This is a genomic window from Rhizobium sp. N324, from assembly GCF_001664485.1.
In the GTDB taxonomy this organism is placed as follows: Bacteria; Pseudomonadota; Alphaproteobacteria; order Rhizobiales; family Rhizobiaceae; genus Rhizobium.
Genome location: NZ_CP013630.1, coordinates 2036989 through 2489185 on the forward strand (window position 1 = coordinate 2036989; position 452197 = coordinate 2489185).

436 protein-coding genes, 5 tRNA genes, 7 pseudogenes and 1 riboswitch (2 of these 449 running past the window's edge) are annotated in these 452197 nt (G+C 61.7%); of the genes and pseudogenes, 268 read left to right on the forward strand and 180 right to left on the reverse strand.

Going from position 1 to position 452197, the window contains the following annotated elements; all coding sequences use genetic code 11:
• Both AMK05_RS34495 and nusG read left to right on the forward strand, forming a co-directional pair.
• A protein-coding gene (locus AMK05_RS34495; protein WP_145924761.1) for a hypothetical protein crosses the window boundary here: on the forward strand, positions 1-89 show its final stretch. It extends 940 nt beyond the left edge of the window; the window shows 89 of its 1029 coding nt (coding positions 941-1029); its start codon lies off the left edge, out of view; the stop codon is at positions 87-89.
• Entirely contained in the window at positions 86-748 is a 663-nt protein-coding gene (nusG, locus tag AMK05_RS09825; protein WP_171899770.1) for a transcription termination/antitermination protein NusG, read from the forward strand. The genes AMK05_RS34495 and nusG overlap by 4 nt, the downstream gene beginning before the upstream one ends.
• Positions 749-865: 117 nt before the next feature.
• On the opposite strand, the gene AMK05_RS09830 is transcribed toward nusG, so the two are convergent.
• A complete protein-coding gene (locus AMK05_RS09830; RefSeq protein WP_064838288.1) occupies positions 866-1360 on the reverse strand; it encodes a hypothetical protein in 495 nt (164 codons plus the stop codon).
• Between the two features lie 7 nt (positions 1361-1367).
• On the reverse strand, positions 1368-1844 hold the full coding sequence (locus tag AMK05_RS09835; protein ID WP_064838289.1) for a hypothetical protein: 477 nt from the start codon (positions 1842-1844) through the stop codon (positions 1368-1370).
• Positions 1845-1976: 132 nt separating this feature from the next.
• On the opposite strand from AMK05_RS09835, the gene AMK05_RS09840 reads away from it, so the two are divergent.
• The 24 genes from AMK05_RS09840 (at position 1977) to AMK05_RS09955 (ending at position 25454) form a co-directional block, all read left to right on the forward strand.
• Positions 1977-2213, forward strand: a complete 237-nt coding sequence (locus AMK05_RS09840; RefSeq protein WP_064838290.1) for a spike base protein, RCAP_Rcc01079 family — start codon at positions 1977-1979, stop codon at positions 2211-2213.
• Positions 2214-2254: 41 nt separating this feature from the next.
• Positions 2255-2728: a hypothetical protein gene (locus AMK05_RS09845; protein WP_064838291.1), complete on the forward strand. Its 474-nt coding sequence runs from the start codon at positions 2255-2257 to the stop codon at positions 2726-2728.
• Positions 2694-4265, forward strand: a complete 1572-nt coding sequence (locus tag AMK05_RS09850) for a hypothetical protein (protein WP_064838292.1) — start codon at positions 2694-2696, stop codon at positions 4263-4265. Before AMK05_RS09845 ends, AMK05_RS09850 begins: the two co-directional genes overlap by 35 nt.
• Complete coding sequence (locus AMK05_RS09855; protein ID WP_064838293.1) at positions 4265-6376, forward strand: hypothetical protein; 2112 nt, start codon at positions 4265-4267, stop codon at positions 6374-6376. Before AMK05_RS09850 ends, AMK05_RS09855 begins: the two co-directional genes overlap by 1 nt.
• A gap of 13 nt (positions 6377-6389) precedes the next feature.
• Positions 6390-6701, forward strand: coding sequence for a hypothetical protein (locus tag AMK05_RS09860; RefSeq protein WP_064838294.1), 312 nt, complete (start codon positions 6390-6392; stop codon positions 6699-6701).
• A 35-nt stretch (positions 6702-6736) separates the two neighbouring features.
• Complete coding sequence (locus AMK05_RS09865; RefSeq protein WP_064838295.1) at positions 6737-7807, forward strand: hypothetical protein; 1071 nt, start codon at positions 6737-6739, stop codon at positions 7805-7807.
• A 16-nt stretch (positions 7808-7823) separates the two neighbouring features.
• Complete coding sequence (locus AMK05_RS09870) at positions 7824-8798, forward strand: phage major capsid protein (RefSeq protein WP_064838296.1); 975 nt, start codon at positions 7824-7826, stop codon at positions 8796-8798.
• A 21-nt stretch (positions 8799-8819) separates the two neighbouring features.
• Entirely contained in the window at positions 8820-9605 is a 786-nt protein-coding gene (locus AMK05_RS09875) for a hypothetical protein (protein WP_064838297.1), read from the forward strand.
• Positions 9606-9673: 68 nt separating this feature from the next.
• Positions 9674-10243 carry a hypothetical protein gene (locus AMK05_RS09880; RefSeq protein WP_064838298.1) on the forward strand — a complete coding sequence of 190 codons (570 nt, stop codon included), beginning with the start codon at positions 9674-9676 and terminating at the stop codon, positions 10241-10243.
• 15 nt (positions 10244-10258) lie between these two features.
• Positions 10259-10957 (forward strand): phage adaptor protein, encoded by a 699-nt coding sequence (locus AMK05_RS09885; protein ID WP_064838299.1) that lies wholly within the window; start codon positions 10259-10261, stop codon positions 10955-10957.
• Positions 10954-12774, forward strand: a complete 1821-nt coding sequence (locus AMK05_RS09890; protein WP_064838300.1) for a hypothetical protein — start codon at positions 10954-10956, stop codon at positions 12772-12774. Before AMK05_RS09885 ends, AMK05_RS09890 begins: the two co-directional genes overlap by 4 nt.
• A complete protein-coding gene (locus tag AMK05_RS09895; RefSeq protein WP_064838301.1) occupies positions 12771-13163 on the forward strand; it encodes a GNAT family N-acetyltransferase in 393 nt (130 codons plus the stop codon). Before AMK05_RS09890 ends, AMK05_RS09895 begins: the two co-directional genes overlap by 4 nt.
• A complete protein-coding gene (locus tag AMK05_RS09900; RefSeq protein WP_064838302.1) occupies positions 13153-14154 on the forward strand; it encodes a tail fiber domain-containing protein in 1002 nt (333 codons plus the stop codon). Before AMK05_RS09895 ends, AMK05_RS09900 begins: the two co-directional genes overlap by 11 nt.
• A 185-nt stretch (positions 14155-14339) precedes the next feature.
• Positions 14340-16613, forward strand: coding sequence for a lytic murein transglycosylase (locus tag AMK05_RS09905; protein ID WP_237352203.1), 2274 nt, complete (start codon positions 14340-14342; stop codon positions 16611-16613).
• Positions 16614-18635, forward strand: coding sequence for a hypothetical protein (locus tag AMK05_RS09910; RefSeq protein WP_064838304.1), 2022 nt, complete (start codon positions 16614-16616; stop codon positions 18633-18635).
• Between the two features lie 271 nt (positions 18636-18906).
• Complete coding sequence (locus tag AMK05_RS35510) at positions 18907-20235, forward strand: hypothetical protein (protein WP_237352204.1); 1329 nt, start codon at positions 18907-18909, stop codon at positions 20233-20235.
• Between the two features lie 4 nt (positions 20236-20239).
• Positions 20240-20638 carry a hypothetical protein gene (locus AMK05_RS09920; RefSeq protein ID WP_237352205.1) on the forward strand — a complete coding sequence of 133 codons (399 nt, stop codon included), beginning with the start codon at positions 20240-20242 and terminating at the stop codon, positions 20636-20638.
• Entirely contained in the window at positions 20635-21066 is a 432-nt protein-coding gene (locus AMK05_RS09925) for a DUF7338 family protein (RefSeq protein WP_064838305.1), read from the forward strand. Before AMK05_RS09920 ends, AMK05_RS09925 begins: the two co-directional genes overlap by 4 nt.
• A gap of 27 nt (positions 21067-21093) precedes the next feature.
• Positions 21094-21291: a DUF7940 domain-containing protein gene (locus AMK05_RS36195; RefSeq protein ID WP_064838306.1), complete on the forward strand. Its 198-nt coding sequence runs from the start codon at positions 21094-21096 to the stop codon at positions 21289-21291.
• Positions 21281-21745 carry a lysozyme gene (locus AMK05_RS09935; protein ID WP_064838307.1) on the forward strand — a complete coding sequence of 155 codons (465 nt, stop codon included), beginning with the start codon at positions 21281-21283 and terminating at the stop codon, positions 21743-21745. Before AMK05_RS36195 ends, AMK05_RS09935 begins: the two co-directional genes overlap by 11 nt.
• The gene (locus tag AMK05_RS35180; protein WP_064838308.1) at positions 21745-22089 is read left to right on the forward strand and encodes a hypothetical protein; all 345 of its coding nucleotides are present in this window, start codon (positions 21745-21747) and stop codon (positions 22087-22089) included. Before AMK05_RS09935 ends, AMK05_RS35180 begins: the two co-directional genes overlap by 1 nt.
• A 37-nt stretch (positions 22090-22126) precedes the next feature.
• Positions 22127-23812, forward strand: coding sequence for a hypothetical protein (locus tag AMK05_RS09945; protein WP_064838309.1), 1686 nt, complete (start codon positions 22127-22129; stop codon positions 23810-23812).
• 5 nt (positions 23813-23817) lie between these two features.
• Positions 23818-24246 (forward strand): hypothetical protein, encoded by a 429-nt coding sequence (locus AMK05_RS09950; protein ID WP_064838310.1) that lies wholly within the window; start codon positions 23818-23820, stop codon positions 24244-24246.
• Between the two features lie 272 nt (positions 24247-24518).
• The gene (locus tag AMK05_RS09955; RefSeq protein ID WP_064838311.1) at positions 24519-25454 is read left to right on the forward strand and encodes a sialate O-acetylesterase; all 936 of its coding nucleotides are present in this window, start codon (positions 24519-24521) and stop codon (positions 25452-25454) included.
• A gap of 220 nt (positions 25455-25674) precedes the next feature.
• Here the strand turns inward: AMK05_RS09955 and AMK05_RS09960 are convergent, their stop codons facing one another.
• Complete coding sequence (locus tag AMK05_RS09960; RefSeq protein ID WP_064838312.1) at positions 25675-26049, reverse strand: thermonuclease family protein; 375 nt, start codon at positions 26047-26049, stop codon at positions 25675-25677.
• Between the two features lie 671 nt (positions 26050-26720).
• Between AMK05_RS09960 and ligD the strand changes: the two genes are divergently transcribed.
• Positions 26721-27770, forward strand: a complete 1050-nt coding sequence (ligD, locus tag AMK05_RS09970) for a non-homologous end-joining DNA ligase (protein ID WP_064838314.1) — start codon at positions 26721-26723, stop codon at positions 27768-27770.
• Positions 27771-28094: 324 nt separating this feature from the next.
• Here the strand turns inward: ligD and AMK05_RS09975 are convergent, their stop codons facing one another.
• From AMK05_RS09975 to AMK05_RS09985, 3 genes are all read right to left on the reverse strand, one after another.
• Positions 28095-28379 carry a ribbon-helix-helix protein, CopG family gene (locus AMK05_RS09975; RefSeq protein ID WP_064838315.1) on the reverse strand — a complete coding sequence of 95 codons (285 nt, stop codon included), beginning with the start codon at positions 28377-28379 and terminating at the stop codon, positions 28095-28097.
• Between the two features lie 322 nt (positions 28380-28701).
• The gene (locus AMK05_RS09980) at positions 28702-29040 is read right to left on the reverse strand and encodes a hypothetical protein (protein ID WP_064838316.1); all 339 of its coding nucleotides are present in this window, start codon (positions 29038-29040) and stop codon (positions 28702-28704) included.
• Entirely contained in the window at positions 29037-29465 is a 429-nt protein-coding gene (locus AMK05_RS09985; RefSeq protein WP_442966263.1) for a hypothetical protein, read from the reverse strand. The genes AMK05_RS09980 and AMK05_RS09985 overlap by 4 nt, the downstream gene beginning before the upstream one ends.
• Positions 29466-30028: 563 nt before the next feature.
• On the opposite strand from AMK05_RS09985, the gene AMK05_RS09995 reads away from it, so the two are divergent.
• Positions 30029-30634, forward strand: coding sequence for a hypothetical protein (locus AMK05_RS09995; protein WP_145924762.1), 606 nt, complete (start codon positions 30029-30031; stop codon positions 30632-30634).
• A gap of 148 nt (positions 30635-30782) precedes the next feature.
• Here the strand turns inward: AMK05_RS09995 and AMK05_RS10000 are convergent.
• Together AMK05_RS10000 and AMK05_RS10005 are read right to left on the reverse strand one after the other, a co-directional pair.
• Positions 30783-30859: transfer RNA gene (locus tag AMK05_RS10000), tRNA-Arg, on the reverse strand.
• Between the two features lie 57 nt (positions 30860-30916).
• Complete coding sequence (locus AMK05_RS10005) at positions 30917-31222, reverse strand: ETC complex I subunit (RefSeq protein ID WP_064838320.1); 306 nt, start codon at positions 31220-31222, stop codon at positions 30917-30919.
• 582 nt (positions 31223-31804) lie between these two features.
• Between AMK05_RS10005 and AMK05_RS10010 the strand changes: the two genes are divergently transcribed.
• Positions 31805-31881, forward strand: a tRNA-Pro gene (locus AMK05_RS10010).
• 289 nt (positions 31882-32170) lie between these two features.
• On the opposite strand, the gene AMK05_RS10015 is transcribed toward AMK05_RS10010, so the two are convergent.
• From AMK05_RS10015 to AMK05_RS10035, 5 genes are all read right to left on the reverse strand, one after another.
• Complete coding sequence (locus tag AMK05_RS10015) at positions 32171-34216, reverse strand: choice-of-anchor Q domain-containing protein (protein WP_064838321.1); 2046 nt, start codon at positions 34214-34216, stop codon at positions 32171-32173.
• Positions 34217-35095: 879 nt separating this feature from the next.
• A complete protein-coding gene (locus AMK05_RS10020) occupies positions 35096-36325 on the reverse strand; it encodes an RDD family protein (RefSeq protein ID WP_064838322.1) in 1230 nt (409 codons plus the stop codon).
• Positions 36326-36484: 159 nt separating this feature from the next.
• The gene (locus AMK05_RS10025) at positions 36485-36817 is read right to left on the reverse strand and encodes a hypothetical protein (protein ID WP_064838323.1); all 333 of its coding nucleotides are present in this window, start codon (positions 36815-36817) and stop codon (positions 36485-36487) included.
• A 213-nt stretch (positions 36818-37030) separates the two neighbouring features.
• Positions 37031-37342: a hypothetical protein gene (locus AMK05_RS10030; protein ID WP_064838324.1), complete on the reverse strand. Its 312-nt coding sequence runs from the start codon at positions 37340-37342 to the stop codon at positions 37031-37033.
• Positions 37343-37530: 188 nt separating this feature from the next.
• On the reverse strand, positions 37531-37971 hold the full coding sequence (locus tag AMK05_RS10035) for a DUF3597 domain-containing protein (RefSeq protein ID WP_064838325.1): 441 nt from the start codon (positions 37969-37971) through the stop codon (positions 37531-37533).
• A gap of 487 nt (positions 37972-38458) precedes the next feature.
• On the opposite strand from AMK05_RS10035, the gene AMK05_RS10040 reads away from it, so the two are divergent.
• A complete protein-coding gene (locus AMK05_RS10040; RefSeq protein WP_064838326.1) occupies positions 38459-39115 on the forward strand; it encodes a hypothetical protein in 657 nt (218 codons plus the stop codon).
• 64 nt (positions 39116-39179) lie between these two features.
• Here AMK05_RS10040 and AMK05_RS10045 read toward each other — a convergent pair whose 3' ends face one another.
• The 4 genes from AMK05_RS10045 to AMK05_RS10060 form a co-directional block, all read right to left on the reverse strand.
• Positions 39180-39953 carry an amino acid ABC transporter ATP-binding protein gene (locus AMK05_RS10045; protein WP_064838327.1) on the reverse strand — a complete coding sequence of 258 codons (774 nt, stop codon included), beginning with the start codon at positions 39951-39953 and terminating at the stop codon, positions 39180-39182.
• Positions 39954-39988: 35 nt separating this feature from the next.
• Entirely contained in the window at positions 39989-41143 is a 1155-nt protein-coding gene (locus AMK05_RS10050; RefSeq protein ID WP_064838328.1) for an amino acid ABC transporter permease, read from the reverse strand.
• Position 41144: 1 nt separating this feature from the next.
• On the reverse strand, positions 41145-42347 hold the full coding sequence (locus tag AMK05_RS10055; RefSeq protein ID WP_064838329.1) for an amino acid ABC transporter permease: 1203 nt from the start codon (positions 42345-42347) through the stop codon (positions 41145-41147).
• Positions 42348-42449: 102 nt separating this feature from the next.
• On the reverse strand, positions 42450-43475 hold the full coding sequence (locus AMK05_RS10060; protein WP_064838330.1) for an amino acid ABC transporter substrate-binding protein: 1026 nt from the start codon (positions 43473-43475) through the stop codon (positions 42450-42452).
• A gap of 359 nt (positions 43476-43834) precedes the next feature.
• On the opposite strand from AMK05_RS10060, the gene AMK05_RS10065 reads away from it, so the two are divergent.
• Complete coding sequence (locus AMK05_RS10065; protein ID WP_064838331.1) at positions 43835-45025, forward strand: cystathionine beta-lyase; 1191 nt, start codon at positions 43835-43837, stop codon at positions 45023-45025.
• Positions 45026-45040: 15 nt separating this feature from the next.
• Here AMK05_RS10065 and AMK05_RS10070 read toward each other — a convergent pair whose 3' ends face one another.
• Both AMK05_RS10070 and AMK05_RS10075 read right to left on the reverse strand, forming a co-directional pair.
• Entirely contained in the window at positions 45041-46195 is a 1155-nt protein-coding gene (locus AMK05_RS10070; protein WP_064838332.1) for an FAD-dependent monooxygenase, read from the reverse strand.
• Positions 46196-46222: 27 nt separating this feature from the next.
• On the reverse strand, positions 46223-46468 hold the full coding sequence (locus AMK05_RS10075; RefSeq protein ID WP_003539274.1) for a zinc-finger domain-containing protein: 246 nt from the start codon (positions 46466-46468) through the stop codon (positions 46223-46225).
• Positions 46469-46624: 156 nt separating this feature from the next.
• Here AMK05_RS10075 and AMK05_RS10080 point away from each other — a divergent pair, with 156 nt between their 5' ends.
• The 6 genes from AMK05_RS10080 (at position 46625) to clpA (ending at position 52502) form a co-directional block, all read left to right on the forward strand.
• Complete coding sequence (locus tag AMK05_RS10080; RefSeq protein ID WP_064838333.1) at positions 46625-47410, forward strand: alpha/beta fold hydrolase; 786 nt, start codon at positions 46625-46627, stop codon at positions 47408-47410.
• A gap of 140 nt (positions 47411-47550) precedes the next feature.
• Positions 47551-48384: a serine O-acetyltransferase gene (gene cysE / locus AMK05_RS10085; protein WP_064838334.1), complete on the forward strand. Its 834-nt coding sequence runs from the start codon at positions 47551-47553 to the stop codon at positions 48382-48384.
• Positions 48385-48523: 139 nt separating this feature from the next.
• On the forward strand, positions 48524-48727 hold the full coding sequence (locus tag AMK05_RS10090; RefSeq protein ID WP_037094675.1) for a DUF3126 family protein: 204 nt from the start codon (positions 48524-48526) through the stop codon (positions 48725-48727).
• A gap of 273 nt (positions 48728-49000) precedes the next feature.
• Positions 49001-49372 (forward strand): phasin family protein, encoded by a 372-nt coding sequence (locus AMK05_RS10095; protein ID WP_064838335.1) that lies wholly within the window; start codon positions 49001-49003, stop codon positions 49370-49372.
• Between the two features lie 276 nt (positions 49373-49648).
• Positions 49649-49999: an ATP-dependent Clp protease adapter ClpS gene (gene clpS, locus AMK05_RS10100; RefSeq protein ID WP_003586692.1), complete on the forward strand. Its 351-nt coding sequence runs from the start codon at positions 49649-49651 to the stop codon at positions 49997-49999.
• Positions 50000-50009: 10 nt separating this feature from the next.
• Positions 50010-52502, forward strand: a complete 2493-nt coding sequence (gene clpA, locus AMK05_RS10105; protein ID WP_064838336.1) for an ATP-dependent Clp protease ATP-binding subunit ClpA — start codon at positions 50010-50012, stop codon at positions 52500-52502.
• Between the two features lie 354 nt (positions 52503-52856).
• Here the strand turns inward: clpA and AMK05_RS35520 are convergent, their stop codons facing one another.
• The 4 genes from AMK05_RS35520 to AMK05_RS10125 are packed head-to-tail and all read right to left on the reverse strand — an operon-like array spanning position 52857 to position 55666.
• On the reverse strand, positions 52857-53183 hold the full coding sequence (locus tag AMK05_RS35520; RefSeq protein ID WP_237352206.1) for a hypothetical protein: 327 nt from the start codon (positions 53181-53183) through the stop codon (positions 52857-52859).
• Between the two features lie 11 nt (positions 53184-53194).
• Positions 53195-53959: a 4-hydroxy-2-oxoheptanedioate aldolase gene (hpaI, locus tag AMK05_RS10115; RefSeq protein ID WP_064838337.1), complete on the reverse strand. Its 765-nt coding sequence runs from the start codon at positions 53957-53959 to the stop codon at positions 53195-53197.
• A gap of 7 nt (positions 53960-53966) precedes the next feature.
• A complete protein-coding gene (gene hpaH, locus AMK05_RS10120) occupies positions 53967-54749 on the reverse strand; it encodes a 2-oxo-hept-4-ene-1,7-dioate hydratase (protein ID WP_064838338.1) in 783 nt (260 codons plus the stop codon).
• A gap of 23 nt (positions 54750-54772) precedes the next feature.
• Positions 54773-55666 carry a dioxygenase family protein gene (locus AMK05_RS10125; RefSeq protein WP_064838339.1) on the reverse strand — a complete coding sequence of 298 codons (894 nt, stop codon included), beginning with the start codon at positions 55664-55666 and terminating at the stop codon, positions 54773-54775.
• Between the two features lie 242 nt (positions 55667-55908).
• On the opposite strand from AMK05_RS10125, the gene AMK05_RS10130 reads away from it, so the two are divergent.
• From AMK05_RS10130 to aroQ, 4 genes and pseudogenes are all read left to right on the forward strand, one after another.
• Positions 55909-56646: a GntR family transcriptional regulator gene (locus AMK05_RS10130; RefSeq protein ID WP_064838340.1), complete on the forward strand. Its 738-nt coding sequence runs from the start codon at positions 55909-55911 to the stop codon at positions 56644-56646.
• Complete coding sequence (locus tag AMK05_RS10135; protein ID WP_064841329.1) at positions 56646-57467, forward strand: sugar phosphate isomerase/epimerase family protein; 822 nt, start codon at positions 56646-56648, stop codon at positions 57465-57467. Before AMK05_RS10130 ends, AMK05_RS10135 begins: the two co-directional genes overlap by 1 nt.
• Before the next feature lie 184 nt (positions 57468-57651).
• A pseudogene (locus AMK05_RS33215) lies at positions 57652-57967 on the forward strand (5-carboxymethyl-2-hydroxymuconate Delta-isomerase).
• 31 nt (positions 57968-57998) lie between these two features.
• The gene (gene aroQ, locus AMK05_RS10145) at positions 57999-58448 is read left to right on the forward strand and encodes a type II 3-dehydroquinate dehydratase (protein WP_064838342.1); all 450 of its coding nucleotides are present in this window, start codon (positions 57999-58001) and stop codon (positions 58446-58448) included.
• Positions 58449-58656: 208 nt separating this feature from the next.
• On the opposite strand, the gene AMK05_RS10150 is transcribed toward aroQ, so the two are convergent.
• The 4 genes from AMK05_RS10150 to AMK05_RS10165 all read right to left on the reverse strand — a co-directional run bounded on the left by AMK05_RS10150 (position 58657) and on the right by AMK05_RS10165 (position 61594).
• Complete coding sequence (locus AMK05_RS10150) at positions 58657-59082, reverse strand: HIT family protein (protein ID WP_064838343.1); 426 nt, start codon at positions 59080-59082, stop codon at positions 58657-58659.
• 57 nt (positions 59083-59139) lie between these two features.
• Positions 59140-60330, reverse strand: coding sequence for a GNAT family N-acetyltransferase (locus AMK05_RS10155; protein WP_064838344.1), 1191 nt, complete (start codon positions 60328-60330; stop codon positions 59140-59142).
• A 77-nt stretch (positions 60331-60407) separates the two neighbouring features.
• Positions 60408-61127, reverse strand: coding sequence for a glycerophosphodiester phosphodiesterase (locus tag AMK05_RS10160; RefSeq protein WP_064838345.1), 720 nt, complete (start codon positions 61125-61127; stop codon positions 60408-60410).
• The gene (locus AMK05_RS10165; RefSeq protein ID WP_064838346.1) at positions 61124-61594 is read right to left on the reverse strand and encodes a RidA family protein; all 471 of its coding nucleotides are present in this window, start codon (positions 61592-61594) and stop codon (positions 61124-61126) included. The genes AMK05_RS10160 and AMK05_RS10165 overlap by 4 nt, the downstream gene beginning before the upstream one ends.
• 136 nt (positions 61595-61730) lie before the next feature.
• Between AMK05_RS10165 and AMK05_RS10170 the strand changes: the two genes are divergently transcribed.
• The 14 genes from AMK05_RS10170 (at position 61731) to lpxB (ending at position 75968) form a co-directional block, all read left to right on the forward strand.
• The gene (locus AMK05_RS10170; RefSeq protein ID WP_064838347.1) at positions 61731-62567 is read left to right on the forward strand and encodes a cell envelope integrity EipB family protein; all 837 of its coding nucleotides are present in this window, start codon (positions 61731-61733) and stop codon (positions 62565-62567) included.
• 272 nt (positions 62568-62839) lie between these two features.
• Positions 62840-63607, forward strand: a complete 768-nt coding sequence (rpsB, locus tag AMK05_RS10175) for a 30S ribosomal protein S2 (RefSeq protein WP_003559062.1) — start codon at positions 62840-62842, stop codon at positions 63605-63607.
• 238 nt (positions 63608-63845) lie between these two features.
• A complete protein-coding gene (gene tsf, locus AMK05_RS10180; RefSeq protein ID WP_003586678.1) occupies positions 63846-64772 on the forward strand; it encodes a translation elongation factor Ts in 927 nt (308 codons plus the stop codon).
• Between the two features lie 96 nt (positions 64773-64868).
• Positions 64869-65591, forward strand: coding sequence for a UMP kinase (gene pyrH, locus AMK05_RS10185; RefSeq protein WP_064838348.1), 723 nt, complete (start codon positions 64869-64871; stop codon positions 65589-65591).
• A 62-nt stretch (positions 65592-65653) separates the two neighbouring features.
• Positions 65654-66214 carry a ribosome recycling factor gene (frr, locus tag AMK05_RS10190; protein WP_003586677.1) on the forward strand — a complete coding sequence of 187 codons (561 nt, stop codon included), beginning with the start codon at positions 65654-65656 and terminating at the stop codon, positions 66212-66214.
• 37 nt (positions 66215-66251) lie between these two features.
• Positions 66252-66995 (forward strand): isoprenyl transferase, encoded by a 744-nt coding sequence (locus tag AMK05_RS10195; protein ID WP_064838349.1) that lies wholly within the window; start codon positions 66252-66254, stop codon positions 66993-66995.
• On the forward strand, positions 66995-67825 hold the full coding sequence (locus tag AMK05_RS10200) for a phosphatidate cytidylyltransferase (protein ID WP_064838350.1): 831 nt from the start codon (positions 66995-66997) through the stop codon (positions 67823-67825). Before AMK05_RS10195 ends, AMK05_RS10200 begins: the two co-directional genes overlap by 1 nt.
• A gap of 37 nt (positions 67826-67862) precedes the next feature.
• On the forward strand, positions 67863-68987 hold the full coding sequence (gene rseP, locus AMK05_RS10205) for an RIP metalloprotease RseP (RefSeq protein WP_064838351.1): 1125 nt from the start codon (positions 67863-67865) through the stop codon (positions 68985-68987).
• 197 nt (positions 68988-69184) lie between these two features.
• Positions 69185-71524: an outer membrane protein assembly factor BamA gene (bamA, locus tag AMK05_RS10210; RefSeq protein WP_064838352.1), complete on the forward strand. Its 2340-nt coding sequence runs from the start codon at positions 69185-69187 to the stop codon at positions 71522-71524.
• A 50-nt stretch (positions 71525-71574) separates the two neighbouring features.
• A complete protein-coding gene (lpxD, locus tag AMK05_RS10215) occupies positions 71575-72642 on the forward strand; it encodes a UDP-3-O-(3-hydroxymyristoyl)glucosamine N-acyltransferase (protein ID WP_064838353.1) in 1068 nt (355 codons plus the stop codon).
• Positions 72635-73102, forward strand: coding sequence for a 3-hydroxyacyl-ACP dehydratase FabZ (gene fabZ, locus AMK05_RS10220; RefSeq protein ID WP_003586669.1), 468 nt, complete (start codon positions 72635-72637; stop codon positions 73100-73102). The genes lpxD and fabZ overlap by 8 nt, the downstream gene beginning before the upstream one ends.
• Positions 73099-73917, forward strand: coding sequence for an acyl-ACP--UDP-N-acetylglucosamine O-acyltransferase (lpxA, locus tag AMK05_RS10225; RefSeq protein ID WP_064838354.1), 819 nt, complete (start codon positions 73099-73101; stop codon positions 73915-73917). The genes fabZ and lpxA overlap by 4 nt, the downstream gene beginning before the upstream one ends.
• A gap of 3 nt (positions 73918-73920) precedes the next feature.
• Positions 73921-74802, forward strand: coding sequence for an LpxI family protein (locus AMK05_RS10230; protein ID WP_064838355.1), 882 nt, complete (start codon positions 73921-73923; stop codon positions 74800-74802).
• The gene (gene lpxB, locus AMK05_RS10235; RefSeq protein WP_064838356.1) at positions 74799-75968 is read left to right on the forward strand and encodes a lipid-A-disaccharide synthase; all 1170 of its coding nucleotides are present in this window, start codon (positions 74799-74801) and stop codon (positions 75966-75968) included. The genes AMK05_RS10230 and lpxB overlap by 4 nt, the downstream gene beginning before the upstream one ends.
• A 41-nt stretch (positions 75969-76009) precedes the next feature.
• Here lpxB and gltA read toward each other — a convergent pair whose 3' ends face one another.
• Complete coding sequence (gltA, locus tag AMK05_RS10240) at positions 76010-77299, reverse strand: citrate synthase (protein WP_049735207.1); 1290 nt, start codon at positions 77297-77299, stop codon at positions 76010-76012.
• Positions 77300-77588: 289 nt separating this feature from the next.
• On the opposite strand from gltA, the gene AMK05_RS10245 reads away from it, so the two are divergent.
• Positions 77589-80006: a ComEC/Rec2 family competence protein gene (locus AMK05_RS10245; RefSeq protein WP_064838357.1), complete on the forward strand. Its 2418-nt coding sequence runs from the start codon at positions 77589-77591 to the stop codon at positions 80004-80006.
• Here the strand turns inward: AMK05_RS10245 and lexA are convergent.
• Complete coding sequence (gene lexA / locus AMK05_RS10250; protein ID WP_029873161.1) at positions 79987-80706, reverse strand: transcriptional repressor LexA; 720 nt, start codon at positions 80704-80706, stop codon at positions 79987-79989. The genes AMK05_RS10245 and lexA overlap by 20 nt on opposite strands.
• Positions 80707-80902: 196 nt before the next feature.
• Between lexA and AMK05_RS10255 the strand changes: the two genes are divergently transcribed.
• From AMK05_RS10255 to AMK05_RS10330, 16 genes are all read left to right on the forward strand, one after another.
• Entirely contained in the window at positions 80903-81796 is an 894-nt protein-coding gene (locus AMK05_RS10255) for a VOC family protein (protein ID WP_064841330.1), read from the forward strand.
• A complete protein-coding gene (kdsA, locus tag AMK05_RS10260; RefSeq protein WP_064838358.1) occupies positions 81796-82641 on the forward strand; it encodes a 3-deoxy-8-phosphooctulonate synthase in 846 nt (281 codons plus the stop codon). Before AMK05_RS10255 ends, kdsA begins: the two co-directional genes overlap by 1 nt.
• A gap of 141 nt (positions 82642-82782) precedes the next feature.
• The gene (eno, locus tag AMK05_RS10265) at positions 82783-84057 is read left to right on the forward strand and encodes a phosphopyruvate hydratase (protein ID WP_064838359.1); all 1275 of its coding nucleotides are present in this window, start codon (positions 82783-82785) and stop codon (positions 84055-84057) included.
• Positions 84058-84190: 133 nt separating this feature from the next.
• On the forward strand, positions 84191-84511 hold the full coding sequence (locus AMK05_RS10270) for an FtsB family cell division protein (protein ID WP_049735204.1): 321 nt from the start codon (positions 84191-84193) through the stop codon (positions 84509-84511).
• A gap of 144 nt (positions 84512-84655) precedes the next feature.
• Positions 84656-85702: a pyruvate dehydrogenase (acetyl-transferring) E1 component subunit alpha gene (gene pdhA, locus AMK05_RS10275; protein ID WP_064838360.1), complete on the forward strand. Its 1047-nt coding sequence runs from the start codon at positions 84656-84658 to the stop codon at positions 85700-85702.
• Between the two features lie 16 nt (positions 85703-85718).
• Positions 85719-87110, forward strand: a complete 1392-nt coding sequence (locus AMK05_RS10280; RefSeq protein ID WP_064838361.1) for a pyruvate dehydrogenase complex E1 component subunit beta — start codon at positions 85719-85721, stop codon at positions 87108-87110.
• A gap of 10 nt (positions 87111-87120) precedes the next feature.
• Positions 87121-87423 (forward strand): hypothetical protein, encoded by a 303-nt coding sequence (locus AMK05_RS10285; protein WP_064838362.1) that lies wholly within the window; start codon positions 87121-87123, stop codon positions 87421-87423.
• Between the two features lies 1 nt (position 87424).
• Positions 87425-88777, forward strand: coding sequence for a pyruvate dehydrogenase complex dihydrolipoamide acetyltransferase (locus AMK05_RS10290; protein ID WP_064838363.1), 1353 nt, complete (start codon positions 87425-87427; stop codon positions 88775-88777).
• A 19-nt stretch (positions 88778-88796) separates the two neighbouring features.
• The gene (locus tag AMK05_RS10295; RefSeq protein WP_064838364.1) at positions 88797-89438 is read left to right on the forward strand and encodes an SGNH/GDSL hydrolase family protein; all 642 of its coding nucleotides are present in this window, start codon (positions 88797-88799) and stop codon (positions 89436-89438) included.
• 2 nt (positions 89439-89440) lie between these two features.
• Complete coding sequence (locus AMK05_RS10300) at positions 89441-90022, forward strand: GNAT family N-acetyltransferase (protein WP_064838365.1); 582 nt, start codon at positions 89441-89443, stop codon at positions 90020-90022.
• A 17-nt stretch (positions 90023-90039) separates the two neighbouring features.
• Positions 90040-91485 (forward strand): dihydrolipoyl dehydrogenase, encoded by a 1446-nt coding sequence (gene lpdA / locus AMK05_RS10305; RefSeq protein WP_064838366.1) that lies wholly within the window; start codon positions 90040-90042, stop codon positions 91483-91485.
• A 92-nt stretch (positions 91486-91577) separates the two neighbouring features.
• Positions 91578-91832 carry a GlsB/YeaQ/YmgE family stress response membrane protein gene (locus AMK05_RS10310; RefSeq protein ID WP_003573335.1) on the forward strand — a complete coding sequence of 85 codons (255 nt, stop codon included), beginning with the start codon at positions 91578-91580 and terminating at the stop codon, positions 91830-91832.
• Positions 91833-91846: 14 nt separating this feature from the next.
• Entirely contained in the window at positions 91847-92095 is a 249-nt protein-coding gene (locus tag AMK05_RS10315; protein ID WP_012483689.1) for a GlsB/YeaQ/YmgE family stress response membrane protein, read from the forward strand.
• A gap of 46 nt (positions 92096-92141) precedes the next feature.
• On the forward strand, positions 92142-93113 hold the full coding sequence (gene lipA / locus AMK05_RS10320; RefSeq protein WP_064838367.1) for a lipoyl synthase: 972 nt from the start codon (positions 92142-92144) through the stop codon (positions 93111-93113).
• 221 nt (positions 93114-93334) lie between these two features.
• Positions 93335-93928, forward strand: coding sequence for a hypothetical protein (locus AMK05_RS10325; RefSeq protein WP_064838368.1), 594 nt, complete (start codon positions 93335-93337; stop codon positions 93926-93928).
• Between the two features lie 9 nt (positions 93929-93937).
• Positions 93938-94390 (forward strand): type II toxin-antitoxin system RatA family toxin, encoded by a 453-nt coding sequence (locus tag AMK05_RS10330; RefSeq protein WP_064838369.1) that lies wholly within the window; start codon positions 93938-93940, stop codon positions 94388-94390.
• Positions 94391-94408: 18 nt separating this feature from the next.
• Here the strand turns inward: AMK05_RS10330 and AMK05_RS10335 are convergent, their stop codons facing one another.
• Positions 94409-94909, reverse strand: coding sequence for a CinA family protein (locus AMK05_RS10335; RefSeq protein ID WP_064838370.1), 501 nt, complete (start codon positions 94907-94909; stop codon positions 94409-94411).
• Entirely contained in the window at positions 94906-96126 is a 1221-nt protein-coding gene (locus AMK05_RS10340) for a bifunctional 2-C-methyl-D-erythritol 4-phosphate cytidylyltransferase/2-C-methyl-D-erythritol 2,4-cyclodiphosphate synthase (RefSeq protein ID WP_064838371.1), read from the reverse strand. The genes AMK05_RS10335 and AMK05_RS10340 overlap by 4 nt, the downstream gene beginning before the upstream one ends.
• Before the next feature lie 145 nt (positions 96127-96271).
• On the opposite strand from AMK05_RS10340, the gene dusB reads away from it, so the two are divergent.
• The 4 genes from dusB to AMK05_RS10360 all read left to right on the forward strand — a co-directional run bounded on the left by dusB (position 96272) and on the right by AMK05_RS10360 (position 101419).
• On the forward strand, positions 96272-97288 hold the full coding sequence (gene dusB, locus AMK05_RS10345) for a tRNA dihydrouridine synthase DusB (protein WP_171899774.1): 1017 nt from the start codon (positions 96272-96274) through the stop codon (positions 97286-97288).
• Complete coding sequence (locus AMK05_RS10350; RefSeq protein WP_064838373.1) at positions 97285-98439, forward strand: two-component system sensor histidine kinase NtrB; 1155 nt, start codon at positions 97285-97287, stop codon at positions 98437-98439. Before dusB ends, AMK05_RS10350 begins: the two co-directional genes overlap by 4 nt.
• Complete coding sequence (gene ntrC, locus AMK05_RS10355; RefSeq protein WP_064838374.1) at positions 98436-99887, forward strand: nitrogen regulation protein NR(I); 1452 nt, start codon at positions 98436-98438, stop codon at positions 99885-99887. The genes AMK05_RS10350 and ntrC overlap by 4 nt, the downstream gene beginning before the upstream one ends.
• 542 nt (positions 99888-100429) lie before the next feature.
• Positions 100430-101419 (forward strand): potassium channel beta subunit family protein, encoded by a 990-nt coding sequence (locus AMK05_RS10360; protein WP_064838375.1) that lies wholly within the window; start codon positions 100430-100432, stop codon positions 101417-101419.
• A gap of 125 nt (positions 101420-101544) precedes the next feature.
• On the opposite strand, the gene AMK05_RS10365 is transcribed toward AMK05_RS10360, so the two are convergent.
• From AMK05_RS10365 to AMK05_RS10390, 6 genes and pseudogenes are all read right to left on the reverse strand, one after another.
• The gene (locus tag AMK05_RS10365; RefSeq protein WP_064838376.1) at positions 101545-102867 is read right to left on the reverse strand and encodes a D-serine ammonia-lyase; all 1323 of its coding nucleotides are present in this window, start codon (positions 102865-102867) and stop codon (positions 101545-101547) included.
• Positions 102868-102901: 34 nt separating this feature from the next.
• Complete coding sequence (locus AMK05_RS10370) at positions 102902-103660, reverse strand: amino acid ABC transporter ATP-binding protein (RefSeq protein WP_064838377.1); 759 nt, start codon at positions 103658-103660, stop codon at positions 102902-102904.
• A gap of 25 nt (positions 103661-103685) precedes the next feature.
• Positions 103686-104813, reverse strand: a complete 1128-nt coding sequence (locus AMK05_RS10375) for an amino acid ABC transporter permease (RefSeq protein ID WP_064838378.1) — start codon at positions 104811-104813, stop codon at positions 103686-103688.
• Complete coding sequence (locus AMK05_RS10380) at positions 104810-106024, reverse strand: ABC transporter permease subunit (protein ID WP_064838379.1); 1215 nt, start codon at positions 106022-106024, stop codon at positions 104810-104812. Before AMK05_RS10380 ends, AMK05_RS10375 begins: the two co-directional genes overlap by 4 nt.
• A 57-nt stretch (positions 106025-106081) precedes the next feature.
• A pseudogene (locus tag AMK05_RS36090) lies at positions 106082-107115 on the reverse strand (transporter substrate-binding domain-containing protein).
• Between the two features lie 306 nt (positions 107116-107421).
• Entirely contained in the window at positions 107422-108318 is an 897-nt protein-coding gene (locus AMK05_RS10390) for a LysR family transcriptional regulator (protein WP_064838380.1), read from the reverse strand.
• A gap of 126 nt (positions 108319-108444) precedes the next feature.
• Here AMK05_RS10390 and glyA point away from each other — a divergent pair, with 126 nt between their 5' ends.
• The 10 genes from glyA to hflX all read left to right on the forward strand — a co-directional run bounded on the left by glyA (position 108445) and on the right by hflX (position 120584).
• The gene (glyA, locus tag AMK05_RS10395; protein ID WP_064838381.1) at positions 108445-109722 is read left to right on the forward strand and encodes a serine hydroxymethyltransferase; all 1278 of its coding nucleotides are present in this window, start codon (positions 108445-108447) and stop codon (positions 109720-109722) included.
• A gap of 89 nt (positions 109723-109811) precedes the next feature.
• On the forward strand, positions 109812-110708 hold the full coding sequence (folD, locus tag AMK05_RS10400; RefSeq protein WP_064838382.1) for a bifunctional methylenetetrahydrofolate dehydrogenase/methenyltetrahydrofolate cyclohydrolase FolD: 897 nt from the start codon (positions 109812-109814) through the stop codon (positions 110706-110708).
• A 22-nt stretch (positions 110709-110730) separates the two neighbouring features.
• Positions 110731-111627: a formyltetrahydrofolate deformylase gene (gene purU / locus AMK05_RS10405; protein ID WP_064838383.1), complete on the forward strand. Its 897-nt coding sequence runs from the start codon at positions 110731-110733 to the stop codon at positions 111625-111627.
• Between the two features lie 432 nt (positions 111628-112059).
• Entirely contained in the window at positions 112060-112584 is a 525-nt protein-coding gene (locus AMK05_RS10410; RefSeq protein WP_064838384.1) for a TadE/TadG family type IV pilus assembly protein, read from the forward strand.
• Positions 112585-112683: 99 nt separating this feature from the next.
• Entirely contained in the window at positions 112684-113676 is a 993-nt protein-coding gene (locus tag AMK05_RS10415) for an AraC family transcriptional regulator (RefSeq protein WP_064838385.1), read from the forward strand.
• A gap of 598 nt (positions 113677-114274) precedes the next feature.
• Positions 114275-116545: a sensor histidine kinase NtrY-like gene (locus AMK05_RS10420; RefSeq protein ID WP_064838386.1), complete on the forward strand. Its 2271-nt coding sequence runs from the start codon at positions 114275-114277 to the stop codon at positions 116543-116545.
• Complete coding sequence (ntrX, locus tag AMK05_RS10425) at positions 116535-117899, forward strand: nitrogen assimilation response regulator NtrX (RefSeq protein WP_064838387.1); 1365 nt, start codon at positions 116535-116537, stop codon at positions 117897-117899. Before AMK05_RS10420 ends, ntrX begins: the two co-directional genes overlap by 11 nt.
• A 64-nt stretch (positions 117900-117963) precedes the next feature.
• Positions 117964-118827, forward strand: a complete 864-nt coding sequence (locus AMK05_RS10430; RefSeq protein ID WP_064838388.1) for a D-amino-acid transaminase — start codon at positions 117964-117966, stop codon at positions 118825-118827.
• 111 nt (positions 118828-118938) lie between these two features.
• Complete coding sequence (gene hfq / locus AMK05_RS10435; RefSeq protein WP_003539403.1) at positions 118939-119181, forward strand: RNA chaperone Hfq; 243 nt, start codon at positions 118939-118941, stop codon at positions 119179-119181.
• 77 nt (positions 119182-119258) lie between these two features.
• Positions 119259-120584: a GTPase HflX gene (gene hflX / locus AMK05_RS10440; RefSeq protein ID WP_064838389.1), complete on the forward strand. Its 1326-nt coding sequence runs from the start codon at positions 119259-119261 to the stop codon at positions 120582-120584.
• Between the two features lie 275 nt (positions 120585-120859).
• Here the strand turns inward: hflX and mazG are convergent, their stop codons facing one another.
• Positions 120860-121705: a nucleoside triphosphate pyrophosphohydrolase gene (gene mazG / locus AMK05_RS10445; RefSeq protein ID WP_064838390.1), complete on the reverse strand. Its 846-nt coding sequence runs from the start codon at positions 121703-121705 to the stop codon at positions 120860-120862.
• 6 nt (positions 121706-121711) lie between these two features.
• The gene (locus tag AMK05_RS10450) at positions 121712-122299 is read right to left on the reverse strand and encodes a deaminase (protein ID WP_064838391.1); all 588 of its coding nucleotides are present in this window, start codon (positions 122297-122299) and stop codon (positions 121712-121714) included.
• A 265-nt stretch (positions 122300-122564) separates the two neighbouring features.
• Between AMK05_RS10450 and cysG the strand changes: the two genes are divergently transcribed.
• Genes cysG through AMK05_RS10475 form a run of 5 tightly spaced genes read left to right on the forward strand, consistent with a single transcriptional unit; the run spans position 122565 to position 127770 of the window.
• On the forward strand, positions 122565-124001 hold the full coding sequence (gene cysG, locus AMK05_RS10455; protein ID WP_064841331.1) for a siroheme synthase CysG: 1437 nt from the start codon (positions 122565-122567) through the stop codon (positions 123999-124001).
• A 2-nt stretch (positions 124002-124003) separates the two neighbouring features.
• Positions 124004-124318: a DUF2849 domain-containing protein gene (locus AMK05_RS10460; protein WP_064838392.1), complete on the forward strand. Its 315-nt coding sequence runs from the start codon at positions 124004-124006 to the stop codon at positions 124316-124318.
• Positions 124319-124326: 8 nt separating this feature from the next.
• Entirely contained in the window at positions 124327-125997 is a 1671-nt protein-coding gene (locus AMK05_RS10465; protein ID WP_064838393.1) for a nitrite/sulfite reductase, read from the forward strand.
• 10 nt (positions 125998-126007) lie between these two features.
• Positions 126008-126520, forward strand: coding sequence for a DUF934 domain-containing protein (locus AMK05_RS10470; RefSeq protein ID WP_064841332.1), 513 nt, complete (start codon positions 126008-126010; stop codon positions 126518-126520).
• A 38-nt stretch (positions 126521-126558) separates the two neighbouring features.
• Complete coding sequence (locus tag AMK05_RS10475; RefSeq protein ID WP_064838394.1) at positions 126559-127770, forward strand: UbiH/UbiF family hydroxylase; 1212 nt, start codon at positions 126559-126561, stop codon at positions 127768-127770.
• Here the strand turns inward: AMK05_RS10475 and AMK05_RS10480 are convergent.
• From AMK05_RS10480 to AMK05_RS10495, 4 genes are all read right to left on the reverse strand, one after another.
• Positions 127738-128700: an AEC family transporter gene (locus tag AMK05_RS10480; protein ID WP_064838395.1), complete on the reverse strand. Its 963-nt coding sequence runs from the start codon at positions 128698-128700 to the stop codon at positions 127738-127740. The two genes, AMK05_RS10475 and AMK05_RS10480, sit on opposite strands and share 33 nt — an antisense overlap.
• Before the next feature lie 187 nt (positions 128701-128887).
• The gene (locus AMK05_RS10485) at positions 128888-129823 is read right to left on the reverse strand and encodes an MBL fold metallo-hydrolase (protein WP_064838396.1); all 936 of its coding nucleotides are present in this window, start codon (positions 129821-129823) and stop codon (positions 128888-128890) included.
• Positions 129824-130015: 192 nt separating this feature from the next.
• Complete coding sequence (locus AMK05_RS10490; protein ID WP_064838397.1) at positions 130016-130765, reverse strand: cytochrome c biogenesis CcdA family protein; 750 nt, start codon at positions 130763-130765, stop codon at positions 130016-130018.
• Positions 130766-130891: 126 nt separating this feature from the next.
• The gene (locus AMK05_RS10495; protein ID WP_064838398.1) at positions 130892-131812 is read right to left on the reverse strand and encodes an AraC family transcriptional regulator; all 921 of its coding nucleotides are present in this window, start codon (positions 131810-131812) and stop codon (positions 130892-130894) included.
• A 321-nt stretch (positions 131813-132133) separates the two neighbouring features.
• Between AMK05_RS10495 and AMK05_RS10500 the strand changes: the two genes are divergently transcribed.
• From AMK05_RS10500 to AMK05_RS10515, 5 genes and pseudogenes are all read left to right on the forward strand, one after another.
• Positions 132134-132209: transfer RNA gene (locus tag AMK05_RS10500), tRNA-Lys, on the forward strand.
• A 168-nt stretch (positions 132210-132377) separates the two neighbouring features.
• Positions 132378-132524 (forward strand): annotated as a pseudogene (locus AMK05_RS36200) (PIN domain-containing protein); the annotation flags it as partial.
• Between the two features lie 98 nt (positions 132525-132622).
• Entirely contained in the window at positions 132623-133414 is a 792-nt protein-coding gene (locus AMK05_RS10505; RefSeq protein WP_197678316.1) for a PIN domain-containing protein, read from the forward strand.
• 162 nt (positions 133415-133576) lie between these two features.
• A complete protein-coding gene (locus AMK05_RS10510) occupies positions 133577-133867 on the forward strand; it encodes a ribbon-helix-helix domain-containing protein (protein ID WP_064838399.1) in 291 nt (96 codons plus the stop codon).
• Positions 133854-134180 carry a type II toxin-antitoxin system RelE/ParE family toxin gene (locus AMK05_RS10515; RefSeq protein ID WP_064838400.1) on the forward strand — a complete coding sequence of 109 codons (327 nt, stop codon included), beginning with the start codon at positions 133854-133856 and terminating at the stop codon, positions 134178-134180. The genes AMK05_RS10510 and AMK05_RS10515 overlap by 14 nt, the downstream gene beginning before the upstream one ends.
• An 18-nt stretch (positions 134181-134198) precedes the next feature.
• Here the strand turns inward: AMK05_RS10515 and AMK05_RS35535 are convergent, their stop codons facing one another.
• Positions 134199-134426: a hypothetical protein gene (locus tag AMK05_RS35535; RefSeq protein ID WP_082935645.1), complete on the reverse strand. Its 228-nt coding sequence runs from the start codon at positions 134424-134426 to the stop codon at positions 134199-134201.
• 147 nt (positions 134427-134573) lie between these two features.
• Between AMK05_RS35535 and AMK05_RS10520 the strand changes: the two genes are divergently transcribed.
• From AMK05_RS10520 to AMK05_RS10525, 3 genes are all read left to right on the forward strand, one after another.
• A complete protein-coding gene (locus AMK05_RS10520) occupies positions 134574-134777 on the forward strand; it encodes a CsbD family protein (protein ID WP_064838401.1) in 204 nt (67 codons plus the stop codon).
• 178 nt (positions 134778-134955) lie between these two features.
• Positions 134956-135126 carry a hypothetical protein gene (locus tag AMK05_RS35185; protein WP_171899775.1) on the forward strand — a complete coding sequence of 57 codons (171 nt, stop codon included), beginning with the start codon at positions 134956-134958 and terminating at the stop codon, positions 135124-135126.
• A 336-nt stretch (positions 135127-135462) separates the two neighbouring features.
• Positions 135463-136965: an FAD-dependent monooxygenase gene (locus AMK05_RS10525; RefSeq protein WP_064838402.1), complete on the forward strand. Its 1503-nt coding sequence runs from the start codon at positions 135463-135465 to the stop codon at positions 136963-136965.
• Between the two features lies 1 nt (position 136966).
• Here the strand turns inward: AMK05_RS10525 and AMK05_RS10530 are convergent, their stop codons facing one another.
• Together AMK05_RS10530 and AMK05_RS10535 are read right to left on the reverse strand one after the other, a co-directional pair.
• The gene (locus AMK05_RS10530; protein WP_064838403.1) at positions 136967-137698 is read right to left on the reverse strand and encodes a hypothetical protein; all 732 of its coding nucleotides are present in this window, start codon (positions 137696-137698) and stop codon (positions 136967-136969) included.
• A 584-nt stretch (positions 137699-138282) separates the two neighbouring features.
• On the reverse strand, positions 138283-138465 hold the full coding sequence (locus tag AMK05_RS10535; RefSeq protein ID WP_064838404.1) for a hypothetical protein: 183 nt from the start codon (positions 138463-138465) through the stop codon (positions 138283-138285).
• A gap of 281 nt (positions 138466-138746) precedes the next feature.
• Between AMK05_RS10535 and AMK05_RS10540 the strand changes: the two genes are divergently transcribed.
• A complete protein-coding gene (locus AMK05_RS10540; RefSeq protein WP_064838405.1) occupies positions 138747-139040 on the forward strand; it encodes a DUF982 domain-containing protein in 294 nt (97 codons plus the stop codon).
• A 158-nt stretch (positions 139041-139198) separates the two neighbouring features.
• On the opposite strand, the gene AMK05_RS10545 is transcribed toward AMK05_RS10540, so the two are convergent.
• Positions 139199-140029 carry a nickel-binding protein gene (locus tag AMK05_RS10545; protein ID WP_064838406.1) on the reverse strand — a complete coding sequence of 277 codons (831 nt, stop codon included), beginning with the start codon at positions 140027-140029 and terminating at the stop codon, positions 139199-139201.
• Between the two features lie 388 nt (positions 140030-140417).
• Here AMK05_RS10545 and AMK05_RS10550 point away from each other — a divergent pair, with 388 nt between their 5' ends.
• The 3 genes from AMK05_RS10550 (at position 140418) to AMK05_RS10555 (ending at position 141182) form a co-directional block, all read left to right on the forward strand.
• Entirely contained in the window at positions 140418-140675 is a 258-nt protein-coding gene (locus tag AMK05_RS10550; protein ID WP_064838407.1) for a DUF982 domain-containing protein, read from the forward strand.
• A gap of 100 nt (positions 140676-140775) precedes the next feature.
• The gene (locus AMK05_RS34500; protein WP_164735986.1) at positions 140776-140946 is read left to right on the forward strand and encodes a hypothetical protein; all 171 of its coding nucleotides are present in this window, start codon (positions 140776-140778) and stop codon (positions 140944-140946) included.
• Positions 140946-141182, forward strand: a complete 237-nt coding sequence (locus tag AMK05_RS10555) for a hypothetical protein (RefSeq protein WP_064838408.1) — start codon at positions 140946-140948, stop codon at positions 141180-141182. Before AMK05_RS34500 ends, AMK05_RS10555 begins: the two co-directional genes overlap by 1 nt.
• Positions 141183-141216: 34 nt before the next feature.
• On the opposite strand, the gene AMK05_RS10560 is transcribed toward AMK05_RS10555, so the two are convergent.
• Both AMK05_RS10560 and AMK05_RS10565 read right to left on the reverse strand, forming a co-directional pair.
• Positions 141217-142476, reverse strand: a complete 1260-nt coding sequence (locus AMK05_RS10560; RefSeq protein WP_064838409.1) for an MFS transporter — start codon at positions 142474-142476, stop codon at positions 141217-141219.
• Positions 142477-142600: 124 nt separating this feature from the next.
• On the reverse strand, positions 142601-144103 hold the full coding sequence (locus AMK05_RS10565; RefSeq protein ID WP_064838410.1) for an FAD-dependent oxidoreductase: 1503 nt from the start codon (positions 144101-144103) through the stop codon (positions 142601-142603).
• A 44-nt stretch (positions 144104-144147) separates the two neighbouring features.
• Here AMK05_RS10565 and AMK05_RS10570 point away from each other — a divergent pair, with 44 nt between their 5' ends.
• Positions 144148-144660: a MarR family winged helix-turn-helix transcriptional regulator gene (locus tag AMK05_RS10570; RefSeq protein ID WP_064838411.1), complete on the forward strand. Its 513-nt coding sequence runs from the start codon at positions 144148-144150 to the stop codon at positions 144658-144660.
• Between the two features lie 87 nt (positions 144661-144747).
• Positions 144748-145227 carry a DUF2938 domain-containing protein gene (locus AMK05_RS10575; protein ID WP_064838412.1) on the forward strand — a complete coding sequence of 160 codons (480 nt, stop codon included), beginning with the start codon at positions 144748-144750 and terminating at the stop codon, positions 145225-145227.
• A gap of 210 nt (positions 145228-145437) precedes the next feature.
• Here AMK05_RS10575 and AMK05_RS10580 read toward each other — a convergent pair whose 3' ends face one another.
• Genes AMK05_RS10580 through AMK05_RS10590 form a run of 3 tightly spaced genes read right to left on the reverse strand, consistent with a single transcriptional unit; the run spans position 145438 to position 148431 of the window.
• Positions 145438-146079, reverse strand: coding sequence for a ThuA domain-containing protein (locus tag AMK05_RS10580; protein ID WP_064838413.1), 642 nt, complete (start codon positions 146077-146079; stop codon positions 145438-145440).
• Positions 146080-146096: 17 nt separating this feature from the next.
• The gene (locus AMK05_RS10585) at positions 146097-147197 is read right to left on the reverse strand and encodes a Gfo/Idh/MocA family protein (protein ID WP_064838414.1); all 1101 of its coding nucleotides are present in this window, start codon (positions 147195-147197) and stop codon (positions 146097-146099) included.
• Between the two features lie 34 nt (positions 147198-147231).
• Positions 147232-148431, reverse strand: coding sequence for an ROK family transcriptional regulator (locus AMK05_RS10590; protein WP_064838415.1), 1200 nt, complete (start codon positions 148429-148431; stop codon positions 147232-147234).
• Positions 148432-148629: 198 nt separating this feature from the next.
• Here AMK05_RS10590 and AMK05_RS10595 point away from each other — a divergent pair, with 198 nt between their 5' ends.
• The 10 genes from AMK05_RS10595 (at position 148630) to AMK05_RS10640 (ending at position 159589) form a co-directional block, all read left to right on the forward strand.
• Complete coding sequence (locus AMK05_RS10595) at positions 148630-149934, forward strand: ABC transporter substrate-binding protein (RefSeq protein ID WP_064838416.1); 1305 nt, start codon at positions 148630-148632, stop codon at positions 149932-149934.
• A 79-nt stretch (positions 149935-150013) separates the two neighbouring features.
• On the forward strand, positions 150014-150952 hold the full coding sequence (locus AMK05_RS10600; protein WP_064838417.1) for a carbohydrate ABC transporter permease: 939 nt from the start codon (positions 150014-150016) through the stop codon (positions 150950-150952).
• Entirely contained in the window at positions 150945-151793 is an 849-nt protein-coding gene (locus AMK05_RS10605) for a carbohydrate ABC transporter permease (RefSeq protein WP_037138761.1), read from the forward strand. Before AMK05_RS10600 ends, AMK05_RS10605 begins: the two co-directional genes overlap by 8 nt.
• A 23-nt stretch (positions 151794-151816) precedes the next feature.
• Positions 151817-152890, forward strand: coding sequence for an ABC transporter ATP-binding protein (locus AMK05_RS10610; RefSeq protein ID WP_064838418.1), 1074 nt, complete (start codon positions 151817-151819; stop codon positions 152888-152890).
• A gap of 47 nt (positions 152891-152937) precedes the next feature.
• Complete coding sequence (locus tag AMK05_RS10615; protein WP_064838419.1) at positions 152938-153702, forward strand: SDR family NAD(P)-dependent oxidoreductase; 765 nt, start codon at positions 152938-152940, stop codon at positions 153700-153702.
• 15 nt (positions 153703-153717) lie between these two features.
• Complete coding sequence (locus AMK05_RS10620) at positions 153718-154410, forward strand: FadR/GntR family transcriptional regulator (protein WP_237352210.1); 693 nt, start codon at positions 153718-153720, stop codon at positions 154408-154410.
• A 201-nt stretch (positions 154411-154611) separates the two neighbouring features.
• On the forward strand, positions 154612-155418 hold the full coding sequence (locus AMK05_RS10625) for an SDR family NAD(P)-dependent oxidoreductase (protein WP_064838421.1): 807 nt from the start codon (positions 154612-154614) through the stop codon (positions 155416-155418).
• Between the two features lie 30 nt (positions 155419-155448).
• Positions 155449-156405, forward strand: a complete 957-nt coding sequence (locus AMK05_RS10630; RefSeq protein WP_064838422.1) for an ABC transporter substrate-binding protein — start codon at positions 155449-155451, stop codon at positions 156403-156405.
• Positions 156406-156564: 159 nt separating this feature from the next.
• Positions 156565-158547, forward strand: coding sequence for an ABC transporter permease (locus tag AMK05_RS10635; RefSeq protein ID WP_064838423.1), 1983 nt, complete (start codon positions 156565-156567; stop codon positions 158545-158547).
• Entirely contained in the window at positions 158540-159589 is a 1050-nt protein-coding gene (locus AMK05_RS10640; RefSeq protein ID WP_064838424.1) for a quaternary amine ABC transporter ATP-binding protein, read from the forward strand. Before AMK05_RS10635 ends, AMK05_RS10640 begins: the two co-directional genes overlap by 8 nt.
• Before the next feature lie 30 nt (positions 159590-159619).
• On the opposite strand, the gene kdgD is transcribed toward AMK05_RS10640, so the two are convergent.
• The 3 genes from kdgD to AMK05_RS10655 form a co-directional block, all read right to left on the reverse strand.
• On the reverse strand, positions 159620-160546 hold the full coding sequence (kdgD, locus tag AMK05_RS10645; RefSeq protein ID WP_064838425.1) for a 5-dehydro-4-deoxyglucarate dehydratase: 927 nt from the start codon (positions 160544-160546) through the stop codon (positions 159620-159622).
• A gap of 37 nt (positions 160547-160583) precedes the next feature.
• On the reverse strand, positions 160584-161558 hold the full coding sequence (locus AMK05_RS10650) for a mannonate dehydratase (protein ID WP_064838426.1): 975 nt from the start codon (positions 161556-161558) through the stop codon (positions 160584-160586).
• A 65-nt stretch (positions 161559-161623) separates the two neighbouring features.
• On the reverse strand, positions 161624-162334 hold the full coding sequence (locus AMK05_RS10655) for a FadR/GntR family transcriptional regulator (protein WP_064838427.1): 711 nt from the start codon (positions 162332-162334) through the stop codon (positions 161624-161626).
• Between the two features lie 134 nt (positions 162335-162468).
• Here AMK05_RS10655 and AMK05_RS10660 point away from each other — a divergent pair, with 134 nt between their 5' ends.
• The 5 genes from AMK05_RS10660 to AMK05_RS10680 are packed head-to-tail and all read left to right on the forward strand — an operon-like array spanning position 162469 to position 167600.
• The gene (locus AMK05_RS10660) at positions 162469-164064 is read left to right on the forward strand and encodes an ABC transporter substrate-binding protein (RefSeq protein ID WP_064838428.1); all 1596 of its coding nucleotides are present in this window, start codon (positions 162469-162471) and stop codon (positions 164062-164064) included.
• Between the two features lie 21 nt (positions 164065-164085).
• Positions 164086-165114, forward strand: a complete 1029-nt coding sequence (locus tag AMK05_RS10665; RefSeq protein WP_064838429.1) for an ABC transporter permease — start codon at positions 164086-164088, stop codon at positions 165112-165114.
• On the forward strand, positions 165111-166013 hold the full coding sequence (locus AMK05_RS10670; RefSeq protein WP_064838430.1) for an ABC transporter permease: 903 nt from the start codon (positions 165111-165113) through the stop codon (positions 166011-166013). The genes AMK05_RS10665 and AMK05_RS10670 overlap by 4 nt, the downstream gene beginning before the upstream one ends.
• A gap of 1 nt (position 166014) precedes the next feature.
• Complete coding sequence (locus AMK05_RS10675) at positions 166015-166860, forward strand: ABC transporter ATP-binding protein (RefSeq protein ID WP_064838431.1); 846 nt, start codon at positions 166015-166017, stop codon at positions 166858-166860.
• Positions 166857-167600 (forward strand): ABC transporter ATP-binding protein, encoded by a 744-nt coding sequence (locus tag AMK05_RS10680; RefSeq protein WP_064838432.1) that lies wholly within the window; start codon positions 166857-166859, stop codon positions 167598-167600. The genes AMK05_RS10675 and AMK05_RS10680 overlap by 4 nt, the downstream gene beginning before the upstream one ends.
• Here AMK05_RS10680 and AMK05_RS10685 read toward each other — a convergent pair.
• Positions 167587-168645 carry a LacI family DNA-binding transcriptional regulator gene (locus AMK05_RS10685; RefSeq protein ID WP_064838433.1) on the reverse strand — a complete coding sequence of 353 codons (1059 nt, stop codon included), beginning with the start codon at positions 168643-168645 and terminating at the stop codon, positions 167587-167589. The two genes, AMK05_RS10680 and AMK05_RS10685, sit on opposite strands and share 14 nt — an antisense overlap.
• A gap of 185 nt (positions 168646-168830) precedes the next feature.
• Between AMK05_RS10685 and AMK05_RS10690 the strand changes: the two genes are divergently transcribed.
• The 5 genes from AMK05_RS10690 to AMK05_RS10710 all read left to right on the forward strand — a co-directional run bounded on the left by AMK05_RS10690 (position 168831) and on the right by AMK05_RS10710 (position 175972).
• The gene (locus AMK05_RS10690) at positions 168831-171350 is read left to right on the forward strand and encodes a hypothetical protein (protein ID WP_064838434.1); all 2520 of its coding nucleotides are present in this window, start codon (positions 168831-168833) and stop codon (positions 171348-171350) included.
• Between the two features lie 169 nt (positions 171351-171519).
• Entirely contained in the window at positions 171520-172779 is a 1260-nt protein-coding gene (locus tag AMK05_RS10695; protein WP_064838435.1) for an ABC transporter substrate-binding protein, read from the forward strand.
• Positions 172780-172790: 11 nt separating this feature from the next.
• On the forward strand, positions 172791-173828 hold the full coding sequence (locus tag AMK05_RS10700; RefSeq protein ID WP_064838436.1) for a carbohydrate ABC transporter permease: 1038 nt from the start codon (positions 172791-172793) through the stop codon (positions 173826-173828).
• Positions 173825-174874, forward strand: a complete 1050-nt coding sequence (locus tag AMK05_RS10705) for a carbohydrate ABC transporter permease (protein ID WP_064838437.1) — start codon at positions 173825-173827, stop codon at positions 174872-174874. Before AMK05_RS10700 ends, AMK05_RS10705 begins: the two co-directional genes overlap by 4 nt.
• 18 nt (positions 174875-174892) lie before the next feature.
• Complete coding sequence (locus tag AMK05_RS10710; RefSeq protein WP_064838438.1) at positions 174893-175972, forward strand: ABC transporter ATP-binding protein; 1080 nt, start codon at positions 174893-174895, stop codon at positions 175970-175972.
• A gap of 62 nt (positions 175973-176034) precedes the next feature.
• Here the strand turns inward: AMK05_RS10710 and AMK05_RS33235 are convergent, their stop codons facing one another.
• Positions 176035-176217, reverse strand: coding sequence for a hypothetical protein (locus AMK05_RS33235; protein WP_082935646.1), 183 nt, complete (start codon positions 176215-176217; stop codon positions 176035-176037).
• A 374-nt stretch (positions 176218-176591) separates the two neighbouring features.
• On the opposite strand from AMK05_RS33235, the gene AMK05_RS10715 reads away from it, so the two are divergent.
• The 7 genes from AMK05_RS10715 to AMK05_RS10745 all read left to right on the forward strand — a co-directional run bounded on the left by AMK05_RS10715 (position 176592) and on the right by AMK05_RS10745 (position 182999).
• Positions 176592-176801 carry a hypothetical protein gene (locus AMK05_RS10715; protein WP_064838439.1) on the forward strand — a complete coding sequence of 70 codons (210 nt, stop codon included), beginning with the start codon at positions 176592-176594 and terminating at the stop codon, positions 176799-176801.
• A gap of 8 nt (positions 176802-176809) precedes the next feature.
• Positions 176810-177184 carry a GFA family protein gene (locus AMK05_RS10720; protein WP_064838440.1) on the forward strand — a complete coding sequence of 125 codons (375 nt, stop codon included), beginning with the start codon at positions 176810-176812 and terminating at the stop codon, positions 177182-177184.
• 261 nt (positions 177185-177445) lie between these two features.
• Positions 177446-178741 carry an efflux RND transporter periplasmic adaptor subunit gene (locus tag AMK05_RS10725; protein WP_064838441.1) on the forward strand — a complete coding sequence of 432 codons (1296 nt, stop codon included), beginning with the start codon at positions 177446-177448 and terminating at the stop codon, positions 178739-178741.
• Between the two features lie 12 nt (positions 178742-178753).
• Positions 178754-179470, forward strand: a complete 717-nt coding sequence (locus tag AMK05_RS10730) for an ABC transporter ATP-binding protein (RefSeq protein ID WP_064838442.1) — start codon at positions 178754-178756, stop codon at positions 179468-179470.
• A complete protein-coding gene (locus tag AMK05_RS10735; protein ID WP_064838443.1) occupies positions 179460-180662 on the forward strand; it encodes an ABC transporter permease in 1203 nt (400 codons plus the stop codon). Before AMK05_RS10730 ends, AMK05_RS10735 begins: the two co-directional genes overlap by 11 nt.
• A 260-nt stretch (positions 180663-180922) precedes the next feature.
• Positions 180923-182077 (forward strand): IS4 family transposase, encoded by a 1155-nt coding sequence (locus AMK05_RS10740; protein ID WP_064836331.1) that lies wholly within the window; start codon positions 180923-180925, stop codon positions 182075-182077.
• A gap of 307 nt (positions 182078-182384) precedes the next feature.
• A complete protein-coding gene (locus tag AMK05_RS10745; protein WP_064838444.1) occupies positions 182385-182999 on the forward strand; it encodes a GntR family transcriptional regulator in 615 nt (204 codons plus the stop codon).
• Between the two features lie 48 nt (positions 183000-183047).
• On the opposite strand, the gene AMK05_RS10750 is transcribed toward AMK05_RS10745, so the two are convergent.
• Entirely contained in the window at positions 183048-183860 is an 813-nt protein-coding gene (locus AMK05_RS10750; protein ID WP_064838445.1) for a ferredoxin--NADP reductase, read from the reverse strand.
• Positions 183861-184218: 358 nt separating this feature from the next.
• Between AMK05_RS10750 and pcsA the strand changes: the two genes are divergently transcribed.
• The 14 genes from pcsA to AMK05_RS10820 all read left to right on the forward strand — a co-directional run bounded on the left by pcsA (position 184219) and on the right by AMK05_RS10820 (position 200565).
• Positions 184219-184947, forward strand: coding sequence for a phosphatidylcholine synthase (gene pcsA / locus AMK05_RS10755; RefSeq protein ID WP_049735520.1), 729 nt, complete (start codon positions 184219-184221; stop codon positions 184945-184947).
• Positions 184948-184957: 10 nt separating this feature from the next.
• Positions 184958-185938, forward strand: a complete 981-nt coding sequence (locus AMK05_RS10760; protein WP_064838446.1) for a quinone oxidoreductase family protein — start codon at positions 184958-184960, stop codon at positions 185936-185938.
• Positions 185939-185977: 39 nt separating this feature from the next.
• Positions 185978-187546, forward strand: coding sequence for an ABC transporter ATP-binding protein (locus AMK05_RS10765; protein WP_064838447.1), 1569 nt, complete (start codon positions 185978-185980; stop codon positions 187544-187546).
• Complete coding sequence (locus AMK05_RS10770) at positions 187536-188618, forward strand: ABC transporter permease (protein ID WP_064838448.1); 1083 nt, start codon at positions 187536-187538, stop codon at positions 188616-188618. Before AMK05_RS10765 ends, AMK05_RS10770 begins: the two co-directional genes overlap by 11 nt.
• Entirely contained in the window at positions 188615-189535 is a 921-nt protein-coding gene (locus AMK05_RS10775; RefSeq protein ID WP_064838449.1) for an ABC transporter permease, read from the forward strand. Before AMK05_RS10770 ends, AMK05_RS10775 begins: the two co-directional genes overlap by 4 nt.
• Before the next feature lie 54 nt (positions 189536-189589).
• Positions 189590-190666 (forward strand): BMP family ABC transporter substrate-binding protein, encoded by a 1077-nt coding sequence (locus tag AMK05_RS10780; protein WP_064838450.1) that lies wholly within the window; start codon positions 189590-189592, stop codon positions 190664-190666.
• Between the two features lie 143 nt (positions 190667-190809).
• Complete coding sequence (gene ytfQ / locus AMK05_RS10785) at positions 190810-191772, forward strand: galactofuranose ABC transporter, galactofuranose-binding protein YtfQ (protein WP_064838451.1); 963 nt, start codon at positions 190810-190812, stop codon at positions 191770-191772.
• Positions 191773-191958: 186 nt separating this feature from the next.
• Positions 191959-193482, forward strand: a complete 1524-nt coding sequence (ytfR, locus tag AMK05_RS10790) for a galactofuranose ABC transporter, ATP-binding protein YtfR (protein WP_064838452.1) — start codon at positions 191959-191961, stop codon at positions 193480-193482.
• Positions 193479-194492, forward strand: coding sequence for an ABC transporter permease (locus AMK05_RS10795; RefSeq protein ID WP_064838453.1), 1014 nt, complete (start codon positions 193479-193481; stop codon positions 194490-194492). Before ytfR ends, AMK05_RS10795 begins: the two co-directional genes overlap by 4 nt.
• Positions 194489-195457, forward strand: a complete 969-nt coding sequence (gene yjfF / locus AMK05_RS10800; protein ID WP_064838454.1) for a galactofuranose ABC transporter, permease protein YjfF — start codon at positions 194489-194491, stop codon at positions 195455-195457. The genes AMK05_RS10795 and yjfF overlap by 4 nt, the downstream gene beginning before the upstream one ends.
• Positions 195458-195472: 15 nt before the next feature.
• On the forward strand, positions 195473-196249 hold the full coding sequence (locus tag AMK05_RS10805; protein ID WP_064838455.1) for a FadR/GntR family transcriptional regulator: 777 nt from the start codon (positions 195473-195475) through the stop codon (positions 196247-196249).
• 174 nt (positions 196250-196423) lie between these two features.
• Positions 196424-197785, forward strand: a complete 1362-nt coding sequence (gene glmU, locus AMK05_RS10810; RefSeq protein WP_064838456.1) for a bifunctional UDP-N-acetylglucosamine diphosphorylase/glucosamine-1-phosphate N-acetyltransferase GlmU — start codon at positions 196424-196426, stop codon at positions 197783-197785.
• A 111-nt stretch (positions 197786-197896) separates the two neighbouring features.
• Positions 197897-199723 carry a glutamine--fructose-6-phosphate transaminase (isomerizing) gene (gene glmS, locus AMK05_RS10815; protein WP_064838457.1) on the forward strand — a complete coding sequence of 609 codons (1827 nt, stop codon included), beginning with the start codon at positions 197897-197899 and terminating at the stop codon, positions 199721-199723.
• A gap of 134 nt (positions 199724-199857) precedes the next feature.
• Positions 199858-200565, forward strand: a complete 708-nt coding sequence (locus AMK05_RS10820) for a DUF502 domain-containing protein (RefSeq protein ID WP_064838458.1) — start codon at positions 199858-199860, stop codon at positions 200563-200565.
• Positions 200566-200640: 75 nt separating this feature from the next.
• Here AMK05_RS10820 and recG read toward each other — a convergent pair whose 3' ends face one another.
• Positions 200641-202746, reverse strand: a complete 2106-nt coding sequence (gene recG, locus AMK05_RS10825; RefSeq protein ID WP_064838459.1) for an ATP-dependent DNA helicase RecG — start codon at positions 202744-202746, stop codon at positions 200641-200643.
• Positions 202747-202838: 92 nt separating this feature from the next.
• On the opposite strand from recG, the gene AMK05_RS10830 reads away from it, so the two are divergent.
• From AMK05_RS10830 to AMK05_RS10845, 4 genes are all read left to right on the forward strand, one after another.
• Positions 202839-203144 carry an FAD assembly factor SdhE gene (locus AMK05_RS10830; RefSeq protein WP_064838460.1) on the forward strand — a complete coding sequence of 102 codons (306 nt, stop codon included), beginning with the start codon at positions 202839-202841 and terminating at the stop codon, positions 203142-203144.
• Positions 203141-206644 carry a transcription-repair coupling factor gene (gene mfd, locus AMK05_RS10835; protein WP_064838461.1) on the forward strand — a complete coding sequence of 1168 codons (3504 nt, stop codon included), beginning with the start codon at positions 203141-203143 and terminating at the stop codon, positions 206642-206644. The genes AMK05_RS10830 and mfd overlap by 4 nt, the downstream gene beginning before the upstream one ends.
• A 15-nt stretch (positions 206645-206659) precedes the next feature.
• Positions 206660-207127: an OsmC family protein gene (locus AMK05_RS10840; RefSeq protein ID WP_064838462.1), complete on the forward strand. Its 468-nt coding sequence runs from the start codon at positions 206660-206662 to the stop codon at positions 207125-207127.
• A 536-nt stretch (positions 207128-207663) separates the two neighbouring features.
• Positions 207664-208077 (forward strand): Imm70 family immunity protein, encoded by a 414-nt coding sequence (locus AMK05_RS10845; protein ID WP_064838463.1) that lies wholly within the window; start codon positions 207664-207666, stop codon positions 208075-208077.
• 68 nt (positions 208078-208145) lie between these two features.
• Here AMK05_RS10845 and AMK05_RS10850 read toward each other — a convergent pair whose 3' ends face one another.
• Both AMK05_RS10850 and AMK05_RS10855 read right to left on the reverse strand, forming a co-directional pair.
• Positions 208146-208817, reverse strand: coding sequence for a DsbA family oxidoreductase (locus tag AMK05_RS10850; protein WP_064838464.1), 672 nt, complete (start codon positions 208815-208817; stop codon positions 208146-208148).
• Positions 208818-208883: 66 nt separating this feature from the next.
• Entirely contained in the window at positions 208884-210686 is a 1803-nt protein-coding gene (locus AMK05_RS10855) for an extracellular solute-binding protein (protein WP_064841333.1), read from the reverse strand.
• Positions 210687-210969: 283 nt separating this feature from the next.
• Here AMK05_RS10855 and AMK05_RS10860 point away from each other — a divergent pair, with 283 nt between their 5' ends.
• A complete protein-coding gene (locus tag AMK05_RS10860) occupies positions 210970-211629 on the forward strand; it encodes an invasion associated locus B family protein (RefSeq protein WP_064838465.1) in 660 nt (219 codons plus the stop codon).
• A 366-nt stretch (positions 211630-211995) separates the two neighbouring features.
• On the opposite strand, the gene hspQ is transcribed toward AMK05_RS10860, so the two are convergent.
• The 3 genes from hspQ to AMK05_RS10875 form a co-directional block, all read right to left on the reverse strand.
• A complete protein-coding gene (gene hspQ / locus AMK05_RS10865; protein ID WP_003539613.1) occupies positions 211996-212325 on the reverse strand; it encodes a heat shock protein HspQ in 330 nt (109 codons plus the stop codon).
• A gap of 158 nt (positions 212326-212483) precedes the next feature.
• Entirely contained in the window at positions 212484-213893 is a 1410-nt protein-coding gene (glnA, locus tag AMK05_RS10870) for a type I glutamate--ammonia ligase (RefSeq protein ID WP_003559365.1), read from the reverse strand.
• 79 nt (positions 213894-213972) lie between these two features.
• Complete coding sequence (locus AMK05_RS10875) at positions 213973-214311, reverse strand: P-II family nitrogen regulator (protein WP_003539626.1); 339 nt, start codon at positions 214309-214311, stop codon at positions 213973-213975.
• A 343-nt stretch (positions 214312-214654) separates the two neighbouring features.
• On the opposite strand from AMK05_RS10875, the gene AMK05_RS10880 reads away from it, so the two are divergent.
• Positions 214655-216127: a bifunctional ADP-dependent NAD(P)H-hydrate dehydratase/NAD(P)H-hydrate epimerase gene (locus AMK05_RS10880; protein ID WP_064838466.1), complete on the forward strand. Its 1473-nt coding sequence runs from the start codon at positions 214655-214657 to the stop codon at positions 216125-216127.
• Positions 216128-216133: 6 nt separating this feature from the next.
• Here the strand turns inward: AMK05_RS10880 and AMK05_RS10885 are convergent, their stop codons facing one another.
• Entirely contained in the window at positions 216134-216940 is an 807-nt protein-coding gene (locus AMK05_RS10885; RefSeq protein WP_064841334.1) for a DUF72 domain-containing protein, read from the reverse strand.
• Between the two features lie 70 nt (positions 216941-217010).
• Positions 217011-219932: an excinuclease ABC subunit UvrA gene (gene uvrA, locus AMK05_RS10890; RefSeq protein WP_064838467.1), complete on the reverse strand. Its 2922-nt coding sequence runs from the start codon at positions 219930-219932 to the stop codon at positions 217011-217013.
• 283 nt (positions 219933-220215) lie between these two features.
• On the opposite strand from uvrA, the gene AMK05_RS10895 reads away from it, so the two are divergent.
• Positions 220216-220722, forward strand: a complete 507-nt coding sequence (locus tag AMK05_RS10895; protein WP_003586486.1) for a single-stranded DNA-binding protein — start codon at positions 220216-220218, stop codon at positions 220720-220722.
• 112 nt (positions 220723-220834) lie between these two features.
• On the opposite strand, the gene AMK05_RS10900 is transcribed toward AMK05_RS10895, so the two are convergent.
• On the reverse strand, positions 220835-221482 hold the full coding sequence (locus tag AMK05_RS10900) for a MarC family protein (protein WP_064838468.1): 648 nt from the start codon (positions 221480-221482) through the stop codon (positions 220835-220837).
• Positions 221483-221730: 248 nt separating this feature from the next.
• Between AMK05_RS10900 and gyrA the strand changes: the two genes are divergently transcribed.
• A complete protein-coding gene (gene gyrA / locus AMK05_RS10905) occupies positions 221731-224550 on the forward strand; it encodes a DNA gyrase subunit A (RefSeq protein WP_064838469.1) in 2820 nt (939 codons plus the stop codon).
• Positions 224551-224714: 164 nt separating this feature from the next.
• Here the strand turns inward: gyrA and AMK05_RS35965 are convergent, their stop codons facing one another.
• The 3 genes from AMK05_RS35965 to AMK05_RS10910 form a co-directional block, all read right to left on the reverse strand.
• Complete coding sequence (locus AMK05_RS35965; protein WP_010056528.1) at positions 224715-224849, reverse strand: hypothetical protein; 135 nt, start codon at positions 224847-224849, stop codon at positions 224715-224717.
• 36 nt (positions 224850-224885) lie between these two features.
• The gene (locus AMK05_RS35190; RefSeq protein WP_003539654.1) at positions 224886-225041 is read right to left on the reverse strand and encodes a hypothetical protein; all 156 of its coding nucleotides are present in this window, start codon (positions 225039-225041) and stop codon (positions 224886-224888) included.
• Between the two features lie 142 nt (positions 225042-225183).
• Positions 225184-225462 (reverse strand): hypothetical protein, encoded by a 279-nt coding sequence (locus AMK05_RS10910; protein WP_064838470.1) that lies wholly within the window; start codon positions 225460-225462, stop codon positions 225184-225186.
• 90 nt (positions 225463-225552) lie between these two features.
• Here AMK05_RS10910 and coaD point away from each other — a divergent pair, with 90 nt between their 5' ends.
• From coaD to AMK05_RS35195, 6 genes are all read left to right on the forward strand, one after another.
• Positions 225553-226047: a pantetheine-phosphate adenylyltransferase gene (gene coaD, locus AMK05_RS10915; RefSeq protein WP_064838471.1), complete on the forward strand. Its 495-nt coding sequence runs from the start codon at positions 225553-225555 to the stop codon at positions 226045-226047.
• A 58-nt stretch (positions 226048-226105) separates the two neighbouring features.
• Positions 226106-226678, forward strand: coding sequence for a peptidylprolyl isomerase (locus tag AMK05_RS10920; RefSeq protein WP_064838472.1), 573 nt, complete (start codon positions 226106-226108; stop codon positions 226676-226678).
• Between the two features lie 28 nt (positions 226679-226706).
• Entirely contained in the window at positions 226707-227216 is a 510-nt protein-coding gene (locus tag AMK05_RS10925; RefSeq protein WP_003573154.1) for a peptidylprolyl isomerase, read from the forward strand.
• 76 nt (positions 227217-227292) lie between these two features.
• Complete coding sequence (gene queA / locus AMK05_RS10930) at positions 227293-228396, forward strand: tRNA preQ1(34) S-adenosylmethionine ribosyltransferase-isomerase QueA (RefSeq protein ID WP_064838473.1); 1104 nt, start codon at positions 227293-227295, stop codon at positions 228394-228396.
• Positions 228393-229535: a tRNA guanosine(34) transglycosylase Tgt gene (tgt, locus tag AMK05_RS10935; protein ID WP_064838474.1), complete on the forward strand. Its 1143-nt coding sequence runs from the start codon at positions 228393-228395 to the stop codon at positions 229533-229535. The genes queA and tgt overlap by 4 nt, the downstream gene beginning before the upstream one ends.
• Before the next feature lie 214 nt (positions 229536-229749).
• A complete protein-coding gene (locus AMK05_RS35195) occupies positions 229750-229899 on the forward strand; it encodes a hypothetical protein (protein ID WP_190237339.1) in 150 nt (49 codons plus the stop codon).
• 64 nt (positions 229900-229963) lie between these two features.
• On the opposite strand, the gene AMK05_RS10945 is transcribed toward AMK05_RS35195, so the two are convergent.
• From AMK05_RS10945 to AMK05_RS10985, 9 genes are all read right to left on the reverse strand, one after another.
• Positions 229964-230392, reverse strand: a complete 429-nt coding sequence (locus AMK05_RS10945) for a DUF4864 domain-containing protein (protein ID WP_064838476.1) — start codon at positions 230390-230392, stop codon at positions 229964-229966.
• Between the two features lie 80 nt (positions 230393-230472).
• Positions 230473-231738 (reverse strand): beta-ketoacyl-ACP synthase II, encoded by a 1266-nt coding sequence (gene fabF, locus AMK05_RS10950; RefSeq protein ID WP_064838477.1) that lies wholly within the window; start codon positions 231736-231738, stop codon positions 230473-230475.
• Positions 231739-231751: 13 nt separating this feature from the next.
• Positions 231752-232258 carry a winged helix-turn-helix transcriptional regulator gene (locus AMK05_RS10955; RefSeq protein ID WP_064838478.1) on the reverse strand — a complete coding sequence of 169 codons (507 nt, stop codon included), beginning with the start codon at positions 232256-232258 and terminating at the stop codon, positions 231752-231754.
• A gap of 58 nt (positions 232259-232316) precedes the next feature.
• Positions 232317-232850 carry an NUDIX hydrolase gene (locus AMK05_RS10960; protein ID WP_064838479.1) on the reverse strand — a complete coding sequence of 178 codons (534 nt, stop codon included), beginning with the start codon at positions 232848-232850 and terminating at the stop codon, positions 232317-232319.
• Between the two features lie 130 nt (positions 232851-232980).
• Positions 232981-233802 (reverse strand): inositol monophosphatase family protein, encoded by an 822-nt coding sequence (locus tag AMK05_RS10965; protein ID WP_064838480.1) that lies wholly within the window; start codon positions 233800-233802, stop codon positions 232981-232983.
• A gap of 46 nt (positions 233803-233848) precedes the next feature.
• Positions 233849-234910, reverse strand: coding sequence for an ABC transporter ATP-binding protein (locus AMK05_RS10970; RefSeq protein WP_064838481.1), 1062 nt, complete (start codon positions 234908-234910; stop codon positions 233849-233851).
• Positions 234907-237138 (reverse strand): ABC transporter permease, encoded by a 2232-nt coding sequence (locus tag AMK05_RS10975; RefSeq protein WP_064838482.1) that lies wholly within the window; start codon positions 237136-237138, stop codon positions 234907-234909. Before AMK05_RS10975 ends, AMK05_RS10970 begins: the two co-directional genes overlap by 4 nt.
• Positions 237139-237226: 88 nt before the next feature.
• Positions 237227-238252 (reverse strand): ABC transporter substrate-binding protein, encoded by a 1026-nt coding sequence (locus AMK05_RS10980; RefSeq protein WP_012557676.1) that lies wholly within the window; start codon positions 238250-238252, stop codon positions 237227-237229.
• 117 nt (positions 238253-238369) lie between these two features.
• Complete coding sequence (locus AMK05_RS10985; protein ID WP_064838483.1) at positions 238370-239362, reverse strand: ABC transporter substrate-binding protein; 993 nt, start codon at positions 239360-239362, stop codon at positions 238370-238372.
• A 235-nt stretch (positions 239363-239597) separates the two neighbouring features.
• On the opposite strand from AMK05_RS10985, the gene AMK05_RS10990 reads away from it, so the two are divergent.
• A complete protein-coding gene (locus AMK05_RS10990) occupies positions 239598-240338 on the forward strand; it encodes a response regulator transcription factor (protein ID WP_064827568.1) in 741 nt (246 codons plus the stop codon).
• On the forward strand, positions 240335-242437 hold the full coding sequence (locus tag AMK05_RS10995) for an ATP-binding protein (protein ID WP_064838484.1): 2103 nt from the start codon (positions 240335-240337) through the stop codon (positions 242435-242437). Before AMK05_RS10990 ends, AMK05_RS10995 begins: the two co-directional genes overlap by 4 nt.
• On the opposite strand, the gene AMK05_RS11000 is transcribed toward AMK05_RS10995, so the two are convergent.
• From AMK05_RS11000 to AMK05_RS11010, 3 genes and pseudogenes are all read right to left on the reverse strand, one after another.
• A complete protein-coding gene (locus AMK05_RS11000; RefSeq protein ID WP_064838485.1) occupies positions 242434-242727 on the reverse strand; it encodes a hypothetical protein in 294 nt (97 codons plus the stop codon). The genes AMK05_RS10995 and AMK05_RS11000 overlap by 4 nt on opposite strands.
• 127 nt (positions 242728-242854) lie before the next feature.
• Positions 242855-243130, reverse strand: a pseudogene (locus AMK05_RS11005) (calcium-binding protein); the annotation flags it as partial.
• A gap of 430 nt (positions 243131-243560) precedes the next feature.
• The gene (locus AMK05_RS11010; RefSeq protein ID WP_064838487.1) at positions 243561-243746 is read right to left on the reverse strand and encodes a hypothetical protein; all 186 of its coding nucleotides are present in this window, start codon (positions 243744-243746) and stop codon (positions 243561-243563) included.
• A gap of 210 nt (positions 243747-243956) precedes the next feature.
• On the opposite strand from AMK05_RS11010, the gene AMK05_RS11015 reads away from it, so the two are divergent.
• The 6 genes from AMK05_RS11015 (at position 243957) to AMK05_RS11040 (ending at position 249615) form a co-directional block, all read left to right on the forward strand.
• On the forward strand, positions 243957-244352 hold the full coding sequence (locus tag AMK05_RS11015; protein ID WP_064838488.1) for a hypothetical protein: 396 nt from the start codon (positions 243957-243959) through the stop codon (positions 244350-244352).
• 189 nt (positions 244353-244541) lie between these two features.
• Positions 244542-245372, forward strand: coding sequence for a metallophosphoesterase family protein (locus AMK05_RS11020; protein ID WP_064838489.1), 831 nt, complete (start codon positions 244542-244544; stop codon positions 245370-245372).
• Complete coding sequence (locus tag AMK05_RS11025; RefSeq protein WP_064838490.1) at positions 245369-246574, forward strand: ABC transporter ATP-binding protein; 1206 nt, start codon at positions 245369-245371, stop codon at positions 246572-246574. The genes AMK05_RS11020 and AMK05_RS11025 overlap by 4 nt, the downstream gene beginning before the upstream one ends.
• On the forward strand, positions 246567-247490 hold the full coding sequence (locus AMK05_RS11030; protein WP_064838491.1) for a carbohydrate ABC transporter permease: 924 nt from the start codon (positions 246567-246569) through the stop codon (positions 247488-247490). The genes AMK05_RS11025 and AMK05_RS11030 overlap by 8 nt, the downstream gene beginning before the upstream one ends.
• Positions 247487-248323, forward strand: a complete 837-nt coding sequence (locus AMK05_RS11035; protein WP_064838492.1) for a carbohydrate ABC transporter permease — start codon at positions 247487-247489, stop codon at positions 248321-248323. The genes AMK05_RS11030 and AMK05_RS11035 overlap by 4 nt, the downstream gene beginning before the upstream one ends.
• A 26-nt stretch (positions 248324-248349) precedes the next feature.
• Positions 248350-249615, forward strand: a complete 1266-nt coding sequence (locus AMK05_RS11040; protein ID WP_064838493.1) for an ABC transporter substrate-binding protein — start codon at positions 248350-248352, stop codon at positions 249613-249615.
• 51 nt (positions 249616-249666) lie between these two features.
• On the opposite strand, the gene AMK05_RS11045 is transcribed toward AMK05_RS11040, so the two are convergent.
• A complete protein-coding gene (locus AMK05_RS11045; RefSeq protein WP_064838494.1) occupies positions 249667-250662 on the reverse strand; it encodes a substrate-binding domain-containing protein in 996 nt (331 codons plus the stop codon).
• Positions 250663-250857: 195 nt separating this feature from the next.
• On the opposite strand from AMK05_RS11045, the gene AMK05_RS11050 reads away from it, so the two are divergent.
• Complete coding sequence (locus tag AMK05_RS11050; RefSeq protein WP_064841335.1) at positions 250858-253701, forward strand: M16 family metallopeptidase; 2844 nt, start codon at positions 250858-250860, stop codon at positions 253699-253701.
• A gap of 17 nt (positions 253702-253718) precedes the next feature.
• Here the strand turns inward: AMK05_RS11050 and AMK05_RS33240 are convergent.
• Positions 253719-254092 (reverse strand): annotated as a pseudogene (locus AMK05_RS33240) (MFS transporter); the annotation flags it as partial.
• 17 nt (positions 254093-254109) lie between these two features.
• Between AMK05_RS33240 and AMK05_RS34505 the strand changes: the two are divergent.
• The gene (locus tag AMK05_RS34505) at positions 254110-254280 is read left to right on the forward strand and encodes a hypothetical protein (RefSeq protein ID WP_237352224.1); all 171 of its coding nucleotides are present in this window, start codon (positions 254110-254112) and stop codon (positions 254278-254280) included.
• Between the two features lie 38 nt (positions 254281-254318).
• Here AMK05_RS34505 and AMK05_RS11060 read toward each other — a convergent pair whose 3' ends face one another.
• The 6 genes from AMK05_RS11060 to AMK05_RS11085 form a co-directional block, all read right to left on the reverse strand.
• Positions 254319-254999: a peroxiredoxin-like family protein gene (locus AMK05_RS11060; protein WP_064838496.1), complete on the reverse strand. Its 681-nt coding sequence runs from the start codon at positions 254997-254999 to the stop codon at positions 254319-254321.
• Positions 255000-255069: 70 nt separating this feature from the next.
• Positions 255070-258315: an adenylate/guanylate cyclase domain-containing protein gene (locus AMK05_RS11065; protein ID WP_064838497.1), complete on the reverse strand. Its 3246-nt coding sequence runs from the start codon at positions 258313-258315 to the stop codon at positions 255070-255072.
• Between the two features lie 179 nt (positions 258316-258494).
• Complete coding sequence (locus tag AMK05_RS11070; RefSeq protein ID WP_064838498.1) at positions 258495-259298, reverse strand: ABC transporter ATP-binding protein; 804 nt, start codon at positions 259296-259298, stop codon at positions 258495-258497.
• A gap of 12 nt (positions 259299-259310) precedes the next feature.
• Positions 259311-260009: an ABC transporter permease gene (locus AMK05_RS11075; protein WP_064838499.1), complete on the reverse strand. Its 699-nt coding sequence runs from the start codon at positions 260007-260009 to the stop codon at positions 259311-259313.
• Entirely contained in the window at positions 260009-260734 is a 726-nt protein-coding gene (locus AMK05_RS11080; RefSeq protein ID WP_064838500.1) for an ABC transporter permease, read from the reverse strand. The genes AMK05_RS11075 and AMK05_RS11080 overlap by 1 nt, the downstream gene beginning before the upstream one ends.
• A gap of 32 nt (positions 260735-260766) precedes the next feature.
• Complete coding sequence (locus AMK05_RS11085) at positions 260767-261465, reverse strand: GntR family transcriptional regulator (protein WP_064838501.1); 699 nt, start codon at positions 261463-261465, stop codon at positions 260767-260769.
• Positions 261466-261643: 178 nt separating this feature from the next.
• Between AMK05_RS11085 and speB the strand changes: the two genes are divergently transcribed.
• From speB to AMK05_RS11110, 5 genes are all read left to right on the forward strand, one after another.
• Positions 261644-262690: an agmatinase gene (gene speB, locus AMK05_RS11090; protein WP_064838502.1), complete on the forward strand. Its 1047-nt coding sequence runs from the start codon at positions 261644-261646 to the stop codon at positions 262688-262690.
• Between the two features lie 75 nt (positions 262691-262765).
• A complete protein-coding gene (locus AMK05_RS11095) occupies positions 262766-263608 on the forward strand; it encodes a lysine/arginine/ornithine ABC transporter substrate-binding protein (RefSeq protein WP_064838503.1) in 843 nt (280 codons plus the stop codon).
• A 122-nt stretch (positions 263609-263730) separates the two neighbouring features.
• Positions 263731-265113 (forward strand): aspartate aminotransferase family protein, encoded by a 1383-nt coding sequence (locus AMK05_RS11100; RefSeq protein ID WP_064838504.1) that lies wholly within the window; start codon positions 263731-263733, stop codon positions 265111-265113.
• A gap of 17 nt (positions 265114-265130) precedes the next feature.
• Complete coding sequence (gene ggt, locus AMK05_RS11105; RefSeq protein WP_064841336.1) at positions 265131-266723, forward strand: gamma-glutamyltransferase; 1593 nt, start codon at positions 265131-265133, stop codon at positions 266721-266723.
• A gap of 17 nt (positions 266724-266740) precedes the next feature.
• On the forward strand, positions 266741-268174 hold the full coding sequence (locus tag AMK05_RS11110) for an NAD-dependent succinate-semialdehyde dehydrogenase (protein ID WP_064838505.1): 1434 nt from the start codon (positions 266741-266743) through the stop codon (positions 268172-268174).
• An 8-nt stretch (positions 268175-268182) separates the two neighbouring features.
• On the opposite strand, the gene AMK05_RS11115 is transcribed toward AMK05_RS11110, so the two are convergent.
• A complete protein-coding gene (locus AMK05_RS11115) occupies positions 268183-270441 on the reverse strand; it encodes a bifunctional diguanylate cyclase/phosphodiesterase (protein ID WP_064838506.1) in 2259 nt (752 codons plus the stop codon).
• Positions 270442-270882: 441 nt separating this feature from the next.
• Here AMK05_RS11115 and AMK05_RS11120 point away from each other — a divergent pair.
• A pseudogene (locus AMK05_RS11120) lies at positions 270883-271619 on the forward strand (hypothetical protein).
• Between the two features lie 6 nt (positions 271620-271625).
• Here the strand turns inward: AMK05_RS11120 and AMK05_RS11125 are convergent.
• A complete protein-coding gene (locus AMK05_RS11125; RefSeq protein WP_064838507.1) occupies positions 271626-273047 on the reverse strand; it encodes an ISNCY-like element ISRel10 family transposase in 1422 nt (473 codons plus the stop codon).
• A gap of 263 nt (positions 273048-273310) precedes the next feature.
• On the reverse strand, positions 273311-275461 hold the full coding sequence (locus tag AMK05_RS11130) for a mechanosensitive ion channel family protein (protein WP_064838508.1): 2151 nt from the start codon (positions 275459-275461) through the stop codon (positions 273311-273313).
• A 314-nt stretch (positions 275462-275775) separates the two neighbouring features.
• Between AMK05_RS11130 and AMK05_RS11135 the strand changes: the two genes are divergently transcribed.
• Positions 275776-276297, forward strand: a complete 522-nt coding sequence (locus AMK05_RS11135; RefSeq protein ID WP_064838509.1) for a PAS domain-containing protein — start codon at positions 275776-275778, stop codon at positions 276295-276297.
• Between the two features lie 70 nt (positions 276298-276367).
• Here AMK05_RS11135 and AMK05_RS11140 read toward each other — a convergent pair whose 3' ends face one another.
• Together AMK05_RS11140 and AMK05_RS11145 are read right to left on the reverse strand one after the other, a co-directional pair.
• A complete protein-coding gene (locus tag AMK05_RS11140) occupies positions 276368-276745 on the reverse strand; it encodes a hypothetical protein (RefSeq protein WP_064838510.1) in 378 nt (125 codons plus the stop codon).
• 78 nt (positions 276746-276823) lie between these two features.
• Positions 276824-277489 carry a hypothetical protein gene (locus tag AMK05_RS11145; RefSeq protein WP_064838511.1) on the reverse strand — a complete coding sequence of 222 codons (666 nt, stop codon included), beginning with the start codon at positions 277487-277489 and terminating at the stop codon, positions 276824-276826.
• Between the two features lie 286 nt (positions 277490-277775).
• Between AMK05_RS11145 and AMK05_RS11150 the strand changes: the two genes are divergently transcribed.
• Positions 277776-278381: a TerC family protein gene (locus AMK05_RS11150; RefSeq protein WP_064838512.1), complete on the forward strand. Its 606-nt coding sequence runs from the start codon at positions 277776-277778 to the stop codon at positions 278379-278381.
• 34 nt (positions 278382-278415) lie between these two features.
• Here AMK05_RS11150 and AMK05_RS11155 read toward each other — a convergent pair whose 3' ends face one another.
• From AMK05_RS11155 to metG, 3 genes are read right to left on the reverse strand one after another with little or no spacing between them, the layout of a single operon-like run.
• Positions 278416-279240: an MBL fold metallo-hydrolase gene (locus AMK05_RS11155; protein ID WP_064838513.1), complete on the reverse strand. Its 825-nt coding sequence runs from the start codon at positions 279238-279240 to the stop codon at positions 278416-278418.
• 4 nt (positions 279241-279244) lie between these two features.
• On the reverse strand, positions 279245-280027 hold the full coding sequence (locus tag AMK05_RS11160) for a TatD family hydrolase (protein ID WP_064838514.1): 783 nt from the start codon (positions 280025-280027) through the stop codon (positions 279245-279247).
• Positions 280028-280031: 4 nt separating this feature from the next.
• Positions 280032-281582: a methionine--tRNA ligase gene (metG, locus tag AMK05_RS11165; RefSeq protein ID WP_064838515.1), complete on the reverse strand. Its 1551-nt coding sequence runs from the start codon at positions 281580-281582 to the stop codon at positions 280032-280034.
• 234 nt (positions 281583-281816) lie between these two features.
• On the opposite strand from metG, the gene AMK05_RS11170 reads away from it, so the two are divergent.
• Complete coding sequence (locus AMK05_RS11170) at positions 281817-282605, forward strand: sulfite exporter TauE/SafE family protein (RefSeq protein ID WP_064838516.1); 789 nt, start codon at positions 281817-281819, stop codon at positions 282603-282605.
• A gap of 106 nt (positions 282606-282711) precedes the next feature.
• Here the strand turns inward: AMK05_RS11170 and AMK05_RS11175 are convergent, their stop codons facing one another.
• The 4 genes from AMK05_RS11175 to AMK05_RS11190 form a co-directional block, all read right to left on the reverse strand.
• The gene (locus AMK05_RS11175; protein WP_064838517.1) at positions 282712-283737 is read right to left on the reverse strand and encodes a DNA polymerase III subunit delta'; all 1026 of its coding nucleotides are present in this window, start codon (positions 283735-283737) and stop codon (positions 282712-282714) included.
• Positions 283730-284410 (reverse strand): dTMP kinase, encoded by a 681-nt coding sequence (tmk, locus tag AMK05_RS11180; RefSeq protein ID WP_064838518.1) that lies wholly within the window; start codon positions 284408-284410, stop codon positions 283730-283732. Before tmk ends, AMK05_RS11175 begins: the two co-directional genes overlap by 8 nt.
• 132 nt (positions 284411-284542) lie before the next feature.
• On the reverse strand, positions 284543-285625 hold the full coding sequence (locus AMK05_RS11185) for a D-alanyl-D-alanine carboxypeptidase family protein (protein ID WP_237352214.1): 1083 nt from the start codon (positions 285623-285625) through the stop codon (positions 284543-284545).
• Between the two features lie 302 nt (positions 285626-285927).
• Complete coding sequence (locus AMK05_RS11190; RefSeq protein ID WP_064838519.1) at positions 285928-287022, reverse strand: septal ring lytic transglycosylase RlpA family protein; 1095 nt, start codon at positions 287020-287022, stop codon at positions 285928-285930.
• A 452-nt stretch (positions 287023-287474) separates the two neighbouring features.
• Here AMK05_RS11190 and AMK05_RS35540 point away from each other — a divergent pair.
• Positions 287475-287677 (forward strand): annotated as a pseudogene (locus AMK05_RS35540) (hypothetical protein).
• Between the two features lie 30 nt (positions 287678-287707).
• On the opposite strand, the gene AMK05_RS11200 reads toward AMK05_RS35540, so the two are convergent.
• Positions 287708-288034: a GYD domain-containing protein gene (locus tag AMK05_RS11200; protein ID WP_064838520.1), complete on the reverse strand. Its 327-nt coding sequence runs from the start codon at positions 288032-288034 to the stop codon at positions 287708-287710.
• A gap of 259 nt (positions 288035-288293) precedes the next feature.
• On the opposite strand from AMK05_RS11200, the gene AMK05_RS11205 reads away from it, so the two are divergent.
• Positions 288294-288383, forward strand: a tRNA-Ser gene (locus AMK05_RS11205).
• A 496-nt stretch (positions 288384-288879) separates the two neighbouring features.
• Here AMK05_RS11205 and AMK05_RS35970 read toward each other — a convergent pair.
• The gene (locus AMK05_RS35970; protein WP_257784949.1) at positions 288880-289014 is read right to left on the reverse strand and encodes a hypothetical protein; all 135 of its coding nucleotides are present in this window, start codon (positions 289012-289014) and stop codon (positions 288880-288882) included.
• Between the two features lie 598 nt (positions 289015-289612).
• On the opposite strand from AMK05_RS35970, the gene AMK05_RS35545 reads away from it, so the two are divergent.
• Positions 289613-289864, forward strand: a complete 252-nt coding sequence (locus AMK05_RS35545) for a hypothetical protein (RefSeq protein ID WP_237352088.1) — start codon at positions 289613-289615, stop codon at positions 289862-289864.
• A gap of 179 nt (positions 289865-290043) precedes the next feature.
• On the opposite strand, the gene AMK05_RS11220 is transcribed toward AMK05_RS35545, so the two are convergent.
• Positions 290044-291468: an MFS transporter gene (locus tag AMK05_RS11220; protein WP_064841338.1), complete on the reverse strand. Its 1425-nt coding sequence runs from the start codon at positions 291466-291468 to the stop codon at positions 290044-290046.
• A gap of 134 nt (positions 291469-291602) precedes the next feature.
• Here AMK05_RS11220 and AMK05_RS11225 point away from each other — a divergent pair, with 134 nt between their 5' ends.
• Together AMK05_RS11225 and AMK05_RS11230 are read left to right on the forward strand one after the other, a co-directional pair.
• The gene (locus AMK05_RS11225) at positions 291603-292496 is read left to right on the forward strand and encodes a LysR family transcriptional regulator (protein WP_064841339.1); all 894 of its coding nucleotides are present in this window, start codon (positions 291603-291605) and stop codon (positions 292494-292496) included.
• A gap of 117 nt (positions 292497-292613) precedes the next feature.
• A complete protein-coding gene (locus AMK05_RS11230; RefSeq protein ID WP_010035073.1) occupies positions 292614-292838 on the forward strand; it encodes an alkylphosphonate utilization protein in 225 nt (74 codons plus the stop codon).
• On the opposite strand, the gene AMK05_RS11235 is transcribed toward AMK05_RS11230, so the two are convergent.
• The 3 genes from AMK05_RS11235 to AMK05_RS11245 all read right to left on the reverse strand — a co-directional run bounded on the left by AMK05_RS11235 (position 292825) and on the right by AMK05_RS11245 (position 295231).
• Positions 292825-293667, reverse strand: a complete 843-nt coding sequence (locus AMK05_RS11235; protein WP_064838522.1) for a transglutaminase-like domain-containing protein — start codon at positions 293665-293667, stop codon at positions 292825-292827. The genes AMK05_RS11230 and AMK05_RS11235 overlap by 14 nt on opposite strands.
• Before the next feature lie 99 nt (positions 293668-293766).
• The gene (locus AMK05_RS11240) at positions 293767-294645 is read right to left on the reverse strand and encodes a transglutaminase family protein (protein ID WP_064838523.1); all 879 of its coding nucleotides are present in this window, start codon (positions 294643-294645) and stop codon (positions 293767-293769) included.
• 430 nt (positions 294646-295075) lie between these two features.
• Entirely contained in the window at positions 295076-295231 is a 156-nt protein-coding gene (locus tag AMK05_RS11245) for a hypothetical protein (RefSeq protein WP_018495827.1), read from the reverse strand.
• A gap of 668 nt (positions 295232-295899) precedes the next feature.
• Between AMK05_RS11245 and AMK05_RS11250 the strand changes: the two genes are divergently transcribed.
• Complete coding sequence (locus AMK05_RS11250; protein WP_064838524.1) at positions 295900-296154, forward strand: GlsB/YeaQ/YmgE family stress response membrane protein; 255 nt, start codon at positions 295900-295902, stop codon at positions 296152-296154.
• A 76-nt stretch (positions 296155-296230) separates the two neighbouring features.
• Here AMK05_RS11250 and AMK05_RS11255 read toward each other — a convergent pair whose 3' ends face one another.
• Complete coding sequence (locus tag AMK05_RS11255; RefSeq protein ID WP_003586381.1) at positions 296231-296512, reverse strand: hypothetical protein; 282 nt, start codon at positions 296510-296512, stop codon at positions 296231-296233.
• A 220-nt stretch (positions 296513-296732) separates the two neighbouring features.
• Between AMK05_RS11255 and AMK05_RS11260 the strand changes: the two genes are divergently transcribed.
• Genes AMK05_RS11260 through AMK05_RS11280 form a run of 5 tightly spaced genes read left to right on the forward strand, consistent with a single transcriptional unit; the run spans position 296733 to position 302191 of the window.
• Positions 296733-298625, forward strand: coding sequence for a peptidylprolyl isomerase (locus AMK05_RS11260; RefSeq protein WP_064838525.1), 1893 nt, complete (start codon positions 296733-296735; stop codon positions 298623-298625).
• Positions 298626-298633: 8 nt separating this feature from the next.
• Positions 298634-299650 (forward strand): anthranilate phosphoribosyltransferase, encoded by a 1017-nt coding sequence (gene trpD, locus AMK05_RS11265; protein ID WP_064838526.1) that lies wholly within the window; start codon positions 298634-298636, stop codon positions 299648-299650.
• Between the two features lie 9 nt (positions 299651-299659).
• A complete protein-coding gene (gene trpC, locus AMK05_RS11270; protein WP_064838527.1) occupies positions 299660-300472 on the forward strand; it encodes an indole-3-glycerol phosphate synthase TrpC in 813 nt (270 codons plus the stop codon).
• A 1-nt stretch (position 300473) separates the two neighbouring features.
• The gene (gene moaC, locus AMK05_RS11275; RefSeq protein WP_064838528.1) at positions 300474-300971 is read left to right on the forward strand and encodes a cyclic pyranopterin monophosphate synthase MoaC; all 498 of its coding nucleotides are present in this window, start codon (positions 300474-300476) and stop codon (positions 300969-300971) included.
• Entirely contained in the window at positions 300968-302191 is a 1224-nt protein-coding gene (locus tag AMK05_RS11280; RefSeq protein ID WP_064838529.1) for a molybdopterin molybdotransferase MoeA, read from the forward strand. Before moaC ends, AMK05_RS11280 begins: the two co-directional genes overlap by 4 nt.
• Before the next feature lie 18 nt (positions 302192-302209).
• Here the strand turns inward: AMK05_RS11280 and AMK05_RS11285 are convergent, their stop codons facing one another.
• From AMK05_RS11285 to AMK05_RS11305, 5 genes are all read right to left on the reverse strand, one after another.
• Positions 302210-302869: a class I SAM-dependent methyltransferase gene (locus AMK05_RS11285; RefSeq protein ID WP_064841340.1), complete on the reverse strand. Its 660-nt coding sequence runs from the start codon at positions 302867-302869 to the stop codon at positions 302210-302212.
• A gap of 336 nt (positions 302870-303205) precedes the next feature.
• Positions 303206-305191: a DEAD/DEAH box helicase gene (locus AMK05_RS11290; protein ID WP_064841341.1), complete on the reverse strand. Its 1986-nt coding sequence runs from the start codon at positions 305189-305191 to the stop codon at positions 303206-303208.
• Positions 305192-305290: 99 nt separating this feature from the next.
• Positions 305291-307147 (reverse strand): CHASE2 domain-containing protein, encoded by a 1857-nt coding sequence (locus tag AMK05_RS11295; protein ID WP_064838530.1) that lies wholly within the window; start codon positions 307145-307147, stop codon positions 305291-305293.
• A 4-nt stretch (positions 307148-307151) separates the two neighbouring features.
• Positions 307152-307670 (reverse strand): FecR domain-containing protein, encoded by a 519-nt coding sequence (locus AMK05_RS11300; protein WP_064841342.1) that lies wholly within the window; start codon positions 307668-307670, stop codon positions 307152-307154.
• A 106-nt stretch (positions 307671-307776) separates the two neighbouring features.
• Positions 307777-308922 carry a citrate synthase gene (locus AMK05_RS11305; protein ID WP_064838531.1) on the reverse strand — a complete coding sequence of 382 codons (1146 nt, stop codon included), beginning with the start codon at positions 308920-308922 and terminating at the stop codon, positions 307777-307779.
• 83 nt (positions 308923-309005) lie between these two features.
• Here AMK05_RS11305 and AMK05_RS11310 point away from each other — a divergent pair, with 83 nt between their 5' ends.
• The gene (locus AMK05_RS11310) at positions 309006-310094 is read left to right on the forward strand and encodes a citrate synthase/methylcitrate synthase (RefSeq protein ID WP_064838532.1); all 1089 of its coding nucleotides are present in this window, start codon (positions 309006-309008) and stop codon (positions 310092-310094) included.
• A gap of 39 nt (positions 310095-310133) precedes the next feature.
• Here AMK05_RS11310 and AMK05_RS11315 read toward each other — a convergent pair whose 3' ends face one another.
• The 5 genes from AMK05_RS11315 to AMK05_RS11335 all read right to left on the reverse strand — a co-directional run bounded on the left by AMK05_RS11315 (position 310134) and on the right by AMK05_RS11335 (position 314931).
• Positions 310134-310604 (reverse strand): SRPBCC family protein, encoded by a 471-nt coding sequence (locus AMK05_RS11315; protein WP_064838533.1) that lies wholly within the window; start codon positions 310602-310604, stop codon positions 310134-310136.
• Between the two features lie 75 nt (positions 310605-310679).
• Positions 310680-312308, reverse strand: a complete 1629-nt coding sequence (locus AMK05_RS11320; protein ID WP_012557733.1) for a CTP synthase — start codon at positions 312306-312308, stop codon at positions 310680-310682.
• A gap of 144 nt (positions 312309-312452) precedes the next feature.
• Positions 312453-312995 (reverse strand): preprotein translocase subunit SecG, encoded by a 543-nt coding sequence (gene secG, locus AMK05_RS11325; protein WP_064838534.1) that lies wholly within the window; start codon positions 312993-312995, stop codon positions 312453-312455.
• Between the two features lie 140 nt (positions 312996-313135).
• The gene (gene tpiA / locus AMK05_RS11330; protein WP_064838535.1) at positions 313136-313906 is read right to left on the reverse strand and encodes a triose-phosphate isomerase; all 771 of its coding nucleotides are present in this window, start codon (positions 313904-313906) and stop codon (positions 313136-313138) included.
• A 125-nt stretch (positions 313907-314031) separates the two neighbouring features.
• A complete protein-coding gene (locus tag AMK05_RS11335) occupies positions 314032-314931 on the reverse strand; it encodes an alpha/beta hydrolase (RefSeq protein ID WP_064838536.1) in 900 nt (299 codons plus the stop codon).
• A gap of 219 nt (positions 314932-315150) precedes the next feature.
• On the opposite strand from AMK05_RS11335, the gene parE reads away from it, so the two are divergent.
• From parE to AMK05_RS11350, 3 genes are all read left to right on the forward strand, one after another.
• Positions 315151-317265, forward strand: coding sequence for a DNA topoisomerase IV subunit B (parE, locus tag AMK05_RS11340; RefSeq protein WP_064838537.1), 2115 nt, complete (start codon positions 315151-315153; stop codon positions 317263-317265).
• Between the two features lie 185 nt (positions 317266-317450).
• Complete coding sequence (locus tag AMK05_RS11345; RefSeq protein ID WP_064838538.1) at positions 317451-318590, forward strand: esterase-like activity of phytase family protein; 1140 nt, start codon at positions 317451-317453, stop codon at positions 318588-318590.
• A gap of 115 nt (positions 318591-318705) precedes the next feature.
• Positions 318706-319923, forward strand: coding sequence for an AI-2E family transporter (locus AMK05_RS11350; protein ID WP_064838539.1), 1218 nt, complete (start codon positions 318706-318708; stop codon positions 319921-319923).
• A 66-nt stretch (positions 319924-319989) separates the two neighbouring features.
• Here the strand turns inward: AMK05_RS11350 and AMK05_RS11355 are convergent, their stop codons facing one another.
• Positions 319990-320448 (reverse strand): GNAT family N-acetyltransferase, encoded by a 459-nt coding sequence (locus AMK05_RS11355; protein ID WP_064838540.1) that lies wholly within the window; start codon positions 320446-320448, stop codon positions 319990-319992.
• A 128-nt stretch (positions 320449-320576) separates the two neighbouring features.
• Between AMK05_RS11355 and AMK05_RS11360 the strand changes: the two genes are divergently transcribed.
• Entirely contained in the window at positions 320577-320987 is a 411-nt protein-coding gene (locus AMK05_RS11360) for a hypothetical protein (protein ID WP_064838541.1), read from the forward strand.
• 12 nt (positions 320988-320999) lie between these two features.
• Here the strand turns inward: AMK05_RS11360 and AMK05_RS11365 are convergent, their stop codons facing one another.
• From AMK05_RS11365 to AMK05_RS11385, 5 genes are all read right to left on the reverse strand, one after another.
• Positions 321000-321293 (reverse strand): type II toxin-antitoxin system RelE/ParE family toxin, encoded by a 294-nt coding sequence (locus AMK05_RS11365; protein ID WP_064838542.1) that lies wholly within the window; start codon positions 321291-321293, stop codon positions 321000-321002.
• Complete coding sequence (locus tag AMK05_RS11370; RefSeq protein ID WP_064838543.1) at positions 321290-321598, reverse strand: type II toxin-antitoxin system RelB/DinJ family antitoxin; 309 nt, start codon at positions 321596-321598, stop codon at positions 321290-321292. Before AMK05_RS11370 ends, AMK05_RS11365 begins: the two co-directional genes overlap by 4 nt.
• A 108-nt stretch (positions 321599-321706) precedes the next feature.
• Positions 321707-322852, reverse strand: a complete 1146-nt coding sequence (locus AMK05_RS11375; protein ID WP_064838544.1) for a DUF2336 domain-containing protein — start codon at positions 322850-322852, stop codon at positions 321707-321709.
• 106 nt (positions 322853-322958) lie between these two features.
• Positions 322959-323570, reverse strand: a complete 612-nt coding sequence (locus tag AMK05_RS11380; RefSeq protein ID WP_064838545.1) for a flavin reductase family protein — start codon at positions 323568-323570, stop codon at positions 322959-322961.
• Positions 323570-324154, reverse strand: a complete 585-nt coding sequence (locus AMK05_RS11385; protein WP_064838546.1) for a nitroreductase family protein — start codon at positions 324152-324154, stop codon at positions 323570-323572. The genes AMK05_RS11380 and AMK05_RS11385 overlap by 1 nt, the downstream gene beginning before the upstream one ends.
• Before the next feature lie 113 nt (positions 324155-324267).
• Here AMK05_RS11385 and AMK05_RS11390 point away from each other — a divergent pair, with 113 nt between their 5' ends.
• Positions 324268-325368, forward strand: a complete 1101-nt coding sequence (locus AMK05_RS11390) for a hypothetical protein (protein WP_064838547.1) — start codon at positions 324268-324270, stop codon at positions 325366-325368.
• Positions 325369-325558: 190 nt separating this feature from the next.
• Here AMK05_RS11390 and thrS read toward each other — a convergent pair whose 3' ends face one another.
• The 5 genes from thrS to AMK05_RS11415 all read right to left on the reverse strand — a co-directional run bounded on the left by thrS (position 325559) and on the right by AMK05_RS11415 (position 331811).
• On the reverse strand, positions 325559-327565 hold the full coding sequence (thrS, locus tag AMK05_RS11395) for a threonine--tRNA ligase (RefSeq protein ID WP_064838548.1): 2007 nt from the start codon (positions 327563-327565) through the stop codon (positions 325559-325561).
• 140 nt (positions 327566-327705) lie between these two features.
• Positions 327706-330306: a tetratricopeptide repeat protein gene (locus tag AMK05_RS11400; RefSeq protein WP_064838549.1), complete on the reverse strand. Its 2601-nt coding sequence runs from the start codon at positions 330304-330306 to the stop codon at positions 327706-327708.
• 115 nt (positions 330307-330421) lie between these two features.
• A complete protein-coding gene (locus tag AMK05_RS11405) occupies positions 330422-330949 on the reverse strand; it encodes a DUF1697 domain-containing protein (RefSeq protein WP_064838550.1) in 528 nt (175 codons plus the stop codon).
• Positions 330950-330954: 5 nt separating this feature from the next.
• Positions 330955-331359 carry a membrane protein insertion efficiency factor YidD gene (gene yidD / locus AMK05_RS11410; RefSeq protein WP_064838551.1) on the reverse strand — a complete coding sequence of 135 codons (405 nt, stop codon included), beginning with the start codon at positions 331357-331359 and terminating at the stop codon, positions 330955-330957.
• A 5-nt stretch (positions 331360-331364) separates the two neighbouring features.
• Positions 331365-331811 (reverse strand): iron-sulfur cluster assembly scaffold protein, encoded by a 447-nt coding sequence (locus AMK05_RS11415; RefSeq protein WP_064838552.1) that lies wholly within the window; start codon positions 331809-331811, stop codon positions 331365-331367.
• A 309-nt stretch (positions 331812-332120) separates the two neighbouring features.
• On the opposite strand from AMK05_RS11415, the gene folE reads away from it, so the two are divergent.
• The 3 genes from folE to AMK05_RS11430 all read left to right on the forward strand — a co-directional run bounded on the left by folE (position 332121) and on the right by AMK05_RS11430 (position 334304).
• A complete protein-coding gene (gene folE, locus AMK05_RS11420; protein ID WP_064838553.1) occupies positions 332121-332735 on the forward strand; it encodes a GTP cyclohydrolase I FolE in 615 nt (204 codons plus the stop codon).
• Positions 332736-332760: 25 nt separating this feature from the next.
• Positions 332761-333213, forward strand: a complete 453-nt coding sequence (hisI, locus tag AMK05_RS11425) for a phosphoribosyl-AMP cyclohydrolase (RefSeq protein ID WP_064838554.1) — start codon at positions 332761-332763, stop codon at positions 333211-333213.
• A 128-nt stretch (positions 333214-333341) separates the two neighbouring features.
• On the forward strand, positions 333342-334304 hold the full coding sequence (locus AMK05_RS11430) for a patatin-like phospholipase family protein (protein ID WP_064838555.1): 963 nt from the start codon (positions 333342-333344) through the stop codon (positions 334302-334304).
• Between the two features lie 78 nt (positions 334305-334382).
• Here the strand turns inward: AMK05_RS11430 and AMK05_RS11435 are convergent, their stop codons facing one another.
• Together AMK05_RS11435 and AMK05_RS11440 are read right to left on the reverse strand one after the other, a co-directional pair.
• Positions 334383-334811 (reverse strand): CBS domain-containing protein, encoded by a 429-nt coding sequence (locus AMK05_RS11435; protein ID WP_007629157.1) that lies wholly within the window; start codon positions 334809-334811, stop codon positions 334383-334385.
• A 91-nt stretch (positions 334812-334902) separates the two neighbouring features.
• A complete protein-coding gene (locus AMK05_RS11440) occupies positions 334903-335694 on the reverse strand; it encodes a rhomboid family intramembrane serine protease (RefSeq protein WP_064838556.1) in 792 nt (263 codons plus the stop codon).
• A 293-nt stretch (positions 335695-335987) separates the two neighbouring features.
• Here AMK05_RS11440 and AMK05_RS11445 point away from each other — a divergent pair, with 293 nt between their 5' ends.
• The 8 genes from AMK05_RS11445 (at position 335988) to AMK05_RS33255 (ending at position 343442) form a co-directional block, all read left to right on the forward strand.
• Positions 335988-336605, forward strand: coding sequence for a PAS domain-containing protein (locus AMK05_RS11445; protein WP_064838557.1), 618 nt, complete (start codon positions 335988-335990; stop codon positions 336603-336605).
• A gap of 123 nt (positions 336606-336728) precedes the next feature.
• Entirely contained in the window at positions 336729-337340 is a 612-nt protein-coding gene (locus AMK05_RS11450; RefSeq protein WP_064838558.1) for a PilZ domain-containing protein, read from the forward strand.
• 208 nt (positions 337341-337548) lie between these two features.
• The gene (gene pip, locus AMK05_RS11455) at positions 337549-338523 is read left to right on the forward strand and encodes a prolyl aminopeptidase (RefSeq protein WP_064838559.1); all 975 of its coding nucleotides are present in this window, start codon (positions 337549-337551) and stop codon (positions 338521-338523) included.
• Between the two features lie 364 nt (positions 338524-338887).
• A complete protein-coding gene (locus AMK05_RS11460; RefSeq protein ID WP_064838560.1) occupies positions 338888-339490 on the forward strand; it encodes a transglutaminase-like cysteine peptidase in 603 nt (200 codons plus the stop codon).
• Positions 339491-339691: 201 nt separating this feature from the next.
• The gene (locus tag AMK05_RS11465; protein ID WP_064838561.1) at positions 339692-340477 is read left to right on the forward strand and encodes a hypothetical protein; all 786 of its coding nucleotides are present in this window, start codon (positions 339692-339694) and stop codon (positions 340475-340477) included.
• A gap of 136 nt (positions 340478-340613) precedes the next feature.
• Positions 340614-342173: a D-alanyl-D-alanine carboxypeptidase gene (locus tag AMK05_RS11470; protein WP_064838562.1), complete on the forward strand. Its 1560-nt coding sequence runs from the start codon at positions 340614-340616 to the stop codon at positions 342171-342173.
• A 113-nt stretch (positions 342174-342286) separates the two neighbouring features.
• Positions 342287-342562 (forward strand): hypothetical protein, encoded by a 276-nt coding sequence (locus AMK05_RS11475; protein WP_003586322.1) that lies wholly within the window; start codon positions 342287-342289, stop codon positions 342560-342562.
• 119 nt (positions 342563-342681) lie between these two features.
• A protein-coding gene (locus tag AMK05_RS33255) for an IS5 family transposase (RefSeq protein WP_088930309.1) occupies positions 342682-343442 on the forward strand; the annotation gives its coding sequence in 2 pieces (ribosomal slippage) (positions 342682-343009 and positions 343009-343442; 762 coding nt in all).
• A 13-nt stretch (positions 343443-343455) separates the two neighbouring features.
• Here the strand turns inward: AMK05_RS33255 and AMK05_RS11490 are convergent.
• Both AMK05_RS11490 and AMK05_RS11495 read right to left on the reverse strand, forming a co-directional pair.
• Positions 343456-343893 (reverse strand): DUF1489 family protein, encoded by a 438-nt coding sequence (locus AMK05_RS11490; RefSeq protein ID WP_003579422.1) that lies wholly within the window; start codon positions 343891-343893, stop codon positions 343456-343458.
• Positions 343894-344307: 414 nt separating this feature from the next.
• The gene (locus AMK05_RS11495) at positions 344308-345711 is read right to left on the reverse strand and encodes an L-serine ammonia-lyase (protein ID WP_064838563.1); all 1404 of its coding nucleotides are present in this window, start codon (positions 345709-345711) and stop codon (positions 344308-344310) included.
• A 194-nt stretch (positions 345712-345905) separates the two neighbouring features.
• On the opposite strand from AMK05_RS11495, the gene AMK05_RS11500 reads away from it, so the two are divergent.
• Together AMK05_RS11500 and AMK05_RS11505 are read left to right on the forward strand one after the other, a co-directional pair.
• Complete coding sequence (locus tag AMK05_RS11500) at positions 345906-346670, forward strand: DUF599 domain-containing protein (protein WP_064838564.1); 765 nt, start codon at positions 345906-345908, stop codon at positions 346668-346670.
• Positions 346670-347680, forward strand: coding sequence for a heparan-alpha-glucosaminide N-acetyltransferase (locus tag AMK05_RS11505; protein ID WP_064838565.1), 1011 nt, complete (start codon positions 346670-346672; stop codon positions 347678-347680). The genes AMK05_RS11500 and AMK05_RS11505 overlap by 1 nt, the downstream gene beginning before the upstream one ends.
• On the opposite strand, the gene AMK05_RS11510 is transcribed toward AMK05_RS11505, so the two are convergent.
• Together AMK05_RS11510 and mgtE are read right to left on the reverse strand one after the other, a co-directional pair.
• A complete protein-coding gene (locus AMK05_RS11510; protein WP_064838566.1) occupies positions 347681-348073 on the reverse strand; it encodes a MerR family transcriptional regulator in 393 nt (130 codons plus the stop codon).
• 64 nt (positions 348074-348137) lie between these two features.
• Complete coding sequence (gene mgtE / locus AMK05_RS11515; protein ID WP_064838567.1) at positions 348138-349553, reverse strand: magnesium transporter; 1416 nt, start codon at positions 349551-349553, stop codon at positions 348138-348140.
• Positions 349554-349794: 241 nt separating this feature from the next.
• On the opposite strand from mgtE, the gene AMK05_RS11520 reads away from it, so the two are divergent.
• From AMK05_RS11520 to AMK05_RS11530, 3 genes are all read left to right on the forward strand, one after another.
• Positions 349795-350289 (forward strand): peptide deformylase, encoded by a 495-nt coding sequence (locus AMK05_RS11520; protein ID WP_064838568.1) that lies wholly within the window; start codon positions 349795-349797, stop codon positions 350287-350289.
• Between the two features lie 114 nt (positions 350290-350403).
• Complete coding sequence (locus AMK05_RS11525) at positions 350404-350934, forward strand: BON domain-containing protein (protein ID WP_064838569.1); 531 nt, start codon at positions 350404-350406, stop codon at positions 350932-350934.
• A 327-nt stretch (positions 350935-351261) separates the two neighbouring features.
• On the forward strand, positions 351262-351627 hold the full coding sequence (locus AMK05_RS11530; RefSeq protein ID WP_064838570.1) for a hypothetical protein: 366 nt from the start codon (positions 351262-351264) through the stop codon (positions 351625-351627).
• Positions 351628-351685: 58 nt separating this feature from the next.
• On the opposite strand, the gene AMK05_RS11535 is transcribed toward AMK05_RS11530, so the two are convergent.
• Together AMK05_RS11535 and lipB are read right to left on the reverse strand one after the other, a co-directional pair.
• Positions 351686-352330 (reverse strand): methyltransferase family protein, encoded by a 645-nt coding sequence (locus tag AMK05_RS11535; RefSeq protein WP_064838571.1) that lies wholly within the window; start codon positions 352328-352330, stop codon positions 351686-351688.
• Positions 352331-352486: 156 nt separating this feature from the next.
• The gene (lipB, locus tag AMK05_RS11540) at positions 352487-353206 is read right to left on the reverse strand and encodes a lipoyl(octanoyl) transferase LipB (protein ID WP_064838572.1); all 720 of its coding nucleotides are present in this window, start codon (positions 353204-353206) and stop codon (positions 352487-352489) included.
• A 182-nt stretch (positions 353207-353388) separates the two neighbouring features.
• Here lipB and AMK05_RS11545 point away from each other — a divergent pair.
• The 9 genes from AMK05_RS11545 (at position 353389) to sugE (ending at position 360555) form a co-directional block, all read left to right on the forward strand.
• A tRNA-Leu gene (locus AMK05_RS11545) sits at positions 353389-353473 on the forward strand.
• Positions 353474-353570: 97 nt separating this feature from the next.
• Positions 353571-354527 (forward strand): DMT family transporter, encoded by a 957-nt coding sequence (locus tag AMK05_RS11550; protein ID WP_190237318.1) that lies wholly within the window; start codon positions 353571-353573, stop codon positions 354525-354527.
• A gap of 97 nt (positions 354528-354624) precedes the next feature.
• Positions 354625-355329, forward strand: a complete 705-nt coding sequence (locus AMK05_RS11555; RefSeq protein ID WP_064838574.1) for a hypothetical protein — start codon at positions 354625-354627, stop codon at positions 355327-355329.
• A 107-nt stretch (positions 355330-355436) separates the two neighbouring features.
• A complete protein-coding gene (locus tag AMK05_RS11560; RefSeq protein ID WP_064838575.1) occupies positions 355437-357446 on the forward strand; it encodes an acetyl-CoA carboxylase biotin carboxylase subunit in 2010 nt (669 codons plus the stop codon).
• Positions 357447-357537: 91 nt separating this feature from the next.
• Positions 357538-358665 carry an S-(hydroxymethyl)glutathione dehydrogenase/class III alcohol dehydrogenase gene (locus AMK05_RS11565; RefSeq protein ID WP_064838576.1) on the forward strand — a complete coding sequence of 376 codons (1128 nt, stop codon included), beginning with the start codon at positions 357538-357540 and terminating at the stop codon, positions 358663-358665.
• Positions 358666-358815: 150 nt separating this feature from the next.
• A complete protein-coding gene (locus AMK05_RS35200) occupies positions 358816-358989 on the forward strand; it encodes a hypothetical protein (RefSeq protein ID WP_190237319.1) in 174 nt (57 codons plus the stop codon).
• Between the two features lie 138 nt (positions 358990-359127).
• Positions 359128-359613, forward strand: coding sequence for a GNAT family N-acetyltransferase (locus AMK05_RS11570; protein ID WP_064838577.1), 486 nt, complete (start codon positions 359128-359130; stop codon positions 359611-359613).
• A complete protein-coding gene (locus tag AMK05_RS11575; RefSeq protein WP_064838578.1) occupies positions 359610-360071 on the forward strand; it encodes a YaiI/YqxD family protein in 462 nt (153 codons plus the stop codon). Before AMK05_RS11570 ends, AMK05_RS11575 begins: the two co-directional genes overlap by 4 nt.
• 169 nt (positions 360072-360240) lie before the next feature.
• Positions 360241-360555: a quaternary ammonium compound efflux SMR transporter SugE gene (gene sugE / locus AMK05_RS11580; protein ID WP_064838579.1), complete on the forward strand. Its 315-nt coding sequence runs from the start codon at positions 360241-360243 to the stop codon at positions 360553-360555.
• Positions 360556-360596: 41 nt separating this feature from the next.
• Here the strand turns inward: sugE and AMK05_RS11585 are convergent, their stop codons facing one another.
• The 7 genes from AMK05_RS11585 to crcB form a co-directional block, all read right to left on the reverse strand.
• Positions 360597-360989, reverse strand: coding sequence for a DoxX family protein (locus AMK05_RS11585; protein WP_064838580.1), 393 nt, complete (start codon positions 360987-360989; stop codon positions 360597-360599).
• Positions 360990-361129: 140 nt separating this feature from the next.
• The gene (locus AMK05_RS11590; RefSeq protein ID WP_064838581.1) at positions 361130-362662 is read right to left on the reverse strand and encodes an acyl-CoA carboxylase subunit beta; all 1533 of its coding nucleotides are present in this window, start codon (positions 362660-362662) and stop codon (positions 361130-361132) included.
• A gap of 51 nt (positions 362663-362713) precedes the next feature.
• Positions 362714-363172 (reverse strand): hypothetical protein, encoded by a 459-nt coding sequence (locus tag AMK05_RS11595; protein WP_064838582.1) that lies wholly within the window; start codon positions 363170-363172, stop codon positions 362714-362716.
• Between the two features lie 67 nt (positions 363173-363239).
• The gene (locus tag AMK05_RS11600) at positions 363240-364025 is read right to left on the reverse strand and encodes an ATP12 family chaperone protein (RefSeq protein ID WP_064838583.1); all 786 of its coding nucleotides are present in this window, start codon (positions 364023-364025) and stop codon (positions 363240-363242) included.
• Between the two features lie 9 nt (positions 364026-364034).
• Positions 364035-364688 carry an HAD-IA family hydrolase gene (locus tag AMK05_RS11605; protein WP_064838584.1) on the reverse strand — a complete coding sequence of 218 codons (654 nt, stop codon included), beginning with the start codon at positions 364686-364688 and terminating at the stop codon, positions 364035-364037.
• A complete protein-coding gene (locus AMK05_RS11610) occupies positions 364685-365674 on the reverse strand; it encodes an RluA family pseudouridine synthase (protein WP_064838585.1) in 990 nt (329 codons plus the stop codon). Before AMK05_RS11610 ends, AMK05_RS11605 begins: the two co-directional genes overlap by 4 nt.
• A 94-nt stretch (positions 365675-365768) precedes the next feature.
• Complete coding sequence (gene crcB / locus AMK05_RS11615) at positions 365769-366146, reverse strand: fluoride efflux transporter CrcB (RefSeq protein ID WP_064838586.1); 378 nt, start codon at positions 366144-366146, stop codon at positions 365769-365771.
• 121 nt (positions 366147-366267) lie between these two features.
• Here crcB and AMK05_RS11620 point away from each other — a divergent pair, with 121 nt between their 5' ends.
• Positions 366268-366534: a hypothetical protein gene (locus AMK05_RS11620; RefSeq protein WP_064838587.1), complete on the forward strand. Its 267-nt coding sequence runs from the start codon at positions 366268-366270 to the stop codon at positions 366532-366534.
• 73 nt (positions 366535-366607) lie between these two features.
• Here AMK05_RS11620 and AMK05_RS11625 read toward each other — a convergent pair whose 3' ends face one another.
• On the reverse strand, positions 366608-367624 hold the full coding sequence (locus AMK05_RS11625) for a copper chaperone PCu(A)C (RefSeq protein ID WP_064838588.1): 1017 nt from the start codon (positions 367622-367624) through the stop codon (positions 366608-366610).
• A gap of 72 nt (positions 367625-367696) precedes the next feature.
• The gene (locus AMK05_RS11630; protein ID WP_064838589.1) at positions 367697-368077 is read right to left on the reverse strand and encodes a hypothetical protein; all 381 of its coding nucleotides are present in this window, start codon (positions 368075-368077) and stop codon (positions 367697-367699) included.
• A 158-nt stretch (positions 368078-368235) separates the two neighbouring features.
• A riboswitch (glycine riboswitch) is annotated at positions 368236-368329 on the forward strand.
• Positions 368330-368487: 158 nt separating this feature from the next.
• Between AMK05_RS11630 and gcvT the strand changes: the two genes are divergently transcribed.
• The 5 genes from gcvT to AMK05_RS11655 all read left to right on the forward strand — a co-directional run bounded on the left by gcvT (position 368488) and on the right by AMK05_RS11655 (position 374723).
• On the forward strand, positions 368488-369624 hold the full coding sequence (gcvT, locus tag AMK05_RS11635) for a glycine cleavage system aminomethyltransferase GcvT (protein ID WP_064838590.1): 1137 nt from the start codon (positions 368488-368490) through the stop codon (positions 369622-369624).
• A 22-nt stretch (positions 369625-369646) separates the two neighbouring features.
• On the forward strand, positions 369647-370009 hold the full coding sequence (gene gcvH / locus AMK05_RS11640; RefSeq protein WP_064838591.1) for a glycine cleavage system protein GcvH: 363 nt from the start codon (positions 369647-369649) through the stop codon (positions 370007-370009).
• On the forward strand, positions 370009-372873 hold the full coding sequence (gene gcvP, locus AMK05_RS11645; RefSeq protein WP_064838592.1) for an aminomethyl-transferring glycine dehydrogenase: 2865 nt from the start codon (positions 370009-370011) through the stop codon (positions 372871-372873). The genes gcvH and gcvP overlap by 1 nt, the downstream gene beginning before the upstream one ends.
• Before the next feature lie 367 nt (positions 372874-373240).
• Positions 373241-374278, forward strand: a complete 1038-nt coding sequence (locus tag AMK05_RS11650; RefSeq protein ID WP_064838593.1) for a glycoside hydrolase family 25 protein — start codon at positions 373241-373243, stop codon at positions 374276-374278.
• Between the two features lie 139 nt (positions 374279-374417).
• Positions 374418-374723, forward strand: a complete 306-nt coding sequence (locus tag AMK05_RS11655) for a flagellar basal body rod protein FlgC (protein ID WP_064838594.1) — start codon at positions 374418-374420, stop codon at positions 374721-374723.
• Between the two features lie 69 nt (positions 374724-374792).
• On the opposite strand, the gene sufA is transcribed toward AMK05_RS11655, so the two are convergent.
• From sufA to AMK05_RS11695, 8 genes are all read right to left on the reverse strand, one after another.
• Positions 374793-375185: a Fe-S cluster assembly scaffold SufA gene (sufA, locus tag AMK05_RS11660; protein WP_003586280.1), complete on the reverse strand. Its 393-nt coding sequence runs from the start codon at positions 375183-375185 to the stop codon at positions 374793-374795.
• Positions 375186-375281: 96 nt separating this feature from the next.
• Complete coding sequence (locus AMK05_RS11665) at positions 375282-375662, reverse strand: SUF system Fe-S cluster assembly protein (protein WP_064838595.1); 381 nt, start codon at positions 375660-375662, stop codon at positions 375282-375284.
• 12 nt (positions 375663-375674) lie between these two features.
• Positions 375675-376916 carry a cysteine desulfurase gene (locus AMK05_RS11670; RefSeq protein ID WP_064838596.1) on the reverse strand — a complete coding sequence of 414 codons (1242 nt, stop codon included), beginning with the start codon at positions 376914-376916 and terminating at the stop codon, positions 375675-375677.
• 12 nt (positions 376917-376928) lie between these two features.
• On the reverse strand, positions 376929-378203 hold the full coding sequence (gene sufD / locus AMK05_RS11675) for a Fe-S cluster assembly protein SufD (protein WP_064838597.1): 1275 nt from the start codon (positions 378201-378203) through the stop codon (positions 376929-376931).
• A gap of 24 nt (positions 378204-378227) precedes the next feature.
• Positions 378228-378983: a Fe-S cluster assembly ATPase SufC gene (gene sufC / locus AMK05_RS11680; protein ID WP_037073856.1), complete on the reverse strand. Its 756-nt coding sequence runs from the start codon at positions 378981-378983 to the stop codon at positions 378228-378230.
• An 80-nt stretch (positions 378984-379063) separates the two neighbouring features.
• Positions 379064-379297, reverse strand: a complete 234-nt coding sequence (locus AMK05_RS11685; RefSeq protein WP_064838598.1) for a hypothetical protein — start codon at positions 379295-379297, stop codon at positions 379064-379066.
• Between the two features lies 1 nt (position 379298).
• The gene (sufB, locus tag AMK05_RS11690) at positions 379299-380768 is read right to left on the reverse strand and encodes a Fe-S cluster assembly protein SufB (RefSeq protein ID WP_064838599.1); all 1470 of its coding nucleotides are present in this window, start codon (positions 380766-380768) and stop codon (positions 379299-379301) included.
• Between the two features lie 167 nt (positions 380769-380935).
• On the reverse strand, positions 380936-382102 hold the full coding sequence (locus AMK05_RS11695) for a cysteine desulfurase family protein (protein WP_064838600.1): 1167 nt from the start codon (positions 382100-382102) through the stop codon (positions 380936-380938).
• 216 nt (positions 382103-382318) lie between these two features.
• Here AMK05_RS11695 and AMK05_RS11700 point away from each other — a divergent pair, with 216 nt between their 5' ends.
• Together AMK05_RS11700 and AMK05_RS11705 are read left to right on the forward strand one after the other, a co-directional pair.
• On the forward strand, positions 382319-382996 hold the full coding sequence (locus AMK05_RS11700) for an alpha/beta hydrolase (protein WP_003568896.1): 678 nt from the start codon (positions 382319-382321) through the stop codon (positions 382994-382996).
• Positions 382997-383137: 141 nt separating this feature from the next.
• Positions 383138-384313, forward strand: coding sequence for an acyltransferase family protein (locus AMK05_RS11705; protein ID WP_064838601.1), 1176 nt, complete (start codon positions 383138-383140; stop codon positions 384311-384313).
• A 58-nt stretch (positions 384314-384371) separates the two neighbouring features.
• Here the strand turns inward: AMK05_RS11705 and AMK05_RS11710 are convergent, their stop codons facing one another.
• Positions 384372-385490: an anhydro-N-acetylmuramic acid kinase gene (locus tag AMK05_RS11710; RefSeq protein ID WP_064838602.1), complete on the reverse strand. Its 1119-nt coding sequence runs from the start codon at positions 385488-385490 to the stop codon at positions 384372-384374.
• A gap of 130 nt (positions 385491-385620) precedes the next feature.
• Here AMK05_RS11710 and tyrS point away from each other — a divergent pair, with 130 nt between their 5' ends.
• A complete protein-coding gene (gene tyrS / locus AMK05_RS11715; protein ID WP_064838603.1) occupies positions 385621-386877 on the forward strand; it encodes a tyrosine--tRNA ligase in 1257 nt (418 codons plus the stop codon).
• 82 nt (positions 386878-386959) lie between these two features.
• Here tyrS and AMK05_RS11720 read toward each other — a convergent pair whose 3' ends face one another.
• Positions 386960-387241: a hypothetical protein gene (locus AMK05_RS11720; protein WP_064841343.1), complete on the reverse strand. Its 282-nt coding sequence runs from the start codon at positions 387239-387241 to the stop codon at positions 386960-386962.
• A 201-nt stretch (positions 387242-387442) separates the two neighbouring features.
• On the opposite strand from AMK05_RS11720, the gene AMK05_RS11725 reads away from it, so the two are divergent.
• Positions 387443-389104: an alpha-amylase family protein gene (locus AMK05_RS11725; RefSeq protein ID WP_064838604.1), complete on the forward strand. Its 1662-nt coding sequence runs from the start codon at positions 387443-387445 to the stop codon at positions 389102-389104.
• Positions 389105-389119: 15 nt separating this feature from the next.
• Here AMK05_RS11725 and AMK05_RS11730 read toward each other — a convergent pair whose 3' ends face one another.
• Positions 389120-392521, reverse strand: a complete 3402-nt coding sequence (locus AMK05_RS11730) for a YhdP family protein (RefSeq protein ID WP_064838605.1) — start codon at positions 392519-392521, stop codon at positions 389120-389122.
• A 125-nt stretch (positions 392522-392646) separates the two neighbouring features.
• On the opposite strand from AMK05_RS11730, the gene AMK05_RS11735 reads away from it, so the two are divergent.
• The 5 genes from AMK05_RS11735 (at position 392647) to AMK05_RS11755 (ending at position 397500) form a co-directional block, all read left to right on the forward strand.
• A complete protein-coding gene (locus AMK05_RS11735; RefSeq protein WP_012557791.1) occupies positions 392647-393120 on the forward strand; it encodes a peroxiredoxin in 474 nt (157 codons plus the stop codon).
• Entirely contained in the window at positions 393117-393944 is an 828-nt protein-coding gene (locus AMK05_RS11740) for a ferritin-like domain-containing protein (RefSeq protein WP_064838606.1), read from the forward strand. Before AMK05_RS11735 ends, AMK05_RS11740 begins: the two co-directional genes overlap by 4 nt.
• A gap of 106 nt (positions 393945-394050) precedes the next feature.
• Positions 394051-395370, forward strand: a complete 1320-nt coding sequence (locus AMK05_RS11745) for a peptidoglycan DD-metalloendopeptidase family protein (protein WP_064838607.1) — start codon at positions 394051-394053, stop codon at positions 395368-395370.
• Between the two features lie 157 nt (positions 395371-395527).
• Positions 395528-397045, forward strand: coding sequence for a DEAD/DEAH box helicase (locus AMK05_RS11750; protein ID WP_064838608.1), 1518 nt, complete (start codon positions 395528-395530; stop codon positions 397043-397045).
• A 5-nt stretch (positions 397046-397050) separates the two neighbouring features.
• The gene (locus AMK05_RS11755; protein ID WP_064838609.1) at positions 397051-397500 is read left to right on the forward strand and encodes an NUDIX domain-containing protein; all 450 of its coding nucleotides are present in this window, start codon (positions 397051-397053) and stop codon (positions 397498-397500) included.
• Here AMK05_RS11755 and AMK05_RS11760 read toward each other — a convergent pair.
• Together AMK05_RS11760 and AMK05_RS11765 are read right to left on the reverse strand one after the other, a co-directional pair.
• Complete coding sequence (locus AMK05_RS11760) at positions 397470-397790, reverse strand: TfoX/Sxy family protein (protein ID WP_064838610.1); 321 nt, start codon at positions 397788-397790, stop codon at positions 397470-397472. The genes AMK05_RS11755 and AMK05_RS11760 overlap by 31 nt on opposite strands.
• Positions 397791-397825: 35 nt before the next feature.
• Positions 397826-398320 (reverse strand): flavin reductase, encoded by a 495-nt coding sequence (locus tag AMK05_RS11765; RefSeq protein WP_064838611.1) that lies wholly within the window; start codon positions 398318-398320, stop codon positions 397826-397828.
• A 253-nt stretch (positions 398321-398573) separates the two neighbouring features.
• Between AMK05_RS11765 and AMK05_RS11770 the strand changes: the two genes are divergently transcribed.
• The 5 genes from AMK05_RS11770 (at position 398574) to purB (ending at position 403129) form a co-directional block, all read left to right on the forward strand.
• Positions 398574-399656 carry an ABC transporter substrate-binding protein gene (locus tag AMK05_RS11770; protein WP_064838612.1) on the forward strand — a complete coding sequence of 361 codons (1083 nt, stop codon included), beginning with the start codon at positions 398574-398576 and terminating at the stop codon, positions 399654-399656.
• 63 nt (positions 399657-399719) lie between these two features.
• A complete protein-coding gene (rpe, locus tag AMK05_RS11775; RefSeq protein ID WP_064838613.1) occupies positions 399720-400397 on the forward strand; it encodes a ribulose-phosphate 3-epimerase in 678 nt (225 codons plus the stop codon).
• The gene (locus tag AMK05_RS11780) at positions 400394-401119 is read left to right on the forward strand and encodes a DUF2259 domain-containing protein (RefSeq protein ID WP_064838614.1); all 726 of its coding nucleotides are present in this window, start codon (positions 400394-400396) and stop codon (positions 401117-401119) included. Before rpe ends, AMK05_RS11780 begins: the two co-directional genes overlap by 4 nt.
• An 89-nt stretch (positions 401120-401208) precedes the next feature.
• Entirely contained in the window at positions 401209-401697 is a 489-nt protein-coding gene (locus tag AMK05_RS11785) for a hypothetical protein (protein WP_064838615.1), read from the forward strand.
• A 124-nt stretch (positions 401698-401821) separates the two neighbouring features.
• Positions 401822-403129: an adenylosuccinate lyase gene (purB, locus tag AMK05_RS11790; RefSeq protein ID WP_064838616.1), complete on the forward strand. Its 1308-nt coding sequence runs from the start codon at positions 401822-401824 to the stop codon at positions 403127-403129.
• A 239-nt stretch (positions 403130-403368) separates the two neighbouring features.
• On the opposite strand, the gene AMK05_RS11795 is transcribed toward purB, so the two are convergent.
• Entirely contained in the window at positions 403369-403854 is a 486-nt protein-coding gene (locus tag AMK05_RS11795) for a low affinity iron permease family protein (protein ID WP_064838617.1), read from the reverse strand.
• A gap of 126 nt (positions 403855-403980) precedes the next feature.
• Entirely contained in the window at positions 403981-404784 is an 804-nt protein-coding gene (locus AMK05_RS11800; RefSeq protein ID WP_064838618.1) for a DUF2189 domain-containing protein, read from the reverse strand.
• A gap of 178 nt (positions 404785-404962) precedes the next feature.
• Between AMK05_RS11800 and AMK05_RS11805 the strand changes: the two genes are divergently transcribed.
• The 7 genes from AMK05_RS11805 to AMK05_RS11835 all read left to right on the forward strand — a co-directional run bounded on the left by AMK05_RS11805 (position 404963) and on the right by AMK05_RS11835 (position 410854).
• Complete coding sequence (locus tag AMK05_RS11805; RefSeq protein WP_064838619.1) at positions 404963-405517, forward strand: RBBP9/YdeN family alpha/beta hydrolase; 555 nt, start codon at positions 404963-404965, stop codon at positions 405515-405517.
• Between the two features lie 95 nt (positions 405518-405612).
• Positions 405613-407898 (forward strand): putative bifunctional diguanylate cyclase/phosphodiesterase, encoded by a 2286-nt coding sequence (locus AMK05_RS11810; protein WP_064838620.1) that lies wholly within the window; start codon positions 405613-405615, stop codon positions 407896-407898.
• A 248-nt stretch (positions 407899-408146) separates the two neighbouring features.
• The gene (purC, locus tag AMK05_RS11815) at positions 408147-408911 is read left to right on the forward strand and encodes a phosphoribosylaminoimidazolesuccinocarboxamide synthase (protein ID WP_003568927.1); all 765 of its coding nucleotides are present in this window, start codon (positions 408147-408149) and stop codon (positions 408909-408911) included.
• A 15-nt stretch (positions 408912-408926) separates the two neighbouring features.
• Positions 408927-409169 (forward strand): phosphoribosylformylglycinamidine synthase subunit PurS, encoded by a 243-nt coding sequence (purS, locus tag AMK05_RS11820; protein ID WP_064691749.1) that lies wholly within the window; start codon positions 408927-408929, stop codon positions 409167-409169.
• A 43-nt stretch (positions 409170-409212) separates the two neighbouring features.
• Entirely contained in the window at positions 409213-409767 is a 555-nt protein-coding gene (locus AMK05_RS11825; protein ID WP_064838621.1) for an RNA 2'-phosphotransferase, read from the forward strand.
• Positions 409764-410435, forward strand: coding sequence for a phosphoribosylformylglycinamidine synthase subunit PurQ (gene purQ / locus AMK05_RS11830; protein ID WP_064838622.1), 672 nt, complete (start codon positions 409764-409766; stop codon positions 410433-410435). Before AMK05_RS11825 ends, purQ begins: the two co-directional genes overlap by 4 nt.
• A gap of 20 nt (positions 410436-410455) precedes the next feature.
• Positions 410456-410854, forward strand: coding sequence for a hypothetical protein (locus tag AMK05_RS11835; RefSeq protein ID WP_064838623.1), 399 nt, complete (start codon positions 410456-410458; stop codon positions 410852-410854).
• A 24-nt stretch (positions 410855-410878) separates the two neighbouring features.
• Here the strand turns inward: AMK05_RS11835 and AMK05_RS11840 are convergent, their stop codons facing one another.
• Positions 410879-411136, reverse strand: coding sequence for a DUF1127 domain-containing protein (locus tag AMK05_RS11840; protein ID WP_064838624.1), 258 nt, complete (start codon positions 411134-411136; stop codon positions 410879-410881).
• Between the two features lie 81 nt (positions 411137-411217).
• On the opposite strand from AMK05_RS11840, the gene AMK05_RS11845 reads away from it, so the two are divergent.
• The 4 genes from AMK05_RS11845 to AMK05_RS11860 all read left to right on the forward strand — a co-directional run bounded on the left by AMK05_RS11845 (position 411218) and on the right by AMK05_RS11860 (position 415992).
• Positions 411218-412636, forward strand: coding sequence for an aminotransferase-like domain-containing protein (locus AMK05_RS11845; protein WP_064838625.1), 1419 nt, complete (start codon positions 411218-411220; stop codon positions 412634-412636).
• A 122-nt stretch (positions 412637-412758) separates the two neighbouring features.
• The gene (locus AMK05_RS11850) at positions 412759-413337 is read left to right on the forward strand and encodes an acyloxyacyl hydrolase (RefSeq protein WP_064838626.1); all 579 of its coding nucleotides are present in this window, start codon (positions 412759-412761) and stop codon (positions 413335-413337) included.
• A gap of 170 nt (positions 413338-413507) precedes the next feature.
• Entirely contained in the window at positions 413508-415739 is a 2232-nt protein-coding gene (gene purL, locus AMK05_RS11855; protein WP_064838627.1) for a phosphoribosylformylglycinamidine synthase subunit PurL, read from the forward strand.
• A gap of 19 nt (positions 415740-415758) precedes the next feature.
• The gene (locus AMK05_RS11860; protein WP_004676237.1) at positions 415759-415992 is read left to right on the forward strand and encodes a BolA/IbaG family iron-sulfur metabolism protein; all 234 of its coding nucleotides are present in this window, start codon (positions 415759-415761) and stop codon (positions 415990-415992) included.
• Positions 415993-416367: 375 nt separating this feature from the next.
• Here the strand turns inward: AMK05_RS11860 and AMK05_RS11865 are convergent, their stop codons facing one another.
• Entirely contained in the window at positions 416368-417663 is a 1296-nt protein-coding gene (locus AMK05_RS11865; protein WP_064838628.1) for a hypothetical protein, read from the reverse strand.
• Between the two features lie 162 nt (positions 417664-417825).
• On the opposite strand from AMK05_RS11865, the gene AMK05_RS11870 reads away from it, so the two are divergent.
• From AMK05_RS11870 to AMK05_RS11890, 5 genes are all read left to right on the forward strand, one after another.
• Positions 417826-418074: a hypothetical protein gene (locus AMK05_RS11870; protein ID WP_064838629.1), complete on the forward strand. Its 249-nt coding sequence runs from the start codon at positions 417826-417828 to the stop codon at positions 418072-418074.
• A gap of 182 nt (positions 418075-418256) precedes the next feature.
• Positions 418257-418592, forward strand: a complete 336-nt coding sequence (grxD, locus tag AMK05_RS11875; protein ID WP_003586231.1) for a Grx4 family monothiol glutaredoxin — start codon at positions 418257-418259, stop codon at positions 418590-418592.
• A 138-nt stretch (positions 418593-418730) separates the two neighbouring features.
• Complete coding sequence (locus AMK05_RS11880) at positions 418731-419936, forward strand: multidrug effflux MFS transporter (protein WP_064841344.1); 1206 nt, start codon at positions 418731-418733, stop codon at positions 419934-419936.
• Positions 419937-419971: 35 nt separating this feature from the next.
• Positions 419972-421252: a multidrug effflux MFS transporter gene (locus AMK05_RS11885; RefSeq protein WP_064838630.1), complete on the forward strand. Its 1281-nt coding sequence runs from the start codon at positions 419972-419974 to the stop codon at positions 421250-421252.
• 38 nt (positions 421253-421290) lie between these two features.
• Positions 421291-421767: a GNAT family N-acetyltransferase gene (locus AMK05_RS11890; protein WP_064841345.1), complete on the forward strand. Its 477-nt coding sequence runs from the start codon at positions 421291-421293 to the stop codon at positions 421765-421767.
• Positions 421768-421863: 96 nt separating this feature from the next.
• On the opposite strand, the gene AMK05_RS11895 is transcribed toward AMK05_RS11890, so the two are convergent.
• The 11 genes from AMK05_RS11895 to AMK05_RS11945 form a co-directional block, all read right to left on the reverse strand.
• A complete protein-coding gene (locus AMK05_RS11895; RefSeq protein ID WP_064838631.1) occupies positions 421864-422688 on the reverse strand; it encodes an inositol monophosphatase family protein in 825 nt (274 codons plus the stop codon).
• Between the two features lie 41 nt (positions 422689-422729).
• Complete coding sequence (locus tag AMK05_RS11900) at positions 422730-423557, reverse strand: inositol monophosphatase family protein (RefSeq protein WP_064838632.1); 828 nt, start codon at positions 423555-423557, stop codon at positions 422730-422732.
• A gap of 46 nt (positions 423558-423603) precedes the next feature.
• Positions 423604-424473, reverse strand: a complete 870-nt coding sequence (ttcA, locus tag AMK05_RS11905; protein WP_064838633.1) for a tRNA 2-thiocytidine(32) synthetase TtcA — start codon at positions 424471-424473, stop codon at positions 423604-423606.
• 57 nt (positions 424474-424530) lie between these two features.
• Positions 424531-425460: a glutaminase gene (locus AMK05_RS11910; RefSeq protein ID WP_064838634.1), complete on the reverse strand. Its 930-nt coding sequence runs from the start codon at positions 425458-425460 to the stop codon at positions 424531-424533.
• 72 nt (positions 425461-425532) lie between these two features.
• Complete coding sequence (gene rpsD / locus AMK05_RS11915) at positions 425533-426150, reverse strand: 30S ribosomal protein S4 (protein ID WP_004676212.1); 618 nt, start codon at positions 426148-426150, stop codon at positions 425533-425535.
• A gap of 254 nt (positions 426151-426404) precedes the next feature.
• Complete coding sequence (locus AMK05_RS11920; protein WP_064838635.1) at positions 426405-426875, reverse strand: GNAT family N-acetyltransferase; 471 nt, start codon at positions 426873-426875, stop codon at positions 426405-426407.
• Between the two features lie 81 nt (positions 426876-426956).
• A complete protein-coding gene (locus AMK05_RS11925; protein WP_064838636.1) occupies positions 426957-428471 on the reverse strand; it encodes an ATP-binding protein in 1515 nt (504 codons plus the stop codon).
• Positions 428472-428597: 126 nt separating this feature from the next.
• On the reverse strand, positions 428598-429398 hold the full coding sequence (gene murI / locus AMK05_RS11930; protein WP_064838637.1) for a glutamate racemase: 801 nt from the start codon (positions 429396-429398) through the stop codon (positions 428598-428600).
• A complete protein-coding gene (locus AMK05_RS11935; protein ID WP_064838638.1) occupies positions 429379-430209 on the reverse strand; it encodes an RNA methyltransferase in 831 nt (276 codons plus the stop codon). Before AMK05_RS11935 ends, murI begins: the two co-directional genes overlap by 20 nt.
• Positions 430210-430213: 4 nt before the next feature.
• Positions 430214-432247 carry an FUSC family protein gene (locus AMK05_RS11940; RefSeq protein WP_064838639.1) on the reverse strand — a complete coding sequence of 678 codons (2034 nt, stop codon included), beginning with the start codon at positions 432245-432247 and terminating at the stop codon, positions 430214-430216.
• A gap of 103 nt (positions 432248-432350) precedes the next feature.
• Complete coding sequence (locus AMK05_RS11945) at positions 432351-432878, reverse strand: hypothetical protein (protein WP_064838640.1); 528 nt, start codon at positions 432876-432878, stop codon at positions 432351-432353.
• Positions 432879-433065: 187 nt separating this feature from the next.
• Here AMK05_RS11945 and AMK05_RS11950 point away from each other — a divergent pair, with 187 nt between their 5' ends.
• From AMK05_RS11950 to AMK05_RS11960, 3 genes are all read left to right on the forward strand, one after another.
• Positions 433066-434277: an NADP-dependent isocitrate dehydrogenase gene (locus AMK05_RS11950; protein ID WP_064838641.1), complete on the forward strand. Its 1212-nt coding sequence runs from the start codon at positions 433066-433068 to the stop codon at positions 434275-434277.
• A 69-nt stretch (positions 434278-434346) separates the two neighbouring features.
• A complete protein-coding gene (locus AMK05_RS11955; RefSeq protein WP_064838642.1) occupies positions 434347-434793 on the forward strand; it encodes a GNAT family N-acetyltransferase in 447 nt (148 codons plus the stop codon).
• 68 nt (positions 434794-434861) lie between these two features.
• Positions 434862-435488, forward strand: a complete 627-nt coding sequence (locus tag AMK05_RS11960; RefSeq protein ID WP_064838643.1) for a glutathione S-transferase family protein — start codon at positions 434862-434864, stop codon at positions 435486-435488.
• A 46-nt stretch (positions 435489-435534) separates the two neighbouring features.
• On the opposite strand, the gene AMK05_RS11965 is transcribed toward AMK05_RS11960, so the two are convergent.
• Positions 435535-436386, reverse strand: a complete 852-nt coding sequence (locus AMK05_RS11965; protein WP_064838644.1) for an AraC family transcriptional regulator — start codon at positions 436384-436386, stop codon at positions 435535-435537.
• 126 nt (positions 436387-436512) lie between these two features.
• Between AMK05_RS11965 and AMK05_RS11970 the strand changes: the two genes are divergently transcribed.
• Positions 436513-437145 (forward strand): LysE family translocator, encoded by a 633-nt coding sequence (locus AMK05_RS11970; RefSeq protein WP_064838645.1) that lies wholly within the window; start codon positions 436513-436515, stop codon positions 437143-437145.
• 91 nt (positions 437146-437236) lie between these two features.
• Here the strand turns inward: AMK05_RS11970 and alaS are convergent, their stop codons facing one another.
• Together alaS and recA are read right to left on the reverse strand one after the other, a co-directional pair.
• Positions 437237-439891, reverse strand: a complete 2655-nt coding sequence (gene alaS / locus AMK05_RS11975; RefSeq protein WP_064838646.1) for an alanine--tRNA ligase — start codon at positions 439889-439891, stop codon at positions 437237-437239.
• A gap of 154 nt (positions 439892-440045) precedes the next feature.
• On the reverse strand, positions 440046-441134 hold the full coding sequence (recA, locus tag AMK05_RS11980; protein WP_003586201.1) for a recombinase RecA: 1089 nt from the start codon (positions 441132-441134) through the stop codon (positions 440046-440048).
• A gap of 227 nt (positions 441135-441361) precedes the next feature.
• Here recA and AMK05_RS11985 point away from each other — a divergent pair, with 227 nt between their 5' ends.
• Together AMK05_RS11985 and AMK05_RS11990 are read left to right on the forward strand one after the other, a co-directional pair.
• Positions 441362-442306: a carbohydrate kinase family protein gene (locus tag AMK05_RS11985; RefSeq protein ID WP_064838647.1), complete on the forward strand. Its 945-nt coding sequence runs from the start codon at positions 441362-441364 to the stop codon at positions 442304-442306.
• A gap of 85 nt (positions 442307-442391) precedes the next feature.
• Entirely contained in the window at positions 442392-443318 is a 927-nt protein-coding gene (locus tag AMK05_RS11990; RefSeq protein ID WP_064838648.1) for a pseudouridine-5'-phosphate glycosidase, read from the forward strand.
• Positions 443319-443585: 267 nt separating this feature from the next.
• On the opposite strand, the gene cckA is transcribed toward AMK05_RS11990, so the two are convergent.
• A complete protein-coding gene (cckA, locus tag AMK05_RS11995; RefSeq protein ID WP_064838649.1) occupies positions 443586-446189 on the reverse strand; it encodes a cell cycle histidine kinase CckA in 2604 nt (867 codons plus the stop codon).
• Between the two features lie 307 nt (positions 446190-446496).
• Between cckA and AMK05_RS12000 the strand changes: the two genes are divergently transcribed.
• Both AMK05_RS12000 and AMK05_RS12005 read left to right on the forward strand, forming a co-directional pair.
• Positions 446497-447579 (forward strand): flagellar biosynthetic protein FliO, encoded by a 1083-nt coding sequence (locus AMK05_RS12000; protein ID WP_082935648.1) that lies wholly within the window; start codon positions 446497-446499, stop codon positions 447577-447579.
• 411 nt (positions 447580-447990) lie between these two features.
• Entirely contained in the window at positions 447991-448620 is a 630-nt protein-coding gene (locus AMK05_RS12005; RefSeq protein ID WP_064838651.1) for a DUF1062 domain-containing protein, read from the forward strand.
• Between the two features lie 79 nt (positions 448621-448699).
• On the opposite strand, the gene dksA is transcribed toward AMK05_RS12005, so the two are convergent.
• Positions 448700-449119 carry an RNA polymerase-binding protein DksA gene (dksA, locus tag AMK05_RS12010; protein WP_003569003.1) on the reverse strand — a complete coding sequence of 140 codons (420 nt, stop codon included), beginning with the start codon at positions 449117-449119 and terminating at the stop codon, positions 448700-448702.
• 275 nt (positions 449120-449394) lie between these two features.
• Here dksA and AMK05_RS12015 point away from each other — a divergent pair, with 275 nt between their 5' ends.
• From AMK05_RS12015 to AMK05_RS12025, 3 genes are all read left to right on the forward strand, one after another.
• Entirely contained in the window at positions 449395-449889 is a 495-nt protein-coding gene (locus tag AMK05_RS12015; RefSeq protein WP_064838652.1) for a SixA phosphatase family protein, read from the forward strand.
• Positions 449890-449964: 75 nt separating this feature from the next.
• Positions 449965-451440, forward strand: coding sequence for a YcjX family protein (locus AMK05_RS12020; protein ID WP_064838653.1), 1476 nt, complete (start codon positions 449965-449967; stop codon positions 451438-451440).
• Positions 451437-452197: the 5' portion of a YcjF family protein gene (locus tag AMK05_RS12025; RefSeq protein ID WP_064838654.1), read on the forward strand. 319 nt of this gene lie beyond the right edge of the window; only the first 761 of its 1080 coding nucleotides appear in the window; it begins with the start codon at positions 451437-451439; the stop codon falls past the right edge of the window. The genes AMK05_RS12020 and AMK05_RS12025 overlap by 4 nt, the downstream gene beginning before the upstream one ends.

Consider the following 452197-nt stretch of genomic DNA (forward strand, 5'->3'; position numbering starts at 1 on the left):
GGTCGGTGGTCTATCCAGGAGATCTGTTGATGGGACTGCCGACGAAAGACGAAATATCAAACCTGGGCATCTCGGAGATTTTCGGTTGAACACATCAATGCTGACGAAACCATCGGCCACAGTCGCCTGGTATCTAATCCGTGTTGCGCCGGGTGGCCATCGGATGGCCAAAGCAGTAAACGAGGCGATCGAGGAAAGGATTGGAGAAACGCTGATCGAACGAGAGTGCCGAGAAAGGGGAGTTGCGGTTTTTACGCCGTCGTTTTGGACCGTGGTTCGTCATCAGAGGACAAACCGCCTGATCGAAAAGCGCTTTCCATTATTCCCCGGCTATTCGTTTGTGCAGGTCACGGGCACAGGCTTCGACACGATCAGGCAGTTCGGCTATGTCTCGCACTTCATGAGGGGTGGCGGTAAATACGGTCTGGCGTCGTTCACCGATAGGGAAATGGTCATGCTTTACGCCGCGGATATGGAAAAGCGCGACCTGCATCGGACGATGAAGCGGAACGGCGAGGCCGATGTACGCGAACACAAGCGCAGAGACATCAATCGCAAGATCGGCCTAATCTTTCCGAAGGGGCGCCGCAAGAAGATGCCTTTGCGTATGATGGCGTCCGCTGCTATCAATGGCTTGCCCCCGAAAACGCGGGAATATTGCCAAGCGCTTCTCAACGAACTGGATTCGTTGGAAAAACAGGAAGAAGCTTGCAAGGAGCACCGTCTCGCGATAGACTCCGCAGCGTGATTTGTGGTGTTTCAGCCGGACCGCCTCATGGCGAAGAACAACTCGGCGGCCGCTTTTGCCGAACAATGCATTCGGCGCGATGGAAGAAATGCGTCTAAGTGGCTTCTACGGTTCCAATCACCGAACGTTGAAGAAATCCATTGTTTCTGTAGCGCGGGTTGCAAACGGGCGTGGGTCAGGTCTGAAATTCGCCATGGCGTCTTGAAACGCTAAACCCGCTGCAAAGCCGACTGTAAACGGGTGCATTTCCCGATATGCAGCTAGCTCCCCAACTAATGCGGCAGCTTTCAATTTGGCCTTCTTGGGGGTTTCCTCATCATCCATAATATGACTGAGATATTGGTCAGCGTCGAAAAAGGCGTCTGCTTTCGGGAAATCGAATCTGTGGAATTGAACGCTGTAGGCCCGAGCCATTCTCTTCTTCATAACCAGGTGATAGATCGTCCAGTATCGGATCAGCGCCCATATGCCGATAGGCAAAGGCAGAAGCCACAAAACGGCTAGAACCATTCCGAAGGCTGGAAGTTGCGAGCCCGCCTCCGCGAACCACGCCACGCAAGCAGCTATGAGAATATCAAGGATGCTAACGAGCAGGACGTACAGCCATTTCATAACGACCTCAGGTATCCTTGTTTAGCGTCAATATGAGTGAGATGATTCCCGTGATTGCCCCGATCGTTCCAAATATGATCGCCAATCGGCTCTGAACGACATCGATACGCTCTCTTACTTCGCGGCGGATACTTTTCCGGAGAATGTCGATCCCGGCAGTGGTTAGTAAGCGTTCATGAAGACTGCCGTGGGCGACTTCCCAAAACTGCTCGTCTTCAGCCACAGGTATTCCGAGTTCAGCAGCTTGAGTGAGCAGAAATTTCGTTTGTGATCTCGCGGGCTCTTGGAGGGCGATAGCCTTCTCGGTGAAGAGGGCATCCCTCCGCATCTCAATACCCAAGCGTTCGGCGAACCCGACGTCCTCCGGAAGCTCATGCAACCTCTGCTGAACGTCGGCTATCTTCTTGTCAATTTGATCCACCCTGTTTGCGACATCGATTGCGAGCATTTTCATGTCACGGGAATGACGCAGATCACGAAACATCAGTTCGCTCCCCCTCCGAAAGCTATCAAAGCTTGAACTATCAGAGCGTGCATGTCGAGTGTGCGTGAGTGAAACGGGAAAATTCTGCACTGCCTCTCTCCGGATCGAGCGAGCTATTACAAGGAAAACAAAATGGACCCTTCGATTGCGCCGGCCTCGCGGGCTGCCGTGGTGACGCCGAACGACTCCGCCATTGTCGGTGCACGCGCGCTCTATATCGGGACGGCAGGCGACGTTGCCATTGCGCCGCGCCGGGACGTGGACCCCGTCATCTTCAAGAGCGTGCCGGCAGGGACGATCCTTCCCGTCCATGCGGCCATTGTGGCGCTTACCGGCACCACCGCATCCAACATCATCGCCCTCTTCTAAAGGGGACGCATAACGTCCAGCCGATCAGAAGGCAGGAGACAATGACAGGCAGACCGACGAAGTTCACGCATTCCCTCGCTGACGTCATTTGTGAGCGCATCGCTGATGGCGAAAGCCTACGATCGATCTGCAGGGATGAGGCGATGCCGGCGAAGTCAACCGTGCTTGCGTGGCTTGCCGATGACGAGAAAGCGGCATTTCGGACCAAGTATGCGCAGGCGCGCGAGATCCAGGCCGACGGCTTCGTCGACGAGATGGTCGAGATTGCCGACGACGGCACGAACGACTGGATGGAGAAGAAGAGCGCCGATGGTGAAACGACTGGCTGGCAGGAGAACGGTGAAGCCATCCGCCGCTCACAGCTTCGTATCGGCACGCGCCAATGGATCGCGGAGAAACTGAAGCCGAAGAAGTACGGCGCCAAGGTCGAGCTGGAGCACGGCGTGACGAGTGGCGTGGCTGAGTTGTTGGAAGCGATCAATGGCAAAACCCGCGGACTTCCAAACGGCGGTTGACCAGTTCTCGGACTGGCGCTGGCGGCTGAACAACCTTTACTGGATCACGGACAAGGAAGGCAAAAGGGTCCGGTTCGAAATGAACTGGGCCCAGATGACCTTCTTCGAGCAGATGCATTATCTGAACGTGCTGCTAAAGGCCCGCCAGCTCGGCCTGACGACGTTCATTCAGATCTTCATGCTCGATGCCTGTGTGTTCAATCGGGATATCCGCGCCGGCACCATCGCGCACACGCTCGGCGACGCCCAGACCATATTCAGGGACAAGGTCAAATACCCGTACGACAATCTGCCCGAAGCTATTCGCGATGCGGTCCCGATCCAGAGGGACAATCAGACGGAACTACTGCTTGGGAATAACTCGAGCATCCGCGTCGGCACGTCGCTCCGATCGGGCACGCTGCAGTACCTCCATATCTCGGAATATGGCAAGCTCTGCGCGAAGTATCCGGAGAAGGCGAGGGAGGTCAGAACCGGCGCGCTTAACACGGTGCAGGCCGGGCAGCTCGTGTTCATCGAAAGCACCGCCGAGGGGCAAGAGGGGCATTTCTACAATCTCTGCGAAGACGCCCAGGTCAAGCATCGCCAGGCATCAGCGCTGACACCACTGGATTTCAAGTTCCATTTTTTCCCGTGGTGGAAAGAGCCGCAATATTCGATTGATCCGGCCGGTGTCATCATCACCGACGCTTTCGCCAAGTATTTTGGAGGTCTCGCAGATCAGGGGATCGATCTGACGGACGGGCAAAAGGCCTGGTACGTGAAGAAGGCTGAGACGCAGCTCGGCGACATGAAGCGGGAATACCCGTCGTCGCCGGCGGAAGCATTCGAAGCCAGCGTCGAGGGTGCTTATTATGCCGACCAGATGGCGGTTGCCGACGCTGAGGAGCGTATAGGCATCTACCCGCATGTGGCCGGTTATCCAGTCCACACCATCTCTGACATCGGCATGGATGACACCAACAGCGTCTGGCTGTTCCAGGTGCTTCCGAGCCGGGTGCGGATGATCGGCTACTTCGAGCACACCGGCACCGGCATGGACGGCATGCTGGACGAACTGGAGCGCCGCGCCAAAGAGCACGGCTATGTCTACGGCGTGCACAACATGCCGCACGACATCCGTGTCAGGGAGTGGACGCGCGGCGGCATGACGCGCATCGAGGTGATGCTCGTCGAGGTCAAGGCTCGAAACCTCGGTACCGTCCGGAAGGTGGAGCGGGCTTATGTCCATGACCGCATCAACGGCACGCGGCGCATTCTGGCAAAGATCGAATTCGACCAGGCCGGCTGCGCGCAGGGCATCAAATGCCTGCGGAATTACCGGAAGGAATGGGACGAGGATCTGAGCGTCTTCCGTGACGAGCCGCTGCACAACTGGGCATCGCACGGCGCCGACGCTTTCGGCGGCCTCGCTATCATCTTCACGGGCCTGGCGGCCGAACCATTGAAGCCGGAACCGAAGCCGCTGCCGACGTTCCAGACCATGACGTTCAACGATTTCGTCAACTCCACACCGACCTATAGCGAGCACGTTTGATGGATGACGAAGCCACCACATTGCCGGCGGGTGATCAGTACGACCTGGCTAAAGTCGGCGCGCACTGGCAGCAGGAGATCGAGCGGGCGCAGCGCTATTTCAAGTCATGGTTGGATCGCTGCACCAAGATCGAGAAGATTTATCTGCAGCAGCAGGCAGACCAGACGAGCGCAGCTAAGCGTCGTTTCCCGATGCTGTGGGCGAACACCTCGGTTCTTCAGCCGGCGGTCTATGCCCGTGTTCCTCAGCCCGTCGTCGAACGTCGCTTCAAGGACTCGCAGCCGGTCGCGCGCATGGCGTCGGAACTGGTCGAGCGCAATCTTGCGTTCACTGCCGATGACGCCGATCTTGATTCGGTCATGCGGGCGGTTCGGGATGACTTCCTGCTCTGCGCCCGTGGCACGGTCTGGCTCCGGTATGAAGCGGACTTCGAGCCGATCGACATGGGCGTCGAGCCGTCGGACGCCGCCGGGGGTGATCTGAACGGCGGCATGGGCCAGGACGGTGCGGCCGCACTGGAGCAGATCACCGACGAACGCGTCTGCATGGATTACGTGCACTGGTCGGACTTCCTGCATTCGCCGGCTCGGCGGTGGCAAGACGTAACGTGGGTGGCGCGTCGCGTGCCCATGACCGACGATGAATTCGACAAGCGCTTTCCTGAGGGGCGTGCAAGCCTCGCTGCCAATGGCGCCGGATCGAACCACGGCACAAACCAGACGGAACGCGCTCAGGATGAGGGGAAGACCTACGTCTGGGAAATCTGGTGCAAGACGGAAGACTACACCGTCTGGATCGCGGAAGGCTCGCCCGTCGCTCTTGAGGTATCGGAACCGCCGCTGAAACTGACGCGCTTCTTCCCGTGCCCACGGCCGGCATTCGGAACGCTGTCGACCGGCTCGCTGATCCCGGTCCCGGATTACGTCTACTATCAGGGCCAATGCGACGAAATCGACCTTCTGACGAAGCGCATCAACAAGCTGACGGATCAGCTGCGGTTGAAGGTGTTCTATCCATCGGGTGACGGTTCGGTGTCGCCAGCAATCGAAAAGGCGATGAGGCCGGAAAACGATACCGTCATGGTTCCCATCCCGGAATGGGCGGCCTTCACCGATAAGGGCGGCTCCAACGCTATCGTGACGCTGCCGATCGATCAGGTGCAGAAGGTGATCGTCGCCTGCATCGAAGTGCGGAAGCAACTGATTGAGGATGTCTACCAGATCACCGGTATCAGCGACATCGTGCGCGGCGATACTCAGGCTTCGGAGACAGCCACGGCCCAGCGCATCAAGAGCCAGTGGGGATCTATCCGCATCCGCGACCGCCAGGCGGAACTGGCACGGTTTGCCCGTGATATAGTGGCTCTGGCCGGCGAGATCATCTGTGATCAGTTCCAGCCGGAAACGCTGATGCTGGTCAGCGGTATTCAGCTCCCGACGGCGGCGCAAAAGCAGCAGTTCCAGATGCAGCTGCAACAGCAGCAGATGATGGCACAGCAGACCGCGGCCCGCGCCCAGCAGATGGGCCAGCCCGCACCGCCGCCGCAACCGCCTCAGGTTCCTCCTGAAGTCCAGCAGATGATGCAGCAGCCGACAATCGACGAGGTCGTGCAGTTGCTTCGGAATGACAGCGTGCGCGGCTTCCGGATCGACATCGAGACGGATTCGACGATCGAGCCCGACGAGGACGCCGAGAAACAGCGCCGCATGGAATTCGTGCAGATGATCGGCGGCTTCATGCAGCAGGCCGGCGCCATCGCCCAGCAGACGCCGATGCTCGTCCCTGTCATGGTCGAGACACTGCTGTTTGCCGCCCGCGGCTTCAGGGCAGGGCGCCAGCTGGAGAACACCCTCGAGCAGGTCGGGGCGCAGCTTTCGCAGGCTGCGACCGCTCCCAAGCCGCCGCCGGAGCTCACGCCTGAACAAATGCTTGATTTCAAAACGGCCCAGGTAAAGGCCGGCGCTGAACAGCAGAAAGCCCAGTTGGGAGTCGCACAGGCGCAGATCGAGCATCGCACCACGGTTGAGCAGGCGCGCAGCGACATGGCCGCACAGGCGATGCAGCAATTCCAGGCGCAGCAGCAGATGCCGCGGGTGCCTGCTTATCAGTAAACGAGGAAGAACCATGAGAGAGCGCTTTTGCCGTGTCTGCTCGGGCTGGCACGAACTCGATAAGTGGCCGCACGACTGCATGCCCGTTAGGAGCCAGGCGCAATCGGATCTGCCGGCGCCGCACTTCGTCAGCGACAACATCGATATCCAGTCGATGCACGACGGGCAGCATTACACCTCGAAGGCCAGGCTGCGCTCCGCCTACCGGGCGGCGGGCGTCGTCGAGATCGGTAACGAAAAGCCGCAGCCGATCGAGAAGCCGAAGACGGATCGAATGGCGATCCGGAATGAACTGCGGCGGGTCCACGCCGAATACAACGCCTGAACGGGCATCAATCCCCGAAATAGGAAACTCCAAACATGCAAGATTTGATCGACGAGGCCGGCAACGGCAGCGAAGACCTCGGCACGTCCAACGACAAGCCGGTAAGCATCCGCGATAGCCTCAGGGCCGCGATCGACAGTGCTGATGGTAACGTTTCGGCGTCCGGCAGCACGGATCGACAGCGCGACGAACACGGCCGCTTTGCCCCGAAGGAGGCAGACAAGGGAACCCCGGCCGCAGCGGCAGTACCGAAGCCTGTTGACGCACCAGCAGCAGCCAATGCCGCCACAGCAGCCCCACAGACGCCAGCCGTGGCGCCCGAACAGCAGCCGGCGGCAACAACGCACCGTGTGCCACCTGGCTGGTCGGCTGAGGCAAAGGCCCAGTTCGGGACTCTGCCGCCCGAAGTTCAGGCCGCCGTCGCCAAGCGCGAACAGGAGGTCGATAACGGCTTCCGTGTCTTGCAGGACTACAAGGGTCTCGAAGAATTCACGCCGATCGTAAGGCAGGCGGGCACGACGCACGCCGATGTCATGCGCAAGGCGATCGACTGGGAAACGTCGCTCCAGCGCGATCCCGTCAATACTGTCATCCACGTCGCCAGGCTGGCCGGGGTCAATCTCTCCGCGCTGGTCAATGGTCAGACAGACCAGATCCTGCAGCGCCAGCCGCAGCAGGCACAGCCACAGCCGCGCCCTCAGCCCGTCAATGTCGAGGCCACGGTTGAACACGTTCTTCGGAAGCGAGACACTGAAACTCAGGTCAGCGCCTTCATTTCCGACCCGGCAAACGCGCATGCCGAAGCCGTCCTTGACGACATGGTCACCCTCATCAGAACGGGGCGAGCAGCAAACCTCAAGGATGCCTACGACACCGCATGCTGGATGCGTCCGGACATTCGCCAGCAGTTGATCAGCCAGACTGCACAGCCGGCGCCCGATCCGAACGCTCAGAGAGCCGCCGCGGCCGATCAAGCCCGCAAGGCATCTCGCTCCATTTCTGGCTCATCTGCGCCCGGGCCTTCCCGAGACGCAACAGCGGGCCAATCCACCTCCATCCGTGAATCGCTTCGCACCGCATTGCACGCTGCGCGCGGTCAGGTTTGATCAAAGGAATTGATCCATGGCAGTTTCGCCGAATCTCTCTGAAATCGTGACGACTACCCTGCGGAACCGCAGCGGTACCGTCGCCGACGACGTGACGAAGAACAACGGTCTTCTCTCTCGTCTCAACGCCCGTGGTCGCAAGAAGCCTGTTTCTGGCGGCCGCACCATCGTTCAGGAACTGCAGTACCAGGAGAACAGCACCTTCAAGCGCTACTCCGGCTATGAAATCCTGAACGTTCAGCCGTCGGACGTCATCACCGCTGCCGAATACGACCTCAAGCAGGCCGCAACTGCAGTCTCGATGTCCGGCCTGGAACAGCTTCAGAACTCTGGTGAAGAAGCCGTCCTCGATCTGCTCGAGCAGCGCATCGAGAATGCCGAAACCACGCTGAAGAACAACATCGCCCTCGACTGCTATTCCGATGGCACGGCCGATGGCGGGCGACAGATTGGTGGCCTGCAGTTGCTGATCTCGACCTCGCCCACCTCGGGCACCGTCGGCGGCATCAACCGCGGCACGTGGGGCTTCTGGCGTAACCAGAAGTTTTCCGCGACAGCCGACGGCGGGGCGGCGGCAGCGACCGGCAACATCCAGTCCTATATGAACCGGCTCTACATGAGCTGCGTTCGTGGCCCGGATGCTCCGGACCTGGTCGTGGCGGATAACAACTACTTCCGCCTCTACTGGGAGTCGTTGCAGGCGATCCAGCGCATCACCTCGGCCGACAAGGGCATGGCCGGCTTCCAGTCCCTCCAATACATGGGCGCCGACGTCATCTTCGACGGCGGCTTTGGTGGCGGTGCTCCGCTCAACCAGATGTTCTTCCTGAACACCAAGTACCTGTTCTACCGCCCGCATCGCGACCGCGACATGGCTCCGATCGGCGACGAGCGGATGAACACCAACCAGGATGCTTTCGTGCAGCTTCTCGGCTTCGCGGGCAACCTCACCATGAACAACGCCTTCCTTCAGGGCGTCCTGTTCGCCTGATCGTCACGAGGAGAAGCAAACATGTCGATCGCAACCTCCCAGACCGATCGTCTTGGCGCGAATCCGTTCGTCGTCGACGGTCCTTTTGTCCCTGGCTCCGGCGTTCCGGCGCCGCAGTTCGCCCTCGGCTCCATTGCCGGCGGCGACCGTGAATCCGAATGGGTCTATTGTCAGCTGGTGCTGGCCTCGCAGACGACCCTTCAGCCTGGTCAATGGTTCCAGTGGACCAGGGACTATGTCGCATCGCTCCTGACCACGGCCGCCGCCGTCGTCGGCCAGCGTTGCGGCGTTTTCGCCGGTGCCGCTCAGCCGCCGACCATCACTGGCGGCCCGATCGGGACCATCACGCTTGCAGCCGGTACCTATTACCTCTGGCTACAGCGCAATGGTCAGGCGCCGTCCGTGGTGGCGACCGCAACGGCGGCTCTCGTCGTTGCCGAAACCACGACCACGGCGGGCCAGGCCAGCGCCCCGGCATCCGCCACGGCAACCACCAAGGCCATCGCAAACGTCAACTTTGCGGCTGCCAACCAGACGTTCACCGCCACGACTGTCAACGGCTCGAACCTGCTGACGGCTCTTGCCAGCCTCAGTGCGACTTCCGGTCCGTTCATCGGCGCGGCTGTCGCGGGCACGGGTATCCCGGGTGGCGCGACCATCACGGGCATCACCTACAGCCCGAACGGCGTCATCCAGAGCATCACGCTCTCGGCCAACGCCACCGCGAATGGAACCGGCATCACCATCACGGCAACGGGCGTGCTCGAAGCCACGCTGATGCGGCCGTTCCTGTCGAAGGTGAACTAACCAGATCGATCGACGGGCGCTTCGGCGCCCGTTTCCCTTTCCCCGCCATCAACAGCGAGACAATCACCATGGCCGACAACAACACCGGCATCTATGCGTCCTTCACCCTTGAACCGGTCGAGCAGCCTTTTCTGACGGAGAAGGAAGGGCGCCCGATTTTCAAGGATACCGAATTCCTCCGGATCTTCATTGCCGGCGACAAGCATACCGAGGTCTACCGGGCCGCCACCGATCACGACAAGCAACGGTTCGCCGATGCCTATGAGCGCTTCAAGAAGGGCGCGGAAGCCCGTGAGCAGCTCGTGGGTACGCCGCTTACGCAGTGGCCGTATCTGAAGCCCAGCCAGATCAAAGAGCTTGAGGCGATCAACATCTACACGGTCGAGCAGCTGGGGGCGTTGTCCGACACGGCCAAACAGAAGCTCGGCATGGGCGCTCATGAACTCGTCGCGGCGGCCATCGCCTTCCTGACGACGGCAAAGGACGCGAGCGCTGCATCCTCGTTCGCCGCTGAGAACGAACGCATGAAGGGCGAGGTCCAACGCCTCGAGGCGCAGATCGCCGAGATGGGCGCCAAGTTCGAGGCCCTGGCAAAAGAGCAGGGCGGTGGCTCCGGCCGGCGCAGCGCAGCAGCCTAAGACGGAGAAGCGCGCATGTCGCTCCTGACCATCATCCAGAACGTATGCGCAGAAATCGACCTCGATCCGCCGACGGCCGTAATGTCATCGGCGGATCCGCAGATCATGCAGCTGCGCATCCTCTCCACCCGCGCCGGCCGCGACCTGATGCGCGAGCATGATTGGTCGGCGCTGATGGTGCAGCGACAGTTCACTGCGACCGGCGTCATCCCTGAGCCGGCAGAGCCGCCCTCCGACTGGAACCGGTTTCTTGACAACGCGACCATCTGGAATAATTCGCGCCTCTGGCAGCTGAATGGCCCCGTGGATGGGCAGACCTGGCAGCGCGAGACAATCCTCAACTCCAATCCGGTGCCGCAGCTCTGGCGCAGGATCAACGGCAAGCTCGCTATCTATCCGAACGTTGCCGGCGAGACCATGAGCTATGAATACGTTTCGGCGAACTGGGTGGCCGTCAACGGCGGCACGACCTATGCCGCGACCTGGGCCAACGACACCGATATGGCGCGCTTCCCGGAAGAGCTGCTTGAGCTGTCGACCATCTGGCGCTGGAAGCGGGCGAAGGGCCTCGACTACGGCGAAGAGCTCGAAAACTTCGAGCGCGCCAAAGAGTCCGCCGTCGGTTCCGATCGCGCCGCTGCGCCAACCGATCTGTCTCTCCCGAACCGCGGGCAGGTTCCGGAGAACTATTGGCCGGGAACGATTAGCCTATGACGCGACAAGTTGCCCGAGTTACGGCCCGCACGCGCGTCTCGCCCAGCAAGGACTGGGTGGCGCCGACCGGCGGATGGCGCACCGACGTTGAGATGGCAGACATGCCGGCAGACGCAGCGTTTCAGCTCGACAACTTCTTCCCTGAGGCGAACCGCGTCCGGGCCCGGTACGGCTTTCTTGCCTTCGCAACGGGCCTTGGCGCCGACGTCAGGACGATCATCCCGTATGCGGGCGTGAGCAACCGGCTCTTCGCCGCGGCAGGAGATAAGATATTCGACATTACCGCCGGCGGGGCGGTGGGGACTGCGGCTGTCTCCGGCATGGCAAGCGCTCACTGGTCAGTCCAGCAATACACCAACCCCGCCGGCCAGGAGTATCTACGCCTCGTCAACGGGCTCGATACCCCGCTGCTCTACAACGGCACGACTTGGACGAACAACTTGCTGGTCGGGACTGCAACGCTCGCCACGCAGAATGTTGCCGTCAAGAACGTGCCTTACACGCTGAGCTTCTTCGGCACGGGATCTGTCACCCTGTCCGGTGCCTTTGCCGGCGTGTTGAACGGGACCGGCGTCGGCAACCGGGTGACGCTTACCTTCACCCCGGCCGCCGGCACGCTCACCCTCACCGTGGCGGGCTCGGTGACCAATGCGCAGTTGGAGACGGGCTCCGTCGCCACGCCATATGTCTCGTCGACGATGATCACCGGGATATCGGATCCATCGTTGCTGATCGCGGTGACCGCGTATCGATCGAGGCTGTGGTTCATCGAAAAGAATTCGACGAACGTCTGGTACCTCGCCACCGACGCCGTCAGCGGTGCGGCCACGGTGCTGCCGGTCGGCGGCAACATGAAATACGGAGGCACGCTCGTCTCCATCAACGTCTGGACGATCCCGGTTTCCACCGGCCTGCAGCAATGCCTCGTCCTGATGTCCTCGGAAGGCGAGATCATCGTGTTTCAGGGGTCGGACCCGTCGAGCTCCACGAACTGGGGATTGATCGGCACGTTCAAGCTCGGCCGGCCGCTCGGCACTGACAGGTGCATGCTTTCCGTCGGCGCCGACCTCGCGATAATGACCACGGATGGCATTGTGCCAATCACCAAGGCCGTCCAGCTCGACCGCGGCGCAACGAGCCTCGGCGCCATCACGGCAAAGATCGGCCCGACCTGGCGCGAGACGGTCGCGACGATCGGAACGACTTCTGATCAATGGCAGCTTTCGAGCTTTCCGGCGCGGCAGATGGCAATCGTCAACCTGCCTTCGTCGTTCGGCCCTTACCAGTATGTGATGAACACGGAAACCGGAGCCTGGTGCCGTTTCGTTGGCATGGCAGCCTCTTGCTGGGGCACATGGCAAGACCGGCTGTTCTTCGGCTCGAGCGACGGCACGGTCTACGAAGCAGAGGTTGGCGCGACCGACAACGGCGTAGCGATCGACGCTCTGATGGTCGGCGCATGGAACCGCTACGGCGACGGCCTGTCGACCAAGTTTTCCAAGCTGATCGGTGTGACGGCTCAAATCGGGGTCTCGACGCTGATGTATGCCGGCATTTCCGTTGACTATGAGACGAAGGTTCCAACCGCACTGCTGTCGTCGGTGGAGAACAGCGGAGCGGCCAAGTGGGGAACGGCAATCTGGGGCGTTTCGAAGTTCCCCGGCGTGTCGCTGGTGCGGAAGTTCGCTTCTGCCGGCGGCGCGGGCTCGGCTCTGGCGCCGACGATCCGCGCGTTGATCTCGGGCACATCTGGCTCAGTTTCCGAAGCGGCTGTCGTAGGTGGTTCCGTCCTTTATGAAAAAGGCGCTCCGATTTGATCGTCTCGGAACCATGCGAGGATATCGCGGCATGGGTCGGCGGGAAGATCGGGGTGGTTTTCCATCCGCCATTTACGGCCATAGCTCAGATTGAGGGCGGCCGGATCATCGCCGGCTACGTGTTCAACGTGTGGACTGAACATGATGTCGAGGTTTCGCTCGCCGCCGACCGGCTCAGCAAGACGCTGATGCGCGCGGCATTCGGCTATGTGGTCGATCAACTCGGCTGCCGGCGAGCCACCTTCAGGACGCGCGCCGACAACGTTTCGGCCCAGCGGGCGCTTGCAAGGCTCGGCGCGCGTCTGGAAGGCCGGCAGGCGGCTTATTTCGGCGACTGCGACGCGCTGCTCTACGGAATTTTGAAAGAGGACTTTCCCTATGGTCTCTAGCCCGAAACCGCCTAAGGCACCGGATCCGACGCAGACCGCGGCGGCACAGACGGCCACCAACGTCGACACCGCGATTGCGAACGCTGGTCTAAGTCATACGAACCAGTACACGCCCGACGGCTCGCTTGAATACAAGCAGACCGGCAGCACGACGATGACGGATCAGAACGGCAAGACCTACCAACTGCCGACCTATTCCGCGTATCAGAAATATTCGCCGCAAAATCAGGCGATATATGACCAGTCGCAGCAAACGCAGCTCGGGCTGGCGAAGCTTGCGAACGAGCAAACGCAGAAGGTTTCCGGTATCCTCGGCACCAATGTCGATCTCAGTTCGGGCAACGTCGACAAATACGTCAACGACCATTGGCAGGGCGGGTTCAACAACCAGTGGGATCGCGACCAGGCGAGCTTGGAACAGAACCTTGCCGACAAGGGCATCTCGATGGGTTCCGCGGCCTACGACAACGCCATGCGGGACTTCTCGACAAGGAAGCAGGCGGCGGCCGATCAATACTTGGGCGACATGTATTCCAGCGCCCAGAATTCGATCCTGACCGAGCGCAACCAACCGCTGAACGAGATTTCGGCGCTCACGTCCGGGTCTCAAATCAATCAGCCGAACTATGTGAACGCGCCGACGACACAACTTCCGACGGTCGACCAGGCGGGCTTGATCAACGAAAACTATAACCAGCAGATGGCCGGCTATAATCAACAGGTCTCCCAGAAGAATGCGGCGATGGGTGGCCTCTTCGGTCTTGGCGGCTCGCTGCTTGGCGGATGGGCGATGTCTGATCGCCGGTTGAAGCGTGACATCCACCAGATCGGCGCAACGGCGACCGGTATCCCAATCTACGAATACGAATATCTGTGGGGCGGTGGCCGGCAGGTTGGTGTCATGGCCGATGAGGTCGAAGAGATTGCGCCTCATGCTGTTGCTGAAGGCCCTGGCGGCTTCCGCATGGTAAATTACGCGGGGATTCTGTAATGGGCTTTTTATTCGGTGGGGACACGGGTCAGTCGCAGGAAAGCGTAACCGACGCCCGCAAGCGGCTCGCTGCGGCAATGCTTCAGCAGGGCACCGATACAAGCCCTATCCAGTCGCCGTGGGAGGGTGCCGCACGCATGGCGCAAGCGCTTATGGGTGGTCTCGCCGTCCGCAAGCAAGGCGATATGCAGCGCGCCGCCGACGCTCAGTATATGTCGGCGATCACCGGACAGCCCTATACGCCTCCTGAGCAGCCCAAGGGCTTCCTGTCGTCGCTGTTCGGCGGCAACAAGGCCGACAACCCTGGCGCCACCGGTTCCAGCATGCCGAAGGTGGATTCGACGGGCAATGTCGCACTGCCGTCCAGCGGCGGTCCTCTCCCGAGCTCGTTCCTTGCTGCTGTGGATAAGACTGAAGGCGCCGGAGATTATGACACGCTCTTTGGCAACGCCCAAAAGGGGAAATTTGCAGGAACGAATGTTTCGGGCATGCCGATCAGGGACGTCATCGCGTTCACCGATCCCAGCGGGCCCTATGCGCAGTGGGTAAAAAGCGAAATAGGCAGAGTGGCAACACCGGCGGGACGGCACCAGATCGTCGGCACGACGCTGCGCAACGCCGTCAATGACATGGGCCTCGATGTCAACGCGCCTTTCAACCGGGCCACGCAGGACAGCATCGCGGCTCATCTCGCTCGCAATCGAATTGCTTCGGCAAATACGCCCCAAGGCAAGATTGCTGCCCTTCGCTCGGAATGGCACGGATTCAACAACGTCCCCGACGCGCAGATGCTGCAGATCGTCAACGACTTGGAAAATGGTCCGTCAAGTCCTGTCCAAGCGGCAAGCGTTGCTCCGGCCGCGCCCCCGGCATCACCGATCCAGCCGCCGGCCATTCCTCCGCCTGCTGCGCCGGTGCCGGGTTATGTCGATCCGATGGTGACAACGGCCGGACGCGATGCGCCGCCGCCCCAAGTCGCCGCCCCGAGCGAAGTCGCCAGCCTCGATCCGTCGATTGGCATCCCCTTGCCCGGTGCGGCAGGACAGATGCGCGCATCCGATCCCGCACAGGTCATGCCGTCTCAGGCAGGCCCGCAGGCTGCGTTGCCGCCTCTGCCGGTCGCCAACGTCGGCCCGACGCCGAACGTCGCTGGCGTGCCTTCCGTGATTGATCCGCAGTTGGCCCAAGCCCTCCGGAATGGCGACCGCTCCGGTGTTGGCATCGGCGGTGATGCCCCCGGCGCCGGATACTTCCCGCCGGCACCAACTGGTAGCAGCCAGCCCGCGTCTCCTCAGCAGATCGCCCAGGCGCAGCAATCGGGGCAGGCGCGGCTTACTCAGGCACTCGACAACGCCAATCCTCAGTCAGCCGCAAACCCTATGGCGAACCCGCGTGCTCAAGCGCTGGTCAGAGCCATGACCGATCCGAATGCCTCGCCTCAGGTTCGCGCCATGGCAGGGCAGCAATTGCAGATCCTCACCCGGCCGCCGGAATATGGGTTCCAAACGCTACCGGATGGCACGGTGCTGCGCTCTGATCCGCGCACAGGCCAGGTCGCGCCGATCTATCAGGCCACGCCGAAGCCGGTCGAGGTGAACGGCCGTCTGGTCGACCGGGCCACGGGGAAGGTGATCGCCGATTTCAGCGGTGGTCAGTGGGAGCGTCTGAGCGACGGAACGCTCTACAACAAGGGCACGGGCGAATTCCGCCAAGCTCCTGAAGGGGCCGGCGGAGAAAAATATTATGGAACGACCGTGCCCTATTACGACAAGGACGGGAACCTGCGATATCGCCAGTTGAGCGACAGGGGCGGCGGCAAGGATTTGGATCTGGGGCCAGGAGCAACGGCGGCGCCAACGACACGCACCGTCGACACCGGAACGGAACTGATCACCCTTGGCCCTGGTGGTCAGGAAGTGAAGCGGACCCCGAAAGAGAACTATGAGGCAGCGAAGGACACAGCGCAGGGCAGCACCGAAGGAAAGGCTGCTGGAGATGCAGTCGCATCGCTCCCCGCCGACGTCATGCAGGCGGAGCAGACGATCAAGAACATTGATCAACTGCTTGACAGCAAGGGGCTCAACTCGATCGTCGGTCCGGCCGATCAGTTCCGGCCGTCCTGGTTGCTCGGCGGCGACGGACGAGACGCTCTGACACGGCTGAAGCAGCTTCAGGGGGGCGCCTTCCTGCAAGCTTACGGGCTGCTCAAGGGCGGCGGCCAGATCACCGAAGTCGAGGGCGGCAAGGCCCAGGACGCGATGGCCCGCATGGATCGCTCGCTTGATGAGCCTCACTTCCGTGCTGCTCTGAAAGATTTCCGCGATGCGGTCGAGCAGGGCGTTGCCAAGATGAGGGAACGGGCCAAATCAGCCGCGCCGTCACCTTCAGCCGCCGTGTCCGGCGATCCCGCAGTTGTCCCGATCGATATCCCTGGCGTCACCATTCGAAGGAAACAGTAAATGCCGACATATACCGTCCAGGTGAACGGCGAGAGCTTCGACATTGATGCTCCGAACGACGAAGCTGTGCGCGCCGCCGTGCGCCAGCTTCAGGAACAAAAGCCTGCCGCATCCGCGCCAGTACAGCCGCCGAGCACAGCACCGCAGCCGGAGAAATCAACGTTTGAGAAAGTGACTGGCAACATTAACTCGTTCGGCCAAGGCATCGTTGACATGGTCGGATTGGGCTATGCCGATGAGATCGGCGCTGGCATTGATTACGCCGGCTCTCACATTCTGCCGTGGCGCGACGCGAAGACGTACGATCAGGCTTTGGCCGATACGCGCGGCGAGCAGGAGCAGGCCTTCGAGGAGCATCCGGCAGCCAATATCGCTGGCAAGGTGACAGGCGCGCTATGGGGTGCCAGCCGACTTGCCAAGGCTGGGCTTTCTCCAACTGCCAACGCCATCAAGGCCGAGGCCGGACTAGGCCGGGTTACTGCTGCATCAGCAAAGGAGGGGGCAGTTCTTGGAACTCTTTCGGGGTTCGGCAACGGCGAAGACGGTTTTGTAAACAGACTCGCCAACGCTGGTGTCGGTCTCGGGATTGGTGCGGGGATAGGGGCCATTGCCCCTGCAGCAGTCGCCGGCGTCTCACAGGTAGTTAAATCTGCGGCTGCTCCTTTGATTGCGCCCTTCGCACCTGGTGGATATGTGCGCGACGCGCTCGCCACGGCATTGCGACGCGCGGGGCAGACACCCGAGCAAATCGCCAACAGCATGCGCGCTGCTGGCGGCGACGGTCAGGACATGTTCAACGTCGCCGACGCCATGGGTTATACCGGCGAGCGGCTGATGTCGACGTCCGCTCGCGTTCCACATGATAACCGACAGGCCCTAGCCGAAGCCATGATTGCGAGGCAGGCAGGACAGGGCGAGCGGCTGGCGAACAATCTCGCAGAGGGCTTTGACACCTTTGATACGGCCGGACGTCGGGTCGCCGATCGCACGGCGCAGCGCACGGCTGAGGCAAACGAACTCTATCCAGCCGCCCGGGAAAATGCTGGCCCGGTCAACGTCACGCCGGTCTTAGAGGAGATCGACAGAACCATCCGCCCGGGCGTCAACCAGTTGGTTAATCCTCGCGACCGCATTGCCAATGACTCGATCGAGGGCGCCCTAACGCGCGTTCGCTCCATGCTTTCGGACGGCAATTCCCAGGTAACCGACTTCGACACCTTATTCAGGGCGAAATTAGACCTGGACGACATGATCCAAAGAGCCGAGGCGCAGGGAGCCGGTAATCGCGCGCACTACCTCTCGCGTGTTCAGGGGCTGGTAGACCAGGCGCTTGCCGATGCTTCCGAGGGGTATGTAGGCGCCCGGGATGCATTCGCCCGTGCCTCGCGCCGGATCGAGGCCGTTGACGCGGGCAGCGCAGCAAGCCGCATTTCCCGTAGGGCTCAGGATACGATTCCGGAATTCGAGGCAATGCCGGCCGATCAACAGATGGATTTCCGCGCCGGGTACATCGATCCGTTGATCGCTCGCCTGGAGGGTGCCTCTTCGTCGCCGACGACCAACAAAGCGCGCATGCTGCAGACGCCGAAGTACGATGCCGAACTTCCAGCATTCGCCGCCCCGGAACGGGGGCCGCAACTTGCCGACCGGATTGGCAGAGAACAGACGATGTTCCGGACAGCAAACGCGGCGCTCGGCGGATCCCGCTCGGCCGACAACCTTGCGGATGCCGCGGACATGAACCAGTTCGACCCATCGGTTATCGGGCGATTTGTGCGAGGCGACCGTATCGGCGCGATTACGACAGGCCTTTCGAAGGTCCTCGGTACGGTGACCGGGCAGCCGCCGGCCGTCGTGGAGCAGCTATCTCGCGTATTGATGGAGACGAATCCAGATGTTGCGTTGGATGTGTTGCGAGCAGGGACACAGCAGCTATCGCGGAACGACCAACGCAGGGCGCGCCTGGTGTCGGCACTGGTGGAGTCAGGGGCGGCCGGCGTTCCGAGACTTACCGCGCCATGAGTCGGGAATTTTGTTGCCGGTGATCTCAATCGCCCAGGCAACAACGCATCCGCCTATTCCGGCGCCAAGGGAAAGCGATACCCAGTCGATCGATCTTGTGAAGAGATTGATCAGAAAACCAACGAGCAGGATCACGAATAGCGACTTCCACGGACCAGGTCCGCGATCAAGCTTGGGTTCATTCGGGTCATGATCGATCTGCATCCGCAACTAATACTACACCATTGATGGCCTCGCAATTCGCGGGGCCTCTTCTTTTTGGAGAAGGTGAATGCCCAGAAACCCATCCACCGGCGTCTATTCGAAGCCAGCCGGCACGACGCCCTCCGTCGGCCAGATCATCGATCCGGTGCCGTGGAACGCGCTGACCACCGATCTCGGCAACGAAATCACAAACTCGCTGCCGCGCGACGGTTCGGCGCCGATGGTGGCGCCGCTGAAGCTCGCAAGCGGGACGGTCTCGGCGCCGGGTATCGGCTTCGCATCAACCCCGCAAACCGGCCTTTACCTCAAGGGCGGCGGCCTGCTGGGCTTTGCGCAGAACGGTGTCGATATCGCCTTCGATAACGATATGGTCTACGCGGCCAAATCCGGCGATTACACTGCCCTCGCAGTTGACGACAACGCGGTTCACCGCTTCACCGCAGTCGCTACGCTCACGCTGACCGCAGCGGCGACGCTTGGCGCCAACTGGCACTACACCATCATTGCCGATGGCGGAGACGTGACGATCGATCCGAACGCGTCGGAAACAATCAATGGCACCCCGACGCTTCGCGTCCCGAACGGCTCGAAATGCTTCATCATCTGCAGCGGGTCTGCGTTCTTCGCCTTCGTCACATCAGACGATACGCATGGCGAATGCCGCCTCGCGCTCTCCGGCGGCAATCTGCTTCTTTCCCGCTTCAATGGCCGGCGACTGACGATCAACGGCGCTTCTGAGGTCATCCCGAGCGCCGGTATCAGCCTGGCGGCCACTGGCCTCACGCCTGCCGCACTCTACTACATCTATGCCTACATGAACTCTGGCACGATGACGCTTGAGGCATCCGCCACGGTTCCCGCTGTGGACGCGACCACGGGCATTTCGATAAAAACCGGTGATGCCACCCGCACGCTCGTCGGCATGGCGCGGCCTGTCACTGGCCCCGCATGGTCCGACACGGCAAAGCAGCGGTTTGTGCGTTCGTGGTACAACGACCCAGGTGTCAGCCTGTTCAGCAATTTCACGGCCAACCGGGCGACGACAAGCACAAGCCTTGTCGAATTGAATTCCGAAATCCGGTGCGAGGCGCTTGTCTGGAGCGGCGAGATTTTCGAGGCGCTATCATCCGGTACATGCGTAAGCGGCGCGTCGAGCGGCGGCAATAGATCCTCGCTTGCCTTCAATGGCACGACACCAGAGCCGAGCGGGTCGATGGCAATCGTGGTCTCGGCCGGTGACTCCATCCCGTTTTCGGCGCAAGCCGTAAAAACCGGGCTTAGCGAAGGGTACAATTTCGTGACCTTGATAGGGGGTGTCCAAACGAGCGGGACCGGCACTTGGTATGGTGACGCGGATAGTCGCCGAACCAGCATCGCCGCTCGCGTCAGGAGGTAGAAAGATGAACATCGGCCCGAATTTTGGAAATGAGTTGATTGCGGCTGGGCTCAGCGGCCTACCTATCGCGTGGGGAGAAGACGGCGATATTGAATGCGGCGCTCTGACTGACGAGCAACGCGCAAAGCTCAATCTCGTAATTGCCTCACATGACCCGAGCAAGCCGGACCAATCAACGTTTGATCGGGTGACGGCCCGTCAGTTCAAGCTGCAGCTTCTGTCTGCTGGCCTTCTCGACGCTGTTGACACCTGGGTAAATCACCAGCCGCGAGACATCCAGATCGCCTATGAGTATTCTGGCGCCTTCGTGAAGGACAGCCCCATGATGACGGCCGGCTTCGCGGCTATGGGATTTTCGCCGCAGGAGATCGACGCTTTCTTTGCTGCGGCGGCGCAACTGTGATTCTCCGCTACATCGCCTACCTGCCGGCAAATCTGGCGCTGGTAGGGCTGACTTATCTGTTGTCGCCATTCCTGGCGGCCTGGTCGATGAAGCATGGCCCGGTTCTCCCGGGCCGCTGGCGCTGGTTCTCGACACTGAACGCCGATCTGGACGGCTACATCCCGCAGAAGGTTGCCGGGTTCGATCCTGCCGCCAAGGGCCTGAAACTCTGGTGGCAGCGTACCCGCTGGACATGGCGCAACCCGTGCAACGGCTGGCAATCCGAAGCGCTGGGCGTGGATGACATCGCCTCGGCCTTCACCGTCAAGCGCGATGTCCCGCTGGCATTCGGTTTCTATCTCAAGCTCTGGCTTGGCTGGAATCCGATCAAACGGGGCGGCAACTTTTACCCATACATGCTGCAGGCCGGCTTGAAGCGCCGGTCGTAATCACTTCCCACAATCTGGAGCCTATCCATGCTCGTCCATAACTGGCGGCGCGTTCTTGCGCGCTCCCTGTCGCTTTGGTGCGTCTATTTCGCGGGGATCTTCGAACTGGCCCCATACATCGTCCCGTATCTCGATAGCTACATCCCGCCGTGGCTATCGATCGTCCTTCTCCTCCTTTCAGTCCCGGCTCGGGTAGTCGATCAGAGGCTTTCCAATGGCAAATAGAATGAAGAAGGGCAGCGCGGTTGCCGCGGCTGCTGTGGCGCTCGTCGGCGGCTTCGAAGGACTTCGGCAGCACGCCTATCCCGATCCGGCCACGCAGGGCCAGCCGTGGACGATCTGCTACGGCAGCACGAACGGCGTGAAGCCGGGAGATTATAAGACGGTCGCCCAGTGCAAGGCGCTTCTCTCGCTCGAGCTACAGAAATACGCCGCCGGCATCGAGGAGTGCGTGACGGTTCCCCTGCCGGACTCGCGGTTCGTTGCCCTGACCTCGTTCGCCTACAACGTCGGCATCAAGGCTGCATGCGGCTCCAGCGCCATCAAGCTGATCAACCAGGGCAAGACGGCGGAAGGCTGCGAAGCCTTGCTGCGATGGGATAAGGCCGCTGGAATTAGGTTCCCAGGCTTAACGCGCCGCCGGCAGAAGGAACGCCAGTTCTGCCTGGAGGGTATCTGATGCTCTCAATCATCCCCGACTTCATCAAGCTGCCGGCCGCTCTCGCCCTCGGCGCGCTGCTCGCCTTCTTACCCGCCCGCTGGCTCGGGCAGTCCGAGGGCAAGCAAATGGCCGCAACCGCCGCCCTCACGAAATCCGTCCAGGTTCTGCGCGAAAGGAACACGATCGATGATGAAGTTTCCACTTCTGATGCTGCCGCTTTGTGCGCTGATCTCGGGCTGCCAGACGACCAGCAAGCAGAATGCGTGCGACGGGTTCTCTCGCCTGACGCCGAGCCTGCAGACGTCGGTAATCATCCTGAAGACGGATCGGCCGTTCGCAAACCAGATTGCCAGCCACAATAGATTCGGCGCCGCTCAAGGCTGCTGGGAGTAATCGCCCATGAGCATCATGCTTGCCCTTTCCACCTCCATCACGAACCAGTTGGGGGGAGGCACCACGCCGCTTTTCACATTTTATGTGGATCCGGCGGGCTCTGACTCCAATGACGGCCTCTCACCAGCCACCCCGTGGCAGACGCTGACCAAGGTCAACGCGGCCACGTTGACGCCGGGCTCCTCGGTCCTTTTCAAAGGCGGCTCAACGTTCACCGGTCAGTTGATCCTCGTCGAGGGTAAGCATTTCGGCAGTTCCGGGCTGGCGACCACCTTTGGATCCTATGGAACCGGTAAGGCAACGATCCAGGCGGGCGTCAACAGCGACAACGGGATATCCGCCCTCAACCCGCACCACATCACCATCCAAGACCTGATACTGATGGGTACGGGCAGCACCGTGAGCACGGGCACCGGCTGCGCGCTTACCAATGATCAGCTCGGCAGCACAAAGCTTGCGGGCGTTTCGCTCCTCCGCTTGGATGTCAGCGCCTATGGCATCGATGGAATTGCCGCCTACACTGGCAGCACGGCTTACGCGGCCAATTCCGCATCCGGGTTCAATGCGCTCTTGATCGATGGCTGCCTTGTCCACGACAACACCGGCAACGCCACGACGGGCAGTGGCAACGGCATTACCATGCAGGGTCTGTATGGCCTGCTCAATTTTGCCGCCAGCCACACCAATTGCATCGTCCGCAACTGCAAGATTTACAACAACACCGGCAAGGCAGGCCTTTCACAGCACTCCGGCAATGGCATCCTCCTTGGCCAGTGCTCCGGGGCGCTTGTCGAGTATTGCGAAGCCTACAACAACGGGGCAAACAATTCGAACGCCGCAGGGCCTGTCGGCATCTGGATGTACGACACGATCAACAGCACCATCCAGTTCTGCGAGAGCCACCACAACAAGACCGGTGTTGGCACCGCTGACGGCGGCGGCTTCGATATTGACGGCGGATGCCAGGGTTGCATCATTCAATATTGCTACAGCCATGACAATTATGGGCCCGGTTATCAGCTCTACCAATACAGTGATGCGGCGAATATCCTGCCCCTCAGCAACAACCTCATCCGCTACAACATCTCGGAGAACGACGGGACGCAGGCGCCCACGACCAAAGGTTCTGTCCACCTCGGGACCGCGGATCTTGTGCGCGCGAACACCGGCAACGCCATATTCAACAACACGCTCTACAGCAGCGTGGCGTCGGCAAACGGCCTCTACCTTGACAGCAACCCCGATAAATTCACAACGACCTATTTCGCCAACAACATCGTCTATCTGACCGGGGCAAGCACGAAGGTTATCAACTCGACGCCAAGTGCAGTGCCTGGCATCTTGTGCATTGGCAACTGCTATTCGTCGCCGGCAACCTCCATCAAGTGGGGATCGAGCACCTACACCACCTTCGCCAACTGGCGCGCGGCCTTCCCGACCCAAGAGACGGTCGCCGGGGGCGCTACCTTCAAGGCCGCCAACCCGACACTGGTCGGGACCGTGCCCGTCGGCAACATCAACGGCTTCAATTCCGCTCTGCTGGGCGCCTACAAGACGCAGGGGGCTTCGGTCTGCCGCAACGGGGGCCAGAACATCAACAGTCTCTACAGCATCACCGTGGGGTCGCAGGATCTGTACGGGAATGCGATCCCGCAAGGGCTCTACGACATCGGCTGTTTTGAAAGCGCATAAGATACATGACATCCAATGACGATATCCTGCGCGCCCTCGGCCGCGTGGAGGGAAGGCTCACCGGTATCGAGGAGAACGTCAGCCTCCTGCGCAATGAGGTGAGCGACGAGAAGGAAAATGCTCATGAAAGCAGGGCTGTTATCCATCGGCGCCTCGACGAGCAGGGGAAGCAGATCAACTTCCTCGACAAGGCCGTTGAAATACGAACTGGCGTTGATGTTCAGGTTCGGGAAGAGCTGAAAGCCATCAAGGAGACGGTGCAGAAAAACCATGAAACCATCCAGCCGACGCTGGAGGAGTGGAAAAGGCTCAAAACCCTTGGCTATGGGATATCAGGGCTGATCGCCTTCGCCGGCCTAACGGTCGGCGGGATGGTGGCCTGGGCGAGTGATGGCGCGGTATCGTGGGTCCGGCACTTGTTGAAAATAAATTGATCGCGCAAGTCTCACCTCAAGTTGAAACCTTATGCTGGCGGTGTGGAGCGGTCTTCACCAGCCCCTCAAGCGGCTGTTCATGAGTTCAGCGCCACCGGATAGGAAAAACCCCGCCGAGTAGGGCAAGTGGTCTGTAACTAGAATCGTACGATATCAGACAAAAGACATTCCTCCAGTCGCACCGCGTTGTTGTTAGAGGAACTTTCATTGATGGATCATACTTAATCTGTCATAGCTTCCATTCCGTCCAATAATGCGTAAAGGGTGGCGACGTGAGCAAAATCATAGCAGTCGGCTTAATCTTAATTGCGTTTTACTTGGTTGGCGGCATGAGCGCGAGACATGATATCTTCCCTTGGCCGCAGCTTTCCTCGCTCAAGAGAACGGTTGAGGGAGAGAAGCCGCCGCCTCCAAGTCGTTATACTTTTGACGACAATAAAAGGCTCATCGAGGATGAATCAAAAACGGCTGTAGCCTGCCCGGTTCAAACCGACCGAACTGCCGTCCTACTCATTCTTGGCCAATCGAACGCGGCCAACGACGGTGGTCAACGGCACCGGTCAAATTATGGCGCTCGCGTCGTCAACGCCTTCGACGGACGGTGCTTCATTTCGGCCTCGCCGCTTCTTGGATCGACCGACACGAAGGGCGAGTATTGGACGCTTCTCGGGAACCACTTGATCGCATCGGGACTAAACGACAGCGTCATCCTCGCACCTCTCGCCTATTCCGGCTCCGAGGTCGCACGATGGGCGAAAGGCGGTGACCTCAATCCGGTGTTGATCGATACGATGAAACAGCTTCAGGCTTCCGGCCATCGGGTAACGAGCGTCCTCTGGGTGCAAGGAGAGGCGGACCTCGTTATCGGCACCACCGCGGAGGCCTATCAGCAACGTTTCATGTCGATGGTCGACACATTGCGTCAGCACGGCGTCGAGGCACCCGTTTACATTTCGATCGCATCGAAATGCCTTGAACCGAGCAACGGCGGCTTCAAGGAGCATGTTCCGGACAATGCAATCGTACGGGCGCAAATGGCCCTGTCAAAAAGCGGCCACGGTATCCGAGAGGGCGTGGATTCTGACGCGTTGCTCGATGGAGACGACCGCTACGACGATTGCCACATCGGGGCCTCAGGCGCGGAGAAAGTCTCGCTGGCCTGGCTGAACCTCCTGCGCGGCGATCTGCGTCTGGAAAGCTCGCGATAGTCTTGTCAGTTTCACCCCAGATCCGCGCGAAGCCTTCCTGCACTAGGTGTTTAGCCCCGTGGTCTATCCGAAAAAAAACCCCACCTGGGCCCAGGTGGGGCTAGTTCGGGGATCGCACAGGAGGAACAAACAACTGTGCTTTCCTACCATTTTAACGAAAAAGGGGCGGGCCAAGTTCCGGTACGGTGCCGTACTGGGGTTCGCGCAGCTTATGGCAGGTTCAGTCGCACCAGTCGTTTCGCTGCTTCGGGCTCCAGATCCGGGCGAAACCCTCCTGCAGCAGCTTCTTGCCGATTTCTTCACCATTCGTTCGATAGATGTTGACTAGCGGCCGGTGCGTTTGTGTCTTGTCCACCGCGCCGCTGAACACGACACGCAATCCCTTTTCAGCCAACAGCTCTTTCAGCCTGCCCTTGGCGATCAACGCCAGCTTCCGTTCCTTGATGCACTTCGCGTGCGATCCAATCTCCGGCGTGTCGATGCCCGAGACGAACGGAACACCTTCCCCAAGCAGCCGCATGTTCTGCCCGTCGCATTTGATTGTGTCCCCGTCGACCGCCGTCAGCGAGGCGCATACTATCAATTCAGCGATCATCCTTGCTCCCCCGCAGGCCATTATGTCGCATCAGCCGGTGATAGTATTCTTCGACCTTTCGCATAGCCTCCCGCGGCTTTGCTTCGAATCCTTGATGCGGCGTTAGTCTTACAGGCACATGCGGGCCGTGCCCGCTCCATTGCCACTGCCCATTTTTCGGGCCCCCGCTCACCATACGAATTCTCCCGATGATTACCTCCCCGTCATAGCCCAGCCAGTCGAGATCCGTCGGCTCGCCTTTCTCGTTGAGCTTCGTGCCGCGCCATTTGTAGAGTGGTTGGTATCGAGTTGGCATATCCGGATCATCGACCTAGCCGGTTCAATAATCAATCTGGGTGTGAGCTATGAGGGGGTTCCCAGAGCGGCGTCGGTGGACCGCACGGCCACTGCGAACAGGGGTGCAGCAGTACAAGATACTGAAGCCGTGCGGCCCGTCGTAAGAACCCATAACTGCCTGAACAGGTTCCCGGATCATCAGTTCACCGCGAACAAAAAAGCCCCGCTCGTTGGCGGGGCTAGTTTGTACGGAAAGGCGGCTGCGCCATAGTTGCTGGGGAGCGGACGAAAGCGCATCCTCGCGTAAAACCCGCCGTCGAAACAAACAGTTCCCGGCCCGCACCTAATGAATTTGGGCAAATTGCTTTTCCGAGCGCCGCTGCTGAAGTGTCAGCATGACAAAGCCGCCTCGCACACCGTCGAAACCGCTGCTCAGCGACGTTGACGCACCAATCCGCGGCCGATCGCGCCGGCGGCGCGACCCCGCCCAGCCGAACCTACTGCTTGATCCGATGCCGGCGCGCATCGAGCCATGCCTGGCGCTGATGAAGCCGCGGCCGCCGAAAGGTCCGCAATGGACATACGAGGTGAAATGGGATGGCTACCGGCTGGCGATCCACATCGAGCCGCCCGGCGTTCGTATCCTGACGCGCGGCGGCCATGACTGGAGCGAGCGCTTTCCGGCGATCCTGGCCGAGGCGAGGCGCCTTCCCGTCTCAACTGCGATTCTGGATGGCGAGGCCGTTGTGCTCGACGCGCAAGGCCGGTCGGATTTCGGCATGCTGCAGCAGTCGCTCGGCGGCCGCGGCGGCAAGCGCTCGTCCAGAGATGCAATCTTCATGGCGTTCGATCTTCTCTATTTCGACGGCCATGACCTCACCGGGACCGAACTCAGCTCCAGGCGCCATCTCCTCGAGGGGCTGGTGCCGCCGGATGGCGAGGAGGCAATCCGGCTATCCGAAGAGATCGAAGCCGACGGCGAGCAGCTGCTGCGCATCGCATGCGAACACGACCTTGAAGGGATCATCGCCAAGCGGAGGGACACCCTCTATCGCAGCGGCCGCCTCGGCGATTGGGTGAAGATCAAATGCGTCCAGAGCGATGGCTTCGCGATCATCGGCTATGAGAAGTCGGCGGCATCATTCGGGGGCATCGGCCGGCTGCTGCTCGCCGCGCGCAGAGGAAACGGGCTCGTCTATGTCGGGGGAGTGGGAACCGGCTTCAACGAACGCTCTGCGGGTGAACTCCGGGAAAAGATGGACAAGTTGATCATCGGCAAGCCCGCTGTTGAAACTGGACGGAAGCGAGATGCTGTCTTCGTACGCCCGAAGCTCGTTGCCGAGATCGAATACCGAGCATGGACGCACGATGGCAAGCTGCGGCATGCTTCGTACAAGGGCTTGAGGGACGCGGCTGATGGCGCCGAGATTTATGCCGTCGAATAGTGGAGATGTTATTGGCCGCTGGGTAGACTTTTCGCAGGAGGGCCCTACATACCCTCTATCGTCAGCAACCGAAAACGTAGGCGCTGACGGCCGAGGGTTACGATGTGCTCCCGCCTGCAAGCAGCGGTGTGCACCCATGCGCAAGCCCCCAATTGACACTGCAGTGATATCCTCCCGCGCTCTAATCCAACGATCATACCAGTTACTGGCATCGACCGGTCGGCTCGTATCTGCGGATCGGCGGATCCCAAGGTGGACTGAAGACGCCCATCCGGATTCTGAGTCGAGGCAGAGCGATCCGGAGGTTCGCCGGCATGACGCGGCTCAGGCACTCCCGTCGACATCTCCGTCTTCCTCGAGGTGAGGCACCGGCAAATAAAGGTTCTTCTCCATCCACTCCCGCACGATGTACCTGATCATGTCGTTGCGCGTCATGCCGAACTCGCCGGCAAGGTCGCGGAGAGCTTCTTCCACATCGTCATCCATAGAGATGTCGCCGGCATTGCGCAGCCGTAGAGCGGCGCGTCGCAGCATGATCTGCAGGTCCGCCCGCGAGATATCTGCGATCCGGTCGGCTGCGTCTTCGAGGAGGTTTGCAGGGTCTGGCATCTTCGTCTTCGTAGCTCTTAGAAGTGCGAACGCCAGCGCGGTATGTAACAACTCGCCGGCAGTGAAAGGCCGGGAGATATCTCACAGCGCGAGAGCCGATAATAGCCCTCTGCCTCCATGCAGTAGCTGGTGTAGAAGCCAGACACGTCAGAGGCTATTCGATACTCCATCCGCTTGACCTCGCAAGCGACCACTGGTTCATCTTACTGTCGTCTTCCCACTGAGAAACCACAATTAGAACCAGGCCGATCACCATAGACGCGCCTAGTAAAATTTTCACCAAACTGCCCAGCGCCTTTAGCATCATCGCCACCGCGCATTGTTATCTAACGGTCAGCCGATAGACCGACAGGCCATAGTAGTCGCCGTTTAATTTGCCGACACCGCATTCGTAATCTCCCCGGTTTAAGCCCGCGTCCGAGGCGGCAAAGGCTAATCCGTTCACTGCGGCTCGGCATTCATCGACGCTTTTAAGGCCGGGTCTACTTTGGAACACAGATAAGTTTGATCGATCAGGGTAATAGAACGCATCAACGGTTTCCCATGGCGCCGCGTCCTCTTTATAGAGTTGGTTCGCGACAAATCTCCCTGGATCACCGAACCAAAACCATAGGGCTACGCCGCCGCAAACGAGTAGTGGCACAAAGCCGTTGTCGCTCATTGCCATCCTCCCGGACGAGACATCGCGCTTCTACCGCCACACCTGTTGCCTGCGGCGTCGTATTGCCAATCGTACTGGCAGTTGCCACGATACCGCCTCGATGGCGCGTAGTAGCCGCCGCCGCAGTTGCCGTTCGCACATACCGCCGCCGCTGTCCCGACCAACGCCAGCCCCACAAGCACGGCAGCGGCCTGCTTTTGCTGAGCGACCATCTGTTGACATTCCAACATGCTCATCCCGCGTCGATTCACTTCGGCAACGAGCTGGAATTGAAACGCTGGATCTTGCGTTTCCAATGCAGTCTTGCAGAGCGCGGCTTTGCTCACGGCCGATGGCTTGTTGTTGAACTCAGCCGGCGTCGTAGTGCAGCTCGCCAACGCAAGCGACATTGCCACGGCGCCATAGCGCCGGACTATCAAACTAATTTTCACGGATAACCCCTCAGTTGCCCGCTACCAACATCGCAGAGTTTCGCTCCACGTCAAATTGCATCTTAAGGCATCGTTAACGCAGCCAGAAAGTGCAGCCACGTTCGCGCTATCGCGCGACAACTTGTGTGTTCCCTGGCTCGATAGAGGATGAACGTGCTAGGCCTACTAAAGTGCGAGAGGCCCAGCGCAACCTTATCCGGGCGCCGGATTGCAGGTGGTTGCAATATCACTTGTGGATAGTAATCAGAGCTTCATGATACCGAAAGGTAGCCGTTGCCGATGAGCCAGTCTCTGAGGATTTTCCGGATCGCTTCTGACTGATTGATTGGAGGGTCCGCCTGGGCTCGAAAAACTTCGATTGCATCCAATAGCTCATCATTCAGAGCCACAAGTTTTTTAACCGGGAATTCTACTGGTCTGCCGCGTAGTGCCATTGGGGAATTTCACATATAGGTAATTGACGGATGAATGAATTACATATATATGATAATCGGGCCGAGGGGAAGCTGGAAACTTCCACATCGGCCCTTACCAAAACCGAACATCAGGAGTTCGACATGGCTGAGCATCTCCGTAACATACATTCTTCAATGGCAAAAGCGATCGAGGAGAACGCTTCTGTCAGTTCCGATCTTCAAGCCGCAATCGATGATTTGGAACGCACCCACGACGCCTGGATGAATTCCGTACCGAGGCACGTCGACTTGCCCCAAAACGCCGAATGCGAAGCATTCAACCTCGCCGAGGAGAAGTTCATAAAGCTTCCATGCCGATCTTATGCTGATGTCCTCGCAAAAGTCAGGTATTTACACGATTGCAAGACGTCCGCAGCGAGGACGGTGTTTTACACCTTTCAAAGTGAAAGCTCCTCTGAGCTTCTTTCCTCGATCCTAGGGATCGAGGAAGAACGCACAGCTGCGGCAGCGTCCGACCCGGCGCCTGCGAGCATGGATTTCAGCGACGTCTTCTATCAGATCGGCGATCTGGCTCAGCTTTTGGGTGCGACCCACGACATTCTGAATGAAGTGGACTACAGAGAACCAAGCGCTCAAGCACTGGAGCGTGTCACGGCTTTGCAGCGGATTGCGCGCGACATGGCCGAGACGCTGTATGATGCTGCTGCGGTTCTCGACGGGCCGCGCCGGTGGGTGCGGGCTTCGTAGGAAAACTCCGCAGTGCAAGCCCGGCTGCCGTCACTGGCGAGCCGGGTTTTCTTTGTGGATATCAGAGGGAAGGTGGGTCCGCTGTTACCCCTGACGTTACCCTGGGGGCACTCAGAGAGGTTACCTAGGAGTTAAACCCTTGAATTTGTGGCGACCCCTGCAGGAATCGAACCTGCGACAACCTGCTTAGAAGGCAGGTGCTCTATCCAGCTGAGCTAAGGGGCCGTCCGGCGGTCGCGTTTACGGCGCGCGACCGGATGCGGCAGTTCTGGACGAGAAATCTCAATGCGTCCAGGGCTGTGTGCGGGTATAGCGGAAATTATCCGGATAGGCGACAACCTGGCGGACCGGATCCTTCGGGGCGATGACCCTGTATTCGATGCCGTTGCGCTGGGCATAGGCTTCGGCCAGTTCCTGCGTTTCGAAGGTGAGTTTCACCTGCTGGCGCATATCGCCGGAGGAGGTGTACCCCATCATCGGATCGATCTTGCGCGGCGACTCCTGATCGAATTCAAGCACCCAGAGATGAGTCTTGGCCTTGCCGGACTGCATGGCGGTCTTGGCTGGACGATAGATCTTGGCAGACATGACTGCGCGTCTCCGACTATGCGGGCAGCGCCCGCCTGTGATGGTCTGAGCCCATTGCCGGGGCTCTTTCTTCATCGCTAGAGATAGCGCGAAGAGATCAATTTTGCTTATCCGCGATTCCTCGGCTTTTCAAGAAAAAAGGCGGTGTATGAGGCGCTGCTGGTCCATCGCGATGATAAGGCGATGCTGCGGAAACAAGCAGAACGGTTGCGCAATATTACCGACCGTCTCATGTTGTGATCACAAGCTGATTGCCGCAACCAGCCCTCGGGACTATTTACGGCTCAGTCAATATCAATGGATTTGCACGCATGATGAGACGTTCGGCGGAGTTCAATGCCATTGTGATCGGGGCCGGCATTACGGCTTTCTTCTACGTTGCCATCAGCTACGCCCAATATATCGGCCTGCTCGAAGGCGGCTGAGGCGGTTCTCTCGCGACGTCCAGTGCGTCCGGCGGCGCAGAGGTGCGCCATCCAGATTTTTCTGTTGCCATCGACATATCAGGCGGGATTCTTCGAGCGGAGCTGGATTTATGGGTTGCGACGGCGAGGTGAACCGTGTATTTCCCCGCGCACGGCACGGAGTGTAGCGCAGTCTGGTAGCGCATCTGGTTTGGGACCAGAGGGTCGGGAGTTCGAATCTCTCCACTCCGACCATTCAATATCCTGATATCTTGCATCTTTGACGGCTGCATCATGGCCCGCATTGTCGGGCGTGCGTCCGGCCAACTGCTTCTGGAAACGGATGACAGACCGCCAAAGAGCGTCGCATCAAACTTGAGTGATGCGACGCTCTTTGGCTTTGTTATATGCATGAGTGCCACGTTGATCACCATCAACCTTCCGTCCGACGATGAACGGAGACCTTGGTGTCCGAACGCCTGACCGGCGCTCGGATTGTCAGCACGATTGTTGTGGCGATCGGACGACCGCCACAACGCTATCGTTACAGGAGAAAATCACCTGCCCCCAGGTGGACGAGGCCCTTCAGCTGAACCTCGAAGTCATGAATGCCGTCGCCGTTAATGTCGGCCTGGATAACGGTAACATCGCTCGCAGATCCGGCGTGGTCGTCATAGTGCCACGCGAGCGCGCCAGCCTTGTGATCGAACAAGGCATTCTCCTGTGCCTGGAAATGGAAGGTACCATTGCCCGCCGCAGAGCCATTCGCATCGATCGCCGAGAGGTCGATCTTATCCACGCCGTGCTGGAAGTCGGTGATGCCGTCGCGGTTCAAGCCGGACCCGGTTTCCGTCGGTGCCTTCAAGATAAACGTATCCTCACCGATGCCACCGGTCATGATGTCCTTTCCGGCACCACCAATGAGGACATCATTGCCCGCGCCGCCGTCCAGCTTGTCCGCGCCCGCCCCGCCATTGAGAACGTTGCCGCCGCCGTTGCCGCCGGTCAGCACGTCGTTGTAGCTTGAGCCGGTCAAGTTTTCGATGCCGACGATCTTGTCACCGGCGGCCTGGCCGCCCGATGCCGCCTTAGTCGCCAAGTTGACGTTGACCGCGCCGGAGCCCTCATAGCTGGCCGTGTCGTTGCCAGTACCGCCGTCGAGCACGTCCGCGCCGGCGCCGCCCTTCAACACGTCACTACCGCCGAGACCCTTGAAGGTTTCGTTGCCGCCGTTGGACTGGCCGGTGTGTGGCAGGATGTCGTTACCGTTGGTGCCGATGAATTCCTTCGTCGGCGTTGTCGGCGTTGTCGGCGTTGTCGGTTGCGTCGGCGTTGTCGGCGTTGTCGGCGTTGTCGGTGTTGTCGGTGTTGTCGGTGTTGTCGGCGTGGTTGGCGTCGAGGTGGAGCCCGATTCGTAGGCACCCATATCGACAGTTCCCACGACGCGAGCGTGGCCGTCCAGGTCGACCGAGCCGACGCCGTACTTGCTGGTTCCGCCGTCGATCGCTGCCGAGCCCGAGGCGAGGTGGAAGTTGTCGCTCGCTGCCCCCGCGAAATGCGGATCGATGCCGAGCTTGTTGCCGTTCGCCGTGCTCGGCATAGCGTTGCCGCCGTCGGTCCTGACCGAGGCCTGGCCGGCCGTGCCGTTGTAGGTGTTGTTGTTGGCCCAGACGACGTTAGCGTTGGTATAGCCGCCGTACGACGTGTTATCGACCGCAGTGTTGTTCTTGTTCACCGACGGGTCGGCTACGGCGATGTTGTTGGTCCAGGTGTTGTTGCTCGACTGCGCGTTGCTGAGTTCGCCGCGCCAGGTGCCGTCGTTCAGCGGGTCCTGATTGTTGTGGTATGCGGTGTTGTTCTGCACCGTGACGGAGTCGCTCCAGGCAACTTGGATGCCTTTGCCGCCGTTCTCATAGACCAGGTTGTTGTCGACCAGGGTCTTGAACGTATAGTTCGGATGACCATCCGTCTGCGTGCTCTGAAAATCATCGATGATGATGCCGTTGCCGTCGGTGTGCGCACCCGTCTTGGTGACGTTGTCGTGCGAGATGTTGTTTTGTACGACATTCCGGTAGCCGGTCGTCGAGGTATCGCCGGTAATGTTCCTGTTCTCGTAGAGCGAGATGCCCGAGAACCAGCCCGTCGACGCGTTGTTGTAGGTCTCGTTGCCTATGACTTTGACGAAGTCCGAATAGTTGAACTGGATCCCCGACTCCCCACTGTCGTGGACCTTGTTGTTGAGAATTGAGACGTGGTGGACGTTGTTCGCTTCGATGCCGTCACCGTTGCCGCCCTTGATGTCGAAGCCGTCGATTGTCACGTAGTTGGCGTTGACACTGATCCCGGTGTACGAGCCTGAGGGCGGCCGGATCAGTGCTGCGCCGGGCACTTCGGAGCGCAGCGTGATGTCGCCCGCCGCCGAGCCGTCCTTGTCGATGTTAATGCTCTCGTTGTAGGTCCCCGCCTTCACCACGACCTCGTCGCCGGGCTTAAGGTTCGATGCCATCGCGTCGCTGATCGTGCGGAAAGGAGAGGAGGCACTGCCGTTGCCGCTGCTGCTGCCAGTTGTCGCTACGTAGTATGTTGTCATGGTCTTGTTCCTCAACCCCTGCCCGTTAATATTTTAGGTTAATCATGTCTTACGGCGGGGGGTTATAGGGCGACATTCCGGACGGCGCAACAGCAACGCGACGGTAAGTACTTGAGAATCATAGCCATATTGCTGCCACAATATCTCAATCACTTCGATGTTACGTTTTGAAATATTTGTGGAATTTCGAGTCGCCCAAATTGGGGCAGTATTAATGTCCCGCATTTCGCGAATTATTCTTTCTGCAACTATAGCGAAATGCATCTATTGAAAACATTAGAAAAACCTGACGGCGCCGCTGGATTCTTCTTGCCAAAGGCGGAATCGACATTTTTTTCTGAATTTAGCATTTTTGGGCAGAATCGCCCTAATAATTGGCACTGATTGAGATGCTAGGGGCAGGTGATTCGACCGAATCCGTTGCGCAGCATTCCAAAGCGCCACCGCTTTCCCGCCGAGATCATCGGGCATTTGCTGTGGCTGCAACACCTCCTCCGGCGGTACGCGCAGGGAGGTGAAGCTCACCTTCGAAACACAGGAGCTGGCTAAAGCCTACGCCCAGTGCAAGGGCATCGAATAAAGGGTCATCGCCCGAAGGATCCGGTCCGCCAGGTCGTCGCCTATCTTGCTATTTCCACTAAACCCGCACGCAGCCCCACGCATTGAGATTTATCGTCCAGGACTGCCGCATCCGGTGGCGCTGCGTAAACGCGACCGCCGGACGGCCCCTCAGTTCCGCTGAATAGAGCCCTGCCTTCTAAGCAGGTTGTCGTTGGGGCGCCATTTAACGATTGCATCGCCACTATCGTCTGAGCAATTTCGCGACGCGAGAGCGCAGGTGTTTTATGAAAGTGCTCTGCGACATGGCGTTTCATAGATTCAGTCCGCCGTCCCGAATATTGCTTGCACCAACTTGTCCTTCTCGGCCGACTGGGCAGGCGAGTTACCCCTTGCGAACACGAGTGTCCTCCATGCATCACGGCCGGTGACGACAATGGTCACCTCGACGCTGGCGTCACTGATTTTTACAGACTTCCCTGTGGCTCGCAGAGCGGGTATCCCCTGAACAGTCAGTGGCTTCCATTCAGTGTTGATACGAACGTCCGAGGCAACGGCCTTCTTGATCGCATCCGCATAGACGACGGGTTCCATTCCCTCTGACGAAAGCCGCTGGTAGCCGAGCAGGGCCTCGGCGAGTAGTTCGTTAGAAGCGAAGTAGAAAGTGCGACCGCTGTCGGTCGTCATTTCCTCCACCCTCCAGGTCTTTCCGATGGTTGCTGGCCTCTTCGTCACCGGGTTGACCCACGTCTGGGTCGCAGCGAGGTTATGGGAAGCCTGTTGATCTTCGACTCGCAGGACGATGTTGCCCGCGAACAGGCCCATAACGACCACGATCGCTGCTCCAAGCCGCACCTTCGACGGATTGGCGACGACCGCAGGATTGCCTTCGTCGTAGCTTGCCGCCTTACCTTCCGCGAGGCGACGATATTGGCCGATTTGCGTGAAGAGGGCGACAAAGGGTATGCCAAGACCCAGACCGGCGGCCCACACCTTGAACTCTCTACCGAGGAAGAAGCCGATGCGGCTACGGCCAGAGGGAGCGGGGACGCGCACACCGACGATAGCCTTGCCGGGCGTAGAACCCGTTGCGACCATGCATAGGGCGACGAATAGAGCGACGAACGGTAACAGAAGGAGACCGAATAGGCTGCTGTTCATCGTAGCAATCTGTAAGTAGATGTCGGGCGCATACAGGGCCGACAGGAGCCCGATAGCGAACGCCAACAGCGGCACAAATAAAAGATTGTCGATGAACCTCGCCCAGAAACGAGGCCATGGTCGAGGCGAGATGACCATGCCTTCTCCTCCCGCCCGCGGCTCGAATGCGGGCGGTGGCCGCTTTGCAGGTTGGCTAACAGGAAAAGGCGGTGGCATAACGAAGGCGGACGCAAACTCTGGATGTTCGATGGCGGGTTGCCATGCATCCATTCCCTCATGCCAAAGGTAGGTTTCCTTTTTGATCTGCCCGTTCTTGATGCGTTCTTGAAGTTCGTCTGCGCCAACAGAACCCTTTCGTTCCTCCTCGAACACATAATACCAATCTGTCATGCCTTAGCCCCGTGCTCTCTATGCCGACAGCGAGCAGTAGCGTCGAACGTCCGGAAGTTGCCGCAAAGCGATGAGGCAAACGCTAATCGCATTACCGGTACACCAAGATCGGTTCGTCGCTACGCTACCCCTAAGCGAATTCGGGTGTGTCGATCCCGTCTAGCGACCCTGAAGAATTTTGATCAGCTTCGGTGAGGGACGGTGGCGTTTGATGTCGACGATATCGTCATAGGTGGCCCGACCGGAAATCACCGCATTCACAAATCGACTGCATGCAACTCGCGGAGCGTCTTTGTCCGAGGCGTCGGTCAGAAGGCCAAAGATGCGACGGGCGTTTGCGTCGAAGCCGTTCGCGCAATCTTTAATTGCTTCATTTCGCGCTCTTGAGCTGCCCTGCAGCAATGTGACGTAAGTATCGTAGTCCTGGCGCGTCGGCACGCAGGCAGTGAGCAATCCCATGGCAATCATTACTGTTATAGTACGAGCGCGCATTATTATTCTATTCCCTTTATTACCCAATGATCGGCGTCAGATGTTTATTTCGATTCGTGCGACGCGCGAAAGACCCCGCGCGAAATCGCAAGGATTTCGCCGGCAGGTAGAAGTGATTTTGCTCAAATTATGGATGAATCACAGCCGCTCCGGCCGGAATTCCGGAACGGTTGTTACGACCGCGTGTCCCGCTGTCGCGAGCTTCAGCTCTTCTCACCGATCGAGGAAATGCTGGAAGTAGACTTCGGGGATCGGGTAGGCGTAGACGCCTCGGTCGACGAAGCCGTATCTGTAGAGGCAGCTTCTGAGAGACGTGTTGTAATGCAGGCTTTGCGGATCCGGCGAGCCGCGTCGCAAGGAGCCTGCCTCCGGCACGCACCACCGGAGCGCTTTGTCGTATCGAGCCAGGAGGACCGGGTCGGTATCGACCCGGATGCCGCTATAGGATTGATAGTTTGAAGGAGATTCCGCGGCCGAAATACAGCCCAAGCTAAGCGCAACGCCAACGATTGCCATCAATCTCATTGGATTTCTTTCTCCCCTGATCGATTATCGAAGTAATCAAGCGAAACGTTATTGGTTCCAGTGCCTGCCGGCAAGGGGACTCGTGGCCTGGGCTGATGGCCGAGGTGCGGTCCGAGCGGTGCAGGCCCTGGATTGCCGACGCTCCGTGACAGATGAGCCTCTATCGCGAAGCGCCGGGCGCTCTTCGATCAATCCAGGAGATCGGCCGGTACTTTGCCGCCATTTTCCGAAAGCCGTTTCATCAGCGCCTTGTGCAGCCACATATTCATTTTGGCGGAATCACCGGTGTCGCCGGTATAGCCGAGTTCGGTGGCAAGTTCCTTGCGCTCGGCCATGCTCGCATCCATCCCGACCGCCTTCATCAAATCCACGATCGAGTGGCGCCAATCGAGCTTCTGGCCGCTCTTTTTCACGGCTGCGTCGAGGATCGGGACGATATCGACATTTGCTGCGGCCGGGGCCGCGGCCGGCTTGCTCTGAGCGGGAGAGGCGGCAGGTGCGGCACCGGGCGCTGCCGATGGTGAGACGGGAGCCTGGGCGGGCTGCGTCTTCGGCGCGCCTGATGCAACGGGTTCGGCTGCTTTCGCTTCTCCGAAGATTGCATGTTTGATCTTGTCGAAAATGCCCATTCTTGAACCTCCAGTTCCATTAGATGAGAACATGCTGAAACATGGACTTCCCGCCTGATATATCCAGACGGAAGGGAGTTCTTTTTCGCGGTCTCAATCAATGAGGATCAAGTTCTCCGGCAAGGTGCGGGCGACCTGCAAAAGGCTGCGGATGGATCAGTTACCGCCGATCGCACCGCGAACTGAGCTTTGCTTGCCGGCTGATGCGGCCGGGAGGGAAATACTCGGCCGGCGCTCCAGCCGCTGCAAGACATGTTCGTTTTCGGCGCAGTCGGGTTGGCAATTCGTATTTCAATAACCGTGAAAGATCATTGCACGCCACTGAGCCGACTTGCCCCGCCGTGTTGTGAAACATTCGTCATCCGTTCACGTTGCCTTGCCATGGATGTCCTGCAGGTTGCAGGCGATCCAGACGATCGAAGGCACGCGCGTTCCTCGATTTTCGATTGCCCGGCAGCTCGCCCGGCGAATGGAAACGGAGGAAAACATGAACCATAATTACAATGGACTATCCCTGGCGGTGCTTGCATCCGCCTGCACCCTGCTTGCCATGCCGGCAAGCGATGCACACGCTATCGACGTCGGCGTATCGGTGAATGCAGGCAATGTCGCCAGCGCCGATGTCGGGGCATCGCTTGGCGGCGGCAGTGGCGTCAGCGCCGATGCTAATGCCTCCGTTGGCGGTTCGCGCGGCGTCAATGCCAATGCGACCGCCAATGCCCGCGGCGGGCAGGGCGTTGATGCCGATCTCAATGCCGGAGCGCGCGGCGGCAATGGTCTCAACGCGAAAAGCAATGCCGGGATCGGCGGCGGGCGCGGCGCCAATGCGGATCTCAATGCACGCATCGGCGGCTCCGATGGGCTTGATACCGACTCCACGGCCTCGGTCAGACGCGGCAGCGGCGTCGATGCCGATCTCGCCATCGGCGGGGCAGGCGGCAGCAGCAAATCCGCAGCCGAAGGTAGCCTCAGCGCATCGCAAGCCCGCATCCTGGACGACTTCCGGTCGAGGCCGGTCAACGAGCAGCGCAAGATGCTTGTCCGTTGCGCTGATATCTCCTCCCCGGACGGTTCGGCCTCAGGCGGCTCCGATTCCGGTCTGGCCGGTCTCTGCAGCCTGCTGCAGGCCTCAGCCTCGCGCTGAACGTGAAAGACCCGCCGAACCGGAAGGCACGGCGGGTCTTTTCAACTGGGGTCAGTTCCCAAGCTTAATGCAGGATCTGGCTGAGGAACAGCTTGGTGCGTTCGTGCTGCGGATTGTCGAAGAACTCGGCCGGCGAATTCTGCTCGACGATCTGGCCCTGGTCCATGAAGATGACGCGGTTGGCGACCTGGCGGGCAAAGCCCATTTCGTGGGTGACGCAGAGCATGGTCATGCCTTCCTCGGCAAGACCCACCATGGTGTCGAGCACTTCCTTGATCATCTCGGGATCAAGCGCCGAGGTCGGCTCGTCGAACAGCATGATCTTCGGGTTCATGCACAGCGAGCGGGCGATCGCCACGCGCTGCTGCTGGCCGCCGGAAAGCTGCCCCGGATATTTGTTGGCCTGCTCGGGGATCTTGACGCGCTTGAGGAAGTGCATGGCGATCTCTTCCGCCTGCTTCTTCGGCATCTTGCGCACCCAGATCGGCGCCAGCGTGCAGTTCTCCAGGATCGTCAGGTGCGGGAAGAGGTTGAAGTGCTGGAACACCATGCCGACTTCGCGCCTGACCTCGTCGATCTTTTTCAGGTCATTGGTGAGCTCGGTGCCGTCGACGATGATCTGGCCCTTCTGATGTTCTTCCAGGCGGTTGATGCACCGGATCATCGTCGATTTGCCGGAACCCGACGGGCCGGCGATGACGATGCGCTCGCCGCGCATGACCTTCAGGTTGATATCGCGCAGCACGTGGAAATCGCCGTACCACTTGTTCATGTTGACGATATCGATCGCCACTTCCGTTGCGGAAACGGTGAGCTTTTTCGCTGGAGCTTCAGCCATGATTGTTTTCCCTCATTTTTATCGTTTTAGCGTTCTTATCGTTTGTGGCCGGTATCGAGATGGCGTTCCATGAACCCTGAATAGCGCGACATGCCGAAGCAGAACAGCCAGAAGATGAAGCCCGCGAAAATCAGGCCCGTGATCGGAGTGACGGCGCTTGCCCAGTTGGCATCGGAGAAGTTCTGTTTGACGATACCGAGCAGATCGAACATGCCGATAATGGTAACCAGCGACGTGTCCTTGAAGGTTCCGATGAAGGTGTTGACGATGCTCGGGATAACCAGCTTGATGGCCTGCGGCATGATGATCAGCCGGGTCTTTTGCCAATAGCCGAGGCCAAGTGAATCGGCGCCTTCGAACTGTCCCTTCGGTATCGCCTGAAGACCGCCACGGATCACTTCAGCCATATAGGCCGACGTGAAGATCGACACGCCGATCAGTGCCCGAAGCAGTTTGTCCACGTTCCAGCCGGTGGGAAGGAAAAGCGGCAGCATAACGCTTGCCATGAACAGAACGGTGATCAGCGGAACGCCTCGAATGACCTCGATGAAGGTAACGCAGAGCATGCGGATGACCGGCATCTTCGAGCGGCGTCCCAGTGCAAGCAGAATGCCGCAGGGCAAGGAAACGGCAATGCCGACAAAGGACAGGACGAGCGTCACCATCAACCCGCCCCAGAGCGGTGTCTCCACCACTTCGAGACCCAAGCCGCCGTGAAGAAGCCAGAAGGCGATGATCGGCAGGACGGCGAACAGAAGAATGGCGTTCACGCCCTTGCGCGGCGCCGACGGAATCAGCATCGGAACCAGAAGCAGAATGAAGAGGATTCCGACGATTGCCGGCCTCCAGCGCTCGTCGAGCGGATAGCGGCCGAAAATAAACTGATCGTACTTGGCACTGACGAAGGCCCAACATGCGCCACTCCAGCCCTCGGGCTGGATGCCGCCCTGGATCGTCGTCGCGCAGAATGTGCGGTCCGGCCCGGACCATACGGCCTGAATGAACAGCCAGTTGACGAGATGCGGTACGGCCCATGCGATCAGCGCAAGAGCCAGGATGGTCAGGATCACGTCTTTCGGGGTTGCGACGAGATTGCGGCGTACCCAGGCAACGGCTCCCCTTTCCCCGGGCGGGGGTGGTTCGGCGGCAAGGATGGACGTTCTGACGAAGGGTTTATCGGCGACCGACATCTTATCTCTCCACCAGTGCCATCTTGGCATTGAACCAATTCATGAACAGTGACGTCAGAATGCTCAAGCTGAGATAGACGATACCCCAGATGCACACGATCTCGATCGCTTGACCGCTCTGATTGAGGATCGTGCCACCGACGGCAACGAGATCGGAGAAACCGATGGCGATGGCGAGCGAGGAGTTCTTGGTCAGGTTCAGGTACTGGCTCGTCAGCGGCGGGATGATGATGCGCAGCGCCTGCGGCACCACGACAAGTCTCGTCACGCTCGATGGATGCAGCCCCAGCGCGCCGGCTGCCTCGGATTGCCCCTTTGGAACGCCACGAATGCCGCCGCGAACGATCTCGGCGATGAAGGAGGCTGTATAGAAGGACAGAGCGAGAAACAGCGATATGAATTCTGGGCCGACGACCGAGCCGCCCGTGAGATTGAACTTCCCGGCGATGGGAACATCGAAGGTGAGCGGAAAGCCCGAGGCAACGAAGACCAGCAAAGGTAAGCCGACAATCAGGGCGATCGACGCCCATACCGTATGGAACGGCCGGCCGGTTGCGGCCTGGCGTTTGTGGGCCCAGCGAGCCATGATGATGGTGGCGACAATCGCAATCACCAGAGCAATGCCGACCGCGATCATGCCTGTCTCGAAGATCGGCTTCGGGAAGGCTAGTCCTCTGTTATTGAGGTACATACTGAACGGCAGCCCCACCGATTCGCGCGGCTGCGGCAGGACGGAGAGAACGCCGAGATACCAGAAGAAGATGACGAGCAGCGGCGGAATGTTGCGGAAGATTTCGACATAGACCGTGCAGAGCTTGGCAATCAGCCAGTTCCGCGACAGCCGGCCGATCCCGATAATGAAACCGATGATGGTCGCCGTGACGATACCCGTCACCGCCACCAGCAAAGTATTCAGAATACCGACGAAAAGTGCGCGTGCATAAGTCGAGTCGCTTGAATAGCCGATCAGCGACTGGCCGATTTCGAAACCGGCGCGACCGCGAAGAAAGCCGAAACCCGATGCCGTATTGCTGCGGGCAAGGTTTACGGCCGTGTTGTGGGCCACCCACCACACAAACGCCACGAGGGCAACAATTGTCAAAGCCTGGAAAAATATGCTCCGGTATTTCGGGTCGTATATTGCCGACCGGAAACTCCAGCCGGTGTCATGCAAAGGTGTCCTATCCACAGCCCCATGCGTCATGCCGCGCCAATCCCCTTGTGCCCGTTTTCGGGCTTTCTTTTTAACTTTTTGGAAGTGGGAAGGCGGCTGGCCGCCTTCCCGGCATTTCATGCCAAAGTTCGACTAACGAACCGGCGGTGCGTACTGGATGCCGCCCTTGTTCCAGAGAGCATTCAAGCCGCGGGCGATTTTGAGTGGGCTACCCTGGCCGATGTTGCGCTCGAAGATTTCGCCATAGTTGCCGACGCCCTTGATGACGTTGGCGGCCCAATCATTGGTCAGGCCGAGATCGGTGCCAATCTTGGTGTCGGTCTCGCTGCCGAGGAAGCGCTTGATATCCGGATTCGGCGAATTCTTCATCTCGTCGACATTTGCCTGGGTGATGCCGAACTCTTCGGCATTGATCAGCGCATAAGCCGTCCAGGAAACGATATCGAACCACTGATCATCACCCTGACGGACAGCCGGGCCAAGCGGTTCCTTGGAGATAATCTCAGGAAGGATGACGTGTTCGTCGGGGTTCTTCAGCGTCAGACGCAACGAATAGAGACCGGATTGGTCGGTCGTGTAGACGTCGCAACGACCGGCGTCGTAGGCAGCGTTGACCTCAGGAAGATTTTCGAAGACGACCGGATTGTACTGCAGATTGTTCGTCTTGAAGTAATCGGCGAGGTTTAGTTCCGTGGTCGTGCCCGACTGCACGCAGATGGCGGCGCCGGAGAGTTCGAGAGCCGACTTCACGTTCAGGCTCTTGCGCACCATGAAGCCCTGGCCGTCGTAATAGGTGACAGGACGGAAGTTGAAGCCGAGCGCGGTGTCGCGATTGATCGTCCAGGTCGTGTTGCGCGAGAGGACGTCGATTTCACCGGACTGCAGGGCGGTGAAGCGTTCCTTCGCGTTTGTCGGCGTATACTTGACCTTGGTGGGGTCGCCGAACACAGCCGAAGCGACGGCCTTGCAGAAGTCGACGTCGAAGCCGGCCCAATTGCCGGAAGCGTCAGGCGCGGCAAAGCCAGTAAGGCCGGTATTGACGCCGCATTGTACGAAACCCTTCGCTTTGACGTCTCCGAGAGTGGTGGCCGAGGCCGCTGAGGCGCCAAGTGCCAAAACTGCTGCGCCGAGAGCGGCGGACAGGAGCTTGTTCTTCATTTTTTCCCAACCTTTTCCGTTGTCTTATATTTTCTTGTGGGGAGTTCCGGCGGAAAAAACCTGCCGCCCCCAGTGTCTCGACACCCTCCCGGCGCGAGTGCCCTATCACAGTCGCAAATGTCACCATGGTCAAGTGTCGCCATCAATAATTGCGGCAAAATTCAGAATTTTGGCAGATTGCGCCGCATTCGCGGGCGGTTGGCTAGGAAATAGGCGTCCCGTTGCGGAAAAATAACGCGAAATTCGGAAATTTCACCAATTCTCGGCGTTGACCGCGACCGATCGTCGAGGGGTTGACCGGACACGGCGGGGCGTCCAAAAGTCTGGCTTCGTGCCACTCGCCAAAGGCTATTTCCGACATGAAAGACAAAGACAGCTTGCTGCAGAATGCCGGCATCAACACCCGCCTGACCCATATCGGCAATGACCCTTTCGACTATCACGGCTTTATCAATCCACCGGTCGTGCATGCCTCGACCGTGCTGTTTCCGAACGCGCGGACGATGGAGACGCGGGCGCAGAAATACACTTACGCCACCCGCGGCACGCCGACGACGGATGCGCTCTGCGAGGCGATCGACGCGCTTGAAGGTTCGGCCGGCACGATCCTCGTCCCGTCGGGCCTTGCGGCCGTCACAATTCCGTTCCTTGGTTTCGTCGCCACCGGCGACCATGCGCTCGTCGTCGATTCGGTCTATGGCCCGACGCGGCATTTCTGCGACACGATGTTGAAGCGTCTTGGCGTCGAGGTCGAATATTATGACCCGTCGATCGGCGCCGGCATCGAGGCGATGTTCCGGCCCAACACCAAGCTCGTTCACACCGAGGCTCCCGGTTCCAACACTTTTGAGATGCAGGATATCCCGGCGATCTCCGCGGTGGCGCACCGCCATGGCGCCGTCGTCATGATGGACAATTCCTGGGCGACGCCGCTCTATTTCAAGCCGCTCGATCACGGCGTCGACATCTCGATTCACGCATCGACGAAATATCCGTCCGGCCATTCCGATATCCTGCTCGGAACGGTTTCGGCCAATGCCGAGCATTGGGAGCGGCTGAAGGAAGCGAACGGCGTGCTCGGCATCTGCGGCGCACCCGATGACGCCTATCAGATCCTGCGCGGCTTGCGCACCATGGGCCTGCGCCTCGAGCGGCATTATGAAAGCGCGCTCGGTATCGCAAAATGGCTGGAGGGCAGGGAGGATGTCGCCCGCGTGCTGCATCCGGCCCTGCCGAGTTTCCCCTCCCACCATATCTGGAAGCGCGATTTCAAAGGCGCCAGCGGCATCTTTTCCTTCGTGCTTGCCGCCGATGGTCCCGAGAAATCCAGAGCGAAGGCGCATGCCTTCCTCGATGCGCTCAGGATTTTCGGTCTCGGCTATTCCTGGGGCGGCTTTGAAAGCCTCGCCTTGCACGCCTATCTCGCCGACCGCAAGGTCGCCAAAGCTCCGACCGACGGTGCGGTCATCCGCCTGCAGATCGGCATCGAGGACGTGGTTGACCTCAAGGCCGATATCGAACGCGGTTTTGCCGCCGCAAGTGCTGTCTGACCGACCGTAGGGGCGCTATGGCAGACGCAGAGCCTGATAGCCGTAAATCCAGTCGAGATCGGCGGCCAGGCTTTGCGGCGGCTTGAGGCCAAGCACGAGATCGCGGCCGATCCGGATCGGCCCTCTCGCATGATAGGCGAAGCGGTTGAAGGCGCCGCGCTGACGAAGCTTGGCGATGCGTGGCGCGCGATGTCTTTCGAAGAGTTGGAGCGCGTCCGCCACCGGACGATCGGAAAGAAACGCGGCCAGTTCGTAGGCGTCTTCGATCGCCATCGCCGCTCCCTGTGCGGCAAACGGCATCATCGCATGGGCGGCATCGCCGATCAGAACCGTCTTGCGGCCGTCCTGCCAGGCACCTGGCGTGGTTTCGAACAGCGGCCAGAACGTCAGCTTCCGCTGTCCTTCAAAGAGTGAGACGATCGCCGCGTTCCAGCCGGAAAAGCGTTTCCTGAGTTCCGCGCGCTGCTCGGCCGTTGGTTCGCTTTGCCAGGCCTGCGGCGCGATATTGCCGGCGGTGATCGCCACCATGTTGAAGCTGCCCGTCTCCTTTAAGGGATAGCAGACGAGATGCGCGGACGCGCCGAGGAATGCGCAAACGCTGACCCGGTCGAGAAAACCGGGCGCCTCATCGGCGGCAATGGTGAAGCGATAAGCGATGTTGCCGGAAAAGCGCGGCGAGGGGCCGCCCGGAACCAATTGCCGCAACTTCGACCAGACGCCGTCGGCACCGATGACGACATCGGGCGCTCGCTCGAGATCCGGCAGCGCCGATTCCATCCTGATACCAAGGCGAAGCCGGCAGAGCGGATCGGCCTCGACCGCCGCCAGAAGGGTTTTCTGCAAAGTCGTGCGGTGCAGAACGCCATAGGGAGCGCCCCAGCGTTGCCGCGCGAATGTGCCTGCCGGCACCGCCGCCAGCTGGCGCAGTGAACTGCCCGAGATCAGCCGGATCGTCTCCGGTTCAAGCCAGACCTTTGACAGATCTTCGAGGATGCCGAGTTCGGCAAGAATACGCGAGGCGTTGGGCGAAACCTGCAAGCCGGCGCCGATGTCGGTGAGTTCGCCCGCCTGCTCGAAGATGTCGGAGCTGATGCCCCGGCGCGATAGCGAAAGGGCGGCGGTCAGCCCCGATATCCCGGCGCCGATGATGGCGGCATGTTCGACCGGCATTATCAGTCCGATCCGGATCTCGGCGGGTTAGGCCGCCTTCACGTGGAAAACGCAGCCGGCGGGGTTGGTCTGGCTGGGCTTCAGCGCCGAATTGAAGCGATAAAGCGTCGAGCAGTAGGAGCAGACCTTCTCGTTGTCGTCGCCCATGTCGATGAAGATATGCGGATGATCGAAAGGAGCCGAGGCGCCGGTGCACATGAATTCCTTGACGCCGACTTCGATAACCCGGTGACCGCCATCGTTCTGGAAGTGGGGAATGTTGTGGCCGGCCATGTCGCTCTCCGAATGCTTGAAATCTGCGCGGACCTTATAAGCCTTCGCCGCAAATGTGTAGAGCCAAAGCGCCGCGCCAGGCACAGTTTTTAAGCTGCGGTTTTGGCTTCACGGGGAAGGGCGGCTCGATTATGGTCGCGCCAAAAGGAAGACCCGATGAACCTGAACACGCCTGCATTTTCAAGCTTCACCCATGACGGATTGCAGCTCGCCTTCTTCGACGAGGGCGATCCGGCCGGCGTGCCCGTCCTGTTGATCCACGGTTTTGCCTCGACCGCAAACGTCAACTGGGTGCATCCGGGCTGGCTGAAGACGCTGGGGGATGCCGGCTACCGGGTAATCGCCATCGACAATCGCGGCCACGGCGCAAGCGACAAGCCGCACGACACTGAGGCCTACCGTCCATGGGTAATGGCAGGCGATGCGATCGCGCTTCTCGACCATCTCGGCATTCCGGAAGCCAATGTCATGGGCTATTCGATGGGCGCGCGCATTTCCGTCTTTGCCGCCCTTGCCAATCCGCATCGTGTCAGTTCGCTGGTGCTCGGCGGCCTCGGTATCGGCATGACCGACGGCGTCGGCGACTGGGACCCGATCGCCGATGCACTGCTTGCTCCTTCGCTCGATGACGTCAGGCATGAGCGCGGCCGGATGTTCCGCGCCTTCGCCGAGCAGACAAAGAGCGATCGCGTCGCCCTTGCTGATTGTATCCGCGGCTCGCGCGATCTCGTCGCCCGCTCGGATATGGCAAGGCTCGACATGCCGGCGCTGATCGGCGTCGGCACGAAAGACGATATCGCCGGTTCGCCGCAGGAATTGGCGGCGCTCATGCCCAATGCCGAAGCGCTCGATATTCCGGGCCGCGATCACATGCTCGCCGTCGGCGACAGGGTTTTCAAGCAGGCGGTGCTGGCCTTCTACGCGAAGGTCGCCAGTGGGTGACATCGGCGGTGACATCATCGTGATGCCGACAACCCATGCTAAAAAACCATGGCGATAGCACCCATTTATGTTATTGCCGTTTTCCACTATATATTGGCATTCCGAAAACGGCATTCCTGTTGGCAACGAGGAGAGCGGCGATGGTCGCCAAGACTGACATTCGTGCTTTTGAGACAGGCCATCCGCTGAAGGTGATGGATCCCATCTGGGACAGCCTGCGCGAGGAAGCCCGGCTCGCCGCCGAACGGGATCCGGTTCTCGCCGCCTTCCTCTACTCGACGGTGATCAACTACCATTCGCTCGAGGAATGCGTCATCCATCGCATCTGCGAACGTCTCGATCACCCCGACATGCAGGCGAACCTGCTTCGCCAGACTTTCGAGGAAATGCTGTTCGATTGGCCGGAATGGAGCTCCATTCTGCGCGTCGATATCCAGGCCATCTACGACCGCGATCCCGCCTGCCTGCGCTTCATGGAGGCCGTGCTCTATTTCAAGGGCTTCCATGCGCTGCAGACGCATCGTCTCGCCCATTGGCTGCTGAACCGTGGCCGGCGAGATTTCGCGCTCTATCTGCAGAGCCGCTCCTCCAGCGTCTTCCAGACCGATATCAATCCGGCCGCCCGTATCGGCAAGGGCATCTTCCTCGATCACGCCACCGGCCTCGTCGTCGGTGAGACGGCTGTTATCGGCGACAATGTCTCGATCCTGCACAACGTCACGCTCGGCGGCACCGGCAAAGAGGGGGCCGACCGCCATCCGAAGATCGGCAGCGGCGTCATGATCGGCGCCGGCGCTAAGATCCTCGGCAATATCGAGATCGGCTACTGCTCACGCATCGCCGCCGGCTCCGTCGTCTTGAAGGCGGTGCCGCCGAAGAAGACCGTCGCCGGCGTGCCGGCCAAGGTCGTCGGCGAGGCCGGGTGTTCCGAGCCGTCGCGCAACATGGACCAGGTGATCGGCGCCGATATCTGAGGGGCTGCCGGAAAAGGATCGGGAAAAATCGGCGGGCCCCAGGTGGGGACGGAAATTGCCAAGTGGCAACCTTGCCTTTACACCGCTGCTTTTCCTGTGCAAGAAGCGGCCAATCAAGACCGTTTACGGAGATGACAGAGTGAAGCCAGAAGAAATCAAGAAGCTCGACGCCTATTTCAAACGCATGCTCAACCCGCAGATCGTCGTCAAGGCGCGTCCGCGCAAGAATGATTCTGCGGAAGTCTATCTCGGCGAAGAATTTCTGGGCGTCGTCTATATCGATGACGAGGACGGCGACCGCTCCTACAACTTTTCGATGGCGATCCTCGACGTCGATCTCTGATCACGCTCGAACGCTTTCAAAGGACCGAACGGCGCGATCCGTTCGGTCCTTTTCCATTTTCTGGGCTCGGGCCGAAAATTTATTTAAAGCTTCCGGTTGCGCTGATCTGATATATATTAGCAAAATCAGTTAAAGACGTACGTGCCCCGGCGCGCATCCTTTGTTTTATTATTGTAACGCAACCCTTGGGTGTTTTGCAACGCACAAGACTACTTGACTATTTGTGCGTTGCAGCTACCCTGCCGCCATCCCACAGCCCAACGGAGGACGGTCATGTTCAACTTTGACGATGCAAACAGGAAGAGCAAGGAAGCTGTCGATACGGCGCTGAGAACCTATTCCGATACGACCAGGGGCTTCCAGGCGATTGCCGCCGAAGCTGCTGACTATTCGAAGAAATCCTTTCAGGACGCGGTGACGCATTTCGAAACGCTGGCCGGCGTCAAGAGCTTCGAGGCCGCTTTCGAACTTCAGACCAATTACGTCAAATCCTATTTCGAAGGTCTCGTTTCCGAGACGACGAAGCTTAGCGAGATGTATGCCGATCTCGCCAAATCCGCTTACAAGCCCTATGAAGCGCCGATCGCCGCTGCCGTCGCCAAGACCGCCAGGCAGGCGCAGCCTTCCACACCAGCCGCTGCATGAATTGATTGCGACGGCGCAACCTGCGCTACATATTGAAATTTAGAGACCGGCTACGCATCTGTGGCCGGTCTTTTTGTTTCTACTTTCGCTGCAACGCCTCCAATGGGATCGCCGGGGACTTTTTTGGTCTTTCCCGTGCATGCCCGCCATTTCTTGATTGCAGTGACTGACAGGGGGCTTAAAATCGGCCTATTATGAACTAAGTTAGTGTTTCAGATATTCGGCGGGAAAAGCACCCTCCCATGCTCCGCCGGATTGCTTGAGGAATGAATGACAATGATCGCAAAGCCGATCCGGATGCAGAACGACAGCGATAGGAACGGGGAGAACGGAAATCGAACCTCGGTCATCACACGCACCAAGCCGAAGACCAAGAAGCCCAATCTCTACCGCGTGCTGCTTTTGAATGACGACTACACGCCCATGGAATTCGTCATCCATATTCTGGAGCGTTTTTTTCAAAAGGATCGTGAAAGTGCCACCCGCATCATGCTCCATGTCCATAACCACGGCGTCGGCGAATGCGGAATATTCACATACGAGGTAGCGGAAACGAAGGTCAGCCAGGTGATGGACTTCGCCCGGCAGCACCAGCATCCGCTGCAATGCGTCATGGAAAAGAAGTGAGGATCTGAACGTGCCAACATTTTCGCCTAGTTTAGAGAAGGCGCTCCATCAGGCACTGACCTTTGCCAACGAGCGGCATCACGAATATGCGACGCTCGAGCATCTGCTGCTCGCCCTGATCGACGATGCCGATGCGGCCGCGGTCATGGGCGCCTGCAATGTCGATCTCGACGTGCTGCGCAAGACGCTCGTCGAATATGTCGATAATGAACTCTCCAATCTGATCACCGGGTATGACGAGGATTCGAAGCCGACCTCCGGCTTCCAGCGTGTCATCCAGCGTGCCGTCATCCATGTGCAGTCGTCCGGACGTGAAGAAGTGACCGGCGCCAACGTGCTCGTCGCGATCTTCGCCGAGCGGGAAAGCCATGCCGCCTATTTCCTGCAGGAGCAGGAGATGACCCGCTACGACGCCGTCAATTATATCTCCCACGGCATCGGCAAGCGCCCGGGCGCTTCGGAAGCGCGCCCCCCGCGCGGCGCCGAGGAGGAAGCCGAGAGCAGCAAGCCAACCGCCCGCGGCGGTGAGGAAGAGGGCGGCCCCAAGAAGCAGCAGGATGCGCTCAAGGCCTATTGCGTCAATCTCAACGAGAAGGCCAAGGGCGGCAAGATCGACCCGCTGATCGGCCGTCACGCCGAGGTAAGCCGCACCATCCAGATCCTGTGCCGCCGTTCGAAGAACAATCCGCTCTATGTCGGTGATCCCGGCGTTGGCAAGACGGCGATCGCCGAAGGCCTGGCCAAGCGCATCGTCGAAGGCAAGGTTCCCGAAGCGCTCGCCGATGCGACGATCTTCTCGCTCGACATGGGCACGCTGCTTGCCGGCACGCGCTACCGTGGCGATTTCGAGGAGCGCCTGAAGCAGGTCGTCAAGGAACTGGAAGAATATCCGGGTGCGGTGCTGTTCATCGACGAAATCCACACGGTGATCGGTGCGGGCGCCACCTCAGGCGGCGCGATGGATGCATCGAACCTCTTGAAGCCGGCTCTGTCATCTGGCGCGATCCGCTGCATCGGTTCGACCACCTACAAGGAATACCGTCAGTTCTTCGAAAAGGATCGAGCGCTGGTCCGCCGGTTCCAGAAGATCGACGTCAGCGAGCCGTCGATCGATGATGCGATCGAGATCATGAAGGGCTTGAAGCCCTATTTCGAGGAATACCACCATCTGCGTTATTCCAACGATGCCATCAAGTCGGCCGTCGAACTGTCGGCCCGCTACATCTCCGACCGCAAGCTGCCGGACAAGGCAATCGACGTGATCGACGAAACCGGTGCTGCCCAGATGCTGCTGCCGCCCTCGAAGCGCCGCAAGCTGATCACCGAAAAGGAGATCGAAGCGACGGTCGCGACGATGGCGCGCATTCCGCCGAAGACCGTGTCGAAGGACGACGAAGCGGTGCTTGCCAATCTCGAGCAGGAATTGCGGTCGGTCGTCTACGGCCAGGATATCGCCATCGAAGCCCTGTCGACCTCGATCAAGCTGGCGCGCGCCGGCCTGCGCGAGCCGAACAAGCCGATCGGCGCCTATGTCTTCTCCGGTCCGACCGGCGTCGGCAAGACCGAGGTGGCAAAGCAACTGGCCTCGTCGCTCGGCGTCGAGCTGCTGCGCTTCGACATGTCAGAATATATGGAGCGCCACACGGTCTCGCGTCTGCTCGGCGCACCTCCCGGCTATGTCGGTTTCGACCAGGGCGGTCTTCTCACAGATGGCGTCGACCAGCATCCGCATTGCGTGGTCCTGCTCGACGAAATCGAGAAGGCGCATCCGGATATCTACAATATCCTGCTTCAGGTCATGGACCACGGCACGCTGACCGACCATAACGGCAAGAAGATCGACTTCCGCAACGTCATCCTGATCATGACGACGAATGCGGGCGCGTCCGAAATGGCCAAGGCGGCGATCGGCTTCGGCTCGTCAAAACGCACCGGCGAGGACGAGGAGGCGCTCACCCGCCTGTTCACGCCGGAATTCCGCAACCGTCTCGATGCGATCATTCCCTTCGCGGCGCTGCCGACGGCCGTCATTCACAAGGTCGTGCAGAAGTTCATCATGCAGCTGGAGGCCCAGCTTTCCGAAAGGAACGTCACCTTCGACCTGCATGAGGATGCGATCGCCTGGCTGTCGGAAAAGGGTTACGACGAGAAGATGGGCGCCCGCCCGCTGGCCCGCGTGATCCAGGACACGATCAAGAAGCCGCTTGCCAACGAAATCCTCTTCGGCAAGCTGAAGAAGGGCGGCGTCGTCAACGTCACCGTCGGTCCGAAGGAAGACGGCAAGCCCGGCATCGTGCTGGAGGCCATCCCGGATACGGCGCCGATCAAGCCGAAGCCGGAAGCCGAAGTCGCTCATCCCGAAACCGACGGCGAGGGCGATGGCGAGCTGAAGACCAAGGCGGCGCCCAAGACCCGCGCCAAGACGGTCCCGCAGGCCGAGCCCGAGGTCCGTGACGCGCCCAAGAAGGGAAGCGCGGTTCCGAAGGTTCCGCGCAAGAAATGAGCTTTCGTCGTTGAACCGGAAAGGGCCGCGTCACTGCGGCCTTTTTGATTTTCGGCTCTAAATTATTGCACACGGAGCCCATTCGTATCACACGCCACGATCATTGGAGATCTTCTCCATCATCGTCACCGGTGCCGGATATGGGGCCACGCAAATGGCGTACAAAACCTGCGAAAAAAGCTGAGGCATGAACGGACGTTTTACGCACGGCGATCGTCTGGGGGATTACGGAGAATGCTCCTTCCACGAGCCGGAAGCCCGAAATGCGCCCCGAAGTTTGGATGAGATTCGGTCAATCCAGCAGCCGCGTCACACTGGGATCCGACAAGTTGGACACGCCGGAAGGACGAACTGTCAGGCACGAGATAGGTCGCTTTGACGGAGATGTATAGGGGGTGAGAAGGAGAAGCGGTCGGCTCTTGATGGATCCGAGGCAATGAAAGCGATGTCCCACTCATCGCCGTCTGCATCGGCAAGTATGCCGGCGGCCGAGCCGTACTGGATCAGAGAGAGGCCGCAATCCAACTGTTCGGCGATCTTGTGGGCTACCTGGGCGACGGGACCGACCAAGGCGCCCGCCTCATCGTCCCATCGGACCAACGCCGCATTTGACATATTGACGGGGGCCTTGATCGCGCCGGTCGGCGCTATCTCAGCCAAAATCTGCTTCCGCGTCGACATCTTCGAATTCCCTAAGATGCGAACCTGGCCGCGAGTGCCTCGGATCCTCTTGCAAGTAGGGCCACGTCCACACCGACTGCGGTAAACAGCGTCCCCAGCGAAATGCAGCGGGCTGCGAACTTCTCGTCGGAGGTGAGTATGCCCGTCGGCCTTCCAAGCGCCTTCAAGCGCCTTATCGCGTCCTCGATCGCCACAACTACTTCAGGGTGGCCCGGTTGACCAGGATGGCCAAAGCTCGCCGCGAGATCAGCCGGGCCGATGAAGATGCCGTCCACTCCTTCGACAGCGGCGATAGACTCGAGATGATCGAGCGCTTCCCGGGTCTCGATTTGAAGAAGAAGGCACATCTCCTGGTCCGCGATCCGTGCGTAGTTCGAAACGCGCCCGAAACGGGTCGCACGCGTCAACGCGGAGACACCGCGAATCCCGCGCGGCGGATACCGTATCGCTGCTACGGCGGCCATCGCCTCCTCTTCATTCTGCACATATGGAACGAGTAGCGTCTGTACGCCGACGTCCAGGAACCGCTTGATCAGCACAGGGTCGTTGAAGGCAGGGCGCACAACGGGAGAAACTTTATAGGGCGCGACCGCCTGCAATTGAGGCAGGACGGTGAGGACGTCGCTGGGAGAGTGCTCGGTGTCGAACAGCAACCAGTCGAAGCCTGCCGGCGCCACGATTTCCGCTGCGTAGCTTCCCGGAAGGCCGCACCATAGACCAATCTGGCTCTGCCCAGCCAGAAGCTTTCGTTTAAAGTGATTGACGGGGAGTTCCATCGCCACCTCACACGAACGAAACGCCGATGGAGCCGATCGGCCCGTAATCGGCCTGGATGACATCGCCCTTGGCGATATCCACGGGGCGGGTAAACGATCCGGCAAGAACGATCTGGCCCTTCTTCAAGCCACCTCCCACAGCATGGAGCTTGTTCACGAGCCATGCGAGTCCAGCGGCTGGATGCCCCATGATGGCAGCGGAAACGCCCGACTCCTCGATGATGCCATTTTTCGAAAGCGTCGCGCCGACCCAGCGGATATCAACATCCATAGGCCGAACGATACGACCACCCACGATGATCGCTCCGAAAGCCGCGTTGTCGGCGATCGTGTCGGTGATCGCTCTTGGCACTTCGGTTCGATAGTCGATGATTTCGAGAGCTGGAACGACAAATTCGGTTGCCCTCATGACGTCATATATACGGGTGCTTGGACCTTCAAGATCCTCACCCATTACGAATGCGAGTTCGACTTCGAGACGAGGCTTGATGAACAGATTCGCTTTGATCTGCGCTCCATCGTTGAAGAGAGCGTCGTCGAGAATCACGCCGTAGTCGGGCTCCGTCATTTTCGAGGCCATCTGCATTGCTCGCGACGTCAGTCCGATCTTGTGGCCGACCATCCGCGCGCCCTTGGCAACCCGCGCCTGCGCCCAGAGCGCTTGTATATTGTAGGCGTCTTCGAGTTCCAGGTTCGGGTATGTCTTGCTTGGCTGGACGATTGGTTTGCGTTCGACTTCGGCCTTCAGCAGCGCGTCGGCTGCCTCCTGGCGTTCCTTTTCCGTGATCATGATTTTGGCTCTGTTGGGTTTCGCTATTTGATCGGAGGGCGCGGCAGGGTGGCCTCACCCGGCTCCATGACATAGGTGTAGTCGAGCGAGAACCACGGCCCTGAGATGTCCGCATCGGACGGGTGTGGCTCTTCATGTCGGACGAAGTCGCCGGTCAACGCCCCGGTCACGCCAAACTGCACGTCGGAGTCGATGTTCGGATCGCTCGGGTCGAAGACCTGCGAGATGAGTGTCTTGTATCCCTGCTTAAAGATGAGCGCGTGCAAATGGGCGGGTCGATGGGGGTGACGGCCTTGCGCGTTGAGAAGCCGACCTACGACCCCGTCGACAGGAATCGCATAGCCAACCATTTTGACCGTCCTGAACCAGAAGCGGCCCTCTTGGTCCGTGGTGAGCTTCCCACGGAGGTTCATTTCTGCCTGGTCGGGATCCTGGTTTTCGTAAAGACCGACAGGCGACGCATGCCACACGTCGACCTCGGCGCCTGTTACCGACTTGCCCTCCCGATCGATCACCTTCGCATGCACGAACAAAGGCGTGCCTGGAGTCTCGGACCGGATGATGGTTCCACCATTTTCGACTCGCGGAGAGTTAAGCCGCCAGAATGGTCCGAGCAACGATTGCGACGTCTCCGTCTGCCCCTTGTCACCGTTATTGAGCAGGCAGACGAGCGAAGAGACGCCGAGCGACCCTGCCATCAGCACGAACTCGTTGTGACTATCAGTCTGCAATCGGCCAATTTCGTTGAGGACAGCCGTGGCCTCGCGGAATTCAGCTTCCGAAAGCCTGACCTCCCGTACGAACGCGTGGAGATGCTTCACCACAGCAACGAGTATTTCACGCAGCCTGGGATCCTCGGTGCGGTTCATCACGGTGAGGACGGCAGGCGTCAACTCGCTCTCAGTTCTGATTGGCATGCTGCCACCTCCTCATCAGGCTCAAATACTGGAATAATCGATTATTTGTCAAGTTGAGGGGGCGCGACCCCGGCGGTGCGTTTTTCCTTTCCGCCTGCTGATGAGGAGTTAGAATATTGATTCTTAATATCAAAACTTTAAAGTCTGTGCATTTCCGGGAAATTAAGCCACTTTTGTCAGCAGAAAGTTGACGGAAATAATCGTTTATTATATCGATCATCGAAAGTTGGACCGGAGGAAAGATGGACTCGAGTGGCGACGGCGCCCGTGGCGCACCGACAGTAGAAGACGCGCCATCAGCTGCTTTCGCCGACGATGGAAAAAACACGATCGGCAGCCAGCTCGCATTGCGTCTTCGAGAGGCGATCATTTCCGGCGAACTGGAGGCGGGCAGCAAGATCAATCTCGACAAGGCGCGAAAAACGTTCAACGTCAGCCTGAGCCCGTTGCGAGAAGGCTTGGCCCGACTCATTTCCGACGGGTTGGTTGAGTTTCAGGACAATCGCGGCTACCGCGTCGCGCCGATCTCGCTTGCCAATCTCGAAGAAGTTACGACCCTGCGGGAAGAGATCGAGGTCTTCGCGCTACGCGAATCTATTCGCGTCGGCGACGTCGAGTGGGAGGGCAACATCATGCGTGCGCTCCATCGTCTGAACCGCACTGAGCGCGATGCCGCCCGTCCCGAAACGCTGGAATACTGGGAAGGGCTGCACCGCGACTTCCACCTCACCTTAATCTCGGGCTGTGGCAAGCCCTTGCTTCTTCACTTCTGCAATCTTCTGCTGAATCTAAACGACCGATACCGCCGTGCCTTCCTTATCCGCACCTCCGGGGACCGCAATGTAGGTCAGGAACACAGCGAGATTGCGCAGGGCGCCGTGGCACGCGACGTTGAATATGCCTGCGAGAAGCTGCGACAGCACATCCACCGCACCGGAACCAATCTTCGAAACCACCTTGCGACGAAAGGTGTCGTATGATGGCCGTCTCAAGAGCAAAGTCGGCGGTCCCGATCGGCGTCGCGCACTTCTCGTCTATAATGCTGTCCCCCTCGGCGTTCGCAAAGATCGCCGGACGCGCAGGTTTCTCCAGGATCGGCCTAAGGCTCCATCCAGCCTTTCCCGGTGCACCCTACTATGAACTGCCTGTCGGTAGCACAGCAGCCGACGAGTTGAAGGCTGTGCTTGCCGGTGAAGAAGTAGAGGTCTTCGATATCGAGTTCTTCGTAATCGATCCCTCTTTCGACGCGTCGTCGGTAGAGGCGACCCTCGCCGCTGCAGCGAATATTGGAGCGCGTCGGCTCAGCGTCTGTGGTGACGATCCGGATCATGCCAGACTGTTATCGAACTTTTCGGATTTCTGCGCCCACGCGGGACGTTATGGGTTGGCGGTCGACATCGAAAACATGGGCTGGCGGGTGGTCAAAGCCTTTGAAGATAGCATCGACCTCGTGACAGGGGCGGCGATGGAGAATGCCGGCGTTCTCGTCGATGGCCTTCATTTCTTCAGGAACGGCGCGGCTCTGGCAGACTTGCGGGCCAACCTCGACAAGGTGAAACATGTTCAACTATGCGACGTAGCCGGTCAGGCGCCGACAACGCCGGAGGAAATGATCGCGGAAGCAAGAAGCGGCCGACTGCCTCCAGGCGAGGGGGAGCTGCCGCTGGGCGATTTGGTCGCTGCGGTCGGCACCGCCGCTTCCATCTCGGTGGAGGTGCCTCTGGTCGGATCCATGGCGCCGGAGGTACACCTTAAACATCTCTTCAGCTGCGCGGAAAGAATGGTCAGACCAGATCGATAGTCCGGCGCGGATGCAAATGATCCGCACCGGAAGGAGGAAATCATGCATGGGTTAGACATTCGATTTTGTGCGGTCTTTGACCGCGCCCCGGAGTTGCTTTGAGGTTCGGCGAGATACTAGCCCATCACTGATCCGGTAGAGCTGTCAAAATGGACAACAACCGGGCGCTGCCGAACGCGTCGTTATTGACGAGCTGACCAGAGCCGGGCATCGCCGAGTCCGTGACGGGGGCTTGGTCAAGCCTACTATAGTTCGCACATTTGCCAGAGAAGCGATTTTCTCCTGCGTCGGTAACGAACATGCCGACAATCACTTCATTCAAATAATCGTGCGCATGGCTCCCGGACGACCGGCGGAAACCAAACGAGAGCTGTTGAAAGCGGTTCTCGACGCAGCGCACGATGTCGCAGCCCCCGCATTGCAGGAAGGGCGGCTGGGGCTTCACCCCGATCTCTACGAGTCCGATGAATTTCGCATTCCAGGAAATAGCATTCGCCTGAACTCGTCGGCACTTTCACAAGGATAATTGCAATGAGCCTAATCTATGTTCTCAACGGCCCAAACCTCAACTTACTGGGCAAGCGCCAGCCTCAAATCTACGGCCACGAGACGTTGGCCGACGTCGAGGCCGCCTGCCGGAGGCTGGCATCGGAACTCGGACACGAACTCCGCTTCCACCAGAGCAACCGCGAATACGAACTCATCGACTGGATCCATGAAGCGCGTGAGAATGGAGGCGGCATCGTGATCAATCCAGCTGCATTCACGCACACGTCGCTTGCTATCCTCGACGCTCTGAATACCTTCGAAGGACCCGTCATCGAGATCCATATCTCCAACGTGCATAAGCGCGAAAGCTTCCGCCATCATTCCTTTGTCTCCCACCGGGCGGACGGCGTAATCGCCGGCCTTGGAACGGAAGGCTACCAGCTCGGTATACGGCGCGTCGCAACAATGCTAAAGACCACGAAGAACGACTGAAGCCCTTCGTCCGGAAGCGCATTGACGTCGAAACCAAGGGTCCCTCCTTCCTCAGATGCGGCAGTTCTGCAAGGTCATACGAGGCCACGAAGAGCCGCTGGTCAGCGGACGAGAGGGATGGGAAAGCCTGAAGGTAATCGATGCCGTTAAACGGTCCGCAACGACGCTCCAGTGCGTTGCGCTACCCTGAAACACGTCACGTGCTACCCTACGCCAGTGCCGCCCGGAGCTTTTCGGCATGGGCGGCAAGCACGGCGCTGTCCTCCATCTTGCCGGAGTGCGGCTTGAGTGCGGTGCCCTCATGGCGCGGGATGACGTGGAAGTGCAGATGAAAGACCGTCTGCCCGGCGGCCGGTTCGTTGAACTGGGCGATGAACACGCCGTCGGCGTCGAAGACGTCCTTGACCGCATTGGCGACCTTCTGGACGACGCCAATGGCATGGGTGAGGGTGGCGGGATCGGCGTCAAGAATATTGCGCGACGCTGCTTTCGGAACGACCAGCACATGGCCTGGCGCCTGCGGCATCACATCCATGAAGGCGACGGTATGCTGGTCTTCATAGATCCGGTGCGAGGGAATTTCGCCGCGCAGGATCTTGGCGAAGATATTGTTGTCGTCATAGGCGCTGGTCATCGCGAAATCTCCTCTTCGTGCAGTCGTTGATCGGGTAACGCGGCCGGCAGGGCGGCGTCAATCCTCCTGCTGGCGCTCGCCCTTGCGGAACGGGCTGTGCTCGACGAGCAGTTCGCTCATCTGTTCGACATCGGCGCGCTCGCGGGCGAGATAATCGCCGATCGCCCGGCGAAGGCCGGCATGGGCGACATAATGGGCCGAATGCGTCGTCACCGGCAGGTAGCCGCGCGCGAGCTTATGTTCGCCCTGGGCACCGGCTTCGACCCGCTTCAACCCTTTCGATAGGGCGAAGTCGATCGCCTGGTGATAGCAGACTTCGAAATGCAGGAAGGGATGATCCTCGATGCAGCCCCAGTGACGGCCATAGAGCGTATCGCCGCCGATGAAGTTGATCGCACCGGCGATATAGCGCCCGTCGCGCTTGGCCATGACCAGCAGGATGTCGTCGGCCATGCGCTCGCCGATCAGCGAGTAGAACTTGCGGGTGAGGTAGGGACGGCCCCATTTGCGCCCGCCGGTATCCATGTAGAATTTGAAGAACTGATCCCAGATGCGTTCGGTCAGGTCGCTGCCGGTCAGCCAGTCGATGCTGATGCCGTTTTCCAGCGCGGCGCGGCGCTCCTTGCGCAACGCCTTGCGTTTGCGCGAAGCAAGCGTTTCGAGAAACTGCTCGTGATTGGCATAGCCGTCATTGATGAAATGGAACTGCTGGTCGGTGCGGTGCAGATAGCCGTCCATCTCGAAGACGCCGATCTCCTCATCCGGCACGAAGGTGATATGGGCCGAGGAGACGCCGAGCCGGCGCACGACCTCCTTCAGGCTTTCGGCAATCGCGCTTTGGACAGGCAGCCGCGGCAAGTCCTCGGCGACGAGAAGGCGCGGGCCTGTCGCCGGCGTGAACGGAATGGAACACTGAAGTTTGGGGTAATAATGCCCGCCGGCTCGCTCGAAGGCATCGGCCCAGCCGTGATCGAAGACATATTCGCCCCGGCTGTGGTTTTTGAGATAGCCGGGCAGGGCGCCGATCAGTTCGCCGCGATCGGTCTCGAGCAGCAGGTGGTGGCCGAGCCAGCCGGTCTCGGCATCGGCAGAACCGGACTCCTCAAGCGACGATAAAAAGGCGTGTGAAACGAAGGGGTTGTAGGCAAGCGTCGTGCCGCTCTTCGACGCCCCGGCAAGCCTGGCCCAGCTCTCCGGGGAAATCGCAGTGAAGGAGCGTTCTACGCGAATGGTGAGGTCATCGGTCATGGGGCGGATGCGAAGCCTGTGGGCGGGCGGTTTCGGCTTTCCTCAATCTGCGCATGATCTTGGCCAAAAAGCGAGCGTCAAACCGCCACACGCGGGTCGAAGCCTTCGAAGGTCATCTGGTCCGCATTGGCGAAGGTCCGTCGGCGCGCCTCCTCGTCGCGCACCGTCCAGGTGATGACGGGAATACCCTTTTCGCGTTCGCCTGATATGAAGGCATTCGGCAGGTCGTCATAATAATAGGAGATGAAATCGAGACCGATCTCCATCGCCTTGGCATGCGTGGCGAATTGCTCCGGCGTGTTGCCATTGGCGGTCAGCCCGAGGGGGTAGGGTGCGCCAAGCGCCTTCAGATCGCGCAGCAGCCAGTGGTCGAAGCTCATCAGCGCCACCTTGCCCTCATAGGCCTCAAGCACCTCGAGCACGGCTTCGGCGAAACCCTCGTCGTCAGCCTCGCGGCCCTTGAGCTCCAGCACCAGCGGCACCCTGCCCTGCACGAGATCGAGGAGCTGGCTGAGTGTCGGCACCTTGTCTCCAGTGCCGCCGACAGCGATCAGTCCGAGCTCCCGGGAGGTGCGCTCGCGGATGTCGCCGGGGAGATTGCAGAGTCGCTGCAGGTCCTCGTCGTGAAAGACGACCGGCACGCCGTCGGAGGCGTAATGCAGATCGCATTCGATCGCAAAGCCCGCTTCGACTGCGCGCGAGAAGGCCGAGAGCGTATTTTCCCAGACGAGTTTGTTGAGGTCGTGATAGCCGCGATGGGCGACCGGCACATCCCGGATCCAGGCAGCATTGGTCATTCTGCGATTTCCATGATAGCATCGATCTCGACGGCGGCGTTCAGCGGCAGGGCGGCCATGCCGACGGCGGCGCGCGCATGTTTGCCGGCCTCGCCGAGCACGCCGGCAATCAGGTTCGAAGCGCCGTTGATGACGAGATGCTGCTCGATGAAATCGGGCGCCGAGGCGACGAAGCCGTTCAGCTTGATGACGCGTCGGATACGGCCGAGATCGCCGCCAAGTGCTGCCTTTGCCTGGGCAAGGATGTTGATGGCGCAGAGTTCGGCGCCGCGCTGGCCCGCGCCAACGTCGACCGTCTTGCCGAGATGGCCGGAGACGGCGATCTTGCCGCCTTCGAGCGGCAGCTGGCCGGAGATATAGAGAAGATTGCCGCTGATGACGTAGGGAACGTAATTTGCAGCAGGGGCTGCGGCTTCGGGCAGGGTTATCCCCATCTCAGTCAGGCGCTTTGCAATTTCATCGGACATTTTCGTCTCCACTTTTGTTGTCAATTCTTCAAAAATTATGCATCAAGACTAGAATCTTTAATATGACAGGTTCGAGCCTCGATTTGGCCGAAAGCGTTCTTATAACATCGCGACCGAGTCCAACAGGAGTTAATGAATGTTCCGATCAGGTCTTGTCGCTCTGCTTCTCGCCAGCGTTTCCGCCAATGCATGGGCGGCTGCGCCCGCGGTAAGCGCTGCGATCGCGACCGGCCTCGTCGCACATCGCGCGGTCTACGATCTGGAACTCAAGGATGCTTCGGACCGCTCCGGCATCTCCGGCATGTACGGTCGCATGGTCTATGAGTTCGACGGCAGCTATTGCCAGGGCTTCACCACCAACTTCCGCTTCGTGACGCAGATCGACACCGGCGACAGTGTGCGCGTCAGCGACCAGCAGACCAAGACCTTCGAGAACCTCAAAGACGGCAAGTTCACCTTCGACACCAAATCCTTCACCGACGAACAGCTCGACAAGGAGGTCAACGGTGCGGCTCAGGATCAGCCGGATGGCGTCAAGGTTGCTCTCAAGCAGCCGTCGAGCCGCGAACTGCAGCTTGCCGAAAGCCGGTTCCCGACCGAACATATGCTCGACGTGATTCAGAACGCCAAGGCCGGCAAGCGCTTCTTCGAGGCTCGCGTCTTCGACGGCTCCGACGACGGCGACAAGTCGCTGGTGACGACGACGATCGTCGGTAAGCAGGAGACGCCGGTTGCCGAGGAGGCCGATGCCGGCAATGCCGGCGCTTTCTCCAAGACGGCCTTCTGGCCGGTGACGATCGCCTATTTCAACGAAAATGCGAAATCGGACGCCTTGCCGGTCTACCGCATGTCGTTCAAGCTCTATGAGAACGGCATCACCCGCGACCTGACGATGGATTACGGCGATTTCGTTCTGACCGGAAAACTCGCCAAGCTCGAACTGCTCGACCGCAAGGCCGAGGCCTGCAAGTAGGGAAGCTGCGACACGCGCTTCGATGGCTGAGCGCGGCATTCGCAAGCCAACCATCCAGCTCTTCATTATCCCATATCTCTGGCCGCCAGGCGAATTCCGGGATTTTTCTGCGTAAGCCTTGCTTTTGCGTCAAATCGAATGTATGGGCAGCGGCATTCCACACGTAAGGCATGGGATTGTCCGGGAGAAATCCGGATCGTTCCGCCCGGTGGCATCTTCGAAGAGGATGCTGTTCGCCTTGCGGAGGTTCAACCGGAAAAGGATACAAAGGCATGGCATTGCCCGATTTCTCTATGCGTCAGCTTCTCGAAGCAGGCGTCCACTTCGGCCACCAGACGCACCGCTGGAACCCGAAGATGAAGCCGTACATCTTCGGCGATCGTAACAACATCCACATCATCGACCTGGCTCAGACCGTTCCGATGCTGTCGCGCGCCCTGCAGGTCGTCAGCGACACCGTTGCCCGCGGCGGCCGCGTTCTCTTCGTCGGCACCAAGCGCCAGGCGTCCGAGATCATCGCCGACAGCGCCAAGCGTTCGGCCCAGTACTACGTCAACTCGCGCTGGCTCGGCGGCATGATGACGAACTGGAAGACGATCTCCAACTCGATCCAGCGCTTGCGCAAGCTCGATGAGATCCTCAACGGCGAAGCCCAGGGCTTCACCAAGAAGGAACGCCTGAACCTCGAGCGCGAGCGCGAAAAGCTCGACAAGGCTCTCGGCGGTATCCGCGATATGGGCGGCACGCCGGACCTGATGTTCATCATCGATACCAACAAGGAAAAGATCGCGATCGACGAAGCCAAGCGCCTCGGCATCCCGGTCGTCGCCATTATCGATTCGAACTGCGATCCGGACCTGATCGACTATCCGATCCCGGGCAACGACGACGCATCGCGCGCCATCGCTCTGTATTGCGAACTGATCTCCCGCGCTGCCATCGACGGCATCGCCCGTCAGCAGGGCTCTTCCGGCCGCGATCTCGGCGCGTCCTCCGAGCTTCCGGTTGAACCGGCGCTCGAAGAAGCAGCCGAAGGCTGATGAAAGCCGGCGGAGCGAAGGTTCCGCCAAAGCTTGCATGACTGGAAAGGCCGCTCGCGACTCATCGAAGTTCGGCGGCCTTGCCTGTTTCATGGCGGGGGCATCAGGCTCTTTGCCAGATAAGTTTCGTTATGACGCGTCTTCATCACGCTGTCATACATACAGGTACATTTCGTGCCTCAATCCGGTGCCGCGCCGCGCTTTGCGGCCCACCGTATGAACCGACAAGAGGAAGCTAATGAGCGAGATTACGGCTGCAATGGTGAAGGAACTGCGCGAAAAGACCGGCGCAGGCATGATGGACTGCAAGAAGGCTCTTGCTGAGACCGGCGGCGACATGGAAGCCGCGATCGACTGGCTGCGCGCCAAGGGCATCGCCAAGGCCGACAAGAAGTCGGGCCGCACCGCCGCCGAAGGCCTCATCGGCGTTTCGAGCCAGGGCACCAAGGCCGTTGTCGTCGAAGTCAATTCCGAAACCGACTTCGTCGCCCGCAACGATGCCTTCCAGGATCTCGTCCGCGGCATTGCCAAGGTCGCCGTCTCCACAAACGGCACCGTCGACGCCGTTGCGGCTGCGACATACCCGGCATCCGGCAAGTCCGTTTCCGACACGATCAAGGACGCGATCGCAACGATCGGCGAGAACATGAACCTGCGCCGCTCGGTTGCGCTCTCCGTCGAGGACGGCGTCGTCGCCACCTATATCCACAATGCCGTTTCCGACGGCCTCGGCAAGCTCGGCGTTCTCGTCGCGCTGAAGTCGACCGGCGACAAGGAGGCTCTGAACGCGATCGGCCGCCAGGTTGCCATGCACATCGCCGCGACCGCACCGCTGGCGATCCGCCCTGAGGAAGTCGATGCCGCCGTCGCCGAGCGCGAGCGCAACGTCTTCATCGAGCAGTCGCGCGCCTCCGGCAAGCCGGACAACATCATCGAGAAGATGGTTGACGGCCGCATGCGCAAGTTCTTCGAGGAAGTCGCTCTTCTCTCGCAGGCTTTCGTCATCAATCCGGATCTGACCGTCGCAGCCGCCGTCAAGGAAGCTGAAAAGGCCGTTGGTGCGCCGATCGAAGTCGCCGGCATGGCCCGCCTTCTGCTCGGCGAAGGCGTCGAGAAGGAAGAGACCGATTTCGCAGCCGAAGTCGCGGCTGCCGTCAAGGGTTGATCTTCCAGCCATAATTCTGAAAACACGAAGGGCATCGCGTGACAACGCGGTGCCCTTCGTGTATCGGGCACTCACGGCAATTTACGAGGAGCCAAGATGTCTTTAGAGCCTGTCTATAAACGCGTTCTACTCAAGGCTTCCGGCGAAGCGCTCATGGGTAGCCAGGGTTTCGGGATCGATGTCACGGTGGCGGACCGTATTGCATCCGATATCGCCGCGGCAAGGCATATGGGCGTGGAAGTCGGCGTCGTCGTCGGTGGCGGCAATATTTTCCGCGGTGTCGCGGTGGCGTCCAAGGGCGGCGACCGGGTCACCGGCGACCACATGGGTATGCTCGGCACCATCATCAATGCACTGGCGCTGGCGACCTCGCTGCGCAAGCTGAACATCGACACGGTGGTGCTTTCGGCCATCTCCATGCCCGAGATCTGCGAGAGCTTTTCGCAGCGTGCGACCCTCTATCATCTGTCGATGGGACGTGTGGTGATCTTTGCCGGCGGCACCGGCAACCCCTTCTTCACCACCGATTCGGCTGCGGCACTGCGCGCCGCCGAAATGGGCGCCGAAGCGATCTTCAAAGGCACGCAGGTGGACGGCATCTACACCGCCGACCCGAAGAAATATCCCGATGCGACCCGCCTCGACCGCCTGACTCACCAGGAAGTGCTGGACAGGGGGCTTGCGGTGATGGACGTTGCCGCCGTGGCGCTCGCCAGGGAGAATTCCATTCCGATCATCGTCTTCTCGATCCACGAGAAAGGCGGTTTTACCGAAATCCTGACGGGCGGTGGCCTCAAGACCATCGTCTCCGACAATTGAAATAGACTGCGCCGCTTTATCGGGCGCAACCATCGCGACGCGCTTTATACGGGAGCATCGACATGAGTGAAGGTATCGACATCAAGGAACTGAAGCGCCGCATGGATGGCGCGGTTTCCGCATTCAAGAGCGACATCGCATCGCTGCGCACCGGCCGTGCTTCGGCCAACATCCTCGATCCGGTCACGATCGAGGCCTATGGTTCGCGCATGCCGCTGAACCAGGTCGCCAACATCACCGTGCCCGAGCCGCGTATGCTGTCGGTTTCCGTCTGGGACAAGTCGATGGTCAGCGCCGTCGAGCGCGGTATCCGCGAATCCAATCTCGGCCTCAACCCGATCGTCGACGGCCAGAGCCTGCGCATCCCGCTGCCGGAGCTGAACGAGGAGCGCCGCAAGTCGCTCGTCAAGGTGGCTCATGATTATGCGGAAAAGAGCAAGGTCGCGATTCGCCATGTCCGCCGCGACGGCATGGACGGCCTTAAGAAGGCCGAAAAGGACGGCGTAATCGGCCAGGACGAGGGCAGGGCGCAGTCGGAACGCGTACAGAAGATGACGGACGAGACGATTTCCGAAATCGACCGCTTGCTTGGCGAGAAGGAAAAGGAAATCATGCAGGTCTAGTGGATCTGTGCCTTTGCCTGGAAAGACCGGACGGGAAATGTCGGAATCTGTATTTGTGACTGTGCCAGAGCATGTTGCCATCATCATGGACGGCAATGGCCGTTGGGCCAAGCAGCGCGGCCTGCCGCGCACGATGGGCCATCGCAAGGGCGTCGAGGCGGTCCGCGAGACAGTGCGCGCCGCCGGCGCGGCCGGCATAAAATATCTGACCCTGTTTGCCTTCTCCTCGGAGAACTGGCGCCGGCCGGAGGCCGAGGTCTCCGATCTGCTCGGTCTGCTCAAGGCTTTCATCCGCCGTGACCTTGCCGAACTGCATCGCCAGAATGTGCGGATCAAGGTGATCGGCGACCGCCACAGCCTGCGCAGCGACATTCTCGGCCTGCTGCTCGAGGCGGAGGAGACCACCAAGGACAATACGGCGCTGACGCTGGTCATCGCCTTCAACTACGGCTCGCGCGACGAGATCTCCCGGGCCGCGGTGAGTCTGGCGCGGGACGTCGAGGCCGGCCGCCTGAGGGCGCAGGATATCACGCCCTCGCTGATCAACGCCCGTCTCGACACGGCCGGTATCCCCGATCCCGATCTCATCATCCGCACCAGCGGCGAGGAGCGGCTTTCCAATTTTCTTCTCTGGCAGGCTGCCTATTCGGAATTCATCTTCGTTCCGGAATATTGGCCGGATTTCAGCCCGGAGATCTTCCGCTCGGCGCTCGAGAAGTTCGCCTCCCGCGACCGGCGCTTCGGCGGCCTGTCGTCGCAGGCAGCCGCGGTCGGCACCTGATGCAGCAGGAATTGAAGCTCCGCATCGTTTCGGGACTGATTCTTGCGGCCGTCGTTCTTGCCGCCACCTGGTATGGCGGGTTTGCCTTCCGCGTCCTGGCGGCCGTGATCGGCCTGCTGATCTATTATGAATGGTCGACAATAACCGGCATCGCGCGTGATTGGGTCGCCAACGCGGTCGGCTGGATCGGCCAGGCGGCGGTTGCCTTCCTCGTGCTTGTCGGCAATTTCGAATTCGCCGCCGGCATGCTGGCCGGCGTCACCGCCGTCGGCATCGCGCTGATCATCCTGCACGGCACAAGCCGCTGGTTGCCGGTGGGCCTGTTTTATGCCGGTGCCACGGGCCTAGCGCTCGCCGCCATCCGCAGCGATGACCAGCCCGGCCTTTACGCCATGCTCTTCGTCTTTGCCGTGGTCTGGGCAACCGACATCCTTGCTTATTTCGTCGGCAGGGCGCTTGGCGGACCGAAGCTTGCCCCTTCGATTTCGCCGGGAAAGACTTGGTCGGGCGCAATCGGCGGCGCCGTTTCGGCGGTCGCGGCCGGCGTCGTTCTCGTCCATTTTCTCCTTCCTGGCGCTGAACTCATCGCAGCCGTCGCAGCCCTCGTTTTCTCGGTTTGCAGCCAGTCGGGAGATCTGTTTGAATCGTTCATCAAGCGGAAATTCGGCGTCAAGGATTCAAGCCGTCTCATTCCGGGGCATGGCGGCGTGATGGACCGTGTCGACGGACTGATTTTCGCCTGTTTTTCGGCGTTCTTGCTTGCTGGATTATTTTCCCTGATAAAGGGGACTGCGATGACGTCGCTCGGCGCGGCCTTGTTCGGCCTTTGACGACGCGGCAGCCTGACGGAAGGAACTGATAGAAGTGATGGCCGATATATACGCATTCCTGATGGGGAATATCGTCACCTTCATCCTCGTGCTTTCGCTGCTCGTCTTCGTGCACGAGATGGGCCACTACCTCGTCGGCCGCTGGAGCGGTATCCGCATCCTTGCCTTTTCAGTCGGTTTCGGCCCGGAGGTCTTCGGCTTCACCGACCGCCATGGAACGCGCTGGAAGATCTCGGTGGTCCCGCTTGGCGGCTACGTGCGGTTCTTTGGTGACGAAGACGCGTCCAGCAAGCCCGACAGCGACAAGCTCGCCGCCATGTCCGAAGAGGACAGGGCGCGTTCCTTCGCCGGCGCAAAGCTGTGGAAACGCGCCGCGACGGTCGCCGCTGGCCCGATTGCCAATTTTCTGCTGGCGATTGCCATCTTCACCATTCTGTTCTCGATCTACGGCCGTTCGGTCGCCGATCCGGTCGTTTCCGAGGTCACGCCGGATGGCGTGGCGGCTGCCGCCGGCATCCTTCCGGGCGATCTCCTGGTCGCCATCGACGGCGGCAAGGTCGAGACCTTCGACGACGTACGCCGTTATGTCGGCATCCGCCCAAGCCAGCAGATCGTCGTCACCATCGAGCGGGGCGGCCAGAAGCTCGACTTGCCGATGGTGCCGCAACGCGTCGACAGGACCGATCAGTTCGGCAACAAGATCGAAGTCGGCCAGATCGGCATCGTCACCAGCAAGGAAGTCGGCAATTTCCGCCTGCAGACCTATACGCCGCTCCAGGCGCTGCGCGAAAGTCTGATCGAAACCCGGGATATCGTCACCGGCACCTTCAAATATATCGGCAATATTTTCCGCGGTACGATGCGGGCCGATCAACTGGGCGGGCCGATCCGCGTTGCGCAGGCCTCGGGCCAGATGGCTTCGCTTGGTATAGGGGCAGTGTTGCAGCTTGCCGCCATGCTTTCAGTTTCGATAGGATTGCTTAACCTGATGCCGGTTCCGGTACTTGATGGCGGCCACCTGATGTTCTATGCGGTGGAAGCGGTCAGAGGAAAACCGCTGGGCGCCAAGGCTCAGGAAATCGCATTTCGCATCGGCTTGGCCATGATACTAACATTGATGGTTTTCACGACCTGGAACGACGTTGGCGCGATCAGAGGGTAAACGCGCAGGGCAAGGGAATTACTATTTATTTACGATGTTTCAAGGCTGTAGTGGCGAATGGGTCACGCTTCGAAATGAAGTAAACAGAAATTAACGACCTCCCTTGCTTGTATGTCAAAAGCGGGTAAAACGACACACGTGACCGGAATCGGGCTCTCCCGGAGCCGGGGACGAGGGAAAAAAAGGTAATAGGTGAAATGAAGGCTGGTTCAAAGTTTTTGAACGCAGTATCGGCGGTTGCGCTGTCTGCTAGTGTTGTTGCTTCGGGCGCAGGTGCTTTGACGTTCGTTTCCGCTACGGCTGCTGAAGCCGCGGTCATCCAGCGCATCGATGTGCGCGGCGCCAGCCGCGTCGGCGCGGAAGCCGTCCGGTCGAACCTCACCATCGCTCCCGGAAAGAGTTTTTCGAACACTGATATCGATGCCTCGGTCAAGCAGCTCTACGGCACCGGTTACTTCTCCGACGTCAAGATTTCGGTCTCCGGAAGCACGCTGGTCGTCAACGTCCAGGAAGCCCAGCTCGTCAATCAGGTGGTCTTCAACGGCAACCGCAAGATCAAGGACGACAAGCTCGCGACGATCGTCCAGACGCATGCCGCAGGCCCCTATAGCGACACCCAGATCCAGGCCGACATCCAGGCGATCAAGGAAGCCTATGCCGCCACCGGCCGCAGCGAGGTCGAAGTGACGACGCAGGTGGTGCCGCTCGGCGAAGGCCGCGTCAACCTTGCCTTCGTCATCAACGAAGGCGACCGCACCAAGATCGATTCGATCAACTTCGTCGGCAATAATGCCTACAGCGCCGGCCGCCTGGCTGCCGTCATCGCTACCAAGCGTTCGAACTTCCTGTCGTTCCTGACCCGCAAGGACGTCTATAACGATGACAAGCTCCACGCCGACGAGGAAGCGCTGCGTCAGTTCTATTACAATCGCGGCTACGCCGACATGCGTATCGTCTCTTCTGACGCGACCTTCGACGACGCGACCAACAAATACACGCTCACCTTCAATATCGAAGAAGGCCAGCGTTACAATTTCGGACCGGTGACTGTGCAGTCGACCGTCGAAGGCGTCGGTTCCGAGCAGTTGCAGCCGCTCGTGCGCACTCACGAAGGTCATGTCTACAACGCCAAGGAAGTGCAGAAGTCGATCGAGGCGATCTCCGATCAGGTCGCGTCTGCCGGTTATCCCTTTGCGCGCGTTACGCCGCGCGGTAACCGCGACCTCAACAACAATACGATCGGCGTCGAGTATCTGGTCGACCAGGGCGAGCGCGCCTATGTCGAGCGCATCGAAATCCGTGGCAACAGCCGCACCCGCGACTACGTGATCCGCCGCGAATTCGATATGAGCGAAGGCGACGCCTTCAATCAGCAGATGATCACCAAGGCCAAGCGCCGCCTCGAAGCGCTCGGTTATTTCTCCTCCGTCAACATCTCCACCCAGCCGGGCAGTTCACCGGATCGGGTCGTGGTGGTCGTCGACGTGCAGGATCAGTCGACAGGTTCGTTCGGTGTCGGCGCAGGTTATGCCGCTGGCGGCGACGGCCTGCTGCTTGAAGCCTCCATCGAGGAAAAGAACTTCCTCGGCCGCGGTCAGTACATCCGCATCTCGGCCGGCGGCGGTCAGGAAGGGTCGCGCGCCTACGGCGTCAGCTTTACCGAGCCCTATTTCCTTGGTTACCGCCTGGCGGCAGGCTTCGACGTCAACCACAGCGAGACGTCGAGCAACGACAATTACGATTACGAGGAAACCAGCGTCGTTCTGCGTGTCACCGCGCCGATCACCGAGGATCTGGCGACGACCTTCCGCTATAACTACAAGCAGATGAAGTATGATGCGGACAATAACGATCTTTCCGATCTGTCGGCGCCGTATCAGCACCTCGTCGAGGACAGCCCGTGGACGCGGTCTTCCATCTCGCAGACGCTGACCTACAACACGCTTGATGACACCGTCCTGCCGCGCGAAGGCATCTACGCGACGGCGACGCAGGAAATCGCCGGTCTCGGCGGCGACTCGCAGTTCTACAAGATCTACGGCAAGGCCCGTTACTACCGTCTGCTCGCTGACGATGCCGATATCATCGGCTCGGTTTCGGCCTCGGCTGGTTATGTCGTAGGCTTCGGCGAGCATCTGAACGTCTTCGATCAGTTCACGCTGACCAACGGCGACATTCGCGGCTTTGAAAACAAGGGCATCGGCCCGCGCGTTGCCGGCACCAACGACGATCCGCTGGGTGGCACGACTTATTTCACGGCATCGGCCGAAGCAACCTTCCCGATGCCGGGCTTCCCGCGTGACTTCAATCTGCGCGGCGCGGTCTTCGCTGATGCCGGCACGCTGTTCGGCAACGACGTCGACCTCAGGGGTGACGGCATTGAGGGCGAAGACGCTTCGCTGCGCGCTTCTGTCGGTGTCGGCGTCGTCTGGCAGTCTCCCTTCGGTTCGTTGCGCCTGGATTACGCGATCCCGGTTCTCAAGGAAGACTTCGACAAGACGCAGAACTTCAAGTTTGGCATCAACAACCAATTCTGATATCGGCAGTCCGGAACTGTAAGACTCAATTCCGTTCTGGAGCATTGCCGATGGAGCAAAACGTTTTTTTTCTGCCCCATGAAGGTCTGAAGCTCGTTGAGCTGGCAGAGTTTCTTGGGGCGGAACTCGCCAATTCCGACCACGCCGATGTTATCGTCCGCTCCGTCGCTCCCATCAACCGGGCGCGGGCGGGTGATGTCTGTTATATCCTGTCGCGCCGCAGCCGCGATGAACTGGCGACCTGCGAAGCTTCGGCGGTGATCTGCGACAAGGCGCTCGTCGATCTCGTACCCCCGCATATTCCGGTCATCCTGTCGTCCAATCCGCACGCGGCCTTTGCTATGGCAGGCGGCCTGTTTTACCCGTCAGCACTGCGTCCGGTCGCCATTTCGCTGGGTGAAAGCGAGATCGCGCCGAGCGCGGTGATCGATCCGAGCGCCAGGCTGGAAAAAGGTGTGATCGTCGAGCCGCTGGCGGTTATCGGCGCACATGCCGAGATCGGCGAAGGCACACGGATCGGCGCGAACAGCGTCATCGGCCCGAACGTCAAGATCGGCCGCGATTGTTCGATCGCGGCCGGCGCCAGCGTTCTCTGCGCGCTGATCGGCAACGGCGTCATCATCCACAACGGCGTCCGCATCGGCCAGGATGGTTTCGGGTATGCGCCCGGTCCGCGTGGCATGATCAAGATCGTCCAGATCGGCCGGGTGATCATCCAGGACAATGTCGAGATCGGCGCCAATACCACGATCGACCGTGGCGCCATGGACGATACTGTCATCGGCGAGGGGACCAAGATCGACAACCAGGTGCAGATCGGCCACAACGTCCAGATGGGCCGCCATTGCGCCATTGTCGCGCAGGTCGGCATCGCCGGCAGCACGAAGATCGGCAATGGCGTGCAGATCGGCGGCCAGGCCGGCATCAAGGGCCATGTGACGATCGGCGACGGCGTGCAGATCGCTGCCAAAAGCGGTATCATGACCGATCTTGCCGCCGGCGGGCAATATGGCGGTGTACCGGCGCGTCCGCTGAAAGACTATCTGAGAGAGGCCGCACAACAAGTGTCGAAGTCCAAGTTGCGCGGCCGGAACCCTGGAGGCAAGGAAAATGACTGAGGAAGCCACGACAACGCTTTCTTCGGCTGACATCATCGAGATCATGAAGCTGCTGCCGCATCGTTACCCCTTCCTCATGGTCGACAAGATCATCGAGATCGACGGTGACAACAGCGCGATCGGCATCAAGAATGTCACGGTGAACGAACCGCATTTCACCGGCCATTTTCCGGAGGCTCCGATCATGCCGGGCGTTCTCCTGATCGAGGGCATGGCGCAGACCGCGGGTGCGATCTGTGCCAAGAAGGAGGGCCAGCCCGGCAACCTCGTCTACTTCATGACCATCGAGAACGCGCGCTTCCGCAAGCCGGTCGTTCCCGGCGATCGCGTGGAATTCCATGTCGCCAAGCACAAGCAGCGCGGCAATATCTGGAAATTCCATTGCGACGCCAAGGTTGACGGCGCCCTTGTCGCCGAAGCCGATATCGGCGCAATGATCGTTCGTAAGGAACAGGCATGAGCACCATCGCCGAAAGCGCCCGTATTCATCCGATGGCTGTCGTCGAAGACGGGGCCGTGATCGGTGAGGGCGTCAAGATCGGTCCCTTCTGCCATGTCGGGCCGCACGTCGTCCTGCATGAGAATGTCGAGCTCCTGTCGCATGCGGTCGTCACCGGACGTACCGTGATCGGCAAGGGCACGCGCATCTTTCCGATGGCCGTCATCGGCGGCGATCCCCAGAGCGTGCATCACGGCGGCGAGGAAACGACGCTTTCGGTCGGCGCCAACTGCACGATGCGCGAAGGCGTGACGATGAACACCGGCACGGCCGATTTCGGCGGCCGAACGATCGTCGGCGACAACAACCTTTTCCTGGCCAATTCCCACGTCGCGCATGACTGCAAGGTCGGCAATCACGTGATCATGTCGAACAACGTCATGCTGGCCGGGCATGTCGTCATCGAGGATCGTGTCATCCTGGGCGGCGGTTCGGCTGTTCACCAATTCACCCGCGTCGGCCGTCAGGCCTTCGTCGGCGGGCTTTCTGCGGTGAGTTACGACGTCATTCCCTACGGCATGCTGAACGGCAATCCCGGGCTGCTGAGCGGCCTCAATGTCGTCGGCATGACGCGCGCCGGCGTCGAACGCGCCGTCATCCACCGGGTGCGCCGCGCCTATAAGTCGATCTTCGAAGGAACGGGTTCCGTCCGCGAAAACGCCGCCGCCATCCGCGACGAATATGCCGATTGCGAGCCGGTGGTCCGGATCCTCGATTTCATCGCGGCCGACAGCGATCGCGCCCTGTCCTCGCCGACCCGGGGGCAGAAGGGCTGATCCGTGGCTTTATCGGGCGACACCGCTACGGGCCGGCTGGCGATCATTGCCGGCGGTGGTCTCCTGCCTTCCTATGTCGCCGAAGCCGCGCGTGCGGCGGGTGAAAATCCCGTCATCGTCGCCCTGAAGGACGAGAGCGACCGGCGCTGGGAAGGCTATGACCACGCCGTCATCGGCATCGGCGATTTCGCCGCTCTTGACGGGCTGTTCAACCGTTATGGCGTCGGCCGTGTGGTGATGTCGGGCAGCGTGGCCCGCCGGCCGGAATGGCGCGAGGTGCGCCCGACGCTGCGTATCCTGATGAAGGTCCCGGCCGCCATCCGCACCCTGCTCTCCGGTGGCGACGACACCGTTCTGCAGATGGTCATCCGGCTGATCGAGGGAAACGGCCGCCGGGTCGTCGGCGCTCATGAAATCGCGCCCGATCTGCTTGCCTCCGTCGGTCCGCTTGGCGCAGCAACGCCGGGTGACGAAGACCGGCGTGATATCCGCCGCGCCGCCGAAGCCGCGGACATGCTCGGCCGGCTCGATGTCGGGCAGGGCGCCATCAGCATCGGCGGGCGCGTCGTGGCACTCGAGGGTGTCGAGGGCACGGATGAGATGCTGGACCGTGTCGCAAGTCTCAGAGTAGCCGGGCGCATCTCGCCGCGGCGCCGCGGCGCGCTTGTCAAGCTCTGCAAGCCGCAACAGGATATCCGCGCCGACCTGCCGGCGATCGGCGTTTCCACCATTCTGAACGCAAGAAAAGCCGGTCTCGGCGGCATCGCGGTGGAGGCAGGCCGCTCGCTGGTGCTCGATCGATCCGCCGTCATCAAGGCCGCCGATGAGGCGGGGCTTTTTGTCTGCGGCATCGATCGCGGACTGCCGGCATGGGGGCTCGAATGAACGGGGCGCCGCTGAAAATTGCCGTCATTGCCGGCGAGGTGTCGGGTGATCTGCTCGGTGCCGATCTCATCGCCGCCCTGAAGCGGATTCATTCGGGGCCGGTGGAACTTGTCGGCGTTGGCGGTGAGGCACTGCAGGCGGAAGGCTTGCAATCGCTGTTCGATTTCTCCGAGCTGTCGATCATGGGCATCACCCAGGTGCTGAGCCGGCTGCCGAAGCTTTATACGTTGATCCGCCGGACGACCGCGGAAATCATCGCTGCGAGGCCTGATGTTCTGCTCATCATCGACAGCCCGGATTTCACCCATCGCGTCGCAAAGCGCGTGCGCACCGCGCTGCCCGATCTGCCTGTCGTCAATTATGTCTGTCCGAGCGTCTGGGCCTGGAAGGAATATCGCGCCACGCGCATGCTCGCCTATGTCGATCATGTGCTCGCCGTCCTGCCCTTCGAGCCGGCAACGATGCAGCGCCTCGGCGGGCCGGCAACCACCTATGTCGGCCATCGCCTGACCGCCGACCCTGCGCTGCTGGAGACCCGGCGCCTGCGCGCCGGCAGGCAGCCCGGCAATCGCACGATCCTGCTTCTGCCCGGCTCACGCTCCTCCGAAATCCAGAATCTCCTGCCGCATTTCGAGGTGGCGGCAAACGAACTTGTCGCCCGCAATGGACCGATGCGCTTTGTTCTGCCGACAGTGACGCACAGGCAGGCGCTGGTCCGCCAATTGACGGAGAACTGGGCGGTCAAGCCGGAGATCGTTGTCGGTGCGCAAGCAAAATGGCAAGCCTTCGCGGAAGCCGATGCCGCCATGGCGGCATCCGGAACCGTCATCCTCGAACTGGCGCTGGCCGATGTTCCCGTCGTCTCCGCCTACAAGGTCGACTGGATCATGCGGCTGCTGACATCGGCCATCAAGACCTGGACCGGCGCGCTGCCAAACCTGATTGCCGATTACGCGGTCGTGCCGGAATATCTGAACGATATCCTTCGCGGTGCAAGTCTCGCACGCTGGATGGAGCGGCTGTCGGCCGACACCTACCAGCTCAAGGCGATGAAAGAAGGCTACGATCTGATCTGGCAGCGCATGCAGACCAAAAAACCACCCGGCGAACATGCCGCCGAAATCCTTCTCGACGTGCTGAACAAGAAAAAACCCGGTCGTCTCTGACCGGGTTTTCTTCTTTTCGGGCGATATATCGGCCGAAGCGATCAGCGCTTCGAAACGGGAATGTAGTCACGCTTCGGTTCGCCGACATAGAGCTGGCGCGGGCGGCCGATGCGCTGTTCCGGATCCTCGATCATCTCGTTCCACTGCGCGATCCAGCCGACGGTGCGGGCAAGCGCGAAGAGCACGGTGAACATGGTCGTGGGGAAGCCCAGCGCCTTCAGCGTGATGCCGGAATAGAAGTCGATGTTCGGATAGAGCTTCTTTTCGATGAAATATTCGTCGGTGAGCGCGATGCGCTCCAGCTCCATCGCTACTTCGAGCAACGGATCGTCCTTGATGCCGAGCTCGCCGAGCACCTCATGCGTCGTCTTCTGCATGATCTTGGCGCGCGGATCGTAGTTCTTGTAGACGCGGTGGCCGAAGCCCATCAGGCGGAACGGATCGTTCTTGTCCTTGGCGCGGGCAATATATTCCGGAATGTGGTCGACCGAGCCGATCTCATTCAGCATGTTGAGCGCTGCTTCGTTGGCGCCGCCATGGGCGGGGCCCCAGAGGCAGGCGATGCCGGCCGCGATGCAGGCGAACGGGTTGGCGCCCGACGAACCCGCGAGGCGGACGGTCGAGGTCGAGGCGTTCTGCTCGTGATCGGCATGCAGGATGAAGATGCGGTCCATGGCGCGGGCAAGCACCGGATTGACCACATATTCCTCGCAAGGCACGGCAAAGCACATGCGCAGGAAGTTCGATGCGTAATCGAGGTCGTTCTTCGGATAAACGAAGGGCTGGCCGATATGGTACTTATAGGCCATCGCGGCAAGCGTCGGCATCTTGGCGATCATGCGCAGGCTGGCGACCATACGCTGATGCGGATCGGTGATATCCGTGGAGTCGTGATAGAAAGCCGATAGCGCGCCGACACAGCCGCACATGACGGCCATCGGATGCGCATCGCGGCGGAAGCCCGTGAAGAAGCGGCTCATCTGCTCGTGCACCATGGTGTGGTGCGTGACGCGGTAATCGAAATCCTTCTTCTGCGCGGTGGTCGGCAGTTCGCCGTAGAGGAGCAGGTAGCAGACTTCGAGGAAGTCGCCATGCTCGGCCAGCTGCTCGATCGGATAGCCGCGGTGCAGCAGCACACCTTCGTCGCCGTCGATGTAGGTGATCTTGGATTCACAGGATGCGGTCGAGGTAAAACCCGGATCGTAAGTGAAGGAGGCAGTGTTCTTATAGAGAGCACCGATATCGATGACGCTCGGGCCGATCGTGCCGCTCTTGACGGCTAGGTCGACAGATTTGTCACCGATTTTTATTGTAGCGCTTTGATCCGTCATGCTGATCCTCCGGAATGGCGGTGGCGCCATAAAAGCGCCATAGGGGTTAAGCGTCCTCACCGATAGCTATATGATCGCGACGCTAATGCCAAGTTACCGTGACGGCATTTTGTGCATTGCAGTATCACCTTTTAGGCACTGCAGCGATGAGCAGCGTGCATATCGGAAGCCAATGATTCGACTGGCCTTTTGGCGCTCGCGATTTTCCCTCATATTTCAATCGATTATCCTTGCCCGATTTGTTGGGAGGTTGCATTCTGGGCGCCTTCGCGGGTGACTTGGGCGGCGCATGCAGGAATTGACGACAGTCGAATTGCGGCCGGAAGCTGGCGCCGGATCCTCCGGCGTTTCTCTGCCTGTGGTGGCGACGCCATCGGCAAGGACGCAGTCGGCGACGCCCTGGCGCCACCGGCTGCCGGCCGCAGCCCGCCAATCCTTGCGCGCTTGCAGGTCCATGCTGGGCGAGGAGGCGGATCACGGCCGCCTGCTGCTGTTTTCGCCGGTCTTCCTCGGCGCCGGCGCATCCTTCTGGTTTCTGGCCGCATCCGATTTTCCGCTTTTGACATTACTGCTGTCGCTGTCGGTGCTGACCATTGCGGTTCTCATCACCGACCGTAGCCGGGCCGTGTTGCGAACGACGTTGTTGGCGCTTGCACTTGTGGTCTGCGGCATGCTCTGCGCACAGTTCGAGAGCTGGCGGGCATCGACCGTGATCCTCGATTCATCCGTGACGACGACGCTGACCGGCCGTGTCGAACGGCGCGAAGGCGACGGCCGTGGGCGTTGGCGCTACATTCTCGCCGTCAGGGCCACAGACGAGCCGGAGTTGAAGCGGCCGCCGGGGCGCGTAACCGCGATTGTCCGCGGCGCCGACACGCCTTTCGAGATCGGCGACATTATCACCGGCAGGGCGCGGCTAACGCCGCCCTCGGGCCCCGCACTTCCCGAACTCAATGACTTCTCCTTCGGCGCCTATTTCGACGGCATCGGCGCCAACGGCTTCTTCTACGGCGCCCCTGAGAAGGATTTGGCGGCGAGCCCGCAGGGTGCAAGGTCGCCGTCGGAAGCTATGCTCGAATGGCTTTACCGGTTGCGTAGCAGCATCGGCGACCGCATCAGGTCGATCCTGCCTGGTGATACCGGCGCCTTTGCCGCCGCCCTGGTGACCGACGAGCGGCGCGCCATCTCGAATGCGACGACGGAGGCGTTGCGCCAGTCTGGCCTTGCCCACATCGTCGCGATCTCGGGTCTCAACATGGCGCTGTCGGCCGGCATCTTCTTCGTCGGCTTCCGGATGCTGCTCAGCCTCTTTCCGGGCGTCGCCCAGGCCTATCCGACGAAGAAGATCGCCGCCGCAGGCGCGCTCACCGCCGTCACCGCCTATTACCTGATCTCCGGATTCGGGGTCTCGGCCGAACGCGCCTTCATCATGATGGCCATCATGCTGATCGCCGTCTTCTTCGATCGGCCGTCGATCAGCCTGCGCAATGTCGTTCTCTCGGCGCTTGTCATCATCGCCATTTCACCCTCCGAAGTGCTGGGCCCGAGCTTCCAGATGTCCTTTGCCGCGACATTGGCATTGGTATCGGGCTATCAGTTGTGGAAGGACCGGCGCGTCCGCGAAAACGCGTTGCTCAAGCTGCCGATCTTCCGGCCGGTCGTTGCGGTCGCCGGTTTCTTCGGTGGCGTCCTGCTGACCTCGCTGATCGGCGGTTTTTCCACGGCGCTGTTTTCGATCGAGCATTTTCATCGGTTGACGGCCTACGGCCTGCCGGCAAACCTCGCGACGATGCCGATCATCTCGTTCATCGTCATGCCGGCCGGGCTGCTGGCAATGTTGCTCATGCCGTTCGGCCTGGACGCTCCGCTCTGGGAGGTCGTCGGCTTCGGCCTCGATCTGGTGATCGCTGTCGCCAAGACGGTGTCCGGCTGGGGCGGCGATATCGGCGTCGGCCGTTTGCCCGCCTGGTATTTCGCCGTCGCCGTGGCCGGCTTCCTGCTGCTGACACTGCTGCGCACCCGGCTGCGCCATGCCGGCACATCGACCCTCGCCGTCTCGACGCTCTTCCTGCTGGTTCTGCCGGTCCCCCGGCCGCCGGATCTGGTGATTTCGGAGGATGGCAGTCTGGTCGCGCTCGTTGCAGTGGCGGCAATGGCTTCCAACCGCGAAAACCCGCCGGATTTCATTTTCGACCAGTGGCAGAGAGCACTGGTCCTGCCGACACATCATCCACCGAAGATGTTGGAAGGCCCTGCTATCCCGCCGGAGGGAGAAGACCGCCGCGTCAGGCTTTCCCACGATCAGCAGATCGAAGCGAGGACGGCGATGCGGGCGGCGGCGGGCGGTGAAACAAACCGCTTTTCCTGTGTCAAAAAGGCCTGGTGCACATCAAGGCTTGGCAATGGGCGCGTCGTCACCGTCATCGACAATGCCGCCTATCTCGGTCCGGCCTGCGATGCCTCCGATATCGTCGTCACGTCTGTCCGCCTGCGTTTCAATAGCTGCCGCTCGGGCGCGACGCTCTTTACCGGTGAGACGCTACGCAGGACCGGTTCCGTCGAGCTGCGCTTCGCGGACGCCGGCCTGGAGGTCGCAACCGCATTCGAGAGCCTGTCGCGGCCGTGGATACGCCATCGCGCCTATGACTGGCGCAGCAATAGTTTCGCCGAAACCGGCCCGTCCAGCGTCAGTGATAGCGGCGAATGAGACCGACGAGCTTGCCCTGCACCTTGACGCGGTCTGGCCCGAAGATCCGGGTCTCATAAGCCGGGTTGGCGGCTTCAAGCGCGATCGAGGCGCCCTTGCGGCGGAAGCGCTTCAGCGTCGCTTCCTCGTCATCGACGAGGGCGACGACGATGTCGCCGGGACTTGCCGTGCTGCCGTTGCGGATGATCACCGTGTCGCCGTCGAAGATGCCGGCGTCGATCATCGAATCGCCTTTGACCTCCAGCGCATAATGCTCACCCGAGCCGAGCATGTCGGCGGGAACGACGATGTCGTGGGTGTTGTTCTGGATCGCCGAAATCGGAACGCCGGCGGCGATTCGGCCCATGACCGGCACCGAGACCGAGTTGCCGTTGTCGGCGACGGGTTTTGCGGGTGCGGGGGCGGCGACCGGCTGGGGCTTGCCGAGGCTGCCCTCGATGACGCTCGGCGAAAAACCACGCCGGGGCTGAATGCTGGGGCTATAGGCCTCCGGAAGCTTGATGACCTCGAGCGCCCGGGCGCGGTTCGGTAGGCGGCGAATGAAGCCGCGTTCCTCAAGCGCCGTGATCAGGCGATGAATGCCGGATTTCGAGGCCAGATCCAGGGCGTCCTTCATCTCGTCGAAGGACGGTGGAACGCCGGATTCCTTCATGCGCTCATGAATGAAAAGGAGAAGCTCCTGTTGTTTGCGCGTGAGCATCGGCGTGTGACCCCTGATTGAAACAAATCCAGAACAGACACTATATGTTCCATATGTGTTCCGCAAGTAGCTAAATTTCCGTAAAACTTGGCGCCAACTCGTTGAGATTTTTATTTTCATTCGCCGGATCGGCGCCATGTCTTGCATTGAGGAAGGCGCCGTCGCACATCTCTTCGCAATTGCAGGAGGGGATATCATGAACACGAATTCCGCCAAGCCGCACCCACTGGATCATGTCGTGCTGCCGGTCGTCAATATCGATCTGGCGCGCGAAAGACTCGGCAAGCTCGGCTTCACCGTTGCGGCCGATGCCCGTCATCCCTTCGGAACGGAAAATGCCTGCGTCTTCTTCGCCGACAAGACCTATCTGGAGCCGCTCGGTATCGCGAGCGTCGAGGAGAGCGAGTCCTCGGCGCGGCAAGGCAATGTCTTCACCGCCCGCAACCGGGCCTTCCGCTTCCGTTGCGGCGATGAGGGGCTTTCGGCCGTGGTTTTCGGCACCGAGGATGCCGGCCTCGATCATCAAAGCTTCATTTCAGGCGGATTGAGCGCCGGCGAGATGCTGGAGTTCAGCCGGCTGATGAAAATGCCGGACGGTTCCAAAGGCATCGGCAGCTTCAAACTGGCCTTTGCCGCGGATCTGCGGGCACCCGATTTCTTTCTCTTCACCTGCCAACGCATCAATCCATTGCCGGCCGACCGCGGCGCGCTGGAGACACATGCCAATGGCGTGACCGGCATCGCCGAGATCGCGCTGTGCGCGCCTGATGCCTCCGCCTTCGCCGGTTTCGTCAGCCTTGTCATGGCGCAGTCGGCCGTCGAGAAAACCGGTTTCGGCGTCAATATCGCGGCGCCGAATGCGAAAATCAGCCTGATGACGCCGGAAGGGCTGGAGGCCTATTTCGAGTTTGCCGTCTCATCCGCCGACCGCGGCCTGCGCGGCCGGGCCATCCGCTTCACCGTCGCCGATCTTGCCGTGACAGAAGCGCATTTGGCTGCTAACGGAGTGACCTACACGCGCAAGAACAATCGTATTCTGGTGAAGCCGGCGCCCGGGCAGGGCACGCTTTTCGCCTTCGAGGAAAGATGATGAGCACTGATACGAATTCGGAAGTCAGGATCGGCGCGGGCGCAGGCCAGGTCACCTTTTCCAATACCGGCCGCCTGTCGCTGATTGCCGGCCCCTGCCAGATGGAGAGCCGCGACCATGCCTTCATGGTTGCCGGCACGCTGAAGGAGCTCTGTGCAAAGCTCGGCATCGGTCTCGTTTACAAGAGTTCCTTCGACAAGGCGAACCGCACCTCGCTGTCGGCAGAGCGCGGCATCGGCCTTGAAAAGGGCATGCAGGTCTTCGCCGATCTCAAGAAGGAGTTCGGCTTTCCCGTCCTGACCGACGTTCACACCGCCGAGCAATGCGCCGAAGTGGCAAAGGTGGTCGATGTCCTGCAGATCCCGGCCTTCCTCTGCCGCCAGACCGACCTTCTGATCGCCGCCGCCGAGACCGGCCGTGCCGTCAATGTCAAGAAGGGCCAGTTTCTTGCCCCCTGGGACATGAAGAACGTGCTGAAGAAGCTCAACGCCAGCGGCAATCCGAACGTGCTGCTCTGCGAACGCGGCGCCTCCTTCGGCTACAACACGCTGGTTTCCGACATGCGCTCGCTGCCGATCATGGCGTCGATGGGTGCGCCGGTCATTTTCGATGCGACCCATTCGGTGGCGCAGCCGGGCGGGCAGGGGGAATCCTCCGGCGGTCAGCGGGAATTCGTGGAAACGCTGGCGCGCGCGGCGGTCGCGACCGGCATTGCCGGCGTCTTCGTTGAAACCCACCAGGACCCCGACAACGCACCGTCCGACGGCCCGAACATGGTCTACCTCAAGGACATGCCGCAGCTTCTGGAAAAGCTGCTGGCCTTCGATGCTGTCGCCAAGGGCTGACAGTCAAAAGCCTGACATGTTCGTGTTATAGCGACGATCGGACATGCAGGTCGAAGGTGCCGCAATGCGCCATTGTAATTTGCACGCCTTCGATTATGACAGGCTTCGAACGATTGATCACCCACCGAGCAGGAAGAACCCATGACTGCAATCACCGATATCATCGCCCGCGAGATTCTCGATAGCCGTGGCAACCCCACCGTCGAAGTCGACGTCTATCTCGAAGACGGCAGCATGGGCCGCGCGGCCGTTCCCTCGGGCGCTTCGACCGGCGCCCATGAGGCAGTCGAGCTGCGCGACGGCGGCAAGCGCTACCTCGGCAAGGGCGTGCAGAAGGCGGTCGATGCCGCCAATACCGAGATCTTCGACGCGATCGGCGGCATCGATGCCGAAAACCAGATCCAGATCGACAACATCATGATCGAGCTCGACGGCACGCCGAACAAGTCGCGCCTCGGTGCCAACGCTATCCTCGGCGTGTCGTTGGCCGTCGCCAAGGCTGCCGCCCAGGCCTCGGGCCTGCCGCTCTACCGTTATGTCGGCGGCGCTTCCGCGAGCCTCTTGCCGGTGCCGATGATGAACATCATCAACGGCGGCGCTCATGCCGACAATCCGATCGATTTCCAGGAATTCATGATCCTGCCGGTCGGCGCCGATACGATCGCCGAAGCCGTGCGCATGGGGTCGGAAGTCTTCCACACGCTCCGCAAGGAACTGGCCGCTCAGGGCCACAACACCAATGTCGGCGACGAAGGCGGTTTCGCACCGGGCCTGAAGAGCGCTTCGGAAGCCCTCGACTTCATCGTCAAGTCGGTCGAAAAAGCCGGCTACAGGCCGGGTGAGGACATTTACCTCGGCCTCGATTGCGCCTCGACGGAATTCTTCAAGGACGGCAAATACGTCCTCGAAGGTGAAGGCCGCACGCTCGAATCGGGCGCCATGGCCGAATATCTGGCCGAACTTGCCGCCAAGTACCCGATCATCTCGATCGAAGACGGCATGGCCGAAGATGACTGGGATGGCTGGAAGACGCTGACCGACCTCACCGGCAAGAAGACCCAGCTCGTCGGCGACGATCTCTTCGTCACCAACTCCGCCCGTCTTCGCGACGGCATCCGCATGGGCGTCGCCAACTCGATCCTCGTCAAGGTCAACCAGATCGGTTCGCTGACGGAAACGCTCGACGCAGTCAACACGGCGCATAAGGCTGCCTACACCGCTGTCATGTCGCACCGCTCCGGCGAAACCGAAGATTCGACCATCGCCGATCTCGCGGTCGCCACCAACTGCGGCCAGATCAAGACCGGCTCGCTGTCGCGTTCCGACCGGCTCGCCAAGTACAACCAGCTGATCCGCATCGAGGAAGGCCTCGGCCCCCAGGCCCAGTATGCCGGCCGCTCGATCATCCGCGGCTGATCGAATCTGCTTTCGACAAGACCCGCGCCCCTCCCGGCGCGGGTTTTTTGTTGGCCGTTTTTACGGTCAACGAACGGTTAATCTCTGGGCGTTATGCTGAACGAATTGGTAATGCGTTCAAGAGCATGCGTGTATGTGGACAAAGCATCATAAGAAGAGAAAATTCGGCCGCTTCGTCATTCCGGCCATGACGGTCGCCTTCCTCTCCTATTTCGGTTATCATTGCATTCACGGCGATTACGGCCTGCGCGCAACGGAGACGTTCGAGCACCAGCGCGTCGCGCGTGAAAAAGAGCTTGCGATCTTGAAGGCGAAGCGCGAACATCTGGAAAATCAGGTCGCGCTGCTGAGTGATGGCTCGCTCGACAAAGATATGCTGGACGAAAAAGCGCGCTATCAGCTCAATATGTCGCGCGCGGACGAGATCGTCATATTCAACCATTATTCCAATTAACCGGAATTAGGTTAATTGGAATTTTCTGCTTATTTCCAATAGTTTAGTGCCGAATACGAGCCATGCAATTATGGCATTGCTGTGGTCATGTTTCTTCCCTATGGTACGCGGCACCGAGAACCGACAAACCATAGGGAGGGTTGAATGGCGCCGCGAAAGACCGCGACGGTTTCCAGCCGGAAAACATCAGCAAAACCTGCAGCGAAAGCATCGAACGGAGGCCCTGTCGCCGACTTCGATCGCGACGAGGAGCTCAAGGCCTATCGCGAGATGCTGCTGATCCGCCGCTTCGAGGAGAAGGCCGGCCAGCTTTACGGCATGGGTTTCATCGGCGGCTTTTGCCACCTCTACATCGGTCAGGAAGCTGTCGTCGTCGGCATGCAGATGGCGCAGAAGGAAGGCGACCAAGTCATCACCGCCTATCGCGACCACGGCCACATGCTGGCCACCGGCATGGAAGCGCGCGGCGTCATGGCCGAACTGACTGGCCGCCGCAGCGGCTATTCCCACGGGAAGGGCGGCTCGATGCACATGTTCTCGAAAGAGAAGCATTTCTACGGCGGCCACGGCATCGTCGGCGCCCAGGTCTCGCTCGGAACCGGTCTTGCCTTCGCCAATCATTATCGCGGCAACGGCAACGTCTCGATCGCCTATTTCGGCGATGGCGCCGCCAACCAGGGCCAGGTCTACGAGAGCTTCAACATGGCGGCTCTCTGGAAGCTGCCGATCGTCTATATCGTCGAGAACAACCGTTATGCCATGGGCACCTCGACGGCCCGCGCCACCGCCCAGTCGAACTACTCGCTACGCGGCTCCGGCTTCGGCATTCCCGGCATCCAGGTCGACGGCATGGACGTGCGCGCCGTCAAGGCGGCCGCCGACGAGGCGCTCGAACATTGCCGCTCCGGCAAGGGCCCGATCATTCTCGAAATGCTGACCTATCGCTATCGCGGCCACTCCATGTCCGATCCGGCGAAATATCGCTCGAAGGAAGAAGTGCAGAAGATGCGCTCCGAGCAGGATCCGATCGAGCAGGTCAAGGCGCGCCTCATCGAAAAGGGCTGGGCCTCCGAAGACGATCTGAAAGCGATCGACAAGGATGTCCGCGACATCGTCGCCGACAGCGCCGATTTCGCCCAGGCCGATCCGGAGCCGGATGCATCCGAGCTCTACACCGACATTCTGCTTTAATCGGGGGAGGGAACCCATGCCTATCGATATCCTCATGCCCGCCCTCTCTCCGACGATGGAAGAAGGCACGCTGTCCAAATGGCTGAAGCAGGAAGGTGACAAGGTCACCTCAGGCGACGTGATTGCCGAAATCGAAACCGACAAGGCGACGATGGAAGTCGAAGCTGTCGACGAAGGCGTCATCGGCAAGCTGCTCGTCGATGCCGGCACCGAAGGCGTCAAGGTCAACACCAAGATCGCCGTGCTGCTGCAGGATGGCGAATCGGCCGACGCGATTTCCACTGCGCCTGCTGCTGCTCAGCCAGTCGCTGCTCCGCAGGTTGCCCAGGAAGAAAAGCCGACCAACACCGGTTCGGCTGCTGCTCCCGTTCCGGCCGAGCCGAAGGTTGCCGTTCCGAACGATCCGGAAATCCCGGCCGGCACCGAAATGGTGTCGATGACCGTGCGCGAAGCGCTCCGCGACGCCATGGCCGAAGAAATGCGCGCCAGCGACGACGTCTTCGTCATGGGCGAGGAAGTCGCCGAATATCAGGGCGCCTACAAGGTCACCCAAGGCCTGCTGCAGGAATTCGGCCCCCGCCGCGTCATCGATACGCCGATCACCGAGCACGGCTTTGCCGGCGTCGGCGTCGGCGCCGCCATGGCCGGCCTTCGCCCGATCGTCGAATTCATGACCTTCAACTTCGCCATGCAGGCGATCGACCACATCATCAACTCCGCCGCCAAGACGCTCTACATGTCCGGCGGCCAGATGGGCGCTCCGATCGTCTTCCGCGGCCCGAATGGTGCGGCCGCCCGCGTCGGCGCCCAGCACAGCCAGGATTATGCGGCCTGGTACAGCGCGATCCCCGGCCTGAAAGTCGTCATGCCTTATACGGCGTCCGACGCCAAGGGCCTGCTGAAGGCAGCGATCCGCGATCCGAACCCGGTCATCTTCCTCGAAAACGAAATTCTCTACGGCCAGCATTTCGATGTGCCGAAGCTCGATAATTTCGTGCTGCCGATCGGCAAGGCCCGCATCCATCGTCCGGGCAAGGACGTCACGGTCGTCTCCTTCGGCATCGGCATGACCTATGCGATTAAGGCGGTTGCCGAACTCGAAAAGCTCGGCATCGACGTCGAACTGATCGACCTTCGCACCATCCGCCCGATGGACCTTCCGACGGTCATCGAATCGGTCAAGAAGACCGGCCGTCTCGTCACAGTCGAGGAAGGCTATCCGCAGTCGTCGGTCGGCACCGAGATCGCCACCCGCGTCATGCAGCAGGCCTTCGACTATCTCGATGCGCCGATCCTGACGATTGCCGGCAAGGACGTTCCGATGCCTTACGCCGCCAATCTCGAAAAGCTGGCGCTTCCGAACGTCGGCGAAGTCGTCGATGCGGTGAAGGCTGTTTGCTACAAATAAGGGGCGGGTGATGGCCGTGATGAAAGATGTCAGGCGCATTGCTTGGTCGATCTATTGGAAGTTGGTTTTACTCAGCGCCATCTGCGGTTTTGTTGCCGGTGCAGCTTTTGGGTTCGTTTTAGGGGTTGCTGGTGGGATTGCTGGCATACCTCGGGAGACGATAACTCCGTTTCTGCAATGGGGTGGTGCTATTAGCGGTCTGATCGCAAGTTTTTTTGTGTTCAACTTTATTTTGGCACGCACAATTGGAAAGTCGATTGGCGGGCGGCAGCTTGAACTCGCCGTTGCCGGTTCGCTCAGGGAGGGCCACTAATATGCCGATCAATATCACGATGCCCGCCCTCTCTCCGACGATGGAAGAAGGCAATCTGGCCAAGTGGCTGGTCAAGGAAGGCGACACGGTTAAGTCTGGCGATGTGATCGCCGAGATCGAGACCGACAAGGCGACGATGGAAGTCGAAGCCGTCGATGAAGGCACGGTCGCCAAGCTCGTCGTTGCGGCCGGCACCGAAGGCGTCAAGGTCAACGCGCTGATCGCCGTTCTCGCCGCCGATGGCGAAGATGTCGCCGCTGCCGCAAGCGGCGCCGGTTCGCCCGCTCCGGCAAAGGCTGAGGCCGCCCCGGCTGCGAAGGCCGAGGCTGCTCCGGCCCCGTCCGCTCCGGCTGCTGCACCGGCGCCTGCCGCGGCCCCCGCCTCGGTTTCATCAAACGGCAACCGTACCTTCTCTTCGCCGCTCGCCCGCAGGCTCGCCAAGGAGGCCGGTATCGACCTTTCGGCGGTCGCAGGCTCCGGCCCGCATGGCCGCGTCGTCAAGAGCGATGTCGAAGCCGCCGTTGCCGGCGGTGGCGCCAAGTCAGCGCCCGCACCGGCCGCTGCTGCTCCGCAGGCCGCCGCAGCTGCGGCTCCGGCCGCTGCAGCGCCGAAGGGCGCTTCCGAGGACGCCGTGCTCAAGCTCTTCGAGCCGGGCTCCTACGAGCTCGTGCCGCATGACGGCATGCGCAAGACGATCGCCCGCCGTCTGGTCGAATCCAAGCAGACGATCCCGCATTTCTATGTCAGCGTCGATTGCGAGCTCGATGCTCTGATGGCGCTGCGCGCCCAGCTGAACGATGCGGCGCCCCGCAAGGACAACGCTCCGGCCTACAAGCTCTCGGTCAACGACATGGTGATCAAGGCCATGGCGCTGGCACTGCGCGACGTTCCCGACGCCAACGTGTCGTGGACAGACAGCAACATGGTCAAGCACAAGCACGCCGATGTCGGCGTCGCCGTCTCGATCCCCGGCGGCCTGATCACCCCGATCATCCGCAAGGCCGAGCAGAAGACCCTGTCCGCCATCTCCAACGAGATGCGCGACCTCGGCAAACGGGCCAAGGACCGCAAGCTGAAGCCCGAAGAATATCAGGGCGGCACCAGCTCGGTCTCCAATATGGGCATGATGGGCGTGAAGAACTTCGCGGCCGTCGTCAACCCGCCGCATGCGACGATCCTGGCGGTCGGCGCCGGCGAGCAGCGGGTCGTCGTCAAGAACGGCGAAATGGCAATCGCCACGGTGATGTCAGTCACGCTGTCGACCGACCATCGCTGCGTCGACGGCGCGCTCGGCGCCGAGCTGCTCCAGGCCTTCAAGGGCTATATCGAAAACCCGATGGGCATGCTTGTCTGATAGCGAAGCGGAGGCGGAAATGACCAAGACCGTTCTTTGCTATGGCGACTCGCTGACCTGGGGTTATGACGCCGATACGATCGGCCGTCATGAGTACAAAAACCGTTGGCCGAGCGTGCTTCAGGCGGCGCTCGGCAGCGAGGCGCGCGTCATCGCCGAAGGCCTCAACGGCCGCACCACCGCTTTCGATGACCATCTCGCCGATTGCGACCGCAACGGCGCGCGCGTCCTGCCGACGATCCTGCAGACGCATGCGCCGCTCGACCTCGTCATCCTCCTGCTCGGCACCAACGACATGAAGCCGGTCGTGGCGGGTTCGGCCTTTGCCGCCTGCCAAGGCATCAGCCGGCTGGTGCGGTTGATCCGCAACCACGCCTGGCCCTTCGAATTCGATGGGCCGGAGATCCTGATCGTGGCGCCGCCGGCAATCTGCGCGACGGGCAATGTGCCCTTCGCCGCATCCTTTCCCGGCGGCATCGATGAATCGGCCAAGCTTGCGACACTCTATCGTGATCTTGCGGACGAACTCGGCTGCGGTTTCTTCGACGGCAATTCCGTCGCCAGGACCACGCCGATCGACGGCATTCACCTCGATGCGGAGAATACCCGTGCGCTGGGGCGTGGGCTGGAATCGATCACGCGGATGATGCTGGGGATCTGAGCATGACCGCCTTCATCGCCCTGCGGCAGGCCTCGCGGCGGGATGCCTCGGAGCTGGCGATTCTGGCGGATATCGCATCGCATGGGTTTGCCTCCTGGCTCTGGTTTGCCGATGTTGCGAATGGTGTGAGCGACACGCCTTTGGAGCGGGGGCGGCTGAAAATGAGCGAGGAGGAGGCTGTCGGCGGCTGGCGGGATGCCGTCATCGCCGAGGCCTATGGCGAGGTTGCAGGCGTGGCGATCGGCCATGCGCTGGAGGTCGGCATAGGTGATATCGAGGCGACGATCCCGGCGACAGAGCCGATGCTCGCCTTGCAGAAGACGGTGGTGGGAAGCTGGTTCATCGGCAGTCTCGGCGTCTATCGCCACCTGCGCGGCATCGGCATCGGGCGCAGACTGCTGGAGGATCAGATCGACAGGGCCGATCGCCGGCCCGTCAGTCTCATTACCGCAAGTAATAACGAGGCGGCTTTGTCGCTTTATGGACGAAACGGATTTTTGGAGGCTGCGCGCGCCGATGCCGTGCCGCTCTTCGACAACAGCAAGAGCCACGCGTGGGTGCTCATGACCCGCAGCGCAGCGTAACAAAGGGCAGGACACACATGGCTGAATCCTACGACGTCATCATCATCGGCTCTGGTCCCGGCGGCTATGTCGCCGCCATCCGCGCCAGCCAGCTCGGCCTGAAGACCGCGATCGTCGAGCGCGAGCATATGGGCGGCATCTGCCTGAACTGGGGCTGCATCCCCACCAAGGCGCTGCTGCGCTCGGCCGAGGTTCTGGATCACGCCAACCACTTCAAGGATTTCGGCCTGGTTCTCGAAGGCACGGTCAAGCCGGATGCCAAGGCCGTCGTCGGCCGCTCGCGCGCCGTCTCCGCCCGTCTGAACGCCGGCGTCGGCTTCCTGATGAAAAAGAACAAGATCGACATCATCTGGGGCGAGGCGAAGTTAACGAAGCCCGGCGAAATCGTCGTCGGCAAGTCGTCGAAGCCCGTGGTCGAGCCGCAGCATCCGCTGCCGAAAAACGTCAAGGGCGAGGGCACCTATACCGCCAAGCACATCATCATCGCCACCGGCGCCCGTCCGCGCGCGCTGCCCGGCATCGAGCCGGACGGCAAGCTGATCTGGACCTATTTCGAGGCGCTGAAGCCGGATGCGTTGCCGAAGTCGCTGATCGTCATGGGCTCGGGCGCGATCGGCATCGAGTTCGCCAGCTTCTACCGCTCGATGGGTGTCGACGTCACGGTCGTCGAAGTCATGCCGACCATCATGCCGGTCGAGGATGCCGAAATCACCGCCATCGCCCGCAAGCAACTGGAAAAGCGCGGCCTGAAGATCTTCACCAGCGCCAAGGTCACGAAAGTCGAGAAGGGTGCGGGCAGCATCACCGCCCATGTCGAGACATCAGACGGCAAGGTGCAGCAGATCACCGCCGACCGGATGATCTCCGCCGTCGGCGTTCAGGGCAACATTGAAAATCTCGGCCTCGAGGCGCTCGGCATCAAGACCGACCGCGGCTGCGTCGTCGCCGACGGTTACGGCAAGACCAATGTCGCCGGCATCTATGCAATCGGCGATGTCGCCGGCCCGCCGATGCTGGCGCACAAGGCCGAGCATGAGGGTGTGGTCTGCGTCGAGAAGATTGCCGGCCTGCCGAATGTTCACCCGACCGACAAGGGCAAGGTTCCCGGCTGCACCTATTGCAACCCGCAGGTCGCCTCCGTCGGGATCACCGAAGCCAAGGCCAAGGAGCTCGGCCGCGACATCCGCGTCGGCCGCTTCTCCTTCGCCGCCAACGGCAAGGCGATCGCGCTCGGCGAAGACCAGGGCATGGTGAAGGTGATCTTCGACAAGAAGACCGGCGAACTGCTCGGCGCCCACATGGTCGGCGCCGAAGTCACCGAACTCATCCAGGGCTTTGTCGTGGCGATGAACCTCGAAACAACAGAGGAAGAGCTGATGCACACGATCTTCCCGCATCCGACCGTCTCCGAAACGATGAAGGAAGCGGTGCTCGATGCCTATGGCCGTGTGCTGAACGCTTGATAATTTCCGGGGCCGCCCTCTTTGTCCGGGGTGGAAATTTACTCCAGGAGTGGAAAGCCACTCCGGGGTGGAAAAGATGAAAGGAAATTATCATGTCTATGGAGACGCAGGCGTTGCTGGTGTTTTTGCTGATCGGCCTTGTTGCAGGCTTCCTCGCTAGCCTCGTCGTCGGTGGCGGCGGCCTGATCCGGTGCCTGCTGAGCGGCATCATCGGTGCCTTCGTCGGCGGCTACCTGTTCAGCGCGCTCGGCATTTCGCTGGGCATTGACAACGCGCTGGTCGTGCAGATCATCCACGCCACCGTCGGCGCCATCATCGTGGTGCTGATCGCCAGGGCGGTCGCTTAAGGGGTAGGGCAGGCATGGAAGGCGTGGGCTGGATTTCGGCAATCATCATCGGTGGCCTTGCAGGCTGGCTCGCCGGCAAGCTGATGGAGGCGCGATACGGGATTTTCCTGAACATCGTGCTCGGCATCGTCGGCTCGGTTGTCGCCACCGCCATCCTCGCCCAGTTCCATGTCCAGCTCGCCGGCGGACGGCTCGGTTATTTCGTCACGGGTTTCCTTGGCGCCTGCCTGCTGATATTCCTTGCGCGGCTGGTGCGGCGCTAGCTCCTGATGATTTGCCGCATAGGGGCGGTAGAAAGCTGAAACTGCAATGGTGACCATTCTCGACACGATCAATCCCGACGCCAAGCGCGTGCGCCATCCGGAGAAGGCGCATCGGCCGGATACGGAAGTCATGCGCAAGCCGGACTGGATCCGCGTCAAGGCGCCGACTTCCAAGGGTTATGCCGAAACGCGGGCGATCGTGAAGGAGCACAAGCTCGTCACCGTCTGCGAGGAGGCCGGCTGCCCGAATATCGGCGAGTGCTGGGACAAGAAGCACGCCACCTTCATGATCATGGGCGAGATCTGTACCCGCGCCTGCGCCTTCTGCAATGTCGCCACCGGCAAGCCGAACGCGCTCGATATGGCCGAGCCGGAGAATGTCGCCAAGGCGGTCAAGGAAATGGGCCTCAGCCACGTCGTCATCACCTCGGTCGACCGCGATGACCTCGAGGATGGCGGCGCCGAACATTTCGAAAAGGTGATCTGGGCGATCCGCGCCGCTTCGCCGGCAACGACGATCGAGATCCTGACGCCGGACTTCCTGAAGAAACCGGGGGCCTTGGAACGCGTCGTCGCCGCCAAGCCCGATGTCTTCAACCACAATATGGAAACGGTGCCCGGCAACTATCTGACGGTTCGCCCCGGCGCCCGCTATTTCCACTCCATCCGTCTCTTACAGCGGGTGAAGGAACTCGACCCGACCATGTTCACCAAGTCGGGCATCATGGTCGGCCTTGGCGAGGAGCGCAACGAGGTGCTGCAGCTGATGGATGACCTGCGCACCGCCGATGTCGACTTCCTGACGATCGGCCAGTACCTGCAGCCGACCCGCAAGCACCACAAGGTCGAAAGCTTCGTCACCCCCGAGGAATTCAAGTCCTACGAGACGGTCGCCTACAGCAAGGGCTTCCTGATGGTCGCCTCCAGCCCACTGACCCGCTCCTCCCACCATGCCGGCGACGACTTTGCCCGGCTGAAAGCGGCGCGCGAAAAGAAGCTGCTGATGGCGGCTGAGTAAGGGTTCGCGCTCCGCGACAGGAGAATATCCTCGCCCTCGCGATCGCCGCATGCCCCTCATCCGCCTGCCGGCACCTTCTCCCCGTAAACGGGGCGAAGGGGATATGCCGCACCCGCCTCCTCAACTTTAACGCTGCGTTTGGCGCGTCCCCTCTACCCGTTTACGGGGAGAGGGTTAGGGTGAGGGGCAGCCTTTGGCGCAGACGGACCGAGGACGACACGATGGACCAGGGAGCAGAGCTGCCGCCGCATCAGACGATCACCGACATCGAACAGGCTGCGGAGCATATCCGTAGAGCCGGACGCATCCTCGTTGTGGGCTGCTCAGGCGGCGGAAAATCCACTCTGTCGCTGAAGATTGCTAGGCGCTTCGGGCTTTCCTATATCTCGCTCGACCGCGACGTTTTTTGGCTTCCCGGCTGGGTGACGCGAGACAGGGCGGAGCAACGACGTATCATCGCCAGCCGGATCCTCGAAGAACGCTGGATCATGGACGGCACCAATCCATCCTCGTTGGACATTCGCATGCCGCGGACCGATTTCGTCCTCTGGCTCCGAATGCCGCGACTTCTCTGTATCTGGGGCGCGATCAGCCGGTGGGCGAAATGGATCGGTCATACCCGCCCCGAGATGGCTCCGGGCTGTGCTGATAAAATCGATTTGGAATTCCTGCGCTTTATTTGGACATTCGAGGGGAAATTCGTGCCGCGTATTGCTGCGGGCATTGCTGAACATGGCCCCGACGTGCCCGTGTTCCAGCTAAAATCCCGTCGTCAGATGCGTGAGCTTCTTGATCTTCTCGGCCGGCCCGCTTAATTGCCGCCTATGCCGCAATTCGAAACCCATCGTCCTGTCCCGCACACGCCCGATCAGATGTTCGACCTCGTCGCCGATGTCGAGCGCTATCCCGAATTTCTGCCGCTCTGCGAGGCGCTTGCCATCCGGAGCCGCAAGGAGCGCGACGGCAAGATCCTGCTCGTCGCCGATATGACTGTGGGATACAAGGCGATCCGCGAGACCTTTACGACGCAGGTGCTGTTGAACCGGGCCGAGCGCGTCATCGAGGTCAAATATATCGACGGCCCGTTCAGATATCTCGACAACCGCTGGCATTTCGACGAGACGCCGACCGGCGGCTGCACCGTCGATTTCTTCATCGACTACGAATTCAAGAGCCGCATTTTGGGCGCGCTGATGGGCTCGATGTTCGACCGCGCCTTCCGCATGTTCACCGAAGCCTTCGAGACGCGCGCGAGCAAGATCTACACGGCGGCCTGAGGGGCGGCTGCAGCACCGTCAGGGCGTCAGGAGCGAGCGCACCATCTCCAGCGCCGTCCGGACCGTTGCCAGCCGAACTTCGCTGCGGCCGATATCGCCATAGAGCATTTTCCGATGGATGAGCGTGCCGGCGCGCGATTTGGCGGCGAGATGCACGAGGCCGACCGGCTTTTCGGCCGATCCGCCGCCGGGGCCGGCAATACCGGTGACGGCCACCGCGATGTCGGCGCGCGAGCGGAAGAGGGCGCCATGCACCATCTGCCGCGCCGTTTCCTCGGACACCGCCCCGAAACGCAGCAATGTTTCCGCCTGCACCCCAAGCAGCTCGGTCTTTGCCGTGTTGGTATAGGTGACGAAGCCGCGGTCGACGACCGCCGACGATCCCGATATCTCGGTCAGCGCGCCTGATATCAGCCCGCCGGTGCAGGATTCGGCGGTCGAGATCATCAGCCCCGCGGCTGTGAAGTCACGGATGATTGTCTGCGCCGCCGACCGAATGTCCTCGGGAAAAAGGCTCATCGTTTCCCCCCGCGATAGACGACGGTCGCCGTGGCGATCGCCGCGATGCCTTCGCGCCGGCCGACGAAGCCGATCGTCTCGTTGGTTGTCGCCTTCACCGAGCAGCGCTCGATCTCGATGCCGAGATACTCCGACAATTTCGCCCGCATGGCCTCGCGATGCGGGCCGACCTTCGGCGCTTCGGCGATCAGCGAGACATCGGCATTCATGATCGTGCCGCCGCGCTCGCGCACGATCCGCGCGGCATGCTCGATGAAGATGCGCGACGCCGCCCCCTTCCATTGCGGGTCGGAGGGCGGGAAATGGTCACCGATATCGCCGGCGCCGCAGGTGGCGAGCAGCGCATCCGTCAGCGCATGCAGCGCGACGTCGGCATCCGAGTGGCCTTTCAGCTTCTGGTCGTGCGGAATGAACACGCCGCAGAGCGTGACGCCATCGCCCGCTACGAGCTGATGCACGTCGTAGCCATTGCCGGTGCGCACATCGGGAAGCAGCGACGTCGACAGTTTATCGTCGGCCATGGCGATATCCTTCTTCACCGTCAGTTTGACGTTATCGGCCGTGCCCTCGACGATCGTCACCGGAATGCCCGCCCATTCCGCGATCGAGGCATCGTCGGTGAAATCGCTGCGCCCGCTCGCCGCTGCCTTTTCATGCGCGTCGAGGATCGTTTCGAAAGCGAAGGATTGCGGCGTCTGCGCGGCGTAGAGGTGCTCGCGCGACACCGTCGTCAACACGGCGCCGATGCTGTCGGCGCGTTTCAGCGTGTCGGTCACGGGTGTCGCCGGCAGGACAGCGGCCGCGCCGTCGCCGAGGTTCTCGGCGATGCGGTCGAGAAGCACATGGTCGAAGAACGGCCGCACCGCGTCATGGATCAGCACATGGCTGATTTGCTTGCCCTTGAGATGTCGCAGCCCCGCCAGCACGGATTGCTGCCGGGTCGCCCCGCCATGCACGGTTTCGATCGGGGTTGCCGAGACGATGTGGCGCAACGCCTTTGCAAACAGTGCCTCGTCATCAGGATGAATAACGACGACGATCTCGGTCGCCGGCCCCCACGTCATGAAGTTTTCAAGCGTATGGGCGATAACCGGCTTGCCGCCGATCAGGCGATATTGCTTGGGGCCTTCCTCGGAGGAGCCTGCACGCTCGCCGCGGCCGGCGGCGACGATGACAATTCCAGCCGATATCGGTTGCTTAGAAGGCATTTGCAGCATAAATCCCCTAAATTATGCGGAATTGACCCGAGTGCTCTAACGTCTTGCTTTGGCCTTTTCCAGCATCTGCCCGAAAAATATCGATTTCGATCTGAGCCCCCTTGGCAAGCCGGGGAACAATGGCTAAAAATCATGCAGTTCTATAGTGTGCCCGAAAGATAATCATTTGATTTCCAAGGACCTCGCAGCGCCTTTCCGAATCGGATCCGTATCCGTGCGGAACCGCGTCGTGCTGGCGCCGATGTCCGGCGTCACGGACATGCCCTTCCGCGAGCTCGCCTGGCGCTTCGGCGCCGGCCTCGTCGTCACCGAAATGGTGGCGAGCCGCGAACTGGTCAACGACACAGCCGAATCCTGGTCGCGGCTCACAGCCGCAGGCTTCCGGCCGCACATGGTGCAGCTCGCCGGCCGGGAGGCGCACTGGATGGCGGAGGCGGCGAAGATCGCTGCCGATCATGGCGCCGATATCATCGACATCAACATGGGCTGCCCGGCAAAGAAGGTGATCGGCGGTTACTCCGGCTCGGCGCTGATGCGCGATCCCGATCACGCGCTCGGCCTCATCGAGGCGACGGTCAAGGCCGTCGATATTCCCGTGACGCTGAAGATGCGCTTGGGCTGGGACGAGAATTCGATCAATGCGCCCGAGATTGCGCGCCGCGCCGAGGCGGCCGGCATTCAGCTCGTGACCATTCATGGGCGCACGCGCATGCAGTTTTATGAAGGCCGTGCCGATTGGGACGCGATCCGTCCCGTCCGTGAAGAGATCTCCATTCCGCTGATCGCCAATGGCGATGTCGAAACCGCCGAGGACGCGCAGGAAATATTGCGCCGTTCCGGCGCCGATGCCGTGATGATCGGCAGGGGCTGCCAGGGCAGGCCGTGGCATGCCGGTGTGCTTGCCGGTGCGACCGAGCCTCCGCGACACGAGATCGCCGATATCGCCGTCGAACATTACACGATGATGCTGGATTTCTACGGCGAGGCGGTGGCGACCCGCCATGCCCGCAAGCATCTCGGCTGGTATCTCGAGCGTTTCGCCCCTGATCTCGCCGGCGGCGATAAGGCGGCGATCATGACCTCCCGCGATCCGCGCGAGGTGGCCGCACGCCTTTATCAGGCATTGGCATCGGGTGTTGTCGACAGCCGGGAGGCGGCATGACGAAGGATACGACTTCTCCGCCCGATCACGCCGGCGGAACCGTTGCCATGGCCGTGCTCAACGCCATCCAGAACCCCGTCGTGATGGTCGACGAATCCGGCTTCGTCGTTTTCGCCAATTGGGAGGCGGAGGCCTTCTTCGGCGCCAGCGCCCCGCATCTGGCGCGTTATCGCATCTCCACCTTCATTCCCTTCGGCAGCCCGCTGCTCGCCCTGATCGACCAGGTGCGGGAGCGCAAGGCGCCGGTCAACGAATATCGCGTCGACCTGAGTTCGCCCCGCCTCGGCCAGGACAAGCTCGTCGATCTCTACGTCGCCCCGGTGCTCAGCGAGCCCGGCGCCGTCGTCATCGTCTTTCAGGAACGCTCGATGGCCGACAAGATCGACCGGCAGCTGACGCATCGCGCCGCCGCCCGTTCGGTGACCGGTCTCGCCTCGATGCTGGCGCATGAGATCAAGAACCCGCTCTCCGGCATCCGCGGCGCCGCCCAGCTGCTCGAACAGTCCGCAGTCGACGACGACCGGGCGCTGACCCGGCTGATCTGCGACGAGACCGACCGCATCGTCTCGCTGGTCGACCGCATGGAAGTCTTTTCCGACGAGCGCCCGGTCGACCGCATGCCGGTCAATATCCATTCCGTGCTCGATCACGTGAAGGCCGTCGCCAAGGCGGGATTTGCCCGCAACATCCGCGTGACCGAGAGTTATGACCCGTCGCTGCCGGCCGTCTATGCCAATCGCGATCAGCTCGTCCAGGTCTTCCTCAATCTGGTGAAGAACGCCGCCGAAGCGGTCGGCGATCGGCCGGACGGCGAGATCCTGCTGACGACGGCCTATCGTCCCGGCATCCGTCTCTCCGTTGCCGGCACCCGTGAAAAAATCTCGCTGCCGCTGGAGTTCTGCGTGCACGACAATGGCCCCGGCGTTCCCGCCGATCTGCTGCCGCACCTCTTCGATCCCTTCATCACCACCAAGACGAACGGCAGCGGCCTCGGCCTGGCGCTGGTCGCCAAGATCATCGGCGATCACGGCGGCATCATCGAATGCGACAGCCAGAACAGCCGCACGACATTCCGCGTTCTCATGCCGGCGTCGAAGGACGCCTCGCTTGAAGACGCCTCTTCCGCAAGCTCGACAGGACCTTCTCGATGACAGCCACGATCCTCGTTGCAGATGATGATGCGGCCATCCGGACCGTGCTCAACCAGGCTTTGAGCCGCGCCGGCTACGATGTTCGCATCACCTCCAACGCCGCTACCCTCTGGCGCTGGATTTCGGCGGGCGAGGGCGATCTGGTCGTCACCGACGTGGTGATGCCCGACGAGAACGCTTTCGACCTCTTGCCGCGCATCAAGAAGGCGCGCCCTGACCTGCCGGTTCTCGTCATGAGCGCGCAGAACACCTTCATGACCGCCATCAAGGCCTCGGAGAAGGGCGCCTACGACTATCTGCCGAAGCCCTTCGACCTGACCGAGCTGATCGGCATCATCGGTCGCGCGCTCGCCGAGCCGAAGCGCAAGCCCGCCAAGCTCGAAGAGGACATGCAGGACGGCATGCCGCTCGTCGGCCGCTCGGCGGCGATGCAGGAAATCTATCGCGTGCTCGCCCGCCTGATGCAGACGGACCTGACGCTGATGATCACTGGCGAATCCGGCACCGGCAAGGAACTTGTCGCCCGGGCGCTGCATGATTACGGCAAGCGCCGCAACGGCCCGTTCGTGGCGATCAACATGGCGGCGATCCCGCGCGACCTGATCGAATCGGAACTCTTCGGCCATGAGAAGGGCGCCTTCACCGGGGCGCAGACCCGCTCGACCGGCCGCTTCGAGCAGGCCGAAGGCGGCACGCTTTTTCTCGATGAAATCGGCGACATGCCGATGGACGCCCAGACGCGGCTTCTGCGCGTGCTGCAGCAGGGCGAATACACCACCGTCGGCGGCCGCACGCCGATCCGCACCGACGTGCGCATCGTCGCCGCCACCAACAAGGATCTGAAGCAGGCGATCAATCAGGGCCTGTTCCGCGAAGACCTCTATTACCGCCTCAATGTCGTGCCGCTGCGCCTGCCGCCGCTGCGCGACCGCGCCGAGGATATTCCCGATCTTGTGCGCCATTTCATCCAGCAGGCCGAAAAGGAGGGCCTCGGCTCCAAGCGTTTCGATCAGGAAGCGCTGGAACTGATGAAGGCCTATGCCTGGCCGGGCAATGTGCGCGAGCTGGAAAATCTCATCCGCCGGCTGATGGCGCTCTATCCGCAGGACGTGATCACCCGCGAGATCATCGACGCGGAACTGCGCTCCGACGTGCCCGATAGCCCGATCGACAAGGGGCCGATCCGCAGTGGCTCGATGACGATCGCGCAAGCCGTCGAGGAGAATATGCGCACCTATTTCTCCGGCTTCGGCGACAACCTGCCGCCGCCCGGCCTCTATGACCGCGTGCTGACGGAAATGGAATATCCGCTGATCCTTGCGGCACTCACGGCAACGCGCGGCAACCAGATCAAGGCGGCCGATCTTCTCGGCCTCAACCGCAACACCCTGCGCAAGAAAATCAGGGAACTCGGTGTCTCGGTCTATAGAAGCTCGCGCACGGCCTGAATGAAAACTGGCTGAATAAAAAGAGGGCGGCGGGCCCTCATGTTGCCCACCGCCCACTTCCTCCCGGCGTCCGCCGCCACGGTCGGGAAGAGAATTGAATCTAGCCGAGCCGGGTCGCGGTTTATATCCGGGCGGACAAACAAAAGCGCAGTGTCATTCAACGGTCACATCGCGTTTGCGAGGTGCGGTTGGCCGCCGGGCGAATGTCATTGAAGTTGCTGCGGTCGTAGCCGCCGCGCCTGTGGATAGGCTGTGGATAACAGGTGGATGACAGGGGGCGGTCGGCGGCCAATAACGTCCCTGTTCCATTTGCATGTTGCCAATCCGTTCCGAATCTCGTCATCTGCCGTTGCTGCTGTCGACCTCCGCCGCAAACGTCGTCGATTGCATGCTACGGGCGCTCCGGCCGATGTCGTTGAGCGCCCTTTTTCTTTGAGGAAACTCCTCGCATATCGTCGCCCACGCCATAGGTTACGCGAGTCGGTCGTCGATCGATCGCACAATGCCGGCGACCGGCCGGCACATTTTTCGGGAGCTGCATGATGGAATATCGTCGTTTGGGAAAGTCGGGCCTGCAAGTGAGCGAGTTCTCCTTCGGCTCATGGGTGACATTCGGCAAGCAGGTCCATGGAGGCGACGCCGTCGACCTCATGAAGCTTGCCTATGACAATGGGGTGAATTTCTTCGACAATGCCGAAGGCTATGAAAGCGGCAAGTCCGAGATCGTCATGGGCGAGGCGTTGAAATCGCTCGGTTGGAGCCGCGACAGCTTCGTCGTCTCCAGCAAGGTCTTCTGGGGCGGCCAGAAGCCGACGCAGCGCGGCCTGTCGCGCAAGCATGTGACCGATGCCTGCCATGCGGCATTGAAGCGGCTTCAGGTCGATTACCTCGATCTCTATTTCTGCCACCGCCCGGATATCGACACGCCGGTCGAGGAAACGGTCCGGGCGATGCACGATCTCGTTGCCCAGGGCAAGGTGCTCTATTGGGGGACGTCGGAATGGTCGGCGCAGCAACTGACGGAAGCCTATGCCGTGGCGCGCGATCTGCGCATCACGCCGCCGACGATGGAGCAGCCGCAGTACAATATCTTCGAACGCCAGAAGGTCGAATCCGATTATCTGCCGCTCTACGATCTCATCGGCCTCGGCACCACCATCTGGTCGCCGCTCGCTTCCGGCGTCCTGACCGGCAAATACAATAACGGGGTGCCGGCCGACAGCCGCATGAACCTGCCGGGCTACGAATGGCTGAAAGAGAAGTGGTCCAGCGACGCCGGCCGCGCCCAGCTCAAACAGGTTGGCGAACTCGCCAGGCTCGCCGACGAGATCGGCCTGTCGATCACCCATCTCGCTCTGTTGTGGTGCCTCGCCAACCGCAACGTCTCCACCGTCATTCTCGGCGCCTCGCGCGCCAGCCAGTTGCAGGACAATCTCGCGGCGCTGTCCCACAGGCAGAAGATGACGCCTGAGGTACTGGACCGGATCGACGGGATCGTCGGAAACAAACCGGAAGGCCCGCGTCGATTCTAGAAGCTGTCGCGCGAGACTGTGCGCTGACGACCTGCATGAAAACAGAGACCTGAAGGCTGCGGCATCAGGTCGACAGGCGCGGATCGCTCCCGACCCGCGCCTGTGGCACCATTCGGCATGCGGGACTAAGTGAGGGCTTCGGCCTGATGGAGGAAGTTCTGGAACTGCTCCTCCGGGACGAACGAGCCGCCTGTTGTCCAGAGCACGTGCGTCGCCCGCGACATCTTCTCCTCGATGCCGTTCAGGGTTTGGAAACGCCGGCCCTCCTTATGGCGCAAGAGGAAGTCCGGGCCGAGCAGGGCGGCGGCCGCCGAAGGCTCCAGCTTCTGCCTTTGGGTAATCCACGCCATGCGAAGCAGCTTGAACAGATCGTCGTCGGCGGCCGTGTAGACGCCGGCGAGCATCTCGCGCATCACCTTGGCCACGAAGGCCGACATGCGGGCGACGGCCATGCCGTCGGCTTCGGTCTTGTTGGTCAGGCCGACGTCATAGACCGACACCAGCTCCTGCGAACCCGACATCATGTGGACGAGGGCGCAGGGCGACTGAACCGGCTCGACGAAGAAGGCGTGCACATGGTCGCCGAAGATCGCCTTGGCGCCGAAGGCGACGCCGCCCGGTGCGCCGCCGATGCCGCAGGGCAGGTAGAGGAACAGCGGATTTTCGTCATCGATCGTGATCCCACGCTCGTCGAGTTGCGATGCCAGCTCCGACGCCGCTGCGCTGTAACCGAGGAACAGGTGCCGGGACTGTTCGTCGTCGACGAAATAGATCGTCGGATCGGCGTCGGCGATGTCGCGGGCGTTTTCGACGGCTGTCGTGTAATCCGCCTCGTGCTGGATGACATCGACGCCGAGCTTCCGCAGGCGCTCGACCTTCCAGGCCTTGGCGTCGGACGACATGTGAACCGTGGCTTTGAAGCCGAGCGCACGCGCGGCGATGCCGACGCTCAAGCCGAGATTTCCGGTGCTGCCCACCGCCACGGTATAGCCGGAGAATAAGGAGCGGGCCTCTTCGGTTGCCAGCTTTCGGATATCCTCGCCGTCAGCGAGCAGTCCCTTCTGACGGGCGAGACTTTCGGCAAACAGGAAAACCTCGTAGACGCCGCCGCGCGCCTTGATGGAGCCGGCAACCGGCAGGTGGCTGTCGGCCTTGATGAAGACGTTGCCGAACTCTCTCGTTCGATAGCCGAGCGCCTCGCGGAGTTCCTTGAGTTCGACCAGTTCGGAGCGGACCTCGCCGCCCGTATCCTTCAGTTCCGGAAAGCATTCGGCAAGAAGCGGCGCCAAGCGCTGCCAGTTCTGGCGCGCGCTCTGCACGTCGGCCGGTGAAACCGGCAGGTCCGAGGTATCGATCGCCTGTTTCCGGTAGGACGGATTGAGCCAGAGGGTCGGTCGGCCCGAGAGAACATCATCGCGAGCGGGATCACTGGGCAGTATCGTGTTCATGGACATTTCCATTCGTGAGCCGGGCTGCGGTTGGTCAGTGTCTTAGGACGCGGGCGAGGAAAGAGCGAGCCCGGTCGTTTTTCGGATTGTCGAAAAACTCGTCCGGCTTCCCGATCTCGATGATCGAGCCCTGGTCGATGTAGACGACGCGGTCGGCGACCTCTCTTGCGAACCCCATTTCATGGGTCACCACCATCATCGTCATGCCCTCGGTGGCCAGTTCCCGCATGACGTCGAGGACTTCGCCGACCATTTCCGGATCAAGCGCGCTGGTGGGCTCGTCGAACAGCATCAGATGCGGTTCCATGGCGAGTGAGCGGGCGATGGCAACGCGCTGCTGCTGGCCGCCGGACAGCTGGCCCGGATATTTGTGCGCATGCGCCCTGAGGCCGACGCGGTCGAGGAGCTTCATGGCGGTCGCTTCGGCCTCTTCCCGCGACTTTTTGCGGACCCGCATCGGCGCGATGGTGATATTGTCCAGCACAGTTTTGTGCGGGAACAGGCCGAATTGCTGGAATACCATGCCGACGCCCTTGCGGATCGCCGCGAGTTCGCGTTCTCCGCCGAGCTTCCGGTCGGCCTCGACCGGCATGTCATAGCCGTCTACGACGAGGCTGCCGTTCTGGTACATTTCGAGGCCGTTGACGCAGCGGATGAGGGTCGATTTTCCTGAGCCGCTGGCCCCGAGGATGACCATGACTTCGCCGCGAGTGACGGCGAGATCGATGTCCTTGAGCACATGGTGGGCACCGTAGAACTTGTTCATGCTTTTCATTTCGACGATGGCGTTCATCGTGATGTCTCCGTGTTGGAACAGCTCAGCGGGCACTCGTTGCCATATGGTCTTCGAGCTTTCTGGCGGCATAGGTGATCATCGAGCCGACCAGGAAATAGGTGACGAGCAGGAACGAGAGGACTTCGAAAGTCCGGTCGCCATATTGCGGGTTCGCCAGGATCATCTGCCCCGCGCGGAGAAAATCCGTCAGCCCGATGATGAAGACGAGCGGCGCGGAGTTGAAGATGTCGAGCACGTTGCCGACCAGTGGCGCCACTACGACCCGGAGCGCCTGTGGCAGAACGATCGAGCGGTTGATGTCGAATTCGCTGATGCCGAGAGACCTTGCCGCCTCGGTCTGGGCGCGCGGAACCGCCTGAAGGCCGCTTCGGACATATTCGGCGACATAGGCGGAGTAGAAGATCGTGAAGCCGATCATGCCGCGCGCGACGTCGGCCAGTCCCCACTGCGGTGCAAGGACAGGCATGAGGATCCAGATCCAGTAGACGACGAGGATGAGCGGCACCGAGCGCATGACCTCGATGTACCAGGTGCAGATGATCCTGAGACTTGAGAGCCGGCTCTGCCGTCCGAACGCGAGCAGGATGCCGATCGGCAGAGACAGGACCGACGTCACCAGCGTCAGCAGAACGCTGAGAAGAAGTCCGCCCCAGAGCCCCACGCCCGGAGGGGCCATGACCGCAACGACGACGATGAAGCCCGTAAACGCCGCAGCAGGCATCGCCTTCCTGGACAATGGCACATACGACGTCAGCACCCATCCCAGCGAGGTTGCGGCAACGACGCCTGCCGCGGACATGGCGTTCTGCGGATCGCCATGATCGACGATCAAAATCAACAAGGGGACGAGAGCGAGAACCAGCCCATGGTGAGGCTTGAACGAAAACACGCAGCCGAGACCGGCGCCCAGGGTCGCTGCGATGATCGCCGACGCCGTCCATGCGCGCCACGCCTGATCGGCTGGAAAAACGCCGATCATCAGCACCCGCAGGCTCTGCACGACAATATCCCACCTTGCCGTGGTGAGCGCCCAGTCAAGGATCGAATAGGCGAGCCAGAGCGCGCCTGGAATGACCAGCAGCGACAGGGCGATGTCGAAAGGCTTTCCGAACAGGTTGTGGCGGGTCCATTTTATTGAGGTGGCGATCATTGCGACACTCCCATGGGGTTAAGACGGCGGTTCGCCCAGTACACAGACGAACTGATGATCCAGCTGAGGATCAGGTAGGACGCCATGACGATGATGATGCCTTCAAGGCTGTGGCCGGTCTGATTGGCGATCGTCCCGTAAATGTTGAACAGATCCGGATATCCGACCGCGATCCCGAGCGCGGTGTTCTTGGTCAGGCTGATATACTGATTGCCGAAGGAGGGGAGAACGACGCGGAACACTTGCGGAAGGATGATGTCGTTGACGGTGTCGCGGCGGCTGAGCCCCAGCGACCCCGCGGCCTCCCATTGGGCCTTCGGAAGAGCGTCGATCGCGCCGCGGACGGTTTCGGCGATGAAGGAAGCGCTGCTCACGACGACGGCAAGCAGAAGGGCTGCCATCTCCGGGCTGATGCTGGTTCCGCCGCTCGCCTTGAACTTGTTGGCGACGGGGAAATTCACGGTCATCCCGCCGGTCGCGACCAGCAGCCCGAGGCAGACGACCGCCGCGGCGACGCATATCCGCCGCGCTCCACGGACGGGGTCGAATATTGCGCCGAGCGCCGACACTCCTGTGGCGGTGACCAGGATCAGCGAAAGGGTGGATGCGCCGCCGGTCCAGGACAGCGTGGGGACGTATATGCCTTGCTGGCTGACGATAAGGCCGCCGTAGAGCTTTGCTGCAGACGCCATTGGCGGAAAGCGCAGCACGACCGCGAAGTACCAGAAGACGAGCTGTATGAGCAGCGGCGTGTTGCGGACGAACTCCACGATCCAGAAGCAGAGGTTTCGCACCACCCAGTTGGTGGAGAGACGGCCGACGCCGAGCATCGTTCCGAGGATCGTGCTGAGGATGATTGCCAGCAGTGCGATTTTCGCGGTGTTGAAGATGCCTGTGACGAAAGCCGATGCGACCGACATCTCCGAAGAGAACTGGGCGAGGCTGGGGACGAAGCCTTCACCTGATGTCAGCGTCCATCCTTCGCTGATATCGAAGCCGGCGGTGTTGGCAAGAAACGAGAAGCTGAACCGTATGCCCTTCTCGGCAAGGCCAGCCTTGACCGCATATGCCAGCATCCCGAGCAGCACGACGACCAGAACGACGATTCCGAGCTGGATCGCTTCGTGCCGGATGCGATTGCGCAGGCGCCGCGACCTCAGTCTGTCACCCTCTGCCATGCCGCGGATCGCACTCGTTTCATGGATTGTCATGTTCAGGCTCCAAGTGCTTGGGGGTCGAAACGTTGTGGTCCCGACCCCCGGCCGGCATCAGTTCCAGAGCGGCGAGTAGATTGCGCCACCCTGCGTCCACAAGGCGTTCGGTGTGCCCTTGCGGTCGAGATACATCTTGGTCTTCGGACCGAGGTTACGATCGTAGGCCTCGCCGTAGTTGCCGACGGCCTTGATCGCCTGAGCAATGAAGTCGTCGGAGAGGCCGAAGTCCTTGCCGTAGCCGCCGCCATTGCTGCCGAGGAACTTCTGAACGAAGGGATCTTCGCTCTTCAGCTTTTCGGCCAGATTGGCCTGGGTGATCTCGGACTCTTCGGCCTGGAAGAGGCCGTATTCGATCCAGCGCAGCGCGTTGCGCCACTTGGAGTCGTTGGCAGCCACGAAGCCGCCGAACGGGGACTTGTCCAGCGTATCCGGGAGGATCAGATAGTCGGCTGGCTTCGGTGCATTCCCCGCCCAGGCGGCAAGGGCTGATTTGTCGGTGCTCATCGCATTGCAACGACCCGAGTTGAGAGCGGAGAAAAGCTTCTCGAGGTTTCATAGGTCAGGACCTTGGAGTCCTTCCAACCGCGCGCCTTGAAGGCAGCAGCCAGAACCGTCTCGGTGGCCGATCCCTGGGTGGTGCAGATCGTTGCACCATCGAGGTCTGCGAATTCCTTGATCCCGGCATCGGTTTTCACCATGAGGCCGGTACCGTCGTAGAAGTTGATCGGCAGGAAATCGATCGCGATTGACGATTCGCGCGCCGGTTTGATCGTGGTGTGGGCGAAGACGACATCGACCTGGCCGGTAAGGACTGCGTCAAAGCGGCTCTTGTCGGTCACCGTGATGAACTTGACCTTGGAGGCGTCGCCGAGAACGCCGGCGGCAACCGCTTTGCAGAAGTCGACGTCGAGCCCTTCCATCTGTCCGGTCGTGGTATTGAGATAGCCGAAGCCGGGAGCGGTGTTGTCGGTGCCGCAGTTGAGCACACCGCGCTGCTTGACTGTGTCGAGAACGGAGGCGGAAGCATTGGCCGCCGTGAACGCAACGCCTGCGAAAACGCCGGCAGTCAGGATTTTGAGTAGTTTCATCGAAGTTCCCCTTTCGGATCGCATAGTGACGGTGACGCCAAATCAATGAGCGATGGCTCGATCGAAAGTCCGGTAAGACGCTGGAGGCGTTATCGCCTTTCTGACTGCGTCGTTCCCACTATTGGCCAAGGTCTGCGTGCGATCCTCGCTCCCAGTCCCATCAATTGGCAGATGGAGAGTAGGAGTGGGGTCTCTTCAAATCTACTTAATTCTCCTGAGGTGATACATTAGGAAATCTGTTGTTTTGTTGCCTCGACGCCGCATTGAGGTGGTCGGCATGGTGCGCGGTCGCGCTGACACCCAGCGTCAAGACAGCGGCGGCTTCTCGGCCATTCGGTCAAGGAACACCTGAAGGGCTGGACTGCGCTTTTCCTCTTTGCGGAAGGCGATAAATATCCTCCGACGGATTTCCGGAACGAGCCTGCAGACCCAGACGTCTTCGAGATCGTAGCTGGCGCGCAGGCCAGGCAGGATCGAGATGCCGTAATTCTGCCGGATCAGCGCAATGGTCACTTCGAAGCCTTTGCACCTCGCCACGATGTTGGGCTTGAAGCCCTCTTCCTGACAGGCCTCCACCAGCATCCTCGTATAGGTGTCGGACGCGGTGTCGATCGCCCACCGGTCCTCCCGAAGCTCATCCAGGCCGACGGTTAGCCGCTCCGACAGCCTGTGATCTTTGGAGACCATGACGTTGAACACGTCCTCCATCAGGAAGATCGTCTCGATATTGGGATCGAGCGCGCCGGTCGGTATATTCAAGTCATCGATAATCGCGACATCCGTCTGCCAGCTTCGCAGCGCGGCAAGGCTTTCGCCCGGCTCCATTTCTTCGAACTGGACGGTGAGGTGAGGGTGCCGTTCGGCAAGATCGTAGACGACCTTCGGAATGACGGCGGCCGCCACGGAAGGAAACGCCGCCACCCGAAGTTCGCCGGAAACGACGCTTTTCAATTCGGCGATGTCTGCTTTCGCCGATTCGATTTCGATGAGGATCTTCTCTGCCCGCAGCACCAGCTGCTGGCCGGCGGGCGTCATGACAACGCCCCGGCCGCGTCGCTCGACGAGCCGTATGCCCACCTCTTCTTCAAGAAGCGCAATTTGCTGCGACACGGCCGACGGCGAGACGTGTAAGGCTTCTGCCACCGCCGCCATGGTCTTGCGGATCGACAGTTCGCGCAGTGCCCGCAGACGTCCGACATCCATAACGACCTCCTCGCGGCTCCGAAATCATTAGCATATCTGAACGTATAAGCAAATATTATTAACTTTTTCTGGTGTTTCGATCGATCTAGGTTCCGCCTCACGAATTCGAGGAATTGGAGAACTCAGATGACCAACGCTGCAAGGGTGCATTTTAACACCACCGTCCAGGAGGCCGATCCACTCGTCGCCGATGCCCTTGCGTCCGAGCGGGCCCGCCAGCAGAACCAGATTGAGCTCATCGCTTCGGAGAATATCGTCAGCCGTGCGGTTCTCGACGCCTTGGGGCACGAGATCACCAACAAGACACTCGAAGGCTATCCGGGCAATCGTTTTCACGGTGGCGGACAGTTCGTCGACATTGCCGAGCAGGCCGCGATCGACCGCGCCAAGCAGCTGTTCAATTGCGGCTACGCCAACGTCCAGCCGCACTCGGGGACCCAGGCCAACCTGGCCGTCTTCTTCCTGCTCCTGAAGCCAGGCGAAAAGGTGCTGTCGCTCGACCTTGCAGCCGGCGGACACCTGTCGCACGGCATGAAGGCGAACCTGTCGGGCCGCTGGTTCGACGCCAACAATTACAGCGTCAACCCGCAGAACGAGGTCATCGACCTTGATGAGATGGAACGCATCGCCGAAGAAATCCGCCCGAAGCTGCTGATCACCGGTGGTTCGGCATATCCACGCGAACTCGACTTCGAGCGCATGTCCAAGATCGCAAAGAAGGTCGGCGCCCACTTCCTGGTGGATATGGCCCACATCGCCGGCCTCGTTGCCGGTGGCGTCCATCCTTCGCCATTCCCGCATGCCGACATCGTGACCTGCACCACGACCAAGACCCTGCGCGGTCCGCGTGGCGGCCTGATCCTCACGAACAACGAGGAATGGTACAAGAAGCTGCAAGCGGCTGTGTTTCCCGGCGTCCAGGGATCGCTGCACAGCAACGTCCTGGCCGCCAAGGCGATCTGCCTGGGTGAAGCCCTCCGCGACGACTTCAAGCTCTATGCCCGCCAGGTCGTTGCCAACGCAAAAGTCCTCGCCGAAACGCTGGCGGATCGTGGCGTTCGCATCGTTTCCGGCGGCACCGATACCCACATCATCCTGCTCGATCTGTCGAGCAAGGGACTGCTTGGAAAACAGGCTGAGACGCTGCTCGCCAAAGCGAACATCACATCCAACAAGAACCCGATCCCCGGCGACAGCCCTCGTCCTCCGGAGTGGGTCGGCATGCGCCTTGGCTCCTCCGCTGCGACGACACGTGGCTTGCAGGAGGAGGAATTCCGGGTTCTCGGCCATGTCATCGCGGATCTCATCGACGCCGAGACAGAGGGCAGGACCGACGAGATCGTCGGAACTGCCAGGGCGAAGATCGCGGAACTGACCGAGAAGTTCCCGGTCTACGGCCACTAAGGCAACGTACCCAGGAAGCGGAAATGCCCCGCCCACATCTCCGGGCGCGGCATTTTGCTGGTTCGAGCTTGGATGCAATGGAGCACCCCATGGGAATGGACAGATTCACACGCGCCGCAAACATCGATGGCAAAGAGTACGCAGCAGGGCTCCTGCAGCGCATCAAGGCCGATGTCGAAACGCTGCAGGCAACGACTGGAGCCGTTCCCGGTCTGGCCGTCGTTCTGGTGGGGCACGACCCGGCAAGCGCAATTTATGTGGCCTCAAAGCACCGTCAGATGGTTGCCGCCGGAATGAAGTCCTTCGAATACCGGCTTGCTCAGGAAACCACCCAGGGCGAACTTCTTGACCTCGTGCATCACCTTAACGACGATGCAGAAGTGCATGGAATTCTTGTGCAGTTGCCGCTGCCGGCGCATTTGGATCCGAATGCCGTGATCCAGGCCATCAATCCCGACAAGGATGTCGACGGCTTCCATGTGTCGAATGCGGGCCGCCTTGCCACCGGCAACCCAGCTTTGATTCCCTGCACCCCGCTCGGCTGCATGATGCTCATCAAGGATACGCTCGGCGAGAGCCTCTCCGGCCTTCATGCCGTCATCGTCGGCAAGTCCAACATCGTTGGAAAACCGATGGCGCAGATGCTGATGAATGCCCACTGCACCGTCACGGTCGTTCACTCGCAGACAAGGAACGCGGCAGAACTTTGCCGGGCGGCCGACATTCTTGTCGTTGCGGCCGGTCGGGCGGGCCTCGTTCGGGGTGACTGGATCAAACCCGGCGCCGTCGTGATCGACGTCGGCATCAACCGGATCCAGGACGGCGAAAAATCGCGGATCGTCGGTGACGTGGCGTATGGCGAAGCCGGCCACGCGCGCGCCATCACGCCGGTGCCGGGCGGCGTCGGCCCGATGACGATCGCATGCCTGCTGTCCAACACGCTCACCGCATTCCGCCGCCATCACGCGATGATCACCGCGGCCTGAGACGACGAACAAGGAGATAGACATGACCATCACGGCCCCTCGCTACGCTCTGCGTGTCGCATGCCCGTCGATCCGCGGCGTGACGGCCGCCATCGCCGGCTATCTCTCCCAGAACGGCTGCAACATCTCCGACAGCGCGCAATTCGACGACGCCGATACCGGGCGCTATTTCATGCGGATCAGCTTCCAGCCGCATGACGGACATACGCTTGACCAGCTTCGTCAGGGTTTCGAACCGATCGCCGAGAGGTTCGAGGCAAGCGCCGAATTTTTCGATGAGAGCGAAAAGAAGAAGGTGATTCTCATGGTGAGCCGCTTCGGCCACTGCCTGAATGATCTCCTCTACCGCTGGCGCATCGGGGCGCTGCCGATCGACATCGTCGGCGTGATCTCCAACCACACGGATTACCAGCGGGTCGTCGTGAACCACGACATCCCGTTCCACTGCATCAAGGTGATTTGGGAAAACAAGCCGGAGGCCGAGGCGAAGCAGATGCAGATTGTCGAGGATTCGGGCGCTGAACTCATCGTGCTGGCCCGCTACATGCAGGTCCTGTCCGACGACATGTGCCGCAAGATGTCCGGCAGGATCATCAACATCCACCACTCCTTCCTGCCGAGTTTCAAGGGCGCCAATCCGTATAAGCAGGCATTCGAACGGGGCGTGAAGCTCATCGGCGCGACGTCGCACTACGTCACCGCAGACCTCGACGAAGGCCCGATCATCGAGCAGGACATCGTCCGCGTCACCCATGCGCAGAGCGGCGAGGACTATGTCAGCCTCGGCCGCGACGTCGAAAGCCAGGTGCTCGCCCGGGCCATCCACGCCCACATCCATGGCCGGGTGTTCATCAACGGCAACAAGACCGTCGTCTTCCCGGCGTCACCCGGCTCCTACGCGTCGGAACGCATGGGCTGATTGCCATGCTTACGCCTCCGACTTGGCTCCAAGGGCGTGATCGAGCAGCGTCCCATATGGCGCCATTCAGTCGCCTCCCGGCCATTCAGGTGACCGACGAAATGGATGTTTGGGACCGCCGCTGATTGGAGCGCAGGGAGAGGTTTTGTTTCCGCGGCAACCTCGCTCAGGACCTTTGCGTCAACCGGACCGTCCGCGATCTGCGCCCCCCGCATCGGGGGGCGAATCAGATGAGGTTTGAGGCAATCTCGCGTCACAGACCTTAAGCAGCGACTGAACGATGCCCATGGTCCAAGGCAATCTTCACCATGACGCAAAGTGACGCACATATTGCACCACCATGATTGGAAAATCAGGGTCATGCGAAATTGTTCGTGCTGTGGCTGAAAGGCATCATCCGGCACGCTGTGCCTTTGTGAATGAGCCAGGCTGATGATCCGCATTCTGAAAAAACTCCTGAATAACCGCTCTGGAGCTTCGGCTATTGAGTCTTGCTTCGTCGCGCCCCTGATAATCTTCGTCTTCATCGGCAGCGTCGCGATTGTTGACATGTTCCGTACCTATCAGAACATCGTCGGCGCGAATGGCGTGGTGGGCGACGTTATCTCGCGACAAACGTCTATCGACGCGACGTTCGTTACCAATATCTATGGGGTATTCCTGCATCTGCAGCAGCATAGGACCACGCCGAGCGCGCTTCGAATTTCGAGCATCAGGAATACCGGCGGGATCTACAAGCTCGATTGGCAGAAGGAGAGTGGCGCCACCAGTCTTCTGAAAGCGCAGGTTCTCGACAGCACGACGCTGCCCGAGATCACCGATGGCGACTCGATCATCTATGTGCAAGGTGCCGCGACCTATACGGTGCTATCCAATATCCTCGGCTTCGGACAAATGACCTTCGTCCAGCGGACCTTTACGAGGTCGCGCTTCATCAGCGCGGTCGTGTTCAACTGAGGCGCAGTGAATTTTCGGCTCGTCATGATGAGAGTGAACGAGGAGTGGTCGAGGGCGGCAGTTTTATTCTGGCCCGGCCTAATTTAGCGAAGTCATTCGATGTCACAAAGTGATGCCTCCGAGTTTTGTCCGCGCTTTCAAGGTTCGGATTTCGATGAAATGGTCGATACCTTTAAACGGCATTTCGGCCCGTTTGAGGCATCTCCAGACTGCTCTACGCGAACCTTCAATTGGAAAGCCGATTACTGGAGCAGAGGCCCAATGAGCTTGATCAGCGGGCAATACCATTGCAGTTGGCAGGTGCGCGCGGAGCCGGAAACAGCTGAATGGCTATCCATCCTTCTGCCCCGCGAGGGCGCCCTGGATATATCGCTAGGCCGGGATACAATCGAAGGAACGCCCGGCAAATTGCTCCTGGTCAACAATCGTGAGGTCGAGCGCTGTCAAGTGCGGGGAGCCCCGCATAAGTCGGATATATTGCGTTTGGATTGGGCAATCATTACACAAGCGGTTGCCGGACTCGTCGACATTTCCCCGTCTGGTAGACTCGGACTATCATCCATAATTGACCTTTCAAATACTGAGGGATGGCTTATTGGCAGTCTGGCGCAAACGATCGTGAGAGGCATGCGGCACAATGGGCCATTGCTTCGCTCGCCCATCGCCATGTCGAATTTGAGCCACGCACTGGCCGATCTGGTGGTGCAATCGGTTCCCCATCGGTTGTCACACCTCATTGGCAGGAAATCTTTCTATATTGCGCCTTGGCATGTTCGTGACGCCATCAACTTCATGCACGTCAACATTGCTCGTCCCATCACCATAACGATGGTGGCGGAAGCCGTCGGAATTTCCACTCGCTCACTCGAAGTCGGCTTCCGCTCCTTCAGGGAAACAACACCTTCCGCCTTTCTGCGCAAGATTCGCCTTCGCGCGGCGCGCGAAGATCTTCTCGACGCTTCAAATCCGGAATCGGTGAAAGACATATGCCTGAAATGGGGCTTCTTTCACCTGGGTCGCTTCTCCGCCGCCTATCGCGAAGCCTACGGGGAAAAGCCGTCGGATACGAAACGACGACAGGCAAGAACCTAATCAAATCCACCAACTATCCAATTTCCAAAGTACTGTCCGTACTCCGCATCCTTCGCCACACTGAGGTAGCTAAGGTTAGGCTCCGTTAAGCTCTACAATTGACTAATAGTGGCCAGCAAGCGCTCGCCAACAGTGTGTCGGTCGGCCGCTCAGCAACTCGATCAGAGACGGCCTCATAACTGGCCTCGCGTAGGGTTTTTGCAGCTTCGCAAAGCCCTGTGAGACTTCCTCTATCCCTCGTCGATTATGCCGCATGCTGCATGGCCCATCCACCTCGATGATGGAGCCGTTACCACAGTCGCGCTCCGCGATGACGACCGGCGGCTGAATGACGGTGGTGAGCGGACGCCCGCAAGGCGAGTGACATGACAATGTGCCTGGGCAACACGCCATTGTGTCGGTTCGAGCCCTTGGCGCGGCTTGACAATGTGGCGGGGTGCGTTGCATTTTCGCCACAATGCGTTGCTTAAAGGTCACGCAAGGGTTTTGGACATTTCGCTCCCGATCGAGTCGTTCCGGACGCTGGCTTTCTTAAGCCGGCGTTGTTTGGTTTCGATCGGCTGGCGAGGGCGGTGGGTGCCGTCTGAAGAGAGGCCGAATGACGCAGGATGGGGTATCGCCGGCGGCGGCGGGCGAGGCGGTGACCACGGTGACCGATCGCCGCGCCCTTTTCGCCGTGCCCGGCCTGGTGCTTGCCGGCGGCGCGCTCCTCTGCGCCACGGCCACACTTTTCGTGCTGCTTGGTCTCACCCCGATCGCGCCGAGTTCGCATGTCGTCATCACGTCGGTCATCGTCAACTCCTTCTTCGTCCTGACGCTGCTGGCGCTGATCGCCCGCGAGGTGGCAAGGCTGCTCAAGGCGCGCACCCGGGGCAGGGCGGCGGCACGCCTGCATATCCGCATCGTCGTGCTCTTCTCGATCGTCGCGATCACGCCGGCGATTCTCGTCGCCATCTTTGCCAGCATCACGCTGAATGCCGGTCTCGACCGCTGGTTTGCGCTGCGCACCCAGTCAATCGTCAGTTCGTCGCGCAATATCGGCCAGGCCTATATGATGGAAAACGCCAGCTACCTGCAGGGGCAGACGGTTTCCATGGCCAATGACCTGGAGCGCAACCGTGCACTCTATAGCCTCGACCGGACAGGCTTTGCCGACCTGATGACCCGCCAGGCGAGGGGCCGCGGCCTGCTCGGTTCCTTTCTCGTCGAGCGCGACGGCTCGGTGATCGTTCAGGCCGACATCGCCACCGAAAAGCCGTTGCCGGCCATTCCGCAGGACGCGCTGGAGAAGGCCGCTGCCGGCCAGCCGACGCTGATTCCGCCTGGTGTTACCAACCTCGTTGGCGCCATCATCAAGCTCGATGCCATCCAGGGCACCTTCCTTTATACGGTGCGCGCCGTCGATCCCAAGGTCATGGGCGCCATGCGCATGATGGAGGAGAACGCCACGGAATACCGGTCGATGGAAGCCAACCGCTTCTCGCTGCAGGTCGCCTTCGCCGTGCTCTATATCGGCTTCGCGCTGATCGTGCTGCTCGCGGCGATCTGGACCGCGATCGCCGTTGCCGACCGCATCGTCCGGCCGATCCGGCTGTTGATCACCGCTGCCGACAGCGTCGCATCGGGCAATATGGATATCGTCGTGCCGGTGCACGCCGTCGATGGCGACGTCGCCAATCTGTCGCGCACCTTCAACAAGATGATCTCGGAAATCCGCACCCAGCGCGACGAGATCCTCGAGGCCAAGGACGAAGTCGACGACCGCCGCCGCTTCATCGAGGCGGTGCTGTCGGGTGTGACCGCCGCCGTCATCGGCGTCGAGCACGACCGCCGTATCGCCATCGTCAACAGTTCGGCCGAGACGCTGATGTCGCTGTCGGCCGACGAGATGCTCGGCAAGCAGCTGGCCGACATCGCACCCGAGGTCGATCAGGTATTGACCGAGGCGGCGTCGCGTCATCGCGGCGATTTCCGCAAGCAGATCGCGCTGGTGCGCGGCGGCACGGTGCGTACACTGAGCGTTCAGGTCACCCGCGAGGAAGTGCGCGACATGAGCGAATCCTATGTGATCACACTCGACGACATCACCGATCTCGTCATCGCCCAGCGCTCCACCGCCTGGGGCGACGTGGCAAGGCGCATCGCTCATGAGATCAAGAACCCGCTGACGCCGATCCAGTTGTCCGCCGAGCGCATCCAGCGCCGTTACGGCAAGCAGATCGACCCGGACGACCGAACCGTCTTCGATCAGTGCACCGATACGATCATCCGCCAGGTCGGCGATATCGGCCGCATGGTCGACGAATTCTCCGCCTTTGCCCGCATGCCGAAGCCGACCAAGGAGCCGAGTGACCTGCGCGATATCCTGCGCGACGCGATCTTCCTGCGCGAGATGGGCAACAACCACGTCACCTTCGGGCAGGATTTCGGCGATCAGCCGCTGGAGGGCCTGTTCGACAGCCGCATGCTCGGCCAGGCTTTCGGAAATCTGATCAAGAATGCCGTTGAGGCGATCGAGGCGGTGCCGAGCGACGAACGGGACGAACGCAAGATTCTGGTGCGCGCCGCCTTCGATGCCGGCCGCGACCGCTTCACCGTCGATGTGATCGACAACGGCCGCGGCCTGCCGGTGGAGAACCGCCACAGCATTCTGGAACCCTATATGACGATGCGCGAGAAGGGCACCGGCCTCGGCCTCGCCATCGTCAAGAAGATCATCGAGGAACATGGCGGGCAGCTCGAACTGCATGATGCGCCCGCCGATTTTGACCGGGGAAGAGGGGCCATGATCCGCGTGCATCTGCCACGCCGGGATCCGACGCCCGCCTCTCCCGCAGCCAATGACAAGGAAAGCGTTTATGGCCTCTGATATTCTCGTCGTCGACGACGAGCACGATATTCGCGAGATCGTTTCCGGCATTCTCTCCGACGAGGGACACGAAACGCGCACGGCCCATGACAGCGACAGCGCGCTGGCGGCGATCTCCGACCGGGTGCCGCGGCTGATCTTCCTCGATATCTGGATGCAGGGCAGCAAGCTCGATGGTCTGTCGCTGCTCGACGAGATCAGGACCCGCCATCCGGATCTGCCGGTGGTGATGATCTCGGGCCATGGCAACATCGAGACCGCCGTCTCGGCGATCAAGCGCGGCGCCTTCGATTTTATCGAAAAGCCTTTCAAGGCCGACCGGCTGATCCTGATCGCCGAACGGGCGCTTGAGAATTCCAAGCTGAAGCGCGAGGTCTCCGAACTGAAGCGCCGCACCGGCGATGCCTTGGAGCTGATCGGCACCTCGGTCGCCGTGTCGCAGCTGCGCCAGACCATCGAAAAGGTCTCGCCGACCAACAGCCGCATCATGATCCTCGGTGCCTCCGGCTCCGGCAAGGAGCTGGTGGCGCGGATGATTCACAAGAAGTCGGCCCGCGCCAACGGTCCCTTCGTGGCGATCAATGCTGCCAACATCACGCCCGACCGCATGGAAGTGGCGCTGTTCGGCACCGAGGGCACGCCCGGCCAGGCGCGCAAGATCGGCGCGCTCGAGGAAGCCCATCGCGGCATCCTCTATCTCGACGAAGTCGGCGAGATGCCGCGCGAAACGCAGAACAAGATCCTGCGCGTGCTGGTCGATCAGCAGTTCGAGCGCGTCGGCGGCTCCAAGCGCGTCAAGGTCGATGTTCGCATCATCTCCTCCACTGCCTATAATCTCGAAAGCCGCATCACCGAAGGGTGGTTCCGCGAGGATCTCTATCATCGCCTCGCTGTCGTGCCGGTGCGGGTGCCGGCGCTGGCCGAGCGACGCGAGGACATTCCCTTCCTCGTCGACCAGCTGATGCGCCAGATTTCCGAGCAGGCCGGCATTCGTCCGCGCCGCATCGGCGACGACGCCATGGCCGTGCTGCAGGCGCATGATTGGCCGGGTAATATCCGCCAGCTGCGCAACAATATTGAGCGGCTGATGATCCTTGCCCGCACAGACGGGCCGGATGCGCCGATCACCGCCGATATGCTGCCGACTGATCTCGGCGACATGCTGCCGAAGGTCTCCGCGAAAAACGATTATCACATCATGACGCTGCCGCTGCGCGAAGCCCGCGAGATGTTCGAGAAGGATTATCTGATCGCCCAGATCAACCGCTTCGGCGGCAATATCTCGCGCACCGCCGAGTTCGTCGGCATGGAGCGTTCGGCGCTGCATCGCAAGCTGAAGTCGCTCGGCGTCTGATCTTTCCGGCGCGGCCATTGCCACGCCGCATTCCCTTATAGCTTTCTGCAAGACCAGGTTTCCCATGCCGAGAATTGCCTATGTAAATGGCCGTTACGTCAAGCATTCCGATGCCAGCGTGCATATCGAGGACCGCGGCTACCAGTTTGCCGACGGCGTCTACGAGGTCTGCGAGGTCCGTCACGGCTATATCGTCGACCTCACGCGCCATCTGAACCGCCTCGACCGTTCGCTGGGTGAACTCGGTATCGCCTGGCCGATGGGTCGGGCGGCGCTGACGCAGGTCATCCGCGAGACGCTGCGCCGCAACCATGTCCGCAACGGGCTTTTCTATATGCAGGTGACGCGCGGCGTCGCCCGCCGCGACCATGTCTTCCCGGCCGAGGGAACGCCGCCGTCGCTTGTCATCACCGCCAAGAGCACCGATCCCAAAATCATCGCCGCCAAGAATGCCAACGGCATCAGGGCGATCACCGTTACCGACAATCGCTGGGGCCGCGTCGACATCAAATCCGTCGGCCTGCTGCCGAATGCCATGGCCCGCCAGCAGGCCAAGGAGGCCGGCGCCCAGGAGGCGATCTATGTCGATGGCGACGGCATGGTGAAGGAAGGGGCGGCGACCAATATCTGGATCGTCGATTCCGAGGGAACGTTGGTGACGCGGCCGGCCGAACACGGCATCCTGCGCGGCATTACCCGCACCACATTGATGGATGTCGCAGCCAAGCTCGGGTTGAAGATTACCGAGCGGAACTTCTCGGTTTCCGAGATGCTCGCCGCCCGCGAGGTCTTCCTGACCGCAGCCACAAGTATTTGTTTTCCGGTCGTTTCCGTCGATGGCCAGACGATCGCCAACGGTCATCCGGGCAGTGTCTCGCAGAAAGTCCGCGAAGCCTTTTTCGACGTTGCGGAAAAGATTGCGATTTGATACCAAGATTTGCTGGACGGGTGGAATGAGGGTGCCACCGGTCTTGCATGGTGAGGTTGATTGATACTCCACCGGCCAGCTCAGGTCGGCAATAAAGAAAGAAGCGGCGCGATGGCGGAACGTTCTCAGAATCTTCAGGATCTATTTCTCAATACTGTTCGCAAGCAAAAGATTTCCCTGACAATCTTTTTGATCAACGGCGTGAAACTCACGGGCGTTGTTACCTCTTTCGACAATTTCTGTGTTCTTCTTCGCCGTGACGGCCATTCGCAGCTCGTGTATAAACATGCGATCTCGACGATCATGCCGGGCCAGCCCATGCAGATGTTCGAGAGCGAAGAAGCAGCGTCCTAACAGGATCAGCCGTCATTTCGACACGCGATACCAAGAAGGATTCGATCATCCCTGAGGCCGCCAAGCACAGGGACGACATGCGCGCGACCGTCGTCGTGCCGGTTCTGAAATCGCGCAGCCGCGGCGGCCAGAGCGAATCGGCCTCGACCCGCACGCCGGAAAGCCGGCTGGAAGAGGCGACCGGCCTTGCCCAGGCGATCGACCTCGACGTGGTCAACGGCCAGGTCGTGCCGGTCAACGATCCGAGACCGGCGACATTGCTCGGCACCGGCAAGATCGAGGAGATCAAGGCGCTGCTCGACGAGCGCGATTCCGGTCTCGTCATCGTCGATCATCCACTGACCCCGGTGCAGCAGCGCAATCTCGAAAAGGAATGGAACGCCAAGGTCATCGACCGGACGGGCCTCATCCTCGAAATCTTCGGCCGCCGCGCCTCCACCAAGGAAGGCACGCTGCAGGTCGATCTCGCCCATCTGAATTACCAGAAGGGTCGGCTGGTCAGAAGCTGGACCCACCTTGAACGCCAGCGCGGCGGCGGCGGCTTCATGGGCGGCCCGGGCGAAACCCAGATCGAAGCCGACCGGCGGATGCTGCAGGACCGGATCATCAAGCTCGAACGCGAGCTGGAGCAGGTCGTGCGCACCCGCCAGCTCCACCGCGCCAAGCGCCGCAAGGTGCCGCACCCGATCGTGGCGCTCGTCGGTTATACCAATGCCGGCAAATCGACGCTGTTCAACCGCATCACTGGCGCCGGCGTGCTGGCCGAAGACATGCTCTTTGCGACGCTTGACCCGACGCTGCGCCGCATGAAGCTGCCGCACGGCCGCACCGTCATCCTGTCCGATACCGTCGGCTTCATCTCCGACCTGCCGACCCATCTGGTCGCCGCCTTCCGGGCAACGCTGGAAGAGGTGCTGGAAGCCGATCTCATCCTGCATGTCCGCGACATGTCCGATGCCGACAACCAGGCGCAGAGCTCCGACGTCATGCGCATTCTCGGCGACCTCGGCATCGACGAGGCCGAATCCGATAAGCGGCTGATCGAGGTCTGGAACAAGATCGACCGGCTGGAGCCCGAGGTCCACGACGCCATGGTGCAGAAATCAACAGGCGCCAGCAACGTCGTCGCCGTTTCGGCCGTCAGCGGCGAGGGCGTCGACACGCTGATGGACGAGATCAGCCGCCGGCTCTCCGGCGTTATGACCGAAACCACCGTCCGCCTTCCCGTCGACAAGCTGGCGCTGCTGCCCTGGCTCTACGACCACGCGATCGTCGACGGCCGCGAGGACAACGAAGACGGCTCGATCACGCTCGATTTGCGCCTCTCCGAAACCGAAGCCACCGAACTCGAACGCCGTATCGGAAATGGGCCGAAGCCGCCGCGCGAGGATTGGGAGCGGTGAGCGGGCCTTCGGGCGCGCGCTTTCCTCCATCCTCTTAAACGGCGGATCGGACAGCTCAGCAAGGGCCGAATGGCTCGATTGAGTGAGAGGAAGCAGGGACGTTGCCACATCTCCCTTCTCCCCGGCGGGGAGAAGATGCCGGCAGGCAGATGAGGGGAGCGGCAAAGCCGCGAATGCGCTGAGCGCAAGCGAAGGGCAATGAATGGGGGGCCGTGTGGCCCCCTCATCCGACCCTTCGGGCCACCTTCTCCCCGCTGGGGAGAAGGGGAGAAAGCTCATTCAGCCCCAGCCATCACAGCCCGCTCAATCGCCTTCGCCGCCTGCCAGATCTCTTCCATCCGCTCAAGGCTAGCCGCCTCCAGCGTCTCGCCTTCTGCATCAAGAACATTCTCTATGTGGCTGAACCGACGCCGGAATTTCGTATTTGTTCTACGCAGCGCCTGTTCCGGATCGGTCTTCACATGCCGGCCGATATTGACGACAGCGAAGATAAGGTCGCCGAGTTCGTCGCTGACCTTTGCGCGGTCGCCGTCTCGCAGTGCCGCCCGCAATTCGTCGATCTCCTCTTCGATCTTGTCGAGGATCGGCTCGGGCGCCGACCAGTCGAAGCCGACCTTGGCGGCGCGTTCCTGCAGTTTTAGCGCTTCCGTCAAAGCCGGGAAGCTGCGCTGCACGGAGCCGAGGAAGCCGCCCTTGAAATCCTCGGTAATGCCGCGCCTGGCCCGCCGCTCAGCACGTTCGCGTTTTTCCGCCTGCTTGATCTCGTCCCACTGGATCTTTACCGCATCCGGCGTGTCGGCCGCCGAGCGGGCGAAGACGTGCGGGTGGCGGCGGATCATCTTGGTGGTGATGGCGTTGACCACGTCGCCGAAGGAGAATTCGCCGGCCTCCTCGGCCATGCGGGCATGGAAGACCACCTGCAGCAGCAGGTCGCCCAACTCGTCGCAGAGATCATCCATATCGCCACGTTCGATCGCGTCGGAAACCTCGTAGGCCTCCTCGATCGTATAGGGTTTGATCGTCTCGAAATTTTGCTCGATGTCCCAGGGGCAGCCGGTTTCGGGGTGGCGCAGCGCTGCCATGATCTCGATCAGCCGGGAAATGTCTTTGGAAGGTTCCATGGTGCCTCAGTTAAGGGGAATATCGTTGGCGATCTTCGACGACTGGTAGGTGGTGGAAAGCGCGTCGTAGCGCGCCTTGATGCGGACGGTCTGCGCCTTGAGTGCCTCTCTCAGTTGAGCCTCTTCGGTCTCGACGAGATCGGCGATGGCAAAGCTGTTCCAGAAGGCGTTCTGCCGGCGATAGCCGCCGGGTTCAAGCCCGAAGACCTCCTTCAGGATCTTCAGGTCGTGCGGAATGGCAAACGCGTCGCGGGAATCCTCGTGGCTGAAGAAATAATAGAAATTGTCGAAGCCCGCCCAGGTGATCGCCGACATGCACATGGTGCAGGGTTCATGGGTGGAAAGGAAGATCAGATCCTTGGTCGCCGGTTTTTCGCCAAGTTCGTAGAAGCGCTTCAGCGTATGCACCTCGCCGTGCCAGAGCGGGTTCTCCAACTCGTTGTTGGTCTCGGCGACGACGAGCGACAGATCGGATTTGCGCAGGATCGCCGCGCCGAACACCTTATTCCCAAGCGAAACGCCGCGCTCGGTGAGCGGCAGGATATCGTCCTCGATGACCGAAAGCAGGCGGGCGGCGATGGTCTTGTCAGGCATTGGCGTCTCCGGTTTCCCTCAGTCTATCGCCTCGGCGGTGCAAGTGAAATGCGCCAAACGCCGGTGGACGCTGTTTGTCACAGGCTTTATAGTGCGCTGCAGCAAATGCGCTGACATGTGCTGTTTTGGTCAGCATGGGTGACTTTTCTCAAATCGCTGATGCTACGAGCAAAAGAATACGCACTTGCTGGAGCTTTCGAATTTATGTTCCTTTAAGCCCTTGTCGATCAAGGGCATATTCCGGCAACTTCGAAGTGGATTGATGATGTCTCTCAGGACCGAACAGCTTTCGGTATTTCCCGCCTTCTTTCGCGTGGAAGGCCAGAAGACGGCTGTCTTCGGCAATGGCGACGAAGCTTTCGCCAAGGTGCGGCTACTGCTCAACACACGGGCGCGGATCGTCGCCTATGCCGAGAGGCCGGAAGCCGATTATCATGCTTTCCTGATCGCCAACCGCATCGAGACCGTGCGCGCCAGCTTTTCCGCCGGCCAGGTCGAGGACTCGGCGCTCGTCTTCGCCGCCACCGGCAATGAAGCCGGCGACCGCGAGATCGTCGATGCCGCCCGCGCCGCAAGCATTCCGGCCAATGCCGTCGATCAGCCCGAATACTGCGATTTCTTCACCCCGGCGCTGGTCAATCGCGCCCCGGTCGCTGTTGCGATCGGCACCGAAGGGGCGGGACCGGTGCTGGCGCAGATGATCCGCGCGCAGATCGACCAGCTTCTCTCTCCCTCGCTCGGGCGCCTGGCCGGATTGGCGACGAGCTACCGCAAGGCGGTCGAGCAGTTGGTGCCGCGCGGCGTTTCCCGCCGCGTCTTCTGGCGCCGATTCTTCTCCGGCGCCGTTGCCGATGCGGTCGCCAACGGCAACCTGCCGCAGGCCCGCCAGGCTGCCGACCGGCTGCTGGGCACGATGGACAAGGTTGCTGGCCACGTCTGGCTGGTCGGCGCCGGTCCGGGGGCTGAGGATCTGCTGACGCTGCGCGCCCAGCGGGTGATGATGGAAGCCGATGTCATCGTTTTTGACGCACTCGTGCCGCAGGCGATCGTCGATATGGGCCGTCGCGACGCCGAGCGGCTTTCGGTCGGCAAGCGCAAGGGCTGCCATTCGAAATCGCAGGAAGAGATCAACGAGCTCTTGGTCGAGCTCGGCCGCCAGGGCAAGCGCGTCGTCCGCCTCAAGTCGGGCGATCCGCTGGTCTATGGCCGGGCAGGGGAAGAGATGGCCGCATTGCGGGCTGCCGGCATCACCTATGAGGTCGTGCCCGGCATCACCTCGGCTTTCGCCGCCGCCGCCGATTTCGAGCTGCCGCTGACGCTGCGCGGCGTTGCCTCTTCGCTGGTCTTCACCACGGGCCATGATCTCACCGGCGATGTGCTGCCCGATTGGGCAAGCCTTGCCGTCTCAGGCGCGACGATCGCCGTCTATATGGGCCGCACGGTTGCCGCCTCCGTCGCCGAACGGCTGATGCAGGCCGGCATTCCCTCCGAGACCACAGTCGCCGTTATCGAAAATGCCAGCCGCGCGGAGCGCCGTCTGCTGCATGGCACGCTTGCCGATCTTCCCGATCTGCAGCACCGTGACGAGTTGATGGGACCGGTCATGGTCATTATCGGCGATGCGGTTGCTGGCGCCAATTTCGAACTGTCCGAGCCGCTGGTGCGTGCGAACGCCCGGCTCGAGGAACTTGCAAGGAGCTGAATATGGTAGACAAGGTTCTGACGGCCAACCGGCTGACGGATGGCATTGCCGTCTGGCTGGATGCGAACGGGAAATGGTCCACCTCGCTGCAGGAGGCGCTTGTCGCCCGTCATAACGAAGCCGTCGAAGCGCTTGAGGCGATCGGCAAGAAATCCTATGCCGACAACGAGGTGGTTGACGTCGCCGTCGTCGACGTTCAGGAAACCGACGGTATTCTCTGGCCGCTTCGCCTTCGCGAGCGCATCCGCGCGCAAGGTCCGACCATGGAATATGCCCCGGGCTACGCTCCGGCCGATCCCGAATTCATTGCAGTCTGAGGAAGACGATGTACCGTTACGACGAATTTGACCATGCCTTTGTCAGCGAGCGCGTCGAGCAGTTCCGCGACCAGGTCCAGCGCCGCCTTGCCGGCGAGCTTGCCGAGGATGCGTTCAAGCCGCTGCGCCTGATGAACGGCGTCTACCTGCAGCTGCACGCCTACATGCTGCGCATCGCCATTCCCTATGGCACGCTGAGCGCGCGCCAGATGCGCATGCTCGCCCATATCGCCCGCACCTATGACCGTGGCTATGGCCATTTCACCACGCGTCAGAACCTGCAGTTCAACTGGCCGAAGCTGTCGGAAATCCCCGATGCGCTGGCCGATCTCGCAAGCGTCGAGATGCATGCGCTGCAGACCTCGGGCAACTGCATCAGAAACGTGACGGCCGATCACTTTGCGGGTGCAGCCGCCGACGAGATCGCCGATCCCAGGCCCTACGCCGAAATCCTGCGCCAGTGGTCGTCGGTCCATCCGGAATTCTCCTTCCTGCCGCGCAAGTTCAAGATCGCCGTCACCGGCGCCGAGCGCGACCGCGCCGCCATCCAGGTCCATGATATCGGCCTGCACCTGAAGAAGAACGACAAGGGCGAGATCGGCTTTGCCGTCTATGTCGGCGGTGGCCAGGGCCGCACACCGATGATCGCCAAGCTGATCCGCGACTTCCTGCCTGAGGAGGATCTGCTTTCCTACACCACGGCAATCGTGCGCGTGTACAATCTGCATGGCCGCCGCGACAACAAATACAAGGCCCGCATCAAGATCCTGGTGCACGAAACCGGCGCCGAGGAACTGACACGCCAGGTGGAGGCCGAATTCGCCTCGCTCAGGGATAGCGAACTCAAGCTGCCGGAACAGGATGTCGAGGCGATCGCCGCCTATTTCGCGCTGCCCGATCTGCCTCAGCGCGCCGAGGGCTGGGAAAACCTTGCCCGCTGGAAGAAAGCCGATCCGGCTTTCGCCCGCTGGGTCCAGCAGAATGTGCAGCCGCACAAGAACCCCGACTACGGCATGGTGACGATCTCGCTGAAGCCGATCGGCGGCATTCCGGGCGATGCCACCGACGCGCAGATGGACGCAATCGCCGATCTCGCCGAAGAATATGCCTTCGACGAAATCCGCGTCAGCCATGAGCAGAACCTGATCCTGCCGCATGTGGCGCTGGCCGATCTCGAAGCCGTCTATCGCGGCCTCGTCGCCATCGATCTGGCCGAAGCCAATGCCGGCCTGATCACCGATATCATTGCCTGTCCGGGGCTCGACTACTGTGCGCTCGCCAATGCGCGCTCCATCCCGCTGGCGCAGGAAATCTCCCGCCGCTTCGGCAGCGCCGAACGCCAGGCCGAGATCGGCGAGCTGAAGATCAAGATCTCCGGCTGCATCAATGCCTGCGGCCACCACCATGTCGGCCATATCGGCCTGCTCGGTGTTGAGAAGAAGGGTGCCGAACTCTACCAGATCACGCTTGGCGGTTCCGGCGACGAACATACCTCGATCGGCGAGATCATCGGCCGCGGCTTCGAGCCGGACCGGGTGACGGACGCGATCGAGACGATCGTCGACACCTATCTCGGCCTGCGCCTTGATCCGTCGGAGATTTTCCTTGCCGCCTATCGCCGCGTCGGGCCGCAGCCTTTCAAGGCTGCGCTCTACGGCTCGGCTGCGGAAGCGGCATAAGGAGGCGATGATGACGAAGATTTGGAGAGAAACCGGTTTTGTCGACAACGATCCCTGGGTGATCGAGACCGACGAGGTGAAGGCTTCAGGGGAGCAGAAGCCGCTGCTCGGCCTCGACGAGCTCATCGCCAAGGCCGACGAAAGCAATGATGTCGGCCTCGGTGTGCTGATCAAGCCGGCCGACGACGTGCGCAGGCTGGAGCCCTATCTATCCCGCCTCGACATCGTTGCCGTCGCTTTCCCGGCGTTCAACGACGGCCGCGCCTTCAGCCATGCCTCGCTGCTGCGCCAGCGTCTCGGTTATACGAACGAGCTGCGCGCCGTCGGCGACGTGCTGATCGATCAGGTGCCGCTGATGCAGCGCGTCGGCATCGACAGTTTTGCCGTCAGCAACGCCACGGCGCTGAAGCGGCTTTCCGAAAACCGTCTTCCCGCCATTCCCCATCATTATCAGCCGGCGGTGCGTGACGCCGAAGCCGGCAAGGGCTATAGTTGGCGCCGTCAGGCGAAGCCGGCCGCATAAGCGGCTGCTCCGTCTTTTCACGATGACGGAACGGTAGCATGAAGACATTCGAAGTGGCGGTGATCGGCGGCGGTCTTGCCGGTATGATCGCGGCAATCGCGCTCGCCCGCGGCGGCCGCAGCGTGGCGCTGGTGGCGCCGGTTGCCGCAAAGGAGGACCGGCGCACCACGGCGCTGATGGATCAGTCGATCCGCTTTCTCGATCGCCTGGCGCTCTGGGACAAGCTCCGCCCGGCGACGTCACCCCTTGCCAGCATGCGCATCATCGACGGCACCGACCGGCTGCTGCGCGCGCCGACCACCACCTTCCGCGCCGCCGAAGTCGGCCTCGATGCCTTCGGCTATAATTTCCCCAACAAGGCGCTGATCGAGGTCCTCGAAGCGGCCACGGCCGGCGAGGGCAATATCACCCGCTTCACCGATATGGCCGAATCGTTCGAGATCGCGGCCGAGAAAGTGTCGATCGCGCTTGCCGGCGGCGAGACGTTTTTCGCCGATTTTGCCGTCGGCGCCGATGGTCGCGGTTCGAAGCTGCGCGAGACGGCTGAGATCGGCGTACGCAACTGGTCTTATCCGCAATCGGCCACGGTGCTGAATTTCGCCCATTCCCTGCCGCACCAGAACATTTCGAGCGAATTCCACACCAAACACGGCCCCTTCACCCAGGTGCCGCTGCCGGGGAGCCGCTCAAGCCTCGTCTGGGTGCAAGATCCCGCCGAGGCAGCAAGCCGCATGGAATTGCCGCTTGCCGAACTCGGCCTCCTTGTCGAGGCGCGCATGCAGTCCATGCTCGGCAAAGTAATCGTGGAAGAGGGCGTCCAGCTCTGGCCGCTGTCGGGCATGATGGCCCATCGTTTCGGCAAGGGACGCATCGCGCTGATCGGCGAGGCCGCCCATGTTTTCCCGCCGATCGGGGCGCAGGGGCTGAACCTCAGCCTGCGCGACATCATGGCGCTGACCGACATCCTTTGCGACAGGGCGGAATTGCCGGTGCCGGCCGATGCCGGCGAGAGTTTCGACCGCAAGCGCCGCGCTGACATCATGACGCGCACGGCAAGCATCGATCTTCTCAACCGCTCGCTGCTCTCGGATTTCCTGCCGGTGCAGATGCTGCGGGCCGCCGGCCTGCATATCCTCTCGGCCATTCCGCCGCTGCGCAGCATCGTGATGCGCGAAGGCATCGAGCCCGGCCGCGGCTTCCGCGATATTCCCGATGCGCTAAGGGAAAAGCTGAAGCGGAAGAAGGCCTGAGCGGATCGCGATCAGCCACAGCGAAACCGTCGCCACCGAAAGCACCGTCGTGATCAGGATCGTCGCCGAGGCGCGCTCCTGCCAGACGCCATATTGCTGGCCGATGACGAAGACATTGGTCGCCGTCGGCAGCGAGGCGAGCAGCACCGCGGCCTGGATCCACACCGGCTCGAAACCGCCGACGGCAGTCAGCGCCAGGAGCACCGCGATCGGATGCAGGATCAGCTTGGCCGGCACGATGTAGGAGATTTCAGCCGGGATGCGCTTCAGCGGCCGCAGCGCCAGCGTCACGCCCATGGCAAAGAGCGCGCAGGGCGCCGCCGCCTGGGCGAGGTAATCGACGAGGCGCTGAAACGCCAGCGGCTGGTCGAGATCCAGGGCGGCGACCGCAAAACCTGCCGCCGTCGACAGGATGAAGGGATGCAGCGCCACCTTGCGGGCGATATCTGCGGCAAGCCGTCCGGTGGAATGCCTGTCGTCACGGGCCGCCGCCATCAGTGCCGGCGCCACGATGAAATGCAGCGCATTCTCGAAACAGATGATCAGCGCCACCGGCACGGCCGCACCTTCGCCGAGCGCCAGCAGTGCCAGACCTGGCCCCATATAACCGATATTGCCATAGGCGCCGGCAAAGGACTGGATGGTGCAGTCGGCAAGCGAATTGCCGCGCACGAGGCGGCCGATGACGAAAAGCAGCGTGAACACCGCATAGGTCGCCGCAACATCGGTGACGATGAAATCGATGCGCGTCAGCTCTTCGATCGGCGTGCGCGAGACCAGCTTGAAAAACAGGGCGGGCAGGGCGGCATAGATGATGAAGGTGTTCAGCCAGCCGAGCGCCTCGGCCGGCTGCTTCGTCGCCTTGGCGGCGGCATAACCGATGAGGATCAAGCCGAAGAACGGCAGGAGCAGGCTGACGATATCGGCCAAGAGGTCTTCCAGTGCGCGGGGATCGGCGGGTCAGGATCTGACTTAAGCAATTCCAGCGAAACTGTGTAGCAGTTTGGCCTCGGGAGTTGTGCAAAACAAACCGATAGAGCGTTTTCGTCATTCGAGGGAAAGACGGAAACGCTCTACAGGCGGGACGCCTTTTGGTGCAGACTTGACCAGAGAGCGGTCAGTAATCCCAGAAGACCGGCACCCAGCGGAAGGTTTCGCCCTCAACTGCCACATGGCAGACGGAGGGGAAGGGCAGGTGGGTGGCCACCAGCAGTTCGCCGGTCGCCGCCAGTTCCCGCAGGAGAGCGACCCGGACGCGCGCCGCTTCCTCGGGGTCATGCTCGAAGCCGTTATGCCAGTCAGGCTGGTCGAAGCCGACGGCGAACACCGCATCCCCGGCGAAGGTCAGCCGGTCGCCGCCGGAGGCCAGGCGGATCACGCTGTGCCCGGGGGTGTGGCCGCCGGTGCGGCGGGCGACGACGCCTGGCGCCACTTCGCACTCGTCATCGAACAGCCGCAGGTGGCTGCGGTACTCGTTCACGAACCGCTTGGCGGTCGCCCGAAGCGCATCCGGGAAGCCCGGCGGCATGCGGGTCCGGGAGAAATCGGGCGCTTCCCAGAACTTCACCTCGGCGGCCGCCAGGTGGATCCTGAGGTCGGGGCGCAGCCGCTCCTTCACCCCGTCGACGAGAAGCCCGCCGATGTGGTCCATGTGCAAGTGGGTCAGCACCACGTCGGTCACGGATGCAAGATCGACGCCGGCATCCTCCAGTCGCTTGATCAACTGCCCGGCCCGCGGCAAGTGCAGGTCCGGATCGAGGCCGAGCCCGGCATCGAGAAGTATGGTCTGCCCGCCGCTGCGCGCCACCACCACGTTCAGTGGCCAATCCAGCGAGTCTTGCGGCAGGAACATGTGGTTCAGCCAGGCTTCACGGACCGCGGGCTCTGCATTGTGGGCCAACATCGTGGTCGGGAGCGGCAGCACTCCATCGCTGATCACCAGCACCTCGATGTCGCCGATCTGCACTGCGTAGCGCGAGGGAACCAGTTCGCCGGGCCCTGGTCCACCGGGATGTGACGTGTCTTCCAGGCTCATATTTGTCTCGAGGCTCATGTTTGTCTCCTTCTGACCGCCGCTTAAACACGGCACCGGAGAACGCTACATCGAGGCGTGTTTTCGATCGATTGGGTCGAAGGTCAGGGCGAATGGGTCGAGGGACAGGGTGAGCTATACCACGGCATAGGTCCTGTCATGCAGGGTGCCGGCGTCGGACAACCGGTGCGGATCGATCGACCTGGACGTGCTTCAGCCGATCTGCATCAGGATCGGGAAAGTCTGCTGAAACCAGATCGCCACATCGCTGACCCATCCGAACAGGAAGGCGAGGCCGGTCAGGATCAGGAAGACGCCCATCACCTTTTCCACCGTGCCGAGATGGCGGCGGAAGCGCGACAGGAAGCGCATGAAGGCGCCGGAAAAGCCGGCGGCGATCCAGAAGGGAATGGCAAGGCCGAGCGAATAGACGGCGAGCAACCCGGCGCCGGAGCCGACCGTCTCGCGCGAGGCGGCGACGCCGAGGATCGCGCCGAGCACGGGGCCGATGCAGGGTGTCCAGCCGAAAGCGAAGGCAAGGCCCATGATATAGGCGCCCGTCAACGTCGCCGGCTTGCCGCCACCCTGGAAGCGCGCCTCGCGGGCAAGGACCCCGATTCGGAAAAGGCCGAGGAAATTCAGCCCCATGACGATGATGATCAGACCGCCGAGCTTCGACAACAGGTCGAGATGCTGGCGAAGCGCCATGCCGATACTGGAGGCGCCGGCGCCGAGCGCCACGAAGACGGTGGCAAAGCCGAGCGTGAAGAGCAGGGCGGAGAACAGCACGCCACGCCTGATATCGGGCGCGACCGCAATGGCACCGCCGCCGCGGAACTGCTCGACTGAAATGCCGGCCATATAGCAGAGATAGGGTGGAACGAGGGGAAGCACGCAGGGCGAAAGAAAGGAAAGCGCCCCGGCAATCAACGCGCTCCACAGGGAAATATCGGCAATCGACACACATTCTCTCCGGCTGCAATCTGCGTGATGTTCCTAGCTTTGCAACGCCAGTATTGCCAATCACCTTTTTGCGCTTGGCTCGGCTTCGACCCGGTCAAGACTAGGAATGAGTGGGCAGCGGCCTGTTCATTTCCCGGCCATGGGACGCGACAGGCCGCCGTAGGGCGCTATCAGCGGCAGAAACAATTCCGCGACCGCCTCATGCTCGGGCACTTCGGGAAAGAAGCTCAGCCGCTGGCAATAGATCGGGAAATCGCGTGCCTCTTCGCCGCTCAGCGGCAGCCAGTCGCGATAAAGATAGAGCGCGGCAGGCTCCAGATTGTCGGTGTTGCCGGTGACGCGCAACACCGCGCAGCGCCCGCCGGGAATCTCGCCGGCCTTGATCTGCTCCCCATCCGCCGCGATCGGTTGATCGGTGCCGACACAAAGGTCGACGCTATAATCAGCAGGTGAGGCGGGACGCCGTTCTGAGCGCCAGACATTGAAGGTCGGATGTGTCTTAGGGTGCAGGCCGGCGGCCATGCGCCAGGCGATGAACCGCTTGATGGTGGCGCCGAGCATCGCCGGGTCGCCCCGATGCTCGATGATCGCCACCGGCGTGGTGGGCACATTGCGAATCGTCACGTCGTCAGTGGTAAAACTCTTCTGCATCAACTTGCTCCTGGCGTTGTCGAGAGGCTCAAAGGCCGCAAGCCATGGCTCCCAATCGGGAGATTTCCGGAACGACGATGGCGATTGCCCGAACCGTTGCCGAAAGGCGCGGGCGAAGGCATCCGGCGCGTCGTAACCGGCATCCATCGCTATCTCGGTGACGCTTTGAGCGTCCCTGTAAGCCAGCCGGTGCGAAGCGCGCTTCATCCGGGCAAGCTGGATATAGCGATGCACGGATAGACCGAAGGTCGCCGTGAACTGTCGGTGGAAATGGAACTTCGAGAAGGCCGCAACGCCGCTCAGCGCGTCCAGGTCCAGATCGTCGCCCAGGTGCCGGTCTATGTAGTCAAGCACCCGCTGCATCCGGGCATGGTAGTTTTGAAGCGCCGCCTTCATCCTTCTGTCCTCCGTGGCAGCATGAGCTAGACGCAGGCCGGCATGACGCGCTCGACCGATCTTGCGGTTTTCTCACTGGTCGCAGACCATCGCCAGGGAATCGCTGACAAGCTCTCCGACGATTTTCTCGTCGTTTGCCTTGTGCTCGCAATGTATGTGCCTTGCCACGCAACGGATAGGCCTTGCCCGCAAGCGATAGGGCCGTGCGTCCGCAAGAAATGTGCCGACTGCCGGGAAAAGCTGAATTTTTCGGTTGACCGCAATGGGTCGCCTGCCTATGTTCCGCCCACTTCCAGCCGGGGTGCTTCACCCGCGGAGAGGGAGAGCGTAGCTCAGCCGGTAGAGCAACTGACTTTTAATCAGTAGGTCTCGGGTTCGAACCCCGACGCTCTCACCATAAAATCCTTCGAAATCAATCACTTGCAAGACATACTAACAAGGCGTTAGCTGTCGCTCCGGCCTGGCTAACGTTTCGGCGCGGTCGCGGCTAAGATCGAACCTGAAGCCGTTCTGCTTCTTCGGAATCCTTTCCGCAATATCTAGGCTGCCCCGAAAGGGTGATTCCATGCTTCGCATTCTTATCGATACGTGCGTGTGGTTGGATCTCGCCAAGGACTACAGGAGCCAGCCGATCATCGCGGCTCTTGAGGACGTTCTCGGTCATGAAGATTTCGGGCTCATTGTGCCTCAAGTGGTTTTGGACGAGTTCTTCCGGAATAAGGATCGTGTGGCCGCTGATGCGAAGCGCAGTCTCCAGTCTCACTTCAGCCTAGTCCGGGACGCCGTACGGCGGTTCGGAGACGAGAAGGATTGGAAGCAACCATTAAGGCACTCAACGAGGCGGATCACTCGGCCGTCTACAAAGGCGAGGCGGTCAACGAATCCATCGAGCGGATCCAGCGACTGCTCTTTGCTGCCAAGGCGGTCCCCGCCACCGAGGCCATTAAGGCCCGCGCCGCTGACCGGGCGCTAAACGGTGTCGCTCCCTTCCACCGACCGAAGAACAGCATCGGCGACGCCATCATCATCGAGACTTACGCCAACGAAATTGAACAAGCAGGCAGCGCAGGCGACGAGTTCGCCTTCATAACTCACAATAAGGCCGACTTCAGCCAAGAGGGCGGCGACCACCGTAACCCCCATGTCGACCTCGTGCCGTTGTTTGACGGTGTGAGGTCTCGCTTTTGGATTTCGCTGGCTGACCTGCTTAACGACCTCGATGGGGATCTTCTGGCGAACTACGATCTTCAGCTCTACGGCGCGACACAGGTGCGCGGATTCTCCGAAATCCTCGAAGCCGAGCACCTGCTGTACAGACAAGTTTGGTACAACCGCCACCAGAACCTCAGGATCAACATAGAGCGCGGTCGAGAGAAAGTGGTTAGTGATGAGGAGTGGAGCGCCGCCAAGCCCGTCCAGCGCAGGCGCATGACTACCGAGGGCACTTGGAAACTGGCTCAGGCGGCGGCACGGAAAACCGAAGCGGAAATCGGGATCGAGAACTGCGGGCCGTGGAGTGACTTCGAATGGGGTATGATTAATGGGAAGTTGAGCGCGCTGCGATGGGTGACTGGGGAAGAATGGGACATGCTCGATACTTGATTATTCCTCAGATAGCCGCCCTACAGAATCCCCAGCATCGTCCCACAGCGGGGCGAGTTGTTGTGTTGTGAGGAGGAGGAATGGCCACCATCGCTTCTGATTTCTCTGGTGCGAGGTATGATTTTATCATACTTTGTAAGAAACCGTGGAAAGTGTGCGACGATGCGAAATGCGGAAAAGGTAACGATTACGCTCACGGCTGACATGTTGCGAAGCGTCCGCGATACCGTCGAGGCGGGTGAGTTTGCGACCACGAGCGAAGCGATGCGCGATGCGGTGCGGGTGTGGCAGCGCCAGCGGCTTGAGGATGCCGAACGGCTAAACGCTATGCGCGCGCGTATACGGCGTTCTCTGGACGATCCCCGCCCGGGCTTAACAGCAGACGAGGCCGAAGCGGAAATGGACCGCTTCATGAAAAACCAGGAAAAAGCCTCTCGCAATGCGGCGCGCTAAGGTAGTCTATCGGCCGGAGGCGCTTGGCGACCTTCGCCAGATCTACCTCGATATTGCCGGAATCAGCCAGAGCAACGTCACCGCCAATCGCTTCGTCAAGCGAATCATGGCGAGGTGCCATAAGATCGGCGATGCACCGAATGGCGGGCGCCCTCGGAATGATCTGGCCATGGGTTTACGGATCGTTCCCTTTGAGCATTCCGCGGTGATTGCCTATCACGTTGCTGAGGCTGTCGAGATCGTCAACATCTTCTATGGCGGCAGGAATTATGAGGCCTTGTTTCGGTCAGGCGATGACGAGGCTGAGTTGTGAAACCCTTGTCCGTCGTTGTCATGAATAGCTCCCAAAAGCCAGTAGAAGTGCGCCAACCGCAATCACCGCCAGGGCCGGCCAATTTTGCGAAACGCCGAGGAATTTGAGACCCTGGTGCCGCGGTTCCAGCGTGCTGCCTCCTTGCGGCATCTGGTGCGGGTCACTCGGCCTTCGGCTGAGTGTTGACCGAAAGAGAAAAAGAAGTCCTCCAATTATGAGAGCCGCACCGATCAGGATTGCCCACATCGTCGCCTCCGCTAGGGACAAGGGTGCAAGTTAAACCGGATCCGGATCTGATTGTTCCCGGATCACCACATTTCGGGCCGCCGTTATCGATGGGAACACTTAACCCTCGTCTCCGTTCCTCTATTCCAACGATAGGAGGAAATACCCATGGATTGGAACCGTGTTGAAGGAAACTGGAAGCAGATGAAGGGCAAGGTAAAGGAGCAGTGGGGCAAGCTCACGGACGACGACCTTGACGTTATCGACGGCAAGCGCGATCAGCTCGAAGGCAAGATCCAGGAGCGCTACGGCTACGAAAAAGACCGTGCGAAGAGGGATATCGACGACTGGTACGGCCGCCAGGCCTGGTAACTGAACGGACATCGCCTATCTCCAGCCGTCGGCATGTGGTCGGCGGCTTATTTGTGCCGGTCGCCACTTTGACGAAGTGCAACCCGGCATATGGGACAAACGACCGGCGACCGACCTCCATTCTCGGAACCAGAAGCGCTCGCAGTGAATTTGACACTGAGCAATCTTGGAGGTCGTAATGGACAAGACACCGAAAACGGCAATCCGTGGAATGATGTTGTACGTACTCGCTCTTCTCGTCCTGGGCATTCTGGCGGGCGCCGCCTACACACTCTATGGCCATCCCGCCGATCCGTCGGAGCGGCCGGCGGCCGAGACGATTCCGCAAAAGGCGCCGGCGCCGCAGTGAGGCTGTGCCAAATATTCGAATGATCGCCTTCGAGAACGAAAGATGAATGCGGAAAGCGCTTGCCACATCCGCGCCGGCCCGGTCGGGTCATATTGAAAAGCCTGGATTCTCAGGCAGGAAAGCAGCAAGCGGCAGGCAACATGGCTTTGGAAAGCAAGGCCGGAACGCCTGTCGCAAGTCCTTCCAACCAGTAGGGATCTCTATTTATAGGGAGAACAACCTGCGACAGGCAAAGTCGTCACCTGGCAGGCACGTCAATTTGGCGTTCCGGAAGTGGTTGGGCATTTCCCGGAGCTCTGAGATATCGGCCTGAAAGCGGAACTGAGGAGTTTGCAGATGAGAGAACATGCCGTCGTGATTGCCGGAGGCGGGCCGACGGGGCTGATGCAGGCGGGCGAATTGGCCCTGGCGGGCGTCGATGTCGCCATCGTCGAGCGCCGGCCGAACCAGGAGGTCGTCGGTTCGCGTGCCGGCGGGCTGAGCGCGCGCACGCTCGAGGTGCTCGATCAGCGTGGCGTGGTCGACCGGTTCCTCGCTGAAGGACAGATCGCCCAGGTCACCGGATTTGCCGTCACGCGGCTCGATATCAGCGATTTTCCGACCCGGCACAATTACGGGCTGGCGCTGCGGCAGAAGCATATCGAGCGCATTCTGGCCGGATGGGTCGGCGAACTGCCGGTGACGATCTATCGTGGCCGCGAGCTGACCGGATTTGCGCAGGACGACACCGGCGTCACCATCGAACTCTCCGATGGTTTCCAGCTCAGGGCAGGCTACCTCGTCGGCTGCGATGGCGGCCGCAGTCTGGTTCGCAAGATCGCCGGGATTGACTTTCCGGGATGGGATGCGACGACCAGCAATATTCTCGCCGAAGCCGAGATGGAGGAGGAGCCACCGCTCGGCGTCCATCGCACAGTGCTCGGCCTGCACGCCTTCGGCCGCGAGGAATATGAAATTCGCGACGGCAAGGTCGTTTTTGCCAGTGAAGGTCCGATCAACGTCATGGTGACGGAAAAGAATGCGGGCGCCACGGCCAAGCCGACGCTCAGCGATCTCAGGCAAGCCCTGATCGAAACATGCGGAACGGATTATGGAATCCATAGCCTGAGGTGGATTTCCAGGTTCACCGACATGTCTCGGCAGGCGGAGGCTTACCGCAAGGGCCGTATCTTTCTGGCCGGCGACGCCGCGCATGTGCATTCTCCAGTGGGCGGCCAGGGCCTCAATACCGGCGTGCAGGATGCCGTCAATCTCGGCTGGAAGCTGGCGCAGGTGGTGAAGGGAATCTCGCCGGAAAGCTTGCTCGACAGCTATCACGCCGAGCGCCATCCGGTGGCTGCCCGCGTGCTGCGCACGACGATGGCGCAGGTCGCCTTGCAACGGACCGATGACCGCACCGAAGCCTTGCGGGACATCGTCCTGGAGCTCCTCGCCATGGACGAGCCGCGCAAAAAGATCGCCGCCGAAATGTCCGGACTGGCCATCCATTACGATCTCGGCGAGGGCCACCCGCTGCTCGGCCGCCGCATGCCCGACCTCGACCTCACCACGCCCGATGGCCCGTTGCGCGTTTATGCGCTGCTCCGAAATGCGCGGGCAGTGCTTCTGAATTTCGGCACGCCCGGCAGCCTTGACATCACGCCGTGGTCGGCCCGCGTCCAGTCGGTCAACACCAGATACGACGGCGCATGGGAACTGCCGGCGTTGGGCGCGGTCTCTGCCCCAGCCGCAGTGCTGATCCGGCCCGACGGCTATGTGGCGTGGGTGGGCGAGGGCAAGCCGGATGGTCTCCACGAGGTGATGACGACCTGGTTCGGAGCACCGGCTGAAGCCGGTTGACCTAAGCGGCAAGCGGGATCGAGCCGCGATCCGATATCGCCTCGGCCTCCGGCACGGGTTTGCCGCGGCGCTCCCATGTCCGGCGGCTGATGCCGAAAGCCTCCCAGGGGCGCGCCTGGCTGAAGGAATGGGCGAGATAGTCGGCTCTGGGAAGCGCCCCGGCGGCGCGGCGTTGCTCCTCTTTCCGGTTTCGGTCGCGCTGGCGCCGCTTTTCCTTTTGAAGTTTTGCTCTTTTTCCCTTCGGCACATCGAAGGCGCCGATCGTGCGGATATCGAGGGCGCAGCGTTCGGCGTAACTCACATGCAGCGCGTGGCCAAGCGCGTCGGCCGACAAGGCGGAAAAACGCACCTTCGTCCGCTCGTAGATGATTTCCTCCAGGTCGGCTTTCCCCGCCCAGGGAAGCCATCGCGCCGCCCAGCCGAGAACCACGTCGACGAAGTCCTGCCCGAATTCGACAAGGGCGAGGCTGGCGATGACCTCGACATAGATCAAGGCGTCATCCGCCTCGGGTGCGATGTCGCCATGGCGATGCCGGATCAATTTTTCGATCTCGCGCATCCGGCCGCGGAAATGGTTCCAACGGCCGCCCCGGGCGCGCCGCTGCACTGCCTTATACCCCAGCAGGCAGTCGCCGACTTTGACAGCCGAAACATCCCGGGCAAACCCGGAGTGGTCGGCTTCTACAGCCCGCTTCCTGGATTGAGTCGCTTTATCCACGCCAAGACGTTCCATCAATTTCCCTCGCGACCGGCCCCGGTAGGCCGAACGCGTGAGTGTATAAGAAGTCGAGGGGGGTGATGTAGCCTATCCGACCGACATTCGGTGAATTTCGATGAAACCGGCGACGGATCTCAGATCGACCTCGCGGGCAAGGCGCGCCAATAGCGTCCGGCCACGTCGATCCACGCCAAGAGAGACAAGTCGCTCTGAAGCTTATCGATCCGTTGGCGCCAGCGGGTCCCATCTCCATCTGAGTGGAGAGACGGCCCGTCGCCACAATTTACATCAGCACGGTGTTTAAATCAGCGAAAGCCAAAGAAGCTCAAAATTGCGAGCACGATGACGACAGCGCCGACAAGCCAGATCAAATTGTTCATTGGGAACCGTTCTCCTGTTTGAATTGAGCCAACTGTGACCCGTTGACTTAACTGCGTGGCGGGCTGGCGGTTCCCAAACCATCCCTATTGCCGCAGCGCGCTTCCACTCATCGCCGTCTTACCGCGGCTGCTCTTTCGCAAGCGGGCTTCGGCAGCAGCTTGCTTCGGCGGCCCGGCAATCGCAGCGGGACGCCGACCAAATGTCGCCCGCCTGGGTATTCAATAACTGCACGAGCGCGCGTTGCCGGGCCTGAAGCCACCCGCGCAGGCCGGATTGATCGATGTATCCCGTTGATACTGAAAATCTTCGGGATCGGGCTTGCCGGGCGAGGTACAGGAAGCCGTAATCGCGGACGCGCCGAGCAGCGCCCCGGCGGCTACAAATGTCAGAAAACGGTTCATCCGGGTTCTCCCTTGCGGAGTTGATCGTGGTCACAATCTACCATGCCGTCACGAGCCTATACGAAAACTTCCGGCGCGCTTGATCACGCTTAGCTGATCCGAAACCGGTCAGTTTGTGCGATCACTGATTAATTTACTCAAGATAATCTTATGGAGCTATTCTGCGGTTATGGAAGTAGTTGCGGATGCTTTTGGTTAAAAGTGGCCGATTTTGTCTTGAAAAAATAGAGGTTTTTCAGTAATATTAAGCCATAAAAAAGTAATATAAATGGGAGGATACTATGGCGGAAACTCGGTTCGATCCGGTTTTGCTTCATCGTCAGCATTTCATCGCCGAGATCACATGTCTCGATGAAATCTTCGATTTTCTGGATGAATGGCCGGAGGACAAACGAGGTCTTGCATATGACACGCTTTTGAAGGCGTGCAGGGATACCGCCAGCGGGCGTTTCCCGCTGAGCGCCGCGCGCGAGAATTTCCGGCGTTTTCTGAAGATGTCGGGCGTGCTTGCCAAGGTCGAGGGCGCCCCCAAATTCGAACAACTGATGGGCGATCGAAATATCGGGAATGCCTGATGATACTGAGTAGGCAGGGGCGCGCCGTCACATTATGTGCGGCGCGTCTTGCGTTCAGGCCGGCTATCCGGCGGCCGCCTATTTCTTTATCAGAAAGCATCACGACACGCATGTACGAGAGGCAGATGTTCTCTGGTGGCCGCAGGCTTGAAGGAATCTCAAGCAAGTCCGCCATTCGCCCAGTCGCAACGGAAGACCATCATCGGCTTCGAAAAACCCTTGAGCCGTCGGCGCGAGGCGTGGCCGAAGAGGTCGGCGGCGCCATATTCCCGAAAGATATTCTCTGAGACGAGGATCTGGTCGCTGGAAGCGGCCGCGCAGAGGCGGGCCGCAAGCTGCACGGTCGAGCCGAAGAGGTCGTTGCTGTCCTCCACCGGCTCACCGCAATCTAGCCCGATGCGGATGTGGATCGGCTGGGCATTGTTGCCGCTGTTGTAATGTTGAAATTCCTGCTGGATCGCCATGGCGCATTCGACGGCTGCCGTCGTCGCCGCGAAGGCCGCCATGATGCCGTCGCCGGTATGCTTGACTTCGCGGCCTGAATTTTTGCCGAGGCATCGGCGCACGATCGCGTCATGGGCCCTGACCAGCTCCGTCCCCATGCGGTCGCCGAGGCGCGCCGTCATCTCGGTCGAGCCGACGATATCGGTAAACAGGATCGCCCGGTGGCCTGGATCCATTTGCGGCGACGACTGGCCGGGCGCCGGATCAGGGTCATTGATGCGGCCGAGAAAGGCCTCCACCGCCGACAGGGCAACCTCGACGATCTCGTTGGCGACAAAGCCGTGCGCCTCGCGATGTACGCATTGGACAGCTGCCATATCGGGCGCATCTACCAGGCAGAAGGCCGTCCCGCGCCGCTCGTCGAACCAGTAGGTGAGGAACTTGACGCCGTATCGATCCTGAATGTCGATGTCCATGCGATGTGCCTGGGCAACCTCGGCGGGCGAGGTACCTTCGAGAAAGTGCCGGTCCATGAAGATGGGCATCGCGCGTCCTCCCAGATCCGCCGCGTGCAAGAGACGGCATTGTACGGTCTGGATGCTTCCGCGTCCACCTTTGGCACAATCGTTGAATGAATATTCCGGCGGTTGCTTCGAGAAAAGTCGAATACGTTGCTATAAATTCTATAGAATACTCGGCAAAAGTGGGATTTTAATGAGTGGATCGGGAAGGCAAGCCTGATATTTACCATAATCTGTCGATTGGTAACTGAGTGCGAGTTTCTCGGCGCCGATCGGGACGCCGCGAGCATTGCATGTTCTGAAAGCGCCTGGTTGGAGGGGGCGAAGAGCATGCCGGTTCCCGGCCGCTCCACGGCACGCAAATTGCATCGTTAACTCGTAAGCCCACCGAAATTGGAAAAGCTGTAGCAAAGTGAGACAGACGGCAAATTTTCGACCGGTCGGCTTGGCCTCGATAGGGCTAGGCCATTATGCCGTTATTAACTCTGTGTGGGATGCCGCGCGCACGCTGCTGCACGATTGGCCGGTCGACGACGGCGAAGACTATTTCGAAGCCGTGAAGTCATGCCTGGATGCGATTATCGGCGATCTGCCGCCGGATGAGGTGCGGGCATCCTTTATCAGGGCCGCGCAGGAAGCCGGCATCGCCGTCATCGAAGCTGCCGACTGAACGCCCGTCTGATCCGCTGTTTTCAACACCAGATCCCCTCGACTTGACTTTGTCGGAAGGAAGTCTAATATAGAACAAAACAGGAACATTGGAGATGGTCATGACGCATACGGAACAGGTGATCGCCAACGCCCTAGCCCTTGTCGAAGCATCCCGTGCGGCGCGCGAGCGCGATCAGTTGCGCCGCGCTGCCTGGCAGAAAAAGGTCGAACTCAGCCGGCCGCTCCCGCCCTTGCCGCGTCCGGTCCAATTGCCATTGGCGCTGAACTGATGCAGCCGGCAAAGATCCAGGAGCCAGATCCAGCATGGCCCGATCCCGTTTGGCCCGATCGTGCTTGGGAAGTCGAAGCCGTGCTGGCCTGGCATGACGACAACGCCAAGGCGGCGATCCGCTCGCTGCTCGATGACTGCAAACATCTCCGCCAGCAACTGGCACTGGCGGAGCGGGCAATGAGCCGCGGGATGACCCGCGGCTGGAAGCCGCGATACGAGCGCGACATCCTCTGAAAGGTGCCGGCAGTATCGGAGCCCGCAGCGCGCGTCAGCCGCCTGTGGTCTCCGGATCAATCCGGCGCAACCGGCTGCCGGCGATGACGGCGCCGGTGAGCGTGATCGCCACCACGGCGCCGATCCAGGCGCCATACAGGCTCTGCCCGAGAATGACGCCGGCAAGGACCGGGGTAACGATCTCGGTGACGGCGACAAGCGACTGCGTTGCGCCCATGACCACGCCCTGACGTCGCCTGGGAACATGCACGGAGAGGGCTGCGACGAACGTCGGCCGCGCCAGGGCCACGCCGGTGCTGATGAGCAGCACTGAGAAGGCGAGGGTGGGGATATCGGCAGCGAGACCGGCGGCGACATAGCCGATCGCCAGAATGGCAAAGACCAGGACGATCAGGCCGCGTTCGGAGAAAGACGCGCCGAGCCATTTTAAAAGGAAAAACTGAACGAAGATGTTGATCGCGCCGTCGGCGGTGAGCAGATAGCCCAGCTCCTTCGGGCCGAAGGCATGCTCGTTCCAGCTGAACGTGTCCTGGAGAAAGACGGCGAGCTGGGAGCTGAACATGCCGTATGAGAAATAGTGGCAGAGAAGAACGACGATCAGCACGCGAATGACCGGCGAGGCGAGGAGGGTTCGAAAGGAGATATTCTCGCCGATCGCCCCGGCCTCTTCGCCGTCGTCGCCGAGCCGACCGGGCGGATGAGCGCCCCTCAGCCAGAGACCTGTGACGCAGAGGCTGGCCGCCGACAGGCCCAACGCCGCCCAAATCGGCGCGGTCAATGAAATGTCGGCGAGATAGCCGGAGAGGCTCGACCCGATCATTCCGCCAAGACCGAGGCCGGCGCTCAGTAGGCCGATGGCCTGGCGCCGGGTGGCGGGGCTGCTGTTGTCGGCGGCATAGGCTGCCGCCGCAGAAAAATTGGCGGCGGTAAGCCCGAGCAGGATCCGCGCCAGCAGCACGAAGACGACGCTGCCGGCGAGCGCCAGCAGCAACAGGCTGACGAGTGCGCCGGCCTGGCTGGCGAGCAGGATCCTCTTGCGCCCGAAACGGTCGGAAAGCTGCCCGAGCCATGGCGCGGCAACGAACTGGCTGAGCGCTTCCGCACCGAGAACGAACCCGAGAAGCAGAGGTGATGCCCCCAGCTCCCTGAGAAAGAAGGGCAGGATCGGCAGGATGGCGCCGCTGCTGGCGGCATCGAGGCTGACGATGATGAAAACCGGCAGCATCAGCCGCCAGTCAAGCCGCTGTGGCACAGTCTCTACGGCCGTGTCGGTCGAACACAGTTCGTCGCTCATCAAATTTGTCTCTCATTGACGGTAAAGACCGGCCGACGCGCGCGCCGACCCCAGCAATCCGCGCAGACGGGTGACGGCCCGGCGTTCGAACTGCAGACTTCATGGAGTTCCCGCGGCCTGGCGCTCAGGCATCATGCTCGAAACCGGCGTTTGCGAGATAGGCTTCCAGCGCCCAGGTATCGGCCGAGGCGACGATGGCGCCGATATAACCATCCGGGCGCACCAGCACCCAGTCTCCTGGGGCGAGAGCATAGGTCTCGCGGAAGTGCCCGCCATTGTCCAGGAGATCGCCGCGCCGGCCGATCCCGTGGATGTCCAGCCCCGGGCGAGGCGGCACGGTGAGTTGCCCGACCTCATAGCCGAGCAGCGTCCAGTGGGTGCCTTTGAACAGGTCGAACAGACGCCTCGGCTGGCCGGCCGCACCCGTCAGCGGCGCGTCGGGCGCCCGGTCGCCGGCCGGCAGACCGCCGCGCCGCGCCGGCTTTTCCAGCGCGAGGGAAGATTCGGGATAGCCGATATCGAGCTGATGGACCTCGCGGCCGCGCCTGATGTCACCGCGCTTCAGCGCATCGAGAAGGCTGGTGGCAAGACCGAGCATCGCCGCCGCGATCGGGCGGCGCTCTTCCTCATAGCTGTCGAGCAGCGCATCCGGCGCGCCGCCGGCGACCGCCGCCAGCTTCCATCCGAGATTATAGGCGTCCTGCACGCTGGTATTGAGACCCTGGCCGCCGGTCGGCGGATGCGTATGGGCGGCATCGCCGGCCAGGAAGACGCGGCCGAGCCGGTAGCGATCGGCAAGCCGGGCATTCATGTGGAAGGCCGACGCCCAGGAAACCGAGTGGACGTGAATATCGTCGCGGCCGATGCGCTCCGCCACCAGTGCGGTCAGACCCGCCGCGGAAAGATCGATCTCGCCTTCAAGCGGGATCGGTCCCTGGATCTGGAACAGCTCCGTTCCGGCGAGCGGGCAAAGCCCGATCTGCCGCTGCATGTCGCCTTCGCCGAACCGATGCCAGGCGTCGCGATCGAGACCCGTCAGCATGACATCGGCGACGATGGCGCGCACGCCGAGCGTCTTGCCGGGAAAGCCGATATCAAGCGCGTGGCGCACGAAGCTGCGCCCGCCATCGGCGCCGACCAGCCAGCGCACGCGGATGGCTTCCTCGCCGGATTGGCTCTTGAGCCGTGCCGTCACGCCTTCCTTGTCCTGCTCGAAGCCGATGAGTTCGCATCCAAATTCTGGACGGTGCCCCAGCTCGATGAGGCGTTCCCGCATCGCGGCTTCAGTGAGGAATTGCGGCACCATCAGCGGAAGATGATAGGGCTCGGCCGGCGTCGGATCCTCGCGCAGCACGGCGTCGGACTCTGTGAAGCTTCCGTCGTCACTGTATACCCGCTGGCGGGGATAGAGGCCGCCGAGTGCGACGATGCGGTCGAGGATGCCGAGATCCTCAAAGACCTCCTGCGTTCTTGGTTGGATGCCCTTGCCGCGCGAGCCGCGGAACGGGTCGTTCAATTTCTCGATCAGGCGAAAGCTGACGCCGCGCCGGGCCAGCTCGATCGCCAGCGTCAGGCCGGCAGCACCGGCGCCTGATATCAGCACGTCGACTGTAGAATTCTGTGTCATCGCCATCTCCATGTGTGTATTATGCACATAATTGGAGAATCGATATGGCGTCAAGAAATAATGTGCAAAATACACGCATGTCCGAAAAGCTTCGTGAGTTGCATGGGGCTTTGATCGAGATTGTCAGCGTCATGAACCGGCCGCAGCGCGACGAGCAGATGGTCCGCGAGGCGGGAATTTCGCTCGATCGTGCGCTGTTTCCGCTGCTGGTCACGGTGGAACGCCTCGGCCCGATCGGCGTGGTCGAGCTCGCCGACCGCGCCGGGCGCGACTACACCACCGTCAGCCGTCAGGTCGCCAAGCTCGAAAGCCTCGGTCTGGTGGAGCGCCGGGGAAGTGCCGCCGATCGCCGCGTGCGCGAGGCGGTCATCAGCCCGAAAGGCAAGGCGATGACCGACCGCATCGACGTGGCACGCGAAAGGATCGGCCGCGCCATCTTCGAGCGCTGGGACGAGCACGACTTCAACGAGCTGGTGCGGTTGATGCGCAAGTTTGCAGAGGATATCAGCGGCGATACCGTCGGCAGCGCGTCGATCCCGCATGCCGACAGCGAATGAAAGTGGAGCGTGCGAAGCCATTGCACCGGCCTGTCTGGAGTGCTTTTCTTGGCACCTCTGCAATTCAACGCTCTCCGGTGATTCCCAATGTTCGAAATTCTGTGGCGCGGCCTGGCGATCGGCGCCGGCGCAACCATCCTTATGGACCTTTGGGCGATCGTGCTCACCAAGGTCTTCGGCCAGACGCCGCCCAACTGGGCGCCGGTCGGCCGCTGGTTCTGGCATCTCCGCCGCGGCAAGGTCTTTCACGACAGCATCGCCGATGCCGAACCCTATGCCAATGAACTGGCGCTCGGCTGGTTCAGCCATTACGCTGTCGGCATTGTCTATGGCGTGATCTTCGCCCTCGTCATGGGGCAGGGCTGGCTCGCCGCCCCGACATTCCTCCCCGCCTGGATCTTCGGCATCGTCACCGTCGGGGCAGGGTGGTTCCTGCTGCAGCCGGGCCTCGGCATCGGCTGGGCCGCTTCCAAACATCCGACCCCGAACAAGGTCCGGTGCTTCAATCTGCTGGCGCATACGGTGTTTGCATTGGGGCTTTATGGGACGGCGTTGATTCTGCGCTGAGATTGCCAAAAACCCCTCCCCAACCCCTCCCCACAAGGGGGAGGGACTAAGCTGTGGTGTCTGGCGGCGAGCGAAAGCAGAGTCGTATTGGCTGGTTGCCGTTCGACAGATTGATACGATAGAGTTTATGTGAAGCGGTGCCGCATCTTAGTCCCTCCCCCTTGTGGGGAGGGGTTGGGGAGGGGTCTTTTGGTTCCCCGAAGCCCTATTTCAGCGCGCCGCCCAATTGGCGCCACGGCGGAAGATCGTCTTCATCTCGGGCACGTCGAACTCCTTGGCCTGATGGCCGAGCGAGGAATAGAAAACCCGGCCCTCGCCGTATTTGCGCTTCCAGACGACGGGCATGACGACGCCGTCGATCCAGTAGGCGTGCTCGCCGGTGAATTTCGTCGTCGCCAGAACCTCGTTCGAGGGGTCGACATGCATGTAATATTGCTCTGACGTATAGGGGAAATCGGCAATCCCCTCCATCAGCGGATCGTCCGGCCGGGTGATGTTGACGGTATAGTCGATGATGTTGCCGGGGTGGGCCACCCACTGGCCGCCGATGATGAACTGATAGTCGACGGAGTCGCGGAAGGCATCGCCCGCGCCGCCGTGATAGCCGGCGATGCCGACGCCGCTCTCGATGGCGGCGGCGAGGTTCTTGACCTCTTCCTTCTCGATCTTCGACATCGTCATGATCGGCACGATGAGGCTGAGATCATGCACGGACGGGTCGGCCAGCGCCTCGGTGCCATGTTCGAGATAGACCTTGAAGCCGTCCTCCTCGAGCATGGTCTTGATGATTTCGGCGCATTCCTGCGGCTCATGGCCGCTCCAGCCGCCCCAGACGATCAGTGCTTCACGCATAGTCATTCCTCCTGAAATTATTTCGCCAGCCGTCCGTCGACGATGGATTGCGATAAGGGGGCAGGGCGCTCCACGGCCGTTGAGATCGCCACCGTCCGGCCGGTCGCAGACGCGGTGTGGAAGGCTTCCATGACCTCCAGCACATGCAGCGCCAGATCGCCATTGGCGCGATGCGGCCGGTTGGAGCGGATCGCATGGGCCAAGTCGGCGACGCCGAGCGAGCGATAATTGCCATCGGCATAGGGAGATGTGAGGGGCTGATCCTCGAATTGGCCGCCCTTCCTGAGATATTCGACAGGGCCCTCGAATTTGTTGGGATCGGGCACGATAAGCGTGCCCTCGGTGCCGTAGACCTCGAGCGGCACATGCTTGTGGCCGGCGACGTCGAAGCTCATGGCGATCTGGACGACGGCGCCGCCCGCAAAAGCCATCATCCCGGCGACGTGGGTCGGCACATGCACGGGAATACGCTCACCGTTGCGCGGTTCGCTTGATATCAGCCGTTCGGCCCGCGGCGTCGTCGCAAAGCCGGCCACTTGAGCGACCGGCCCGAGCAGATTGACGAGATCGGTGATGTAATAGGGACCCATGTCGAGCATCGGCCCGCCGCCAACTTCGTAATAGAAGGCGGGATTCGGATGCCAACGCTCATGGCCCGGGCACATGAAGCTCGCCGAGCCGCCGACCGGCCGGCCGATCACGCCCTGGTCGATCAAGGCACGGGCAGTCTGATGGCCGCCGCCGAGGAAGGTGTCAGGGGCTGCGCCGATGCGCAGATTCCTGGCCTTGGCGGCCTCCGCCAATTTTTTCCCTTCCGCGAAATTAATCCCGAGCGGCTTTTCCGAATAGGTGTGCTTGCCGGCCTCGAGCGCCTGCAGCGCGACCGTGACATGGGCTTTCGGGATCGTGAGATTGACGATGATTTCGACCTTGGGGTCGGCGAAAAGCTCCTCGACCGTTCTGGCGGGAACGTTGAATTCACGCGCCTTGGCTTCCGCCAGTTCCCGGTTGAGATCGGCGACGCCGCGGATGTCGAGAATGGGAAAGGAGGCCATCGCTTTGAGATAGGCGCCCGAAATGTTGCCACATCCGATGATGCCGATACCGACTCTTTCCATGAATTCCTCCATCTGATCGTGATTGTGACACCCGTCAGAGTGCCGGCCCGGTGGTGCTCCAGGGCGATTCGTAGAGTTCGTAGAGCGCCACCGCAGCGGCACCCTGCGCCCAGAAATCGTCGCTCGAATCGTCGAAGACGAGTTCGCTCACCCCCTTCAGTGAGGGCGGAATGGCGAGCGCATAGGCGTCGCGCAGGCTGTTCAGGAATGGCTCGCCGAGCGCCAGGCTCGACCCGACAAGGATGACCCGCGGCGGCGCAAATAGCGTGACGATATTGGCAATGGTCAATCCCACCGCTTCGCCGGCGCGGATGGCGGCGCCGATCAGCCGGTCGTCATCGGCCTTGATCAGGGCCTGGGCATGCGTCATGCCGCGCCCGAGCCGGATGGCTTCGGCAAAACGCCCATCGGCCTGCTGTTCGCCGAGGATGGCGCTTTCGCCGGCCTGGCTGAACAGCCGCACCACGCCGCTCGGCCCCATGCCGAGCACCAGGTCACCGAGATTGTGGCTGAGACCGCCGGCGCCGCGAAACAGGCGGTTGCCGTGTAGCACCCCGAGCCCCAGCGTCTGCTCCAATGAAATCAACACCATATCCTCGAGATCGCGCGCTTTGCCGAACCAGTGGTGGCCGAGCGTGATGGCATGCGCATCGCTTTCGACGATGGTCGGCGTCGACAACCGCGTCGACATCTCGGCGGCGAAATTGACATTGGTGTCCCGGAAGATCGGGCTGCTTCTGATGTAGCCGGTGCGGTGCTCGATGACGCCGGGAAAGCCGAGGCAGACGCTGTCGACATCCTCAAGCGACAGCCCGGCATCGACGACGCAGCGCCGCACGCCATCCTCGACCAGATCGGCGATGACGCCGATCGGCTGCCGGTCGAGGCGGATCGGCAAAGCGAGTTTCGACAGCACGTCGCCGCGGAAATTGGTGACGACGAAGACCATCCGGTTGGCGGCGATCTTGCCGCCGACGACGCGGGCGGCATCAGGATTGAGCTCCAGCGCCACGCGCGGCCTGCCGCGCACCGCCTCGTTGCGGATATCGCCTTCGTGGCGCGGCAGGATCAGCCCGTCGTCGAGCAGCGAGGCGGTGATGGCGGAAACCGTGGTGGTGGAGAGTTCGGTGCGTTCGCTGATCTCGATGCGCGAGATCGGACCGTGGCGCCGGATGGTATCGAGCACGTTCAAGCGATTGATCGCGCGCATCAATTCTGGATCTGCGGTCTTCATGAAAAACTAGCCGGCATCGTTCGTTGGGCGGAACCCAATATTTTTAACGGGTTACGAAATAAATAGCAGGCAATCCCGTGAGGCTGTCAAGCGCATTTGGTAAAAATAGCGGTAATTGGGTTGACATCCGGCAAAAGCTCCGTTGAATTAATCCGCATTGGGGAAAAATTGTGAGGATAGGTCCCCGGGAGGAAAATCATGAATTTTATGCTGAAGAACGCCGCTTTCGGCGGCAGGCGCATCGTATCCATGGCCGCGGCAGCCGGCATGTTGCTGGCGGGAGCGGGTGCCGCCTCCGCGACGACGGTGGTCAAATGGCTGCATCTCGAGCTCGACCCGAAAAACGTCGCGGCCTGGGAAGACATCGTCAAGAAATACGAAGCCCAGCATCCCGACGTCGACATCCAGATGCAGTTCCTCGAAAACGAGGCCTTCAAGGCCAAGCTTCCCACTCTGCTGCAATCCGACGACGTGCCGGATTTCTTTTTCAGCTGGGGCGGCGGCGTGTTGAAGCAGCAGTCCGAGACCGGCGCGCTGCAGGATGTGACGGCAGCCCTTGATGCCGATGGCGGCAAGCTGCGCAAGGCCTATACCCCGGCCTCGGTCGACGGCTTGACCTTCGAGGGCAAGACCTGGGCTATTCCCTACAAGGTCGGCCTAGTCAGCTTTTTCTACAACAAGGCGCTGTTTGCCAAGGCTGACGTCAAGGCCGAGGACATCAAGACCTGGACTGATTTCCTCGCGGCGGTGAAGAAGATCAAGGCGGCCGGCATCGTGCCGATTGCCGGCGGTGGCGGCGAGAAATGGCCGATCCATTTCTACTGGAGCTATCTCGTCATGCGCGAAGGCGGCCAGAAGGTCTTCGACGCCGCCAAGAACGGCGAGGGTGAAGGCTTCCTCGATCCCGCCATCATCAAAGCCGGCGACGATCTTGCCGAACTCGGCAAGCTCGAGCCTTTCCAGCCCGGCTATCTCGGCGCCACCTGGCCGCAGACGCTCGGCGTCTTCGGTGACGGCAAGGCTGCGATGATCCTCGGCTTTGAAGCGACCGAGGCCAACCAGCGCAAGAATGCCGGCGACGGCAAGGGGCTTTCCTCAGACAATATCGGCCGTTTCGTCTTCCCGACGGTCGAGGGCGGCGCCGGCAAGCCGACCGATACGCTCGGCGGCCTGAACGGCTGGGCCGTCACCAAGAAGGCCTCCAAGGAGGCGCTGGATTTCCTCGCCTTCCTCACCAACGCCGAGAACGAGCGGGCGATGGCCAAATCAGGCATGCTTCTGCCCGTGGCCGTCGGGGCCGATGATGGCGTCGTCAACCCGCTGCTGGCCGAATCGGCGAAACAGCTTGCCGGTTCGACCTGGCATCAGAACTTCTTCGACCAGGATCTCGGTGCGGCCGTCGGCCGTGTCGTCAACGACGTCTCGGTGGAAATCGTCTCCGGCCAGATGAACTCCAACGATGGCGCCCAGATGATCCAGGACGCTTTCGAGCTGGAACAATAACCAGCGCCCGCAGAGCCTTCCCGGCGCTCCCGATCAAGCGGAGCGCCGGCATTGCTGCCGACGAACGAAAGCAGGACCAATGGCCAATATTTCAGTCCCCTCGATAACGACTGCCGCAAGGCCGGCACGCAGAGCCGCAAACAGCAGGAGTTCGGTCGCCCACGACCGGCTGGCGGTGCTCTTGCTCTTTCTGCCGCCGGCGCTGCTGCTCTTCACGCTTTTCGTCATCATGCCGATGGGCGAGGCGGCCTGGTACAGCCTCTACAAATGGAATGGCTACGGCACGCCGACCGAGTTCATCGCGCTCCGCAATTTCCAGGTGCTGTTCCGCAACGCGGCCTTCACCCAGGCGCTGGTCAATAATGGCCTGATCATCGTCATCTCGATCTGCATCCAGGTGCCGCTCGCCATCTGGCTTGCCACGATGCTCGCCCACCGCATCCCGGGCGTCGTCGGCTACCGGCTGATCTTCTTCCTGCCCTATGTGCTGGCCGATGTTGCCGCCGGCCTGATCTGGCGCTTCGTCTATGACGGCGATTACGGGCTGTTTGCCGCCGTTTCCAACTTCTTCGGCTTCGCCAATCCCTATGTGCTTGCCGACAAGGATGTGGCGATCTACGCCGTGCTCGGCGTCATCGTCTGGAAATATTTCGGCTTTCACATGATGCTGTTCATCGCCGGGCTGCAATCGGTCGACAAGAGCGTGCTTGAGGCGGCCGAAATCGACGGCGCCACCGGCTGGCAGAAATTCCGCTATGTCACGCTGCCGCTGCTCGGTTCGACCTTGCGTCTGTCCATCTTCTTCGCCGTCGTCGGTTCGCTGCAGCTCTTCGACATGATCATGCCGCTCACCGGCGGCGGCCCGTCCAACTCCACCCAGACAATGGTCACCTTTCTCTACACCTATGGCGTCATGCGCATGCAGGTGGGTCTCGGCAGCGCCGTCGGCGTCGTGCTCTTCATCATCTGCGTGACGCTCGCCTTCGGTTACAAAAGGATCTTCATGCGCCATGACTGATATGAGCTCTTCCATCCGCATGCGCGCCTCGACCCGCATCTACCTCTACGTGTCGCTGACCCTGATTGCCGCCATCGTGCTGATCCCGCTGCTGACGACGGCGCTCGGCGGCTTCAAGACGCTGGGCGACCTGCGCACCAATCCCTTCGGCCTGCCGACGGAATGGCAGTGGGCGAATTATACCGACATCCTGTTCGGCGAGCGTTACTGGCTGCAGATAGGCAATTCGCTGATCATTGCAGCGCTCACCGTGCTGCTGACGCTGATCGTCTCGTCGATGGCGGCCTTCGCCTTTGCCCATGTGCGCTTCTTCGGTTCGTCCTTCCTGCTCAATTATTTCCTGCTCGGGCTGATGTTTCCGGCAGCGACCGCGATCCTGCCGCTGTTCATCCGCATCCGCGATCTCGGCTTGTTGAATACCTATTGGGGCGTGGTGCTGCCGCAGGTGGCCTTCGGCCTCGGCATGAGCATCCTGTTGTTCCGGAACTATTTCCGCAACCTTCCGGAAGAATTGTTTCAGGCGGCCTTCGTCGATGGCTGCGGCTATCTCCGGTTCTTCTGGCATATCTCGCTGCCGCTCTCCCGGCCGATCGTCGCCACCGTCAGCATCATCTCCTTCGTCGGCAGCTGGAACAGCTACATCCTGCCGCTGATCATGCTGAACTCGGAATCGAAATATCCCTGGCCGCTCGGCATCATGGTCTATCGCGGCGAATACGGCACGGAATGGCAATTGGTGCTGGCCTTCATCACCCTGACCATCCTGCCGACTATCATCGTCTTCTTCGTCGCCCAGCGGCACATCATCGCCGGCCTGACCGCCGGCGCCGTCAAGTCCTGAGCCGAACTATTGGAGCTGCAATCATGGCATCCGTTTCACTGCACGATGTAACCAAGGCCTATGGCGCCGTCGACGTCATCCACGGCATTTCGCTTCATATCGAGGATGGCGAATTCGTCGCCCTGGTCGGCCCGTCCGGCTGTGGAAAATCGACGCTGTTGCGGATGATCGCCGGCCTTGAGGAGATCACCGATGGCGAGATCGCCATCGGCGGCAATATCGTCAACGCCATGACACCGCGCGAGCGCAACATCGCGATGGTCTTCCAGTCCTACGCGCTCTATCCGCATATGACGGTCGCTGAAAACATGGGCTTCAACCTGAAGCTCGCCGGCGTCGCCAAACCCCAGATCGAGGCCCGCGTTGCCGAGGCCGCCCGCATGCTCGATCTTGCCGCGCTGCTCGACCGCAAGCCGGCCCAGCTTTCCGGCGGCCAGCGCCAGCGCGTCGCCATGGGCCGCGCCGTCGTCCGCAACCCGGCCGTTTTCCTGTTCGATGAGCCGCTCTCCAACCTCGATGCGAAGCTGCGCGTGCAGATGCGCTCGGAGATCAAGACGCTGCACCAGAAGGTGAAGACGACCTCGATCTATGTCACCCATGACCAGATCGAAGCAATGACGCTCGCCGACCGCATCGTCGTGCTCAATCAGGGCAGGGTGGAGCAGTCGGGCACGCCGCTCGAACTTTACAAGAAGCCGGCCAACCTCTTCGTCGCCGCCTTCATCGGCTCGCCGGCGATGAACATGCTCGACGGCACGGTGGAGGGTCAAAACGGCGCGCCCGCCGCCCGCCTCGAAGATGGCACGGCGATCCGTATCGCGCCCGACCGCCGGGTCAGGCCCGGCCAGGCCGTCACCATCGGCCTGCGCCCCGAACATCTTATTCCCGGCCTGTCGGCCGGCACGCCGCTTGCCGGCCGCACCATGCTGGTGGAACCCACAGGCGCCCAGACCCATGTGGTCTTCGACCTCGCCGGCCAGCAAGTCACCGCCATCGTCGATGGCGAATACCCCGCCCGCTACGGCACGGTGTTCGAGGCAAGCATTGCCAGCGACCAGGTCCACGTCTTCGACCGCGGCAGCGGGGTGGCTCTGTAGGCGGCCGACGCTGGACGCGTCGCGAGCAATGGTCTATAGCCTATACCATGAGTAGGCTTCAGAACAAATCGGTCCTGATCACCGGCGGCGCCAATGGCGCGGGCGCGGCGAGCGCAAAGCTGTTTGCCGAAGAGGGTGCCCGCGTCATGATCGCCGACCGGGATGCAAAAGCGGCAGGGGCGCTCGTGGCCGCATTGCAGGCCCGCAATCTCGACGTCCGTTTCGTTCATGCCGATATTTCACGGCCGGAAGAGGCTGAAGCTGCCTATCGGGCGGCCCATGAGGCTTTCGGCCGCGTCGATATCCTCTTCAATCATGCCGGCATCATCATCGTTAAACCGTTCCTGGAGTGCACGCTCGAGGAATGGGACGAGTTGATGGACAACAACGCCAAATCCGCATTCCTGATGACCCGGCTGGTGCTGCCGGAAATGCTGGAGCGCGGCAAGGGCGTGTTGATCTTCACCTCGACAACAGGCGTGCGTGCGGCGACGCATCTGGAGGCTCTCTATTGTGCCTCGAAATCGGCGATGCATCAGATGGCGCGCGCCCTGGCGGTGGAATATCGCGATCAGGGGATCAGGGCCAACCTGATCTGCCCGAGTTTCGTGCGGACCCATCATGGCGAGCATGAGATCGAACAATTGCGCAGCTATGGTGTCTTTGCGTCGGAAAACGATGTCAACGCCATGCAGGGGCGCATCTGCGAGCCGGAAGAGGTGGCGGAAGTCGCGCTCTTCCTTGCTTCCGACGCGTCCAGTTTCGTCAACGGCGCCGAGATCTTCGTCGACAATACATTCACGGCGGTGTGAATCGTGCTTTGGGGATTGAGACAAGTCGAACCGCAGGCGGCGCACGGCCTCGCCGTCGATCTGTTGCAGCGCCAGATCCATTCCGGGCTGCTGCTGCCGGCCGAGCGGCTGCCCGCCGAGCGCCAACTGTCCGACCGCTTCGGCATCAGCCGCGTGACGCTGAGAGAAGCGCTGCGGGTGCTGGAAACCAATCAATATATTACGGTTCGGCGCGGCGCCCAGGGCGGCGCCTTCGTGACCGACGAGGAGCGGCTGAGTCAGCTCGCGCGCCGCCGGATGACCCGGGCGCCGGCGACGACGATGCGCGTGGTCGAATTCCTGACCGTCAACCAGCTGGCGGCCGCCCGTCTGGCAGCGGTTCGGCGCGGTACCGCCGACCTCAAGCGCATGCGCCAGGCGATGGATATGATGACATCGGCGGAGAACGGGCCGCAGCGCAAACAGTCCGAAGCCCTGTTCTTCCTTGCCGTCGGCGACGCAGCGCAGAACCCTCTGCTGTCGCGCGCCATCGAAGACGGGCTGGCCGAGCTGTTTCTGCCCTTCGAAAAGGCGGGCTCCGAAGCGACCGCGTCCACGGCATTGAAATCCTTCGAGCATTTGTTTCAAGCGCTCGGCAGCGAGGACATCGCCTCCTCAGAGGCTGCAATGACGGATCTGCACGCCCAGCTCTGGGATACCGTCCGCCGATTGACCCGAAACGCCGCCTGATCTTTTCAGGGCGGCATGCCGAAAACTGCGCACGGTCTTCGGACGACGTCATGCTCTAACTCGTTCATACGGAATAGGATTTGGATTTCAGGTCGAACCGGCCTGAATTCATCCTGTTTCCCGTATTCAAAATGCGCTTGACAACTGCCTTCGGATTTAATGGTATTAACCTCATACCATTGATCCATTGTGGGAGGCATCATGAACGTCGCGGCGAACATGTCGAAGGAGCTGGTGGTGAACGGGCGACTGCGGGGGCGCACGGCCATCATCACCGGCGGCGCAAACGGGATCGGGCGGGCCGCCGCGCGCATGTTCGCGGCCGCCGGCGCCAGAGTGGCGATCCTCGACATCCAGGTGGAGGCCGGCCGCAGCGCTGTCGCCGAAATCGAAAAGGCGGGCGGGCAGGCGATGTTCCTGCAGACCGACGCGGCGGACACTGCGGCGGTCCGTGCCTCGCTTGCGGCAATCGTCGCCAAATGGGGCGTCGTCGATACGCTTTTCAGTCATGCCGGCACGATCATCGTCAAGTCGCTGCATGAAAGCACCGACAGCGATTACGAGCGCCTGATGAACATCAACGTTCGCTCGTCCTTCGTGGTCTGCCGCGAAGTGGTCTCGCACATGCTTGAAAACGGCGGCGGCTCGATCGTCATCACCTCGTCGATCGGCGGCGAGAAGGGTTTCGGCCTCGAAAGCCTCTATTGCATGACCAAGGGTGCCGTCCTGCAGCTCGCCCGCTCCATTGCTATCGAATATCGCGACCGGGGAATTCGAGCCAATGCCGTTTGCCCGGGCTTTGTGAAGACAGCCCACGGGCTTCGCGAAATCGACGAGCTCGACGGGCTCGGCCAGAAGTGGAACGAGGCGGACCTGCATTCGGTGCAGGGGCGGCTTTGCGAGCCGGAGGAGGTGGCGGCCGCAGCGCTCTGGCTTGCTTCGGACGAGGCGAGCTTCGTCAACGGGTTGGCGCTTTACGTCGACAACGGTTGGTACGCCAAGGGTTGAACTGCAATACAACACGAAAAGGGGAATGCAATGAAACGGCTTATCACTTCTGCAATCATGGCGCTCAGCGTCGCGAACGCCTCTCCCTCGATGGCTTTCCAGCCGGAGTCCGACCAGACGATCAAGCTGATGATCGCCGATTGGTCGTCAATGGCGATCGACACCGAGATCCTCAACATCATCCTGTCGACCTACGGCTACAAGGTGGAAAAGGTAGTCGCCGACGATACCGCCCGTTATCCGGGATTCGAGGCGGGCGACCTGACGATCGCGCTGGAGACCTGGCAGACCACGCAGAACGAGGTCTTCTCCGCATCGCTCGCGACCGGCAAGATCCTCGACATGGGCGAGCTCGGCCCGCACGCCAAGGAGGACTGGTGGTATCCGGCCTATATGGAGGAGAAGTGCCCGGGACTGCCGGACTGGAAGGCGCTGAAGAACTGCGCCGAAGCCTTCTCGACGCCGGAGACTGCGCCGAAGGGACGGTATCTCGGCGCCCCGGTGAGCTGGGGCGGCTACGACGAAGAGCGCATCAAGGCGCTGGACCTGCCCTTCGAAGTCGTCCATGCCGGCACGGACGCGGCGATGTTCGCCGAGCTGAAATCGGCCTATGAGCGCAAGGCGCCGATCATCCTGTGGGTCTACGAGCCGCATTGGGCGCCGACGGTCTTCGAGGGCTCGTTCATCAAATTCCCGCCCTATGAGTCCGCCTGCTATTCGGATCCGTCCTGGGGCGTAAACCCGAAAGCGGCCTACGATTGCAGCAAGCCGGAAGGCTGGATCAAGAAGATGGCCTGGGCCGCCGGTGAAAAGGTCTGGCCCTGCGCTTACGACATCACGCGCAAGTTCACCATAGACGGCAAGGAACTCGGCCAACTGGTCTACGAGGTCGACGTCAACGGCCGCACCGTCGAGGATGTCGCGATGGAATGGGCGAAGAAGAACGAAGCCACCTGGCGTTCCTGGGCTGCCTGCGCGGAAAAGTAGGATAGCGGTGGGAGCCGGGCGGACCCCGGCTCCCACTAAAGCGCGTCGCGTCAAACTTGATTCATGCAACGCGCTTTAGCTCTTTGTTTTGCGCATGTCGTTGCCGCAAAACCGCTTCACACTTTTGCGCGACATGCTCTATCGATTTGGGAGGACGAGATGACCCATAGCCTCGCACAGCCCAGGGAGATGACGCTTTGGCGCAGTCACTGGGCCTATGTCGCCTTGCTTCCTGCGATCATGGCTGCGGCGCTCTTTCTCCCCGGACCACTGGTGCATTTGCCCGATTGGGCGGTTCTGCCGCTGTCGGATTATGTCGGCAGAGGATTGAACTGGTTCGCGCGTGACGCGGCGATCGGAGAGGTGAAAATCGCCGACGCCACCCGGGCGCTTGCCGCAATCGCCGAGACGCCGATCCTGTGGCTGAAGATGCTGCTGGTCGACGGCTGGGTGCAAGGCGCTGGTTTCAACAAGCTGCATATCGCTCCACCCTTGAGCTGGGTCGGCGTGATATTGGTGACAGCGCTTGTCGCCTTGCGGGTCTCCGGCCGGTCCCTGGCAATGCTCACCCTGGCGGCGGGCGCCTATCTTGTCGTCTTCGGCCTCTGGGTCTCGGCGATGATCACGCTGGCCTCCGTCCTGCTATGCGTGATCACCGGCCTCGCCTTGGGCCTGGCGATGGGTATCTGGGCCTATCGTTCGCCGGGCGCGGAAGCCGGTTTGCGGGCGGTCATGAATATCATGCAGACCGTGCCGATTTTTTCCTATCTTTTGCCGACGCTGCTTCTGTTCGGCTACGGGCCGAGTGCGGCCCTGTTTGCCACGGTGGTCTACGCGCTGCCGCCGATGGTGCATGCCACCGTGCTGGCGTTGCGCTCCGTGCCCTCCGAAACGCTCGAACTGGCGCGGATGACGGGATGCAGCCGCCGGCAGACCTTGTGGAAGGTCGAATTGCCGGTGGCGATGCCGCAGCTTGCGATCGGGCTCAATCAGGTGGTGATGATGACGCTGAACATGGTGATCATCGCCTCGATGATCGGCGCCGGCGGCCTCGGCTATGACGTGTTGCGCGCGCTGCGCCGGCTCGATTTCGGCGCCGGCTTCGAAGCGGGCATGGGGATCGTTGCGCTGGCTGTCGTGCTCGACCGGCTGACGCAGGCGGCGGCCCGCAATCAGTCGACGGGCCGCCACAGGCTTTGGTGCCGCCGCGATACCGTTCTCGCCCTGGCGCTGCTTGCGGTGCCGACAGTCCTCAGCTTGGCGGTGCCGGCGCTTGCCGCCTGGCCGGCCGGCCGGACCTTGACGACGGCACCTTTCTGGAACGGCGCGGTGAGTTTCATCAATCAGACCTTCTACGGGCCGCTGGAAGCGATGCGCACCGCCATGCTGCTCGGCGTGATGAATCCCTTCCGCGATCTGCTGCAATCAGCGCCGTGGAGCGTGGTCGTGCTGCTCCTGGCGGTGGCGGCCTACGCGCTGGGCGGTCTGCGCACTGCCCCGATCGTCGTGCTGCTGATCCTTTTCATCGCACTAACAGGCTATTGGCAGGCGGCGATGTCATCGGTCTATCTGACAGTTCTGTCCGTCGCCATCGCCCTTGCCATCGGCCTGCCGCTGGGGATCTGGGTGGCGGGGCATCCGCGGCTGCACGGGCCGGTGCAATTGGCGCTCGATACGCTGCAGACCCTGCCGACCCTGGTCTACCTGCTGCCGGCTGTCATGCTGTTCCGCAATGGCGACTTTTCGGCGCTGATCGCCATTGCCTCTTATGCCATAGCGCCGGCCGTGCGTTATGGCATGGCGGGAATGGCGCATGTGCCGCATGAACGGATCGAGGCCGGGCTGATGTCGGGCTGCACGCCATGGCAGACCTTTCGCTTCATCAGCCTGCCGTCCGCCTTGCCAACGCTTATTCTCGGCGTCAACCAGACCGTGATGATGGCCTTGTCGATGCTTGTCATCGCCGCTCTCGTCGGCACGCGGGAGCTGGGGCAGGAGGTCTATACGGCGCTCGCCCGGGGACAAACCGGGCCCGGCATCGTCGCCGGTCTATGCGTTGCCTGCATCGCGCTCATCGCCGATGCGCTGTTGAAATCCGGAGCCGCGCGTGCTGCCGGGCGTGAAGGAGATGTCCATGTCTGATGCCTATCACCATTCACCGGGACGGACGGCACCTGTTGCGCTCGAAGCCAAGGGCGTCTGGAAAGTCTTCGGGGCCGATGCCGCCTCTTTCGGCCAGCGTCCCGCCTCCGCCCGCACGCCGGAAGCACTGGCCGCCGCCAAGGTCGTGGGCGCGGTGCAGGATGCGACCTTCCGGATCGCGCGCGGCGAGGTCTTCGTCATCATGGGCCTCTCCGGCTCGGGAAAGTCGACGCTTCTTCGCTGCCTCACCCGGTTGATCGAGCCCACCGAGGGTGAGGTTCATTACGACGGCGAGAATATTTTGAAACTGAACGACAAGGCGCTGGTCGATATCCGCCGCCGCCGGATGGGCATGGTGTTCCAGCATTTTGCGCTGCTGCCCAATCGCACCGTTCTCGGCAATATCGCTTTCCCCTTGGAAGTTCAGGGAATGCCGCGCGCCAAGGCCGAGGCGCGGGCGCGCGAACTGATCGATACCGTGGGACTGACGGGGCGAGAGGCCCGCTTTCCCGCCGAACTTTCCGGCGGCCAGCAGCAGCGCGTCGGCATCGCCCGTTCGCTCACCACCAATCCGGAATTCTGGTTTCTGGACGAGCCGTTTTCGGCGCTCGATCCGCTCATCCGTGCCGATCTCCAGGCCGAGGTGCTGCGGCTCCAGCAGACCCAGACGCGCACGGTCGTTTTCGTCACCCATGATCTGGACGAAGCCATTCGGCTCGCCGACCGGATCGCCATCATGGAAGGCGGGCGCATTGTCCAGATCGGAACGCCCGAAGAGCTGGTGACGCGGCCGGCGACCGATTATGTCCGCCGCTTCGTCGCCAAGGTGCCGCCGGCCCGTGTGGTTCGGGTTTCTTCGCTGATGAGCTCTGCGCAGGGACAGAATGTCGCCGGCGGAGTGAAGGCTGGTTGTACGATTTCGGAGATCGCGCCGCAGCTTGTTTCTGCCACCGGCGCTTTGCCGGTCCTCGATGCCGCCGGCAGACAGATAGGATCGCTCGACCGCCAGCGGGCGCTTGCGACGCTGGCGGCGAGCGGCTGACCGCGCGGACTTGCCGTCCGCGCGCTGCTGTTATTCCGCTGCGATCCGTCCGACGCCGTTGGCCTGGACGATCTTTTCCAAGAGCGTCAGCTCTTCCTGGGTGAGATCCGTCAACGGCGGGCGCACCGGGCCGGGGTTCTGGCCGAGCACCCGCAGCCCGGCCTTGATGATCGAGACGGCATAGCCCTTCTTGCGGTTGCGCAAGGCGACGAAGGGGAAGAAGAAGCTCTTCAGGATCTCGTCGACGGTCGCCTGGTCGCCGGTGCGCAAGGCGCCGTAAAAGCGCTGGGCCAGCGCCGGGACGAAGTTGAAGACGGCGGAGGAATAGGTCGTCACGCCGGCGGCGAAATAGGCCTGGGCGTAAACCTCATGGGTCGGCATGCCGCCGACATAGACGAGGCGGTCGCCCAGCAGGGTGGTGATCTCGATGACCTTGTCGACATCGCCGACGCCGTCCTTGAAGCCGATCAGGTTCGGGCATTCCTCGGCGAGCCGCGCGATGCTTTCGGCCGTCAGGACGGCGTTGTCGCGGTTATAGACGATGACGCCGATGCCGACCGATTGGCATACCGCCTTGACATGGGCGATCAGGCCGGCCTGCTCGGCAAACATCAGGTAGGGCGGCAAAAGCAGCAGCCCGTCGGCGCCTGCCTTTTCGGCCGCCTTGGCGATTTCGATGGCGAGCGACGTGCCGTAGCCGGTGCCCGAGATGATCGGCGTCTTGCCGGCCGAGGCCTTGGCAGCCTGGACGACCTGCGGGATTTCGGCCGGATTGAGGGAGAAGAACTCTCCCGTGCCGCCGGCGGCAAACAGTGCGGCCGCGTCATACCCCGAAAGCCATTCGACATGACGACGGTATTTTGCCTCGTCGAATGTCAGCTGATCGTCGAAATGCGTCACCGGAAACGAGAGCAGACCACTGCCGACGGCCTTCTTCAATTCAATCGGGTTCATCATGAAAGTCCTGTTCCTTACTTGTTGAAAATTAGCCGTCTCAGGCGCTTTCGAGCGTCTGCAGAAGAGCCGCGATATAGCCGTAGCAGTAGGCGAATGCGGTGGCGGAAGGGTCCTTGCCGCTGACGGTCGGCACGTGATCGGGCATCAGCATGTATTTGAAACCGACTTCCTTGTAGATCTTCGCCGAGCGGACCATGTCCATGTCGCCCTCGTCGGGGAAGGTCTCCATGAAGGAGAGCTTGCCGCCGCGGATGTTGCGGAAATGAACATTGAAGATCTTGTTGCGCTCGCCGAACCAGCGGATGACGTCGTCGATCTCCTTGCCGGGATTTTCCAGCATCTCGCCGATCGAGCCCTGGCAGAAGTTGAGGCCGTGATAGGGGTTTTCCCGCATCAGCACGAATTTCTTCAGGCCTTCGACGGTGCCGAGCACCCGCGTGACGCCGCGAAAGCCCGGCGGCGTATAGGGATCGTGCGGATGGCAGGCGAGCCTGACGCGGTTGCTTGCAGCGACCGGCACGACCCGTTCGAGGAAATAGTCGATCCGTTCCCAGTTTTCGTCCTCGGAGAGCACCCCGGCAAGACCGGGTGCTGCCTGCTGATCGGTCTTGTCCCAGCGGAAGCTGGCGTTCATCGAGCCGCCGCGTCCCGGTTCATCGGGTGTGCGGGGAATGCCGATCAGGTTGAGATTATATTTGACCGCCGGAATGCCGGCCGCCGCGGTATCTTCGATCAGCTTGCAGACGGCGTCGATCTGCCTGTCGCGCTCCGGGCCGGCGAGCAATATATCCGGATAGGACGCTTTCTCGATCGGCTGCGAGGGCAGCGGCAGCTGGATCATGTCGAGGATCAGGCCGAAACTTTCGACCTTGTCGCGATGGCGCTCGAGGTCGGAAAGCGTCCAGCTGCTCGGTTCTCCCGGCGGGTCGGCATTGATATGCTTCACACCCAGTTGCGCGAAGATGCGATAATCGTCGTCGTCCCGCGCGGCGACCTGTGTTCCCAGATACATTTGAGTCTCTTTCGAAATTACACAATGTCATATGACATAATATGAATTTTGAAGAGAGTCGAGCCCTATTGCTGCTCGGCGAGCATCCGGTAGCGGCGTTGGCTCGCCATCATATGGGCGCGCATCGCCTGGCGGGCGCGATCCGGATCCTGATCGGCGATGGCCGAGAGGATTTCGACGTGTTCGGCATAGACCTTTTGCAGATAGTCGCGGTCATTGGCCTCGGGCAGCGTCGGAAACTGGCCGCGGGGAATTGATTTGGGGCCGAATTGGCGCAGGACATCGACGTAGAATCGGTTGTTGGTGGCGGCGGCAATCGCCATGTGGAAGGCATAATCGGCCTCGACCGTTTGTTGCCCCGTTTCAATCAGGTTCGCCATGCGGCGGTTGGCCTCACGGATGGCGGCTTCCTGCTCGGCGGTGCGGCGATAGGCGGCAATCGCCGCGGCTTCCCCCTCGGCCGCCATGCGAAACTCCAGCAATTCAAGGGTTTCGGGGATGCTTTTGATTTCCACCGGCGTCAATGGCAGCACCGATTGAGATTTCGGATCCGCGACAAACACCCCTTTGCCCTGGATCGGCTTGACGAAGCCGGCCGACCTGAGGTCGGCGATCGCCTCGCGCACCACGGTGCGGCTGACGCCGAAGGTTGCTTCAAGCTGCGGCTCGGTCGGCAGCTGGTCGCCGACGCGCAGCATCCCCGTCTCGATCTGCGCCCGCAGCTGATCGATGACCTGCTGCGCCAGTCTTTCTCGCCCACGGCTGAGTGTCGTCATTTTTCTGTTCCCCAATCCCTTTGCACTCAAGTCTCCCGCTCGGGCCTTGTCAATCGTATCGGACTTCGATAGATCATAATACGACATACGGGCGACATAATATGTCTTCTATAGTAATTCATGGAGGAGTGACAATGAAGCATTTTTCTAAAGGCCTGTTCGTTGGCGCCGTTTTCGGCGCGCTGACGATGGCTGCCCCGCAGCTGCAGGCTGCCACGCCGCAAGACCAGCTGGTGATCGGGACGTCGCTGGCCCAGGTTCTGTCCCTCGATCCGCAGCAGGCGACCGAGGGCAAAGCCGTTGAGATCATGTCGAATCTTTACGACCGGCTGGTCGCCAGCACGGCGGACGGAAAGATCCTTCCGCAGCTGGCGGAAAGCTGGAAGGTTGACGACAAGGGCATCACCTTTACGCTGCGCAAGGCCAATTTCGCCTCCGGCAACCCGGTCACCTCGAAGGACGTCGTCTATTCGCTGGGGCGGCTCTTGAAGATGGATCAGGCCGCAGCCGCCAACCTGAAGCGCGTCGGCTACGACAAGAACAATGTCGACAAGCTCGTCAAGGCGGTCGACGACCAGACGGTGCGTATCGATCTTTCCGACCAGGTGACGGCGGAGCTTCTGCTCTACCGGCTGACGACGACCACCACCAGCGTGGTCGACAGCGTCGAGGTCGAAAGCCACGCCGTCGACAACGACTATGGCAATGCCTGGATGCGAACGCATTCGGCCGGTTCCGGTCCATTCACCCTCAACCGCTGGTCTCCGAACGAGTTGGTCATTCTCGACGCCAACAAGGGTTATGTCGACGGCGCTCCGAAGATGCGCCGCGTCATCGTCCGCCATGTGCCGGAAAGCCAGGTCGAGCGGCTGATGCTGGAGCGCGGCGATATCGATATTGCCAGTGCGCTGACGGCCTCCGATCTCGCGACATTCCAGGCCAAGCAGGGCTTCGCCATCCAGCGCATTCCGACAGGCGGCTTCTACGTGCTGTCGATGAATGCCGGCAACCAATACCTCTCCAACTCCAAGGTCCGCGAGGCGATTGCCTACGGCATCGACTACAAGGGTATCGAGAAGACGATCATGGGGCCGTACGGACGGGCGAGAACCGTGCCCGTGCCGGAGAATTTCGAATATGCGATCCCGAGCCCGGATTGGCAGCTCAACGTAGAGAAGTCCAAGCAACTGCTGGCAGAGGCGGGTTATAAGGACGGCTTCTCGCTGACGCTGAAGACCATCGCCCAGACACCGCGTATCGATCTTGCCACCGCCATCCAGGCTTCCCTTGCCCAGGTCGGCATCAAGATCGACATCCAGCAGGGCAACGGTTCCGAAATCATCGCCGCCCATCGCGCCCGGGATTTCGATCTGCTGATCCCGCAGACCAGCGCCTATATGCCGAATGTGCTCGGCTCGATGGAGCAGTTTTCCTCCAATCCCGACAACTCGAAAGAGGCCAACAATGCCGGGAATTTCGTCTGGCGCTCGGCCTGGGATATTCCCGAGCTGACGGCGCTGACGGCGAAGGCATCGATGGAGCCGGACGCCAAAAAGCGTGGCGAACTCTACGTGCAGATGCAGAAGATGTTCGTCGAACAGAAGCCTGCCGTGCTGCCGATGTTCGAGCGCTTTGAGCCGATCGTCCTGACCGGCAAGGTCCAGGGATATGTCGGACATCCGTCTCAAATGACGCGTCTCGAGAACGTGACCAAGGTCGAAACCCAGTAAGACTCGAGAGGACAGCCGATCATGAAGGAACTCTCCGTAGCCGAATTTGGCCGACGCCTGGCGCATTTGCTGGTCAGCCTGTTCATTCTCCTCTGTGTGACCTTCGTGATCGGCCGCGTCCTGCCCACCGATCCGGTCGGCGCGATCGTCGGCGAGCTCGCCGATCCCGCCGCATATGCGGCGATGCGGGCCCGTCTCGGGCTCGATCTGCCAATCTACCAGCAGTTCTTCCTCTATCTGAACGGGCTGGCGCATGGTGATTTCGGCACTGCAGTGCTCACCGGCAATCCGGTCTCGTCGGACCTCGCCCAGGCGTTTCCGGCAACATTCGAGCTGGCGACGCTGGCGGTGATCATCTCGACATTCGTCGGCGTGCCGCTCGGCCTGGTCGCGGCTTCGTTTCGCGACAGCTTCATCGACAAGATAGCCCGGGTGGTGGCGCTCGTCGGCCATTCGATCCCCGTCTTCTGGTTCGGCATCGTCGGGCTGGTCATCTTCTATGCCGGCCTCAACTGGGTCGGCGGGCCGGGCAGGATCGATGTCTTTTATGAAGGCCTCGTCACGCCGCAGACCGGCCTGTTGCTGATCGACAGCCTGCTGCAGGGCGAGACGGAAATCTTCTGGAATGCGCTCGGACATATCATTCTGCCCGCCATCATCCTCGCCTATGCGGCGATGGCCTATATCACCCGCATGACACGCAGCTTCACCCTGGAGCAGTTGAGCCAGGACTATGTTATCGCCGCCCGTGCCAAGGGTGTGAGCCCCTTCGGCACGATCTGGCGCCACGTCCTGCCGAACATCGCGGTGCAACTCATCACCATCCTGGCGATTTCCTATGGCGGGCTGCTGGAAGGTGCTGTCGTGACCGAGATCGTCTTCTCCTGGCCGGGGATCGGCCAATACATGACGAACGCCCTCATGATCGGCGACATGAACGCCATCGTGGCTGGCACCATCATCGTGGGATTCATCTTCATGCTGTTAAACTTCCTCGCCGACGTCGCTTACGCCGTCTTCGATCCGCGCATGCGGGAGGCGGCCCGATGAGCGACGCCATCCACGCCGACATTCAGATCCGCCCGCCAAGTGTCTCGACCCGCGTCGCGGCCTCGTTTGCGCGCGCCGGCCGCAAATTGGCTGCGGAACCGCTTGGCCTTGCCGGCTTCGTCATCCTCGGCCTGCTCTGCCTGATCGCGATCTTCGCGCCGCTTCTGGCGCCTTATGATCCGGTCGTGCAATCGCTCGGCGATGCCTTGCAGGCCCCGAGCCTGGCGCATTGGGCCGGTACCGACGAATTCGGCCGCGACATTCTGAGCCGCCTGATCTTCGGCACGCGCATCACCATCCAGACGGTGCTGTCGATCTCGCTGATCGTCGGCCCGGTCGGCCTGCTGATCGGCGTTGTCGCCGGCTTCTTCGGCGGGCGCACCGATGCGCTGCTGATGCGGGCGACCGATATCGTTCTGTCCTTCCCGTCGCTGATCCTGGCGCTGGCCTTTGCCGCCGCACTCGGCGCCGGCCTGACCACGGCAATTATCGCGATCTCGCTGACCGCATGGCCGCCGATCGCCAGACTCGCCCGCGCCGAGGCGCTGGTCGTTAGAAACGCCGATTATGTCGTCGCTGCCCGCCTGTACGGCGCTTCGCCGATCCGCATCCTTCTCCTTTATATCGCGCCGATGTGCGTTCCTTCGGTCATCGTTCGCCTGACCCTCAACATGGCCGGCATCATCCTGACGGCGGCTTCCCTCGGCTTTCTCGGCCTCGGTGCGCAACCGCCGGCGCCGGAATGGGGGGCGATGATTTCCAACGGCCGCAAATTCATGCTGGATTACTGGTGGGTCGCCGTCATGCCGGGGATCGCCATTCTTCTCACCAGCCTTGCCTTCAACATCGCCGGAGATGCTCTGCGCGACATTCTGGATCCCCGCCATGCCAGATCGTAAAATGCAGGATCATGATCTGCAGCCGGTTCTCTCCGTCCAAGGATTGACCGTCCGCTTCGGGCGAGGTGCCGTGCCCGCCGTATCCAATGTCAGTTTCGACGTCGGGCGCGAACGCGTCGGCATCGTCGGCGAATCCGGTTCCGGAAAATCGACGACGGGCCGCGCGATCATGCGGCTGCTGCCGCCGGCAGCGGTGGTTTCAGCCGAACGCCTCGATCTCGGCGGCGATCCGTTGCTTTCCAAGAGCGAGCGGCAGATGGGCGCGCTTCGCGGCAAGGACATCGCGCTGATCATGCAGGATCCGCGTTATTCCTTGAACCCGGTGCTTTCGATCGGCAAGCAGATCGCCGAGGCCGCACGCCTTCACCTCGGTCTCGGCAAGGCCCCGGCGCAAGTCGCCGCCCGCGCCATGCTGGAGCGCGTGCGCATCAGCGATCCGGATCGGGTCATGGCGCTTTATCCGCATCAGATATCGGGCGGCATGGGCCAGCGCGTGATGATCGCCATGATGCTCTTGGCGCGGCCGAAGCTGGTCATTGCCGACGAACCGACCTCGGCGCTCGATGTCAGCGTCCGCAAGGACGTGCTGTTGCTGCTCGATGAACTGGTGCGCGAGAACAATTCCGGCCTGCTGTTGATCAGCCACGACATTCGCATGGTGGCAGCCTTCTGCGAACGGATCATCGTCATGTATGCCGGCCGCATCGTCGAGACGCTGACCAGTCTGGAAGAGGCCCGCCATCCCTATACCCGCGGACTGATAGCCGCATTGCCCGACCCGAAGAAGCCGGTTCGCCGGCTGGCGGTACTCGACAGGGCGAAACTCGATCTGGAGACGGCGCAATGATCAATGTCCGCGACCTCGATGTCGTCTTTGCCTCCGCCAAATCCAGCAACCATGTCGTCAGGGGTATCAGTTTTCAGGTCAAGCAGGGGGAGACGCTCGGTATTGTCGGCGAATCCGGCTGCGGCAAATCGACGGTGCTGCGTTGCCTTGCCGGCATGGAGACCGGCTGGACCGGGCAGATCGAACTCGGCGGCAAACCGATCGGCAAGCAGCGCTCTCGCGAGGAGCTGAAATTTGCCCAGATGGTCTTTCAGGATCCGTATGGATCCCTGCATCCGCGCCATCGCATCGGCACCGCTTTGGCCGAACCGCTGCGCGCCATGGGCCATTCGGAGATCTGGTCGAAGGTCGAAAAGGCGTTGATTCAGGTCGGCCTGCCAGCAAGCTTCGCCAATCGTTTCCCCCATGAACTTTCCGGCGGCCAGCGGCAGCGCGTGGCGATCGCCCGGGCGCTGATCCTCTCGCCGCCCATCCTGCTGCTCGACGAGCCGACATCGGCTCTCGACGTCTCGGTCCAGGCCGAAATCCTCAACCTGCTGGCCGATCAGCGCGAGGAAAAGGGCCTGACCTATCTGCTCGTCAGCCACGACCTCGCGGTCATCGCCCATATGTGCGACCGGGTGCTGATTATGAAAAACGGCGGCTTTGTCGACGAACTGACCAAGGCGGATCTGCAGGCGGGCACCACGCATGACGCCTATGCGCGCGAGCTATTCGAGGCGAGCTTTATCGAGGCTTGATATTTCGCGCTGCTGCGCCGCTGACGGCTGCAACACTGCCCCTTTCCACAAGATGGCAGGAAAGCTCGACCCGCCGCCGCGGCATCGCGAGGCCGAGCATCATATCACGCAGCAGATCGAGCGCGGTGGCGCCGAGTTCGCGCATCGGGATATGCACCGTCGAAAGGGGCGGATTGAGAAAGGCCGATTGCGGCAGGTCGTCTATGCCCATGACGGAGATATCCTGCGGCACGGCATAGCCCATTGCCTGCAATCCGTGCACGGCGCCGGCGGCAAGGCTGTCGCCGGCCGTCAGGACAGCGGTGAAAGAGAGGCCTTTGTCACTCACAAAACGGGTGAGGGTCTCGGCACCCAGTTCCGGCAGCCAGTCGTCGACCTCGAGCACCAGATCGGCATCGGCCGTCAGCCCATGATGCTGCAGGGCATCGCGCCAGCCCTCCAGGCGCCGCTCGATCGTTCGCCGTCCCGGCCGCAGCATGAACAGGATGCGTTCGTGCCCCGCCTTGATCAGGTGCTCGGCGGCGATGAAGGCGGCCGAACGGTTGCAGGGCGTCACGCTGGAAAGCCGCATATAGGGATCGTCGCTATTGACGAGCACCACGGGCTTTCCGAGACTGGCGGCGGCGGCCAGCATATCTTCCTCGTCGACGGTCAGGATCAGCATGCCGCCGAAACCCGGATCATCGCGCATCTCGGCGATGACACGGGCTTCATCCGCCTTGTCGGCGACCGGACGCATCGCCATCTCGATGCCGAGAGCGGCTGCCCGCGCATTCAATCCTTCGAGCACGTAGAGCGTGAACTGGTTGCGGACATAATCGATCATCGCCGCGCCGGAGGCGACCAGCATGACCTTCTTGCCGGCGACGCTGGCCGGCAGGGCGTAGCTGACGGCACTTGCCGTTTCGAGCACCAGCTTGCGAATCTCGGGCCTCACACCCTTTTCGCCGGCAAGCGCCCGCGACACGGTGCTGATCGAGACGCCGCATCGCGCGGCGATGTCGTCGAGGCGCGTGCGCCTGCCTTTTTTCTCCTCCGCTGCCATGTCGTTCTCCTCGCGCCATACCTTTATGCAAAAATCTTTCAGATTGCGCAAACGGAATGCCTATGCACAATTGGCCAAGAGGAGTCCGCGACAAGCGACAGAGCAGGGAGGCTTTGAAGATGCGGTTTGACGGCCAGTCCACGCGTCGGTGTTTCCGGCGTCTCGCGGCTCGAACGAGCTGAAGCATGACCGCTGGGAAATCCCATCTTCGCCGCGCCACCGGCAAGCAGAGCCCGATCGTCTATTGGCAGCTCGGCCACCTCTCGCAGGCGCGCTACGACGTCGCCGACCGGCCGATGGAAGGCAGGATGGATCCGTTTTTCTTCGTCACCAAGACGAAGAACTTCATCCCGCACGAATATCCCTGCCGCACCGAATTCAAAAAATCCTTCTCCGGCCAAAGACCGCAGCCGACCGCCGAGTTCGAGCCCGTCCGGTGGTGGCTGCCCTTTGCCTCTCCGCGTGTCGATCTCTCCGGCTTCTGGTTTCGCCCGACCCGCATCGGCTGCTGGGCGCGCACCTTCCTCGATGCCCGCTCGGCCGGGCTCGCCAAGCTTCGCCTGTCGACCTGCGGCGGCGCGATCCTTTTCGTCAACGGCCGCGAGCAGGGCTTCATGGCGCCTTACGAGCGCAATCTGGAAGCCCAGCAGAGCTTCGAAGTCGAACTTTCAGCCGGACTCAACGAGATCCGCATCTATTTCGACGATTTGGCCGAGCGCGACGCCCGTTTCTATTTCCAGCTGGATTATCTCTACGGGCCGGAAGTCGAAACATCGCTTCCCGTTCCGATCGCCGCCGATGCTGCGAACGGGCTGGAGGCGATCCTCGAAGGCATGCGCTTCGACCGCACCGCCTATCTCGGCGAGGACGTGACGATCCTGTTTCCCGCGCCGCTGCCGCTGGGGCTGAGCTGTCATGTCGAGGTCGAAGGCGACTTCATGTCGGTCGAGCGCTTCGACTATGACTTCGCGCTGGAAGCGGGCGCAACCAAGCTGGAACTCGGCACCTCGGCTGATATGCCCGCCGATTTCCGCCATTTCCGCATCAGCTTCAAAACAGGCGAATTTTCGCTCGGCCGCACGCTCGGCGTCGAGATCTGTCATCCCCAGCGCCAGGGGCCAGCGCCGGCTGCGCTGGAAGATCGCATCGCCGAGGCGCTTGAAGAAGTCGCCGCCCATTCCGAGCCCGATACGGTCTGCGCTTTCGCCCGCCTCGCCCTGGGGCAGGGCGGCGAGCAGACCGAGGCGATGATCTCGGCCATGTTGCCCGTCATCGAGGATTGCCACGACTGCGCCGATTTCGTGCTGGTGCCGCTGCTGTTTGCCTATACGCGCTGGAGCGATCTGCTGTCGCCGGCGCTGCGGGAGAGGATTGAACACGCCGTCCTCCGCTACCGCTACTGGATGGATGAGCCGGGCAACGACGTTCAGTGGTATTTTTCGGAAAACCACGCGCTGCTCTTCCACACCGCCGCCTACCTCGGCGGCAGGCTTTTCCCCGACGCCGTCTTCATCCGTTCCGGCCGCACCGGCGCCGAGCAGATGAAGGTCGGCGAAGAGCGTGTCCGCGCCTGGCTCGATCATTTCGGGCGCTGGGAAATGGCCGAGTGGAATTCCGTTCCCTATTTCCCGATCGACCTCAAGGGCCTGACGGCGCTTGCTGCCTGCGCACCGGATCATACGATCCGCGCCCGGGCGAATGCCAGCATCGTCCGCCTGATGGAGATCGTCGCTCGCTCGGCCCATCAGGGCATGCTGACCGGCAGCCAGGGCCGCTCCTACGAGCATACGCTGCGCCCCGGCCGATCCGTCGAACTGTCGGCCATTTCTAGGCTGCTCTGGGGCTGCGGCTGGTACGGGCGTCGCGTTCACGCCTTGCCGCAGCTTGCCGTCTGTATCCGCGATCACGGCCTGCAATTCCCGAAAGCGCTTGCTGCGATTGCCATGCACGACGCCGACGAGGCGCAGGAATGGACCTTTTCCCAGGGCGAGAACCGTTTTGCCGCCCTCTATCACTACAAGACACGCGATACCGCCCTCGGCACCATCGCCCATTATCGCCCCGGTGCCTGGGGATATCAGGAGACGGTGCTGCATCTGCGCCTCGGTGACCGGCCGGAAGCCCAGATCTGGATCAACCATCCCGGCGAAACCATCCAGTTCGGTTACGGCCGGCCGAGTTTCTGGGGCGGCTGCGGAACGCTGCCGCGCGTCCATCAATATCGCGATCTCGCCATCCTCGATTTCGACATCCACGAGGGCCAGCCGGATTTCACCCATGCCTGGTTCCCGCTCGAAGCCTTCGACGACACGATGGTCGAGGGCAATCTGGCGCTCGCCCGTTCCGGCAATGGCCTTGCCATGCTGATCGGCAACGGGCCGCTGGAGCCGGTGAAGCATGGCCCAACGACGGACGTCGAACTGCGCCTCGCCGGCCGCAACGGCCGCTGGATCGTCCGTCTCTCCGATCACGGGCGCGAAGGCGGCCTTGACGGCATGCGGGCACGTTTCGCCACGCTGGCAGCCCGCCGCGACAATGGCGGCGCATTGATCGTCATCGATCCGGATTATGGTCAGGTCGTCTTCGAAGAGGACGGCACCGTGCGCGCCGAAGGCCGTATTCTTCGGCCGTCGGACTGGTCGGTGGGGGGAGACGCGGTACATCTTGAGATGTCAGGCAGGCAGCCTCGGCGCGCCGCTTCGTAGACGACGTGCCCGGGCAGGTGGAGGACCGACCGGGCCTGCTGCATAATTCCTTAAATCGGAATCGATTTAAGGATAAAATTATGCAGCAATTCAAAGTGTTACAGGGTCCTTTGCTCGTCCGAAAAGACGCGCGGCGCTGTAGGACTTCATCGGTTAAGAGGAGGAGAAAATGACCAGAATGAAATCGATCGGCGCGGCTTTGGCTGCGGTTCTTTTGAGTTCCGTTGGCGCCCATGCCGGCGACGTGCGCATCATGTGGTATTCCGATGGCGGCGAAGGCGCTGTCATCAAGGACTTGCTCTCGCGTTTCTCCAAGGCCAATCCGGACGTCAACGTCATCCTCGACGAGGTTTCCTACGACGTCGTCAAGGAACAGCTGCCGGTGCAGCTCGAAGCCGGGAAGGGGCCTGATATCGCCCGGGTCACCAATCTGAAGGCGCAGGCCCAGCACTGGCTCGATCTTCGCCCGCTGCTCGCCGATGCGAAATATTGGGACGACAATTTCGGCGCCCAGGCCGACTGGATGCGGCCCGACGGCTCGAATGCCATCACCGGTTTCATGACCCAGCTGACCCTGACCGGCGGCTTCGTCAACAAGACGCTGTTCGAGCAGGCCGGCGTCGAACTTCCCGGCCCGAAGGCGACCTGGGATGATTGGGCGGCGGCCGCCAAGAGGGTCGCCGACAGCCAGAAGGTCTTTGCCATGGCGATCGACCGCTCCGGTCACCGCGTCTCCGGCCCGAACATTTCCTACGGCGCCAACTACATCGCCGCCGATGGCAAGCCGGCGCCGATCGACCAGGGCTCCAAGGAATTCCTCAGCCGCTTCGTCAAGTGGAACGAGGAGGGCATCGTCAACAAGGATGTCTGGGTCAGCGCTGCCGGCACCACCTACCGTGCCGCCGCCGAAGACTTCATCAATGGCGGCCTTGCCTATTATTACTCGGGCAGCTGGCAGATTTCGGCCTTCGCACAGAAGATCGGCGACAGCTTCGACTGGGTCATGGCGGGAAGCCCCTGCGGCACGGCCGCCTGCACCGGCATGCAGGGTGGCGCCGGCCTCGTTGCCGTCAAATACACCCAAAACCCGAAGGATGTCGCCAAGGTGATGGATTACCTCGCAGGCGCCGACGTGCAGAAGGAATTCGCCGAGCGCAGCCTGTTCATTCCGGCGCATAAGGGTGTTGCCGCAGGCCAGATGGACTTCAAGACCGACAATCCGCATGTGCAGGCGGCGCTGAAGGCCTTCGTCGAATCGGCGGCTCAGACGGCGGCACCGGCGATGAAACTGCCGGGCTGGAAGTGGTCGGACGCCTATTACAGCGCCATCGTCGCCCGCATCAGCCAGGTGATCGCCGGCGAAATGAAGCTCGACGACGCCTATGCCCGTATTGACGAAGACATCAAGGCCAAGGTCGGCGCCAACTGACGGACGAACGAATGGCGGAAAAGACGGTTTCTTCCGAACCGCCGGCAAAGGCCGGCCCTCGGCAGGCGCTCGCAGCACCTGTCCGGCTTGTCATGGGGATCGTCGATATTCCCATGCGCGCCTGGCAGAAGCTGACGGGGCTGAACGGCATGGCGGGCGTCTTCCTGGCGCCCAACATGCTGATCTTCAGCGTCTTCGTGCTCCTGCCGCTGGTCATCAACTTCCTCTATTCGACGACGAGCGGCAGCGGCATCTTCCTGCAGAACAGGACCTATGTCGGCACCGAGCAGTACCACATCCTGTTCGACTGCCGTTCCTATCTCGACCCTTCGACCTGCGCCGCCGACACCTTCTGGGCGGCGGTCCGCAACACCGGCGTCTTCGTCGTCTTCCAGGTCTCGGCGATGCTGATCGCCGCGCTGGCAACGGCCCTGATTCTCAACCGCGAGCTTTCCAATCGCGGCTTCTGGCGCGCCGTCTTCTTCTTCCCGGTGCTGCTGTCGCCCGTCGTCGTCGGCCTGATCTGGAAATGGATCCTGCAGCGCCAGGGCCTGCTGAACTATGCGTTGAGCCCCTTCGGCTTCGAACCGTTCTCCTGGCTCAGCGATCGTTTCTGGGCCTTCTTCTTCGCCGTCTTCGTCTCGGTCTGGGCGCATATGGGCTTTTACGCGCTGATCCTGCTCGCCGGCTTGCAGGCGATCCCGAAGGATCTCTATGAGGCGGCAGCGATGGACAAGGCGAGCCCGACCCGCATCTTCCGGCGCATCACCTTGCCGCTCTTGATGCCGAACCTCATCGTCGTCCTGGTGCTGGCGCTGATCCGCGCCGTGCAGATCTTCGACGAGGTCTTCGTGCTCACAGGCGGCGGGCCGGGCACCAGCACCATGTACATCACCCAGTATATTTACGAGACGGGCTTTGCGAGTTCCTTGCGCAATCCGGGGCTTGCGTCGGCCGCCTCGATCCTGATGGGCATCGTGCTCGTCATCCTGACGCTGGTCCAGCTCGCCGCCAGCAGCCGCAATGAGAAGAGAGGGAAACGCCAATGAGCGCTGTCGCCACCTTTCTTCTGCGCCGCCGCGGCCGCGGCTGGCACTGGACCGACGTCGTCACCTGGATCTGGCTGATCTCCGGCGTTTTCCTGATGTTCGGCCCGGCCGTCTGGCTGGTCTTTTCCTCCTTCAAGACGCCGGCCGCCCTTGCCGAATTCCCGCCGTCCTTCCTGCCCTATGTCACCGAACAGGCTGTGGTGCCCGGACACGACAAGCCCTTGCCGCTCTATACCGTGACGATGCCGGATGGCAGCAGCCGCGTGCTCGCCGAAGTCCGCCGCATCGGCATCATCGGCCAGATGATCGACCCGAAACAGCCCGGCGAAATCGTCAAGGTCAACATCAAGGACCGCACCCCGGTGCGCAAGGTCGAATTCGCCGCCGCCAACTACACCGAACCGTTCCAGCGTTTCGATTTCTTCCTGTTCCTGCGCAACTCCGTCTTCGTCACCGTGGCCGCGACGGCGATCACGCTGCTCGTCAATTCGATGGCCGCCTTTGCGCTGTCGAAATACCAGTTCCCCGGCCGCACCGCCGTCATGCTGATGATCCTGGCGACACTGATGGTGCCGCTCTCGGTCATCGTCGTGCCGCTCTATTCCGTCATCGGCACCTTGAACCTCTTCGACAGCCTCTGGGGCGTCATCCTGCCGACGGTCGCCACCCCCACAGGCGTCTTCCTGCTCCGTCAATATATGCTGACCATCCCGGACGAGCTGATCGACGCCGCACGCATGGACAAGGCCAGCGAATGGCAGATCTACTGGCGCATCATCCTGCCGCTCTCGGCGCCGGCGCTGGCGGTGCTGGCGATCTTCTCGGTCGTCTGGCGCTGGAACGACTTCCTCTGGCCGCTGATCGTGCTGTCGCGCAAGGAGCTCTATACGCTGCAGGTCGGCCTCAACGTCTATGCTGGCGAGCTCAATGTGCAATGGCACTATATCCTCGCCATGACGGTCGTCTCGATGATCCCGGTGTTGCTGATCTTCGTCTTCCTGCAGCGCTTCATCACCACCGGCATCGCCGGCTCCGGACTGAAATAAGATGAAACAGGAGAGTGCATGAGCGGGCTCGAGCTCAGGAACATCGTCAAGAATTTCGGCGCCGTCGAGGTCATCCGCGATGTCTCGCTTGAGGTCAAGGACGGCGAGTTCGTCGCCTTCGTCGGCCCCTCCGGTTGCGGGAAGTCGACGCTGCTGCGCCTCATCGCCGGCCTCGACAAGCCGACTGCCGGCAGCATTGCCATCGACGGCAAGGATGTCACGGCGATCGGTGCCGCCGACCGCGGCCTCGCCATGGTCTTCCAGTCCTACGCGCTCTACCCGCATATGAGCGTGCGTGAGAATCTGGCCTTCGGACTGGAGAATACCAAGGTGGCGAAACCCGAGATCGAAGCCCGCATCACCGATGCCGCCCGCATGCTGGAGATCGAACCTTTCCTGCAGCGCCGTCCGGGCCAGCTCTCCGGCGGTCAGCGCCAGCGCGTCGCGATCGGCCGCGCCATCGTCCGCCGGCCGGATGCCTTCCTGCTCGATGAACCGCTGTCCAATCTCGACGCCGAACTGCGCGTCTCCATGCGCGCCGAACTCGCCGCCCTTCATGCGCGGCTAAAGGCGACAATGATCTACGTGACCCACGATCAGGTCGAGGCGATGACGCTTGCAAACCGCATCGTGGTGCTGAGAGGCGGCAGGATCGAGCAGGTCGGGACGCCGCTGGAACTCTATAACAAGCCGGCCAACCGCTTCGTCGCCGGCTTCATCGGCGCCCCGCACATGAACTTCCTGGAGGGCGCAATTATCGGCCATGACGGCAATCTCACCGAGGTCGAAACCGTCGCCGGCCATCGCCTGTCCGTCATTGCCCAGGATCCACGCCCCATCGGCGAGAGGGTCAGCATCGGCATTCGCCCGCAACACATCACCCTTGCCGAAGCGGCAGGCCCGGGCAGACTGGAAACAAGGGTCACCCTTGTCGAAGAGCTGGGTTCGGAGACCGTCGTCCACGCCGACACCGGCGGAAAGAAGCTGATCGCCGTCTTTGCCGGCCAGCAACGGATGAAATCCGGCGACAGCCTGCCGCTGCATTTCGACCCTGCCGTGCTGCATCTCTTCGGCGAGGACGGCCGGCGTCTGTCCTGAGAGCTGAAAAAAAAGCCCGCGCCGGAAGGGAGGCGCGGGCCGAACATTCATCTCAGGACAGCTTAGTGGCTGTTCTTATGGCTCTGTTGATCAGCTTTTACATGCTGTTCATGGCTGCCGCCGCGGGATCCGCTGGACTGCGCGTCGCGGCCACCTGAAGAGGAGCTGCGGGTATTGGAGTCGTTCTTGTGACTCTGCTGCCCGGCTTTGACGTGCTGTTCATGGGTTCCACCTTGGTTTGCCATTCGGTTCTCCTTGGGTTTGAACGAGGCCACGTCGACCTCGCTGGAAAAACCTCGCTCCGGCCCATGCGTTCCCCATTTTAATATTTCGTGATCTCGTCTCGAAATGAGGGATGAGGAAGCGGGCCGGGCGGGTAGGGAGCTCGCCTGCCGTTTCGTTGGCCATCGGGAGAAAGCGGAAAAATCCCGATGTTCTCCAGCACCACCGCGTCCGCTTGGCGCGGCCCGCTACCTCGATTCGACAATGCGTCTGGTGGCAGGAAGGTTCCGCCATCAGACCCCATCGCTCCATGCCGGCAGCCCGCTGCGGCCCATCGGCTCTTTTCAATCGACCCCATCGCTCTAACTTAAAGGGCATGGAAAGAAAGGAGAAACCCATGACCGACGCACCGAATACGGCGACCCCGGCGCGAAGAGTGTTGCGTGGCCGCCCCTACAGTATCGGCGAATTTGCCAGGAAATACCGGTTGGATGACAAGGAGGCAAAACGCCTCTACGAGAAGTTCGGCCCATCCGCCACCGAACTCGATCTGTTGATGGCGGCAAAGCGGCGTCCGCCGGGGCTGCCCACCAGTCTCGACGCCTGACAGCGGCCATGCGGATCCGGACCGGAAGTTGCCTGTGCGGGGCGGTTGCCTATCGCGTCGAAGGTGAGCCGCTTCGCGTCGGCCTTTGCCACTGCGCCGATTGCCGCAAATCGAGCGGCTCCGCCTTCGTCTTCTTCGCGGTCTGGCCGCGCCCGGCTTTTTCCCATAGCGGTCAGATCGCGACCTTCGCCGGTCGCAGCTTCTGCCCCGTCTGCGGCAGCCGGCTTTTCTGCCTGCAGGAGGACGCCGCGGAAATCCGCCTCGGCTCGCTCGACAGTCCGCCGAGCGACCTCGTCCCGGATCATGAAGTCTGGATTAAGCGGCGCGAAGCCTGGTTGCCTCAGCTGCCGGGTGCAGAGCAATTTGCCGAGGATGCCGACTGACGAGTGCTGAAGCGTGTCGCGATCTTTGTGATCGCTTGCCACACTTCGGCTCTTTCGTTTTCTGCATGTCGTGATCGCAAAACCGCCTGACACTTTTGCGCGACATGCTCTACCGCGCCAAAACTTGACTTTTCCCACCAATATTTCATTTCCCCCTCCGCAATTCCGTGCCACTTCGGCGGCAATGCTAATGCCCGGTTCATCTGCGCTGTGATTATTTTACTGCGGGGCCGAGACGGCCACTGACTGATCGAGGATGACATGAACGATACCGGAACCGGCAAGAAGACCGGGGCACAGACAAGCGGCGCGTCCGAGCTCGCAACGGTGCTTGCCGCATCGGGACGTCAGGGCAAGCGCAGCCGCTGGCGCGGACGGTTGTTCATCCTGTTGATCCTCGTTGCTTCAGCAGCCGGCGCCGCGTATTTCTATATGGGCCGCGGGCAAAGCGAAGTGAACTATGCCACCCAGCCGGCCAAACGCGGCGATCTGACGGTGCTGGTCACCGCCACCGGCTCGGTGCAGCCGACCGAGCAGGTGGATATATCGAGCGAACTGTCCGGCACGGTCCGCGACGTCAATGTCGATTATAACAGCACGATCAAGGCGGGCGACGTGCTGGCGCAGCTCGATACCAACAAGCTCGAGGCCGATGTGAAGAGCTCACGCGCCAAGCTCAATTCGGCCAAGGCGAATGTCGCCAAGGCCAATGCCGACCTGCAGTCGGCAAGCACCTCGCTCGAGCGGCTGAAGAGCCTGGTCCGGAGCAATGTCTCCACCCAGCAAAGCCTCGACGACGCCACCTACAAATATGATTCCGCCGTCGCCGCCAAACAGATCAACGAAGCCGAGGTGCTCGCTTCGGAAGCCGACCTGCAGCTTGCCGAGGTCAATCTTGCCAAGGCGAAGATCGTCTCGCCGATCGACGGCGTCATCCTTACCCGCGCCGTCAATCCGGGCGCCACCGTCGCAGCCTCGCTTTCGGCGCCGATCCTGTTCACCATCGCGGGCGACCTGAAGAAGATGGAACTGCAGGTCGATGTCGACGAGGCCGATGTCGGTCAGATCGCCGTCGGCCAGAAGGCGAAGTTCTCGGTAGACGCCTATCCCGACCGGAGCTTTCCCGCCGAGATCGAGCAGATCCGTTTCGCCTCCGAGGTGGTCAACAATGTCGTGACCTATAAGGCGGTCCTCTCCGTCGACAATGCCGATCTCCTGCTGCGCCCCGGCATGACGGCGACGGCCGACGTCACCGTCGAGGCCGTCAAGGATACGCTGATGGTGCCGAACACGGCGCTGCGTTACGCCCCGACCCAGGCGGGACGGCGCGGCCGCGGCATTTTCGGCATCTTCGGCCCGCCACGCCAGCGCGGCGGCGGCAATTCCGGCCAGGCGCTGACGGGCGCCGAGCGCCGCGTCTGGGTGCTAAGCGACGGCCGGCCCAGCCCCGTCGTCATCCAGGTCGGCTCATCCGACGGCCAGTTCACCCAGGTCGTCTCCGGCGACCTCAAGGACGGTGACGCATTGGTGACCGACGCCACGACACGTGCGAACTGAGCGGAGAGACGGATGGCAAGCCCGCCGCTCATCGAATTCAGGCAGGTCTCGAAAATCTACGGCGAGGGCGAGGCGGCAATCCGCGCGCTCGACCATGTCGACCTTGCAATCAACGCCCATGAATTCGTCGCGATCATGGGCCCATCGGGCTCCGGCAAGTCGACGGCGATGAACATCCTCGGCTGCCTCGACGTGCCGACATCAGGCGACTACGCCTTCCAGGGCATCCCGACCTCCGGCTTCGACCGCGGTCAGCTGACGCTGTTGCGCCGTCACATGCTCGGCTTCGTCTTCCAGGGCTTCAACCTGCTGTCGCGCACCTCGGCGCTCGAGAATGTCGAACTGCCGCTGATCTATCGTGGCATGGCGGTGCGCGAACGGCGCGAACGGGCGCACGAGGCCTTGGCGCTGGTCGGCCTCTCCGGCCGCGAACATCACAAGACCCAGGAACTGTCCGGCGGCCAGCAGCAGCGCGTCGCGATCGCCCGCGCCATCGTCACCCAACCGGCGTTGCTGCTTGCCGACGAACCGACAGGCAATCTCGATACGAAAACCAGCGTCGAGATTATGGATCTGATGACCCGGCTGAACCGCGAGCAGGGCATTACCATCGTCATGGTGACGCACGAGCCCGATATCGCCGCCTATGCCCAGCGATTGCTCAGGTTCGTCGACGGCAAGCTGGAGACCGAGGTCGAGCACCAGAGGAGGGCGGATCATGTTCTTTGAGACACTCAAACTCGCTCTGCGCGCCATCAGCCGCAATATGCTGCGCTCGTTCCTGACCGTGCTCGGCGTCGTCATCGGCGTTGCCGCCGTCATCGCGCTGGTGACGATCGGCAATGGCACCACCGCGCAGGTCTCGACCGAATTGTCGCGGCTCGGCACCAACATGCTGTTCGTCCGCCCCGGCCAGTTCGGTCCCGGCCGGGCGAGCTCGGAAGCCAAGCGCTTCAGCGTCAAGGACGTCGCCGCCATCCGCGACCAGATCAGCGGCTTGAGGGCGGTGGCGCCGCTCAACCAGTCGACGGCGACGGTGATATCAGGCGGCCAGAATCATTCGACCAGCGTCTCCGGCACCACCAACGACTATTTCGTCGCGCAGGACTGGAACCTGGCGCTCGGCCGCAATTTTACCCCCGCCGAGGAGCGCGGCCAGTCCCGTTGCATCATCGGCGAGACGGTACGCTCGCAGCTCTTCGGCGCCGCCGACCCGATCGGCCAGCAGATCCGCGTCGGCAAGGTTTCGTGCCCCGTCATCGGCGTGCTCGCCAAGCGTGGCCAGTCCGGCATGGGGACCGATCAGGACGATGTCGTCATCATGCCGGTCAAGGTGTTCCAGCGGCGCATCAGCGGCAACAGCAACGTGCCGCAGATCATCATCTCGGCGCGCGACGGCGTCTCCACGGCCAAGGTGCAGTCCGATGTCGAGGATCTTCTGCGCGAGCGCCGCAAGATCATCCCCGGCCGGCAGGACGATTTCAACGTCAACGATATGACCCAGATCGCCGAGGCGATGACCGGCACGACGACGCTGCTGACCGGCCTGCTCGGCGCCGTCGCCGCCATCAGCCTGCTCGTCGGCGGCATCGGCATCATGAACATCATGCTGGTCTCCGTCACCGAACGTACTCGCGAGATCGGCATTCGCCTGGCGATCGGCGCGCTCGAAAACCAGGTGCTCACCCAGTTTCTGGTCGAAGCCGTGGCGCTCTCGCTCTTCGGCGGCATCACCGGCATCGCCCTCGGCCTCAGCCTCGGTCTGGTGGCGGTGACTTTCCTGAAAGTCCCTTTCGTCTTCAGCCCGATGATGGTCGCCGTCGCCTTCCTCTTCTCCGCCGCAATCGGCATGATCTTCGGCTATTTCCCGGCAAGACGAGCAGCGCGGCTGAACCCGATCGAGGCGCTGCGGCACGAGTGAGGCAAGATAAAGGCGTTGTGGCAAAGCGCGCGATGTCTCTCTTTTACGCCGGGTGAGTTTGGGAGGAACGCCAACCCGCCCTCCGTCTTCCTCGGCCTTGAGCCGAGGATCCATGCCACGACGGCTGGCGGATGCGGCGTGGATGCTCGGCTGGGGGCCACTGCTGTCCGGTTAAAATATCTGGACAGGTTGCATGGCATTGATTCTATTCGTTTTCAGACGTTTCGCGGCGTTCTGGACACGAATTGGAGATCAATGTCATGCGGCACGAGAATAGCGTTTTTCACCAGCTTCAACAGTATATTCCGTGGGCGGTGTTCGATCGTCTTGTGGACAAGCATAATGCCGACCACCGGGTGCGCCGGCTGACGGCGAAGTCGCAGTTCCTGGCGCTGCTTTTTGGCCAGTTGTCGGGCGCTGCCAGCCTGCGCGAGATCGAGGCCGGCTTGCTCAGCCACGAGGCGAACCTTTATCACCTGGGCGCTCGCAGTGTGGCCCGTGCCACGCTGGCGGATGCCAATGCCAAGCGCCCGGCAGCCTTGTTTGCCGATCTGTTCTCCGTCATGGCTGCCCGTGCCAGTCGAAAGATACGCCGTCATATCGGCGATACGCTGCGTATATTGGATGCCACACGCGTCCAGGTCTCCTCGCTGTATGGCGGCTGGGCCGACATGGTTGGCGGCAAACGGGCCATCAAACTGCATGTCTGCTACGATCCGCACGCCGACGCGCCGCTCGCCATGACGCTGACCGGTCAGAGGACGAACGACATCATCCCGGCCAGGGCGATCGACATTGCTGCGGGCGTCACCTATGTCTTCGATCTTGCCTATTACGATTTTGCCTGGTGGGCCGAGATCGATAGAAAGAGCGCCCGTTTCGTCACCAGGCTGAAGAGCAATACCCTCGTCGCCACGATCGCCGAACAGCCAGCCGATGAAGCTGCGGGCATTCTCTTCGACAGGATCGGGCTCCTGCCGCAAAGGCTCGCCGGTTCCCGGCAGAACCCCTTTCAGGATCCGGTGCGCGAGATCGCCGTCCGCATCAGGACCGGCAAGGTCATCCGCCTCATCACCAACGACCTCGACGCTCCGGCAGCCGAGATCGCCACCCTTTACAAGCAGCGTTGGCAAATCGAACTCTTCTTCAAATGGATCAAGCAGAACCTGAAGATCCGGCATTTTCTCGGAACCTCGGAAAATGCCGTGCGCATCCAGGTCTTCGTCGCGCTCATTGCCTATCTGCTGCTGCGAATGGCCCAGGCAGCCCAGAAAGACATCGCTCAGCCGCTCGCATTCTCAAGGCTCGTGCGCCTCAACATCATGCATCGCAGGGCAATCGGCGCCCTGCGAAGACCGCCGGCAATCACCAAAGCAGATCCACGGCAATTATCACTGCCCATCACCGCAAGTTAAACCGGACAGCAGTGGCTGGGGGCCGAGCATGACGGAGAGTGGGGCTAAAGTCGCCGGAGATAGCTCACTCCACCAGACTTAGTCTCAGATCCAACCCTACGCTCCAATCTCCCCCCGGCGGCCGCGGGGGATAGGGCGATGAAAGGAGTTCTTTCGCGGCATAGACGATCAAGTCAGCAATCGTATTGGCCGAATTCACACCGCCGTTATCTATTTGTCTCTATTCTGATATTTCAATGCCGACTTGTGTTCGGTTTTTGACCGTGCCACTATGTGATATATCAGATTCAGGCGACGGACTTTCGGCATGCAGACGTCACAGAGCCATCTTGCCTATCTCGCGCTGGAGCATCTGATCGTCACGCTGGCGTTGAAGCCAGGGGCGCTTGTCACCGAAAAGCAGCTGATCGATATGGCGGGCCATGGGCGCACGCCGGTGCGCGAGGCGATCCAGAAGCTTGCGTGGCAGGGGCTGATTCTGGTGAAGCCGCGTGTGGGGCTGCAGGTGGCCGAGATCGCGCCGGAGGATCATGGCAACGTCATGCAGGTGCGCAGCGAACTGGAGCCGATCGCTGCAAGCCTTGCAGCCGAACATGCGACGGACGAGCAGCGTGCGCGTCTCGGCGACTGCGCCCGCGCCATGGAGGAATGCGCTGTCACCAGTGATCTCGCCGGCTTCTTCGCCGCCGACAAGGCCTTCGACGAAATCCTCGAGGATGCCTGCCCGAATGGTTTTATCGTCGCAGCACTCGGCCCGGTGCAGACGCATTCGCGGCGCCTCTGGTACTCCACCGCAAACGCCGAGCGCATGGATCGCGCCATCGCGCTGCATGTCGCCGTCGTCCGGGCCATTCATCAGGGCAGGGTGGACGAGGCGCGCGCCGCCATGGCTGTCTTGATCGACTATCTCGCCCAAAAATAGAAACGGCCCCGTTTCCGGAGCCGTTGTCATATCTGTTGTCGGAAAAACTCAGCCGACGAAAGCGCGCTCGATGACGAATTCGGCGGGCTTGCTGTTGGCGCCTTCGTCGAGACCAGCCTTTTCGAGCAGCTCCTTGGTGTCCTTCAGCATGGCCGAGGAACCGCAGATCATGCCGCGGTCGATTGCCGGATCGAGCGGCGGTACACCGAGATCGGTAAACATCTTGCCCGAGGAAATCAGGTCGGTGATGCGGCCGCGATAAGCGAAGTCTTCGCGGGTGACGGTCGCATAATGGCGCAGCTTGTCGCCGACCACTTCCTTCAGCAGCTCGTCATTTTGGATTTCCTCGACGAGGTCGAAGCCGTATTTCAGCTCGGCGACATCGCGCGTCGTATGGGTGAGGATGACTTCCTCGAACTTTTCATAGGTCTCGGGATCGCGGATCAGGCTGGCGAAAGGCGCAATGCCCGTTCCCGTCGAGAACATGTAGAGACGGCGGCCCGGCGTCAGCGCGTCGAGCACCAGCGTGCCTGTCGGCTTCTTGCGCATCAGCACCTGGTCGCCGGGCTTGATTGCCTGCAGATGCGAGGTGAGCGGGCCGTCCGGCACCTTGATCGAGAAGAATTCAAGCTCTTCGGCCCAGGCGGGGCTGGCGATCGAATAGGCACGGAAGACCGGCTTGCCCTCGACCATCAGGCCGACCATCGCGAATTCGCCGGAACGGAAACGGAAGCCCTGCGGCCGGGTCATCGTGAAGCGGAAGAGCCGGTCGGTATAATGCGTCACGGAAAGCACCGTCTCGGCGTAGACGCCGGCGGGGATGGACGAGGCGAAGTCTTCGGTCTTTGCAGGCGCGTTCATTGCGGTAGCGGATCCCGTTTCGTCGGATGAACTGTCGGATGCGAGGCAGATATTACATATCGGGCTCGAATTAAAGGCATTCCATTCCACGCAGTGCTCCTGAAGGGAAATATGCATGTCATTGTCAGGATTCAATGGTCAACCAGGGGGCCGGCGGGCAATGTCGTATTTCCCGCTGGCGAAGCCCGGCAAAGGATGCATATTAGGGCGGCGCGCCTGAACTGCATGTCGGTTTTCGGCAAAAATGGTGCGACAACAAAGACCTACGGCGTCGGGACCCGATTCAGAAGAGGGGGCCGGTGATGGTTGGCGAAAAACAGGCTTGCCGGGGCGAGCGCGATAAAGCGGTCGGGGGAATATGAAGATTTTCAAGTATAAGCGCGTTCCTTACGCGGAGATGCGCGCCTTTTCCGTCCATATCCTGACGGCCTCCGGTTCCTTCCTGGCCTTTCTCGGCGTCGTTGCCGCCGCCGAGCACCGCTTCATCGACATGTTCTGGTGGCTGGGCCTGGCGCTGCTCGTCGACGGCATAGACGGGCCGATCGCTCGCAAGGTGCGCGTCAAGGAAGTGCTGCCGAACTGGTCGGGCGATACGCTCGACAATATCATCGATTACGTCACCTATGTGCTGCTGCCGGCTTTCGCGCTCTATCAGAGCGGCATGATCGGCGAGCCCTGGTCCTTCGTCGCCGCCGGCATGATCGTCGTTTCCAGCGCCATCTATTACGCCGATATGGGCATGAAGACCGACGAGTATTTCTTTTCCGGCTTTCCCGTCGTCTGGAACATGATCGTCTTCACCCTGTTCGTCATCGATGCCAGCGCGACGACGGCGCTCGCCGTCGTGACGATTTCGGTGGTGTTGACCTTCCTGCCGATCAATTTCCTGCACCCGGTCCGCGTCAAAAGGCTGCGCCCGCTCAATCTCGGCGTCTTCTTCCTGTGGTCGGCGCTGGGCATTTTTTCGCTGCTGATGCATTTCGACACGCCGGAATGGGCGCTCATTCTCTTCATCGTGACCGGGCTCTATCTTTACGTCATCGGCGCGGTGCTGCAATTCTTCCCCGCTCTCGGACGCGAAGCTTGAGGACAGGCCAATGACGAAGACACAGGCGGTTTCATTCTCCAGAACCGGCGGGCCGGAGGTTTTCGACTATGTCGAACTCGATCTGCCGCCGCCTTCGGCCGGTGAAGTGCAGCTTAGACAGGCGGCGGTCGGCCTGAATTTCATCGACGTCTATTTCCGCAACGGCACCTATAAGGCGCCGCACCTGCCCTTCGTTACCGGCAAGGAGGGCGCCGGCACCGTCACGGCGGTCGGCCCCGGCGTTACGGATTTCAAGATCGGCGACCGCGTCGCCTATGCCAGCGCCGATGGCGCCTATAGCGCCGAGCGCAATATCGAGACGCGCCATCTGGTGCATGTGCCTGATGGCATTGAGCTCGAAACGGCAGCGGCGATGATGCTGAAGGGCATGACCGCCGAATATCTCTTGAACCGCACCTTCAAGGTCGGTCCTGAGACGGTGCTTCTGTTTCATGCCGCCGCCGGCGGCGTCGGGCTGATCGCCGGCCAATGGGCAAAGGCGCTCGGCGCCACCATCATCGGCACGGCGAGCTCTGAAGACAAGATCGCGCTGGCGCTCGCCCATGGCTACGACCATGTGATCAACTACAAGAGCGAAGACTTCGCCGTCCGGGTCCGCGAGATCACCTCCGGCAAGGGCGTCGATGTCGTCTATGATTCGATCGGCCGCGATACTTTTCCACAGTCGCTCGACTGCCTGAAGCCGCGCGGCCTTTTTGCCTCTTTCGGCCAGTCCTCCGGGCCGATCGAGAATTTCACCCTTTCCCAGCTGGCGCAGAAGGGCTCGCTGTTTGCGACGCGGCCGACGCTCTTCACCTACATTGCCGCACGCCAGGAACTGATCGACAGCGCCAAGGCGCTATTTGATGTTGTGCAAAGCAACAAAGTGCGTATCAATGTCAACCAAACCTATCCGCTGCGTGAGGTTGGGCGGGCTCACGCGGATCTGGAAACAAGAAAAACAACAGGAACGACGCTGCTGATTCCATGAGATCCGAACGGACCGATCGGCAGAAGAAATGAGGGGAACGTGTCGCCATTGAATGTGCCGGAACCCGGTGCGTTGTTATCCGTCCAGAAGCTGACGAAGTTTTTCGGTGGCTTTGCCGCCTGCAATGAAATCGATCTCGATATCGCGCCGGGCGAAATTCACGCGCTTCTCGGCGAAAATGGTGCAGGCAAATCCACCCTGGTGAAGATGCTGTTCGGCGTTCTCGAGCCGACGCACGGGCACATCCTCTGGCAGGGCAAGCCGGTTTCGATCACCTCGCCGGGCGAGGCCCGCAAACTCGGCATCGGCATGGTCTTCCAGCATTTTTCGCTGTTCGAGGCGCTGACCGTTGCCGAAAACATCGCATTGTCGCTCGATGACGCCATCCCGATCGACAGGATCGCCGAGGAGGCGAGGGCGCTGTCTCAGGCCTATGGCCTGCCGCTCGACCCGCATGCTCACGTCGCCGACCTCTCGGTCGGCGAACGCCAGCGCATCGAGATCGTCCGTGCGTTGCTGCAGAACCCGAAGCTGATCATTCTCGACGAGCCGACCTCGGTGCTGACGCCGCAGGAGGCCGACCGGCTGTTCGAAACGCTGTTCAAGCTGCGCGCCGAGGGCCGCTCGGTTCTCTATATCAGCCACCGCCTGGAAGAGGTGCAGCGCATCTGCGACCGCGCCACCGTGCTGCGCCATGGCCGCGTCACCGGCGCCTGCGATCCGAAGCAGGAGACGCCCGCCTCGCTTGCCCGCATGATGGTCGGCAGCGAGGTGGCGAGCGTCACCCATCCCGAGCGCAGCGACAAGGGCGAGGTGCAACTGGCCGTTGCCAATCTTTCCGTCGCCGCCCGCACGCCATTCGCCATGCCACTGCGCGATGTTTCGATGGCTGTGCGCGCTGGCGAAATTCTCGCTATTGCCGGTGTCGCCGGTAATGGCCAGAGCGAGCTTTTCGATGCGTTGTCCGGTGAATATCCGGTCGCGTCGGCAGAAGCGATCGTCATCCGCAAGAAGCCGGTGGGCACCGAGGGCATCACCGCCCGGCGCCTGCTCGGCGCCGGCTTCGTGCCGGAGGAGCGGCACGGCCATGCCGCCGTCTCCGCCATGAAACTGTCAGACAATCTGGTGCTCGCCCGCAGCCAGTCGGATCGGAAAGCCTTTCTTGGCCTGCTCGGCGTCATCCGCCAAGGTGCTGTGAAATCCGCCGCACGGCGCATTTCCGAAGCGATGGATGTCCGCAAGAGCGGAGACAATCCGGCCGCCGGCTCGCTTTCCGGCGGCAATCTGCAAAAATTCATCGTCGGGCGCGAGCTCGATCGCCAGCCGGCCGTGCTCGTCGTCAACCAGCCGACCTGGGGCGTCGATGCCGGGGCGGCAAGCCGCATCCGCCAGGCGCTGGTCGATCTCGCAAAGGCCGGCTCCGCCGTCGTCGTCATCAGCCAGGATCTCGACGAGATCTTCGAAGTGGCGACGGATATCGCCGTCATCTCCGAGGGACGGCTTTCCAGGCCCTATCCGGCCGGCGAACTGACGCGCGAAAGGATCGGCCTGCTGATGGGCGGCCTGCACGAAACGGGCTCTGTCGCGGAGACGGCCCATGCGCATTGAACTCGAAAAACGCCCCGACGTCTCGAAGCTCTTCGCCTTCGTCTCGCCGCTGCTGGCCCTTGCCCTGACCCTTGCCTTCGGCGCCATCATGTTCGCCATGCTCGGCAAGGATCCGGTCGAGGCGCTGGACGCCTTCTTCGTCGAGCCGCTGCTCGAGGTCTGGTCGCTGCACGAACTGGCGATCAAGGCCGCACCGCTGATCCTGATCGCCGTCGGCCTGGCCGTCTGCTATCGCTCGAACAATTGGAATATCGGCGCCGAAGGCCAGTTCACCATCGGCGCCATCACCGGCTCCTATCTGCCGATCGTCTTCTACGACTGGCATTCGCCGCTGGTGCTGCCGCTGATGCTGATCCTTGGCGCGCTTGGCGGTGCGTTGTTTGCCGCCATTCCGGCGCTGTTGAAGGCGCATTTCAACACCAACGAAATCCTGACATCGCTGATGCTGGTCTATATCGCCCAGCTCTTTCTTGACTGGCTTGTCCGCGGCGCCTGGCGCGATCCGCAGGGTTTCAACTTTCCGGTCTCGCGCGATTTCGCGCCTGAGGCGGTGCTGCCGGCAATCTGGGAAGAATCGGGCCGGGCGCATTGGGCCTTCATCTTCGCCATTGTCGCCGCGGTCGGCGTCTGGTTCATGCTGCGCTACACGCTGAAAGGCTTCGAGATCGTCGTGCTCGGCCAGTCGGAGCGGGCAGGGCGCTTTGCCGGTTTCTCGTCGAAGAAGATGATCTGGTTCAGCTTCCTCTTCTCCGGCGCCCTTGCCGGCCTTGCCGGGATAGCCGAGGTCTCCGGCTCGATCGGCCATCTGCAGCCGGCGATCTCGCCGGGCTACGGCTTCACCGCCATCATCGTCGCCTTCCTGGGACGCCTCAATCCGCTCGGCATCATCGCGTCGGGCCTGGTGCTGGCGCTGACATATCTCGGCGGGGAGGCGGCACAGCTGTCGCTCGGCGTTTCCGACAAGGTCACCCGCGTCTTTCAGGGCCTGCTGCTCTTCTTCGTGCTCTCCTGCGATACGCTGATCTATTACAAAATCCGCATCGTCTGGTCGCGGGTCAGGGGCGCGGCATGAGCATCTTCGAAGCCATTCTGCTGACCGTCATCACCGCCTCCACGCCGCTCGTCATCGCCGCCCTCGGCGAACTCGTCACCGAGCGCTCCGGCGTTCTGAACCTTGGTGTCGAAGGCATGATGATCATGGGCGCGGTTGCCGCTTTTGCCGGCGCGCAAATGTCGGGCTCGCCCTATGTCGGCATCGTCTGCGGCATTGCGGCAGGCGCGCTTTTCTCGCTTCTCTTCGCTTTCCTGACGCTGACGCTGGTGGCAAATCAGGTGGCGACGGGACTGGCGCTCACCCTTCTCGGCCTCGGCGCGTCAGGCATGCTCGGCGAGGCCTATGTCAGCGTTCCCGGCATCCGGCTGGGAGAGATCGTCATTCCGGTCCTGTCGGATCTTCCGGTCATCGGCCATGTTCTCTTCCGGCAGGATCTGATCTTCTACCTGTCGATTGCGCTTGTGGTTGGCGTCAGCTGGTTCCTGTTCCGCAGCCGCGCCGGGCTGAAGCTGAGGGCGATCGGCGACAGTCACGCTTCGGCCCATGCGCTCGGCATTCAGGTTATCCGCACGCGCTACCTGGCGGTGATGTTCGGCGGCGCCTGCGCCGGTCTTGCCGGCGCCCAGCTGTCGCTCGTCTACACCCCGCAATGGGCGGAGAACATGTCGGCCGGGCGCGGCTGGATCACGCTGGCGCTGGTGGTCTTTGCCTCCTGGCGGCCGTGGCGGGTGTTTGCCGGCGGTTATCTCTTCGGCGCGGTCACCATCCTGCAGCTGCATGCGCAGGCCTTCGGTCTCGGCATTCCCTCGCAGTTCCTCTCGATGCTGCCCTATGCCGCGACTATTGTGGTTCTCATCATCATTTCTCATAATCGGCGCACGACGTTGATCAATACGCCCGCCTCGCTCGGAAAGGCCTTCGTGCCGGAGCGATAAGGCAACACGATAAAGACGGGTTTCCGCAATAACTTCAAACCAACAGGGGTTACCATGAAGAAATACGCATTCGCACTCGCCGCCTCGGCCGCCGCCGTGATCGGCATCTCGTCGGCCGCTCAAGCCGCTGATAAGACGAAGGTCTGCTTCGTCTATGTCGGTTCGCACACCGATGGCGGCTATTCGCAGGCCCACGATCTCGGCCGCCAGCAGGTTCAGGCCGAATTTGGCGACAAGATCGAAACGCCTTACCTCGAAAACGTGCCGGAAGGCCCGGATGCCGAGCGTGCCATCGAGCGCCTGGCCCGTTCCGGCTGCAAGCTGATTTTCACGACGTCCTTCGGCTTCATGGATGCGACGGTCAAGGTTGCCGCCAAGTTCCCGAAGGTCAAGTTCGAGCACGGCACCGGCTATAAGTCAGGCCCCAACCTCGCCACCTACAACTCGCGCTTCTATGAAGGCCGCTATATCCTCGGCCAGATCGCCGCCAAGACCTCGAAGAATCATGGCGCCGCCTACATCGCCTCCTTCCCGATTCCGGAAGTGGTGATGGGCATCAACTCCTTCGAGCAGGGCGCCAAGTCGGTCGATCCGAGCTTCAAGCTGAAGGTCATCTGGGTCAACACCTGGTTCGACCCTGGCAAGGAAGCCGATGCCGCCAAGGCGATGGTCGACCAGGGCGTCGACGTGCTGACCCAGCACACCGATACGACCGCGCCGATGCAGGTTGCCGAAGAACGCGGCATCCACGCCTTCGGTCAGGCATCCGACATGATCGCAGCCGGTCCCAAGGCGCAGCTGACGGCGATCGTCGATACCTGGGGCACCTACTACTCCAAACGCGTCCACGCGCTTCTGGACGGCACCTGGAAGTCCGAGCAGAGCTGGGACGGCCTGAAGGACGGCATCCTGAAGATGGCGCCCTACACCAACATGCCTGACGACGTGAAGAAAATGGCCGAGGAAACCGAAGCCAAGATCAAGTCGGGTGAGCTGCATCCCTTCACCGGTCCGATCAACAAGCAGGACGGCACGCCCTGGCTGAAGGCCGGCGAGAAGGCCGATGACGGCACGCTGCTCGGCATGAATTTCTATGTCGAAGGCGTCGACGACAAGCTGCCGGCGCAATAAGCGGCTTTCAATTCGCAGTTGCGAAGAGCGCCCCCTGTGGGCGCTCTTTTTTTGCTGCGGTGCATGCAAAGATTCCGATTTACAAAAGTAATACTATATGATTTTTTGACCCTGCGCCGCGAGACGCGGCTTGGGAGGAAATCATGAAATTGAAGACTGCACTTTTGAGTGCCACGATTCTTGCTGCCAGCATGTTCGGTTCGGCTTCGGCCGGCGGACTGACCGTCGGCTTCTCGCAGATCGGCTCGGAATCGGGCTGGCGTGCGGCTGAAACGACCGTGACCAAGGAGCAGGCCAAGAAGCGCGGCATCGATCTGAAGTTTGCCGATGCACAGCAGAAGCAGGAAAACCAGATCAAGGCTTTGCGCTCCTTCATTGCTCAGGGCGTCGATGCCATTCTCATTGCACCGGTCGTTGAAACCGGCTGGGACGACGTTCTCAAGGAAGCCAAGGAAGCCAAGATTCCGGTCATCCTTCTCGACCGCACCATCAAGGCTCCGGACGATCTCTACCTGACCGCTGTGACCTCGGACCTCGTCCATGAAGGCAAGGTCGCCGGCGACTTCCTGGTCAAGACCGTTGGCGACAAGAAGTGCAACGTCGTCGAGTTGCAGGGCACGACCGGTTCGTCGCCTGCCATCGCCCGCAAGAAGGGCTTCGAAGAGGCTCTTGCCGGCCACGACAACCTGAAGATCGTACGCAGCCAGACCGGCGACTTCACCCGCACCAAGGGCAAGGAAGTCATGGAAAGCTTCCTGAAGGCCGAGAATGGCGGCAAGGATATCTGCGCTCTCTACGCCCATAATGACGATATGGCCGTCGGCGCCATCCAGGCGATCAAGGAAGCCGGTCTGAAGCCGGGCAAGGATATCCTCGTCGTCTCGATCGACGCCGTTCCCGATATCTTCAAGGCGATGTCCGAAGGCGAGTCCAATGCGACGGTCGAGTTGACGCCGAATATGGCAGGCCCGGCCTTCGACGCGCTCGACGCCTACCTGAAGGACAAGAAGGCTCCGCCGAAGTGGATCCAGACCGAATCCAAGCTCTACACGCCTGCCGACGAGCCGATGAAGGTCTACGAAGAGAAGAAGGGTCAGGGCTACTGATCTGATTTTGACGCCGCTGCAAAATCCCTGAATCGGCCTCGATTTGAGGATGATTTATGCAGCATTCAAGCGCTGTAGAACCGCACCGGCCCGTCATGGACCGGTGCGGAACTGCCTTGCCGCCTTGGGACGTCATGTCCGGCCGCGGCGCGGCTTTTGCCGTCAATATCAGGAAAACACACCCTTATGATTCACGATTTCGAGAACGTTCTCGCAGCTTCCGGAATATCGAAATTCTTTCCCGGCGCAGTGGCGTTGGACAAGGTCGATTTCTCGCTGCGCAAGGGCGAGGTGCACGCGCTGCTGGGCGAGAATGGCGCCGGCAAATCGACACTGATCAAATGCCTCACCGGCGCCTATCATCGTGACGAGGGCAGCCTGACGCTCGACGGTCAGGAAATCAATCCGGCCAACACGCTCGCCGCTCAGAAGCTCGGCATCGGCACGGTCTACCAGGAGGTCAACCTGCTGGCCAATCTGAGCGTCGCCGAAAATCTCTTTCTCGGACGCCAGCCAAGGCGTTTCGGCATGACCGACGTGCGCGCGATGAACCGTAAGGCGCGCGAACTACTGACCGGTTACGGCATCGATATCGACGTGACTGCCGAGCTTGGCCGCTTCTCCGTCGCCGTCCAGCAGGTGGTCGCCATCGCCCGCGCCGTCGATCTTTCCGGCAAGGTGCTGATCCTGGATGAGCCCACCGCCAGCCTCGACAACCAGGAAGTGGCACTGCTCTTCCGCATCATCGAGGATCTGAAGAAGCGCGGTCTTGGCATTGTTTTTATTACTCATTTTCTCGAGCAGGTCTATGCGATAAGCGACCGGATCACCGTGCTGCGCAACGGCAAGCTCGTCGGCACCCGCGACGTCGTCGATCTGCCGCGCAAGGGCCTGATCGCCATGATGCTCGGGCGCGAATTGGCGCATGTCGAGGAGACGGTGAGGGAGCACAACCTCGCAGCCGGTGAGGTGCGCTACCGCTTCGCCGGCTACGGCAAGCGCGGCAAGGTCAAGCCCTTCGATCTCGATGTGCGTGTCGGCGAGGTGGTCGGCGTTGCCGGTCTGCTCGGCTCCGGCCGCACCGAAACCGCCGAGCTTCTCTTCGGTATCGAGCATGCCGACAGCGGCAGCGCCACGATCGACGGTCAGCCGGTGACGCTTTCGAGCCCGCGCGCGGCCATCGAAAAAGGTTTCGGCTTCTGCCCCGAGGACCGCAAGACCGATGGCATCATCGGCGACCTGTCGATCCGGGAGAATATCGCGCTCGCGCTGCAGGCGCGCCGCGGCTGGACCCGGCCGCTGTCGCGCGCCGAGCAGAATGCGCTTGCCGACCGCTACATCAAGGCGCTCGATATCCGCACCACCGATCGCGAAAAGCCGATCCGCCTGCTCTCCGGCGGCAACCAGCAGAAGGCGATCCTCGCCCGCTGGCTGGCGACCAATCCGAAGTTTCTGATCCTCGACGAGCCGACCCGCGGCATCGATGTCGGCGCCCATGCCGAGATCATCAAGCTCATCGAACAGCTCTGCGCCGAAGGCATGTCGCTGATCGTGATTTCCTCGGAACTTGAAGAGCTTGTCGCCTATAGTTCACGTGTCATCGTCCTTCGTGACAGACAGCATATCGCCGAACTCACCGGCGAACGTATCACCGCGGCCGGCATTGTCGAAGCCATTGCTGCCGCCGAACATAAGAAGGAGGATGCATGAGGTCCTCGCTGAAGGCGCTGGCTTATCGCCTGGCGCCGCAATTGATTGCGCTCGTTGTCATTCTTTTGTTGAATTTCATCACGTCGCCGCAGTTTTTTAATGTCGTTGTTCAGAACGACCGGCTTTACGGGAGCCTGATCGATGTGCTCAATCGCGGCGCGCCGGTGGCGTTGCTGGCGATCGGCATGACACTGGTGATCGCCACCAAGGGCATCGACCTGTCCGTCGGCGCTGTCATCGCCATTTGCGGCGCCGTCGCCGCCTCGTCGATTGTCGCAGGAAATTCAGTGGCCTACACCATTGTCCTGACGCTGGCGATCGGCATTGCCTGCGGCGTCTGGAACGGTTTCCTGGTGGCGGTCCTCAATATCCAGCCGATCATCGCCACGCTGGTGCTGATGGTCGCCGGCCGCGGCATCGCCCAGCTCATCACCGAAGGCGCCATCCTCACCTTCAACAATGACGGGCTTACCTTCTTCGGCAGCGGTTCCCTGGCGCTCCTGCCGATGCCTGTGGTCATCTGGCTGCTCGTCGCCTTGCTCGTCATTCTGCTCGTCCGCCGCACTGCGCTCGGCATGCTGATCGAGGCCGTCGGCATCAATCGCCGCGCCAGCACGCTGTCGGGCATTCGGACGCCGGTGCTGCTGATGGCGGTCTACATGCTGAGCGGTCTCTGCGCCTCGATCGCGGGCATCATCGTCGCCGCCGACATCAAGGGCGCCGATGCCAACAATGCCGGCCTCTGGCTGGAACTCGACGCCATCCTCGCCGTTGTCGTCGGCGGCAATTCGTTGCTCGGCGGACGCTTCAGCATCCTCGGATCGCTGATCGGCGCGATGATCATCCAGGCGGTGAATACTGGCATTCTGTCCTCCGGTTTCCCGCCCGAATTCAACCTGATCATCAAGGCGGTCATCATTATCGTCATCCTCGTCATCCAGTCGCCGGCGGTGCAGTCGCTCGCCATCTTCGCCAGCCGCCGGCAGGGCGGAAGGGAGCAGCCGAAATGAACTCCAAATACCTGCCGCTGCTGGCGACCATCGTCATCTTCGTGCTCGCCTATGCCGGCTGCACGCTGCAATATCCGAACATGCTGTCGACCCGCGTCATCGGCAATCTTCTGACCGACAACACCTTCCTCGGCATCGCCGCCGTCGGCATGACCTTCGTCATCATCTCGGGCGGCATCGATCTGTCGATCGGTTCGATCATCGCCTTCACCGGCGTCTTTCTCGCGGTGATCCTGCAGAAGACCTCGATCCATCCGCTACTGGCCTTCGCGCTGGTGCTGGTCATCACCACCGCTTTCGGCGCGGTCATGGGCGCAATCATCCACTATCTCGAAATGCCGGCCTTCATCGTCACGCTCGCCGGCATGTTCCTGGCGCGCGGCATGGCCTTCGTGCTCTCGATCGACAGCATCCCGATCGACCACGACTATTATTCGACGCTGACGAGCCTCTATTGGCGCCTGCCCGGAGGCGGCCGGCTGACGCTGATCGGCGGCATCATGCTTCTGGTCTTTGCGGTTGGCATTTTCATCGCCCAGCGCACCCGCTTCGGCACCAATGTCTATGCACTCGGCGGCGGCCCGCAGACGGCGCGGCTGATGGGCGTGCCTGTGGGACGCACGACAATCCAGATATATGCGCTGTCGGGTTTCCTGGCAGGCCTATCCGGGATCGTTTTTTCGCTGTACACCTCTGCCGGATATTCTCTTGCAGCAGTCGGCGTCGAACTCGATGCCATCGCGGCGGTCGTCATCGGGGGGACGCTGCTGACCGGAGGAGCGGGATTCGTGGCGGGAACCTTCATCGGGATCCTGATCCAGGGGCTCATTCAGACTTACATCACCTTCGACGGCACGCTGTCGAGCTGGTGGACCAAGATCCTGATCGGCCTTCTGCTGTTTGCATTCATTCTGATGCAGAAAGCCATCCTGTTCGTTTCCAGTCTGAACAAGAGGTACGCCTGAGGGGAGAGGGATCGCTTGCGCAACACATTGGAAGAGACACGTAAGACGGGGCGCAGAACCCGGACGAGCCACGCGCAGGTGGTCGACGAACTCGGCAAGGCGATCGTCGCCAGCACCTATCCTGTCGGCTCTATCCTGCCTGGCGATACCGAACTGGCGCAGCGCTTCAAGGTGTCCCGCACCGTCTTGCGCGAGACGATGAAGACGCTCGCCGCCAAGGGCATGGTCGTCGCCAAGGCGAGGGTCGGCACGCGTGTGACCGAGAAGAACCTCTGGAACATGTTCGACAGCGAGATCATCGCCTGGCACTTCGACAATGGCGTAACCGAAGAGTTCCTGCTGCAGCTCTACGATATCCGTCTCGCGGTCGAACCCTTCGCCGCCGGTCTCGTCGCCGAACGGGCGAATGCCGAGGATATCGAGACGCTGCGCGCACTGGCGCTCGATATGGCGGCGAGTGGGCATACGGCCGACAGCCTGGCGCTTGCCGACCTTCGCTTTCACCTGGCGATCGCCGAAGCCTCGCACAATCCCTTTATGCGCACCTTGGGCAGCCTGATCGAGGCGGCCCTCGTCGGCATGTTCCGTATGAGCACGCCGCCCACCGAAAACGGCTTCGCCAATATCGCCGACACCCATATGCGCATCGTCGATGCGATCGTTTCCGGTGACAGCCTTGCTGCGCGCCGCGCCATGGAGCTCGTCATCCTGGACGGCCGTCACCATGTGCACGAGGCCTTCGCAGCCCGCGGTTCGGAGACCGTCATCGTGTCGATTTCGACTGAAATTTAACACCCGTAAAGGCTTTGCTGATCCGAGAGCGCCGCGCGCCTTTTCGGGCGCGCAAAGCACGCTGCAAGACTTTCAATCCACCCGACGTGCTTGCCGAAAATCGATTCCGATTTCAGGAATTATGCAGTATGAGGCAACAAAGCCGCCTCATGGCGCGGATTCGCGGAGCAGATCATGGAACGTACTTGTCTTGCCGTCATCCTTGCCGCCGGTGACAGCACGCGGATGAAATCCTCGAAATCGAAGGTGCTGCATTCGGTCGCCGGACGGCCGATGATCGCCCACGTGGTCGAGGCAGTCGCCTCCGCCGGCATTTTCTCCGTCGCGCTCGTCGTCGGCCGCGATGCCGAGGAGGTGGCAAAGGCTGCAACGATTGCCGGCGTCGGCATCGAAGCCTGCCTGCAGAAAGAGCGGCTCGGCACCGGCCATGCGGTATTGGCGGCGCGCGAAGCGATCGCCAAGGGTTATGACGATATTCTGGTCACCTATGGCGACGTGCCGCTGCAGACCGACGGGCCGCTGAAGGCCGCCCGCCAGGGCCTTGCCGACGGCAGCGATATCGTCGTCATCGGCTTCCATACCGATCGCCCCACCGGCTACGGCCGCCTGCTCGTCAAGGACGGCGAACTCATCGCCATCCGCGAGGAAAAGGACGCGACCGATGCCGAGCGCACTGTGACCTGGTGCAACAGCGGGCTGATGGCGATCAACGGCCGCAAGGCGCTCGATCTGCTCTCGCGCATCGGCAACGCCAACGCCAAGGGCGAATTCTATCTGACCGATCTCGTCGAGATCGCCCGCTCACTCGGTGGCCGCGTCACCGCCGTCGACGCCCCTGAAATCGAGATGACTGGCTGCAACACCCGGGCCGAACTCGCCGTCATCGAGCGCTTCTGGCAGGAGCGCCGCCGCCACCAGATGATGCTGTCAGGCGTCACCATGATTGCGCCGGAAACGGTCTTTCTCTCTTACGACACCGTCATCGGCCAGGATGCGCTGATCGAGCCGAACGTCGTCTTCGGCCCCGGCGCGGTGATTGACAGCGGCGCCGTCATCCATGCCTTCTCGCATATCGAAGGTGCCCATGTCAGCCAAGGCGCCACCGTCGGCCCCTTCGCGCGGCTGCGGCCAGGTGCCGATCTCGGCAATGGTTCGAAGGTCGGCAATTTCTGCGAGGTGAAGAATGGCCGGATCGGCGAGGGCGCCAAGGTCAACCATCTCACCTATATCGGCGATGCCATCGTCGGCGCCGGCAGCAATATCGGCGCCGGCACGATCACCTGCAATTATGACGGGGTCAACAAGGCTGAGACGGTGATCGGCGAAAACGCCTTCATCGGTTCCAACTCCTCACTGGTCGCCCCGGTAACGATCGGCGACGGCGCCTATATCGCCTCCGGCAGCGTCATCACCGCCGACGTCCCGGCCGATGCGCTGGCGCTCGGCCGTGCCCGGCAGGAGATCAAGCCCGGTCGTGCATCGCTGCTGCGCGAGCGCGCGCTCGCCATCAAGGCGGCGAAGAAGGCTAAGGCCTGAGGGGCGCTTTGCGTAACCGGCGGAAATTGAAAGTGACCGCCGAGGTGATTGATAACTAAGCGGGAATCGTTAGGACTGGCCTCGATTGTCGGAGCCTTGTGGGGATATTGCATGTGCGGAATTGTGGGGATCGTCGGAACTCAGCCTGTAGCCGGGCGGCTGGTCGATGCGCTGAAGCGTCTCGAATATCGCGGTTATGATTCCGCTGGCGTTGCCACCATCCATGAGGGGGTGATGGATCGCCGCCGCGCCGAAGGCAAGCTGTTCAACCTGGAAAAGCGCCTCGACGCCGAGCCGCTCCCAGGCCTGGTCGGTATTGCGCACACGCGCTGGGCGACCCACGGTGTTCCCAACGAAACCAATGCCCATCCGCATTTCGTCGAAGGTGTCGCCGTCGTTCATAACGGCATCATCGAGAACTTCTCCGAGCTGCGCGACGAATTGACCGCGAAGGGCGCGGTCTTCGAAACCCAGACCGACACCGAGGTCGTCGCCCAGCTGATGGCAAAATACCTGCGCGAGGGAATGGAGCCGCGCGCCGCCATGCTCCAGATGCTGAACCGGCTGACCGGCGCCTATGCGCTCGCCGTCATGCTCAAGGCCGATCCCGGCACGATCATGGCTGCCCGTTCCGGTCCGCCGCTTGCCGTCGGTTATGGCCGCGGCGAGATGTTCCTTGGCTCGGATGCGATCGCGCTGTCGCCCTTCACCAATGAGATCACCTATCTCGTCGACGGCGATTGCGCCGTCATCACCCGCGATAGCGTCGCCGTCATCGATTTTGACGGCAAGCCGGTCAAGCGCGCCCGCCAGATCTCGCAAGCGACCGCCTATGTCGTCGACAAGGGCAACCACCGCCATTTCATGGAAAAGGAAATCTACGAGCAGCCGGAGGTCATCTCCCACGCCCTCAGCCATTACGTCGATTTCGCCGAGAACACGATCGGCGCCAATGCCGCCGCGATCGATTTCAAGGCGGCGACCGGCCTGGCAATCTCGGCCTGCGGCACCGCCTATCTGGCCGGCCTTGTCGGCAAATACTGGTTCGAGCGTTATGCCCGCCTGCCTGTGGAGATCGACGTCGCCTCCGAATTCCGCTACCGCGAAATGCCGCTGTCGCCGTCGCAGGCGGCGCTCTTCATCTCGCAATCCGGCGAGACCGCCGATACGCTGGCATCGCTGCGCTATTGCCGGGAGAACGGCCTGAAGATCGGCGCCGTCGTTAATGTCCGCGAATCGACGATCGCCCGCGAATCCGACGCCGTGTTTCCGATCATGGCCGGCCCTGAAATCGGCGTCGCCTCGACCAAGGCTTTCACCTGCCAGCTGGCCGTGTTGGCATCGCTGGCGATCGGCGCCGGCAAGGCGCGCGGCACGGTGAGCGCCGAGGAGGAGAGGGCGCTGGTGCGCCATCTCGCCGAAATGCCGCGCATCATGAGCCGGGTGCTGAACCTCATCCAGCCGCAGATGGAAAGCCTGTCGCGCGAATTGTCGAAATGCAAGGACGTGCTCTATCTGGGCCGCGGCACCAGCTTTCCGCTCGCCATGGAAGGCGCGCTGAAGCTCAAGGAAATTTCCTATATTCACGCCGAAGGTTATGCCGCCGGCGAATTGAAGCACGGGCCGATCGCGCTGATCGACGAGAACATGCCGGTGATCGTCATCGCTCCTTACGACCGTTTCTTCGAAAAAACGGTCTCCAATATGCAGGAGGTCGCAGCCCGCGGCGGCCGCATCATCTTCATCACCGACGAGGCGGGGGCGGCGGCCTCGAAACTGCCGACCTTGGCGACGATCACTCTGCCTGTGGTCGACGAAATCATCGCGCCGATGATCTTCTCGCTGCCGATCCAGCTGCTCGCCTATCACACCGCCGTCTTCATGGGCACCGACGTCGATCAGCCGCGCAATCTGGCGAAATCCGTGACCGTGGAATAAGCCCGCGAGGATCCGATCTTCGCGCCGAAACATATTGTGCCACGCCCCGAATTCTGGCAGTTTTACCAGGCGGACAAGGGGGAAAGGCCGGCGTTCCGGCCTGTCCAGGACCGAGATGGAGCTCATCAGGAGAGATGACCGACAACACCCCCAGAATGCCGGTCGCGACCCGGCTGAGGAATAATTTTCTCGCAGGCCTGATCATCTGCGCGCCGATCGCGATTACCATCTGGCTGACCTGGACCTTCATCCACTGGTCGGACAGCTGGGTCAGGCCCTATATTCCTGCGCGCTGGAATCCGGAAAGCTATCTCAATTTCGCTATTCCCGGTTTCGGCCTGCTGATCGCCGTCGTGCTGATCACCGTCGTCGGCTTCCTCGGCAAGAACCTGATCGGCCAGAGCATCGTCCGTTTCGGTGAATCAGTCGTCCAGCGCATGCCCCTGGTGCGCACGATCTATCGAAGCGTGAAGCAGATTTTCGAAACCGTTCTGAAGGAGCAGGCGAACTCCTTCAAGAAGGTCGGCCTCATCGAATATCCCGGTCCCGGCCTCTGGGCGCTGGTCTTCATCGCCACCGATGCCAAGGGAGAGATCGCGTCGAAGTTCAACGCCATGGGCCAGGACATGGTGGCCGTCTTCCTGCCGCCGACGCCGGTGCCGACGGCCGGTTTCCTCGTCTTCGTCCCCCGCGAAAAGATCGTCCTGCTCGACATGAGCCCGGAAGACGCCGCCAAGTTCCTGATATCGGGCGGCCTCGTCGCCCCAGGACACATGCCGTCCGAGCCGAAGCAGAAGCATTTGCCGCGGCCGAAGCCGGTGGCGGTTTCAAAAGCGGATTGATGCATGTCGCCCAAAAGTGTTTGGCGGTTTTGGGATAACGACATGCATGGAAAGAAGAGATAGAGCGCGTCGCGCTTATCCTGCCCTCAGGAACCGGATCGCCTCATCGCGGCGGAAGAGATAGAGCAGGGTGCGGATCGCCTGTCCTCTTTCGCTGGTGAGCTCCGGATCGCGCTCGATCAGATAGGCGGCATCCTTGCGGGCGATTTCCAGCAGGTCGGCATGCGCCTCGAGGCTGGCGATGCGGAAACCCGGCGTGCCGGACTGGCGGGTGCCGAGCAATTCGCCTTCGCCGCGCAGCTTCAGGTCTTCCTCGGCGATGCGAAAGCCGTCCTCGGTCTCGCGCATGATCGACAGCCGGGCATGGCCGGTTTCGCCGAGTGGCCCCTTGTAGAGCAGGATGCAGGTCGAGGCCTCGTCGCCGCGCCCGACCCGGCCGCGCAGCTGGTGCAATTGCGCCAGCCCGAAGCGTTCGGCATGTTCGATCACCATGATCGTCGCATCCGGCACGTCGACGCCGACCTCGACGACGGTGGTGGCGACGAGCAGCCGGGTCTCGCCGTTCTTGAACGCCATCATCGCCGCATCCTTCTCCGGTCCGCTCATGCGGCCGTGGATGAGGCCGATATCGGGGCCGAGGGCGGAAACGAGCGTCGCATGCCGCTCCTCGGCCGACATCAGGTCGAGCTCTTCGGATTCTTCGACCAGCGGGCAGATCCAGTAGGCCTTCTTGCCCTCGGCAAGCGCGCCCTGCAACCGGCCGACGATTTCGCCTGTTCGTTCCATCGGCACGGTGATCGTCTGGATCGGCTTACGGCCGGCAGGTTTTTCCGTGAGCTTGGAAACATCCATATCGCCGAAGGCGGCAAGCACCAGCGTGCGCGGGATCGGCGTCGCCGTCATCACCAGCATGTGCGGCGAGATGCCCTTGGCGGTCAGCCTCAGGCGCTGATGCACGCCGAAACGGTGCTGCTCGTCCACGACGGCCAGCATCAGCTTTGCGTAAGAGACGCTGTCCTGGAACAGCGCATGCGTGCCGATGATGATCTGTGCCGCGCCTGAGGCGATGCGTTCGAGGATCTCCTCGCGCTCACGCCCCTTGGTGCGGCCGGTCAGCACCTCGATGCCAAGCCCGGCGGAGGCGGCGAATTTCGAGATCGTCGCGTGGTGCTGGCGCGCCAGGATTTCGGTCGGCGCCATCAGCACGGCCTGGCCGCCGCTCTCGATCACCGCCGCCATCGCCATCAGCGCCACCAGCGTCTTGCCGGAGCCGACATCGCCCTGCAGCAGCCGCAGCATGCGCTCGGCCCCGGCCATGTCCTGCAAAACCTCGGCGATCGCCTCGTTCTGGCTTGATGTGAGCGAAAAGGGCAGGGACTTCAGGATCTTGCCGCTGATGTCTCCCGTCGCCTCCACCGGCTGGCCCGCCACCTTGCGCAGCCGCTGGCGCACCAGGCTCAGTGAAAGCTGGCCGGCGAGGAACTCGTCATAGGCAAGCCGCCGCCGCGCTGGGGCCTGTGGGTCTATATCGGCGGGGTCGCGCGGCTCGTGCAGCATATGAAAGCTGTCGCGGATCGACGGCAGACCCTGCTTCTGCGCCAGCGCCGGGTCGATCCATTCCGGCAGCTCGGGAAAACGCGGCAAGGCAGCGTCGATGATCTTGCGCAATGTCTTCGGTGAAAGTCCTGCCGTCAGCGGATAGATCGGCTCGACCAGCGGCAGGTTCTCCGCCTCATCGGCCCTGACGATATAGTCCGGATGCACCATCGAGGCGCGGCCGTTGAACCAGTCGACCTTGCCGCTGACCGTCACCTCCGCATCGATCGGCAGCTGCTTTTCTAGCCAGGCGGCCTGGCCGCGGAAAAAGACCAGTGTCAGCTCGCCGGTCTCGTCATGCAGAAAGACCCGGTAGGGCACATTGCTCTTGCCACGCGGCGGCACCTGGTGCCGGTCGACGCGCGCGGTGATCGTCACGATCGCGCCCTGCGGCGCGCGGGCGATGCCCGGCTGGTTGCGCCGATCGATCAGCGAAAAGGGCGCATGGAAGATGAGATCGATGACCCGGCAATCCTCCGGCGTCTCGCGCCCGAGCAGCTTGACCAGCAGTTCGGCGATCTTCGGGCCGACGCCCGGAAGGCCCGAAATGGGGGAAAACAGAGGATCGAGAATGGCGGGGCGCATGCGGCCAAAATGCGATGAACAATGCGGCCTTGGCAAGGCTGACAAGCCGCTTTCCAGGGTCTATAGAGGCGCATCAACAGGAAGGTAATGCCATGACAGGTGTCACGCTCACCAGTGCCGGTCTCGACCCGCGCCGCCGCCGGATCCTTTTCCGCTGCTGGCACCGCGGCATCCGCGAGATGGATCTGGTCTTCGGCCAGTTCGCCGAAGCCGAGATCGCGACGCTTTCGGAAGCCGAGCTCGACGAATTCGAGACGATCATGGCTGAGGAAGACAATGATCTGGTCCGCTGGATCATGGGAACATGGCCGGTCCCCGAGCGTTTCAAGACACCGATCTTTGCCCGCCTTGCCGCCTATACGCCCGATTTCGACAAGCCCCTCAGGACGCCGGAATGATCCCTGGTTTTGATGCGAAGAAGCTTGCGGCCATTGCCGAGCCGCTGACGATCGGCAATGTGCCTGTCGGCCTCGAACCGCTGCTGCTGGCCGAACTCGCCCGGGCGGGAGAGCCGGTCGCTTATGTCATATCGGACGGCCACCGCATGGCCGATCTCGAGCAGATGCTGGGCTTCGTCGCCCCCGATATTCCGGTTCTCACGCTGCCGGCCTGGGACTGTCTGCCCTATGACCGCGTCTCGCCGAGCGCCGATACCTCGGCCCGCCGGCTGGCCGCACTCGGCGGCCTCATCGCTCATCGCAAGAAGCCGCATGCGGCCATCGTGCTCGTCACCGCCAATGCCATGCTGCAGAAGGTGGCGCCGCAGGATGTTATCGAAAGCCTGAGCTTTTCGGCTCGCCCCGGCAACCAGCTGCGCATGGACGATCTCGCCTGCCGCCTGGAGCGCAACGGCTTCGACCGTGTGGCGACGGTTCGCGAAGTCGGCGAATATGCCGTGCGTGGCGGTATTCTCGACGTCTTCGTGCCGGGTTCGGAAGAGCCGGTCCGCCTCGATTTCTTCGGCGACACGCTGGAATCGATCCGCAGTTTCGATCCGGCGAGCCAGCGCACGACCGGCCAGGTGCGCTCGCTTGACCTCAATCCGATGAGCGAGGTGACACTGACACCCGACACGATCAGCCGCTTCCGCAAGAATTACCTCTCGGCTTTCGGCGCGACGACGCGTGACGACGCACTTTATCTCGCCGTTTCCGAAGGCCGCCGTTATCCCGGAATGGAGCACTGGCTGCCGCTCTTCTACGAGAAGCTCGATACCGTCTTCGATTATCTCAGCGGTTTCCGCGTCGTCACCGACCATACGGTGCGTGAGGCAGCCGAGGAGCGCTCCAAGCTGGTCTTCGATTATTACGATGCCCGCCTGAATTCCGGCCAGCCGGCCAAAGGTCAGATGGCCCAAGGCACGCCCTACAAGCCGGTGACGCCCGGCCAGCTCTATCTCGACAGCAAGCTTTTCGCCAAAACCCTCGACGCGCTCGGGGCGATCCGCATCAGCCCCTTCAACGAGATCGAGGGCGAGGCGAGGCGGGTCGTCAATATCGACGCTCGCCAGGGCCAGCGCTGGGCCCGCTCGAATGCCGAGGGCGGCGGCGATGCCGAACGCATCAATATCTTCGACGTTGTCGTCAAGCATATCGCTGATCGGCGGGCAGGCGGAGCGAAAGTGCTGGTCACCGCCTGGACCGAAGGCTCGCTGGAGCGCCTGCTGCAGGTGCTGAACGAGCATGGTCTGGAGAAGGTCAAGCCGGTCGAGGCGCTGAAGGATGTCGGCGCGCTGGGCAAAGGCGAGGCGGCGGCCGCCGTGCTTAATCTCGAATCCGGCTTCGAGGCGGGCGATCTCATCGTCATCGGCGAGCAGGATATTCTCGGCGACCGCATGGTGCGCCGCTCCAAGCGCCGCAAGCGCGCCGCCGATTTCATCGCCGAGGTCGCCGGCCTCGACGAGGGCTCGATCGTCGTCCACGCCGAACACGGCATCGGCCGCTTCATCGGGTTGAAGACCATCGAGGCCGCAGGCGCGCCGCATGCCTGCCTCGAACTGCAATATGCCGACGAGGCCAAACTCTTCCTGCCGGTCGAAAACATCGATCTTCTCTCGCGCTATGGCGGCGAGGGCACCGAGGCCCAGCTCGACAAGCTCGGCGGTGGCGCCTGGCAGATGCGCAAGGCCAAGCTGAAAAAGCGCCTGCTCGATATGGCCGATGCCCTGATCCGCATCGCCGCCGAGCGGCTGACCCGCCACGCGCCGATGCTGACGACGCCGGACGGCCTTTACGACGAGTTTGCCGCCCGTTTCCCCTATGATGAGACCGAGGACCAGGATAACGCCATCGACGCGGTGCGCTCCGATCTCGGCGCTGGCCGGCCGATGGATCGTCTGGTCTGCGGTGACGTCGGCTTTGGCAAGACCGAAGTGGCGCTGCGCGCCGCCTTCGTCGCTGCGATGAACGGCGTCCAGGTTGCCATCGTCGTGCCGACGACCTTGCTTGCCCGCCAGCATTTCAAGACCTTTTCAGAGCGCTTCCGCGGCCTGCCGGTGCGTGTCCAGCAGGCCTCGCGCCTTGTCGGCGCCAAGGAATTGGCGCTGACCAAGAAGGAAGTGGCGGAGGGCAAGACCGATATCGTCGTTGGCACGCATGCGCTGCTCGGCGCCGGCATCAAATTCGCCAATCTCGGCCTCCTCGTCATCGACGAGGAGCAGCATTTCGGCGTCAAGCACAAGGAGCGGCTGAAGGAGCTGAAGAGCGACGTGCACGTTCTGACCCTGTCGGCGACGCCGATCCCGCGCACGCTGCAGCTTGCCATGACCGGCGTGCGCGAACTGTCGCTTATCACCACGCCGCCGGTCGACCGCATGGCGGTGCGCACCTTCATCTCGCCCTTCGACAGCCTGGTCATCCGCGAGACGCTGATGCGCGAGCACTATCGCGGCGGCCAGAGTTTTTACGTCTGCCCGCGGCTCGCCGATCTCGCCGATGTGCACGCCTTCCTGCAGTCGGATGTGCCGGAGCTGAAGGTTGCTGTCGCCCATGGCCAGATGCCGGCCGGCGAACTCGAAGACATCATGAACGCCTTCTATGAAGGCCGCTACGATGTGCTGCTGTCCACAACCATCGTCGAATCCGGCCTCGATGTGCCGACAGCCAACACGCTGATCGTCCACCGTGCCGATATGTTCGGCCTTGCCCAGCTCTATCAGCTGCGCGGCCGCGTCGGCCGCTCGAAGGTGCGCGCTTTCGCGCTCTTCACCCTGCCTGTCAACAAGGTGCTGACGGCGACGGCCGACCGCCGGCTGAAAGTGCTGCAGTCGCTCGATACGCTCGGTGCCGGCTTCCAGCTGGCAAGCCACGACCTCGATATCCGCGGCGCCGGCAACCTGCTCGGCGAAGAGCAGTCCGGCCACATCAAGGAGGTCGGCTTCGAACTCTATCAGCAGATGCTGGAAGAGGCGGTCGCCGAGGTCAAGGGTATCGACGAGATCCACGACACCGGCTGGTCGCCGCAAATCTCCGTCGGCACGACCGTGATGATCCCTGAGGGTTACGTTCCTGACCTGCATCTGCGCATGGCGCTTTACCGCCGTCTCGGCGAAATCACCGAACTCAAGGAGATCGACGGCTTCGGCGCCGAGATGATCGACCGCTTCGGGCCGATGCCGATCGAAGTTCAGCATCTCCTGAAGATCGTCTACATCAAATCGCTCTGCCGCACCGCCAATGTCGAAAAACTCGATGCCGGCCCGAAGGGCGTCGTGGTGCAGTTCCGCAACAAGGAATTCCCCAACCCGGCAAATCTCGTCGGCTATATCGGCAAACAGGGCACGATGGCGAAGATCCGCCCCGACCACAGCCTGTTCCTGACCCGCGATCTGCCGACCCCGGAAAAACGCCTGCAGGGCGCTGCCGTTATCATGACGCAACTGGCCGAGATGGCGAAATAGAACAGAGGAAGAGAGATGGCGACATACGGCGCGACGATCGCCTGGGAGCGGAACGGCGAGACCTTCATCGACAATCGCTATAGCCGCGCCCATCGCTGGACTTTCGACGGCGGCATCGAGGTGAGGGCGTCCTCGTCCTCACATGTCGTTCCGCTGCCCTATTCCGCCGAAGACGCCGTCGATCCGGAAGAGGCGTTCGTCGCCTCGCTCTCCAGCTGCCACATGCTGTGGTTCCTGTCGATCGCCGCAAAGCAGCGATTTTGCGTCGACAGCTACACCGATGCCGCCGAGGGCATCATGGAGAAGAACGCCGAAGGCCGTCTCGCCATGACCGTCGTGACGCTGAGGCCGCATGTCGTCTTCAGCGGTGAGAGGCTGCCCTCTTTGAGCGAGTTCGAAGCCCTGCATCACCGCGCCCACGATGAATGTTTCATCGCCAATTCGGTAAAGACCGAGGTGCGCTGCATTCCGGTTTTGGGGTGAAGCTGAAACCAATTGCCAAGCGCTAATCCTGCCGGATCTGCTTCACTTATTGACGGACGGGGGATGCCGCTCGCACGTAGCCATCGACGCCTCGCTGAGCAGCGCGTTCGAAAGAGAACAGCCGATCACAGATTACGCCAGATAGAGCAACGTGGGGATTAAACATCGCTTACCTTATAAGGGAATTGAATGTGTCGACGCCACCGTCAAAATTATAAGCAGGTAGGGGGCTGGCTCGCTCGCTGAGGAGTGATCATTCAACCGCTGCCGAGATAGAAACTAAAAGTCATGACCACGCAAACAAGACACCAAACGCCTCGGGGCGCAAGAGCTGATGCAGAGACGTTTAATAGGCTATATCTCGTGAAGAACGTGGGCACCCTTCGTGCGACCTATCAAATCAGGTTGTTGGCTTTCCGCGCGGCGTCCGAGGGTCTTAAACTCGTCATTAAGGTACCTAAAGCATGTAAGTATCATCCTTGTCTTCTTGATCTAATTAGGAAGACGAAGGATGTGATACTTCGGGAAGATTACTGATGGGGCTGTATCTCTGCATCTTTGACGATGACGACGAGCTGGACGGCGTCGAAGTCGGTTCCTATGCCGACTTCGGCACGTTCCGTGCGGCCGTTGCGACGCATGTGGAAGGAGGCGTTGAAGGATCGAGATGCCCGACGCTGATGTTGCATTCTGACTGTGACGGACTGTGGTCTCCCGAGGAATCTGTCCTATTGCGGGCGGAGTTTGCTACAATCACCGATAGGTTTATGACGCTACCACCTGTGCCTCTTGGGGGCGATTGGAAGTCGGACGTTGCTAAGACTTTCGGGCTTTACCCGATCAATCTCTTTGACTGCTTCTTTGACGTGGACGGTGAGCCTCTCTTGGACCGCCTCCAAGGTCTGACTAATATCAGTATCGAGCGAAACTTGCCTATCTTGTTCCAATGAGAGCGGGAGCAAAATAACGGCACGCGGCCAAGGTGTCGGGTCTTCGCTCTCGATCTGCACGGCCGGCCTCAGTTGAGCCCCGATCGCGCCTCGGCCTTTGCCTTGGCGATATCGCGCAGCGCGTTCGCCAGCACATCGGGTGTCTGCGCGCCGCTGACGGCATACTGCTGGTCGAAGATGAAGAACGGCACGCCGTTGACGCCCATCTCCTGAGCCGCCTTGATCTCGGCGACGATCAGATCTCGGTCCGCATCGGAGGCAAGCAGTGAGGCGATGACCGAGCGGTCGAGGCCGGCCTTTTCGGCGATGTCGAGCAGCACCGCATGGTCGCCGACATTGCGGCCTTCCTCGAAATTCGCCTTGAACAGGGCGTCAACAGCCTTGTCCTGCTTCTCGCGACCTTCGATCATCGCCCAGTGGATCAGCCGATGCGCATCGAGCGTGTTCGGGCCGATCTTGATCGCCTCGAAATCGAAGGCGATGCCGACCTCGCGGCCCAAATCGGTGAGCATCTTATGGGCCTGCGCCACGCGCTCCTCGCCGCCGAGCTTCTCAGCCAGCGCCTTCTTCTGGTCGACGCCCTCCTTGGGATAGTCGGGATTGAGCCGGTACGGCCGCCAGTTGATGTCGACGCCGATTTCGTCCTGCACTTCGGCGATGGCGAGTTCCAGCCGCGCCTTGCCGAGATAGCACCAGGGGCAGACGACATCCGAGACGACGTCGATGGTGATACGCTCCATGATGATTTTCCTTATGTCTATGCGTCTCCGAAGGGAGACATAAAGGCCGCGCGGTTCGGCCGATTCTTACTGCACACTCGTATCCCACCATACCGGCAGCTGGTAGCCGTAAAGCGGCACCGTGTCGGGACGGCCGATGCGCTTGCTGTGGGCCACCCATTGCTGATCTATATGGTAGAGCGGAACCACATAATGGCTGGACAGCAGCAACCGATCATGGGAGCGCACCGCCGCGGTGAAGTCCTCTGCCGAGCGCGCCCTGAGTAGATGGTCGATCAGCGTGTCGATATCGGGATCGGCGGCACCGGCGAAACTGTCGGCGCGATCGCTGGTCTTGGCGGCTGAAGACCATCGGCCGAGCTGCTCGTTTCCGGGCGACAGCGACGAGGTGTAGGACTTGATGATCATATCGTAATCGCGGCTGTTCGTTCGGCTTTGATATTGCGAATCGTCGACGGTGCGGATCGAAGCGGCAATGCCGATCGTCTGCAGTGAACGCTGATAGGCAATTGCGAGCTTCTCCTGGTCGGTATTCTGCGTCATGATCTCGAAGGCGAGTTGGTGGCCGGAGGCATCCAGCATCTTGCCGCCCTGGATCGCATAGCCGCCCTCCTTCAACAGTCCGACGGCCTGCTTCAGCACATTGCGGTCGCGGCCGGAGCCGTCGGTGACTGGCAATTTATAAGTGCCGTTGAGAATATCTGGCGCGATTTTGTCCTTGATCGGCCCGAGCAGGGCAAGTTCCCTCGCATCGGCAGGAACGCCGAAACTTGAAAATACGGAATTCTGCCAAAAGCTCTGCGTACGCTTATAGGCGCCGGAATAGAGGTTCTTGTTTGCCCATTCGAAATCGAACACCAGCGACAGGCCTTCGCGCACCTTGAGATCGGCAAAGATCGGCCGGCGCGTGTTGAATACGAAGCCGAGCATGCCGCTTGGGAGTTTCGGCGTGAACACGTCCTTGATCACGGCCCCGGAGGTAGCGGCAGGAAAATTATAGGCATTGGCCCAATGGCCGGGATTACCGTCGGGGTAGAGGTCGACATCACCTTTCTTGAAGGCTTCGAACAATGTCGTGTCCTGCAGGAAATACTGGACGGTGATCTGGTCGTAATTGTCGGTACCGACCTTAGCGGGAATGTCCTTGCCCCAGTAATTCGGATCACGCTCATAGGTGATGCTCTCGCCGGGCTTCACCGTCTTCACCTTGTAGGGACCGGATCCCACAGGCGGCGTCAGCGATGTGCGGTCGAAGGTTTCCGGATCGACCGCATGTTTCGGCAGCACCGGGAAAAGGCCGAAAATCAAAGGCGTCTCGCGGTCGGCCTTTTCGTTGAAGGTGAAGCGCACGCTGTGTTCGCCGACCTTCTCCATCTTGGTGACGACTTTTAGGCGATCGGAATAGGGCGGGCGGCCCTTGTCACGCATCAGTTCGAAGGTGAACATCACGTCCTCAGGCGTCACCGGCTGGCCGTCGGCCCATTTTGCCTTCGGATTGATATTGAATTGGATAAAGCTCCTGGCGTCGTCCCATTCGACCGTCTCGGCCAGCAGGCCGTAGAGCGTGAACGGCTCGTCCCTGGAGCGCTGCATCAGCGATTCGTAGACCAGATTGCCGTATTCCGGATCCCACATGCCGCGCGCCGTCGTCCGATTGCTCTTGACGATGAACGGGTTGAGGTTGTCGTAGGTGCCGACGACGCCGTAAGTGATCTTGCCGCCCTTCTTCACATCAGGATTGACGTAAGGGAAGTGTTTGTAATCAGCCGGCAAGGCCGGTTCGCCGTGCATTGCAATGCCGTACAGCGGCTCGGCGGCGGCAGCGCCGCACAGCAGCGAGAGGACGAGGGGGACGACGATCCGGAGCATTCGGCAATCCTTGCGATCACGAAAACGGGCATGATTCACCGCGGAGATTATCATGGGGTCGAGCGATTCCAACACGAAGCGGCGATTTCTTTGGCATCGCGACGAAATGCTCCTCAAATTGCCAAAGAAAAGCTGGATATCTTGAACGCTGCGATGTAACAGGTGAACCCGAAGTTTCGGGGTCATGCATTTGCCTTATTTTTTTAAGAGGTGGGTGCCGAACGACCCGAGGTTGGGGCGGCAAGTCGCTGTCCTGAACGGATATCAGGAGACGGAATTCGTTATGATGTTCAAGTCTGAAAAGAAAATGCGGGCAGCGCTGTCCGTTCTGGCAGTGATGTTCGGCGCCGCTTCGGCTCCGGTCTCCTCCTTCGCCCAGGAAGCGGCAGCTCCTGCCGATGGCCAGGCACAGGCCGCCGGCGCGCCGAGGCTCGGCTGGTACAAAACCTGCAGCAAGCAGGAAGACAACGACATCTGTGTTGTCCAGAACCTGATCCTTGCCAATGGCGGCCAGCTCGTTACGGCTGTTGGCTTGATCTCGGTTTCCGGCAAGATCAACCGCAAGCTCCTGCAGGTCTCGGTTCCGACAGCTCGCCTGATCCCCCCGGGCGTCATCATGCAGATCGACGGCGGCAAGGGCCAGAAGCTCGACTATGCCGTCTGCCTGCCGGACAAGTGCACCGCTGAAGTTCCGCTGACCGACGCGATGATCGCCAGCCTCAAGAAGGGCAGCGACGTGATCTTCACCTCGATCAACTTCCGCCGCGCTCCGAACCCGATCAAGATTTCGCTCGAAGGCTTCACCGGCGCTTATGACGGCGAACCGGTTTCCGAATCGAAGCTCGCTGAAAGCCAGCGCAGCCTGCAGGAAGGCATGCAGAAGAAGGCCGAGGAAGCCCGCAAGAAGCTGGAAGACGCCCAGAAGGCCGCCAAGGCGCAGTAATCCTGCGGCTGCCATAATGAATAGAAACCCGGCATCGTGCCGGGTTTTTTATTGATAAGCTGCTGGCGCCATGGCTGTTCGGTCCGAACCTGAAGCTGCCCCTCACCCTAACCCTCTCCCCGTGAAAAACGGGGAGAGGGGACGTGTCTTGCGAGAGGTATGCGGGGAACCGAGAGATTGCGGCTTGGTCCCTTCGCCCCGCGAGCGGGGGTCCGAAGGACGGGTCGAGACCCGTGGCTCGACCCCGGTTGGGGGCGGCAGCCGGATGAGGGGCTTGCCAGCGAAAAACAAGAGCCGGGTTTAGCGCCAAAAGAAAAGGCCTCGCTGGGAGAGGCGAGGCCTTGTTCATGCTGTCGATCAACCGATCTAGTGGGCGAAGCTCATCTTGGGTTTGAACTGCCCGGAAGGGGCCTGATCGAAAATCTGATAGATCTGTGGGTTGCGAAGCGGCGTACCGCTTTCATCGTTCATCAGGTTCTGCTCGGAGACATAAGCGACATATTCGCTTTCGTCATTTTCGGCGAGCAGGTGATAGAAGGGCTGATCTCTGCTCGGGCGCACCTCGGCCGGAATGGAATTCCACCATTCCTCCGTATTCGCGAACTCCGGATCAACGTCGAAGATGACGCCGCGAAACGGGAAAACCTTGTGCCGAACCACTTCGCCGATACTGAATTTTGCTACTCTTTCTTTCATGGTACGACTTCCTTTCATCACCAAATTTGGTGATTGGTGCCGCGCAAATCAAGATTTTTGCGCAAGCGCGTCACATGAACGTCATATCCTCCTGCTGGCGTCCATGACCCTGGGAGGGGAAAGCCCCGGCACGCCGGGACTTTCCGTGTTCTGGCCGATCAGGCCGAATAGTACATGTCGTATTCGACAGGATGCGGCGTCATTTCGAAACGCATCACCTCTGCCATCTTCAGTTCGATGAAGGCATCGATCTGGTCGTCGTCGAACACGCCGCCGGCCGTCAGGAACTTGCGATCCTTGTCGAGGCTTTCGAGCGCTTCGCGCAAGCTACCGCAGACGGTCGGGATCTTCTTCAATTCCTTCGGCGGCAGATCGTAGAGATCCTTGTCCATGGCCTTGCCGGGATGGATCTTGTTCTTGATACCGTCGAGGCCGGCCATCAGCATGGCGGCGAAGGCGAGATAGGGGTTGGCGGTCGGATCCGGGAAACGGACTTCGACGCGCTTGGCCTTCGGATTGGTGCCGAACGGAATGCGGCAGGAGGCCGAGCGGTTGCGGGCCGAATAGGCAAGCAGAACCGGTGCCTCATAACCGGGGACGAGACGCTTGTAGGAGTTCGTCGACGGATTGGTGAAGGCGTTGATCGCCTTGGCATGCTTGATGATGCCGCCGATGTAGTAGAGGCAGCTCTCGGAAAGACCGGCATATTCGTCGCCGGCAAAGGTCGGCTTGCCGCCCTTCCAGATCGACTGGTGCACGTGCATGCCCGAGCCGTTGTCGCCGAAGATCGGCTTCGGCATGAAGGTCGCCGTCTTGCCATAGGCATTGGCCACCTGGTGCACGACATATTTGTAGATCTGCATCTTGTCGGCGTTGCGCACCAGCGTATCGAACTTGATGCCGAGTTCGTGCTGGGCGGCGGCGACTTCATGGTGATGCTTTTCGACGACGACGCCCATCTCGGACAGAACCGTCAGCATTTCCGAACGCATGTCCTGGGCGCTGTCAACCGGCGGAACCGGGAAATAGCCGCCCTTGACGCGCGGACGATGGCCGAGGTTGCCGGTTTCGTAATCGGTGTCGTCGTTCGACGGCAGCTCGGTCGAATCGAGCTTGAAGCCGGTATTATAGGGATCGGCCTTGTACTTGACGTCGTCGAACACGAAGAATTCGGCTTCCGGGCCGACGAAGATCGTGTCGCCGATGCCGGATGCCTTGAGATAGGCTTCAGCCTTCTTGGCGGTGCCGCGCGGATCGCGGTTATAAGCCTCGCCGGAAACCGGATCGAGAATATCGCAGACGATGACCATGGTCGACTGAGCGAAGAACGGGTCCATATGCACCGTCTCGGTATCGGGCATCAGCACCATGTCGGACTCGTTGATGGCCTTCCAGCCACCGATCGAGGAGCCGTCGAACATCACGCCGTCAGCGAACATGTCCTCGTCGACGCAGACAACGTCCATCGTCACATGCTGCAGCTTGCCCTTCGGGTCGGTGAAGCGCAGATCAACGAACTTCACGTCGTTTTCCTTGATCTGCTTCAGAATTTCGCTTGCGGTCGCCATTAAATACCTTCCTCCGATTTACGATGACAATACATAGCTGCGCTGACCGTATCGAACTTTGCGCGCTTGGCAAAGTGGGTCAGATGGCGTCGATGCCGGTCTCGCCGGTGCGGATACGGATAACCTCTTCGACGTTGGAAACGAAGATTTTTCCGTCGCCGATACGGCCGGTCTGCGCCGCCTTGCGGATCGCGTCGATGACGGCCTCCGCGTTCTCGTCGGCCAGTACGACTTCGACCTTCACCTTCGGCAGGAAATCGACGACGTATTCGGCTCCGCGGTAAAGTTCCGTGTGACCCTTTTGACGGCCGAAGCCCTTGGCTTCCGTGACCGTAATGCCTTGCAGGCCGACTTCCTGAAGAGCTTCCTTCACTTCGTCCAGCTTGAAAGGCTTAATGATCGCTTCGATCTTTTTCATGAGAAAATGTCTCTCCGCTTCTCCCGTTATGGCAGGAATTTTCCCGCTCGCCGGATATGATGCAGATATCGTGCCAGTTTGAAATCCATCTTCTTAAAAAAAATCGCGGATTTTGCCGAAACCGCTGCATTTGGGGAGATTCTGATGTCGATTTGGTGACAAATCAGCTGGAAAACTCTGTCCTTCGATCAAAATCCTATCGAAAATCGAAAAAAACCTTAGTTTAAGGAGTCGCGCAACTATGTCTCGACAAGATGAAAATATAGGCAAATGCACAAAATAGGTTCTTTTCTTTGATGTTTCAGGCGGTTGTTTTTTAGGCGTTTTTTGATTGAATAGGCCAATGAGTCACCAGCTGTCCGACCTTCTTTTGACACCTGCCGAGATGGCTGCGGTCGACGCTGCCGCTGCCGCCTCCGGCATCGATTCCTTCGCCTTGATGGAAAGAGCAGGTGCCGCGGCCGCGGCCGTCGCCCTGCGCCTTCATCCCGAAGCGTTGCGCTTCGTCGTGCTCTGCGGGCCTGGCAACAATGGCGGCGACGCCTATGTCGCTGCACGGCATCTGCAGGAGAGTGGGGCTCTGGTGGCGCTCTTCCATCTTGGCGATCCCGCCAGACTGAAGGGCGATGCGGCCCGCGCGAAAGCCGGATGCGCGCTGCTGGGCGAGCCGCTGCACCTCTATAGTCCCGAAAGCGGCGACGTCGTCATTGACGGCCTGTTCGGCGCGGGGCTCGGCCGCGAGGTGCCGGCCGATGTCCGCAGGGTGATCGAGCGGGTCGCCGAGGCCGGTCTTCCCGTGCTTGCCATCGATCTGCCCTCCGGCCTGGATGGCCGCACCGGCCGGGTGCTGGGCGCCGCCTTCCGCGCCTGCAACACCATCACCTTCATGACTCGCAAGCCCGGCCATCTGCTGATGCCGGGCAGGGAGCTGTGCGGAGAGTTGGAGGTCTTCGACATCGGTATTCCCGCCCGCATCATCCGGGCCGAGGCGAACGGCGTCATCGCCGAGAACAGGCCGGACGCCTGGAAAGCCGTGCTGCCAGCCGAACGGTTGGAAACCCACAAATATAAGCGCGGCCATCTGGTCGTCTTCTCCGGCGAGGCCGACAAGACGGGGGCCGCGCGCATGTCGGCGACCTCAGGCCTGAAGGCGGGCGCCGGCCTGGTGACGATCGCAGCGCCGCGCGCGGCGATGGCTGCCAATGCCGCCCATCTCACCGCCGTCATGCTGCATGCAATCGACGACGCGGCCGACTTTGAAGACTGGCTCGCCGACAAGCGGCTGCAGACCTTCGTTCTCGGTCCCGGTTTCGGCATCGGCGTCAAGGCGCGCGCTTTCGTCGCGGCCCTTGCCGAGCGCCATCTCGTGCTCGATGCCGACGGCATCTCCTCGTTCAAGGACGATCCGCAACAGCTTTTCGATCTTTTCCAAGGTAAGCCGCGGCTGGTGCTGACGCCGCACGAGGGCGAATTTTCGCGGCTCTTTCCCGATATTAGCGGCGACGATGCGCTTGGGAAGGTGGACAAGGCCCTGGCCGCAGCCCGCCGCGCCAACGCCGTGATCGTCTATAAAGGCGCCGATACCGTCATCGCCGCGCCGGACGGCCGCGCGTTGATCAACACCAACGCTCCCGCCTGGCTTGCCACTGCCGGTTCCGGCGACGTGCTCGCAGGCATCATCGGCGGATTGCTCGCCCAAGGCCTGCCGGCCTTCGAGGCCGCGGCTGCCGGCGTCTGGCTGCACGGAGAGGCAGGGCAACGCGCCGGCAAGGGCCTGACGGCGGAAGAGCTTGCGCTAGCGGTACTGCCGCTTTAGCTCGACTTATGACTGGAGCAAATTCTGCAGGGCGATCGCCCCATGCGGCGCGTTCACCTTGCCCTCATGGATCATGAAGGCGAAGACGTCGCGCGGCTCGGCCTTGACCTTGCGTTCCCCGTCGATCAACGGCAGATCGTCGGGAACCTTGCCTTCGGCCCAGGTGTCGAGCCGGTCCGCCCAGGCCTTCAAGTCCTTGTCGGGATAGCAGGTCGTTATGTCGTCCGATCCCTTCTGCAGCCTGGCATAGACGAAATCGGCCGTCACGTCGGCGATCATCGGATATTCGAAATGTTCGGCGCAAACAGGCGCCACGCCGTATTTCGCCAGCAACGCCACGAACTCCGGCACCTTGAAGGAATCGTGGCGCACCTCGACCACGTGGCGAAGCGCCAGCCCGTCCTGCTTTTCCGGCAGCAGCTTCAGGAAGGCCTCGAAATCGTCCGGATCGAACTTCTTCGTCGGCGCGAACTGCCAGAGCAGCGGCCCGAGATGATCGCCGAGTTCGCTGATTCCAGATGACAGGAACCGCTCCATCGATTCACCAGCTTCGGCAAGGACCCGCCGGTTGGTGACGAACCGCGTGGCCTTCAGCGAAAAGATGAAACCCTCGGGCACGTCGGCTGCCCATTTGGCGAAGACCGCCGGTTTCTGGGTGCTATAATAGGTGCCGTTGACCTCGATGACCTTCAGCTGGCGGCTGGCATAATTCAGCTCGTCCTTTTGCTTCAGGTCATCGGGAAAGAAATGCCCGCGCCAGGGCTCGAAGGTCCAGCCGCCGATGCCGGTGCGGATAGTGCCGGATTTCGTCATGTCGTCCTCCCAGTTGGCAGCCATTCAGTCGTGACCGTTTCCAGATCCTCGGGCGAGGCTGGCCTCATCGTCATTCCGCCGCAGCCGCCCTCTTGGCCGGCCGCCGTTCCAGCAATTCCTTGAGGAACTGTCCGGTGTAGGAGCGCTTCTCCTTGACGATCGCCTCGGGCGTGCCGAAAGCCACGATCTCGCCGCCGCCATCGCCGCCCTCCGGGCCGAAATCGAGCACCCAGTCGGCCGTCTTGATGACTTCGAGATTGTGCTCGATCACCACAACCGAATTGCCCTGGTTGACCAGTTCGTGCAGCATCTCGAGCAGCTTGGCGACGTCGTGGAAATGCAGGCCGGTCGTCGGTTCGTCGAGAATGTAGAGCGTACGTCCCGTCGAGCGCTTCGACAGTTCCTTGGCGAGCTTGACGCGCTGCGCCTCGCCGCCGGAAAGCGTGTTGGCCTGCTGGCCGACCTTGATATAACCGAGGCCGACATCTTTCAGCGCCTGCAGTTTGTCGCGCACGGCGGGTACTGCCGCGAAGAAATCGACGCCTTCCTCCACGGTCAAATCGAGCACGTCGGCGATCGACTTCTGCTTGAAGGTGACGTCGAGCGTCTCTCTGTTATAGCGTTTGCCGTGGCAGACGTCGCAGGTGACGTAGACATCCGGCAGGAAGTGCATCTCGATCTTGATGACGCCGTCGCCCTGGCAGGCTTCGCAGCGTCCGCCCTTGACGTTGAAGGAGAAGCGGCCCGGCTGGTAGCCGCGCGCCTTGGCTTCCGGCAGGCCGGCGAACCAGTCGCGGATCGGCGTGAAGGCGCCGGTATAGGTCGCCGGGTTCGAGCGCGGCGTGCGGCCGATCGGCGACTGGTCGATATCGATCACCTTGTCGATATGCTCGAAGCCGTCGATGCGGTCGTGATCGGCCGGGTTTTCGCGCGCGCCCATCACCCGCCTTGCCGCTGATTTATACAGCGTCTCGATCAGGAAGGTGGATTTGCCGCCGCCGGAAACGCCGGTCACCGCGGTGAACACGCCGAGCGGGATTGCCGCCGTGACGTTCTTCAGATTGTTGCCGCGCGCCCCGACCACCTTGATCTCGCGGCCCTTCTTCTGCTTGCGGCGCTCGTGGGGAACGGGAACGCCGAGTTCGCCCGACAGATATTTTCCGGTCAGCGACTGCGGATTGTCCATAATATCCTGCGGCGTGCCATGGGCGATGACCTGGCCGCCGTGAATGCCGGCGGCTGGGCCGATGTCGACCACGTCGTCGGCCGTCATGATCGCATCCTCGTCATGTTCGACGACGATGACGGTGTTGCCGATGTCGCGCAGGTGCTTCAGCGTGTCGAGCAGTCGGGCATTGTCGCGCTGATGCAGGCCGATCGACGGCTCGTCGAGCACGTAGAGCACGCCCGTCAGCCCCGAGCCGATCTGGGAGGCCAGCCGGATACGCTGGCTTTCGCCGCCAGACAGCGTGCCGGAGTTGCGCGACAGGCTGAGATATTCCAGGCCGACATCGTTGAGGAAACGCAGCCGGTCGCGGATTTCCTTGAGGATGCGCACGGCGATCTCGTTCTGCTTGGCATTGAAGCTGGCCGGCAGCGTCTCGAACCAGTCGCGGGCGATGCGGATCGACATGCCGGTGACTTCGCCGATATGCAGCGTGTTTATCTTCACCGCTAAGGCCTCCGCCTTCAGGCGGAAGCCGTTGCAGGACGGGCAGGGGGCCGCCGACATGAAGCGCTCGATGTCCTCGCGCGCCCAGGCGGAATCGGTCTCCTTCCAGCGCCGCTCGAGATTGGTGATGATGCCTTCGAAATTCTTCTGCGTCGTATAGGAGCGGGCGCCGTCGGCATAATGGAATTCGATCTTGTCGTCGGTGCCGTTGAGGATGACATCCTTGGCCTCGTCGGAAAGATCGTTCCAGCGCGTCCCGAGCTTGAAGCCGTAATGTTTGCCGAGCGCCTCAAGCGTCTGGTTGTAATAGGGCGAGGTCGACTTGGCCCAGGGGGCGATCGCGCCGTCGCGCAGCGTCCGTTCCGGCTCGGGCACGATCAGATCCGGATCGATTTTCTGCTGGGCGCCGAGGCCGTCGCAGGTCGGGCAGGCGCCGAAGGGATTGTTGAAGGAGAACAGCCGGGGCTCGATCTCGGGAATGGTGAAGCCGGAGACCGGGCAGGCGAATTTCTCCGAAAACAGCACGCGCTCATGCGTCTCGTTCAGCGACTTGTTGGCCGAGCCGCCGGCCGAAGTCTCCTCCGGCGGCAGCGGCTTGTCGGCGAATTCGGCGACAGCCAGCCCGTCGGCGAGCTTCAGGCAGGTTTCCAGACTGTCGGCCAGGCGGGCCGAGACATCCGAGCGCACGACGATGCGGTCGACCACCACGTCGATATCGTGCTTGTATTTCTTGTCGAGCACCGGCGCCTCGGCGATCTCGTAGAACTGGCCATCGACCTTGACGCGCTGGAAGCCCTTCTTCATCAGCTCCGCCAGTTCCTTCTTGTACTCGCCCTTGCGCCCGCGCACGAGCGGCGCGAGAATATAAAGACGGGTGCCCTCGCCGAACTCGAGGATGCGGTCGACCATCTGGCTGACGGTCTGGCTCTCGATCGGCAAGCCGGTCGCCGGCGAATAGGGAACGCCGACGCGGGCAAAGAGCAGGCGCATATAGTCGTAGATCTCGGTGACGGTGCCGACCGTCGAGCGCGGGTTGCGCGAGGTGGTCTTCTGTTCGATCGAGATCGCCGGCGACAGCCCCTCGATCTGGTCGACGTCGGGCTTCTGCATCATTTCAAGGAATTGCCGGGCATAGGCCGACAGGCTCTCGACATAACGGCGCTGGCCCTCGGCATAGATCGTGTCGAAGGCAAGCGAGGACTTGCCGGAGCCCGAAAGCCCGGTCATGACGATCAGCTTGTTGCGCGGCAGATCGAGATCGATGCCCTTGAGATTATGCTCGCGCGCGCCGCGGATGGAGATCGTCTTCAGTTCGCTCATCGTCTCAGCTTTGGTCCTTTGGGATAACAGCCCTTATTTAGTGATGCCGACCGGCGAGTCGAGGCTGAATGTCAACTAGGGTCAAGGTTTTCGATTCTGTTGACAGGATCATACGGATAAACTAGAACAAATAAAGAACAAAATTCCTGATGAATGCATGCGGCTTTCTGATGGGATAAACATGTGGATGAACGACCGTTTACGCGCATCGGCGGTCCGCGATGGTTTAAGGTGCGCTGATCGATTAACGCCGCCGGGCAGGGCGGCAGGCAGGGTGAGAAGCATGGCTGGTAGCGTAAACAAGGTAATTCTGATTGGAAACGTCGGTGCAGACCCGGAAATCCGCCGCACGCAGGATGGCCGGCCGATCGCCAATCTCCGTATCGCGACCTCGGAGACCTGGCGCGACCGCAATTCCGGCGAGCGCCGTGAAAAGACCGAATGGCACACGGTCGTCGTCTTCAACGAGGGCCTCTGCAAGGTTGTCGAGCAATATGTGAAGAAGGGCGCCAAGCTCTATATCGAAGGACAGTTGCAGACCCGCAAATGGCAGGACCAGCAGGGCCAAGACCGCTACTCGACGGAAGTGGTGCTGCAGGGCTTCGGTTCGACCCTGACCATGCTCGACGGCCGCGGTGAAGGCGGCGGTGCAAGCTCCGGCGGCGGCCGAGGCAGCAGCAACAATGATTATGGCGATGACTACGGCGCCCCGGCTCCGTCATCATCGCCAAGCCGCGGCGGTGGCGGCGGCAACTTCTCGCGCGACCTCGACGACGACATCCCGTTCTGATCGACCGTTTTTCCTGTATGATGAATATCCGAGAGCATGATGCCTTTGATGGCGTCATGCTCTTTTTCTTTGATCCCGCGCATTTCTTATCGCGCGGCAGATGCCGCACTTTTCAGTGCGGCGTCGCGCTGATGAGATTGAGCGCCGCTTTCGCGCCGTCGACGACGAATTGCACCGCTAGGGCGGCGAGGATGACGCCGAGCAGCCGTGTCAGAATCGCCCGGCCGGTGACGCCGAGGAAACGGTCGAGCCTTTCGGCAATCAGCAGCATCAGGAAGGTCAGCAGCAGATTGGCGGCGATGACGGCGATCAGCTGGGCTTTTTCCATGGAGGTCGGCAGCGTGCCGGCAAGCAGGATCGTCGCCGAGATCGCACCGGGACCGGCGATCAGCGGCAAGGCGAGGGGAAAGACGGCGATATTCTCGATATGATCCTTGGTGACGGCAGCCTCGCTCGCCTTCTCCTTGCGCTCCTGGCGCCGTTCGAACACCATCTCGAAGGCGATCCAGAAGAGCAGCAGGCCGCCGGCGATGCGGAAGGCGCCGATCGAAATGCCGAGCACGCCGAGCACGCCGGCCCCGAACAGCGCGAAGACGGCGAGGATGATGAAGGCGATGGTCGAGCCGCGCAGCGCCACCTGCGTCCGCTGGGCGCGGCTCATGCCCGTCGTCAGCCCCAGGAAGATCGGCGCGAGCCCCGGCGGATCGATGGTGACGAGCAGCGTCGTGAAGGCGTTGATCAATAGGTCGGCGCTTGCCATCGTCTCTCGGGAACCCCATATAGCCGCGTGGTTATTATGTGTGGTTTTATGATTGTGAAGCGGCTATTCCGATTTGGCAAATATCCCGCGGCGGCCCGCGGCGGATTTGTCCGGTTCGGCCACGCAACTTGCATATTTTACCCTCTTTAAGCCGCAAAAGCCTGTTCAAAACGCCGCGTGAAATTGGCGCGGGAACGGGCTTTCCGCTATAAATCTTCAAGTGATTCTAGAAGAGATCGTGATCTGTTTTGACTGAGCAAACACCCCCCGGCGGCGGGAAGCTCCCGCCAGGCATCGAGCCCATCTCCATCATGGAGGAAATGCAGCGGTCGTATCTCGATTACGCGATGAGCGTCATCGTCAGCCGCGCGCTTCCCGACGTGCGCGACGGCCTGAAGCCCGTGCACCGGCGCATCCTCTACGGCATGTCCGAGCTCGGCATCGACTGGAACAAGAAATACGTCAAATGCGCCCGCGTCACCGGTGACGTGATGGGTAAATACCATCCGCACGGCAATTCGGCGATCTATGATGCGCTGGCCCGCATGGCCCAGCCCTGGTCGCTGCGTCTGCCGCTGATCGACGGCCAGGGCAATTTCGGCTCGGTCGACGGTGATCCGCCGGCTGCGGAACGTTACACCGAATGCCGCCTCGAAAAGGCTGCCCATTCGCTGCTCGACGATCTCGACAAGGAAACCGTCGATTTCCGCGACAACTACGACGGCACGCTTTCCGAGCCGGTCGTGGTTCCCGCCAAGTTCCCGAACCTGCTGGTCAACGGCGCCGGCGGCATCGCCGTCGGCATGGCGACCAATATCCCGCCGCACAATCTCTCCGAAGTCATCGACGGCTGCATTGCGCTGATCGACGATCCGGCGATCGAGCTGCCGGAACTGATGCAGATCATTCCCGGCCCGGACTTCCCGACGGGTGCGAAGATCCTCGGCCGTGCCGGCATTCGCTCGGCTTATGAGACTGGCCGCGGTTCGGTCATCATGCGCGGCGTTGCGGCCATCGAGCCGATGCGCGGTGACCGCGAGCAGATCATCATCACCGAGATTCCCTACCAGGTGAACAAGGCGACGATGATCGAGAAGATGGCCGAACTGGTGCGCGACAAGCGCATCGAAGGCATTTCCGATCTGCGCGACGAATCCGACCGCCAGGGCTATCGCGTCGTCGTCGAATTGAAGCGCGACGCCAATGCCGAGGTCATCCTCAACCAGCTTTATCGCTATACGCCGTTGCAGACCTCTTTCGGCTGCAACATGGTGGCGCTGAACGGCGGCAAGCCCGAGCAACTGACCCTGCTCGACATGCTGCGGGCTTTCGTCTCCTTCCGCGAGGAAGTCGTTAGCCGGAGAACGAAATTCCTGTTGCGCAAGGCGCGTGACCGCGCCCATGTGTTGGTCGGCCTCGCCATCGCCGTCGCCAATATCGATGAAGTCATCCGCGTCATCCGCCAGGCGCCCGATCCGCAGTCGGCCCGCGAAGAACTGATGACCCGCCGCTGGCCGGCCGAAGATGTCGAAAGCCTGATCCGTCTGATCGACGATCCGCGCCATCGCATCAACGATGACCTGACCTACAACCTGTCCGAAGAGCAGGCCCGCGCCATCCTCGAACTGCGCCTTGCCCGTCTGACGGCCCTTGGCCGCGACGAAATCGGCGACGAACTCAATAAGATCGGCGAGGAAATCAAGGATTACCTCGATATTCTCTCCTCGCGCGTCCGCATCCAGACCATCGTCAAGGACGAACTGTCAGCCGTGCGTGATGAATTCGGCACGCCGCGCCGCACCGAGATCGTCGATGGCGGCCTCGAAATGGACGACGAGGATCTGATTGCCCGCGAGGACATGGTCGTCACCGTCTCGCATCTTGGCTATATCAAGCGCGTGCCGCTGACCACCTATCGCGCCCAGCGCCGCGGCGGCAAGGGCCGCTCCGGCATGACCACCCGTGACGAGGATTTTGTTAGCCGGCTATTCGTTGTCAACACTCATACCCCGGTCCTGTTCTTCTCCTCGCGCGGCATCGTCTACAAGGAAAAGGTCTGGCGACTGCCGATCGGCACGCCGACCTCGCGCGGCAAGGCGCTGATCAACATGCTGCCGCTCGCCCCCGGCGAACGCATCACCACCATCCTGCCCTTGCCCGAGGACGAGGAGAGCTGGGACAATCTCGACGTCATGTTCTCGACGACGCGCGGCACGGTTCGCCGCAACAAGCTGTCGGACTTCGTCCAGGTCAACCGCAACGGCAAGATCGCCATGAAGCTCGAGGAGGAGGGCGATGAAATTCTCTCCGTCGAGACATGCACGGAAAGTGACGATGTGCTGCTGACGACGGCGCTCGGCCAGTGCATCCGCTTCTCGGTCGACGACGTCCGCGTTTTTGCCGGCCGCAATTCGATCGGCGTGCGCGGCATCAGCCTTGCCGGCGGCGACCGCATCATCTCGATGACCATCGTCCGCCACGTCAACGCCGAGCCGTGGGAGCGCGCCGCCTATCTGAAGCGCGCCGCCAACGACCGCCGCCTGACGACAGGTGAGGCCGAGGAGATCGCGCTGGTCGGCGAGGAGGTCACCGAAGAGGGACAGCTCTCCGACGAGCGTTATGAGGAGCTGAAGCAGCTCGAGCAATTCGTGCTCACCGTCTCCGAAAAGGGCTTCGGCAAGCGTTCGTCGTCCTATGATTTCCGCATCTCCGGCCGCGGCGGCAAGGGCATCCGCGCCACCGACACGTCGAAGACAGGCGAGATCGGCGAACTGGTCGCGGCCTTCCCGGTCGACGATGGCGACCAGATCATGCTGGTTTCCGATGGCGGCCAGCTGATCCGCGTGCCGGTCGGCGGCATCCGCATCGCCAGCCGCGCCACCAAGGGCGTCACCATCTTCTCGACGGCCAAGGACGAGAAGGTCGTCTCGGTCGAGCGCATCAGCGAACCGGAGGATGAGGCGGAGGAGACTGTCGAGGTCGCCGAAGGCGCCGCCACGACCGAGGATGCGGCTGCCGGCGAGGCGTCGGCTACCGATGGTGACCCGGCCGGGCCGGCTGAGGAATAATCAAGTGAAAAGGGCGGCTTCGGGCCGCCCTTTTCTTTTCAAGCCGCGCTCGTCCTTACCGGCCCAAAGAAAAAGCCGGACGCTGGGTGCATCCGGCTTTGAATGGCCTTGGCAGCGGAAGGGGTGCCGCTCAAGGTTGGGAAGGAGTTGGAAAAAGAGGAATGTCAGAATGCGCTATGTTTCTCGTTCAGCGCCTTTACCTCTTCACCCTCGCGCCGAAGCGCCGATATCGTCGAGGCTACAGACACTATGAACATGACGCTGATAAGGGCGGTGAGCACTGTCAAGATCGTGAACATAGGCATTCCTTTCCTGGGGAGTTGCGTTCTCGCCCCTCAGTACTGGCCAAGTACGGCCGTCCGGGCCGAAGCATAGGGGCCATAAACCTTGGACGTATCAACCTTCTGATCATAGAGAGCGACAGTTGCGGTCAGCATGCCCGTGACCATTACCATCCAGAGCACGTTAATCATCGTAATCTTGCCGGGCATCTTTAGTCCTTCCTGCCGCGATAATCGCATCTATGTATCGGTTGAATGAACGCATCCGTTTTTAAATGGTTCCGCCGGATGTTGAGGCGGTGTTTACCAATGCCGATCTGAAGCCTCCTTGAATGTCTCGTTCATCTGGCGTTCAGATTCGAACGTCGTTTATTGCGCGCAGCCGCCCCTGGGCGCGCACGATCGCGGCATGCTCGGCAAGCTCCGGCCGCACCCAGCTCACCTCGTAGCGATCGGCGAAATAGCCATAGGCCATCTCGGCGGCGAGCGAGGAAACGACGGCAAGTGCAACGAGCACGATCAGCATGGAATTGGTCTTTCGGGAGGCGCCGGATGCCGGAATGGCATCGGCTGCGTTGATGATCTGAGTTAAGCAGATCCTGTCTGAAACCGCCTTGAACGGGCCGTTCATCCGCGGTTCAACCGTCCGGGACGATTGGCCAAATCACTTGCGGCAAGCCGGCATCCGTGACAAAAGGCGTCAAACCAACGGTCGGGCCAGATGACGACAGCTTTTTATCCCGGGTCTTTCGACCCGATCACCAATGGGCATGTGGATGTTCTGGTCCAGGCGCTGAACGTCGCCGAAAAGGTGATCGTCGCGATCGGTATCCACCCCGGCAAAGCGCCGCTCTTTTCCTTCGAGGAGAGAGCCGAGCTGATCCGCCTTTCGCTGGCGGAAGCGCTGCCCGGCAAGACCGGCGACATCGATGTCGTCGCTTTCGACAATCTGGTCGTCGATGCCGCCCGCGCCCATGGCGCCACGCTTCTGATCCGCGGTCTCCGCGACGGCACCGATCTTGATTACGAAATGCAGATGGCCGGCATGAACAGGACGATGGCGCCCGATATCCAGACCATCTTTTTGCCGGCGGGAACGGCCTCGCGGCCCATTACGGCCACATTGGTCCGCCAGATCGCCGCCATGGGCGGCGATGTCAGCGCCTTCGTGCCGGCCGCCGTCTTGCAAGCCCTCACATCCAAGCGCCCAGACTGATAAATACAAAGTCTGGCAGGCGCAAAGACCAGGCGAAACCCGCCGCAACGGAGCCCATATGAAACTCTTTTATCTCGCATTTGCCGGCGTGTTGTATCTCGCCTCCTTCGCGGGGGACGCCTTCGCTCAGTCGGCCGATCATTATCTCACCATCCAGTTGAAGAACGGCCCCGTCGTCATCCAGCTGATGCCTGAGGTGGCGCCGAAGCATGTCGCCCAGATCGAGGCGCTGGCCAAGAAGGGCGAATATGACAACGTCGCCTTCCACCGCGTCATCGACGGCTTCATGGCCCAGACCGGCGACGTCAAATACGGCAATATGGAAAAGGGTTTCGATGCCAGCCTCGCCGGCACCGGCTCCTCCGATATGCCGGATATTCCGGCGGAGTTTTCCAAGACCCCGTTCGTGCGCGGCACGGTCGGCATGGCCCGTTCGCAGGATCCGAATTCCGCCAACTCGCAGTTCTTCATCATGTTCGATGACGGCTCCTTCCTCAACGGTCAGTACACCGTGGTCGGCAAGGTCGTTTCCGGCATGGAGAATGTCGACAAGATCAAGCGCGGCGAAGGCCAGAACGGCGAAGTCAAAAGTCCCGACCGGATGATCAAGGTCACCCTGGGCAAGAAGTAAGTTACGAGAGAAACAAGAGGAGAAGACAATGGCCGAGATCAAGGATCCCGAAAACACCATCATTCTGGAAACCACCAAGGGCAAGGTTGTCATTCAGCTTCTGCCGCAGGTCGCCCCGGAGCATGTCGCCCGCATCAAGGAACTCGCCCGCGAAAAGGCCTATGACGGCGTCGTCTTCCACCGCGTCATTCAGGATTTCATGGCGCAGACGGGCGATGTCGAATTCGGCAAGAAGGGCTCGGAAACCTTCAATCCCGGCCGCGCCGGCATGGGCGGCTCCTCCAAGCCGGATCTGAAGGCTGAATTCTCCGCGACCACCCATACGCGCGGCACCTGCTCGATGGCCCGTTCGCAGAACCCGAACTCGGCCAATTCGCAGTTCTTCATCTGCTTCACCGACGCGCCCTGGCTGAACAAGCAGTATTCCGTCTGGGGCCAAGTCATCGAAGGCATGGACAACGTCGACAAGATCAAGCGCGGCGAGCCGGTTTCCGATCCGGACTCGATCGTCTCGATGCGGGTTGCCGCCGACGTCTGATTGTGATTTCTGCTGAAACCCGCTCTTGCGCGTCAACCGCGTGGGGGCGGGTTTCGCTTTGCCTGAAAGTACCCTTATGCGCGTAGACCTTTTCGATTTCGATCTGCCGGATGAACGCATCGCGTTGCGGCCCGCCGAGCCGCGCGACAGCGCCCGTCTGCTCGTCGTCAATCCACACGCGAAAAGCGGGCCCCATGCTGAAAGCGTGCTCTCCGATCATCGAGTCGGCGATCTGCCGTCCTTTCTGCGGCCGGGCGATGCGCTGGTCTTCAACGATACCAAGGTCATTCCAGCCCAACTCGAAGGCATCCGCCATCGCGAGGGGGCGGGCGGCCAGCAGGTGTCGGCAACGCTGCATATGCGCATCGGCCCCAGCCGCTGGAAGGCCTTTGCCAAACCCGGTAAGCGCATCAAGGAGGGCGACCGCATCGCCTTCGGTCACAGCGGCGAAAGCTGCTTCCTTGGCTCGCTCGATGCCACCGTCGAGGAAAAGGGCGAGGCCGGCGAAGTGACGCTCGCCTTCGACCTCACAGGCCCGGCGCTCGACGAGGCAATCGCCGCCGTCGGCCATATTCCGCTGCCGCCTTATATCGCCGCCAAGCGGCCCGAGGACGAGCGCGACCGCGCCGATTACCAGACGATCTATGCCCGCGAGGAGGGCGCCGTCGCCGCCCCCACTGCCGGCCTGCACTTCACGCCTGATCTGTTTGCGGCGCTGGATAAGGCCGGCATCGAACGCCATTTCGTCACGCTGCATGTCGGCGCCGGCACCTTCCTGCCTGTGAAGGCCGACGATACCGACGATCACAAGATGCATCTCGAAAGCGGTTATGTCAGCGCCGAGATCGCCGCCCGGCTGAATGCCGTCAAGGCAAGGGGCGGGCGTATCGTCTGCGTCGGCACGACCTCGCTGCGGCTCATCGAAAGTGCGGCCGGGGAAAGCGGAGAGATCAAGCCCTGGGCCGGCGCCACCGGTATCTTCATCACACCCGGCTATCGCTTCAACGCGGTCGACATGCTGATGACCAATTTCCACCTGCCGCGCTCGACGCTGTTCATGCTGGTCTCGGCTTTTGCCGGCTTCGAGACCATGCATGCGGCCTATGAACACGCCATTTCGACAGGCTACCGCTTCTACTCCTACGGAGACGCGAGCCTTCTTTTCCGGAAAGACAAATGACAGAAAACTTCCAATTTACGTTGAAGAAGACTGATACCGGCGCCCGCCTCGGCGAAATTTCCATGCCGCGCGGCACCATCCGCACGCCGGCCTTCATGCCGGTGGGCACCGTCGGCACCGTCAAGGCGATGTATCTCGACCAGGTGCGCGAGACCGGCGCCGACATCATCCTCGGCAATACCTATCATCTGATGCTGCGCCCCAGTGCCGAGCGCGTCGCCCGCCTCGGCGGCCTGCACAAGCTGATCCGCTGGGAACACCCGATCCTGACGGATTCCGGCGGTTTTCAGGTCATGTCGCTCTCCGGCCTGCGCAAGCTCGACGAGCAGGGCGTCACCTTCAAGTCGCATGTCGACGGCAGCCTGCACCATATGTCGCCGGAGCGCTCCATCGAAATCCAGGGGCTGCTCGGCTCCGATATCCAGATGCAGCTCGACGAATGCGTGGCCCTGCCGGCCGAGCCGAAGGAGATCGAGCGCGCCATGGAAATGTCGCTGCGGTGGGCCGAGCGCTGCCGGGTCGCCTTCGGCGAGCAGCCCGGAAAGGCGATGTTCGGCATCGTCCAGGGCGGCGACATCCCGGCGCTGCGAATCCGCTCGGCCGAGGCGCTGAGTCAGCTCGACCTCAAGGGTTATGCGGTCGGCGGCCTTGCCGTCGGCGAACCGCAGGACGTCATGCTGCGGATGCTGGAAACGACGCTGCCGGTGCTGCCGCTGGAAAAGCCGCGCTACCTCATGGGCGTCGGCACGCCTGACGATATGCTGAAATCGGTCGCCCGCGGCATCGACATGTTCGACTGCGTCATGCCGACCCGCTCCGGCCGCCACGGCCTGGCCTTTACCCGCCGCGGCAAGGTCAACATCCGCAATGCCCGCCATGCCGAGGATATGCGCCCGCTCGACGATCAGTCGAACTGCCCGGCCTCGCGCGATTATTCCCGCGCCTATCTGCACCATCTCGTCCGCGCCAACGAGGCGCTCGGCGGCATGCTGCTCTCCTGGCACAATCTCGCCTATTACCAGGAACTGATGCAGGGCATCCGCAAGGCCATCGCCGAAGGCCGCTTCGCCGATTTCATGGCGGAAACGCAGGAGGAATGGGCGAGGGGCGATCTCGAACCGGTGAGAATCTCTAGGTGAATATAAGGGGTAGCGGATGGTAGTTTCCGACGATGTAGATCGATATCATCTGCTAAGGCCGGCTCGGTATAGATACATTTCTGATTTCAGGCTTACGAGAGCTGTATCCGCGGGTGATATTACCCGAGTGAATATCACAATAGAGATGCGAGACTCACCTAAAATAACGTCAGCGATGTTAAAGTATTACTTTGACGGATGTTGGGATTTAAAAATGGGTAATATCGCTTCGCTTTCGGGAACGTGGATAGAAATCGAGAAATCCCGTTCACAATTCTTCGAACAAGTTCGATTCAAAGTATTTGACCTTGAGGACGATGCTATCGAATTTCTATGCGAGAGCTTCGCTGTCGAAACCATCTGAAGAAAGCGGGGAGGCTAACTTCTCATTTCCGGCGCAATAGCGTTGATGCCATGGGACTGCTGGATCAAATGCCTTTGCTGTCGGCATCCGGCATGATCTGCACGCCGTTGATCCGGTAGCTGCCGTCCGGCTGGCGGGTGATCTGGTAGATCGCCGTCCAGTCCTTGCCGTCGCGGCCGGAGATCAGCACCTCGTGATAGATCAGCGCGCCGTTGTCGATCGAGCGGCTGCGGCCGAATGCGTAATTGCCGGGATGATAGACCGGCTCGTAGCTCTTCTTCACCATGGCGAAGAACAGGTTCTTGTCGGGATACATCGCCTTGATGCCAGGAGCCGCGAAGGAATAGGCAGTCTCGGCATCGTCCTTGAGGAAGGCTTTGATCTGTTCCTCGATCATCGCCCGTGTGGCGTCGATCGGATCTTCGGCCCGGGCCGAGACAGGGGAGAGGAGGGACGCGGCACACAGAATGACAACTGCGAAGAAGGCGCGCATGGGGATCTCCGGCTCTATCGGGGGAAAAGATCCCGATAGAGCGGAAGTGTAGGCCATTTCCAGCGCAAGAAAAGCGGCCTTTACGACCAGCGGCGGAAGAGGGCGCTGGCATTCACGCCGCCGAAGCCGAAACCGTTGGTGATGGCATAGTCCATCGCCAGCGGCCGCGCCACCTTGCCGACGATATCAATGCCGTCGGCATCAGGATCGGCCTCATCAAGGTTGCGGGTCGGCGGCGCGATCTGGTCGCGCAACGCCAGGATGGTGAAGATCGCCTCCAGCCCGCCGGCAGCACCGAGCAGATGGCCGGTCGCCGATTTAGTCGCGCTGACGGCGATGCTGCCATTGCGGCCGAAGACCGTGGCGATCGCCGCGATCTCGCCTTTGTCACCGACCGGTGTAGAGGTTGCATGCGCGTTCAGATGCTTGACCTCGGACGCCGGGATCTTGGCCTGCCGGAGCGCTGCCTCGATCGCCCGGCGCGCGCCGTCGCCGTCTTCGGGGCCTGAGGTCATGTGGTAGGCGTCCGCTGCCGTGCCGTAGCCGACGAGTTCGGCAAGCGGCGTCGCGCCACGGGCAAGCGCGTGCTCCAGCGTTTCGATCACCAGGATGCCGGCGCCTTCGCCCATGACGAAGCCATCGCGCGCCGTGTCGAACGGCCGCGAGGCCAGTTCCGGCGTCTCGTTGAAGCCGGTGGAAAGGGCACGCGCCGCGGCAAAACCGCCAAGGCTCACCTTGTCGATGCAGGCCTCGGCGCCGCCGCAGATCGCCACATCCGCTTCGCCGGAACGGATCAGCCGCGCCGCATCGCCGATCGCCTGGACGCTGGCCGCGCAGGCCGTCACCGGCGCGCCGAGCGGGCCCTTGAAGCCGTAGCGGATGCTGACCTGGCCGGCGGCGAGGTTGACCAGGAAGGAGGGCACGGTGAAGGGAGACAGCCGCCGGACGCCGCGCGCCTCACCGATCCGCACCGCCTCGGCGATGGCGGGAAAGCCGCCGACGCCCGAGGCGATGATCGTTGCCGTGCGTTCGCGTTTGCCGTCGTCTGTGGGCATCCAGCCGGCCTGCTTCACTGCTTCCTCCGTCGCCGCCATGGCGAACTGGATGAAGCGGTCCATTTTCTTCTGGTCCTTGGGCGGGATGTAACGGTCGGGGTCGAAGCCGGCCTCGACATCCCAGGCAACGCCGGGAACGATGCCGCCGACCTTGGCTGAGAGTTCGCCGACGACATCCTCCGCCAGCGCCCTCAGACCTGAAGCGCCACCAAGGAGGCGTTTCCAGGCGGGCTCGACGCCGGTGCCGAGTGGCGAGACAAGTCCCATGCCGGTGACAACAATGCGGTCCATGATATTTTCCTCTCTATGCGTCGATGCCGAGATACCAGGCGCGCATGCGGGCGATCCGCGCACGCACCTCGTCATCGGCTGCGGGGCCTGGAAGCAGGCTGGTGTTTTCGGGTGTCACTTCTTCGCCGGTCCGTGCGTCGACCAGTACCGTTTGGCGCTCTCTGCCCGAAGCGGCGTCGCCGAGCAGAAAGGCGAGATCTTCCTCCGGCATGTGCCGGCTTCCCCAGGAAAACAGCGTCATCAGCACCGGAAAGAAATCGCGGCCCTTGTCCGTCAGCCGATATTCGTAGCGGGCAGGGCGTTGCTGGTAGAGCCGCCGTTCGAACAGCCCCTGGTCCGTCAGCTGTTTGAGCCGCCGTGTCAGGATGTTCGGCGCCACGCCGAGGCTCTTCTGAAATTCGTCGAAGCGCGACAGCCCCTGAAAGGCGTCGCGCAGGATCAGGATGCTCCACCAGTCGCCGACGCTGTCGAGCGCGCGCGCCGCCGGGCATTTGAATTGACTGAAGCTCGTCCGCTGCATGGAGCTGTCACTACAGCAGTGACTATCATTATGCAAGTTACTTGAGGAGGCACAGCCTTCAGCCAGGATTGCGCTTAGTGCGCCCGCGGGCCTCAAACTCGACGAGCAGCGACTTGAGTTCGATCTCGCGAACGCGTCGTGCCGCTTCATCAGGGCTGACCCACTCGAGAATACGCTGGCCTTGCTCCTTGAAATCTTCGCTGATCTCGATGACCTCAACCTGAAACAGATCGACGATGCAGGGGGCTACGTCGCCATCGTCGAGTTCTTTCAGATAGGTGTAGCGGCCGACCGGTTTTTTCCTCACCGTCCCGCGCACGCCTGCTTCCTCCCAGGCTTCGATCGCTGCCGCTTCAAACGGCTTCTTCCCTTTCATCGGCCACCCTTTCGGAATGACCCAGCGCGCACTCTCGCGCGATGTGATCACCAGGATTTCGATCCCCGGTCCGTCATTGGCGTGGCGGAAGCAAATCGCGCCGTATTGTTGGCGGAATGCCCCCGAAAACAGCTTGGCAGGAACGGCGGCGAGCTGCCGCAGCAATGGCTGAGACTTGTCTGGTCGAGGCTTGCTGCGTTTTTTCGGAGTCTTCATGGCAATTGGGAATTGTTGAATTTGCTGATTCTTCACCCGCCTGAGCGTGTTCATGGCAGATTATGACAATCAGTTGTAGGCGCAACCATCCGCCGTTGTCAGCCGTGCGCTCGCCGCCACGTAGCCTGCTCTATAGTGCGGTTCTATTGCCGTCGCGCAGATTGTGAATCGCCAACAATTCCGGATATGCGGAAACATTGCTGGCCAGGACGGGATGCCCCTTGAACAAATCTTCGCCCTCGGTCGGGAAGGGCAGGTACTGGCCTCCAGCTTCTTTCACAAGGCAATAACCCGCCATGCAGTCCCAAGCCCGCATGTGAGGTTCATAATAGCCGACGAGACGCCCTGCAGCCACATAGGCAAGCATCAGCGCTCCGGAGCCGTTCCGAATGAACGTGCCGCCGCTGGCGAGCAACGCCGTTATGATGGAGCCGACAACCTCCGGAGCGACGTGCGTATTGCAGCCAATACCGGTCATGGCGTTCTGTATCGTGCGGGAGGGATCGAGCAAAAGCGTCTCGCCATTCAAGCTCGCGCCAAGGCCAAGGGCTGCGGCATAAAGCTCGTTCGCGCAAGGCGCTTGGATCACGCCGACGACCGGGACGCCCTGGTAGAGGACAGCGACAGAAACGCACCAGGTGGGCATGCCATTGACGAAGGGCGCGGTGCCGTCGATTGGATCGACAACCCAGGTGTAGCCGGAGCTTCCCGCTTGATGGCCGAACTCCTCGCCGAGGAAACCGTCCTCGGGAATTGCTGCCGCAACCCGCTCACGCAGGAAGGTCTCGACGTTCCGATCCGCGATCGACACGACATCCTGAAGATCGCGCTTGGTCTCGATCACGAGAGTCTCGCGCTTATTGAAATAGTCGAACGCCAAAGCACCAGCTTCCGCAGCAAGGGATTTGGCCAGGGCGAAGCGCCGCTCCAGGTCGGTGTCATGCATAGTCATATTGCTATCCTTTATTCGCATTCCAAATGTTTCGGGCCCAAATGTTTCAGGCATTGATCAGCGCAATGCCGCGGTTCTCGAATCCGAGTGTGACATCGCTCGCAGGCGGCAGGTTTCTTTCGACGGCATGGTCGATGATGAAGAGCGTTCCGACATCGGTTTCGATCTCATATTCGACATGTCCGCCGAGATAGGAACTGTGGAGCACGCGTCCCGCCAAGCCCCGCTGGCCGGCTGCCGCTATGGTGATCGACCCGGGCCTGACGGCGAGTTTTGCCGTGCCGGGCTTTGCGCTGCGGCTTGGCAAACGATGGTCCACGCCGGCCACGCGGATAAGCGCCTCCGTCCCTTCGACGGCGATCACCTCGCAAGGGATGACATTGGCCTCGCCCATGAAATCGGCGATGAAGGACGATGCCGGCGCTTCATAGAGCTCGCGCGGCGTCCCGGACTGGGCAATCTCGCCATCCTTCATGACGATGATGCGGTCGGACACCGCCAGAGCCTCATCCTGGTCATGGGTGACATAAACGGCGGTGAAGCCGAGCCGCTGCTGTAGTTCGCGGATTTCCGTGCGCACCCGGCGGCGCAGGCGCGCATCGAGGTTGGAGAGCGGTTCGTCGAGCAGCAGCACCTGCGGCTCGAGCACAAGCGCGCGGGCAACCGCGACGCGTTGCTGCTGGCCGCCGGAAAGCTCGGCCGGCAGGCGATGGCCCATGCCCGCAAGGCCGACGAGCTTCAATCCTTCCTCAGCCTTTTCCCGAGCTTCCTTCTTGCCGAGGCCCGACGACTGCAGACCGTAAGCGACATTATCCAGCGACGTCATATGCGGAAACAGGGCATAGGACTGAAACACCATCGAGACATCGCGCTCATTGGCGGGCAGCATGGTAACGTCGGCGCCGCCGATCAGAATACGTCCGGATGTCGGATGCTCGAGCCCGGCCAGCATGCGCAGCGTGGTGGTTTTGCCGCAACCGGATGGGCCGAGCAAGGTCACCAGCGTGCCCGGCTCGATGGAGAGGGAAAGGTCCGGAATGGCCGTGAATGCACCGAAAGACTTGCGGACATTCTGGAAGGTGACGGAACCGGGTTTGACGGTGATCATGCGGTTTTCTCCTGACCGAGAGGAACAGAGGGAGCTGAGCTGGTGCCGGCGACGCGATTTTCGCGGCGTAGGCGGCGCTCGCCGACGACGAGCTGGAAGCCGGCGATGACAATGCTCATCACCACGATCAGCATGGATGAATAGGCGATCGCTACGCCGTACTCGCCATTCTCGACGAGGCCGACGATATAGGACGTGGCCATGTTGTATTCCGCGCTGACGAGGAAGATGACGGCGCTGATCGAGGTTATGGCGCGAACGAAGGAATAGACCAGGGCAGCGGTGATGGCTGGCCGCAGCAGCGGCAGGATCACCTTGCGGATCGTGCGGAAACTATCCGCACGCAAAGTCAGCGACGCCTCGTCCAGGCTCTTGTCGAGCTGGCTCATCGCCGCGATCCCGCTGCGAACGCCGACCGGCATATTGCGGAAGACGAAGCAGAGGATGAGGATGAGCGCCGAGCCGGTCATCTCGATCGGAGGCAGGTTGAAAGCCATGATGTAGCTGACGCCGATGACCGTTCCGGGGATGGCGAAGCTCATCATCAGCGCGAATTCGAAGACGTTCCGCCCGACGAATTTCTGCCGTACGATGATATAGGCCGTGAGCAGGCCCACCGCAGCGGTCAGGGGCGCGGAGACGAGCGCGATTTCCATCGTCGTCCAGAAGGAGTTCCACGCCACGCCGGTCCACGCAATTGCGCCGTTGTCGAAACCGATCGAGAAGGCGCGAGCGTAATGGTCGAGCGTCAGCGAGTTGTCGAGGCCCCAGGTTTTCACGAAGCCGCCGATCAGGATCATTCCATAAACGACGACGGTGAAAATCATCCACGGAACGACCACCGCTTGCACGGCAATGGAAAGGCCGCGCGGCAATGCGATATGAGCGCCGCTGTCGCCCTTGCCGGTGACCGTGGCAAAGCTCTTGCCCGATAGCCAGAGACGCTGAGCGAGGAACGCCGAGAGCGTGAAGCAGAGAAGAACGATGGCAAGAACGGCCGCGCGCGACGGATCGTTCTGCGATCCGACGACGGCAAAGAAGATTTCCGTCGAAAGTACGCCATGCGTGCCGCCGAGCACGAGCGGATTGCCGAAATCGGCCATGCTCTCGATGAACCCGATCAGGAAGGCGTTGGCGAGACCCGGCTTCATCAGCGGCAGGGAGACGCGCCAGAACGTGCGCCAGCGACCGGCACGCAGGGTCTGCGATGCCTCTTCCATCGACGGGCTGACGCCTTCGACGACGCCGATAAGAACGAGGAAGGCGATCGGCGTAAAGGAGAGCACCTGGGCGATCCAGATGCCGGTGAGCCCATAGAGCCAGCGGCCCGGCTCGATACCCAACAGGCTGGACAAGGCCTCGGTGATAATGCCGGCGCGGCCGAACAGCAGCGTCAGCGCCAGGCCGATGACGAAGGGCGGTGTGATGATCGGCAGCACCGTCAGCAGGCGCAATCCCTTTTTGAACGGAAAGCGCGTGCGCGTCGCCACCAGCGCAAAGCCGAGGCCGAGCAGGGTCGAGCCGGAAGCTGTCATGACGGCGAGAAGGAGCGTGCGCCAGGCAACGCCGCAACGTTCTTCGCCCGCTATGCAGCCGAGGCTCCAAATGCCAGGGTCCTGAATGTTGCGTATAAGGCCATCCGGATTGAAGGAGCCATCGAAGTCCTGCACCGAAGCGATGAACATGCTGCCGATCGGGTAGAAAACGAAGATGGTGACCAGAAACGCGAGAATGCAAATCGAGCCGACGATGAAGGCATCTCCCTTCATCACCCCGCGTTCGGCCAGTCCGAACGCAAAAAGGAGAACGAAGACGAGCGCCAAGAGGACGGCGCCGGCACCCATCGACGGCTGCCCCTCGAACAATATGCCGAACAGGTTTTCACTGATTGCCCAGGTCCAGCCGGAAAAGCCGATCGCCAATCCCTGCAGAGAGAGGAAGAGGAGGCCGACGGCGCCGAGCGAGGCGAGCAAGGTTCCGCGCCGCATCGGATCGCGCACCAGGCGCGCCAAACAGCCGAGCAAAAACAGCAGGACCACGCCGGCAAGCCAGGTTCTTCCATGCTGCAGGATTTGCAGCAGCCCGGGCGCCGTATCGGCGGAGAATGGGAAGGCAGACAGCCAGTTGAATCCGAAGAAGCCGCCCTCGATGCGATACCACGGGACCAGGATCAGGGCAGCCGCCCCCAGGCCAAGGACGATGTCCAATCGGCGATTGCCACGTCTCATGGCATACCTCGCTTATTTCACGTTGATAAAATGGGAGAATGGAGCGGCACCCCGGATCCGTCCGGGATGCCGCGCCACTCATCGATCTTCAGTTGGCAATGGCGCCGACTTCCCGGTCCCAGCGCTCCAGCAGGGCCTTGCGCTTTGCCGGATCGCCATAAGTCTTGAAGTCGTAGTCGATCAGCTTGATGTCCTCGAACTTCGGCGCTTCCTTCGGCACCTCCGCCGATTTGTTCGACGGCAGCTGGAACGACTTGGCATCCTTCATGCGCGATTGCACTTCGGGCCGCAGCGCCCAGTCGTACCAGATCTTGGCGTTGTCGAGATTGCGGGCGCCTTTGATGATCGACATGGAGCCGATTTCATAGCCGGTGCCCTCGCATGGCGCGACCGATTTGACCGGAAAGCCTTCGGCGGTCTGGGCGACGGCGTCATGCATGAAGACGATGCCGAGGGCGGTTTCGCCCCGCGCCGCCGCCTTGACCGGAGCCGATCCGGACTTGGTGTATTGCGAGACATTGGCGTTCAGTTTTTTCAGATAGTCGATGGCCTGGTCTTCGCCCATGATCTGTACCAGAGAAGCGAGAGCCGTATAGGCAGTGCCCGAGGAGTTCGGATTGGCGATCTGGATTTCGCCCTTCAATTCCGGCGCCAGGAGATCGGCCCAGCAGCGGGGCTCCTTGTAACCCTTGGTCTTGAAGATCTCGGTGTTGTAACCCCAGCCGAGCGCACCGGCGTAGACGCCGACCGTCTTGAAGCCGGTGCTCTCCGCCTGCTTCTTGGCCCAATCCTGCAACTGGTCGAGCATCGGCGACTTGTATTCCAGCGTCAGGTTTTCCGATGCTGCCTGGACATGCGGATCCCCAGTGCCGGCCCACCAGATGTCGGTCTTCGGGTTGCGAGCCTCGGCGCGTATCTTGGCATAGGTCTCGCCCGACGACAGACGCACCATATTGACCTTGATGTCGTGAGCCTTTTCGAAGTCGCCCTGCATCTGCTCGCAGATGACGACATCGGCCGAGCAGATGAGGTTAAGCTCGCCGGCGGCCTGGACCGAACCGGCGGCCAGCGCCGTTCCGGCAAAGAGAAGCGTGGAAAGAACTGTCAGTCGCATGGGTATCCTCCTGTTGCTTGCGTCTGAGAGGGTGTTGGGTCAGCGGCACAAGCGCTGCCCGTCGCGGCGCGTCGATCGCACCGTGTTGTCGAGTTCGGATGAACGTCGGATCCCGGCCTATTGGGTCGGGGAGATCTCGGTGTCGAAGCGGGTCAACAGCCGACTTCGCTCGTCGGACAGGCCGAATGTTGCAAAGTCATAATCCACCATCTTGATCATGGTGATGTCGGGCGCGGCCGGCGGCAGAGCCGCTTTGGCGTTCGACGGAACCTGGTTCTGGCCGGCCGCAGCGCCTGTCGCCTGGCCTTCGGGACTGAGGGCGAAATCGACGAATGCCTGGGCGGCCCTGGCATTGCGGCTACCCTTGACGATGCTGACCGCGCCGATTTCGTAGCCCGTTCCTTCGCAGGGAGCGACGATGACCAGCGGCGCGCCCGCTTCCTTCAGGGTTACCGCGTCATGCATGAACGAGATGCCGATCAGGACTTCACCCCGGGCGGCAGCCTTTACCGGCGCCGCGCCGGACCGGGTATACTCGACGATATTGCGGTTGAGGGCTGCCATATAACGGAACGCCTCCTCTTCGCCGAGGAGCTGCACGAGTGTGGCCAGCATTGTGAAAGCGGTTCCGGAGGAATTCGGATTGCCGGACTGGATATGGCCGCGATAGGCCTCTTTCGTCAGGTCCTGCCAGCAGGTCGGGGCCGGAAGTTTCAGCGCTGCGAGGAGATCGGAATTGTAGGCGAAACCCAAAGCCCCCGCATATATGGCGGCCGACCGGGAGCCGGACATAGCAAAAAAGTTCTGCGCCCAAGGCAGCATATCGTGTTCATGGTCGGGCTGATATCGTTCGAGCAGATCCTCTGAGCCAGCCTGTAGATGGGCATCCCCGGTTCCACCCCACCAGACATCCACTGTCGGATGTGATTTTTCGGCACGGATCTGATCGAGTATGTCGCCGGTGCTCTTGCGAACCATCGAGATATCGATACCCGCGCGGGCTTCGAACGCTTTTTCCATGGCCATGCACCAGGCTTCGTCGACGCCGCACAGGACGTTCAATCGCGCCTCGCTCATGCCTTGGCTTGCGCTGCACAGCCAGAAAGCCATGCCCGCAGCAAAAGCGGTCAATATTCTCACGCAAGCCTCCCTTGGAACCTCCCGTTCCAATCTCCACAGCCAGCATGTCAGATCTTCGCGTCACCGCAATCGAAGAATGGTTACCGATTTTTCATCGCCGGGCGGAGCGACGTTACATTCATTACAAATGTGACAAACCTCATCATCAGAGTGTCTTTGAACATTGGCGGCGGCATGCCTATGATGGCGCCGGGAGGATCAAGCGGTGCTGAATCAGAAGGTTCGAATTCTGATCGTCGAGGACGATCCGGATATGGCGGAACTTATCTCCGATCTCGTCGAGGCCGAGGGGTGGATTCCGACCTGCGCGGGATCCGCCGAGGAGGCGACCGATATCCTGGCACGAGAGCAGATGCATCTGGTGCTGGTCGATCACAACCTGCCGCGGACATCAGGCCGGGCTTTCGCCCAAAAACTGCGGTCGGAGGCCAATATCGGTATCGTCATGGTGACGGCAGCCGGCAGTGCCGCCGATCGTGTTCTCGGCCTGGAAACTGCTGCGGATGACTATGTCGTCAAGCCGTTCGAACCGATCGAACTGACGGCCCGCATCAAAGCTGTCTTGCGGCGAACCGTGCCATCACTGAAACAGGAAAAGGAGAGTGAGCGGGAGCACGAACGCCCCTCTCTGCTGCTTGGCGATTGGGCCATCGACCTGAGGGGCCGGCAAGCCGTCTGCCTCGCCGACCGCAGCAAAACGCTGACGACGGCCGAATTCGCCCTGCTTGAAATCCTTGCGCAGACCCCCAACCAGCCGGTGAGCCGGGCGCAGATCCTCGATCGGCTTGGCTCGGAAAGCGATCGCTACATCGACCGCAACGTCGACGTCCTGGTTCTGCGGCTCCGGCGGAAAATCGAACGCAATCCCGACCTCCCGCGCCATATCAAGACACGACGCGGAAAGGGCTATGTCCTGCACACCGGCGACGGCGAGCCGTCCGCGTGATCAGCCGCTCCTTTCTGTCTTCCATTGCCTTTCGCCTGCCGTTCGCGATTGCGTTTATCTGCTTTCTGGTGTTCAGCCTGTCGGCGATCGCGATCTACGGGCTGCAGCGCGCCCGTGACGAGATGGCAGCTTACGGCCTGCAGGCCTTCACGAGCCTCGCCAAGGCCTCGCTCGTTTCCCGGCAAGTCTCCGATCTGGTGTCGAGCGCGCCCTTCCTGATGAACTCGACCTCGCCATACCGGGTGGCGAGCGAGAGCCGCGCTGTCGTGCTGCAGGTCGACAGCCTGCTGAAGTCGGCCGCGCCTCACGGAGCAGATCAGGCTGCCCGCGGCTTTGCGAGCCCGAGGATGGTTGAGCTTCTCGATCTTATCAGGACACAGACGCTTGTGCTTGCCAGGGACGCCGACGCTGCACAGAATCACAAGGCTGAAGCTGCCGCGGCGCTGGGGGAGGTGGCGACCGGCAAAGGCATCGTCGATCACGAGCTGCGCCGTCAAGTGAATGGAATCGTGCAAGCGGCTTCCACCTCCGACAGTCTTTTCCAGCTCGGTGAACTTCGCAGACGATACGTGGCGGATACGACGGCCGCGCAGGGGAAAACCGAGGCCGATTTGAGGATTTCGCCTGCCGAGCTCCAGCCGTATGAGCGTGTATTCGAAGCTCAAACACGATACCTCTTGAACATGTTCGCGATCCGGGCGGCGGTCGCAAAGCTGCATGCTGTCTCACGCGACCTCTCCCATGCAACGGAGACGCAAAGCGATGCAGTTGCACGCCAGCTGAACGACGATCTGTTTTCGACCTCCGATGCCTTGAGTCGACTGCTGGTAACCGTGGCCTTGGCTTTCCTGCTCGTGCTCGTCATGGCAATTTTCTCCATCCGGTCGGTCATGCGTGTGTCACGGGGCATCGTGGCGCTGTCGAACGGCATGAATGCGCTCGCAAAGGGCGAAAACGAAGTGGGTCCGCCAGCCTACCGTGGAAATGAAACCGAGCTTGTGCGTCTGCTGGACGCCTTCCGCGCCTTCAAGGACAGCGTGGATCGCGTGTCTCGATTGAGACGCACGGCAGAAGCCGCTGCTCGCACCATCCGTTCAACCTTTCGCAATATGAACGAGGGGATTGCGCTCTTCGACAGGATGGGGCGACCGATCACCATGAACAGGCGGATCATCGAACTGTTCGGCCATTCGGGTTCCGCGCGCAAATTGCCGCTGCGCCGGTTTGTCGAGCCGGTGCCGGAGATCGATCCCGCTTTGCTACCCTCCGATCCGGAGCGCGGCGCCCTGTTGGAACGCGCAGTCCTCCGCCATCGCACCGGCGACCAGCGGGTGATCGAGATCTCCATGTCACGACAGCCGGAGGGCGGCATCGTTCTTCTGGCACGCGACGTCACGTTGATGGATCGACAGGAGGCGGAAGCGGCAAAGGTTCAGCGACTGGACGGCATTATGCGCATGACGCATCAGGTGAGCCACGAAGTCGGCAACATGATCGGGATCATCACCGGCAGCCTCGGCCTTCTCGAGCGTGAAACCGGCTTCAACGATCGGCAGAAACGCAACATTGCGCGAATTCGCAAGGCTGCCGAGAGAGGACGGTCGCTGGCCGGCAGCATGCTGTCGATCGGCAGCCAGCAGCCGTTCTATCCAAGCGCGGTGGATGTCGCCAGCCTCCTTCGCGGAATGGCCGATATCCTGGAGATCGCTGTCGGCGCAAAGTGCCACATCAAGCTGGAACTGGATGCCGGCCTGCCGGTCGTATCGCTCGACGCGGCCCTTTTGGAGCAGTCCGTTCTGAACCTCTGTCTCAACGCGTCGGCAGCGATGCCGACGGGAGGCGTCATCATTATCGGTGCAACGGCAAAGGGAAACACCTTGCTGATCTCGGTGACCGACAGCGGCATCGGCATGACACCAGAGGTCGTAGACAAAGCTTTCGAACCCTATTTCACCACACGAGGCGGACATGGTGGAGCAGGGCTTGGTCTGGCCATGGTTTACGGCTTCGTCCGTCAGAGCGGCGGAGAGGCATCCATCTATTCCTCTCCCGGGCACGGAACGACCGTCAAGCTGAGCTTCCCCACAGATTTGCGCTAATTCGCATCGCCGCCGAAAATCCGGGCGAGCAGGATGCCGGTGACGAGCATGCCGGCCGCCACGAAGATCGTATCGCCCGGCGTGCCGATATAGAGCGGCCCGATATTGGCAAACAGCAGGAAGGCAATAAGGAAATTCGCCCAGCCCCAGACGACATTCGCCGTCGGCGAACCGGGCATTGCGAATGGCGTGCGGAAGCGCCGGCCGCTGACGCCGTTGACGAAATGCGGGATGCCGTTGGTCAGAAAGGCGGCTGCAATGAAATGGGCGATATAGGCGATCCAGGGCAAGCGCTTCTCCGTTGCTGCGAGTGGCGTCAACGGAGAATGTGGCCGGCAATGTGATGCCGGCAAGAGGAGCCTGGAAAAGCGCGTGGTGCGCCCGCCCGCCGCCGAAGTGCAGCGGGGCCTCTCCAAGTCAGATCAGCAGGAAATCGTTGAAGTGAAGTGCGGCGGAATTATCGAGATCCGCGACCGGGATGGCCGTGCCCGCCGCACTCCCATCCGCGTCAAAAGACGACATGCCGCTCGCCTGATCGTAAATCAGCTTGTCATTCGCCTCGAGCGCTTTCGTGCCGAGAACGAAATTCTCATCGGAAAATTCGGATAGGCTGAGCGCGGCGAAAATCGAATGGTCGAGCAGCAGCTTGTCTTCAGCCGCAGAGGAAAAATCCTGGATCCTGTCGACGCTGATATCGTTTATTCTAACGGCTTGAGCCATAAGTTTTTCTCCCGGTTCACGAGGGAATTGGCCGTAGGAATACATCCCCATCTCCGAGCGCCAATTCGGTTTAATACATGATGGCGGCCGGTCTAGGGCTGTCGGTTAACCATCATATATTGACCTGAATGTGGCTCGTTTCGGTTCGATCCTTATGTGATGCGACTATCAATCTTTGCTTGTATTTTCCTGTTCAACCGGCAGATCATGCCCGGGTGAGACGGCGACCGTCGCAATGCGGCCTTCCTGGGACGAAGACGGATATGATGCGCCGCCCGATATGGCGCCTGGAACATCGGCAATCGCGGCGAGAAGATTAAAGCCACGGCAGGAGCGCAGAACGCCGTATTGCCTGCGTCAGGCATGCCGGTCTTCCGCAGGCTTTAATGGGAGGCTGGAGCGGTCAGGCAAAGCCAAGCGGCAGCTTGTCCAGTTTCCTGTCGGCACCGTAGTCGCGCTCATGTGGCGAGCGGCGACGGCCGTCGCGGCTGGAAAGATCGATCCGGTTTTCGGCAAAGATCCCATCGGGATAGGTGCCGGTATCATGGCAATCGGGGTCGATCTTGCGTGCAAGGATTTTCAGGATCATCGGGGTTCCTCCGCGGCGCACCATCAACAGTCGGAAAGGCCGCTTCGTTCCCTTTATAAACTCTGAATTATTAATAAATTAACCATAAGCGCCACGGAGAGGCTCAGTGCGTGCCAACGTCTGAGCCGCACATGCGAGCGCTGAATGGCCTTGCCCGTGGAACTCACGGAGCGTGATTGCCGTTGATATCGATGAGCACAGGAGGTTTCCATGCAGTTGATCGATACGCGAGTGACACAGGCCGGTGACGTCTTCACTGTCGAGTTTTTGGGCGAGGGAGGAGAATCGATCTCCGTCAGGATCGACAACTCTCACGGCGGACTCGACCATTCCACGGCCGTCGACCACGCCAAGGTGATGATGGTCCAGCTCACCAGCTTTGCCGGCGGGGAGACGGATGGCAGCATCAACCGTTACGATGCCTTGAGCAACGGCAATTTCGACGAAGGCAGCAAGGGCCTGATCGCCCAGCCGAGCGCGCGCTCGACTCACGATAGCGAGGTGCTGGAGGAGGAGTTGAACGAAGGCCTCGAGGACTCGTTTCCGGCGAGCGACCCCGTCTCGGCCACGGTATCGTCCATTCCCGCCAACGCGCCAAGGCACTGATCGCATTGGTTCAGAATTCAAAAAGGCTGCCCGTGCCCGCGGGCAGCTTTCTTCTTGCATGACAAATTGATGTCAAAACTGAAAAACAGCTGGAAACATCAGGTGTCTGATTGACATGCGAGCCTTCTATTGAGGGCCCGAGAAGGGACTGCGCACGACGCGCGTCCCAGGTCTCGGAGACGCGCGCCCATGAAAATCATTCAGATCACCGACACCCATTTCAGCCCGAACAAGCCGCATTTCAACGGCAACTGGGCGCCGCTTCTGAGCTGGATCGAAGCGACCGGCGCCGATCTGATCATCCACACCGGCGATCTCACCGTCGATGGCGCCGACAAGGACGAGGACATCACCTTCTCGATGGATCTGATGCGCCAGGCGTCGATCCCGATGCTGATCGTCCCCGGCAATCACGATGTCGGCCATCTCAAGGGATCCGACCAGCCCGTCAATCGTGAGCGGCTGGCCCGCTGGCGCAGCCTTGCCGGTGACGATCGCTGGCTGGAGGATGCGGCCGGCTGGCGCCTCATCGGCTTGAATTCGCTGCTTCTCGGCCATGAGGATGAGGAGGAAGAGGCCCAGTTCGAATGGCTCGCCAAGGCGCTCGAGGACAGGGCAGGGCGACGCGTGGCTCTCTTCGCGCACAAGCCGCTGTTCGTTGACGCGCCGGATGAAGGCGATACCGGCTACTGGAGCGTTCGCCCGGCTCAGCGCCGGCGGCTCTATGATCTGATCGCTGCCCATGACGTGGCGCTGTTTGCCAGCGGCCACCTTCACTGGGCCTGGCAGGGTCGTTTCGACAATACTGCGTTGACCTGGGGGCCGTCGGCCGCCTTCATCATCGACAAGATGGAGCGGGAGATGCCGGGCGAGCGCCTGATCGGCGCCGTCGTCCATGAATTCGACACGTCGGTCGACAGCACGATCGTCGCCGTTCCCGGCATGACCGCCTATGTGCTCGACGAGGTCGTCCACGAGGTCTATCCGCAAGCGGTGAAACAGCGGGAAGCTGCCGAATGAGCGCCCTCTCGCTTCGCAGCATCACCAAAGCTTTCGGCGGCAACCAGATCCTGAATGGCGTCAGCCTCGATGTCGAGGCCGGGGAATTCATCGCGCTGGTGGGGCCTTCCGGCTGCGGCAAGAGCACGCTCTTGCGTGTCCTTGCCGGCCTCGATCACGCCGACCGCGGCGAGATTCTGATCGGCGGCCGAGACATGTCCGGCGTGGCGGCCGCCGATCGCAACATCGCCATGGTCTTCCAGTCCTATGCGCTTTATCCGCATCTGACGGCGTCTCAGAATATCGCCGTGCCGCTGGCGATGCGCCGGCTGTCGAGAATGGAGCGGCTGCCCTTCCTGGGATCGCTGATGCCGGGTCAGCGCGCCACCCGTGCTGCGATCGCCCGCGATGTCAGGGAAATGGCGAAATCGCTGAAGATCGACCACCTGCTCGACCGCAAGCCCGGCCAGATGTCGGGCGGCCAGCGTCAGCGCGTGGCGCTCGCCCGCGCCATGGTGCGCCAGCCGAGCGTCTTCCTGATGGACGAGCCGCTCTCCAATCTCGACGCCAACCTGCGTGTCCATGCCCGCGGCGAGATTGTCGACCTGCATCGGCGCGCCGGCGTGCCGACACTCTACGTCACCCATGACCAGGCGGAGGCGCTGTCGATGGCCGACCGCGTCGCCGTGATGATGGGCGGCCGGTTGCTGCAGATCGCCAGCCCCGAGGTCATCTACGACGACCCCGCCCATATCGAGGTTGCCCGCTTCATCGGCCAGCCGCGCATCAATCTGCTGCCGGCTGCTGCCGAAGGCGGCGTCGTTGCTTTCGGCGGTTTACGCCTGTCACTTGAAAATGCACCCGATAGGAAGATGCCGGTCACGCTTGCTATCCGTCCCGAATTCGTCTTTCTGTCCACGAACCGGCATGACGGCCTTGCCGCCCATATCCAACGCGTCGAGTTTCTGGGTTCCGAGGTCATCATCCATTGCCGGCTCGATGCGGTCGGCGAGACGGTCGTCGCCAAGGTTCAACCGTCCGACGCCTCGGGCCTTGCGGCCGGCGATGCGGTGGGGCTTCGGCTGTCGCCCGGACGCACGCTGATCTTTGCCGAGGATGGCAGCCGGCTGGCCGGCAGCGTCGCAGCCGCTGATGCCGGGCTCGCCACTGGCAATGCCGGGCTCGCCATTAGCGATTCCGCACGGGAGAGGGCGCATGGCTAGCGTCGTCTCCATGGCCGTGTCGCATGATTCCGCCGCTGCGCATCGGCGCAGCGAGGCCCGCATCGCCTGGATGCTGGTGCTGCCGGCAATGATCCTGCTGTTTCTTTTCGTGCTTTTGCCGGTCGCCGCTGTCGTCGTGCTCGGCTTTACCGATTTCGAACTCGGCTACGGCAAGTTCCGTTTCGTCGGCTTCGAGAATTATGCTCACCTGATTACCGACCGCACCTTTCGCAAGTCGCTGTGGAATACCATGGTCTATACGGCGATCGTCGCGCCCGTCTCGATCCTGCTCGGCCTCGGCATTGCCATGCTGATCGAAAGCGAGATCGCCGCCCGCAGCGTCTTCCGCACTGCCTATTTCCTGCCGGTCGCCTCGCTCATCGTCGCCATGGCGACCGTCTGGCAATATATGTTCCACCCGACGATCGGCCCGATCAATGCGCTGCTGGCGCTCGTCGGTCTGCCCGGTCCGAACTGGTTGGGCAGTTCCGGCACGGTGCTATACAGCCTGTCGATCATTGGCGTCTGGCAATCGGCCGGCTTCAACATGGTGCTGTTCCTGGCCGGGCTGACGGCAATCCCGCGTGAGCTTTACGCGGCCGCCGAAGTGGACGGCGCCCGATCTGCCTTCGACCGCTTCCTGCTGGTGACCTGGCCGATGCTCGGGCCGACGACGCTCTTCGTCATCACCATCAGCATCACCAATGCGGTCAAGCTCTTCGAGACGGTGAAGACGCTGACCGAGGGCGGCCCAAACAAGGCGTCTGAGGTGCTGCTCTTCACGATCTACCAGGAAGGCTTCGTCTATCTGCGCGTCGGTTATGCCTCGGCGATGACGGTGGTCTTCCTGCTGATCCTCGTCGTGCTGATGTTCCTGCAGTACCGCATTCTCGACCGCCGGGTGCATTACACATGATGACGAGCGCTTTTTCCCTCGGCAGGGTCATCCGCCTCAGCCTGCTTTCCCTCGGGGCGATCGTTTTTCTCGCGCCCTACGTCTTCATGATCTCGGCGGCCGGCAAGACGCAGAGCGACATCTTCACCTCGTCGCTGTCGCTCATCCCGGCGCATCTCGCCTATGTCGAGAATTTCGCCAAGGCCTTGAGCCGCGTGCCGATGGTGCGGTTGTTGTGGAACGGTGTCCTCGTCTGCGGGCTGATCTTCCTCTTTCAGGTGCTGGTGGCCATCCCCTGCGCCTATGCCATGGCGAAACTGCGTTTCGGCGCGGCGCGGGCCATGATGGTGCTGGTTATGCTCGGCCTTCTCGTGCCGATCCACGCGACCGCGCTGCCGCTCTATGTCGCCTTCGACCGCGCTTCGCTGCTCAACAGCTATGCTGCTCTTGTCGCGCCCTTCACCATTTCGGTTTTCGCGATCTTCATGTTCCTGCAGTTCTTCCGCGCCATGCCGGATGATCTCATCCATGCCGCCCGTCTCGACGGCATGTCGGAGCTCGGCATCGTCGCCCGCGTCATCGTGCCGAATGCCTGGCCTGCGGTCACCGCCTTCGCCATCTTCTCGGTCGTCGCCCATTGGAACGATCTCTACTGGCCGCTGATCGTCATCAGCAAGCAGGACTATGCCACGCCGCCGCTCGGGCTGATGTATTTCCGCGCCGCCGAGGCCGGCGACGACTACGGCGCGCTGATGGCGGCGACCCTGATCATTACCCTTCCTCTCGTCGCCGCCTTCCTGTTTGCGCAGAAACGTTTCGTCGAGGGCATCACCATGACCGGTCTCAAAGGCTGACCGGCTTCAACCCAGGAGAACGAGCGATGAAACATATCACCCAGCTTCTCGCCGCAGCGGCCGTCTCGATGGCAATCGCGCTTCCCGCGCATGCCGAGACGACGCTGACGGTTCATTACCCGATGCCCGGTTTCTTCAAGGATGTGATGGACACGATCTCGAAGAAGTTCATGGCTGAGAACCCCGATATCAAGATCCAGTTCGCCAGCCCCTCGGCGACCTATGAGGAAGGCATCCAGACGATCCTTCGCCAGGTCGGCACCAGCGAAATGCCCGATATCACCTTCATCGGCCTGAACCGCCTGCGCATGCTCGACGAACGCGATGTCGCCGTCGACCTCGGCCCGCTCGTCCAGAAGGACGGCAACATGACCGAGCAGGGCTTCTCCGACACCATCCTGAAGCTCGCCCAGGTCAAGGGCAAGCAGGTGGGCCTCGCTTTCGCCACCTCCAATCCGATCATGTATTACAACGCCGATCTCGTGAAGGCAGCTGGCGGCGATCCCGACAATCCGCCGAAGACCTGGGACGACGTCATCGCCCTCGGCGGCAAGATCAAGGCGCTCGGCAACGGCGTCGACGGCATCGATTTCCGCTGGCAGGGCGACGACTGGATGTTTTCGGCTCTGCTCTTCGGCGCCGGCGGCAAGATGTTGAGCGACGATGAAAGCAAGGTCGCCTTCAACGGTCCGGAAGGCCAGAAGGCCGTCGAGGTCCTGCATCGCCTCGTCACCGAGGGCGGCATGCCGGTCTTCACCAAGCCTGCCGGGGAGCAGGCCTTCGCAGCCGGCAAGGTCGGTTTCGAGTTCCAGACCACAGGCGCACTGCGCAACACGATCAAGAATGTCGGCGACAAGTTCGATCTGCGCACCGCCAAGATTCCGCTGATCGATCCGGTGAACGGCCGTCTTCCCACCGGCGGCAACGCCGTCGTCATCCTCACCCATGACGCCGCCAAGCAGGACGCCGCCTGGAAGTTCGCCAAATTCGCCGCCGGCCCTTACGGCGCCTCGGTCGTCGTGCCCGGCACCGGCTATGTTCCGAACAACGAGCTTGCCGCCAAGTCGCCGGAATATCTCGGCGACTTCTACAAGCAGAACCCGCTGTTCCAGGCTGGCCTCAGCCAGATGCCGGTGATGATCCCCTGGTATGCCTTCCCCGGCTCGAACGGCGTCAAGGTCACCCAGACGATCGTCGACAACCTCTCGCGCATCGTCGACCAGTCGGCCGAACCGAAGGAAGCGCTCGACGACGCGGCCGCTGATGTCGATGGCATGCTGCCGCGCAGCTGATCGCTTTCCGCGTTAGAAGAAGGGCCGCCACGCCGAGCGCGCGGCGGCCTTTTATTTCCGGGTGGTTGAGATGGCGCGCACCGTGCCGCCGCGGCGAAGCGAGTAGGCGACGTCGAGATGGCGGGCAGGGGCGGCATTCTCCGCCATGTCGAGCAGCAGCGAGGCGGCCGTCGCGCCCATGCTGGCATCCGGCATTTCGATGGTCGTCAATGGCGGATCGATCAGACGGCCGATGGCGATGCCGTCGAAGCCGGCGACGGAAACATCCCCAGGCACCGACAGGCCCTCGCGCTTCAGCGCGGCGATGACGCCGAGCGCCAGAAGGTCGTTGGAGGCGATGATCGCCGTCGGCGCAAGCGAGGTCATCGCGGTGCCGAGATCGAGCTGGTCATAGCCGCCGACGAAGGGGATCTGCATGGCGTCGAGCGGTGTCAGCCCGTTCTCGGCCATGGCGTCGAGATAGCCCCGGTAGCGAAGGCGGGCGCGATCGGAAGCGGCGAAATTGCCGGAGAGAAAAAGAATGCGGCGATGGCCCATGCCGATCAGGAAGGTGGCGATCTCGCGGCCCGCGCCGCGATTGTCGGCGGTGACGGCAGCCGGAAACTGCGCCGTCGGCAGGTTGTTGAGCAGCACGGTCGGTGGCAGCCTGGCCAGCAGCGCCTCGCTGGTCGACGGATCGCAGACAGTGAGAATCAGCCCGGTCGGCCGGTCGTTCAGGAGTGCTGCGACGGCATCGGCCTCACGCGCCGGATCGTAGTTCGACTGGGCGATCAACACGCCATGGCCGGCCACCAGCATACGGTTCTGGATGCTCGACAGCGACGAGGCGAAGACGGGATTGGTGATGCTCGGAATCAGCACGCCGATCACCGGCCTGCGACCAAGCCGCCCGGCGGCCGGGCCGGCCGGGCGATAGCCGAGTTCGGCGGCGGCACGGCGCACCTTGCGCACCATCAGGTCGCTTGCCGGTCCGTTGCGGTTGAGAACCCGGCTTGCCGTCGCCAGCGAGCATCCGGCCCGGAATGCGACCTGCTGCAATGTCGCCATCGAAAACGCCTCCTGGTGACAGATGAGGCGCAATCCCTTAGGAGACTTCGATGACATTGGTCTGACAGCGGTGTAGCGACTCGCCAGCGTTTCGCTTTCCGTCCATGCACACATAGAAGTTGAAGAAAAATGCAACCTGTGGAATAGTCTGATCAACGCCTCTCAGCCTCTTTCATGCTCATCTCCTGGACAAGAATGTCTCACAAAATGGAATGCTCCGCCGCCTGGCGGTTTCTCGCGACGCTCGCTCTGGTCGCAAGCTTCGCGTCGTCGGCTTATGCGGACACCCTGTCCACGTCCTGGCCACAAACACAAAGCGACATTCAGGCCGACACCAACGTCCATTTCGGCATGCTTGCCAACGGTATGCGGTTTGCGATCATGCGCAATGCCACGCCGCCCGGGCAGGCCGCGATCCGCTTTCGCATCGGCTCCGGCTCACTCGAGGAAAACGACAATCAGCAGGGCCTGGCGCATTTTCTCGAGCACATGGCCTTCAAGGGTTCGACGCATGTCCCCGAAGGCGAGATGATCCGCATCCTGCAGCGCAAGGGCCTGGCCTTCGGGCCGGATACCAACGCCCATACTTCTTATGACGAGACGGTCTATGCGCTCGATCTTCCGGAGGTCGATGCCGACACGGTTTCGACCGGCCTGATGCTGATGCGGGAGACGGCGAGCGAGCTGATCCTTGATGCCGGAGCGTTCGATCGCGAACGCGGCGTCATCCTGTCGGAGGAGCGGCTGCGCGATACGCCGCAATATCGCGCGGGGCTCGGAATCATGAATTCCTTGCTCGCCGGCCGCCGCGCGACCATCCGCGTCCCGATCGGCAAAACCGACATCATCAACAATGCGCCCGTGGACCTCGTCCGCGATTATTACCGGGCCAATTACCGGCCCGATCGGGCAACGTTGATGGTGGTGGGCGATATCGACCCGGCTGCCATGGAAGCCCAAGTCCGGCAGCACTTCGGCGACTGGACGGCCGTAGGTCCGACACCGTCAAAACCGGATCTGGGCACGCTGGAGACGAAAGGCGAAAGCGCCGACGTCCTCGCTGTTCCCGGCGGCATGACCAGCGTACAGATCGCCTGGACGCGTCCTTATGACGCCGCGCCTGATACATTTGCCAAGCGCCGCACGCAGCTTATCGAAGATCTCGGCCTGTTGGTGCTCAAACGCCGGGTGAGCACCATTGCCAGCAAGGCGGATGCCCCTTTTATCAGCGCGATCGCCGGCTCCCAGGATCTTCTTGATTCGGCGCATATCGTCCTGATCGTGGCGAATTGCGAGCCGGATAAATGGCAGGCGGCGCTCACGACCATCGACCAGGAACAGCGGCGTATCCAGGAGTTCGGCGTTGCGCAGGCTGAACTCGATCGTGAAGTCCTCGAATATCGCTCGTTCCTCCAGGCTGCTGCGGCCGGAGCCGCGACGCGCACGACCACCGACATCGCTTCCATGCTGGCCGGCAGCGTCGATGACAATCAGGTCTTCACGTCGCCCGCCGATGACCTTTCGCTGTTCGAGACGATCACGAACGGCGTTACGGCGGCCGAGGTGAATCAGGCGCTGCGGCATGCCTTCTCCGGCAACGGTCCGCAGGTCGTGCTGCAGACGGCCCAATCACCGCAGGGCGGAGCCGACGCAGTTCGGCAAGCCTATGATGCTTCAAAGGCCGTTGCCGTCTCGGCGCCATCCAGTGCGGCCGACATCGCCTGGCCCTACACTCATTTCGGCGAGCCGGGCGCCGTGGTCGAACGCCGCAGCGTCGACGATCTCGGCCTGACCATGGTGCGTTTTGCCAACGGCGTGCGCCTTACCGTCAAGCCCACCAAGCTGCGCGCCAATGAAGTGCTGGTGCGCGAAGATATCGGCCGCGGCCGTCTGGATCTGCCGCACGACCGTCCCGCCCCGATCTGGGCATCGCCGGCCGTCGCGCTGTCCGGCGTGAAGGCCATGGATTACCAGGATATCCAGAAAGCGCTGACGGCCAACATCGTCGGCATCGACTTCTCGGTCGGCGACGGTTCTTTCAACTTCGACGGTCGCACGCGGACTGAAGATCTTGCGACGCAATTGCAGCTGATGACTGCATATACCTCCGATCCCGCCTACCGGCCCGAGGCATTCAAGCGGGTGCAGCAGGCCTATTTGAGTGGCCTCGATCAGTATCAAGCGACGCCCGGCGGCATTGTCAGCCGTGATTTCGCAGGTCTCGTGCATTCCGGCGATCCGCGCTGGACCTTCCCCGATCGCGCTCAATTGTCCGCTGCCAGGCCGGAAGATTTCGAGGCGCTGTTCCGGCCCATGGTGTCCAACGGCCCGATCGATATCACCATCGTCGGAGACGTCATGGTGGACGACGCCATCCGGATGACAGCGGAAACCTTCGGCGCTTTGCCGCCGCGCCCGGAGGCGGCGCCGAGCAAAGATTGGGGCGACGTGCGTTTTCCCGCTGCCAGCAAGACGCCCGTTTTGCTCACCCATAGCGGCAGGGCGGATAACGCGGCCGCAGCCCTTGGCGCTCCGATCGGCGATTTGCTCTCCGATCTGCCGCGGTCCTTCACCGCCAACATCGCCACTCAGATCTTCCAGAACCGGCTGATCGACCAGTTTCGCATTACAGAAGGCGCAAGCTATGTCCTGGAGGGTGACGCCAACCTCTCACGGGAAATCCCCGGCTATGGCTATGCATTTTTCTACGTCGAGACCGAGCCGGCAAAGATCGCGCGCTTCTACGCACTGGTCGACGACATCGCCAATGATCTACGGTCGCAGGATGTCTCGCCGGACGAGTTCGCACGCGCCCGGGGACCGATCGTCGAGACGCTGAAGCATCAGCGGCAGAGCAACGAATACTGGATCGAATATTTGCGCGGCGCTCAGACGGATTCGCGTCGTCTAGACCGGATACGCGACAATCTAACCGGTTACGACACGGTCACCGCCGGCGATATCCGCGCATTCGCTAAGACCTATTTTAGCCCGGAAAACTTCTGGAAATTCGAAGTGCTGCCGGCGGCGGTAAGATAGCGGCTTTTGCGCGACCATCAGCCCGTCCGTCTCCCGGCCATCAGAAACGCCGCCAGGACACAGCTGAGCAGGCCAAGGGACAACGGCAGCCCTTGATGTCCGATCAGCTGCATCGCCACTCCCGCCGCGGGTGAGCCCGTCAACCGCCAATGCCCCATGCGAAGGCGAAGGCCGCGTTCCTGGCGATCAGGGCAGGGCCGGTGAAACGCTCGCCCAGCTGGATCAGCGACATGGTGTAGATCCCGAACGAAACCCCGCCCCAGACGAAAATCAGCGGCCAGATCAGCCATGCGTTGAAGACCAGCGGCAGCAGCAGGCAGCCGGCAGGGAAAGCCAGGACGCAGAATGACGTGGTCGGCTTCGAGCCGAAGCGTTCGGCCACCCGCCCGAGCGAGGGGCGTCGCCCTCGTGCGCAAGGCGCTCGTGGCGCAGGAACTCGACAGTGGCAGGCTGGTCCATCTGTTGCCGGATGTCCGCTGGCCGGTGAGGTGGGCGTATTACATCGTCGCCGCGCCAAAGGCGTTGCGCCGGCAAGAGGTCGCAGCCTTTCACGATTGGCTGGCCTCGCGTCAGGGATAATTCCCGAGGAATGATCCCTGAACGCAGAATCGCTCACGTCAAACAGCCATATTCGACGCTGCCGACATCACTTCCCGCGGGGCAGGAACGCCGAACATATGGCGGCCGGTCCCTTCGACTTCCGTGAAGCACCAGCGCACGACGCCATCCCGATCGAGCAGGAATTCGCCGACAAGCTGGCCTCTGCCGGTGGCGATCATCTTATTGTCATCCTCGGTCAATTCGTAGCCGTCCACCTCGTCGAGGTATTCCGACGCCGCCATCGGGTCCATGGGCTCGGGAAGCTCACCCGGCATATCGATGCGCATCGACATCACCGTGTTCATGCTGACCTTGCGCGGCCAGTCGTTCTCGGCTTCCGTGAATTGAACGCTCGGCAGGCCGAAGGCTCTGTGGGACATCCGTTCCGGGTCGGAGGCTGCCAGCAGATTGGGAAGCGGGTGGTAGCGGAAATAGAGGCGGGCGCGCTCGATCGGGGTATTCACGACCGTCAGGCTTTCGATGCCTTTCTCCTGCAATGCGTCGGTAAGCTCGGACATGGCGGCGATCTGCCGCCGGCAGAAGGGACAATGCAGCCCGCGGAACAACCCGACAAACACCGGCTTCTGGCCGCGGAAATCGTCGATAGCGATCTTGCCCTGGCGTGTGATCGCATCCAGCACCACGTTCGGCGCGCGATCCCCGGGCTTCAATGGTCTTTCCGAGTGGTTCTCCTGCATGTTTAGTTCCTCCTTTTATCTATTTGACTTGATTGGATTAACCGATCTCCAGCGGCTGCATTTGAGAGGGTCAGTCGAGGAACGGCAAGACGACGAGTGTGCCTGGATCGAGGTTGTGGCGGATGCACACATCCTGCGCCAGCGTGAAATACCGTTCCGCCTCGTCCATGTCGTCATGCTCGAGGCTCAGTGTCGCCAAGCCATCATAGCACGGAAAGAGCAGTTGCGGTTCGTCAATTTCCTTCGCAACCTCAAGGGCTTCCTCGTAATACTTACGAGCTAGCTTCGGCTTTCCATGGCATTGGTGAATCTGCCCCAGCACGATCAAGGGCACGGAGAGATGGTCGCGCTGATCGAGCGCCCGGTCGATTTCGACGGCCTTCTCCGCCGCCGGCACACCCTCGGCCGCGCAGCGATCGGTAAAGGTACAGCAGGACACTGCGAGATTGGCGAGGAGGCGCGCCTGGAAGCCGAGATCGCCGATCCGGGTAGCGACCTCCAGCCCGCGCCGGCAGATCTTGATGGCGTTGGCCGGATCGACGATGGTGTAGAGAACGCCGAGATTTGAATAGGCGCGGCACGCCGCACTTTGCAGATCGGCCTTCTCGGCGACCGAAAGACTGCGCTCGACTTCCTGCACGGCATCGCGTCGGCGCCCGAGCCGCGCCAGTGCCGCTCCCTTGGTATTCAGGGCCTCCGCCATCGCGCGCGCGGCTTCGCGTCCGGCCTCGGTCGTTCCGTCGACCGGCAGCGTCTGCAGCCGTTGCAGCGCCTGCGTCGCCCACTCGGCGGCGGCCGCCTGATCGCCCATGCGGAAAGCCAGATGGCCGCGCTCCTGCAGCAGATGCGCATGTTCGACCGGCGCATCGATCGTCGCGATCATCGCTTCGGCCGCGGCGCAATGGGTCTCCGCCTGGTCGCGGCGCCCCGCGTCGAGATGCAGACGGCCGGTCTTTCGCAGGATCCTTGCCGCGGCGATCCGATCGTCCTTGGTGCGGTGGACCGCAAGCGCCCGCTGATAATGGCTCAAGGCAGCATCGCGCCGGCCGGCGGGACCGCAGAGATCGCCAAGACGCTCCATCAGCGCCAATTGCTCCGGCGTCACCTCCGGCTCATTGGCGAAGCCGGCAAGAGCCTGATGGTAGAGGCGCATGGCATCGTCATTGGCGTAGGTCTTGCGGGCCAGATCGCCCGCCGCCATCAGATAGCCGGCGCCCTTGGCCTTTTCGGCGGTCAGGCTGAAATGATGGCCGAGTTGCGCCAGATGCTCGGCCCGGTCGGGTGCGGCACCATATTGGCGTTCCAGAACCCTGCCGATCCTGCCGTGAAGCTCCATGCGCCGCTGCAGCAGCAGATTATGATAGATGACATCGTGCATCAGCGTCTGGCTGAAGCGATAGCCCGGCGACCCGGCCACATCCGGCCCGCGCAATTCCTCGATGATATTGGCATCGCAGAGATAATCCAGCGCCGCGTCGACTGCGGCCGGGTCGGAGGTGACGGTGCGGAGCAGGGCGGTATCGAACTTCGGGCCGACGACCGCCGCTTCCTGCGTCAAGCGTCTGATCTCCTGCGGCAGGCGATCGACGCGGGCAAGCAGCAGCGCCTGCAGATTGACCGGGATATCGACATCGGTGTCGTCGGCCGCGACATGCCAGCGGTGACCGTCATGGTGCAGCGTGCCCATGTCGATCAATCCGCGAAGGATTTCTTCGATGAAAAGCGGATTGCCGCCGGCCCGGTCGAGGATGCGTTTGCGCATCGCGACCGGCAGCTTGCCATGACCTTCACCAAAAAAGGCAGCGAGCAGCTTCTGCCCATCGGCCGCAAAGAGCGGGTCAAGACGTTGCACGGTGACGTTGACGCGATCGGAGTTCAGCGGGTCGGTCTGCGATGTCGGCCGGTAGATCACCAGCAGCATCAGCCGGCTCCGCTCCAGCCGATCCATCATGAAACGGAGCACTTCCAGCGAGGCGGCGTCCGCCCAGTGCAGATCCTCGATGACGAGCAGCAGAGGGCCTTGCGCCAGCCGCCGCTCGAAGACGGTACGCACCGCATAGAAGATCTGCCGCCGCAACTGTTCCGGCTCGATGTGCCGTAACGCCCCATCGGGATCGCCAAGGCCGAGCACATGCAGAAACAGCGGCAAAAGCCCGTCGACATCCTCTTGTGTGAGATCGAGAGCGCGGAATCCGGTTGTCAGCAGTTGCCGCGTCCGGTCTAAATCATCCCGTTCGCCGATACCGTAAGCGCTGCGCACCACCGCGGCGAGCGTGCCATAGGATTGTTCGCCGAGCGGAGAGCAGGTGGCTTTGCGGATGGCAAGGCCCGGGAAACGGGCCGCATCGCCGGCAGTTCCGACAAATTCATTGACGAGCCGCGATTTGCCGATCCCGGCTTCGCCGATCAGGCGGACGAGTTGCGCCGCACCGCCGCAGGCGAGATCGAGGCAGGTCAGCAGCCGCGACAACTCGGCATCCCGTCCGATCATCGGCGCCTGAAGGCCGAAACTTTCGAGACCGCGCGCCGTATGCGGCGCTTCCAGCAACCCTGCCAGCCGATGGACGAGGACGTTTCCGCTTTTGCCGCGCAGCGTCTGCGCGCCGAGACTGTCGAAGGCAAAGGCATGGCGGGTGAGGCGATAGGTCAGTGGCCCGACGAGGATATCGTTTTCGCCGGCCATCGATTGCAGCCGCTGGGCGGTGTTCACCGTGTCGCCGGTGACCGAATAGGATTTTGTGCTGACCGCGCCGAAACCGCCGGTGACGACAGGGCCGCTGTTGATGCCGATATGCAGACGCAGCGGTACGCCGGCGCGCGGCTGCCAGCGATCGCCGACTTCGGTCGCCCGACGGATCATATCGAGCGCGGCACTGAGCGCCCGGACCGGATCGTCCTCATGGGCGACCGGCGCACCGAACAGCGCCAGCAGCGCATCGCCGACGAACTTGTCGACGAAGCCGCCATAAGCCTCGACCGCCTGGGTCATCTCTTCGAACAATTCGTTCTGCAGCACCCGCATGATTTCGGGGTCGATCTGCTCGCTCAGCGTGGTGAAGCCGCAGAGATCGGCAAACAGCACCGTCACCGGCCGCCGGTCGGCATCGCTGTCGGATTTTGCCGGCACCAGCTCGATAATCGGCTTCGGCGCAGGCAGAGCGTTACCTGAGATCGATGCGCCGCATTTGGGGCAGAAGGCAAAATCGGGCTGACACGCATAACCGCAGGCGGCACAGGAGAGGGGTTGCCTTGCGCCGCATCGCGGACAGAAAGCAAAACCGCTCTGAATATCGAAACCGCAGCCTGCGCACTCCATCGCACGCGTCCCACGAAAGCCCGATATGCTGCGGCTATCTCGGCCGCACCGGCGGGCCTCAAAACTGAGGGCCAGCATGAACCTGTTGCCCCGTGCCCGCAAGCATCAAACAGGCAGGCTGAACGACGATCTCCGTCAGAATCTGGTCACCTGAGATCCGCGTCGGAGATCAAACGACGTCACCTCGACCCTGCCAGGAACTGCCGGAACCGTTCCGATTTCGGATGCGTGAAAAGCTCAGCAGGCGCGCCTGTTTCTTCGACGACACCCTTGTGAAGAAACACCACTTTGCTGGACACGTCTCGCGCGAAGGCCATTTCATGGGTTACAACAAGCATGGTCCGGCCTTCCTCAGCAAGGGAACGCATGACCTTGAGCACTTCGCCGACGAGTTCGGGATCAAGCGCCGAAGTCGGTTCGTCAAACAGCATCACCCTCGGACGCTGCGCAAGTGCGCGAGCGATCGCAGCTCGTTGCTGCTGCCCGCCGGAAAGATGCGCGGGATAAAAGTTTCGCTTGTCGGCGATACCGACCCGTTCGAGCAGAGCTTCCGCCTCCGCGATACATTCCGCGCGGTTGCGTTTCTGCACATGCACCGGTGCTTCGATCACGTTCTCCAGGATGGTCATGTGCGACCAAAGGTTGAAACTCTGGAATACCATGCCGATGTGTTCGCGCATCCGATCGACTTGCCTGCGGTCAGCCGGTTCCGTTCTATGCCTGGCTTTCTTCAGAGAATACATCTCGCCGCCGATGCGAATTTCTCCGCTGTCGGGGACTTCGAGCATATTGAGACATCTGAGCATCGTCGATTTTCCAGACCCGGATGAACCGAGAATGGAAATCACCTCTCCTTCATGAGCTTCGAGGGAGACTCCCTTCAAGACTTCCAATGGGCCAAAGCATTTGCGAAGATCCTTGACCGAAACGGCAGCGCTTTTGTCTTTGTTGTCGCTGGCCAAAACTGTTCCCCTGTCAGACATGCGCACTCCCGTTTAAGATTGCAGCCGCATACGCGTATGAGGCGAAAGCCAGAAATCGACCATCATGAGCATTCGTGTGACGACGAAAATGATCGTAAGGTAAAGCGCGCCTGCGACGATGAAGACCTCGAAAGCGCGGAAGCTGTCGGCGATCAATTTTCCAGCCAGGCCGGTGACTTCCATGATCGTGATGACAGACGCGAGCGCCGTTGCCTTGATCATTAGGATGATCTCGTTGCCATAAGCAGGCAGCGCATGCCTGATGGCAATCGGCAGAATGATCCGTCTGAACAAGAGAATGCCCGACATGCCACAGGCGCGCGCCGCCTCGATTTCCTGAATGGAGACGGCCCGCAGGCCGCCACGGAAAATCTCGCTGCAATAGGCGGCGGTGTTCAAAGTGAGCGCCAGCACCGCGCACCAGTAGGGTTCGCGAAAGAAACCCCAGACGCCGAGGTCCTGCAGTTCATGCCGGAATTGACCGAGGCCGTAGTAGATGAGGAACATCTGGACGAGCAGGGGCGATCCTCTGAACACGAAGACGTAAGCGCTGGTGACGGTTCGACCCGCTGCGCCGCCTGTGACGGCCAGGAGCGCAATCGCAAGCGCCAGGATGCTTCCTGCCAAGATGGACGTAACGGCAAGCTCAAGGGTTAGCGGCAAACCGCTCAGAAGCGTGAGAACCGTATCCCACAGGAAGCCCGTATCCATTACAACGCCCCCCTTATGCCCTGGGTGGTTCGAGCTTCCATTCGTTTGAACAGGATTGACGAGAACCAGGTGATGACAAGATAGAGAACAACCGCCATCAGGTAGAACTCGAAGGGGCGGCGGGTCGATCCGGCAGCGATTTGCGATTGGCGCAGGAGTTCGACGAGACCCGTGACGGAGACCAATGCCGATTCCTTCAACACCAGCTGCCAGGTGTTTCCGAGACCCGGAATGGCGTAGCGCAGGACGAGTGGGGCGACGATGCGCCTGAACTTGGGCCATGGCCGCATGCCGACGGCGCTGGCGGCTTCGATTTCGCCGCGTGCAACCGATCTGTAGGCTCCGCGAAATACCTCCGCCTGATAGGCCGCCGAAACCACGCCGAGCGCCAGGGTTCCGGTTAGAAATGCCGGCATTCCGATGAACCCTTGATAGCCGAACAGCCCGCCGACGGATCCCAGGAATGCGCTGCCGCCGAAATAGAAAAGATAGATAACCAGAAGGTCCGGAACGCCGCGCAGAACGGTGGTGTAACAATCCGCAACCCAGCGAATGGCCATGTGGCGGGACAGCTGCATGAAGGTGATCATCGTACCGATCACCGTTCCGGCCAGAAAACCGCAGACGGATACGCCGATTGTCATGGCCGCTGCAGTGAGAAGGAGCCAACCCCAACCCGTCTGCCCGAAGCCGACGAGAGCCAGGTAACTGTCGATAGGTGCCATGCGGGGCCTCTTGGTGAATGATCGGGGTTGCGTTAGTCGGCTGCGCGCCGATGCGCCCAGATGCGCTGGAGCTTCGACATGTTCTTGAGCGAGCTTTGCACATGCGCTCGCGCTGCCAACGCCGCCGCCTCCCGGTCTCGCGCGCAGATGGCGTCCGCGATCGCCCTGTGTTCGTCGAGGTCCGTGTGCTCCAGATCCACCCAGAGAACTTCAAGCCAAAGGGCAAGGCGAAGCTGCTGATAAACTTGATCCGTCACCCTGACGAGGGCCTCGTTTCGGGTCGATTCCACGATGACGCGATGGATGTATAGTCCAAGATCGAGGTTGCGGGCCGCGTCAGACGGCGTCTTGTTGGTCGTATCCTTGAGTTCCACCATCTGGGCAATGACGTCCCGGAGCCGATCGAGGTCTTCCTCGCTCGCCACCTCGCAGGCGAGTTGTGCCGCGCAAACATCGAGCGCTTCGCGAACGACCAGCAGATTGCAGAACTTGGTGACGTCGAGATCGGTCACCGTGTAGCCGAAATTCCGCTGCCCGACGATAAGCCCTTCTTCTTCCAGCTTCATCAGCGCTTCACGCAACGGCGTTCGGCTGACGCCGAAGCGCTTGGCGAGCGTCACCTCCGAAAGGCGCTCGGAGGGGCGAAGCTGGCCGGTGAGGATCAGGTCCTTCAATTGCGAATAGGTGCTCTCACGCAACGATCCTCGCTGTTCTGTCTTGGTCGATGCCAATCGATTCCCCTTCCGTCTCTGGTCCACTCACCCTTCGGTGAACGACACCATAACTTTTTCCCTCTTGCTCGATCAAGCGGAATACGATTATGTATACAATGTTGACTACAACAAGCAATCGTCTTTTCGCCGACGTTTAAAAGCCGCCCGCGATCTGGTCGCAACATCTGGAGGTCCGATGCCGGAGATTCTCAGTCTGGACGAACTGCGGGAGCGCTTTTCGAACGCTTCGGGCGGCGAGATGTTCGATCCGGAGTTTCGCAAGGTGGCCGACCTGGTCTTCGGCGGGGGCGATCGTCGCCAAGCGCCTTACTGCGGCGTCCCGACATTGCTGAAGGCGCCGTATCGTCCGGACGCCGCACCCAGTTTTGCTGATATAGATATCGCGCTTTTCGGCATTCCGATGGATCTCGGGGTGACAAACCGATCCGGTGCGCGGTTCGGGCCAAGAGCCGTACGCAACGTCGACCGGGTTGGCCCTTACGATCATGTATTGCGGACCGTCCCGACTGCCCATGCCCGTGTTGCCGATGTCGGCGATGTCCCGTTCAAAAGCCGCTTCGATCTTGCGGCATCTCACGACGATATCGAGGAATTTGTCGGCGGGTTGATAAAGGCGGGGGTCGTGCCCCTGGCCGTCGGTGGCGACCACTCGGTCGGCCTTCCGATTCTCAGGGCCGTCGGCAGGGATCGTCCTGTGGGGATGATCCACATCGACGCGCATTGCGACACGGGCGGTTCGTTCGAAGGATGTAAATTCCACCATGGCGGACCCTTTCGCCAGGCGGTTCTCGATGGTGTGCTTGATCCCAGACGGACGATCCAGATCGGAATTCGCGGCAATTCCGAATATCTATGGGAATTCTCGTATGCATCCGGCATGACCGTCATTCATGCGGAGGAGGTCGGTGATCTCGGCATCAGCGCCGTCATCGCCAAGGCGAGAGAGATCGTCGGGGCGGGGCCGACCTATGTCAGCTTCGACGTCGATTCTCTCGATCCCGCATTCGCGCCAGGCACCGGAACCCCCGAAGTCGGCGGCCTGACCTCGGCGCAGGCGCTTGGCATTCTGCGCGGTCTTATCGGCGTGAACATTGTCGGCGGCGACGTTGTCGAGATCGCTCCGCAATACGACCCGACGTCGAATACGGCGCAAATTGCCGGTCAGGTTTTGTTCGAACTCCTCTGCCTTGCGGCCGAGGCAATCAAGGTTCGCGCGCCCTAACAAACGGACGTCGCGGAGTCTGCAACCGCCTTGCTTGGGAAAAGGGCAGGGCGCACCAAAAAGGGGAATAAAAACATGCAAGTATCAAAGCTTTTGCTGACGTCCGCTTTGCTCGGCGTCATCTCGGCCGGCGCTGCCGCCGCGCAGACGAAACCAACCGAAATCACCATTGCGACCGAGGGCGCATACGAGCCTTGGAATTTTACCGGTCCTGACGGCAAGCTGGCCGGGTTCGAGATCGATCTCGCCAATGACCTTTGCGCCCGCATGAAGGTGAAATGCACCATCGTCGCCCAGGACTGGGACGGGCTCATTCCATCGCTCAATGCCAAGAAGTTCGATGCCATCATGGCCTCGATGATCGTGACCGAAAAGCGCCTTGCGGTCATCTCCTTCAGCAAGCCCTATGCCCCGACCGCGGCCGCATTCATGGTCGAGAAAACCGGTCCTCTCGCCGATCTGCCGGGGACGGGGACGACGGTCGACCTCGCCGCTGATAAGGCGAAGGTCGAGCAGGAATTGCAGCCGCTTCGGGACGCCCTCAAAGGCAAGGCCGTGGGCGCCCAGGTATCGACGGCGAACGCAGCCTTTCTCGATACCTATTTCAAGGGCGTTGTCGATCCAAGAGAATACAAGACGGTCGAGCAGCATGATCTGGACCTTCAGGCCGGTCGAATCGACGCCGTCGTTGCCCAGAAAACCTCATTGACTGCAACGCTCGGCAAAGACGACTTCAAGGACTACAAGATCGCCGGTCCGACCTTCAAAGGCGGGGTCTTTGGACAGGGGATCGCGGCAGGCATCCGTAAGGACGATACGGTGTTGAAGTCGATGTTCGACGCCGCGATCGAAGCCGCCGAAGCCGACGGCACGATCAACAAGTTGGCGCAGAAATGGATCAAGACATCCCTTGATTGATTGAGCGGCGAAGCTCCCTCGGCAGTAATTGGCAGCCGGTGCACCGAGTAGGTCGCGCCGGCTGACGGGCGCAGCTTTGCCAGGAGCCGCCACTGAAATAGACCCCCATTTGGAGAACCTCTGTGACCATCCTTCTCAACTCCGTCGAATCCCGGGACGCTGCGTTTGTTCTGCATCCCTATACCAACGCTTCGCAGCATCTGAAGGACGGCCCGCTGGTGATCACCAGGGGCGAGGGAATCCACATCGTCGACAGCGAAGGCAACAAATACATCGAAGGTCTTGGTGGGCTGTTCTGCGCGTCGCTGGGCTTCAGCGAACAACGTCTGGTAGACGCGGCGACCCGCCAGATGAAGGAACTGCCCTTCTATCACAGCTTCGGCGGCAAAACGCATGAGACGGCGGTCGAACTTGCCGAACGGCTCATTCGGCTTTCACCGGTTCCGATGTCGAAAGTGTTCTTCGCCAATTCGGGTTCCGAGGCCAACGACACGGCCATGAAGCTTGTCTGGTACTATCACAATGCCATCGGCATGCCGGAAAAGAAGAAGATCATCTCGCGCATGCGGGCTTACCACGGCGTGACCATCGCTTCGGCAAGCCTGACCGGACTGCCGAACAATCACCGTGATTTCGATCTGCCGATTGATCGGGTGCTGCATACGGACTGCCCGGAGTTCTATCGCTATGGCCGCCCGGGCGAAACGGAGGAAGAATTCGCGACGCGCTGTGCCAATTCGCTTGAACAGATGATCCTTGCCGAGGGACCGGAAACCATCGGCGCATTCTTCGCCGAGCCCTTGATGGCATCCGGCGGCTGCATCGTTCCGCCGCCAACCTATTACGAGAAGATCCAGGCAATCCTTAAGAAATACGACGTGCTGCTGATCGCCGACGAAGTCATCTGCGGCTTTGGCAGGCTCGGCACGATGTTCGGTTCGGAAAGCTTCGGGCTTCAGCCGGACATGATCGTCATGGCAAAGCAGCTTTCGGCAGCCTACCAGCCGATCTCCGCCCTGATGATCAATGAAAAGATCCATTCCGCGGTCGTTGTCGAGAGCGAGAAGATCGGAACATTCGGACATGGTTTCACCTATAGCGGCCATCCGGTCGCGACGGCCGTCGCCCTGGAAACCCTGAAAATCTACGAGGAACGTGACATCGTTGGCCACGTCCGCAACATCGCTCCGGTATTCCAGCGGCGGTTGAACGAGCTTGGCGACCATCCGCTCGTCGGCAATGCCCGCGGTCGTGGCCTCATCGGCACCCTTGAACTGGTTCGCAACAAGGAAACGAAAGAGCCGTTCAAGCCGACGGACGGCATTGCCATTCACGCAGGCAAGCGAGCCCAGGTCCATGGCGTCATCACGCGCGCCCTTGGCGACAACTACTCGCTTTGCCCACCGCTTATCATCACCGAGGCGGAGATCCACGAATTGTTCGATCGCTCCACGCGCGCATTGGATGATACCTATACATGGGCGAGGGCAACCGGCCTCTATTGAGCGAAGGAAGCGACGATATGCGAAATTTCGAATTGCCGGGAAGATCGATGGCCGTCGGCCGCAATGGCATGGCCGCGACATCGCACCCGATGGCGACTTTGACAGCGATCGAGATCCTGAAAGCCGGCGGCAAGGCCATCGACGCCGCCGTCGGCGCCTGTGCCGTCCAATGTGTCGTGGAGGCCGGATCCACCGGCATAGGCGGCGATTGTTTTGCGCTGCTGGCGTCGAATGGAAATGATGATGTCCTTGCCTATAACGGCTCGGGACGCACGCCGGCGGCGGCGCATTTTGCCTGGTTTCAGGAAAACGGCATCGGTTCGATCGAGCGGTCATCGCCGCATACGGTGACCGTTCCTGGGGCGGTGGACGCCTGGACCCGCCTCGTTGCCGATCACGGCAGGATGCCGCTGTCGGAAATTCTTGCGCCGGCAATTGCACTGGCTCGCGACGGCTATGCGATCACGCCACGGGTTGCCGCCGACATTTCGAACCAACGCGACCTGCTGCTGCGCGATCCATCGGCCCGTCGCCTTTTCCTGATCGATGATCAGGCTCCGCCGGTCGGATCGGTTCAACGTCAACCGGAACTGGCGCAGACGCTGGAAACGATCGCAACGTCGGGCCGTGACGGCTTCTATCGCGGTCCGGTGGCAGCCGACATGGTGACCCGGCTGAATTCCCTTGGTGGCCTCCATACAGTTGAGGATTTTGCCTCAGCTGCCGGCGAATATGTGAAGCCGGTCAGCGCGACATACCGCGGATGGACGGTGCATGAATGCCCGCCGAACGGGCAGGGCATCGTCGCTCTGATGATCCTGAAGATCTTGGAGCGTTTTGAACGCAAAGGCGATCCGCTTGGCGTGGACAATCTGCACATCGAAGTCGAGGCCACGCGGCTGGCTTATGCGGCTCGTGATCGATGGGTCGCCGACATGGCCGCCTCAGACGTTCCGGTCGACTTCCTGTTATCCGATGAACTCGCCGACAGCCTTGCCGCCAGGATCGACCTGAACTCCATCACCGATGCCGGGGCCGTCATCGATGGCGTCGAGCATGCGGACACCGTCTACATTTCGGTTGTCGACAAGGATCGAAATGTCGCCAGCTTCATCAACTCGATCTTCCATTCCTACGGAAGCGGATTGATGGCGCCGAATTCCGGCGTGCTGTTCCACAATCGCGGGCAGAGCTTCAGTTTGAAGCAAGGCCATCCGAACGCGATCGGGCCGCGCAAGAGGCCCATGCACACGATCATCCCGGGCCTGGTCACCCGCCATGGCAAAAGCGTCTTGTCGTTCGGTGTGATGGGTGGGCACTATCAGGCGATGGGCCATGCCCACTTCCTCTCCAAGCTGTTCGATTTCAATCTGGACATACAGAGTGCGATTGATCTGCCTCGGCTCTTTCCGCTTCCCGGCACGACATCAATCGAAACCGAAGCACTTCTGCGAACCTCGATCGGGCGTGATCTCGAAGCCCGCGGCTTCAAGGTTGTCGCTCCGAATTGGGCGATTGGCGGTGCCCAGGCGATCTGGATTGACGATCAACACAACACGCTGCTGGGCGGCTCCGATCATCGAAAAGATGGTTGCGCGCTCGGTTACTAGAGGCGGTGGAGAGCTGAATGTCGGCATATCCGAATACCCAACTTTATATCAATGGCCGCTGGAGGCAGGGTTCAAACGACGATCTGACCGTCGTCAATCCGGCCTCGGGCGACGTCATCGGCCGTGTTTCCAATGCCGGCGCTGCTGATCTCGATGAAGCGCTTTCGGCCGCCGCTGCCGGGTTTGAGCAGTGGCGGCGCATAAGTGCGTTCGAGCGGGCAAAGCTGATGCATGAGGCGGCGGAGATCCTGCGGCACCGCTCTGCGGCGATCTCTCGAATAATGACATTGGAACAAGGCAAACCGCTCGCCGAGTCCAAGGCAGAGGCGGCCGCGGCTGCCGACATCATAGACTGGTTTGCCGAGGAAGCCCGCCGTGCCTACGGCCGGCTCATCCCGCCACGAGCGGCCAATGTCAGGCAGATGGTGATCAAGGAGCCTGTCGGCCCGGTGGCGGCCTTCAGTCCCTGGAATTTTCCATTGAACCAGGCCGTCCGCAAAGTTTCGGCGGCCCTTGCAGCCGGCTGCTCGATCATACTGAAGGGGCCGGAGGAGACGCCGGCGAGTTGCGCTGAACTGGTTCGCGCCTTTGCCGATGCGGGCCTGCCGGCGGGAGTCCTCAATCTGGTTTTTGGAATTCCAGCCGATATTTCAAATCACCTGATCCCGCACCCGATTATCCGGAAAATCTCCTTCACCGGATCGACCGCCGTCGGAAAGCAGCTGGCCTCCCTTGCCGGCGCCCACATGAAGCGGGTGACGATGGAACTCGGAGGCCATGCGCCGGCAATCGTGTTCGATGATGCCGATATCGATCTCGCGGTCAGACTGTTGGCGGCTGCGAAATTTCGAAACGCCGGGCAGGTCTGCGTGGCGCCGACCCGGTTCCTCATCCAGGAACGTGTCTTCGAACAATTCCTCGATGGCCTGGTAAAGGCGGCCGAGGCGATTAAGGTCGGCGATGGATTGAGCGACGGCGTGACCATGGGACCGCTTGCCAACGCGAGGCGGGTAGGGGCCATGGAGGCGCTGACAGCCGACGCGGTGATGCGCGGTGCGAAGATTGCGACCGGCGGCAAACGGATCGGCAATCTCGGCAACTTCTTCCAGCCGACGGTTCTCACCGACGTACCACAGCATGCCCGCGTGCTCAGCGAAGAACCATTCGGCCCCTTGGCGATAGTGAGCGCATTTTCGGACTACAATTCTGCCGTTGCGGAAGCCAACCGCCTTCCATACGGCTTGGCGGCCTACGCCTATACGACCTCGGCAAAGACCAGCGCGGGCCTTGCCCGCGATATCGAGAGCGGCATGCTGTCGATCAATCATCATGGACTGGCGCTGCCGGAACTGCCCTTCGGAGGCATAAAAGATTCCGGCTACGGTTCGGAAGGAGGCTCCGAAGCGATGGAGAATTATTTCAATACGAAGCTCGTAACCGAGGCCGACTGAAGAGGCGATCAGCCTGCCTCTGCCGCTCCCTTGTCTTTCATGCGGCAAAATTCGATCAACTGCTCCGACCTCATCGGTCGCGCCAGAGCATAGCCTTGCAGCAAATGGCAACCAAGATCCTTCAGGATCTTGGCGTGCTCCATCGTCTCCACGCCCTCGGCAACGATGTCGATATTCTGTGACCGGCCGATTTCGATAATGGAGGACACCAGACGGCGTTGCGAGGGGGAGGTTATGATCGGCTTGATGATTTCGCGGTCAATCTTCAGTCGTCGCGGCTCAAATCGCAGCAGGCTGATGATGCTGGCATGTTCCGTGCCGAAATCGTCGATCTCGATTTCAATGCCAAGCTCTTTGATCATCGGAATAATGTCATTGAGCGCAGGTTGAAGCTCGTCGAAGGAAATCGTCTCAAGCAGCTCGAAACACAGGCGACCTCTCGATACGGGAAGCTCGGACAGCTCGGCCAGCAGATTTGCCTGCGCCAGTCGGCGCGCCGATATATTGACTGAGACGCGCGGGATCTGCATTCCCAGGCTGTCCCATCGTGTCAGCTCGAACAGAGCCTTCTGCAGGATCAGCCTGTCCATGTCGCCGCTCCGCCCCAGCCTTTCCGCGGCGTCGAGAAAATTGTTCGGGCCGAGCAGACCTTTTCGCGGGTGCTCCCAGCGGGCAAGCGCCTCGACGCCTGCTATCTCAAGGGTGTCTGCATTGAACTGCGGTTGGAAGAATGCAACGAGCTCATCGCGGTCGAGCGCCTGATTGAATTCATCCGCCAGTTCTTTTGAGTGGATTGCGGCGCTGCGAAGCTCTTCGGTGAAAATCGCCGCGCGGCCGCGGCCCGCCTTCTTCGCCTCGTACAGAGCCAAATCGGCGTTCAGAAGCAGCTGACCGAGATCCCGCCCGCGAGCACGTTCGCTCTCCCAGGCGACACCGACGCTGGCTCCGACCACATACTCCGCCCCATCGATAAGGAGGGGCTGCTGGAGCGCGTCGACAATCTGTTTGGCCAATTCGGTTGCCTCAGGCTCGGGATTGGTGCTCCACCTGGCGAAGATGAACTCGTCTCCACCGATCCGAGCCGCGACGTCGTTCGGGCCGGTCAATTCGGCGAGGCGCGAAGCCGTTATTTGCAGGACCATGTCACCGCCGGCATGCCCCTTCGTATCGTTGATCTCTTTAAATCGGTCGAGGTCGATATGAATGAGGATCAGACGATCTTCTCCACCGGGTCTCTCTGGCTGCGCGATCATCTGGTCGACAAACCGGCGGTTCGCAAGCCCCGTCAGGGCGTCGTGCAACGACAAATATTCCAGCCTTTGCCGCGCTCGAACCAGCTTCTTCTTGTGAAGCCGAAGCTTCTCGATTGTTCGTTGGCGTGACTTGGTCAGGAAGCCGACCCAAATGATCGGCGCAACGACACATAAAGCCAACAGGCTCGCATAGAGTTCAAAAATGCCGATCCCGCTGTTCTGGCCCCATCCTTGCTTGGGAACTGCGCCGAAAGTCCAGCGGCCATAGGTCATATCGACGGATGTCACGACCGGTTGCTTCGAAAATGTTTCCAGACTTCCGAGAAAAACCTGTTTGGATGAGTTGGGCTCGGGCACGGTGCTGATGGCAATCTCAAGCTCGGTCGATCCAAGGCCGCTATCGTTATAGAGCCTTGGAATATCTATGATTCCGGAGAGCAGACCCCAAAAAATCTGGCTCTTTCCGTCGTTCATATAAATCGGGCACCTGACGACAAAAGCAGTTCCGCCTTGGACGAGCTCCACCGGGCCTGTCAGAACGATATTGTGGGTGTTGCGCGCCAGCATCGCGGCAGCCCGTTGCTTCTCATTCTTTCGGTAATCGAGCCCGATGGCCTTTTCGTTTCCTTTTTCCGGATAAACCCACTTGACCACCATGTCGGGCGCCGCAGCGAAGCTGCGCAATTGTGAATCGGGCTGCAGGATCTGCGCGGCAAGTTTGGAAAATCCGTTTTGGTCCATTGCCGGGTCGACTGCGATGCCAGCCGCCAGCCCTTGCAGCAGCTTCACATTGCTGTTGAGGTTCGTCTGAAGCCGAGACGATATTGTGGCAAGCTCGCCGGCCACAATCGAGCGTTCCTCGGCCAGCGATCGCTCCAGCCGCCAGTTGGTTGCGACCCAGACGACGATGACTGCGATAATTGCCGCAAATAGTGCCGGAGCAAATGCGCTTGCATGGCTGACTGCGGAGGCAGCGAGGCCACGTACTATCTTTGGATTTCTTCGAAACGTCATCAGGTTGCCGGCGTGGATGGATACGCCTGCATCCTCGCACAGTTTCTTTAAGGCAACGCTAAACCGGCCAGCCTGCGAGAAAAGCCGATGCGGTCTAGGCGAGGGCGATCGGCTGCGGTCACCTGGAGATTGCGTCGGGACATTCCAAAATCTCCAAAGGGGAGCTTGTTTTTCTGGCATGTCGCGCTTGGAAATAGAATGTGCCCCTCTACAGTAGTTGTCAAAGCCGAATAGGGCTGCGACATTGTCAGCCAGTTAGAAACGCGACACTGGCACCGATGATCAGCCCCCGATCCGACCGGCTGGGCCGGGTTGAAAGGGCGGAGCGGGGGCGGGTGAAAGAACACCTCTTCGGCTTTAGCTTTCTCAATAGCAATTGTTCAGTCGCCGGCTGATACTCGCTTTTATCTGAATTGAGCGGGTAGGGATCAAAGCTGCACGATGCTTCCGGAAATCAAGCTGCAGGGTGACGTCGATGTCGCCGCGCTGTCACCTCTTCTTCGCGGCATGCTTCTGTCCGTTGCCTATGCTGACGGTGAGGGTGGCATAGGATTGACCGCGACCGGTGCTATGAACCGCAAATTCGTACATTGGGCCGCTGTGAACTTCCTGTGGCCCGACTTCACAGCTGAAGACCTTTACAGCATGAACAAAGTGCTGAACGAAAGCGACATGCCGCCGCTCTGGGTCGTGCGGGACATGACCCGCCATCTGAAGCTTCTTCGCCGGAAAAAGGATGTGCTGCTGCCAACCAGACGCGGCCGGGAGTTTCTGGTGAACCCGCAAGCCTTCTTCGATCTCGTGGCCACAGACTATCTCTACTCGTATGTCCATGCCACCGAGCGGGAAGCTGAGGTGCAAGCGCGCCTACGCTGGTGGCGCATGTTCCTCAATCTTCTCAATATCAAGGCGAGAGAAGGCTGTACGCCTTTGGACGTCGTGAAGATCCTCTATCCAGACACGGCACCTCTGTCCGCCACCGAAATGACCCTGGAAGCCTGGGAGCTCAAATCCGATCTCCAATATGGCGTCCTGCGGCGCCTGTGCTGGCTGGGCCTGCTTTATGAGGCACGAGAAGGGCTCACGCTTCTTCAAGACGGAGCCTTCCACAAGACGCGCTTTGGTCCGCCTGCCTGCAATTGGAGTCAGATACGCAAAGCGATATCGGCGTGAATTGACGCCCTTTATTCCGCAGCCGGCTGCCTCAATAACGCTTTCTCCCGCCGTGCGATCACCGCCGGATCGTTCATGTAATCCGTTCTCGGCTTGCGTCCACGCTTCTGGTAGCCGTTCCCCGTGCTGCCATCGCGAATGCCGAACATATGGTCCGTCTGCCCAGTTCGCCGTGGTCCGCCCTTGCTGCGCTGCTGCTCCCGCCCAGCCTGCAGCTCGGCGACAACAGACAGCATGTCGTCCAACCGCTTGTTATCGACGACCTCGGCGCGATGCACGGAGCGTAACGTGTCAAAGGTTCGGTAGGGCAGGGCAAAGCTCTCGTGCATGATCTCGAGGCGCCCGTCCGGATAGTCGCAAACGACGACCTTCTTACCCGCCAGGGACCTGGAAAGATCTGTCGGATCAAGGATGAACAGCACCTTGTCATAGCGCAGCGTCAAAGCCTGCGACAGCGTGCGAACTTCCTTGCGGCACATGGCGCCATCGAGGTTCTCGTGGTCGGCCAACGGCCGGTGCATGTCCTTCGGATTACGCGGCTGTTTGCCAAAACGCGCGTTGAAATCCGCAATGAACTCAGGCGCATAGGCGTTGGCTTCCTCGATCGTGTCGATGCCGCGCAGCCGCATTTCCTTGACCAGCCGATCCTGCAGTGTCTGGTTCGCACGTTCGACGCGGCCTTTGGCCTGCGGGGTATTGGCACAGATGATGTCGATGTTCAGCTCATAAAGCGCGCGGCCGAATTGTGTCAGGCCGCTCGTCCGGTCCTTCTCCGACGCATGGGTCGAACGAAAGACGCCGTGCTTGTCACTGTAGAAGGCCAGCGGTTTGCCCCATTGCTGCAGATAGGCCTTGGTCGCGTGCAGATAGTCGAAGGTGTTCTCCGAGCCGGCAAACCGTAGATGCAGCAGCTTGCCGGTGGCGTCGTCGATATAGACGAGCAGGGCGCATTTGGGCCCACGGTTCTCGAACCACCAGTGATGCGAGCCATCGATCTGTACCAGTTCGCCAAAGCAATCACGTCGGCCGCGTGGCTGGAAAACCCGCTTCTTGCGTTCCCGACGCGAGACCCAGATGCCGGCCTCGGTCATCCATTGCCGCAGGGTCTCCTTGGCGACCGAGATCCGGTGCAGCTCGATCAGCTTCTCACGCGCCAGCGTCGGACCGAAATCCAGATAGCGTTCACGGATCAGATTCAGCGCCGCATTGCGAAACTCCTCGCTATGGCGCCGGTTGCTCGGTCGCGATCGCTTCTTGGAAACAAGCCCGGCCGGACCATCCCGGTCATAGGCCTGCAGCAGCCGATGGACCTGACTTCGACTGAGGTCGAGCCGTTCGGCGGCCTGCACAACGCTCAGGCGTTCGTCACGGATCTTCTGGATGAGTTCGAGGCGATGCAATTCTTTCTGCGACATAGTGATCATAAAGGACATGACGACTCCGACCGCTCATGGTCTCGACCAGGCTGAAGGTCGTCATCCTTGCTCCCGACATTGGCATTGACCAGTTGTCGAGAGGCGAGATTGTCGCATCTCTAACTGGCCCAACTGTCGCATTACTAAATAGCCTCTACAGCAAAAGATCACATAAGATAGATTATGGAACATAAAGATGTCGTTTGATTACAAAGGCATACTGCCGTCCCGCTTATAGCCTACTCTTTGAAAGCGGAAATTTCGCCTATGGCTCGCCGATGCTATTCCTGAGGTGTCGGGATGACTTTGGATGGCCTTTGTAATTCCGCCGCGGCGGCGGAAGCCGTTGCATCTCCGGTCCCGCTGGAGACATGAACCGTCGGGGTTGCGAACTGGATCCCTTTTTCTGCGAATGTCTTCTTCAGCATGGCAAGAGCCTTCCGGCGAACGCCGAATTGTTCGCCAGGTTTGGCCATGAATTTCAGCCGAATTTGCACACCGTAATCGGCCATCTGCTCAATTCCCTGCATTTTCAAGGGCTCGATGATATTAGGTCCGAGTTCGGCATCCTCCAGAAGCTCGACGCCGATGCGCTTGATGGTCTTGCGGACCTCCTCAAGGTCGCTGTCATAGTTCAGGGTAAGCGTGATGATGTCGATCACCCAGTCGCGGCTGAGGTTCTGCACCGCGCCGAGTTCGCCGAAGGGAACGATGGTGACCGGACCGCGATGGTGTCGCAGGCGGATCGATCGCAGCGAGAAACCTTCGACCGTCCCTTTGTATTTCGCCGCCTGAATGTATTCACCGATGCGAAAGGCATCGTCGAACAGATAAAAAACGCCGGAGATGATGTCCTTGACGAGTGTTTGTGCCCCGAAGCCGACGGCGATGCCGACGACGCCGGCGCCCGCCAGCAGCGGTCCGATCTGAATGCCGACGGCATCCAGGATCATCAGGAAGCCGACAGCCCCGATCGCCAGAAACAACACATTGCGAAGGATGGGAAGCAGCGTATTCAACCGCTGACGGCGGCGCGCGTCGGGTCCGTCCTCATGCCCCGCCTGCGCACTTCTCGACGCCAGTGCCATCTGACTGTCGATCAGCGTGCTTGCGAGCTTCCAGATGACGTCGGTCACCAGCAGCACGATAACGATGCGGATTCCTGCGCGGATCAACCGTGTGGTCACCGTCTCGGCTGCGGCAAGGTCACTGAGATTGACATTCCACGAACGGGCAATAAGCAGCGCGGCGACCACGATGAGCCCGTTGCGCAGCGTTTGCATGATGACGACAGACCATCCGACGATGGCCGGATCTTCGACGGCGTGCTCGCCGCCGGACCGTATAATGCGGCCAATGATATCCCGAGCCACGGAAACGGTCAGCGGCAGAAGCGTCATGACGATCAACGTCCAGAATGCTCCGCGCAGCCCTGACACCCATAACAGCCACGACAGCACGATGCTCGCGCTGAAGCCGACACAGACCAGCCGGTTCACCGACGGCCCATCTGAACGAAAATGCCGCAGCCAGATCATGGCGATCAGCGCGATTGAAACGACACCGAGCCACGCCGCGGTAAAGAGGTCGACCAGGATGGGTGAAGTCCCGATGGTCTGGAACACTTCGATGACGGCCCAGCCAGCCGCCAGCACGGCGACGATTGCAAGCAGCCAGCGGTACCAGAACCAGGCAAGCGAGGTGACAAGCGTCAGAAGCCGCATATGCGGCAGCCGGGCGCCGGGCGCGATGACAATGCGGCCCACAAGCACGCCGAGGCGCACCATCAGCGCCGCGGACAGCAGAATGAGCGCAATATCGCGAAACACGGCAGGCCAGGGAAAGAGGATAAACGCGCCGAGGCTTCCGATCAGGTAGCCGACCAATGCCAGAAGCCCCATTGCAAGCCGGCTCGCATGCAGCTGGATCCGCTGCCGGACGGTGTCGGCAGGCGCATTCAGCACAAAATGAAGAAGCCCTCGCCCGGACCACCAGGCAAGGCGCTGCGCAGCGAATCCGCCTGCGACGAAGAGTGTGACCGCCAAGATCAGGCCGAGAGGGTCGATATGATTATCCGTTTGGAAGGTCTGGACAGCCGCCCGGATATGCCCGGGAAGGGTCGGGACTGCATCGACGAGCGTCAGCAACCTCTGGCGCAAATCCTGTAGTGAGGTGGCAATCGACTGCGGCGGCGGCTGTTGAGGGGCAGCCATCGGCTGCGCCGGTTCCTGATTGCCGGGAACGATCCGATTGACCAGCGCCCGTCCGGAATCATCATTCGGCACTTCGATGATAACTCGGATTGGTGGCGACGGATTCGACGATTCGGCCGCTGCGGTGGAATGCACGCTCCAAACCAGAAGCGCCGAAAATACGGCCGCAAGGAATAGCGAAATTTTGCCGAGGGAATGACGATCGTCGTTGATGCCCATGTACCCGTGGTCCCCGAAAAGCTGCCGTCGCTACTGCCGGCCGATAAAGCGCCGCACTTTGTGAAGGGTCGCACGATCAACGTCAATCGGCGACTGTCTGGGGAATGCAGACAGTGTTTTTGCCCCAACGCTCCCTGCCCGCGCATCGCCTCCGCCCCTCGCCTCACTGGGCGCGAAGATCAGCAACGTCGATATTGCGTCCGTTCGAAACGAGACTAAGATCAGAGGGCGAGATGGTCGATCGCCCTGTCATTCATCGAGAGCCGGGTGACGGGGACAACCGGCGGCTTTGGCGCTCAGACTGGGGATGCAAAATGAACCTTGTCAACGGAGCTTTTGGAGCACCCGACTTTCTGTCCGAGGAGCCCGGTATCTTCACATGGGATTTGGCGACTGACACGGTTTATGCGGATTCGGCGCTGGCAAAGCTTTTTGGTCTTGACCCGGAACAGACTATTGCGGGGCTGCCGATCATAAAATACCTCGACCGGATTCACCCGGACGACAAGCCATCCGTGGCCAAGGCGATTTCGGACTCGGTGATCACCGGCGATCCCTACCGCCATGACTATCGGGTATTTGACGGCAGCGGGCAAGTGGTCGCCGTGGCTGCCTTCGGCCGCTGCTTCCGGGATGAAGCCGGAAACCCGTCGCACTATGCGGGCATCGTATTTCCGACGAATGATCAGAGCCAGCAAGACGAACTGTCTGCCCACTGCAGAGCGGCACTGAAAATCGCGGAGTCATCCGGTCTGCAGACGACGGCCGATGCGCTTGAAGCCATTCTGAAAGAGCTTGCCACGCCGATGCCTTCCGACGTCACGCCGGTTCATTGATTTCGTTGCGCGCCGTGGGGTCGATGCGCCCGCTCTTATCCCCTGTGGCCAGCGATTCCAGACCAGCCGGTCATCGCCGTCCCGCCTCTGAGAGATGACCGGCATATCCGGCAAGCATGCCCCCCAGCGGGACATTTCGCACCAGCCTGGCTGCGATGAAGGTTGCGCAGATCGCCGCAGCAAGCTTTGCCCAGGGATAGCTGCCGAGTTGGACATGGGCGCTTGCATCGACCGATGTGGCCTTGGCCTTCAGCGCCGCCTCGGCGTCCTCGCGCAGCACGCCGATGCGAGCCCTCAGCAGCCTCAGTTCCTGCTGCAGGGCGTTCATATCCCGGTCGGCTTTTTCACGTGCGGTTTCCAGCGGGGCATCGGCAAAAGGCGGTTCACCCTCACCGATCAGTTCATCGGGGTCGGGAAGGCGGCCGTCGCGATTGATGGATGATTGCATGGACATATCCTCGAATAACAAGCCAGATGAGATGAAGGCCCGGCAACGCAGCCGGGTTCTCCAATGCGCGTCAGGGGATCAGTGGTCACGCCGGAAACCCTGGCTCTGCTTCGAGCCGCCTTGCGACTGGTTTTGCGATTGGCGATCGGAATCGTTCGATGGCGAAGCAGCGCCGGCGCTATAGGTGTAGGCCCGCACCTTGGCACTGCCATGCGTGGCATCTCGCGTCGCAACGGGTCGCGTGTCGTCAAATGCGCTCTCGGACACAGCGAGGTCATCCGATGCTTTGCCGCCGGAAGATTGGCCGGCAAAACCGGTATTGGATGCGCCTTGCTGCCTGTCCTCCAATGACCAGAGGTCTGCCCGTTCATCCATGTCGATGCTGCCCTCGTCGTCCAGAATATCGTGGACGGTTTCATAGAGCGCGTCATCGATATCGTTGACCTGGACGAGGAAGCCGCCTCGCCGCAGCCCTTCTGCATAGACCGCCCGATCCTCGTCGGGGAAGAAGAAGTCGGCCAGCGCGTCGAAGAAGCCGCTGCGGTCGTCGCTCATCGTGCCGGCGGTTTTTCCATCCGCCTCATATCCCGGCATCAACCGAATTCTCGCAACCGGGACGCCGGCGTCTTCGAGACGGGAGACGGCGGATTCGGCTTCCGATCGGCCGTCGAAAAATGCGGTAAGGCTGCCGCCGCCCGTCGGGCTCGAAAAGGCTGGATTGGTATCGTTGTAAATGCTGCTCATGGGAATCTCCTCTCGATGCATAGGCCCACGCCGTCGATCCGCGGGCTGTTTTCCTGATCAGAAAAACAGGTGGATGAGAGGAATGTTCCAAGCCCATGCGCGGGAGATGTTGGCGGCATCAGCCGCACCGCCCGCCCCGGCATCGGCGGCTCTCCAATATCGAAATAAGGAACGTTTTGGCGTCAAGGATCGTTGTCCGGCGCCACCGCAATTCAAAGCGCCGTAGCGGTTGACGTCAAACCTTCGAGACGCTAGCACGGCTGTTGACGCATTGGGGATATTTCATATGGACATCTTTACGGCAGCCGGCCTGACGGCTTTGCTGCAGGTCATTGCTATCGACCTTGTTCTTGCCGGCGACAACGCCGTGGTTATCGGTCTTGCCGCTGCCGGCCTCGAGGCCACGCAGCGCCGAAAGGCGATCATCGTCGGCATAGCGGCCGCGACCATCCTGCGTATTCTCTTTGCCAGCGTTGCGGTCTATCTGCTCGCGATCGTCGGTCTGCTGCTGGCCGGCGGGCTTCTGCTCCTCTGGGTTTGCTGGAAGATGTGGCGTGAGCTTCGCGCCGGCCACGGCGAAAACCACGAAGCGGCGGGCGCCGAAGGCGTGCCGAAAAAGACCTTTTTCCAGGCGGCGACCCAGATCGTCATCGCCGACGTCTCGATGTCGCTCGATAACGTGCTCGCCGTTGCCGGGGCCGCGCGCGAACATCCGAGCGTGCTGATCATCGGTCTTGCCCTGTCGATCGCGCTGATGGGCATCGCCGCCAACCTGATCGCCCGGTTGCTCAGCAACCATCGCTGGATCGCCTATGTCGGCTTGCTGATCATCCTCTACGTCTCGCTCGACATGATCTATCGCGGCGCCGTCGAGATTATGCCCTACATGTAGTGATTTCAGGCCCGATCATGCTCTGGGTCGGGGCTCAAGCCCCGATCCTGACCTCGGTTTCGAAACTCATCTGATCATAGGCCGGCACCACATGGTCCGGCGTCTCGGCCATCACAGCGTCGTAATCGAGCGGCGTGTGCATATGGGTGAGGATCGCCCGTTTCGGCTTCAGCCGGCCGATCCAGTCGAGCGACTGTTCCAGCGACAGATGGCTCGGATGATAGGTATATTGCAGCGCGTCGATGATCAGCACATCGAGGTTCTGAAGCTTGTCGACAGTCTGCGGCGGGAAGTCGCTGATATCGCTGCAATAAGCCACATCGCCGATCCGAAAGCCGAGCGAGTGGATATCGCCGTGCTGCTGAAAATGCGGATGAAACTGTATCTTGCCGCCGGGGCCGCGGATTTCGATGGGGTCGTCAAGGTTTTCGATGACAACAGGCAGCACGATCGGCGGATAATTGCTGCCCGGCGGCGTTTCCAGGCAATAGCCGAAGGCTTCCCGCAGCCTGTCCATCGTATATTGATCGGCAAAGATCGGCACCCGGCGGCGGGTGTTGTGAAAATAGCCGCGCAGATCGTCAATGCCGTGAATATGATCAGCATGCGGATGGCTGTAGAGCACGGCATCGACATGGTCGGCCCCTGCCCTGATCATCTGCTCGCGAAAATCCGGCCCGGTGTCGATGACGACGGTGGTGACGCCGCCATCCGGCGCAAATTGCTGCACCATGAAGGCGGCGCGGGTGCGCCGGTTCTTCGGATTGTCGGGATTGCAGGCGCCCCAGTCGCCGGTAATGCGCGGCACGCCCGGTGACGACGAACAGCCGAGAATGGTGAAGCGCCGCCGGTAGAGCACGCTCTCAGACCCTCGGCATCTTCGTAAACAGGCGCAAAGCGTTCTCCGTCGTGATCCGTGCGACCTCCGCGTAGGAAAGGCCGATCGTCTCGGCGAGTACCTCGGCGGTGTTGACGACATAGGAGGGTTCGTTGCGCTTGCCGCGCCAGCGCTTCGGCGCCAGATACGGCGCGTCCGTTTCCACCAGCAGCCGATCCAGAGGGATCGTCCTGGCGATGTCGCGCAGCTCTTCCGACTTCGGGAAGGTCAGGATTCCCGAAAAGGAGACGTAGCCGCCGAGCTCAACGCCGGTGCGCGCCAGCTCCGGGCCTGCCGAGAAGCAGTGCAGGATGAAGGGGAAGGCCCCCTTCCCCGTCTCCTCGGTCAGGATTGCCGCCATGTCCTCATCGGCACTGCGGCTGTGGATGACGAGCGGCAGCCGGGTCTCGCGCGCCGCCGCGATGTGCCGGCGGAAGCCGGTCTGCTGGTCCTCGGGCTTCTGCGTATCGTAGAAATAATCAAGGCCGGCCTCGCCGATCGCCACCACCTTCTCATGGGCATTGGCAAGGCGCACCAGCTCTTCCGTCTGGATATCCAGCTCTTCGTCGGCATTGTTCGGATGCGTGCCGACCGAGCAGAACACCGAGGGATATTTCTCGGTGATCGCAAGCAGCCCGTCGAGCTTGCGCACCCGCGTCGAGATCGTCACCATCTGCTTGACGCCGGCCTGGTGGGCGCGCGTAACGATCTCGTCGCGCTCCGCCTCGAAGTCGGCGAAATCCAGATGGCAATGCGTATCGATCAGCACAGCCTCAAGCCTCCGGAGCCACGTATCGCGGGAAGACCGGCGTTGGCGCTTCGAGCGGCGTTCCGGCAACAAGACGGCCGGATTCACCCAGAGCGGCGAAGTCGCGTTTGTCGTCGGCTGCCGCGACCAGATCGAGCAGCTTGCCCGATGAATCCGGCATGAAGGGCTGCAGCAGAATGGCGATCTGGCGCACCACTTCGGCCGTGACATAGAGCACCGTGCCCATACGCTCGGGATCGGTCTTCTTCAGCGCCCACGGCGCCTGGCCGGCAAAATAACGGTCCGTCTCGGACACGACCGCGATGATCGAGGCAAGCGCCCGGTGGATCTGCTGCTTGCTCATGTCCTCGCGCGTCGACGCGTGCAGCGCGTCGGCCTGCGCCAGCATCGCCTTGTCCTCGTCGGTCAGCGGCCCGCATTCCGGGATCTTGCCGTCGCAGTTCTTGACGATCATCGACAGCGAGCGGCTGGCGAGATTGCCGATGCCGTTGGCAAGGTCGGAGTTGATGCGCGTACCGATCGCCTCTTCGCTGTAGCTGCCGTCCTGGCCGAAGGATACTTCGCGCAGGAAGAAGTAGCGCACCTGGTCGAGGCCGAAATGGTTCACCAGGTTGACGGGATCGACGACATTGCCGAGCGACTTCGACATCTTCTCGCCCTTGTTGAGCAGGAAGCCGTGGGCGAAGACCCGCTTCGGAAGCGGCAGCTTTGCCGACATCAGGAAGGCCGGCCAGTAGACGGCGTGGAAACGGATGATGTCCTTGCCGATGATGTGCACATCCGCCGGCCAATATTTCGCCCGCGGGCCGTTCCTGTCCTCGATATAGCCCGTGGCGGTAATGTAGTTGGTCAGTGCGTCGACCCAGACATACATGACGTGGGACGGATCATTGGGCACCTTGATGCCCCAGTCGAAGGTCGTGCGCGAGACTGAAAGGTCTTTCAAGCCCGATTTAACAAAGGAGATCACCTCGTTGCGGCGCTCGGCCGGACCGATGAAATCGGGATTGGCCTCGTAATGGGCCAGCAGCTTCTCCTGGTATTCGGAGAGCTTGAAGAAATAGCTTGCCTCTTCAACCCACTCGACGGGCGTGCCCTGCGGTCCGTAGCGCACGCCGTCGGCGCGCAGCTCCGTCTCGTTTTCCTGGTAATAGGCCTCGTCGCGCACCGAATACCAGCCGGCATAGCTATCCTTGTAGATGTCGCCATTCTCGGCCATCAGGTTCCAGATGTTGCGCGACGTTTCGTGATGGCGTTCCTGCGTGGTGCGGATGAAGTCGTCGTTCGAGGCGTTCAGCAGCTTGGCCATCGCCTGGAATTCGCCGGAGTTGCGGTCGGCGAGCGCCTGGGCGGTAATGCCCTCGGCGCGCGCCGTCTGCTGCATCTTCTGGCCGTGTTCGTCGGTGCCGGTCAGGAAGAACACGTCCCTGCCATCCAGGCGCTGGTAGCGCGCCATCGCATCCGTCGCGATCAGCTCATAGGCATGGCCGATATGCGGCTTGCCGTTCGGATAGGAAATCGCGGTGGTGATGTAGAAGGGGGTCTTGTCTGTCATGGCGGCCAATGTCCGGCTAACTCTACAAAAATGGTCAGCCGCTCTTAGCGCATGTCACCGTCAAGCGAAACATCAAGTTTCGCCACCATCAATGATTTCCGGGACTGAAGGGTAGTGAACTTGACTCGGCTTCTGCCGCAATCTACCCGTCATGGAAAAGAGGGCGGGACAGAACGAAGTGCCAGTTTTCATCTACCGGGATAGTCGTGGCCGCGCGCCGTCGGAGGCGCTTGATTGACATTCGAGCCTCTCTATTCGCTTTCGGGCCTCTTCGTCGGCGCGCTTGTCGGAATCACCGGCGTCGGTGGCGGTTCGCTGATGACGCCGCTGCTGGTGCTGCTCTTCGGCGTCCATCCCGCAACCGCCGTTGGCACCGATCTTCTCTATGCGGCGATCACCAAGACCGCCGGCACCGCCGTCCACGGCATGCACGGGCGCGTCAACTGGAAGATCGTCGGCAGTCTCGCAATCGGCAGCGTGCCGGCCGCTTTGCTGATGCTGTGGCTGCTGGCAGGCGTCGATCGCAAAAGCATCGGCGTCACCAATACGATCACCACGGCGCTCGGCTGGCTTCTTGTCATGACCGCGATCATGCTGGTCTTCCGAGGCCCGATCCTCGAGATGGCGCGCCGCGCCATCGGCCACCGCACGCCGCCGCAGCCGAGAACCATTCTTGCCCTCACCGTCATTCTTGGATTCCTGCTCGGGGTCCTCGTCACCCTGACCTCGGTCGGTGCCGGCGCCTTGGGTGTGACGATCCTGCTGATCCTTTATCCCAGGCTCGACGTGCGCGAAATCGTCGGCTCCGATATCGTCCATGCGGTGCCGCTGACCCTGATCGGCGGCACCGGCTACTGGCTGATCGGTGAAATCGACTGGCCGATGCTGTTTGCCCTGCTCATCGGCTCCATCCCCGGCATCATCATCGGCAGCCTGCTGGCGCCGAGGCTACACGAACGCACCATCCGCATCGTCCTTGCCGCAACACTTGCCGTCGTTGCAGGCAAGCTCTTGGCCGGCTGAACACAGCATCGGGATTTAAAATTTAATGCATGTCGCCCGGAAGTGTGCAGCGGTTCCGGGATCACGACATGCATAACGCTAAGGATTGAAGCGCGATGCGACGCGCTTAGAGACCCGGCTGCTTGATATCGGCGAGAATGCTGATGATCGTCTGTTTGCGGTCGAGGTTATAGGCATCCGAAATGGTCAGCCGCTCGGTGATCTCGGAATAGAGGCGCGCCAGCCGTTCCGCAGCAGCGATCTGCCCCTCGCCTGCCGCCGCGCGCGCCCGGTTCATGATATCGTCGCCGACATGGCTGACGAAGAAATCGAAGATCGTGTCGCTTTCTTTGCCCGAAAGCGCGTCGGCCAGCCGATGCATGGCCTTGCGGGCCGTCGGTCCTTCGGCCAACAGCATCTCGCCATAGGCGGCGATGATCTCTCCGCCGCCGTAGTTCAAAAGTTTCAGCGCTTCGCCGACGCTGCCCTTGGCAGCCGAAAGCACCGCTCCGCCCTCGCCGGATATGCCGAGATGCGCAAGCGCCGCCATCAGCGCATCGTCGGCAAGCGGCGCCAGTTTCAGCGGCAGGCAGCGCGAGCGGATCGTCGGCAGCAATCGTCCCGGCGCATGCGAGAGCACCAGGAACAGCGCCCGCTTCGGCGGTTCCTCCAGGATCTTCAGGATGGCGTTGGCCGCATTGCGGTTCATGTCGTCGGCCGGATCGATGATGACGATCCGCCAATTGCCGGTGCCCGAGGTCTGCGAGAAGAATTTCCCGGCGCGGCGAACCTCGTCGACGGTGATCGCCGACTTCACTTTGCCGGTCTTTTCATCCACCGGACGGGCGAGATGCAGCAGATTGTGCGAGGCGCCTGAAGTGATCTGCCGGCTGACGGAAGAGGCAGGATCCGGATCGCCGATCGTCTCCGGCGCCGTGGCCGGATCGGGATGCGACAGCACGTGATTGGCGAAGCGGAAGGCAAGCGTCGCCTTGCCGATGCCCTCCGGCCCCTCTATCAGGATGGCGTGGTGACCCTTGCCGGATCGATAGGATTGCGCAAGGAAGGCCTCCGCCTCCTCGTGGCCGAACAGCCTGGTATTTTCCCCCGGCCAGATGGCGCCGTCGAGCAGTCCGGGCCTTTCCTCACTCATGATGGGCGGCTTCCGGCGTGCGGGTGCGGCCTACCCGCGACAGCAGTTGTTGAACGATCGCCTGAATCTCGGCGGCGATCGCCTCCTCGCTCTGCATGGCGTTGATCACGTGACAGCGCTCCGGCTCGCGGGCGGCAATATCGAGAAAGGCTTCGCGGCGTTTCTCGTGGGTTTCGAGCCGCTCTTTCTCGAAGCGGTCGGGAGCGTCGGCGGCGGCGCGCTTCTGCGCCCGCTCCAGCCCGATTTTGGCGGGGATGTCGAGGATCACGGTGCAATCCGGCATCACGCCGTTGATGGCGATGCGCTGCAGCGTCTCGATGAAATCGGGCTCGAGATTGCCGGTGACGCCCTGGTAGACGCGGGAGGAATCCATGAAACGGTCGCAGAGCACGATTCTGCCGGCGGCCAGTGCAGGCCGGATCACCTCTTCGACATGGTCGTTGCGTGCCGCCGCAAAAAGGATCGCCTCCATCCGCGTGCCGAAGGCTTCGGCGGCCCCCGACAGCAGCACGTGGCGCACCGCCTCGGCTCCCGGCGATCCGCCCGGTTCCCGCGTCACCAGCACATCGTGGCCTTCGCCCTTCAGTGCCTCGGCGAGCCGGCGAATCTGCGTGGATTTCCCAGCGCCCTCCCCGCCTTCAAACGTAACGAACAATCCCGCACCGGATGACAATGACAACTTCCCGCATTCCAGGCGCCGCACGCGCCTTGCTTCTTCTATCTATCCGAAGACAGCAGGAAGGAAAACCTTTCGCCGCGGCGACATATTCACCTTTCCCGGCAAATTGCATCGCAAAGCCGGCATTCAGCCGGGCGCGGACTTCTCCCAGAGCCAGGAGAAAAGCAGCGATTCCCCAAGTTCCAGCATGGCGTCGACAGCCCGGCTGCTGAGCGAGCCTTCGCCGACCGCCTGCACCGTATAGAGCGGCACCTCCCTGAGCAGCCGGGTTCCCGCGAAAATCCTGAGCGTGCCTGCCTGGGTATCTGGTGTCACCGGCGCCGTCAGCGGCCAGCGATAGATGATGCGCGCCGACAGCCGGTCGGGATTGCTAATTGGGATATAGACGCTGACCGGCGCTTTGGCCACGAGATCGACGGTGCGCGACATGCCGCCATAGACGCTGGCGGCACCGATCACTTCATTTTCGGCGAAGATCTGCCGGTTCTCGAAGGCCGTCAGCCCCCATTCGAGCACGCGCTTGGCCTCCTCCGTCCGCTCCTTGTCGGAAGCGATGCCGGCAAGCGCCAGAAACAGCCGCCTGCCGTCCCGCTCGACCGACGCGACGATCGAGTAGCCCTCGCCCTCGGTAAAGCCGGTGGCCAGCCCGTCCGCGCCGAGATCGAGCCCGAGCAGGGGATTGCGGTTGCGCTGGAAGATCTTGTTCCACTCGAAATCCGGCTGCGCAAAATAGGGATAGAGGTTGGGATAGGACTGCTGCAGGGCGGTGGCCAGCGTCACCATCTCCCGCGCCGTGACTTTGCTCTTTCCGTCGGGAAGGCCGGTGGAATTGCCGAACTCGGCCTTCTCCATGCCGAGCTCACGGGCGCGCCGCGTCATCGACACGGCAAATTGCTGCTCGCTTCCGGCCATGCCTTCGGCAAGGATGATGCAGCTGTCATTGGCACCCTGGATGGCGACGCCTTTGATGAGGTCCTCGACGCGCACGCGCGATTTGAGGCTGGCAAACATCGTTGCCGTCCTCGACGGCGCACCGCCGGTTCTCCAGGCATATTCGGAAACGGGATATTCGGTATCGAAGGTGATCTGGCCCTTCGTCACCGCATCGAAGACGAGATCCATCGTCATCAGCTTGGCGAGCGAAGCCGGCGAAAAGCCCTGATCCTCGTTCTTGGCGAGAAGCACCGTGCCGGTGGCCGCCTCGATCATATAGGCCTGCGCCGCCTTGGTGGCGAAACCGGCGGCCCCGCTATCGGCCGCAAGCGCTCCGGTGGTCAACGGGATGAGGCATGCCAGAGCAATTCCAGCAAAAGTGCGTAGCGCTTTTGCGTCCGGAATTGCGGTGAAAACGAGAGATTGAGCAATTCCAGCAAGAGTGCGCAACGGTTTTGCGTCCGGAATTGCTGTGAAACAAAGGCGAAGCACAGGCTTCAGCATCGGGTGTTTCCATCGATCGAGCGGCGTGTCGTCTGAAGGTTAGAGCGAGAGGAAATCCGATGCAATCGCCGCGCTCAGCGTGCGGCGAATTTGGCCTGATGACGCTTGGCCGAAGCAAGAATCGACTCCTGCGTCAGCCCGTCATTGCGCACCATCACCGCGTCGAAGGCGAGATCGACGGTCACCGTCTTCACGTCCTCGTTCTGGTAACCGAGCGCAAGCGAGCCCAGGGGCCGTTCGTAGGGCATGGGACCGATCTCCGGCAGCACGACCATCTGATCGAAGGCTTGCGGGGCATTGTTGGCGGACGCTGCCGCCGGCGCCACCAGGATATGGGCGCCCGGAGCAGGAGCGGCTGCAGCATTGTAGCGCGCGCTCGGCGTCGAGCCGGCATAGGAGGTCGCCGACATCGGTACCGGCACGTTGGCCGGCGTTTCGTAATCCTCCGAACTCTGCAACTGGTCGCGGGTGATCTTCCGGCTGTTGGAGGCGACCATCACGCCGGTTGCGATCTGGCCTTCCGGATTGACGCCGGGAATGCGGCTGCCCTTCGGCACATAGGAGGCCATCAGATAGGGCATGTCGTGGCCGTCCATGCGGGCGCGGCCGACATATTGCACACGCACCTTGCCGGTGCCGCTGTGCTGCAGATCCAGCATATCGGCGGTCTTGTTCGAAAGGTCGATGATGCGGCCTTCGTGATAGGGGCCGCGATCGTTGACGCGCACGATGACGGAAGAACCGCTTTCGAGATTGGTGACACGCGCATAGCTCGGCAGCGGGAAGGTCGGATGGGCGGCGGAAAGATGCATTTGATCGTAGACTTCGCCGTTCGCCGTCAGCCGCCCGTGAAAGGCCGAGCCGTACCAGGAGGCGACGCCGACCTTGTTATAGGCAAAGTCTTCCTTCGGATAATACCATTTGCCCTTCACCTCGTAAGGATTGCCGACGATGTAACGGCCGCCGCCCTTGGGAATATTGTTGCCGGTGGCGACCCGCGGGCTCGCCTTCACGCCATATTCGGATTCGGAGAAATATTCTTTGCCGTGGGCTTTCTTCTTCGGCACCGCCTGCGTCGTGCCGCACGCCGCAACCGTAGCACACATCGCCGATACCGCCAGCCACCGTGCTGTCGTCGCGAAAGACACCGCCCCGTATCCCAATTTCATATGTCCCACGCCGCTCAAAGATCGTTATGGTTAAGGAACTTTGCCCCATACCGGGCCAATACGCCTTATCCCCGCCCGCCTAACGAGACTTTAATCTTGCGAAGTTCGTGGCAAATTTACGAACGATTTCGCAGCGATAGCGACAATTCTAATGATTATGGTTTATAAATCGCTAACACGGTGCCTGTCGCCCTGCCCTGCCGCCGCCGCGAATGGACCTGAAATTCCCGTGCCGATGCGGGGCAAATGGTAAACATTCGCCGTCTCTGAAGTCCCCGAAAAGCGCCAGATTGAGACACCGCCGGCGGGTCCGTCATAAGCGGCAATACAGCGGCTCGAGCCCCACCTGCCCATCCCTGCGCAACGCAGATCGCTGATTTGACACTGGGTGGGCGCATGGGAACGATATGCCCGCTGCGAGCTTTGAAGATAGAGGCCTTCAGAGGATTACCATGAACGCTGAAACCATGAGGCAGCTCGAAACAGTCAGCCAGCAATTGCATGCGCGATCTCGCGCCCTTTCTCAGCCCGACAGGGACAACGACATCGCAACCTTGATGTCGGCGCTCGCCGTGACGATGGAGACGTCCGATCTCTCTGCGAGGATATGAACCAGCTCAACGGTCCGAAGGGCCTCGGATCCGACGGAGGCTAGAACAGGATAATTTAAGCCACGTCCGCGCCCTTACGCTGCCGGTGGGCGATACCGAACCGACTTTGCCTTTCCCAAGGCTTCGATCGTATCCTCGACGCTGAGCAGAACGGTGGTTTCCATGGAACTGACTGCCCCACCGGCGCCGATAGCAAGCGCGACAGCTGCCATCGAGACGTTGTCGGGCGCCTCCCACAAATTCCAACCATCATGCTCGCCGAAGGAATACCAGAACCCATGGAGCTTGCCGCCCACCGATTCAATGTAGCGACGGGCCGCCTCCCGGCGATCCTCGGGGTTTTCGATCATGCGCGCCCATGTTTCGGGCGTGTAGCTGAAGCGCGTGAGATACATGGCCATGGTTTTTCCTCCGCCAGAACAGCACAGTAAACGCTCAAGCCGGCGACAACGCCAGTCATTTCCAATGTGCGGCACGGGCAAAGACGTATGCGCCGGAACTCCAATCGGCGCAGATGCCGACAAATGCCGCGGGGCAAGTTGACGCTGCTAGCAAAGCTGCTAAAAAGCCAGCCATCGACTGATTGGGTCGCAAACCGGAAACAATAGCCGGTTCGCAGAAATCAACGGAATGTGGATTTCTGAAACCTTTCAATCAGATGGAAGAGTGTCCGAGTGGTTTAAGGAACCGGTCTTGAAAACCGGCGTGCGGGAAACCGTACCGTGGGTTCGAATCCCACCTCTTCCGCCATACTTCCGGCGGCAGGATTTTGCTCCCTCGCACGGTCTAGGAATGACGGTCGATCCGGGCGAGATCATCCTCTTCAAGGGGCATCGCTCACCAATTTCACTCTTCCTTTGAGCGGTTGCCGACGCCGCTGACGAGGCCCAGCCATATAACTGCCTTGATCGGGGCACTGAAAATGCGACACCCGATCACGAGAGCATCGAGTATATCAGCACACCAACAGAACCCCAGAAAACAACCGGTGTAACTATCATCCCCAAAACGAAAATCTTCGTCACAGCAAACGCTCCGAACTTTATCAATCCCGCAAAACCTATTGCAAGGCGGCAAGGTTGGTATGGGGCACGAAGTCCGGGACGGATCGGACCTTGGTCTGAGTTTCCGAGTGCTGCAGTGTCCGCCGCGCGTCTGAAAAAGACGCGCGGAGAGACCACCGCCATCACTACAATGGCGGGGATTCAGCTCCCGCCATCGACAGGGCTTGCAGCCACGTCTTCGCCTATAATGCGCGGTGCCAACCGAAAGCGTTCAGCCGCTCGATGAAGCGCCCCTTTTGAGCGTGGCGTTCAAAGATCGACTGCAGGCGGCCGCTGAAATCGGCGGTATCGCCGTTTTCCCCGGCGATCGTCTTCAAGTCCATGAGGAGGCTGGCGGCCCCGTCATAGCCGGGAGCCTTGCGGCGTTCGATCTCGGTCTCGATCTCGCGCCAGACGCCCTCGCCCCGCCGTCTGATCGCGTTCAGCCGCTCGCGGCGAGCGCGGGCCTCTTCCGCCTCTTTTCGCTTTCGTTCCGCCGCCAGCCGCTCCTCTTCCTCGCGCTTGGAGCATCGCGGATCGCGCCGGCAGTAGCTTGCAGCTCGGCACCGTTGGCGCCGAGCTGGCTGAGGAGGCCGCGCTAGCAGTGAGGCTGCGGGCGCGTTCCCGCAACTCGTTTGCCAAATATGGCTCCCCCTCGATCAGGCGGGCGAGACATCGTCAGTTTCGAGGATTCGAAGGGCCCCCGGCAAGCGTCATCCCGGAATGGAGATGCTGGCGAAGGTGGCATGAGTTTCTCGCAGGCCGCGATAGTCGCCGATTTCTCAAGAGCGTCGATCGCGGTCGAATTCTCGTTCGGGGATAGACTGATCCATTGCTTCTTGCGCGCCATATCCTCGGCCCATATTCTAGGTACCGAATGGTATCCCGCGAACCAGGCGGGATGGAAAAGCAAACTACAAAAAGCGAGCAGCGACGATGAAATTGGGGTGGCAGCCAAGGAAATGGCTCGAAAAAAAGACCAAGCGGGGCATCCGCGGCTACCCCATCGGGACGATCGCTTACTATGGTCCCGACAACCGCCGCGCCACCAAGGTGGCCGTCAGCATCATCCCGGCGCCGCATGCGGAGCCGGTCGATCTGCGCCGATGGTTTGCCCAAACCGGCGATCTGAGAAGAGACGACGCCGTTATCGCCGAGATCGCGGCATCCTGCGCGACAACGACGTGAAATCGGTGGCGGCGATGGATGGAATCTTCGGTTGCCCTCACGAAGAGGGAATCGATTATCCGCTCGGCGAGGCTTGTCCGGCTTGCTCCTATTGGAACGGGCGAAACCGCTTCACAGGTAAGCTTGAGGCAGATTGAATTCCCGACGGCTTGTGCTCGATAGATCCGGTCCAAGCGCGGTCATGCTCCTTCGGAACTGGTTCGGCGACGGTAGGTCCCGGCCGCAATGGTGAGCGCGACGGCGATCAATGCCGCTGCGACGCCGAAGGTGATCTGCATGCCTGCATGCACGGCCTCGGGACGTGCCGTAGCGATCTCGGGCGTTGCCGATCCATATGCGAACACGGCCCCCATGACGGATGCGCCGGTAATCAGCCCGAGATTGCGCGACAGGTTGAGCACGCCGGAGATGACACCGCGCTGGTGCGGCTGCACATCCGCCATGACGGCTGTGTTGTTGGCCGCCTGGAACAGCTGATAGCCGGGTGTCAGCATCGCGATGCCGGCGATGTAGCCGGCAATTCCGGGCAGCACGGCGAGAGCGATGGAGCCGGCGGCCATGGCGACGAGCCCTGCGGTAACCACGAATGGCGCGTCCAGACGGTCGACCAGGCGACCGGCCGGGACGCCGCTGAGGATGGAGATCACGGGACCGATCGACATGACGGCTCCAACCAGCGCTTCGCCGAGTCCGAGCGCACGCGAGAGATAGAAGGGCGCGACCACCAGCGTCGCCATCATCACCGTCGAAACGAGCGCGTTCATCGCTAGGCTTGCGGTGAGCGCGCGATTGCGGAACACCGGAAGTCGGATCAGCGGCGATGCCGTTCTCGCCTCGGCGAAGACGAAGAGACCGGCGCTGAATGCGGCTGTGAGCAGCAGGGCGAGGTTCAACAGGCCAAGGCGGCCATGCCCGATCGTCATCGCCAGCGCATAGGCCGAAAGCGTCAGGGCAAGCAGCAGCGTGCCCATGGTATCGAATCCGGCCCGATCCTTCTTCTGTCCGCCGTCGTCCGGCAGATAACGATAGGCGAGAACGAAGGTCGCAGCACCGAGCGGCACGTTGACGAGGAAGATTGCCGGCCAACCGAAACAGGCGATCAGCAGACCGCCCAGCGACGGCCCAAGAGCCGTGCCGATCGCCGACATGGTTCCGAGCAGCCCCATGGCGCCGCCGATCGTCGCCTTCGGCACCGTTTCACCGACAAAGGCCATGGTCAGCGCCATCATGATCGCCGCACCCAGACCCTGCAGCGCGCGCGCCGCAATCATCAGCCACAGCGTCGGCGCAAGGCCGCAGAGGACCGAGGCCAGCGTGAAGAGCAGGATACCGATAAGCAGCAGCCGTCTCCGGCCGGTGACATCGCCGAGCCGCCCGACGCTGACGATCAGCGTCGTGATGGCAAGGAGATATGCGAGCACGACCCACTGCACGTCCTGGAAGGCGGCGTCGAAGCCCTGTGCCAGGCTTGGCAGACCGACATTGGCGATGCTGGTGCCGAGCGATGGCAGCAGCATGGAGAGGGAAAGGCTGGCGAGGGCCCAGCGGACGGAAAATATGCGTTCGGCGACGGCCTCGCCGGGCTCAGCAATGATCGGTTTCACCGTAGACTCCGTTTTCTTGCTCCCGGAAACGGAGCCGCCGGAAAACATAATCCTCCGGCCGACATGGCGAAACGCGCAGCATTTGCATTCTATTCATGCGTTGGACGCCACATGATGTCGTGTTATATCGGATGATGTCGACACCCGATCTCAACCTGCTTGTCACCCTGGAAGTGCTGCTTGCCGAAGGCAGCGTTGCCCGCGCCGCCCACAGGCTGCGACTCAGCCCATCGGCGATGAGCCGGGCGTTGGCGCGACTGCGAGAGACGACGGGCGATCCGCTGCTGGTGCGCGCCGGCCGCGGCCTCGTCCCCACGCCCCGGGCACTGGAACTGCGCGAGCGGGTCGGCCGGATCGTCGAGGATGCGCAGGCGGTGCTGCGCCCTGCCGAGGCGCTTGATCTCAAACGCCTGGTCCGAACGTTCACGCTGCGCGCCAGCGAGGGCTTCGCCGAGAGCTTCGGACCCGACCTTATCGCCAGCCTCGGTGATGAAGCGCCCGGCGTGCGGCTGCGCTTCGTGCAGAAACCGGATAAGGACAGCGCCCCGTTGCGCGACGGCAGCGTCGACCTGGAAACCGGCATCGTCGGCGAAACGATGGGGCCGGAGTTGAGGGCGCAGGCCTTGTTCCGCGACCGGTTCATCGGCGTCGTGCGCGCAGGGCATCCGCTCTGCCAGGGCGAGCTCACGGCCACCCGATATGCGGCCGGCCGGCACATCGCCGTCTCGCGGCGCGGGCTCGACAAGGGACCGATCGATGAAGCTCTCGATGCGCTCGGGCTGGAACGGCAGATCGTCACCATTGTCGGCGGTTTTTCCACGGCGCTGGCGCTCGCCCGCGCCTCGGATCTGATCGCCTGTGTTCCGGAACGGCACACAGGCGCATTGCGCCGGGAAATGCACAGTTTTCCCCTGCCCGTTCCGATCCCAGAGATCACGCTTTCCTTGCTCTGGCATCCGAGGATGGATGCCGATCCGGGCCATCGCTGGCTGCGCGGCTGCGTTCGGGATGCCTGCGCGGCGACGTGATCGATTGGCGACGGAGCACCGCGGGCAGACGATCGATCCGTTCGTGATGGTTGACTATCCCGTGTCGACGTGATTTCCCGCCGAAGATCATCAGGCGAACTATCAGGCGGGAACATCATGGCCGACGACATCATCGTAAAGGACAGCAACGGAAGCCAGCTTCACGACGGCGATTCCGTGACGCTGATCAAGGACCTCAAGGTCAAGGGAACCTCCGAGACGCTGAAGCGTGGAACATTGGTCAAGGGCATTCGCCTGACCGACAATCCCGGCGAAATCGAGTGCAACACCAAGCAGGTCAAAGGCCTGGTGCTGAAGACGGAATTCCTCAAGAAGGCATAGGACCGGCCTCCCTCGTCCCCACCTGCGGCACTTCCTCGGTGATCACCTCGAAGCGGGTAAGCGTAGCCGGTCCGAAGGCCGTCGACATTGCGACGTCGGTGGCGTCGCGGCCGGTTCCCATCAGGATTCGGCCGATGCGCGGCGCGTTGTGACGGGCATCGACCGTATGCCAGTGACCGCCGAGAAAGACCTCGAACCAGGCGCTGAAATCCATCGGGTTGGGATCGATCGGAACACCGATATCGCCGAGATAGCCGGTGCAATAGCGGGCCGGGATATTCATGCATCGGCACAGCGCGATGGCGAGATGGGCAAAGTCGCGGCAGACGCCTGCCTTGTCGACGAAGCCGCCATGCGCGGTCCGGAGAAGGTCCGCCTTCAGGTAGTCGAAGGTGATGTGGTCGTGGACGAAATCGGAGATCGCCTGGACACGCGCCCAGCCGAGCGGCGTCGACGAGAAGGTTGCCCAGGCGAAATCGGCAAGCCTGTCGGTATCGCAATAGCGGCTGCCGAGCAGGAAGACGAGCACCTCGTCCGGCAGGTCGTTGATCGCGTGCTGCACGGCGTCGTCGGGAACGACGTCGGGTTGGCCGCTGTCGTAGATCTCGAACTCGGTGGAGATCGTCGTCACTCCAGCCGGGGCGACGATCCGGCTGCAGGCATTGCCGAAACCGTCGGTATATTCCCAGGTTTCGATCGGCCGATCGAATGTCAGGACCTGCTCGCTGAGAAGATCGGCGCGGCGCGAAGGATGAATGTTAAGAGCAAGCAGCATCGGCGTCGGCTGTATGCATTCATAGCCCAGATGAAACCCGGCGCGTATTTTCATGGTGGCGTCCTCGCGTCCCGCACAAATGGCGTGACTATGCAACGTCGAGCGTCCTGCCCGGTTCCCGGCCGCAAATGTCGCCGCGCCCGAACATCGGGATTAGACTTCCTTCGTGGTGACGTTGACCTGCACCGTCATGCTGTCGAAATCCGTCCCATCGCCATCATAGCTGCCGCTTAACGGCACCGCCTGGCGCGGATCGCGGGCGACGGCGACACGAATGAGATCGCGGTTGCCGACAATCCCGTTGGTCGGGTCGAATTCCGCCCAGCCGGCGCCGGGAAGGTAAACCTGGCACCATGCATGGGTGGAGCCGCCGCCGAGCACGGTGGAGCCGTCCCGGTCGGGGACATAGACATAACCCGTGACGAACCGCGCCGCCAAGCCGAGCACGCGTGCCGCCTCCATCATCAAGAGCGCGAAATCCCGGCAAGTGCCGGAGCGAAGCTGCAAAGTCTGGAGCGGTGTCTGCGTTCCGTGCTCCATCCGGCGGGCATAGACGAAACTTTCCCGAATGGCGTAGCACAGCGTCATCAGCATATGCCCGGTCTCCGTCGGACGCCCCTGGCGCACGAACCGGCGCGCCCAGCGTCCCACCTCGTCGCCCGGGTCGGGATAATGGCGCTGCATCGCCGGCGTCAGATCGGCAATCTCGTCCTTGTCGTAGGAGAAGGGATAGGTCAGGGCCTGATCGTCCACCTTGAGATCGAGGGCAACCTGGGGCGTATGATCGAGCGTGATCCAGGTTTCGAAGCGAAGCTCGGACGCCGGCCTCGAAATATCGATGAGCGCCACGCAATTGCCGAAAACATCGTGGATCCAGCGCACATGACTTTCCTCAGGATATATCGTCAACGACGCTTCGATCAGCCGCTGGTCGAAACTGTCGCGCGGCCGGAACATCAAACGATGCTCGCCGAAATCGACTTCCCTGACGTAACGATAGGACGTGATGTGGCGGACGGAAAATATCGTCATCGGCCGCCATTCCTCTGCGTGAGGCGCGCCCGTCCCGCTTCCCGCTTATCCCGATTTCTTGTCATATAAGCACATTCGAAAGATTGTTATTCTGCATCAACCGATCGACGGCAGAGCCGTCCAACCTAAGAGGATAAAATGCATATCATCTGGGACGTTCTGACGCTTATGCTGACAATCGGCTCGCTCTATGGCGGTCGCGAATATCGGATTATTCGCGCCCGTGCCCGCGCCCAGAACTGGGGCAACTTCTGATCCGATTCCGAAGCCTGATCGTATAGGCTGCTGCCGGAACGGTGGCGGATACGTCGAATGACGTAAAGCCACACGCTTTAGGAAATGCTTCATTAGCAGAGACGGCGTCTATCCGTCCATTCCTCCTGTTATTGCGAGCCCGCCTCACCCCAGGCGGGCTTTTTTCTCACGTTCCTTACTTCTTGGCGCCGGCGGAAAGCACCCGGTGTGTCGCATTGTCCATGGCGTGGCTCGCCTCTTGTCCATCCTTCTTCAGCCCGTATGCGGTGTTGCCGCAGCCGGAAAGCGTGAGCAGGCAGATGCAGGCGATGGCGATTGCGGCTTTTGACATCAACGTTCCCCGGATGGATTGGCGATAAGGGAAAGATGATGCATTCCCCGGCAAAATCAATCCACCGGCATTCAGCACGAAGGGCATAGGGAACTCTATGGCGCGACCGGCGTTTATGGAAGCCATCCAACCGAGGTGCCACGACATGGATTATCAGATTGCCTTCGCCGCGACCGTTGCGACAGCGTCTTTCCTCGTCTTCATGCTCGTCGTTCACCGGACATAGGATCCGGCCGCCCACCACCTCCCGCAAACCGCCGAGCGCGATAGGTGCGCGTCCTCGCCCGTGCACTCAGAAATATCGAACGAAAACACTTTCAATTTCTACAAGTATTCCGACATCATTGGATGTATTAAACTTTAACTAAATGCCTTGCTTAACTATTCATTAATAATATACTTGCGCGGCGTCCTCTTCAGCTTATGCTTTATGCAAAGGGAGAGGGACAATGTTTACAAAAAGCCTGATCATGCCGTTGGGATTCGCAATGCTTGCCATTGCCGGCCTGTTGTTCCAGATTGCTGCCCACGCGTTGCACTCGCCCGTGACCATGTTGCAGCCGTAAGTCACATAAGTTGTTGAACCGGCAGGCAATCTCGTAACTGGGAGTGGAACTTCCTTTCGTTTCGTGCATTCTGTGACTCGTTTTGCCAGGAGGGAGATAACCATGGAAAACGCAGGCGTGGGTTGGATTGCAGCCATCATCATCGGTGGCATCGCCGGATGGCTGGCGGAAAAAGTCATGAGCAGCAACATGGGTTTGCTGATGAACATATTGCTCGGTATCGTCGGCGCCATCGTCGCCAACTGGATCCTGGGTCTGTTGCACATCCAACCGCTGGCTGGTTGGCTGGGTTACCTGATCACCGGTTTCGTCGGTGCTTGCATTCTGATTTTCGTCGGTCGCGCCATCCGACGCTGATTGCCGCGGACAGAGCAGACACAATTCAAAGCCGGGCGCGCCTCGCGTCCGGCTTTTGTCTTTCCCGAATTGTCTTTCAGCGGCGGCTCAGCAGGCCGAAAACATAGGCGATGCCTGCCGTCACCGCGAGCGCCATGAGCGGCTCTTCACGAACCTTGTCACGCAGCTGTTCCGTCATCAGCGACGCCTCGTCGGTCACCGCCGACTTTGCCCCCTGCCCGAGCGCGACCACGCTTTCCGTCAGCCGGGAGAGATCGTTGCGAAGGGCTGCGACCTGCGCCGACAGGTCGTCTGCTGCCATATCAGCCTTGACGCGCGCAGCGGTGGATTCGGCGGAAGCGGTTTTCAAATCAGCCATGGTCTGCTCCTGTTGCATGGGATGCCGCTTCAACGAAATGGCGGCCCGAAAGGTTCCCCCGCAACCGATCTTTTGTTGGCCGCAAAGCCGCCGCGGATAAGCGGCGCGCTTGTGCAGCTTTTCGTGTGACAAACCCTTCATTTCCTGTCGGGTTTGTTTTAAGGAACGTCGAATGTCCGCCCGCGCGCGGCTCTAATGATACTGCGAGGTTTGCGTTTCCATGTTCCATATCCTGAGAAGAGCTGCTCAGACCTGGGTTGCCAAGCTGCTCCTGCTTCTCCTCGTCGTCTCCTTCGGCGCCTGGGGCGTGTCGCATCAGCTCTTGTCGGGCGGCAGCAGCACCACGGTCGTGACCGTCGGCGATCAGCATGTGGACGTCAACGAATTCCACCTCGCCTACCAGCGCCAGGTGGCAAGCCTCGGCCAGCAGTTCGGCATGCGCCTCACCCCGGAACAGGCCCGCGCCTTCGGCGTCGAGCAACAGGTGCTCGCCCAACTCGTTGCCGGCGCCTCGCTCGACCAGCTCGCCGAAGACATGAACCTCGGCCTGTCCGAAGACCGCCTCGCCCAGCTGATCGCCGACGATCCGGCTTTCAAGGCCGTCAACGGCAAGTTCGACCGTGAACTCTTCGTCTCGCGGCTGCGCAATGCCAATATCCGCCAGGACGATTACATCAAGGAGCGCAGCAAGGTCGCCGTCCGCAGCCAGGTCGTCGATGCCATATCGAACGGCTTCACCGCCCCGAAGACGCTGGTCGACGCGCTGAAGCTCTATGGCAATGAAAGCCGCAGCATCGATTATCTGCTGCTCACCAACGCCAATATCGAACCGATCAAGGCACCTGCCGACGATGTGCTGGCAGCGTGGTTCGAGAGCGTCAAGCAGCGCTACCAGGCGCCTGAGTATCGCAAACTCGTCTATCTCTCGCTGCAGCCCGCCGATATCGCCGACGCCGCGACCGTCACCGACGATCAGATCCACGAAGCCTTCGACAAGAGCAAGGATACCTACCGCACGCCGGAAAGCCGCACCATCGAACAGCTGACCTTTGCCAGCAAGGATCTTGCCACCGCTGCCGAAGCGGCGCTGAAGGGCGGCACCAGCTTCGACCAGCTGGTCTCCGACCAGGGCAAGACGGCAAGCGACGTGCTGCTCGGCGAATTCACCAAGGACAAGGTACCCGACCAGGCCGTGGCCGACGCGGCCTTCGCAGTTTCGAAGGATGGCGGCACGACACCTGTCGTCGATGGCTCCTTCGGCTCCGTCATCCTGCGCGTCACCAACATCAAGCCGGAAACCACCAAGAATTTCGATGAGGTGAAGGAGGACATCCGCAAGCAGCTGGCGCTTTCCAATGCCTCGCAGGAAGTAATCAACGTTCATGACCGCATCGAGGATCTGCGCGCCGGCGGCGCCACGCTCGAGGATATCGCCGGCCAGCTGAAACTGAAGGCCGTGACCGTCGACGCCGTCGATATGACCGGCGCCGACAAGGACGGCAAAGAGGTCAAGGATATTCCCGTCAAGCAGCAGCTGCTTGGCGAAGCCTTCAAGACCGAGGTCGGCGTCGATGCGCCGCCGCTGCCGATCGGCAATGACGGCTATGTCTGGTTCAACGTTCGCGAAATTACCCCGACCCGCGAGCGCCCGGTGGCCGAAGTGCGGGAAAAAGCGGTAGAGGACTGGACGGCGGAACAGCAGAAGGTCGAACTCGCCAAGAAGGCCGACGCATTGAAGGCCGAAGCCGCCAAGGGCACCGCGCTTGCCGATATCGCAGCGCCGCTCGGCATCGCCGTCGAAAGCAAGAGCGGCGTCACCCGCTCCACCGATGACCCGGTGCTTGGCCGCGCCGGCGTCACCGCCGCCTTCTCCGGCCCGATCGATGCGGTCGCGAGCGCTGTCGGCGCCGATCCCTCGACGCAGATCCTGATGAAGGTCACCGAAGTCAACAGCGAGCCGACCAGCGACGCGCTGAACAACCGCGATGCCCAGATCACCGCCATGGCCAACGCCGCCGGCGACGATATTCTCGATCAGATGGTCAACCTGCTGCAGACGCAGTACGGCGCGCAGATCAACCAGACGCTAGCCGAACAGGCGACGCTTCGTTAGGAGGCCTTATGACCGATCTGAAGCCGTTCCTGGCCAAGGCTGCAAGCCGCGAGCCGCTGACGCGTGACGAGGCCCGCGCCGCCTTCGACATCCTGATGTCCGGTCAGGCGACGCCCTCGCAGATCGGCGGCTTCCTGATGGCGCTGCGCGTGCGTGGCGAAACCGTCGACGAGATCGTCGGCGCCGTCACCGCGATGCGCTCGAAGATGCTGACCGTCGAGGCGCCGGCCGACGCGATCGACATCGTCGGCACCGGCGGCGATGCCAGCGGCACCTACAATATCTCGACGCTGGCGGCGCTGATCGTTGCCGGCGCCGGTGTTCCTGTCGCAAAACACGGCAACCGGGCGCTGAGCTCGAAATCGGGCGCGGCGGACAATCTGGCCGCACTCGGCGTCAAGCTCGATGTCGGTCCCGAGATCATCTCCCGCTGCATCAGCGAGGCCGGCGTCGGCTTCATGTTCGCGCAGCTTCATCATTCCGCCATGCGCCATGTCGGCCCCTCCCGTGTCGAACTCGGCACCCGCACCATCTTCAACCTGTTGGGCCCGCTTTCCAGTCCGGCCGGCGTCCGGCGCCAGCTGCTCGGCGTCTTCTCGCCGCAATGGCTGGTGCCGCTTGCCGAAGTCATGCGCGATCTCGGCTCCGAATGCGTCTGGGTGGTCCATGGCGACGGCCTCGACGAGATCACCACGACAGGCATCACCAAGGTGGCCGCGCTCGAAGACGGCAAGATCCGCACCTTCGAGCTGTCGCCCGCCGATTTCGGCGTCAGCCCCTGCGTGCTCGCCGACATCAGGGGCGGTGACGGCGTCGCCAATGCCGCAGCGCTTCGCGAGGTGCTGAGCGGCGCCAAGAATGCCTATCGCGATATTTCGCTCGCCAATGCTGCCGCCTCGCTTGTGATCGCGGGCAAGGTTGAGACGATTCGCGACGGCATGACGCTGGCGGCGCAGTCGCTCGATAGCGGCGCCACCGCACTCGCTCTCGACAAACTCATCGCCGTGTCCAACGATATCGACTAGGATTGCCCGATGACCGATATCCTGAAGAAGATCGAACTTTACAAGCGTCAGGAGATCGCGGCCGCCAAGGCTGCGGTGTCGCTTGCCGAGCTGAAGGCGATGCAGGCCGGCCAGTCCGCGCCGCGCGGCTTTTACAAAGCGCTGACGGCCAAGCGTGACGCCGGCAATTTCGGCCTGATCGCAGAGATCAAGAAGGCAAGCCCGTCGAAGGGGCTGATCCGTCCGGATTTCGATCCGCCGGCGCTGGCGAAGGCCTACGAAGCCGGTGGCGCGGCCTGCCTTTCGGTGCTGACCGATACGCCGAGCTTTCAGGGTGCGCCGGAATTCCTGACGGCGGCACGGGCCGCCTGCGCCCTGCCCGCCTTGCGCAAGGATTTCATGTTCGAGACTTATCAAGTCCATGAGGCGCGCGCCTGGGGGGCTGACTGCATTCTGCTCATCATGGCGTCGCTCACCGATGACGATGCAGAGCGTCTGCAGGACGAAGCGTTCTCGCTCGGCATGGACGTGCTGGTCGAGGTCCACGACGCCGAGGAGATGGAGCGGGCGCTGAAGCTGTCCTCGCCGCTTATCGGCATCAACAACCGCAATCTGCGCACCTTCGAGGTCAGCCTGTCGGTCAGCGAGACGCTTGCTTCCATGGTTCCGGCAGACCGCCTCCTCATCGGCGAAAGCGGCATCTTCACCCATGCCGATTGCAAGCGCCTGCAGGCCGTGGATATCAGCACCTTCCTGGTCGGCGAAAGCCTGATGCGAAAGGACGATGTGACGGCCGCCACCCGCGCGCTGCTCTTCGGCGAAGCCGCCATCGCGGCCGAATGACATGAGCGGCGGAAAGCCCGGCCTCACGCATATCGATGCCTCCGGCGAGGCGCATATGGTCGATGTCTCGGATAAGGCCGAGACGGTGCGTATCGCCACGGCCGAGGGCCATGTGAAGATGGCGCCGGAAACGCTGGCGCTGATCCGCCAGGGCGATGCCAAGAAAGGTGACGTCATCGGCACGGCGCGCCTTGCCGGCATCATGGCGGCCAAACGCACCGCCGATCTCATCCCGCTCTGCCATCCGCTGATGCTGACCAAGGTTACGGTCGAGATCGAGGAAGATGCCGCCCTTCCCGGCCTGCGCGTCACGGCAACCGCCAAGCTGACCGGCAAGACCGGTGTGGAGATGGAGGCGCTGACCGCCGTCTCGGTCGCCTGCCTCACCATTTACGACATGGCCAAGGCCGCCGACAAGGCAATGGAGATCGGCGGCATCCGGCTGCTGGAAAAATCCGGCGGCAAGTCGGGCGATTTTCGCCATCCGGAGGCGAGATGAACCTTCTCCCGGTCACTGAGGCCTTAAGCCGCTTGCTCTCTCGCGCAAGGCCAGTCGCGGTATCGGAGACGTTGCCGCTCGCCGAGGCCGAAGGCCGCGTCCTGGCCGTCGATCTCAAGGCCGCGATAACCCAACCGCCCTTCAACGCCTCGGCCATGGATGGTTATGCGCTACGCCGCGACGACGCGCCGGACCCGGGCGCCGTGCTGAAGGTCATCGGCACATCTTCAGCCGGCCATGCCTTTGAAGGAAGCGTCGGCAAGGGCGAGACCGTCCGCATTTTCACCGGCGCTCCGGTTCCGTCGGGCGCCGACAGCGTCCTGCTGCAAGAGGATGCCGAGAAGATCGAGGGCGGCATCCGAACCAATTTCCCGGTCCGGCAGGGCCAGCACATACGTCCCCGCGGCCAGGATTTTGCCGAAGGCGAAGCGGTGCTGTCGGCCGGCACCGTGCTCGATTTCTCGCGACTGACGGTTGCTGCCGGCATGAACCGGCCCGATGTCGAGGTCCTCAAACGCCCGCTGATCGCCATCCTCGCAACCGGCGACGAACTGCTGCCGCCCGGAAGCACGCCCGGCCCTTCGCAGATCATCGCATCCAATACGTTCGGTATCGCAGCCCTTGCCCGCAAAGCCGGCGCCGACGTGCTCGATCTCGGCATCGTGCCTGATGATAAGACCAGGATCACGGCGGCGATCGACGCGGCGCGAGACGCCAAGGCCGACGTCATCGTCACGCTCGGCGGCGCTTCGGTCGGCGACCATGACCTGGTACAGGCAACGCTGATCGAGGCCGGCATGCAGCTGGACTTCTGGCGTATCGCCATGCGCCCCGGCAAACCGCTGATGGTCGGCAGCTTCGGCGAGACCCATGTGCTCGGCCTGCCCGGCAATCCGGTCTCGAGCTTGGTCTGCGCCCTGTTGTTCCTGGAGCCGCTGATCCGCAAACTCGCTTCCCTGCCGCCGGTGCAGCGCGAGGCAATGGTGGAGGCAGCCGTGACGCTACGCGCCAACGACCACCGCCAGGACTATATCAGGTCGAAACTCTCGAAATCCGCCGCCGGAGACTGGCTCGCCGAACCCTTCGGCAAACAGGACTCCTCGATGATGAAGGTATTTGCCCAAGCCGACTGCCTCATCATCCGCCCGCCGCATGCGCCGGAGCTACCGGCCGGAGCGCCCTGCCCGGTCATGCTGTTGCGGCCGGATCTTCTGGTATAGCTCAGGCCGTCACCTGCTTCAGGAAAGGGAAAAAACGCCCGCCTGCACTACCCCGTCGCTGGACCCTGCGCCGAAATCCGCAACCGCATGCGTCGCGATACGCTGAAGTGCGCCCTGCGGCAGGTAGGCGCGATGGGGATCGCCGATCAGCACCTCGATGCCGGAGGCCTGGCAACGCCGCAGGAAAGCCATCACCCGCAATGCAAGCGCGGAATCGTAGAACAGATCGCCGACGGCGAGGATATCGGTCTCCTCCGGCGGCGGTGCCTCGATGATATCGACGGCGACGGCCAGGATGTTCACGCCGTTGATCGCCGCGTTGAGGCCGATTGCGGCAATGGCGTTGGCATCGACATCGACCGCCGTGACCGCGGCAGCTCCGGCCTTTGCCGCCGCAATGGCGACGAGCCCGGAGCCGGAGCCGAGATCAAGGACGCGACGGCCGGCGACCACTTCAGGACGGTCGAGCAGATGACGGGCAAGCACGGCGCCGCCGGCCCAGGGGTAGGCCCAATAGGGCGCTGGATCGCCTTCTTCGCGGCCGGCAAGCCGCCAGAGCCCGCTCGCAGGCCCCGCCGTATGCAGCAGGATTTCGGGAATGAGCGGAACGGGTGAAATCGGCAGATGGGCCTGGATGAAGGCGGCCGGATCGGGACACGGCGTGCCGGAGCGTTTCATCTTCGTCATGCTCCCTGCCTCATTTAGACACAAGTAGTAGAAAATTGTCGTCCTAAGAGATCGCCGTCTGCCCCTCATCCGCCTGCCGGCACCTTCTCCCCGCAAGCGGGGCGAAGGGGATATGCCGCACCCGCCCCCTCAACTTTAACGCTGCGTTTGGCACGTCCCCTCTACCCGTTTACGGGGAGAGGGTTAGGGTGAGGGGCAGCCTTCGCCAACCAGGCAGCAGTGCTGCCCCATTGCGAAATCCGATTCAAAAGACCTCATGCGAATGCCGCATGCCGTTGTTCTAGGAATAAAGCCCTCCGCCTCGACCGGCGAAGGGCTACGGCACAATCAGCCGGGCTTCTTCTTCGAGAACTTGTTCTTCGGCCCGGCGCCACCCTTGCCCTCGAATTTCGGGCGTTCGGATTTGGCGCCTTCGGATTTGCCGCCTTCATATTTGGGCTTGTCGTATTTCGGCTTGTCGAATTTCGGACCATCGAAGCCGGGCTTGCCGGGTTTCTTGCTCCAGGGTTTGCTATCGCGTCTTTCCTGGCTGCTATTGTCGGCTGCAGCATATCCGCCGCCCGGACCCTTGCCGAACTTGTTTTTCGGGCGTTCGTCGCGGAACGTGTCACCCGGCCGTTCGTCACGCGACGACTTGCCAGCGTAGGGCTTCGGCGACGGCGCCCGGCTGAAATCCGGCGTGCCGGAAAGCCTGGTCACGCGGATGCCGCGTTCGAGCGCCTTGTTCGGACCGATCGCCGCCAGGAAGCTTTCGGCACTCGCTGCCGCGATCTCCACGAAGGTTTCCTCGGGCTGCATCTTGATCGCGCCGATCTCGCGCTTCGTCACATTGCCGTTGCGGCAGAGCATCGGGATCAGCCAGCGCGGCTCGGCATTCTGCTTGCGCCCGACCGAGACGGAGAACCAGACGCTGGCGCCGAAATCCTCGCGCGGTCCCTTCTGCGCCGGCTCGTAAGACTCGGCATTGTCGCGGCGCTTGCGGCTGCCCCCATCCTGCACGGTGACCTCGATCAGGTCCTCCGGCGCCGAATGATTGGTGCGGTAGAGACGCAGGAAGGCGGCGGCGAGCTTTTCGGCGCCGTGGCTGGAAAGCAGCTGCTGCACCAGCCCCTGCTCTTCCTCCTGCGGCGCTTCGCTGAAGATCGGATCGGCGAGCAGCCGCTCGTCGTCGCGCTCATTCACCTCTTCGGCCGATGGCGGGCGAGCCCAGGCGGCCGAAATACCGGCATTCTCGAGCAGGCGCTCGGCCTTGCGCCGTGCATTCAGCGGCACGATCATGGCGCTGATACCCTTGCGCCCGGCCCGGCCGGTGCGGCCGCTGCGGTGCAGCAGCGTTTCCGGATTGGTCGGCAGGTCGGCGTGGATGACCAGATCGAGGCCCGGCAGATCGATGCCGCGGGCAGCGACGTCGGTCGCAATACAGACGCGGGCGCGGCCGTCGCGCATCGCCTGCAGTGCATGGCTGCGTTCGTTCTGCGTCAACTCGCCGGAAAGCGCCACCACGGCAAAATTGCGGTTGTTGAAACGCGACGTGAGATGATTGACGGCAGCGCGCGTCGAACAGAAGACGATGGCGTTGGTCGCCTCGTAATAGCGCAGCACGTTGATGATCGCGTTCTCGCGGTCACTCGGGGCCACCATCAGCGCGCGATATTCGATGTCGATATGCTGCTTTTCCTCGGCGGCGGTGCTGATGCGCACGGCATTGCGCTGGTAGCTCTTGGCAAGCTTGGCGATCGCGGCCGGCACGGTTGCCGAAAACATCAGCGTCCGGCGTTCGTCCGGCGCCGAATCGAGAATGAATTCCAGATCTTCACGGAATCCGAGATCGAGCATCTCGTCGGCTTCGTCAAGCACGGCGGCCTTCAGTTCCGACATGTCGAGCGCCCGGCGGCGGATATGGTCGCAGAGACGACCGGGCGTGCCGACGACGATATGCGCGCCGCGTTCGAGCGCTCGGCGCTCGCTGCGGATGTCCATGCCGCCGACGCAGCTGACGATGACGGCGCCGGTCATCTCATAGAGCCATTCGAGCTCCCGCTTCACCTGCAGGGCAAGTTCGCGCGTCGGGGCGATGACAAGCGCGAGCGGCGCGCCGGCATTGCCGAAGCGCTCCGTGCCTTCAAGCAGCGTCGGCGCCAGCGCCAGGCCGAAAGCGACGGTCTTGCCGGAGCCGGTCTGGGCCGAGACCAGCGCGTCGGAGGCGGCGAGGTTGGGATCGAGCATCGCCTTCTGCACCGGGGTGAGTTCGGCGTAACCGCGCTTCTGCAACGCCTTGGCGATCGCCGGAACGACGCCGTTGAATTCTGTCATGGGTTTCGATCTTTCGGAGCTGTCAGGCGCGAAATGCGCCATGGCCGGAGCCAGCCGGCGGGGTATTTGCGCCGTTCCTAGCCGCTCCGGCGGCGATTGTCAAAGCGTGCGGCTGCGCCACAGCCAGGTGTCGATATGGCTCGCCCGGCCGCGCAGCGCCGTTTCCAACGGACCCTCCATGCGGCCGGCCCGCAGCAGCACGCTGTCGGGGCCTGCCGCACGGACGATTTCAGCGCTCAGCGCCAGCTCGACGCCATGGAGGGCGGCCACCTCCATCAGCCGGCTGCCGACATTGATGGTGTCGCCCGCCGCCGTGATCTGCTGCCGGTCGCCAGTGCCGAGCCGCGAGGCAACGATCGGCCCACAATGGGCGCCGACCTTGAAGCCGATTTTCTTCTCGGCAAATCCCGCATGCGCCTGAAGCCAGGCCCGGGTGCGCTCGCACAGGCTGACGGCGCAGGCGACGGCCCGGGCGGCGTCGTCAGCGGCAGGCTCCGGCAAGCCGAACAGGATCATCGCCCCGTCGCCCATGAAGCTGGTGATGGCGCCGCCGTGAGCGCGCGCCTCCTCGTCGATCAGTTCGAAGAAACCGCTCAGCACCTCGCTGACCTTGACCGGCCCGAGATTTTCACTGAGGCCGGTGAACCCCGAGAGATCGATGAAGATGACGGCGGCGTTCTGGCGCACCGGCTGGGCAAGAAAATTCGGATTGCGCGCCAGCCACTCGCCGAGACCCGGCGCCTCGATGCGCTGCAAGAGCGCGCTCTGCTCGGCGAAATGGCGGGCGCGGCCGCGATCGAGCCAGAGTTCGGCCGCGCCGAAGATCAGCGCCGGCGGCAGCGCTGCGGCGATCGGCAGCGCCGCGCTCAGCCAGTAGCCATGCGCAAAGGCCGACAGATTGAGCACCGCCCAGACGATCAGCGTCAGCACGATGATGACATAGCCCGCAGCACTCCGCCGCCAGGCAATCAGCGAAACGAGCACGAGCGGCAGCCCGACGGCGGTGCCGGCATCGATCAGGCGGATCCGGTGGTCGCGCACCATGCCGTCGCCGCTGACGAGATGGGTGATTGCCGTCGACATCACCTCGACACCAGGCATGACGGGGTCGAACGGCGTCGGGAAGACGTCGCCACCGCCGGTGACCGTCGAGCCGATGACGACAATCCTGCCGGCAACGGCATCTCCAGAAAGCTTGCCATCCAGCGCATCGGTGGCGCTCAAGGTGGAGATGCTGCCGCGCCCGCCGTAGAAAGTCACCGGCAGGCGCTGGCCGATATCGGTGGGGATACGCAGCTTTCCGAGCATGATGGCATCGGGCTCGATGCTGGGATCGGCGCCGAGCGCCACCGACGCGGCACGCAGCGGAAAGGCCGGATCCAGCCGATCCGCACCACGCGAAATCAGCGGGATGAAGCGCGGCGTGCCGGTCTGATCGGTGGCGACATTGACGATGCCGACCGCGGCGGCTTCGGCGAAGCGGGGAAGCGGCAACAGAATCTGGTTTGCCTCGGGGATGGCGGCAAGCGGATCGTTCGCCGCATTGCTGACCTCTTGGCGGCTCCTGGCAAAGGTAGCCGCGGCGGCAATCACGCTCGGACCCTCGGCAAGGGCGGCAGCCAGCGCCGCATCGCCCTCCTCCGGCCCCGGATCGACGAGCAGAATGTCGAGCGCCAGCGCCTTCGGCTTTAAGGCGGTGATTGCGCCGACCAAGCGCGCAAGCGTGGCCCGATCAAGCGGATAGCCGTGGGTGGCAGCGGTGCGGTCGTCGATGGCGACGATCGAGACGACGGGAGGCGGCGTCTTCGCCCCGATGACGACGCTGCGGATGTCGGCAAGCGAGGCCTCCATCCGGTCGAGCAGCCCGCTTCCGCCATTGAGATTGGCATAGCCGAGTGCCGCCCCCCAAAGACCGGCGAGCAGCAGCGCGATCACCGTCTGCAGGCGATGGTTCATGGATTTATTGGCCGAGTCGGGCAAGAAGGGCGGCGACGCGCGGCGCCGGCCAGCGACGCACGACGAGCGGTTCCCTGCCGCCGCTGACGTCGACGCCCTCGCCCGGCGACAGCACCACCTGCTCGCCGACCGGCCGGCGGACGGCGACACTGCCTCTGACGACCAGCACCGAAGTCTTGCCACTGGCGACGTCGACGGCCCATTGCGTGCCGCGCACCGCAGCGATCGCCTGCGGCGTCACCACCTGGAAACCGCCCACATGCTGGCTGCCGTCGACATCGACGAGGATCGCCTTGCGCCGCAGCGATGCCGAATCAGGGCTGCCGTCACGGTTGCGGTCGGCAAGGCGGAAGGAAGCGCCAGCCTCCGCCGTGATCTTGACCCCGCCTGGACAGGTGAACACCTGGCGGGCGCCGGCGTCGCGCGCGATCGTGCAGCCGGCAGACTGCGCAACGGCCGCTCCATGCGGAATGAGGCCGACAGCAAGTGCGGCGGCAAGCAGGCTGCGAAAGGTCCTATGCATGGAAAGCCCCCATGATCGCGCGGACAGCTTTTTCGAAAGCGCCCGCCAACCGTCTTCTTCCATGTCGGGCATGATAGCCGAATTCGGATATTTCCCTAGGCAATTCTTAGGGGCTGGTGGTGGTTTCAGGCACCGGCCCGGCATAACGCGCCCGCGGCCGGATCAAGTCGCCGCTATCGATCTGCTCCATCGCATGCGCCAGCCAGCCGGTGGAACGGGCAAGCGAAAACAGGATGATCGGCGCCTCCCGCGGCAGATCGAAAGCGGCGGCCATGGCGGCAAGCGCGAAGTCGACATTGACCTTCTCGCCGACCATCTCCTCGCCGGTCTGCCGCACCTCGGCAAACGGCTGCGGCAGGGGGAAATGCGAAAGCAGCGCGTGCGCCCTGATATCGCCGTCGGGATAGAGCGGATGGCCGAAGGCCGACAGGCGATGGCCTTGGGCAAGCGTGCGGCGGATCGCCTGGTCCGCCCCAAGGGTGGCAGCCACCGCGATCAAGCTGTCGACGCCCTGCCAGGCGGCGCCATGCAGGGGCCCCGTCAGCGTCGCCAGCCCGGAAAGCACGGCCGCCGAAAGGGCGGCGCCCGCCGATGCCGTCACCCGTGCCGCAAAGGTCGAGGCGTTGAGTTCGTGATCGGCAAGCAGCACCAGCGCCCGGCGCAGGCAATCGGCAGCATCCGGCCGCTGCCAGCTCTCTGCAAGCCGCAAATGCAGCGGCTGGTCTGAGGGCCCCGGCGCCAGCGCATCGGCGACCGTAGAGAGCACCCCGCCGGCTTCCCGGCGAAGCACTGCTTGCGAGCGGCCGAGTGACGGCAGATCGGATGTCACTCGCCCGGCAAGCGCCAGGAATGCAGCCTGGAGCGATGGAGCCGCATGGTCCGCTGCAGTGGCGGAAGCAAGTGCTTCCGCACCGTTCCAGAGCAATGCCGCCGTCTGCTCCAGCGTCGCCGCCTCGGAAAAATCGGCCGCGTCTCGTCCGCGATAGAAAAGCCGTCCGGCTGTGATGGTGGAGATCGCCGAGGACAGCACCGGGTCGCCCCAGCGGATCGCATCGGCGGCAACCGTTTCGGCCTTGCGGCGGCCGGCATGGCGTTCGGCCAGCCGCTTCACGTCCTCAGCCTGATAGAGGCTGCGGCGCGGGTCTGCGGGATCGGGTTTGGCGCGGATGCGCCCGCGGCTGACATTGGCGTAGAGCGTCTGCGGCTTGGTCTTCAGCGCCTGCAGCGCTTCCTCGGCAGTCAGCCACGGCATCGACGCCTCATGTTGATCGATTACATCAAGATTGACGTCAATGAGAGTAGGTCGGATCATCCTTGTCGTAAAGGAGAAACAACATGAAAAATGGCTTGGAAGACGTCATTGCCGCCGAAACGCAGCTCTCGGATGTCGATGGCGAAGCGGGGCGGCTGATCATTCGTGGCGTATCGCTCGATCATCTGGTCGCAGACTGCAGCTATGAGGGTGTCGCCGCATTGCTGCTCGACGGGCTGATGGAGCGAAGCTTCGATGAAGCGCAATTGCGCGAGTGGCTGGCGAAAGTGCGAGCCGGGATTTTCCACCATGTCGAGGCGGCCGATGCCTCGATACTGGCGCTGCCGCCGGTCGATGCGATGCGGGCGCTGATCGCCCGGCTGCCCGATGGCGAGGATCTCGATACCGCGCTGAGCCTCCTGGCGGCGCCCGCGGTCTTCCTCCCCGCGGTTCTGCGCCTGCAGCGCGGTGAAAAACCGATCGCGCCCGAGGTCTCGCTGCCGCAGGCGGCCGATATCCTGCGCATGCTGACCGGACAATTGCCGACCAGGGAGCAGACGGCGGCGCTCGATACTTATCTGGTGACGATCTCCGACCATGGCCTCAATGCCTCGACCTTCGCATCGCGCGTCATCGCCTCGACCCAGGCCGGCCTTACCTCTTCGGTCCTGGCGGCGGTGAGCGCACTGAAGGGACCGTTGCATGGCGGGGCGCCGGGGCCGGTGCTCGACATGCTGGATTCGATCGGAACCGCCGAGAATGCCGGCCAATGGCTCGGCGGAGCGCTTGATCGCGGCGAACGGCTGATGGGCTTCGGCCACCGCATCTACCGCGTCCGCGATCCGCGCGCCGATGCGTTGAAAGGCGCGCTGAGGCCGCTGATTGCCTCGGAGCAGGTGGACAGCACCCGCGGTGCGCTGGCCGAAGCCGTGGAGGCTGCTGCCTTGGCGATCCTCAAAGCACGCAAACCGAACCGGCCGCTCGACGTCAATGTCGAATTCTACACCGCGCTGCTGCTCGAAGCGCTGGGCTTCCCGCGGGACGCCTTCACCGGCGTTTTTGCGATTGGCCGCACCGTCGGTTGGCTGGCGCATGCGCGCGAACAGGCGCTCGACGGCCGGCTGATTCGTCCGCGCTCGGTCTATATCGGCCCGCTGCCGGCCGCGGCCTGACGATTGGCTTCGGCGGCGGGGCAGCCCTGCCGCCGAATCTCAGCCGCCGACGAAAGCGGCGAGGTTGCCGAGCGTCAAACGGCAGCCTTCCTCATTGTCTTCAAGGCGGATGCCGGAGGGGACGTTGTCGCAGACCATCGTCACAGCGGTGCCACCCTCCACAGGCGCCAATGTCGTGCTGACCGTCATCTCACCGGAAAAGCTTTCGTTGTCGGAATCGAAGACCGTGGCCCAGACGATCCGTTCGTCAGGCACCAGCCTCGCGAAACGGCCCTCGAACCTGTCGGTCTTGTCGGAGGTCTTGCCTGGCTGCGACGCCTCTTCATCGGCATAGACCAGCGACATGCTGAACGCGCCGCCTTCCCTGCCGTCGAAGGCATGGACGATACCCTTCATCGAACCGGGTGGAAGCCAGGTGGCGACCGCCTCTGCATCGAGGAAAGCACGGTAGATGCGCTGAGGCGGCGCGGCGATGAAGCGCGAAACGGTGGTGCTGCGTCGGGTGGCCATGCCCGGCAAAATAGAGCACAGCAAGCACTTGCCCAGATCGCGCTTGAAATCGCGCGATCTGGATCGTCATTGTGGTCAGACGAGGCGGCTCTGTTCCGTCGCCGCTTCGATGAAGCTCGCAAACAACGGATGCGGGTCGAGCGGCCGGCTCTTCAGTTCCGGGTGGTACTGCACGCCGATGAACCACGGATGATCGGGATATTCGATCGTCTCCGGCAGCACGCCATCCGGCGACATGCCCGAGAAGACAAGGCCGCAGCTCTCGAGCCGGTCCTTGTAGTCGACATTGACCTCGTAGCGGTGGCGATGACGCTCGGAAATATCGGTGGAACCGTAGATATCCGAGATCTTCGTGCCCTTCTTCAGCGCCGCCTTATAGGCGCCGAGGCGCATCGTGCCGCCGAGATCGCCGGCTGCCGTGCGCTTCTGCAACTCGTTGCCCTTGACCCATTCGGTCATCAGGCCGACCACCGGCTCCTTGGTCGGGCCGAATTCGGTTGAGGAAGCGCCGGACACGTCGGCGAGATTGCGCGCCGCCTCGATGACCGCCATCTGCATGCCGAAGCAGATGCCGAAATACGGCACCTTGCGTTCGCGGGCGAAGCGGGCGGCGTGGATCTTGCCTTCCGAACCGCGTTCGCCGAAGCCGCCGGGCACGAGGATGCCGTGCACCTTTTCCAGATAGGGCGCCGGATCTTCCTTTTCGAAGACTTCGGACTCGATCCATTCGAGCTTGACCTTGACGCGATTGGCGATGCCGCCGTGATGCAGCGCCTCGATCAGCGATTTATAGGCATCCTTGAGGCCGGTATATTTGCCGACGATCGCGATCGTCACTTCGCCTTCCGGGGTGCGGATGCGGTTGCAGACCTCTTCCCAGGGGTCGAGACGCGGCTTCGGCGCCGGCTCGATGCCGAAGGCTGCGAGCACTTCGTCATCAAGGCCTTCCTTGTGGTAGGCGATCGGCACGTCGTAGATGTTGGCGACGTCGAGCGCCTGGATGACGGCCGACGGGCGCACGTTGCAGAACAGCGACAGCTTGCGCCGCTCGGCTTCCGGAATTTCGCGGTCGGCGCGCACCAGCAGGATATCGGGGTGAATGCCGAGCGCCTGCAGTTCCTTGACCGAATGCTGGGTCGGCTTGGTCTTGAGTTCGCCGGCCGCCGGAATATAGGGCATCAGCGTCAGATGGACGTAGACGGCGGTGCCGCGCGGCAGGTCGTTGCCGAGCTGGCGGATCGCCTCCATGAACGGCATCGCCTCGATATCGCCGACCGTGCCACCGATCTCGCAGATGACGAAGTCGTAATCGTCATTGCCCTCGATGACGAAATCCTTGATTTCGTTGGTGACGTGCGGAATGACCTGCACCGTCGCGCCGAGATAGTCGCCGCGCCGTTCCTTGTCGATGATGTTCTTGTAGATGCGGCCGGTGGTGATGTTGTCGGTCTTGGTCGCCGAACGCCCCGTGAAGCGTTCGTAGTGGCCGAGATCGAGATCGGTTTCCGCGCCGTCGTCGGTGACGAAGACCTCGCCGTGCTGGGTCGGGCTCATCGTGCCCGGGTCCACGTTCAGATAGGGGTCGAGCTTGCGAAGCCGCACCCGATATCCACGGGCCTGCAGCAACGCTCCGAGAGCCGCGGCCGCAATTCCTTTTCCGAGAGAGGAAACCACGCCGCCAGTGATGAATACGTATCGCGCCATGGGATTCACCGGATACCTTTTCAAAAACGATTCCACCAGCCCCAAAAATTCTTTTCCGGAATTTTCGAAGCCTGGCGAAGGAATCTGAACAAAAGAAAACCGGCAGACCCGAGGGCCTGCCGGCGGTTTATGTCGAAGACCGGTTTACTGTCCCGTCGGGACGCCGGCGGGCTGAGCCGGTGCCGGCGCGGCCGGAGTTGCGGGCGCGGCCGGAGCAGTCGTTGCCGGAGCCGTCGCTGAAGGTTCGCTGGCAGCCGGAGCCGCCGGAGCGGTCGTTGCCGGTGTCCCAGTTGCCGGAGCTTGAGCGGCGGGGGCCTGCGGTGCGGGCGTGGCAGCACCGCTGCTCGGAACGCCGTTGCCGGCCGGCTGGCTGGCTGGAGCCTGCGCGCCGCCGCCGAGCGAATCGAGAATGCCGTTGCCCTGGCCGCCCGTTGCCGGGATGCGGTCGAGGATATCGCTCGGACGGCCCTGGTAACGCGTCAGAACGCCGAGGCCGAGCGAGGTCAGGAAGAACAGGGTCGCCAGGATCGCGGTGGTGCGCGTCAGCGCATTGGCCGTGCCGCGCGCCGACATGAAGCCCGAACCGCCGCCGATGCCGAGGCCGCCGCCTTCCGAGCGCTGGATGAGCACCACGCCGACAAGGGCGAGCACGATCATGAGATGAATGACAATCAATACGGTCTGCATGGGTCCAGTCCTGCCCGCCTGGAGACGGACAAAGTTAAGAATTCTGGCGGCTCTTTACATGAGGCTTTCATCTATTCCAAGCCCTTCGGCCCGGAATAAGCCCCGGGATAAACGAATAACCCGGGAATAAAAACAATGCCTCAGGCGAGCAGCGCCTCATAGGCCCGGTAGATGGCGAGGAAGTCGGCCGCTTTCAAGCTAGCCCCGCCGATCAGCGCGCCGTCGACATTGACGATGCCCATCAGCTCGCCGGCATTGGCCGGCTTGACCGAGCCGCCATAGAGAAGACGCATCTTGCGGCCTTCGTCGCCGAAGCGGGCCACGAGCTCGGCACGCATGAAGGCATGCGCCTTTTCCACATCGCCCGCCGTCGGCGTCACACCGGTACCGATCGCCCAGATCGGCTCATAGGCGATGACGGTATTCTCGGCTGTGGCGCCGTCCGGAACCGAGGCGGAAAGCTGACGTTTGATGACATCGAGCGCCTGGCCTGTCCGGCGCTCATCGGCCGTTTCGCCGATGCAGATGATCGCCGTCAGCCCGGCGGCGAAGGCGGCCTCCGCCTTGGCGCGGACCAGGTGATCCGTTTCGGCATGGTCGGTGCGCCGCTCGGAGTGGCCGACGATGACATAAGTGCCGAAACAATCGGCAATCATCTCGGCCGAGATGTCGCCGGTATGCGCACCCGACGGGTTCTGATGACAATCCTGAGCGCCGATCGCCAGCGGGCTGTCGGTGCAGAGCGCCGTTGCCACGTAGAGCAGCGTCGCCGGCGGGCAGATCAGCGCTTCGACCTTGTCGGCAAGCGGCGAGGAAACGCCCTCGGCGATCGCCTTGATCTGATCCAGGGAGGCACGCATGCCATTCATTTTCCAGTTTCCCGCCACGAGCGGGCGCACGTCAGGTGTCATGCCAGCCTTCCAAATTCTGCGTAGGCCTTGGGCCATATCAAAAGCGCGCGGCAAAGAAAAGCATCATGCCCTTGACGTAAGGGGAATCTCGGCGATCCCGCCTATATTTCTGCGAAATTCAACCGCTAGCCGGCAAGAATCCAGTTCAAGACCCGGCGCCAGTCGATCATCCGGATCGGCGTCCCGTGATTGCCGGTCTGAAACAGCGTGAAGTGCGTCGGATATTTGGCCTTGTGCAGGCTTTCGAACAGCGCCTGCTGGGTGCTGGCGGCATAGACCGGGTCGCGGCTGCCATGGGCGAACCAGAGCGGCAGCTTCGCCTTGTAGAAGGCGCTCTTGGTGAAATCGGGATCGGTGACGCCGCTCATGACAAGCATGCCCTTCAACCGCTTGACGCTGCCCTCGTCGCGGGCAATGCCCCAGCAGACTTGGCTGCCCATCGAGGCGCAGGACAGGATGATCGGCCGGCCGGGCGATTGGGCGCTGGCGTAGCGGATGAGGCCGGCGATGGCCGCAACGCCACTGCTGTCGAAACTCCTGACCGTCGGCGAATAATAGACGCCGCCATTGCCGGCGACGAGGTTCTTCAGCCTGTTGAAATTGCCGCCGAAGCTGTAGTCGTTGGCGCCCAGCCGGCGGTCGCCGTCGCGGCCATGGATGAAAATCACCGTGAAGGCGGCATTCTGGGCCTGTCCCACCCTGGTGACATCGAGCCGGATGCCGTCCAGAGACAGCGTCTCGTCGACTTGGGCCTTGCGGATGCCAAGCGCCACATATTTCTGCTGCACCCGCTTTTGCGGGATCTGGTCGCGGCCGTTGATATCGCGCATCTCGTCATAGCCGATGACCTCGAAGGCGCCGTCATCGCCCGTCTGCAAGATGGCCTGCTGCGAAAACAGATCGTCCTTGAACGGCGGCAGCGCATCGCCTGCCCTCACCGGCCCGGCAGCCGACAGAATAGCCGCGGACAGGAAAAAGGCCGCAATTGCAGTGATGATGGTGCAATGACTTGTGGACATTCGCATTCGGATGGTTCCTGAAGCCTGCCGCCGCTTGCCATTCGGCGCCCGGCAACGCAAATCATGAGTGAAAAGCCGCCAAAACTGGCGGTGTCGCGTATAGAGGTGCTTTCTGGCAAAATCTGCCTGATTCGCAAACGTGACATGAAATGCGGTGATTTTGGGTCGGCGGCGGATGCAAGCCCCAAGCCTGACCCAAGACAGGATGAAGATCTGAACGGCTCCATGGACGATAGCAACGACCTCTTTTCCGGAATGCCCCTCTCTGAAAAACGCGGGGAGGCGCAGAAGCCTGCGGCTGCGGCCGAACGGCCGGCGGTGACGGCTGCGCCCGCTGCCGCCCCACCTGCTGCTGGAGCCCCCTCTGCTGCGGGAGCCTCTGCGCGCCCGGCACCTACCGCGTCGAATGCCGATGAATACGGCGCCTCGTCGATCCGCGTCCTCGAAGGCCTCGAGCCGGTGCGCATGCGCCCGGGCATGTATATCGGCGGCACCGACGAAAAGGCGCTGCATCACCTCTTTGCCGAAGTCATCGACAACGCGATGGACGAAGCGGTCGCCGGACACGCCAATTTCATCGAGGTCTATCTTGATCTCGCAGGTTATCTGACGGTCTCCGACAACGGCCGCGGCATCCCGGTCGAGAACCACCCTCAGGTGCCGGGCAAGTCGACGCTCGAAGTGATCATGACCAAGCTGCATGCCGGCGGCAAATTCGACGGCAAGGCTTACGAGACCTCGGGCGGCCTGCACGGCGTCGGCGTCTCGGTCGTCAACGCGCTTTCCGACGACCTCGAAGTGGAAGTGGCGCGCAATCGCAAGCTCTACCGCCAGCGCTTCTCCCGCGGCCTGCCGCAGGGCGGCCTCGAAGAATTGGGCGACGTCCACAATCGCCGCGGTACCCGCGTACGCTTCCATCCCGACCCGCAGATCTTCGGCGATCACATGAAGTTCGACGCCGCCCGGGTGTTCCGGATGGCGCGCTCGAAGGCCTATCTGTTCGGCGGCGTCGAGATCCGCTGGAGCTGCGAGCCGGGCGTCCTGCCCGAAGGTTCCGAGGTGCCCGACAAGGCGGTCTTCCACTTCCCCGGCGGCCTGAAGGACTATCTGCAGGCGACGATGGGCAAGGAGTTCACCGTCACCCGCGAGATTTTCGCCGGCAAGACGGAGAAGACCAGCGGCCACGGCTCGATGGAATGGGCGATCACCTGGTATGGCGGCGATCCGCAGGTGCATTCCTATTGCAACACCATCCCGACTCCTGAAGGCGGCACGCATGAGGCCGGCCTGCGCATCGCGCTGACCAAGGGCCTGAAGGCCTATGCCGAGCTGACGCAGAACAAGCGCGCCGCGCAGATCACCACCGATGACGTGATGATCTCGGCCGTCGGCATGCTGTCGGTCTTCATCCGCGAGCCGGAATTCGTCGGCCAGACCAAGGACAAGCTGGCGACCGTCGAGGCCCAGCGCATCGTCGAGAACGCGTTGCGCGATCCCTTCGACCATTACCTTGCCGACAACCCGAACGAATCGGCCAAGCTGCTCGACTGGGTGATTGAGCGCGCCGAGGAACGCCTGCGCCGCCGCAAGGAAAAGGAAGTCAACCGCAAGACGGCGGTGCGCAAGCTGCGCCTGCCCGGCAAGCTTGCCGACTGCTCGCAGAACACCGCCGAAGGCGCCGAACTCTTCATCGTCGAAGGGGACTCGGCAGGTGGCTCGGCCAAGCAGGCGCGCAACCGCGCCAACCAGGCAATTCTGCCGCTGCGCGGCAAGATCCTCAACGTCGCCAGCGCCGGCCGCGAAAAACTCGGCGCCAACCAGCAGCTTGCCGATCTCATCCAGGCGCTCGGCTGCGGCACCCGCTCGAAATACCGCGACGAAGACCTGCGCTACGAGCGCATCATCGTCATGACCGATGCCGACGTCGACGGCGCCCATATCGCTTCGCTGCTCATCACCTTCTTCTATCAGGAGATGCCGGAACTGGTGCGCGGCGGCCACCTCTTCCTCGCCGTGCCGCCGCTCTACAAGATCACCCAGGGGTCGAAATCCGCCTATGCCCGCGACGACAATCATCGCGCCGAGTTGATGCAGACGGAGTTCAAAGGCAAGGCCAAGGTCGAGATCAGCCGCTTCAAAGGTCTCGGCGAAATGATGCCCGCCCAGCTCAAGGAAACCACCATGGATCCGTCCAAGCGCACCCTGCTAAAGGTGCTGATCGACGAGGTGGATTTCGAGGGCACCCGCAGCGCCGTCGACGATCTGATGGGCACCAAGCCGGAAGCCCGTTTCCGCTTCATCCAGGAACGCGCCGCTTTCGCCGAAAACCTCGATATTTAAACGATGCCTTCAAGCGCGCCGGCCGGTCGGGCAGGTTCGGCGCGCCGACATTTTAGCATCGACGATTTCACGGAACTGACGAAGAACCGTAACAACCCCGTCAAACAACCGGCGCATGAAACGGTCGGCGTACCTTCTCCCGAGGGCGTCTGAACCGTTTTCCAAACCATTGCCGGATATTTGTCATGACCAAGCGTTTTCTCGCGGCTGCCGCTTTCGTTCTCCTGTCCAGCACCGTCGCCGCCAATGCCACCAATATCGAGGCCACCTTCGAGACCGCCTGCCCCTTCGGCGACTGCGCCGCCGGCATTGCGCTCTCCTATCTCGGTGAATTCGTCATCCCCACCGGCCACATGGAAAACGGCGTCGAATTCGGCGGCATTTCCGGCCTCGATTTCGATCCCGCCACCGGCCACTATCTCGCCATCAGCGACGACCGCTCGGACAAGGCCCCGGCCCGCTTCTATGAACTCGATGTGGATGTCGACGCGTCCGGCCTCAAGGGCGTTTCCATCGTCAAGCACGTCACGCTGAAGGACAAGAACCACGAACCCTTCGCCGCCAGGACTGTCGATCCGGAATCGATCCGCCTCGGCAAGGACGGCATCTATTGGGGCAGCGAAGGCGACGCCAGGGCGCTGCTGCCGCCCTTTATCCGCGTCGCTGCGCCTGACGGTTCCTTCCTGCGCGAATTCAGGCTGCCGGAAGGTTTTGCTCCGACAGCCGACAAGTCCACCGGCATCCGCGACAACCTTGCCTTCGAGGATCTCGCTGTGACGCCCTCGGGCGACGTTTTCGTCGGTGTCGAAGCCGCGCTCTATCAGGACGGCCCGAACCCCTCGCTGACATCAGGCAGCCTGTCGCGCATCATCCGTTATGACGGCGCAACCGGCGAGCCGAAGGCTCTGTACGTCTATCCGGTCTCGCCGATCCCGCAGGCCGCCACCAAACCCGATGGCGGCAATGACAACGGCATGTCGGAAATGCTTGCGCTTGACGACCACCGCCTGCTCGCCGTCGAGCGCAGCTATGCAGAGGGCTATGGCAACACCATCAAGATCATGATGATGGATCTGGCCGATGCCACCGATGTATCCGCCATCGCATCGGTCGCCAAAACCGACCAACGCATCGTCCCCGCCCGCAAAAGCCAGGTCCTTGATCTGAGAGCAATCGGGCTCGTCCCTGACAATATCGAGGCGATGTCGCTCGGCAAGGCCAAGGACGGCACCGACGTTCTCATTCTCGGCTCCGACAACAATTTCTCGACCGCTCAGAAGACGCAATTCTACGCCTTCAAGATTCTCAAGCGTCCGCGGCAGTAAGACATCGGCTCCGACGGTCGAATAGCGACGCTTTGTATACGCTTTCGGGGTGCAGACCTTGAAACAGCCGGGGTGATGGCCCATAACCAGAGGACAAGAAAAAGAAGAGGCGCGTGTGGGTGTGTTCGACCGTCAGAAAAACAATCATGAACCGCGATGGCTCGGCTCGTCGGCGCCGACACGCACCCCGCTGATTCCCTCCATCTCGGCCGCACGCTGGCTGCTGGTTCTGATCGTCGCGGCCGGCGTCTACTTCTTCTACGGTTTCCTCGTGCCGGTGCTGGCAGCCCTGGTCATCGGCTTCGCCAGCTGGCCGCTCTACCGCAAGCTTCTTGCCCGCGTCGGCGGTAACACGACGGTCGCAGCGACCATCGCCATCATCATGATCGTCACCTTCCTGGTCATCCCGATCGGGCTTGCGGTCACCTATACCACGGGTGAAGTGCGCACCTGGGTTGCCTGGGCAATCCACGCCAACCGTGCCGGCGCCCCGACACCGGCCTGGATTGTCGCGCTGCCTTGGGCCGGCGCCTATCTCGATGAAGTCTGGACCAAATATATCGGCAGCCCCGGCGCCCTGGGCGAGGTCATCCAGGCCGTCAGCGGCGCCAATATCGGCAATATCTACCGGGCCGTGCTTGCCGCCGGCGGCGGCGCCTTCCACCTGCTGCTGACGCTGCTCTTCATGCTGATCGCGCTGTTCTTCGTCTATCGCGACGGTTTTTCCTTCTCCAAGCAGATCGACATGCTCGGCGAGCGCATCCTGCCGAACCGCTGGGAGCGCATTTCCCGCGTCGTGCCGGCGACGATTAGCTCCACCGTCATGGGCATGACGCTGATTGCGATCGGCGAAGGCATCGTGCTCGGCCTTGCCTATTGGATTGCCGGCGTGCCGTCACCGGTGACCCTCGGCGTGCTGACGGGCGTGATGGCGCTGATACCGGGCGGCGCGCCGCTCTCCTTCACGCTGGTGTCGATCTATCTGCTGGCCAGCGGCTCGCATGTCGCCGGCATCGGTCTCTTCGTCTGGGGAACGGTCGAACTCTTCATCGTCGACAAGACGCTGCGGCCGAAGCTTGTTGGCGGCCCGATCAAGCTGCCCTTCCTGCCGACCTTCTTCGGCCTCGTCGGCGGCGTCAAGACGATGGGTTTCCTCGGCCTCTTCATCGGCCCGGTGCTGATGGCACTGATCGTCGCCATCTGGCGCGAATGGATCCACGAAGCCCGCAATGCCGATAAGGGCGAAACGGGACCGCAGGTTCTCATCGACGAGCAAGCCCCGCCGGCAATCCCCGGACCGCCGAAAGCAATTCCCCGTGTTGCCGAAGGCTGAAAAGAAGTTGTTGCCGAAGGCTGAAAAGGCGTTATTGCCGACGGCTGAACCGGCCTTGGCTAGTCGTCATCCCAGCCGCTTTTCCATGAACAGGCTGAGCGGGTCCGGCAGATAGGTGCCGAAAGGCTCAATGTCCCGGTATCCGTATTTGCGGTAGAGCGCGATCGCCTCGGGCTGGTAGATGCCGGTTTCGAGCCGGATCGCCGACAACCGCTTTTCCCCAGCGATCGCTTCGAGCGCATTCATCAGGCCGCTGGCAATCCTCAGGCCCCTCGCCTCGGGATCGACGAACATGCGCTTGATCTCCGCCGTGCCGTCGCCAGCTTCGACGAGCGCGCAGCAGCCGACGATCGTATCGCCGTTGCGCGCGACCAGGAAGCTCACCGCCGGCTTTTCCAGCAAGGATAGGTCGACAAGATGGTTGCTCTCCGGGGGATAGAGCGACTGCGCATAGGCATCGGAAAGATCGAGAAGGCGGATGACGCCGTCCTGACGCGGCGGCTCCAGGGCGATGGTGACGGACATGCTGCTTCTTTCTTCCGGGCAGGCACAAGTTTTTCCCGACATGACCAAGAGTTAATGCTCTCGCCTTCATTCGGTTGGAATTGCGCCCTCTAAGACGATGACATGCTCAATAGCCAAGGAGGCAAAATATGCAAGCGGTGCTGATCGCGATGACCATTCTCGGTTGCGACGATTCCATCAGCCAGTGCAATTATGTCGCGACAGTCGACAAACACTGGGAGAGTGTTGCCGCCTGCGATGCCGAAGCCGAACGCCGGCTGAAAACCTATGCCAATGTCAGCTATCCCTCGGTGATCGCGGTTTGCGAGGCGCCGAAAGCCATCGCCGCCACCGAGCCGCCGAAACCCACGCCCGTACCGCCGGCCGCACCCGAAGCGGTCGAACAGCACCCGCAGGGACTGCGTGGTTTTGCCGACGACATTGCTGGAAAGGTCCGCGACCATCTGCCCTCCGGCCGGAGCGTCAAGGACACGCTGGCCAAACCGGTGCATTTCGTCTCCGCCAGCTATTCCTGGGTGGTGACGCGGCTGGCTGACTAAGTGGCAGCAAACTCATTCAGTTGAAATGTCGTCGGGCCAAACCTGGGCACCGTGGAGGACGCGAAGGATCCGAATTCGGTCTTCCTGCACGATGTATGCGGCGATATAGGGCGTGCCTGGGATGACCAACTCCCGCGTGCCTGCGATCCTTCCCGGTCTTCCGCTTTCCGGAAATTCGACGAGACGGCGAACAGCAAAAACGATTTTCTGGTCGACATGGACTGCCGCCCTTGGATTCTCGATCTCAATGTATGTGAAAATATTGTCTCGGTCGGATACGGCACACCTGGCCCAAACAAGCCTCACGATTCAGCGGCCTTGCTCTTCCGCAATGCGGCCGCGCGCCTCTTCTCGAAGCTCGCCTCGACATCGGCATCATCGACATCGGCTCGCGTGTCATTGAGAGCTTCAAGGACCTTTCCACGAAACCATGCGTCATAAGCGTCGCTGTTGCTGATAAGTTCGAGCGGCAGAGCCCCCTCGTTCGCCGTGCGGGTCAATAAAATGCGCACGACATCCGAGACTGTCAGACCCATATCTTCCAAAACAGCCGTAGCGCGATCCTTGACGGCAGCATCTATGCGAGTTTGTACGAGCGCGTTTGACGCCATGCCGGGTCTCCTTGAATATGGTTCAATGTAATGCAATTGAATGACATATGCCAGCCAGGATCAATCTTATCCCAGCAGGAGGACGAGCAGTGCGAGCGGCTCTTGAATTTATGCGGCCGCCAGCGCCGCATACACGCGGGCCGATTGCCGCTGTTCGGCGACCCCAAGCTTTTCCACCATATCGAGCAGCTCACCGACCGCGCCATGGGCGCCGTCGTGATGGCGAAATTTTTCCAGAAGTCGGCCGCAGACGGTGCCGAGCACGCTGCCCGGCGCTTTTCTCGCGGCCTCGCGCCACAGCAACGTCGCCTCGACGAAGATCACGCTGATATCCCTCGGCAGACCGGCGGACTCGTAGAGCGCGCGGACGGCATGCATGCGCCCGGTCGCCAGGATCGAGCGCACCCGGCGCTCGCCGCACCCCGTCAGATCGACGATCGCTCCCGCGAAGAAATCCACCTTGCCGGCGCAGAGCGCATGCATCATGAAGGACGGCGTCAGCCGGCCGTTGAGGCGCAGATGTTCGACGAGGTCAGGGATTTCGCGCGGCGCGATATCGCCGGCGATCGAAACGATGGCGGCCTCGGTCGCCTCGCGGCTGATACGCTGCAGCCGCTGCAGGCCGATCGCCGCCTGGGCGAGCGGCAGCCCGACCAGCGCATTGCTGACATGCTGGGTCAGCAGTTGGCGGGCATCGGCGGGAAGATCGCTGCGGTCGAGAAGTAGGTTGCGGATGTCGCAGCCGTCGCCGAGCCGCTCGGCGATACGTTTCAGCGATTGGCTGGAGATCACCGCCCCGTCGTTTTCGAGCAGGCAGAGCAGCTCTTCCTCGTCGCCGACCTCCGCAAGCGCTGCGGAAACCGGGCGCGTCACATGCGCCCTCGCCGCGATCAGCATGCGGGTGGCGCCGTTGCCGCGCGCGGCGAGATCGACAAGATCGGCATCGCTCAAAAGCGGCGAACAGGTCACCGCATGGCAGGCCACCTCGGGCTGGTCTTCGGCGAGCGAAAGGATCAGGCTGCGCGGCGCATCGGGCGACCAGGCGATCGCCTCGGCAAGTGCCAGCCGCACGCGCGGCGACGGATCGTCGAGAAGAAAGGTCATCGCCATCTCGGCTGCCGCCCGCTCCTCCGCCGTCATCTCGGATTGCAGATAGGCCCGCCCGAGCGCGTTTGCAGCCCGGGCCCGGTCTCCGGTCTTGGCCGTTTCGATCCAACGAAGGAAAGCTTCTACGATCACGCGACGCCCCAGCACTTGAACGCGATTCCCTCGCGTTTCATTCAATGCTGCGACGGTAGCGGCAAAAGGTTTAAGATTGGTTCACCATATTTCTTAAGCCTTTATATGCCTTGCGGCCGACCTAAACCTTCGGCAGATGCGGCCGCATTATCTCGAAAACATCGCTGCCTTCGCTGTAGTCCATGTAGCCCATGCGCGCGAGGGGCCGGGCGATCGACATGTCGAGACGGCCGTCCCTGACGATCGCCTCGTCTATGCGGATGCCGACCACCTCACCAAAGACAAGGACGTTTTCCGACGGTGCGCCCGACAGCGTCTTCGGCTCGATGATCTCGGTGACCCTGCATTCGAGCACCGCGAAAGCCTCGCCGACATAGGGCGCGTCGATGAGTTCGGCCTGCTTCGGCGTCAGGCCGGCGAAAGCGAATTCGCTTTCGCCATAGGGCAGCGCCGCAGAGGAAAGGTTCATCTTCTCGGCGAGATCGCGACCGACGAAATTGCAGGTGAAGACGCCGGTCTCGGCCGCATTGCGCTGGCTGTCCTTGCGCCCGGCGGACGAAAACATCACCAGCTTCGGCCGGTCGGCAACGGCGTTGAAGAAGGAATAGGGTGCGAGGTTGATCGAGCCGTCCCTGCCCTTGCTGCCGATCCAGCCGATCGGGCGCGGCGACACGATCGCCTTGAACGGATCATGCGCCAACCCGTGCCGGTTGCTGTCGGTGGTGTAAAACATCAGCCCTCCCCGCCGACCCATGTCACGGTATCGGCAAGCTCCGGACGCGGCCGCTCGATCGCCGGAAATGTCGTCGAACCGATATGGATGAAGCCCGCCACTTTTTCGCCAGGCTCGACGCCGAGCAGCGGATAGGCGCGCTCATCATAGGCGAACCATTCCGTCAGCCAGTTGGCGACATAGCCGCTGGCATTGGCGGCGAGGATGACATTGAGGCAGAGCGCGCCGGCCGACATCAGCTGCTCCCATTCCGGGATCTTGATATGCGGCCCTGCCTTGCTGACGACGGCAACGACCACGGGTGCACGGGTGAAACGGGCGCGCTCGACCTGGATCATCTCTTCGGAAAGCTCGGGTTTTGTCTGAAGTGCCAAGGTCAGAAGCTCTTCGCCGAGACGGGCGCGCTCATCTCCGCGATAGACGATGAAGCGCCATGGCGCGATCTTGCCGTGATCGGGAACACGCGAGGCAAGACGCAGGATTTCCTCGATTTCGGCCTTCTCCGGGCCTGGTTCGCACATCTGGAACGCGGGGATGGAGCGGCGCACGGCGAGGTAGTCGATCAGCTTGATATCGGATTTCATGCGGGAGAAACTCTCATTTTTATGCTGCTGCAATGGGCGGGTCTTGAATTTGCCATCGCGTTGGTCTTGAAGTGGCCTTTGCGATTTCAGAAGTCAATCGGTTCACGAAACAGATGTTTGGCATTTCGCCTTTTGCACGCATCGGCCTTGCCATTGCCCTGACGATCCTGACGCCTCCAGGCGCCGGCGCTCAGGATGCCTTCAAGGAGTTCAAACAGCTTGAATCGACGTCGAAGATGCCGAAGCTCGATGCTTTCATCGCACCGGGTGCTGCGACCGAAGGGGTCAAGCTGCGCGACGTCCCGATGGAAGCCAAGCTGACGGCGGACGGCACGCCGGTCGAAGAGGGCCTCTCCTGGTATGTCTTCAGCCCGATCGCCGGAGCCGACGGCAAGCTGCCGCTGATTGCCAGTGCCAAGGGCGGACCCGCTGCCTTCCAGCTCGCTCCCGGCGATTATTTCGTCAACGTCTCCTTCGGCCGCGCCGGTGTCACCAAGAAACTGACCGTGCCCGCTGACGGCGAGGTCGACAAGCAGGTGATGGTGCTCGATGCCGGCGGCCTGCTGCTCAATGCCGTCTCCGGCACCGATGCCCGCATCCGGCCCGACCAGTTGAGCTTCTCGATCTATTCCTCGGAAGTGCGCGACGACGGCGAGCGCGGCCTCGTCGTGGCCGATGTCTCGCCGAACACCGTCGTCCGCCTCAATGCCGGCACCTATCACATCGTTTCCGAATATGGCAGCGTCAATGCCGTCATCCGCGCCGACATCCAGGTCGAAGCCGGCAAGCTGACCGAAGCGACGATTCAGCATCGCGCCGCGCAGGTCACCTTCAAGCTGGTCTCCGATGCCGGCGGCGAGGCGATCGCCGATACGGCATGGTCGATCCTGACAGCGGCCGGCGACAGCGTCGGTGAAAGCGTCAGCGCCTTCCCGACCATGGTTCTCGCCGAAGGCGGATATTCCGCCGTCGCCCGCAACAAGGACAAGATCTACCAGCGCGATTTCACTGTCGTCGCCGGCAGGAATACCGATGTCGAGGTTCTGATGAAGGACCAGCAGCCGCAGCCGCCGGTGAACGACGCGGCCCGCACGGTGCAGCAAGTGCCTGTGGGCACACCGCCGCCGCCAGGCGTCCAGCCGGCTCCGGTTGCGCCACTCCCTTCCTACGAACAGCTCGCGCCGCAAGGCGGCGACGACTCCAGTCTCGATTGATTGGAAAAACGATCCCGGGAAGACGGCGAAAGGCTTTCCGTTCGGGATTGCGTGAAAAAAGGCCAGCGGCTCTACGCACGCCCGCGCCACCCAAAGGACGGCCTCGTAGCGACAGTCCACGATTCGCGACAATATCTCCCAATCGGATTTCCGGCAGCGCCGGGTGGCGCTGCCGGATAGAGAGGCGTTTTCAGGCCGCCCTGGCTTTTCTTGCTGCGGCCTTGCGACGAACGTCTGGAGGCGTCGCTTCCAGGGCAAGGCTGTCGACGGCGGCGTCGAGCCCCATCGAAACCTGGTCCTGGCTGCCGAGGCGGCGGATATTGACTGTACGCTCCTCGGCTTCCTTCCTGCCGCAGACGATGATGACGGGTACCTTGGTGACCGAGTGTTCGCGGACCTTGTAGTTGATCTTCTCGTTGCGGAAATCGGTCTCGACGTTGAGACCGGCTTCGCGCAGCGCCTCGGCCACTTCAAGCCCGTAAGCGTCGGCTTCCGAAGTGATCGTCGCCACCACCACCTGCAGCGGCGACACCCAAAGCGGCAGATGGCCGGCGAAGTTTTCGATCAGGATACCAAGGAAACGTTCCATCGAGCCGCAGATGGCGCGATGGATCATCACCGGCTGCGTCTTTTCGGAGTTGCTGTCGATATAGAAGGCGCCAAAACGTTCCGGCAGGTTGAAATCGACCTGCGTCGTCCCGCACTGCCATTCGCGGCCGATCGCATCCTTCAGCGTATATTCGAACTTCGGCCCATAGAAGGCGCCCTCGCCCGGCAGAATGCCGGTCTTGATGCGGCCCTCGGACTGCGCCTCGATCGTCTTTAAGACGTCGGTCATCACGGCTTCGGCGCGATCCCAGAGCGCGTCGGATCCGACGCGTTTTTCCGGCCGGGTCGAAAGCTTGACGACGATTTCCTTGAAGCCGAAGTCTTCATAGACCGACAGAATCAGATCGTTGATCTTCAGGCATTCGGCGGCCATCTGCTCGTCGGTGCAGAAGATGTGCGCGTCGTCCTGCGTGAAGCCGCGCACGCGCATCAGCCCATGCAGCGCGCCCGAAGGCTCGTAGCGATGCACCAGGCCGAATTCGGCCAGACGGATCGGCAGTTCGCGATAGGACTTCAGCCCGTGCTTGAAGATCTGCACGTGGCCGGGGCAATTCATCGGCTTCAGCGCAAAGACGCGATTATCCGCTTCCTTGTCTTCCGGATGCGTCATCGCATGCGCCGATTTCACGGCGAACATGTTTTCCTGATACCAGCCCCAGTGACCCGAGGTTTCCCAAAGCGCGGTATCGAGGACCTGCGGCGCGTTGACTTCTTCGTAATCGACGGCGAGCCGGCGACGCATATAGGAGACGAGCGCCTGGAAGATGCGCCAGCCCTTGCCATGCCAGAAGACGACGCCGGGGCCTTCTTCCTGGAAATGGAACAGATCCATTTCACGGCCGAGCTTGCGGTGGTCACGCTTTTCGGCTTCCGCCAGCATGTGCAGGTAGTTGTCAAGGTCAGCCTGGTCAGCCCATGCCGTGCCGTAGATGCGGGACAACATGGCGTTGTTGCTGTCGCCGCGCCAATAAGCGCCGGCAACCTTCATCAGCTTGAAGGCCGTGCCGATCTGCCCGGTGGAGGCCATGTGCGGTCCGCGGCAAAGGTCGAACCACTCGCCCTGATTGTAGATCTTCAGATCCTGGCCAGCCGGGATCGCGTCGACGAGTTCGACCTTGTACTGCTCGCCCTTGGCGGCAAAGACTTCCTTGGCTTTCTCGCGCGACCAGATCTGCTTGGTGAAGGGCGCATTACGGGCAATGATCTCCTTCATCTTCTTTTCGATCCTCGGCAGATCGTCGGGCGTGAAAGGCTCGTTCTTGGCGAAGTCGTAATAGAAACCGTTTTCGATGACCGGGCCGATCGTCACCTGCGTGCCGGGCCAGAGCTCCTGCACAGCTTCAGCCATGACGTGCGCAGCATCATGCCGGATGAGCTCCAGCGCGCGGCCGTCCTTGCGGGTGATGATTTCGATCCTGCCATCGGTGACGGCATCGGAAAGGTCCTGCACGGCGCCGTCGAGCGCAATGGCGACCGCGCTCTTGGCGAGCGACTTGGAAATGGATTCGGCGACATCCCTGCCGGTTGCGCCAGCCGGAAAGCTGCGCACGGAACCATCGGGAAATGTCAGGGAAATGGTTTCAGACATCGAAATTCTCCTTGTCCAGTCCCGCCAACGAATGCGGGTGGTTGAAACGCAAGCGCCTCCGTTCGTTGGATGCGCCGCCGCCTGATACTCAGATTTGCGGCGCTAGTAAAGGAGAAGCGAGGCGAAACGAAACACAGTGCCTATCCGCCATAGCTTCCCGCATAGCTCTTGAGAGCCGATTTCAAGGGTTGATCGATTTCATCGTCGATAGACCCCTCGTAAAGGCCGCGCCGTGACAGGCTCCTCTTTAGGGCTGTGCGGGTGAAAGGCGAAAACACCTTCAACTCATCGGTAATCTGCCTGTCGCCCTGCTGGATCGCGAGAAGGATGTTCTCGGCCGCATTATCGGAGCTGAAGGTCGCATCGTAAGCATAGGCAAGTCGATAGGCGGCTCTTCGGTACCCGGCGTCGGCGGCTCGGAGATACCATTTGATGGCTTCTTGCCGGTCGACAGCAATTCCGAGGCCATCGTCGTAGAAACGCCCGAGCGCGAACATGCCTCCGGCCGAATTCAGCTCGGCGGATTTCTTGTAATATTGGAATGCGATAGCCTGATCTTGATCCTTGCCGTTCTCGTAATACCACGCAAGATTAAGAGCGCCGGCCGCAGATCCAGCATCGGCCGCCTTCTGAAACCAGTTGCGGGCGATGGTCTGGTCCTCTTTGGTGCCAATGCCGTTCTGGTAGTAATAGCCGACGGCGTTCATCGCTTCAGGATATTGCTTGAAGGCCGCCATCATGAACCAGCTGAGCGCCTTGGAGCGATCAATAGCCACGCCCTGCCCATATTCGTACATATCGCCCAGGGAGTATTGGGCTTTCGCATTTCCATAGGCCCCGGCCTTCGTCAGCCATTCCAGAGCCTTGCCGAAATCCTTCAGGTTTCCATCCGCTCCTCGATAGAGAGTCCCTAGCCTGTACATCGCGTCGGCAGATTTCTTGTTCGCCGCGGCTTCGTACCACTCGATCGCTTTCGCATAGTCGCGAACGACCCCATCGCCATCCTCATACTTGATGCCGAGCAGGATCATCGCCGTGGCGTTATCGGCGGCCGCGCCTTTTTCCAGATAGTCGATCGACTTGCCGTCGTCCCGTGGCAGATTGGCATCATTGGCGTACATTTCGCCAAGCTCGGCGAAGGCCTCGATATATCCGTTCTCCGCAGCGGCCTTGAACCAGTGTACGGCCTCTCTCGAATCCTGAGCAGTACCTTCGCCTCTTTCATACATAAGCCCAACACAATATTGGGCCTTGGCCGAACCACTTTCGGCGGCCTTGAAATACCAGGCAAAGGATTTTTTGGCGTCGACAGTCGTACCCGTACCGTCATAGGAACGGTCCGCGACTTCAAGATATGCGTCCTCATCTCCTTCGTTGGCCGCCTTCTGGAACCATTCGAAAGCTTTCACCGCATCCTTTGGAAGACCGCTGCCGTTTTCATAACCGTAGGCAAGGACCCGCATGGCATAGGTGTCGCCCGAAGCAGCCGACTTCTCGAGCCACTTAACGCCGTTTTCGACGTCGCGAGGACCACCCGTTCCCATATAGAGCGATTGGCCGAAATGTCGGGCGCCGCTTGAATCTCCGAGTTCGGCAGATTTTTCATACCAGATGCGGGCTTCGCCTTCGTCTGCCGGCACACCTTTGCCCTGCTCATATATACTGCCCACATCCGCCATGGCCCGGGCATCTCCGCGAGAGGCGGCTTCTTTCATCCAGTACATGGCTTGGTCATAGCGCGGATCGGGCATGCTCAAGAAAAGCCTAGCCTTGCCGCGATAGGCAGCGACTATCTGTTGCGTAATTGCCTGATCCAGCAGGGCCTCTGCCTTCGCGAAGTCTCGCTCCGTTTCCTTGCCCGCGATGTAAACGTCTGCCAGCGTCCTCATCGCGCTGCCGTCGCCAAGGGCCACGGCTTTATCGAGGAGATCGAGCGCCGTCTTTTTCTGCGCCTTGTCCCCATCCTTCAGATAAAATCGAGCAAGGGTCCTCATCCCATCGGCGGAGCCTTTCCGCACCAGATCGTCCAGCATGGTAACAGCGCGTTCGGCGTTCTTTTCCGTTCCAATACCTCTTGTGTAAAGGAATGCGATGTCCGTTATCGCTCTCTCATCGCCCTTTTGTGCCGCGGCTGAAAGCAATTCGAAAGCTCGCTCGGCGTCGACCGAAACACCGACTCCATCCAGATACATCCAGGAAAGCGATCTCTTGGCCGGAACATAGCCCAGCCGTTCTGCAAGTTCGAAATAGGACCGCGCCATGACGAAGTCCTGCGGAACACCCCATCCCAGCTTATACATCTCTCCGAGATAATCGGCGGAGCGCGGATCGTTTGCTTCTCTTGCCTTTCTCAGCCAGGACAGCGCGGTTTTGAAATCGCGCTCACGTCCGAAACCGTAAGCAGATGCCGCCGCCAGATAATCCATGGAGGGAGCGTGCCCTTGGGCCGCCAATTCCTCGAATCCGGCAAGTGCCGGCTCATATTGCTGAAGATTGAACTTGCTGGCGAGCCAGAAATAACGGGCGTCGATGGAGCTTGGTTCTGCCTCCAAATAGGCTTCGCAAGCGGCAAGCGCATCCCGCCAGTAAGCGAGATTGTTGATTTCTACGTCATCACGCGCCAGATGGCGGCAGTTGGAGCCGGATGTAAGGTCCGCGCCACTCGCCCAGGTTATGGGAGAATTGGCAATGGAGACAACGAGAAGAAGTGACGCGGTTGCAAGATAAGTGAAAAACTTCATTGGCACGGATTTTCAAAACCAGGAGAGGAAATACACCAATATCCGCGACTTATTCAACTGCAAGTGCATTTTTCAACTCGCGGTGAAAACTTTCAGAGACGTGCTCTTCGTGCATCTAGAGCAGCATATCCGTCAGGCCGCACACCGTGTTCCAATTTCGCATCGTCCCGATGCCGAGCCGCTTGGTCGTCAGTGCCGAAAGCAATTTGGATTGGCTGGGTTTGCCGGCGAAATCGATCCAGAGATCGCCGCCGACGATGGCGATGCGCTGTCCCTCCGTCATCAGCGGTTTCAGCGCCTCCACCTTCTCAGGATCGACCGGCAGCCGCATCACCCGGACGATGACCTGGTCGCCGCTGCCGTCCCTGAAAGGATTGGTGCCGCAAAGCGCCATCCAGGTGCAGTCGCTGCGCACGATGATATCGACATGTTTGCCGAATTTCTCTTCGAACCCCTCTTCCAGCGCGACCTCGAGTTCGTGCGGCCTGACATCGTCGGCCTCGAAAACCAGATTGCCGGTGGAAACAAGCGTGCGCGGCTCGCGATAGCCAAGCTCTTTGGCAAGCGCGCGCAGATCTTCCATGATGACGCGGCGGTCGGGCGTAAGGACAATGCTGTGCAGAAGTGCGACGAACATGCCCATGGCCCTCACTCACTCTTGCGTCCGATGGAGAAATACCGCCACGGCGTCCACCAGCGGAATTTGTCGTCCAGTCTCTCCGGCACCTGGTCGAGGCCGCTGGTGCCGCCGGGGCCGCAGCGGCCGACGCGAAACAGCGTCATCCAGCCGCCGGCCCACAGGCCGTGACGGGCGATCGACTCGTAGCCATATTCGGAGCAGGTCGGGATATGCCGGCAGGAATTGCCGACAAAGCCGGAAAGCGTCAACTGGTAGAGACGGATCAACCCCATGCCGAGCAGGCGGTCGGGGCTCTTGCGGAACGGACCGGTATAATTGCGGGAAGTGCGTGCGGCCTTTTCACGCGGCTTGTCGGGCCCGGCGGCGCCACCGTCGTCCTCATCGCCTGCCTGCAGGGCGCAGAACTCGCACATGTCAGTTACGCCTCGACAACCTCAGCCCGTTTCGCCTCGATCTGCCCGATCGCATCGACAACCGCATCGAAGGTCAGCATCGTCGAAGCATGGCGGGCCTTGTAGTCCCGCACCGGCAGCAGATAACGCATGTCCTCGAACCGTCCCTCGGGCCCGGCTCCATCCGCCTTCAACATGGCGAGCATATCCTGGCGCGCCTGGCGCAATTCGCCCGATGTCGCGCCGACGACATGGCGCGCCATGATCGAGGACGAGGCCTGGCCGAGGGCGCAGGCCTTCACGTCATGGCCAAAACCGGTGACGATTTCGCCGTCCATCTTCAGCCAGATCCTCACCTTTGAGCCGCAAAGTTTCGAATAGGCCTGGGCGCTCGCATCGGCATCCGCCAATGTGCCGGTCAACGGAATATTGCCGGCGAATTCGAGGATCTTGCTGTTGTAGATGTCGTCCATGTTGGATTTCCGCTCCAAAATCGCTGCGGATCGGCCTCAATCAGGGTGTTATTGTTATTGAAACAAAAAACACACCGTATCATCTGAGGATACTTACATACGATGGCCGTATTCCTATATGTATGTCGTTCGAAGGCCATGAAAATGCAATGGCCTCGTGTAAGTTTGATTGGGAAACCGTGCCGGACGGGTGTTGAATGCACCTCGAAAGCCCCGGAGCCTGCCAAAGGTGCATGAATTCCCGCATGGGATTGACCAGTGGCGATTCCGACAGATCGGTCCGCGGTGCGGACCAGGAGACCATTGTTCATGGACGCCATTGTAAAGAACTTTCCGCAGACGAGCCGCGATTCCGATCGCCCTTCCCAGCAGGAGGCGGAGGAAGCCGTTCGCGTTCTGCTGCGTTGGGCCGGTGAGAACCCGGCCCGCGAAGGCCTCATCGAAACGCCGGCCCGTGTCGTCAAGTCGTACCGCGAGCTGTTTTCCGGTTACGACATGGCGCCGGAAGACGTGCTCGGCCGCACCTTCGAGGAGGTCGCCGGCTACGACGACATGGTCCTCGTCAAGGACATTCCGTTCTTCTCGCATTGCGAACACCATATGGTGCCGATCATCGGCAAGGCGCACGTCGCCTATATGCCTGATGGCCGCGTGCTCGGCCTATCGAAGATTGCCCGTGTCGTCGAGATCTATGGCCGCCGCCTGCAGACGCAGGAAACGATGACGGCGCAGATCGCCCGCGCGATCGACGATACGCTCAACCCCCGCGGTGTCGCCGTGATGATCGAGGCCGAACATATGTGCATGGCGATGCGCGGCGTTCAGAAGCAGGGCTCGACCACCTTGACGACGACGTTTACGGGTACGTTCAAGACCGAGCCGGCCGATCAGGCCCGTTTCATGACCATGGTGCGGAGCCGCTGATACCGGCTCCCTCAGGAGGGCCGCGATGAGTCACATGATCTTCAATCAACCATCCGAGGACAAGTCGGCGTTGGAAGACGCCGGCGATTTCACGCCGCGTTTCGACGACCGCGGCCTGATCACCGCGATCGTCACCGACGCCGGCGACGGCGAGCTGCTGATGGTGGCGCACATGAACGCCCAGGCGCTGGCGCTGACCATCCAGACCGGCACGGCCCATTATTTCAGCCGGTCGCGCGGCAAGATCTGGAAGAAGGGCGAGACCTCGGGCAATCTCCAGACGGTGAAGGAAATCCGCACCGATTGCGATCAGGACGCCATCTGGCTGAAGGTCGAGGTCGCCGGCCACGATGCCACCTGTCACACCGGTCGCCGCTCCTGCTTCTATCGCACCGTCACGCTTCAAGACGGAAAGCCGATGCTCGATATCGTCGATGACGAGCGTCACTTCGATCCGCAGGACGTTTACGGAAAATAGGCTCGGAAACAGAGCCGGAATTTCCCGGCATCTGCTCCTTATTGCGCCATAAGTCGCCTCTATATACCATTTGGAAACTGATCGGGCACACTATCGCAAACCATGTGTTCTGCTGGGAGGGGAACGCCATGCTGAGCTGGAATTTGCATCGTCAAAGCTCTGAAGGCGAGGGTTCCGGTTCCGGCATGTCGACCACGATCGAGACGATCCCGCCTCCGGCACCCGTCAAGAGAATCAAGATCGCGCTGGCGCTCGGCGGTGGCGCGGCCCGCGGCTGGGCCCATATCGGCGTGCTGCGCGCCCTCGACGAGGCGAAAATCGAGATCGGCATGATTGCCGGCACTTCGATCGGCGCGCTGGTCGGCGGCTGCTATCTCGCCGGCAAACTTGATGAACTCGAAAGTTTCGCCCGCTCGCTGACGATGCGGCGAATCGCCAGTCTGCTCGATCTGACCATCGGCGGCAGTGGCCTGTTCGGCGGCATGCGGCTGACCAAGCGCATGCAGGAACATCTCGAAGGCCTGAATGTCGAGGATCTCGACCGGCCCTTCGTCGCCGTCGCCGCCGAGGTCAATACCGGCCACGAGGTCTGGATCGCCAATGGTTCGCTGATTACGGCGCTGCGCGCTTCCTATGCCCTGCCCGGCATTTTCGAGCCGGTGCGCAGCAATCACCGCACGTTGGTCGACGGCGCGCTGGTCAACCCGGTCCCCGTCTCCGTCTGCCGCGCCTACGAGCAGCCGCTGGTCGTCGCCGTCAATCTCAATTACGATCTCTATGGCCGCTCGGCCGTCGTCCGGCACAATGCCAGCCTCTCGCCGCAGGAGGTGCAGAAGCAGGAAGAGGCGCCCTATGCCCGTCTCGGCATGACCGGCGTCATGGTGCAGGCCTTCAACATCATCCAGGATAGAATCGCCCGCGCCCGCCTGGCCGGCGACCCGCCGGATATTTCGCTGCAGCCGCGCCTAAGCTATATCGGCCTTTCCGAATTCCACCGCGCCGGCGAAGCGATCGAACGCGGCTACGAGGAAGCGAGAGCCAGGCTGCCCGAAATCAAACGCATGCAGGAAATCTACGCCAACCAGCCCTGACGCCCAGCCCCCTCACACATTGTCCAAAGCGCGTCGGCGTTTTGGGACAACGATCAGCCAAACGAGCCGGCGAAAACCTCAGCCGGCGATATAGGCCTTGATCTCCTCGGCCTCGCGCTCGACTTCGGCGATGCGCGATTTCACCACGTCGCCGATCGAGATGATGCCGGCCAGCTTGCCGTTGCTTTCCACCGGCACATGGCGGAAACGGCGGCTGGTCATCAGCTCCATCAGCTCGTTGACGGTCGTCTCCTCATGGCAGCGGTAGACCTTCGCGGTCATCACCTGACCCAGCGGCTGGTCGAGGCCGTCCTTGCCGTGTTTGGCGATCGCATGCACGAGGTCGCGCTCGGTGAACATGCCGGAAATCCGGTTCTCCATGCCGACGACGACGATAGCGCCGATCTTCTTCTTGCTGAGAATGACGGCCGCCTCGGCGACGGTCGTGTTCGGCCCGGCGGTGACGACGTCCCTGCCCTTCAGGTCGAGGATTGCTTTGACTGACATTCGAACCTCCTATGTCCGTGAAACACTTGTCACAGGCATCCGCGGCGGTTTCTCCCCCCAGCGCGGATAGGTCAATCGTGCACCGCCCGGCTCAGGATTGCAACAGATCCTTCTCCGTTCCCGCAGGTTCCGCAACAGGTGGGCGCGGTACCCGATCGAACAACGAAAACAGCAGGAAACCGAAAACGAAACCGCCGATATGCGCGTCCCAGGCAATGGCCTGGTCGCTGTCGCCGACGAGCGGGATGCCGACGGCGATCAGGGCGTTGCCGACCAGCCAGAGCAGCATGAAAATGACCACGGTGCGGCTCTGCAACGCCTCGGCGATGGAAAGCCGGGCATTGAGATGCGCAGGCAGCATCGGCCGCCGTTCAGCCGGAAAGGCAAATCGGCAGGCAGCCCCCATCAGCCCGGAGATGACGCCCGACGCGCCGATCAAAAGCGTCACATCCCCCCAGTTCAACACCGCATGCAGGGCGGCGGAAGCGACGGCTGAGAACAGCCAGAAGAGCACGAATCGCAGCGTCCCGATGCGGCGCACGACCGGCGCGCCGAAGGCCATCAGCCAGAAGCCGTTGAAGACGATATGCTGGACGCTGCCATGCAGCAGCGAATAGGTGACCGGCGTCCAGAACAGCTCCGGCCCCTGCTGCGACAGCGGAATCACATACCGGGCGGGCACGAAACCGAAGGTGAAGAACAGCCAGCTCATAGCATCGTCGGAGAGCACGAGTTCCTGCACCGCATAGATGACGATAAGCAGGCAAAGGCTGAAGAACAGCGCCGGCGGAAGGTTGAACACAGGCACGCGCGGCGCCTTTGCCGGCGGCTGGACCTCGGGAGGTTCGGGCGCCTTGTGCGGCTCGGCCGTCTGCTCATTCATTTCAATATCGCCTCGTTGAGGCCACAGCCATACAGGAGCACCTGTCAAAAAAAAAGCCGTCCGAAGTGCCGGACGGCATACCGGGAGTTCAAGGAAAGACCTTGGCCCGGGCAGGTTGTGCTGAACTTCGAAAGTCGAAGCGATGGACGGTCAGTGTCACGACGGGCGCCGCACCTCAACCGAAACCCTTTCTTAACCTTAACCGCCCGGAGTTGGCATGAAATCCGCAAGGTAGAGGCCGTAGGGGCAATGAGTGCCCGAAAATGATCCGGAATGGGACAGGTTGGTGAAAAATGCGTGTGCAAACGACCATCGAAATTTTTGACTACTGGAACCGTATTCGCGGCGCTGCCGATGCGCCGCTGAAATCGCAGGTCGAACCCTCCGCCGTCCCCCATCTGCTCCAAAGCCTGTTCATTCTGGAGACCCGAGAGGAAGGCGACATCGGCTTCCGGCTCGCCGGCACCCGCATCTGCGACCTGTTCGGGCGGGACCTGCGCGGCGCACGCTTCTCCTCACTCTGGGCAAACGGCCAGCACGCCGACATCGAACGCACGGCGATGGGCGTCATGGACCACGCCATGCCGGCCCTGTTCAACGCCACCGGCTACAGCACTGTCGGACATCAGGCCTCCTTCGAGATCATCATGATGCCGCTGCGCTCGCCGGGCGGCGCCTGTGACCGGCTGCTCGGCGCGATCGCCCCCACGGCGGCCGCGAGCTGGCTGGAGATCGTACCGCTCGAATTCCTGGCGCTCGACCGCAGCCGTCTGTTACCCGGAAAATTCGGCAATGCTGAAGCCGCTGAGCTGCGCCCGATCAACGAAATCGTCGCCGGCAGAAGCGCCGGTTTCGGCCAGGTCATGCGCCGCATGGTGTCGCAGCTGCTGACGAGTGCGGAGGTGCGCTGACAGTCCCGTTTCAGGACATCGGGCATACTCGTTTTCGGCTATATGAGAATGAGGCAAAACAACCTTCTGTTAATGGATTGCGGGTAATGATCGGTCTCTCCGATTTCATAAAGAAGCCTTTTGATGCACTCGTTCCAGCCAGCTCAGACGCAAAGACCTGCGCCGCGCCCTGAACAGGGCGTTTTTCAGCGTGTGCCCATCAATATGCAGGGCCGGCTGATGCTTGCGAATTACGAGGAGTTCGAATGCATGGTGATCGACATGTCGCCCGGCGACATGTACGTCACCTGCCTCGGCCGGCCGCGCACCAACGAACGTGTCGTCGCCTATATCGACCATCTCGGCCGCGTCGAAGGTTATGTCCAGACCATCGATGGCCGCGGCTTCACCATGTCGATCAATGCCACCGAGCGGAAGCGGGAAAAGCTCGCCGCCCAGCTCACCTGGCTTGCCAACAAACATGAACTCGGCCTGCCGGAAGATCGTCGCCATGACCGTCTGACGCCACGCGATACGAACACCGAACTGACGCTCGAGGACGGCACGCGTTATTCCTGCCGTATCATGGACCTTTCGTTGTCAGGCGCCGCCGTCGACGTCGAGATGCGCCCGTCGATCGGAACCGCGGTGCGGCTCGGCAACATGCGCGGCCGTGTCGTCCGCCATTTCGTCGAAGGCGTGGCGATCGAATTCCTGTCGATCCAGTCCCGCGAGACGCTGCGCGAATTCCTCTAAGAGACCACCGATTGCGTGACTGCCGCGAAAGCGCTTGCCGGCGCGCACCTGGTCAGGTCGTGTTGAAATGCCTCGCTTTTCAGGGCAAGAAATCTGCCGGCGGCAATGAATCCGGCTTGAGAAAACAGGCGCGAAATCCTGTCGCAAGTGGTTCCAACCATCAGCCATAGATATTATGAGTGGAACAACCTGCGACAGGGGCAGAACGATGTCGGCTCTGTATCCGGAAACCGAACCCTATGATCATGGTCTGCTCGACACGGGCGACGGCAACCTGATCTATTGGGAGGCCTGCGGCAATCCGGCGGGCCGGCCGGCCCTGGTGCTGCACGGCGGGCCGGGCTCCGGCTGCTCGACGACGGCGCGGCGCCATTTCGATCCCGATGCCTACCGAATCATTCTGTTCGATCAGCGCAATTGCGGCCGCAGCCTGCCGAGCGCTGCCGATCTCAAAACCGATCTCTCCTTCAATACCACCTGGCATCTTGTCGGTGATATCGAGCGGCTGCGGCTGTTCTTTGGTATCGACACCTGGCTCGTTTTCGGCAATTCCTGGGGCTCGACGCTGGCACTCGCCTATGCCGAGACCCATCCGCAGCGCGTCGCCGCGATCGTCATATCAGGCGTGACCACCACAAGGCGCTCGGAAATCGATTGGCTCTGTCGCGGCATAGCGCCGCTCTTTCCGGAGGAATGGCACCGTTTCCGCCAGGCGGCTTCTGCGGACAGCCAGGAGCGAGATCAGGACATGGTTGCCGCTTATCATCGCCTCCTCAACCATTCCAACTCCGAGACGCGCCTGAAAGCGGCCCGCGACTGGCATGACTGGGAGGCGGCCTCCATCCTGCTCGCCGACCCTCAAGGCCTGCCGCGCCGCTGGGCCGATCCGGCCTATCTGCTGACGCGTGCCCGCATCATCACTCACTATTTCGTCAACGGCGCCTGGCTGGAGGACGGCCAGCTTTTGAACAATGCCGGTCGGCTGACAGGCATTCCAGCGATCTTGCTGCAGGGACGGCTCGATATCGAGGCGCCGCTGGTGACCGCCTGGGAACTGGCGCGCGCCTGGCCGCAAAGCGAGCTGCAGATCCTTCCGCATGCTGCCCATTCCACCGCAAATCCCGATATGAGCGCCGCGATCGTCGCCGCCACCGATCGATTTCGCGATTTCCAGCAAAAATAATTTTGCCGCTGAAAACTGAAATCCGAGCGATCGTCCGCTTTCGGCCGGCCGAATTGGCCAAATCCGGCTGCATTGCCCGACCAGAGCACGACGCTTGGCCGCGGCCGTCCTTATCCGGCTCAGCGAAAATCCCTTAACGCCAGGACGGCAATGCAGGCTTTTCTCAAGCGAAAGCCTTGTTGCGGGAATTACAATTTTAATCGAATTCGAGACAAATGCGCGTCGAATTTTACGCGCATTCGAGATTGTTTTTAGCCAGATTTTATCGGCATTTGAATCAACTAAGCCTTTAATTCTATTGCGGAATTTTCCGTGAGATAAAAACGTCCGTGTCATTGTCGCCTCAACTTACGGGGAGACGGCAATGACAACTGCAAACATCTGGAAAGGCGTCCTTCTGGCCGGTGCCCTGATGGCAATGGCGGGTTCGGGACAGGCGATGCCCGCCAGCATGGCCCTGGCGGGCAATGCCAGCCCGCCGATCGGGCATTATGAATTCTGCAAGGCGAATCCGACCGAATGCGCCTTTGCCGGCGGCGATGCCGGGCCGGCCATCCTCACCGAGGATCGCTGGAAGGAAATTCTCAAGGTCAACTACACCGTCAATTCGACGATCCAGCCGGAGACGGATGAACAGATTTACGGCGTCGAAGAACGCTGGGCCTATCCGACAACCGTCGGCGACTGCGAGGATTACGTCCTGCTGAAGCGCAAGATGCTGATCGAAGACGGCTTCTCGCCATCCGACACGCTGATCACCGTCGTGCTGCAACCGAACGGCGAAGGCCATGCCGTGCTGACTGTTCGCACCGATCACGGCGATTTCATCCTCGACAACATGCGCAACAAGGTGCTGCTGTGGTCGGATACCGAATACACCTATCTGAAGCGCCAGTCCGCCGACAATCCGGCCCGCTGGTCGAAGCTCCAGGACGGCCGCGCTGTCGCGGTTGGTAGCGTCAAGTAAGAATAGCCTGCGGCCCGGTCAGTCCCCGCATCCCGTCCCCGACCGGGCCCCAAGAGCCGTTCCCGCTGTCCCGGGAACGGCTCGCTCTTTTTCGGGACAGGCTTTCGTCCCAGGGCGACCCACATCCCTGACATCTTAGCGAATTATTAACCGTGCCGGTCTGATCATGCTGATCAGATTCATCATCGGCACCGGCGGCTCATGTTCTTCCTGCGGCGGACCGAAACACGAAGCACCGCCATGAGCCACGCCGCGCACAGCGCACCCGACGAGCAGCCGCTTTTTTCCATGGGCTTTCTCCTCCGCACGATGGCGGTGATCGCCGTTCTTGCGGTCCTGACCGTCGCCATCAGCATTGGCGGCCGCTGGTTCGGCCGGCATATTTCGCTTGCCGGCAACACCGACAGCACGGCTGACATCACGCTGGCCATCGGCCGCGACACCGTGAAACTCCCCGAAAATGCCATCCGCTTCCCCAGTCAAAGGCATGACGGTGCGGCCGAGCGTGTCGATCTCTACCTCGCCTGGCCTGAGATGCAGGGCTACGGCAAGGAAAACCACCTTCGATTCGACGATATCGGCCAATCCTCCGGCCTGATCTTCCTGCAGATGACCCAGAGCACCATGTCGCGCGACATGTCCGGGCGGCTGGAGCCGATCTATTCGCACCTGCTCGAAGGCCCGGCCGAGCCCTTCCGCGATAGCCTGACACTGCACCGTCTTCGCGCCGACGCGGGTTACGGCGACGAGGTGCTGTTGACGGCGCCCGTCAAAAACGGGCCGGATTACGTCGTGCGCTGCATCTTGCCTTCTGTCCCGGACACGGCGGCGAGCGGCGATTGTCAGCGCGATATCAAGGTCGGCAGGGATCTCAGCGTTCTCTACCGCTTCTCAAGCAGCCATTTGAATGACTGGGAACATATTGATGCCGCTATCCGCACCTTTGTGGAAGCGCGTCTAATGAACCGTTCTGCGACAAGTCCCTAAAATGCTCCCCGGACAGCGAAATAAACGATTCATCATAAACGGATTGGTAACGCCCAATCGGTAAATTCTAAAGACGGGCTGTGCTGCGGGAGGCGTGCCATCCCGGCGCCGAATATCCGAATGCCAAACAACTGAAATGCAAGCGAAGAGTGGAATAGTGTCAAGGTCAGTCTCCTCCGTATCATCGTCCCGATCCGGCAGCTTTTTTGCAAAGCTCATGGCGATCCTTTCGGTGGCCCTCACGGTCGTCCTGGTCGATTCGGTCAATGCCGAAGCGGAAGCGGCGAATTCGAAATATGCGGGCATCGTCGTCGACGCCAAGACCGGCAACGTTCTCTACAGCGAGAATGCCGACCGGCTGCAATACCCCGCCTCCCTGACCAAGATGATGACCATCTACATGACCTTCGAGGCGCTGGAGCAGGGCCGCATCCGCTTGGATACGCCGGTTCCCTTTTCCGCCCATGCGGCAGCCCAGGCGCCGACCAAACTCGGCGTTCGCGCCGGCGGCACGATCACCGTCGAACAGGGCATTCTCGGCCTCGTCACCCTCTCGGCCAATGACGCTGCAACCGCGCTCGGCGAAATGCTCGGCGGCGGCAGCGAGGATCGTTTCGCTCAGCTGATGACCGCCAAGGCGCATGCGCTCGGCATGACGCGCACGACCTATCGCAACGCCAACGGCCTGCCGAACACGGCGCAGATGACGACAGCGCGGGATCAGGCCCGTCTCGGCATCGCCCTTCGCCAGCATTTTCCGCAATATTACGGCTATTTCTCCACCCGCGCCTTCAAGTTCGGCACCCGCACGATCCGCAGCCACAACCGCCTGGTCGGTTCGGTGCGCGGCGTCGACGGCATCAAGACCGGGTATACCCGCGCTGCCGGCTTCAATCTCGTGAGCTCTGTGCAGGTGGACGGCAAGTCGATCGTCGGCGTTGTGCTCGGCGGCGCCTCGACGCCTGCCCGCGACGCCCAGATGCGCAATCTGATCGCCACCTACCTGCCGAAGGCATCGAGCCGCGGCGGATCGTCGGCGCTGATTGCTGAGGCAGCCCCTGCCCCGGCGATGATCGTGACGCCCGCTCCGGTCATGCCGCAGAAGGCTCAGCCGCAAGTGGCAAAGACGATCACCGCAGCACAGCCGCCGATTTCGGCAGCCGCCGCCGATCTCAGCCTGCCGCACAAAGGCCCGCTGCCGGATGCGCGCTATCAGGTCGCCGAGACCGAGGTCGCCTATACCGAGACCGCTCAGCCGAAATCCGACAATCCGCTGGTAGCCCAGCCGATGCCGGCGCCGACCAAGGTCAAGACCATGACCTTCAAGCAGCAGGCGAAGCCGGCACCCGCTTCCATGCGACCGGAACAGGCCGATACGGCAGTCGACAACGTTACCACCGCCTCGACCACGCCTACCTCGGCCAGCGCCGCTTCAACCGATAATGGTCCGACCGGCTGGGTCGTGCAGGTCGGCGTCTCGCCGAGCCGGCAGATGGCCATGGATCTGCTGGAGAGCGCCAAGAACAAGGGCGGCAAGGCGCTGGCCTCGGCAAAGCCTTTCGCCGTCGCCTACGCCGCCGGCGGTGACCAGCTTTACCGCGCCCGCTTCGGCGGTTTCGATGACCAGCGCGATGCGGTCAATGCCTGCAAGGCCTTGAAGAAGGCGGGAATCAAGTGCTGGGCGGCTGCCCAATGAGCTATTCGATGCTGCCTGCAAGATGGCCGGCGGCGTCGGTAACGGCCGGAATCGGTGTTTGCGTTTCCGGCCACCGTTCTTGAACTCGATCAGTATGGCGTACGGGGAAAACAATGGCGATCAATGAGAATGTTCCGGGAATGCCTTCAGACCGCCGCATGGCGGCCAAGGGGCGTTCGTCGCTGCATCCGTTGCACGAGGCGGCGATGCGGCTGGCCGAGATCGGCCTGCAGCGGCCCAAGGCTAAATCTCCGAAGACCCGCGACCTCATCAACCTGCTGCTTTGCCATGGGGCCCGCGCCTGGCGCTATTCCCAGCCCGAAGCCCGCATCCATCTGCATGTGACCTCGCCTGACGGCAGCGCGCCGGTGCAGCTGCGCCTGCGCTGAAATTGGTGCTGCCGCGCAGAACCAGGACGCGTTTTGGGCGGCAGAGGTTAGGAGTCGTGGACTCTTGGGATTCCCAAAGGTGAGCAAATCAGATTCAAGACTGTCTTTTGGAGGCAGTCATGGGTGTTTTAGATCGTCTCATTCTTCGAGATGACCAGTGGGAGCGGATGTCTCGCCATATCATTGGCGACGATCGCACGCGTGGTTCGTCTGGACGTGACAATCGCATGTTTGTGGAAGCGGTCTTGTGGATCGTGCGGACGGGTTCGCCCTGGCGCGATCTGCCGGAGGTGTTCGGTGATTGGAACAGCGTGTTTCGCCGCTTCAGCCGCTGGAGCCAAAAGGGTGTCTGGTGGCGTGTCTTTGAGGCGATGTCGGAGGATACCGACTTCGAATATCTGATCGTCGACAGCACTATTATTCGCGCCCACCAGCACGCCTCCGGCGCAAAAAAGGGGCTGAAGATCAGGCCCTTGGCCGTTCCCGCGGAGGCTTGAGCACCAAAATCCATATGGCCGTGCGTGGCCTTGGATGTCCCGTTCGTTTCATTCTGACCGCCGGTCAGAAAGGGGATGCCCCGCAAGCCGATCTCCTGATCGAAGACCTGCCAGCCGAGGTCGTCATGGCCGATACGGCCTACGACAGCGACCGGCTACGCAAACTCATTGCCGACAAGGGCGCGCAAGCGGTCATCCCGAACAATCCCTCGCGTGCCAAGAAGTATCCGCTCGACAAGCAACTCTATGCTCAGCGTTATCTCGTCGAATGCTGCTTCTCGAAGCTCAAGCAGTTTCGACGCATCGCCACACGATATGAGAAAACCGTTCGAAATTACAAAGCCATGATCGCTCTGGCCGCAACAATCCTATGGCTCAGATAAGTGTCCACAGCTCCTAGAGCAGACCGAGTTCCGTCAGCTCGCGGCGAAGGTCCGCGGGCATTTCGACAATGCCGGCGCCAAGGCTCATCAGGTCGCGCGGCACGTCGTCTTCAGTGTAATAACGCCAGCCCTGGAAGGGACGCTTCGGCTGCACAGCCGTCTCGATGACCTCCGGGCCGAGCATCAGGCGGCAGCGTGAAATGCCTTCGCCGTCAGTGAAGGTCTCGATGCCGAGCAGCTTCTGCCGCGCCTGCACCTGCCCCTTGATTACCCAGTAGAGCGAGCCGCCATCGAGCAGCTCTTCCATGCGTTTCGGCACCATGCGCGTCGTGTGCACCGAATGCGGCTCGAGCCCGGCGGCGATGGCGCTGAGCGAGCGTTCCGCCACCCATTCGCGCAGATCGTCTATCGAGTCGGCGCCGACACAGAGTTTGATGAGATGCAATGCCATGCCGTCGTTGAAATCCTTTTGGCGGCGGGCGTCAAGCACCTTCGTCAATGTTCCCGGCCTTCTTCTCACGGCCGAAGCGATTGCAATGTACAGGCCCGCCCGGCCCTCGGCTGTCGGCAACTGGCTTGCCATCCGGCCGGGTCAACTCTCAACCCGACCACAGCTTCGAGATCACGCAAAGTGCTCAGCAGCGCCTGGGCCTGACGCCACGCACGACGGCTGAATGGTTGAATAAACTGACCGTGTAAAGATGCTTCACGCGAGGGGGTATGTCTCAACGACACAGCCCCCTCTTCTTGGGCCGCACGCCACCGTGTGCCCTGCCGGGAAACGGGGTTGCCGGGCATCACTTCGGATCCTCGACGACGAGCGCGGGCTTCCCCTGTAAGCGCATCCTAAGCAGGCATTACAAGCTCAGCACTCGACGACGTTGACGGCAAGGCCACCCGTCGAGGTTTCCTTGTATTTCTCGCTCATGTCGTGGCCGGTCTGGCGCATCGTCTCGATACAGGCGTCAAGCGGCACGAAATGCTGGCCGTCGCCCTTGACCGCAAGGGAAGCCGCGGTGACCGCCTTGACGGCGCCGAGCGCGTTGCGCTCGATGCAGGGAACCTGCACCAGGCCCGCGACCGGATCGCAGGTCATACCGAGATGATGTTCGAGCGCGATCTCGGCGGCGTTTTCGATCTGCTCCGGCGTGCCACCCATAACGGCGGCAAGGCCCGCGGCCGCCATCGCCGCCGCCGAGCCAACTTCGCCTTGACAACCGACCTCGGCGCCCGAGATCGAGGCATTGTGCTTGATGATGCCGCCGATCGCCGCAGCCGTCAGCAGATAATCGCGGATGCCGTCCTGGTCCCAGTCCTCGTGGAAATGCTCGTAATAACGGATCGTCGCCGGAATGACCCCGGCCGCACCGTTGGTCGGCGCCGTGACGACGCGCCCGCCGGCTGCATTCTCCTCGTTGACGGCCATCGCATAGACGCTGAGCCAGTCGTTGGCGAGCAGCGGGTTGACCCGGTTGCTGCGCCACTCCTCCTCCAGCTTGTCGTGAATTCTGCGGGCGCGGCGCTTGACGTTGAGGCCGCCCGGCATGATGCCGTCGACCTTGAGGCCGCGCTCGATGCAGGAGCGCATCGCCTCCCAGATCCGGTCGAGCCCCTGATCGAGCTCCTCGCGCGAGCGCTGGCTCTCCTCGTTCGCCCGCTTCATCTGCGCGATCGACAGCCCGGAACGCTCCGCCATCTCGAGCATCTGCTTCGCGGTGGAGAAAGGATAGGGCACGCGCGTGCCGCCGGCCGCGTTCTTCTTCGCCCGCATCTGTTCCAATTCGGTGTCGGTGACGACGAAGCCGCCGCCGACCGAATAATAGACGCGCTTGATGAGCAGCCGGCCGTCCCGGTCAAAGGCGGAAAAGACCATGCCGTTGGCATGGCCGGGCAGCGGCTGTTTCTTGTCGAAGATCAGGTCGGTCTTCGGCTGGAACTGATAGGCGGGATGACCTTCGGGCGTGATGCGGCCGGTGCGCTCGACCGTATCGATGATGCCGTCCATCCTGTCGGGATCGACACTGTCGGGCGCCTCGCCCATCAGGCCGAGAATCACCGCCCTGCCCGTGCCGTGGCCGATGCCGGTATGGGCGAGCGAGCCGTGCAGGCTGACCTTTATCGCGACGACCTGCGCACCCGTGGATGGGCGCGGCCATTCGTCCGACAGAATCAGCGCGAGGAACCGGTTGGCCGCCGACATCGGACCCATCGTATGCGAGCTCGACGGCCCGACACCGATCTTGAAGACATCGAATACCGAGAGAAACATGAATGTGCTTTCTGATTACGAGGATGCAAGCTTAAGCGACGCCGGTTTTCGATCCGCGCGGGCCACCGACATCGCATGCAGCCGGTGCGACATCGGGACTGCACACTAAAACGATGAGGCCCGCCTTACCAGTCATTGCAGCATTTCGATGCATATGTAAGGTGGCCGCACTTCATGCGGAGACTGAATCACCGATGACGACGGCGGACTATATCGCTCTGGCCTTCTTTGCCTGTGTCTGGATGGGCTATTCCTGGCTGCTGAAGGGCCGCACCTTCTTCGGCCGCACCAGCCTGACCCATGCGATGACCGAACGGCGGCGCGAATGGATCTATAATTCGCTGCGCCGCGACCTGAAGATGATCGACACCCAGATCATGGCCGGCCTGCAGAACGGCACCGCCTTCTTCGCTTCGACCTCGATCTTTGCGATCGGCAGCTGCTTCGCCTTGCTCGGGGCGACGGAGAAGGTCGACGCCGTCTTCGCCGACCTGCCCTTCGTCCTCCATGGCGGCCACGCCGCCTTCGAGATGAAGGTCGGCGGACTGGCGGCACTTTTCGGTTATGCCTTCTTCAAGTTCGGCTGGTCCTACCGGCTGTTCAACTATTGCACCATCCTGTTCGGCTCGATCCCGATGCTGCGCGACGCCGAGGGCGACATGATCGCCGCCGAGCGGGCTGCCGAACGCGTCATCCGCATGAATGTCATTGCCGGCAGCAATTTCAACGAGGGCCTCAGGGCGATCTTCCTGTCGATCGGCTATCTCGGTTGGTTCATCAACCCTTATGTCTTCATGACGACGACGGCGATCGTCATCTTCGTGCTGGCGCGACGGCAATTCTTCTCGCAGGCGCGGCTGGCGATCATGGATGCCGGCCCGCCATCGAATCTCCACCTTTCCGCTCTCCGCCGCGACATGCCGCCGAGCGACGGACGTGATTTGCCCGAGGGACTGTGATGACATTGCCGACAATCGAAGCCGATGCGGCGGCAAGACCGCCGCGCATCGGCCTGTTGGACACGGCGCGCGGTGTCGCACTGATCGCCATGGCGAGCTACCATTTCAGCTGGGATATGGAGTTCATGGGCTATCTCGCGCCGGGCACGGCCGAGACAGGCTGGCTGAAGATCTATGCTCGGGCGATCGCCACGACTTTTCTCTTCATCGTCGGCATCAGCCTGGTGCTGTCGAGCAAGCCGGAGATCCGCTGGCCGTCCTTCTGGAAGCGTTTCGGCATGATTGCCGCAGCGGCCGCCGCGATCTCGATCGCGACGCGCATTGCGATGCCGAACGAGTGGATCTATTTCGGCATCCTGCATTGCATCGCGGTACTGACGCTGATCGGGATCGTCTTTTTGAGGTTGCCGCTCGCCTTTACGCTGATCGCCACGCTGGCGCTCTTTGCCGCCTGGCTGACCGATAATTTCGGCACACCCGGCCTGCTGCGGTCATCCTTCTTCGATCCGCGATATCTCGCCTGGATCGGGCTGGCCGCAATGCCGGAACGCTCCAACGATTACGTGCCGCTGTTTCCCTGGGCAACGCCGTTTTTCGCTGGATTGAGTTTCGCCTCGATCGCCATCAGAACCAGGCTGCTGCATCGGCTTGCCGCCATCGGCACCGGTACCTGGTGGCCGGCAAGGCTCGGCCGCCACAGCCTTGCCTTCTACCTCGTTCACCAGCCGGTGCTGATCGGCATCGCTTACGGTCTTTCCCTCCTCGTCCCGCCGCCGAAGCCGGATCCGGCCGAAACTTACCTAAAGCAATGCAACTCCACTTGCGTCATGCAACAGGGCGAAGCGCTTTGTCGCAGCTTTTGCCAGTGCACGCTGGAGAAATTGCAGGCCCAAAGCCTATTAGTTCCGCTGCAGGCGAACGAGATCGACGTCGAGAAGGATGAGCGGGTCCAGACGATCGCCGGCGAATGCAGCGCCGAGGTCGAGCCTGCGCCACAGTCTCCGCAGTGATCAGGTGGTGACGCCGATTTCGGCGAGGCGGCCGAGGCAGGCCTCTTCGATATTGTCGAGTTCCACCAGCGTGTCGTCGATATCCTTGCGCTTCTGACGCAGGTCATCGCGCTTCTCGTCGACGCGCTTCATCAGAAGCTTCAACTGACCGAGTTCGCCCGGCGGCTCCTTGTAGACCTGGATGATCTCGCGGATCTCCGCAATGGTGAAACCGATGCGCCGGCCGCGGAGGATTTCCCCGATAAGGCGACGGTCGGCCTGCCGGAAGAGACGGGTACGCCCGCGCCGTTCCGGATGGATCAGTCCCTCGTCCTCGTAGAAGCGAAGCGTGCGCGTCGAGACCCCGAATTCCCGCGTCAGCTCCGTTATGCTATAAAATTTGTTCACCAGCATGTATTCCCCGTCATGAACCGGCAATAATATTGACTTTTACGTAATAGTCAATTTCGTCGGTCGCTCAGATGCCGAACCACCATGTGGCGATGCCGAGGAACGCGAAGAATCCGGTACAGTCGGTCACCGTCGTCACGAAGACCGACGAGGCGATCGCCGGATCGGCGCCCACCTTGTCTAGCAGCAGCGGCAGCAGGATGCCGGCAAGGGCTGCCGCCATCAGGTTGATGATCATCGCCGCCGCGATCACCCCGCCGAGCTGATAGTCGTGGAACCAGGTGCCCGCGATCAAGCCCATGATCGTCGCAAAGACGATGCCGTTGAGGATGCCGACACCGGCCTCCCTGCGGATGATGCGGCCGGCATTGTAGATGTCGAGATCTCGGGTGGCGAGCGCCCGCACCGTCACCGTCATCGTCTGCGTGCCGGCATTGCCGCCCATCGAGGCGACGATCGGCATCAGCACCGCAAGCGCGATCATCTTCTCGATCGAGGCGTCGAACAGGCCGATGACACTGGCCGACAGCATTGCCGTGGCGAGATTGATCAGAAGCCAGAGGAAACGCGAGCGCGCCGTCGACAGCACATTGTCCGAAAGTTCTTCGTCGCCGACGCCGCCAAGGCGCTTGATGTCCTCGTCCGCCTCCTCGTGGATGACGTCGACGACGTCGTCGATGGTCAGCACGCCGACCAGCCGGCCGTTCTCGTCGACGACGGCGGCCGACAGAAGGTCGTACTGCTCGAAGAGCTGGGCGGCCTCCTCCTGGTCCATTTCGGCCGGCACCGGATGGTTGGTCTCGCGCATGATCTGCTCGATCTTCGTCTGCCGTTTGGTGCGCAGGATCTGGTCGAGATCGACGGCGCCGAGCAGCTTGAAGGTCGGATCGATGACGAAGATCTGCGAGAAGGAATAGGGAAGATCCTCCTCGTCGCGCATGTAGTCGATCGTCTGTCCCACGGTCCAGAACGGCGGCACGGCGACGAATTCCGTCTGCATACGCCGCCCGGCCGAGCTTTCGGGATAATCGAGTGCCCGGCGCAACCGGACCCGCTCGGTAAACGGCAATTGCGCAAGGATCTCTTCCCGGTCTTCCTTGTCGAGATCTTCGAGAATGTAGACGGCATCGTCCGAATCGAGGTCGCCGATCGCGGCGGCAATCTGCTCGTTCGGCATCTGGTCGACGATCTCGCGGCGAATCGCCTCGTCGACCTCGGTCAGCGCCGTCATGTCGAAATCTTCGCCGAGCAGACGCACCAGCGCCAAGCGCTGATCCGGCTGGATCGATTCCAGCAGGTCGCCTATTTCGGATTCATGCAGGCGGGCAACGTTCTGGCGCAGGAACAGCGTGTCGCGGTCGGCGATCGCGGCGCCGACCAGCGCCAGGAAATCGCTGCGGACATTGCCGTCCTCGTCGTAGATATCGGCTTCCTCGTCCTCGGGACGCCTGCGGATGCGCTCTTCCCCATCGGTCGTTGTCATCTGCCGCCCTCGCATCTGGTTCGAATTTCAACGACTACAGCGCCGCATTCGCGAATGTCGGCGGAAAACATATTGTCAACAAGCAGATAAGCAAATCCCCGCGCGAGGTTCCCGCGGTCGGAATTCATGGCTCCTGCTAGCCCAAAGCATCCCTGCCGTAAAGCAGCAAACCTGCCTCTTGATGACAATGCCCGCGGCCGGCGATAGTTTCGCCACCATCCGAGCCGAGGAAGATCGCCCCATGCCCATTCGCCCGATCCTGCGCTATCCGCATCCCGGTCTGAAGACCGTCTGCGCGCCGGTGACAGTCTTCGATTCGTCGCTTGCCGGGCTTGCCGACGACCTGCTGGCGACGATGCGCGCCGCCCCCGGCGTCGGCATCACCGCCGCTCATATCGGCATGTTCAGCCGTGTGACGGTGCTGGAGCTCGACAAGACCGACGGCGTGCGCCTCTACGTCAATCCGGAAATCACCTGGTTCTCGAAGGAGACGATGCCCCATGCCGAAGGCAGCGTCTCGATGCCGGGAGCGACCGACGAGGTCACCCGGCCCCGGTCGATCCGCTTCCGCTACCAGGACACCGCAGGCCGCCTGCACGAGGAAGTCGCCGAAGGTTTCCTCGCCATCTGCATTCAGCACGAGGTCGACCAGCTCGACGGCATTTTCTGGCTGCAGCGCCTCTCGCGGCTGAAACGCGACCGTCTCGTGAAAAAATGGGGGAAGGCGCAAACCTGACGACCAAGCCTGACGATCGGGCTGACAAAGGGGCTCCCGCGCCGAACCATTCGCCGCCGCTGGCGTTCTCCCGCAAAGAAACCCAGCGATCTCTAGCAAAAAGGAGCGACTGCAATGGCAAGGATCGGTGACAAGCCCCCGATTTCACGCGAAGGTCCGAAGCTTTTTGATGAAAAGGCGGAGCTCTCCCGTGAAGAAGATTATCGCGACCTCGAGGAACGCAATCTCGACGACGGCTGGCCCTATGCCGACGGAAGCGGCGCCGACCCGGCCAACCGCCCCTATGGCGAGACCGCGGCAAATTTCGACAGCGACCCCAACAAAGGCTTCCGGATCGACGGCATCGATGCAGACGGCAACGAGAACCGCCTGAAAGACTCACTGCGGGCCGACTCCATCGACCGCGATGAAAGCGACGAACTCGAAGCGCGGGTGAACGACCATCTCGAAACCATTCCCGAGGTCGACATCAACAGCATCGAGGTTCATGCCGACGGGCACGTCATCACCCTGGAGGGCTCGGTGGAGACGATCGGCATCGCCCGCAAGGTCGAACTCAGCGCGCTTTCGGTCGACGGCGTCCGCCATGTCCGCAACAGACTGCAGCTGACCGGCGTCGACGCCCATATCCCGAACGAAGACTGATTCACGCGGACGATAAGAATAGCCGGCGGAGGGTGCCGATGCCTCCCGCCGCCTTTGTCTGCCGCCTTTCCAACATTACCAAAAGTTAACAATTACAGATTGCATCGCAATATGGCTGTTTGCCAGCCATATTTTAGAATTCTGCTTAGGCGGCTTCCGTAACGCGAACGTCAATTTCGGTGACAACACTGTGATTTCATTTGGACAAAAGGTCGCGGCTGCGCCGCCGTGCCATCACAAAATTGCCTGAATTGGGGCGCGAACTCGGATGCGCCAGGGGTTGGTTTTATGTTGTGAAATTCAACAGCAGATTGAGGAGATAGACCCATGCGCATCAAATTCGCCCTTGCCGCGTCCCTGTTCGCCGTCAGCCTTGCAGGCGCCGCCTTCGCCCAGCCGACCTATTCGGACGACTACACCAACGATAGCGATGGCTTCTCACCGAGCCCCATGTCCAAGCCGGCCCCTGTTCACTATACGAACCATAAGGCCCCGGCCTATTCCAGCGACTACACCAATGACAGCGACGGCTTCGCCCCGAGCGCCATGGCGGCCCCTGCCGTCGACAAGACCGCAACCGCGAGCATCACTCCCCTGCCCCCATGCCATAGCATGATTGGTCCGAAGGGCTCCCACACCAAGGGTGCCGATAGCGGCGCCTCCCGCACCGAAGCCTGCCGCGCCACGCATTGATCCACAAAAGAAAGGGCCGGTAACCGGCCCTTTCTTTTCAATCTGCTTCCTTTTCGCCTTAGAACACGAATGGAATAAGCCGGTAGCGGGTCGTAGTCATGAAGGCCGCGTAAGCAGGATCCTCCTTGAGCAGACGCTCCTCCGCCAGGAGGCGGAAACATTGGGCGGCAAGAGCCGCCGCATAAATGGCGAAATTCAAGAGCGACGGATTGGCCAGGAAAAAGCTGACATGCGTCATCAAATAGCCCGCATACATCGGGTGGCGGACAAACCTGTAGGGGCCGCCGATCTTGACGCCACGATTGGCCGGCACCAGACCGAAGCTTCGCCGCAATACCAGCTTTGCCGATATTTGCAGGATGAAGCCGAGGCACATCACTATTCCACAGAGCCAGAGCGGCACGAGCGGCTCCAACGTCGTTGGCGAGACGAGCAGCGGAAAGAGCGTGCCGATGGCGGTGACAGTCCAGTCATAGACCCGTAGCGACGCATTCCTCGTCGGTCGGCGAGTCAGGATCAGAAAGGCGGCAGCTCCTTCCGAAACGATCAGCAGGCCATCGATGATCGCCCTGTTGCCCTGCATCTGCGGCCAGATACGCATGACGATCGCAACGAATAAATAGCAGATCAGGACCTTTTCGACGATATCCAGAACGAAATGGATATCGAGAAATGACCAGCTTGCCGCTGCCTGTTTTTTCATAGTTTGCAAGATTTCCACATCATAAGATGTGGCAACCTATATCTGCGTTGTCGCTAATTATAGGTTAAGGCGTTCGCTCATATCTGAGCGAGCGGCGGTTGTTGCTTTGCCGATTCTGACTACAGAGTGCCGCAGCAATGACAGGCCGGATCGGCGTCAGCTTTCGCGCGTCGTTTCACCGAACACCGCCTCGAAGGCGGTGCGCAGCCGGATATCGACATCGGCCATCATCACCGGCAAGCCGAGATCGACCAGGCTGGTCACGCCATAGGCCGAGATCCCGCAGGGCACGATGCCGCCGAAATGATCGAGATCGGGATCGACGTTGAGCGACAGGCCGTGGAAGGTCACCCATTTCCGCAACCTGATGCCGAGGGCGGCGATCTTGTCCTCGGTCATCGTTCCATCGGCAAGCAACGGCTTTTCCGGCCGCCGCACCCAGACCCCGACGCGATCTTCACGCCGCTCGCCGCGCACATTCATCATCTCGAGCGTGCGGATGATCACATCTTCAAGGGCAGCGACAAAGGCGCGCACATCCTGGCGCCTGCGCTTCAGGTCGAGCATGACATAGGCGACGCGCTGGCCGGGTCCATGATAGGTATATTCACCGCCGCGCCCCGTCGCAAAGACCGGAAAACGGTCCGGCTGGACGAGATCCCCGGCCTTGGCGCTGGTGCCGGCGGTATAGAGCGGCGGGTGCTCGACGAGCCAGACGAGTTCGTCGCCGCCCTCCGATATCCTTGCCACCTCGCGCTCCATCGTCTCCACGGCCTCCTCATAGGCAACGAGGCCGTCGGCGATGCGCCAGCGCACCGGGCGGGCATCGGGATTCGGGAGCATGGAGAATTCGAGATCTGTGCGAAGCATGGCCATTCCTTGCCGCTCTCCCCGAAATGCCTGATAAAAAGGGGCGGCAGGAGACCTATATGGACCCGTTTCAGGGCCAATTCAAATGCTGTGACCGGTTTTGAAAAAAACTGTCATATCGCCCTTGTGCACCCCAAATCCTTTTGCTACATGCTGCCCCGCCGACGCAAATCGGCACCTACCACGATGCGGTCGTGGCGGAATTGGTAGACGCGCAGCGTTGAGGTCGCTGTGGGGCAACCCGTGGAAGTTCGAGTCTTCTCGACCGCACCATCTCCCTTCAGGGAAACGCTTTCGAAGCGACGATTTCGATTTCTCCTAGACGCTATTTGCGGTTGCTCGGCTTGATCGGCCGGCTTTCGCATGATTGATGGCGTCATCCCCTCACGAATCGGCCGCCATGTCAGAGCATCCAGCCCATCAAAACTCCCTGCAGGGCATGGCGATCATGTCCGGCGCCATGCTGATCCTGCCGACCATGGATGCCATCGCCAAATATATGGCGACCTTCGAGGCGATGTCGCCGGGTCAGGTGACCTTCTACCGATTCTTCTTCCAGATCGCCTGCACCCTGCCGATTCTCCTCGCCCTTTTCGGGTTGAAGGCGCTTTCGGCCAAGCGACCATGGATGAACCTGTTGCGCGGCGTGCTGCACGGCGCTGCCAGCCTGCTTTTTTTCGTCGCCGTCAAATACATGCCGCTTGCCGACGTCTTCGCCATCTATTTCGTCGAGCCCTTCATGCTGACCGCCATGTCGGCGCTGTTCCTCGGGGAGAAGGTCGGCTGGCGGCGCTGGATGGCGATTGTCGTCGGTTTCGGCGGCGCGATGATCGTCATTCAGCCGAGCTACGAAATATTCGGCCTGAAGGCGCTGCTGCCGGTCGCCTGCGCCTTTCTGTTCTCGCTCTATCTCTTCCTCAACCGCGCCATCGGCGAGGCCGATTCGCCGCTGACCATGCAGACGATGGCCGGCATCGGCGGAACGGTCTTCATGGCCGGCGCCCTCCTCGTCGGCAATGGCTCTGGCAGTGCCGATTTCGCCATGTCCCTGCCCGCCTCCGGCCTCGGTCTTGTCCTGCTGCTCGCCCTCGGTTCGATCTCCGGATATGCGCATATGCTTGTGGTCCGGGCCTTCCGGCTCGCGCCGCTGTCGCTGCTTGCGCCGTTCCAATATTTCGAGATCATTTCGGCGACCGTTCTCGGCTATGCGCTGTTCAACGATTTCCCGAGCTTTTCCAAATGGATCGGCATCTTCATCATCGTCGCATCGGGCCTCTTCATCATCTGGCGCGAGCGGCTGCGGGCGCGATCGCTAAAATCCTCCTGATCCCGGGAATATCGGATTAACTCCGCTTCTTGAGGGATCGTCAATTCGCAGACGGTAAAACTGTCTCCGGCTTCATGATGAAGCCTGGAGCTAAAACATGAGCGAATTTCGTCTCGCTTTCCCGGCCTGTGTCGTGGCCGGAAAGCATCGGCTGACGGCCGAAGATATAATCCTATTGCGCAAACATGCTTTTCCGGAGGGCATCCGGACATCCGACGATGTCGTGGCGATGTTGGCGCTCAACAATTCCTGCCCTGAAAAATGTGCCGCGTGGAACGCGTTCTTCGTCGAGCAGCTCGCCGGTTTCATCGTCCATTACACCTATCCGCAAGGCTCGCTCGATGAAATCAACGTCGCCTGGATCATGCGCATGTTCACGACCGACGGTGTCGTCAACTCGGCGCTGGAACTCGAGCTCATTCTCCACGTCATGGAGATTTCGGCCGATGTCCCGGGTGAATTGAGAGCGCTGGCGCTCGATCAGCTCCGCCTGGCGATCACCGATAATATCGGTGGCTACAAACTGTCGCGCGCCGTCGACCGCCGGGGCATTACCCGCCAGGACGTCGATTTCACCATGCGCATCTTCCGCAGCATCACCGAAGGCGGTGTCATCCCCGTCTCGTCGGTCGAATACGGCGTGCTCCAGCAGATCGATCAGGCGACGCTGCCCGGCGCCAATCATCCGCACTGGGCCGGCATCATGGCTGCCGCCGAGCTGCGGGATTATGCCGAGCCGCGGCGCAGCCGCTGGCTGCGCATCGTCGATGAGGAACCCGTCTCGGCAGCGGCCGTCGCCTGAAGCTCCTCAAGCCTGCCACTCCTCAAGCCTGCCACTCCTCAAGCCTGATTGTGCGTTCCGGTGTTTTGTGCGTAAAACTCCGGAACGCATTTCTGGGTGGAGTCTCGATGTTCAAGAAAATCCTGATCGCGAATCGCGGCGAAATCGCCTGCCGCGTGATCAAGACTGCACGCCGCATGGGCATTTCGACCGTCGCTGTCTATTCGGATGCGGATCGGGACGCGCTGCATGTCGAGATGGCCGACGAGGCCGTGCATATCGGCCCGGCAGCCGCCTCCGAGAGTTACCTGGTTGCCGAAAAGATCATCGCCGCCTGCAAGGCGACCGGCACCGAGGCGGTGCATCCGGGCTACGGCTTCCTGTCCGAGCGCGCCTCCTTCTGCGCTGAGCTGGAAAAACAGGGCATCGTCTTCATCGGCCCGAAGCCGAAGGCGATCATGGCGATGGGCGACAAGATCGAATCGAAGAAATTCGCCAATGCCGCCGGCGTGTGCACCGTACCAGGCCATCTCGGTGTCATCGAGGATGCCGCGCATGCGGAAGTGATCGCGGGCGGCATCGGTTATCCCGTCATGATCAAGGCATCGGCCGGCGGCGGCGGCAAGGGCATGCGGATCGCCTGGAACGAGGCCGAGGTGCGCGACGGTTTCGAGCGCGCCCGCTCCGAGGCGAAGAGTTCGTTCGGCGACGACCGCGTCTTCATCGAGAAGTTCATCGTCGAGCCGCGCCACATCGAGATCCAGGTGCTGGCCGACGCGCATGGCAACGTCGTCTATCTCGGCGAGCGCGAATGCTCGATCCAGCGGCGGAACCAGAAGGTGGCGGAAGAGGCGCCCTCGCCCTTCCTCGACGAAAAAACCCGCAAGGCGATGGGCGAACAGTCGGTGGCGCTGGCGAGAGCAGTCGATTACCAGAGCGCCGGCACCGTCGAATTCATCGTCGACCGCGACCGCAACTTCTATTTCCTCGAAATGAACACCCGCCTGCAGGTCGAACACCCCGTCACCGAACTCGTCACCGGCATCGATCTCGTCGAGCAGATGATCCGTGTCGCCGCGGGCGAGCCGCTTACCCTCGCCCAGGAAGAGATCAGGCTCGACGGCTGGGCGATCGAAAGCCGGCTCTATGCCGAAGACCCCTACCGCAACTTCCTGCCCTCGATCGGCCGCCTGACGCGCTACCGCCCGCCGGCCGAAGGCCGGACCGGCAATGTCACGGTCCGCAACGATACCGGCGTTTTCGAGGGCGCTGAGATCTCGATGTATTACGATCCGATGATCGCCAAGCTCTGCACCTGGGCGCCGGCGCGGCTGGAGGCGATCGAGGCCATGGGCCAGGCGCTCGACGGCTTCGTCGTCGACGGCATCGAACACAATGTCCCCTTCCTGTCGGCGCTGATGAAACATCCGCGCTGGCGCGAGGGCCGGCTGTCCACCGGTTTCATCGCCGAGGAATATCCCGACGGCTTCGCGCCGATGAAACCGGACAGGACGGAAGAGGCTGTGCTGGCCGCCATCGCGTTGTCCGCCTCGCTGATCGAGACGAACCGGCGCGAGCGTTTCGCCGATCGCCTGCGCGCCGCATCGGGCGCATTGCGCGAGCACTGGGTGGTCAAGACAGGCGACAGCCACGTCGCCGTCCAATTGCTCGACGGCCTCGTCACCATCCCCTTCGATATGGAGATGGCGATAGAGGGCGAGAACAACAGCGTTGTCACCGATTGGAGACCCGGCGATCCCGTCTGGAGCGGCAAGGTCGGCGGCCGGGATATCACCGCGCAGATCCGCCCCGTCCTCAACGGGGTGCGCATCGACTGGCAGGGGCTTTCGGTGACCGCCAAAGTCTTTTCTCCGCGTCATGCCGAACTCGACAGGCTGATGCCGGTGAAGCTGCCGCCCGATACCTCCAAGCTGCTGCTCTGCCCGATGCCCGGCCTCGTCGTGTCCATCGCGGTCGCCGAGGGCCAGGAGGTCAAGGCAGGTGAGACGCTGGCGATCGTCGAGGCGATGAAAATGGAAAACGTGCTGCGCGCCGACCGCGATCTCGTCGTCTCCAAGATCAATGCCGCGGCCGGCGAAAGCCTGGCCGTCGATGCCGTGATCATGGAGTTCGCCTGAGAGCAAAAGGCGGCCGGGCCGTTTTCGCTTGAGCCCGGCTTGCCGGCCATGCCAAGGTCAGCCCCAATAAATTGTCAGGGAGATTGTGAAGATGGACGTTCGCGCCGCCGTAGCCGTTCAGGCCGGAAAACCGCTCGAAGTGATGACCGTGCAGCTGGAAGGGCCGCGGGCCGGCGAAGTGCTGGTCGAGGTCAAGGCGACCGGCATCTGCCACACCGACGATTTCACCCTGTCGGGCGCCGATCCGGAAGGCCTGTTCCCAGCGATCCTCGGTCATGAGGGTGCCGGCATCGTCGTCGATGTCGGCCCTGGTGTGACCTCGGTCAAGAAGGGCGACCATGTCATCCCGCTCTACACGCCGGAATGCCGGGAATGCTACTCCTGCCTGTCGCGCAAGACCAATCTCTGCACCGCCATCCGCTCGACCCAGGGCCAGGGTCTGATGCCGGACGGCACCTCGCGCTTCTCGATCGGCAAGGACAAGATCCACCACTATATGGGCTGCTCGACCTTCGCCAATTTCACCGTGCTGCCGGAGATTGCGCTTGCCAAGGTCAATCCCGACGCGCCCTTCGACAAGATCTGCTACATCGGCTGCGGCGTCACCACCGGCATCGGCGCGGTCATCAACACCGCCAAGGTGGAGATCGGCGCCACCGCCATCGTCTTCGGTCTCGGCGGCATCGGCCTCAACGTGCTGCAGGGGCTGCGGCTTGCCGGCGCCGACATGATCATCGGCGTCGACATCAACAATGACCGCAAGGCTTGGGGCGAGAAGTTCGGCATGACGCATTTCGTCAATCCGAAGGAGGTCGGCGACGACATCGTGCCGCATCTCGTCAATATGACCAAGCGCAATGGCGACCTGATCGGCGGCGCCGACTATACCTTCGACTGCACCGGCAACACCAAGGTGATGCGCCAGGCGCTTGAGGCCAGCCACCGCGGCTGGGGCAAATCGATCATCATTGGCGTTGCCGGCGCCGGCCAGGAGATCTCGACGCGTCCGTTCCAGCTGGTCACCGGCCGCAACTGGATGGGCACCGCTTTCGGCGGCGCGCGTGGCCGCACCGACGTGCCGAAGATCGTCGACTGGTACATGCAGGGCAAGATCCAGATCGATCCGATGATCACCCACACCATGCCGCTCGACGATATCAACAAGGGCTTCGACATGATGCACAAGGGTGAGAGCATTCGCGGCGTGGTGGTGTACTGACCACATGGATTTCCTGAAGAACTGGAGATTGAAGCTGCGATACGGAAAGTTGAAAACGGCTTTCCGTCATTTGCTGTCATTGCAGACGGAGAAATCGTCACATCCAATGTCGATTTCGGCACGACGGCCGGCTCAGCAGCTTTTTTCTCCATGCAGGCTTGGGCGATCGACAGCGAACAGGCCACTGATATGGTCGTGACGATTGGCCGGGACGTAGGATTTGAAGCCTCCGGACGGGTCTATGTTTATTCGACCGAGCCACAGCAGCCTCCAGGACAAAATCCCTATGCCTACGGCCTGAACTTTAATCAATATCTGCGCTAGGACGAGCTGGTCTGCAGGCAACCGGCCGCATCCGGGAGCAACCATTTCCTTTCTTGAAGTGAGCCGTTCTGTCGTACATATACGGAGAACCTAACAGCTCCCGCATCCGGCGGGAGCATCCCCGGCGTGGTTTTATCAATGGCTTCGATTCCCTGCACGGCCGACCTCAAGGGCCTCGACGAGCTCTCCCCGCGGGAGCTCTACGACCTGCTCAAGATGCGCGTCGACGTCTTCGTCGTCGAACAGAACTGCCCCTATCCGGAACTCGATGGCAAGGACGTCGACGCGCTGCATCTGCGGCTGCTCTCCAGCGGGGAACAGCTAGCCTCTGCCCGGCTGCTGAAGCCGCACGATGCGCATGATCCGGTAAAGATCGGCCGCGTCGTCGTCTCACCCGCCCATCGCGGCAAACGCCTGGGCGATGCATTGATGAGCGAAGCGATCTCCGCTTGCGAACGGCTTTATCCGGCAAACCCCATCGCCTTGTCGGCGCAGGCGCATCTGCGCCGCTTCTATGAAGCCTTCGGTTTCAGCGTAGCATCCGAAGAATATCTGGAAGACGGCATTCCCCATATCAACATGGTCCGCCAGCTGGCCATCCGGCCGGCAGGAATACCGTCATGATCTACGTCGATGCCGATGCCTGCCCGGTGAAGCCGGAAGTGCTGAAGGTGGCAGAGCGCCTCGACCTCGAAGTCACCTTCGTCGCCAATTCCGGCCTGCGCCCCTCGCGCGATCCGATGGTCCACAACGTCATCGTCTCCAACGCCTTCGACGCCGCCGACAACTGGATTGCCGAGCGCGCCGGCCCGGGGGATGTCGTCGTCACCGCCGACGTGCCGCTCGCCGTGCGCTGTGTCGCCACCGGCGCCTTCGTCAGCGGCCCGACGGGCCGCGTCTTCGACGAGACCAATATCGGCATGGCGAGCGCCATGCGCGATCTCGGTGCGCATTTGCGCGAAACTGGCGAGAGCAAGGGTTACAACGCCGCCTTCAGCCCGAAAGACCGCTCGCGCTTCCTCGAGACCTTCGACCGCCTCTGCCGCCGCGCCAAGAGCCTTTCCGCCGAGGCTGGCGGGTAATCCTGATGCTGCCTCCGCCGGCAAGAAACGGGTGGCATGGCAGCCATGTCGCTTCCTACCTTGAAGTCCGCCGTCTCCTCTCGCATATAGACGTCATCGCAGACGACTGCGGCATCTTCCGGATGCAACCGTCGCGGGGACGGCCTCGCTCTTGAACAAGGAGAGTCGTATGGCCTGGTTTCTGCTTTTTCTCGCTGGTCTTTTCGAATGTGGCTGGGCGATCGGCCTTAAATACACCGATGGCTTCACACGGCCGCTGCCGACAGCGCTGACCGTCATATCCATGGTGGTCAGCATCGTGCTGCTCGGCCTGGCGGTGAAGCACCTGCCGATCGGGACCGCCTATGCGGTCTGGACCGGTATCGGCACGGTCGGCACCGTGCTGCTGGGCATCTGGCTGCTTGGCGATGAGGCAAGTGTCTCCCGTCTTGCCTGCATCATGCTGATCGTCGGCGGCATCGCCGGTCTCAAGCTCACCGCCTGATATAAGGCTGAGGGGCGCCTTCAACGCCCCTCGTTTATTGCTCAGGCTGCCTTGCGGTTATCGACGGCAAACGCGCCGGGACCCGAGAAGAACAGGTAGAGGAAGACGAAGCAGAACAGGATCGCGGCATCGCCCTCATTGACAACGGGGAAGAAGCTACGCGGCGCATGCGCCATGAAATAGGCGACCGCCATTTGGCCGGCCAGCACGAAGGCGACGGGACGCGTCAGCAGGCCGACGAGAATAAGGATGCCGCCGACCAGTTCAAGAAGGGCTGCGAAAAGCATCAGCGGCGGCAGCGAGCCCTCCATCGCCGGAATCGGGAAACTGAAAAGCTTCATCGTCCCGTGTTCGATGAACAGCAGCGCGGTGATGATTCTGAGAGCGGCCAACCCGTAGGGGCGATAGGCAGAAAGACGCTCGAAACTTGACATAAAACCTCTCCATTTAAAACAATGCAGCCGAGCGTTAGCCGGTCCCCGACAGGGATTGAACACACGGATCGCTGACGCCCGTTCACTTTTTCGACAGCAGGAAAACAGCTGAGCAGATGATTATATTCACCGGCCAAATCTCAGAGCGGAATGTTGTCGTGTTTCTTCCACGGATTGGCGAGATCCTTGTTGCGCAGCATCTTCAGCCCCCGCGCCAGCCGCCTTCGGGTCGAATGCGGCATGATCACCTCATCGACATAACCACGTTCGGCGGCGACAAAGGGCGAGAGGAACCGGTCCTCGTACATTTTCGTATGGGCGGCGATTTTCTCGGGATCGGCGATGTCCTTGCGGAAGATGATTTCGACCGCGCCCTTGGCCCCCATCACGGCAATCTGCGCCGTCGGCCAGGCATAGTTCAAGTCGCCGCGCAGATGCTTCGACGCCATGACGTCATAGGCGCCGCCGAAAGCCTTGCGGGTGATGACGGTGAGCTTCGGGACCGTCGCCTCGGCATAGGCAAACAGCAGCTTGGCGCCATGCTTGATCAGCCCGCCATATTCCTGCGCGGTGCCCGGCAGAAAGCCCGGCACGTCGACGAAGGTGACCAACGGAATGCTGAAGCAGTCGCAGAATCGCACGAAGCGCGCCGCCTTGCGCGAGGCATCGCTGTCGAGCACGCCGGCCAGCACCATCGGCTGGTTTGCGACGAAACCGACGGTGGAGCCTTCGACGCGGCCGAAGCCGCAGACGATATTGCCGGCAAAGCTTGACTGGATCTCGAAGAAATCTCCCTCGTCCGCCACCTTTCGGATCAGTTCCTTGATATCGTATGGCTTGTTGGCGCTGGCCGGCACCAGCGTATCGAGCGACATGTCGACCTCTGTCACCGACTGGTAACATTCGATCTCGGGCAGCGGCGCCGTGTTCGAAAGCGGCAGGAAATCGATCAGCCGGCGCACTTGCAGCAGCGTTTCGACATCATTGTCATAGGCGCCGTCGGCAATCGACGAGCGCGTCGTATGCACCTTCGCGCCACCGAGCTCCTCAGCGGTCACCGTCTCATTGGTCACCGTTTTCACCACGTCGGGCCCGGTGACGAACATGTAGGAGGTATCGCGCACCATGAAGATGAAATCGGTCATGGCAGGCGAATAGACGTCGCCGCCGGCGCAAGGACCCATGATCACCGAGATCTGCGGGATGACGCCGGAAGCGAGCACGTTGCGCTGGAATACCTCGGCGTAACCGCCAAGTGCCGCCACGCCTTCCTGGATGCGGGCGCCGCCGGCATCATAGATGCCGACGATCGGCGCGCGGTTCTTCAGCGCCATGTCCTGCACCTTCATGATCTTCTCGGCATGCGCTTCCGAAAGCGAGCCGCCGAAGACGGTGAAATCCTTGGCGAAGACGAACACGGTGCGGCCGTTGACCGTGCCCCAGCCGGTGACGACGCCGTCGCCGGCGACACGGCTCTTGTCCATGCCGAAATCGGTGGAGCGATGTTCGACGAACATGTCGAACTCCTCGAAGGAGCCTTCGTCGAGAAAGAGATCGATGCGCTCGCGCGCCGTCAGCTTGCCGCGCTTGTGCTGGGCGTCGATGCGCGCCCTGCCGCCGCCGAGGCGGGCGACGCCGCGGCGCCGTTCCAGTTCTTCGAGAATTTCCTTCATGCGATCTCCCTCGCCTTTATTTCTAGCATGTCGTTATCGCCGCGACATGCTTTAGAGCCCACGCCCGCTGAGCGAGAAAACCGAGCGTATCCTTGCCGCGACGTCCTCCGCCAGGATCTCATCCGCAAGCTTGGGATCGGCGGCGATGCTGGTCACGTCGAAAGCACTGACGGCGATGACCGAGCCGTCCTCGACGGAGGCTGCGTCGATACTGACCTTGGCGATGTTGCGGTCCTTCTGGAAGCCGAGACCCTTCTCGATGGAGACGACGCGAATCGTCAGCACCACCCGCGGCAGCACGGTGTCGCGCACCGTGGCATTGATCGCGGCGTTGACGCGGTCGTTGATGCCGGAAAGCAGCTCGGCCGGCATGTTCGGGCCGGAGACGACGACGGCGCTGCGCACATCATAGACCGGCGCCGCCGGCTTCGTGCCCGAGAGGCTGCCGCAGGCCGTCAGCGCGACACAGACGAGTGCGGCCCGGCAAAAACACGACCTCAGCCAATTCATTGCAAAATCCCGCACGACCCCGTTGGAGTCGCAGATTTCGTCATAATGGCGGGGAAGGCAATATGTTTCAGGCGCTTAGGGCCAAAAAAACGTCCGTCGCCGCCTTGAAGTCGGCAAAGCGCTTGGCCCGCCGCTCCTCGGCTTCCTCGTCGCTGCCCCAATGCTCGATCGTCCAGTCCTCGTCGAGATGGGCAAGCGACCAGGCTTCCTCCATCGTCACCCGGCCGCAGGCGAAGGCGAGGGCCAGGATCGCCGAACCAGTGAGCGTGGTGACGGTGTGGAGTGCTGCGAGCGCGATCGGGTTATCATATCTGGCGAGCGTGACGGCGAAGGCGGCGGTCGCCTCGCGCGGCTGCTCACGCGGCATCACGCCTTCGATGAGGATGAAGCGGGCTCCGAGATCGTTCGCCGCCCAGTCGATCACCGGGTCCCAGCGCTCGGCCTGGCGCTCGACCAGCAGTTCCGGCCCATCGGCGCGGTAGCAGATCAGGTCGCTCGAGGAAAAGCGCAGTATATCTTCAAGGATAGCCTGTGTGTTGCCGGTAATGCCGTCGAGCGCGGTGTTGACGAGCCGCGTCATGGGCATCGTCATGGGATCGATTTCCTCACCCTGCCCCTGCCATTCGGCCGCGACAAGCCGCGCCAGCGCCTGCGTGGGAACCGCGAGCACTTGGCGCGCCGGCGTGCGCACCATCTTGCCATCGAGCGTGATGGCAAAACCGCCCTCGTGCTCGGCAACGTCGACAGCGGTGTAGAAACGCTTCGGCAGCGGCTTCTTCATCTGGATCTGCGCCCGGCGGATCGGATCGGGATGGCTCAGGCCTTCGGAAAGATCGTTCAGCAGATCACGCATGGCACTACCTCAGGAAAAATGGCGCAATATCTCGTTCGGATGATAGGCGATCGCATCAGCGCCGTTGGCGATCAGCTCATCCACGCTGGCATAGCCCCAGGCAACGCCGATCGCTTTGGCGCCGGCAGCCTTTGCCATCTGCATATCGTAAATCGCATCGCCGATGACAATGGCATCCGCGGCATTCATGCTGGTTTCGTCGCAGCATTCCGTCACCATCGCCGGATGCGGCTTGGAAGGGCAATCGTCGGCGGTGCGCGCAACGGTGAAATATCGGTCGAAGCCGTGCGTCTCCATCACCAGGTTCAGCCCGCGCCTGGATTTGCCCGTCACCGCGCCGATCAGCAGATCCTCGCGGCCGGTAATCGCGTCGATCATCTCACGAATGCCGGGAAATAGCGGCTCGCGGTAGTCGAGATCCTGGCGCACGACCGAGAACAGCGATTTGTAATGCGCCGTCATCTCGATATCTTCCTGCTCGACATGTGGCCTGCCCTGCATGCGGGCAATCGCGATATCCAGCGACAGGCCGATGATGGCCTTGGTGTCCTCAAATATCGGTTCCGGCTTGCCGAACTTTTCGAAGGTGCGGCGCATGGTTTCGTGGATTAGGCCGGCGCTGTCGACCAGCGTGCCGTCGCAATCGAAAAGAGCGAGTTTCATTCGCTGTCCCTTTCGGCGCCGGCAAGGTCGAGACCGAGCAGGTTCCAGGTCTGCACCATATGCGGCGGCAGCGGCGCGCTGACGCGCAGGCGGCCGCCCGATGGATGCGGGATGTCAATGTGGCGTGCGTGCAGATGCAGCTTCTTCTGGACGCCGCCCGGAAAATCCCAATTCGGATCGTCGTCGAAATATTTCGGATCGCCGATGATCGGGTGGCCGATATGCAGGGCATGCACACGCAGCTGGTGGGTGCGGCCGGTATAGGGCTCCATCTCAAGCCATGCGAGATTCTGCGCCGCCGTCTCGACCACGCGGTAGAAGGAAATCGCATGGTCGGCGCCGTCCTCGCCGTGCCTGGCGATGCGCATGCGGTCACCATCGGCTGTCGGTTCCTTGACGAGCCAGGTCGAGATCTTGTCCTCGTGCTTGCGCGGCACGCCCTTGACCAGCGCCCAATAGGTTTTCTTGGTGTCGCGCTCGCGGAAGGCGGCGGTCAGCTTCTGTGCAGCGCCGCGGGTGCGGGCGATGACGAGAACGCCTGAAGTGTCGCGGTCGAGGCGGTGAACGAGCCGCGGCTTTTCGCCCTTCGGGCTGGTCCAGGCTTCAAGCATCTGGTCGATATGCCGGGCCACGCCGGAGCCGCCCTGCACCGCAATGCCCGGCGGCTTGTTGAGCACGATCACCTTGTCGTCCTCATGCAGCACCATGCGCGACAGCAGCTCGAAATCGGAGGAATGCTTGAGATCCTTGCCGGCGATCGGTCCGGATTTCTTCGCATCGACATCCAGCGGCGGCACCCGCACCGTCTGGCCGGGCTGCACCCGCGCATCCGATTTGACGCGGCCGCCGTCGACGCGCACCTGGCCGGAGCGCAAAAGCTTCTGCAGCGGGCCGAAGCCGAGCCCGGGAAAATGTACTTTGAACCAGCGATCGAGCCGCATGCCCGCTTCGTCGGCTTCAACCTTGATATGTTCTATGCCAGCCATAAAGAATCTTTCGGAAATTGCAGCACGGGCCAAGCCGGCGTTCTTGCCGCAGCCTTTAGAGCATTTTCACGCAAAACGGAAACCGGAAAAGAAATCAGGCCAAAGCGCGCATGACGGCAAGGCCCGCCATGACGGCGGCCATCGAAAGCCCTACGCTGGCAACGATGTAGAGGCCGCCCGCTACCGCCTGCCCACGCTCGAACAGCGAGATCGCATCCAGCGAGAAGGCCGAGAAGGTGGTGAACCCGCCGAGAAAGCCGGTGATCAGCAACAGGCGCAGCTCCACCGAAGCGTTGAACCGGCGCGCGATCAGCTCGGCGAAGACGCCGATGACGAAGCAGCCGACGACATTGACGGCAAGCGTACCCCAGGGAAAGGCCGGGCCCATGGTCCTGAGGGTCCACTGGCCGACATAATATCTGAGAAGGGAACCGATGGCGCCGCCGACGGCGACGAGAAGAGCCTGGATCATCCGCCGGATCTATCGCAACTCCGCGGGGATTCCAATCATCGCGGAGCGGATTCTTACCATCCGGTAAAATGCCGATGATTTTCTTATGATGGCGCCAAGGTCATGCCGATACGCTGACGGCATGACCCAGCTCCTGTCCATATCGGCCAACACCGCTGCCGTTGCCTTCGAATCGCTGAGGATTCCCCAGCGTGTCGCGACCAGCACCGCCGCCCGCGATTCGCGCCGTATTGCTGACCGGCAATTGAAGGCCGATAGCCCCGATCAGGTCGAGGAGCCCTCCAACATCATCCAGTCGACGGAGGTGGCGCTCGACCTGATGGCCAAAGGCAACCGCCAGCCGCAGGCCGGCCTCAAGCAGGCGCTGCAATCCTACGAAGACGTCTGAGGCAACCGCCCCCAAATGAAAGCCCGCGGCTGCGGTCACAGCTGCGGGCTTTGCTGTTTCGATCGGAACGCGCTTATTTGCCCTGCGCCGAAAGCACCTGCAGCACCAGCTCGACCTTGCCGGCCTTTTCGAAAGTCAGCGTCACCGGCACCGTATCGCCCTGCTTGAACGGCGTTTTCACCTTCTGGAACATCAGATGCAGGTTGCCGGGCTCGAGCTTGAGCGTCTCGCCGGCGGCAATGGCGATACCGTCCTTCAGCTGGCGCATCCGCATGACATTGTCCTTCGTCACCATCTCGTGGATCTGAACCTCGCCGGCTGCCGGCGATGTCACCGACACCAGCCGATCATCCGTCTGGCCGTTGTTTTTCACCGTGAAGAAGCCGCCGCCGACCGGCTGGCCGGGCAGCATCGCTTTGGCGAAACCGCCGGAGACTTCGAGATCGCCGGCCTTGACCGCTTCGCCGGCCGGCGCCGCGACACCCATACCGCTCATATCCATGCCGGTTTTGCCGGACATGTCCATGCCGGCCATGTCGTCATGACCGTGACCATGGTCTTCGCCGGCAACGACCTTCAAAAGCGGCGCCGGGCTTTTCATCCCGTGGCCGTCGCCGCCTTCCTTCGCCACCTGATCCCAGGCCTCGACCGTGTCGCCACACATCTGCGTTACCGGAAAGGCGAGCGAGGTGCCGGCTTCGACACCCGATACCTTACCCTGGATGACGAAGGTGTCATAGAAATCGTCGGAAAGATTGCCGTTCTTCCAGCGGATCTCGACCGCGCCCGTCTTCACCTTGTCGCCGTGATTGTCGTAGGTCTTCTGGTAGTCGCCCTTGATCACCTCCAGCTCCCAGCCGGCCTTCGGCTGCGGCTTGGCGAAGACGAAACCTTCGGGCAGCTTGACCCGCACCTCAGTGGTCGCCTTGCCGTCGCAACCATGCGGCAGCTGCAGCGTGGCGAGAATGGTGCTTTCCTGCGTCGCCTCCTTGTCCAGGAAGGTCACATGCGCCTCGGCGCCGGCAACGGCGGTCGCGGAAAGAAGGGCGGCAAGCGCGACTGTCTTGCCAAATGTCTTGCTAATCTTCATCGGATATCTCCTCGCCGGCCGTAAACTCTCTCGGGCGGACCGGCATGCTGCATCATGGGTTGCGAAGGCAGATCAGCCGAGGACGGGAGGCGCGCGGGAATTTGGGCGGCTGACGGCTTTTGCGCCGGTAAAGGTCGAGGCTTCGGCCGGCGCGTTGATCAGCGAGGCGAGTTTGCGCTCGAGCCAGGAGCCTGCATCCGGCGCCGGCAGGACGACGGAGGCCGAGAGCCGGCAGGCTTCGCAAGTCGGCTTGAAGGCGACGCTCTTGCCGTCGGCATCCTTGACCGTGATGCAGAGCGAGGCGAAGGTACCGTCGGGCAGCACATAGGCGCTCGCATCGTAACTTTCGGACGCGACAGCCTGCGGCGCCTGATGGGCAAGGCCGAGCAAAGCCAAGCTCAATGCGCAAAGCATGCGCAGAAAGAGCGTCGCTTTCAGTCCGGTCGGCCGCATGAGATCCCCTTCGACAGCAAGCCGCGATAGCCGGTTTCGCCCCCGAATGCAAAAGCAGATTTGCCGCAGTTTAGGGCCTGATTGGAATAAGGCGACAAAAATTTGTTCGGCGACGACATTTGCCGCTTGCCAAGTGCCGCGGCCGCCGGATAATTGCGCCAACCTTGTTGGGAGAATCCGGTGCTTGTCGCCACCGGTGCCGAAGGAGCAACCGCCCCGGAAACTCTCAGGCAAAAGGACCAGCAAGGGGCAGACGGAACTCTGGAGAGAAGCGTTCTCGAAACGCTCGCCGAAGGGATAACAATCTCAGGCGTCAAGGACAGAGGGGGCTCAGGAGAGAAGTGCGCAGCCGCGCCTTCAGATTTGAGCCCGCGCCTTCGTGAAGAAGGCGCAAACCCCGGAGGCGTCTTTTGGACGATACTGCTGCCCTGAAGAAAACCCCGCTGCATGCCCTGCATCTCCAGCTCGGCGCCCGCATGGTGCCGTTTGCGGGTTACGACATGCCGGTGCAATATCCCGCTGGCGTGATGAAGGAGCACCTTCATACTCGCACCGAAGCCGGCGTCTTCGATGTCTCCCATATGGGCCAGATCATCGTGAAGGCGAAATCCGGCAGCTACGAGGATGCCGCTCTGGCGCTCGAAAGCCTGGTGCCGGTCGATATCCTGGGCCTTGCCGAAGGCCGTCAGCGCTATGGTTTCTTCACCGACGACAGCGGCTGCATCCTCGACGATCTGATGATCACCCATGTCGACGACCATCTTTTCGTCGTCGTCAACGCTTCCTGCAAGGAGGCCGACCTCGCCCATCTGCAGGCCCATATCGGCGACACGTGCGACATCACCCTTCTCAACCGCGCACTGATCGCGCTGCAGGGACCGCGTGCGGTCGAGGTTCTCGCCGAGCTCTGGGCCGATGTTGCGGCGATGAAATTCATGGATGTGCGCCACTGCCGGCTGCACGATGTTTCCTGTCTGGTCTCGCGCTCCGGCTATAGCGGCGAGGACGGTTTCGAAATCTCGGTCCCGGCGGATAAGGCCGAGGATGTCACCATGCGGTTGCTCGAGCATCCCGATGTCCAGGCGATCGGCCTCGGCGCGCGCGATTCGCTGCGCCTGGAAGCCGGCCTCTGCCTCTACGGCAACGATATCGACACCACCACCTCACCGGTCGAGGCGGCGCTGGAATGGGCGATGCAGAAGGCGCGGCGCGCGGGCGGCGCACGCGCCGGCGGCTTCCCGGGCTCCGGCCGCATCCTGTCCGAACTCGAAAACGGCGCCGCCCGCCGTCGTGTCGGCCTGAAGCCTGAGGGAAAGGCGCCGGTGCGCGGCCATGCCAAGCTCTATGCCGATGCCGAGGGCAAGCTCGAAATCGGCGAAGTCACCTCGGGCGGCTTCGGCCCCAGCGTCGAAGGCCCCGTCGCCATGGGCTACGTCCCGGTCTCGCATGCTGCGGCCGGCACGCTCGTCTACGCCGAGGTGCGCGGCAAATATCTGCCGATCACCGTCAGTGCCCTGCCCTTCGTCACACCGACCTACAAACGCTAAACCTTTCCAGAGAGGACGAACAATGCTGAAATTTACCGAAGAACACGAATGGCTGCAGATCGAAGGCGGCGTTGCGACGGTTGGCATCACCAATTATGCCGTCGATCAGCTCGGCGACCTGGTTTTCGTCGAACTGCCGGAAGTCGGCGCGACCTTCCCCAGGAACGGCAATGCCGCGACTGTCGAATCCGTCAAGGCGGCCTCAGATGTCTATTGTCCGCTTGACGGCGAGATCACCGAGGTCAATCCGGCCATCGTTGCCGATCCGTCGCTGGTCAATTCCGATCCTCAAGGGTCGGGCTGGTTCTTCAAGCTGAAGCTTGCCAATCCCGCGGATGCCGACGGCCTGCTCGACGAGGCCGCCTATAAGGAGCTCACCGCGTAATGACGACGCCGACCGAATTCCAGTTCACCGACTATCAGCCCTACGATTTTGCCAATCGCCGTCACATCGGCCCGTCGCCGGCCGAGATGACCGACATGTTGAAGGTGATCGGTTACAACAGCCTCGACGGCTTGATCGACGCGACGCTGCCGCCCGCCATCCGTCAGAAGGCGCCGCTCGTCTGGGGCGCGCCGATGACCGAGCGCGAGGCGCTCGACAAGCTGCGCGAGACCGCCAACAAGAACAAGGTGCTGGTCTCGCTGATCGGCCAGGGCTATTACGGCACGATCACGCCGCCGGTCATCCAGCGCAACATCCTGGAAAACCCCGCCTGGTACACGGCCTATACGCCCTATCAGCCGGAGATCAGCCAGGGCCGCCTGGAAGCGCTTTTGAACTACCAGACGATGGTCTGCGACTTGACCGGCCTCGACGTCGCCAACGCCTCGCTGCTCGACGAGGCGACCGCTGCCGCCGAAGGCATGGCGATGGCCGAGCGGGTCTCCAAGTCGAAGGCCAAGGCCTTCTTCGTCGATGCCGACTGCCACCCGCAGACCATCGCGCTGATCCGCACCCGCGCCGAGCCGCTCGGCTGGCAGGTCATCGTCGGCAATCCCTTCACCGATCTCGATCCGGTCGATGTCTTCGGGGCGATCTTCCAATATCCCGGTACCCATGGTCACATCAATGACTTCACCGGCCTGATCGCCCGCCTGCACCAGGCCGGCGCCATAGCGATCGTCGCTGCCGACATCCTGGCGCTGACGCTGCTGAAATCGCCCGGCGAAATGGGCGCCGACATCGCCGTCGGCTCCTCGCAGCGCTTCGGCGTCCCTGTGGGTTACGGCGGCCCGCATGCGGCCTATATGGCGGTCAAGGACGCCGTCAAGCGCTCGATGCCCGGCCGCCTTGTCGGCGTTTCCGTCGATGCCCGCGGCAACCGCGCCTACCGCCTGTCGCTGCAGACCCGCGAACAGCATATCCGCCGCGAGAAGGCGACCTCGAACATCTGCACCGCCCAGGTACTGCTTGCCGTCATGGCCTCGATGTATGCGGTCTTTCACGGACCTGACGGCATCAAGGCGATCGCCCAGCAGGTGCACCAGAAGGCCGTGCTGATGGCCAAGGGCCTGGAAAGGCTCGGCTACAGGATCGAACCGGAAAGCTTCTTCGACACGATCACCGTCGATGTCGGCCATATGCAGGGGCTCATCCTGCGCGCCGCCGTCGCCGAAGGCGTCAATCTGCGCAAGGTCGGCGAGACGAAGATCGGTATGAGCCTTGACGAGCGCAGCCGGCCGGCGACGCTCGAAGCCGTCTGGCGCGCTTTCGGCGGCAATTTCACCATTGCCGATTTCGAGCCGTCCTACCGCCTGCCCAAGGGCCTGCTTCGGACCAGCGACTACCTCAGCCATCCGATCTTCCACATGAACCGCGCCGAAAGCGAGATGACGCGTTACATCCGCCGGCTCTCCGACCGCGATCTGGCGCTCGACCGCTCGATGATCCCGCTCGGCTCCTGCACGATGAAGCTCAATGCGACCGCGGAAATGCTGCCGATCACCTGGCCGGAATTTTCCGACATCCATCCCTTCGTGCCATCAGACCAGGCGCTCGGCTACCGCGAGATGATCGACGACCTGATCGAAAAGCTCTGCGCCGTCACCGGCTACGACGCCTTCTCCATGCAGCCGAATTCCGGTGCGCAAGGCGAATATGCCGGCCTGTTGACGATCCGCAACTTTCATATCGCCAATGGAGACGGCCATCGCGACGTCTGCCTGATCCCGACCTCGGCACATGGCACCAACCCGGCCTCGGCGCAGATGGTCGGCATGAAGGTGGTGGTCGTCAAGGTGCGCGAGAACGGCGACATCGATCTCGACGATTTCCGCGCCAAGGCTGAGGAACATGCGGACAATCTCTCCTGCTGCATGATCACCTACCCTTCAACGCACGGCGTCTTCGAGGAGACCGTCAAGGAAATCTGCGATCTCGTCCATGCCAATGGTGGACAGGTCTATCTCGACGGCGCCAACATGAACGCCATGGTGGGCCTGTCCCGCCCCGGTGACATCGGCTCCGACGTGTCCCACCTCAACCTGCATAAGACCTTCTGCATTCCGCATGGCGGCGGCGGCCCCGGCATGGGCCCGATCGGCGTCAAGGCTCATCTGGCGCCCTACCTGCCCGGCCACCCCGAGACCGACGGCCGTCCCGGCGCAGTTTCAGCCGCAGCCTTCGGCTCCGCATCGATCCTGCCGATCTCCTGGAGCTACTGCCTGATGATGGGCGGCGAAGGCCTGACGCAGGCGACCAAGGTGGCGATCCTCAACGCCAACTATATCGCCGCCCGGCTGAAGGGCGCCTACGACGTGCTCTATAAGTCGAAGACCGGCCGCGTGGCGCATGAATGCATCATCGACACGCGCCCGCTGGTCGACAGTTCAGGCGTTACCGTCGACGACGTCGCCAAGCGGCTGATCGACTGCGGCTTCCATGCGCCCACCATGAGCTGGCCGGTATCAGGCACGCTGATGATCGAGCCGACGGAAAGCGAGACCAAGGCCGAACTCGACCGCTTCTGCGAGGCGATGCTGGCGATCCGCGAGGAAGCCCGCGCCATCGAGGACGGCCGGATGGACAAGGTCAACAACCCGCTGAAGAACGCCCCGCACACGGTGGAAGACCTCGTCGGCGAATGGGATCGGCCCTACAGCCGCGAACAGGCCTGCTTCCCGCCCGGCGCCTTCCGCGTCGACAAATACTGGTCCCCGGTCAACCGCGTCGACAACGTCTACGGCGACCGCAACCTGATCTGCACCTGCCCGCCGGTGGAAAGCTATGCCGAGGCAGCGGAGTAACAGCGGTGCCGCTGTCCGGTTCGTATCCAGTATCTGCCCCTCACCCTAACCCTCTCCCCGTTTTACGGGGAGAGGGGACGTGCCCTGCGAGAACTTTGCGGGAAATGGAGAGGTTACGACTTGGTCCCTTCGCCCCGCGAGCGGGGAGAAGGTGGCGGCAGCCGGATGAGGGGCCGACCTCGCCGATTCGAAGCGTTACCGCAAACAATCTCAATGCATTGCCGGCGACGAACTCGCCGATGCCCGTTTCGAGGCAATAGGTTCAAATTTAACCTTTCTTAGCAAGTCTCTGTTAGCAATTGAAAATGGGCGGTTTTTTCCAGCGGGAATATAGCCGTCGACCTTTTTGTTTTGCGTGCAGGTTCTCATGCGTCCATCGGCTTTGCCAGCAATCCTCCTTGCCGCCCTGGTCCTGTCGGGATGCGCCGCCAGTTCCGGCGCCGAAGATGTGCTCACGCCAGTGCCGTCGGCGGAAACGACCAATGCGATCACCAAGCCGAACGGCCCGATACCGGCCGCCGCCGTCGGCGACACGGCACAGACAGGCGCGCCGCAGGAAGCGTTGAGCTGGACCGGGCCGGTTCCCGAACCACAGGCGCTCGTCCCCGCGGACCGGCCGGTCGGCATGCCGATGCCGACGGAACGACCGGTGGCGATGCTTATGCCCGGCAACCCGGAAGCCGATCCGGATGCCGGCAGGAAATCGCCGTCCCGCGGACAGATCTACAGCCACCGCTTCCGCGACGCCAAACCGATCAATTTTGGTTCCACCTCGCCGAGAAAGCTTGCCGTGCACGGCGTCGACGTATCGCGCTGGCAGGGCGAAATCGACTGGGATACCTTGCGTCGGCAAGGCGCGAACTTCGTCTACATCAAGGCGACCGACGGCGGCGATCACCTCGATCCGATGTTCAGGAAGAACTGGCGCCGGGCCAAGGAAGCCGGCCTGAAACACGGCGCCTATCACTTCTTCTACTGGTGCCGGACGGCGGGCGAACAGGCCGACTGGTTCATCCGCAACGTACCGCGGGAAGCAAACGCGCTTCCGCCGGTGATCGACGTCGAATGGAACGGCGAATCGAGCTGCAAGCGGCGCATATCTCCCGCCCGTGTGCGGGAAAAGATGCAGGTCTTCATGGACAAGCTGGAGCGCCATTACGGCCAGCGCCCGATCATCTACACGGCACCGGATTTCTACCGTGACAATTTGAAGGGCCAGATGCTCGACTATCCCTTCTGGCTGCGCTCGGTCGCCGCCCACCCGTCCAAGGTCTATCCGGGCCGCAAATGGCTGTTCTGGCAATATTCCGGCTCCGGCCTTTCCGACGGCGTCGACGGCAAGATCGACCTCAACGTTTTCAACGGCAATGAAAGCGATTGGCACGACTGGGTGGCGTCGCGATAGCGAAACAGGTTCCGTGCCAATCCGAGACAGGCGGAACGGCAGGACGCACATCCTGTAGGTCTTTGCTAACGCAACGCCTTCAGCATTCTCTAAATCCTTGCGGGTAAAAGACGATCATCCAGTTCTGGGGAAACGGCTGATGAGCATATCGGGCATGACGAGCACCGCCCTTTCGGGAATGCGGGCGCAGACGACGCGGGTCGGCGCGATCGCCAGCAACGTCGCAAACAGCAGCACGTCAGGTTACGCCAGGCTGAACACCAGCCTCACCTCCGTCGCATCGGGCGGCGTTCAGGCGAGCGTCAGCCCGACGGCGTCGGATGTCGACCCGGCCACCGAACTGACCGACCTGATCGAAGCCGAACAGGCCTACAAGGCGAACGCAGTGGTCTTCGAGACCGGCGCGGATATGTGGGAAATGCTGATAAGCATCAAGCGCGACTGAGCACTGCCGTAAGATGCTGCGTCGCAGATAATTTAACTCTGCCCGGAAATTTAAAGACAGCCCGCCGGGTCAGGAATGCGCCGGCTCGCTTTGGCGCTGTGCGGCAAGGGCTGCCAGATCGGCGGGTTTCAGCTCAACGGATTCGCCGCAGCCGCAAGCCGATGTCTGGTTCGGATTGGTGAAGGTGAAGCCTGAGCGCAGTGTCGTCTGCTCGAAGCCCATTTCAGTGCCGAGAAGATAGAGAACGGCTGACGGTTCGACCCAGACCCTGGCACCATCGCGCTCGATCAGATCGTCCTTGGCATTGGGCTCGGTCACCAGATCGATGGTGTATTCCATCCCGGCGCAGCCGCCCTTCTTGATGCCGACGCGCACACCCTTGGCCTCCGGGCCGGAATTTTCGACGATCGCCTTGACGCGGGCAGCAGCCCCGTCCGTCATGCTCATCACTGCAAAGCCCATGGGCTCGATCTCCTTCCACAACCGGGGTCAAGATCCGGCGCTTCGTGATTCAAATGTAGTCGTCGCACGTAAACGGATCAATACCACGGTACTGTATCAGTACCAGCCAATAGCGACCTGCGCCTCTTCGGACATGCGATCCGGCGTCCACGGCGGATCGAAGGTCATTTCGACCTCGACGCCGGACACGCCTTCGACGGCGCCGACGGCATTCTCAACCCAGCCCGGCATCTCGCCGGCGACCGGGCAGCCGGGCGCGGTCAGCGTCATCATGATCTTCACCATCCGGTCGTCCTCGATGTCGATCTTGTAGATCAGACCGAGTTCGAAGATGTCGGCCGGAATTTCCGGGTCGTACACCGTTTTCAGCGCGCCGATGACGTCGTCGCTCAACCGCGCCAGCTCATCGGCCGGGATGCTCGAATGCACGATGCCTTCGCGCACGTCGATCTTCTGTTCGCTTTCGTCCAGGCTCATCACGGACACTCCTCAAGCAAAGAACTTGCGCGCATATTCAAGCGCATCGGCCAGGGCATCGACCTCGGCGCGGGTATTGTACATGCCGAAGGATGCACGGCATGTGGAGGTGACGCCGAAGCGTTTCAAGAGCGGCATGGCGCAATGCGTGCCCGCCCGCACCGCAACGCCCTGCCGGTCGATCACCATAGAGACGTCGTGAGCATGGATGCCGGCAAGCTCGAAGGAAAAGATGCTGCCCTTGTCGGGCGCCGTTCCGAACACCCGCAGCGAATTGACCGACTTCAGCCGCTCGACCGCGTAAGCGGCAAGATCGGCCTCATGCCGGGCGATCGCCTCGCGGCCGACCTTCTCCATATAGTCGAGCGCATAACCGAGCCCGATCGCCTGGACGATCGGCGGCGTGCCGGCCTCGAAGCGATGCGGCGGATCGTTGTAGGTGACCGCATCCTCGGCCACCTCGAAAATCATCTCGCCGCCGCCCTGGAAGGGGCGCATCTGTGAAAGCCGCTCCTTCTTGCCGTAGAGCACGCCGATGCCGGAAGGCCCGTAAAGCTTGTGGCCGGTCATCACGTACCAGTCGCAATCGATGTCCTGCACATCCACAGGCAGATGCACCGCACCCTGGCTGCCGTCGATCAAGACCGGAATGCCACGCTCATGCGCAATGCGGCAGACCTCCTTGACGGGAACGATCGTGCCGAGCGCATTCGACATATGGGTGATGGCGACGAGCTTGGTGCGCTCCGTCAGGCTTTTCTCGAAATCCTCGATATGGAAGGCGCCCTCGTCGTCCACCGGCACCCAGACAAGCTTGGCGCCCTGCCGCTCGCGAATGAAGTGCCAGGGCACGATGTTGGAGTGGTGCTCCATGATCGTCAGGACGATCTCGTCACCTTCTCCGATCTCAGGCATGCCCCAGCCATAGGCGACGGTGTTGATCGCTTCCGTCGAATTCTTGGTGAAGACGATGTCGTTGACCGAAGGGGCGTTGAGGAAACGGCGAACCTTCTCGCGCGCCGCCTCATAAGCATCGGTCGCGGCATTCGACAGATAATGCAGGCCGCGATGCACATTGGCATATTCGTGGCTATACGCATGCGAGATGGCGTCGATCACCACCTGCGGCTTCTGTGCCGAGGCGCCGTTGTCGAGATAGACCAGCGGCTTGCCGTGCACCTTCTCCCCCAGGATCGGAAAATCCCGGCGGATAGCTTCGACATCGTATGGCGTGGCCGGCACGATCTTGTCCATTGCTATATCCGATCAGGCGTGCTTTTCGAGCCAGGCCGAAATCACGCCTTCCAGCGCCTCGACCAGGGCCTCGTCTTCCAGTTCCTCGACGATCTCGGCGACGAAAGCGTTGACGAGCATCGCCCGCGCCTTGTTCTCCGGAATGCCGCGCGCCATCAGGTAATAGAGATGGTTGGCGTCGATATCGGTCACCGTCGCGCCATGGCCGCACTGCACGTCGTCGGCGAAGATCTCGAGTTCGGGCTTGACCGAGAATTCGGCATCGTCGGACATCAGCAGCGTGTTGCAGGCCATCTTGGCGTCGGTCTTCTGCGCATCCGGCGCCACCCGGATCATGCCCTGGAAAACACCTTTGGCACGGTCGAAGACGACGTTGCGGATCACTTCGGTCGAGCCGGTGTGCGGCACGTCGTGGCCGAGCACCATCGTCACGTCGGTATGGCTTTCTGCGCCAAGCAGGTTGATGCCGCGCAGCGTCAGGTCGGCACCCTCGCCCGTTACCTTGATATGCAGCTCCTGGCGCACCAGCTTGCCGCCGGCATTGATGACGAACAGGCGAAGTTTGGCGTCAGCACCGAGATCGATGCGGATCTGGCCAAGATGCGTATCCTCGGCCCCATGCTGCTGCAGGATGATCCAGGTCAGCTCGGCGCCCTCGCCGATTGTGATGTCACTGACATGGGACACCAGCGCCGCATCGCCGGTCACTGCACGGTGACGCTCGATGACGGTCGCCTTGACACCGGCGCCGAAGGCAACGGGAAGGCGAGTATGCGCCTGCCCGCCGGCATGAAGGAACTGAATTTCGAGCGGAGCCTCGAGCTCGGTCTCGGCGGGCACGTCGACGACATAGCCGTCGCGCACGAAGCTGCCGTTGATGCGGCCGACTGCGTCGTCACTGCCGAGCGCATCGAGCCCGTCGGCGGCCGAGCCATCGAGCAACCGTTGTGAATAGGCCGAAATGCCGAGGCCGTCGGCGACGGCCTTCTGGTTGGCATGCCCCTGGATCACCGCCAGCGCCGTCGAGCCGGCAACCAGCGGCTCAAGCGCGTCGGAACCGGCGTCACCGATCTGTGGCGGCAGGGTGCGCAGCAGATTTTTCAGATCGGTGTAATGCCAGGCCTCGATGCGGCGCGTCGGCAGGCCGGCCTTCTTCAGGTCGTCGAGAAGCCGGTCGCGCAGCGCTGTCACCGCGCCATTGCCCGGCAGATCGCCGATCTGCTGGTTGAAGGCCTCGATCAGCGCCGTTTCGGCCGCGGTCAGGCGGCTCGTCGTCTGCATGTTCATGGACGTCGTCCTTTCCACCCGAACTCAGGCCGCCGCGCCGATGATATCGGCATAGCCGTTGGCCTCAAGCTCATGCGCCAGCGTCTTGTCGCCCGACTTGATCACCTGGCCCTTGTAGAGCACGTGGACGGTATCCGGCACGATGTAGTCGAGCAGGCGCTGATAGTGGGTGATGACCACGACGGCGCGATCCGGCGAACGCAACGCATTGACGCCGTCGGCAACGATCTTCAGCGCGTCGATGTCGAGGCCGGAATCGGTTTCGTCGAGCACGCAGAGCTTCGGCTCCAGCAGCGCCATCTGCAGGATTTCGGCGCGCTTCTTCTCGCCGCCGGAGAATCCGACATTGAGCGGCCGCTTCAGCATCTCGGTGTTGATCTGCAGTTTGCCGGCGGCATCCTTGACCCGGCGCATGAAGTCAGGCGTCGTCAACTCGTCCTCGCCGCGCGCCTTGCGCTGCTCGTTCATCGCCACCTTCAGGAACTGCATGGTGGCGACACCCGGAATTTCCACTGGATACTGGAAGGCGAGGAAGACGCCCTTGGCGGCGCGTTCGGCCGGATCGAGCTCGAGAATGCTCTCGCCGTTATAGAGAATGTCGCCCTCGGTGACTTCGTAGTCGCTGCGGCCGGACAGCACATAGGAGAGCGTCGACTTGCCGGAGCCGTTCGGCCCCATGATCGCGGCAACTTCGCCGGCCTTCACCGTCAGGTTCAGTCCACGGATGATCTCGGTGCCGTCTTCGGCAATGCGGGCATGAAGGTTTCTGATTTCAAGCATCTTTGGTTCCTGCGTTTTCTCTGCGTAGCTCATCGGAGCCTCGCGTAATTTCTAAGGACATAGACCTGTTGCGCTCGGCGCTATCGCGCCAAAAAACGAATGACACGGAAAACCATCAGCGTTACGAACCAAAACCATTCGAGAAACTGAACAATCTTTCCTGGTTTTTCCATGCGCTGCTGGAGAAACACGTAAGGCTGCTCCGGCGGCTTTTCTGTCTCGTATCTAATTTCGCGGGGGCGAATTCTCGCCAATATCTCCCCGCGCATATTCGTCAGACGTTCAAGAATTCGCTTCCTGTCCGCCTCGCTCATGTCAGCCGACTGAGCCTTCCAGCGAGATGCTGATCAGCTTCTGCGCCTCAACGGCAAATTCCATCGGCAGTTCCTGCAGCACTTCCTTGACGAAGCCGTTGACGATCAGCGCGATCGCCGCCTCGGTCGGGATGCCGCGCTGCAGGCAGTAGAACAACTGGTCTTCGGAGATCTTCGAGGTGGTCGCCTCGTGTTCGAACTGCGCCGTCGAGTTCTTGGCCTCGATATAAGGCACCGTATGGGCGCCGCACTTGTCGCCGATCAGAAGCGAGTCGCATTGGGTGAAATTGCGGGCGTTCGAAGCCTTGCGGTGAGCCGAAACCTGGCCGCGATAGGTATTCTGCGAAACGCCGGCGGCAATGCCCTTGGAGACGATGCGGCTCGACGTGTTCTTGCCGAGATGGATCATCTTGGTGCCGCTGTCGATCTGCTGATGGCCGTTGGATACGGCGATCGAGTAGAACTCGCCTCTGGAGTCATCGCCGCGCAGGATGCAGGACGGATACTTCCAGGTGATGGCAGAGCCGGTCTCGACCTGCGTCCAGGAGATCTTCGAACGGTCGCCACGGCAATCGCCACGCTTGGTGACGAAGTTGTAGATGCCGCCCTTGCCTTCCTTGTCGCCCGGATACCAGTTCTGGACGGTGGAATATTTGATCTCGGCATCGTCGAGCGCCACGAGCTCGACCACGGCGGCATGCAGCTGGTTTTCATCGCGCTGGGGTGCGGTGCAGCCTTCGAGATAGGAGACGTAAGCACCCTCTTCCGCGATGATCAGCGTGCGCTCGAACTGGCCGGTGCCCTTCTCATTGATGCGGAAATAGGTGGAAAGCTCCATCGGGCAACGAACGCCGTTCGGCACGAAGACGAAGGAACCGTCGGTAAAGACCGCCGAATTCAGCGTCGCGTAATAGTTGTCCGAGGTCGGCACGACCGAGCCGAGATATTTCCGCACGAGATCGGGATATTCGCGGATCGCTTCCGAGATCGACATGAAAATCACGCCGGCCTTCTTCAGCTCAGCCTTGAAGGTGGTGACGACCGAGACACTGTCGAAAACCGCGTCGACGGCAATTTTCGGCTTCTCGACGCCGGCCAGGATCTCCTGCTCACGCAGCGGGATGCCGAGCTTTTCATAGACCTTCAACAGCTCCGGATCGACCTCGTCGAGCGACTTCGGACCCGGCGTGCTCTTCGGCGCCGCGTAATAATAGATGTCGTTGAAATCGATCTTCGGATAGTCGACGCGCGCCCAGGTCGGCTCTTCCAGCGTCAGCCAGCGCCGATAGGCTTCCAGGCGCCATTCCAGCATCCATTCCGGCTCTTGCTTCTTGGCCGAAATGAAGCGGATAATGTCCTCGGACAGGCCTTTCGGCGCCTTGTCCATTTCGATGACGGTCTCGAAACCGTATTTGTACTGGTCGACATCGATCAGGCGAACCTGGTCGATCGTTTCCTGCACGGCAGCCATTTCGTTCTCCAATCTCGCCGGATACAAGGTCCGGCAGCTTGTAACGTACGGGCAATTCCTTGCCCTTGAGATCGGGCAAATTCTTGCCCTTGATGTAAGAGGCCAAAAGGGACTTTTCAGCCCGGTTGGCAAGCAGAAATTTGCGTTTCCGCAAGTTTATGAGGCGGTCAGGCCGCCTCGCCCGCCGACCTGCGCCGGCAGGCGATCTTTGCAAAAGCGGCAATCGCCCGGTCGATATCCTCTTCCGTCGTCGAAAAGCCGAGCGAGATGCGCAAGCCCCCGAGCTTGGCGTCGCGGCCCATCGCCGTCAGCACATGGCTCTCGCCGAGCCGGCCGGACGAGCAGGCCGAGCCTGCCGAAAGCGCCACGCCTTCGAGATCGAAGGCGATCTGCCCGGTCTCGGCCTTCAGCCCCGGCAGGGTGAAGAAGATCGTATTGGCGACCCGCTCGCCGCCCTCGCCGTGGATCACGACATCGGTTGCCGCCTGACGCATGCCGGCTTCCAGCCGCTCGCGCAGCGCAGCGATCGCCGCATTGCGCGCCTCGAGTTCGTCGGCCGCAGCCTCAGCCGCCGCGCCGAAGCCGATCAGCGCCAGTGAATTCTGTGTCCCCGAGCGGTGACCTCGCTCCTGCCCGCCGCCCTGGATCAGCGGCCGCGGCATCAGCGCTTCGCCGCGGGCAATCAGCGCCCCGGCGCCCTTCGGCCCGCCGATCTTGTGCGAGGAAACGATCATGAAATCGGCGCCGATCTTGCCGATATCGAGCCCGATGCGGCCGGCCGCCTGAACGGCGTCGACGACGAAGAGGCCGCCATGAGCATGGACGATCTTGGCTGCCGCCTCCACGGGCTGGACGATGCCCGTCTCATTGTTGACGAGCATAATGGCAACCATCGGCAGGCCGACGGCCTTGTCATGCGCATTAAGCAGTCCATCAAGCGCATCGATATCGACGATGCCGGATGAAGTGACCGGAAGCTCGGTCATCTTCTCCCTGGCGAAGCGGCCACCTTCGCGCACCGCCGGATGCTCGATTGCCGAAAAATAGAGGCGGCCGAGCTGAAGCGGTGTGCGGCCCATACGGAAATCCGGCGTCAGCACCAGATTGGCGGCCTCGGTGGCGCCGCTGGTAAAGATCACATTGCCGGCGTCGGTGCCGACCAGCGCCGCCAATTTGCGCCGCGCACATTCGATTGCGGCGCGGGCGGCACGGCCTTCGCCGTGAACGGAATTCGGATTGCCGAAAATGTCGATGGCGCGCATGATCGCCTCGCGGGCTGCGGGGTGCAGCGGCGCTGTGGCATTCCAGTCGAGATAAAGGCGTGGCGGCGCCATGATCTTCAGTCCTGCGCTTGACGAGCTTGCTTCAGCACCCGCGGCTCATTTTTCTTGAAATTTCCGCCGGGCTTGCCTTATGACACATTCACGATGCGTGGATCGCCATGCAAGTTTCGAATTGTTCTAAACTGCGTTTTAGAAAAGCTGACAACACTAGTCAAGTCATGTTGTCGTCCGACGCAGCGCGAACGCGAAATAAAACCCGGAGTACCAATGCCCGAAGTTATTTTCAACGGCCCAGCCGGCCGTCTTGAAGGCCGCTACCAGCCCTCCAAGGAAAAAAGCGCTCCCATCGCCCTGATTCTGCATCCGCATCCGCAGTTCGGCGGCACGATGAACAATCAGATCGTCTACCAGCTCTTCTACATGTTCCAGAAGCGTGGGTTCACGACGCTGCGCTTCAATTTCCGGGGCATCGGCCGCAGCCAGGGCGAATTCGACCACGGCGCCGGCGAACTTTCGGATGCCGCCTCGGCGCTCGACTGGGTGCAGAGCCTGCATCCTGATTCGAAGACCTGTTGGGTCGCCGGCTATTCCTTCGGCTCCTGGATCGGCATGCAGCTTCTGATGCGCCGGCCGGAGATCGAAGGCTTCATGTCGATCGCCCCGCAGCCGAACACTTACGATTTCTCCTTTCTGGCGCCCTGCCCCTCCTCCGGCCTGATCATCAACGGCGAGGCCGACAAGGTGGCGCCGGAAAAGGATGTCAACGGCCTTGTGGAGAAGCTGAAGACCCAGAAGGGCATTCTCATCACCCACCGCACCGTTTCCAATGCCAACCACTTCTTCAACGGCCAGGTGGAAACGCTGATGGGCGAATGCGAGGATTATCTCGACCGCCGCCTGAACGGCGAACTGGTGCCGGAACCGGCCGCCAAGCGAATTCGCTGACGCCATAGCGCTCACATCTATCTCATGCGGCGCGATCCGGGCCGCATGGGTCGATTGTCCCGAAACAGATCATCTACCGTGTTGCAATACATATTGCAGTGCGGTAGGTTCCTCGCGATCCTAACTAAAGCGAGGTCCGCAATGACCAAGTCGTTCGGGGAAGTCCTGGATAAGTATAGGGGTATTGGTCCGGGGTTCGACTTTCTTCGAATTGGGCTCGCCTTTTCTATCGTATTGACCCATTCCTTTCTGCTGACAAGGAATGATGCATTCATCAGGGGCTCGGTATTCTGGTTCACTGAATACGCTCTTGTTCCGATGTTTTTCGCGTTGAGCGGATTTCTGATCGCCGGCAGCGCCCAGCGCCTGAGTCTGCGAAATTTCCTGATCAATCGCGGCTTGCGCATTGTCCCGGCACTGGCCGTCGATATCGTCGTTTGCTCGCTGATCATCGGGCCGATCGTCACGATAGTCTATCACGCCGACTATTTTACCGATCCGCGATTTTTCAAATACTTCCTGAATATCGTCGGCTGGATCCATTACGAGCTGCCTGGTGTTTTCCAGGACAATCCCAGCCAGCGTGTCAACGGCGCTCTCTGGACGGTTCCCTGGGAAATCTTCTGCTACATCATCATGTCGTTCCTGATGATCACCGCCATCGTGAAGACGCGCTACAAGCTGCTCGCCGTGACGGCCGCCTATATCGTCCTCGGGCTGATCGTGCAGAAGATGCCCTATCTGTTCCCAGGCTCGATCAAGCCGATCGCGCGCTTCCTGTTCATGAGCCGGGGCTCGCAGCTGATAACGGCGTTCATGATGGGCATCGTCGCCTTTCAGTTCAAAGCGGTCATTCCGCATTCCCGCTGGCTATTCGCCGCCGCCTGCCTGATCTGCATCACCGCCATTCTCACCCTCGACAGCCGCGCGGTGGAGTCGGTGATCAACCGGCCGATCGTCATCACTTCCCTTGTTTATATCACCGTCTTCATCGGTCTGTCGGAAGTGCCGATCCCGTCCTTCTTCAGGAAAGGCGATTATTCCTACGGCGTCTATCTCTACCATGATCCCTTCTTGCAGATCTGGATCAGCGCGTTTCCCTCGGTGTTTCTCTTTCCGAAATATGGGGCGCTGGCGCTCTATCTCGTCGGCCTGCCCTCGGCCCTCGCCGTCGCGGTGCTGTCCTGGCACTTCATCGAGAAGCCGATCCTCGGCCTTCGCAAGAAGTTCTCGTTCATCGCCCAGGTCAGGGGCGTTGAGGACGGCAAGCAGGTTGGACGCGGATCCAATGTCCGGCCGATTGCCGCAAAGAGTTAGGGCTTTGCCAGTCGCATATCAGCGGTGAGCCGCGGTGCCTTCAAGATGTTCGTTGCGCTCATGGCCTTGCGAGCACACCGCCGCTGACGGGAGCGGCAACTCCGGTCGTGCCGGGAAACGTCAACGGCAGCCCGTCCAGTGAGCGGACGGCGAGATAGGCCCAGGCCTCTGCCTCCATCGCATCGCCATCGAAGTCGGCCTGCTCGGCGGTCAATACCTTCGAGCCCAGCGCTTCGGCCATCGCCGAAAACTCCGCCATCAACGTGACGTTCAGCCGCCCGCCGCCGCAGACGATATAGACAGATGGGATCTCGGGCAGAAAACCGGCGGATTTGATGATCGACGCGGCGGCGACATGCGCCAGCGTCCGGGCACCGTCTTCAAGGCTCGCCTCGCCATGATGAAGCGGCGCGAAGTCGCCGCGATCGAGCGAGCGGCGGACATTGCCGCGGAAGAACGGGTTATCAAGATAACGCTCCGCCAAGGCGACCACGACCTTGCCGCGTCCGGCAATCTCGCCGCCGGGATCATAGGTTCTGCCGGTCTGCATCTCCACCCACTGGTCGATCAGCGTATTGCCCGGGCCGCTGTCGAAGGCCGATATCCGCCCGTCCGTGCCGATGAACGTCAGATTGGAGATGCCGCCGATATTGACGAAACAGACCGCCTGCCCGGCCTGCTGGAATTTTCCTGCCAGTGCGGCGTGATAGGCCGGCACCAGCGGCGCGCCCTGGCCGCCGTGGACCATATCGTTGGCGCGCATGTCGTAGACCACCGGCATGCCGGTTCGGCGCGCCAATTCCTCGCCGTCGCCGATCTGGATCGTCAGCCCCTCATCGGGTCGATGCAGCACCGTCTGGCCATGGAAGCCGAGAACATCGACGGCATCGGCAGCAAGCCCGAAACGCTCTAGGAATGCCGTAACGGCAATTGCATGCCGTTGGGTCAACTCAAGCTCGATGTCGCGAAGTTCAGCGGGGCGGCCGTGCCTGTCAGTCAGCGGCCGCGCCAGTTCCAGCGCCCGTTTCAGCCGCCCCCGGAAATCGGCATCATAAGGCACGCCGATGAAAGGCCCGCGTTCGATGAAGCCGCGGCCGTCGGTCCTGATCAGCGCGACGTCAATTCCATCCATCGACGTGCCGCTCATCAGGCCGATCGCGGTTCTGATGACGTCCATGAGGCTTGCCTCCCATGCGATTCCCGGATGCACTTTTCTAAAAACAGTGCTAAACGCGCCGCGACAGATCAACAACAACGAACTTGCGCGAGCCCCATCGGTCAAGCGCAGACACCAAGAGACGAAAGCCATGTCCGAGTTCAAGTCCGATTTCCTCCGCACGCTGAAAGAGCGTGGCTTCATTCATCAGGTCTCCGATGAACGTGGCCTCGACGACCTGTTCGCCAAGGAAACCGTGACAGCTTATATCGGCTTCGATCCAACGGCGCCCAGCCTGCACGCCGGCTCGCTGATCCAGATCATGATGCTGCACTGGATGCAGAAGACCGGTCATCGCGCCATCTCGCTGATGGGCGGCGGCACCGGTATGGTCGGCGATCCCTCTTTCAAGGAAGAGGCCCGCCAGCTCATGACCGTGGATACGATCGAAGGCAACATCGCCTCGATCAAGCGTGTGTTCTCCAGTTACCTGAACTACGGCGACGGTCCCAAGGACGCGCTGATGATCAACAACGCCGAATGGCTGCGCTCGCTGAACTATCTCGAATTCCTCCGCGATGTCGGCAAGCACTTCTCGGTCAATCGCATGTTGTCCTTCGACAGCGTGAAGACACGCCTTGACCGCGAACAGTCGCTGTCCTTCCTGGAATTCAACTACATGATCCTCCAGGCCTACGACTTCGTCGAGATCGCCAAGCGCTACGACTGCCGCCTGCAGATGGGCGGTTCGGACCAGTGGGGCAACATCGTCAACGGCATCGACCTCGGTCACCGCATGGGGACACAGCAGCTCTATGCATTGACATCACCGCTGCTGACGACGTCGTCGGGCGCCAAAATGGGCAAGTCGGCGACGGGCGCGATCTGGCTGAACGCCGACATGCTGTCGGCCTATGATTTCTGGCAGTACTGGCGCAACACCGAGGACGCCGACGTCCCACGCTTCCTGAAGCTCTACACGACGCTGCCGATGGATGAAATCGCACGGCTTTCGGCTCTCGGCGGTTCGGAGATCAACGAGGTCAAGAAGATCCTGGCGACCGAAGTCACCGCGATCCTGCACGGCCGCCCGGCCGCCGAGCAGGCCGCGGAAACGGCGCGCAAGACCTTCGAGGAAGGCGGGCTCTCGGAAAACCTGCCTTCGGTCGATATCCCCGCCACCGAACTCGACGGCGGCATTGGCCTGCTCTCGCTGATGGTCCGCGCTGGCCTTGCCGGCTCGAACGGGGAAGCGCGCCGCCACGTCCAGGGCGGCGCGGTGCGCATCAACGACCAGGCGGTCAGCGACGAACGCCGTCTGATCGGCAGCAGTGAAATCACCGCCGACGGCGTCATCAAGCTCTCGCTCGGCAAGAAGAAGCACATCCTGATCCGCCGCGCCGCCTAAGCGGATTCAGTTTCGAACGGATATCAAAGCCGGCGCCCGCGCCGGCTTTTTCTCTGCCCAACTCCTGAGTGGCGCACAGCCCTCACTCAACGCCGGGCCGAGAAATGGCATCCATTCGTTCCGCCTCCTGGAACACATAGGGAGGCGGATTGGCGTCTGGCGCGCGCGTCACGCGTGACCACCAGCTGATCGAGAAGGTCGGCGGCGTCACCGTCGCGTCGAGAGGAACCGTCAGCACATGGGCGGAACGAATGAGCTCCGGCGGCCTCAGCCGGTCGCTTTTTTCTGCAGAATGCGAAACCTCGCCAGCTGCGGCGGCGATCACCGCGACCGATACGAAAGAGACTGTCCGAGCGCACTGCATGGCATCCTCCGACATCGCGCCGACCATTATTTGCTGGCCGGAAGCTGCATTACATCAGAATTACCTAAAATAGGCAAAGCATCATTGCCCAACTTGTCAGTATAGGTCGGAATCAGCGGATAAGCCGCGCGACAATGACCGCTTTATCGGAACCTTTTCCGCCCGCCGGGATTTGCGACCAGATTGAATTGGAGCGCCGGCATGATCAACGACCTCTGGTATAAGAACGCCGTCATCTACTGCCTCTCGGTCGAGACCTTCATGGATGCGAACGGCGACGGCGTCGGTGATTTTCAGGGGCTGATGCGGCGCCTCGATTATCTCTCCGGCCTTGGCGTGACGGCGATCTGGCTGATGCCCTTCCAGACGTCGCCCGGCCGCGACGACGGCTATGATGTTTCCGACTATTACAATGTCGACCCGCGCTATGGTTCGCTCGGCGATTTCGTCGAGTTCACCCATGGCGCCAAGCAGCGCGGTATCCGCGTGCTGATCGACCTGGTGATCAACCACACCTCCAAGGACCATCCCTGGTTCCAGGACGCCAGGAGCGATCCGCACTCACGCTATCGCGACTGGTACGTCTGGTCTGAGAAAAAACCTGCGAATGCCGATCAGGGCATGGTCTTCCCCGGCGTCCAGAAGACCACCTGGACCCATGACGAAAAGGCCAAGGCCTATTATTTTCACCGTTTCTACGACCACCAGCCCGATCTCAACACCTCCAATCCCGAAGTGCAGGCCGAGATCCTCAAGATCATGGGCTTCTGGATCCAGCTCGGCGTCTCCGGCTTCCGGATGGATGCCGCCCCCTTCATCATCGCGACGAAAGGCGCAGACGTTTCCAAGCCCGTCGAGCAGTTCGACATGCTGCGGAAATTTCGCGAATTCCTGCAATGGCGCCTGGGCGATTCCATCATTCTCGCCGAGGCCAACATCCTGCCGAAAGACAATTTCGAATATTTCGGCGACGATGGCGACCGCATGCAGATGATGTTCAATTTCCAGGTCAATCAGGCACTGTTTTATGCTCTCGCCAGCGCCGATACGCGGCCGCTAAAGAAGGCGATGGAGACGACGAAACCGCGCCCGGCGACCGCCCAATGGGGTCTTTTTCTGCGCAATCACGACGAACTGGATCTCGGCCGGCTGTCGGAAAAGCAGCGCGGCGCGGTCTTTGCCGCCTTCGGACCCGAAAAGGACATGCAGCTATACGACAGGGGCATTCGCCGTCGGCTGGCGCCGATGCTCGGCGGCGACCGCCGCAGGATCGAGATGGCTTACAGCCTGCTGTTCTCGCTGCCGGGAACGCCTGTCATCCGCTACGGCGACGAGATCGGCATGGGAGACGATCTGGCCTTGCCGGAACGCAATTGCGCCCGCACGCCGATGCAGTGGTCGACGGAACCGGAAGGCGGTTTCACCAAGAGTGGAAAGCCTGTCTCGCCTGTCATCAAGGACGGCCCCTACGGGTTCCAGCATGTCAACGTCGCCGAACAGCGGCGCGATCCCAATTCACTGCTGAACTGGACCGAACGGATGATCCGGATGCGCAAGGAAGCCCCGGAGATCGGCTGGGGCGATTTCTCCGTGGTCGACACGGGTGACGACGGCGTGCTGGCGCTTCGTTACGACTGGCGCGGCAATTCCGTGTTGATCCTGCACAATCTGCATGCGCAGCCGGCAGAGGTGACCTTCGATCCCGATGTCGGTGAAGACGGGCGACAGCTGATCGACATCGCCGATGGCGCGAGCAGCGATGCGGACGAGAAAGGCTTTCACACCGTCAGGCTCGATGCTTACGGCTACCGCTGGTATCGCGTCGGCGGCCTAGACTATCTCCTCAGGCGTAGGGAGATTTAGCTTCTCGGCGCTGCCTCACTGGAATTCGAAGATCTGCCTAAAGACACCCGGCGCGATGATCGACAGCGGATTGATCTGCAGGTTCGGCTGGTCGAACTTGCCTGTCAGTTTGAAGGTGATGCCGATCAGGCCGCGGTCGCTGCCGTTTCCGAGGATGACGCCTATCAGCGGCAGTTCGGCAAACAGCCGGTTGAGACCGTAAGCCGGCATGAAGGTGCCGGTCATGTCCATATTGCCCTTGCGGTCACGCACGACGCCCTGGAAGGTCGCGCCGATCTGGTCACCGCGCAGCACGCCATTCTCGATGCCGACCATACCGCCCCGCGAAACAACGCGGGCAAAACCGCGCTGAAAGCGTTGCGAAGAGGTATCGATGTCGCGCTTGACGGCCTCGTTGAGGCTGCGCTGCTCGCTTCCGACAGGCGTCGAGACGATCGACTGCAGCCGTTGTTCGTTGACGATCGAGAAACGGCGCACGTCGAGCGAACCATCCCAGCCGCCCTGTGCCGAAAGCCGGATCGCCAGATTGAGCAGGCCGCCCTGCATATGCTGGTAGAGGTCGGCGAAACGCGAGACCGCGCCGGCATCGCCGCTGGTGATGTTGATGACGCCACCGTCCTTCATCTGGCTGACCACGGCCTCGCCGCTGTCGGTCACAGCGGAAAAGTTCAACGCCTGCAGCTTGTCGCCGCGCAGTGACACCTGCGCCTGGAAATTGCCGATCTTCTCATCGTTGAAGCCGATGACGTTTTTCAGCCTGGCGCGCACCGATACCCCGGTGTCGCCGGCATCCCCGTCATCATCGCCATCGCCCGAGCCCGATTTCAACCGCGCGATCACAGGCCGCGCGTCGGCGCTGTCGCCGGAGACCGAGACGTCGAAATTCCCCTTGCTGCGTTTCACCGACAGGGCGAAATCGTCAAGCGAGGAGAGTTTGACGCTGTCGAAATCGGCCGAGATCAGCCCGCCTTTACCGATGTTCATCGATCCGTTGGCGCCGAAACCGTCACCCTTCAGCCGGAAGTTCTTGATCTGGGTATTGTCGGCCGGGCCGGATGTTTCAAATTCCGCCGAAGCTGTAATGCCGCTGCCCTTCGACCAGCCGATCCACGGCAGGTCGAGTTGCGACCGGGTGAGGTCGAGCTGAACGTCCTGCCGGTCGTCGTCGATCCGCGTCAGCACCATCTTGACGCTGCCGCCGATGATGCCGGAAAGGCCGGGTATCAGCTTGTTGCGCTGCTCCTCGGAAAGCGTCGCGGTGATCACCCGCTGCCGCTTCGCGCTGTCGGATGCCTCGACCGGCTCAGTAAGATCGATATCGGCCGGGACGCCGTCTATCTGGGCCTTGGCATCCAGGGTGATCTGTTTCGGATTGCCGTTCAGCGTGCCGTCGAGATTGCTGATCGTTCGGCCGGAAAACGGCTTGGCAAGATCGATATCGGTAAGCTTCATATTCGCCGCCCATTCGGCCGGCGGCGGGTTCTGCGAGGACAGCAGGCCGAAATGCGCCTTCACATTCGCCTCGATCCGCCCCTTGAAATCGTCGGGCGTAAAGCCGGCGCGCTGCAGCACCCGGATCGGCCGGTAGGTCAGAAGCTCGCCGACGGCGTCCGCTGTCCCTGAGATCGCCAGATCGATATCGGCCATCAGCGGCTTGTCGTAGGTTGCCGGTATGGCGAAGGTTCCCTGCCCGAGACCGACAGATCGGCCGGAGGGGAAAAACGACGTGCCGCTCTTGATCGCGATCGTCGCAGTGGGGCCGGTCAGGTCGAAATGGGCCGCCATGTCGCGAACGGGCGGAATGTCGCCGGCGACGTTCATCCGCGCGTCCGCGATGTCGAAGCCGATGCGGATCTGGTTGGCGTCGAGCTTCAACCCCTTACCGCCGGCCGCCTCGTCCAGCCTGCCGAAGGGAATGAAGACGGAGATGGAGGCGTTGGTGACGGTGCCGCCGAAGAGGTTGCCGTGTACCCAGGTGCGCACCTTCGGCGCCATCCAGAACGGCCACAGCTGCTTGATCGCCGTCGTCTGCAGCTGTGCCGACTGGCCGGCAAAGCTGATCTCCGGCGATTTGCCGCCGAGCTTGACGTGCAGTGCTCCGTAAAGCGCGCCGAGCGGGCTGGAGACGGTCATGTTGGGAAAAAGGAATTCCCGGCCGGCGACGAGGTAGCGCCCGGTCGCCTGGATGTCGAAGGCGACCGGCTGCTCGCCGGAGCCGCTGGGGGCTGCCGTGCCGCCGCTGACCAGAAGGTCGATGCCGAAGCCCTTTCCGGCTTGCGGATCGAGCTTGTCGAGATCGATCAGCGCGCCGTTGATCGGAACCGTGGTCGCGCCGAACCGGGCGTTCGACCGGGCGATTTCGAGGGTCTGCTTGGCGAAATCATAGACGAGATTGATCTGTCCGCCCGACAGTTCCTGCGGATCGCCGTCCGCATAGATCAGGCCGGGTTCGATATCGACGGTCGCCGCAAGCGCCGGCTGCACGCCATCACGCGCTCGCGTGGCCGATACCGTCAGGTCGGCGAAGGCGCTCAGTCCCTGCCGGATCACGCCCTGATCGTTGCGTTTCAGCGCAAAGGGCGTGAGGTCGGCATGCTTGAGCGTCGCCACGACCTTCGACACCTGGCGGTCTTCCTTCTCGGCCAGCACCTCGAGTTCGGCCACCTCGCCGTTCAGCGCCACCTCGCCAGTCAATTGCAGCGAGGATGGGCCGGCATGGGCAAAGACGAGATTGTCGACGACCAGCGACAGCGGCCCGTTGGCGGTGTCGGCAAGCTTGATGTTTATGCCGGAAATGCGCACCGAATTGGTCGAGCCGCGCGTCACGATACCGTCGAACATATCGAACTGCGAGAAGATTTTCTCCATCGCCGCCGGCATGGCGTCGATGCGCAGATCGTCGAGCGTCACAGGATTGCCCGAGGGCAGAAGCGCGGTATCGAGCGCGATATCGTCGGCTTCGATGTCGGTGACGGCGATGCGGCCGCGGAAAAGCTGCAGCGGATCGAGCCCCAGGCGCACCGAACCCGTTGTCGACAGATGCTGGCCGCTCTGCTCATCGATCATGTTGACGTTGCGCGCTTCCAGCGCCAGCCGGAAATCCGAGGTGAAGCGGATGACGGTGGAGCCGACCTCGGCGCGGTAGCGCGGTCCGGCCACGCCGTTCAACGCCGCCTGCGCCTGCTGCGACAGCGGCTTGTCGAACATGCCGCTCTCGACGGTGAAGACGATCGCAGCGAGAACAAGCAGAATCACCCCCAGAAACCCTGCGGCCAGCTTCGCCGTACGCCGCATCGGCGAACGCGGCGGCGGGCAATGGACGATGATCGGATCCTCGGCCTGGGCGGACGGCAAGCGGTCCAGCGCAACGATATCCTTCTTGCGAAACGTGACCTTTTCGCCGCGGATGGCTGACATGCGCCTTCGGGCTCTCCCTTAAATCGAAGAATTGAACCCGGTCATGCTGGACGGGTTTCCGTCCACTATATAATTCGGGGAGAGAAAGTGTCATCCACAAACCCGGCAAAAGAAAGGTTTTCCCAATGGCGGTTCCCGGCATCGGCGCCACGGCTCCTGATTTCAACCTTCCCCGCGATGGCGGCGGCCGCATCTCGCTGGCGGAATTCCAGGGCAGGCCGCTCGTGCTGTTCTTCTATCCCAAGGACGATACGACCGGCTGCACCGCCGAATCATTGGCTTTCACCGCGCTGGCAAGCGAGTTCGAGGCGGCGGGCGCAGCCGTCATCGGCATGTCGCCCGATTCGGCCGCCTGTCACGACAAGTTCATCAGAAAGCACCGTCTTTCGGTGGCGCTTGCCTCGGACGAGGAAAAGACGACGCTGCAGGCCTACGGCGTCTGGAAGGAAAAGAGCATGTACGGCCGTAACTTCATGGGCGTCGAGCGCACCACCTTCCTGATCCGCCAGGACGGCACGATCGCCACCATCTGGCAGAAGGTGAAGGTGCAGGGCCATGCCGAAACCGTGCTCGAGGCCGTGCGGAATCTCGCCGCGTGACCGGCGACCTCGCGATCACCTCGCTGCGCGGCGGCGCCATCGATGCCATCTGCTCCGCCGATCTCGACCGCAAGACGGCGCTTGCGCAGGAAAGCGCCACCCGCTGGTTCGCCCGCCGGGTGTCGCTGCGCTCGCCGCTCGATGCGGCCCTGCCGGAGAGGCCCGGCCGTCCCGACAGGCCGGTGCTGACGCCGCCGACCCAGGTGGAAAAGCGCTCGCTGCATACGCTGAAAGGCCGGATCGCCCTGCTCCATGCTATCGCCCATATCGAACTCAATGCAGTCGATCTGGCGCTTGATATCGTTGCGCGATTTGCCACCGAACAGGTGCCGAATTCCTTTTTCGACGGCTGGATGCAGGTTGCCTTCGAGGAGGCGAAGCATTTCCGTATGGTGCGCGCCCGCCTCAACGATCTCGGCGCCGATTACGGCGATCTCCCCGCCCATGACGGGCTCTGGCAGGCGGCCCATTCGACCCGCAACGACCTGACGGCAAGGCTCGCCGTCGTGCCCCTGATTCTTGAAGCCCGCGGCCTCGACGTCACGCCGTCACTGCAGGCAAAGATGCGCCAGACCGGCGACCTCGAAAGTGCCGATGTCCTCGACGTCATCTACAACGACGAGAAAGGCCATGTCGCCGTCGGCGCCAAATGGTTTCGCTTCCTCTGCGCGCGGGAGAAGCGCGACCCGGCCAAAGCCTTCCAGGAGCTGGTGCGCGCCAATTTCCGCGGGCCGCTGAAGCCGCCTTTCAACGATCTTGCCCGCGCCGAGGCCGGGCTGACACCATCCTTCTATCGCTCGCTGGCATCGATTAGCCACGCCTGAGATCATTGATATTATTGGCGCGCATAACGATAAAGAAAGCATTCATTAACCATAAACGTGTCTAATTTCCCGAAAGAGGCGTAGAGCATCAGTCGGGAGAGCCTGCGTGAACAGCGGACATCAGCACCGGGTATTCGGCAGGCGGGCGCAGGAACATATCCTCATCCTCGCAAGCGGCGACAAGGTCCGCCACATGACGGTTCGGCCATGGATGGCAGCAGTTGCCTTCTGCTTTGTCGGCGTCTTCTCGATCGGCTACCTGCTGGCCACCTCCTATCTGGTTCTGCGCGACGACCTGATCGGCGCCACCATGGCGCGCCAGGCCCGCATGCAACACGACTACGAAGACCGCATCGCCGCCCTTCGCGCCCAGGTCGACCGCATCACCTCCCGCCAGCTTCTCGACCAGCAGGTGGTCGAGGATAAGGTCGACAAGCTGATGGAACAGCAGATGGCGCTGACGTCGCGCCACGGCAAGCTCGACAATCTGCTCGACCGGGCCGAAAGCTCCGGCCTGACGGATAAGGCCGGCGCCCTGCCCGAGCCGTCTTCGCCGGTTCAGTCCTTTGCCCCCGACATCAAGGACAAGCGCGCTTCACTGACCGGCGGCGGCATCGAGGCGATCGAGAAACAGCTGGCGAGCGGCGCACCTGCCGATGCGACGCCCGACAATTCGACACTTGCCTATGTGCCCTCCGCCGAAACGGTCGGCGACCGCGCCGACCGCATCTTCTCCAACGTGACGCTGTCGCTGAAGGGCGTCGAACAGGACCAGCGCAACCGCGTCGAGCAGTTGACGAGCGACGCCGGCAATGCCGCCAATGCGATCGGCAAGGTGCTGACCCGTTTCAAAATTCCGGTGCCTGAGGAGACTGCGACAAAGCAGGACGACGATGCCGTCGGCGGCCCCTATGTCGAACCTGAAAGCAACGACGATTTCAACAATTCGCTGGCAACGCTCGACGGCGCGCTGACCCGGCTGGAGGCGGTGCGCAGCACCGCGGAATCCCTGCCCTTCCGCAATCCCGCTATCGGCAAGGACGTGACCAGCCCCTTCGGCAATCGCCGCGACCCTTTCCTCGGCCGCCTCGCGCTGCATTCCGGCATCGATTTCCGCTTCTCGCCGGGCGAGAAGATCCGCCCGTCGGCGCCGGGCAAGGTCATCGCAGCCGGCTGGACGGGCGGTTACGGCAACATGGTCGAGGTCGACCACGGCAACGGCATCTCGACGCGCTACGGCCATATGTCCCAGGTGCTGGTCAAGATCGGCGACACGGTCGGCCGCAGCGACGTCATCGGCCTTGCCGGCAGCACCGGCCGTTCGACGGGGACGCACCTCCACTATGAAGTGCGCCAGGACGGCCACGCGGTCGATCCAGTATATTTCATGAATGCCGGCCTTAAACTCGCCACCTATCTCAAGTAACTGCCGTCAGGTAACCATCGCTTCACTCTGTACGGGGTGCGGCCTCTCTATTTCTTGACTTGCCGGCCATTCGGGGCTATGTCGCGCTGCATTGCGGCATGCAATCCCGCCGACTCGTTCAGAGCTCGGCCGAACCGGAACGGAAACAGTTTTCCCTTTGACGACATTCGCTGACCTTGGCTTGAGCCAAAAAGTGCTATCCGCTGTTACCGACGCGGGCTACACGATACCCACGCCTATTCAGGCGGGAGCCATTCCCTTTGCGCTCGAGCGTCGCGACATTTGCGGCATCGCGCAGACGGGCACCGGCAAGACGGCATCCTTCGTTCTGCCGATGCTGTCGCTTCTGGAAAAGGGCCGTGCCCGTGCCCGCATGCCCCGTACGCTGATTCTGGAGCCGACGCGCGAACTCGCCGCCCAGGTTGCCGAGAACTTCGAAAAATACGGCAAGAACCATCGTCTCAACGTCGCCCTTCTGATCGGCGGCGTTTCCTTCGAGGACCAGGACCGCAAGCTCGAGCGCGGCGCCGATGTGCTGATCTGCACGCCCGGCCGCCTGCTCGACCATTTCGAGCGCGGCAAGCTGTTGATGAGCGGCGTCGAGATTCTCGTCATCGACGAGGCCGACCGTATGCTCGACATGGGCTTCATCCCCGATATCGAGCGCATCGCCAAGATGATCCCGTTCACCCGTCAGACGCTGTTCTTCTCGGCAACCATGCCGCCGGAGATCCAGAAGCTCGCGGACCGCTTCCTGCAGAATCCCGAGCGCATCGAAGTGGCCAAGCCCGCCTCGGCCGCAAAGACCGTGACGCAGCGCTTCGTCGCCTCGCACAGCAAGGATTACGAGAAGCGCGCCGTTCTGCGTGATCTCGTCCGCGCCCAGACCGAACTCAAGAACGCCATCATCTTCTGCAACCGCAAGAAGGATGTTGCCGATCTCTTCCGGTCGCTGGAACGCCACGGCTTTTCCGTCGGCGCCCTGCATGGCGATATGGACCAGCGCTCCCGCACGATGACACTGCAGAGCTTCCGTGACGGCAATCTCCAGCTGCTGGTTGCCTCAGACGTCGCCGCCCGCGGCCTCGACATTCCCGATGTCAGCCACGTCTTCAATTTCGACGTGCCGATCCATTCCGAGGATTACGTCCACCGCATCGGCCGCACCGGCCGTGCCGGCCGCTCGGGCGCCGCTTTCACGCTGGTCACCAAGCGCGACAGCAAATTCGTCGATGCGATCGAAAAGCTGATCGGCGAAAAAGTCGAATGGCTGAGCGGCGATGTGAGCTCTCTGCCGCCGGCAGAAGAAAGCGCCGACAGCGACCGCCCGCGGCGCAACAGCCGCGAGCGTGGCGCAAAGGGTGAACGCGGCGAGAGAGATCGTGGTCGCGGACGCGGCAATCGCAGCGCCACCGGTCATAAATCTGATAACGACATCCAGGATAATGACGTCCAAGTGATCCAGGCAGCACCAGTAAAGGCCGACATCGTGAAGAACGAGCGCAGAGCAGAGCAGAAGCCGCAAAACAATGCGCGTAACAGCCGGCCTTATCCGGCAAACGATGACAGCCGCGACCGCCGCCGCCATCGCGACCACGATGACGGCCCCACCCCGGTCGGCTTCGGCGACGATATCCCCGCCTTCATGCTCATCGCCGGCAGCGCCAAGATCTGATCGCCATGGCTAAGCCCGGTCTCGATTTTCCGGGCTTCGGCGTCGGCCTGGTCATTCTGCGCGACGCCAAGGTTCTTCTCTACAAGCGCGTGCGCCCACCGGAAGCCGGCTACTGGAATATCGTCGGCGGCAAAGTCGATCATATGGAGCCGGCCGAGCAAGCCGCGCGCCGCGAGGCTGAGGAAGAAACCGGCCTCAGGATCGGCCGGATCGAGCGGATCGGCATGACCGAACAGATCATCGACACCGACCGCCAGCACTGGATTTCACTTCTCTATCTCGCCCGCGACGTCGAAGGCGAGCCGCAATTGACCGAACCGGACAAGCTTTCCGATTTCGGCTGGTTTCCGCTGACGGATTTGCCGGAACCGCTCTCGGCCTTCACCAAGGCGGCGATAGCGGCTTTGCCGATTGCCGAAGAGAGTCAGCTATCGGCGCGCAGCGACGCCTCATAGGCAAGCCGTACCCATTTCGCCATCAGATCGGGATCGTCATAGGCCTCGTCGGGGATCGACCAGTAGGGCATCTTCACCGGCTTGCCCTTCTTGCCCTCGTAGCTCCATTGCGTGGCGCCGGCGGCGGCAAACTCCGGGGCGCTGGTCTCGTCGGCCTTCAGCAGCATCTCGTCCCGCACTTCGAGCGCAACGATGCGGCCGAGATGATAGATGCCCTTGCCGCCGAACATACGCTTGATCGTGACCGGGCCGAGCCCCTGAAACATTTCCTCGATGCCGGCATTGTCCATTCGCTATTCCCTCGAAATCCCGGCCGTGGCGGCCATCACAGCGCGTGATAATCCCGGTTCATATAGATGAGCGCCGGATGCTTTTCGCTGAAGCGCACGGCCGCGACCTCGCCGAAGATGACATTATGCGTCGGCATTTCCTTGATGTCGGTCACCCGGCAATCGAAGGCGGCGAGCGCATCGGCGAGCACCGGCGCGCCGGTGACCAGCGTCTCGAACCGGGCGCTGGCGAAACGCTCGCCATCGGCAAGCGAGGTCCGTCCGGAAAAGGCGTCGGCAACGCCCTGATGATGGGCGCCGAGCGTGTTCAGCACGAAGACGCCGCTGCGGAAGAAGATTTCGTTTTTCGGATTGGTGTTGTTGAGGCAGACCAGCACGGAGGCTGGATTATCCGAGACCGAGCAGGCGGCGGTGATGGTGACGCCGCGGCGCAACTCGCCCAGCGCCGTCGTTACGAGTTGCACATGGCCGGCATAACGGCTCATGGCGTCTCGATAAAGACCGGGGTCGATATGCTGCCTGTTCAACACCTGCTTCTCCCGTGCGCTCTGCTGCCGACTGCATACAATTAGCAGCAATGCAAAGTCCTGCAGCGTCCTTTGCGTCACCGAAAGGCCGCCCCGCGCTGCAGTTCGACTTTCTATCGCGCCAATATGGCGAGCATCGGTTACCTTTTCTACAATAGGACCGGTGAAAAGCACTGCGGCACGCTTGTTTTTCTTTGACGATCGCGGCCTTGCGGATAAAAGGGCATGGACGATGGCTAGGGGATCTCCGCCTTTCATGATCAACCTGCGTGGCATAGCAGCCTTTCTGGCGCTGCTGGGAGCGGCGGCACCAGGCCATGCGGCGGGCGTGACGATTGGCGTCGTCGCCCCTCAGAACGGTTCACTCGCTTTGCTCGGCGCCCAGATTGCCGCTGGGGCCGGTTTCGAGATCCAGCGATCCGGAAACACCCTCGTCGCCATCAACGAGACCTGCGAGGACAATAGCGGTGCTGCGGTTGCCGACGCGCTGGTCGCTGCCAAGGCGCAGGTCGCGATCGGCTTTCTCTGCAGCGAGACGCTGGAAGGCGCCCTGCCGAAGCTGAAGGACGCCGGCATTGCCGCCATCACCGTCTCGGTTCGCTCCCGCATCCTGATGGAGGATGCGCTGAAAAACGGCTGGCCGCTCTTTCGTCTCGCGCCCGCCGATGGCACTGAGGCGGCAAAGGTCAACGAAGTGATCCTCAAGGACTGGGCCGCCGATCCGATCGCGTTGATCGAGGACGGCACCATCCATGGCCGTGAACTGACGGAAGCGGTGCGCAATGCGCTGGAGCAGAACGGCCTGAAGCCGGTCTTTACCGATACCTATCGCCCGGGACAGGAGCAGCAGGTTGCCCTGGTCCGCCGGCTGAAACGCGCCGGCGCCACCAGGGTCTTCATCGGCGGCGACCGCAACGATGTCGCCGTCATCGCCCGCGACGCCAAGGCGGAAAACATCCCGCTCTTCATTCTCGGCGGCGATGCCATGCGTGCGGCCGACCAGCCGCTGCCGCTCGCGCCCGGCGTGCGCGCCGTCGCCCTCCCGGAATATGCGCTTCTGCCGGAAGGCGCAGCGGCGGCCGAGGCTCTCGGCGCCAAGGGCATAGAGCCGGAAGGCTATGTCCTGCCGTCGCTCGCGGCAGCGCTGATTGCCAGCCAGGCCGGGGAAGCCGCCGTTGCGGCCGGCAAGCCTCTCCAGGCGTCGCTTGTCGGCACGACGTTCCAGACGCCGGTCGGCCCCATCGCCTTCACCGCCGCGCATGAACTTGCGCAAAACGCCTACCGCCTGCTCGAATGGCGGGGCAACGGCTTTTTTCCACCTGCCGCGCCGATGGAGTGAGCGGCCGCCAGTCTTGAAATCGGAGGCCGTGCTCAAATGGCGGCCCACAGGGAGTAAAACTTGATGACGCTGCCCATTCGCATTGCCCCCTCGATCCTCGCGGCGGATTTCGCCAGGCTCGGCGAGGAGGTGCGCAACGTCACGGCCGCCGGCGCCGACTGGATCCATCTCGACGTGATGGACGGGCATTTCGTGCCGAACATCTCCTTCGGCCCCGATGTCATCAAATCGCTGCGCTCCTATACCTCGGCCACGTTCGACTGCCACCTGATGATCTCGCCGGTCGACGACTATCTCGAAGCCTTCGCCAAGGCCGGCTGCGACCGCATCACCGTCCATGCCGAAGCCGGGCCGCATCTGCACCGCTCGCTGCAGACCATCCGCAATCTGGGCAAAAAGGTCGGGGTGACGCTCAATCCGGCGACCCCGCTCAGCGCCATCGAAAACGTGCTCGACGACGTCGACCTCATCCTGATCATGTCGGTCAATCCCGGCTTCGGCGGGCAGAAGTTCATTCCGGCAATGGAAGCCAAGATCGCAGCCGCGAAGTCACTCATCGGTGACCGGCCGATCGAACTCGAGGTCGACGGCGGCGTCACGGTGGAAACAGCGCCGGCAATCGCCCGCGCCGGCGCCAACGTCCTGGTCGCCGGCTCGGCAATTTTCAAGGGCGCCACGGTCGAGGATTATCGCCGGACCGTCGCCGATCTGCGTCAGGCAGCCGAAGGGGCACGAGGATGATAAAGCGTCTGATCATCGGCGGCATGCTTGCCGCCGCATTGGCCGGCCTGCCCGGCCTATCACTGGCGGGCGACATCGCCAATATCCAGCCGATCGGCTTTTCCGCCGATGGCAAAGTGTTCGGATTTCAGGAGTTCGGCATCAAGGAGGAAGGCGGCGCTCCCTACTCCAACACCTATTTCGTCGATACCGAAAACGGCCAGTATCTCGAGGGCACGCCCTTCCGCACGGAGATGACCGAGAAGGACGCCAATCTTTCCAAGGCGCGGCGGCAGAACCTGACGGCGGCGCGCAGCCAGATGGATAAGTACGATCTCTTGACCAATCCCGGCCTGATCGCCGCGTTCAATCCGCCGACCGAACTCGGTTCCCCCTCGAAGACCATCCGTTACACCACGCTTGCGACCGATGGCCCGCCGAAGTCACCTTATACGCTAGCGCTCAGCGAGATACCGGTGGCGACGCCGAAGGATTGTGCAGCAGTCGACAAGCGGGTCCTCGGTTTCAGCCTGCAGATGATCGAGAAACAGGGCGCTCCGAACCGCCAGGCGGCGCGGCAGGCGACGGCAGTTCCGGCCGAGCGCGCCTGTTCTGTCGAATACCGGATCGGCGGCGCGGTGGTCTATCAGCCGGAAGCCGGAGACCAGGTTCACATCGCCTTGATCCTCGCCTTCGACGCCGACCGGAACGGACGCTGGATTGCCGTTCCGGTTCATCCCTGAGCCCGGATCGCCCAGGGATGGATGGCCCGAGCCCGGATCACTCCAGCACAGATCGACCGAGCCCGGATCGGCCTAGGACAAATCGCCCGATGAGGGATCGTCTGCGCGCTGCGCGGCCGTCCTGCCCCGATCTGATTGCCGGCGCGCTGTTCTGGGGCATGCAGATGCTCGCCTCCGCCATGCTCGGCCTTTACCTCCGCAACGGCCTGCAGACGAGCCGGCTTGCCGAGGTCGCCGCACTTTATTTCGCCGGCGGCCTGTTTGCCTGGCCCTTCGCCCTGCCGGTCGCCCGCTTCTTCGCGCATGACAGGCTGCCGGAAGCGCGTTTTGCCGCCTTCTTCGTGACGCTGACGGCAGCGACGATCGCCATGACGGCCTTTCTCTTCGCCATGGAATACCGGCTCTTCTATTCCCGCTGGCATGCGCCCTTCGGCAGTTTCGTCTGGGCTTTTCAGTTCGTCTTCACCAGCATCAGCGCCGTCTACCAGTTCCTGGTGATCGGTCTGCGCCTTTTCCTGCCGCTCGGCCTCGTCTGCCTTGTCGTCAGCAGCTATCATCTTGCCAAACGCATGCGTTGAGATTGCCGCCCGTCTTTGCTACAGGGGCACTAAAGCAATTCCGCGTAAAGTGCCCCGCGGTGTTCCGTCCGGAATTGCGTCAAAACGAAACGCTTAAACCTCTTGAAGTGAAGGCAGCCCGCCCATGATCCCGCGTTACTCCCGGCCCGAAATGGTCGCCATCTGGTCTCCCGAAACCAAGTTCCGCATCTGGTTCGAGATCGAGGCGCATGCCTGCGACGCGCTGGCCGAGCTCGGCGTCATCCCGAAATCGGCGGCAAAGACGATCTGGGAAAAAGGCGGTGCGGCCACCTTCGACGTTGACCGCATCGACGAAATCGAGGCCGTCACCAAGCATGACGTCATCGCCTTTCTCACCCATCTCGCCGAGATCGTCGGCCCGGATGCACGTTTCGTCCACCAGGGCATGACCTCATCGGACGTGCTCGACACCTGCTTCAACGTCCAGCTGGTGCGCGCCACCGATATCCTCATCGCCGATATCGACCGCCTGCTCGCAGCGCTGAAAACCCGTGCCTTCGAACACAAGGACACCGTCACCATCGGCCGTTCGCACGGCATTCACGCCGAGCCCACAACCTTCGGCGTCAAGCTGGCGCTTGCCTATGCCGAATTCGAACGCTGCCGCCAGCGCCTCGTCGCCGCCCGCGAGGAAATCGCGACCTGCGCCATCTCGGGCGCCGTCGGCACCTTCGCCAATATCGATCCGCGCGTCGAGGAACATGTCGCCGAGGCGCTCGGCCTGAAAGCCGAGCCGGTCTCGACCCAGGTCATCCCGCGCGACCGCCACGCCATGTATTTCGCCACCCTCGGCGTCGTCGCCTCCTCGATCGAGCGCCTGGCGACCGAAATCCGCCACCTGCAGCGCACCGAGGTTCTGGAAGCCGAGGAATATTTCTCGCCCGGCCAGAAGGGCTCCTCGGCCATGCCGCACAAGCGCAACCCGGTGCTGACCGAAAACCTCACCGGCCTCGCCCGCATGGTCCGCTCCTACGCCTTGCCGGCCATGGAAAACGTCGCCCTCTGGCATGAGCGCGATATCTCCCACTCCTCCGTCGAACGCATGATCGGCCCCGACGCGACCGTCACCCTCGACTTCGCCCTCGCCCGCCTTGCCGGCGTCATCGAAAAGCTGCTGGTCTACCCCGAGAATATGGAGAAGAACCTCAACAAATTCCGCGGCCTCGTCCACTCCCAGCGCGTCCTCCTGGCACTAACCCAGGCCGGCGCCTCCCGCGAAGACGCCTATCGCCTGGTGCAGCGCAACGCCATGAAGGTGTGGGAACAGGGCAAGGATTTTCTGGGGGAATTGCTGGCGGATGCGGAGGTGCGGGCCGCGTTGTCGGAAGAGGACATCCGCGAAAAATTCGACCTCGGCTATCATACGAAACATGTCGACACGATTTTTCGCCGCGTCTTCAAAAACGCTTGAGAGATTCCCAACCCTTCGACGTCATCCTCGGCCTTGCGCCGAGGATCTGCCGCAAATCAACCGGCAGTAGATCGTCGGGACAAACCCGAGGATGACGAAAGAGAGGTCGGTAGGCATTGTTTTAGCTCATTGTTTTTATTCATTCGTTACCTGGAATCGCCGCACACTTCCGGACGACGTGCATTAGCAGTCTGGCGTCACCCTTCAGGGCCGCCTTTCTATGTGATTGCGGACTGTATTTAGTTCTTCTCAAGCGGCCGTTGTTTCCCCTTCGAGGCTTTGGCGTTCACCGGGCGTTTGCGCACCTCGGTCTTTTTCGACGGCATCGCCTGCACTGTCTCCGCCTCTACGGTCCTGCAAGCCTCCGTCTCGCCCCTGCCCTTGGCCGCCTTGGCGACCAGCTCGTCAAGACGCTTCAGCTCCTCCTCGTCGAGGTTCTCAATGCCGATGAAGCGGTTCTCGGCATGGCTCGTCAGGATGATTTCGTTGAGTTTGGCCTGGATCGCCCTGGTGTCGCGCGTCTGGGCGTTCTGCAGCACGAAGACCATCAGGAAGGTGATGATCGTCGTGCCGGTGTTGATGACCAACTGCCAGGTTTCCGAATAATCGAAGAAGGGACCGAGTGCCGCCCAGATGATGACGGCGATGAGCGCCAGGATGAAGACAATGGGTTTGCCCGCCCATTCCGAGACCTTGGTTGCGAAGTGGGCAAACAGATGCTTCATCGACACCTCTGAAATCCTCCCAAAAAGCCGGTCACAAATAACGCGGCGAGAGGTCTCGAGGTTCCGGGAACTGGTGAAGCTTACCTCCGGGGATCACGAGAATTCGAGATCCCCGGAAATGTTTGACTACGCGGCTTCCCGCGCAATCAGCTTACGATAAAGATGCCAGGTCGCATGGCCGAGGATGGGAATGACGAGCGCAAGCCCGGCAAAGACCGGGATCGTGCCGATGACGAGCAGGGTTGCGACGATCAGGCCCCAGAGCAGCACCGGCACCGGATTGGCGATCGTCGCGCGGATCGAGGCGACGACGGCGGCCACCGCGCCGACATCGCGGTCGAGCAACAGCGGAAAGGTGATGACGGTCGTCGCCAGCACGACGAGCGCGAAGACGAAGCCGATCAGATTGCCCCAGATGATCAACTGCATGCCTTCGGGCGTGCCGAAGACCTGGCGGAAGAAATCCGCCATGCTGCGGGGAAATACTTCGCCGAGCAGATTGCTGTAGAGCGTCTGCGCCGTCACCAGCCAGACGACGAAAAGGCCGCAAAGCATCAGCCCGACCGCGACGATCGACGGCAGCGCCGGCGAATGGCGCACCTCGAGCGCATGCGTCCACGAGGTGTCGACGCCGGCCTCGCGCCGGCGGCTGATCTCATAGAGGCCGATCGCTGCGATCGGGCCGATCAGCACGAAACCTGCCATCAGCGGAAAGACCATCGGCAAAAGATTGGCGCCGGATGTCCACAATGTCAGGAAGACGCCGGCAATCGGGTACATCAGGCACAGGAACACGTAGTGGGACGGTTTCTCCATGAAATCGTCGTAACCGCGCTTCAGCGCGTCGAAGACGTCGGCGATACCGATGCGATTGACAACGGGCCGCGCGAAGTTTTCGCCTGCACCCGTCATGACATGAAATGCCGCCATGGCTTTCTCCTCCTCAGCCGAGACCTGGTCGGCGGCGGACACGCAATCGGCGGGGCAAGCCGACACGAAATCCGCAACCGGCACTGGAGCAATATAGCAAACCAAAACGGCCGTGTCGCTCTCTCCCTTCACATCCCCTCTTGACATCGCGGGCAAGCCTTCTCACATCGGCGGCACTATGAAAGCCTCAGACGCAGATATCCTCATCATCCCCGGCTACACCAATTCCGGTCCTGGCCACTGGCAGAGCCGCTGGGAGGCAAAGCTCAGCACGGCGCGGCGCGTCGAACAGGCCGAATGGACCAAACCGGTCCGAGAGGACTGGATCGCCCGTATCGCCGAGGAGGTCAACGCCTCGACACGCCCGGTCGTTCTCATCGCCCATTCGCTGGGCGTGGCCTCGACTGTGCATGCCATCCCGCATTTCCGCAAGCCGGTGGCGGGCGCCTTCTTCGTCGCCCCGCCCGATGTCGCCAATCCCGACATCCGGCCGAAGCACCTGATGACCTTCGGCCCCTATCCGCGCGATCCGCTGCCCTTCCCGTCGATCACGGTGGCGAGCCGCAACGATCCGTTCGGCAGCTACGAACATGCCGACGATATCGCCAGCAGCTGGGGCTCCTTCCTCGTCGATGCCGGCGAGGCAGGCCATATCAATGCCGATTCCGGTCACGGTCCCTGGCCCGAGGGCACGATGGTCTTTGCCCAGTTTCTCAGCCGGCTCTCCGCCTGATCAGCAAAACCGGCTTTCTCGTTAATTAAGCGGATGCTTTCTAAGTCTTTCTTAATGGAATGACAGCAGACTGCACCGAGATGAATTAAGCGAGAATGCCCGTGAAGAAAGCCCATCCACAGGCCGATGATCCCGCAGCGGCCAAGGCAGGCGTCGGCAACGGGGCGGATGACGATTCCGACCTGGCGGAGCGGGAGAGCCGGTGGAACCATGCGCTCGTCGGCTCCGGCCTTGGCGTCTGGGACCACAATTACCGTCTCGGCCGGAAATATTATTCCGAGACGTGGAAGACCATGCGCGGCATGGCGCCCGACGAGGAGGCCGCCGGCGATTACGACGCCTGGCTGGCCCTCGTCCATCCCGATGACCGCGATTTCGTCGTCCATGCCATCGACCGGCAGAATGCCGGCGATCCGGATTTCCAGATCTTCGAATATCGCGAGCGCCACAGGGACGGCCACTGGATGTGGATCGACTGCCGCGGCGCCTGCGTGGAATGGGACGAGAGCGGCGTGCCGACCCGCATCGTCGGCACGGATACGGATATCACCGCCCGGAAGGAGGCCGAGGATACGCTCTCGCGCCTGTCGCGCCGGCTCGATCTGGCGCTGGAGATTTCCCGCATCGGCGTCTTCGAGGCGGATATCGAGAATGATACCGTCGAATGGGACGAGCGCCTCATCGCCATTTACGGTCTGAAGGGCGCCTCGCGTCCGATCGCCAGCGACATCTGGGCGAAAAGCCTGCATCCCGACGATCGCGAGCGCGTGCTGGGCCTGTCCGACCGCAGCGTCGAAAGCGGCAGTGATTTCCAGCAGGAATACCGCATCATCCGCGGCGACGGCGCCGAACGTGTCATCCGCGCCAGCTCGGCCTTCTTCGTCGACGGCAACGGCCACCGCAAGCTGATCGGCGCCAATTGGGACGTCACCGATGAGGTCGCGCTCCGCAACGAATTGCAGCGCGCCAAGGATCTGGCCGAGGCCCACAACCGCGAACTCGAAGCCGCCAAGGAGAGCATCGAGCGCCTGGCGCTGCACGATTATCTCACCGGCCTGCCGAATCGCCGCTATCTCGACAAGATGCTGGGCGAGCGCTCGGCCGAATGCCGGGCCAAGGGCCTGGGGCTGGCCATCCTGCATATCGATCTCGACCGCTTCAAACAGATCAACGACACGCTCGGCCACCGGGCGGGCGATGCCATGCTCCAGCATGCCGCAAGCGTGCTCAGACATTCCGTCCGCGCCGCCGATTTCGTGGCCCGCATTGGCGGCGACGAATTCGTCATCCTGTGCACCGTCGATCCGGCGTCGAAGAAGATCGCCGGCCTTGCCGAACGTATCATTCGCGAATTGCGCAAACCGGTGAGATATGAAGGGCACGACTGCCGTTTCGGGGCCAGCATCGGCATCGCCGTCGACAGCGGACCGACGCTCGATGCCAAGCAGACGCTGCTCGATGCCGATATCGCGCTCTATCGCGCCAAGGGTCTGGGCCGCAACCGCTTCGAATTTTTCTCGGCCTCTGCCCGCCGCGACGTCATCTCGGCCAAGCACCTCGCCGACGAGATCCTGATCGGCCTCGAGCGCAATGAATTCGTGCCCTTCTATCAGCTGCAGTTCGATGCCCGCACGCTCGATGTCGTCGGCGTCGAAACACTTGCCCGCTGGCAGCACCCGGTGCACGGGCTGCTGGCGCCAGACCGTTTCCTCGATATCGCCGAGGATCTCGACGTCGTCTCGACCATCGACGCCCTGATCCTGGAGCGCGCCATCGCCGATCGCCGCGCCTGGATCAAGGACGGGCTGGCCGTTCCGAAGATATCGGTCAACGTTTCCGCCCGGCGGCTTGCCGATCCCGATCTCGGCAAGAAGCTTCGCGCCCTGAAGATCCAGCCCGGCACCTTCGCCTTCGAATTGCTGGAATCGATCTCGCTCGACGATTGCGACGAGGCGGTCGCCGCCAACCTGAAAAAACTGCGCAAGCTCGGCATCGACATCCAGATCGATGATTTCGGCACCGGCCATGCCTCGATCGTCAGTCTGCTGCGCTTGAGCCCGAAGACGCTGAAGATCGACCGCGAGCTGATCCGCATGCTGCCGCAATCGGCCGAGCAGCGCAAACTCGTCGGCTCGATCATCGATATCGGCCGCTCGCTGAATATCCTCGTCATCGCCGAGGGTGTCGAGACTTCAGATCATATCCGCATTCTCGAAGAACTCGATTGCGACACGCTGCAGGGTTATGCGCTGGCCCGGCCGATGCCGGCCATGCAGATCCCCTCCTTCATCCGTGCCGGCAGCTGGCGCCACGGGCAGGTCGCCGCGCGCGCCCTGCAGACGCATCTCCGTCGCGCGCTGCGAAGCAGAGCCGCCAAATAAACATCTGCACAAGCAGCCCGCCATTTCGCCGTCATTTCACCGTACAGGAAAAGGCGCTAAACTCGTCCTGCGAATTCATTCGATTCTCTTGGCGGTATTCCGTAAAATCCGGAACGGGCCATGAAATCCGGAAACGGGGGAAGCAACGACAGGCGGATTGTGAAACCTACTCTTTTCCTTTAAGGGGACGCCACGAGATCGATCCACTCGCGCTATCCCAAGAGCGCCAACAATAGAGAATGACCACGATGAACCGTCGCCGCCGTATCTACGAGGGCAAGGCAAAGATTCTGTATGAGGGTCCGGAACCGGGCACTTTGATCCAGTTCTTCAAGGACGATGCCACTGCCTTCAACAAGAAGAAACACGAAGTCATCGACGGCAAGGGCGTCCTCAACAACCGCATTTCCGAATATATCTTCAGCCATCTGAACAAGATCGGCATCCCCACCCATTTCATCCGCCGGCTCAATATGCGCGAGCAGCTGATCAAGGAAGTGGAGATGATCCCGCTGGAGATCGTCGTGCGCAACGTCGCCGCCGGCTCGCTCGCCAAGCGTCTCGGCATCGACGAAGGCGTGGTGCTGCCACGCTCGATCATCGAATTCTATTACAAGTCCGACGCGCTCGACGATCCGATGGTCTCCGAAGAGCATATCACCGCCTTCGGCTGGGCCAATCCGGCCGAGCTCGACGACATCATGGCGCTTGCCATCCGCGTCAACGACTTCATGACCGGCCTGTTCCTCGGCGTCGGCATCCAGCTCGTCGACTTCAAGATCGAATGCGGCCGCCTCTTCGAAGGCGATCTGATGCGCATCATCCTCGCCGACGAGATCTCACCGGACAGCTGCCGGCTCTGGGATATCGAGACCCATGAGAAGATGGATAAGGACCGCTTCCGCCGCGATCTCGGCGGTTTGCTCGAAGCCTATTCCGAAGTTGCGCGCCGTCTCGGCATCATCAATGAAAACGAGCCTGTGCGCGGCACCGGCCCGGTTCTGGTCAAGTAAGGCAGGAAAGACAAAGTGATCAAGGCTCGTGTCACCGTCACGCTGAAAAACGGCGTTCTCGATCCGCAGGGCAAGGCCATCGAAGGCGCGCTCGGCGCCCTCGGCTTCTCGGGCGTCGGCCACATCAGACAGGGCAAGGTCTTCGACCTTGAGCTGGAAAGCGCCGACAAGGCCAAGGCCGAAGCCGACCTCAAGGCCATGTGCGAAAAGCTCCTCGCCAACACGGTGATCGAGAACTACGCGATCGCAATCGACTGACGATCGCCGCCCGTCATCCGGCGGACTTTGAGGATTTGGCGTCATGACGCAGGCAGAGCTGGAGACGGAAGTCTCGAAATATATGAGCTATGTTTTGCGTCATGCGCCTGAAGCCGCCGGTTTGACGCTTGATGCCGAGGGCTGGGTCTCGTTCGATGAACTTGAAAAAGCGCTGACGTCGAAATACGACGTTTCCCGCGCCGATATTGTCGCGGTCGTCGAAAACAATCCGAAGAAGCGCTTCACCCTTATCGACAACAGAATTCGCGCCAATCAGGGTCATAGCGTCGACGTCGACCTCGCATTGAACCCGGTGGAACCGCCTGCCACGCTTTTTCACGGCACGTCCCTGGCGAACTGGCAATCGATCGAGCGCGAAGGCTTGCAGAAGATGCAGCGCCACCACGTTCATCTCTCGGCGGATGTCGAAACCGCGAAAATCGTCGCAACGCGCCGCAAGGGTGAATATCTCATCCTGCGTGTGGATGCGGCCCGCATGTTTTCAGAGGGTCATTCTTTCTTTGTCTCCGACAATGGAGTATGGCTCGCCGAAAGCGTTCCAGTTCAATATCTTTCGCCAGACGCGGGGACCCCATGAAATCAGCCGTCGTTCAACTTCCGGGCCTCAACCGCGACCGCGACATGATCGCCGCCTTGACCAAGATTTCCGGAAAACCGCCGGTGACGATCTGGCAGACGGAAACCGAGATCCCCGATGTCGACCTGATCGTCATCCCCGGCGGCTTCTCCTATGGCGATTACCTGCGCTGCGGCGCGATTGCCGCCCGCATGCCGGTCATGCGGGCGATCATCGACAAGGCGGCAAAGGGCGTGAAAGTGCTCGGCGTCTGCAACGGCTTCCAGATTCTCGTCGAGGCCGGCCTGCTGCCTGGCGCGCTGATGCGCAATGCCTCGCTGAAATTCGTCTGCCGCGAGATCAAGCTTGAAGTCGTCAATGCCGAAACGGATTTCACCCGCGCTTATGCGCAGGGCCAGGTCATCCGCAGCCCGGTCGCCCATCACGACGGCAATTATTTCGCCGACGAAGCCACGCTGGCCAGGATCGAAGGCAATGGCCAGATCGTCTTCCGTTATGCCGAGGGCACCAACCCGAACGGCTCGATCAACGACATCGCCGGCGTGATGAACGAAAAAGGCAACGTGCTCGGCATGATGCCGCATCCGGAAAACCTGATCGAAGCCGCCCATGGCGGGTCGGACGGCCGCGGCCTCTTCGCCTCGGCGCTCGACGTCGTCGCTGCTTGAGCTTGGCTGGAGCAAGATCGATGCGCGTTTACGTCACCATCGCCAACGCCGCCCTGCTTGCCGCTCTCGCAGCCATGGCTGCGGCCTGCCAGTCCACGCCGGCGCCGTCAGGTCCGAACCGGGCCGCGCTGCCGACGATGGAGCGCGTTGCGCTCGGCGCCAATGCCTGCTGGTTCAAGTCGGGCGATCCGGCCTTTGCTGCTTACAAGCTCGCGCCGGAGCTCAATTCCTTCTCCGGCCGCCCGCGCATCCTGCTCGTCCATAAGGGCAGCCCGGAAAGCCGGCCGCTGCTCGTCGTCCAGGCCGAGGGAAGCCCGGCGCGTTTGCAAGCCTTCGGCCCGGTGATGTCGGAACCGGTCGCCGGCCGCATTGCCGCCGACGTCAATCGCTGGTCGGCAGGCAACAAGGCCTGCAACTGATCGCTGCCGGCAATCCCCGCGGGATCAATCCCAGAAGAACGACTTGCTGATTTCGCGCGCGGCGTCGGACTGCGACACGCCGATATCCTTGAGTTCGCTCGCCGTCAGGCCTCTCAGCGCCCGGCGGCCTTCCCGCTTCTGATGCCAGACAAGCACCGCCGCCCAGATCCGCCCCAAGCGAGTCGTCGCCTTGGCAGGTGCGTCGGGAAGGACGATCTGCCTCCTGTCTTCATAGGAGACAATCGGTACAATTGGCATTTTGATCTCAGGCAAGGCAGACATTCCAGGAATCCTGTCGGTTATCCATTGGAATTGACTCTTAATCTTGACAGAGACAATGTGACAATATAGTCAATTGTCACCATGACAAATTGGCTTCCTGATCTTTCCCGCGGTTCCGGGCCGGTCTATCTCCGGCTTGCCGACAGCATCGAATCGGCGATTTCAACCGGCGCCCTGCCCGCCGGCAGCAAATTGCCGCCGCAACGCAACCTCGCCTATGATATCGGGGTGACAATCGGCACGATCGGCCGCGCTTATGCGCTGGTGCACGAACGTGGCCTGGTCGCCGGCGAGGTCGGGCGCGGCACTTATGTGCTGAACCGCTCGGAGACGCCGCCCGGCGAACAGGCCGACCCGTTGACGGTCTCGCTCGGCAGCACCCGCCTCCGCGATGCGCCGGCAAACAAGATCCGCTTCGACACCACCGCCGCCCCCGATCTCGGCCAGGGCAAGATCATAGCCGGCATCCTTTCCGAGATCGGCGAGCAGCATCTTGCCGAAATCTCCTCCTATTCCCGCAGTTTTCCGGGCAACTGGTTCGAGGCCGGCCGCCGCTGGCTGGCCCGCAGCGGCTGGACGCCGGAAGCCGAAAACATCGTGCCGACGCTCGGCGCCCATGCGGCGGCGGTCGCCGTCATCGCCGCCGTCTCGGTCCCGGGCGACAAGATCGTCTTCGAGGACCTCACCTATACCCAGGTCAGCCGCAGCGCTCGCCTTCTCGGCCGCCGCACGCTGACGGTCGATTCCGATGAACACGGTGTGATCCCGGAGGATTTTGAGCGGCTCTGCCAGCAGCAGCATCCAAAGCTCGCCTTCCTCATGCCGACCATCCACAATCCCACCGTGACGATCATGCCCTATGAACGGCGTGCGGCAATTGCTGCAATCGCCAGGAAACACGGCGTCTGGCTGATCGAGGACGATCTCTACGGCGGCATGGCCGACGACGACACGCCGCTCATCGCCTCGCTAGCACCCGATCGCACCTTCCTCGTCAGCGGCCTGTCGAAATCCGTCGCCGCCGGGGTACGCGGCGGCTGGGTCGCCTGCCCGCCGCATTTCGCCCAGCGCATCAGGGTAACGCACAGGATGATCACCGGTGGGCTGCCCTTCATCCTGGCGGAAACCTGTGCGCGTCTCGTCGAAAGCGGCACGGCGCACGCGATCCGCAAACAGAGTGTCGAAGAACTCTCCCGACGCGTCCGGCTCGCCCGCGAGCAACTGCAAGGCTTCGATTTCCAATCGCACCCGCACGCGCCTTTCCTCTGGCTGAAACTGCCGGAGCCATGGATGTCCGGCACGTTCAAGAACGCCGCCTACCGCGATGGCGTCCTGGTCGATGACGAGGATGAGTTCAAGGCAGCGCGCGGCGAGAAAATCTATCACCGCGTTCGCATCGGCTTCTCCTCGCCGAAATCGGAGCAGGAACTGGTCTCCGGCCTGATGATCCTGCGGCGGCTGCTGGAAAATGGCGGCTCCGCCTATGATGGTGAAATATGAGGTGTTGCAGATACACGTCATAAATCGGAAAAACGCTGAAGCCGGTTCGCAATCGCTTCACCGACTCAACCTCCATGCTACCTCTTTGTTATTCCCGCCTGACGCGAATCAAAGGACAGCAAATGAGGGTCGACTTTGGAAGGATCGCGTCGCGTTTTTTGAGTACGGCGTCGTTGGCGGCGGTGGCCGGCACCTTGCTGGCAGGCTCGGCGAATGCCGGCGAGCAGATATTCGATGAACTGCGTTTCGGCCTCTCGACGTCGGTGCAATCCGGCCACTCCAGGGAAGACGGCGTCTTTCCCGAGATCACCGCTCTTTTCGATCCTTTCGGCTACGACGCTGCCGTCGGCTGGCAGCAGCAGTTGCTGCATTCCCGCGTCCATCTCGGCACTTCGATCGGCACATCAGGCGAGGCCACGCAATTCTTCACGGGCTTCACCTGGACCGTCAACTTCAACGAGAAGCTTTTTGCCGAAGCCGGCTTCGGCGGCGTCATCCATACCGGCGACCTCGAGGGCGATGGTGATGGCCCTGAACTCGGCTGTCGCGTTCTCTTCCACGAATATGCCGGCGCCGGCTACCGTTTCACCCCGCATTGGAACGTGATGGCCCAGATCGCCCACTCCTCGCATGCCAACCTCTGCGACGGCCCGAACGACGGCATGACACGCGCCGGCCTGCAGATCGGCTATAAGTTCTGAGCGGCGAGAGCCTTTCTGAGAAAGGCCTGCCTGCCCCTGTGAACTGCCCCCCGAAGTTGGGTGTCCAACTTCGGGAGTCTTTCACTGTGTTGACGGCGGGCTTTTTTCTGTCGCGCATCGCCGCGACATAAGCTAAAGACAGCGCAAAACGCGCCAGGGACTTTCCGCTCATGACCATTCCAAACACCATCGCGATCACGCCGGAACTCATTGCGGGCCATGGCCTGAAGCCGGACGAGTACCAGCGCATTCTGGATCTGATCGGCCGCGAACCGACCTTTACCGAGCTCGGCATCTTCTCGGCCATGTGGAACGAGCACTGCTCTTACAAATCCTCGAAGAAATGGCTGCGCACGCTGCCGACCAAGGGGCCGCGCGTCATCCAGGGCCCGGGCGAAAATGCCGGCGTCGTCGATATCGATGACGGCGATTGCGTGGTCTTCAAGATGGAGAGCCACAACCACCCCTCCTATATCGAGCCTTACCAGGGGGCTGCGACCGGCGTCGGCGGCATCCTGCGCGACGTCTTCACCATGGGCGCCCGCCCGGTCGCCGCGATGAACGCCTTGCGCTTCGGCGAGCCGGATCATCCGAAGACCCGCCACCTCGTCTCCGGCGTCGTCTCCGGTGTCGGTGGTTACGGCAATTCCTTCGGCGTGCCGACGGTCGGCGGCGAAGTCGAGTTCGATGCCCGCTATAACGGCAATATCCTTGTCAACGCCTTTGCCGCCGGCATCGCCAAATCCAACGCCATCTTCCTGTCCGAAGCTAAGGGCGTCGGCCTGCCGGTCGTCTATCTCGGCGCCAAGACCGGCCGCGACGGCGTCGGCGGCGCAACGATGGCCTCGGCCGAATTCGACGAATCGATCGAGGAAAAGCGCCCGACCGTTCAGGTCGGCGACCCCTTCACCGAAAAATGCCTGCTCGAAGCCTGCCTCGAACTGATGCAGACCGGCGCCGTCATCGCCATCCAGGACATGGGTGCCGCCGGCCTCACCTGCTCGGCCGTCGAAATGGGCGCCAAGGGCGATCTCGGCATCCTGCTCGAACTCGATAAGGTGCCGGTGCGCGAAGAACAGATGACCGCCTACGAAATGATGCTGTCGGAAAGCCAGGAGCGCATGCTCATGGTGCTGCAGCCGGAGAAGGAAGCGGAAGCCAAGGCGATCTTCGTCAAATGGGGCCTCGACTTCGCCATCGTCGGCAAGACCACAGATGATCTGCGCTTCCGCGTGATGCATCAGGGCGAGGAAGTCGCCAACCTGCCGATCAAGGATCTCGGCGATCAGGCGCCGGAATATGATCGCCCCTGGCGCGAGTCCGGCAAACATGCCCCCCTGCCCGCCAACCTCGTCGCCGCCCCTCAGGATTATGGCCAGGCGCTGCTCCAACTCGTCGGCTCCGCCAACCAGTCGAGCCGCCGCTGGGTCTACGAGCAGTATGACACGCTGATCCAGGGCAATTCGCTGCAGCTTCCGGGCGGTGACGCCGGCGTCGTGCGTGTCGACGGCCACCCGAGCAAGGCGCTCGCCTTCTCCTCCGACGTGACGCCGCGTTATGTCGAGGCCGATCCCTTCGAAGGCGGCAAGCAGGCGGTCGCCGAATGCTGGCGCAACATCACCGCCACCGGCGCCGAGCCGCTCGCCGCCACCGACAATCTCAACTTCGGCAATCCCGAAAAGCCCGAAATCATGGGCCAGTTCGTCGAGGCGGTGAAGGGCATCGGCGAAGCCTGCCGCGCCCTCGATTTCCCGATCGTCTCAGGCAACGTCTCGCTCTACAACGAGACCAACGGCGTCGCCATCCTGCCGACCCCGACGATTGCAGGCGTCGGCCTGCTGCCGGATTGGCGCAAGATGGCCCGCATCGGTGCCGCCAGTGACGGCGACAAGGTGATCATGATCGGCGTCGACGGCAGCCATCTCGGCCAGTCGGTCTATCTCCGCGATGTGCTCGCCAGCCGCGAAGGTCCCGCCCCCGAGGTGGATCTGTTTGCCGAGCGCCGCAACGGCGATTTCGTCCGTTCCGTCATCCGCAACGGCCAGGCGACCGCCTGCCACGACATCTCCTCTGGCGGCCTTGCCGTAGCGCTCGCCGAAATGGCGATGGCGTCGGACAAGGGCCTGACGATCGATCTCAGCGAAAGCAAAGGTGCGCCGCATGCGCTGCTCTTCGGTGAAGACCAGGCACGATACGTGCTGACGATCCCAGCCGATGTCGCCGATTTCGTCTGCGCCAATGCCGAAGGCGCGGGCGTTCCTTTCCGCCGTCTCGGCACGGTCGGGGGAACGTCGCTTGCCGTCGGGGATCTCATCGCGCTGCCGATTCAGCAATTGCGCGATGCCCATGAATCGTGGTTCCCTGATTTCATGGAAGGCCGCGGCGAACTGGCTGCGGAATAATGCGCAAGGAGTAACGATCATGGCCATGAAACCCGGCGATATCGAAGACATGATCAAGGCTGGGATTCCCGGTGCCAAGGTGACGATCCGCGATCTGGCGGGCGACGGCGACCACTACGCCGCCGAAGTCGTCGCCGAAGCCTTCCGCGGCAAGAGCCGCGTGCAGCAGCACCAGATGGTCTACGAAGCACTGAAGGGCAATATGGGCGGCGTGTTGCACGCACTCGCGCTGCAGACCTCGGCGCCGGATTGACCGGCTGCGATGAACCGGCCCGGCAGGAAGACTTTTCCTGCCAGGCCCTTGTTTTTTGCGGACGCGCGGTGATTCCCAAAGACGTCCGGATTTACGGCGCCCTCAGTTCCAACCTCCCTCATTCCTGTCCTCGGGCTTTGACCTGAGGGATGTCACAGGAATCCAGCCACCGCGCGTCGGCGCGGTGATTGACTCACCTGTTTCGAAGGTCTTTCGCGCCCAAGGACTTGGGCGCACTGGATTCCTGTGGCGAGCACAGGAATGAGGAGTGCGCAGTAACGGTCTAACCTAAATCGAGCACTTCACGTGAGGACTGCTCTTGCCTAAAAGGCTCGACGTGTCTCCCAGCATCTCGCTACCCGGATAGCACAACCCTCACCCGGGCATTCTCTTAGCGTCCGAATCGGCAAATACCGACGCCGGCGTCGGACCCGATGTCATCAGCGTGAAGTCGAAAGGCGCCTGCAGATCCGGCCCCAGCACATATTGCCGGTGGACGCGCAGCTGGTCCTTTCGGATCCTGCGGTAGCGCTCGCGCGTCAGCATCTGCTTGACGCGGATCAGGATCATCTTTGCCGGCGGTGCATCGGCATGGCCGGACACGGCGACGACCGGCACCTTGTAGAAATTGATCGAATCCGTCAGGCACTGCACGTCGAGCCAGGAAATATCCGGACAGCAGGCGATCAGCCCGACACGGGCGCGCAGCATCCTTGCCGATGACAGCAGCGCGCATTGCAGAATGGCGCTGCCGAGAGTTGCAAACACCACGCGTTTGCCCTTGAAAATCTCCGGCTCCCTTTCCAGCAAGATGCCGATGACATGGGCGGCCACATTCGATCCCATGCTGTGCGAGGAGATCACATACTCGTCTGCTTCTTCGGTGAGGGCCTCACGCACGGCCGTCGCCCGGTCTTCCAGCCAGTCGTTGAAATCGGCCCGATCCATCCGGCCGAGCGCCACCGCCATTTTCCAATCGGCAAAAAGATGCAGCGTATGAAAGCGTTCGGAAAACGGCAGGAAGGCGAAAATGAAGAAGCAGAGCCCCAGCGGCCCGCTCCAGAGCATGTGCCAGGGAGAAAAGCCGAGACTATAGGGCATGACGGCGATCTGCGCCGTCAGCGCCATCGCCAGTGCAGTCAGCAGAAACGGAAAGAGGAAGAACAGGCCGAAGCGCCAGGCATGACGGAAATATCCCCGCATCCCGCCTTCGAGCATGATCTGAGCGCAACTGCGAAAGCCTGCAATGATCTGGCTCACAGTGTTGCCGCTGCGCAGGCTGCGGACGAACATATCGTGATCGACCATGTGGATCCGGCTCTTCGCCTGCCAACCGGGAGAACCGGTTTCCCCGGACGCCGCATTGCCGGCTGTCCCGGACGCCGCATTGCCGGCTGTCCCGGACGCCGCATCGCCGGCTGTCCCGGACGCCGCATCGCCGGCTGTCCCGGACGCCGCATCGCCGGCTGTCCCAGGCGCCCCGCCACCGTCCGTCGTGACTTCGAAACTCAGGGGATCGCTTCCCGCCGCAAAGGCTCCGATCTCAACCGAATAGCCCCAGACAGCAGCGCTCTGCTTGGCAGAACGTTCGTAGCGCGCCCTGTGGGCGGCGCCATCGAGCGGCTCGAAGCCGGGGAAATGCAGGACGACCCGCTTCTCGATCAGTTTCATTCCACCTTCCGGCCGGCGAATGGCCGGCATGTTGCTGCGATCCGGCTGCTCCGCCGCCAATATCGGCAAAATGCAGCTTTGGTCTCGAAGCCGCCTTGCTAACCGAACTCATCCGGAATTCAATAGCAGGCATGTCGTTTCCACCATGAACGGAGGGGTTTTGTGGCCGATCTTGTCAAAGAATTGATATCGGGCGTCGTCGACAGCGTGCTGAAGGAAATCCTGAAGAAAACCACCGGCCGCACCGCGACGAAGCGCAAGAAGCGTAAAACGCGCAATGCATCGGCGACCGCCGCAGCGCGCAAGCGAGGCTCGACCGCCCGCAAGACGGCGGCGACACGCAAACCCGCCCGCAAACAGGTCAGCAAGCGCCGCACCGCCGCCGTCCGCAGCCGTCAGCGTCGCAGTTGAGGCTGGCGCGCAGCGCCTATCTCGCCCATCAACCGTAACGCGACGGCAACAATCCCGGAGTGGCCTGACCAGATTGGTCTTTTTTTGGTTTGGGCGGGTGGAATTCCTGCCGCCACATGCTATCTAAAGACAACGATTGAAACGGCGGGCCTTTAACCCGCCTGTTGAAAGGATCAGGTTCTATGAGCGGCATTCACGAATTCATCGACAACGAAATCAAGAGCAACGACGTCGTCCTCTTCATGAAGGGCACGCCGCAGTTTCCGCAGTGCGGTTTCTCCGGGCAGGTCGTGCAGATTCTCGATTACATCGGCGTCGACTACAAAGGCGTCAACGTGCTCGCCGATTCGGAGATCCGCCAAGGGATCAAGGAATATTCCAACTGGCCGACGATCCCGCAGCTTTACATCAAGGGTGAGTTTGTCGGCGGCTGCGACATCGTCCGGGAAATGTTCCAGGCCGGTGAGTTGCAGCAGCATCTCCAGGAAAACGGCATCACCGTGCGCGGCGCCGCCTGACCGGTCACCGGACGTCCGCCCGGTTTCCAAATCTGTAATCTTGAGTCCGAGGCGCTGCGGCTAGCAGCGCCTTAGCCTGTTTATGGGAAATTCATTGTGACAGATTCATCACAAGCCGTGTCCGCGGGCCGCCTGCCCATGGGCAAGCGTGAATTTATCGCGCTTGCCGCCTTTCTCATGGCCGTCAACTCCTTGGCGATCGATATCATGCTGCCGGCCCTGCAGCAGATCGGCGCGAGCCTCGGCGTCGAGAGTGAAAATCACCGCCAGTTCGTCGTCTCCACCTATCTGCTCGGCTTCGGCTGTGCCCAATTGTTCTACGGGCCGCTGTCTGACCGTTTCGGCCGCCGCACGCCGCTGTTGGTCGGTCTCGTCATCTACATTCTTTCCGCCGTCAGTATCGTCTTCGTCCCCTCCTTCGCGGGCTTGCTCGCCCTGCGCTTCGTCCAGGGCGTCGGTTCGGCGGCAACCCGTGTCATCACCGTCTCCATTGTGCGCGATATCTATGGCGGCCGGCAGATGGCCGAAGTCATGTCGCTGATCATGATGGTCTTCATGATCGTGCCGGTGATTGCACCCGGCACCGGCCAGATCGTCATGTTCTTCGGCAACTGGCACCTGATCTTCCTCTTCATCGCCGCCATGGCGACTGCAATCGCCGTCTGGGCCTATCTCCGCCTGCCGGAGACCCTGCATCCGACCAATGTCCGCCCCTTCACCGCCCGCTCGATCTTCGGCGCCTTCAAGCTGGTGCTGACCAATCGCATCGCCCTCTGCTACACCATCGCCAGCACCTTCATCTTCGGCGCGCTGTTCGGCTTCATCAATTCGGCCCAGCAGGTCTATGTCGGCATTTACGATCTCGGCGTCTATTTCCCCTTCGCCTTTGCCGGCGTGGCGATCTTCATGTCGCTGTCGTCCTTCTTCAACTCGCGCTTCGTCGGCAAGCTCGGCATGCGCCGCTTGTCGCACGGTTCGCTCATCGGCTTCATCACCATCAACACCATCTGGCTGATCGTCCAGATGGCGAGCGCCGAGCCAATGCCGTTTGCGCTGTTCATCTCCTTCTTCGGCCTGGCCATGTTCCAGTTCGGCTGGATCGGCTCGAACTTCAATTCGCTCGCCATGGAGCCGCTCGGCCACGTCGCCGGCACCGCCTCCTCCGTCCTCGGCTTCATGAGCACGGTCGGCGGCGCCCTGATCGGCGCCGGCATCGGCCAGGCCTTCGACGGCACCGCGCTGCCGATGGTCGCCGGTTATTTCATCGTGTCGATCATCGGGCTTATCTTCGTGCTGATCGCCGAAAAGGGCCGCCTCTTTCAGCAGCAGAATCCTGCCGTCTGAACGGCCCACCTCCTCCGCATCCGGGATTTCACCACATGACGCCGCCGCATAAACCGCACCAGGAAAACCAGGGCTCCCGCCGCATCGGCATGGGTTTCGGCGAGTTCGTCGTCACCATTGCCATCATGACCGCCAGCATCGCCATGGCCATCGACAGCATGCTGCCGGCATTGCCCAATATCGGCCATTCCCTCGGCGTCACCAACACCAACGACGCGCAGCTCATCATCGGCGTGTTCTTCCTGGGCTTCGGCGTCTCGCAGATATTCTTCGGCAGCCTTTCGGATACGTTCGGCCGCCGCAACATTTTGCTTGGCGGCCTGGTTTGCTACGTGGTTGGAATGTTTGCCGCCGCAGCAACCGGCAGTTTCGAAATGCTGCTCCTCATGCGCTTCGTTCAGGGCGTGGGCGGTGCCGCCGTGCGCATCACCACCATGGCCATCGTGCGCGACTGCTTCGGCGGCCGCGAGATGGCGCGTGTCATGTCCTATGTCATGATCGTCTTCATGATCGTGCCGATCGTCGCGCCATCCATCGGCCAGCTCATCATCCTCTATGCCAACTGGCACTGGATCTTCATCCTGCTCGGCATCACCGCCACCATCCTGTTCATCTGGGCGTTCCTGCGCCTGAAGGAATCGCTGCCGCCGGAAGAGCGCCTGCCGCTGTCGGTCGGTTCCGTCCTCGACGGCTTCAAGACCGTGCTCACCAACCGCATCACCTGCGGCTACATGGTTGGCCTCACCATGTTCACCGGCGTCATCAGCGCCTATGTGATCTCGGTGCAGCAGGTTTTCGGCGAGGTCTATGGCCTCGGCGACTGGCTGCCGATCGCCTTTGCGGCGACCGCCGGCGGCATCGCCGTCGCCAATTTCGCCAACGGCTTCTTCGTCCGCAAATTCGGCATGCGCCGCATCTCGCACGCCGCCCTGCTGATCTTTACGGCGCTGTCGGCTCTCGGCTTCTTCATTTCGCTGGCCGCCAAGCCGGATTTCGCCATCGCCTATGGCATCTTCACGATCGTGCTGATGATGTTTGCCGTCATCGCCACCAATTTCACCGCCATCAGCCTGGAGCCGATGGGCAATCTCGCCGGCACCGCCACCGCCGTCACCGGCTTCGTCTCAACGACATTCGGAGCCATTCTCGGCGGCCTGGTCGGCCAGATGTTCAACGGCACGGTCCAGCCCCTCCTCGGCGGCTTCGCGCTGTTCGGCGTGGTGACGATCGCCGCCACCCTCTGGGCTGAAAACGGAAAGCTCTTCACCCACCCGGGCGACAGCCCGCAGCTCGATCCGGGTGCGGCCCACTTCTGACGGTGACAATCATCAGAGGCAACGCGAAAGGCATGGCGATGGACGACCCGATTCTGATCAGGCCTTACGCGCCAAGCGACGCGGACGCGACGATTGAGATTTTTCTGCGCGCCATCCAGGAAGTCTCGTCGAAAGACTATTCGCCTGCTCAGATCGAAGCTTGGGCAAAGGTCGAAGATCGCAGTCTTTGGGCGGAGCGAAGGATAAGCAGGCCAGCCTGGATCGCGGAAATCGATGGCGCGACGGTGGGCTTTTCCGATCTGACCGGCGACGGATGTCTGGATATGATGTTCGTCCACCCTGAGTTCCAGGGACTCGGAATTGCAAGCCGCCTCTTAGGCAGGGTGGAGGAGCAAGCTCTGAAGCTCGGCTTCAAGCGAATTTATACGGAAGCCAGCAGAACCGCCCGCCCGTTTTTCGAAGGCAAGGGTTTCCGTGTGATAACCAGGCAAACCGTCGAGAAACGCGGGCAAAGCCTGGAGAATTTCCTCATGGAAAAGCTCTACGCGGAATAGGGCCGAACTACCGATACGCGTCATCGAACGAAGCCGGCGGCCCCCGTTGCAGGCTACCTCAGCAAAATCGGCGTCCTGCGGCCCGGTTGCATGCCTTCAGACCGTGACGACCTCACGGCGCAGCAGCTCCCACGAGGCCTTGTCGGGCGCAACCAGCAGCCCGCCATCGAGATGGTGCGGCAGGTACGGAGAACCGTCGAAACGGGCGGCATGGGCGCCGGCCTCCTGCGAGATCAGCGTGCCGGCCAGATGATCCCAGGGCATCAGCTTGTTGTATATGAGGTAATGCACATGGCCGCCCGCAAGGGTGCGGTATTCATGGGCCGCGCAGCGGTAGTTGGTGAGAAAACGCACCTTGGCGAGATTGCCGAGAATCTCGGCCCGCTTCTCCTGCGGCAGGTAGCCGGTCGAGGCCATGCCGACCATCTGGTCGAGCGCGACAGGCTCTGCCGCGCGCAGCCGCCGTGCCTCTCCATCCGGCCGCCGCAGCCAGGCGCCGCCCCCCTTTTCCGCCATCACCCAATCGTCGCCCATCGGATCGTAGATGATGCCGGCAATCGTCTCGCCGCCTGAAATGACCGAAGCCATGACGCCGAAAGCCGGGATGCCGGACGCGAAATTGAACGTGCCGTCGACCGGATCGACGACGATGGCGAGATTGGCATCCGCGAGCCTGTCGAGCAGCGCCGGCTCGGCAGCGACCGTTTCTTCGCCCACGAACAGCGCGCCTGGCCAACGCCGCTCTGCTTCCGCCTTGATCATCCGTTCAGCCTGCTCATCGGCCTCAGTGACGAGATCGGTCGCCTCGCTCTTGGCGCGTACCTCGTCCTGGCCGAGCCGGCGAAAGCGCGGCAGGATTTCCGCCTTCGCCGCGCGGCGCAACAGATCGGCAAGAACGGTGACGTCGACAGTCGCACTCATGTCAAATCCTTTCTCGGTCCGGCCTCTTAATAAGGCTCGAATCAGATGCCGATGATCTCGCGGCGGATCAGCAGCCAGCTTTCCCTGTCGGGTGCAGAGATAATGCCGCCCGTCGTCTCACCGGGGCGATAGGGCGTGCCGTCGAATTTCGCCGTATGGCCGCCGGCCTCCTGGTGCGCGAGCACGCCGGCCAGGTGATCCCAGGGCATCAGCTTCGCATGGCCGATGAAATGCAGCTTGCCGGAGGCGACCATCCAATATTCATAGGCCGAGCAGTTGAAAGCGAAGGTCATCTTGATCTTCGCCATGTTCGCGGAGATGCGCGAGCGATCCGGGTCGTCCATATGGCCCCAGGAGATGCCGCCGACCATCTGGTTCAAGGCGGCAGGCTCGGCCACTCCAAGCCTGCTCGATTGCCCATCCTTCCGCGTCAGGAAGGCGCCCGCTCCCTTGATCGCCATCACCGTATCGCCGAGGACGGGATCGTGAATGATGCCGGCGACCGTTTCGCCCCTGACGGTGACCGCCAGCATCGTCCCGAAGACCGGAAGCCCGGCGGCGAAATTGAAGGTGCCGTCGACAGGATCGATGACAAAGGCGAGTTCGGCATCGGCAAGTGCCGGCACGACGGACCGGTCGGCGTCATAGGCTTCCTCGCCGACGACGAGGGCGGCGGGAAAGCGCTCTTTCAGCGCCGCGGTAATCCTGTGTTCGGCGAGCAGATCCGCCTGCGTCACCACGTCGATTGCCGAGGTCTTTTCCGAAACGTCGGCCGTGCCGAGATTGCGGAAACGCGGCATGATTTCAGCGCGCGCCGCCTCCTTCACGCAATCGCCGAGAAAGAGAATATCCTGATCTGAAATGCTCATACGAAATCCTGCTCTTCATGTAATAGCCAGCTGCTTAGCCGGACTTTCATGAAGGATCGGTGACATTAAGGTTGGAAAAGTCGAAGAGTTTCGGATCGAGCAGGTGCGACGGGTTCACATGCGACAGCGCACGCAGCATCGTGTCCTTGCGCCCCGGCATGCGCCGCTCGATATCGGCAAGCATATCCTTCATCGCATTGCGCTGCAGCCCGTCCTGCGAGCCGCAGAGATCGCAGGGAATGATCGGAAATTGCATCGCAACGGCGAACTTGGCGAGGTCGTCCTCGGCGGCATAGGCGAGCGGGCGAAGCACCATCAGGTCGCCCTCATCGTTCAGAAGCTTCGCCGGCATGGAGGCCAGCCGCCCGCCGTGGAAGAAGTTCATGAAGAAGGTTTCGAGAATGTCCTCGCGGTGGTGGCCAAGCACCAGGGCATCGCAGCCTTCTTCCCGGGCGACGCGATAGAGATTGCCGCGCCGCAACCGCGAACAGAGCGAGCAATAGGTCGCGCCTTCCGGCACCTTCTCTTTCACGATCGAATAGGTATCCCGATACTCGATGCGGTGCCGCACGCCGATCTTCGTCAGATAATCCGGCAGCACATGTTTGGGAAAGTTCGGCTGCCCCTGGTCGAGGTTGCAAGCGATCAGCTCGACCGGCAGCAGTCCGCGCCATTGAAGATCGAGCAGCAGCGCCAGCAGCCCGTAGGAATCCTTGCCGCCGGAAAGGCCGACCAGCCAGCGCTTTTGCCCCTTCAGCATGTCGAAATCGTCGAAGGCCTGGCGCACCTGCCTCAACAGCCGCTTGCGCAGCTTGTTGAAGGAGACCGAATGCGGCGCATCGACAAACAGCGCATGGCCGCTGGTCACGGCCTCGCCACTCTCCAATTCGTCGGCAATGTTGGTTGCGATATTCATTGCTTCGCCCTATCGAGATCTGTCTGCCTTAGCAGAAACGCGTTCGGCAACACAGCGTCAATCGCCGAAAACCGACCAACCGGTGCGCGCCGCCAGCATTTCCAGCGCCACGGCGCCGAGCTGCGAGTTGCCGACCTTGTTCAGCCCCGGCGACCATACCGCAATCGAGGCAATGCCGGGCGCAACCGCGAAGATGCCGCCGCCAACACCGCTCTTGCCGGGCAGGCCGACATGATAGGCGAAGTCGCCCGAGCCGTCGTAATGGCCGCAGGTCAGCATCAGCGCATTGATGCGCCGCGCCCGCTTCGGCGACACGACGGAATGGCCCGTCATCGGATTGCTGCCGCGCGCTGCGAGAAACAGCCCGGCGCGGGCCAGCTGCTCGCAGCTCATCGACAGCGCACATTGGTGGAAATACACGCCGAGCACGTGCTCGACGGGATGGTCGAGATTGCGGTAGGCGCGCATGAAGTTGGCGAGCGCGACATTGCGATATCCCGTCTGCGTTTCCGAACGCGCCACCTTGTCGTCGATGGTGATCGACTCGTCATCGGCGAGATAACGCACGAAGCGCAGCAGCTCGCCGATTGCCTCGCGCGGCGCATGCCCGGCCATGACCACGTCGGAAACGGCGATCGCGCCGGCATTGATGAACGGATTGCGCGGGATGCCGCTCTCGTGCTCGAGCTGGACGATCGAGTTGAAAGCCGATCCGGACGGTTCGCGCCCGACACGCTTCCACAGACCCTCTCCAACCTTGCCAAGCGCCAAGGTCAGCATGAAGACTTTGGATATGCTCTGGATCGAGAAGGCGATATCGGCATCGCCGACACGATAGACTTTGCCGTCGACGGTGACGATCGCCATGCCGAACTGCCGTGGATCGACCTTGGCAAGCTCGGGAATATAGTCGGCGACCTTACCCTCGCCGATGCGCGGCAGGATATCGGTATGGATACTATCGAGGATCGCCTGCAAATCCGCCATCGCTTCTCTCCGGATAACAAAAAAGCCGCCCGAAAGAGCGGCTTTTCCATAAGCGAAAACGCCTGGTTCTTCTTAACGCGAATAGAATTCGACGACCAGATGTGGCTCCATGACGACCGGGAACGGAACGTCGCTGAGCGTCGGGACGCGGCCGAAGGTAGCGACCATCTTGTTGTGATCGACTTCGATATAATCCGGAACGTCGCGCTCTGCGAGGCTGACGGCTTCCAGAACGGTCACCAACTGCTTCGACTTCTCGCGAACTTCGATGACATCGCCGGCCTTGCAGCGGTACGAACCGATGTTGACGCGCACGCCGTTGACGGTGACGTGGCCATGGTTGACGAACTGACGGGCAGCAAAGACCGTCGGAACGAACTTGGCGCGATAGACGATCGCATCGAGGCGCGATTCCAGCAGACCGATCAGGTTTTCCGAGGTGTCGCCCTTGCGGCGGTCGGCTTCGGCGAAGATCGCGCGGAACTGCTTTTCGCGCAGGTCACCGTAGTAGCCCTTGAGCTTCTGCTTGGCGCGCAGCTGCACACCGAAGTCCGAAAGCTTGCCCTTGCGGCGCTGGCCGTGCTGGCCCGGGCCGTATTCGCGGCGGTTCACCGGGGACTTCGGACGGCCCCAGATGTTTTCGCCCATGCGGCGGTCAATTTTATACTTGGACGATTCGCGCTTGCTCATCGTATTTCCTTTCAAAGGTTTATGCCGGTTTGTTTCCAAGCCGCGCAAAGGAAACACGCCCTCCTCTGATCTCTGCCGAGATCTGACAGGATGTTCCGGTTAGCGAACAGAAACGATCCACGGGACATGTCAAATGAAACACCGGACATTGCTGCCCGGTGCTTGGCGCGGTCTTTAGAGGGCCGTCATGAAAATGTCAACAGCCCGAGATGCCATCAACCAACTTTGCGAATATCGCGCCAGCGCTACCGATCTCATCCAGCAACAGGCTGGATTGTTTTCGCCATCTCGGAAGTTTGCACCCACCCTGTTCGGTCATAGAGCGGTCGTCCCGCCTTCGTCGTGTGCAGAATGGCGTAGGCGATCCCGCGCTGCCTGAATTCCCGATCTGCGGCATCCATGAGCAGGCGTGCGATGCCACGTTCGCGTTGCTCATGCTCGACGAACACGTTCAACACGTAGCCTCGATGATCATCGCTCGGGTGGGAGGGATGCGGTGGCCACTCGACAAGCATCAGACCAATGCCTCCCACCGAATGCCCGTCGTGTTCGGCAATGAAGCCGAAATATCGGCCATCTTGCAGGCGCGGCTTGAGCCAATCTCGAAAAGCGGGATTCATTGCAGCGATCTCACGCGCATCCCTGCCAGCTTCGGCAAACATCGCTTCGCGGTGACGGCATATGAGATCGAGGTCTTTCGGTAAAACAGGACGCATTTCGATCATTTGGCTTCTTTGTAATGTCTTCCCAAGCAGAGGACATGGGCCGTTCCAAGGCATGCGCTAAATCGAATCGGAACCTGCCACCTACTCCGCAGCCAGCGGCTGATCGCCACCGGCATCAGGCGCGTTGGCGTCGCCCGGCGCCGTCTGGCAGCCCATATCCGGGAAGGCGACGATACGCTTGCCGGAAAAATCCGTGTGCACGACGATGCTACCCTGCTCCTCGAAATAGCCGAGCAGGCGCCGTGCCCGGCGGGCGGAATGGGTGCCGTAGGCGCGGGCGATGCGGGCGTCCGACGGGCACGGCTCACCGCAGACGGCGGCCTTGGCGAGCATCAGGAAAACGCCCTGCAGGTCGTCGGTGACACCAGATGACAGCGATAGCGCCGTCGCCCACTCGTCGGTCGCGGCCGTCGCCGCATCGACACCGGAGCGCGAGATCGCCACACGCCGGCGGAAATCCGGCAGTGCGATCGGCGGTCCCGGCACGCGGCGCATGCGCAGCCGCACGAGAAAATCCTGGTAGAGCACGGCATCGGTACGGAAAGCGGAGGTTGGATCGTCGAGGATTTCGGCAAGCACGCCGGCGAGGCGCTCCTCGCGCTCTTCGGCGGAGACCTCCACCTGGCTCGCCCTCGCCTCGACAGGCGCAGGTGACGCCGCCGGCGTCGAGCGTGAGAGTTCCGCCAGTATATCGGTGGTCGGCCGCGGCGCCGGCGGGGCGCGGCGCACGAGCGGACGCTGAAACTCCTCCGGATCGGGCGTGAAGATCAGGTCCTCGACATCCTCTGGCGCATCCGGCAGCGGCATCAGCTTTGGGCTGGAGGAACGCGCCGAGGTTTCCACCGCGCCGATCTGGATCGGCAGCGGCCGGCGCGACAGCGCCGGGCCGAGGGCGACGAAATTGCCGCGCTTCAGATCGCGGAACATCTCGGCCTGGCGCCGGTCCATACCGAGCAGGTCGGCGGCGCGCGCCATGTCGATATCGAGAAAGGTGCGGCCCATCAGGAAGTTCGAGGCCTCAGCCGCGACGTTCTTGGCGAGTTTGGCAAGCCGCTGCGTGGCAATGACGCCGGCAAGCCCGCGCTTACGGCCGCGGCACATCAGGTTGGTCATCGCGCCCAGCGACATCTTGCGCGCATCTTCCGAAACGTCGCCACCGACGGACGGCGCAAACATCTGCGCTTCATCGACGACGACAAGAACGGGATACCAGTATTCGCGGTCGGCATCGAACATGCCGTTGAGGAAGGCGGCGGCCGCACGCATCTGCTGCTCGATATCGAGACCCTCAAGCGTCAGCACGCAGGACACGCGATGCTGGCGGATGCGGTTGGCAATACCAGCCAGCTCCGCCTCGGTGCGTTCGCCGTCGACGACGATATGGCCAAACCTGTCGCTGAGGGTGACGAAATCACCCTCGGGATCGATGATGACCTGCTGCACCCATTGCGCCGATTGCTCGAGCAGACGCCGCAAGAGATGCGACTTCCCCGATCCGGAATTGCCCTGCACGAGCAGACGGGTCGCCAGCAGCTCCTCGATATCGAGCGTCGCCGGGCTGCCGGACGCCAATCCCATATCGATGCCAACTTGCAATGCCGATCCTCGCGACGAAGAGACTCACATGAACGAACGCCATTCTTCCGAAACGGCAACGCCCCGTCTATCAAAGAATCTGCTGATTTTCAGGGCCGGATTTCGCCAACCCACAGGACAATTCCCTCAAGCCCTCAAGCCAAAACCCTGCATCAGCCGCCGCGTCGCGAAATCCTGTTGCCCAGAGGTGAAGACCGCGAAGTCGAAATTATCGGGATGCACGGCATCGGCAACCAGCGGAACCAGCGTGCGGGCGCGGCGCGCGATCGCTTCGGCCGGATCGAGCCAATCGACCGGCCAGGGGGCAATCCGCCGGAAAAGATTGGCCATGAAGGGATAATGGGTGCAGGCGAGCACCACGATATCGGTCTTCTGGCCGTCCTTCTCGACGAAACATTGGTTGATTTCCGCAAGCACCGCGTCATCGGAGACGGCGTCGCCGCGAATATAGGCTTCGGCCATACGCGCCAGGTTCTCCGAGCCGACGAGGCGGACATGGCACTGCTGCGCGAAGGACTGGATGAGATCGCGCGTATAGGCCCGCTTCACCGTGCCCGGCGTTGCGAGCACCGAGACGAGGCCGGAGCGCGTGCGCTCCGCCGCCGGCTTGATCGCCGGGACGGTGCCGACGAAGGTCATCTGGGGAAAGGCGGCGCGCAGATCGGCGCCGACCAGCGTGAAGGCGGTGTTGCAGGCAATGATGCAAACTTCGGGGTCGTGCTCCGCAAGCAGCCGGCCGAAGAGCCCGATCACACGCTCCTTCAGCGCCTGCTCCTCCCAGCCGCCATAGGGAAAGCCGGCATCGTCGGCGACATAGATGAAGCCGCGCTCCGGCATCAGCACACGCGCCTCGCGCAGCACGGTCAGCCCACCGATGCCGGAATCGAAGAGCAGTATGGGTTTCAGCTCACGCGTCGTTGCTGTCATCTGGCGGTGTTTCCTTGGCCGATGTCGGGAACCTACCGCCGCGCGGGCTCTTGCGCGAGAAGCGGTCGAGGGAAGAGATGACGCCGCGCAACACGCTGATTTCCTGCTCCGTGAAAGCCCGGCGGGATAGAACTGCACGCAGATTGTCGACCATTTTGGGCTTTTTCCCGGCAGGATGGAAATAACCGCGCGCATCGAGCGCGTCTTCCAACTGATCGAACAGACCGAACAATTGCTCCTTGGTCGAGGGCGTCTGCCCAATTGCCTGGAAGGGCACGGCGCCAATATCCTCCATGCCGGACTTCATCCATTCATAAGACATCAGCAGCACGGCCTGGGCGATATTCAGCGAGGCAAAGGCCGGATTGACGGGAAAGGTGACGATCTCGTCGGCCAGCGCCACTTCCTCATTGGTCAGCCCCCAGCGCTCGCGCCCGAAGAGAATGCCGGTGCCCTCGCCCGCGCGGAATTTCGCCCTCAGCGTCTCGGCGGCAATGACCGGGGAGCGCACCGGCTTATAACCGTCGCGCTCGCGCGCCGTCGTCGCATAAACGAAGTTGAGATCGGCGACCGCCTGCTCCAGCGTGTCGTAGACCTTCGTTGCCGTGATCACATGATCAGCCTTGGAGGCGGTCGCCAGCGCTTTTTCGTTCGGCCAGCCGTCACGCGGATTGACGAGGCGCAGTTCTGCCAGACCGAAATTCGCCATGGCGCGCGCCACCATGCCGATATTCTCGCCCATCTGCGGCTCGACCAGAATAATGGCCGGCCCTTCGGCCAGAAGTTGACGCTCGCTGTTCGTGCCTGCCATGGTCTTATCCTTGTTTCGAGCGCGCAATAGCCTCGCCCGCCGCAAACGGCAAGACGTCGGCCTGCGGATAGAGCCTTTCCAGCGCCGAACCGATCATTTCGAGGCCCAGCCTGGCGCCTTCGCGCGACAGCGGCAGGTGCCGTCCCGTCGTCCGAGACGCCTTGCGCTTGATCAGGAAGCAACTGGAGCCGCGCGGGGCGGCCTCGTCGATCAGCGCCAGATCCACCGCGATCAGCCTGTTCAGCGTGCCGGCGGCGGCCGGCGCTTCATAACTCTTCGCCAGGATACGCGCCCAATAGGTGCAGGACAGGAAGATCGCCAGCGTCTGGCGGATCTGGCCCGGCCGCGTCACCACCGACCAGGAAGAGCCGAGCGGCCGCGCCGCCACCGTCACGTCGCGGTAGCAGGCATCGATCTTCTGCGACAGCGCCATCAGCTCGAAACTGCTCTTACCCTCGCCGAGCGCGCCAAGCAGGTCGCGCAACGCCTGGAACCAGCGGGCAAGCGCGGAATCGAGCGCGCCGCGTGTGCGTGTGGGAAAGACGATGAAAGCGACCGCCGTTCCGGCCGCAGCCCCAATCATGGTCTCGCCGATGCGCAGCTTCAACAGATCGAGCGTCAGCACGCCCGTCATGCCATAGACCAGGCAGAGCACGATCGAGATGAAGAAGGTCATCGTCGCATAGGAAACCTGCAGGAAATAGAAGGCGAGGAAGATACAGACGGCGGCAACCGGAATGGCGATATCGGGCTTGCCTGAAATCAGCGTTGCCAGCACAAGGCCGATGGCAATCCCGAACACGGTGCCGAGCGAACGCGACAGCGCCCTCATCGCAGTGTCACCGCGCGAATTGGTGTTGGTGAAGACAAGGAAGGAAGCAAGCACCGCCCAGAACCAGCGTTCGCGCGACAAGAGCAGGCCGAAGCTCATGGCGATTGCCGACGCGATGGTGATCTGCAGCGCCGCGCGCAGCAGCGGATTGGCGAGCGAAACGTCGATCGACGGGGATGGTGCCGTATCACTGACCGCATCGATCTCGGAGAAGCCGGAGGCCTGCCCCTCGCCGATCGCCTGCGTCAGTTGCTGCCTGGCCTCGCCGAGCCAGAGGAGCGCCCGCACGGTTTCGCCCTGCGGCTGATCCTGGATGCCCTCGACCATCCCCTCGAATCTTGCGAGTTCGGCCGCATCCGCCTCGATGACGGCATGGACGAGCGCAAAAGGCGGCGGGCTCTGGAAGCTCAGCACGATCGCGCTCTCGGCCGCAAGATGGGCGTCGAAGAGCCGGATCGCCAGCTCGGCTGCAGGATCGGCGGCGCCGTCGAAAACGCCGGCCGGCGGGCGCGGGATGAAGGTCTCCGCCATCAGCACGACTTCCTTCAGCCGATCTTCCAACTGGCGCAGCTCCTGCCGGTCGGCTTCGCCGATCTCGCCGCCGCCGGCGATGGCGGCGAGCTTGAAAAGGATCTGGTTGATCCGCCCGCGCACGCTTTCGAGCGCGCGCAGCAGGTCGCGCCGCCAGTCGTCGGGCAAAAGCACCGTCCTGACGAGATGGCCGACGAGCACCGAGACGACCGGGCCAATCGTCACCTCAGGCAGTTCGGCAAGCGGCGGACGGAAATAGGCGCCCATAAAATAGGAGGTGAAGGCGAACATGCCGATGGCAAAACCGCGCGGCCCGAACACCCGTCCCGCCGATGCGAGCGCGATCACCGCCAGGAAGACGAGATCGGAGAGAAAACGGCGATCCTCGAGCCCCGCGGCAACGCCGACGACGGCAAGGCTTACCACACAACCGAAGAGCCGCGTCACCAGCTGGCGGGAATTGCCCTTGTCGCGCACCGCCACCCCGCCTTCGATCGACAGCACGATGCCGAGGCCGAAGGCCGCGGTCGGCAACGGCAGGATGAACATGTCGATGGCAAGAAGGACCAAAAAGGAGAAAACGATCGTCAGCGTCACCCGCAGCGCCATGCGCAGGCGCGAAAGCGCCGGATCATTGGCAAGCAGCCAGTCGCGAGCCTGAAAGCCGGAAAACAATGCAGAAACCCCTCATGCCGCGGAAGGATCGACAGATAATGCCATGCCGGGCGAAAGCAAACTGCCCGAGATCGAAATCTCGACGCTCGCGAATGTCGCGTCCCTATTGGCCCTTGGCAATCAGCGCCATCGTCGCCTTCAGGGAATCGCGGCCCTGCGTTTCCAGATTCTCGGTGACGATATCGTCGATCACGGCTTGGCCGGCCTCCTCGACCACCTCGAAACGAACGGTCGTGTAGTCCTTGGCGTCAGCTGTGTCCGCGCAGGCGGATTTCTTGAAGCGCACCGTGACCTCGGTCGTGCCGTCGACCGGCGGCGCCGCAGCCATCGTCATATCCTCCAGCGGGCATGCATCCTGGCCGTTGACGATGACGTCGTAATCGAACGGCGATATGCCGTCGTCGTCAGCGGCAGGAAATTGCGCGGCCGCCTTGTATCTGGCGACGAAATCCTGGCTGTAGAGATGGTCGAGCCGGCTCGCTTCGAAAACGTCGGTCCAGTCGCTGTTGTTGTCGGCCCAGTTGCTCTTGGTCGCGTCCATGATCTCCTTCACCGGCGCAGTGGCGTCGGCCGCATAAGCGGCGCCTGAAAAGACGATAAGGCTTGCGATAACAAGGGTGATTGTCTTCATGGTCGAATGTTCCGGGCGGGCAAATCAAGCGGGACAGTAGCCAGATTTCGGCGCTTGGCAATGGCGGCAAAAACGCATTGTGAAACCCGTTGCAGCTTTGCGTTCCCGGTTCACAGTGCTATAGCGCTCCTCATCAGGTCACCCACCCGGGACGCTTGTCCCCTTCAAGCTCGAACGAGGCAGATATATGAACAAGATCAAGGTCGCCAATCCCGTCGCCGATCTCGACGGCGATGAAATGACGCGCATCATCTGGCAGCTCATCAAGGATAAGCTGATCCATCCGTATCTCGACCTCGATATCGACTATTTCGACCTCTCCGTCGAAAACCGCGACGCCACCAACGACCAGGTGACCGTCGACGCCGCCAATGCCATCAAGAAGTACGGCGTCGGCATCAAGTGCGCGACGATCACGCCGGATGAGGCCCGCGTCAAGGAATTCAGCCTCAAGGAAATGTGGAAGAGCCCGAACGGCACGATCCGCAACATCCTCGGCGGCGTCATCTTCCGCGAGCCGATCATCTGCAAGAACGTGCCGCGCCTGGTTCCCGGCTGGACCCAGCCGATCGTCGTCGGCCGCCACGCCTTCGGCGACCAGTACCGCGCCACCGACTTCAAGTTCCCCGGCAAAGGCAAGCTGACGATCAAGTTCGTCGGCGAAGACGGCACCGTCATCGAGAAGGAAGTCTTCAACGCGCCGGGCGCCGGCGTCGCCATGGCGATGTACAACCTCGACGAATCGATCCGCGAATTCGCCCGCGCCTCGATGATGTACGGCCTGATGCGCAAGTGGCCGGTCTACCTGTCGACCAAGAACACCATCCTCAAGGCCTATGACGGCCGCTTCAAGGACATTTTCGAGGAAGTCTACGAGACCGAATTCAAGGATCAGTTCAAGGAATCCGGCATCACCTATGAACACCGCCTGATCGACGACATGGTCGCCTCGGCGCTCAAGTGGTCGGGTGGTTATGTCTGGGCCTGCAAGAACTATGACGGCGACGTCCAGTCCGACACCGTTGCCCAGGGCTTCGGCTCGCTCGGCCTGATGACCTCGGTGCTGCTGACGCCCGACGGCAAGACGGTCGAAGCCGAAGCCGCCCACGGCACAGTGACCCGCCACTACCGCCAGCACCAGAAGGGCCAGGAAACCTCGACGAATTCGATCGCCTCGATCTTCGCCTGGACCCGCGGCCTTGCCCATCGCGCCAAGCTCGACGACAACGCCGAGCTGGCCCGCTTCGCCTCGACGCTGGAAAAGGTCTGCGTCGATACCGTCGAATCCGGTTTCATGACCAAGGACCTGGCGCTCTTGATCGGCCCCGACCAGCCGTGGCTCTCGACCACCGCCTTCCTCGACAAGATCGACCAGAACCTGCAGAAGGCGATGGCGTAAGCCTCCTCTTTCGGGATAGCATTGAAACGGCGGGGATTTCCCCGCCGTTTTCATTTGGGAGAACAGCTGATGACGACGACCGTGCGCCCGCTCGAACCATCCGACCGCGCTGCTTGGCAACCCCTGTGGGAGGCGTATCAGCGCTTCTACGAAGTGGTCATCCCGCCCGAAACCACCGATCTCACCTGGGGCCGCTTCCACGAGCCCAGCGAACCGATGCATGCGCTCGGCGCCTTCGATGGAGACGGCCGCCTTGTCGGCATCGTCCATGCCATCTTTCACCGCTCCTGCTGGCTGCCGCAATGGACCTGCTACCTGCAGGATCTCTATGTCGAAAACAGCCAGCGCGGGCTCGGCACTGGCGCCGCGCTGATCGACGCCATCGCCGATTTTGCCCGTCAAAACGGCGCAGGCAGGCTTTATTGGATGACGCATGAAACGAATGCAACGGCGCGGCGGCTCTATGACCGGATCGCCGAGCGCTCAGGCTTCATCCAGTACCGCAAGGCACTCTGAAGATCGGGGGTTGCAGAAAGACCTCGCCGCGCTATTGATTCCTGGCGACGCAAGAGGAGGAGGATGTCATGACCGAAGAATTGGTATTCTACACGAACCCGATGTCACGCGGCCGCATCGCGCGCTGGATGTTGGAGGAAATCGGTCAGCCCTATCGCACCGAACTCCTGACCTTCGGCGACGGCATGAAGGCGCCGGAATATCTGCGGCTCAACCCGATGGGCAAGGTGCCGGCGATCCGCCATGGCGACACCGTGGTCACCGAATGCGCGGCGATCTGCGCCTACCTCGCCGAGACCTTCCCGGAAAAGGGGCTGGCCCCCGAACCGGAAGAGCGCGCCGCCTATTACCGCTGGATGTTCTTTGCCGCCGGCCCGTTGGAATCGGCGGTGACGATGAAGGCACTCGGCTTCGAAATTCCCGCGGAGCGCCTGCGCATGGCCGGTTGCGGCGGTTTCGGCGACGTCATGAACACGCTCGAACTAGCCGTCTCCGGCTCGACCTATGTTGCCGGCGAGCGCTTCACCGCCGCCGACGTCTATGTCGGCTCGCATATAGGCTGGGGCCTCGGCTTCGGCAGCATCGAAAAACGCCAAGCCTTCGTCGATTACTTCGGCCGCATCAGCGAACGTGAGGCCTACAAGCGCGCCAATGCGCTGGATGATGAGGCCGGCAAGACGATGCAGGCCGCCTGATCGTCACCGGCGCGGCCCTTACTTGGCCGCGCCGGGATCTCAGCCCTCAGGCAAGCGGCATGTGGATATCCGTCATCAGCTCGGTCGGCGGCACGTCGCGCGGGTTATTGAGATATTCCTCGAACATGACGCTGTCCTTCAGTTGCCGCCCGGATTTCGGCAGCCAATCCGCATAAAGCCACTGATAAGCCTTATACATGTCGGCATAGGGGCCTTTGTGGCGCAGCACGGCGTAGTCGCCGCCGTCGATCGTGCGCCGCTCGATCGGCGCTTCGGCCGGCCCCGTGGAAACGCCGGTGACGCAAGCGATCGAGCGCAGCTTTTCGGCCGGCACGATATCAGGATCGTCGAGATAAACGCCGATCATCCGCATGTCGGGCTTGGCGAGACCGCGCGCGTAAAGCGTGCCGAACAATGTTTCGAAGGCTTTGCCGATCTCCATATAGGAGCCGGTATGAGCGACACCGATCAGTTCCGTCGGTGCGATCTCACGTATGGTAACGTCGAACATGGCTTTGGTCTTTCCGTTAGCTGAGGGTTGGAAGGCTGTGTGGCTTCCCTCTTTCCGGTAGCGTGCCGGTGGCATGCCATAGACCGACTTGAAGATGCGGTTGAAGGATTGGAGATTGGGATAGCCTGATCGCTTCGCAATCTCACGGACGGCAAGCTCCGTGCGGACAATCTCGCCCGCCGCGCGATGCAGCCGGAGCCGCTTGACGGTGGCCGCCAGCGTCTCGCCGTAAATCGCCCGATAGATCCTGTGCCAGTGATAGCTCGACATACAGGCAATTTCGGCTAGGCGTCCCATATCCAACTCCTCGTCGAGGTGGTCGTGAATATAAGCCGAAACCCGTCTCAGGCGGGTTTCATAGAGTGCCCATGCCATATCGCCATTCATGTCAAACCTCGTGCAAATCGATCGGCTGCAGAGAACCATATCCCGATTTGACAAATCCTGCTGACTTGAACCTTCGGCGAATCTTGCGTAGACCGGAATTCCGGCTCGAACCAAGAGGACTGCTTGATGCCGGATTTTCCAACATTGATGCTCTTTGCCGCCGCGGCGCTGGTGCTTACAGCCACGCCCGGTCCCGACATGCTGCTGATCGCCTCTCGCAGCATCAGCCAGGGGCGTGCGGCCGGATTTTGCACCTATGGCGGCATTGCGCTTGGCACCTATTGCCACGCCCTCGCCGCGGCGTTCGGACTTTCGCAACTCGTCATGGCGGTGCCAGCCGCTTATGAAGCTGTGCGCTGGGCCGGCTGCTGCTATCTGCTTTACCTCGCTTACAAGACGATCCGTTCTGAGGGCGCCGCCTTCGCGCCGCCATCGACGCTCCAGCGACTGTCGGCCAAACGCATCTTCTTTGCCGGTTTCACCACCAATCTGCTCAATCCTAAAATGGCGCTCTTCGTCGTGGCTCTCTTTCCGCAATTCGTGAATGTGCAGAGCGGTCCCATCATGCTGCAGATGCTTATCTTTGCGACCCTGCTCAACGGCATCGGCCTCATCGTCAACGGTGCCGTCATCATCCTCGGAAGCACGATCCGCTCACGGCTCGCTTCGCTCCGCCGTTTCCCGAAGCTGCCACAGTATATGTTGGCGACGGTCTTCACCGGACTTGCCTGCCGTCTCGCCCTGCAGACGCGGAACTGACCGCCACGGCCAGCGCCCGAAACAAGACCGGCTGCGAAATCCCCGATCTCGCAGCCGCTCTCAACATGTCGAAATGTCCCTCAGACGGTATTCAGCCGGCGAGTGCTACGGCCACCGCCTCGATTGCCTCGTCTGCCTTCGATCCGTCCGGACCGCCGGCCTGGGCCATGTCGGGACGGCCGCCGCCGCCCTTGCCGCCGAGGGCGGCAGAGGCGATGCGGACGAGATCGACGGCGCTGTAGCGCTCGACGAGATCCGGCGTCACCGCGACGACGGCGCTTGCCTTGCCGTCGTCGGACACGCCGATCAGGGTGACGACGCCGGAGCCGATGCTGGTCTTGCCGTCATCGGCAAGTCCCTTCAGATCCTTGGGATCCACGCCCGATATCGATTTGCCGAGGAACTTGACGCCGGCGACTTCGCGCACGGCATCGACCGCGCCGCCCTGCCCGCCACCCATGGCGAGCTTACGCTTGGCGTCGGCCAGCTCCTTCTCCAGCTTGCGGCGCTCATCCATCAGCGCCTCGACGCGCGACAGAACCTCCGAAGGCTGAACCTTCAGCGAGGCAGCGAGCGTCTTCACGCGATCATCCTGCTCGGCGAGATATTCGCGCGCCGATTCACCGGTCACCGCTTCGATGCGGCGAACGCCGGCGCCGACGGCACTTTCGCCGAGAACACGGATCAGGCCGATCTGACCGGTGGCCGACACATGCGTGCCACCGCAGAGCTCGACCGAATAAGGCTTGTTGCTCTTTGCGCCATGAAGGCCGGTGCCCATCGAGACGACACGCACTTCATCGCCGTACTTCTCGCCGAAGAGTGCCATGGCGCCTTCTTCGATGGCGTCGTCGACGCTCATCAGCCGGGTCGTGACATGAGAATTCTGCAGCACGATCTCGTTGGCCATATCCTCGACGATCTTCAGCTCCTCGGCCGACATCGGCTTCGGATGCGACACGTCGAAACGCAGGCGCTCGGGCGCGACCAGCGAACCCTTCTGGGCAACGTGAGTGCCGAGCACCTCGCGCAGCGCCTCATGCAGCAGATGTGTTGCCGAGTGGTTGGCGCGCAGGCGCGAACGGCGAGCGTGATCGACGGTCAGAACGACCGCATCGCCGCTCTTGAATGCGCCTTCGACAACGACGCCGGAGTGCACGAAGAGACCTTCGCCCTTCTTCTGCGTGTCCGAGATCTCTATTCTGCCGTGGTCGGACGAGATGACGCCGGTATCGCCCATCTGACCGCCGGATTCGCCATAGAACGGCGTCTGGTTCACGACGATCTGCACCTTGTCGCCGGCCCTGGCTTCGTCAGCAGCAGCCCCGTCTTTGACGATCGCCTGCACCACGCCTTCGGCGGTTTCGGTGTCGTAACCCAGGAATTCGGTTGCGCCGTTCTTTTCCCTGAGCTCGAACCAGATGGTTTCGGTTGCCTTCTCGCCGGAACCGGCCCAATGCGAGCGGGCTTCGGCCTTCTGGCGCTGCATGGCATCGGTGAAGCCGGAGATGTCGACGCCGATCTCGCGGGCACGCAGCGCGTCCTGCGTCAGATCGAGCGGGAAGCCGTAGGTGTCGTAAAGCTTGAAGGCGGTCTCGCCGTCCAGCATATCGCCCTTGCCGAGATCCGTGGTCGCATCCGACAGCAGCGACAGGCCACGCTCCAGCGTCTTGCGGAAGCGGCCTTCCTCGAGTTTCAGCGTCTCCGAGATCAGCGCTTCGGCGCGTACGAGTTCCGGATAGGCCCGACCCATCTCCTGCACCAGCGTCGGCAGCAGCTTGTACATCAGCGGCTCCTTGGCGCCGAGAAGCTGGGCGTGCCGCATGGCGCGACGCATGATACGGCGCAGCACATAGCCGCGGCCTTCATTCGACGGCAGCACGCCATCGGCGATCAGGAAGGCCGAGGAGCGCAGATGGTCAGCGATGACCCGGTGGCTGGCGCTGCCCTCCGCCTTGGCGCCCATCGTCTCCTCGATAGTGCCGATCAGCGTGCGGAACAGGTCCGTGTCGAAGACGCTCTGGACGCCCTGCAGGATGCAGGCCATGCGCTCCAGACCCATGCCGGTATCGATCGACGGACGCGGCAGCGGGTTGCGCACGCCGGGTTCGATCTGCTCGAACTGCATGAAGACGAGGTTCCAGAATTCAAGGAACCGGTCGCCATCCTCTTCAGGCGAACCCGGAGGGCCGCCCCAGACGTTCTCGCCCTGGTCGATGAAGATTTCAGAGCAGGGGCCGCAGGGGCCGGTATCGCCCATCTGCCAGAAATTGTCGGAGGTCGGGATGCGGATGATCTTGTCGTCGGACAAGCCGGCGATCTTCTTCCACAGCGTCGCGGCTTCCTCGTCTTCGGAATAGACGGTGACCAGCAGGCGATGTTTCGGCAGATCGAAACCTTCGGTGACGAGCTTCCAGGCAAGCTCGATCGCATTCTCCTTGAAATAGTCGCCAAACGAAAAGTTGCCGAGCATTTCGAAGAAGGTCAGGTGGCGGGCGGTATAGCCGACATTGTCGAGGTCGTTGTGCTTGCCGCCGGCGCGCACGCATTTCTGCGAGGTCGTCGCCGTGGAATAAGGGCGTTTCTCCAGACCGGTGAAGACATTCTTGAACTGCACCATGCCGGCATTGGTAAACATCAGCGTCGGGTCGTTGCGCGGCACGAGCGGGCTCGACGAGACGATCTCATGACCGTTCTTCTTGAAATAGTCGAGGAATGTCGACCGGATATCGTTCACACCGCTCATGCTATGCCCTTCAATGCTGCCGGAGGCAGGTAAATCTAAATCCATCGGCTTTTAACGTTCGCCTCCGCCACTGTCCAGCAGGCAAACAAAACCGGCCGCATTCTCATCAGGAATGCGGCCGGTTGGATTTGTCCGATGCGCTCAAGCGCGAAAATCACATTTCCGCGGCAGCGTCACCGTCATCGGGGTCCGGTCCGCCGTTCTGCAGGAAGCGGTCGGCGATCAGGCCGGCATTCTGGCGCAGCGACAGTTCAATCTCGCGGGCAAGATCCGGATTGTCGCGCAGGAAGGTCTTGGCGTTCTCGCGGCCTTGGCCGAGACGCTGACTGTTATAGGAGAACCAGGCACCGGATTTCTCGACGATGCCGGCCTTGACGCCGAGATCGACCAGTTCGCCGGTCTTCGATACGCCCTCGCCATACATGATGTCGAATTCGACCTGCTTGAAGGGCGGCGCCATCTTGTTCTTGACGACCTTGACGCGGGTCTGGTTGCCGATCACCTCTTCGCGCTCCTTGACCGCGCCGATGCGGCGGATGTCGAGGCGCACGGAGGCGTAGAACTTCAGCGCATTGCCGCCGGTCGTCGTCTCGGGCGAACCGAACATGACGCCGATCTTCATGCGGATCTGGTTGATGAAGATCACCATGGTGTTCGACTTGGAGATCGAAGCGGTCAGCTTGCGCAACGCCTGGCTCATCAGGCGCGCCTGCAAGCCGGGAAGGCTGTCGCCCATCTCGCCTTCGATTTCGGCGCGCGGCGTCAGTGCGGCGACCGAGTCGACGACGAGAACGTCGACCGCGCCCGAGCGCACCAGCGTATCGGTGATTTCGAGCGCCTGCTCGCCGGTATCGGGCTGCGAGATCAGCAGGTTCTGCAGATCGACGCCAAGCTTGCGGGCATAGACGGGATCGAGCGCATGTTCGGCATCGACGAAGGCGCAAATGCCGCCCTTCTTCTGCGCTTCGGCAATGGTCTGCAGTGCAAGCGTCGTCTTACCCGAGCTTTCCGGCCCGTAAATTTCGATGATACGGCCCCTCGGCAGACCACCGACACCAAGTGCGATATCGAGGCCAAGCGAGCCGGTCGAGATCGTCTCGATCTCGACAACATTCTCGTTGGAGCCGAGTTTCATGATCGAGCCCTTGCCGAACGACCGCTCTATCTGTGAGAGTGCCGCTTCAAGCGCTTTGCTTTTGTCCACCGATTTGTCCTCTACCAGCCGCAATGAATTCTGAGACATCCGATCCACCTTTAGGTTATTGAAGCCGCCCAAGCAATGTCGAGTTTGTACCCCATTTGTTCTATTCCCGCAATAGGCGATCAAACGATTGAAAAAAAAGGTAAAACAGCCTGTGTTCTATATTTGTTTTATCAATGCAAAGCAACGGCTTAGGCCATATGCACCCGCTTTGCCGCGGCCGCTAGCACCGCCTCGATTCGCGCCTCGGGCATCGGAAGGCGGTTGAAATGAAGAAAAAGATTCTTGTTCTCGGCGGCGCCCATATCGATAGGCGCGGCCGGATATCCGGCGAAACGGCGCCGGGCGCCAGCAATCCCGGCACGTGGTTCGAGGAGCCGGGCGGCGGCGGTTTCAATGCGGCGCGCAATCTGGCAAGGCTCGGTTTTCAGGTGACGATGATTTCGCCTCGCGGCGGCGATCCCATCGGCGAGATGGTCGGCGAAGCCGCCGATTTCGCCGGCATCGACGACCGGCCTTTCGTGTTCCTCGACCGCAAGACCCCGAGCTATACGGCGATCATCGAGAAGGACGGCAATCTGGTGGTCGCCCTTGCCGACATGGATCTCTACCGATTCTTCGTGCCGCGGCGTCTCTCCATCCGCTGGGTGCGCGAAGCCTTCGCCGCCCATGATCTCATTCTTTTCGACGCCAACCTGCCGGAGGAGACGATCGCAGCGATCGTTGCCAAGGCGCATTCCCTGGCAAAACCGGTCGCGGCAATCGCCATCTCGCCTGCCAAGGTCGTCAGGCTGAAACCCTGCCTTGGGGATATCGACTATCTGTTCCTGAATGAGGCCGAGGCTTCCGCCCTTGCCGGGCAACAGCCGGAAGACGCTGCCGGCTGGCCGCCGCTTCTGTACGGGATCGGCATCCGAAACGCGGTCGTCACCCGCGGCCGCCGCGAGCTCGTCGCACTTTGCGACGGCCGCGCCGTGACGCTGCAGCCGCCGGTCGCCGTTACTGTCGCCGATGTCACCGGTGCCGGCGATTCGCTTGCGGCCGGCACGCTCGCCGCCTTGATATCAGGCCTGCCGCTCGAGGAGGCCGTTCGCCACGGCACAGCGGCCGCCACGCTGACCGTACAGTCGCGGCATGCCGTCGACGAAAATCTGACACCGGATCTCTTGAATGCGGCGCTTGCCCTTGTTCCCGAGGTCAGAATTCTGCATTGAAGCCGCTATATTAAATAGTCGAGCATGAGGTGCGAAAACCGCTGACACGTTTCGGCATCATGCTCATCGACGACAGGACCAGATCATGACCAAGCCCATTTCACCCCTTCTGCCGATCGCCTATTCGAAAGAGGTCGCCAGCGCCAAGCAGCGCGGCGCGCCGCTGGTGGCGCTGGAATCGACCATCATCACCCATGGCATGCCCTATCCCGGCAACATCGAGATGGCCCGCAGCGTCGAGACGATCATTCGCGAACAGGGTGCGGTGCCGGCAACGATCGCCGTCATTCACGGCACGCTGCATATTGGTCTTGAAGCCGGCGAGCTGGAGCAGCTCGCCAAGGCGACCGAGGTGATGAAGGTGTCGCGCGCCGATCTCGCCTTCGCGATCGCCGAGCGCCGCACCGGCGCCACCACGGTCGCCGCGACGATGATTGCGGCGGCGCGTGCCGGCATCCGCGTCTTTGCCACCGGCGGCATCGGCGGCGTGCACCGCGGCGCCGAGGAAAGCTTCGATATCTCAGCCGATCTCGAGGAACTGGCGCGCACCGGCGTCATCGTCGTCTGCGCCGGCGCCAAGGCGATCCTCGACATTCCGAAGACGCTCGAAGTGCTGGAAACCCGCGGCGTGCCGGTCGTCACTTACGAGAGCGAAGAATTTCCCGCCTTCTGGTCGCGCTCCTCGGGCATACCAAGCCCGCTGTCGCTGAACAGCCCGGCCGCCATTGCCAATTTCCAGACGGTGCGCGACCAGCTCGGCATCGACGGCGGCATGCTCATCGCCAACCCGGTGCCCGAGGCCGACGAGATCGCCCGCGAAGAGATGGAAATCTATATCGAGCGGGCGCTTGACAGCGCCGCGCGCGACGAGATCACCGGCAAGGCGGTGACGCCCTATCTGCTCTCGACCATCTTCGACCTGACGGATGGCCAGAGCCTGAAGACGAATATTGCGCTGGTCGAGAACAATGCGCGGCTGGCGGCGGAGATTGCGGTGGCGCTGGGGGAGTGAGGGATAATGGGGCAGCCGGCATCGCCTTGGCAGATAGGGCGTGCCGCGTGAGCCCCCCTCTGCCCTGCCGGGCATCTCCCCCACAGGTGGGGAGATGACAAGCGGCGAAACCTTCCGGCCACATCAACGTTTCGGCGAGCTGCGACGCTAATTGTTTGGGGAAGCCATTGCGTCTAGCCAATCTCCCCACCTGTGGGGGAGATGCCCGGCAGGGCAGAGGGGGGCTCACGCGGCACGCCATATCTACCAAGGCGATGCCGCCTGCCTTCACCCGTCCAACGTCTCCTTCACCACCACAGCCAGTTGCTTCAGCGAAAACGGCTTCGGCAAAAATCCGAATTTGGCTTCCGGCGGCAGGTTGCGGGCGAAGGCATCTTCGGCATAGCCTGAGACGAAGATGAATTTCATGTCGGGATAGGACTTGCGCAGCTCGCGCAGCAGTGTCGGGCCGTCCATTTCGGGCATGACCACGTCGGAAACGACGATGTCGACCTTGCCGTCGAGCTCTTCCATGATGCTGAGCGCCTCGACGCCCGAGCCCGCCTCGTGCACGGTGTAGCCACGCGTTTCCAGCATGCGCTTGCCGCCACGGCGCACCGCCTCTTCGTCTTCGACGAGAAGAATGACCGCCGATCCCGTCAGGTCCTCCGGCTGCTGCGCCGCTGGCGCCTCCGGCTGCATGCCGATTTCAGCGACGGCGGCGTCGATCGCGCCGGCTTCGGCGGCAACCGCCGGTTCCGGGATGTGGCGCGGCAGGAAGACCCGGAATGTGGTGCCCTTGCCGACTTCGGATTCCGGCTGGATGTAGCCGCCCGATTGCTTGACGATGCCGTAGACCATGGCGAGGCCGAGCCCGGTGCCCTTGCCGACATCCTTGGTGGTGAAGAACGGCTCGAAGATCTTGTCCATGATTTCGGGCGCGATGCCGGTGCCGTTATCGGCAACCTCGATCAGCACCATGTCCTCGGCCGGCATGTAGGAATAGTTGAAGGCGGAGACCTCTGAAGCTGTCAGGTTTCGGGTGCGCAGCGTCAGCGTGCCGCCCTCGGGCATGGCATCGCGCGCATTGACGCAGAGATTGATCAGCACCTGTTCGAATTGCGAAAGATCGGTTTTGACGGGCCAGAGGTCGCGGCCATATTGCACGTCGAGCTTGACGTTGGTGCCGGAAAGCAGCCGGTCGACCAGCATGCGCAGGTCGCCGACGACATCTGTCAGGTTCAGCACCGAGGGCCGCATCGTCTGCTTGCGCGAGAAGGCGAGCAGCTGGCGCACCAGCACCGCGGCGCGGTTGGCGTTGCGCTTGATCTCCATAAGGTCGGCAAAGCTCGCATCGGCCGGTCGCGCCTGCAGCAGCAGATGGTCCGAGGAAAGCAGGATCGCCGTCAGCACATTGTTGAAATCATGCGCGATGCCGCCGGCAAGCGTGCCGACAGCATTCATCTTCTGCGTCTGCGCCATCTGCGCTTCCAGTGCCTTCTGCTCGGTCACCTCGACGGCGTAAACAATTGCCGCCTCCTCGGGCGCCTCGTCGCTCTGATCGATGACGGCGTTGACATAGAAACGGAAATAGCGCGCCTCGTCGGTCGGCGTGCGGGTATCGAGCGGCGCGATGTCGCCTTGCCGGTCCTTGGCCGCCGCCAGCGCCTCGGCGAGCTGCGGCCGGTCGCTTTCCTGCACGATGGTTTCGAGATGCGGCGCCTTTTCGAGATCGTCGCGCGAGACGACGCCGGAGAACAGCTTGAGGAACGGCGCGTTCGTCCGCAGGATGCGCCCATCGCCGTCCACCGAGGCGATCGCCATCGGGGTGTTGTTAAAGAAGCGGGTGAAGCGCATGGCGGCGGCAGAAGCGGACTGACCGCCGGCATCGCTCTTTTCACGCCCCAGCACGATCGTCCGGCTTTCGCCGGGTGCGCCGTCGCGCATCGACGTGACGCTGTGGATGATCTGCACCGGCAGGCTCTGGCCGTTGGTCTTGCGCAGGTCGAGATCGAGCGTCACGGTCTTTTTCAGGCCGGGTTCTGCCTGCACCGACTGGATCAGCGCTAGCCCCTCGCCCGCCACCACGTCGCCGATCGTCATCGAGCCCGGCACGAATTTGGTGAGGTCGAGCCCCAGCCACTCGGCGAGCGTCGCATTGAGATAGAAGATCTCGCCCTTCCTGCCGGCGGAAAAGAATCCGGCCGGCGCATGGTCGAGATAGTCGATCGCGTTCTGCAACTCCTTGAAGAAGCGCTCCTGATCGTCGCGCTCGGTGGTGATATCGGTGATCTGCCAGATCTGCAGCGGCTTGCCGCCGTTCTCTTCCTGAGGCAGTAGCCGCGCTTTCAGCCGGTACCAATGGGCGCCGGAGCTGTTGCTGCCGGGGCCGACAGCGCGCAGCAGGCGGAATTCCTCCCGGCCCTCCTTGCCCTCACGCAGTCCGTTGACCAGCCTGTAGAGCGCCTCGTTCGATTCGCGGTGGCGCGACAGCAGGCTTTCCAGCGTCTGCACCTCCGTCGCCTTGCGCGCGCCGGTCAGCGCGCCATAAGCGGCATTGGCATAGATGATCCGGCCCTTTTCGTCGGTGATCAGCGTGCCGTCCGGGTGACTGTTGAGGAAGGCGCGCGCCAGGCTGTCGGACTGGCGCTGCGGCATCACCTCGATGAAGCCAATGACCGAGGATACCAGGAAGAAGATGCCGACCATGGCGAGCACGCCGAGACCGCCGAGCACGACCTCGTTATCAAGCGACCGTTTGAAGACGATGAAGCCGCCGGCGGCGGCGATCAGCACGAGAGCCAGCAGAAGAATGCGCAAGACCGTGCCAGAACGCCCCCCACGATCCACAAGCGGTGCGTTATAATCGTCGGCCTGACGCGGTTTCGTCATGTATTCCTCACATAAGCCCCATCAGCTTCGTAGCACGAACACGAAGCGGGAATCAGGCACTCTTTTCTTCTTAGCAATTTGCCGCGTCGGCAAAAACACCGGTCGCCGGCAAGACTGCTTGAATTCACAGGCAACAGCGCCATCTGCCCCTGAACCCTGATACGGCCGCCCGTGCGCAAGGTCGCCCCGCACCCAGGCAGCGGAACACGAAATCGCGTTCTCCCGTGACTGGACAGCACCGGCAGCCCTTGCCTAAGGAACGGAAAAGTCGTCAATATGTGCCAAATATGAAATGGAGTAAGTGATTATGTTGGATGATGTTGTCGGAGCGTATGGCAGCCGTTTTCTGCTTGCAGCCGGTGGCGTCGGCCTAGCGCTTCTTCTGCTCATCCTGGTGCTCTGGGTGATCCGCAGACGGGCGCCCTCGCCCTTCGTGCGCGGCGGCCGCAATCGCCAGCCCCGTCTGCAGGTTCTGGATGCCGCAGCTGTCGATACCCGCCGCCGGCTGGTGCTGGTGCGCCGCGACGATGTCGAGCATCTGATCATGATCGGCGGCCCGAGCGATATCGTCATCGAAAGCCGTATCCTGCCGGCAACGGCGCAACAGCCGGAAACCGCCGACCACCCGCAACCCGTCGAGCAGCGCGCAATATCCCCGGCGCGCCCGGAAACGCCATCGCTTTCTCCGCCCCGCGCCCCAGTTGCAGCGCCGGTTGCAGTCCCCGTCGCCGCTCCTGCCGCAGCCCGCAGCGAGCCGGCCGCCGAGCCTTCCTTCTCCGCGCCGGTTTCGGCGGAGCCGCGCCCGCGCCCCGAACCGCCGGCCCAGCCGGTCGTGGCGCCGCCGGTGGCGACGAGCCCTCTTCCGGTAACGCCCGTGACACCTCCGCTGTCGGCCGAACGCGACATTCCTGCGCCTCCCGCCCCGCCTCAGCCGCGCCCGCCGGAGCGTGTCGTTGCTTCCCCGGTCGCGCAGCCCGCATCGTTCCACGATACCGCAAGTGCGGCCGAGATTCTCGATGCCGCCCGCCAGCGCGTTATGCCGCAGCAGCGCATCGAACCCGAAATTTCCGCTCCATCTTTCCAGGGCATGCCGGCCGCCGCCCGCGCAGCGCCCGGCACAACCGAGGACGATGCGGCAGCACAGCCGGCAGCAGCGATCCGCGGTGATTTCCAGCGAGTGCTGGAAGAGGAGATGGCGAACAATCTGACAGCCGAACGCATCGTCCCGGTGCCGGCAAACCAGCCCTCCCGCCAAGCCATGCCCCAGCCGCAGCCAGGCAATCTGCCGCGCCGCGATCCCGACCTTGCCCCGATCACCGGCGCCGACACGGAACTGCAGAAGGAAGTCGCCCGCATCTTCGGTGAAATGAGCGTCAATCGCGACAAATGAAGGCGAGGACGCCCGCGTCACACCGGGTGCCGCACTTTCTCCTTCACCGTGAAGTTGCACAAAAGCCGCAATGCCGCGGCTTTTTCAGTTTGCGAGGCCTCAGGCCTCCCCTTCACGCCGATCATTTGGTATCGATCGGGTGAAGAGCGTTGGCGCATCCGAGGTTGCACTTTGCCTAAGTAAACACCGGTCTCACTCCAGTTTCACCCGTACTGCCGCCTGGCGACGCGCTGGCGGCATGCGAACATGTTCATCGGGTGGTGGCGAGAGACCGGTTTGGCATTGTTACAATGTTCCACGGCAGCGCCGCTGTCTCAGCTCTTCAGCCACCCGCAACATCGCCACACCGCGCCCGCAAGGGTTTTCTCATGCACCATCTCGGTGGACTTCCGAACGGAAGACCAAAACGATATGTGCAAGACGCTTCGAGTCCGATGGACCATAATTCCCAAGACGGCGCCCCAGCCCTGGATTGCATGCGGCGGATGCGGGGGCCTGAGAGCCTTCCAATCCAGCGGCAAAATCCGGCTCAACGCCAACGGCCGCAAGCTGGACGCCTGGCTCATCTATAAATGCCTGACCTGTGAAAGAACGTGGAACCGGCCGATCCTCGAGCGCCGCAATGTCCGCGACATCGATCCTGCCGTCCTTGAGGCGCTGCAGTCCAACGATCCCCGCTGGATCCGGACCGAAACCTTCAATCTCGACACTCTCCGGCACAAATCGCTGCGTGTGGACGAGTTTGCCGAAGTTGAAATCGCCAAGGAGATACAGCACGAAACGGCGAATTGGACAAAATTGGCAATCGAACTGACGGTCCCCGTTCCAACGAGCACCCGCCTCGACCGTCTGCTGGCGTCCGAGCTGAAACTTTCACGCTCGAAGCTGCAGGCTCTTCACGCTGAAGGCATGGTTCGGACAGAGCCTGAGAAAGCGGACATCCTGCGACGACGAATCAGGAACAGCACTGTTGTCACGATCGACCTCTCGATGGAGACCGAACGAGAGCGATCATGGAAACCGCTGGCGACAGGCAATTAGACGGTGGAGCAGTGATCAGCAGACAAGCGTCGTGATCCGATCACGGCGCTTGTCTGCTCTCATCTCTGCATGAAAACCATTATTCGTCGCGATAGACTTTTTCGCGGCGTTCGTGGCGCTCCTGCGCCTCGATCGACAGCGTTGCGATCGGGCGGGCGTCGAGACGCTTGAGGCCGATCGGTTCGCCGGTTTCCTCGCAATAGCCGTAAGTGCCGTCTTCGATGCGCTGCAGTGCCGCGTCGATCTTGGAAATCAGCTTTCTCTGCCGGTCGCGAGCGCGAAGCTCGATCGCCCGGTCGGTTTCCGACGACGCCCGGTCGGCGAGGTCGGGATGGTTTGCGCTTTCCTCGGCCAGATGGTCGAGGGTTTCACGCGCTTCTCTAAGGATGTCATTCCTCCATGCAACCAGCTTGGTCCTGAAGTAGGCACGCTGGTTTACGTTCATGAACTCTTCCTCTTCCGAGGGAACGTAATTGCTAAGATCGATCTTCTCACTCAACGCGATTCTCCTGAAGAACATCTCATCTGGGCGGGTGTATATCCCAAGCGCTAGCCGCGGTTCAAGCCAAATACGACAGGTAAACAGATTTTTAAATCTGTTACAATTTTAGGCTAACGACCTATTTTGTCATGGTTATTCCGGTCGCCATTTTTTTCTTCGCCTTCAAAACGCCCTGTTGTCAGCCACGTTTTGCGCCATTGCGGCATGGCTGGCGATTGACGGCGGCCGACTGCAACCGCTACTGAAAAGACCCGCCGATCCTGGATTTGCCCATGACCGTACCGCTGCCTCCGCCGAACCGCATCTACCTCCTGCGTCATGCCGAGGCTGCCTGGGCCGAACCCGGGCAGCGCGATTTCGACCGGCCGCTCAACGAAAAGGGCTTCGGCGATGCGGAGATCATCGCCGACAAGGCCGCCGACAAGGGCTACCGTCCCGATCTTCTGATCAGTTCGACGGCGCTGCGCTGCCGCGGCACCGCCGATGCGGTTCATCGGGCAATGGGTCTCACGCTCGACATGCGTTACGTCGATGCGCTCTACAACGCCACGGTCGATAACTATCTCGAAATCGTCGATTCGCAGGATGAGGCGGCCGTGATGCTGGTTGGCCACAATCCGACCATGGAGCAGACGCTGGAGGCGCTGATCGGCCATGAGGCGATGGCCAGCGCCCTTCCCGGCGGCTTCCCGACGGCGGGCCTTGCCGTCGTCGATTACGACGCTTCAGCCGCCAGCTGGCGTCTCACCGATTTCTTGGTCGTCTGAAAGCTTTCGCGCCGCGTCTTTTTCAGGCGGCGCGCCCTTCCTATATTGCCGGCAGTCACCAACCGGAATTGCGCCTTGCCGCCACGCCTGACATCCTTTGCCGACGACGCCCGCATCGCCCTCGACAATCTCGCCGACCGGGCGAGCGGCCTCGTCAATCCGACCGTGCGGCTCGGCGTCACCGGCCTCTCCCGCTCCGGCAAGACGGTCTTTATTTCCTCGCTGGTGCACAATCTTCTGCATGGCGGCCGCCTGCCGCTGTTCGAGCCGGTGCAGTCGGGCCGCGTCTCGGCGGTGCGGCTGGAGCCGCAGCCCGATGATGCCGTGCCGCGCTTCCAGTACGAGGACCATATCCGTGCGCTGGTGAAGGATCGAATCTGGCCGGATTCGACCCGCGCCATTTCCGAGCTGCGCATCACCCTGGATTATCAGAGCGCCAGCGGCTGGAACCGGCTGTTTTCGCCCGGCCGCCTGTCGATCGACATCGTCGATTATCCCGGCGAGTGGCTGCTCGACCTGCCGTTGCTCGGCAAGGATTACCGCACCTTCAGCGAGGAAACGATCGCACTTGCGCAAACCGGCATCCGCTCCGAGCTGTCGCGCGGCTGGCTGGCGCTGACGCAGGCCGCCGATATCAACGCCGGCGCCGACGAAATGGTCGCCCGCGATCTCGCCACCGCCTTTGCCGATTATCTCAAGGCCTGCAAGGCCGACGAACGTTCGCTCTCCACCCTGCCGCCCGGCCGCCTGCTGCTGCCCGGCGATCTCGACGGCTCGCCGGCGCTGACTTTCGCGCCGCTGGCCTTGCCGGCGGACGCACGTCCCGGACGCAACTCGCTGTGGACGATGATGCAACGGCGTTACGAAGCCTATAAATCGGTTGTCGTCAAACCCTTCTTCCGCGAGCATTTCGCCCGTATCGACCGGCAGATCGTGCTGGTCGATGCGCTGCAGGCGATGAACCGCGGTCCGGAAGCCGTCCAGGATCTGGAACGCGCGCTGACCGATGTGCTCGCCTGTTTCCGCCCCGGCACCAATTCGCTGCTGTCCTCTCTGCTCGGGCGCCGCATCGACCGCGTGCTGGTCGCCGCCACCAAAGCCGATCATCTCCATCATGAAAGCCACGACCGGCTGGATGCGCTCACCCGCCGCCTGGTGGATCGTGCCATCGACCGCATCGGCATGGCGGGTGCGGGCATCGACGTCATGGCGCTCGCCTCCGTGCGCGCCACCCGCGAGGCATCGGTCAAGCGCGACGGTCATGAACTGCCGGTCATCGTCGGCACGCCGATGGAGGGCGAAACCATCGCCGGCGAGCGTTTCGACGGCCAGAGAAAGACTGCAATCTTTCCCGGCGACCTGCCCGAGGATCCGGAAAGCCTGTTCGACCGTATCGCCTCGGGTGTAACAGGCCTGCGGCTGCCCGATGTCAATGTCGTCAGGTTCCGTCCGCCGCAGCTTGAGGAAACCGGCGGCGGCATCAAGCTGTCGGTGCCGCATATCCGCCTAGACCGCGCCATGCAGTTCCTGTTCGGAGACCGTCTCGCATGAGCAAGCCCCCGTCAGAGCCGCCACGCCGCCCGCCCGCCGTCTTCACCTACGAGGACGAAGCCACCGATCGCCATGACAATGGCCGCCGGGGAGAGCCGCGGCGCAAGCCGGAAAGCTTTTCCGAAAACATCGTCGTGACGGCGGATGAGGACGATCCTTTCCTCAATCCCGACAAAGATCTGAGCGCAGTGCCGGTGGCGACGCCGCTGAGACGCCGGACCTCCTTCGGCAAGATCGCCGCCGGCGCCTTCGGCATTCTGCTGTCGCTTGGCCTCGGCCTCTGGACCGATAGCCTGATCCGCGATCTCTTCACCCGCGCCGACTGGCTGGGTTACGCGGCGCTTGCCGTGCTCGCGGTCGGCATCCTCGCCGTGCTTGCGCTCATCATCCGCGAAACATTAGGGATGATGCGCCTTGCCGCCGTCCAGGCGATCAAGGCCGAAGCGGAAGCCGCCATGGTCGAAACCCGGCCGGCAAGGGCGCGCGCCGTCGTCGCCCGCCTCACCACGCTGCTTTCGGCCAATCCCGAGACATCGAAGGGCCGCGCCACGCTGAAGGCGACGGAAGGCGAGGTCATCGATCCCCCGCATCTGATAGCACTCGCCGAACGCGAATTGCTCGCGCCCCTCGACCGCAAGGCCCGCGCGCTCATCGTCAACGCCTCCAAGCGCGTCTCGATCGTCACCGCCGTCAGCCCGCGCGCCGTCGTCGACCTGCTCTATGTACTCTATGAGGCCGTGCGCCTGATCCGCGCCAT

Excerpts from the sequence above, each read along its gene's own strand:
- AMK05_RS09830 (WP_064838288.1), bottom strand. The coding sequence starts at position 1,360 with ATGAAATGGCTGTACGTCCTGCTCGTTAGCATCCTTGATATTCTCATA.
- AMK05_RS09835 (WP_064838289.1), bottom strand. The coding sequence starts at position 1,844 with ATGTTTCGTGATCTGCGTCATTCCCGTGACATGAAAATGCTCGCAATC.
- AMK05_RS09840 (WP_064838290.1), top strand. The coding sequence starts at position 1,977 with ATGGACCCTTCGATTGCGCCGGCCTCGCGGGCTGCCGTGGTGACGCCG.
- AMK05_RS09845 (WP_064838291.1), top strand. The coding sequence starts at position 2,255 with ATGACAGGCAGACCGACGAAGTTCACGCATTCCCTCGCTGACGTCATT.
- AMK05_RS09850 (WP_064838292.1), top strand. The coding sequence starts at position 2,694 with ATGGCAAAACCCGCGGACTTCCAAACGGCGGTTGACCAGTTCTCGGAC.
- AMK05_RS09855 (WP_064838293.1), top strand. The coding sequence starts at position 4,265 with ATGGATGACGAAGCCACCACATTGCCGGCGGGTGATCAGTACGACCTG.
- AMK05_RS09860 (WP_064838294.1), top strand. The coding sequence starts at position 6,390 with ATGAGAGAGCGCTTTTGCCGTGTCTGCTCGGGCTGGCACGAACTCGAT.
- AMK05_RS09865 (WP_064838295.1), top strand. The coding sequence starts at position 6,737 with ATGCAAGATTTGATCGACGAGGCCGGCAACGGCAGCGAAGACCTCGGC.
- AMK05_RS09870 (WP_064838296.1), top strand. The coding sequence starts at position 7,824 with ATGGCAGTTTCGCCGAATCTCTCTGAAATCGTGACGACTACCCTGCGG.
- AMK05_RS09875 (WP_064838297.1), top strand. The coding sequence starts at position 8,820 with ATGTCGATCGCAACCTCCCAGACCGATCGTCTTGGCGCGAATCCGTTC.
- AMK05_RS09880 (WP_064838298.1), top strand. The coding sequence starts at position 9,674 with ATGGCCGACAACAACACCGGCATCTATGCGTCCTTCACCCTTGAACCG.
- AMK05_RS09885 (WP_064838299.1), top strand. The coding sequence starts at position 10,259 with ATGTCGCTCCTGACCATCATCCAGAACGTATGCGCAGAAATCGACCTC.
- AMK05_RS09890 (WP_064838300.1), top strand. The coding sequence starts at position 10,954 with ATGACGCGACAAGTTGCCCGAGTTACGGCCCGCACGCGCGTCTCGCCC.
- AMK05_RS09900 (WP_064838302.1), top strand. The coding sequence starts at position 13,153 with ATGGTCTCTAGCCCGAAACCGCCTAAGGCACCGGATCCGACGCAGACC.
- AMK05_RS09905 (WP_237352203.1), top strand. The coding sequence starts at position 14,340 with ATGCAGCGCGCCGCCGACGCTCAGTATATGTCGGCGATCACCGGACAG.
- AMK05_RS09910 (WP_064838304.1), top strand. The coding sequence starts at position 16,614 with ATGCCGACATATACCGTCCAGGTGAACGGCGAGAGCTTCGACATTGAT.
- AMK05_RS35510 (WP_237352204.1), top strand. The coding sequence starts at position 18,907 with ATGCCCAGAAACCCATCCACCGGCGTCTATTCGAAGCCAGCCGGCACG.
- AMK05_RS09920 (WP_237352205.1), top strand. The coding sequence starts at position 20,240 with ATGAACATCGGCCCGAATTTTGGAAATGAGTTGATTGCGGCTGGGCTC.
- AMK05_RS36195 (WP_064838306.1), top strand. The coding sequence starts at position 21,094 with ATGCTCGTCCATAACTGGCGGCGCGTTCTTGCGCGCTCCCTGTCGCTT.
- AMK05_RS09935 (WP_064838307.1), top strand. The coding sequence starts at position 21,281 with ATGGCAAATAGAATGAAGAAGGGCAGCGCGGTTGCCGCGGCTGCTGTG.
- AMK05_RS35180 (WP_064838308.1), top strand. The coding sequence starts at position 21,745 with ATGCTCTCAATCATCCCCGACTTCATCAAGCTGCCGGCCGCTCTCGCC.
- AMK05_RS09945 (WP_064838309.1), top strand. The coding sequence starts at position 22,127 with ATGAGCATCATGCTTGCCCTTTCCACCTCCATCACGAACCAGTTGGGG.
- AMK05_RS09950 (WP_064838310.1), top strand. The coding sequence starts at position 23,818 with ATGACATCCAATGACGATATCCTGCGCGCCCTCGGCCGCGTGGAGGGA.
- AMK05_RS09960 (WP_064838312.1), bottom strand. The coding sequence starts at position 26,049 with ATGATCGCTGAATTGATAGTATGCGCCTCGCTGACGGCGGTCGACGGG.
- ligD (WP_064838314.1), top strand. The coding sequence starts at position 26,721 with ATGACAAAGCCGCCTCGCACACCGTCGAAACCGCTGCTCAGCGACGTT.
- AMK05_RS09975 (WP_064838315.1), bottom strand. The coding sequence starts at position 28,379 with ATGCCAGACCCTGCAAACCTCCTCGAAGACGCAGCCGACCGGATCGCA.
- AMK05_RS09980 (WP_064838316.1), bottom strand. The coding sequence starts at position 29,040 with ATGAGCGACAACGGCTTTGTGCCACTACTCGTTTGCGGCGGCGTAGCC.
- AMK05_RS09995 (WP_145924762.1), top strand. The coding sequence starts at position 30,029 with ATGGCTGAGCATCTCCGTAACATACATTCTTCAATGGCAAAAGCGATC.
- AMK05_RS10005 (WP_064838320.1), bottom strand. The coding sequence starts at position 31,222 with ATGTCTGCCAAGATCTATCGTCCAGCCAAGACCGCCATGCAGTCCGGC.
- AMK05_RS10015 (WP_064838321.1), bottom strand. The coding sequence starts at position 34,216 with ATGACAACATACTACGTAGCGACAACTGGCAGCAGCAGCGGCAACGGC.
- AMK05_RS10020 (WP_064838322.1), bottom strand. The coding sequence starts at position 36,325 with ATGACAGATTGGTATTATGTGTTCGAGGAGGAACGAAAGGGTTCTGTT.
- AMK05_RS10025 (WP_064838323.1), bottom strand. The coding sequence starts at position 36,817 with ATGCGCGCTCGTACTATAACAGTAATGATTGCCATGGGATTGCTCACT.
- AMK05_RS10030 (WP_064838324.1), bottom strand. The coding sequence starts at position 37,342 with ATGAGATTGATGGCAATCGTTGGCGTTGCGCTTAGCTTGGGCTGTATT.
- AMK05_RS10035 (WP_064838325.1), bottom strand. The coding sequence starts at position 37,971 with ATGGGCATTTTCGACAAGATCAAACATGCAATCTTCGGAGAAGCGAAA.
- AMK05_RS10040 (WP_064838326.1), top strand. The coding sequence starts at position 38,459 with ATGAACCATAATTACAATGGACTATCCCTGGCGGTGCTTGCATCCGCC.
- AMK05_RS10045 (WP_064838327.1), bottom strand. The coding sequence starts at position 39,953 with ATGGCTGAAGCTCCAGCGAAAAAGCTCACCGTTTCCGCAACGGAAGTG.
- AMK05_RS10050 (WP_064838328.1), bottom strand. The coding sequence starts at position 41,143 with ATGTCGGTCGCCGATAAACCCTTCGTCAGAACGTCCATCCTTGCCGCC.
- AMK05_RS10055 (WP_064838329.1), bottom strand. The coding sequence starts at position 42,347 with ATGACGCATGGGGCTGTGGATAGGACACCTTTGCATGACACCGGCTGG.
- AMK05_RS10060 (WP_064838330.1), bottom strand. The coding sequence starts at position 43,475 with ATGAAGAACAAGCTCCTGTCCGCCGCTCTCGGCGCAGCAGTTTTGGCA.
- AMK05_RS10065 (WP_064838331.1), top strand. The coding sequence starts at position 43,835 with ATGAAAGACAAAGACAGCTTGCTGCAGAATGCCGGCATCAACACCCGC.
- AMK05_RS10070 (WP_064838332.1), bottom strand. The coding sequence starts at position 46,195 with ATGCCGGTCGAACATGCCGCCATCATCGGCGCCGGGATATCGGGGCTG.
- AMK05_RS10075 (WP_003539274.1), bottom strand. The coding sequence starts at position 46,468 with ATGGCCGGCCACAACATTCCCCACTTCCAGAACGATGGCGGTCACCGG.
- AMK05_RS10080 (WP_064838333.1), top strand. The coding sequence starts at position 46,625 with ATGAACCTGAACACGCCTGCATTTTCAAGCTTCACCCATGACGGATTG.
- cysE (WP_064838334.1), top strand. The coding sequence starts at position 47,551 with ATGGTCGCCAAGACTGACATTCGTGCTTTTGAGACAGGCCATCCGCTG.
- AMK05_RS10095 (WP_064838335.1), top strand. The coding sequence starts at position 49,001 with ATGTTCAACTTTGACGATGCAAACAGGAAGAGCAAGGAAGCTGTCGAT.
- clpS (WP_003586692.1), top strand. The coding sequence starts at position 49,649 with ATGATCGCAAAGCCGATCCGGATGCAGAACGACAGCGATAGGAACGGG.
- AMK05_RS35520 (WP_237352206.1), bottom strand. The coding sequence starts at position 53,183 with ATGTCGACGCGGAAGCAGATTTTGGCTGAGATAGCGCCGACCGGCGCG.
- hpaI (WP_064838337.1), bottom strand. The coding sequence starts at position 53,959 with ATGGAACTCCCCGTCAATCACTTTAAACGAAAGCTTCTGGCTGGGCAG.
- hpaH (WP_064838338.1), bottom strand. The coding sequence starts at position 54,749 with ATGATCACGGAAAAGGAACGCCAGGAGGCAGCCGACGCGCTGCTGAAG.
- AMK05_RS10125 (WP_064838339.1), bottom strand. The coding sequence starts at position 55,666 with ATGCCAATCAGAACTGAGAGCGAGTTGACGCCTGCCGTCCTCACCGTG.
- AMK05_RS10130 (WP_064838340.1), top strand. The coding sequence starts at position 55,909 with ATGGACTCGAGTGGCGACGGCGCCCGTGGCGCACCGACAGTAGAAGAC.
- AMK05_RS10135 (WP_064841329.1), top strand. The coding sequence starts at position 56,646 with ATGGCCGTCTCAAGAGCAAAGTCGGCGGTCCCGATCGGCGTCGCGCAC.
- aroQ (WP_064838342.1), top strand. The coding sequence starts at position 57,999 with ATGAGCCTAATCTATGTTCTCAACGGCCCAAACCTCAACTTACTGGGC.
- AMK05_RS10150 (WP_064838343.1), bottom strand. The coding sequence starts at position 59,082 with ATGACCAGCGCCTATGACGACAACAATATCTTCGCCAAGATCCTGCGC.
- AMK05_RS10155 (WP_064838344.1), bottom strand. The coding sequence starts at position 60,330 with ATGACCGATGACCTCACCATTCGCGTAGAACGCTCCTTCACTGCGATT.
- AMK05_RS10160 (WP_064838345.1), bottom strand. The coding sequence starts at position 61,127 with ATGACCAATGCTGCCTGGATCCGGGATGTGCCGGTCGCCCATCGCGGC.
- AMK05_RS10165 (WP_064838346.1), bottom strand. The coding sequence starts at position 61,594 with ATGTCCGATGAAATTGCAAAGCGCCTGACTGAGATGGGGATAACCCTG.
- AMK05_RS10170 (WP_064838347.1), top strand. The coding sequence starts at position 61,731 with ATGTTCCGATCAGGTCTTGTCGCTCTGCTTCTCGCCAGCGTTTCCGCC.
- rpsB (WP_003559062.1), top strand. The coding sequence starts at position 62,840 with ATGGCATTGCCCGATTTCTCTATGCGTCAGCTTCTCGAAGCAGGCGTC.
- tsf (WP_003586678.1), top strand. The coding sequence starts at position 63,846 with ATGAGCGAGATTACGGCTGCAATGGTGAAGGAACTGCGCGAAAAGACC.
- pyrH (WP_064838348.1), top strand. The coding sequence starts at position 64,869 with ATGTCTTTAGAGCCTGTCTATAAACGCGTTCTACTCAAGGCTTCCGGC.
- frr (WP_003586677.1), top strand. The coding sequence starts at position 65,654 with ATGAGTGAAGGTATCGACATCAAGGAACTGAAGCGCCGCATGGATGGC.
- AMK05_RS10195 (WP_064838349.1), top strand. The coding sequence starts at position 66,252 with ATGTCGGAATCTGTATTTGTGACTGTGCCAGAGCATGTTGCCATCATC.
- AMK05_RS10200 (WP_064838350.1), top strand. The coding sequence starts at position 66,995 with ATGCAGCAGGAATTGAAGCTCCGCATCGTTTCGGGACTGATTCTTGCG.
- rseP (WP_064838351.1), top strand. The coding sequence starts at position 67,863 with ATGGCCGATATATACGCATTCCTGATGGGGAATATCGTCACCTTCATC.
- bamA (WP_064838352.1), top strand. The coding sequence starts at position 69,185 with ATGAAGGCTGGTTCAAAGTTTTTGAACGCAGTATCGGCGGTTGCGCTG.
- lpxD (WP_064838353.1), top strand. The coding sequence starts at position 71,575 with ATGGAGCAAAACGTTTTTTTTCTGCCCCATGAAGGTCTGAAGCTCGTT.
- fabZ (WP_003586669.1), top strand. The coding sequence starts at position 72,635 with ATGACTGAGGAAGCCACGACAACGCTTTCTTCGGCTGACATCATCGAG.
- lpxA (WP_064838354.1), top strand. The coding sequence starts at position 73,099 with ATGAGCACCATCGCCGAAAGCGCCCGTATTCATCCGATGGCTGTCGTC.
- lpxB (WP_064838356.1), top strand. The coding sequence starts at position 74,799 with ATGAACGGGGCGCCGCTGAAAATTGCCGTCATTGCCGGCGAGGTGTCG.
- gltA (WP_049735207.1), bottom strand. The coding sequence starts at position 77,299 with ATGACGGATCAAAGCGCTACAATAAAAATCGGTGACAAATCTGTCGAC.
- AMK05_RS10245 (WP_064838357.1), top strand. The coding sequence starts at position 77,589 with ATGCAGGAATTGACGACAGTCGAATTGCGGCCGGAAGCTGGCGCCGGA.
- lexA (WP_029873161.1), bottom strand. The coding sequence starts at position 80,706 with ATGCTCACGCGCAAACAACAGGAGCTTCTCCTTTTCATTCATGAGCGC.
- AMK05_RS10255 (WP_064841330.1), top strand. The coding sequence starts at position 80,903 with ATGAACACGAATTCCGCCAAGCCGCACCCACTGGATCATGTCGTGCTG.
- kdsA (WP_064838358.1), top strand. The coding sequence starts at position 81,796 with ATGAGCACTGATACGAATTCGGAAGTCAGGATCGGCGCGGGCGCAGGC.
- eno (WP_064838359.1), top strand. The coding sequence starts at position 82,783 with ATGACTGCAATCACCGATATCATCGCCCGCGAGATTCTCGATAGCCGT.
- AMK05_RS10270 (WP_049735204.1), top strand. The coding sequence starts at position 84,191 with ATGTGGACAAAGCATCATAAGAAGAGAAAATTCGGCCGCTTCGTCATT.
- pdhA (WP_064838360.1), top strand. The coding sequence starts at position 84,656 with ATGGCGCCGCGAAAGACCGCGACGGTTTCCAGCCGGAAAACATCAGCA.
- AMK05_RS10280 (WP_064838361.1), top strand. The coding sequence starts at position 85,719 with ATGCCTATCGATATCCTCATGCCCGCCCTCTCTCCGACGATGGAAGAA.
- AMK05_RS10285 (WP_064838362.1), top strand. The coding sequence starts at position 87,121 with ATGGCCGTGATGAAAGATGTCAGGCGCATTGCTTGGTCGATCTATTGG.
- AMK05_RS10290 (WP_064838363.1), top strand. The coding sequence starts at position 87,425 with ATGCCGATCAATATCACGATGCCCGCCCTCTCTCCGACGATGGAAGAA.
- AMK05_RS10295 (WP_064838364.1), top strand. The coding sequence starts at position 88,797 with ATGACCAAGACCGTTCTTTGCTATGGCGACTCGCTGACCTGGGGTTAT.
- AMK05_RS10300 (WP_064838365.1), top strand. The coding sequence starts at position 89,441 with ATGACCGCCTTCATCGCCCTGCGGCAGGCCTCGCGGCGGGATGCCTCG.
- lpdA (WP_064838366.1), top strand. The coding sequence starts at position 90,040 with ATGGCTGAATCCTACGACGTCATCATCATCGGCTCTGGTCCCGGCGGC.
- AMK05_RS10310 (WP_003573335.1), top strand. The coding sequence starts at position 91,578 with ATGTCTATGGAGACGCAGGCGTTGCTGGTGTTTTTGCTGATCGGCCTT.
- AMK05_RS10315 (WP_012483689.1), top strand. The coding sequence starts at position 91,847 with ATGGAAGGCGTGGGCTGGATTTCGGCAATCATCATCGGTGGCCTTGCA.
- lipA (WP_064838367.1), top strand. The coding sequence starts at position 92,142 with ATGGTGACCATTCTCGACACGATCAATCCCGACGCCAAGCGCGTGCGC.
- AMK05_RS10325 (WP_064838368.1), top strand. The coding sequence starts at position 93,335 with ATGGACCAGGGAGCAGAGCTGCCGCCGCATCAGACGATCACCGACATC.
- AMK05_RS10330 (WP_064838369.1), top strand. The coding sequence starts at position 93,938 with ATGCCGCAATTCGAAACCCATCGTCCTGTCCCGCACACGCCCGATCAG.
- AMK05_RS10335 (WP_064838370.1), bottom strand. The coding sequence starts at position 94,909 with ATGAGCCTTTTTCCCGAGGACATTCGGTCGGCGGCGCAGACAATCATC.
- AMK05_RS10340 (WP_064838371.1), bottom strand. The coding sequence starts at position 96,126 with ATGCTGCAAATGCCTTCTAAGCAACCGATATCGGCTGGAATTGTCATC.
- AMK05_RS10350 (WP_064838373.1), top strand. The coding sequence starts at position 97,285 with ATGACGAAGGATACGACTTCTCCGCCCGATCACGCCGGCGGAACCGTT.
- ntrC (WP_064838374.1), top strand. The coding sequence starts at position 98,436 with ATGACAGCCACGATCCTCGTTGCAGATGATGATGCGGCCATCCGGACC.
- AMK05_RS10360 (WP_064838375.1), top strand. The coding sequence starts at position 100,430 with ATGGAATATCGTCGTTTGGGAAAGTCGGGCCTGCAAGTGAGCGAGTTC.
- AMK05_RS10365 (WP_064838376.1), bottom strand. The coding sequence starts at position 102,867 with ATGAACACGATACTGCCCAGTGATCCCGCTCGCGATGATGTTCTCTCG.
- AMK05_RS10370 (WP_064838377.1), bottom strand. The coding sequence starts at position 103,660 with ATGAACGCCATCGTCGAAATGAAAAGCATGAACAAGTTCTACGGTGCC.
- AMK05_RS10375 (WP_064838378.1), bottom strand. The coding sequence starts at position 104,813 with ATGATCGCCACCTCAATAAAATGGACCCGCCACAACCTGTTCGGAAAG.
- AMK05_RS10380 (WP_064838379.1), bottom strand. The coding sequence starts at position 106,024 with ATGACAATCCATGAAACGAGTGCGATCCGCGGCATGGCAGAGGGTGAC.
- AMK05_RS10390 (WP_064838380.1), bottom strand. The coding sequence starts at position 108,318 with ATGGATGTCGGACGTCTGCGGGCACTGCGCGAACTGTCGATCCGCAAG.
- glyA (WP_064838381.1), top strand. The coding sequence starts at position 108,445 with ATGACCAACGCTGCAAGGGTGCATTTTAACACCACCGTCCAGGAGGCC.
- folD (WP_064838382.1), top strand. The coding sequence starts at position 109,812 with ATGGGAATGGACAGATTCACACGCGCCGCAAACATCGATGGCAAAGAG.
- purU (WP_064838383.1), top strand. The coding sequence starts at position 110,731 with ATGACCATCACGGCCCCTCGCTACGCTCTGCGTGTCGCATGCCCGTCG.
- AMK05_RS10410 (WP_064838384.1), top strand. The coding sequence starts at position 112,060 with ATGATCCGCATTCTGAAAAAACTCCTGAATAACCGCTCTGGAGCTTCG.
- AMK05_RS10415 (WP_064838385.1), top strand. The coding sequence starts at position 112,684 with ATGTCACAAAGTGATGCCTCCGAGTTTTGTCCGCGCTTTCAAGGTTCG.
- AMK05_RS10420 (WP_064838386.1), top strand. The coding sequence starts at position 114,275 with ATGACGCAGGATGGGGTATCGCCGGCGGCGGCGGGCGAGGCGGTGACC.
- ntrX (WP_064838387.1), top strand. The coding sequence starts at position 116,535 with ATGGCCTCTGATATTCTCGTCGTCGACGACGAGCACGATATTCGCGAG.
- AMK05_RS10430 (WP_064838388.1), top strand. The coding sequence starts at position 117,964 with ATGCCGAGAATTGCCTATGTAAATGGCCGTTACGTCAAGCATTCCGAT.
- hfq (WP_003539403.1), top strand. The coding sequence starts at position 118,939 with ATGGCGGAACGTTCTCAGAATCTTCAGGATCTATTTCTCAATACTGTT.
- hflX (WP_064838389.1), top strand. The coding sequence starts at position 119,259 with ATGCGCGCGACCGTCGTCGTGCCGGTTCTGAAATCGCGCAGCCGCGGC.
- mazG (WP_064838390.1), bottom strand. The coding sequence starts at position 121,705 with ATGGAACCTTCCAAAGACATTTCCCGGCTGATCGAGATCATGGCAGCG.
- AMK05_RS10450 (WP_064838391.1), bottom strand. The coding sequence starts at position 122,299 with ATGCCTGACAAGACCATCGCCGCCCGCCTGCTTTCGGTCATCGAGGAC.
- cysG (WP_064841331.1), top strand. The coding sequence starts at position 122,565 with ATGTCTCTCAGGACCGAACAGCTTTCGGTATTTCCCGCCTTCTTTCGC.
- AMK05_RS10460 (WP_064838392.1), top strand. The coding sequence starts at position 124,004 with ATGGTAGACAAGGTTCTGACGGCCAACCGGCTGACGGATGGCATTGCC.
- AMK05_RS10465 (WP_064838393.1), top strand. The coding sequence starts at position 124,327 with ATGTACCGTTACGACGAATTTGACCATGCCTTTGTCAGCGAGCGCGTC.
- AMK05_RS10470 (WP_064841332.1), top strand. The coding sequence starts at position 126,008 with ATGACGAAGATTTGGAGAGAAACCGGTTTTGTCGACAACGATCCCTGG.
- AMK05_RS10475 (WP_064838394.1), top strand. The coding sequence starts at position 126,559 with ATGAAGACATTCGAAGTGGCGGTGATCGGCGGCGGTCTTGCCGGTATG.
- AMK05_RS10485 (WP_064838396.1), bottom strand. The coding sequence starts at position 129,823 with ATGAGCCTCGAGACAAATATGAGCCTGGAAGACACGTCACATCCCGGT.
- AMK05_RS10495 (WP_064838398.1), bottom strand. The coding sequence starts at position 131,812 with ATGAAGGCGGCGCTTCAAAACTACCATGCCCGGATGCAGCGGGTGCTT.
- AMK05_RS10510 (WP_064838399.1), top strand. The coding sequence starts at position 133,577 with ATGCGAAATGCGGAAAAGGTAACGATTACGCTCACGGCTGACATGTTG.
- AMK05_RS10515 (WP_064838400.1), top strand. The coding sequence starts at position 133,854 with ATGCGGCGCGCTAAGGTAGTCTATCGGCCGGAGGCGCTTGGCGACCTT.
- AMK05_RS35535 (WP_082935645.1), bottom strand. The coding sequence starts at position 134,426 with ATGTGGGCAATCCTGATCGGTGCGGCTCTCATAATTGGAGGACTTCTT.
- AMK05_RS10520 (WP_064838401.1), top strand. The coding sequence starts at position 134,574 with ATGGATTGGAACCGTGTTGAAGGAAACTGGAAGCAGATGAAGGGCAAG.
- AMK05_RS35185 (WP_171899775.1), top strand. The coding sequence starts at position 134,956 with ATGGACAAGACACCGAAAACGGCAATCCGTGGAATGATGTTGTACGTA.
- AMK05_RS10525 (WP_064838402.1), top strand. The coding sequence starts at position 135,463 with ATGAGAGAACATGCCGTCGTGATTGCCGGAGGCGGGCCGACGGGGCTG.
- AMK05_RS10530 (WP_064838403.1), bottom strand. The coding sequence starts at position 137,698 with ATGGAACGTCTTGGCGTGGATAAAGCGACTCAATCCAGGAAGCGGGCT.
- AMK05_RS10535 (WP_064838404.1), bottom strand. The coding sequence starts at position 138,465 with ATGAACCGTTTTCTGACATTTGTAGCCGCCGGGGCGCTGCTCGGCGCG.
- AMK05_RS10540 (WP_064838405.1), top strand. The coding sequence starts at position 138,747 with ATGGCGGAAACTCGGTTCGATCCGGTTTTGCTTCATCGTCAGCATTTC.
- AMK05_RS10545 (WP_064838406.1), bottom strand. The coding sequence starts at position 140,029 with ATGCCCATCTTCATGGACCGGCACTTTCTCGAAGGTACCTCGCCCGCC.
- AMK05_RS34500 (WP_164735986.1), top strand. The coding sequence starts at position 140,776 with ATGACGCATACGGAACAGGTGATCGCCAACGCCCTAGCCCTTGTCGAA.
- AMK05_RS10555 (WP_064838408.1), top strand. The coding sequence starts at position 140,946 with ATGCAGCCGGCAAAGATCCAGGAGCCAGATCCAGCATGGCCCGATCCC.
- AMK05_RS10560 (WP_064838409.1), bottom strand. The coding sequence starts at position 142,476 with ATGAGCGACGAACTGTGTTCGACCGACACGGCCGTAGAGACTGTGCCA.
- AMK05_RS10565 (WP_064838410.1), bottom strand. The coding sequence starts at position 144,103 with ATGACACAGAATTCTACAGTCGACGTGCTGATATCAGGCGCCGGTGCT.
- AMK05_RS10570 (WP_064838411.1), top strand. The coding sequence starts at position 144,148 with ATGGCGTCAAGAAATAATGTGCAAAATACACGCATGTCCGAAAAGCTT.
- AMK05_RS10575 (WP_064838412.1), top strand. The coding sequence starts at position 144,748 with ATGTTCGAAATTCTGTGGCGCGGCCTGGCGATCGGCGCCGGCGCAACC.
- AMK05_RS10580 (WP_064838413.1), bottom strand. The coding sequence starts at position 146,079 with ATGCGTGAAGCACTGATCGTCTGGGGCGGCTGGAGCGGCCATGAGCCG.
- AMK05_RS10585 (WP_064838414.1), bottom strand. The coding sequence starts at position 147,197 with ATGGAAAGAGTCGGTATCGGCATCATCGGATGTGGCAACATTTCGGGC.
- AMK05_RS10590 (WP_064838415.1), bottom strand. The coding sequence starts at position 148,431 with ATGAAGACCGCAGATCCAGAATTGATGCGCGCGATCAATCGCTTGAAC.
- AMK05_RS10595 (WP_064838416.1), top strand. The coding sequence starts at position 148,630 with ATGAATTTTATGCTGAAGAACGCCGCTTTCGGCGGCAGGCGCATCGTA.
- AMK05_RS10600 (WP_064838417.1), top strand. The coding sequence starts at position 150,014 with ATGGCCAATATTTCAGTCCCCTCGATAACGACTGCCGCAAGGCCGGCA.
- AMK05_RS10605 (WP_037138761.1), top strand. The coding sequence starts at position 150,945 with ATGACTGATATGAGCTCTTCCATCCGCATGCGCGCCTCGACCCGCATC.
- AMK05_RS10610 (WP_064838418.1), top strand. The coding sequence starts at position 151,817 with ATGGCATCCGTTTCACTGCACGATGTAACCAAGGCCTATGGCGCCGTC.
- AMK05_RS10615 (WP_064838419.1), top strand. The coding sequence starts at position 152,938 with ATGAGTAGGCTTCAGAACAAATCGGTCCTGATCACCGGCGGCGCCAAT.
- AMK05_RS10625 (WP_064838421.1), top strand. The coding sequence starts at position 154,612 with ATGAACGTCGCGGCGAACATGTCGAAGGAGCTGGTGGTGAACGGGCGA.
- AMK05_RS10630 (WP_064838422.1), top strand. The coding sequence starts at position 155,449 with ATGAAACGGCTTATCACTTCTGCAATCATGGCGCTCAGCGTCGCGAAC.
- AMK05_RS10635 (WP_064838423.1), top strand. The coding sequence starts at position 156,565 with ATGACCCATAGCCTCGCACAGCCCAGGGAGATGACGCTTTGGCGCAGT.
- AMK05_RS10640 (WP_064838424.1), top strand. The coding sequence starts at position 158,540 with ATGTCTGATGCCTATCACCATTCACCGGGACGGACGGCACCTGTTGCG.
- kdgD (WP_064838425.1), bottom strand. The coding sequence starts at position 160,546 with ATGATGAACCCGATTGAATTGAAGAAGGCCGTCGGCAGTGGTCTGCTC.
- AMK05_RS10650 (WP_064838426.1), bottom strand. The coding sequence starts at position 161,558 with ATGTATCTGGGAACACAGGTCGCCGCGCGGGACGACGACGATTATCGC.
- AMK05_RS10655 (WP_064838427.1), bottom strand. The coding sequence starts at position 162,334 with ATGACGACACTCAGCCGTGGGCGAGAAAGACTGGCGCAGCAGGTCATC.
- AMK05_RS10660 (WP_064838428.1), top strand. The coding sequence starts at position 162,469 with ATGAAGCATTTTTCTAAAGGCCTGTTCGTTGGCGCCGTTTTCGGCGCG.
- AMK05_RS10665 (WP_064838429.1), top strand. The coding sequence starts at position 164,086 with ATGAAGGAACTCTCCGTAGCCGAATTTGGCCGACGCCTGGCGCATTTG.
- AMK05_RS10670 (WP_064838430.1), top strand. The coding sequence starts at position 165,111 with ATGAGCGACGCCATCCACGCCGACATTCAGATCCGCCCGCCAAGTGTC.
- AMK05_RS10675 (WP_064838431.1), top strand. The coding sequence starts at position 166,015 with ATGCAGGATCATGATCTGCAGCCGGTTCTCTCCGTCCAAGGATTGACC.
- AMK05_RS10680 (WP_064838432.1), top strand. The coding sequence starts at position 166,857 with ATGATCAATGTCCGCGACCTCGATGTCGTCTTTGCCTCCGCCAAATCC.
- AMK05_RS10685 (WP_064838433.1), bottom strand. The coding sequence starts at position 168,645 with ATGGCAGCGGAGGAGAAAAAAGGCAGGCGCACGCGCCTCGACGACATC.
- AMK05_RS10690 (WP_064838434.1), top strand. The coding sequence starts at position 168,831 with ATGACCGCTGGGAAATCCCATCTTCGCCGCGCCACCGGCAAGCAGAGC.
- AMK05_RS10695 (WP_064838435.1), top strand. The coding sequence starts at position 171,520 with ATGACCAGAATGAAATCGATCGGCGCGGCTTTGGCTGCGGTTCTTTTG.
- AMK05_RS10700 (WP_064838436.1), top strand. The coding sequence starts at position 172,791 with ATGGCGGAAAAGACGGTTTCTTCCGAACCGCCGGCAAAGGCCGGCCCT.
- AMK05_RS10705 (WP_064838437.1), top strand. The coding sequence starts at position 173,825 with ATGAGCGCTGTCGCCACCTTTCTTCTGCGCCGCCGCGGCCGCGGCTGG.
- AMK05_RS10710 (WP_064838438.1), top strand. The coding sequence starts at position 174,893 with ATGAGCGGGCTCGAGCTCAGGAACATCGTCAAGAATTTCGGCGCCGTC.
- AMK05_RS33235 (WP_082935646.1), bottom strand. The coding sequence starts at position 176,217 with ATGGCAAACCAAGGTGGAACCCATGAACAGCACGTCAAAGCCGGGCAG.
- AMK05_RS10715 (WP_064838439.1), top strand. The coding sequence starts at position 176,592 with ATGACCGACGCACCGAATACGGCGACCCCGGCGCGAAGAGTGTTGCGT.
- AMK05_RS10720 (WP_064838440.1), top strand. The coding sequence starts at position 176,810 with ATGCGGATCCGGACCGGAAGTTGCCTGTGCGGGGCGGTTGCCTATCGC.
- AMK05_RS10725 (WP_064838441.1), top strand. The coding sequence starts at position 177,446 with ATGAACGATACCGGAACCGGCAAGAAGACCGGGGCACAGACAAGCGGC.
- AMK05_RS10730 (WP_064838442.1), top strand. The coding sequence starts at position 178,754 with ATGGCAAGCCCGCCGCTCATCGAATTCAGGCAGGTCTCGAAAATCTAC.
- AMK05_RS10735 (WP_064838443.1), top strand. The coding sequence starts at position 179,460 with ATGTTCTTTGAGACACTCAAACTCGCTCTGCGCGCCATCAGCCGCAAT.
- AMK05_RS10740 (WP_064836331.1), top strand. The coding sequence starts at position 180,923 with ATGCGGCACGAGAATAGCGTTTTTCACCAGCTTCAACAGTATATTCCG.
- AMK05_RS10745 (WP_064838444.1), top strand. The coding sequence starts at position 182,385 with ATGCAGACGTCACAGAGCCATCTTGCCTATCTCGCGCTGGAGCATCTG.
- AMK05_RS10750 (WP_064838445.1), bottom strand. The coding sequence starts at position 183,860 with ATGAACGCGCCTGCAAAGACCGAAGACTTCGCCTCGTCCATCCCCGCC.
- pcsA (WP_049735520.1), top strand. The coding sequence starts at position 184,219 with ATGAAGATTTTCAAGTATAAGCGCGTTCCTTACGCGGAGATGCGCGCC.
- AMK05_RS10760 (WP_064838446.1), top strand. The coding sequence starts at position 184,958 with ATGACGAAGACACAGGCGGTTTCATTCTCCAGAACCGGCGGGCCGGAG.
- AMK05_RS10770 (WP_064838448.1), top strand. The coding sequence starts at position 187,536 with ATGCGCATTGAACTCGAAAAACGCCCCGACGTCTCGAAGCTCTTCGCC.
- AMK05_RS10775 (WP_064838449.1), top strand. The coding sequence starts at position 188,615 with ATGAGCATCTTCGAAGCCATTCTGCTGACCGTCATCACCGCCTCCACG.
- AMK05_RS10780 (WP_064838450.1), top strand. The coding sequence starts at position 189,590 with ATGAAGAAATACGCATTCGCACTCGCCGCCTCGGCCGCCGCCGTGATC.
- ytfQ (WP_064838451.1), top strand. The coding sequence starts at position 190,810 with ATGAAATTGAAGACTGCACTTTTGAGTGCCACGATTCTTGCTGCCAGC.
- ytfR (WP_064838452.1), top strand. The coding sequence starts at position 191,959 with ATGATTCACGATTTCGAGAACGTTCTCGCAGCTTCCGGAATATCGAAA.
- AMK05_RS10795 (WP_064838453.1), top strand. The coding sequence starts at position 193,479 with ATGAGGTCCTCGCTGAAGGCGCTGGCTTATCGCCTGGCGCCGCAATTG.
- yjfF (WP_064838454.1), top strand. The coding sequence starts at position 194,489 with ATGAACTCCAAATACCTGCCGCTGCTGGCGACCATCGTCATCTTCGTG.
- glmU (WP_064838456.1), top strand. The coding sequence starts at position 196,424 with ATGGAACGTACTTGTCTTGCCGTCATCCTTGCCGCCGGTGACAGCACG.
- glmS (WP_064838457.1), top strand. The coding sequence starts at position 197,897 with ATGTGCGGAATTGTGGGGATCGTCGGAACTCAGCCTGTAGCCGGGCGG.
- AMK05_RS10820 (WP_064838458.1), top strand. The coding sequence starts at position 199,858 with ATGACCGACAACACCCCCAGAATGCCGGTCGCGACCCGGCTGAGGAAT.
- recG (WP_064838459.1), bottom strand. The coding sequence starts at position 202,746 with ATGCGCCCCGCCATTCTCGATCCTCTGTTTTCCCCCATTTCGGGCCTT.
- AMK05_RS10830 (WP_064838460.1), top strand. The coding sequence starts at position 202,839 with ATGACAGGTGTCACGCTCACCAGTGCCGGTCTCGACCCGCGCCGCCGC.
- mfd (WP_064838461.1), top strand. The coding sequence starts at position 203,141 with ATGATCCCTGGTTTTGATGCGAAGAAGCTTGCGGCCATTGCCGAGCCG.
- AMK05_RS10840 (WP_064838462.1), top strand. The coding sequence starts at position 206,660 with ATGGCGACATACGGCGCGACGATCGCCTGGGAGCGGAACGGCGAGACC.
- AMK05_RS10845 (WP_064838463.1), top strand. The coding sequence starts at position 207,664 with ATGGGGCTGTATCTCTGCATCTTTGACGATGACGACGAGCTGGACGGC.
- AMK05_RS10850 (WP_064838464.1), bottom strand. The coding sequence starts at position 208,817 with ATGGAGCGTATCACCATCGACGTCGTCTCGGATGTCGTCTGCCCCTGG.
- AMK05_RS10855 (WP_064841333.1), bottom strand. The coding sequence starts at position 210,686 with ATGCTCCGGATCGTCGTCCCCCTCGTCCTCTCGCTGCTGTGCGGCGCT.
- AMK05_RS10860 (WP_064838465.1), top strand. The coding sequence starts at position 210,970 with ATGATGTTCAAGTCTGAAAAGAAAATGCGGGCAGCGCTGTCCGTTCTG.
- hspQ (WP_003539613.1), bottom strand. The coding sequence starts at position 212,325 with ATGAAAGAAAGAGTAGCAAAATTCAGTATCGGCGAAGTGGTTCGGCAC.
- glnA (WP_003559365.1), bottom strand. The coding sequence starts at position 213,893 with ATGGCGACCGCAAGCGAAATTCTGAAGCAGATCAAGGAAAACGACGTG.
- AMK05_RS10875 (WP_003539626.1), bottom strand. The coding sequence starts at position 214,311 with ATGAAAAAGATCGAAGCGATCATTAAGCCTTTCAAGCTGGACGAAGTG.
- AMK05_RS10880 (WP_064838466.1), top strand. The coding sequence starts at position 214,655 with ATGAGTCACCAGCTGTCCGACCTTCTTTTGACACCTGCCGAGATGGCT.
- AMK05_RS10885 (WP_064841334.1), bottom strand. The coding sequence starts at position 216,940 with ATGACGAAATCCGGCACTATCCGCACCGGCATCGGCGGCTGGACCTTC.
- uvrA (WP_064838467.1), bottom strand. The coding sequence starts at position 219,932 with ATGAGCGAACTGAAGACGATCTCCATCCGCGGCGCGCGCGAGCATAAT.
- AMK05_RS10895 (WP_003586486.1), top strand. The coding sequence starts at position 220,216 with ATGGCTGGTAGCGTAAACAAGGTAATTCTGATTGGAAACGTCGGTGCA.
- AMK05_RS10900 (WP_064838468.1), bottom strand. The coding sequence starts at position 221,482 with ATGGCAAGCGCCGACCTATTGATCAACGCCTTCACGACGCTGCTCGTC.
- AMK05_RS35965 (WP_010056528.1), bottom strand. The coding sequence starts at position 224,849 with ATGTTCACGATCTTGACAGTGCTCACCGCCCTTATCAGCGTCATGTTC.
- AMK05_RS35190 (WP_003539654.1), bottom strand. The coding sequence starts at position 225,041 with ATGCCCGGCAAGATTACGATGATTAACGTGCTCTGGATGGTAATGGTC.
- AMK05_RS10910 (WP_064838470.1), bottom strand. The coding sequence starts at position 225,462 with ATGAACGGCCCGTTCAAGGCGGTTTCAGACAGGATCTGCTTAACTCAG.
- coaD (WP_064838471.1), top strand. The coding sequence starts at position 225,553 with ATGACGACAGCTTTTTATCCCGGGTCTTTCGACCCGATCACCAATGGG.
- AMK05_RS10920 (WP_064838472.1), top strand. The coding sequence starts at position 226,106 with ATGAAACTCTTTTATCTCGCATTTGCCGGCGTGTTGTATCTCGCCTCC.
- AMK05_RS10925 (WP_003573154.1), top strand. The coding sequence starts at position 226,707 with ATGGCCGAGATCAAGGATCCCGAAAACACCATCATTCTGGAAACCACC.
- queA (WP_064838473.1), top strand. The coding sequence starts at position 227,293 with ATGCGCGTAGACCTTTTCGATTTCGATCTGCCGGATGAACGCATCGCG.
- tgt (WP_064838474.1), top strand. The coding sequence starts at position 228,393 with ATGACAGAAAACTTCCAATTTACGTTGAAGAAGACTGATACCGGCGCC.
- AMK05_RS35195 (WP_190237339.1), top strand. The coding sequence starts at position 229,750 with ATGGGTAATATCGCTTCGCTTTCGGGAACGTGGATAGAAATCGAGAAA.
- AMK05_RS10945 (WP_064838476.1), bottom strand. The coding sequence starts at position 230,392 with ATGCGCGCCTTCTTCGCAGTTGTCATTCTGTGTGCCGCGTCCCTCCTC.
- fabF (WP_064838477.1), bottom strand. The coding sequence starts at position 231,738 with ATGGACCGCATTGTTGTCACCGGCATGGGACTTGTCTCGCCACTCGGC.
- AMK05_RS10955 (WP_064838478.1), bottom strand. The coding sequence starts at position 232,258 with ATGCAGCGGACGAGCTTCAGTCAATTCAAATGCCCGGCGGCGCGCGCG.
- AMK05_RS10960 (WP_064838479.1), bottom strand. The coding sequence starts at position 232,850 with ATGAAGACTCCGAAAAAACGCAGCAAGCCTCGACCAGACAAGTCTCAG.
- AMK05_RS10965 (WP_064838480.1), bottom strand. The coding sequence starts at position 233,802 with ATGACTATGCATGACACCGACCTGGAGCGGCGCTTCGCCCTGGCCAAA.
- AMK05_RS10970 (WP_064838481.1), bottom strand. The coding sequence starts at position 234,910 with ATGATCACCGTCAAACCCGGTTCCGTCACCTTCCAGAATGTCCGCAAG.
- AMK05_RS10975 (WP_064838482.1), bottom strand. The coding sequence starts at position 237,138 with ATGAGACGTGGCAATCGCCGATTGGACATCGTCCTTGGCCTGGGGGCG.
- AMK05_RS10980 (WP_012557676.1), bottom strand. The coding sequence starts at position 238,252 with ATGCGACTGACAGTTCTTTCCACGCTTCTCTTTGCCGGAACGGCGCTG.
- AMK05_RS10985 (WP_064838483.1), bottom strand. The coding sequence starts at position 239,362 with ATGGCTTTCTGGCTGTGCAGCGCAAGCCAAGGCATGAGCGAGGCGCGA.
- AMK05_RS11010 (WP_064838487.1), bottom strand. The coding sequence starts at position 243,746 with ATGATCCTGAAAATCCTTGCACGCAAGATCGACCCCGATTGCCATGAT.
- AMK05_RS11015 (WP_064838488.1), top strand. The coding sequence starts at position 243,957 with ATGCAGTTGATCGATACGCGAGTGACACAGGCCGGTGACGTCTTCACT.
- AMK05_RS11020 (WP_064838489.1), top strand. The coding sequence starts at position 244,542 with ATGAAAATCATTCAGATCACCGACACCCATTTCAGCCCGAACAAGCCG.
- AMK05_RS11025 (WP_064838490.1), top strand. The coding sequence starts at position 245,369 with ATGAGCGCCCTCTCGCTTCGCAGCATCACCAAAGCTTTCGGCGGCAAC.
- AMK05_RS11030 (WP_064838491.1), top strand. The coding sequence starts at position 246,567 with ATGGCTAGCGTCGTCTCCATGGCCGTGTCGCATGATTCCGCCGCTGCG.
- AMK05_RS11035 (WP_064838492.1), top strand. The coding sequence starts at position 247,487 with ATGATGACGAGCGCTTTTTCCCTCGGCAGGGTCATCCGCCTCAGCCTG.
- AMK05_RS11040 (WP_064838493.1), top strand. The coding sequence starts at position 248,350 with ATGAAACATATCACCCAGCTTCTCGCCGCAGCGGCCGTCTCGATGGCA.
- AMK05_RS11045 (WP_064838494.1), bottom strand. The coding sequence starts at position 250,662 with ATGGCGACATTGCAGCAGGTCGCATTCCGGGCCGGATGCTCGCTGGCG.
- AMK05_RS11050 (WP_064841335.1), top strand. The coding sequence starts at position 250,858 with ATGTCTCACAAAATGGAATGCTCCGCCGCCTGGCGGTTTCTCGCGACG.
- AMK05_RS11060 (WP_064838496.1), bottom strand. The coding sequence starts at position 254,999 with ATGCAGGAGAACCACTCGGAAAGACCATTGAAGCCCGGGGATCGCGCG.
- AMK05_RS11065 (WP_064838497.1), bottom strand. The coding sequence starts at position 258,315 with ATGGAGTGCGCAGGCTGCGGTTTCGATATTCAGAGCGGTTTTGCTTTC.
- AMK05_RS11070 (WP_064838498.1), bottom strand. The coding sequence starts at position 259,298 with ATGTCTGACAGGGGAACAGTTTTGGCCAGCGACAACAAAGACAAAAGC.
- AMK05_RS11075 (WP_064838499.1), bottom strand. The coding sequence starts at position 260,009 with ATGGATACGGGCTTCCTGTGGGATACGGTTCTCACGCTTCTGAGCGGT.
- AMK05_RS11080 (WP_064838500.1), bottom strand. The coding sequence starts at position 260,734 with ATGGCACCTATCGACAGTTACCTGGCTCTCGTCGGCTTCGGGCAGACG.
- speB (WP_064838502.1), top strand. The coding sequence starts at position 261,644 with ATGCCGGAGATTCTCAGTCTGGACGAACTGCGGGAGCGCTTTTCGAAC.
- AMK05_RS11095 (WP_064838503.1), top strand. The coding sequence starts at position 262,766 with ATGCAAGTATCAAAGCTTTTGCTGACGTCCGCTTTGCTCGGCGTCATC.
- ggt (WP_064841336.1), top strand. The coding sequence starts at position 265,131 with ATGCGAAATTTCGAATTGCCGGGAAGATCGATGGCCGTCGGCCGCAAT.
- AMK05_RS11110 (WP_064838505.1), top strand. The coding sequence starts at position 266,741 with ATGTCGGCATATCCGAATACCCAACTTTATATCAATGGCCGCTGGAGG.
- AMK05_RS11115 (WP_064838506.1), bottom strand. The coding sequence starts at position 270,441 with ATGACGTTTCGAAGAAATCCAAAGATAGTACGTGGCCTCGCTGCCTCC.
- AMK05_RS11125 (WP_064838507.1), bottom strand. The coding sequence starts at position 273,047 with ATGTCCTTTATGATCACTATGTCGCAGAAAGAATTGCATCGCCTCGAA.
- AMK05_RS11130 (WP_064838508.1), bottom strand. The coding sequence starts at position 275,461 with ATGGGCATCAACGACGATCGTCATTCCCTCGGCAAAATTTCGCTATTC.
- AMK05_RS11135 (WP_064838509.1), top strand. The coding sequence starts at position 275,776 with ATGAACCTTGTCAACGGAGCTTTTGGAGCACCCGACTTTCTGTCCGAG.
- AMK05_RS11140 (WP_064838510.1), bottom strand. The coding sequence starts at position 276,745 with ATGCAATCATCCATCAATCGCGACGGCCGCCTTCCCGACCCCGATGAA.
- AMK05_RS11145 (WP_064838511.1), bottom strand. The coding sequence starts at position 277,489 with ATGAGCAGCATTTACAACGATACCAATCCAGCCTTTTCGAGCCCGACG.
- AMK05_RS11150 (WP_064838512.1), top strand. The coding sequence starts at position 277,776 with ATGGACATCTTTACGGCAGCCGGCCTGACGGCTTTGCTGCAGGTCATT.
- metG (WP_064838515.1), bottom strand. The coding sequence starts at position 281,582 with ATGACAGACAAGACCCCCTTCTACATCACCACCGCGATTTCCTATCCG.
- AMK05_RS11175 (WP_064838517.1), bottom strand. The coding sequence starts at position 283,737 with ATGAGTGAGGAAAGGCCCGGACTGCTCGACGGCGCCATCTGGCCGGGG.
- AMK05_RS11185 (WP_237352214.1), bottom strand. The coding sequence starts at position 285,625 with ATGATCGAGGCGGCCACCGGCACGGTGCTTCTCGCCAAGAACGAGGAT.
- AMK05_RS11190 (WP_064838519.1), bottom strand. The coding sequence starts at position 287,022 with ATGAAATTGGGATACGGGGCGGTGTCTTTCGCGACGACAGCACGGTGG.
- AMK05_RS11200 (WP_064838520.1), bottom strand. The coding sequence starts at position 288,034 with ATGGCCATGTATCTCACGCGCTTCAGCTACACGCCCGAAACATGGGCG.
- AMK05_RS35545 (WP_237352088.1), top strand. The coding sequence starts at position 289,613 with ATGAAATTGGGGTGGCAGCCAAGGAAATGGCTCGAAAAAAAGACCAAG.
- AMK05_RS11225 (WP_064841339.1), top strand. The coding sequence starts at position 291,603 with ATGTCGACACCCGATCTCAACCTGCTTGTCACCCTGGAAGTGCTGCTT.
- AMK05_RS11230 (WP_010035073.1), top strand. The coding sequence starts at position 292,614 with ATGGCCGACGACATCATCGTAAAGGACAGCAACGGAAGCCAGCTTCAC.
- AMK05_RS11235 (WP_064838522.1), bottom strand. The coding sequence starts at position 293,667 with ATGAAAATACGCGCCGGGTTTCATCTGGGCTATGAATGCATACAGCCG.
- AMK05_RS11240 (WP_064838523.1), bottom strand. The coding sequence starts at position 294,645 with ATGACGATATTTTCCGTCCGCCACATCACGTCCTATCGTTACGTCAGG.
- AMK05_RS11245 (WP_018495827.1), bottom strand. The coding sequence starts at position 295,231 with ATGTCAAAAGCCGCAATCGCCATCGCCTGCATCTGCCTGCTCACGCTT.
- AMK05_RS11250 (WP_064838524.1), top strand. The coding sequence starts at position 295,900 with ATGGAAAACGCAGGCGTGGGTTGGATTGCAGCCATCATCATCGGTGGC.
- AMK05_RS11255 (WP_003586381.1), bottom strand. The coding sequence starts at position 296,512 with ATGGCTGATTTGAAAACCGCTTCCGCCGAATCCACCGCTGCGCGCGTC.
- AMK05_RS11260 (WP_064838525.1), top strand. The coding sequence starts at position 296,733 with ATGTTCCATATCCTGAGAAGAGCTGCTCAGACCTGGGTTGCCAAGCTG.
- trpD (WP_064838526.1), top strand. The coding sequence starts at position 298,634 with ATGACCGATCTGAAGCCGTTCCTGGCCAAGGCTGCAAGCCGCGAGCCG.
- trpC (WP_064838527.1), top strand. The coding sequence starts at position 299,660 with ATGACCGATATCCTGAAGAAGATCGAACTTTACAAGCGTCAGGAGATC.
- moaC (WP_064838528.1), top strand. The coding sequence starts at position 300,474 with ATGAGCGGCGGAAAGCCCGGCCTCACGCATATCGATGCCTCCGGCGAG.
- AMK05_RS11280 (WP_064838529.1), top strand. The coding sequence starts at position 300,968 with ATGAACCTTCTCCCGGTCACTGAGGCCTTAAGCCGCTTGCTCTCTCGC.
- AMK05_RS11285 (WP_064841340.1), bottom strand. The coding sequence starts at position 302,869 with ATGAAACGCTCCGGCACGCCGTGTCCCGATCCGGCCGCCTTCATCCAG.
- AMK05_RS11290 (WP_064841341.1), bottom strand. The coding sequence starts at position 305,191 with ATGACAGAATTCAACGGCGTCGTTCCGGCGATCGCCAAGGCGTTGCAG.
- AMK05_RS11295 (WP_064838530.1), bottom strand. The coding sequence starts at position 307,147 with ATGAACCATCGCCTGCAGACGGTGATCGCGCTGCTGCTCGCCGGTCTT.
- AMK05_RS11300 (WP_064841342.1), bottom strand. The coding sequence starts at position 307,670 with ATGCATAGGACCTTTCGCAGCCTGCTTGCCGCCGCACTTGCTGTCGGC.
- AMK05_RS11305 (WP_064838531.1), bottom strand. The coding sequence starts at position 308,922 with ATGCCGTGGCTGACTGCCGAGGAAGCGCTGCAGGCGCTGAAGACCAAG.
- AMK05_RS11310 (WP_064838532.1), top strand. The coding sequence starts at position 309,006 with ATGAAAAATGGCTTGGAAGACGTCATTGCCGCCGAAACGCAGCTCTCG.
- AMK05_RS11315 (WP_064838533.1), bottom strand. The coding sequence starts at position 310,604 with ATGGCCACCCGACGCAGCACCACCGTTTCGCGCTTCATCGCCGCGCCG.
- AMK05_RS11320 (WP_012557733.1), bottom strand. The coding sequence starts at position 312,308 with ATGGCGCGATACGTATTCATCACTGGCGGCGTGGTTTCCTCTCTCGGA.
- secG (WP_064838534.1), bottom strand. The coding sequence starts at position 312,995 with ATGCAGACCGTATTGATTGTCATTCATCTCATGATCGTGCTCGCCCTT.
- tpiA (WP_064838535.1), bottom strand. The coding sequence starts at position 313,906 with ATGACACCTGACGTGCGCCCGCTCGTGGCGGGAAACTGGAAAATGAAT.
- AMK05_RS11335 (WP_064838536.1), bottom strand. The coding sequence starts at position 314,931 with ATGCGAATGTCCACAAGTCATTGCACCATCATCACTGCAATTGCGGCC.
- parE (WP_064838537.1), top strand. The coding sequence starts at position 315,151 with ATGGACGATAGCAACGACCTCTTTTCCGGAATGCCCCTCTCTGAAAAA.
- AMK05_RS11345 (WP_064838538.1), top strand. The coding sequence starts at position 317,451 with ATGACCAAGCGTTTTCTCGCGGCTGCCGCTTTCGTTCTCCTGTCCAGC.
- AMK05_RS11355 (WP_064838540.1), bottom strand. The coding sequence starts at position 320,448 with ATGTCCGTCACCATCGCCCTGGAGCCGCCGCGTCAGGACGGCGTCATC.
- AMK05_RS11360 (WP_064838541.1), top strand. The coding sequence starts at position 320,577 with ATGCAAGCGGTGCTGATCGCGATGACCATTCTCGGTTGCGACGATTCC.
- AMK05_RS11370 (WP_064838543.1), bottom strand. The coding sequence starts at position 321,598 with ATGGCGTCAAACGCGCTCGTACAAACTCGCATAGATGCTGCCGTCAAG.
- AMK05_RS11380 (WP_064838545.1), bottom strand. The coding sequence starts at position 323,570 with ATGTTTTACACCACCGACAGCAACCGGCACGGGTTGGCGCATGATCCG.
- AMK05_RS11385 (WP_064838546.1), bottom strand. The coding sequence starts at position 324,154 with ATGAAATCCGATATCAAGCTGATCGACTACCTCGCCGTGCGCCGCTCC.
- AMK05_RS11390 (WP_064838547.1), top strand. The coding sequence starts at position 324,268 with ATGTTTGGCATTTCGCCTTTTGCACGCATCGGCCTTGCCATTGCCCTG.
- thrS (WP_064838548.1), bottom strand. The coding sequence starts at position 327,565 with ATGTCTGAAACCATTTCCCTGACATTTCCCGATGGTTCCGTGCGCAGC.
- AMK05_RS11400 (WP_064838549.1), bottom strand. The coding sequence starts at position 330,306 with ATGAAGTTTTTCACTTATCTTGCAACCGCGTCACTTCTTCTCGTTGTC.
- AMK05_RS11405 (WP_064838550.1), bottom strand. The coding sequence starts at position 330,949 with ATGGGCATGTTCGTCGCACTTCTGCACAGCATTGTCCTTACGCCCGAC.
- yidD (WP_064838551.1), bottom strand. The coding sequence starts at position 331,359 with ATGTGCGAGTTCTGCGCCCTGCAGGCAGGCGATGAGGACGACGGTGGC.
- AMK05_RS11415 (WP_064838552.1), bottom strand. The coding sequence starts at position 331,811 with ATGGACGACATCTACAACAGCAAGATCCTCGAATTCGCCGGCAATATT.
- folE (WP_064838553.1), top strand. The coding sequence starts at position 332,121 with ATGGACGCCATTGTAAAGAACTTTCCGCAGACGAGCCGCGATTCCGAT.
- hisI (WP_064838554.1), top strand. The coding sequence starts at position 332,761 with ATGAGTCACATGATCTTCAATCAACCATCCGAGGACAAGTCGGCGTTG.
- AMK05_RS11430 (WP_064838555.1), top strand. The coding sequence starts at position 333,342 with ATGCTGAGCTGGAATTTGCATCGTCAAAGCTCTGAAGGCGAGGGTTCC.
- AMK05_RS11435 (WP_007629157.1), bottom strand. The coding sequence starts at position 334,811 with ATGTCAGTCAAAGCAATCCTCGACCTGAAGGGCAGGGACGTCGTCACC.
- AMK05_RS11440 (WP_064838556.1), bottom strand. The coding sequence starts at position 335,694 with ATGAATGAGCAGACGGCCGAGCCGCACAAGGCGCCCGAACCTCCCGAG.
- AMK05_RS11445 (WP_064838557.1), top strand. The coding sequence starts at position 335,988 with ATGCGTGTGCAAACGACCATCGAAATTTTTGACTACTGGAACCGTATT.
- AMK05_RS11450 (WP_064838558.1), top strand. The coding sequence starts at position 336,729 with ATGCACTCGTTCCAGCCAGCTCAGACGCAAAGACCTGCGCCGCGCCCT.
- pip (WP_064838559.1), top strand. The coding sequence starts at position 337,549 with ATGTCGGCTCTGTATCCGGAAACCGAACCCTATGATCATGGTCTGCTC.
- AMK05_RS11460 (WP_064838560.1), top strand. The coding sequence starts at position 338,888 with ATGACAACTGCAAACATCTGGAAAGGCGTCCTTCTGGCCGGTGCCCTG.
- AMK05_RS11465 (WP_064838561.1), top strand. The coding sequence starts at position 339,692 with ATGTTCTTCCTGCGGCGGACCGAAACACGAAGCACCGCCATGAGCCAC.
- AMK05_RS11470 (WP_064838562.1), top strand. The coding sequence starts at position 340,614 with ATGCAAGCGAAGAGTGGAATAGTGTCAAGGTCAGTCTCCTCCGTATCA.
- AMK05_RS11475 (WP_003586322.1), top strand. The coding sequence starts at position 342,287 with ATGGCGATCAATGAGAATGTTCCGGGAATGCCTTCAGACCGCCGCATG.
- AMK05_RS11490 (WP_003579422.1), bottom strand. The coding sequence starts at position 343,893 with ATGGCATTGCATCTCATCAAACTCTGTGTCGGCGCCGACTCGATAGAC.
- AMK05_RS11495 (WP_064838563.1), bottom strand. The coding sequence starts at position 345,711 with ATGTTTCTCTCGGTATTCGATGTCTTCAAGATCGGTGTCGGGCCGTCG.
- AMK05_RS11500 (WP_064838564.1), top strand. The coding sequence starts at position 345,906 with ATGACGACGGCGGACTATATCGCTCTGGCCTTCTTTGCCTGTGTCTGG.
- AMK05_RS11505 (WP_064838565.1), top strand. The coding sequence starts at position 346,670 with ATGACATTGCCGACAATCGAAGCCGATGCGGCGGCAAGACCGCCGCGC.
- AMK05_RS11510 (WP_064838566.1), bottom strand. The coding sequence starts at position 348,073 with ATGCTGGTGAACAAATTTTATAGCATAACGGAGCTGACGCGGGAATTC.
- mgtE (WP_064838567.1), bottom strand. The coding sequence starts at position 349,553 with ATGACAACGACCGATGGGGAAGAGCGCATCCGCAGGCGTCCCGAGGAC.
- AMK05_RS11520 (WP_064838568.1), top strand. The coding sequence starts at position 349,795 with ATGCCCATTCGCCCGATCCTGCGCTATCCGCATCCCGGTCTGAAGACC.
- AMK05_RS11525 (WP_064838569.1), top strand. The coding sequence starts at position 350,404 with ATGGCAAGGATCGGTGACAAGCCCCCGATTTCACGCGAAGGTCCGAAG.
- AMK05_RS11530 (WP_064838570.1), top strand. The coding sequence starts at position 351,262 with ATGCGCATCAAATTCGCCCTTGCCGCGTCCCTGTTCGCCGTCAGCCTT.
- AMK05_RS11535 (WP_064838571.1), bottom strand. The coding sequence starts at position 352,330 with ATGAAAAAACAGGCAGCGGCAAGCTGGTCATTTCTCGATATCCATTTC.
- lipB (WP_064838572.1), bottom strand. The coding sequence starts at position 353,206 with ATGGCCATGCTTCGCACAGATCTCGAATTCTCCATGCTCCCGAATCCC.
- AMK05_RS11550 (WP_190237318.1), top strand. The coding sequence starts at position 353,571 with ATGGCGTCATCCCCTCACGAATCGGCCGCCATGTCAGAGCATCCAGCC.
- AMK05_RS11555 (WP_064838574.1), top strand. The coding sequence starts at position 354,625 with ATGAGCGAATTTCGTCTCGCTTTCCCGGCCTGTGTCGTGGCCGGAAAG.
- AMK05_RS11560 (WP_064838575.1), top strand. The coding sequence starts at position 355,437 with ATGTTCAAGAAAATCCTGATCGCGAATCGCGGCGAAATCGCCTGCCGC.
- AMK05_RS11565 (WP_064838576.1), top strand. The coding sequence starts at position 357,538 with ATGGACGTTCGCGCCGCCGTAGCCGTTCAGGCCGGAAAACCGCTCGAA.
- AMK05_RS35200 (WP_190237319.1), top strand. The coding sequence starts at position 358,816 with ATGCAGGCTTGGGCGATCGACAGCGAACAGGCCACTGATATGGTCGTG.
- AMK05_RS11570 (WP_064838577.1), top strand. The coding sequence starts at position 359,128 with ATGGCTTCGATTCCCTGCACGGCCGACCTCAAGGGCCTCGACGAGCTC.
- AMK05_RS11575 (WP_064838578.1), top strand. The coding sequence starts at position 359,610 with ATGATCTACGTCGATGCCGATGCCTGCCCGGTGAAGCCGGAAGTGCTG.
- sugE (WP_064838579.1), top strand. The coding sequence starts at position 360,241 with ATGGCCTGGTTTCTGCTTTTTCTCGCTGGTCTTTTCGAATGTGGCTGG.
- AMK05_RS11585 (WP_064838580.1), bottom strand. The coding sequence starts at position 360,989 with ATGTCAAGTTTCGAGCGTCTTTCTGCCTATCGCCCCTACGGGTTGGCC.
- AMK05_RS11590 (WP_064838581.1), bottom strand. The coding sequence starts at position 362,662 with ATGAAGGAAATTCTCGAAGAACTGGAACGGCGCCGCGGCGTCGCCCGC.
- AMK05_RS11595 (WP_064838582.1), bottom strand. The coding sequence starts at position 363,172 with ATGAATTGGCTGAGGTCGTGTTTTTGCCGGGCCGCACTCGTCTGTGTC.
- AMK05_RS11600 (WP_064838583.1), bottom strand. The coding sequence starts at position 364,025 with ATGCGTGATCTGCTGAACGATCTTTCCGAAGGCCTGAGCCATCCCGAT.
- AMK05_RS11605 (WP_064838584.1), bottom strand. The coding sequence starts at position 364,688 with ATGAAACTCGCTCTTTTCGATTGCGACGGCACGCTGGTCGACAGCGCC.
- AMK05_RS11610 (WP_064838585.1), bottom strand. The coding sequence starts at position 365,674 with ATGGCTGGCATAGAACATATCAAGGTTGAAGCCGACGAAGCGGGCATG.
- crcB (WP_064838586.1), bottom strand. The coding sequence starts at position 366,146 with ATGATCCAGGCTCTTCTCGTCGCCGTCGGCGGCGCCATCGGTTCCCTT.
- AMK05_RS11620 (WP_064838587.1), top strand. The coding sequence starts at position 366,268 with ATGACCCAGCTCCTGTCCATATCGGCCAACACCGCTGCCGTTGCCTTC.
- AMK05_RS11625 (WP_064838588.1), bottom strand. The coding sequence starts at position 367,624 with ATGAAGATTAGCAAGACATTTGGCAAGACAGTCGCGCTTGCCGCCCTT.
- AMK05_RS11630 (WP_064838589.1), bottom strand. The coding sequence starts at position 368,077 with ATGCGGCCGACCGGACTGAAAGCGACGCTCTTTCTGCGCATGCTTTGC.
- gcvH (WP_064838591.1), top strand. The coding sequence starts at position 369,647 with ATGCTGAAATTTACCGAAGAACACGAATGGCTGCAGATCGAAGGCGGC.
- gcvP (WP_064838592.1), top strand. The coding sequence starts at position 370,009 with ATGACGACGCCGACCGAATTCCAGTTCACCGACTATCAGCCCTACGAT.
- AMK05_RS11650 (WP_064838593.1), top strand. The coding sequence starts at position 373,241 with ATGCGTCCATCGGCTTTGCCAGCAATCCTCCTTGCCGCCCTGGTCCTG.
- AMK05_RS11655 (WP_064838594.1), top strand. The coding sequence starts at position 374,418 with ATGAGCATATCGGGCATGACGAGCACCGCCCTTTCGGGAATGCGGGCG.
- sufA (WP_003586280.1), bottom strand. The coding sequence starts at position 375,185 with ATGGGCTTTGCAGTGATGAGCATGACGGACGGGGCTGCTGCCCGCGTC.
- AMK05_RS11665 (WP_064838595.1), bottom strand. The coding sequence starts at position 375,662 with ATGAGCCTGGACGAAAGCGAACAGAAGATCGACGTGCGCGAAGGCATC.
- AMK05_RS11670 (WP_064838596.1), bottom strand. The coding sequence starts at position 376,916 with ATGGACAAGATCGTGCCGGCCACGCCATACGATGTCGAAGCTATCCGC.
- sufD (WP_064838597.1), bottom strand. The coding sequence starts at position 378,203 with ATGAACATGCAGACGACGAGCCGCCTGACCGCGGCCGAAACGGCGCTG.
- sufC (WP_037073856.1), bottom strand. The coding sequence starts at position 378,983 with ATGCTTGAAATCAGAAACCTTCATGCCCGCATTGCCGAAGACGGCACC.
- AMK05_RS11685 (WP_064838598.1), bottom strand. The coding sequence starts at position 379,297 with ATGAGCGAGGCGGACAGGAAGCGAATTCTTGAACGTCTGACGAATATG.
- sufB (WP_064838599.1), bottom strand. The coding sequence starts at position 380,768 with ATGGCTGCCGTGCAGGAAACGATCGACCAGGTTCGCCTGATCGATGTC.
- AMK05_RS11695 (WP_064838600.1), bottom strand. The coding sequence starts at position 382,102 with ATGGCGCCGCCACGCCTTTATCTCGACTGGAATGCCACAGCGCCGCTG.
- AMK05_RS11700 (WP_003568896.1), top strand. The coding sequence starts at position 382,319 with ATGCCCGAAGTTATTTTCAACGGCCCAGCCGGCCGTCTTGAAGGCCGC.
- AMK05_RS11705 (WP_064838601.1), top strand. The coding sequence starts at position 383,138 with ATGACCAAGTCGTTCGGGGAAGTCCTGGATAAGTATAGGGGTATTGGT.
- AMK05_RS11710 (WP_064838602.1), bottom strand. The coding sequence starts at position 385,490 with ATGGACGTCATCAGAACCGCGATCGGCCTGATGAGCGGCACGTCGATG.
- tyrS (WP_064838603.1), top strand. The coding sequence starts at position 385,621 with ATGTCCGAGTTCAAGTCCGATTTCCTCCGCACGCTGAAAGAGCGTGGC.
- AMK05_RS11720 (WP_064841343.1), bottom strand. The coding sequence starts at position 387,241 with ATGCAGTGCGCTCGGACAGTCTCTTTCGTATCGGTCGCGGTGATCGCC.
- AMK05_RS11725 (WP_064838604.1), top strand. The coding sequence starts at position 387,443 with ATGATCAACGACCTCTGGTATAAGAACGCCGTCATCTACTGCCTCTCG.
- AMK05_RS11730 (WP_064838605.1), bottom strand. The coding sequence starts at position 392,521 with ATGTCAGCCATCCGCGGCGAAAAGGTCACGTTTCGCAAGAAGGATATC.
- AMK05_RS11735 (WP_012557791.1), top strand. The coding sequence starts at position 392,647 with ATGGCGGTTCCCGGCATCGGCGCCACGGCTCCTGATTTCAACCTTCCC.
- AMK05_RS11755 (WP_064838609.1), top strand. The coding sequence starts at position 397,051 with ATGGCTAAGCCCGGTCTCGATTTTCCGGGCTTCGGCGTCGGCCTGGTC.
- AMK05_RS11760 (WP_064838610.1), bottom strand. The coding sequence starts at position 397,790 with ATGGACAATGCCGGCATCGAGGAAATGTTTCAGGGGCTCGGCCCGGTC.
- AMK05_RS11770 (WP_064838612.1), top strand. The coding sequence starts at position 398,574 with ATGATCAACCTGCGTGGCATAGCAGCCTTTCTGGCGCTGCTGGGAGCG.
- rpe (WP_064838613.1), top strand. The coding sequence starts at position 399,720 with ATGACGCTGCCCATTCGCATTGCCCCCTCGATCCTCGCGGCGGATTTC.
- AMK05_RS11780 (WP_064838614.1), top strand. The coding sequence starts at position 400,394 with ATGATAAAGCGTCTGATCATCGGCGGCATGCTTGCCGCCGCATTGGCC.
- AMK05_RS11785 (WP_064838615.1), top strand. The coding sequence starts at position 401,209 with ATGAGGGATCGTCTGCGCGCTGCGCGGCCGTCCTGCCCCGATCTGATT.
- purB (WP_064838616.1), top strand. The coding sequence starts at position 401,822 with ATGATCCCGCGTTACTCCCGGCCCGAAATGGTCGCCATCTGGTCTCCC.
- AMK05_RS11795 (WP_064838617.1), bottom strand. The coding sequence starts at position 403,854 with ATGAAGCATCTGTTTGCCCACTTCGCAACCAAGGTCTCGGAATGGGCG.
- AMK05_RS11800 (WP_064838618.1), bottom strand. The coding sequence starts at position 404,784 with ATGGCGGCATTTCATGTCATGACGGGTGCAGGCGAAAACTTCGCGCGG.
- AMK05_RS11805 (WP_064838619.1), top strand. The coding sequence starts at position 404,963 with ATGAAAGCCTCAGACGCAGATATCCTCATCATCCCCGGCTACACCAAT.
- AMK05_RS11810 (WP_064838620.1), top strand. The coding sequence starts at position 405,613 with ATGCCCGTGAAGAAAGCCCATCCACAGGCCGATGATCCCGCAGCGGCC.
- purC (WP_003568927.1), top strand. The coding sequence starts at position 408,147 with ATGAACCGTCGCCGCCGTATCTACGAGGGCAAGGCAAAGATTCTGTAT.
- AMK05_RS11825 (WP_064838621.1), top strand. The coding sequence starts at position 409,213 with ATGACGCAGGCAGAGCTGGAGACGGAAGTCTCGAAATATATGAGCTAT.
- purQ (WP_064838622.1), top strand. The coding sequence starts at position 409,764 with ATGAAATCAGCCGTCGTTCAACTTCCGGGCCTCAACCGCGACCGCGAC.
- AMK05_RS11835 (WP_064838623.1), top strand. The coding sequence starts at position 410,456 with ATGCGCGTTTACGTCACCATCGCCAACGCCGCCCTGCTTGCCGCTCTC.
- AMK05_RS11840 (WP_064838624.1), bottom strand. The coding sequence starts at position 411,136 with ATGTCTGCCTTGCCTGAGATCAAAATGCCAATTGTACCGATTGTCTCC.
- AMK05_RS11845 (WP_064838625.1), top strand. The coding sequence starts at position 411,218 with ATGACAAATTGGCTTCCTGATCTTTCCCGCGGTTCCGGGCCGGTCTAT.
- AMK05_RS11850 (WP_064838626.1), top strand. The coding sequence starts at position 412,759 with ATGAGGGTCGACTTTGGAAGGATCGCGTCGCGTTTTTTGAGTACGGCG.
- purL (WP_064838627.1), top strand. The coding sequence starts at position 413,508 with ATGACCATTCCAAACACCATCGCGATCACGCCGGAACTCATTGCGGGC.
- AMK05_RS11860 (WP_004676237.1), top strand. The coding sequence starts at position 415,759 with ATGGCCATGAAACCCGGCGATATCGAAGACATGATCAAGGCTGGGATT.
- AMK05_RS11865 (WP_064838628.1), bottom strand. The coding sequence starts at position 417,663 with ATGAAACTGATCGAGAAGCGGGTCGTCCTGCATTTCCCCGGCTTCGAG.
- grxD (WP_003586231.1), top strand. The coding sequence starts at position 418,257 with ATGAGCGGCATTCACGAATTCATCGACAACGAAATCAAGAGCAACGAC.
- AMK05_RS11880 (WP_064841344.1), top strand. The coding sequence starts at position 418,731 with ATGGGCAAGCGTGAATTTATCGCGCTTGCCGCCTTTCTCATGGCCGTC.
- AMK05_RS11885 (WP_064838630.1), top strand. The coding sequence starts at position 419,972 with ATGACGCCGCCGCATAAACCGCACCAGGAAAACCAGGGCTCCCGCCGC.
- AMK05_RS11890 (WP_064841345.1), top strand. The coding sequence starts at position 421,291 with ATGGACGACCCGATTCTGATCAGGCCTTACGCGCCAAGCGACGCGGAC.
- AMK05_RS11895 (WP_064838631.1), bottom strand. The coding sequence starts at position 422,688 with ATGAGTGCGACTGTCGACGTCACCGTTCTTGCCGATCTGTTGCGCCGC.
- AMK05_RS11900 (WP_064838632.1), bottom strand. The coding sequence starts at position 423,557 with ATGAGCATTTCAGATCAGGATATTCTCTTTCTCGGCGATTGCGTGAAG.
- ttcA (WP_064838633.1), bottom strand. The coding sequence starts at position 424,473 with ATGAATATCGCAACCAACATTGCCGACGAATTGGAGAGTGGCGAGGCC.
- AMK05_RS11910 (WP_064838634.1), bottom strand. The coding sequence starts at position 425,460 with ATGGCGGATTTGCAGGCGATCCTCGATAGTATCCATACCGATATCCTG.
- rpsD (WP_004676212.1), bottom strand. The coding sequence starts at position 426,150 with ATGAGCAAGCGCGAATCGTCCAAGTATAAAATTGACCGCCGCATGGGC.
- AMK05_RS11920 (WP_064838635.1), bottom strand. The coding sequence starts at position 426,875 with ATGATCGAAATGCGTCCTGTTTTACCGAAAGACCTCGATCTCATATGC.
- murI (WP_064838637.1), bottom strand. The coding sequence starts at position 429,398 with ATGACAGCAACGACGCGTGAGCTGAAACCCATACTGCTCTTCGATTCC.
- AMK05_RS11935 (WP_064838638.1), bottom strand. The coding sequence starts at position 430,209 with ATGGCAGGCACGAACAGCGAGCGTCAACTTCTGGCCGAAGGGCCGGCC.
- AMK05_RS11945 (WP_064838640.1), bottom strand. The coding sequence starts at position 432,878 with ATGAAGACAATCACCCTTGTTATCGCAAGCCTTATCGTCTTTTCAGGC.
- AMK05_RS11950 (WP_064838641.1), top strand. The coding sequence starts at position 433,066 with ATGAACAAGATCAAGGTCGCCAATCCCGTCGCCGATCTCGACGGCGAT.
- AMK05_RS11955 (WP_064838642.1), top strand. The coding sequence starts at position 434,347 with ATGACGACGACCGTGCGCCCGCTCGAACCATCCGACCGCGCTGCTTGG.
- AMK05_RS11960 (WP_064838643.1), top strand. The coding sequence starts at position 434,862 with ATGACCGAAGAATTGGTATTCTACACGAACCCGATGTCACGCGGCCGC.
- AMK05_RS11965 (WP_064838644.1), bottom strand. The coding sequence starts at position 436,386 with ATGAATGGCGATATGGCATGGGCACTCTATGAAACCCGCCTGAGACGG.
- AMK05_RS11970 (WP_064838645.1), top strand. The coding sequence starts at position 436,513 with ATGCCGGATTTTCCAACATTGATGCTCTTTGCCGCCGCGGCGCTGGTG.
- alaS (WP_064838646.1), bottom strand. The coding sequence starts at position 439,891 with ATGAGCGGTGTGAACGATATCCGGTCGACATTCCTCGACTATTTCAAG.
- recA (WP_003586201.1), bottom strand. The coding sequence starts at position 441,134 with ATGTCTCAGAATTCATTGCGGCTGGTAGAGGACAAATCGGTGGACAAA.
- AMK05_RS11985 (WP_064838647.1), top strand. The coding sequence starts at position 441,362 with ATGAAGAAAAAGATTCTTGTTCTCGGCGGCGCCCATATCGATAGGCGC.
- AMK05_RS11990 (WP_064838648.1), top strand. The coding sequence starts at position 442,392 with ATGACCAAGCCCATTTCACCCCTTCTGCCGATCGCCTATTCGAAAGAG.
- cckA (WP_064838649.1), bottom strand. The coding sequence starts at position 446,189 with ATGACGAAACCGCGTCAGGCCGACGATTATAACGCACCGCTTGTGGAT.
- AMK05_RS12000 (WP_082935648.1), top strand. The coding sequence starts at position 446,497 with ATGTTGGATGATGTTGTCGGAGCGTATGGCAGCCGTTTTCTGCTTGCA.
- AMK05_RS12005 (WP_064838651.1), top strand. The coding sequence starts at position 447,991 with ATGTGCAAGACGCTTCGAGTCCGATGGACCATAATTCCCAAGACGGCG.
- AMK05_RS12015 (WP_064838652.1), top strand. The coding sequence starts at position 449,395 with ATGACCGTACCGCTGCCTCCGCCGAACCGCATCTACCTCCTGCGTCAT.